This window comes from Pseudomonas sp. A (assembly GCF_056270345.1).
The window spans coordinates 1,066,989-1,524,902 of the sequence record NZ_CM149873.1 but is presented as its reverse complement, the minus strand read 5'-3'; the positions used below and the strand labels follow the sequence as shown (position 1 = coordinate 1,524,902).

Genomic DNA, 457,914 nt, shown 5'->3' with positions numbered 1-457,914 from the left:
GATCCGCGAATTCTGGGACGGCCCGATGATCATCAAGGGCATACTCGACGCAGACGATGCCCGCGACGCGGTCAAGTTCGGCGCCGATGGCATCGTCGTCTCCAACCACGGCGGCCGCCAGCTCGACGGCGTGCTGTCCAGTGCCCGCGCCCTGCCGGCGATCGCCGACGCGGTGAAGGGCGACATCAAGATCCTCGCCGACTCCGGTATCCGCAGTGGCCTCGACGTAGTGCGCATGGTCGCCCTGGGCGCCGACACCGTGCTGATCGGCCGCGCCTTCCTTTATGCCCTGGCCACCCATGGCGAAGCGGGCGTGAAGAACCTGCTGGAGTTGTTCGAGAAAGAAATGCGCGTGGCCATGGTGCTGACCGGCGCCAAGTCCATCAGCGAGATCACCCGCGACTCGCTGGTCCGCGAACTGGGCGCCTGAGCGCGCCCGCCAACGCCTGATTGCCCGGGGCACGCCGCGCACAAGACGCCGCGGCCCCGCGAGGAGACTGCATGAGCCTGCCCGCCGCGTTCCTGCGTGATGCCGAGCGCCTGATCCCCGCCGAACGCCGCTTCGACGACCCGACCTCGACCCTGGCCTTCGGTACCGATGCCAGTTTCTACCGGCTGATTCCCAAGCTGGTGGTGCGGGTGGAGTCCGAGGACGAAGTGGTCGCGTTGCTGAAACTGGCCCAGCGCGAACGCGTGCCGGTGACCTTCCGCGCCGCCGGCACCAGCCTGTCGGGCCAGGCCATCAGCGACTCGGTACTGATCGTGCTCGGCGACAACTGGAATGGCCGGGAGATTCGCCGCCAGGGCGAGCAGATCCGCCTGCAACCCGGCGTGATCGGCGCCCAGGCCAATGCCTGGCTGGCCCCTTACGGGCGCAAGATCGGCCCCGACCCGGCCTCGATCAACGCCTGCAAGATCGGCGGCATCGTCGCCAACAACGCCAGCGGCATGTGCTGCGGCACCGCGCAGAACACCTACCACACCCTCGCCGGCCTGCGCCTGGTGCTGGCCGACGGCACCCGCCTGGATAGCGAGGACCCGGCCAGCGTCGCCGCGTTCGAGCAAAGCCACACCGGCCTGCTGGACGAACTGGCCCGCCTTGGCCGCGAGACCCGCGCCAACCTTGAGCTGGCCGACCGCATCCGGCACAAGTACCGACTGAAGAACACGACCGGGCTGTCGCTCAACGCACTGGTGGATTACGACCAGCCGCTCGACATCCTGCAGCATCTATTGGTCGGCTCCGAAGGCACCCTCGGTTTTATCAGCGCCGTCACCTACGACACCGTGCCCGACCATCCGCACAAGGCCAGCGCGCTGCTGGTGTTCCCGAGCGTCGAAAGCTGCTGCCGGGCGGTGACCCTGCTCAAGCCGCAACCGGTGTCCGCCGTGGAGCTGCTCGACCGCCGCAGCCTGCGCTCGGTGCAAGATATGCCCGGCATGCCGGCCTGGGTGAAGGGCCTGTCGGCCAATGCCTGCGCCCTGTTGATCGAGTCCCGTGCCGCCAGCCGGAGCCTGCTGCACGAACAGCTCGACCAGGTGATGGCGGCCATCGCCGAGTTCCCGCTGGAGCAGCAGGTCGCCTTCAGCGAAGACCCGGCGGTGTACAACCAGCTGTGGAAGATCCGCAAGGACACCTTCCCCGCCGTCGGCGCCGTGCGCCAGACCGGCACCACGGTGATCATCGAAGACGTCACCTTCCCCATCGAGCAACTGGCCGAGGGCGTCAACCGCCTGATCCAGCTGTTCGACAAGCACCACTACGACGAAGCGATCATTTTCGGCCACGCCCTGGAAGGCAACCTGCACTTCGTCTTCACCCAAGGCTTCAACAGTGCCGAGGAAGTGGCGCGCTACCAGGCGTTCATGGATGACGTGGCACAACTGGTGGCGGTGGAGTTCGGCGGCTCGCTCAAGGCCGAGCACGGCACCGGGCGCAACATGGCGCCGTTCGTCGAGCTGGAATGGGGCAAGGACGCCTACCAGTTGATGTGGCAGCTCAAGCGCCTGCTCGACCCCAACGGCATCCTCAATCCTGATGTGGTGCTGAGTGAGGATCCGGACATCCACCTGAAGAACCTCAAGCCGCTGCCGGCCGCCGACGAGATCGTCGACAAGTGCATCGAGTGCGGCTTTTGCGAGCCGGTGTGCCCGTCGAAAGGGCTGACCTTGAGCCCCCGCCAGCGCATCGTCATGTGGCGCGACATCCAGGCGAAGAAACGCGCAGGCGTCGACACCCGCGAACTGCTGCGCACCTACCAGTACCAGGGCATCGACACCTGCGCCGCCACCGGCCTGTGCGCCCAGCGCTGCCCGGTGGGCATCAACACCGGCGAGCTGGTGAAGAAATTGCGCGGCCAGGCGGCCGAGCACGGCAAGGCTGCCGACTGGCTGGCCGAGCATTTCCACGCCACCCTGCGCGGAGCCCGCTTCACCCTGGCCGCCGCCAATGGCGCGCGCAGGCTGCTCGGCGCCCCACGCATGAGCCGCCTCAGCGCCAGCCTGAGCAAGGCCAGCAAAGGCCGCCTGCCACAGTGGACACCCGCCATGCCGCAGCCACTGCGCGCCATCGACTTCCCCGCGCCGAGCCACGATGCCCGACCACGGGTCGTCTACCTGGCCGCCTGCGTGTCGCGGGTGATGGGCCCGGCCTACGCCGACCGCGAACAGAGCTCGTTGCTGGACAAGACCCGCGCCCTGCTGGAGAAGGCCGGCTACCAGGTGGTGTTCCCGGACAACGCCGACAGCCTGTGCTGCGGCCAGCCGTTCGCCTCCAAGGGCTACCCCGAGCAGGCCGAGCACAAGCGCCAGGAGCTGATCACCGCCCTGCTGCACGCCAGCCGCGGCGGCCTCGACCCGATCTACTGCGACACCAGCCCCTGCACCCTGCGCCTGGTGCAGGACCTGGGCGAGTCGCGGCTGGACCTGTACGACCCGGTGCGCTTCATCCGCACCCACCTGGCCGACAGGTTGGAGTTCACCCCCCAGGACGAGCCAGTGGCGGTGCACGTGACCTGCAGCACCCAGCACCTGGGCGAAAGCCAGGCGCTGATCGACCTGGCGCGCCGCTGCAGCCGGCAGGTGGTGATCCCCGAGGGCATCCATTGCTGCGGCTTTGCCGGCGACAAGGGCTTCACCACGCCGGAGCTCAACGCCCACTCCCTGCGTACCCTGAAGGACGCCGTGCAGTATTGCAGCGAAGGAATCTCCACCAGCCGCACCTGCGAAATCGGCCTGTCGAGCCACAGCGGTATCGACTATCACGGCCTGGTGTACCTGGTCGACCGGGTCACCCGCGCGCGCAGCCTCTGAACCGCAGGGCGGCCCCGCTCTCTCCCGTGGGAGCGGGCTAGCCCCGCGCAAAGCCAGCGGCACAACTACGTCCTGCACAAACCCTGCGCACTCAAGTAAACTGGCGGCCTTTTCGCGCAGCCTCGGGCTGCCCCTGTCGATTTACCAAAGGTGCCCGCCATGCCCTGGCTGCAAGTACGCCTGGCCATCAGCCCGGAACAAGCCGAAACCTACGAAGACGCCCTGCTCGAAGTGGGTGCCGTCTCGGTGACCTTCATGGATGCCGAAGACCAGCCGATCTTCGAACCGGACCTCAACACCACCCCGCTGTGGTCGCACACGCACCTGCTGGCGCTGTTCGAGGCCGATGCCGAGCCAGAAGCGGTGTTCGCCCACCTGCGCCTGCTGACCGGCGCCGAGCTGCCCGAACACCAGGCCGAGGTGATCGAGGACCAGGACTGGGAACGCAGCTGGATGGACAACTTCCAACCCATGCGCTTCGGCCAGCGCCTGTGGATTGTGCCGAGCTGGCACGAAGCCCCGGAAAAGGACGCGGTGAACCTGCTGCTCGACCCGGGCCTGGCGTTCGGCACCGGCACCCACCCGACCACCGCGCTGTGCCTGGAGTGGCTCGACGGCCAACAGCTGCAAGGCACCCAGGTGCTGGACTTCGGCTGCGGCTCGGGCATCCTCGCCATCGCCGCGCTGCTGCTGGGCGCCCGCCACGCGGTCGGCACCGACATCGACGTGCAGGCTATCGAGGCCTCCCGTGACAACGCCCAGCGCAACGGCATCGCCGACGACAAGTTCGACCTGTACCTGCCCGAGCAGATGCCGGCCATGCAGGCCGACGTGCTGGTCGCCAATATCCTGGCCGGCCCGCTGGTCTCGCTGGCGCCGCAGCTGTCCGGCCTGGTGCGCCCCGGTGGCCTGCTGGCGCTGTCGGGCATCCTCGCCGAACAAGGCGAGGAAGTGGCCGCCGCCTATACGGCCGACTTCGACCTGGACCCGATCGTCGTGCGCGACGGCTGGGTACGTATCAGTGGTCGCCGCCGCTAAGCGCGCCTAGACTCATTTCCTGCACAGTTCCCCGGACAGCCGCATGACCGACAGTTTCGTCACCCAGTGCCCGCATTGCCAGACCAGCTTTCGCGTCACCCATCACCAGTTGAGCGTGGCTCGCGGCGTGGTGCGTTGCGGCCATTGCCTGCAGGTGTTCAACGCGGCAAAACAGTTGCTGGAGCAGAACCGCGCCGCCGGCGCCGAGGGCAGCGCCGAGGCACCGCCTGCCGTGGCGCAGGCGATCGCTCCGCTGCCCCCGGCAGTCGAGCCGGTGGCCGAAACCCCGGCACCGGGCGAAGACAACTGGAGCGTCACGGCCGAGGAACTGGACGCCCTGGACCTCGACCAGGAACTGGCGCGCCTCGAACGGCGCAGCCCGGGTGACCGGCGCGGCGCGACGAAGGGCGTGCTGCAGGCCCGTCGCGACGAGCAGGTTGGCGATGGACACGGCGACGAACTGTTCGGCACGGCCACCGATAATGACCTGGAGCCCGTACAGGTGCGCGAGGAAGCGCCGGTACTGGTCGAGCAGGAACCGCTGGACCTGGAACCCGCGGCCGACGAACGCACCGAACCGACCCTCGGCAGCGCCGACCTCGAGCTGGACGACGAACCGCCGGTGCGCCACCAGACAGCGACCGACGACCTCGACGAGCCGTTGGAACGGTTGTCCGCCCACGACGAGCCAGTTCCGGAGAAGGGCCTGTCGGCGCTGGATGACGAGGTCCGCAGCGAGCCGCTTTCAGCCCGCGACGAGGAACCCGACGAACAGTCCGGGCAACGCCTGGAGCCCAGCCTGGTGATCAAGCCCGAGCGCACGCGCAAGGAGCCGCTGGTCGACGTGGTCGACGATCCGTTGCAGCTGGATTGGGAAAAGCCCGCGCCGAACTGGGGCAAGCGCCTGCTGTGGGGCTTCCTGACCCTGCTGGCCGCCACCCTGCTGGCATTCCAGTACGTCTGGTTCCACTTCGATGAAATGGCCCGCCAGGACCAGTACCGCCCCTGGTTCCAGCAACTGTGCCCGGTGTTCGGCTGCCAGGTGCCGACCCGCGTGGACATCTCGCGGATCAAGAGCAGCAACCTGGTGGTGCGCAGCCACCCGGACTTCAAGGGCGCGCTGATCGTCGACGCGATCATCTACAACCGCGCCCCCTTCGCCCAACCCTTCCCCTTGCTGGAGCTGCGCTTCGCCGACCTCAACGGCCAGCTGATCGCCAGCCGCCGCTTCAAGCCCAGCGAGTACCTGTCGGGCGAGCTGGCCGGCCGCGGCGAGATGCCCAGCCAGACACCGATCCACATCGCCCTGGACATCCTCGACCCGGGGCCGAAGGCGGTGAACTACAGCCTGAGCTTCCGCTCGCCGGAGTAAACGACAAGCGGCAAGCCCGCCCTACGGGCTTGCTGGTGTCGCGAACGGGCCGCAAAGCAGCCCCAGGTTCAACTGAACGGTTGAATTTCCGAGACTCGCGGCATCTTTCATAACGCCGCAACTGTTCAGATTTTATCCAGATTCATCTTTATCCGGTCATCGAGAGCGGGTATCATGCCATCCCTTTTTCGAACTCCAATGATTCGGCCCCACAACAGGGAACACCTATGTCGGCGGTACGCATCGGCCCTTACACACTGCAGAACAACCTGATCCTGGCCCCCATGGCCGGCGTCACGGACCAACCTTTCCGCACCCTGTGCAAACGCCTGGGGGCGGGCATGGTGGTCTCGGAAATGGTCTCCAGCGACATGCGCCTGTGGAACAGCCGCAAGTCGAGCCTGCGTCGCATCCACGAAGGCGATCCCGAGCCACGCTCGGTGCAGATCGCCGGCGGCGACGCGCAGATGATGGCCGAGGCGGCCCGGGCCAACGTCGAAGCCGGCGCCCAGATTATCGACATCAACATGGGCTGTCCGGCGAAAAAAGTCTGCAACAAGGCCGCAGGCTCTGCTTTATTGAGAGATGAAGCCTTGGTCACCGAGATCCTCCACGCCGTCGTCGGCGCCGTGGACGTCCCGGTGACGCTGAAGATTCGCACCGGCTGGGACCGGGCGAACAAGAACGGCCTGAATGTGGCGAAGATCGCCGAACAGGCCGGCATCCAGGCGCTGGCGGTGCATGGCCGCACACGCGCCGACCTGTACACCGGTGACGCCGAGTACGACACCATCGCCGCGATCAAGCAGGCGGTGTCGATCCCGGTATTTGCCAACGGCGACATCACCTCGCCGGAAAAGGCCCGGGCGGTGCTGCACGCCACCGGTGCCGACGGCCTGCTGATCGGCCGTGCCGCCCAGGGGCGGCCGTGGATTTTCCGCGAGATCGAGCATTTCCTGCGCACGGGCGAGCATTTGCCCGCACCGGCGCTGGACGAAGTGGAACGCATTCTGCTGGAGCACCTGGCTGCGCTGCACGCCTTCTACGGCGATGTGATGGGCGTGCGTATCGCCCGCAAGCACGTGGGCTGGTACCTGGCGACCCGACCCGGCGGCAAGGAGTTCCGCAGCCGGTTCAACGCTTTGGAAGACACACAAGCGCAGTGCGCCAACGTTCAGGCCTTTTTCGCCGAACGTCGACAGAGCCTTGGGACAGAGGACGAACAAGGGGTGGCCGCATGACGATGATGACCGAGACATTAGTGAGTGGAACAACGCCCGTGAGCGACAACGCCAACCTCAAGCAGCACCTGAACACGCCGAGCGAGGAGGGCCAGACCCTGCGCGACAGCGTCGAGAAGGCGCTGCACAACTACTTCGCCCACCTGGAAGGCGCTACCGTCACGGACGTGTACAACCTGGTGCTCTCGGAAGTCGAGGCGCCCTTGCTCGAATGCGTGATGAACTACGTCAAGGGCAACCAGACCAAGGCCAGCGAGATGCTCGGACTCAACCGAGGCACGCTGCGCAAGAAGCTCAAGCAGTACGATCTGTTGTAAGGCCAGAACCCCAACCAGAAAAGGCGCTCATGCAAAAAGGCGCCTTTTTTGCTGACTCCACCGCGTTATGGAATCTGAAATGACCGACCAGACTACCCGCCTGCCGATCCGCCGCGCCCTGATCAGCGTCTCCGACAAGACCGGTATCCTCGAATTCGCCCGTGAGCTGCAGCAGCTCGGTGTCGAGATCCTGTCCACCGGCGGCACCTACAAGCTGCTCAAGGACAATGGCGTGAACGCGGTGGAAGTGGCCGACTACACCGGCTTCGCCGAAATGATGGACGGCCGGGTCAAGACCCTGCATCCGAAGATCCACGGCGGCATCCTCGGCCGTCGCGGCACCGACGACGCCATCATGAACGAGCACGGCATCAAGCCGATCGACCTGGTCGCGGTCAACCTGTACCCGTTCGAAGCCACCATCAGCAAGCCGGGCTGCGACCTGCCGACCGCCATCGAGAACATCGACATCGGCGGCCCGACCATGGTCCGCTCTGCGGCGAAGAACCACAAGGACGTCGCCATCGTGGTCAACGCCAGCGACTACGCCGGCATCGTCGAGGGCCTCAAGGCCGGCGGCCTGACCTACGCCCAGCGTTTCGACCTGATGCTCAAGGCCTTCGAGCACACCGCCGCCTACGACGGCATGATCGCCAACTACATGGGCACCATCGACCAGGCCAAACAGACCCTGTCGACCGAAGACCGCAGCGAGTTCCCGCGCACTTTCAACAGCCAGTTCGTCAAGGCCCAGGAAATGCGCTACGGCGAGAACCCGCACCAGAGCGCGGCGTTCTACGTCGAGGCCAAGAAAGGCGAGGCCAGCATCTCCACCGCCATCCAGCTGCAGGGCAAGGAGCTGTCGTTCAACAACGTGGCCGACACCGACGCCGCGCTGGAGTGCGTGAAGAGCTTCGTCAAGCCGGCCTGCGTCATCGTCAAGCACGCCAACCCGTGCGGCGTGGCCGTGGTGCCTGAGGACGAAGGCGGTATTCGCAAGGCCTACGACCTGGCCTACGCCACCGACACCGAATCGGCCTTCGGCGGCATCATCGCCTTCAACCGCGAGCTGGACGGCGAAACCGCCAAAGCCATCGTCGAGCGTCAGTTCGTCGAAGTGATCATCGCCCCGAAAATCTCCCAGGCCGCCCGCGAAGTCGTGGCTGCCAAGCAGAACGTGCGTCTGCTGGAGTGCGGCGAATGGCCAGCCGAGCGCGCCGCCGGTTGGGACTTCAAGCGCGTCAACGGTGGCCTGCTGGTGCAGAGCCGCGATATCGGCATGATCACTGCCGATGACCTGAAGATCGTCACCCAGCGCGCGCCGACCGAGCAGGAAGTGCACGACCTGGTGTTCGCCTGGAAAGTGGCCAAGTTCGTCAAGTCCAACGCCATCGTCTACGCCAAGAACCGCCAGACCATCGGCGTCGGCGCCGGCCAGATGAGCCGCGTCAACTCCGCGCGCATCGCCGCGATCAAGGCCGAACACGCCGGCCTGCAGGTGCAGGGCGCGGTGATGGCCTCGGATGCGTTCTTCCCGTTCCGCGACGGCATCGACAATGCGGCTAAAGTGGGTATCAGCGCCGTGATCCAGCCGGGTGGCTCGATGCGTGATGCCGAGGTGATAGCTGCCGCTGATGAAGCCGGTATCGCCATGGTGTTTACCGGTATGCGCCACTTCCGCCACTAAACAGATGCCGGGTCGATCCCGGTCCTTGTAGGAGCGGCCTTGTGCCGCGAAAGGGCTGCAAAGCAGCCCACAGGGTTTAGGGATATCCCGGAAATCCAGGGGCCGCCCTGCGGCCCTTTCGCGGCACAAGGCCGCTCCTACAGGAAGCGGGATCGCCGCTCTACAGATTTCGAGGTTTTGACATGAAAGTTTTGATCATCGGCAGCGGCGGTCGTGAACACGCCCTGGCCTGGAAAGTCGCCCAGGACCCACGCGTCGAAAAAGTCTTCGTTGCCCCGGGCAACGCCGGCACCGCCACCGAAGCCAAGTGCGAAAACGTCGCCATTGACGTCACCGCCCTGGAGCAACTGGCCGATTTCGCCGAGAAGAACGTCGACCTGACCATCGTCGGCCCGGAAGCGCCGCTGGTCATCGGCGTGGTCGACCTGTTCCGCAGCCGCGGCCTGGACTGCTTCGGTCCGACCAAGGGCGCGGCCCAGCTGGAAGGCTCCAAGGCCTTCACCAAGGACTTCCTGGCCCGTCACAAGATCCCGACCGCCGACTACCAGAACTTCACCGAGATCGAGCCGGCCCTGGCCTACCTGCGTGAGAAAGGCGCGCCGATCGTGATCAAGGCCGACGGCCTGGCCGCCGGCAAGGGCGTGATCGTCGCCATGACCCTGCAGGAAGCCGAAGACGCCGTGCGCGACATGCTCGCCGGCAACGCCTTCGGTGAAGCCGGTTCGCGGGTGGTGATCGAAGAGTTCCTCGACGGCGAGGAAGCCAGCTTCATCGTCATGGTCGACGGCCACAACGTGCTGCCCATGGCCACCAGCCAGGACCACAAGCGCGTCGGCGACCAGGACACCGGCCCGAACACCGGCGGCATGGGCGCCTACTCGCCTGCCCCGGTGGTCACAGCCGACGTGCACCAGCGCGTGATGGACCAGGTGATCTGGCCGACCGTGCGCGGCATGGCCGAGGAAGGCAACGTCTACACCGGCTTCCTCTATGCCGGCCTGATGATCGACAAGGCGGGCAACCCCAAGGTCATCGAGTTCAACTGCCGCTTCGGCGACCCGGAGACCCAGCCGGTCATGCTGCGCCTGGAGTCGAGCCTGGTGCTGCTGATCGAGGCTGCCTTCGCCAAGGCCCTGGACAAGGTCGAGGCCCAGTGGGACCCGCGTCCGAGCCTGGGCGTGGTGCTGGCCGCCGGTGGCTACCCGGGCGACTACGCCAAGGGCGCCGTGATCAGCGGCCTGGATGCCGCCGCCAAGCTTGAAGGCAAGGTGTTCCACGCCGGTACCGCGCTGAAGGACGGCCAGGTGGTCAGCGCCGGTGGCCGCGTGCTCTGCGCCACCGCCATGGGCGACACCGTCGAGGCCGCCCAGCAGCAGGCCTACCGCCTGGCCGAGCAGGTCAAGTGGGACGCCAGCTTCTACCGCACCGACATCGGCTACCGGGCCATCGCCCGCGAGCGCGGTGAGCACCAGCAGTAAAAATGCACCGAACGGTCGTGGCGCTCCGCGCGCGCGGCCTTCGGCTCGTCGTCAAGGCCCCGCCGGGGCCTTGCCTTCGCCTTGGCGCGCCGCGCATAGTTGTTATCCGGCACATTAGCTAAGAAGGGATTTCGTCGTGCGTCGGCTTCGGATTGCCATAGCCCTGATCGTCAGCCTGCTGACCCTGCTCTGCCTGCTCCCGGCACATGCCGAACAGGCCGCAGGCTGGTCGGCGCTGCTCGACGAACAGGCCAACCTGCAATTGTCCGATGTACGCTCCGAACGTTACCGCAACCAGTTCAGCCCCCTGGCCCTCGACGAACTGGATGCCGCCCTCCCCGACCAGGCGCTCTGGCTGCACTACCGCCTGGAACCGCACGACCAGGAGCAACTGGTCCGTATCTTCGCCCCCGACCTGTCGCGCCTGGACCTCTACGCCCTCGAAGGCGGCAAACTGCTGCGCCAGCTGCACCATGGCCGCCAGGGCGATGGCCTGAGCCCGACCCAGCGCGGCCGGGACCATGTGCTGCCGCTGCCACACAGCAGCCAGCCACTGGACATCTACCTGCGGCTGGTCTCCGAACACCAGTTGCGCCCGGCCATCAGCGTCGAGTCCACCGCCCACGCCGCCGCCGACCAGCGCCAGTCGCTGCTGTTCGGCCTGCTGTTCGGCGGGCTGGTGATGCTGATCCTGCACAACCTGATCCGCTTCGCCTATTCTCGCTCCAGCACCACGCTGGTCCTGGCGCTGTACCACGGCCTGATGCTGCTCAGCGCGCTGATCCTGCTCAATCTCACTGGCCCGTGGGGGCAGCTGTGGCACAGCGCACAGACCCCGGCGGCCTACCTGACCTTGGTGCTGGCGGGCCTGGCCGGGCTGTACTTCACCCTGCATTTCTTCTCTCCCTGCAGTTCGGCGCGGCTCAACCGCCTGATGCAGATGGAAATGGTAGTGGCCGCGGTCAGCGGCCTGGTGCTGCTGTTCGTCGACACGCTGCCGCTGAACCTGATGACCTACGCCCTGCTCGCCCTGGGCAGCGTGAGCATGCTGCTGGTCAGCAGCTATCACTGGTACAAGGGCTACGGCCCGGCGCGGCTGTTCAGCGTGGCGATGCTGGTGTTCAACCTCGGCGGCCTGGTGCTGCTGCCGGCCCTGCTGGGCCTGACCCGCACCCCAATGCCCTGGCTGCTGTGCATCCTCATGGCGTTGACCGTGGTCAGCGGCCTGTTGCTCAACCTCGCGGTCAGCGAGCGCCTGCGCCGGATCAGCGAAGAGCGCTTCCGCGCCAGCCGCGCCCTGGCCGCCAGCGACGCCGAGATCAACGCCAAGGCCGAGTTCCTGGCCAAGATCAGCCACGAGATCCGCACCCCCATGAACGGCGTGCTGGGCATGACCGAGCTGCTGCTGGGCACGCCGCTGTCGGTCAAGCAGCGCGACTACGTGCAGACCATCCACAGCGCCGGCAACGAACTGCTCACCCTGATCAACGAGATCCTCGACATCTCCAAGCTCGAATCGCGACAGATTGAACTGGACGACGTGCAGTTCGACCTCAACGCCCTGATCGAGGACTGCCTGAACATCTTCCGGGCCAAGGCCGAGCAGCAGAACATCGAGCTGATCAGCTTCACCCAGCCCCAGGTGCCCAGGGTCGTCAGCGGCGACCCGACGCGCCTGCGCCAGGCCCTGTCGAGCCTGCTGGACAATGCCCTGAAGAACACTACCCAGGGCGAGATCCTGCTGGTGGTGGCCCTCGACCAGCGCGGCGACAGCCCGCGCCTGCGCATCGCCGTGCAGGACAGCGGCGAGCCGATGCCGCCCGCCGAGCGCGACGCCCTGCTGCAGGCCGAACTGCACAGCCGCCACTTCCTCTCCAGCAACAAGCTCGGCGGCCACCTGGGCCTGGTGATCGCCAAGCAGCTGATCGGACTGATGCAGGGCGAGTTCGGCATCAAGACCAGCACCAGCATGGGCAACACCCTGTGGCTGACCCTGCCGCTGGATCCGCAGCGCCTGGAGCAGCCGGCCACCGACCTCGACGGCCCGTTGCGCGATGCGCGGGTGCTGGTGGTCGACGACAACGACACCTGCCGCAAGGTGCTGGTGCAGCAATGCAGCGCCTGGGGCATGAACGTCAGCGCGGTGCCGTCGGGCAAGGAAGCGCTGGCGCTGCTGCGTACCAAGGCGCACCTGCGCGACTACTTTGACGCGGTGCTGCTGGACCAGAACATGCCCGGCATGACCGGCATGCAACTGGCGGCCAAGATCAAGGAAGATCCGAGCCTGAACCACGACATCCTGGTGGTGATGCTCACCGGTATCAGCAATGCGCCGAGCAAGATCATCGCCCGCAACGCCGGGGTCAAGCGCATCCTCGCCAAGCCGGTGGCCGGCTACACGCTCAAGACTACCCTCGCCGAGGAGCTCGCCCTGCGCGGCCGCGACCAGGCCGCGCCGCCGCTGCCGGTCGGCACTCCGGTGCCGCTGGACCTGCCCGGCGACTTCCGCATCCTGGTGGCCGAGGACAACAGTATTTCGACCAAGGTCATCCGCGGCATGCTCGGCAAGCTCAATCTCGAGCCGGATACTGCCAGCAACGGCGAAGAAGCCCTGCAAGCGATGAAGACCAAGCACTACGACCTGGTGCTGATGGACTGCGAGATGCCGGTGCTCGACGGCTTCTCCGCCACCCAGCAGCTGCGCGCCTGGGAGTCCGCCAACCAGCGGCCGCGCACCCCGGTGGTGGCGCTGACCGCGCACATTCTCAACGAGCACAAGGAGCGCGCACGGCTGGCCGGCATGGATGGCCATATGGCCAAGCCCGTGGAGCTGTCGCAATTGCGCGAACTGATCCAGTTCTGGGCGGGGCAGCGTCAGGTAGTTACTGCCCCCCTCGACTGAAATGCTATTGGTGTAGGAGCGGCCTTGCCGAGGCGTCGGACCGGCCGGAATGGGCTGCACAGCAGCCCCCGGCCATTTCTGCTTTAGCTGAGATCCCGGGGCCGCGCTGCAGCCCTTTCGCGGCGCAAGGCCGCTCCTACAGGATCCGTGCTATACAGTGACATTTCACCGCCGCGGACCCGCCCCCATGCTCCATGAGTTGTTCAGCGTCTACCTGAAAATGCTCGTGCTCTACAGCCCGTTCTTCGTGCTGTCGTGTTTCATCGGCCTGACCCGCGGCCACTCCAGCAAGGAACGCAAGCAACTGGCCTGGCGCGTGGCGATCGCCACGCTGGTGGCCAGCGTGCTGCTCTATCTGTTCGGGCGGGTGATCTTCGGCGTGTTCGGCATCACCGCCGACGCCTTCCGCATCGGCGCGGGCTCGGTGCTGTTCATCTCGGCGCTGGGCATGGCCCAGGGCAAGTCGGCGGTGCAGACCGACAACGTGCAGCAGGACGTAACCATCGTGCCGCTGACCATTCCGCTGACAGTCGGCCCGGGCACCATCGGTGCGCTGCTGGTGATGGGGGTGGGCCAGCCGCACTGGGACGACAAGCTGCTGGCCATCGTCAGCATCGCCCTGGCCAGCTTCACCGTCGGCCTGGTGCTGTACCTCTCGCACCGTATCGAGCGGCTGCTCGGCGACCAGGGCCTGCAGATCGTCAGCCGCCTGATGGGGCTGTTCGTCTGTGCCCTGGCGGCGCAGATCATCTTCACCGGGATCAAGGGCTACCTGCTGCCCTGACCCCGGCTGCACTCAGGGCTTGGCGGGATACCAGCGCGGCGTGTACACCCACTGGCCGCCATCGGCACGGGGGAAGGTGCAGGTGGTCGAGGAGCCGACCAGCACCATGGTACGCATGTCGACCATCTCCGGCAGCAGCTCGCCCAGGGTCACTACCCGCAGGGTCTGGCCCGGCCGGCCGATATCACGGCCCAGCACCACCGGCGTGCCTGCGTCACGATGACGGCGTACCACCTCCAGCGCCGCACCCAGCTGATGAGGCCGGGCCTTGGAGATCGGGTTGTAGAACGCCAGCACCAGATCCGCCTGGGCCGCCAGGTCGAGGCGTTTCTCGATGATCGACCAGGGCTTGAGGTTGTCCGACAGCGACATCACGCAGAAATCATGCCCCAGCGGCGCCCCCGCTTGCGCGGCGGTGGCCAGCGAGGCCGAGACGCCGGGCAGGATCTGCAACTCGACGCGCTGCCAGGCCGGGTCGCTGGACTCGTGCAACGCCTCGAGCACTGCGGCGGCCATGGCGAACACGCCCGGATCACCCGACGACACCACCACCACCGAACGCCCCTGGGCCGCCAGCTCGAAAGCATGACGAGCGCGCTGCATCTCTTCGCGGTTGTCGGTGCAGTGCAGTACCTGATCGTCGCGGAACGGGCCGGCCATGCGCACGTAGGTTTCGTAGCCGAGCACATCCTGCGCCCGCGCCAGCTCCGCCTTGACCGCCGGTACCATCAGTTCGGCGGCACCAGGGCCCAGGCCGATCACCGCCAGGCGACCACGGCGACGGCCAACGCGGGCGATGTCGACCGGTGCCGCGGCAACGGCGTGGGCGAGCCCCACGGACGAACCTACGCGCGCGTGCGGCAATGCATCAGCCAGCATCCGCTCCAGGCTCTCGGCGGCCGGGGCGAAGCGCAGGGCGACATTCAAGGCCTGTGCAGCTTCGTGCAGGGCCGACTCCGCCATCTCGGTTTCGCTCGCCAGCAGGCAGGCCAGCGCAGGCTCGGCAATGTTCGCTCGCAGCAGCTCCTCGCGCACCTGTTGCACCAGGTCAGCGCTACCGGCTGTGACCGCCACCACCACGCAACGCGCGTGGATCAGCAGTTCGTCACGACTGGCCGGACGCAGTGCGCTGCCCACGTGGATAGTGCGTTGGGCATCTTCGCTGGCGGGCAACTGCGCGTGCTCAAGCCACGGCGCGTCGCCTTCGACACGCACCGCCTCGCCCGCCAGCAGGTCGCAGACGAAGCGCTTGCCCTGTTCCAGGTCCGCCAGTGCGTAACCCTCGGGCGGATTCAGCAGGCAGGTGCCGAAGCGCAGCTCGCCACTGGTGGTGATCGCCGCGCTGACACCCAACGCTTCACCGATCTCTCGGGCCATGACGTTGACTCCGCCCAGGCCACCGAGCAGCGGAACCACGGCGCTGCCGTCCTCGGCCACCGCCAGTACCGGTGGTTCGACGCCTTTTTCGCTCAACAGCGGCGCCAGGGTGCGAATGACGATACCCGCCGCGCACAAGGCGATGATCGGCGTGTCTTGCTGATACAGCTCACGCAGGGTGTCGCCGAAGACTGCGTAGTAACGGTCGACACCCTCCACGCGCCCTTGCAGGCCATGGATCACGGCCTGTGGATAACATTGCTGGATACGCTGCGCGGTAGCCAGGCTGCCGGGGCCGAGAATGACGATTGCCGGTGCCTTGATCATCCCTGCCATTTCTCACCCGGCACGATGATCAGCGAGAAGTACGGCGAGGACTGCGGGTCGACCTCGTCCAGCGCGACGATCTTCTGGTTGGCCATGGTGGCCCGCTCCACGTACAGCGCACGGCTATCCAGGCCCAGCTCGCCGAGCACCTGGCGCACCTTGGGGAAGTTGCGCCCCAGCTTCATGATCACTGCCGCGTCGGCAGCAGCCAGTCGCTGTTTGAGCTCTTCATGGGGCAGCACACCGGAGAGCACGGTAAGGGTCTGGTTGCGGTACACCAACGGTGCACCGAGCACCGAGGCGCCACCGAGCATCGAGCAGACGCCCGGAATCACCTGCGCCTCGTAGCGCGAGGCCAGGCGATCGTGCAGGTACATGTAGGAGCCGTAGAAGAACGGGTCCCCTTCGCAGATCACCGCCACGTCGCGGCCGGCGTCCAGGTGCGCGGCAACCTGCAGGCTGGCTTCGTCGTAGAAGTCGCTGATCACCTGCTCGTAGGAGAGCGGCGCGGGCAGCGCCTCGGTGGTCACCGGGTACACCAGCGGCAGCAGGGTCTGTTCGGCTTGCAGGTGCGCTTCGATGATACCGAAGGCATTGCCGCGCTTGCCCTTGGCCACGAAGTACGCCACCACCGGTGCCTCGCGCAGCAGGCGCAGGGCCTTGACCGTGATCAGCTCGGGATCGCCCGGGCCCACGCCCAGGCCCAGCAGTCGTCCGCGTGCGTGCATCATTCCACCTCCGTGGCCAGGGCGTTGACCGCGGCGGCGGCCATCGCGCTGCCGCCCAGGCGGCCCTGCATGATCACGAACGGCACGCCACGGCTGTCGGCGGCGAGCATCGCCTTGGACTCGGCGGCACCGACGAAGCCGACCGGGAAGCCGAGGATCAGCGCCGGTTTCGGTGCGCCGGCATCGAGCATTTCCAGCAGATAGAACAACGCGGTCGGCGCGTTGCCGATCACCACCACGCTGCCCTCCAGGTGCGGGCGCCACAGCTCCAGGGCCACCGCCGAGCGGGTATTGCCCTCGGCCTTGGCCAGGTCCGGCACGCTCGGGTCGCGCAGGGTGCAGATCACCGGGTTGTTGGCGGGCAGGCGGGCGCGGGTGATGCCTTCGGCAACCATGTGCGCGTCGCAGAGGATCGGCGCGCCCTTGGCCAGGGCTTCGCGACCGGCGCTACCGGCGCCATCGGAGAACTGCAGGCCATCGATGGCCTCGACCATGCCGCAGGCATGGATCACGCGCACGGCGAGTTTTTCGAGATCGGCGGGGATCCGTTCGAGCCGGGCCTCCTCGCGGATGATCCGGAAGGAATTGCGATAGATCTCCTGACCATCGCGGATGTAGTCAATCATCAAGGTGCTCCGTCGGCAGGTCGAGCATGGCGCCTGCTTCTTCTGGGGTAAGGTTGGCGGCGCGCAACCTGCCGAAGCCCGGCAGGCGCGCATCGCGCAAGTAAAGGTCATAGCGGCCCGGGGCGCGGGCCAGCAGGGTCGCCGGGGCGACGTGGGCCATGGCGCAGGAACGTGGGCAGGCGGACAGGTGCACGCAGCCCGGGGCGCCATGGTGCAGCAGGGCGGCCAGGGCGATGGCGTCGGCCTTGGTGTCGGCCTGGGCCTTGGCGCAACCGCTGGAGCCGGTGCAGGCGACGACCCGCGCCAGTGGATGTTCGTTGTGGCAGAGCATGCCGGATGCCGCCAGTTGCACACGGGCGTTTTCCAGCGCGGTCGGTTCGAGGGAGGTCAGCACCAGGCTCTGCCAAGGCGTCAGGCGCAAGCTGCCATCGCCCCATTGCCGGGCGATGCGCGCGGCACTACGGAGCATTACGGGCGTCAGCCGCCCGAGGGGTGGCGCGACGCCCAGGGCCACACCCTGGCGCTGGGGCAGCACGCCCAGCCACGGGCTTGTCGTCGCCGGGCGCTGCCAGGCCATCGACGGGGTGTCGATCTGGATCGCCAGCCCTTCGAGGAAGTGCTCAACCGGGCACACCTGCAGCAATTGACGCATGCGCGACTGCTCGGGCGTCGCCAGGTCGAGGAAGCGCTCCAGCACCGCGCGCACCAGCGCCGGCCCCTGCTCCATCGGTACCGCACCCAGCGCCTGGCCATTCGACAGGCTGCTCGCGAGGCCGAACCGCAACCAGATGCGTCCTTCGTGCGGCATGGCGGACAACCACAGGTCGTGGGCGTGATCGAACATCGTCAACGCTTCGCCGCCATCGAGCTGCACGGCGAACTTGGCCGAGAGCTTGTGGAACCTGGGTGTGCTTTCCAGCAGGTCGAGGATCTGCCCGGCCAATGGTCGGGTGTCGAACAGCATGGTCGGATCGAGTCCGGCCAGTGGGCTGAGCATGAGGTTGCGCACATCATCGCCCGCCGCGTCACGCGGGCCGAGCCCTGCGGCCAGCAGATGCTCGACCAGGCCCCGATGGTCATCACCGATGCCGCGAATCTGCAGATTGGCCCGGTTGGTGGCCTCGATCACCCCGCCGGCGAAGCGCTCGGCGGCGTCGGCCACGGCATCGGCCTGGTCGGCCAGCAGCAGGCCGCCCGGCAGCTTGATCCGGCAGATGCCACCGTCGCGCGCGGCAACGATGCGCCACAACCCCGGGCAGGCCGAGGGACGGGTCGAAACTTCGGAGGGTGGGGGCTGCGTCAAGGGGGCATCCGGCAATCGTGAAAGTGCGCTTCAGTGTAGAAGGCGCGGTATTATGCCTGCTTTGTCCGGCGGCATGAAAAACCGGTGGTCGAACGTTCAATTTCGGGGCTGCTGTGCAGCCCTTTCGCGGCACAAGGCCGCTCCTACAGGGTTTGCGCTGCACCTGTAGGAGCGGCCTTGCGCCGCGAAAGGGGCACGTAGTGCCCCCATGCGGTATCGAAGAGGACCCAATGGCCCCCTGGCTGACAGTAATAGGCATCGGCGAAGACGGTTTCAGCGGCCTGGGCAAGCAGGCCCGGCGTGCCCTGCTATCGGCCACGCGAATCATCGGGGCCCCACGCCAGCTGGCACTACTGCCCCGCTGCGTGACCGCCGAGCAATTGCACTGGCCCAGCCCCTTCTCCGTGGCCCCGGTCATGGCCTTGCGCGGCGAGCCCGTATGCGTACTGGCCAGCGGCGACCCGATGTTCTACGGCGTCGGCGCCAGCCTGGCGCGCCAGCTGCCCGCCGAGGAATTGCAGGTGCTGTCGATGCCCTCCTCCTGCGCCCTGGCCGCCGCCCGCCTGGGCTGGCCGTTGCAGGATGTACAGGTGGTCTCGGTGGTTGCCCGCCCACTGGCCGCGCTCAATGCCCATCTGCACAGCGGCGTGCGCCTGCTGGTGCTGAGCAACGACGAGTGCAGCCCGGCGGCCATTGCCTCGCAGCTGTGCGAACGAGGCTTCGGCCCCAGCCGTCTCCAGGTGTTCGAACACCTCGGCGGCCCCCAGGAGCGAATGCTGAGCGGCACCGCCGACGACTGGCCGCACACCGACATCGCCACGCTCAACCTGGTCGCCATCGAATGCCAGGCCTCGCCCGACACCCCACGCCTGCCGCGTGTGGCCGGCCTGCCCGACAGCGCCTTCCGTCACGACGGCCAGCTGACCAAGCGCGACGTGCGAGCGATCACCCTGGCTCGCCTGGCACCACAACCCGGTGAGCTGCTGTGGGACGTAGGTGCTGGCTGCGGCTCCATCGGCATCGAATGGATGCGCGCCCACCCCAGCTGCCGTACCCTTGCGATCGAGGCCGACGAGGGCCGCCAGGGTTTCATCGAACACAACCGCGACACCCTTGGCGTACCCGGTCTGCAACTGGTCCGTGGTAAAGCACCCGACGCGCTGGCTGGGCTGGAGCGCCCGGATGCAATTTTCATCGGCGGCGGCGTCACTCGCGAAGGCGTGCTGGACCTGTGCTGGGAGCGCCTGCTGCCGGGCGGGCGCCTGGTTGCCAACGCCGTCACCCTGCAAAGCGAGGTCGCCCTGGCGCAGTTCCGCGACCAGCATGGCGGCGAGCTGACTCGCATCCACATCGCCCACACCCAGCCTCTGGGCAGATTCGACACCTGGCGCCAGGCCCTGCCGATCACCCTGCTCGACGTGGTGAAGCCCCTCGATGCGTGAAGAAACCCGCGAACAGCCCGCGCCGCTGCGCAGCGGCCTGACCACCGGCAGCTGCGCCACCGCCACCAGCCTGGCGGCGGCGCGCCTGCTGCTGACCGGGCAACGGCACGACGCGGTGGAGATCACCCTGCCCAAGGGCAAGGTGGTGCAGATGCGCCTGGAGTTCTGCCACCTCAAGGGTGACATGGCCGAGGCCGGTACCTTGAAGGATGCCGGCGACGATCCCGATGTCACCCACGGCGCCCTGCTCTACAGCCAGGTGCGCCTGCTTGCCGAGCCCGGCGTTCGCTTCGTCGCAGGCGCGGGCGTTGGCACCGTGACCCGCCCGGGGCTGGTGCTGGCAGTCGGTGAACCGGCCATCAACCCGGTGCCGCGCAAGATGATCAGCGACCATCTGCTGCAACTGGCCGGCGATTGCGGCTACCACGGCGGTTTCGAAGTGACGGTCAATGTCCAGGGCGGCGAGCAGTTGGCCCTGAAGACCATGAACCCGCGCCTGGGCATCCTCGGTGGGCTGTCGATCCTGGGCACCAGCGGCATCGTCCGGCCGTTCTCCTGCTCGGCCTACATCGCCTCGATCCACCAGGGCATCGATGTCGCCCACACCAACGGCTACACACATATTGCCGCCTGCACCGGCAACGCCAGCGAAGACACCATGCGCCGGGTCTACAACTTGCCGGAGATCGCCCTGATCGAGATGGGCGACTTCGTCGGCGCCGTGCTCAAGCACCTGCGCAAGGTGCCGGTGCCGCGCCTCACGCTGTGCGGTGGCTTCGGCAAGATCAGCAAGCTGGCGGCCGGGCACATGGACCTGCACAGCCGCCACTCCAGCATCGACCTGCCACAGCTCGCGGGCTGGGCGGCGGCCATTGGCGCGGACGCGGCGCTGCAACAGGCGATCATCGCCGCCAACACCAGCCAGCAGGCCCTCGCCCTCGCGCATGCCGCCGGCATCGCTCTGGGTGATGAGGTGTGCCGCCACGCCCTGGATTTCGCCCGCAGCGTGGTGCCGGCCCAGGTGCAGGTGGAGGTGTTCGCCATCGACCGCCAGGGCGGTATCGTCGGCAAGGCAGGTGTGGCATGAAGGGGCGCATCCTGCTGCTCGGCGGCGTTACCGAAGCCATGGCCATCGCTCGCCAACTGGGTCCGCAGCATATCTACAGCCTCGCCGGAATTGGCCGAGTGCCCCAGGACCTGGCCTGCCAGGTGCGGGTCGGTGGCTATGGCGGTGCCGAAGGCCTGGCCGAATACCTTCGCGATGCCGGTATCGGCTTGCTGATCGACGCCACCCACCCCTATGCCGCGCAGATCAGCCGTAACGCCGCCCTCGCCGCGCGCAGCGCAGGCATTCCTTGCTGGGCCCTGCGCCGCCCGGCGTGGCAGGCACAACCCGGCGATGACTGGCGCGAAGTCGAGGACTGGGCCAGGCTGATCGAGGCGCTGACCTCATTCGAACGCCCCTTGTTCACGCTTGGTCGTGAACCCTTGCAACATCTGGACGAAATTCCGTCACACCAGTTCTGGACCCTGCGCGCCCTCGAGGCGTGCCCTGGCAATGAACGCTGCGAGGTGATCGGTGCGCGGGGGCCCTTCCTCATCGACGATGAACGTGCCTTGTTCGAACGTCGACAGATCGACGTGCTGGTGAGCAAGAACAGCGGCAGCACGGCCACCGAGCCGAAGCTGGAAGTGGCGCGGGAGCGCGGGATTCCAGTACTGGTGCTCAAGCGGCCGGTGCTGCCGGAGGCGGATCGGGCGTTTCAAGATGCAGGGTTACTGCTGGAGGCGCTCGGCCTGTCCAAGGCCTGACCTCGCTACGTATATCCCATTGACATATCCATTCCCGGAATTAAACTCCGGACATACATTTGCGCTTTCAAGGAGGCCCATCATGGAGCAAGGTGCAGTCTTCAAAAGCAACCGCAGCCAGGCTATCCGTATGCCCAAAGCCCTCGCCCTTCCAGAAGACGTCACCCGCGTGGACATCGTCGCGGTGGGCCGTTCCCGTATCATTTCGCCTGCCGGCGAAAGCTGGGACAGCTGGTTCGAGGGTGACGATGTGAGTGCGGACTTCATGGCAAGCAGGGAACAGCCAGCCGACCAGGAGCGCGAAGGATTCTGATGCTCAGGTACATGCTCGATACCAACATCTGCATTTTCACCATCAAGAACAAGCCACAGGTAGTGCGTGAGGCATTCAATCGCTACCACGGCCAGTTGGCTATCAGCACGGTCACCCTGATGGAGTTGATCTACGGTGCGGAAAAATCCGCCGCGCCGGAACGTAACCTGGCCATTGTCGAGGGGTTCGCCGCACGGCTCGATGTGCTTGACTACGACATTCAGGGCGCAGCTCACACTGCGCAGCTACACGCGGAGCTGGCCAAGGCCGGCACGCCCATCGGCCCCTATGACAGAATGATTGCCGGCCACGCCCGCGCTCGTGGCCTCACGCTGGTGACCAACAACCTGCGCGAGTTCCAGCGTGTTCCGGGGTTGCGTGTGGAAGACTGGGTATCACACCCACGCTGACGGTCACGAGATGGCCCTGTGCCTTGATCCTGCCGTAGAATCACCTCTCCCCTTCTGGAAGGCTCCACCCATATGGAAATGCAATGGTGGATCTGGCTCGTCTTCGGCGTGGCCCTGATCCTGCTTGAACTGGTGCTCCCCACCTTCTTCATCCTCTGGTTTGGCGTCGGTGCCGTGCTGGTGTCGCTCGTCTCGCTGCTCGCCCCCAGCCTGCAACTCGATATGCAGGGCCTGCTGTGGGTGGTGTTCTCATCGATCACCACCGTGCTCTGGTTCAAGGTGTTCCGCCGCAAGAAGCCGGACGTGCGCTGGACCGCCGACAGCGTGATCGGCGAGGTCGGCCTGCTGACCGCCAACGTCTCGCAGTTCCAGAAAGGCCGGGTACGCTTTCAGAAACCGATCCTCGGCAACGAGGAATGGACTTGCGTCTCGGACAATGAAATTCCCGCCGGCGAGCGCGTGCGCCTGGCCGCCATCGAAGGCAACACCGCCCGGGTCACCCGGGCCTGAATCCGCACTAAAAGGAAGTTCGCAAGCATGACCAGCCTCATCGTCGTCGGCACCCTCGCCGCATTCGTTCTTATCACCGTGTTCAAGGGGGTGCGCATCGTGCCCCAGGGCGAGGAATGGATCGTCGAGCGCCTGGGCCGCTACCACAGCACCCTCAAGCCGGGCCTGAACATCGTCATTCCGTACATGGACGTGGTCGCCTACCGCTTGCCGACCAAGGACATCATCCTCGACGTGCAGCAGCAGGAGATCATCACCAAGGACAACGCGGTGATCGTCGCCAACGCCCTGTGCTTCGCCAAGGTGGTCGACCCGCAGAAGGCCTCGTACGGCGTGCAGAACTTCTCGTTCGCCGTCACCAGCCTGACCATGACCTCGCTGCGCGCCATCGTCGGCGCCATGGACCTGGACGAGGCGCTGTCCAGCCGCGAGCAGATCAAGGCGCGCCTGCGCGAAGCGATGTCCGAGCAGACCGAAGACTGGGGCGTGACCGTGCGTTCGGTGGAGATCCAGGACATCAAGCCCTCGCCGAGCATGCAGACCGCCATGGAACGCCAGGCGGCCGCCGAGCGTGAGCGTAAAGCTGATGTGACCCGCGCCGAAGGCAACAAGCAGGCGGCGATTCTCGAAGCCGAGGCGCGCCTGCAGGCGGCCAAGCTGGATGCCGAGGCCCAGGTCAACCTGGCCGAGGCGTCGGCGCGGGCGATCACCCTGGTCAAGGAAGCGGTGGGCAGCGAGACCGTGCCGGCCATGTACCTGCTGGGTGAGCGGTATATCGGGGCGATGGAGAATCTGGCGGGTAGCGACAATGCCAAGGTGGTGGTGCTGCCGGCAGATCTGCAGGAGACCGTGCGCGGTTTGATGGGCCGCGGTAAAGCCTGATATCGCCGGGGGCGCTTTGCGCCCCTTTCGCGGCACAAGGCCGCTCCTACAAGGGGGGCGCGAATTCCTGTAGGAGCGGCCTTGTGCCGCGAAAGGGCTGCGCAGCAGCCCCAGGTGCGGCACTTCACCGCACCCCGGCTTTTTTACCTATACTCCGCCGTACAATAGCCATCACGATTCCTGACCGGATCTCTCCATGCCCCCACGTCGGCACATCGCCTGGATAGCCTGCTTCGCAGTGCTGTTCAACCTGCTGGCCATGCCGCTGTCCTCTGCCGCGCCCAAGGGCCCGGCCGAACAGCTGCTGTGGGGGGCTTTCTGTTCCAGCATGGCCAACAAGGCCAAGGTCGATGTCCAGGCCCTGGCCAAGATCGACCTGGGGACGCAAAGCGACGACAGCGCCAGCATGATGAACTGCTGGTGCTGCCTGGGCGCGGCGCCTTTGCTGGCCCTACCCGGCTACCCGCCGCAGTTGCACAACCCGCCCGTGCAGCCGGCAAGCCACCCACAACACCTCGCCGACTACCAACCCACGCCGCGCCAACTCTGGCCCGCGCTCAATCCCCGTGCCTCTCCGCTGGTCTGAGTTCACTACGCTGTCCTTCAGAACCTGAACAGACCGGAGACTCACCCATGCTCAAGCAAGCCCTCGTCCTGGCCGCCCTGCTGCTGCCCGGCGCCTACGCCACCGCCCACGAGTACAGCGTCGGCGACCTGCACATCGCCCACCCCTGGTCGCTGGAGCTGCCGCCGAACGCGCCCAACGTGGCGGCCTACTTTGTCGTGCACAACAACGGCAAGGCCGATGACCGCCTGCTTTCGGTGAAAAGCACCATCACCGACGACGCCCAGTTGCATGAGCATGTGATGAGCGCCGCCGGCGCCATGAAGATGCAACATGTGCCAAGCGTGTTGGTCCCGGCCGGCAAGGATGTGGTGTTCGCCCCCAGCGCCTACCACGTGATGATCATGCAACCCAAGGATCGCAGCCTGCTCAGCGACGGCAAGCGCTTCCCGCTGACCCTGCACTTCGAGAAGGCCGGTGACATCACCGTCGAGGTCGCCGTGCAGAAGCAGCCGCCCGCCGACCAGGCGCAGCACGAGCACACGCACTGATCCGATAGCTGACTGGCGCTCGCCATGAGCCTGCCGCGCTACAGCTCCGCCCGCACTACCCGCCCTGATCGCAGGCGCGTCGGTGGCGGCTGGCTGAGCCTGTTCGCCATGTGGATGATCTTCATCGGCCCGCTGGTTTCCCAGTCGATGCCGATGGAGCACCACGCCGGCATGTCCATGCCCATGGACATGTCGATGAGCATGCCCATGGCGCACGGTCACGACGAGCACCACGGCCACGGCAACGATGGCCAGCTGCATGTCATGTGGGAGAAGTGCGGCTATTGCAGCCTGCTGTTCAACTGCCCCGCCCTGCCCCAGACCCTCAGCCCGCTCAGCGCAGGCTGCGTCCCCCCACCCACCCACCTCACCATCGCCACGCGCCAGGGCCATGCCCGACAGGCTGTATTCCCCGGCGCCCGCAGCCGCGCGCCGCCCCATTCGATCGTCGTTTGAACACAACACGCTAAACGCCCGAAGCCAGGAGGCTTTGCGCTGACTCACGACTGATCGACTGGAATCATTATGTCCGGCTGCACCCCTGTTTTTGACCTTTCCCTGCGCGGCACCATCGCCGTGCTCTGCGGCTCGCTGCTCGCGCCACTGGCCTTTGCCGCCGAAACCGGCCACGAAGGCCATGTGCACGACCCGGCCGAGCTGAGCCCGACGGTGATCACCGCCATCGCCCCGAGCTCACCGCTGACCGTGGTCACCAACCCTAAAGATCCGCGCCAGCCCGTGCCGGCCAGCGACGGCGGTGACTACCTCAAGACCATCCCTGGCTTCTCGGTGATCCGCGCCGGCGGCACCAACGGTGACCCCGTGCTGCGCGGCATGTTCGGCTCACGCCTGAACATCCTCACCAACGGCGGCATGATGCTCGGCGCCTGCCCCGGTCGCATGGACGCTCCGACCTCGTACATCTCGCCGGAAACCTACGACCGCCTCACCGTGATCAAAGGCCCACAAAGTGTGATCTGGGGCCCCGGCGGCTCCGCCGGCACCATTCTCTTCGAACGTGACCCAGAGAAATTCGGCGAGCTCGGCAGCCGGGTCAACGGCAGCGTGCTGGCCGGCTCCAACGGCCGTTTCGACAAGGTGCTCGACGCCGCGGCCGGCAACCAGCTCGGCTACGTACGCTTCATCGGCAACCAGTCGCACTCTGACGACTTCGAGGACGGCAACGGCGACACCGTGCCGTCGCGCTGGGACAAGTGGAACGGCGATGTCAGCCTCGGCTGGACCCCGGACGCCGACACCCTGCTCGAGCTTACCGCCGGCAAGGGCGACGGCGAGGCTCGCTCCGCCGGGCGGGGCATGGACGGCTCGCAGTTCAAGCGCGAAAGCCTGGGGCTGCGCTTCGAGAAGTCCAACCTCGGCGAGGTGCTCGACAAGGTCGAGGCGCAGGTCTACTACAACTACGCCGACCACGTGATGGACAACTACACCCTGCGCTCGACTGTCGGGATGCCGATGGCAAGCAACGTCGATCGCCGCACCCTGGGTGGTCGGATCAAGGCCACCTGGCGCTGGGCCGATGTACAGCTGATCAGCGGTATCGACGCGCAAACCAACGAGCACCGCAAGCGTAGCGGCATGGGCATCGATACGTACAAAGCCAAGCCCTGGGACAAGGACGCCGACTTCCATAACTACGGGGTCTTCGGTGAACTGACCTGGTACGCCACCGGTGAAGACCGGTTGATCACCGGCGCCCGCCTGGACCGCGCTTCGGCCCGCGATTTCCGCAAGGGCATCGCCACCAGCGGCAACACCCGGGCCGATACCTTGCCCAGCGGCTTTGTGCGTTATGAGCACGACCTGGCTGCGGTACCCGCCACCACCTATATCGGCCTGGGCCACACCCAGCGCTTCCCGGACTACTGGGAGCTGTTCTCGCCGACCCTGGCCCCCACCGGCTCGGTGAATGCCTTCGACGGCATCAAGCCGGAAAAGACCACCCAACTCGACTTCGGCATCCAGTACCGCGACGAACGTCTGGAAGCCTGGGCTTCGGGCTACGTCGGGCAGATTCGCGACTACATCCTGTTCGACTACGTGCCAGGCATGGGTGGCATGGGCAGCCGGCTCGTGTCCCAGGCACAGAACATCGACGCTCGCATCATGGGCGGCGAACTGGGCGCGGCCTACAAGCTGACCGAAAACTGGAAGGCCGACGCCACCCTGGCCTACGCATGGGGCAAGAACAGCAGCGACGGCAAGGCCCTGCCACAGATGCCACCGCTGGAAAGCCGCCTGGGGCTGACCTACAGCCGCGACACCTGGAGCGTCGGTGCCCTGTGGCGCCTGGTTGCCGAGCAGAACCGCATTGCCAAGAACCAGGGCAACGTGGTCGGCAAGGACTACGACACAAGTTCAGGCTTCGGCGTGTTCTCGCTCAACGGCGCCTACAAGATCAACAACAACCTCAAGCTCAGCGCGGGTGTCGACAACCTGTTCGACAAGGCCTACGCCGAGCACCTGAACCTGGCCGGGAACGCCGGGTTCGGCTACCCGGCCAGCGCCACGGACCCGGTGAACGAGCCAGGCAGGACCTTCTGGACCAAGGTCGACTTCAGCTTCTGACAACAACAAACGGGCGCGGGACCTGACCGCGCCCACTTGAGGTCTACGGGAGGCTCCCATGAGCAAACCAAACGTTTCCTTCTACAACCTTGCGTGGCGCTGGCATTTCTATGCCGGGCTGTTCGTGGCGCCGTTCATGATCCTGCTGGCGATCACCGGGATCATCTACCTGTTCAAGCCGCAGCTCGACCCGCTGATGTACCGCGAGCTGATGGTGGTCGAGGCCGGCCATCACCGACAGGGCGCCGATACGTTGCTGGCCAACGTACGCCAGGCTTATCCACAGGGTCAGGTGGGGCAGTACCTGCCCTCGGTGAGCGCCGAGCGCAGCGCACAGTTCGTCGTACATGACGGCGGGCGCGAGCTGAACGTGTTCGTCGATCCGTACAGCGGCAAGGTGCTGGGCGAACAGGACGGCAAGCAAAACCTGCAGGCCATTGCCCGTGCCCTGCATGGCGAGCTGATGGTCGGCACGGTCGGTGACCGGCTGGTGGAGCTGGCGGCCGGCTGGGGCATCGTCCTGGTCGTGTCCGGCCTCTATTTGTGGTGGCCACGCGGGCGCAACAGCGCGGGCGTGCTGTGGCCACGCCTGAGCGCACGCGGCCGGGTGCTGTGGCGCGACCTGCATGCTGTTACAGGATTCTGGGGCTCAGCCCTGCTGCTGTTGATGCTGATCAGCGGCATGACCTGGACCGGGCTATGGGGCAAGCAGTATGCCGACCTATGGAACCGGTTCCCGGCGGCCATGTGGAATGATGTGCCCAAGTCCGACAAGCAGGCACGCGAACTGAATGAAGCCCACCGCCAGACCGTGCCGTGGGCCATGGAGAACACCCCGATGCCGGTGTCCGGCGCCCATGCCGAGCATGCCGGGCACCACATGATGGATCACGCCCCCGCCGCGCCCCAGGTGAGCCTGCAGCAGGTCGAGAACATCGCCAATCTGCGCGAGGTCGAGCCGGGCTACAGCATCACCCTGCCGACCAGTGCCGAAGGAGTGTTCACCATTGCGGTGTTCGCCGACGATCCGCGTAACGATGCCACCCTGCATGTGGACCAGTACACCGGACAGGTGCTGGCCGATGTGCGCTGGCAGGACTACAGCCCGGTGGCGCGTGCCACGGAGCTGGGGGTGATGCTGCACGAAGGGAAGATGTTCGGGCCGTTGAACCAGATCGTCATCCTGCTGGTGTGCCTGATGATCCTGCTGGGGTCGGTGAGTGGGCTGGTGATGTGGTGGAAGCGCAAGCCGGCTGGTGGGCTGGGGGTGCCGCCGCTGCGCCATGACCTGCCGCGCTGGAAGATGGCCGTGGGGGTGATGGTGGTGCTAGGCGTTGCCTTCCCGCTGGTGGGGATTTCGATGGTGGTGATGTGGGTGGTGGATAGCCTGGTGGTGCGGCGCCGCAGGGTCATGGCCCAAGCCTGATTCCGCGCCGGCTTCTTCGCGGGTAAACCCGCTCCCACAGGTTCTGCGGCGCTCTCGGAACCTGTGTGGCGGGTTTACCCGCGAAGAGGCCGGCACGAACAACCATTGATTCCCGTCATGTCCCCGCCCCCGCCGCCCCGCCAAGATCGTGCCGATCTGCCGCATCTGCGATCGGAACGCGACGTGATAGCCTACTCGGCTTTCGCTCACAAAAAGACTGACCCTCAATGGAATGCAGCCTATGACCCGGACCTCCCAGACACCCTCCGAAGAGCAGCACCTGCAACGCAACCTGACCAACCGCCATATCCAGCTCATCGCCATTGGCGGCGCCATCGGCACCGGCCTGTTCATGGGCTCGGGCAAGACCATCAGCCTGGCCGGCCCGTCGATCATCTTCGTCTACATGATCATCGGCTTCATGCTGTTCTTCGTCATGCGCGCCATGGGCGAGCTGCTGCTGTCGAATCTCAACTACAAGTCGTTCATCGATTTCTCCGCCGACCTGCTCGGCCCCTGGGCCGGCTACTTCACCGGCTGGACCTACTGGTTCTGCTGGGTGGTCACCGGCATCGCCGACGTGGTGGCGATCGCCGCCTATACACAGTTCTGGTTCCCGGACCTGCCGCAGTGGATACCGGCGCTGAGCTGCGTGGCCCTGCTGCTGTCGCTGAACCTGGTGACCGTGAAGATGTTCGGCGAGATGGAATTCTGGTTCGCCCTGATCAAGATCATCGCCATCATGGGCCTGGTCGCCACTGGCCTGTACATGGTCATCACCGGTTTCCAGTCGCCAGCAGGTCATACCGCCAACCTGGCCAACCTGTGGAATGACGGCGGTATGTTCCCCAACGGCCTGCTCGGTTTCTTCGCCGGCTTCCAGATCGCCGTGTTCGCCTTCGTCGGCATCGAGCTGGTAGGCACCACCGCCGCCGAGGCGAAGAACCCCGAGCGCACCCTGCCGCGGGCGATCAACTCGATCCCGATCCGCATCATCGTGTTCTACGTGCTGGCGCTGATCGCCATCATGGCGGTGACCCCATGGCGCGACGTGGTGCCGGGCAAGAGCCCGTTCGTCGAGCTGTTCGTGCTGGCCGGCCTGCCGGCGGCGGCGAGCATCATCAACTTCGTGGTGCTGACCTCGGCGGCCTCGTCGGCCAACAGCGGCGTGTTCTCCACCAGCCGCATGCTGTTCGGCCTGGCCCAGGAGGGCGATGCGCCCAAGGCGTTCGAGAAACTCTCGCGCCGCGCGGTGCCGGCCAACGGCCTGTACTTCTCCTGCACCTGCCTGCTGCTGGGCGCGGTGCTGATCTACCTGGTACCCAATGTGATCGAAGCCTTCACCCTGGTGACGACGGTGTCGGCGGTGCTGTTCATGTTCGTGTGGACGCTGATCCTGCTGTCGTACCTGAGCTACCGCAAACAGCGCGCGGCGCTGCATGAGCAGTCCACCTACAAGATGCCGGGCGGGCGTTTCATGTGCTATGTGTGCCTGGTGTTCTTCGCCGGCATTCTGGTGCTGTTGAGCCTGGAAGCGGATACGCGCTCGGCGCTGGTGGTGACGCCGATCTGGTTCGTGATTCTGGCGGTGACCTATCAGTTCGTGCGCAGCAGGCGTCAGCCGCGTGCGGCGGTGCGTGAAGCCTCTAATAACTGATCCGGCCAATGGGGCCGCTGCGCGGCCCTTTCGCGGCACAAGGCCGCTCCTACAGATGATCGCGCTCCCCCTGTGTAGGAGCGGCCTTGTGCCGCGAAAGGGCTGCAAAGCAGCCCCAGGGCTAACCCTGCTCCAACCCCTCAAGCACCGCCTCGGCCAGCGCCAAACCTTTCTCCAGCGAGTTCTCCGTCGCCGTCAGCAAACTGCGCAACGGCTCTCCCGCCTTCTCCAATGCGGCAGCATTGGTCTCATACGCCGCCTTCAACGCCGCCACGGCGCACACCAGCGCATCCTCGCTATCAACGCCAGCACGTACCGAGAGAATCGGATCATGGGCGTGATTGCAGGTGCCGAAGTGGGAACAAGCGGTGACGGGACGTGATTTGCGGGGACTGTGGTTGACCAGCGATTCCTGGTTCATGGCTGCACCTCTCGATGAAAGGTGGCGATCTCGACAAATGCGAACGGTGGATCTGGAACGATCTTCTTGAGCATGGTGCATCTCCTTGCAGCTCTCTCTTTTAGAAGCTCCGCGCCCATACGCCAGGATGGGTGAGCGAAGCCGTGCGAGGTTGGCGTGCCGGCAGAGAGAACCGGTGAGCCCGAAGGCTCCCCCACACGACTCCGCCCATAACGGGTGCAGCCATGCAGAACACCGCCGCAAGGTGCGCCAGTGCTCGATCTCTCTGAATACGGGACGCCAATCCCGAACCGCAGAAACTACTGCGGTGCGGCACGGTACTCAAGTACCGCTTATGTGTCAAAAGTGTTCATCGCCCCCGGCCCCAATCCTGTGCAGGCCCAACCTGCAAGCACCATCCTGGCCCCTCCCTACGCCCCGATTCGTCGCACAACCGCTCTATCACGCACTTTCCATCGCTCGGCACAGCCTTTGCACTCTCCGACCTGGCCAACACCCACCATCACATCGGAGTGAGCACATGAAGCGACGCAGTCTGATCAAGGCCTTCACCCTCAGCGCATCGATCGCCGCGATGGGCCTGAGCTGGAGCATCCAGGCCGCCGAGACCATCAAGGTCGGCATCCTGCATTCGCTGTCGGGGACCATGGCGATTTCCGAGACCTCGCTCAAGGACATGGCGCTGATGACCATCGACGAGATCAACGCCAAGGGCGGGGTCAACGGCAAGCAGCTCGAGGCAGTGGTGGTGGACCCGGCGTCCAACTGGCCGCTGTTCGCCGAGAAGAGCCGCCAGCTGCTGACCCAGGACAAGGTGGCGGTGGTGTTCGGCTGCTGGACCTCGGTGTCGCGCAAGTCGGTGCTGCCGGTGTTCGAGGAGCTCAACGGCCTGCTGTTCTACCCGGTGCAGTACGAGGGTGAGGAGATGTCGCCGAACGTGTTCTACACCGGTGCCGCGCCCAACCAACAGGCGATCCCGGCCGTGGAATACCTGATGAGCGAGGACGGCGGCGGCGCCAAGCGCTTCTTCCTGCTGGGCACCGACTACGTCTACCCGCGCACCACCAACAAGATCCTGCGCGCCTTCCTGCACAGCAAGGGCGTGGCCGACAAGGACATCGAAGAGGTCTACACGCCGTTCGGTCACGCCGATTACCAGACCATCGTCGCCAACATCAAGAAGTTCTCGGCTGGCGGCAAGACGGCGGTCATTTCCACGGTCAACGGCGACTCCAACGTGCCGTTCTACAAGGAGCTGGCCAACCAGGGGCTGAAGGCCACCGATGTGCCGGTGGTGGCGTTCTCGGTGGGTGAGGAGGAGCTGCGCGGCATCGACACCAAGCCGCTGGTGGGCCACCTGGCGGCGTGGAACTACTTCGAGTCTGTGGATAACCCGGTGAACCAGAAGTTCGTCGCCGACTGGAAGGCCTACGCCAAGGCCAAGGGCCTGCCGGGGGCCGACAAGGCGGTGACCAACGACCCGATGGAGGCCACCTACGTCGGTATCCACATGTGGGCGCAGGCGGCGCAGAAGGCCGGCAGCACCGATGTGGACAAGGTGCGCGAGGCGCTGGCCGGGCAGAGCTTCAAGGCGCCGTCGGGCTTCACCCTGACCATGGACAAGAGCAACCACCACCTGCACAAGCCGGTGATGATCGGCGAGATCCAGGATGACGGGCAGTTCAGTGTGGTGTGGCAGACCGAGGAGCCGCTGCGGGCGCAGCCTTGGAGCCCGTTCATTCCGGGGAATGACAAGCGGCCGGATTATGCGGTGAAAGGTAACTGAGTGCATGGGGCCGCGCTGCGGCCCATTCGCGGGTAAACCCGCTCCCACAGGGACCGCACAGGTTTCAGACCTTGCACCCTACCTGTGGGAGCGGGTTTACCCGCGAAGAATCCACCGCCGATTTCCAGGATTACTCGCATGCTCAGACTCCTGCTCACCCTCCTCCTACTTCTGCCCCTGGCATCCCAAGCCGGCGAGGGCGAATTCTTCCTCAGCGCCAAGCCCGCCGAACAGGCCAACCTGCTCGAAACCTGGGCCGCGCAACCTGATGCCGCCCGCCTACCGCTGCTGGACAACCTGCGCCAGGGCCGCATCGCCGAAAACGACACCCGCAAACTGCGCCTGAACAACCGCCTGCGCGGCCTGATCGACAACGCACTGGCCAGCCATCGACTGCTCAGCGACCAAGCCAGCGTGCGCCTGGCCGCCGCCCAGCAACTGCAGAAAACCGCGCAACCCGCGCAGATGGCCTTCCTCGACCGCCGCTACGCCAGCGAGCCAGACGCCGCCGTGCACGCGGCCCTCGGCCTGGCCCTGGCCAACCTGCAACTGGGCGCCAGCGAGCCCGCGGTACGCCTGGCAGCCGTGCGTCTGCTCGGTGAAACCGGCGACCCGCTGGCCCGCACCCGCCTCGAAGCCCTTCTGCAACCCGACGCGGAAACCGACGCCGCCGTACGCACCGCCGCCGAAACCAGCCTGGCACAGGTGCAGCGCAAGCTGCTGGTCGGTGAATTGCTCGGCCAGGCCTTCAGCGGCCTGTCGCTGGGCTCGATCCTGCTGCTGGCGGCGCTGGGCCTGGCGATCACCTTCGGCCTGTTGGGGGTGATCAACATGGCCCACGGCGAAATGCTGATGCTCGGCGCCTACAGCACCTACATGGTCCAGGTACTGCTGCAACGCTATGCCCCGGGCGCCATCGAGTTCTATCCGCTGATCGCCCTGCCGGTGGCCTTCTCCGTCAGCGCGGGCGTCGGCATGGCCCTGGAGCGCACCGTGATCCGCCACCTATATGGCCGGCCGCTGGAAACCCTGCTGGCGACATGGGGCATCAGCCTGATCCTGATCCAGGCCGTGCGGCTGATCTTCGGCGCGCAGAACGTCGAGGTGAGCAACCCAGCCTGGCTGTCGGGCGGCATCCAGGTGCTGCCCAACCTGGTGCTGCCGTACAACCGCCTGGTGATCATCGGCTTCGCCCTGGCGGTGGTGCTGCTCACCTGGTTGCTGCTCAACCGCACGCGGCTGGGCCTGAACGTGCGCGCCGTCACCCAGAACCGCAACATGGCGGCCTGCTGCGGAGTGTCCACCGGGCGCGTCGACATGCTCGCCTTCGGCCTCGGCTCCGGCATCGCCGGGCTTGGCGGCGTGGCCCTGAGCCAGGTCGGCAACGTGGGGCCGGACCTGGGCCAGAGCTACATCATCGACTCGTTCCTGGTGGTGGTGCTCGGCGGCGTCGGCCAACTGGCCGGCAGCCTGTGGGCGGCCTTCGGGCTGGGTATCGCCAACAAACTGCTGGAGCCGCAGATCGGTGCGGTGCTGGGCAAGATCCTCATCCTTGCGCTGATCATTCTGTTCATCCAGAAGCGCCCGCAAGGCCTGTTCGCCCTCAAGGGACGGGTAATCGACTGATGAACCAGCCATTGATTGTCACTGCCACGCGCAAGGCCGGCACCCGGGTGTCGCTGGCCGTCGGCGCCGTTGTCGTCCTGGTGCTGCTGGCCCTGCCGCTGCTGTCGCTGCTGCCCGACGGGCACTCCTTGCAGGTCTCGGCCTATACCCTGACCTTGGTCGGCAAGATCCTCTGCTACGCCATCGTCGCCCTGGCCCTGGACCTTGTGTGGGGCTATGCCGGGCTGCTGTCGCTGGGCCACGGCCTGTTCTTCGCCCTGGGCGGCTATGCCATGGGCATGTACCTGATGCGCCAGGCGGCCGGCGATGGGCTGCCGGGGTTCATGACCTTCCTGTCGTGGAGCGAGCTGCCCTGGTACTGGGCCGGCACCCAGTATTTCGCCTGGGCGCTGTGCCTGGTGGTGCTGGCGCCGGGGTTGCTGGCGCTGGTGTTCGGCTTCTTCGCCTTCCGCTCGCGGATCAAGGGCGTGTACTTCTCGATCATGACCCAAGCCCTGACCTTCGCCGGCATGCTGTTGTTCTTCCGCAACGAGACCGGTTTTGGCGGCAACAACGGCTTCACCAATTTCCGCACCATCCTTGGTTTCGACATCACCGCCCAGGGCACCCGGGCCGCGCTGTTCCTGCTCACGGTCGGCCTGCTGCTGGGCAGCCTGTTCCTGTGCTGGCGCCTGACCCAGAGCAAGTTCGGTCGCCTGCTCACCGCCGTACGCGATGCGGAAAACCGCCTGATGTTCTGCGGTTACGACCCACGCGGCTTCAAGCTGCTGGTGTGGGTGCTCAGCGCCGTGCTGTGCGGCCTGGCCGGGGCGCTGTATGTGCCGCAAGTGGGCATCATCAACCCCAGCGAAATGTCGCCGACCAACTCCATCGAGGCCGCCGTGTGGGTAGCCCTGGGAGGGCGCGGCACGCTGATCGGGCCGCTGCTTGGCGCCGGCCTGGTCAATGGCATGAAGAGCTGGTTCACCGTGGCGTTCCCCGAGTACTGGCTGTTCTTCCTCGGTGCGCTGTTCATCCTCGTCACCCTGTACCTGCCCAAGGGCGTGGTCGGCCTTGTGAAGAAAAGGAGCCAGCCATGAGAAGCGTGCCCCCGGTGCATCCGGAATTCATGCTGGAACCGATATTCGACCAGATCGGCAGCGGTCGCGAGGCCATTGGCCTCGGTCGGCGCCGCGAGGCCGGGCTCGACACCCGCCACGGCACGGTGCTGAGCCTGGAGGGCATCAGCGTCAGCTTCGATGGCTTCAAGGCGCTCAACGAGCTGAACCTGTACATCGGCGTCGGCGAGCTGCGCTGCATCATCGGCCCCAATGGCGCCGGCAAGACCACCATGATGGATGTGATCACCGGCAAGACTCGGCCCGACAGCGGCACCGCGTTTTTCGGCGACACCCTCGACCTGACCCGCATGAGCGAATGCCAGATCGCCCAGGCCGGTATTGGCCGCAAGTTCCAGAAGCCCACGGTGTTCGAGGCGCTGACGGTGTTCGAGAACCTGGAGCTGGCGCTCAAGGCCGACAAGTCGGTGTGGGCTAGCCTGGTGGCACGGTTGTCCGGCGAACAGCGCCAGCGCATCGAGGAAGTGCTGGCCACCCTGCGCCTGCTGCCCCTGGCCCAGCGCCAGGCGGGGTTGTTGTCCCATGGGCAGAAACAGTTCCTGGAGATCGGCATGCTGCTGGTGCAGGAGCCGAGGTTGCTGCTGCTCGACGAGCCGGTGGCGGGGATGACCGATGCCGAGACCGAATTCACCGCCGAGCTGTTTCGTTCGTTGGCGGGTCGGCATTCGCTGATGGTGGTGGAGCATGACATGGGCTTCGTCGGCAGCATCGCCGACCATGTGACGGTGCTGCACCAGGGCAGCGTGCTGGCGGAAGGGTCGCTGGCGCAGGTGCAGGAGGATGAGCGGGTGGTCGAGGTGTATCTCGGCCGGTGATCGGCTTTGGATTTTGGGTGCCAGTGCCGGCCCTTTCGCGGGTAAACCCGCTCCCACAGGGATCGATGCGCTCGCAGTTCCTGTGGGAGCGGGTTTACCCGCGAAGAGGCCGGCACAGGCAAAGCAGACATTTCAGGGACAACACATGCTCAAGATCGACACCCTGCACCAATACTACGGCGGCAGCCACATCCTGCGCGGCCTGTCCTTCGAGGCCAAGGTCGGCGAGGTCACCTGCCTGCTGGGCCGCAACGGCGTGGGCAAGACCACCCTGCTGCGCTGCCTGATGGGCCTGCTGCCGGCCCGCGAGGGCCGCATGGAATGGGAAGGCAAACCGATCACCACGCTCAAGCCCCAGCAAAGGGTCCACGCCGGCATCGCCTACGTGCCCCAGGGCCGCGAGATCTTCCCGCGCCTGAGCGTCGAGGAAAACCTGCTGATGGGCCTGTCGCGCTTCCCCGCCCGCGAGGCACGTGAAGTGCCGGCCTTCATCTACGAACTGTTCCCGGTGCTTGCGCAGATGAAACAACGCCGTGGCGGCGACCTCTCCGGTGGCCAGCAGCAACAGCTGGCCATCGGTCGCGCCCTGGCCAGCCGCCCGCGCCTGCTGATCCTCGACGAGCCCACCGAAGGCATCCAGCCGTCGGTGATCAAGGAGATCGGCGCGGTGATCCGCAAGCTCGCCGACCGGGGCGACATGGCCATCCTGCTGGTGGAACAATTCTACGACTTCGCCGAGGAGCTGGCCGACCAGTATTTGGTCATGGCCCGCGGCGAAATCGTCCAGCGCGGCCGGGGTGAAAACATGCAGGCCGAAGGTGTGCGCGGCCTGGTTACCATTTAATCTGCAACCACTTCCCTTGCGAGACGCTGTCATGAGTTACCAGATCCGCGACGCCCTGATCAACGACGTGCCGGGCATCCTCGACATCTACAACGACGCCGTGGCCAACACCACGGCGATCTGGAACGAGACCCCCGTGGACCTGGGCAATCGCCTGACCTGGTTCGAGGCCCGCGCGCAGCAGGGCTACCCGATCCTGGTGGCGGTGGACGACAGCGGTGTGCTGGGCTATGCCTCATTTGGCGACTGGCGGCCGTTCGAGGGTTTCCGCCATACCGTCGAGCACTCGGTGTACGTGCGTGGCGACCAACGCGGCAAGGGCCTGGGCCCCGTCCTGATGGAAGCGCTGATCGAACGGGCGCGCCTTTGCGACAAACATGTGATGGTCGCTGCCATCGAGAGCGGCAATGCCGCATCGATCCGCCTGCACGAACGCCTGGGCTTCAGCATCACCGGGCAGATGCCGCAGGTGGGGGTGAAGTTTGGGCGCTGGCTGGACCTGACCTTCATGCAGCTTTACCTGGATGGCAACACCCTTCCCCCTTCAAGGAACTGAAGCCCATGAATACAGCCCAGCTGCACCGCGTCACCCACGAAGGCCTGGCGTACTACCGCGACGGGCTGGTGGCCCTTTTACTCGATGCGGTGCGACAGGGCGCGTCGGTGGGGTTTCTGGCCGATATCAACGAGCAGCAGGCCAAGGCCTACTTCGATGAGGTGAAGGCAAAGCTGGCCGGTGGCGAGCAACTGCTCTGGGTCATTGCCCAGGGGCAGGAAGTGCTGGGTAGTGTGCAGCTGGGGTTGTGCCTGAAGCCCAATGGGCTGAACCGGGGCGAAGTGCAGAAGTTGCTGGTGCACAGCGATGCAAGGCGGCGTGGGTTGGGGCAGCAGTTGATGGGGGTGCTGGAGGCTGATGCGCGGCGGATCGGGCGGGGGATGTTGTTTCTCGATACCGAGGCGGGGTCTGGGGCGGAAGCGTTCTATCGAGCGCTGGGGTACAGCAAGGCGGGGGAGATTCCGGATTATGCCTGCGGGCCGGAGGGGGTTTACCGGGCGACAGCGCTGTACTTCAAAGTGATTGCGAAAGCTTCGTGAAGTTGGGGGCGCTCTGCGCCCCTTTCGCGGCACAAGGCCGCTCCTACAGGCGAGCGCGATCCCTTGTAGGAGCGGCCTTGTGCCGCGAAAGGGCTGCGCAGCAGCCCCAGCTACATTTGGGTAAACCTGCCCAACCGCTGCTTCAACATGCTGTTCTCGCTACGCAACTGCTGCACCTCTTCCAGCAATTCCAACGCCAGCGCCACCCCTTCCCACTCCAACTCAAGCTCCTGATGCAGCTTCACCGCGCGCTTCAACGTCACCGGCGCGCGGTCATCGAACACCCACTCTTCGGGCGTTCGCCCCGACGGTTCGACAATGCCGTGCTCGACGATCTCGATCACCCAGTCGGCCGACACATCGGCTTCCTGGCACAGGGTACGCATGTCCAGTTGAACGATCAGGGTGCTGCTCATGATCACTTACTCCATTGAGTCCTCGGATTGAACGCGGCTTTCTCGGAGAGCTGGGTCCACAATGCGCGAGCTGCGTCATCGGACTGGGCGGGCATGACCACCTTGAGCTGGGCGTACAGGTCGCCGCGCTCGCCCTGCTTGTTCAAAAGGCCCATGCCCTTGACCCGCAAGCGTTGGCCGCTCTGGCTGTCGGGGCGGATGGTCAGGTTGATCTTGCCGGTCAGGGTCGGCACGGCCACCTTGGCGCCGAGCGCCGCTTCCCACGGTGCCAGCGGCACGGTGATGATCAGGTCATAGCCTTCGACATCGAACAGCGGGTGCGGTGCCATGCGGATGGTCAGGAACAGGTCGCCATTGGCGCCACCGCCCACGCCCGGCGCGCCCTGGCCCTTGAGCCGGATGCGCTCGCCGTCGGTCACCCCGGCAGGGATCTTCACGTTCAGCGTTTTCGTGGTGAAGCCGGTGCGCTGCCCGGCGCCGTTGGTCTGTGGCACCTGGAAGCTGATCTGCTTGGATTCCTTGTTCAGGGTCTCTTCGAGGAACACTGCAAGTTCAAGCTCCACGTCCTGCCCTCGCCTGCCGGCACTGCGTTGTTGCCGGCCACCGCCGCCACCGAAGGGGTTGCCGCCCCGGGCGCCGAAGATCGAGCTGAAGAAATCGGAGAAATCACCACCCTCGAAGCCACCGCCGCCGCCATTGCCGCCACGGGACTGCCAGCCGGGCGGTGCCTGGAACGGCCGACCATGCTGGCCGCCATACTTGCGGATTTCGTCGTACTCGGCGCGCTTGTCCTTGTCGCCAAGCACTTCGTAGGCCTCGTTGGCCTCCTTGAACTTGTCCTCGGCGTCACGCTCCTTGCTGACGTCGGGGTGATACTTGCGCGCGAGCTTGCGGTACGCGGCCTTGATCGCCTTCTCGTCCGCGCTCGCCTCGACGCCGAGTATCTTGTAATAGTCTTTGAAGTCCATCTATGGATCACCGATGTGAATGTACGTATTGCTACTGAAGATTGGGGTCAAGCATAGCCTTTCAAGGTTCATCCGGGGTTGCGCTATCGCAGACGACCGGTCTTGATTTAGCCGCAGACTGGCATAAACTGCGCGGCCGTTTTGCCTCCGGAAGCTCTCCCCCATGTCTGACGTATCCCCGGCCCGCGCCCTTGGCATCGACTTCGGCACCTCCAACTCCACGGTTGGCTGGCACCGCCCGGGCGTCGAATCGCTGATCGCCCTGGAAGACGGCAAGATCACCCTGCCGTCGGTGGTCTTCTTCAACATCGAGGAGCGTCGCCCGGTGTACGGTCGCCTGGCCCTGCACGAGTACCTGGAAGGCTACGAAGGCCGCCTGATGCGCTCGCTCAAGAGCCTGCTGGGCTCCAAGCTGATCAAGCACGACACCAGCGTGCTGGGCAGCGCCCTGCCGTTCAAGGACCTGCTGGGCATGTACATCGGCGAGCTGAAAAAGCGCGCCGAAGCCGATGCCGGCCGTGAATTCGACCAGGTGGTGCTGGGCCGCCCGGTGTTCTTCGTCGACGAAGACCCGGCCGCCGACCAGGAGGCCGAGGACACCCTGGCGGAGGTTGCGCGCAAGATCGGCTTCAAGGATGTGTCGTTCCAGTACGAGCCCATCGCCGCGGCGTTCGACTACGAGTCGGGCATCAGCCGTGAAGAGCTGGTACTGATTGTCGATATCGGCGGTGGTACCTCGGACTTTACCCTGATCCGCCTGTCACCGGAGCGCCACCAGGTGGCCGAGCGCCAGGACGACATCCTCGCCACCGGCGGCGTGCACATCGGCGGTACCGACTTCGACAAGCAGCTGAGCCTGCAGGGCGTGATGCCGCTGTTCGGCTACGGCAGCCGGATGAAGAGCGGTGCGCTGATGCCCACCAGCTACCACCTCAACCTGGCCACCTGGCACACCATCAACGCCCTGTATGCGCAGAAATCGCAGCTGGCCCTGGGCAACATGCGCTATGACATCGAGGACACGCTCGGAATCGACCGCCTGTTCAACCTGATCGAACAGCGCGCCGGGCACTGGCTGGCGATGGAAGTGGAGGCCAGCAAGATCGAGCTGACCGACCGTGACAGCCGCTGCATCGACTTTGGCCGCATCGAGCCGGAGCTGTCGGCCGAGTTGACCCGGGCGCTGTTCGAAGACGCCATCGGCGGGCTGCTGGAGCGGGTGCGCGGCAGCGTGAGCGAATTGCTGGCCAAGGCCGGCGTCAGCGAGGGGCAGGTGGACACGGTGTTCTTCACCGGTGGTTCCAGCGGCATTCCGGCGCTGCGCAACAGCGTGGCGGCGATGCTGCCCAATGCGCGGCATGTGGAAGGCAATATCTTCGGCAGCATCGGTAGCGGCTTGGCGATCGAGGCACGCAAGCGTTACGGCGCGGCCTGAGCCATCCTGGGGCCGCGTTGCGCGCCCTTTCGCGGCACAAGGCCGCTCCTACAGGGGGACGCGCTCTTCTGTAGGAGCGGCCTTGTGCCGCGAAAGGGCTGCAACGCAGCCCCAGCAATCTGTCAAACCAACTCCGCCCGCTTCAACTCACTCTTCAGGTACGCGTAATAGATCGGCCCCGCCACCACCCCCGGCAGCCCGAACGCCGCCTCGAACACCAGCATCGCCAGCAGCAGCTCCCAGGCCTTGGCACTGATCTGCCCGCCGACGATCCGCGCGTTGAGGAAGTATTCGACCTTGTGGATCACGATCAGGTACCCCAGCGCCGCCATCGCCACCCAGATCGACAGCGACAACCCGACGATGGTGATCAGGGTGTTGGACATCAGGTTGCCGATCACCGGCAGCAGCCCGAGCAGGAAGGTGAGCACGATCAGCGTCTTGGTCAACGGCAGGTGCACGCCGAACAGCGGCAACACCACGGCCAGGAAGATACCGGTGAAGACGGTGTTGAGCAGCGAGATCTTGATCTGCGCGAAGACGATGTTGCGAAACGCCTGCACCAGCAGGCTCAGGCGTTCGAACAGCGCCGCCGCCAGGGGCTTGCGCCGGGAAATGTCGGGAATGCGCTGCAGGGCGACGATGGCGCCGAGGATCATGCCGATCAGCAGGGTCACGAACATGTGCGCCATGCCCTTGCCCACCAGTTGCAGGTCGCTCAGGTGGCTCTTGATCCAGTCGCCGATGGCCACCTTGAACTCGGCGGCGCTGGCCGGCAGGTAGGCTTCGATGAACGGCGGCAACTGGCCACGGGCGCGCTCGACCAGGCCCATGAACTTGTCCAGCGAGGCGCCGGGATTCTCGGCCTCGTGCAGCAGGAAACTGAAGGCGCCGGCGATCAGCAACGTCAGCGTGCTCACCACCAGGGTGCCGAGCAGCGCCACCGCCAGCCAGCGTGCGCGCTGCCCGGCGATCAGCGGTTGCAGCCGCGGGGTGAGCATGTTGACCAGCTCGTAGACCAGCAGGCCGGCCAGCAGGCTCGGCAGCAGCTTCAGCGGCAGCGCCAGCAACAGGCCCGCCATGACGATGATCCAGCTGGCCAGGGTGACCTGGCGGGGAGTGAAAGTCATACAGCCTCAACGGCAGACAGCGGAAAGTCCCGCAGTCTGCCAGCCTTCACGGCAGAGGCATAGGCGCAGGTCATTTCTTCTTCAGGCAGTCACTCATGAAGGTCTTGCGTTCATCGCCCTTGAGCGCCTTGGTGGTGGCGTCGGCGTTGCAGGTCTTCATCTTCTCCTGCTGGGTCTGCGGCACATCCTTTTTCAGGCAGGTGCTCATGAACGCCTTGCGCTCATCGCCCTTGAGCGCCTTGGTGGTGGCGTCGGCGTTGCAGGTCTTCATCTTTTCCTGTTGCGTGGTGGCGGCGAACCCTTGGCCCGCGATCAACAGGCCCAATACCAGCAGGGGTACGTGCAGCAGCTTCATGGAGTGGTCTCCTTGCCTGCGCGCCGGATGCGCGCTCGTCGCAGCTGAGTGTAGACAAGAATTCTTACATCTCTGTCCGCGCCCGCCGCCGGTACTGCTCCGGGGTGCAATTGGCCTGGCGCTGGAACATGGCGATGAAGGCCGAAGCGCTGCTGTAGCCGAGGTCGAAGGCGATGGCCTGGATCGGCGTGCCCGCCTCGAGCGCCTCGATGGCCCGCAGAAAGCGCAGGCGCAAGCGCCATTCGCCGAAGCTCATGCCCAGCTCGCGCAGGAACTGCCGGGCCAGGGTGCGCTCGCTGACATGCACCTGCCCGGCCCAATGGCCGAGCGGACGGTTGTCGCCAGGCTCCGCGTGCAACGCCTCGAGCACCTGGCGCAGGCTGTCGCCGCGGGCGAACGGCAGGTAGCAGGTCTGCGTCGGTGCCAGGTGCAACTGGTCGATCAATACCTGGATCAGGCGTTGGTCGCGCTCGTCCTGGGCGATGTGCAAGTCGCGGCGGGCGAAGTCGCCGAGGATCGCCTTGAGGATATCGCTGATCACCAGGCTGCAGGGCTGGTCCGGCAACTCGGCACACAGGCTGCGCTCCAGGTAGACCGAGCGGTAGATGATGGCCTGGGGGTTGTAGCAGCCGTGCTCGGTGTCCGGCGGCACCCAGACGGCGTAGTGCGGGGGCGAGATGAAGCGCTGGCCCTCGACGTCCAGGTGCATCAGGCCATGGGAGGCGTAGTTGAGCTGGCCCCAGGGGTGACGGTGCGGCGGGCTGTGGGTATCGGCGCCGAATTCGTCGTAGCGAAAGTAGACCGGGGCGGGGAGCCGGTCGAATTGCGGAATGTCGAGGTACTTGCGGGTCATGCTGTCTGCTTCGCGGGGCGAGTTGTCTGGATGGAAGTATAGGCATTTGAACAGACAAGCGATAATGGCCGCCACGTGGGAGCGGGCTTGCCTCGCTCCCACGGGTCAACCGCAACTCGAGAATCATCATGAACTACCTCTTCCCCCTCATCGCCATCCTCATCTGGGCCGGCAACACCGTGGTCACCAAGATGTCCGCCGGGGCCATCTTCCCCGCCGAGATCGGCTTCTACCGCTGGCTGCTGGCCGGCCTGCTGTTCACCCCGTTCCTGCTGCCCCAGGTCTGGCGCAACCGCGCGGCGATCCGCCCGCACCTGGGCAAGATCTTCGTGCTGGGCGTGCTGGGCATGGCCATCTACCAGAGCCTGGCCTACTTCGCCGCCGCCATCACCAGCGCCACCAACATGGGCATCATTCTCTCGTTGATGCCGTTGATGTCGCTGGCCCTGTCCATCGCCTGGCTCGGCCAGCGTCTGACCTATGGCGCGCTACTGGGCGCGCTGGTGTCGTTCTTCGGCGTGCTGGAGGTGGTCTCGGCCGGGCAACCCGGCGTGCTGCTGCACCAGGGGCTGAACGCTGGCGACCTGATGATGCTGGTGGCCACCCTCGCCTATGCGCTGTACAGCTTCCTGCTGAAGAAATGGCAACTGCGCCTGCCGCCGCTGCAACTGCTGTACCTGCAGGTGCTGGTGGCGATCCTGGTGTTGCTGCCGCTGTTCCTGCTGTCGCCCAAGACCGGGTTGAACGGCCACAACATTGGCCTGGTGCTGTATGCCGGCCTGTTGGCCTCGATGGTCGCGCCGCGGGTGTGGATGCAGGCGGTGCATCGCCTGGGGCCGAGCCGGACCACGCTGTTCTTCAACCTGCTGCCGGTGGTGACGGCGGTGATCGCGGCAGTGGTGCTGAATGAGCAGTTGGCCAGTTATCACCTGGTTGGCGGTGTGCTGACATTAGTCGGCGTGCTGTTGGCCGAGCGTTGGACCACGCCTGTGCGGCGTTGACAGATGGGAGCGCTTTGCGCTCCTTTCGCGGCACAAGGCCGCTCCTACAGGGGGATTGCGTTCGTCTGTAGGAGCGGCCTTGTGCCGCGAAAGGGCTGCGAGGCAGCCCCCGGGTTCGTCACAACCCAGCAGCCTTGAGCCGGGCGGCATGCTCGGTAAACAGTCGCACCGGCTCGGCACCCTTGCCCACCGCGCCCAGCGACTGGTTGACGATATCCAGATGATCGAGCGGATAGTCATCGCCAATCACCTGCCCCAGGTGCGAGCTGAAACGCCCAACCATGCCGTCACATTGCCCCTTCTCCCTGACGAAGCTGCGGGCGAACAGCCGGCAAAATCGGTTGCTGCCGTCAAAACGGTTCAGGCCCTGGTCGGTACGCCCAGGCTGCAGGGTTCCGGACCATGAGTAATAGCGCACGCCGTTCACTTGCGGCGCCCCCTCGCCGCCCCAGACCTCGGGCAGCCCCTGTGGATAAGCCTGGTTGAACAGCGCCACCCCGGCACTGGTCAGCGACTGGTGCGAAGCATGCACGTCGATCGGCAGCGGATCGCGGCGCCAGCCGGTCTCCAGCCAACCCAGCATCACAGCGAAGCCATGCAGCACGGCCTTGAGGATGCGCCCCCGGACAGAGTCACCAGGTGCCGTGCGTTCGAGATGGTCGGCCAGCTCCGAGCCATGGTTGGGGCCGGCCACCGATGTCACCGAAGCCACCCGGTCAGGCCGCTTCGCCGCCGCATAACGGGCACTGAGCGCGCCCTGGCTATGGCCGATCAGGTTGACCTTGTCGGCCCCCGTGCGCTGGCAGACCTCCTCGATGATGCCGAGCAACTGCTCGCCCCGCACCTCGCTGGAATGCAGCGGCGACACCTGCACCGGGAACACCTGCGCGCCGCCCCGACGCAATGCCGGAACGATGCCGAACCAGTAGGGATAGACCAGCGCCCGCACGAAGCCGAGCATGCCCGGCACCAGCACCAGTGGATAACGCGTGGCCAGCTCCTGACTCATCACCCTTGCCCTCATCCGTGAACAGACCGGCCCACCCTACAGCGCCATCGGAGACAAGCGCAATCGAACTCCCGGCGCGCCGCGCGGTTCCAAGCAGAACAGACCCTGAGCAAGGAGCGGGACCATGTACAAGCGAACCCTGGCCATCCTTCTGGCAAGCGCCACTCTCGCCGCCTGCGGCAGCCGCCCGGAAAACCCGGTGGACTACGTCACCTACCGCGACGAGCCGCTGGTCAAGCAGGTCGAGCACGGCATGACCATGCAGAAGGTCATCGCCATCGGCGGCAGCCCGTCGAATGTCATCGACCTGCCCCACGGCGGCACCTGCAACGACTACATCCTCAACCGCGATGGCCACCAGCAACCCTACTACGTGCGCTTCGACGCCACCGGCCATGTCGACGCCAAGGGCTTCAAGACCTGCAAGCAACGCCAACAAGACAGCGACGCCGTGCACGGCGCATGACACCCCATGACCACCCTGATGCTTTCGGAGATGAACATGAGCGTTGAACTGACCGATGTGAAAACCCTGCGCGAACGTGCCCGCCAGCATGTCGAGCAAGGCGCGGTGACCGAGGGTTACCACGCCGATCGCGAGAAGATCCTGCGCCTGCTCAACGAGTCGCTGGCCACCGAGCTGGTCTGCGTCCTGCGCTACAAGCGTCACTACTTCATGGCCAGCGGCATCAAGGCCAGCGTCGCCGCCGCGGAGTTCCTCGAGCACGCCAACCAGGAAGCCGAGCACGCCGACAAGCTGGCCGAGCGCATCGTGCAGCTGGGCGGCGAGCCGGACTTCAATCCGGACAACCTGACGAAGAATTCCCACGCCCAGTACGTGGCGGGCAGTTCGTTGAAGGAGATGGTGCTGGAGGATCTGGTGGCCGAGCGCATCGCCATCGATAGCTACCGCGAGATCATCCAGTACATCGGCGACAAGGATCCGACCACCCGGCGCATCTTCGAGGACATCCTGGCGCAGGAGGAAGAGCACGCGGACGATATGTCCGATCTGTTGAAAGGCCTCTGATCCCAAGGTTTACGTGGGAGCGGGCTTGCCCCGCGATGGCGTTGATGCCATCGCGGGGCAAGCCCGCTCCCACGAACTTCAATGACCTTTGCCGGCCGCCGCTGGCGCCTTGCCGGCGCGCATCTGCTGCAATAACGGCGTGCATTGGTTCGGCTCATCCCCGCTGCTCGGCGCGATCAGCGCCAGCAGCCCCGCCGCCGGCCCGGCCACCACGCCAAGCGCCACCATCCCCGCGCCACGCAGCGCCAGCGGCACAGCCTGTACGCCGGCACTCGGCTTGGCGAACGGCCCACGCACATACAACGGCGAACGCAACGAGAACAGACGCAGGCCCTTGGACTCGGGGGTGATCTTCAGGTCCAGTTGCTCACTGGCGAAGTTGGCCGTGCCGTTGATGTAGATGATCGCGTTCTCGGTGTCGAAGACGAACAAGCGGGTGGTGGCCAGGCCATCCTTGATCCCGACGTCCGCCGCGGCGCAGTTGATCTTCACATCTTCATCGCCGAACAGCTTGCCGACCACGTAGTTGCCGACGTTGAGCCCGGCGATCTCCATCAGGCTGCGGCTGATCGCGCCATCATTGATCAGCAGGCGCAGATCCCCGCTGGAAGTGCCCAGCAGTGCCGCCACCGAGTTGCCCCGGCCACTGATGTCGGCATCGCCGTTGAGTTCACCGAAGCTGGTCTGCATCGGCGCGAAGCTGGGGAACAGCTGCTTGAGCTTGAAGCCACGCGCGGTCAGCCGGGCGCGGCCCTGCAACGGCGCGCTGCGTCCGTCCAGGCGGATGTTGGAATCGAGGTTGCCGCCGGCTACGCCAAAGCGCAGCGGCTCCAGGCGCAGCAGGCCGTCCTCGAGGATCACATGGGCGGACAGGTCGTTGAACGGCAGCTTCTCGCTGTGCACGATGCGCTTGCCGGCGAAGGTCACATCGGCATCCATGGCCCGCCAGCGCTCGGTGCGGAACTCTTCGACCGGCAGCACCTTGCCGGCCGGCTGCTTGCTGGCGCCGCCGCGGGCCTTCTGTTCGCTGTTGGAGTCGGCGCCGATCAGCGGCGCCAGGTCCTTGAACAGCAGCTGGTTGGACACCAGGTTGCCGGAGAGCTTCGGCCGGGGCTGGCTGGCGACGAAGGCCAGGTCGCCGTGGATGTCGCTGTCGCCGATCTTGCCGTTGAAGCCTTCGTAGCGGAACTGCGCACCCTCGGCGGCATGCAGGTTGGCGGTCAGATGACCATCGGTGGCGTATGGGGGCGTATCGGGCAAGGTCACGCCGGTCAGCGGGTAGAGGTTGCCCAGGCTGCTGCCGGAAAGCTTCAGGCGCAGGTCGAGGGCGCCGAGGTTGCGTGGATCGGTCAGGGTCCCGGCCAGCGCGACCCGGGTGTCGCCGATACGCACGTCGGCCTGCAGCGGAAACGGCTGGCTGGTGTCCTGCAGCGCCAGCAGGCCGCCGATCTTGCCGGTGCCGGCCACCGCCAGGCCTTTGTAGCGGCCCTGGGCCTTGAAACCGAAGGCGTAGTCCTGGGCATTGCCGGCCTTCTCGGCGCGGGCCTTGCCAACGATGTCGCTGAACGGGATCGGCTTGCCCAGCGGATCGACCTGCACCTTCATGCTGGTCTTCAGCGTCTGGTCGTCGAAGCTGACGTTGCCTTGGTCGAAACCAATGGCGCCGATGTCCAGCACCCACTTCGACGGCTCTTCGTTCTCGTCCTTGGGCCCGAAATCGAACACCCAGTTGGCCCGGCCATCGGCCTGCCGGGCAAGGCTGGCGCTGGGCTTGACCAGGTCGATGCGCGGAATGCTGATGCGTTGGACGATCAGCGGCAACGGCGCCAGGCGAAAGTCCACGCGCTCCAGGGCGACCATATGCGGCGCCTTGAGCCAATCGGGGTTGCCCAGGGTGAGGTCTTCGGCGGTAAAGTGCGGCCACGGCACGAAGGCGCGCCAGCCGCCTTCCTCGGGCTCGGTGCGCCAGTGCACGGCGAGGTTGCCGTTGATCGCGAAGGGCCGGTGCAGGGCTTCGGAGACTTTCTCGTTAAGCAGCGGCTTGACGCGGTTCCAGTCGAAAGTGGCGATCACCACCACCAGGATCGCCAGCAGGGTGGCGAGGGTGGCGAAGGTCCAGATGAGGATTCTGGCAGGGCGCGTCATTGCATGGTTCTCCTGACTGCATGGCACTCATTATGTCGGACTGATGAAAAACCGCCGGGTTTAATCCGTGCGCCATGATAACCAGGATTTTCCTGACGCCTTTCTCAGCTTTTCGTCCACGGACAGCGGCAGTGTTACCGGGGCTCAAGCGTGCCTCAGCGCTTGAGAAACACCTGAAAACATTGATCCAGAGCCTTCCGCACACAGTATCAATCCCGTCGATTGTTACCATTATCCTGATGAACTTTTCTCTGGAGTTACCAGGAGTAGCATTGGCTTCGTACCCACTTTCCAGCCCCCCGAGGAGCACCGAATCATGAAACGCCATCTGCTGCTGAGCCTGACCCTGTCCGTACTTGCCGCCAACGCCTTCGCCCTGCCAGCCGAAGACCAGCACCTGAGCGCTGAATCGCGCTCCAGCGCCGCCGCCGTCAGCCAACCGCTGAACACTCTGGCAGAAGGTGGCGCCGAGCGCCTGCAGGAACGCGCAGGCCGCCTGGCCGAAGGCGGTTCCGAGCGCCTGCTCGAACGTAACAACCGTGTCGCCGAAGGTGGCTCGGATCGCCTGATCGAACGCAACGACCGCGTTGCCGAGGGCGGCTCCGATCGCCTGATCCAACGCAATGACCGCGTCGCCGAAGGGGGCTCCGATCGCCTGATCCAACGCAATGACCGTGTCGCAGAAGGTGGCGCCGATCGCCTCAACGAACGCAACAACCGTGTAGCCGAAGGTGGCTCGGATCGTCTGGTCGAACTCAGCCGTGTGAGCTGATCGCCATGGCCGAAAACAACAACCCGCCCCACTGCGCCTGCTCCCCTCCAAGCCCGGTCCATTGACCGGGCTTTGTTTTTTTATCCAGAATGCCCAGTCGTACAGTCATAGAATCCTGTCCCATGCTGCCGCGCGCCGAACAGAAGTTACAAACCCGCCAGGCCCTGCTGGATGCCGCCTGCCTGCTCATGGAGAGCGGCCGTGGCTTCGGCAGCATCAGCCTGCGCGAGGTGGCCAAGGCCGCGGGCATCGTGCCCACCGGCTTCTACCGCCACTTCCCCGACATGGATGCCCTGGGCCTGGCCCTGGTCGCCGAGGTGGACACCACCTTCCGCCAGACCATTCGCCTGGTGCGCCAGAATGAATTCGAACTGGGCGGCATCACCGACGCCTCGGTGCGCATCTTCCTCGACGTGGTCATCGCCCACCGGGCGCAGTTCCTGTTCCTTGCCCGCGAGCAATATGGCGGCTCGCAACCGGTACGCCAGGCCATCGCCCGCCTGCGCCAGGACATCAGCAGCGACCTGGCCACGGACCTGGCGCGCATGCCGCGCTGGCAGCACCTGGACGGCGCCGCCCTGGCGGTAATGGCCGACCTGGTGGTCAAGACCGTGTTCGCCACCTTGCCCGAACTGATCGACAGTCCCGAGCCGGGTCATCCACAGGCGCTGACACCGCAGGAAAAGATCACCCAGCAGTTGCGCTTCATCTTCGTCGGCGCGCGGCACTGGCAGGGGCTGGGTAATCCCGGCTGACGCTTTCGCCCAGATCGGATCATGTGCGCGGGCAGCGTGGGAGCGGGCTTGCCCCGCGATGGCGCTATCGCGGGGCAAGCCCGCTCCCACGCTGCCCGCGCACACGAAGCACTGGCCACTTCTGCTACCATGGCGCCCTGCCCGACCGTCACGAGCGCGACCATGTCCGACCCCCGCCCCGCATTGACCCGTTTCCAACAGCACTTCGCCGAGCGCATCGTGCCGCTGTGGCAGGGCCCTGGCTGGAACGCCGACATGGCCCTGCCGTACGAAGCCCTGGACACCCAGCATCGGCCACTGCCGGTGCAGCGCTACCGGGCCATGGCCTGCGCCCGTCAGCTGTACCTGTTCAGCAGCCGCATCGAGCAACCGGGCGCCGCCGAACGCGCCGCCGCGCTGCTGCGTTCACTGCAGAAGCATTTCCACGACGCCGAGCACGGCGGCTGGTTCTACAGCATCGACGCCCAGGGCAAGCCACTGGACCGGCGCAAGGACCTCTACACCCATGCCTTCATCGTGTTCGCTTGCGCCCATTACTGGGGCAAGGTCGGCGAAGGCCTGGTGGAGGCCACGCTCAACGGCGCCCTCGAAGTCGTTGCCGAGCAGTTCGCCCGCGACGATGGCCTGTACGAGGCCAGCCTCGGTGAGGACTGGTCGGATTTGGGCAGCGGCCCGCTGCAGAACCCGCAGATGCACCTGGCCGAGGCCTTTCTCCAGGTGCTGGCCGTGCGCGAAGACGACGAGGTTCGCCAGTCGCTGCTGCAGCTGTGCGACGCGCTGCAGGCGCAGTTCATCGAGCCGAGCCACGGCCTGATGCTGGAAAAACCGCGTGGGGCTGTGGATAACTGGTTCGAGCCAGGCCACCAGTTCGAATGGTTCTACCTGCTGGATACCTCGCCATTGCTGCGCGGCACGGCGCTGCACGCCTCCATCGAGCGGGCCTTCGACTTTGCCGAACAGTACGGAGTGAAGGATACGGCGGTGCTGGCGATGCTGGACGTGGACGGCCAGGTCATCGACCCGACCCAGCGGATCTGGGCGCAAGCGGAGTACCTGCGGGCACTGGCCTTGCGGCCGGGAAGCGAGGCACGGTTGTTGGCACAGCTAGCGGCGCTGGAGTCACGCTTCCTGCATGAAGGCGGCTGGCATGAGTGCCGCGATGGCGCAGGAGCGGTGAGCCGCCATGACATGCCTTCGACCACGCCCTACCACCTGGCGACTTGCCTGGAAGGCCTGCAGCGCCTGACCTGAGGTTGTCGCGGATGTGTCCGTGAGGGGCGCGAGGCGCCCCTGCGATGCATCAGGTCTGTCAGGCCCTCAGACGTAGTCATCGTCCGAGAAGAAGCCGCCATCGTCATTGCTGTAACCGGCATCGGCATAACCACCCTGGTCATTGCCCCAGCCCCCGCTGTCCGCCACCTGGCGCTGGCTGTCCTGGTCATTCCAGCCACCCGCGTCGCTGGCCGGCGCCGGCGCGTCCTTGATCACCTCGACGATCTCCTCAGGCTGCGAATTGTGGTTGAACAGGCTGCTGATGCCCTGGGCCAGCAACACGCCACCGGCCACACCCGCCGCGGTCTGCATGGCACCGCCGAGGAAGCTGCTGGCGCCACTGCGCGCCGGGGCGGGCGCCGCGCCGAAGCCCGGCTGCTGCGGTGGCGGGGCATAGGCCTGGGACGCCGGTTCACGCCAGCCACCCGCAGAAGTCGGCGGCGGCGCGACCGGGCGCTGCGGCTCTGGATTGCGGGCTCCCGCGCCAAAGATACTAGAGAGGAAACCACCGCCACTGCTGGGGCGGCTTGCATCCAGTTGCGCGCGAGCCTGGCGCAGTTCGGCCTCGAGCTGCTTGTTCTGCTCGTCCAGGCGCTTGATCGCCGTCTCCTGGACCAGGATCGCCTGGGCCATGTAGTAAGGCGCCGCCGGCTGCTGGCGCAGGTGCTCCTCGATGCGCGCCTGGGCCTGGGCATCGCGCGGCTGGGCCGGGTCCTCGGCTTGCTTGAGACGGCCGAACAGGCCATCGATCAGGGTTTGTTCTTCAGTGTTCATCGGGGCAACCTCGTGCGCTGAACAGGACATCGGACAGCGTCAAAGATGGAGGCCCGGGCTTGGCGATTCAATTGTCCGGGCCATGAAACTTTTTTCAGCAAGCGGGCCGACTGGGCTAAAGTTACGCCCTGCTTTTTCTGCCATGCGATGTTGACCGATGAATCCGCTGAGCGTTCTGCGCGACTCCCTGTACTTCTTCCGCCGTCACCTGACGAGCATCCTCCAGCTGTGCCTGCCCTTGGTGGTACTCGAGGCCCTCGGCACCCAGCTGCTCTACAGCCAGCTGGGCGAGCAGGCCTCGCCGGCCTACGGCATGCTCGTCAGCCTGCTGTTCTACCCGCTGTACAGCGCCGCGCTGATCCTCTACCTCGACACCCGCAGCAACGGCCAGGACATCGCCAAGCGCGCCCTGTTCGCCCGCGCCCTGCAGTTGTGGCCGATGCTGGCCCTGCTGATCGTGATCAGTTCGCTGCTGATCATGGCGGGCCTGGCGCTGCTCATCTTCCCCGGCGTATGGATCATGGTGAACCTGGTGTTCGCCGAGTACCTGCTGGTGCTGCGCGGCCTGCCGGTGATCGAGTCGATGCGCACCAGTGCGCGCATGACCACCGGGCACTTCCTGCGCATCATGGTCTGCATGCTGTCGGTGCTGGCGCCGCTGTGGCTGATTGACGGCCTGCTGCTGCAGCTGTTCCCCGAGCCGCAGCCTGGTGTGCAACTGGCCCTGGACAGCCTCAGCGGCTTCCTGCAGCTGTTCAGCACCGTGGTGCTGTACCGCCTGTTCATGCTGCTCGAGGGTGAAGCCGGCGCCTGAGGCCGGCATTCCCCAGGCGTCAGGCTTTCCTTGGCTTGGCCCTGGCCGTGGCCTCCGCCACCAGTGGATCGTCCGGCCAGTAGTGCTTGGGATAGCGCCCTTTCAGGTCCTTCTTCACCTCGGCATAGGTGGTGCGCCAGAAGTTGGCCAGGTCCTGGGTCACCTGCACCGGCCGGCGCGCCGGCGACAGCAGGTGCAGCTTGACCTGCTGGCGGCCATTGGCGATGCGCGGGGTGTCGGCCAGGCCGAACAGCTCCTGCAGGCGCACGGCGAGGATCGGTGGCTGCTCGCTGTAGTCCAGGCGAATGCTGGAGCCCGAGGGCACGGCCAGGTGTGATGGCGCCAGCTCGTCCAGACGCTGTGGCAGCGGCCAGGGCAGCAGGTTGCGCAGCATCGAGGGCAGGTCCAGGCTGGCGAAATGGCTCAGCCGCGACACCTTGCCCAGATAAGGTTGCAACCAGTCTTCCAGGTTGGCGAGCAAGGCGTCGTCACCCAGGTCGGGCCACTCGCTGTGGCCGTCCTTTTCCAGGTCCAGCTGACGCAACATAGCGACACGGGCCTGCCACTGGCGCAGTTCCGGGGTCCAGGTCAGCAAGTTCAGGCCCTTGCGCCGCACCAGCGCCAGCAAAGCCCGGGCCCGTGCGTCGTCATCCAGCCCCGGCAACGGCTCGCGGCTGAGCACCAGTTCGCCGACCTTGTGCTGGCGCTCGGCGCGCAGCACCTGTTCACGTTCGTCCCAGTCGAGCAGGTCGAGCTGCTCCACCTGCTCGGCCAGCACACCGTCGAACAGCGCCGGATCGAACTCGGCGGCCAGGTAGATGCGCTCCTCGCGCTGCCCCTGGCGGCTGCCCAGGTCGGCGATCACCAGCCACGGGCTTTTCATCAGAGCATCAGCTTCGGCGAACAGCGCCGCCCGGCCATTGGCCAGGCGGTACTCGGCGCCGCCTTCGCGACGCTGCTGCGCCACCCGGTCGGGGTAGGCCAGCGCCAGCACGGCGCCCAGCCAGCGGGGATGATCGGGGTCGGCGACCGGGCTGCGCGGTTTGCCACGCAACTGGCCGCGATACTGTCGGGCCAGTTGTCGGGCACGCTGCACGCCGCCCTGTCCGCCACGGGAGGCACGGCTTTCACCGCTGAGCAGCGCCAGCCGGCTGTGCAGGTCGGCACCGCCGCCGCGCAGGATGTCGCGCTCGCCCAGCAACGCGGCGACATCGCAGGCCATGTCGGCCAACCCGAGGTCCTGGCCGCGCAGCAGCAGGTGGGCGATGCGCGGATGCGCAGGCAGCTCGGCCATGGCCTGGCCATGGGTGCTCAGGTTGTCGCGGCACCCGGGCTTGAAGGCACCGAGCCGGGCCAGCAGGTCCTGGGCCTGGCCGTAGGCAGCGGCCGGTGGCTGGTCGAGCCAGCTGAGCTGCTCCGGCGGCACGCCCCAGCGCGCCAGCTGCAGGGCCAGCCCGGCCAGGTCGGCCTGGAGGATCTCGGCGCTGCCGTGGGCCGCCAATTGGTCGTGTTGCGCCTCGGACCACAGTCGATAGCACACGCCGGGTTCAAGGCGCCCGGCTCGCCCGGCACGCTGGGTGGCGCTGGCGCGGGAAATACGCTGGGTGTCCAGGCGGGTCATGCCACTGCCGGGGTCGAAGCGCGGCACCCGCGCCAGACCTGCGTCGATCACCACGCGCACACCGTCGATGGTCAGGCTGGTTTCGGCGATATTGGTGGCCAGCACCACCTTGCGCTGGCCCTTGGGCGCCGGCTCGATGGCGGCGCGCTGGGCGCTCAGGTCAAGCTCGCCGTGCAACGGGCAGAGCAGGATGTCCGGACGCTCGCCCACGGCCTCCTGCAGCGCCTGGTGCACACGGCGGATCTCCGCCTGCCCGGGCAGGAACACCAGCAAGCTGCTGGATTCGTCGGCAAGGGCCTGGAGCACGCAGTCGACCACCCGCGGCTCGACAAACTCGCCAGGCTGCCAGGGCCGGCTCCAGCGGATATCCACCGGATGCATGCGCCCCTGGCTGCTGACGATCGGCGCGTCGTCGAGCAGGCGCGACAGCCGCTCGCCCTCCAGCGTCGCCGACATCAGCAGGATCTTCAGTGGCGGCTCGTCGCGCAACAGCGCCCGGCCGTTGAGGCTCAGGGCCAGGGCCAGGTCGGCATCCAGGCTGCGTTCGTGGAACTCGTCGAAGATCAGCAGCCCCACGCCATCCAGCGCAGGATCCGCCTGCAGGCGGCGGGTGAGGATGCCCTCGGTGACCACTTCGATGCGCGTGTTCGGGCCGACCTTGCTGTCCAGGCGGATGCGGTAGCCCACGGTTTCGCCAACCTTCTCGCCCAGTTCGCTGGCCAGGCGTTCGGCGGCGGCACGGGCGGCCAGGCGCCGGGGTTCGAGCATGAGGATGGTCTGCCCCCGCAGCCAGGGCTCAGCGAGCAGGGCCAGTGGCACGCGGGTGGTCTTGCCGGCGCCGGGCGGCGCCTCGAGCACCGCTTCGTCACGTTCGGCCAGGGCCTGGCGGAGGTAGGACAGTACGGCATCGATCGGTAATGAAATCATGGTGGTCCTCGAACAATCGACCGAGTATAACGGCGAACCGAGGCTGCCCTATCATGGTCTTAAGCTCAGGCGCAGGCGATTGCCGCGCCGTTGTTTGTCGTTATCTTCCGGAGATTCACATGCGCATCCCTTCCCGCGTCATCGGTGGCGCCCTCATCGCCACCCTGCTGACCCAGCTGACGGCCTGCGGCACCCTGTTCTACCCCGACCGTCGCGGCCAGATCGAAGGCAAGATCGATCCGGTGGTCGCGGCGCTGGATGCCATCGGTATCCTGTTCTATGTCATTCCCGGCCTGATCGCCTTCGGCATCGACTTCGCCACAGGTGCCATCTACTACCCCGGGGGCACCACGGCCCAGGTCGACCCGGCCAAGCTCAAGCCTGCGATCAATGCCGATGGCCAGGTCGACCGGACCAAGCTGCAGGCTATCCTTGAAAGCGAACTGGGCCAGCGCCTGCCGCTGAACGACCCGCGGCTGATCCAGCACCGCGGCAGTGTCGAGCAACTGGCCAGCTACGGCCTGGTACCTGCGGCCTGACCTGATCCGGACGATCCCTGCGCATGACCGCCACCGCCGAACATCAACGCCTGCTGCGCCTGGCCACCCGCGCCTCGCTGAGCGTCGCCTGCATCCTGGTGCTGAGCAAGGCCGTGGCCTGGTGGCTGAGCGGCTCAGTCAGCCTGCTGGCCGGGCTGACCGACTCGGCACTGGATGCCGCCGCCTCCTTCCTCAACCTGCTGGCGGTGCATTACGCGCTGCGCCCGGCCGATGACGATCACCGCTTCGGCCACGGCAAGGCCGAAGCCCTGGCCGGCATGGCCCAGGCGCTGTTCATCGGGGTCAGCGCGGTGCTGATCGGGGTGCAGGCGTTTGAGCGGCTGAAGTCGCCGGAACCCCTGGGCGACACCGCCGCCGGCATCGCGGTAATGCTGCTGTCACTGGCGCTGACCGTGGCGCTGCTGGCCTTCCAGCGCAAGGTGATCCGCCTGACCGGCTCCACCGCCGTGCGCGCTGACTCGCTGCACTACCGCTCCGACCTGCTGCTCAACGCCAGCATCCTGCTGGCGCTGCTGCTGGCCCGCTTCGGCTGGCCGCAGCTCGACGCCCTGTTCGGCCTGGGGATCGCCCTGTACATCCTGTGGAGCGCGCTGCAGATCGCCCGCGAGAGCACGGCGATCCTGATGGACAAGGAACTGCCGGCCGATATCGGCGAGCGCATGCTGGAGGTGGTGCTGGCGATCCCCGGGGTGAAGGGGGTGCACGACCTGCGCACGCGGGTGTCCGGCAGCCAGTGGTTCGTGCAACTGCACCTGGAGCTGCCCGGCGACATGCCGCTGCATGCCGCCCATGAGCTGTGCGTGCAGGCCTCGCACGTCATTCGCCAGCGCTACCCGCGGGCCGATGTGATGGTCCACGCCGACCCGGTGTAGCCCGTTATCGCGAATACCCCGTCAATTGATGCTGTAGCCGCGCCCGCTCAGGCACGCCCCCAACGCCCGTCGATAGTTGTCCGTCACATTGGCCGGCGGCGCATAGCTGGCGGTCGCCGGATCGAAGCCCGACTGGCTCACCGCCCAGCGATGGCATTGATAGCGGTCCTGCTCCTGCTGCTCCGGCCCCTGGCCGTACATCGGATAGGCGATCACATCGTAGCCGCTGCCCTGCTGCGGCATTGGCGCAGGCGCCACGGCGGGCGGGTTGACCACCACGTACTCGCGGCTGTTGGCCTGGTATTGGTAATACGTGTCGGCCACCAGGAAGAACAGCGCACCGCCCAGCCACACTTCACGGGCATAGGACGGCAGGTAGTCGACCCGTACACCGTAGGGCGGCGTGACCACCACGTAGCCGCCGCCATGGGGCCGGTACCAGTAGCCGCCGGAGTAGAAGTAGTCCTGCCCGCGGTACGGCACTTTCCAGTAACGGTCCGGGAAGCGCTCGACGGTATGCCCGGGATGGTACTGCGGCCCTGGCCCCCAGCCATTGCCATGCCCATCGGGCCGGTCGGACCAGTCACCGCCGGGGCGCTGACCCGGACCACCCGCTTCCCAGTAACGGTTGTCGCCGTAGCGACGGGGAATGTCCTGGTAGTAGCCTTGGCGTGGCGGTTGCGTCTGGCGCACTTCATCACGCGAATTGAGCGGTGATCCACGCCGTTCGCCACCGCCCTGCTCCTGCTGGCCGCCACGACCGTCATGCCCTTCTCCAGGCCCTTCGGCCAGGGCGCCCAGGCTGATGCCCAGGCCCAGCAAACCAACACCTGCCAACCGCCAGATGCGCGAACCCATGTTGTTCCTCTCGATTGAAACGCCCGCCATTATCGTCGGCAGTCTACTCCGCAGAACACGACCGGCAGATTAAATTAGCCAACAACCTGGTGCGCCAACTGCTCGAAGACCTGCATTGGCTGCTCGCTGGCCTGGCAAGCGCAGCCCGCGGCGCAATAAAAAAGGGAGGCCTTGCGGCCTCCCTTTGGGAATTGTCGTCCGTGCTCGGCGCTTGTGGCACCGGCTCACCTCGCGCCGTCTTCTGGACAGTGCGTAGCCCGGGGGCCTGGCGGATCCTGTTGGATGGCTGGCCGCGACCGCCCGCCTAGGGCGCGTCGCCGTGGACTGATGTCCGGGCAGTGATTCTGGTGATAAAGATAGGCCAGACGCCGGGGCAGAGGATTGCGAAGATTGCTCTGATAAATAGCGCTTGCGCAATTTTTCACTCAGGATCGATAATTCGCAGCAATCCGAACAGAAAAGGCCCTTTCCATGAGCAAGCTCGACCGCTACGACCTGAGCATCCTCGCCGAATTGCAGCGCGATGCGCGCATCTCCAACCAGGAACTGGCCGAACGCATCGGCCTGTCGCCTTCCCCATGCTCACGTCGGGTCAAGCAGCTTGAGGACGACGGCTACATCTCGCGCCAGGTGGCCCTGCTGGACCGCAAGAAGCTCGGCCTGAGCCTGACCGCCTATGTGCTGATCGGCATGGACCGGCACACGCCCGAGCGCTTCGAGACCTTCGAGGCGGCGATCCGCAGCCTGCCCCAGGTGCTCGAGTGCAGCCTGGTCACCGGGATGGACGCCGACTACCAGCTCAAGGTGGTGGTGCCGGACATGGACCACTACCAGAAACTGCTGCTGGGCAGCCTGACCCGTATCGAAGGCGTGACCAGCGTGCGCTCGAGCTTCGTGCTCAACCAAGTGCTGGCCAGCACCGAGCTGCCATTGACCCACCTGCGTTGAATCCTCCCGAGTCCGGCGTATGATCGGGGGCTCAATCTGCCTGGAGTGAACCGATGGATCCCGCAGTATTCGAAGAATGGATGATGATCGTCCTGGTCACCGTGTTGATCGGTTTCATGGGCTTCATCGTCTGGGACCTGGCGAAGAAGTCCAAGGCCGGGCGCTTTGGCACGCTGATCCTGTTCTTTGTGCTGGGCCTTGGCGTGCTGGCATTCATCATCAAGAGCGTGGTGGTGGGGTTTCTTGAGGGGGTGTAGCGGCCTGCCAACTCTCCCCTTCCTTGTAGGAGCGGCCTTGTGCCGCGAAAGGGCCGCGTAGCGGCCCCAGCAATTTTGCCTTGATGCTGAGATCGGGGGCCGCTACGCGCCCCTTTCGCGGCACAAGGCCGCTCCTACAGGGGGACGCGTGCGGCTCAAAGCTTCGCCGGCACTTCGCGCCAGCAACCCTGGTCCAGCCCTTCGATCGTCCAGTCACCGATCCGCACCCGCACCAGGCGCAAGGTCGGCAAGCCCACCGCCGCCGTCATCCGCCGCACCTGGCGATTACGCCCTTCACGGATCACCAGCTCCAGCCAGGCGGTCGGCACGCTCTTGCGAAAACGCACCGGCGGATTGCGTGGCCACAGCTCGGGCTCCTCGAGCAAGCGTGCCTCGGCCGGCAGCGTCGGTCCGTCATTGAGTTCAACCCCTTCGCGCAGGCGCTTGAGTTGTTCTTCGCTCGGCTCGCCTTCCACCTGCACCCAGTAGGTCTTGGCCAGCTTGTGCTTCGGATCGGCGATGCGCGCCTGCAGGCGTCCGTCGTTGGTCAGCAACAGCAGGCCTTCGCTGTCACGGTCCAGGCGCCCGGCCGGGTAGATACCAGGGATGTCGATGAAGTCCTTGAGCGTGGCCCGCCCCTCGCCGTCGCTGAACTGGGTGAGCACATCGAACGGCTTGTTGAACAGGATCAGGCGCGGCTCGGCCGGCGGCGCCTTGGGCTGGCGACGCGGGCCGGTGGGCCGCGCCGCAGGGCGGCGCGGTGTGCTACGGGGTGGCAGGGGCATGGATCCTCAGCGGAACGGCGGCTCATCGAAGCTGCGCAGTTTACGCGAGTGCAGCGAGTTGAGCTCGGTACGCAGCAGATCGAGGGCGGCGATGCCGATCTTCAGGTGCTGGCTGACCGCGCGGTTGTAGAAGGCGTTGGCCGAGCCCGGCAGCTTGATCTCGCTGTGCAGCGGCTTGTCGGAGACACACAGCAAGGTGCCGTACGGCACGCGCAGACGGTAGCCCTGGGCGGCAATGGTGCCGCTCTCCATGTCCACCGCCACGGCGCGGGACAGGTTGATCAACGGACGTTCCTGGGCCCAGCGCAGCTCCCAGTTGCGGTCGTCGTAGGTGAGCACGGTGCCGGTGCGCAGGCGCTTCTTGAGCTGCTCGCCACGCTCGCCAGTGACCTGCGCGGCCGCCTCCTGCAACGCCAGCTGCACCTCGGCCAGGGCCGGGATCGGGATATTCGGCGGCACCACGCGGTCGAGGATGCCGTCGCGGCGCATATAGGCGTGGGCCAACACGTAGTCACCGATAGTCTGCGACTGACGCAGGCCGCCGCAGTGGCCGATCATCAGCCAGCAGTGCGGGCGCAGCACCGCCAGGTGGTCGGTGATGTTCTTGGCGTTGGACGGGCCGACACCGATGTTGACCAGGGTCACGCCATCGCCATCGGCGGCGATCAGGTGATAGGCCGGCATCTGGTAGCGGTGCCAGACCACGCTGGCGACCAGGGCCTGGGCCTCGCCGTTGTCCATGCCCTTCTCGATGATCACGTTGCCCGGCAGGACCATGCGCACGAAGCGTGGGTCCTCGCGCAACTGCTCGAGGCCATGGGCGATGAACTGGTCGACGTAGCGGTGGTAGTTGGTGAGAAGGATCCACGGCTGCATGTGCCGCCAGTCGCTGCCGGTGTAGTGCACCAGGCGGCGCAGGGAGAAGTCCACGCGGGCGGCGTCGAACAGCGCCAGCGGCAGGGTCTCGGCGCTTTCCCAGTCGTACAGGCCATCGGCGGTGTTATCGGTGGCCGCCGACAGGTCGGTGCTGGGGAACACCCGCGCCAGTTGCGCGGCGGTGATGCCGCTGCCGGCCAGCTCGTCGCCCTGGTCAACCACGTAGGGGTACGGGATGTTCTGCTCGCTGACACCGACTTCCACGGTCACGGTGTAGTCGTGCATCAACGGGCGCAGTTGCTCGAGCAGGTAGCCACGGAACGCCGCGGGCTGGGTGACGGTGACGCTGTAGGTGCCGTCCACCTGGACCTTGGCGTAGGCGCGGGTGGTGGCGGCGACTTCGCCTTGGCTGGAGTAGGTCAGGCGCAGGGCCGGGTAGCGGAACAACACACGTTCCTCGTGGCCCGGCTCGGTACGGTCCTTGAGGTAGCGCTTGAGGGCCTGGCTCAGGGCCCCGGTGGCCTGTTCGTGCAAGGCCGCCAGACGGTCGACGGCCTGTTCGGGGGTATCAACGACTACAAACGCTTGGCTCACGCTGGGCTTCCTGTCTTATGGAATGCATGACAGCCATCTTGCCTGCGTTGCTGGGCAAATACATCCCCAGTGTCGGTGCTAAGCAATTCCCTGTAGGAGCGGCCTTGTGCCGCGAAAGGGCTGCGCAGCAGCCCCAGCAATTTCCGCCTTGACCGCTGAGATCTGGGGCTGCCTTGCAGCCCTTTCGCGGCACAAGGCCGCTCCTACAGGGGGATGAAGCCATCCTTCAACCGGCCCAGACAGGCGTCGCCCGGGCCACCAGCGCCTCGACATCCACGCCGCGCGGCAACGCGCCATACACCCGCCCGCCGCCGCCCAGGCGACTGCCGATGAACGCATCGCTCACTGTGGCGTTGCCTGCCTCGAGCAACAGCTTGGCCTGCAGCGCCACGGCGATGTCCTCGGTCAGTTGCCGGGCGCGGTACTGGATATCGCCGGTATCGGCGAAAGCGCCCTTGAGGTTACCGATGAACGCCGCCAGCCGTGGGTCGCCATGGCCGTCTCCCAGCTCGCTGAACAGCGCCTCAAGCACGCCCGGCTCTTTCGACAAGGCCCGCAGCACATCCAGGCACTGCACGTTGCCCGAGCCCTCCCAGGTCGAGTTGACCGGCGCCTCGCGGTACAGCCGTGGCAGGATGCTGTCCTCGACGTAGCCGGCGCCGCCCAGGCACTCGGCGGCCTCGTTGATCATCCCGGGGGCGCGCTTGCAGATCCAGTACTTGCCCACCGCCGTGACCAGGCGGGAAAAGTGCGCCTGCTGCGGGTCGTCGAGGCGGTCCAGGGCCTGGCCCATGCGCAGGCTCAGGGCCAGGGCGGCCTCGCTCTCCAAGGCCAGGTCGGCAAGCACGTTCTGCATCAGCGGCTGCTCGGCCAGCACCCGTCCGCCGACCTTGCGGTACGCGCAATGGTGCGCGGCCTGGGTCAGGGCCTGGCGCATCAGGGCGCTGGAACCGACCATGCAGTCGAAGCGGGTCATGGCCACCATCTCGATGATGGTCGGCACGCCGCGCCCCTCCTCGCCGACCATCCAGGCCAGGGCTCCGCGGAACTCCACCTCGCTGGAGGCGTTGGAACAGTTGCCCAGCTTGTTCTTCAGGCGTTGGATGTAGAACTGGTTGCGGTTGTCGTCGGGCCGGTGGCGCGGCAGCAGGAAGCAGCTCAGGCCCTTGTCGGTCTGGGCCAGGGTGAGAAAGGCGTCGCACATGGGCGCCGAACAGAACCACTTGTGGCCTACCAGCTCATAGGGCTGGCCCGGGCCGGGCGTGCCCACCGGGTAGGCGCGGGTGGTGTTGGCGCGCACGTCGGTGCCGCCCTGTTTCTCGGTCATGGCCATGCCGATGGTGACACCGGCCTTGTGCCGGTCGCCGACGTTGCGCGGGTCATATTCGCGGGCGAGGACCTTCGGCAGCCAGTAGCCGGCAAGCTCGGGCTGCAGGCGCAGGGCCGGCACGGCGGCGAAGGTCATGGTCAGCGGGCAGCCGGTGCCGGCTTCAGCCTGGCTGTGCAGGTAGGTCATCGAGGCCCGCGCCACGTGGGCGCCGTCCCGTGGCTCGGCCCAGGGCAGCGAAGGCAGGCCGTGCTCGACGGCGGTGCGCATCAACTGGTGATAAGCGGGATGAAACTCCACCAGGTCGATACGATGGCCATAGCGGTCATGGCTGCTGAACTCGGGCTTGTGCGCGTTGGCCAGGAAACCCGCGGCCATCAGCGAGCCACCGGCCAGGGCACCATAGGCGTCGATCCGCGACTCGGCCCAGCCGGCGCCGAAGCGGCGCGACCACTCCTGCAGGGGCTGGTCGAGGCGATACAGGTTGGCGCCGTCCAGGGACGGCGGCTGGTTGGTGACTTCGTGGGTTTCAGCGAACTGGTGCAGGTTCATCGGCGGCCTCCTGGATCCGTTCATGCCTGGATAACCCAGTGAAGCACCGCAGGCCCTCGAGTCAAAGTGACAAAACGGACTACATGGGGGCGCTTCGCGCCCTCAAACCGTGCGCAATCCCTAATGTAGGAGCGGCCTTGTGCCGCGAAAGGGTCGCGCAGCGGCCCCAGAATTCAGCATGAGGCGAAGATCGCCGGGGCTGCTTTGCGGCCCTTTCGCTGCACAAGGCCGCACCTACAGGAAACGTAGATCACGATTTGTCAGAAGCGCTCCAGCCCCGAGGCGGCACGCGCCGGTGGTACCTGCACCTGCGCCACCGCAAGGGCCAGGGTCAGCTCGAAGCGGCTGCCCAGACCCGGCGTCGACTCGTGGGACAACTGCGCGCCGATCAACTCGCCCAGTTGCCGGCAGATCGACAGGCCGATGCCCAGCCCGCCGTAGCGCCGGGTCATCGAACCGTCCATCTGGAAGAAACGCTGGTACAGCACCGCCTGGTCCAGATCGTCGAAGCCGATGCCGCTGTCACTGACCGTGAGACTCAGGACCAGGCTGTCCGGCCCGGTACGCCGGCCACGGGCCTGCACGGTGACGCCCCCCTGGTGGGTGAACTTCAGCCCGTTGTCCACCAGGCAGGCGAGGCAGCGGGCGAGCTTCTGCGCATCGCCGACCAGGCTGTCGGGCAGGTCGGCGGGGATGTCCAGGCTCAGGTACAGACCCTTGGCCAGCGCCTGGCTGGCATAGCCGGCGCGCAGCTCCTGGAGCAGGCGCCGCAGGCTGAACGCCATGCCCTGGTTGCGCAGGCGCCCGGCCTGCAGTTCGGTGAGGATGAGGATGTCATCGACCATCGCCATCATGTCCTGGGCAGAACCGGTGGCGGTGCGGTGATACTGGGCCTGCTCGGCGCTCATGGGCAGGGTATGCAGCAGCTCCAGCGAACCGATCACGCCGTTCATCGGCGTGCGCAGTTCATGGGTCACGGTGGCCAGGAACTCGTCCTTGAGCCGGTTGCTGCGCGCCAGCTGCAGGTTCAGTTGCTCCAGGGTGCGCCCGGTCTCGCGCAGGGTCTGGGCCTGCTGCTCGCGCAGGCTGTTGATGCGGTCGGCCAGGGCCAGCGACAGCAGCGCCACCTCCAGCGCCGAGCCGAGCTGGCTGGCGTACATGGTGATGAACACGTTGGGCAGGTAGCCCAGCACCATCAGGGTGTTGACCAGCCCGCCAGCGAGGAAGGCGGTCCAGGCGATGATGAACCAGCGCGCCACACGCAGTCCGCGCCACCAGGCATAGAGCCCGGCGCTGAAGATACTGACGGTGAACAGCAGCGCCAGCACCGTGGCCATGCGCAGCGCCACGCCGTAGCGCAGGGTCAGCGCCAGCACCATGACCAGCGCGCCACCGGCCATCAACCCTTTCAGCAGGCGGTCGAAGCCCCGGCTGAAGCTGTCCAGCTGCAGGAAGTGGCGGGCGAACTGGCAGCCGAACAGCCCGGCGGCACCGATGAACAACGGGGTGGCGGCGTTGGCCCACCATGGGCTGTCCGGCCAGAAATAGGCGATGCCGGCGCCGTTGACCGACACCTGGTAGAGACCGAACGAAGCGATATAAAGGATGTAGTACAGGTAACTGACATCACGCACGCTGAGGAAGATGAACAGGTTGTACACCAGCATCACCAGCAGTACGCCGTAGATCATGCCCAGCACATAAAGCCGGGTGGGCTGGTCCTCCAGGTAGGCCTCGGCCGACCACAATGTCAGCGGCGCCTGGATCGAGCCCTGGCTGTGCAGACGCAGGTAGGCGGTGGTCGCCTGGCCGGGTTGCAGCGGCAATTCGAACAGGTAGTTGTTCTGGCGGATTTCCCGGGTGGCATAGGGCAACGCGTCACCGGTGCGTCGTGCCAGGCGATAGGTGCCTTGCGCGTCCGGCAGGAAGAGTTCCAGGTGATCCAACGGCGGGTAGGCGAGTTCCAGCAACCACTGGCGTGGCGCGGCCGAAGGGGCGGCGGCATAGGCGAGATCGACCCGCAGCCAGAACACCGAGGTGGAGTAGCCCGCATTGAGCACTTCGTCCTGATGTGCCTGGAAACGCCCGGAAAACGCCGCGGAACTCACCTGGGCGATGCTGGCGCTGCCCTCTTGGTCTTCATAGACCTGCATGTACCGGCCCAGCGGCAAGCGCCCGGTGGCGTTGTCGAATTCGACCGCTCCGGCCAGCATGGGCAAGCAGCCCAGAAGCACAATCAGCAAATAGCGCATACAGCCCCAGCATGGCCTGTGCGGTCGCGTCGCGGTTGCCTCCCATCCCTTTGAGACGACGTGATCCGGCAGAACCCATTTATCGAGTTATCCGAGCACTCTAGCATAGCCTCCCGCACTGACCAGCAGCTACTGGCAATTTGCATGCAGAGGCTCTAGAACGCATGTTTCAGAATATACAACCAGCCCAACCTGACCACTTGATCAGCAATTCTCTCGCCGCGAGCGAACCGCAGAAAAAGGTTTGGTGATAAGCTCGCCGACCATGAATACCTACAGCTCCCGCCCCGTTGTCCTCTGTCTCTCCGGCCACGACCCCAGTGGTGGCGCCGGGCTGCAGGCAGATATCGAAGCCCTGATCGCCCAAGGCTGTCACGCCGCGCCCGCCGTGACCGCCCTGACCGTGCAGGATACCGTCAACGTTTCCGACTTCCGCGTGCTCGACCGCGAGTGGGTGCTGGCCCAGGCCAATGCCGTGCTGACCGACTCCACGGTGGCCGCGGTGAAGCTGGGCATGCTCGGCTCGATCGAGATGGTCGACACCGTCGCCGAACTGCTCGCCGACCATCCGCACCTGCCACTGGTCTGCGACCCGGTGCTGCGCGCCGGCGGCGGCGGTCGCCTGGGCAAGGACGAGGTCGGCTACGCGCTGCGTGAGCGCCTGCTGCCGTTGGCCACCATCGCCACCCCGAACCTGCCAGAGGCGCGTATCCTGGCGGAACTGCCTGAAGGCACGGCGGACGAGTGCGCCGAGAAGCTGCTGCCGTTCTGTAGACACCTGCTGATCACCGGCGGTCACGGCGACGAAGTGGAAATCCACAACCGCCTGTACAGCCGCGACGGCCAGCAGCACACCTGGACCTGCCAGCGCCTGCCGGGCAGCTATCACGGCTCGGGCTGCACCCTGGCCAGCGCCCTGGCCGGTCGCCTGGCCTTGGGCGAACACCTGGAGAGCGCCGTGCGCAGTGCCCTGGACTACACCTGGCGGACCCTGCGCGACGCCGAGCAACTGGGCAAGGGCCAGTACGTGCCGCGCCGCCTGCCCCTGGATTTCTGTTCCTGACTCGAGGCCATCCGATGACGCTCCGCGGTCTGTATGCCATCACCGACAGCCAGCTGCTCGCCGGCCGTTTCCTGAGCCATGTCGAGGCGGCACTCGAAGGCGGTGTCTGCCTGCTGCAGTACCGCGACAAGAGCGACGACGCCGGGCGTCGCCTGCGCGAAGCTGAAGCGCTGACGAAGCTCTGCGAACGCTACGGCACTCAGCTGATCATCAACGACGACGCCGAACTGGCCGCGCGCCTGGGCGTCGGCGTGCACCTGGGCCAGACCGACGGCCCGCTCACCCCGGCCCGTGCCCTGCTCGGCCGCCAGGCGATCATCGGCTCGACCTGCCACGCCAGCCTCGACCTCGCGCAGCAGGCCGCCAGCGAGGGCGCAAGCTATGTCGCCTTCGGTCGCTTCTTCAATTCCGTCACCAAACCAGGCGCGCCCGCCGCCGGTGTCGAACTGCTGGAACAGGCCCGCGCCCAGGTCAAGTTGCCGATCGCGGTGATCGGCGGCATCACCCTCGACAACGCCGCCCCGCTTATCGCCCATGGCGCCGACCTGCTGGCGGTGATCCACGGCCTGTTCGGTGCCGACAGCGCGCAGGAAGTCACCCGCCGCGCCCGCGCCTTCAATGCCCTGTTCGCTTCCTGATTTCGAGAGAAGATCCCATGTCCCGTTCCGAAGAACTGTTTGCCCAAGCCCAGAAACACATCCCCGGTGGCGTCAACTCGCCCGTGCGCGCCTTCAAGAGCGTCGGCGGCACGCCGCTGTTCTTCAAGCACGCCGAAGGCGCCTACGTCATCGATGAAGACGACAAGCGCTATGTCGACTATGTCGGTTCCTGGGGCCCGATGATCCTCGGCCACGGCCATCCCGATGTGCTGAATGCCGTGCGCCGACAACTCGAGCACGGCCTGTCCTATGGCGCGCCGACGGCCATGGAAACCGAGATGGCCGATCTGGTCTGCTCGATCGTGCCGTCGATGGAAATGGTGCGCATGGTCAGCTCCGGCACCGAGGCCACCATGAGCGCCATCCGTCTGGCCCGTGGCTACACCGGCCGCGACGCCATCATCAAGTTCGAAGGCTGCTACCACGGCCACTCCGACAGCCTGCTGGTCAAGGCCGGCTCCGGCCTGCTGACCCAGGGCGTACCGAGCTCGGCCGGGGTGCCGGCGGACTTCGCCAAGCACACCCTGACCCTGCCGTTCAACGATATCGCCGCCGTCGAGAAGACCCTGGCCGAGGTCGGCCAGACCGTGGCCTGCATCATCGTCGAGCCAGTGGCCGGCAACATGAACTGCGTACCGCCGGCGCCAGGCTTCCTCGAAGGCCTGCGCGCGCTGTGCGACAAACACGGCGTGGTACTGATCTTCGATGAAGTGATGACCGGCTTCCGTGTGTCGCTGGGCGGCGCCCAAGGCCACTACGGCATCACCCCGGACCTGTCGACCTTCGGCAAGATCGTCGGCGGCGGCATGCCGGTCGGCTGCTTCGGCGGCAAGCGCGAGATCATGGGCTGCATCGCCCCGCTCGGCCCGGTCTACCAGGCCGGTACGCTGTCGGGCAACCCGCTGGCCATGGCCGCAGGCCTGACCACCCTGAAGCTGATCAGCCGCCCGGGCTTCCATGACGAGCTGAGCGCCTTCACCAGCCGCATGCTCGATGGCCTGCAACAGCGCGCCGATGCCGCTGGTATCCCGTTCGTCACCACCCAGGCGGGCGCCATGTTCGGCCTGTACTTCAGCGGCGCCGACGACATCGTCACCTTCGACGACGTGATGGCCAGCGACGCCGAGCGCTTCAAGCGCTTCTTCCACCTGATGCTCGACGGCGGCGTGTACCTGGCGCCAAGCGCCTTCGAGGCGGGCTTCACCTCCATCGCCCATGGCGACAAGGAGCTGCAGATCACCCTGGATGCGGCCGAGCGGGCGTTCGCCAAGCTGAAGTAAGCCTTCACACCGCCCAGGTAGGAGCGGCCTTGTGCCGCGAAAGGGCTGCGAAGCAGCCCCTGGAATTTCAGCCTTGATGCGAATAATGCCGGGGCTGCTTCGCAGCCCTTTCGCGGCACAAGGCCGCTCCTACACAGTCAGCCGATTCGCCAGCAGGACAGAAATTCGAGTAAAACTTTGTAAGGTAGGCGCTGCTTATCCCATAATGTGCCACCAGAGACATTGGCCGTAGCTTTGCAGAGGTAAGTCGATCCCCATGAACCGCACCGGCCGCGCCCTGACCCTGGGCTGCCTGTTGCTTCTTCAGCCCCTGCTGGCCCTGGCAGAGGGCGGTAACTCGTTGCTGATTCCGGCGGCGGGCCGCTGCACTCTCGATGCTGCGCCCGAGGACCAGGAGAACGCCCTGAAGGCCTGCGAGCAGACGGCGGAGTCCGGGGATGCCGAAGCGCAGTACGAGCTGGGCGAGTTCTACTACAGCGGCACGCCGCGCCATCTCGACAAGGCGCTCAAGTGGTTTGAAAAGGCCTCGCTGCAGGGCCAGGGGCAGGCCCAGTACCGCCTCGGCTCGATGTTCTTCCATGGCGAAGGGGTCAAGGCCAACAACGTGCAGGCCTACATCCTGCTCAAGATCGCCGCGGTCAACGGCGCCGAAGACGCCCTGGACATGGCCGACGAAGTCAGCGGGCAGATGCCCCGCGACGAGCTCGAGCACGCCACCCAGGTGCTCGGCCAGATCTTCCGCAAATACCTGCTGGAACTGCAGAACGCCGAAGGCCGCACGCCCTTCTCTCCCCTGCCCTGAACCGCCTCGAGCCCTGTGCGGTCCGCCGGCATCATCGTTTCGTCAACTTGCCCTGCCATGATCGACACGCGGATCGGAAGCGTCGTACCGACCCTTGATCGTTTCAGTGCTTTCGCCACTGCCACTCAAGGGTTATTCTTGAGTTCACATTCATTGCCGTCGAGCGGCTAAAAACGACCTTGAACGCACCCATACAACCCCATCGTTTCATCCTCGAGCCCTTCGAGGCCCATCGTTTCGCCAACCTGTGCGGCCAGTTCGACGAGCACCTGCGCCTGATCGAACAACGCCTGGCTATCGAAATCCGCAACCGCGGCAATCAGTTCGAACTGATCGGCGAACCCAAGACCACCTCCGCTGCCGAACAGTTGCTGCGCCGCCTCTATCGCGAGGCCAAGGCCACCGACCTGTCGCCGGAAACGGTCCATCTCTATCTGCAGGAATCGACGGTTGAGAACCTCGAGAACCCGGCCGTCAACGAAGTCAGCGTCTCGCTGCGCACGCGCAAGGGCAACATCCGCCCACGCGGCGTCAACCAGCAGCGCTACGTCAAGGAAATCCTGGCCAACGACATCAACTTCGGCGTCGGCCCGGCCGGTACCGGCAAGACTTACCTGGCCGTGGCCTGCGCGGTCGACGCACTGGAGCGTGAACAGGTGCGCCGCATCCTGCTGGTGCGCCCGGCGGTCGAGGCCGGCGAAAAGCTTGGTTTCCTGCCCGGCGACCTCGCCCAGAAGATCGACCCGTACCTGCGCCCGCTCTACGACGCGCTTTACGAGATGCTCGGCTTCGAGCACGTGGCCAAGCTCATCGAGCGCCAGGTGATCGAGATCGCACCGCTGGCCTACATGCGCGGCCGCACCCTGAACAACAGCTTCATCATCCTCGACGAGAGCCAGAACACCACCCTCGAGCAGATGAAGATGTTCCTCACCCGCATCGGATTCGGCTCGACCGCGGTGATCACCGGCGACATCACCCAGGTCGACCTGCCGCGCGGCACCAAGTCAGGGCTGGCCCATGTGATCGAGGTGCTCAGGGACGTCCCGGGTATCAGCTTCACCCATTTCCAACCCAAGGATGTGGTGCGCCACCCGCTGGTGCAGCGCATCGTCGAAGCCTACGACCGCTTCGACGCCCGTCAGGCCAAGCCCGAGGCACCCGGCAAAGATGCTTGAACTCGACCTGCAACGGGCCACGGACGCCGCCGCCCCCGACGACAACGCCTTTCGCCGCTGGTGCGAGCTTGCCTTGCGCCAGCGCAGCGCCGACTCCGAGATGACCATCCGCCTGGTCGACGAAGCCGAAGGCCGCGAGCTGAACCACACCTACCGGCACAAGGACTACGCGACCAACGTGCTGTCCTTCCCCGCCGATGTGCCCGACGAGCTGCTCGACATCCCGTTGCTGGGCGACCTGGTGATCTGCGTGCCGGTGGTCGAGCGCGAGGCCGCCGAACAGGGCAAGGCCCTCGAGGCGCACTGGGCGCACCTGGTCATCCACGGCTGCCTGCACCTGCTCGGCTACGACCACATCGAGGACGATGAGGCCGAGGAGATGGAAGCGCTGGAACGAACATTGCTGGCGGAACTGGGTCATCCGGACCCGTACGCCGACGACGAAGCCGAATCAATCACACACTGACACTGCAAGGATCACGAGTAACCGCCATGAGCGAAGACCGATCGAGCAACGGGCAAAAGTCCTGGCTGGGTAAGCTGACCCAGGCTTTTGCCCATGAGCCGAAAAACCGCCAGGAGCTCCTCGAGCTGCTGCGCGAAGCCCATCAGAACAAGCTGCTCGACAGCGAAGCGCTGACCATCGTCGAAGGCGCCATCCAGGTCGCCGACCTGCAGGTGCGCGACATCATGGTGCCGCGCTCGCAGATGATCAGCATCAAGGCCAGCCAGTCGCCACGCGAGTTCCTGCCGGCGGTGATCGACGCCGCGCACTCGCGCTACCCGGTGATCGGCGAAAGCCACGACGATGTGCTCGGCATCCTGCTCGCCAAGGACCTGCTGCCGCTGATCCTCAAGGAGAACGGCGACAGCTTCAACATCAAGGACCTGCTGCGCCCGGCCACCTTCGTGCCCGAGTCCAAGCGCCTGAACGTGCTGCTGCGCGAATTCCGCGCCAACCACAACCACATGGCCATCGTCATCGACGAGTACGGCGGCGTGGCGGGCCTGGTGACCATCGAGGACGTGCTCGAGCAGATCGTGGGCGATATCGAGGACGAGCACGATGTCGAAGAAGACAGCTACATCAAGCCGCTGCCCAGCGGTGACTTCCTGGTCAAGGCGCTGACGCCGATCGATAACTTCAACGAGTTCTTCGACAGCGAATTCTCCGATGACGAGTTCGACACAGTCGGCGGCCTGGTAATGAGCGCCTTCGGCCACCTGCCCAAGCGCAACGAGACCACCGAGATCGGTCACTATCGTTTCCGTATTCTCAATGCCGACAGCCGCCGGATACACTTGCTGCGCCTGACACCGATCAATCGTTAAGGAACGACATGCGCTGGATCACCCGCCCCGGCTGGCCCGGTAACCTGCTGGCCATGGCGGCCGGCGCCTCCACCCTCCTGGCCCTGGCGCCGTTCGACGTCTGGCCGTTGGCCATCCTGTCCATCGCCCTGTTCTACGCCGGCCTGCGCGAACTGACGCCGCGCCAGGCCCTGGGCCGTGGCTGGAGCTTCGGCTTCGGCCTCTACGGCGCCGGCACCTGGTGGATCTACGTCAGCATGAACACCTACGGCGGTGCCTCGCCGCTGCTGGCGATCGCCCTGCTGCTGGCGTTCTTCGCCTGCCTGGCATTCTTCTTCGCCTTGCCCGCCTGGCTCTGGGCGCGCTGGTTGCGTCGTGACGAAGCGCCACTGGCCGATGCCCTGTGTTTCGCCGCCCTGTGGTTGCTGCAGGAGGCCTTCCGAGGCTGGTTCCTCACCGGTTTCCCCTGGCTCTACGCCGGCTACAGCCAACTCGACGGCCCGCTCGCCGGCCTCGCCCCGCTGGGCGGCGTCTGGCTGGTGTCCTTCGTCCTGGCCTTGAGCGCCGCCTTGCTATGCAACCTGTACCGCCTGCGTGAGCGCCGTGCGTTCCTGGCCGCTGGTGCGGTGTTGCTGGTGGCGCCGTGGATCCTCGGCCTGACCCTCAAGGACCACGCCTGGACCAAGCCGGCGGGCGATCCATTGAAGGTCGCCGCCCTGCAGGGCAACGTCGAGCAGGACCTGAAATGGGACCCGGCGCACGTCAATGCGCAACTGGCGCTGTACCGCGACATGAGCTTCAGTTCGAAGCCCGTCGACCTGCTGGTCTGGCCGGAAACCGCCGTGCCGGTGCTCAAGGACCAGGCCCAGGGCTACATCGACATGATGGGCACCTTTGCCGCCGAACGGCATTCGGCGCTGATCACCGGGGTGCCGATACGGCAGATGGTTCACCACCAGCGCCGCTACTACAACGGCATCACCGTGGCCGGCGAAGGCGACGGCACCTACCTCAAGCAGAAGCTGGTGCCGTTTGGCGAGTACGTGCCGCTGCAGGACATGCTGCGCGGCCTGATCGAGTTCTTCAATTTGCCGATGTCGGACTTCGCCCGCGGCCCCGAAGACCAGCCGCTGCTGCAGGCCAAGGGTTACCAGGTGGCCCCGTACATCTGCTACGAAGTGGTCTATCCCGAGTTCGCCGCAGGCCTTGCCGCGCGCAGCGACCTGCTGCTGACCATCAGCAACGACACCTGGTTCGGCACCTCGATCGGACCGCTGCAGCACCTGCAGATGGCCCAGATGCGCGCGCTCGAGGCCGGTCGCTGGATGATCCGCGCCACCAACAACGGCGTGACCGCGCTGATCGACCCGTTCGGCAGGATCACCGCGCAGATCCCGCAGTTCCAGAGGGCCGTGCTGTACGGCGAGGTGGTGCCGATGCAGCAGCTGACGCCTTACCTGCAATGGCGCTCGTGGCCGCTGGCAATTGTCTGCGTGCTGTTGCTGGGCTGGGCGCTGCTGGCCGGGCGGATCGCCAAGACCGTCTGAGCGACGGCGCCTCCCGTGTAGGAGCGGCCTCGTGCCGCGAAAGGGCTGCGAAGCAGCCCCGGGGTCTTGGCGTACATGCACAGATCGCGGGGCCGCCTTGCGGCCCTTTCGCGGCACGAGGCCGCTCCTACAGAGGGCCGTGTGCGCTGGGCATCAGTAGAACAACCGATACCCCAGCAAACCCACCGCTTCATTCAGCAACTGCCCGCTCTGCCACATGGCCCGGCTTTCCGGCAGCAATCCCGCGAACGGTCTTGCATGATCGCGCCCGAGGAAACCCACCGGCGCCGGCACCACCTCGAACCCGGCCCGTTCAAAGCTCCAGCGTGCACGCTGCATGTGCCAGGCCTGGGTCACCACCACCACCCGCCGGATGCCCAATGGCTGCAACACCTTCGCGCTGAACTCGGCGTTTTCCCAGGTGGTGTGGCTGGCTTCCTCCTTCCAAGTGACCTTCACAGCGAAATCGGCCTGTAGCCGATCAGCCATCAGCTGAGCCTCGCTGGGTGGCGTGCCATAGTGCAGGCCACCACTGGTCAGCACCGGCAATCCCGAGGCCTTGGCCAGGTGGGCGGCATAGCGCATGCGCTCCAGTGCCACGTAGGTCGGCTGGTCAGTACCGGCCCACGCCGGATCACCGCGCTCGCGCCCGGCGCCCAGAACCACAATGGCATCGGCCCTGGCCGCCAGACCTGTCCATTCATCCGCCATCAACGCAGGTTCTGTTTCAAGGGCCCGGGCCACCTGCTCGACGGTCAACGGCAGACTCATCAGCCACAAACCACCCACGCCCAGGGCAAAGCAGGCCGCCGCCAGGCGTGGACGGCGACGGCGCCACCACCAGGCGACCAGCAACAGCAGGAACAGGATGCCGGGCGGCATCAGCCATTGTTTGATGAAAAAGCGGATCGGCATCACACACCTCCATGGAAGGCGTGCAGCCTAAGAGGATCGGCACCGGGCCTCAAGGGCAACCGGCGCCGATCGATGCGTGCATTGTGAAAAACCGGCGCGTAGTACCGCGCCTGCAACCCTGAACGGCTATCGGGACGGCAACGTCCTGGAGCTGGCTGGGGCGCCGGAGCGCTTGCGGTCCTTGAGCCAGACGATCCTGGCCGAGGACGGCTCCGGTTGCGGGTAGGCACCGGCACTGGCAAAACGGCCCTCCGGGAGGGATTCCAGGTAGGCCTTGATGACCTCGAACTCGGCATGGCTCAGGCCACGCAACTCCAGTTCGGCAGGCATCTCGTCGCGCAATCGCACCGAGGTCCGGGCCACTTCGAGTGCCAGGCCCAGGCGGTCGATCAGGCGTTCGTAAAGCTCCGGCTTGTTTGCGGTTAGTTGCGACTCTCCCATCCGTTCACCTCATTGAAGGTAAGAATATCTCCCCCCACAGATGAGCTTAGCGTCACTCGCAAAAGCGGCCGGGCGCTGCGACCAACGGCCCGCGCGACGGGCGATGCAATCAGGGTTTCCCACGACGCGCGGCGCTCATGTATGCTACGGCGTTCACTCTCATAAGATCCCGGAGTGCCGGACGCAGCGAGGTCGAGCTGCCTGGAACATGTCTCTTATTCCTCTCAATACAAAGTAGCCATGCACGAACAATACACGCCCCGTGATGTAGAAGCCGCCGCCCAGAATGCCTGGGACGAGCAACAATCGTTCGCTGTCACCGAACAGCCAGGCAAAGACACGTACTACTGCCTATCGATGTTCCCGTACCCGAGCGGCAAGCTACACATGGGCCATGTGCGCAACTACACCATCGGTGACGTGATCGCCCGCTACCAGCGCATGCTGGGCAAGAACGTCCTGCAACCGATGGGCTGGGACGCTTTCGGCATGCCGGCGGAAAACGCCGCGATGAAGAACAACGTCGCTCCGGCCAAGTGGACCTACGAGAACATCGACTACATGAAGACCCAGCTCAAGAGCCTGGGTCTGGCCATCGACTGGTCGCGTGAAGTCACCACCTGCAAGCCGGACTACTACCGCTGGGAGCAGTGGCTGTTCACCCGCCTGTTCGAGAAAGGCATCATCTACCGCAAGAACGGCACCGTGAACTGGGACCCGGCGGACCAGACCGTACTGGCCAACGAGCAGGTCATCGACGGCCGTGGCTGGCGTTCGGGCGCGCTGATCGAAAAGCGCGAAATCCCGATGTACTACTTCCGCATCACCGACTACGCCGACGAGCTGCTGGAAAGCCTCGACGAGCTGCCGGGCTGGCCTGAGCAGGTCAAGACCATGCAGCGCAACTGGATCGGCAAGTCCCGCGGCATGGAAGTACAGTTCCCGTACGATCAGGCCAGCATCGGCCACGAAGGCACCCTGAAGGTCTTCACCACCCGTCCCGACACGCTGATGGGCGCCACCTACGTCGCCGTCGCCGCCGAGCACCCGCTGGCCACCCAGGCGGCCCAGGGCAACCCGGCGCTGCAAGCGTTCATCGACGAGTGCAAGAGCGGCAGCGTTGCCGAGGCCGACATGGCCACCCAGGAGAAGAAGGGCATGGCCACTTCCCTGTGCGTCGAGCACCCGCTGACCGGCGAGAAGCTGCCGGTATGGGTCGCCAACTACGTGCTGATGCACTACGGCGATGGCGCCGTGATGGCCGTGCCGGCCCACGACGAGCGCGACTTCGAGTTCGCCCACAAGTACAACCTGCCGGTCAAGGCAGTGGTGCGCACCAGCGTCGGCGACGAAGTCGGCAGCGAGTGGCTGGCCGCCTACGGCGAGCACGGCCAGCTGATCAACTCCGGTGAATTCGACGGCCTGGACTTCCAGGGCGCCTTCGACGCCATAGAAGCCGCGCTGATCCGCAAGGACCTGGGCAAATCCCGCACCCAGTTCCGCCTGCGCGACTGGGGCATCAGCCGCCAGCGCTACTGGGGCTGCCCGATCCCGATCATCCACTGCCCGTCCTGCGGCGATGTGCCGGTGCCGGAAGACCAGCTGCCGGTCACCCTGCCAGAAAACGTGGTGCCGGACGGCGCCGGTTCGCCACTGGCGCGGATGCCCGAGTTCTACGAGTGCACCTGCCCGAAATGCGGCAGCGCGGCCAAGCGCGAAACCGACACCATGGACACCTTCGTCGAGTCGTCCTGGTACTTCGCCCGCTATGCCTCGCCGAATTACGACAAGGGCCTGGTCGATCCGAAAGCCGCCAACCACTGGCTGCCGGTGGACCAGTACATCGGCGGCATCGAACACGCGATCCTGCACCTGCTGTACGCGCGCTTCTTCCACAAGCTGATGCGTGACGAAGGCCTGGTCACCTCCAACGAGCCGTTCAAGAACCTGCTGACCCAGGGCATGGTCGTCGCCGAAACGTACTACCGTGTCGCCAGCAACGGCGGCAAGGACTGGTTCAACCCGGCCGATGTCGAGATCGAGCGTGACGCCAAGGCCAAGATCATCGGCGCGCGCCTGAAGACCGACGGCCTGCCGGTGGAGATCGGTGGCACCGAGAAGATGTCGAAATCGAAGAACAACGGTGTCGACCCGCAGTCGATGATCGAAGCCTACGGCGCCGACACCTGCCGCCTGTTCATGATGTTCGCCTCGCCACCCGACATGAGCCTGGAGTGGTCCGACTCCGGCGTCGAGGGTGCCAGCCGCTTCCTGCGCCGTGTCTGGCGCCTGGCCCAGGCCCATGTGGCCCAGGGCCTGCCGGGCCAGCTGGACATCGCCGCCCTGAGCGACGAGCAGAAGGTCATCCGCCGCGCCATCCATGCCGCCATCAAGCAGGCCAGCACCGACGTGGGCCAGTACCACAAGTTCAACACCGCCATCGCCCAGGTGATGACCGTGATGAACGTGCTGGAAAAGGCGCCACAGGCCAGCGCCCAGGACCGCGCCCTGCTGCAGGAAGGCCTCGAGGCCGTCACCCTGCTGCTGGCGCCGATCACCCCGCACATCTCCCACGAGCTGTGGAAGGCGCTGGGCCACGACCAGGCGGCAATCGACGCGGCCTGGCCGACGGTCGACGAAAGCGCCCTGGTGCAGGACACCGTGACACTGGTGGTGCAGGTCAACGGCAAGCTGCGTGGCCAGGTCGAGATGCCGGCCGCCGCCAGCCGCGAGGAAATCGAAGCCGCCGCCCGCAACAACGAGAACGTCCTGCGCTTCACCGACGGCCTGACCATCCGCAAGGTCATCGTCGTACCGGGCAAACTGGTCAACATCGTCGCCAACTGATGGCAACGCCCGCCTGCACACCCTGCAGGCGGGCGTAATCGGTCCACGAGGGAGCAACACACATGATCAAACGCAATCTGCTGGTAATGGGCCTGGCTGTCCTGCTCAGCGCCTGCGGTTTCCAGCTGCGCGGCACCGGCACCACCGAGCTGACCATCAAGGAACTGGACCTCAGCGCACGCAACGCCTATGGCGAAACGGTCACCCAACTGCGCCGCACACTGCAGAACAGTGGCGTGAAGGTCTATACCGGCGCACCCTATAAGCTCGTGCTCACCAACGAGCAGGAATCCCAGCGTGCCGCCACCTACAGTGGTGGCAACCGCTCGGCGGAGTACGAGCTGACCGTCGTGCTGAACTACGCGGTCGAAGGCCAGAACGACACGATCCTGCTGGAAGACAAACTGCAGGTGCAGAAGTATTACGTGTACAACGGCAACAACATTACTGGTTCCGGCCAGGAAGCCGTCCAGGTACGCCAGGAAATCCGTCGTGACCTGGTACAAGGCATGATGGTCCGCCTCCAGCAATTGACCCCGGCACACCTCGACGACCTGCAGCGCAAGGCCAACGAGCGTGCCGAAGCCGAAGCCCGGGCCATGCAGGAAGCCCAGCGCATCCAGGACGAGACGCCCCAGCAGTCGCCGCTGGAAGTCCCGGCTCCCTGAGCCTGATCGGGGCACCTCAGGTGCCCCGCCTCTCCCCATGAAGCTCGCTCCCGCCCAACTCAACAAGCACCTGCAAGGCCAGCTGGCGCCCGTCTACATCGTCAGCGGCGACGATCCGCTGCTGTGCCAGGAGGCCGCCGACGCCATCCGTAGCGCTGCTCGGCAGCAGGGTTACGACGAACGCCAGGTATTCAGCGCCGACGCCAACTTCGACTGGGGCAACCTGCTGCTGGCCGGCGCCAGCCTGTCACTGTTCGCCCAGCGCCGCCTGCTGGAACTGCGCCTGCCCTCGGGCAAACCCGGCGACAAGGGTGCCGCCGCGCTGATGGAATACTGCGCCAACCCGGCCGAGGACACGCTGCTGCTGATCAGCCTGCCCAAGCTCGATGGCAGTGCGCAGAAGACCAAGTGGGGCAAGGCCCTGATCGAAGGCGCGCACTGCCAGTTCATCCAGATCTGGCCGGTGGACGCCCAGCAGTTGCCACAGTGGATCAACCAGCGCCTGTCCCAGGCCGGTCTTTCGGCCCAGCGAGACGCCGTCGACCTGATCGCCGCCCGGGTCGAGGGCAACCTGCTGGCCGCCGCCCAGGAGATCGAGAAGCTCAAGCTGCTGGCCGAGGGTAACCAGATCACCGTGGAGACCGTCCAGGCCGCCGTCGCTGACAGCGCCCGCTTCGATGTCTTCGGCCTGGTGGATGCCATTCTCAACGGCGAGGCGGCCCACGCCTTGCGCATGCTCGAAGGGTTGCGCGGCGAAGGTGTCGAGCCTCCGGTGATTCTCTGGGCCCTGGCCCGCGAGCTGCGCCTGCTGGCAGGGCTTGCACAGCAGTTCAGCCAGGGTGTGCCACTGGACAAGGCGTTCAGCCAGGCACGCCCCCCGGTGTGGGACAAACGCCGCCCGCTGGTGAGCAAGGCCTTGCAGCGCCTGTCAGCTCAGCGCTGGGCCATGTTGCTGCAGGATGCCCAGCGTATTGATGCGCAGATCAAGGGGCAGGCAGAGGGCTCGCCCTGGACCAGCCTGGCGCGGTTGTCGCTGCTGATGGCCGGACAGCGATTGGCACTGCCTGCCGAGTAAAACCCATCGCGGGTCAAGCCCGCTCCCACAAAGATGTCGTGGGAGCGGGCTTGACCCGCGATCAGGCCCGCCGCCATAAACACAATCAATTGGCTCAGGTAGCGCTACAGGCCTAAAGTGCGCGCGCCATCCACCCAGACCGGGAACCCACCATGAGCAAGAAACCGAAAAAGCACGGCCCCAACAAGGCCAAGTCCATCGTCGCCCAACCGCTGTTCCGCTGCCGCCAGGAACGACCGGAAAAAGGCAAAGGCAGCTACCGCCGCGAAGCCTTCCAATCGAGAGATTGGGAGGCTTCCTGCTTTATGGCGGCATGAAAGGCATGAAATGCGCAGGCATGGTATGGTCGGCACCTGACCTGCAATTCTGGATCTGTGCATGCCCTCTCGTCTCACTCTCCGCTGGCAACCCCGCCAGCTGATCGCGGCCACAAGCTTCATCCTGCTCGTCGCCTGCGCCGAGAAACCCACCGCCGCCGACGCCCTGCCGCTGGCGCCCGCCCAGCCCGCCCCCGTCGCCACCCTGCCCGGCACCGCGCCCGAGGCCAACGGTGAAATCCAGCCCCTGCAGACCTTCGCCCAATGGCAGGCCGGCTTCCGCCAACAAGCCCTGCAAGCCGGTATCAGTGCCAGCCTGTTCGACCGCGCCTTCCTCGGCGTCACCCCGGACATGGACGTGATCAAGGCCGACCGTAGCCAACCCGAGTTCACCCGCCCGGTGTGGGAGTACCTGGACGGCGCCCTGTCGCCGCTACGCGTGCGCAACGGCAAGAAACTGCTCGAGCAGAACGCCGATCTGCTGACCCGCATCGAACAACGCTACGGTGTCGATCGCCAGGTTCTGGTCTCGGTATGGGGCATGGAAAGCAACTTCGGCCAGTTCCAGGGCAGCAAGTCGGTGATCCGCTCACTGGCCACCCTGGCCTATGAGGGCCGGCGTCCGCAGTTCGCCCAGGACCAGCTGATCGCCGCCCTGCAGATCCTGCAGAACGGCGATATCCAGCCCGATGCGATGCGTGGCTCCTGGGCTGGCGCCATGGGCCAGACCCAGTTCATCCCGACCACCTACCTGACCCACGCCGTGGACTTCGACGGTGACGGCCGTCGCGACATCTGGAACAGCACCGCCGACGCCCTGGCCTCCACCGCGCACTACCTGCAGGCGTCCGGCTGGAAACGTGGCCAACCCTGGGGCTTCGAGGTGCAGGTGCCCGCCGACTTCGACTACTGGCTGGCCGATGGCAGCCAGCGCAAGAGCGTCAACGAGTGGCTGCAGCTGGGCGTGAAACTGCCGGCCGGCACCACCCTGCCAACCGGCAGCGACCAGCTGCCCGCCGCCCTGTTGCTGCCCGCAGGTGCCAAGGGGCCAGCATTCCTGGTACTGGACAACTTCCGCGCCATCCTCAAGTACAACAATTCGTCGTCCTACGCGCTGGCGGTGAGCCTGCTGGGGGATCGTTTCTCCGGATGGGGGTTCATTGCCGGCAGCTGGCCGAAAGAGGACCTGCCGCTGAGCCGCAGCGAGCGAATCGAGTTGCAGACCTTGCTCAATGCCAACGGGCATGAAGCAGGCAATCCGGATGGGATCATCGGCGCCAATACCCGCAAGGCAATCCGCAATGCGCAGCAGGCCCAGGGTTGGCCGGCGGATGGTTATCCGACCCACAAGCTGCTTGATAGCCTGCGCCGCTAGAGAGCGCAGAGGGGCGCTTTGCGCCCCTTTCGCGGCACAAGGCCGCTCCTACAGGCGATTGCAATCCCCTGTAGGAGCGGCCTCGTGCCGCGAAAGGGCTGCAAAGCAGCCCCGGCGATCTCAACCCCTGAACAGATCCTGCAACAGCACCAGACTCTGCTCTTCAGCATCCAGTCGCACACTTGCCCCCATCGGCAAGCACACATTCGGATCACAGTGCCCACTGCGCCACCCGGCCAGCACCGGCACCCCGAGCGGGCCGAAGATGTCCAGCAGCAGCGGCGTCATCGCCGCCACCGTAATCCCGGCAAAGTCCCCCACCAGCACCCCTCGCACCCCTTCCAGCTTGCCGGCCAGGCGCAGTTGGGTCAGCAGTCGGTCGACACGGTAGAGCGGCTCGTTGACGTCCTCGATGAACAGGATGCTGTCCCGGGTGTCGGCTTCCGCCAGCGTCCCCAGCGTGGAGCCGAGCAGCGACAGGTTGCCGCCAACCAGACGCCCGCTGGCAATCCCGGGCACCACGCTGGTGAGCGGGAACTCGACAGGGTGGTCAATCGCATCACCCGCCCCCAGCCGCCCCCGTAGCTGTCCGAACAGTGAGCTGACGGTGGGCTCGAGCTTGCCCCCCAACAGGTCGGCATTGAGCATTGCGCCATGGAAGGCCAGCATCCCGGCATGTCGGTTGAGCGCCGAATGCAGGGCGGTGATGTCGCTGTAACCCACCAGCGGCTTGGGATGGCGTCGGATCAGTTCGAAGTCGATGCGGTCCAGCAGGCGCATGCTGCCGTAACCGCCGCGCATGCACAGGATGGCGTCGATGTCCGGGGCGCTGAATGCATCGTGCAGGTCACGCAGGCGTTGCTCGTCGCTGCCGGCAAGGTAACCGTCCGCCTGCAGCACCCCAGGGTAGATGCGGCACTGCTGGCCACGGCTTTCGAACCACTGACGAGCCTTGTCGGTGTCCAGCCGCGCCGGCCCGGCCGGGGCGACGATGGCGAAACGGGCGTTGTCAGGCAAGGCCTTGGGCAACAGGTATTCAGCAGTTTCCAGGCAATTCATCGCGCCACTCCTTGCAGCTTGTCGCTTGAAACAGATCGCTCAAAAACAAAAATGCCGATGCCGCCTTCCGGCGCGCATCGGCATGTCCCGCTCAAGCCCGGTTCAGAGCTTGATCTTGGCTTCGTGGGCCTGCTGGTCGGCGTGGTACGACGAGCGCACCAGCGGGCCGGAGGCGACGTTCTTGAAGCCCATCTTGTAACCTTCCTCGGCGAACCAGGCGAAGGTGTCCGGGTGCACGAAGCGCTGTACCGGCAGGTGGTTGCGCGACGGCTGCAGGTACTGGCCGAGGGTCAGCATGTCGATGTCATGCTCGCGCATGCGGTGCATGACCTCGATCACCTCGTCGTCGGTCTCGCCCAGGCCCAGCATCAGGCCGGACTTGGTCGGCACATGCGGGACCATCTGCTTGAACTTCTGCAGCAGGTCCAGCGACCAGTCGTAGTCCGAGCCCGGACGCGCGGCCTTGTACAGGCGCGGCACGGTCTCGAGGTTGTGGTTGAACACGTCCGGCGGCGTCTGTGCGGTGATTTCCAGCGCCACGTCCATGCGCCCGCGGTAGTCCGGCACCAGGGTCTCCAGCTGGACGCCCGGCGACAGCGCGCGGATTTCGCGGATGCAATCGGCGAAGTGCTGGGCACCGCCGTCACGCAGGTCATCGCGGTCCACCGAGGTGATCACCACGTACTTAAGACGCAGGTCGGCGATGGCGATGGCCAGGTTCTTCGGCTCGTCCAGGTCCAATGGCTTCGGACGGCCGTGGCCGACATCGCAGAACGGGCAGCGACGGGTGCAGATGTCGCCCATGATCATGAAGGTCGCGGTGCCGCCGGAGAAGCACTCGCCCAGGTTCGGGCAGGAGGCCTCTTCGCACACGCTGTGCAGCTTGTGCTTGCGCAGCAGTTGCTTGATGCGGTCGACCTCCGGCGAAACCGGGATGCGCACGCGAATCCAGTCAGGCTTTTTCGGCAGTTCTTCGGTGGGGATGATCTTCACCGGGATGCGCGCCACCTTCTCGGCGCCGCGCAGCTTCACGCCGGCCTCGACTTTCTTCGGCGCAGGGCGCGGGGTCACGTCTTGCGTGGGGATCAGGTTCGGCACGGCTTCTTGCACAGTTGTCATAATCAGTCGATTCCGCCCGTCAGGGTCGTCTGCTCAGCATAGTCGAGGTGCCTGACCAGCTGTCCGCGCAGCCTTGTCCTGACCTCGTCAAGTTCGATCGGGCCTGCCAGGTCGCGCAGCTGGGTCATGGCCAGCCCCGCATACCCACAGGGGTTGATTCGGCGGAATGGCGCAAGGTCCATGTCCACGTTCAGGGCAAGGCCGTGGAAGGAACGACCGTTGCGGATTCGAAGGCCAAGGGACGCGATCTTCGCGCCATCGACGTAGACGCCCGGGGCATCGGGCTTGGCCACCGCCTGCACGCCGTAGCTGGCGAGCAGGTCGATGAGCGTCTGCTCGATGCGACTGACCAGCTCGCGCACGCCGATGCTCAGGCGCCGCACATCCAGCAGCAGGTAGGCCACCAGTTGGCCGGGGCCGTGATAAGTGACCTGGCCACCGCGATCGGTCTGTACCACCGGGATCTCCCCCGGGATCAGCAGGTGCTCGGCCTTGCCGGCCTGGCCCTGGGTGAAGACCGGCGGGTGCTCGACCAGCCAGACTTCGTCCTGGCTGTCCGGGCCGCGGTGCTCGGTAAAGCGGCGCATGGCCTGCAGCACCGGTTCATAGGGCTGCAGGCCAAGATCGCGAATACCGAGCACGCCGGACATCACAGCACCATTTTCACGATGCCGGTGGCACGCAGGGCACTGTTGATGTCGTGCAACTGGTTTTCGCTCTCGGCAACGATATGCAGTTGCACCGTGGTGTACTTGCCTTCCTTGCTCTGGCGCTCGGCCAGGGTCGACAGGTCGACCTTGGCGTGCTTGCTGAGGATCTCGATCACGGTGTCGCGGAAACCGACAACGGTGTCACCGATCACCTTGATCGGGTAGTCCTCGCAGGGGAATTCGATCTTGTGCGACTTGACGTCTTCTTCGCTCATGGCGGAAACGGCCTCGTAAGCCGTGGCAGCAACATCGCCCCCGCCTGGTTCACGGGGGCGCGCTGGTCACGTATCAGTTGAACAAACCGTAGAAGAACAGGCGGATGCTATCCCACATACGGCCGAAGAAACCAGCTTCCTCCACGCCGTCAAGGGCGATGAGGTCGGCGCTGTGAACCACTTTCTCGTCCAGTTTGACTTCCACTTTGCCGATCACGTCACCTTTGGCGATCGGAGCGGTCAGTTGCGGGTTCATGGTCATCGAAGCCTGGAGGCGCTTCAATTGGCCTTTAGGCATGGTCATGGTCAGGTCGTTGGCCAGGCCGGCTTTCACCTGGTTGGTCGCGCCTTTCCATACCTGGGCCTGGGTCAGCTCGGTGCCTTTCTGGTAGAAGGTCTGGGTTTCGAAGAAGCGGAAACCGTAGGTCAGCAGCTTCTGGGTCTCGGCGGCGCGGGACTGCTCGCTGTTGGTGCCGAACACCACGGCGATCAGGCGCTGGCCGTCACGCACGGCCGAGGCGACCATGCAGTAGCCGGCTTCGTCGGTGTGGCCGGTCTTCAGGCCATCGACGGTCTTGTCGCGCCACAGCAGCAGGTTACGGTTCGGCTGCTTGATGTTGTTCCAGAAGAACTCTTTCTGCGAGTAGATGGCGTAGTGCGCCGGATCTTCGTTGATGATCGCGCGTGCCAGCAGGGCCATGTCGTGGGCCGAGGAGTAGTGCTCGGGGTTCGGCAGGCCGGTCGGGTTCATGAAGTGGCTGTTGGCCATGCCCAGGTCGGTGGCGGTCTTGTTCATCATGTCGGCGAAAGCGTCTTCGCTGCCGGCGATGTGCTCGGACAGGGCGACCGAGGCGTCGTTGCCGGACTGGATGATGATGCCGTGCAGCAGGTCGCTGACGGTGACCTGGCTGCCGACCTTGATGAACATGCGCGAACCACCGGTGCGCCAGGCGTTCTCGCTGACGGTGACCGGGTCGTTCTCGCCGATCTGGCCGCGACGGATGTCCAAGGTGGCGATGTAGGCGGTCATCAGCTTGGTCAGGCTGGCCGGCGGCAGGCGCTCGTCACCGTTGTTCTCGACCAGCACGTTGCCGCTGGACGCGTCCATGAGTACGTAGGACTTGGCGGCCAGTTGCGGTGGTGCCGGCATCATCTGCTCCGCTGCGAAGGCAGCAGGCATGATCATCAGCAGAACGGGCAGGCAAAGTCGTTTGGCAAGGTTGGTGATGTTCATCCGTCTCTCGTAAATCGCTAATGGTCTGATGTTCCGTGGGCAAGTTCGTTTGCCCAGCGCCCCGTCAGTCTAGTTTTATGGCCGGTGGCCTGGCCCGACAGTGCGACGTAATGCCGCTGCGGGCAAAAGCGGGCATTGTACATGTCATTGCCCGGCAATTCATGAACAAACCGACAGATCGGCGTGTCGATTCATCGCGGGGCAAGCCCGCTCCCACGCCGTCTGCAATGCGGGACGTGGGAGCGGGCTTGCCCCGCGATTGGTCTCAATCAGTGACGACCTTGGCCTGACCGAGGTTCGCCAGGCGAATGCTGTCCTGCGCCTGCTGGATCTCGCCCTGGCTGTTGATCGGCCCCAGGCGCACCCGGTGCAGGGTCTGCTGGTTACGCACCACGGAGCTGATGAACACCGGCGCGCTGACCATGGTGCTCAGCTTCGAGCGCAGCAGCTCGGCGGCATCCGGGTTGGCGAATGCGCCCACCTGCAGGATGCTGCCGCCACTTGCGTTCGGCACATTGTTGCCGCCCACCTGCACCGGCACCACCGGCGCCGCGTGCTGCTGCGGTGGCGGGGTCCACTGCTCGACCCGGCCGGTGCTCGCGGCAATCGGCTGGGCCTGGGCCACCTGCGGTTCCTTGAGCACCATCGGCGGCTGCTGGCCACGCTGGGCCCACCATTGCTGCGGGTCGATCCCTTCGACGCGCACGTGCGCGGTGCCGGTCTCGGCATAGCCGAGCTTCTTCGCCGCGGCGTAGGACAGGTCGATGATACGGTCGGAATAGAACGGGCCACGGTCATTGACCCGCAGGATCACACTGCGGCCGTTGGCCAGGTTGGTCACTCGCACATAGGCCGGCAGGGGCAGGGTCTTGTGCGCCGCGCTCATGCCGTACAGGTCGTACAGCTCGCCGTTGGCGGTGTTCTGGCCGTGGAACTTGGTGCCATACCACGACGCGGTGCCTTCGGCGCGGTAGTTGCGCGAGTCCTGCATCGGGTAGTAGGTCTTGCCCAGCACCGTGTAGGGGTTGGCCTTGTAGTTGCCAGTGTGCACGGTCGGCGTGGCGTCGGGGATCTTGTTGACGTCCACGTCCCACCAGGGCGCGCCGTCCTTGTGCGCACGATTGATGTCCAGGCCCGGCTGCGCGCGCACGGTGTTGCCGCTCTGCGGGGTGGAGGGCCGGCTCGACGAGCAGCTGGCCAGCACCAGGCCGACAGCGACGCAGGTGAGCAGTTTTGCGGTATTGACGGTGAAAAATTCGCGCATTTACTTGACGCCCCGTGCCAGAACCAGCTGTTCGGAAAGCTGATGCACCGCCATGGCATACATCACGCTGCGGTTGTAGCGAGTGATCGCGTAGAAGTTTTTCAGGCCCATCCAGTACTCGGGGCCATCGGCGCCTTCCAGGCGGAAGGCGGTGACCGGCAGATCATCGCGCAGCGCATCATGACCCGACCAGCCCAGCGCCCGCAACTGCGCGACCGTCCTGGTCGGCTCGATGCCGGTGGTCAGGCCTTCGTCGACCCGTGCGCCGGCCACGCTGGCGCGGCTGACCACAGGTTCCCCGGGTACCCAGCCATGACGCTTGAAGTAGCTGGCGACGCTGCCGATGGCATCGTCCGGGTTGTTCCAGATATTGATGTGGCCGTCGCCGTCGAAGTCCACGGCATAAGCGCGGAAGCTGCTCGGCATGAACTGCGGCAGGCCCATGGCGCCGGCATAGGAGCCCTTGAGCGTGAGCGGATCAAGCTGCTCCTCGCGGGCCAGCAGAAGGAACTCGCGCAGCTCCTTGCGGAAGAATTCGGCCCGTGGCGGGTAGTCGAAACCGAGCGTGGACAGGGCATCGATGACCCGGTAGTTGCCGGTGTTGCGACCGAAGAAGGTTTCCACGCCGATGATCGCGACGATGTACTGCGCCGGCACGCCGTATTCCTGTTCGGCGCGGGCCAGCACGGCCTCGTGCTGGCGCCAGAAGTCCACACCGCGGGCGATGCGCGCGTCGGTGATGAACATCGGGCGGTATTCCTTCCACGGCTTGACCCGCTCGGCCGGCCGCGATATCGCATCGAGGATCGCCTGCTTGCGCTGCACCTCGCGGAACACGCCCATCAGTTGCTCGCCGGCGAAGCCGTAGTCGCGAGTCATCTCGCCAACGAACTCGGCCACCTGGGGCGAGCCGTCGTAGTCACCGGCATTGGCCTGCTGGATTGCGCCGAGCAGCCCCACTGCGCCGAAGAACGGCGCCAGGCGGGCAGCCCAGCCACGCACTGCTTGCATGAAATTCTTCACCTTTTTCAAACCTGTGCAATCCATTTACGGTGCGTATGGATCGACATCAGAACGCCAAACGCTGACAGCAGCGTCACCAACGAAGTTCCGCCATAGCTGATGAAGGGCAGCGGCACGCCCACCACGGGCAGTAGGCCGCTGACCATACCGATATTGACGAACACATAAACAAAGAAGGTCATGGTCAGGCTGCCCGCGAGCAGCTTGCCGAACAGGGTCTGGGCCTGGGCGGTGATCATCAGCCCGCGGCCGATCAGCAGGATGTAGATCAGCAGCAGCAGGCAGATGCCGACCAGGCCGAACTCCTCGCCGAGCACGGCGATGATGAAGTCGGTGTGGCTTTCCGGCAGGAAGTCCAGGTGCGACTGGGTGCCCAGCAGCCAGCCCTTGCCGAACACCCCGCCCGAACCGATCGCCGCCTTGGACTGGATGATGTTCCAGCCGGTGCCCAGCGGGTCGCTTTCCGGGTCGAGGAAGGTCAGTACGCGCTGCTTCTGGTAGTCGTGCATGACGAAGAACCACATCGCCACCGCCACCGGCACCGCCGCGGCAATCACGCTGACGATCCAGCGCCAGCGCAGCCCGCCCATGAACAGCACGAAGGCACCCGAGGCGAGGATCAGCAAGGCCGTGCCCAGGTCAGGCTGGCGCACGATGAGGATGAACGGCACGCCGATCAGGACCAGGCTGATCGCCACATGCTTGAGCTGCGGCGGCAACGTGCGCTTGGCCAGGTACCAGGCGATGGTCGCCGGCATGATGATCTTCATGAATTCCGAGGGCTGGAAACGGATCACCCCGGGAATGTTGATCCAGCGCGTCGCGCCCATGGCGTTGTGGCCCATGACGTCCACCACGATCAGCAGGAACACCCCGGCCAGGTAGGCCAGCGGCACCCAGCGCGCCATGAAGCGCGGCTCGAGCTGGGCGATGATGAACATCGACACCAGGCCGATGCCGAAGGAACTGGCCTGCTTCATCAGCAGGTCCCAGTTCTTGCCGCTGGCCGAATAGAGCACGAACAGGCTGCCGGCGGCGAGCGTCAGCAGGATGAGCAGCAAGGGGCCGTCGATGTGGATGCGCTGCAGGAAGCTGGCGCGCCTGCGCATCACGTCCTCGCTGGAGAGCATGCGGTCGAAGTTGTTCTTCACGGGGCCGATTCCTGGGCGACTGTGGCGGGGGCGAACTCGGGCTTGAGCCGGCCGTTCTCGTCAAGCAGCCAGGCATCCATGACCTGGCGCACCACGGGGGCGGCGACGCCGGAACCGGACTCGCCGTTCTCGACCATCACCGAAACCACGATCCTGGGATCGTCGGCCGGGGCGAAGGCGACGAACAAGGCGTGGTCGCGGTGGCGTTCCTGGAGTTTGTTGCGGTCGTACTTCTCACCCTGCTTGATCGCCACCACCTGGGCCGTGCCGCTCTTGCCTGCGATGCGGTACTGCGAGCCGATGGCGGCCTTGCGGGCGGTGCCGCGGGCGCCGTGCATCACCTGCTCCATGCCGTGAGTGACCCTGGCCCAGTCAGACTTGTCGCGCAGGACGATGTTTTCCATGGGGTTCTCGTCCACCGGGGGCTGGCCTTCGATGGTCTTGGCCAGGTGTGGACGATTCCACACGCCTTTGTTGGCGATCAGCGCGGTGGCCTGGGCCAACTGCAGCGGTGTGGTCTGCATGTAGCCCTGACCGATGCCAAGGATCAGGGTTTCGCCGGGGAACCAGGCCTGGCGGCGGGTGGCGCGCTTCCACTCACGGGACGGCATCAATCCGGGCGACTCTTCGAACATGTCCAGGGCGACCTTCTGCCCGATACCGAACTTGTTCATGTAGCTGGACAGCCGATCGATCCCCATCTTGTGCGCAAGATCGTAGAAGTACGTGTCGTTTGACCGCATGATCGCCACATCCAGATCAACCCAGCCATCGCCGGTGCGGTTCCAGTTGCGGTATTTGTGATCGTAGTTGGGCAGTTGGTAGTAACCCGGGTCGAACACCCGGCTGCCCGCCGTCACCACGCCACTGTCGAGGCCGGCAATCGCCACTGCCGGCTTGATGGTCGAGCCGGGCGGATAAAGACCGCGCAGCACACGGTTGAACAGCGGCCGGTCGATCGAGTCGCGCAGTTCGGCGTAGGCCTTGAAGCCGATGCCGGTGACGAACAGGTTGGGGTCGAAGCTCGGCTGGCTGACCATCGCCAGCACCTCGCCGGTGCGCGGGTCGAGGGCGACGATGGCGCCACGGCGCCCGCCCAGCGCCTGCTCGGCGGCTTCCTGCAGCTTGATATCCAAGCTCAGCACGATATCCTTGCCCGGCTTCGGGTCTGTGCGCTTGAGCACTCGCAGCACGCGGCCACGGGCGTTGGTCTCGACCTCCTCATACCCCACCTGGCCGTGCAGCTCGTCTTCGTAGAAGCGCTCGATGCCGGTCTTGCCGATGTGGTGGGTGCCGCTGTAATTCACCGGGTCGAGGCTCTTGAGTTCCTTCTCGTTGATCCGCCCGACGTAGCCCACCGAATGGGCGAAATGCGCGCCCTGGGGGTAGTGGCGAACCAGCTGCGCCGCTACTTCCACGCCGGGCAGGCGGAACTGGTTGACCGCGATGCGGGCAATCTGCTCTTCGTTGAGCTCGAACAGGATCGGCACCGGCTCGAACGGCCGGCGCCCCTGCTTCATGCGCTTCTCGAACAGGGCACGGTCGTCGGGAGTGAGCTCGAGCACCTCGACGATCACGTCCAGCACTTCCTGCCACTTGCCGGCATTGCCGGCGCGTTCGCGGGTCATCACCAGGCTGAAGCTGGGGCGGTTGTCCGCCACCACCACGCCGTTGCGGTCGAAGATCAGCCCACGGGTCGGCGGGATCGGCTGCACATGCACCCGGTTGTTCTCCGACAGCGTCGAGTGATAGTCGTACTGGATGACCTGCAGGTAATACAGCCGGGCGATCAGCACGCAGACGAGCAGCACCACCGCCACGGCGCCCACGACGACGCGGTTGCGCACCAGGCGGGCGTCTTTTTCGTGGTCCTTGAGGCGGATCTGCTGCGGCATCGGAGAGGCTTACAGGTTCATTTGTGGTAGGGATGCCCGGACAGCACGGTCCAGGCGCGGTAGATCTGCTCGCCGATGAGTATCCTTACCAACGGGTGCGGCAACGTCAGCGGCGACAGCGACCAGCGCTGTTCGCTGCGCGCGCAGACTTCCGGCGCCAGCCCTTCCGGGCCGCCCACCATCAGGTTGACCGTACGCGCGTCCAGGCGCCAACGGTCCAGCTCGCCCGCCAGTTGCTCGGTGCTCCAGGGCTTGCCATGGACCTCGAGGGTGACGATGCGTTCCCCAGGCTGCACCTTGCTCAGCATCGCCTCGCCCTCCTGACGGATCAGGCGGGCGACATCGGCGTTCTTGCCGCGGGTGTTCAGCGGGATTTCCACCAGCTCCAGCGCAAGCTCCGGGGGCAGGCGCTTGGCATACTCATGCCAGCCTTCCTCGACCCACTTGGGCATGCGCGAGCCGACCGCGATCAGACGCAGACGCACGGCGCTTCCTTATTCCCGGTCTTTGAGCTTGTCGGTGAAGTAGTCGCTGGCGTTTTCCGGACTGTGGTGCTTGGCATCGGCGGCACGGCTCTGCTCGGCACCCAGCCACAGGCGCTCCAGGTCGTAGAACTGGCGGGCAGCGGCGGTCATCATGTGCACGATGACGTCGTTCAGGTCCAGCAGGACCCAGTCGCTGTCGCCCTTGCCTTCTTCACCCAGGGGTTGCGCACCCTCTTTCTTCACCGCTTCACGGACCTTTTCCAGCATCGCGTTGATCTGGCGATTGGAGGTACCGGTGGCAATGATCATGTAGTCGGTCAGGCTGTGCTTTTCGCGCACGTCGATGACCTGGATGTCCTGGGCCTTGACGTCTTCCAGGGCGCTGATGGTCAGTTTGACCAGCTCTTCGCCACTGATGCCATTGATTTTCTGCTTGGTCATATAAAACTCGTTCAACTCATTGATTGAGGCGCCAGCGGGCGCCGTCAGTTGGACACACGATACAGGTCGTGTGCCTCGATATAGGCCAGTACTGCGTCCGGCACCAGGAACCGCACCGACTTGCCGCTGGCCAGCAGCTGCCGGATTTGCGTGGCGGACACCGCGAGCGGGGTCTGCCAGACGAACGAAATGTGCCCCGCCGGGCCGGACATGGCGGTGGGATCGCTCTCCGAGCGCGCCGCCAACAGGTTGCGCAACTCGTCAGGGGGTTCGACATCGGCATCCGGGCGCTGCAGCACCAGGATGTGACAGTGTTGCAGCAGCTCTTCCCAGCGATGCCAGCTGGGCAGGCCGCAGAACGCGTCCCAGCCCAGCACCAGGAACAGCTGGTCGTGCACGTTCAATTCAGAGCGGATCGATTCGAGCGTGTCGATGGTGTACGACGGTTTGTCGCGGGCCAGTTCACGGGCATCGACACTCAGGCAATCAACCCCGGCCACCGCGCCGCGCACCATGGCCAACCGATCCTGGGCCGACACCAGCGGCGTGTCGCGGTGCGGCGGGCGGGCGTTAGGCAGCAGGCGCAGCTCGTCCAGGCGCATGAACTCGGCCACTTCCAGCGCGCTGCGCAGGTGACCGATATGCACCGGATCGAAGGTACCGCCGAGAATGCCGATACGCCGGACTGCCACAGCGTTGCTCAACTCAGCACGACTCCTGGCCGCGCAGCTGGCCGTCGCCGATCACCACGTACTTCTCGCAGGTCAGGCCTTCCAGGCCGACCGGGCCGCGGGCGTGCAGCTTGTCGGTGGAGATGCCGATTTCCGCGCCCAGGCCGTACTCGAAGCCATCGGCGAAGCAGGTCGGGGTGTTGAGCATGACCGACGCCGAGTCTACCTCGGCGATGAAACGCCGGGACTGGCCCTGGTGCTCGGTAATGATCGAGTCGGTGTGGTGCGAGCCGTAGTGGTTGATGTGTTCGATGGCCTGCTCCAGGCCGTCGACGACGCGGATCGACAGGATCGCGTCAAGGTATTCGGTGTGCCAGTCGTCTTCACTGGCCGGCTTGGCGTCGATGATCGCCCGGGTGCGCTCGCAGCCGCGCAGCTCGACGCCCTTGTCGTGGAATCGGCGGGCCATTTCCGGCAGGAAGCGCTCGGCCACGGCCTGGTCCACCAACAGGGTTTCCATGGCGCCACAGATGCCGTAGCGGTAGGTCTTGGCGTTGAAGGCCACGCGCCATGCCTTGTCCAGGTCGGCATGGGCATCGACGAAGACATGGCAGATGCCGTCCAGATGCTTGATTACCGGTACCCGGGCGTCGCGACTGATGCGCTCGATCAGGCCACGGCCGCCACGCGGGACAATCACATCGACGAATTCCGGCATGCTGATCAGCGCGCCCACGGCCTCGCGGTCGGTGGTCTCGACCACTTGCACCACCGCCGGCGGCAGGCCGGCCTCGGCCAGGCCGCGCTGGATGCAGGCGGCGATGGCGCGGTTGGAGTGGATGGCCTCGGAGCCGCCGCGCAGGATGGTGGCGTTGCCCGACTTCAGACACAGGCTGGCGGCGTCGATGGTCACGTTGGGGCGCGACTCGTAGATGATGCCGATGACACCCAGCGGCACGCGCATCTTGCCGACCTGGATGCCCGACGGGCGGTAGCTCATGTCGCGGATGGCACCGACCGGATCCGCCAGGCTGGCCACCTGGCGCAGGCCGGTGATCATGCCGTCGATGCGCGCCGGGGTGAGTGCCAGGCGGTCGAGCAGCGCCGGCTCCAGGCCGTTCTTGCGACCGTTGGCCAGGTCCTGTTCGTTGGCTGCGGTGAGCGCGTCGCGAGCCGCGTCGAGGGCGTCGGCGGCGGCCTGCAGGGCGCGGTTCTTCTGCGCGGTGCTGGCACGGCCGATCACCCGCGAGGCCTCGCGGGCGGCGCGACCCAGGCGGGTCATGTAGTCAAGAACGGACTCGGTCATGGGTTCGGTGTCTTGGCAAAGGGGAAATCGGCTGATTATAACTGGAGCGCTCGGGTACGCCCAGCGGCGGGTGGCGGATGGTCGAAAATGGTGGGGGGAATGTGTTGGAAAGATGTAACGACCCGTATCAGCATTTCCTGCGCCTGATCCGGCCCTTTCGCGGGTAAACCCGCTCCCACAGGCTCTGCGCATAACCTGTGGGAGCGGGTTTACCCGCGAAAGGGCCAATCACCGACTTGGCGATTCAGCCTCGATTAAGCCATTCATTGCTATCATCGCCGCCTCCATAGCCACGAACCGCGCGTATGTCCGTCCCAGCCCCCTGCCCGGCCCGGGCCTTGCCCGACAGCTTCTTCGACCGCGACGCCCAGACCCTCGCCCGCGAGCTGCTGGGCAAGGTCATCCGTCATCGCCACGGCGATCTCTGGCTGGCGGCGCGAATCATCGAGACCGAGGCCTACTACCTCACCGACAAGGGCAGCCACGCCTCCCTGGGCTTCACCGAGAAGCGCAAGGCGCTGTTCCTCGATGGCGGGCACATCTACATGTATTACGCCCGTGGCGGCGATTCACTGAACTTCAGCGCCCAGGGCCCGGGCAACGCGGTGCTGATCAAGTCCGCCTACCCCTGGACCGACGCCATCTCAGACGCCAACAGCCTGGCCCGGATGCAGCTGAACAACCCCGACGCCAGCGGCAACCTGCGCCCACCCGAGCGCCTGTGCAACGGCCAGACCCTGCTGTGCCGGGCCCTGGGCCTGAAGGTGCCGAACTGGGACGCCCGGCGCTTCGACCCCGAGCGCCTGTATGTCGAGGACTGCGCCATACAGGTACCGAGGGTGATCCAGACCACCCGGCTGGGCATCCCCCACGGCCGCGACGAACACCTGCCCTACCGCTTCGTCGATGCCGACTACGCGCGCTTCTGCAGCCGAAACCCGCTGCGCCGCGGCCAGGTCGAAGGCAAAGACTTCTTCATGCTCGAACAAGGAAACTGAACCATGGGCCAATGGCTCGACAGCCTGACCACCTGGCTTGGCGCCAATCCGCAGTGGCTCGGCCTGGCGATCTTCATCGTCGCCTGCGTCGAATGCCTGGCGATCGCCGGCATCATCGTGCCCGGCACCGTGCTGCTGTTCGCCGTCGCCGTGCTGGCCGGCAGCGGCGCCTTCAGCCTCGGCGAGACGCTGTTGCTGGGCTTCCTCGGCGGGATGCTGGGCGATGCGATCTCCTACGGCATCGGCAAGTACTTCCACCAGAACATCCGCCGCCTGCCGCTGCTGCGCAGCCACCCGCAGTGGATCGGCAGCGCCGAGGCGTACTTCCAGCGCTACGGCATTGCCAGCCTGCTGGTCGGCCGCTTCATCGGCCCGCTGCGACCGATGCTGCCGATGGTCGCCGGCATGTTCGACATGCCGCTGCCACGCTTCATCGCCGTGAGCCTGGTGGCCGGCGCCGGCTGGTCGGTAGCCTACCTGCTGCCCGGCTGGGCCACCGGCGCGGCCATGCGCCTGCCACTGCCGGAAGGGTTCTGGCTGGACGCCGGGATCGTCGTCGGCACCCTGGCAGTGCTCATCGGCCTGAGCTTGAGCACCAGCATTCGCGACCAGCGCCACGGCACCCGGCTGATCGCCGCCCTCAGCGGCCTGGCCGTGGCCGCGCTGTTCATCGGCTGGCCATACCTGAGCGAGTTCGACCAGGGCGTGATGACCCTGGTTCAGGAACACCGCAGCCAGGCCATCGACGGCGCCGTGGTGCTGGTCACCCGCCTGGGCGACTTCCGCACCCAGTTCTTCCTGGGCGGCCTGCTCACCGGCTTGCTGCTGCTGGCCCGGCAATGGCGTCACGCCTTGTTCGCCGGCACCGCGCTGATCGGCACGGCCTTGGCCAACGGTACGCTGAAATGGCTGTTCGCCCGCGCCCGCCCCGAGGTGCTGGTCGATCCGCTGACCAGCTACAGCATGCCCAGCGGCCACAGCTCGGCGTCGTTCGCCTTCTTCCTGGTGCTGGCGGTGCTGGCCGGACGCGGGCAGCCGCCGCGCATGCGCCTGACCTGGGTCATGCTGGGCTGCCTGCCGGCGCTGGCGATCGCCTTGTCGCGGGTTTACCTGGGCGCGCACTGGCCAACCGATATCCTCGCCGGAGCGTTGCTGGCGTGCTGCGTGTGCGCGGCGAGCCTGACCCTGGTGCAGCATCGCCAGCCGCTGGTGGCGCTGGCGCAACGGGTGTGGTGGCTGGTGCTGCCGGCATGCGTCGCGTTGCTGGCGTTCTTTGCCCTGCACGCGCTGCCAAAGGCGTTGTTGCGCTACCAGTATTGATACAGTCGCAAGTCCCTGTAGGAGCGGCCTTGTGCCGCGAAAGGGCTGCGAAGCGGCCCCGGGATTTCAGCGCTAAAGCAAAAATCGCCGGGGCCGCGTTGCGCCCCTTTCGCGGCACAAGGCCGCTCCTACAGGGATCGCATGGGCCGCTGGGCGGGCAAGCCTGATCAGGCGAACAACTCGCCCTGGATCCGCTCGAGCAACGCCTGGATCGCCTCCAGCCTGAGCTGCGGCGAATCGATGGCCAGCAGGCCGAGCTTGTCCTCTTCCATGAACGGCAGCAGGTACGCCAGCTGGTTGCCCAGCGACTGGCGCCCGTCCACGTCGCGCGGCATGTCCAGCGCCTCGACCATCGGGTGCTCGCCCAACGCCAGCAGCAGGGCCAGGAGGTCGTCGTCCTGCTCCAACAACGGGCTGTCCGCCAGGTCCGGCAGCCATTGCACCTCGGCGAGCATCAGCTGGTCCTTCTGCACCTCGGTCCGCTCGACGCGAAACCGCCGCACGCCCTCAACGCGGATGCCCAGCAGGCCGTTGTCCTGCTGCACGAAATCGCGGATCAACGCCTCGCAGCCGAGCGAGGCCACCACTGGCGGCGCCTTGCCCACCTGTTCGCCTTCAAGGATGCACACCACGCCGAAACCGGCGCCCTGCTTCATGCAGCGGCCGATCATGTCCAGGTAGCGCGCCTCGAAGATCTGCAGGTCGAGCAGGCAACCGGGGAACAGCACGGTATTGAGGGGAAACAGCGGTAACGTCATCTCGATTCCTCAAGCCACCAGGCTGACCGCCAACGGCAGGAACACCGCCGTGGCCACCCCCATCAGGCTCATCGCCAGCGCGGCGAAGGCGCCGCATTCGTCACTTTCCTGCAAGGCCACCGAGGTACCCACCGCGTGGGCGGTCACCCCCAGCGCCATGCCTCGCGCCTCCGGGCTGAGCACGCCGCAGCGGGTCAACAGCACCGGGCCGAAGATCGCGCCGATCACCCCGGTGATCAGCACGAACACCGCGGCCAGGGCCGCCACCCCGCCGATCTGCTCGGCCACCAGCATGGCGATCGGCGAAGTGACCGACTTCGGCGCCATGGTCATCAGGATCATGTGTTCGGCACCGAACCACCACCCCAGCGCCAGGCACGCCACGGTGGCGAACAGGCCTCCGACTACCAGCGTAGTAAATGTCGGCCAGAACAGCTGCCGAATACGCCGCAGGTTGAGGTAGAGCGGCACCGCCAGGGCCACGGTAGCCGGCCCCAGGAGGATGTTCATGATCTCGGTGCTCTTGCGGTACTCGGCGTAGTCGATGCCGCAGGCCAGGAGGATGCCGATCACCACCAGCATCGACACCAGCACCGGCTGCAGGAAGATCCAGCGGGTCCTCTCATAGCCCGCCAGCACCAGCTGGTAGGCGGCCAGGGTGATGCCGATGCCGAACAACGGATGGTGGATGACCGCCTCGAGCGCGCCGTGCCAGTCGAGGATCATGGCTGCTCCTCGCGCCTGCCCTGACGCTGGATCAACTTCTGCATCAGCACGCCGACGAACACCAGGGTCAGCAGGCAGGAAATCAGCAGGGCCCCGACGATGGCCCAGAAGTCGGCGGCGATGTCCCTGGCATAGACCATCACCCCCACCGCCGGCGGCACCAGCAGCAGCGGCAGGTAGCGCAACAGGCTGCCGGCGGCCTCGTTGAGTGGCTGGCCGACCTCGCCACGGATCATCAGGAAGGCCATCAGCAGCAACAGGCCGATGATGGGCCCGGGCAGGATGGGCAGCAACAGGTGGTTGATCGCCGTTCCCAGCAACTGGAACAGCACCAGCCAGGTCAAACCACGCAACAGCATATGGACCTCCCTCAGAGCATGGCGACCATTATAAGCACGCTAAGCAACTGCCTATAAGGCGATATTCGGCGAAAAGCGGGCAACTTGACTGAAACGGTTCGCCGTGCTGATCTTGCACACTCGTACCAAATGACAATCTGGAGATGTCGCGATGCCCTATGTACCCGTTACAGAGCTTTCGCAGTACGTTGGCAAGGAACTGGGACGTTCCGCCTGGCTGAAGATCGATCAGCAACGCATCAACCTGTTCGCCGAGGCCACTGGCGATTTCCAGTTCATCCATGTCGACCCGGTCAAAGCGGCCAAGACCCCGTTCGGCACCACCATCGCCCATGGTTTTCTCACCCTGTCGTTGATTCCCAAACTGATGGAAGACATCCTCGTGCTGCCCGAAGGGCTGAAGATGGTGGTCAACTACGGCCTGGACAGCGTGCGCTTCATCCAGCCGGTGAAGGTCGACAGCCAGGTACGACTGAAGGTCGACCTGACCGACGCCACCGAGAAGAAACCGGGGCAATGGCTGCTCAAGGCCACCGTCACCCTCGAGATCGAAGGCGAAGAAAAACCCGCCTACATCGCCGAACCGCTGTCGCTCTGCTTCGTCTGAGCCGCCCCAGGGGTCGCCACGCGGCCCCGATTCACGCACCTGCGCATTCTGCGGCATACTCGGCGCATCGATTGTCCCGGAACCCGCCATGCGCCGCCTGCTCCCCCTGACCCTGATCCTGCTGCTCGCCGCCTGCGGCGAAGGCGAACCACTGTCGCCCCCGGACGCCCGGCTGCCCGACGGCGGCCGCTACCGCGGCCAGGTGGTTGACGGCCTGCTGCAAGGCGAGGGGCGCATCGACTATCCCAACGGCAGCTGGTACGCCGGCACCTTCAAGGACGGCCAGTGGCATGGCCAGGGCGAATGGCACGGCAGCAACGGCGAGGTCTATCGCGGCCAATTCAGCGAAGGCCTGTTCCAGGGCCTGGGCGACCTGACCACCCCCGACAGCCATTATGCCGGCACCTTCAAGCATGGCCGCCGCGATGGCGAGGGCACGCTCAAACAAAACGACCAGACCTACCGCGGCCAGTTCAAGGACGACCAGTACGAAGGTGCCGGCCAGCTCGAACTGGCCGACGGCAGCCGCTACCAGGGCCTGTTCGCCAAGGGCAAGCCCAACGGCGCCGGGGTGCGCAGCGACGCCAGCGGCAACCAGTTCGGCGGCCACTTCATCGACGGCCAGCTGCAAGGCGCCGGCACCTACGACAGCGCCGACGGCGAGCAGTACATCGGCGAGTTCAAGGACAACCGCCTCGAAGGCCGGGGTCGCTACGAGAGCGCCGACGGCGACGTCTGGATCGGCGACTTCAAGGATGGGTCGCTGGTCGGCCAGGGCGAACTGCTGGGCAGCGACGGCAGCCGCTACAAGGGTGGTTTTCGCGACTGGCGCTTCGCCGGCAGCGGCACCTTGCAACTGGCCGACGGCAGCCAGTATGTCGGCGGTTTTGCCGACGACGCCTACCATGGTCGCGGCAAGCTGACCCACCCGGACGGACGGGTCGAGAGCGGCACCTGGGTCAACGGCGTGCGGGTGCGCGATGCCCAGGGCAAGCTGCTGCCCGACCCGCTGGACCTGGCCCTGCTCAACCAGGGCAAACTACTGGCCGATGCACTGGCCAAGGTGCCTGCGTCGGTACCGCCTGTGCAGCTGTACAGCCTGGTGGTGGCCGGTGACGGCCAGCAAAGCGTGTTCCTGCGTGAGGCCGACTATGTCAGCAACATGCTCAAGGTGCGCTTCGGCGCCCACGGCCAGGTGACCCTGGTCAATCATCGCGACCATCTGGCCGACCGCCCCATGGCCACACGCGAGAACATCACCCGTGCCGCCCGTACCCTGGCCGAGCGCAGCGGCCCGGAGGACCTGGTGTTCATCTACTTGACCAGCCACGGCAGCCATGACCACCAACTGGTGCTCGACCAGCCGCGCCTGCAACTGGCCGACCTGTCCGCCGACGAACTGGCCAGCGCCCTGGCACCACTGAAGGACCGCGACAAGGTGATCGTCATCTCCGCCTGTTATTCCGGTGGCTATATCGCCCCGCTCAAGGACGACCGCACCCTGGTCATGACCGCCGCGCGCCCCGACCGGGTGTCGTTCGGCTGCTCGGAAGAGGCCGACTTCACCTACTTCGGCGACGCCCTGTTCGCCCAGGCGCTGAACCAGACCGACGACCTGAAACAGGCGTTTGAACTGGCGCGGCAAAGCGTTGCCGAAAGAGAACGAAGGGAGGGCTTCGAAGCCTCGGAGCCACAGCTCTGGGCGCCGCCGCCAGTGATCAGCCACTGGCAGCGCCTGCGCCACCAACAGGCCGAGCAAGCCCTGCGCAATGAAGCCCAGCCAGCTTCGGGGGAACAGGCAAAAAAACCTGGCGCCCACTAAGCTGTGTAGTAACGAGGGAGAGACACCATGTACCTGACGCCTCAACATGTCCTGCTTGCCGGTGCCACGGGTCTGACGGGTGAACACCTGCTGGATCGCCTGCTCAACGAGCCCACCATCAGCCGCGTGCTGGCACCGACCCGTCGCCCCCTGGCCGAGCATCCGCACCTGGAAAACCCGGTGGGCGACCCGGCCGTGTTTCTCCCGCAACTGGCCGGTCGTGTCGATATCGCCTTCTGCTGCCTGGGCACCACGCTCAAGCAGGCAGGCTCGGAAAACGCCTTCCGCGCCGTCGACCTGGACATGGTCGTGGCCTTCAGCAAGCGTGCCCGCGAGATGGGTGCCCGTCACCTGCTGGTGATCAGCGCCCTGGGCGCCGATCCGAAGTCGTCGGTCTTCTACAACCGGGTCAAGGGCGAGATGGAAGAGGCGCTCAAGCAGCAGGACTGGCCGCAGTTGACCATCGTGCGGCCTTCGTTACTTCTGGGCGAGCGGATCGAGCCGCGCCTGGGTGAACGGATGGCGGCGCCCTTCGCCCGCCTGATACCGGGCAAGTACCGGGGCATCGAGGCCTGCACCCTGGCCCGGGCGCTGTGGCGCCTGGCGCTGGAAGAGGAAGACGGGATCCGGGTGGTCGAGTCGGACGAGCTGCGAAAACTCGGCAAGAAATAGCGTTGACCTGTTATGCCCTTTCGCGGGTAAACCCGCTCCCACAGGTTGTGCACAGGCCCTGTGGGAGCGGGTTTACCCGCGAAAGGGCCGCTACAGACCGCCGGTGGCGTTAAAACCCACCCCCGCCGCCGTCAACAACGACAACGGCAGCAACAAGGTATCCAGCAATGCGCTCCCCGGCAGGTCCAACCCCGGATAAGCCGGCGCTTCGGCGCCAAAGCGGTCCTCGGGGCAACAACCGCCATTGATCACGTACAAGTCCAGGCGCGTTCCGGCATACACCACCGGCGCCCCCGGCTTGTTGGCATCGAGGGTGCGCACCGTGGCGCAACCGCCGAGCTGGCCCAGTATCACCAGCCCCGCCAACACCCGCTTCAATCATCGACCCCGTAATGATGCTCGCCCCAGCGCGGCAGCATGTCCTGCGGGATGTTCAGCAGGTTGAGGATGCGCGCCACGACGAAATCGACCAGGTCGTCGATGCTCTGCGGCTGGTGATAGAACCCCGGTGCCGCCGGCAGGATCACCGCGCCCATCTGCGACAGCTTGAGCATGTTCTCCAGGTGGATGGTGGAGAACGGCGCCTCGCGCGGCACCAGGATCAGTTGCCGACGTTCCTTGAGGGTCACGTCGGCGGCGCGCTCGATCAGGTTGTTGCAGGCACCCGTGGCGATCGCCGACAGGGTGCCGGTGGAACAGGGCACCACCACCATCGCCGCCGGCGCGCCGGAGCCCGAGGCCACCGGCGACATCCAGTCCTCCTTGCCGTACACGCGGATCTGCCCGTCGGCCGCGCCGGTGTACTCGGTGAGGAACGCCTGCATGGCCTGGGGCTTGGCCGGCAGCAGCACGTCGGTCTCGGTGGCCATCACCAACTGCGCGGCCTTGGAGATGAGGAAGTGCACCTCGCGGTCCTCGCGCACCAGGCAGTCGAGCAGACGCAGGCCATACTGCGCCCCGGAGGCGCCGGTCATGGCCAGGGTGATGCGTTCCGGCCCGCTCACTTCAGCGCCTCGGCCAGCTTGCCGTGCAGGCCGCCGAAACCGCCGTTGCTCATGATCACCACATGGGTGCCCGGGCGGGCCTGGCCCTTGATGCGCTCGATGATGGCTTCGAGGCTGTCGGCCACCACGCTCGGCACCTTGCACTGCGCGGCGGTGCCCGCCAGGTCCCAGCCCAGGTTGGGCGGCGCGTACCAGATCACCTGGTCGGCGTCGTTGACGCTTTCCGGCAGGCCATCGCGGTGGGCGCCAAGCTTCATGGAGTTGGAGCGCGGCTCGATCACCGCAATCACCGGCGCCTCGCCAACGCGCTTGCGCAGGCCATCGAGGGTGGTGGCAATGGCAGTCGGGTGGTGGGCGAAGTCATCGTAGATGGTCACGCCTTGAACTTCGGCGACCTTCTCCATACGCCGTTTGACGCTCTTGAACGCGCTCAGGCCCTCGATGCCCATGGCCGGGGCCACACCCACATGGCGGGCGGCCGCCAGGGTGGCCAGGGCGTTGGCAACGTTGTGCTGGCCAGTCAGGGCCCAGTCCACCACGCCTTGCGCCTCGTCCTCGAACAGCACCTCGAAGCGCGAACCGTCGGCGCTGAGCAGGCGCGCCTGCCACTGGCCACCAGCTCCGGTGGTCTGCAACGGGGTCCAGCAGCCCATGCCGATCACTCGCTCCAGCGCCTGCTCGGTGGTCGGGTGGATGACCAGGCCTTCGCTCGGGATGGTGCGCACCAGGTGGTGGAACTGCCGCTCGATGGACGCCAGGTCCGGGAAGATGTCCGCGTGATCGAACTCGAGGTTGTTGAGGATCGCGGTGCGCGGGTGGTAGTGCACGAACTTCGAGCGCTTGTCGAAGAAGGCGCTGTCGTATTCGTCGGCCTCGACCACGAAGAACGGTGTGCCGCCCAGGCGCGCCGACACCGAGAAGTTCTGCGGCACGCCGCCGATCAGGAAGCCCGGGCTCATGCCGGCATGTTCCAGGACCCAGGCCAGCATGCTGCTGGTGGTGGTCTTGCCATGGGTACCGGCCACGGCCAGCACCCAGCGGCCCTGCAGCACATGGTCGGCCAGCCACTGCGGGCCGGACACATAGGGCAGGCCCTTGTTCAGCACGTACTCCACCGCCGGGTTGCCCCGCGACATGGCGTTGCCGATCACCACCAGGTCAGGTGCCGGCTCCAGCTGGGCCGGGTCGTAGCCCTGGGTCAGCTCGATGCCCTGGGCCTCGAGCTGGGTGCTCATCGGGGGATAGACGTTGGCGTCGGAGCCGGTGACGCGGTGGCCCAGTTCCTTGGCCAGCACGGCCAGCGAACCCATGAAAGTGCCGCAAATACCGAGAATATGAATGTGCATGATCGACCTCGCAAAACGTCGAGGCAGGGTAGCCCAGGGCGAGGGAAATCGCACTCGCTGTTTCGCTCAACTGGCCCTGGCGATGCCGTGTTTGCGCAGTTTTCGATACAAGGTATTGCGGCTGATGCCCAGGTGTTCGGCGACGCGGGTCAAGTGCCAGCGGTTTGCCTCCAGTACGGCGAGCAATGCATCGCGCTCGGCGTGTAGGAGCGGCCTTGTGCCGCGAAAGGGCTGCGCAGCAGCCCCGGCGATTTCAGCGATATGGTCAGGATCCTGGGGCCGCTCTGCGGCCCTTTCGCGGCACAAGGCCGCTCCTACAGAGGGCGCGCCATGGCGGACAATTGCAGGGAGATCGGAAAACTCGATGTGCGCACCTTCGCACAACGCCACCACGGTACGCAGCACATTCCTCATCTGCCGCACGTTACCCGGCCAGGTGAAGTCCAGCAGCGCCTGGCGGGCGGCCGGGTCGAGGCCGATGGCCTGGCCCTCGGCCTCCTGCGCCAGCAGGAAATCGAGCAACTGCGCCTTGTCGCTACGCTCGCGCAGCGCCGGCAGTGCAACCTCGAGGCCATTGAGGCGGTAATAGAGGTCTTCGCGAAATCCCCCCTGTTCAACCCGTTCCAACAGGTCACGGTGGGTGGCGCTGACGATCCGCACATCTACCGCCTGCGGCTCGCCACCGATGGGCACCACCTGGCGTTCTTCGAGCACCCGCAGCAGGCGGGTCTGCAACGCCAGCGGCATGTCGCCGATCTCGTCCAGCAGCAAGGTGCCACCATCGGCCTGCAGCAACTTGCCGCGCATGCCCTCCTTGCGCGCGCCGGTGAAGCTACCGCCGCGATAGCCGAACAGCTCGCTTTCGATCAGGCTTTCGGGAATCGATGCACAGTTGATTGCCACGAACGGCTTGTGCCGGCGCGAGCTGGCCTGGTGCACGGCCTGGGCGAAGGCCTCCTTGCCGCAGCCGGTCTCGCCGCGCAGCAGCAGCGGCACGTCACGCTCGAACACCCGCACGGCGCGGCGAAAGTCCTCGCGCAGGGCCGGGTCGAGCAGGCAGATGCCGGGGTCGCTGGCCCGGGGCAAGGCCACCGGCACTGACCACACCGGCGTTCGGGCCTGGCCGCGCAAGCTGGCGAACACCTGGCGGCCATCGCGGGTGTGCAACGGCCAGGCGCTGCTGCCCTGGGGCGTGGCGCGACTGAACAGCTCGTCGTGGCTGCAGGCGAAGAACCTGTCCAGGGGCTTGCCCAGCACACCGCCTCGGATGGTCCCCAGCAGGTTCAAGGCGCTCTGGTTGGCGGCGCAAATTCGCCCGTCGCCATCGACGGCCAGCAAGCCCTCGCTGAACAGACCGACCGACTCGGCCTGCAGGTGGAAGCGCAGCAGCCACTGCTGCTCGAAATGACGCAGGAAATAACAGCTTTCGATCATCTTCGCCGAGAGGTTGACCAGGGCCATGGTGTGGAACTGGCTCTGGCGCGAAACATCCGGCCGTGCCGATGACACGTCGAGTACCCCCAGCAGTTCACCGTGGGGATCGAATACCGGGCTGGCCGAGCAGGTCAGCCCGGTATGGCGGCCACGAAAGTGCTCGTCCTGGTGAATGGTCAGGGCCTGGCGCTCGACCAGGCAGGTGCCGATGCCGTTGGTGCCCTCGCGGGCTTCGCTCCAGTCGGCGCCCAGCCACAGCCCGGCGCGCTCGAAGATGCGCCGCTCGCCGGGGGCGGTGACGCAGTTGAGGATCACCCCGCGGGCGTCGGTCAGCAACACCGCGTGCCCGCTGCCGGAGAGCTGCTGGTGCAGGCTGTTCATCTCGTTGTCGGCGATCTGCAGCACCTGGCGCAGGCGCTCGCGGCTCTCCAGCAGGCGGCCGTGCTCGAGCACCACCGGGGCCTGGGCCCGTGCCGGGTCGAGGTGGTAGTCCTCCAGGCAGCGCAGCCAGGAGCGGGCGATCGACGGGTCGCTGCCCGGCCCGCTGGCCTGGCCGTGGGCGACCGTGAGCACTTGCTGGGCATGGCGGCTGAACGGGTTGCTCTGCATTTGTAGTTGTTCTCCGCAGATAGAGCGTGTCGCCAGCATCCTCCAGGCAGGAACGCTTTGCAATGGTGCACTGACCCTGCGGTCACGACCCGTGTCGCAAACGGTACAAAGTGTCACCCAGGCCGTACCGGCCTTGGCACAGAGCATGGCCAACCGCTTACCGCCCTTGACCCAAGTCATTGATACACAAGGACCTCCAGGCGCTGGCCCGACCTTTGCTCTACGCTAGGAAACTCCGCAACAATCACAACGACCAGGAGACACACCATGCGTTACGCACATCCCGGTACCGAGGGCGCGAAGGTTTCCTTCAAGAGCCGCTACGGCAACTACATCGGTGGTGAGTTCGTTCCTCCGGTAAAGGGTGAGTACTTCACCAACACCTCGCCGGTGAACGGCCAGGCGATCGCCGAGTTCCCCCGCTCCAGCGCCGAAGACATCGAAAAGGCCCTCGACGCCGCCCATGCCGCCGCCGACGCCTGGGGCCGCACCTCGGTGCAGGACCGCTCCAACGTCCTGCTGCGCATCGCCGATCGCATCGAGCAGAACCTCGAACTGCTGGCCATCACCGAGACCTGGGACAACGGCAAGCCGATCCGCGAAACCCTCAACGCCGACATCCCGCTGGCGGTCGATCACTTCCGCTACTTCGCCGGCTGCATCCGCGCCCAGGAAGGCGGCGCCGCCGAGATCAACGAATCCACCGTGGCTTATCACATCCACGAGCCACTGGGCGTGGTCGGGCAGATCATCCCGTGGAACTTCCCGCTGCTGATGGCCGCCTGGAAGCTGGCCCCGGCCCTGGCCGCCGGCAACTGCGTGGTGCTCAAGCCTGCCGAGCAGACGCCGCTGGGCATCACCGTGCTGCTGGAGCTGATCGGCGACCTGCTGCCCAAAGGCGTGCTCAACGTGGTGCAAGGCTATGGCCGCGAGGCCGGTGAAGCCCTGGCCACCAGCAAGCGCATCGCCAAGATCGCCTTCACCGGCTCCACCCCGGTCGGCGCGCATATCATGAAATGCGCCGCCGAGAACATCATCCCGTCCACCGTCGAGCTGGGTGGCAAGTCGCCCAACGTCTACTTCGAGGACATCATGCAGGCCGAGCCGGCCTTCATCGACAAGGCCGCCGAAGGCATGGTGCTGGCGTTCTTCAACCAGGGTGAAGTATGCACCTGCCCGTCGCGCGCCCTGGTGCAGGAGTCGATCTACCCGCAGTTCATGGAAGTGGTGATGAAGAAGGTCCTGCAGATCAAGCGCGGCGACCCGCTGGACACCGACACCATGGTCGGCGCCCAGGCATCCCAGCAGCAGTTCGAAAAGATCCAGTCGTACCTGAAGATTGCCCAGGAAGAAGGCGCCGAGCTGCTCACCGGCGGCAAGGTGGAGCAGCTCGAAGGCGCGCTGGCCAGCGGCTACTACATCCAGCCGACCCTGCTCAAGGGCAACAACAAGATGCGCGTGTTCCAGGAAGAAATCTTCGGCCCGGTGGTCAGCGTCACCACCTTCAAGGACGAAGCCGAGGCCCTGGCCATCGCCAACGACACCGAGTTCGGCCTCGGTGCCGGCGTGTGGACCCGTGACATCAACCGCGCCTACCGCATGGGCCGCGGTATCAAGGCCGGCCGCGTGTGGACCAACTGCTACCACCTGTACCCGGCGCACGCCGCGTTCGGTGGCTACAAGAAGTCCGGCGTCGGCCGTGAAACCCACAAGATGATGCTCGACCACTACCAGCAGACCAAGAACCTGCTGGTGAGCTACGACATCAACCCGCTGGGCTTCTTCTAAACCGCGTCGCCCTTTTCGCGGGTAAACCCGCTCCCACAGATACAGCATAAAATTCAAAATCAGTGCCGAATCTGTGGGAGCGGGCTTGCCCGCGAAGAGGCCAGACCTGCACAAACCAGAAACCAGGGCGGTTCCCGTGCATCAACCGCTCTGGCCCGCTTCCTGCAAAACGAATCACCAGTGGCCGGCAGTCCCTCCGGCAACCTAAGAAAAACAACAGGTGAACCCTATGCCAAGCGATCATTCCGGCAGCGCGCCGGCGAGTTCCTCCGTCGACTTCGAAAAAGTCGGATCGGACTATTTCCAGCAACGTGAACTGAAGAAAGGCGCCGCCGGCTGGGTCCTGCTGGTGGGCCTGGGCGTGGCCTACGTGATCTCCGGCGACTATGCCGGCTGGAACTTCGGCCTGGCCCAGGGTGGCTGGGGCGGCATGTTCCTCGCCACCCTGCTGATGGCCACCATGTACCTGTGCATGTGCTTCTCCCTGGCGGAACTGTCGTCGATGATCCCCACCGCCGGCGGCGGCTACGGCTTCGCCCGCAGCGCCTTCGGCCCCTGGGGCGGGTTCCTCACCGGCACCGCGATCCTCATCGAATACGCCATCGCCCCCGCGGCCATCGCCGTGTTCATCGGCGCCTACTGCCAGTCGCTGTTCGGCATCGGCGGCTGGATGATCTACCTGGCCTTCTACATCGTGTTCATCGGCATCCACATCTTCGGGGTGGGCGAGGCACTCAAGCTGATGTTCATCATCACCGCCGTCGCCGCCATCGCCCTGGCGGTGTTCCTGATCGGCATGGTGCCCCATTTCGATGCAGCCAACCTGTTCGACATCGCCAAGACCGACGCGGTCGGTGCCAGCAGCTTCCTGCCGTTCGGCTATGTCGGCGTGTGGGCGGCGATTCCCTACGCAATCTGGTTCTTCCTCGCGGTCGAGGGCGTACCGCTGGCCGCCGAAGAGACCAAGAACCCGAAACGCGACCTGCCCCGCGGCCTGATCGGCGCGATGCTGGTGCTGCTGGCCTTCGCCCTGCTGATCCTGGTGGTCGGCCCCGGCGGCGCCGGCTCAGAGGCCCTGAAAGCCTCGGGCAACCCGCTGGTCGAGGCGCTGTCCAAGGCCTACGGCGGCTCCACCTGGATGGGCGGCTTCGTCAACCTGGTGGGCCTGGCCGGCCTGATCGCCAGCTTCTTCTCGATCATCTATGCCTATTCGCGGCAGATCTTCGCGCTTTCCCGTGCCGGCTACCTGCCGCGCAAGCTGTCGGAAACCAACAAGAGCAAGGCCCCGGTACTGGCCCTGGTGATCCCCGGCATCATCGGCTTCGCCCTGTCGCTGACTGGCCAGGGCGACCTGCTGATCCTGGTGGCGGTGTTCGGCGCCACGCTGTCCTACGTGCTGATGATGGCCGCGCACATCACCCTGCGTATCCGTCGCCCGAAAATGGAGCGCCCGTACCGCACCCCCGGCGGCATCTTCACCTCGGGCGTGGCCCTGGTGCTGGCCTGCATCGCCGTGGTCGCCGGGTTCCTGGTCGATCCGCGGGTGGTGATTGGCGCTGCGGTGATCTATGCAGTATTAATTGCCTACTTTGCTTTCTACAGCCGTCACCACCTGGTGGCTGGTACCCCGGAAGAGGAATTCGCCGCGATCCAGAAGGCCGAAGAGGCCCTGCACTGATCGCCGACTTGCGCCGCAGGCCAGGCCTGCGGCGCCCTGGAGATTCTGTATGGCAAGTTTCACGCATACGGTGGGCCACCAGGTCTACCGCTTCGACAGCCTCAAAGAGGTGATGGCCAAGGCCAGCCCGGCGCGTTCGGGCGACTACCTGGCGGGGGTCGCCGCCAGCAACGACGGCGAGCGGGTGGCGGCGCAGATGGCCCTGGCCAACATCCCGCTCAAGCACTTCCTCAGCGAGGCGCTGATTCCTTATGAACAGGACGAAGTCACCCGCCTGATCATCGACACCCACGATGCGCAGGCCTTCGCCGCCGTCAGCCACCTGACCGTCGGCGGCCTGCGCGACTGGCTGCTGGGCGAGCAGGCCGACGAGCACAGCCTGCGCGCCCTGGCGCCAGGCCTGACGCCGGAAATGGCGGCGGCGGTATCGAAGATCATGCGCGTGCAGGACCTGGTGCTGGTGGCGCAGAAAATCCGCGTGGTCACCGCCTTTCGCGGCACCATGGGGCTGCGCGGGCGGCTGTCGACGCGCCTGCAGCCCAACCACCCGACCGACGAACCGGCCGGCATCGCCGCGAGCATCCTCGACGGCCTGCTGTACGGCAACGGCGACGCCATGATCGGCATCAACCCGGCCACCGACAGCATCGCCTCGATCTGCGCGCTGCTGGAGATGCTCGACGCGATCATCCAGCGCTACGACATCCCCACCCAGTCCTGTGTGCTGACCCACGTCACCACCTCGATCGAGGCGATCAACCGTGGCGTGCCGCTGGACCTGGTGTTCCAGTCCATCGCCGGCACCGAGGCGGCCAACGCCGGCTTCGGCATCAACCTCAACGTGCTCCAGGAAGGCTACGAGGCGGGCCTGTCGCTCAAGCGCGGCACGCTCGGGCAGAACCTGATGTACTTCGAGACCGGCCAGGGCAGCGCGCTGTCGGCCAACGCCCACCACGGCGTCGACCAGCAGACCTGCGAGACCCGCGCCTACGCCGTGGCCCGCCACTTCAAGCCGTTCCTGGTCAACACCGTGGTCGGCTTCATCGGCCCGGAATACCTGTACAACGGCAAGCAGATCATCCGCGCCGGCCTCGAGGACCACTTCTGCGGCAAGCTGCTGGGCGTGCCGATGGGCTGCGACATCTGCTACACCAACCACGCCGAGGCCGACCAGGACGACATGGACACCCTGCTGACCCTGCTGGGCGTGGCCGGGATCAACTTCATCATGGGCATCCCCGGCTCCGACGACATCATGCTCAACTACCAGACCACCTCGTTCCACGACGCGCTCTACGCGCGCCAGACCCTGGGCCTGAAGCCCGGGCCGGAATTCGAGGCGTGGCTGGAGCGCACCGGCATCTTCACCCAGGCCGACGGCCGCATCCGCTTCGGCGACAACCTGCCGCCGGCCTTCCGCCAGGCCCTGGCACAGCTGGCCTAGAGGTGACCATGGAACGACACGCCCCCACCCCGGACAATCCCTGGCTGGCCCTGCGCAACCTCACCCCGGCGCGCATCGCCCTCGGCCGCACCGGCATCAGCCTGCCGACCGGCGCCCAGCTGGACTTCCAGTTCGCCCACGCCCAGGCCCGCGATGCCGTGCACCTGCCGTTCGACCACATTGGCCTGCGCCAGCAGCTTGGCGAGCGCGGCCGCGACAGCCTGCTACTGCACAGCGCCGCCAGCGACCGCCACCAGTACCTGCAACGCCCGGACCTTGGCCGGCGCCTGCACGAGGACTCGGCGCAGCGCCTGCGCGAGCATGCCCAGGCCAACCCCGGCGGCGTAGACCTGGCGATCGTCGTCGCCGATGGTCTGTCGGCGTTGGCCGTGCACCGCCATACCCTGCCCTTCCTGAGCCGTTTCGAGGAGCAGGCCGCCGCCGATGGCTGGACCAGCGCCCCGGTTATATTGGTGGAGCAAGGCCGGGTCGCGGTGGCCGACGAAGTCGGTGAGCTGCTTGGCGCACGCATGACAGTCATGTTGATCGGCGAGCGCCCGGGCTTGAGTTCGCCCGACAGCCTGGGGCTGTACTTCACCTACGCGCCCAAGGTCGGCCTGACCGACGCCTACCGCAACTGCATCTCCAATGTGCGCCTGGAGGGCCTGAGCTACGGCATGGCCGCCCACCGCCTGCTGTACCTGATGCGCGAAGCGTGCCGACGCCAGCTGTCGGGGGTGAATCTGAAGGACGAAGCAGAGGTCCATAGTATCGACAGTGAAGACTCTGCCGGAAAAAGCTCAAACTTCCTGCTCGGTGAAGGGTAAACAACATGTCACGGAAGGCGGATTGCGCTTCTGGCCTGCTTTAGGCAGCATGCCAGAGGACGCTGCAGGCAATCCGCCGTATCCCCAATGGACTCAGAGGCCCGCCCATGCGCATCATCCAGGCAACCTTGGAACACCTCGACCTGCTCACCCCGCTGTTCGTGAAATATCGCGAGTTCTATGGGCAATTGCCTTACCCGGACAGTTCACGATCCTTCCTCGAGAAGCGCCTCAAGCGCAAGGAATCGATCATCTACCTGGCCCTGCCGGATGACGGCGATGATCGCCTGCTGGGCTTCTGCCAGCTGTACCCGAGCTTCTCCTCGCTGTCACTCAAGCGCGTGTGGATCCTCAATGACATCTACGTGGCCGAGGACTCACGACGCATGCTGGTAGCGGACAACCTGATGCGCGAGGCCAAGAAGATGGCCAAGCAATCCAACGCCGTGCGCATGCGCGTGTCCACCAGCAGCGACAACGAAGTGGCGCGCAAGACTTATGAGTCCATGGGTTTTCGCAAGGACACCGAGTTCGAGAACTATATCTTGCCGATCAGTCAGGATTGAGCGATGCACGGGGCCACCGGCATACAAGATGACCGTACACGTACGCCTGTAGGAGCGGCCTTGTGCCGCGAAAGGGCTGCGAAGCGGCCCCGGGATTTTGGATGCACCAACAATCGTCGGGGCTGCTCCGCAGCCCTTTCGCGGCACAAGGCCGCTCCTACAGAGAATGCGCCTGGTCTGAAAGAGTCGTAACCCCTCGCTACAAACTCTCCGGGCACAATCCGGACTTCGCCGTATAATCCCCTTCCTGTCATGTGCGAAAAGTTACCCGCCTAGCCGGTAAACCTTCCCCAACCATGGCGCTGTCCGTCATCGCGCGCCCGTAGTAGCGGGTCAAGAACACAGGTGCTGTACATGGATTTCAACCCGCTGGACCTCATCCTGCATCTCGATGCCTACCTCGATCTGCTGGTCAACAACTACGGGCCCTGGATCTACGCCATCCTCTTCGCCGTGATCTTCTGCGAGACCGGCCTGGTGGTGATGCCGTTCCTGCCGGGCGACTCGCTGCTGTTCATCGCCGGCGCCGTGGCGGCGGGCGGCGGCATGGACCCGGTGCTGCTGGCCGGCCTGCTGATGACCGCGGCGATCCTCGGCGATAGCACCAACTACGTGATCGGACGCACGGCGGGCGAACGCCTGTTCCGCAACCCCAACTCGAAGATCTTCCGCCAGGACTACCTGCAGCGCACCCACGAGTTCTATGAACGCCATGGCGGCAAGACCGTCACCCTGGCGCGCTTCCTGCCGATCCTGCGCACCTTCGCGCCGTTCGTCGCCGGCATCGCCCACATGCACTACCCGCGCTTCCTGGCCTTCAGCGTGGCCGGTTCGCTGCTGTGGGTGGGCGGCCTGGTGACCCTGGGCTACTTCTTCGGCAACGTGCCGTTCATCAAGCAGCACCTGTCGCTGATGGTGGTCGCCATCATCATCCTGTCGCTGGTGCCGATGATCCTCGGCCTGCTGCGCGGTCGCTTCAGCCGCACGGCCAAGGCCCACTGACCAGCGCATGTGGTCGTTCAGCGCCTGGCGCCGCCGGCGCACCCTGGCCCGTTATCCAGTCGACCCGCGCATGTGGCAGGTGGTCCGCGAGCGCCTGCCGCTGCTGGATGGTATCAGCGACGAGGAAGACCGCTGGCTGCGTGAAGCCAGCGTGCTGTTCCTGCATGACAAGCACCTGACTACCCTGCCGGGCGTCGAGCTGGACGACGAGCAGCGCCTGTTCCTCGCCGCCCAGGCCCAATTGCCGCTGCTGCACCTGGGCGAGCTGAACTGGTACCAGGGCTTCCACGAGATCATCCTCTACCCCGACGACTTCAAGAGCCCTCAGCGCCACCGCGACGCCAGCGGCGTCGAGCATGTGTGGGATGCCGAGCACAGTGGCGAAGCCTGGCAGCAGGGCCCGGTGATCCTGGCCTGGCCCGGGGTCCTGGCCAGCGGCGGCTGGGAAGCCTACAACCTGGTGATCCACGAGCTGGCGCACAAGCTGGACATGCTCAACGGCGACGCCAACGGCCTGCCGCCCCTGCACCACGGCATGCGCGTCGAGGACTGGGCCCAGGCCATGCAGCAGGCCTATGACGCGATGAATCGCCAGCTCGATGCCGACCCGGACGCCGAAACGGCCATCGATCCCTACGCCGCGGAAAACCCTGCCGAGTTCTTTGCCGTCACCAGTGAATACTTCTTCAGCGCCCCCGATCTGCTGCACCAGGCTTACCCGCAGGTCTACCAGCAGCTGTCGCTGTTCTATCGCCAGGATCCGCTCGAGCGTCTGATGCACCTTCAGGCCGAACACCCGGACTACCGCGAAAGCCACGCCTGAACGCCCGCACATCAGGCCGGACGTGGCACCCACCGTGGGAATGTGCCTATAATCGCCGCCACTTTTTTGTTCAAACACGGGGGCATTGCCCAATGAGCTACAGCAAGATTCCAGCCGGCAAAGACCTGCCGAACGACATCTACGTCGCCATCGAAATCCCGGCCAACCACGCGCCGATCAAGTACGAGATCGACAAGGACAGCGATGCCCTGTTCGTCGACCGTTTCATGGCCACCCCGATGTTCTACCCGGCCAACTACGGCTACATCCCCAACACCCTGGCCGACGACGGTGATCCGCTGGACGTGCTGGTCGTTACCCCGTACCCGGTTGCCCCAGGCTCGGTGATCCGCGCCCGTCCGGTCGGCATCCTGAACATGACCGACGACGGCGGCGGCGACGCCAAGGTCATCGCTGTTCCGCACGACAAGCTGAGCCAGCTGTACGTTGACGTGAAGGAATACACCGACCTGCCAGCCCTGCTGATCCAGCAGATCGAGCACTTCTTCGCGAACTACAAGGATCTCGAGAAGGGCAAATGGGTCAAGATCGAAGGCTGGGAAGGCGCCGACGCCGCCCGCGCCGCGATCACCAAGTCGGTCGCTGCCTACAAGGGCTGAGCCTGACACAAGAAAAGCCCTGCTTCGGCAGGGCTTTTTCATGGGCGTTCGGCAACGGACATTGCCCAACGCAGGCGCTATAAAGGCGCAATATCAGGCCCTGAACTGCCCCAGGCTGGCCCGCAACTGCGCCGCCAGGTCGTCCAGCACCTTGCTGCTGGCCGTGGTCTGCATCACTACCTCGGCCGAACGCTCAGCCTGGGCATGGATGTTCTCCACCCGCCCACGTACCGCCTGCGCGCCATTGGCCTGCTGCTCCGCCGCACGGGTGGCCAGGCCGATCGCCGCATGCACCTGTTCCACTGCCGCCTGCACCGACTGCTGGCGCCGCTCGTTGTCGCGCAGCACCAGCAGGCCCTCGCTGGCCTGGCGCCCAGCCTGGCTGATGGTCGCCACCGCCTCCTTGGCCCCCTGCTGCAAGGCGGCGATATGCGACTGGATATCCCCGGTCGAACTCTGCGTCTTGCTCGCCAGCGCCCGCACCTCGTCGGCCACCACGGCGAAGCCGCGCCCGGTTTCCCCGGCCCGCGCCGCCTCGATGGCGGCGTTCAGCGCCAACAGATTGGTCTGCTCGGCGATACCATGGATCACCGTCAACACCACCTCGATCTGTTCGCTCTGCTTGGCCAGCCGCTCGATCACCTGGGAGCCGGTCTGTACCTCACCGGCCAGGTTCTCGATCAACCGCGCCAGCTGGGTAGAGGCGCGGCTGTTCTCATCGGTGGCCTGGCGAATGTCCACCACCTGCTGCAACGCCGCCTGCATGGCATGGCTCTCGGCCTGGGCCTCGTCGGCCATGCTCGACAGGTCGCGCAGGCTGGCCGCCACTTCGTCGCGCTGCAGCGCAGCGGCAGCATCGGCCCCCGCGTTGCGCTGGGCCATGCTGCCGATCTCCACGCCAGTGCGCTGTGCCACCTCACCGGCCTCGCGAACGATGGGCTGGAGCTTGTCGACGAAGCGGTTGACCGCCGAGGCCATGTCACCGATCTCGTCACGGCTGTCGAGCTTGACCCGCTTGGTCAGGTCGCCCTCGCCCGCGGCCAGGTCGTTCAGCGCGGCGATCAGCAGGCCGAGCTTGCTCAGTACCCGGCGCCCGAGCACCACCGCCACCACCAGCAGCACGCCCAACCCGACCAGCACCAGGCCCAGGCCGATGCGCCAGCGCAGCTCGGCGGCGGCATCGCGCACGGTCTGCGCGGTATTGGCCTGCATCGCCGTGGCGCTGTTCTGGGCCGTCTCCAACCGCGCGCGCAGGGCCTTGCCGCTGTCGGCGGCGGCAGCCACCAGGCTGTCGCCGACCAGTTGCTCGCCGCTGGCGATCAGTGCGGCGAAGCGCTGGTCGAGGGCCTTGAGCTCCTGGTCGACGCCCGCGGTGGAGACGCCCATCAGCACCTTGCCGATCTCGGCACCGTTGGGGTTGATCGAGGCCTCGACGTAGTACACCGACGGGTCCTTGCGTGCGGCATCCAGCACCTTGTCCAGCGCCCGCTCGCCCTGCCCCTTGTCCATCAACGCCTGGTTGATCGGGTTCTGCCGGTTGAGGTAGCGGGTCAGGTGCTGGCCCTGGGCGTCGTCATAGATGACGAACAGCACGTTGGGATTGCGCTGGGCACGGCGGGCGAAGTCCGACAGCGTCGGCACGTCGTTGTCCCAGATCGCCCGCGGCGCTACCGAGGCCAGCAGCTCGGCCATGTCGTTGGCCGAATCCTTGAGGTTCTTTTCCAAGGTGGCGCGCAATTGCTGCTGCTCGGCCTGCAGCCGCTCGGAAAGGCCGGCGCTTAGGCGCTGGCGGGTACTGGCCGACAGGCTGTCGAGCCCGGCGCGGACATCCTGCCCGGCCTGCTCGAGTTCGGCGGCCAGTTTCTGGCTGTCGTTGCCCAGGCGCGCCCCCAAATCGGCCTCCAGGGCGGTGACCGTGCTCCGTGTCAGTGCAACGGCGACCAGCACCTGCACCAGAAGAGCGATACCAAGCGCAACAAACACAGGCCGCAAGAGGCGGCTTCGTAACAGTGAAAGGATGGCAGACACGTTGTAACCCTCGTGTTTCTGGCGCCATTACTTTGATGGCATCGTCAGAAGCTTCTTACAGCAAGGGTTGTGCCGAAGGCAGCAGGTAAAAATGCCAGGTCGGGCGGCATCTGTACCTGTGACAGAGTTGAAAGCAAAGCAACATCTCTGTGGGAGCGGGTTTACCCGCGAATGCAATGCTGGATTCACCGCCGCATTCGCGGGTAAACCCGCTCCCACAGAGACTCGACAGTACTGCCATACAGAAACAAAAACGCCGCGTTCCCTTGCGGGAACGCGGCGTTCAATCAGCTATCGAAGCGGCCGATCAGGCAAACGGATGACGCAGCACGATGGTCTCGTTGCGGTCCGGGCCGGTCGAGATGATGTCGATCGGCGCGCCGACCAGCTCCTCGATACGCTTGATGTAGTTGCGCGCGGCTTGCGGCAGCTCTTCCAGGGTTTTCACGCCCAGGGTCGACTCGCTCCAGCCCGGCATCTCTTCGTACACCGGCTCCAGGCCGATGTAGCTGTCGGCATCGGACGGCGCGTCGATGACGGCACCGTTCTCGTTCTTGTAGCCAACGCAGATGTTGATGGTTTCCAGGCCGTCCAGTACGTCCAGCTTGGTCAGGCAGATGCCCGAGATGCTGTTGACGTCGATGGCGCGACGCAGGATGACGGCGTCGAACCAGCCGCAACGACGGGCGCGGCCGGTAGTCGAGCCGAACTCGTGACCACGCTTGGCCAGGGTGGCGCCGGTCTCGTCGAACAGTTCGGTCGGGAACGGACCGGAACCGACGCGAGTGGTGTAGGCCTTGGTGATGCCCAGGATGTAGTCCAGGTACATCGGGCCAACGCCGGAACCGGTGGAGATGCCGCCGGCGGTGGTGTTGGAGCTGGTGACGTACGGGTAGGTACCGTGGTCGATGTCCAGCAGCGAGCCCTGGGCGCCTTCGAACATGATGTCCTTGCCGGCGCGGCGCAGGTTGTGCAGTTCGGCGGTGACGTCGAGCATCATCGGCTTGAGCTGCTCGGCGTAGGCCATGCACTCGTCCAGGGTCTGCTGGAAGTCGATGGCCGGCTCTTTGTAGTAGTTCACCAGCTGGAAGTTGTGGTAGTCCAGCAGCTCACCGAGCTTGGCGGCGAAACGCTCGCGGTGGAACAGGTCGCCGACGCGCAGGCCGCGACGGGCCACCTTGTCTTCGTAGGCCGGGCCGATGCCACGACCGGTGGTGCCGATCTTGGCTTCGCCACGGGCCTTCTCACGGGCCTGGTCGAGGGCCACATGGTACGACAGGATCAGCGGGGCGGCCGGGCTGATGCGCAGGCGCTCGCGCACTGGCACGCCCTTCTCTTCCAGCTTGGTGATTTCACGCATCAGGGCGTCAGGAGCAACGACCACGCCGTTGCCGATCAGGCACTGCACGCCTTCACGCAGGATGCCAGAGGGAATCAGGTGCAGAACGGTCTTCTCACCGTTGATCACCAGGGTGTGGCCCGCGTTGTGGCCACCTTGGTAGCGCACTACGGCGGCAGCATGTTCGGTCAGCAGATCGACGATCTTGCCTTTGCCCTCATCACCCCACTGGGTGCCCAGGACGACGACATTCTTACCCATAACACTTGTCCTCATTCACGCAACTTGGTTGCCGGCCCACTGCCGGCGAAGAATCTCAATGGGTCAGCGGCAGAACCTGCCAGCGCCCGTCTTGCTGAATCAATTGCCGATCACAATCCGCTTCGAAGGCAGCACTCAACGGCTGGCCAGGCAGGGCCTGGACCACACGCTGGCCTTCGTTGCGCAACTGGCAGACTTGCTGCCAGAGGGCCGCATCGCTGCTGTCGGGCATCCAGATGCCGCCAGCAGGCAATACGACCTCCGCTCGCCCCAGTGTGACCAGGGTCTTCAAATCCGTGGAGAATCCGGTGGCCGGGCGTGCCCGGCCGAAATCGGCGCCGATGTCGTCGTAGCGACCGCCCTGGGCGATCGACTGACCTTCGCCCGGCACGAACACCGCGAACACCACGCCGGTGTGATAGTTGTAGCCGCGCAGCTCGCCGAGGTCGAAGTACAACGGCAGGTCCGGGTAGCGCGACGCCAGGCGATCGGCGATCGCCAGCAGGTCGTCCAGCGCCGCCAGCACGCTGGCCGGGGCACGGCCCAGGCGCACACGGGCCTCGGCCAGCACTTCACGGCCGCCGCACAACTCGACCAGGGCGCGCAGCATGTTGCCCAGGTCCTTCGGCAGGTCGGCGGTGAGCGCCTGCACTTCGTCGACCGCCTTGCGCTGCAGGGCGTCGAACAGCTGCTGCTCGACCGCGCCAGACAGGTTGGCGGCGCGGGCCAGGCCGCGGTAGATACCGACGTGGCCAAGGTCCATGTGCACATCCGGCACATCGGTCAGCTGCAGCGTGGCGAGCATCAGGCTGATGACCTCGACATCACTGGTGGGGCTGGCGTCGCCGTACAGCTCGGCGCCCAGTTGGATCGGGCTGCGCGAGGTGGACAGGGCACGCGGTTGCGCGTGCAGCACGCTGCCGGCGTAGCACAGGCGGCTCGGGCCTTCACGGCGCAAGGTGTGGGCGTCGATACGCGCCACCTGCGGGGTGAAGTCGGCACGGAAGCCCATCAGGCGGCCGGACTGTGGGTCGACGACCTTGAAGGTGCGCTGGTCCAGGTCCTGGCCGGCGCCGGTGAGCAGCGACTCCAGGTACTCGATATGCGGCGTGACGACCAGTTCGTAACCCCAACTCTGGAACAGGTCCAACACCTGACGCCGCGCGATCTCGATGCGCGCGGCCTCAGGTGGCAGTACTTCCTCGATGCCATCTGGCAGCAGCCAGCGGTCTACCGTTGCCATTACGCCATTTCCCCTCTGGTCCGGGCGGCCTGCCCGCAGGCGAGCCGTGAGTAAAGCAGGCGTTGGCGCACAATAGCGGGCAGCACCGATCCCAGCGCAACCACCGTACCCAACACCCTCGAATTGCCTTGCGTCCTGACCAAACCGTCAACAAGCCATGGGCCGATCAACCTTGCAGACGCAAAAAAGCCGGGAATTTCCCGGCTGCCGCATCATACACCCCTTTTCATTCAGGATGCACCCCGCCTGGCATTTTAGCTGCCAGACGGGGCGCCCCGTCATGAGAGCAGCATCAGGGCTTGCTCTTGTCCAGGTAACGGAAGAACTCGTTCTTCGGGTCCAGGACCAGTACGTCGCTCTTGCTCGAGAAGCTCTCGCGGTAGGCCTGCAGGCTACGGTGGAACGCATAGAAATCAGCGTCCTGGCTGTAGGCCTTGGCGTAGATGGAGGCCGCCTGGGCGTCGCCATCACCGCGGGTCTCTTCCGCTTCACGATACGCCTCGGCCAGCAGCACGCGGCGCTGACGGTCGGCGTCGGCACGAATACCTTCGGCCAGCTCGTTACCCTTGGCGCGGTGCTCGCGAGCCTCACGCTCACGCTCGGTGCTCATGCGGTCGAACACGCTACGGTTGACTTCCTTCGGCAGGTCGATGGCCTTGACGCGAACGTCGACCACTTCGATACCCAGCTCCTTGCTGGCCATGCGGTTCAGCGAAGCGGTGATGTCAGCCATCAACGCGTCACGCTCACCGGACACCACTTCGTGCAGGGTGCGTTTACCGAACTGGTCACGCAGGCCGCTTTCCAGACGACGCGACAGACGCTCGTCGGCGATCTGCTTCATGCCCGAGGTCGCGGTGTAGAAGCGCTCGGCGTCCTTGACCCGCCACTTGGCGTAGGCATCGACCATCACCGCCTTCTTCTCCAGGGTCAGGAAACGCTGGGTCGGGGCGTCGAGGGTCATCAGGCGGGCATCGAACTTGCGCACCTGGTTCACGTACGGCACCTTCACGTGCAGGCCGGGCTGGACATCAGCCTTGACCACGCGGCCGAACTGCAGCAATACCGCGCGCTCGGTCTGCGAGACGATGTAGAAGCAGTTCCAGGCGACGATCGCCAGCACCACGGCGCCAATCAGGGCGAACAGCGATTTATTGCTCATCAGCGGCTCTCCCTGGAACGCAGCGGCGGTTGTTGTTGCAGGTCCTGCGCGGCACGTGCGGCGGCGTCGTTGACCGACGGCGAAACTCCGCTGACCGGCGCTGGCGTGCTGTTGCGGCTGCCTTCGACCATCTTGTCCAGTGGCAGGTAGAGCAGGTTGTTCTGCCCGTCCTTGGTCGCCACCATGACCTTGCTGGAGTTGCTGTACACCTCCTGCATGGTTTCCAGGTACAGACGCTGACGGGTCACGTCCGGCGCCTTGCGGTACTCGGCAACCAGCTTGGTGAAGCGATCGGCCTCACCCTTGGCACGGGCGATTACCTCATCGCGGTAGCCATTGGCGTCCTCGATGATGCGCTGCGCCTGACCGCGGGCCTCGGGCACCACGCCGTTGGCGTAGGACTCGGCCTGGTTGCGCGCACGCTGTTCGTCTTCACGGGCACGGATCACGTCGTCGAAGGCTTCCTGTACTTCACGCGGAGCTGCCGCGCTCTGCACGTTGACCTGGGTGACGGTGATACCGGTGCGGTAGGTGTCGAGGAAACGCTGCAGACGCTCGCGGATGTCCACGGCCATCTGCTCGCGGCCTTCGGTCAGCACCTGGTCCATCGAGGTGGAACCCACCACGTGGCGCAGGGCGCTGTCGGTCGCATGCTGCAGGCTGACTTCCGGCTGGTCGACGTTGAGCACGAAGTCCTGCAGGTTGCTGATGCGGTACTGCACGGTCAGCGGCACCTCGACGATGTTCTCGTCTTCGGTGAGCATCTGGCCCTGCTTGGTGTAAGCCCGCTCGCGAGTCACGTTTTCCATGTACTTGCGGTCGATCGGCGGGAAGTAGATGTTCAGGCCGGGACCGACGGTCTCGTAGTACTTGCCGAAGCGCAGCACCACGGCCTGCTCCTGCTCGTCCACCACGTACACGGCGTTGTACAGCCAGATGGCCGCCAGCACCGCCAGGCCGATACCCAGCAAGCCATAGCTGCCGCCCTTGCCGATATTGCGGTCGCCACCGCCACCGCGTTTCTTGCCACTGCCGAACATGCCGTTCAGGCTGTCCTGCAGCTTGCGGAAGGCCTCGTCGAGATCCGGTGGACCTTTCTTGTCGCCACCACCGCCGCCGCCGTTACGGCGACCGCCCCAGGGATCCTGATTGTTCGAGTTGCCACCCGGCTCGTTCCAAGCCATAGCGCTCTCCATCTGATAAAGCAAAGACGCGCCCACGGCGCGCCGTCCAATGCTACAGAATGCCTGTCACCGCTGCCCGACGACCTCGACGGGCATTTATTGCAAAGTGTGTTGCTCGACAAACACTTGCGGCTCCATGCCTTCGCGGCTGACCAGGCGATTCAACTCGACCCTGGGCAGTCGCACGCTCAGCAGGCTGCGCCCTTCTTCATCATGCTCTTCACTCTGCACGGCACCCAGGGCAAAGAATTGCGCGCGCAGGCGGGCAAACCGTTGCTCCAGGCACAGGGTTCCGACATACAGGTCATCCCCCAGCAACTCGGCAATCGCCTGGCCAACCAGCTCCAGGCCTCGACCATCGCGTGCCGATACCCAGACCCGCTGCGGCTTGCCATCGGCATCGCGCTGGATCTGCGGCTCGACATCTTCGAGCAGGTCGAGTTTGTTATAGACCTCGAGGATCGGCAAGCTCTCGGCCCCGATCTCACCCAATACCGCCAGCACCTGCTCGATCTGCTCCATGCGCTCGGGCTCATGGGCGTCGATCACGTGCAGCAGCAGGTCGGAGTTGCTCGACTCTTCGAGCGTAGCCCGAAATGCCTCGACCAGCTTGTGCGGCAGGTGGCGAATGAAGCCCACGGTGTCGGCCAGCACGATCGGCCCCAGGTCGGCCAGTTCGAGCCGGCGCAAGGTCGGGTCGAGGGTGGCGAACAACTGGTCCGCGGCATACACGTCGGATTGCGTCAGGGCGTTGAACAAGGTCGACTTGCCGGCGTTGGTGTAGCCCACCAGCGAAACCGACGGAATGTCCGCGCGTTTGCGCCCGCGACGGGCCTGCTCACGCTGGCTGCGCACCTTCTCAAGGCGTGCCTTGATCTGGCGCAGACGCACCCGCAGCAGGCGGCGGTCGGTTTCCAGCTGGGTCTCGCCCGGGCCGCGCAGGCCAATACCACCTTTCTGTCGCTCAAGGTGGGTCCAGCCGCGCACCAGCCGCGTGCTCATGTGCTCGAGCTGGGCCAGTTCGACCTGCAGCTTGCCTTCGTGAGTACGCGCCCGTTGGGCGAAGATATCGAGAATCAGCCCGGTACGGTCCAGCACGCGACACTCGAAGACACGTTCGAGGTTGCGTTCCTGGCTGGGCGTGAGGGTGTGATTGAAAATCACCAGATCGGCTTCGGCCGAATGGACCAGGTCGCGTAGCTCCTCGACCTTGCCGCTGCCGATCAGAAACTTGGCGGTGGGCTGATGCCGCGCCACTGTTACCAGCGAAACGATATCGGCTCCGGCCGACAGCGCCAGCTCCTGAAACTCCTGCGGGTCTTCGCGCGCCTCAGGGTTCTGACCTTCCAAGTGAACGAGCAGCGCTCGCTCACCACCACCGTGGCGCTCAAAGAACAATGCAGGCTCCTACTATTTTCAAGCGTTGCCTGGCTCGCTGTCACCGTGCTCGGCATCGGTCGGGCTTGGCAGGCGAACCGGACGTGCCGGGACGACGGTCGAAATGGCGTGCTTGTAGACCATCTGGCTGACGGTATTCTTCAGCAGCACGACGAACTGGTCGAAGGATTCGATCTGGCCCTGCAGCTTGATCCCGTTGACCAGATAGATCGAAACCGGGACTTTTTCTTTTCTCAAGGTGTTCAAGTAAGGGTCTTGTAGCGAATGCCCTTTTGACATATGCCGCACTCCTGTAAGGATCAATAGTAGAAAAACTGGAAATTCGATGATTCATGCCGTTTTTCGTAAGAATAGACGGCTATAAGCAGGGACTCAGCTCAATATGGAGACGGCCCCAAGGTATTTCAAGGTGCGGGACAGATTGTCGCAGGCCAGGCTATCCAGCCAGTGCACGCCTTCCCAGCCGCGCAACCAGGTGAACTGCCGCTTGGCCAGCTGGCGCGTGGCAATGATACCGCGTTCACGCATCTCATTCTCAGTCAGCTGACCGTCGAGATAATCCCAGACCTGTCGATAGCCCACTGCCCGTATAGACGGCAGCCCCGCGTGCAAGTCACTTCTGGCACGCAGCGATCGGACCTCATCGACGAAGCCCTGTTCCAGCATCTGCGAAAATCGTAGCGCAATTCGCTGATGCAAAATGTGACGATCTGTAGGAGCAATCGCCAAACTCGCGACAGTATAGGGCAAATGCCCGTTCGCGCCTGCGTCTGCGTCGCGACTTTCCGCGAATTGACGCTGGCGGTGGGCGGTCATGCTCTCGCCGCTCACCCGGTATACCTCGAGCGCGCGGATAAGACGCTGCGGGTCATTCGGATGGATGCGCGCGGCTGATTCCGGGTCGACTTCGGCCAGTTGCCGATGCAATTCAGCCAGCCCCAGCGCACTTACCTGCGCCTCGAGCTCGGCGCGCACGGCGGCGTCGGCCGGTGGCATGTCAGCCAGACCATCGACCAGGGCCTTGTAATAGAGCATGGTGCCGCCCACCAGCAGCGGGATCTTGCCGCGCGCGGTGATCTCGGCCATGGCTTCAAGGGCGTCGGTGCAGAACTGCTTGGCCGAATAGCTTTCGACCGGGTCAAGAATGTCGATCAGCCGATGCGGATGAGCGGCCAGGATCTCTTTCGAAGGTTTGGCAGTGCCAATATCCATGCCGCGATAGACCAACGCCGAATCGACGCTGATCAGCTCGCAGGGCAGCACCTGGGTCAGCTCGATGGCAAGGTCGGTCTTGCCGGCCGCAGTCGGTCCCATGAGGAATATCGCCGGGGGTTTTGCGCTCATCTTATCGGCCCCGCAGGAACAGCTTGTCCAGGTCGTCCAGGCCCATCTGGGTCCAGGTCGGCCGGCCATGGTTGCACTGGCCGCTGCGCTCGGTGTTCTCCATGTCGCGCAGCAGCGCGTTCATCTCCGGGATGGCCAGGCGCCGATTGGCGCGCACCGCGCCGTGGCAGGCCATGGTCCCGAGCAGTTCGTTCAGGTGCGCCTGGATACGGTCGCTGGTGCCGTATTCCATCAGGTCGGCAAGCACGTCCTGGACCAGACGGTTAGCCTCGGCCTGCTTGAGCAGCGCCGGGATCTGGCGGATCGCCAGGGTTTCCGGGCCCAGGCGCTGCAGCTCGAAGCCCAGGCGCTGGAACCACTGGGCGTGCTCCTCGGCGCAATCGGCCTCGCGCTGGCTCAGCGCCAGCGACTCGGGCACCAGCAGCGGCTGGCCGCTCAGGCCCTCGCTGGCCATGGCCACCTTCAGACGCTCGTACATGATCCGCTCATGGGCGGCGTGCATGTCCACCAGCACCAGGCCGACGGCGTTCTCGGCGAGGATATAGATACCCTTGAGCTGCGCCAGGGCGTAGCCCAGCGGCGGGATGTCGCCCTGGCTTTCCGGCAGCGCGTTTGGCATGGCGGTAGCGTTGTCCAGCGGCGCGTAGAACTCGCGGTAGACCGCCTGGGCCTCGCCGACGTTGACCGGCTGCGCGGGGCGCGGGGTGTACTGGTACTGATAGCCGGCGCCAGAACCGCCGGAGGAAAAGGCTGGCCGCGCCTCGCCCTGGGGCTGCTCGAGCACTGGCGAGGCCAGGCGCATCTCGCCCTGCGGGCCGAACTCGCCGGCCTGCAGACCGCTAGGGCGAAGCATCTCGCTGGTCGCGGCGGGCGCGGCGAGCTGGTCCTCCGGACGCACGTCGGCCAGGGCGCGGTGCAGGGTGCCATAAAGGAAGTCGTGGACCGTGCGCCCTTCGCGGAAGCGCACCTCGTGCTTGGTCGGGTGTACGTTGACGTCCACCCCGGTCGGGTCGCACTCGAGGAACAGTACGAAAGTCGGGTGCCGGCCATTGAACAGCACGTCGCGATAGGCCTGGCGCACCGCGTGGGCGACCAGCTTGTCGCGCACGGCGCGGCCATTGACGAAGAAGTACTGCAGGTCGGCCTGGCTGCGCGAGAAGGTCGGCAGGCCGACCCAGCCCCACAGCCGCAGGCCGTTGCGCTCGACGTCGATCGGCAGCGCTTGTTCGAGGAAGCCCGGACCACAGATGGTGCCCACGCGCCGCGCGCGGGCCATCTCGTCGGCTGCTTCGTGCAGGCTGAAGATGGTCTTGCCGTTGTGGCGCAGGTGGAAGCCGACATCAAAGCGCGCCAGCGCCAGGCGCCGGATCACTTCCTGCAGGTGATCGAACTCGGTCTTCTCGGCCTTGAGAAACTTGCGTCGGGCCGGGGTGTTGAAAAACAGGTCGCGCACTTCGACCGAGGTGCCGACCGGATGCGCGGCAGGCTGCACCCGCGGCGTCATCTCGCGCCCTTCGGTTTCCACCTGCCAGGCTTCGCTGGCGTCGGCGGTACGCGAGGTCAGGGTCAGGCGCGCCACCGAGCTGATCGAGGCCAGGGCCTCGCCGCGAAAACCGAGGCTGAGCACGCCTTCGAGGTCCTCCAGTTCGCGGATCTTGCTGGTGGCGTGGCGCGCCAGGGCCAGCGGCAGGTCGTCCGGGGCGATGCCGCTGCCGTTGTCGCGCACCCGCAGCAACTTCACGCCACCCTGCTCGACCTCGACCTCGATGCGCCGGGCACCGGAGTCGAGGCTGTTTTCCAGCAGCTCCTTGGCCACCGACGCGGGGCGCTCGACCACCTCGCCGGCGGCGATCTGGTTGGCCAGCCGCGGGCTGAGCAGCTGGATACGCGAACCGCCACTCATTGCTGGGACGCCAGGGCGGTGGTGGGGATATCCAGGTGCTGGCCGACCTTCAGCTCGTCGGTTTTCAGGCTGTTGCTGCTGCGCAGGCTGGCAACGCTGACCTGGTAGCGCACTGCGATCATCGCCAGGGTCTCGCCGGGACGCACAGTGTGCTCACGCGGCCCCTGGGCGATCTTGCCGCTGTCGCGCAGCCAGGCGATGTAGGTGCCCGGTGGCGGGTTCTGCTGGAAGAACTGGCGCACGCCGGTGTGGATCGAGCGTGCCAGTGCCTGCTGATGGCTGCGGGTCGCCAGCTTGGCGGCCTCGTTGGCGTTGGAGATGAAGCCGGTCTCGACCAGGATCGACGGAATGTCCGGCGATTTCAGCACCATGAACCCGGCCTGTTCCACACGTTGCTTGTGCAACGGCGTAACCCGCCCCATGTTGCCCAGCACCTTCTGGCCGACGTTGAGACTGGAGCTGAGGGTGGCGGTCATCGACAGGTCGAGCAACACACCGGCCAGCATGCGGTCCTTGTCGTCGAGGCTGACGTTGCCGGCACCGCCGATCAAGTCGGAGCGGTTTTCCGTGTCGGCCAGCCAACGGGCGGTCTCGGAGGTGGCGCCACGGTCGGACAGGGCGAACACCGAGGCGCCGAAGGCGGCCTTGGACGGCGCGGCGTCGGCGTGGATCGAGACGAACAGGTCGGCGCCCTTCTTGCGGGCGATCTCGGTGCGCTTGCGCAGCGGGATGAAGTAGTCGCCGGTACGGGTCAGCTCGGCGCGGTAGCCCTTCTCGGAGTTGATCTGGCGCTGCAGCTCCTTGGCGATATCCAGCACGATGTCTTTCTCGTGCTGGCCGCGCGAGCCGGACGCGCCCGGGTCTTCGCCACCGTGACCGGCGTCGATGGCGACCACGATGTCACGCTTGCCGGCCGGCGCCGGCGGCAGCTTGATCGCCGGCTGCGCCGGGGTGACCGGCACCGCCGGCGTGGTGGCCGGAGGCTGCGGCGTCGGTGGCGGGGTCGGGTTGCTGGCGGCGATAGCGTCAGCTTCCTGGTCGTACAGGTCGACCACCAGGCGGTTGCCGTACTGGGCGTTCGGCGCCAGGACGAAGCTTTTGGGCGAGACGGCCTTTTTCAGGTCGACCACCACCCGCAGGTCGGTGGGCGTGCGTTGGGCCGAGCGCACGCTGGTGATCGGCGTGTTCGAGGTGGAAACGTTCAGCGGCGCACCCAGCGTGGCGCCGTTGATGTCGATCACCAGGCGATCGGGTGCGGTCAGGGTGAAGACGCTGTGCTGCACAGGCCCGGACAGGTCGAAGACCAGCCGCGTGTTGTCCGGAGCGCGCCACAGGCGCATGCTCTTGACTTGAGTGACGGCCAGAGCGTCAACGGTCACCGCGGTCAGCAGCAGCCCAACGACGGCGACCAGTGCGCGTATGCGCATACCTTTCCCCACTTACTGTTTGAATTCTTTGGCCAGAACGGCACACCAGGCTTCGCCGCGTGCCCCCTGCGGCGACAGGTTCAGCGAACGTCCGCCCGCTTGCGGGCTTATGGTAATGGTCAGGTCGGGCTTTGGCAAAACGCCCGCGCCTTTATCCGGCCATTCGAACAGACACAGCGCATCGCCCTCGAAATAGTCGCGAATGCCCAGGTACTCGAGCTCCTCCGGATCGACCAGACGATAGAGGTCGAAATGGAAGGCGCGGATGTCGCCGATCTCGTAGGGTTCGACCACGGTGAAAGTCGGGCTTTTCACCGGGCCGTCGTGGCCCAGGCCGCGGATCAGGCCACGGGACAGCGTGGTCTTGCCGGCGCCCAGGTCGCCTTCGAGAAAGATCACGCCATGACCTTTGGTCACTTCGGCCAGCTTGGCGCCAAAGGCGACGGTGGCTGGCTCGTCGGCCAGAAACAGGGTTACACCTGACACGCTGAATGCTCCTCCAATAACGCTCTAATGACCGGGACCAGATCACTGGCCGCCAGCCCTCTACCTTTGACACCCAGGCGCTCGCCCGCGCAGGCATGCAACCATACCCCCAGGCACGCGGCCTGCCAGGCGTCCAACCCCTGGGCCAGCAACGCCGCCAGCACACCGGTAAGCACATCGCCCAACCCGGCACCAGCCATGGCCGGGTGCCCTCGCCCGCACTGCGCCAGTTGCCCGGCCGGGTCGGCCACCAGCGTGCCCGCGCCCTTGAGCACGCAGACGCTGGCGTAGCGCCGCGCCAGCTTGCGCGCGGCGCCCGGCCGGTCGGCCTGCACCGCCTCGGTGGAGATGCCCAGCAGCCGCGCCGCCTCGCCCGGGTGCGGGGTGAGGATGCTGCCGCTGGGCAACGCCAGTGGCGCAGCGGCCAGCAGATTGAGGGCATCGGCGTCCCACACCTGCGGCAGGTGCGCATGGGTCACCGCCGACAGCAGGCTGCGCCCCCAGGCCGCCTGGCCCAGGCCGGGACCGACCACCAGCACCGAGGCCCGTACGAGCGGGCCAAGCAGCTGGTTGGCTGAGCTCACGCCCTGCCACATCACCTCCGGCAGGCGGGCCAGCCCAGCGGCGACGTGCTCGGCACGGGTCGCCACGCTGACCAGGCCGGCGCCGCAACGCAGCGCTGCCTCACTGCTGAGCATCACTGCGCCGCCGGTGCCCAGGTCGCCGCCAATCACCAGCACATGGCCGAAATCGCCCTTGTGGGCATCGGCGGCGCGGGGCGGCAGCCCGGCCAAGGTCAGGCTACTCAGCAGTAATGGGGGGTGTTTGGTCTGAGGCATGGGGTCAAAGGCTCCGATGTCTGGCAGAATTATACGCACCTCCGCTCGTAATGCTTGTTCATCCATGTCCGCCAATCTCCCAGACATCGCCACACTGGCCCAATCGATCAAGGATTGGGGCCGCGAACTCGGTTTTGCCCATGTCGGCATCGCCGGCGTCGACCTTGGCGAGCACGAACAGCACCTGCAGCGCTGGCTGGCTGCCGGCTACAACGGCGAGATGGAGTACATGGGCGACCATGGCCACAAGCGCTCGCGCCCGGCCGAGCTGATCCCCGGCACGCTGCGGGTGCTTTCGCTGCGCATGGACTACCTGCCCGGCGACACGCAGATGGCCAAGCGCCTGGCGGAGCCGGAAAAGGCCTATATCTCGCGCTATGCCCTGGGCCGTGACTACCACAAGCTGGTGCGCAAGCGCGTGCAGCACTTCGCCGATCGCATCCAGGAGGCCATCGGCCCCTTTGGCTACCGTGCCTTCGTCGACAGCGCCCCGGTGCTGGAGAAGGCCCTGGCCCAGGAGGCCGGCCTGGGCTGGATCGGCAAGAACACCTTGCTGCTCAACCGCAAGGCCGGCAGCTATTTCTTCCTCGCCGAGCTGTTCGTCGACCTGCCGCTGCCGATTGATGGCGTACAAGGTAGCGATCATTGCGGGCGCTGCCAGGCGTGCCTGGATATCTGCCCGACCCAGGCCTTTGTCGGGCCTTATCAGCTTGATGCGCGGCGTTGCATTTCGTACCTGACCATCGAATTGCGCGGCGCCATTCCACTGGAACTGCGGCCATTGATTGGTAACCGGGTGTTTGGTTGCGACGATTGCCAGATCGTCTGTCCTTGGAACCGTTTCGCCAAGACCACAACCGAAGACGACTTCATGCCCCGCCGGGGGCTGGACAATATCGAGCTGGCCGAGTTGTTCCTGTGGGATGAAAAGCGTTTTCTCGGCTGCACCGAGGGTTCGCCCCTGCGGCGGGCGGGGTATGAGCGGTTTTTGCGTAACCTGGCGGTGGGGCTGGGGAATGCGCCTTCGACCATTCCCGTCTTGGAAGCGCTCAACGCGCGGCGGGATGATCCTTCGGAGCTGGTACGCGAGCACGTGGAGTGGGCGCTGGCTCGCCACGACGCCCTTTGACGCTTGCTGCCTTTTGCTTTTGCTTTTGCTTTTGCTTTTGCTTTTGCTTTTGCTTTTGCTTTTGCTTTTGCTTTTGCGATCAGAAGATTAACCCCGCAGCCCACTAGCGACAGCTGCGCCATCCCAGGCGCCGCCCGTAACTTCGCGACTTCAGGAGGCCGAACGCAGGCCTTGCGGAGGGAGGTGACGGGCATGGATGCCCGTCAAGCGCTGGGGCCCAGGATGGGCCCTGCAGCGCGGTCCTCCCGGGAGCAAGGCCGGAGTGAGGGGACCCGGAGCGAAGCGTAGGGCCGGATGAATGGAGCGAGGATTTTTTGGTTCCTTTTTGATCCTTCAAAAAGGGACTCGCCGTAAGGGCGAAAAGGTGACTATGCGTCAGTATAGCCAATGAATGCGCTTACACCTGTAAAAACCCACGCCGATCGCATTTGACTTTGACTTTGACTTTGACTTTGACTTTGACTTTTAGAGCATGTGTTTTGAAAGTTATATGCGCATTCATTCGCGATGGTGACGCGAAGTCACCTTTCCGCCCTTACGGCGGCTTACTTTTTGAAGGATCAAAAAGTAAGCAAAAAATCCTCGCTCCATTCATCCGGCCCCTACGCTTCGCTCCGGGGTCCCCTCGCTCCGTTCTTGCTCCCGGGAGGACCGCGCTGAACGCCCCATCCTGGGGCGCAGCGCTTGACGGGCATCCATGCCCGTCACCTCCCTCCGCAAGAACTCCGCTCGGCCTCCTGAAGTCGCAATTGGCGTCGCCTGAACTATCGCGCACTTAGAAGCAAGATCAAGATCAAGATCAACAGACATGAACCAACTATTGGACCACTGGCAGTGTAGTTAAGTTATAAGCTCCCGGCGACCAGCCGACTCCCACAGGGATAACCGAACCCCTCAAAGCCCAGCGCTAATTTACTGTTGATCATTGTAATGAAACTTCGGCATCTCCCAATGAAACCGAATAGCCAACAACCGCACCAGAAAACCACCAAACAGCGTCAGCAACATGGCCTGTTCCGCCGGCACCTTGAAGTAAACACACCCCAGGTAGAACCAGGCCGCCGCAAACGAAACACTGGCATACAGCTCACGCCGAAACACCAACGGAATATCGTTGCAGAAGATATCCCGCAGGATGCCACCAAACACCCCGGTGATTACCCCGCTGATCGAAGCGACCAGGAACCCCTGCCCCATTTCCAGAGCAGTCATGCAACCAATCAGGGTGAACGCCACAAGCCCCAGGGCGTCGAGCACCAGGAACAGCGACCGCAGGTGGCGCATCAAGGGCGCGATGAAGATGGTCAGCAGCGCCGCGAAACTGGTCAGCACCAGGTACTCCGGATGCTTCACCCAAGTCAGCGGGTAATGCCCGAGCAGCACGTCGCGCACCGAGCCGCCACCGAGCGCGGTAACGCAGGCGATCAGCACCACGCCGAACCAGTCCATGCCGCGACGGCCGGCGGACAGGGCGCCAGTCATGGCTTCGGCGGTAATGGCGATGAGGTAGAGCATCAGCAACATGGTGCAGGTCCGTGCGGGAAAGGCGCGCAGTCTACCCAGTCGCGCGGGGCACCAAAAGGGGGCGCGCCGACGATCGTCGGCGCACGGCAAGGTCAGACCTTGATGAAGTGCTCGCGATAGTGGCGCAGCTCACCGATCGACTCGCGGATGTCATCCAGCGCCAGGTGGGTGCTGCCCTTCTTGAAGCTGTCGCGCACATCCGGCGCCCAGCGTGCGGCCAGCTCCTTGAGCGTGGAGACATCGAGGTTGCGATAGTGGAAGTAGTTTTCCAGTTCACGCATGTGGCGATAGAGAAAACGGCGGTCCTGGCAGATGCTGTTGCCACAGATCGGCGACTTGCCCTTCGGCACCCACTGCTCGAGGAAAGCGATGGTCTGCGCCTCGGCCTGCGCCATGCTCACCTTGCTCTCGCGCACACGCTGGGTCAGGCCCGAGGCGCCGTGGGTGCGGGTGTTCCACTCGTCCATGCGCGCCAGCACCTCATCGCTGTGATGAATGGCAATCACCGGGCCTTCGGCCAGGGTGTTCAGCTCGCTGTCGGTGACGATGGTGGCCATCTCGATGATGACGTCGTTGTCCGGATCCAGGCCGGTCATCTCCAGATCGATCCAGATCAGGTTCTGTGGGTTCTGCATGAAAAGGCTCCTCGAATAGCCCGTCATATTAGCCTAGCAGGGCGGCTCGTGGGCACGCCGTGCTAAACTGCCCGCCGTTTTCTTTCTGCCCCGCCGACACGGAACCCTCATGGCCAAACGCCAGCTCAACCGCCGCCAGAACTGGCGCATCGAAAAGATCCAGGGCGAGCGCGCCGCCCGCGCCGCCAAACGCGAGCAGCACGTGCTGCAGGAGCTGGAAGGTGGCGACCTGGGGCCTGAGCAGCTTGGCCTGGTGATCGCCCACTTCGGCGTGCAGGTCGAGGTCGAGGCCCAGGACGGCGAGGCCGCCGGCCAGGTCTTCCGCTGCCACCTGCGGGCCAACCTGCCGGCGTTGGTCACCGGCGACCGCGTGGTCTGGCGCGCCGGCAACCAGGGGATCGGCGTGATCGTCGCGCAGATGCCGCGCAGCACCGAGCTGTGCCGACCGAACAACCACGGCCAGCTCAAGCCGGTAGCGGCCAACGTCGACCTGATCGTCATCGTCTTCGCCCCGGCGCCCGAGCCGCACCCCAACCTGATCGACCGCTACCTGGTAGCCGCCGAGCATGCCGGTATCCGCCCGCTGCTGCTGCTGAACAAGGCCGACCTGATCGACGACGAGAACGGTCCGACCCTCCATGCGATGCTCGAGGTCTACCGTGGCCTGGGCTACCCGCTGCTGGAGGTCTCGGCCCACCACGGCGATGGCATGCAGCGCCTGCAGGAGACCCTCGACGGCCATATCAGCGTGTTCGTCGGCCAATCCGGCGTGGGCAAATCCTCGCTGGTCAACAGCCTGCTGCCCGCCGCCGACACGCGCGTTGGCGACCTGTCGGAGTGGTCCGGCCAGGGTACCCATACCACCACCACGGCACGGCTGTACCACTTCCCCAACGGCGGTGACCTGATCGACTCGCCGGGCATCCGCGAGTTCGGCCTGATGCACGTCAGCCGCGATGATGTCGAGGATGGTTTTATCGAATTCCGCGAACTGATCGGCCACTGTCGCTTTCGCGACTGCAAACATGATCGCGAGCCCGGTTGCGCGCTGCTCAAGGCTCTGGAGGACGGCAGCGTCACCCAGCAGCGGATGAACAGTTACCGTTCGATCATCGCCAGCCTGCCTGAAGACACCTACTGATTGGCAGGTTTGCCTGCCTAGATCGTAGGAAATCTTACCGTAGCAGGTAGGACCGCTCCGGTTTTGCGGTCACCTATTGTCCCTATCCCTGCTTTCCCTGATGGTCATGCCTTGTCGTCGGCATTGATCAGGGAGGGCAACAAGGATGCCGGTTTTCATCAGTTACCGCCGGGATGAGCGGCTCGATGCCTTCATCCTTAATGAACGCCTGCTGCTCGAAGGCATTCCCACCCAACTGGTGCCCTTCGACAGTGAAGGGCAGACCCTGGACGACCTGCATGGCGGCTTCTGCCAGCACATGGCCGATGCCACCCACTGGATCGGCGTGCTGTCCGAGCACACCGTCGACGACTGGTGGACGGCCTGGTTGCTGGGCGCTGCAGCCATGGCCAATCGCCGGGTGAGTTTCTATCACGCAGGTACCGGCGAGCTGCCGGAGTGCCTTGGCAGATGGCCGGCAATGCGCGAGCGGGAGCATATCGAGCTGTTCGTGCGGGCCTACCACGACGAGCAGACCTTTGGCCGCGCCATGGCCTCGATGACCGGGCGCGGGAACCTGTCGGACAGGGACAACGCGGATTTCTTCCACGCAGACCTCAAGGCCAAGATCAGGCGGGGTTTCTGAGCGCGCCGGGGCAGGCTTTTGGGCGATCGCCCAGCCCTTCGGGCTACGTTATCGCGCAGGGAACTGTCCCCTGTGGGAGCGGGTTCACCCGCGAACACCGGCGCAGCCGGTGCCATACACCGCGCTGGATTCTTCGCGGCGGTGCGGCGGTCCGATAAACCCGCTCCCACAGGGTCGAGCTAAATCAATGAGTTACGGTTTGTTCCATGAGAGAGGGCTTGGCCCGACACCGGAAAAGCCGGTGCCCTACACCGCATCGCGGGGCAAGCCCACTCCCACGCTGAACGTGATGCTGGCAATGAAAAAGGGCCGCGATGCGGCCCCTGTCATTTACTGGTCCTTGGCCTCGTCCATCTTCAACACGCCATCCTCGAAGATGTTCAGCTTCTGGCGCAGCTCGCGCGGCTGCATCGGCGCGTCGCCCGGCGCCGCGGCGGCCCCGGGTGCGGCGTCCGCAGGCGGTGTTGCAGTGGCCGGTGGCGTGGCCTCCGGCGCACCCTGCTCACCCTCGATATCGCGCTGGGCCTTCTTGGTCAGGACGATGATATCGATGCGGCGGTTTACCGGGTTGAACGGATTGGCCCGGTCGAACAGCGACGACGAGGCATAGCCGACCACCCGCGCCACCTGCTCATCCGGATAGCCGCCAGCAACCAGGGCACGACGCGCGGCGTTGGCGCGGTTGGCCGACAGTTCCCAGTTGCCGAAGTCGCCGGTGCCGGAATACGGCTTGGCGTCGGTGTGGCCACTGATGCTGATCTTGTTCGGCACCGCCTTGATGGTGTCGGCCATGGCCAGCAGGATGTCCTCGAAATACGGCTGCAACCGCGCGCTGCCGAGGTCGAACATCGGCCGGTTCTCGGCGTCCATGATCTGGATGCGCAGGCCGTCCTGGGTGATCTCGAACAGGATCTGGTCCTTGAACTTCTGCAACTGCGGGTTTTCCTCGACCTTGTTCTGCAGCTCCTGCAGCAGTAGCTCAAGGCGCTCGCGCTCGACCTGCTCGGCCATGGTCTCGACCTGGTCCTTGTCCAGCTGGATGCTGGTGTCAGGCGTCGGCTCCGACTTGGTTTCCGGGTTGATGGTCTTTTCCGGCGCCAGTTGCGGCGAGCCGCCCAGGTCAATGATGTAGGGCGTGCCGCTCTCGGAGAAGCCAATCGGATCCTTGAAGTAACCGGCGATGGCGATCTTCTGCTCGGGCGTGGCCGTCGACAGCAGCCAGAGCACCAGGAAGAACGCCATCATCGCCGTGGCGAAGTCGGCGAAGGCGATTTTCCAGGCGCCGCCGTGATGGCCGTCGCCAAAGCGCTTGACGCGCTTGACGATGATGGGCTGATTGTTCTCCATGGCTTAGCGACCGCGTACTGCTTGTTCCAGCTCGGCAAAGCTCGGGCGGTGCGCCGGGTACAGCACCTTGCGACCGAACTCGACCGCCAGCGACGGCGGCATGCCGGAGGCCGAGGCCACCAGCGAGGCCTTGATCGCCTCGTAGACGTTCAGTTCCTCTTTCGCATCGTGGCGCAGGGCGTTGGCCAGCGGGCCGAAGAAGCCGTAGGCGGCGAGAATACCGAAGAAGGTACCGACCAGCGCCGCGCCCACGTGCAGGCCGATGGACTTCTGGTCGCCGTCACCCAGCGAGGCCATGGTCACCACGATACCCAGTACCGCCGCGACGATACCGAAACCAGGCATGCCGTCGGCAATCCCGTTGACTGCGTGGGACGGGTGCTCCAGCTCTTCCTTCAGGCTCAGCAGCTCCATGTCGAACAGGCCTTCGAGCTCATGGGGCGCCATGTTGCCGGTGGACATGATCCGCAGGTAATCGCAGATGAACGCCGTCATGCGCTCATCACCCAGCACTGCCGGGTACTTGGCAAAGATCGGGCTGGCTGCGGCGTCCTCGATGTCACCCTCGATCGCCATCATGCCTTCACGACGGCTCTTGTTGAGGATCTCGTACACCAGGCCCAGCACCTCGAGGTAGAAGGTGTGGGTGAAGCGGGTGCCGAACATCTTCAGCGACTTCTTGATTACATGCATGGTCATGTAACCAGGGTTGGCCTGGAGGAACGCACCAAAGGCCGCGCCGCCGATGATCAGCACTTCGAACGGCTGGATCAGTGCCGCGATCTTGCCGTGGGAAAGCACGTAGCCGCCGAGCACGCTCGCGAATACGACGATGATGCCGATAATTTTAGCCATAAGTTGGAAGCACTTGCTGTCGTGGTCAGGGTAGGGAACGGAAGCTTGAAAACTCTTCTTCTACTTATCGGCAGAACTGCGCCAGACTATAGCCACTCATTGCGAAAAGCCAGTTCGGACTGATGTCAATATGCCAATTGAAACCAAGGTGCCAACTCAGGTCCCGACGAGCCTGGAGGGCTGGATAAAGCTGCTCGACGGGGTCCGCGTGCCGGTCCCGAAAGAGAGCCATGACCGCGTTCTGCAGGCCATCAACGACAGTCGCCGCTCCCTGCGCGACATAGCCGAACTGATGCAGGACAGCCCCGCGCTGGTGCTGTGCGTGATGCGCGAGGCCAACCATTCGGCCAATGCCAGCCAGGCCGAGCCAGCTGAAAGTCTGGAAATTGCCCTCAACCGCCTGGGCCTGGCCCGTATCAGCCAACTGCTGGCACGCTTGCCAGCGGTGCCCGGCGACGACATTCCACCGGTACTGCGCCAGTTCCTGCTGATCAGCCAGCATGCCACCCAGCAGGCCAATGGCCTGTTCGCCAGCCGCCTGGCACGGCTGTGGCAGGAGATCCACTGGGGCAGCCTGCTGTTCCTCTCGCCGCTGTGGCCCCTGGCCCTGGCCTACCCCAAGCTGCTCGACACCTGGGAACTGCGGGTGATTCACAAGGGCGAGGACGCTGCCGTGGTCGAGCGGGAGCTGTTCGGGGTGCGCCTGATGCAGCTGTGCCGAAGCCTGGCCGAACACTGGCGCCTGCCCGAATGGGTCATCCAGGGCTACCGCCTGCTGCTCGAAGAACGCGAGCAGCTCGCCCAGGTGCTGAACATCGCCCGCGAGCAGGACCCGCTGGTCCAGCAGCAGCGCCTGGACGACGAACCGGCCCTGCGCCGCTGGTTCAACCAGCCGCCCAACACCGTGCTGCTGGCCAACGGCCTGGCCCTGGCGGCCCAGGTCGGCTGGGACAACCCGCACCTGCTGCGCTGGCAGCTGCTCACCGCGCTGTACCTGCAGACCACCCTGGACGATGTCCAGCAGCAGGTCCACCAACAGGCTGCGGCCAGTGCCCGCCATCACGCCCGGCATGCGCTTTTCCACCCGGCCGAGGCGCTGATCTGGCCCTGGCACCAGCGCCGGCCGCACCCGGACATGCTCACGCCGCCACCGCCCAGCACCGAGGACCTCGGCCGTTGGCGTGCGCTGTGCCAGGAACTGCTGGCCCAGCCCAGCCCGTTCAGCAACGCCGTGCACCTGGCCACCCAGGCCCGCGACGCCCTGCTGGCCTGTGGCATGCAGCGCATCATGCTGCTGAGCCTGGACAAGGCCACCGACTATCTGCGCGTGCAGCAGACCGCCGGCCTGCCGCAAGAGGCCGCCGCCATGGCGTTGCCCGTCGCGCAGAACAAATTGTTGCAAAAGTTGATGGCAAAAGCCGGCCAACTGCGCCTGACGCCCGACAACCATGGCCAGTTCAGCGCCCTGCTGCCGGCACCGCTACGCGCCTTCTTTCGCGGCGAGCACCTGTTGCTGCGCTCGCTGGCGGTGGGCGACCAGGTGCTGATGCTGGCGGTGGCCGACCAGGACGGCAAGCCACTGGCCGATGTCAGCGTGCAGGCGTTCGGCAAGACCGCGCAATGCGTTGAACGCGCCCTCGCCGTGTTTGCCACCCGCAATGCCTGACCCTTGCGCTACAATCGCCCCTCTTTCCACCCTGGAGAACGTGGATGACTGACTTTTCCGGCCTGCCCCTGGTGATCGAAGCCGAGGATCTGCTGCCGCGCCTGGATTCGCCCGAGCTGATCCTGATCGACCTGAGCAGCGCCAACCGCTATGTCAGCGGCCATATCCCCGGCGCCCGCTTCGTCGAGGGCAAGCGCACCCAGCTCGGCCAACCCCCGGCCCCCGGGCTGGTGCCGGCACTGGCGGACCTGGAAAGGCTGTTCAGCGAGCTCGGTCATCGCAACGACGCCGTCTATGTGGTCTACGACGATGAAGGTGGCGGCTGGGCCGGCCGCTTCATCTGGCTGCTCGACGTGATCGGCCATGAGCACTACCACTATCTCAACGGTGGCATTCAGGCCTGGCCCGCCGACAAGCTCACCACCGAGGTGCCGGCAGCGGCCGGTACATCTGTGCGCCTGCAATTGCACGGCGAACCGACCGCCACCCGTGAATACCTGCAAAGTCGCCTGGGCGCTGATGACCTGGTCATCTGGGATGCCCGTGGCCCACAGGAATTCAGCGGCGAGAAGGTACTGGCCGCCAAGGGCGGGCACATTCCCGGCGCGATCAACCTCGAGTGGACCGAGGGCATGGATCTCAACGATCACCTGCGCATCCGCAAGGACATTGCCAAAACCCTGAAGGAACGGGGCATCACTCCGGACAAGGAAGTGATCACTCACTGCCAGACCCACCGCCGCTCCGGATTCACCTACCTGGTGGCCAAGTCCCTCGGCTATCCACGCGTCAAGGCCTACGCCGGCTCGTGGAGCGAATGGGGCAACCACCCGGACACGCCTGTAGAAGTCTAAGGAACCTGCATGAAATCCCGTCTGTTCATCATCAGCCAGTACCTGCTGCCGCACCACCTGCTGTCGCGGCTGGCCGGCTGCGTCGCCGAGTGCCGCGCGCGCTGGTTCAAGAACGCCTTCACCGCCTGGTTCGCCAAGCGCTACCAGGTGAACATGTCCGAGGCACTGGTCGAAGACCTCAGCGCCTACGAGCACTTCAACGCCTTCTTCACCCGCGCCCTCAAGCCCGGTGCCCGCCCGCTGGACGAAACCCCCGGCGCGATCCTCTGCCCAGCCGATGGTGCCGTCAGCCAGCTCGGCCCGATCGAGCACGGCCGCATCTTCCAGGCCAAGGGCCACGGCTACAGCGCCCTGGAGCTGCTGGGCGGCGATCCGGCCCTGGCCGCACCGTTCATGGGCGGCGAATTCGCCACCATCTACCTGTCGCCCAAGGACTACCACCGCGTGCACATGCCGCTGGCCGGCACCCTGCGCGAGATGGTCTATGTGCCGGGCCGGCTGTTCTCGGTCAACCAGACCACCGCGGAAAACGTGCCAGAGCTGTTCGCCCGCAACGAGCGCGTGGTCTGCCTGTTCGATACCGAGCGCGGGCCGATGGCCGTGGTGCTGGTCGGCGCGATGATCGTCGCCTCGATCGAAACCGTCTGGGCCGGCCTGGTCACGCCGCCGAAGCGCGAGCTGAAGACCTTCCGCTACGACGAAGCCAGCCGTGCGCCGATCCATCTGGAAAAAGGTGCCGAACTGGGCCGCTTCAAGCTGGGCTCCACCGCCATCGTGCTGTTCGGGCCGGAGCAGGTGAAGTGGGCCGAGAGTCTGGGTGCGGGTTCTGCAGTGCGCATGGGTGAGCTGCTGGCGCAGCCGAACCAGGCCTGATCATCCGGTAAGCAAAAGGCCCTGCATGATGCAAATCATGCAGGGCCTTTTTATTGGGGCTGCGTTGCAGCCCTTCGCGGCACAAGGCCGCTCCTACAGGGTATTGCGGCTCTCTGTAGGAGCGGCCTTGTGCCGCGAAAGGGCCGCAACGCGGCCCCGGCTCAAGATCAACCGCGCGCTTCGCGATCGCGCACGCCCAGCAGGTACAGCACGCCATCCAGCCCCAGGGTCGAGATCGCCTGCTTGGCCGACTGACGCACCAGCGGCTTGGCGCGGAAGGCCACGCCCAGGCCGGCCAGGGACAGCATCGGCAGGTCGTTGGCGCCATCGCCAACAGCGATGGTCTGCTCGAGCTGCAGGCCTTCCTCGCTGGCCAGCTGCTGCAGCAGTTCGGCCTTGCGCTGGGCATCGACGATCGGCTCGACGGCAACGCCGGTCACCTTGCCGTCAACCACCTCCAGTTCATTGGCGAACACGTAGTCGATGCCCAGGCGCGCCTGCACCTGCTTGGCAAAGTAGGTAAAGCCGCCAGAGAGGATGGCGGTCTTGTAGCCCAGGCGCTTGAGCTCGGCGAACAGGTGCTCGGCACCCTCGGTCAGGCGCAGCGAGGCGCCGATCTGGTCGAGCACACCCACGTCCAGGCCCTTGAGCAGCGCCATGCGCTCCTTGAAGCTGGCGCGAAAATCCAGCTCGCCACGCATGGCGCGCTCGGTGATCGCCGCCACCTGCTCGCCGACGCCAGCGGCCTTTGCCAACTCGTCAATCACCTCGGCCTCGATCAGGGTCGAGTCCATGTCGAACACCGCCAGGCGGCGGTTGCGACGGAACAGGTCATCGCGCTGGAAGGCGATGTCGACGTTGAGTTCTTCGGACAACGCAAAGAAATCGGCGCGCAGGGCCTGGGCATCGCTGGCCTCGCCGCGCACGGAGATTTCCAGCGCGGACTTGCCCTTGTCGGTCGGGGCGTCCAGCGCCACGCGGGCGGACAGCCGCTCGATGCGCTCGATGGTCAGGCCATACTGGCTGATGATCGCGCTGACCCGCTGCAACTGCTGCGGGGTCACCCGGCGGCTGAGCAGGGTAACGATATGGCGCGCCTCGCCCTGGCTGTCGGCCCAGTGCTGGTAGTCGGCCTCGGAAATGGGGGTGTAGCGGGCCTGCAGGTCCAGTTCGTGAGCCTTAGACTGCACGCTCTGCAGCAGCGCGGTGGCCACTTCGTTGTCGGGGATGTCGACCAGGATGCCGAACGACAATGTGCCGTGCATGACCGCCAGGCCTATGTCGAGAATGTTCACACCGCCCTGGAGCAGGACGCCGGTGATGGCCGCAGTGAGACCTGGACGGTCTTCACCAGTGATGTTGATCAGGACGATTTCGCGCAAGACCGGGGCTCCAACTCGATGAAAAATGCGCATTCTACCGATTTTCCATGACCATCGGGCGCCAACGATACTTTGCCGACAAAACACGTATCGCTATACTGCGCAGCAACTTTCTCGCCATAAAGAGCCGAGCTCTGTGAACCGGCCCACGCCCGTAAAACCCGACAACTTCTTCCTGATGATCTACCGAGCCCTGAGCCAGCGCCGAATTCCACTGGCCCTGCGCATTGCCAGCCATAACATCTTCCTGGTGGCCCTGGCCCTGGTGATCTACGCCTGCGTGATGGGCCTGCAGTTCAAGCAGGCCATGCACGAGCAGGCCGATGCCGTCGGCCAGAGCCTGACCACCCAGACAGCCACCTCGGCCACCGAGCTGCTGGTGTCCAACGACATCCTCAGCCTCAACGTGCTGCTGGGCAACCTGGTGAAGAACCCGCTGGTGGCCCATGCGGCCATCTATAGCGTGGACAACCGCATCCTCGCCGAGGCCGGCCAGCGCCCGCGCAACAGCCTGCTGGGCGAAACCGAAGGGGTCTACCAGACCAAGATCACCTTCCAGGACGTCACGGCCGGCCAGTTGCGCATCAGCCTGGACATGAGCCAGTTCCAGCAGCCGATGCTGATCAGCCTGCAGAGCATGGGCATCCTCGCCGCGATCCTGCTGGCCCTGGCCCTGACCCTCAGCCTGCGCCTGGGCCGCTTCATCTCGACCCCGCTGCTGCAGCTGCGCGTCTGGTTGCGCGACCCGCACCCCTACACGCCGGGCACCGACCGCCAGGACGAGATTGGCGACCTGGCGCGCCAGTTGCACGCCCGCCTCGCCCCGCCACCGCCACCGGAGCCTGAGGAAGAAGACGAGGAAGACGATTTCGACGACGCGCCAGCTGCCAAGGTCGCTCCACGGGCGAAAGCGGCGGTACAGACTGTCGATCACGACGAGGACGACGACGCCTTCGCCGATCTGATGGATGAGCAAAGCGCCCCGGCCAAGCCTGTCATCGTCGAGTCCGACGAGCCGCAGTTCAGTGCCGTGCTGGCCGTGCAGCTGGGCTCCCAGGAGCAACTGCGCCGCCTGCCACGCACCCGCCTGACCGAATTGCTCGAACGCTACCGCGACTGCCTGGAGCAGGCCGCTTCGCTGTACGAAGGGGAAGTCCACACCCTGAATGACGGCAGCACCCTGCTGTTGTTCCACAGCCGCGATTGCGGCGAGGACTACCTGACCAACGCCATCTGCTGTGGCGAGCTGCTGCGCGCCCTGGGCCATGCCCTGCAGATCGAGGTGGCCGACAGCGGCATCACCCTGCAACTGCAACTGGGCCTGGTACTGGCCGACGACCTGCAGGGCATGGATCAGGTCGACCTGCTGATGACCGAGCAGGCCCAGGATGCCCTGGCCCTGTCGCAGCACAGCCGCAACCTGCTGCTGGTGGAACGCCGTATCAGCGATGACGCCCTGGTGCGCCAGCGTGCGCGTATTAGGCCGATCGCAAGCCCCGAGGGCGCCTGCTGTGTCGAACGCCTGATGGAGCCTTACCCGTCGATGCTGGAACGCCAGCTGGCACGGATGCACGAGCGGCGGGCCTGAGTTCTCGCGATCCCTGTAGGAGCGGCCTCGTGCCGCGAAAGGGCTGCGTAGCAGCCCCAGGATCTCAGTGTTGATGCGAAGATTGTCGGGGCCGCTCTGCGGCCCTTTCGCGGCACGAGGCCGCTCCTACAGGTCATCGTGCACAAAAAAGCCCGCATCGCTGCGGGCTTTTTTGTGTCTGCGGATATCAGAAGCGGAACACTTCCATATCGGTACGAATCGGCGAAGCCATCGGGATCTTCGGCTTCTCCGGCTCTTTCTTCACCTGCACCGGGGCCGCCTGCTTGCGGGGCGTCTCCTCGGCGATGGCCGGCTGGTTGGCCAGTGGCTTGACTGCGCTGCTCAGCTGTTCGGCCAGCTTCTGCAGCAATTGCCCCTGGGCCTGGACCTGCGCCGACTCGGTGCCCGCATGGGGCTGCTCGAGGTGGACGATGCGGTTGTCACGCACCTGGCCCCGGCGGTCCAGCACGCGCCACTGGGCATCCAGGATCGCCGGCTGGTTCTTGCCCGAATCCAGGCGGGTGATCGACAGCAGCACCTGCACGTCCGGCGTGAAGCCGGCGCTTGCCGGCGCCAGCACCACGCGCTGGCTGTCCAGGCGCCAGGCCAGCTGGCGCACCAGCAACTGGTCGATATCCGACGAAAGGCTACCGGCCCAGCGGCCATCGGTGGCCGCTGTCAGGCTGCCGTCGGCCTGACGCTGGAGAAAGGTCTCGCGTTGCAGGTAGTCGGCCACCGATACCGGGCCGAGCACCACCGCCATGCCCGCCGCCTGGGTCGGCTGGCCGGGTTCACCACTGTCGAGCTGATACAGGGCAACCGGCTGATGCATGCTGCATCCGCTCAGGCCCAGCAAACCAGTCATCAGCAGCGCAAATGGAAGGCGCGGAAATTTCATTCATCCCATCCAGGCGGCCGTCACCAGACTGACCGCAGTGATACTCATGTAGATTCATCCTGGCACTCGGCCACGCCGGCGCCACGCGGGCACTATCATCCGCGAAATAGCCACCAGACTCCAGCATTTCCGCCTGAAGCGGCGCCGAAAGCGCCGCAGCAGACGGCCCATCCACTCAGGCCGGGGTTTCCACCATCAGCCCGTCGACGCGCTGGAAGCCACGTGGCAATTTGCTACCACGGCGACCACGCTCACCCTTGTAATGCTCGAGGTCATCCGGCTTCAGGGAAAGGGTACGCTTGCCAGCCTGCAATACAAGGGTCGAGCCCTCGCTGATCACCGCCAGGTCGGTCACGTACTCCTCGCGGCTGGCTACCCGGTCGCCCGGCACGCCGATGATCTTGTTGCCCTTGCCCTTGCCCAGCTGCGGCAGGTCGGCGACCTTGAACACCAGCAAACGGCCTTCGGTGGTCACCGCGGCCAGCCAGTCCTGCTCGCGGTTGGCCACCGGGCGCGGGGTCATCACCTTGGCGCCGTTGGGCAGGCTGAGCAGGCCCTTGCCGGCCTTGTTCTTGGCCTGCAGATCCTCACCCTTGACCACGAAACCGTAGCCAGCGTCGGAGGCCACCACGTACAGAGCGTCATCTTCAGGCAACAACACACACTCGAAGGTGGCGCCTGGCGGTGGGGTCAGGCGACCGGTCAGCGGCTCGCCCTGGCCACGAGCCGACGGCAGGCTGTGGGCGGCCAGTGAGTAGCTGCGGCCGGTGGAGTCGATGAGCACGGCGAATTGGTTGGAGCGTCCGGCAGCGGCGGCCTTGAAGCCGTCCCCCGCCTTGTACGAAAGCCCCGTGGCGTCGATGTCATGGCCCTTGGCGCAACGCACCCAGCCCTTCTCCGACAGCACCACGGTGACCGGCTCGGTCGGCATCAGCTCGTTTTCCGACAGGGCCTTGGCCTCGGCGCGCTCGACGATCGGCGAGCGGCGGTCGTCGCCATAGGTCTCGGCGTCTTCGATCAGCTCGCTGCGCACCAGCTTGCGCAGCTTGGCATCGCTGCCCAGCAGAGTGGTCAGGCGCTTCTGTTCCTTGAGCAGCTCGTCCTGCTCGCCACGGATCTTCATCTCTTCCAGACGGGCCAGCTGGCGCAGGCGGGTCTCGAGGATGTAGTCGGCCTGGATCTCGGTCAGGCCGAAACGGGCGATCAGGGCCTGTTTGGGGTGCTCCTCGGTGCGGATGATGTGGATCACTTCATCCAGGTTGAGGAACGCGGTGAGCAAGCCTTCCAACAGGTGCAGGCGCTTCTCGACCTTGTCCAGACGGTGCTGCAGGCGGCGACGAACGGTACCGATCCGGTACTCCAGCCACTCCAGCAGCAGCGCGCGCAGGTTCTTCAGCTGCGGACGGCCGTCGAGGCCGATGATATTGACGTTGACCCGGTAGGTGCTCTCGAGATCAGTGGTGGCGAACAGGTGCTGCATCAGTTCGGCGGCATCGACGCGGTTCGAACGCGGGATGATGACGATGCGGCAGGGGTTCTCGTGGTCCGACTCGTCGCGCAGGTCGGCGACCATCGGCAGCTTCTTGGCCTGCATCTGCGCGGCGATCTGCTCCAGCACCTTGGCCCCGGAGACCTGGTGCGGCAGCGCGGTGACGATAATGTCGCCATCCTCGACGCGGTACACCGCGCGCATGCGGATCGAGCCCTTGCCGGTCTCGTAGAGCTTGAGGATATCGGCGCGCGGGGTGACGATCTCGGCCTCGGTCGGGTAGTCCGGGCCCTGGATGTGCTCGCACAGCTGCTCGAGGGTGGCCTTGGGCTCGTCGAGCAGGCGCACGCAGGCGCTGGCCACTTCGCGCAGGTTGTGCGGCGGCACGTCGGTGGCCATGCCCACGGCGATGCCGGTGGTGCCGTTGAGCAGGATGTTCGGCAGGCGCGCCGGCAGCACCGCCGGCTCCTGCAGGGTACCGTCGAAGTTCGGCACCCAGTCGACGGTGCCCTGGCCCAGTTCGCTGAGCAGCACTTCGGCATAGCGCGACAGGCGCGCCTCGGTGTAACGCATGGCGGCGAACGACTTCGGATCGTCCGGCGCACCCCAGTTGCCCTGGCCGTCGACCAGGGTGTAGCGGTAGCTGAACGGCTGGGCCATCAGCACCATGGCCTCGTAGCACGCCGAGTCGCCGTGGGGGTGGAACTTGCCGAGCACGTCGCCGACGGTACGCGCCGACTTCTTGTGCTTGGAGTCGGCGTCGAGCCCCAGCTCGCTCATGGCATAGACGATGCGGCGCTGCACCGGCTTGAGGCCGTCGCCGATGTGCGGCAGGGCACGGTCCATGATCACGTACATGGAGTAGTTGAGGTAGGCCTGTTCGGTGAAGTCAGCCAGGGAACGGCGTTCGACGCCTTCAAGGCTGAGTTCGAGTGAGTCGCTCATGCGGGCCTCGTCATTTCAGGTTCTGGCGCAGCAGCATGGTGCCGCCGCGCTGGGTAAATTCAAGTTGTTTCAGGGCGCTCATGCCCAGCAGCACGGCCTGGCCATCCAGGCCGGGCACCACCAGCGCGCGCACGTCGCGCAGGTGGATGTCACCCAGTTGCAGGCTGTCGAGCCGGGTGCGGTAGCCTTCGGTGCGGCCATTGGCGGTACTCAGTTGCACCGGTGAGCCGCGGGCCAGGTCCAGGTCGCGGGCTAGTGCTTCTGGAATTGCCACATCAGTGGCGCCGGTATCGAGCATGAAATGCACCACCCGGCCATTGATTGCGCCGTCGGCGACGAAATGGCCCTGGCCGTTGCTCAGCAGGCGCACTTCGACGAAGCCGTCGCCCTGCTCGCTCTGCACCACGGCGTTGGGGTTCTGCTGGCGCTCCTCCCATTGGCCGAAAAAGCGCGTGGCCAGGAACATCGCCGCCGCCCAGGCGACGATCATCAGCACCCTGCCCGCCCGCTTGCCCGCTGGCTGGCTCATGGCTTGGCGCTCCAGCCGCCGGCCGGCGCACCGAAGCGCCAGACGACCGGCCGCGTTTCACCGTCCGACCGCGGGCGGTCGTTGTTGTCCACGCCGATCCAGGCACCGTCCTTGTCGATTACCAGCGCCTCGGCCAGGCCATAGGGCTGTGAATAACGACGCGATTCCACCAGCGCATCGGCGGCGAACGACCAGCAGCGCTCCACGGCGCCGCTGTCGGCATCGCGCCGGCAAATGCGATAGGCGTTGCGCTCGAGGGTGAACAGCTTGCCCTCGAACCAGGCCAGGTCGGCGAAGTCGCGGGAAACCGGGCGTGCCTCGGGGAATTGCGGCGGTTGCATTTCCACGCCGGCCTCACTGAGCAGCACGCAGCCGCGCCCGCAGTTCCATACCGACTGCTGGCGCTGCACGGAGAGCAGGCCGCGCCGCTCACGCTCGGCGGCCAGCCACAGGCGATCGCCCGCCGGGTTGATCGCCAGCCCTTCGAACAGTGCGTTGAAATGCAGCAGCATGCCGCTGGCCCGCGCCTGACGCACCATGGCCTGGTCGATTCTCAGCCAGTCCGGCTCGCCTTCCAGGGGCAGTTGCAGCACCGCGGCCTGGGCCTCGCTGACGATGAACAGGTTGCCGGCCTGGTCGCAGGTGATGCCTTCGAAATCCAGCGCGCCGCCACGGATGTAGGACGCTGCCCAGTTGCGCGATTTCAGCCCCCAGGGCAACCCGGTATCGGGGGCCGGCGGCGGGGTGAAGGTCAGCGGCTGGGCCTGCCAGGCCGCACCGTCCTGGTCCAGGCGGTAGATGCGGTCGTCATCGCGGTCGGACACCGCCCACAACGCCCCCCGGCACCAGGCCAGGCCCGACAGGTTGCCGCCGCGCATGCCATCGACCACGTGCTCGCCGCTGAGCTTGAGCTGCGGCCAGTCGCCGGCCTGGGCCTGCAGGGCGAACAGCGCCAGGCAGGCCATGAGCAACGGACGAATCAAACCAGGACCTCGGCCAGGTTACCTTTGGTTTCCAGCCAGTTCTTGCGGTCACCCGCACGCTTCTTGGCCAGCAGCATGTCCATGATCTCGGTGGTGCCCTGCACGTCGTCCAGGGTGAGCTGGACCAGGCGCCGGGTGTTCGGGTCCATGGTGGTCTCACGCAGCTGCGGCGGGTTCATCTCGCCCAGGCCCTTGAATCGGGTGACCTGCGGCTTGCCGCGCTTCTTCTCGGCGACCAGCCGGTCGAGGATGCCGTCGCGCTCGGCTTCGTCCAGGGCGTAGTAGATCTCCTTGCCCAGGTCGATGCGGTACAGCGGCGGCATGGCCACGTAGACGTGCCCGGCCTCGACCAGCGGACGGAAGTGCTGGACGAACAGCGCGCACAGCAGGGTGGCGATGTGCAGGCCGTCGGAGTCGGCGTCGGCGAGGATGCAGACCTTGCCGTAGCGCAATTGCGAAAGGTCGGTGGCACCCGGGTCGACGCCGATGGCCACGGCGATGTTGTGCACCTCCTGGCTGGCCAGGACTTCGCCGCCATCGACTTCCCAGGTGTTGAGGATCTTGCCGCGCAGCGGCAGGATCGCCTGGAATTCCTTGTCCCGCGCCTGCTTGGCCGAACCGCCGGCGGAATCACCCTCGACCAGGAACAGCTCGGCGCGCATCGGATCCTGGCCTGCGCAGTCGGCCAGCTTGCCGGGCAGCGCCGGGCCCTGGGTGATGCGCTTGCGCTCGACCTTCTTGCTTGCTTTCAGGCGACGGCCGGCGTTGCTGATGGCCAATTCGGCCAGTTGCATGCCCAGCTCGGGATTGGCATTGAGCCACAGGCTGAAAGCGTCCTTGACCACGCCGGAGACGAACGCCGCCGCCTCACGGGACGACAGGCGCTCCTTGGTCTGCCCGGAGAACTGCGGCTCCTGCATCTTCATCGACAGCACGAAGCTGATGCGTTCCCAGACGTCCTCGGGGGCCAGCTTGACCCCGCGCGGCAACAGGTTGCGGAACTCGCAGAATTCACGCATGGCGTCCAGCAGGCCCTGGCGCAAGCCATTGACGTGGGTGCCACCTTGCGCGGTGGGGATCAGGTTGACGTAGCTCTCCTGGATGCTGTCGCCGCCCTCGGGCAGCCACAGCAGGGCCCAGTCCACGGCTTCCTTGTTGCCGGCCAGGCTGGCGCAGAACGGCTCGTCGGGCAGGCGCAGGTACTCGCTGACCGAGTCGACCAGGTAGGAACGCAGGCCGTCCTCGTAGTGCCATTCGACCTTCTCGCCGGTGCCCTTGTCCTCGAAGCTGATGGACAGCCCCGGGCACAGCACGGCCTTGGCCTTGAGCACGTGCTTGAGGCGGCTGATGGAGAATTTCGGCGAGTCGAAGTACTTCGGATCGGGGGTGAAGTACACGCTGGTGCCGGTGTTGCGCTTGCCGACGGTGCCAACCACTTCCAGCTCGCTGGCCTTGAAGCCGTCGGCGAAGGTCATCTGGTATTCGTTGCCGTCGCGCTTGACGCGTACCCGCACCTGGCTCGACAGGGCGTTGACCACCGAGATGCCGACGCCGTGCAGGCCGCCGGAGAACTGGTAGTTCTTGTTGGAGAACTTGCCGCCGGCGTGCAGCTTGGTGAGGATCAGCTCGACGCCGGAAACGCCCTCTTCGGGGTGGATGTCCACCGGCATGCCGCGGCCATCGTCGCTGACCTCCAGCGAGTGGTCGGCATGCAGGATCACCTGTACCGAGCGGGCGTGGCCTGCCAGGGCTTCGTCGACGCTGTTGTCGATGACTTCCTGGGCCAGGTGGTTGGGCCGGCTGGTGTCGGTGTACATGCCCGGCCGCTTGCGGACCGGATCAAGGCCCGAGAGGACTTCGATGGCGTCTGCGTTATAGGCGCTAGCGCTGGGATTGGCCATGGGTTCTCGTCGTCAGTCTGGTGAATGCAAAAGTCAAAATACAGAAAAATCCAGCGCCGCATACTGCCCGCGGGCAATGCCGGCGAAGGCCAGCAGGGCCGGGAGCTGCTCGGCGAAGCCCTGGTAGCTGTGGTCGCCGCCAGCCTGGATACGCAGGGCACAGGCGCGGTAATAGCGCTCGGCGTGGCGATAGTCCAGTGTTTCATCGGCGGTCTGCAACCACACTTGATAGCGGGCGGCGTCCTGCGGCGGCGGCACTTCCAGTTCGGCCAGGGCGTCCACGTGGTCGTGGGTCAGCTCCCAGGCCTCATCGGTATAGAGGTTGCGCTGGGTGCCCAGGTAGCCGTCGAACAGGCGGTGCGGGCCGACCGCCGGGTTGACCAGCAGGGCTTTGAGGCCGTAGCGCTCGGCAAGGTGAGTGGCATAGTAGCCGCCGAGGGAGCTGCCGACCAGCAAGGGGGCGCCGAGCTCGGCGATGGCGGCCTCCAGCTGGGCAATGGCCTGGCGCGGGTGGTGGTGCAGGGCCGGGACGCGCAGCTGGTCGGATAGCCCGAGCCGCTGCATCAGCGCCTCGAGCTGGCACGCCTTCTTCGACAGCGGCGAGCTGTTGAAGCCATGGATATAGAGGATGGAACCCGACATGCTGCCCCCGGACGCAAAGACGCGCAGTGTAGCGTGTTCGAAGGGCATTGGCGCAGCGTGGGGATTTTCGCAACAAATTCTTCAAACAGCTGGGGGCGCTTTGCGCCCCTTTCGCGGCACAAGGCCGCTCCTACAGGGAGACGCGTACCCTGTAGGAGCGGCCTTGTGCCGCGAAAGGACCGCAAAGCGGTCCCCTGATTCAGTAACCCGGGCTGTCGAAATCCAGCTTCACCTCGAAATCGCACGCCCGCTCCACGCCGGTCTCCAACCGCCCGTCGGCATGCAGCCGCAACCAGCGATAGCCCGGCTGCTCTTCGCTCACCTTGAAATCCTCGCTGCGCGGCGCGAACTGGATGCAGGTCGAAGGCGTGGCGAGGCAACGGATGTCGTCGCGCACCTCATCCCATTCCTGATGGATATGCCCCCACAGCAGCGCCTTCACTTGTGGATAACTGCGCAAGCGCTTCAACAACTCATCGGCATTGCGCAACCCGATCGGTGCAATCCACGCACAACCGATATCCACCGGCTGATGGTGGCAGCACACCAGGCAATGGCGTTCGCCTGCCCCGTCCAGCGCCTGGTCAAGCACCGCCAGCTGGTCGTCAGCCAACAAACCGAAGGTGGCACCCACCACTGCCGAATCGAGCATGACGATGCGCCATTGGCCAATGTCCGTCACCGCCTGCACCAGTTCCGGCGCCACGGACTGCATCACCTGGGCCTCGTCATGATTGCCCGGCAGCCAGCGTGCTGGCGCTCCCAACTTCGAGGTCAACTCGCTAAATACCTGGTAGGAGGCGACGCTGGCATCCTGCGACAGATCGCCCGTGCACAGCAGCAGGTCGATGCGCGGCTGCTCGCGGCGCACCTGGTCGATCACATGCTCAAGGCTGTCACGGGTATTCAGGCCCAGCAACGTGCCCGCCGGATCGGCGAACAGGTGGGCGTCGGTCAGTTGCACCACATGGATGGGTGACGGAAGTGAGTGTGGTTGCGGCAACGGCCGTCTCCTCGAGCGGATTCAGCACCGATTATGGCGGCGGATCGGTTTCGAGCAAGTACTCGAAACCGACGCGCATCACATTTCAGCGCACCGCTTCCAGTTCGTGGCCACAGGCCAGGCAATGGCTCAGCCATTCACCGAGGAACAGGTTGAGCTGAGCCTTCTCGTCCGGCTGGTGCATCGCCGTGTTGGGGTACGGGTAGATGCTGCGCAGGCGGCGGGCATGTTCGGCGCTGACCACCTCGGCCATGCGTGCGTCATGGTAGACCTGCACCTCCAGCTCGGGCACCGGCAACCAGGGCAGGCTGTGCTCCTGGCGCACCTTGAGGGTGGTGGTGTAGGGACAGGCGAGCAGCACTTCGAGCACCAGCACGCCGAGCATCTGGTCGCCCTGGGTCATGCCGATACGGCGCGAGCTCTGCGTGGTGCGCATGTCCGGCAGCAGGCGCATCAGACGGGCATAGTTGGCCTCGCAGGCCGACTGCAGCCCGACCAGGTCGACCCGATAGCGCTCACGCAGCAGGTTCACTTCCACATACCTCGGACTTCGTCACGGTTGAGCGCCAGCCATTGCAGGCCGATGATCGTGGCGGCGTTGCAGATACGCCCGTCACGCACCGCCTGCAGGGCATCCTCGAACGCCCACACGCGCACGCGGATATCCTCGCTCTCTTCCTCCAGGCCATGCAGGCCACCGGCGCCCTCGCTGGAACAACGGCCCAGGAACAGGTGGACGTACTCGTCGCTGCCGCCTGGCGAGGGGAAGTAGCAGGTCATCGGCCACAGCGCGCTGAAGGTCAGGCCAGCTTCCTCATCGGCTTCACGGTGAGCGACCTCTTCCGGCGCCTCGTCCTTGTCGATCAGGCCGGCGACCATCTCGATCAGCCAGGGATTATCGATCTTGCCCACGGCGCCAACCCGAAACTGCTCTATCAGCACCACTTCATCGCGCTGCGGATCGTAGGGCAGCACACAGACGGCGTCATGGCGCACGAACAGCTCGCGGGTGAACTCGCGGCTCATGCCGCCGGCGAACAATTCGTGGCGCAGGTGCAGCTTGTCGAGCTTGTAGAAGCCCTTGAACAGATGCTCACGCCGGGTGATTTCGACCTGGGTGGGCACAGTATTTGACGTGTCCGTCATGCAAACTCCTTGATACCTCGTTTACCGCATCGCGCAATCCTACTCTGCGCGCCGCCCGGTTTCATCCCTTTCCGGCGACCGTTCGGGCAGCCGGGACAGGCGCGCCGCTCTCTGTTAGCTTAGTGGCGAACTGAAGGCCGCGCAGGCGGTCAAAGGCCGATCATCACCGTTGTGAAAGAGGCAACATGACGCTTGTCAAACTGACTTCCGTGGCCGTCCTGGCATTGGCGCTCGGCGCCTGCCAGAGCCTGTTCACGCCCAATTACCGCGCCCCGCTCGAGGTCAAGCGCGAGGCCTGGGAACACGTCAAGCCCGGCTGCAGCGAGAGCGACTGCCCGCTGGTCAACATCGACGTGGTGCACTTCCCCGCCCTGCCCAAGCTCGACGCCATCGTCGAGAAGCGCCTGCTGATGCTGACCGAGGACAACCAGCGCGGCACCCCGCCGGCCTCGCTGCAAGCCTATGAACAGCAGTACCTGGCCCGCGCCGACAAGCGCAACAGCAGCTACCTGCAGGCCAAGGTACGCGAGCAGCATGACGGGCTGGTGATCGTCGAGCTGTCCAGCTACCTGGACAGCGGCGGCGCCCATGGCATGCCCGGACGCGGCTTCATCAACTACTCGCGCAAGCTGGACAAGGTGCTGACCCTGGACGACATGCTCGTGCCCGGCCAGGAAGCGACCTTCTGGAAGACCGCCGAGGAGTCCCACCGCGCCTGGCTGATCAGCACCGGCATGGACAAGGACGCCGAGTTCGTCAAGACCTGGCCGTTCAAGCAGTCGCCGCACATCGCCCTGACCTATGGCGCGGTGGTAATCAAGTACGAGGTCTACGCCATAGCGCCCTATTCCATGGGCCACGTCGAGCTGAAGATCCCCTACCCGCGCCTCAACGGCGTGATCAGGCCCGAGCTGTTTCCCGGCCGCGGCTGAGCGATAGCAGCAGATGCAGTCCCCCTGCCAGCAGCAGTGCCGGCAGGGTCGCTCCCACCTCCGGCGCCGCGTTAGCCATCAGGTGATAGGCCGCCACCCCCACCGCCCAGGCCAGCAGCGCCTGCCAGTGCAAGCCCTCGACCAGCGCCGGCAGGCGACGGCGACGGACCACGAAGTGGTCCACCAGCACCACGCCGAACAGCGGCGCGAATACCGAGCCGATCAGCAGCAGGAAGTTCTGGTACTGGGCCAGCGGCGCCAGCAGGGCGATCAGCGTGCACAGCACGCCGATAGCCAAGGCCAGGTGCTCGACCTTGAGCTTGACCAGCAGCCCGCTGGAGACCGCTGCCGAGTGGATATCGGCAAAGGCGTTCTCCGATTCGTCCAGCAGGATCAGCAGCAGCGGAATCCCCAACCCGGCGCCGGCCAGCGCCAGCAGCAGCGCATTCACCTCACCGCTTGGGGCGAACGCCAGGGTGTAGGCCACGCCCAGGCTCATCAGCCAGGCGTTGCCGATGAAAAAGCCCAGTGCCGTACCGCCGAATACCCGGCTGGCCCGCTGGCCGAAGCGTGAATAGTCGGCGATCAGCGGCAGCCACGACAGCGGCATGGCGATGACGATGTCGAAGCCCAGGGCCAGGGACAGCGAACCATCCCCCGGGCGCTGCCACAGAGCGGCCAGGTCGGCCTTGGCGAACAGGTTCCAGGTCAGCCAGATACAAGCACCGAGCAACAGCCAGATGCCCCACTTTCGCAACACCTTGCGCACGAACGCCAGCGGCCCGCTGACCGCCAGCAGGGTGGCCAGGGCGCCGAAGCACAGGGTCCACAGCAACGGGCTGCTCCAGCCACTGCCCTCGCCGAAGGCGCGGGTGCCCAGCAGGCTGGCGGCGTCGCGCATGACGATGATCTCGAACGAGCCCCAGCCCACCAGCTGCAGGAGGTTGAGCAAGGCCGGCAGGCGCGCGCCATGGCTACCCAGGGTCAGGCGCAGGGTGGCCATGGCCGAGAGGCCGGTGTCACTGCCGATCACCCCCGCCGCGGCCAGCAGCAGCACGCCTACCGCCGTGCCGAGGGCGATTGCCAGGATCGAGCCGGCCAGACCCAGGCCCGGCGCCAACAGGGCGCCGACCTGCAGCACCATCAGGCCGATGCCGAGGGAGAACCACAGCGAGAACAGGTCGCGGGCACCGAACTGGCGGTGGTGGGTGGGGACGGGGTGGTCGGGGGAGAAGTGGCTGGGGGTAGTCATGGGGGCTCGCCAGATTATTGGAGTTGTTGCTAGCGAGGACTGCGTCCTCGTTTCGCGGCACAAGGCCGCTCCTACAGAGGCCTGCGCGGTCCCTGTAGGAGCGGCCTTGCGCCGCGAAAGGGCCGCAAAGCGGCCCCCAAGGTCTACTTACACCTTCTGGTACAACTGGCTGCCTTCCTGGCGGAACCGCTCGGACTGCTCACGCATGCCCTGCTCGACCGTCACGTCCACGGTCTCGATCTTGGCGGCGTACTCACGCACTTCCTGGGTAATCTTCATCGAACAGAACTTCGGCCCGCACATCGAGCAGAAGTGTGCGACCTTGGCCGACTCCTTGGGTAGCGTCTCGTCGTGGAAGGAACGCGCGGTGTCCGGATCCAGGCCGAGGTTGAACTGGTCTTCCCAGCGGAACTCGAAGCGTGCCTTGGACAGTGCGTTGTCACGAATCTGCGCACCTGGATGGCCCTTGGCGAGGTCGGCAGCGTGCGCGGCGATCTTGTAGGTGATGATGCCGGTCTTCACGTCATCCTTGTTCGGCAGGCCCAGGTGCTCCTTGGGCGTGACATAGCAGAGCATGGCGCAACCGAACCAGCCGATCATCGCAGCGCCGATGCCTGAGGTGATGTGGTCGTAGCCCGGGGCGATATCGGTGGTCAGCGGGCCGAGGGTGTAGAACGGCGCCTCGTCGCAGCACTCGAGCTGCTTGTCCATATTCTCCTTGATCAACTGCATCGGCACGTGGCCGGGGCCTTCGATCATGCACTGCACATCGTGCTTCCAGGCGATCTTGGTCAGCTCGCCAAGGGTTTCCAGCTCACCGAACTGGGCGGCGTCGTTGGCGTCGGCGATCGAGCCCGGGCGCAGGCCGTCGCCCAGCGAGAAGCTGACGTCGTAGGCCTTCATGATCTCGCAGATCTCGTCGAAGTGCGTGTACAGGAAGTTCTCCTTATGGTGCGCCAGGCACCACTTGGCCATGATCGAGCCGCCGCGGCTGACGATGCCGGTGACGCGCTTGGCGGTCAGCGGCACATAGCGCAGCAGAACGCCGGCGTGGATGGTGAAGTAGTCCACGCCCTGCTCGGCCTGTTCGATCAGGGTGTCGCGGAACAGCTCCCAGGTCAGGTCTTCGGCCACGCCGTTGACCTTCTCCAGGGCCTGGTAGATCGGCACGGTACCGATCGGCACCGGCGAATTGCGGATGATCCACTCGCGGGTCTCGTGAATGTGCTTGCCGGTGGACAGGTCCATGACCGTGTCCGAGCCCCAGCGGATACCCCAGGTCAGCTTGGCCACTTCTTCCTCGATCGAGGAACCCAGGGCGCTGTTGCCGATGTTGCCGTTGATCTTCACCAGGAAGTTGCGGCCGATGATCATCGGCTCCAGCTCGGTGTGGTTGATGTTGGCCGGAATGATCGCGCGACCGCGGGCGATCTCTTCGCGGACGAACTCGGGGGTGATCTCTTTCGGGATGCTGGCGCCGAAGCTGTGGCCGGCGTGCTGCTGGTTCAGCAGGCCGGCGGCACGGGCTTCCTGCAGCTTCATGTTCTCGCGGATGGCGACGTATTCCATCTCGGCGGTGATGATGCCCTGGCGCGCGTAGTGCATCTGCGTGACGTTGGCGCCGGCCTTGGCGCGGCGCGGGTTGCGCACATGGGCGAAGCGCAGCTTGGCCAGCTCCGCGTCGTTCAGGCGCTGCTGGCCGAAGTTCGAGCTCAGGCCCTCCAGGCGCTCGGTGTCGCCACGGGCGTCGATCCAGGCCGAGCGCACATCGCCCAGGCCCTTGCGCACATCGATGATGACATTGGGGTCGGTGTACGGGCCGGAAGTGTCATACACCAGCACCGGGGCGTTCTTTTCGCCGCCGAAGTCGGTGGGGGTGTCGTGCAGGCTGATCTCGCGCATGGGCACGCGGATGTCGGGGCGCGAGCCTTCGACATAGACCTTGCGCGAATTGGGCAGGGGTTGCACGGACTGTTGGTCGACTTGGGCCGACTCGCTCAGACTGATTGTTTTTTCTTGTTTGCTCATCACAGGCTCTCCAGACAGCTTCCAGGCGGTGGAATGTCGGGGTGAACCTGAAAGGCGTGGACGCACCCGTGTTGACGAGTGCAGTGCCGGACATGGGGTGCCGTGGGCTGCAAGCAGCTGTGGCGATCCCGGACCTGGCACAAGAGGCTCCCGGGATGTGAGAGCAATCTTGTTCCCTACGCAGGCGCTAACCTGATCAGGTTCAACGGGATCCGCACCTCTGCGATCTCAGCCTTTGCTTCAAGGCACCCCGACAAGAACATGCGCAGTCTAGACTGGAGTGGCCGGCAAAGCCAAGCGGGTAAATCCGGGGGTGATAAATGGCACACACGGCGGATTGTTGATGGCGGCGCGCGGCACTACACTGGCGCATCGCTCGATACCCGACAGTACAGTAAATAAAATTTGATCAAGGATTGCCCTATGCTGCGCAAACTCTCACTGGCAATTGCCGTGTCTTGTGCGTCCCACGGAGTGGCCTGGGCAGTGGATACGCCCACGACGGTGAAGACCGACCTGGTCAGCGTCTACCAGGAAGCGGTCGACAACAACGCCGACCTGGCCGCCGCCCGCGCCGATTACGGCGCCCGCCGCGAAGTGGTGCCCCAGGCCCGCGCCGGCCTGCTGCCGAACCTTTCGGCCGGCGCCGAGATGATGAGCACCCGCACCAAGCTCGACGAACCGTCGGTCACCTCCAACCGCAGCGGCAATGCCTGGAGCGCCACCCTGGCGCAGCCGATCTTCCGCGCCGACCGCTGGTTCCAGCTACAAGCCGCCGAGTCGGTCAACGAACAGGCCGCCCTGGAACTGTCGGCCACCGAGCAGAACCTGATCCTGCAGAGCGCCGAGAACTACTTCGCGGTGCTGCGTGCGCAGGACAACCTGGCCTCGACCAAGGCCGAAGAAGCGGCCTTCAAGCGCCAGCTCGACCAATCCAACGAGCGCTTCGACGTCGGTCTCTCGGACAAGACCGACGTGCTGCAGTCCCAGGCCAGCTACGACACCGCCCGGGCCAACCGGATCATCGCCGAGCGCCAGGTGCAGGATGCCTTCGAAGCCTTGATCACCTTGACCAACCGCCAGTACTCGGCGATCCAGGGCGTGGTCCACACCCTGCCGGTGCAGGTGCCCACGCCCAACGACGCCAAGGCCTGGGTCGAAACCGCCGGGCGGCAGAACCTCAACCTGCTGGCGACCAATCACGCCGTGGCGGCGGCCGAGGAGACCGTGCGCCAGCGCAAGGCCGGCCATGCGCCGACCCTCGACGCGGTGGCCAAGTACCAGAAGGGCGACAACGACAACCTCGGTTTCACCAATTCTCAGCTGCAACCGAACGTGCGCTATGGCGGTGACGTGGAGCAGACCAGCATCGGCCTGCAACTGAACATCCCGATCTACAGTGGCGGCCTGACCAGCTCCCAGGTGCGCGAGGCCTACGCCCGCCTGACCCAGAGCGAGCAGCAGCGCGAAAGCCTGCGTCGCCAGGTGGTGGAGAACACCCGCAACCTGCACCGCGCGGTGAACACCGACGTGGAGCAGGTACAGGCGCGCAAGCAGTCGATCATCTCCAACCAGAGCGCGCTGGAAGCCACCGAGATCGGCTACCAGGTCGGTACCCGCAACATCGTCGATGTGCTCGACGCGCAGCGCCAGCTGTACACCTCGGTGCGTGACTACAACAACAGCCGCTATGACTACATTCTCGACAACCTGCGTCTGAAGCAAGCCGCCGGCACCCTGAGCCCGCAAGACCTGCAGGACCTGGGACGCTACCTGAAGGCCGACTACAACCCGGACAAGGATTTCCTGCCACCGGACCTGGCGGCGGCAGCGGCGAAGAACTTCGAACGCCGGCCTTGAGCGCTGGGGCCGCTTCGCGCCCCATTCGCGGCACAAGGCCGCTCCTACAGGAGAGCGCAACCCCCTGTAGGAGCGGCCTTGTGCCGCGAAAGGAGCGCAAAGCGCTCCCTGGGACGCTTATTTCAGCAAACCTGCCAACCCATCCAACAACCGCTGCAACGCGCCCTGGTTGGCCTGCATCACCGCCCTGCCCGCCTCGCCCATGCGCCGCGCATCCTGCGGCAGCTCGACCAACCGGCGCACCGCCCCGGCCAGCCCTTCGGCATCGTCCACCTGTTGCAATGCCCCCGCCTCGCGCAGCATCGCGCTGATCTCGAGGAAGTTGAACACATGCGGCCCCATGAGCACCGGCAGCGCCAGCGCCGCCGGCTCCAGCGGGTTGTGCCCGCCGGTGGCCACCAGGCTGCCACCGACGAAGGCGATGTCGGCCAGGGCATAGAGGAACAGCAGCTCACCCATGGTGTCGCCCAGCAGTACCTGGGTCTGCGCCGTGACCGCATCTGCGCTCGAGCGGCGCACCGTGGAGAACTGCCCGGCGCACAGGTCATGCACCGCCGCAAAACGCTCGGGATGGCGCGGCACCAGGATCAGCAACGCATCGCTGTGGACCTTCAGCAGCTCACGATGAGCCTGGAGAATCAACGCGTCTTCGCCATCGTGGGTACTGGCAGCGATCCATACCGGACGTTGCTGGGTAGCCCACTGCTCGCGCAATGCGCGGGCCCGTGGCAGCAGTTGATCGTCGATCTTCAGGTCGAACTTGATCGAACCGGTTACCTGCACGCATTCGTGGCGCGCACCGAGCGCTAGGAAACGCTCGGCCTCGGCTTCGGTCTGCACGGCGATCAGGCTCATCTCCTCGAGCATCGGCCGGGTCAGGCCGGCGAAGCGGGCATAGCCACGGGCCGAGCGCTCGGACAGCCGGGCATTGGCCAGCGCCACCGGAATGCCGCGCCTGGCGCACTGGTGGATATGGTTCGGCCACAGCTCGGTTTCCATGATGATGCCCAGGCGCGGGCGCACATGATCGAGGAACCGCCCGGCCGCCCACGGCAGGTCGTAAGGCAGGTAGCAGTGTTGCACCCGTGGCTCACCCTCGAACATCGCGCGGATGCGCTCGGAGCCGGTCGGGGTCATGCAGGTAAGCGTGATCGGCAGGTCCGGGTACTGCTTGAGCAGGGCCCGGACCATCGGCGCGGCGGCGATGCTCTCGCCCACCGAGACCGCATGCACCCAGATGCCGCCCTGGCGCATCGGCGGTAGCTGGCAGGCGAAGCGCTCGGCGATCCGCGCACGGTACGCAGGCGCCTTGCGCCCGCGCAGGAACAGGCGCAGCGCGACCAGCGGCAGGCCCAGGTGAAACAGCAGGGTATAGAGGGTTCTGTTCATGGCGGCGGAGTTTACTAGGAACTGGATGAAAAGGCCTGTCAGCCAATCGCCCGCAGGTGCACGGCGAAGCGCTCGGCCAGCCACTGCGCGGCCGGACCCAGCGGCTCGTCGCGCCGCCAGGCCAGCTCCGCCACCAGCGCCGGCGGACGCCACTCACTGTCCAGTTCGACCATCTGCGTCTGGTAGGTGGGGTACTGCACCACATGCCGGGGCAGCCAGGCCCAGCCCAGGCCACGCATCAGCAACTCGGCCATGGCGTAGAAACTGTCGGCGCGCCAGACCTGCGGACTGATCGCCTCACCGCCCGGGTAGCCGCTCTGCTGCGGAGTGATCAACAACTGGCGGTGGCGGGCCAGTTGCTGGCGGCTGACCTTGGCCAGGTGTGCCAACGGATGATCGATGGCACACACCGTGACCATCTCGACGCTGCCCAGGGCGCGCCGCTCCAACGAGGCGGGAATGCTTTCATGGTGGAAGAACAAGCCCAGGTCGGCGCGCCGCTCCACCAGCTTGCGCGCCACATCGCCCTGGGCGCCGCTGGCCAGTTGCACTTCCAGGTAGGGGTAGCGCGCCGCCAGCTCGTCGAGGCTGTCGATCACCGGCTGGTAGGGCATGGCCTCGTCCTGGGCCACCCGCAGCAACGCCTCCTGCCCACGCATCAAGGCCAGCGCCCGGCCATCCAGGCGCTCGCACTGGCGCAACAGCTCACGGGCGTCCTCCAGCAAGGCGGCGCCGCTTTCGGTCAGGCGCGGCTGCCGGCCGCTGCTGCGTTCAAACAGGGTCACCCCCAGATCCGCCTCGAGCAAGGCGATGGCGCTGCTGATCGCCGACTGGGCCTTGCGCTGCTCGCGGGCCACGGCGGAAAACGACCGCAGCTCGGCGGCCCGCACGAACAGACGTAGTTGCTCGAGACTCCAGTGTTCAGTCATTGCCACCCTATCTCAAAAGTAGATAGGTAATGACTTTACCGCATCCGGGGATTCCCTAGAATGCCCATCCAGCAACGGAGGACCCGCACCATGAACGCCTACACCTATCTCGCCATCGCCATCTGCGCCGAAGTCATCGCCACCGCCTCCATGAAAGCGGTCAAGGGGCTGAACACGCCGCTGCCGCTGCTACTGATGGTCTGCGGCTACGGCGTGGCGTTCTGGATGCTGACCCTGGTGGTGCGCAGCATTCCGGTGGGCATCGCCTATGCGATCTGGTCGGGGCTGGGGATCGTGCTGATCAGCATCGCGGCGCTGGTGATCTACGGGCAGAAGCTGGATGTGCCGGCGATGCTGGGCATGGCCATGATCGTCGGCGGGGTGGTGGTGATCCAGGTGTTTTCCAATACTGCCGGGCATTGATGCTTCCCTGAGGATTTTGGGGCTGCTTTGCGGCCCTTTCGCGGCACAAGGCCGCTCCTACAGGGGACCGCGTAAATCCTGGGTCTGCGCGGCCCCTGTAGGAGCGGCCTTGTGCCGCGAAAGGGCTGCACAGCAGCCCCAGGATCGCAAAGCCCACGCCGCCCCGACGCTGTATACTGCGCACCTGTCCCAGTTTTCGAGGTGCCCGCATGCCATCCGCCATTACCACTGACGTGCTGATCGTCGGCGCCGGGGTCGCAGGCCTCTGGCTCAATGCCCGGCTGCGCCGCCTGGGCTATTCGACGGTGCTGATGGAGCGCGCCAGCCTGGGCGGTGAGCAGACCATCAAGTCGCAAGGCATCATCCACGGTGGCACCAAATACGCCCTGCACGGCGCCCTCAGCGGCGCCTCCGAGGCCATCGCCGACATGCCGCGGCGCTGGCGCGAAGCGCTGGCCGGCAACGGCGAGCTGGACCTGACCGGCACCCGCCTGCTCTCCGACGCCCACTACCTGTGGTCCCCCGGCACCCTGGCCGGCAACCTCACCAGTTTCTTCGCCAGCAAGGCCGTGCGTGGCCGGGTCGACCAGGTCAAGGGCGAGCAACTGCCGCCGGCCCTGCAGGACCGCGCCTTCAAGGGCAAGGTCTACCGCCTGGCCGAACTGGTCATCGACGTGCCCAGCCTGCTGGCCAACCTGGCGCAACTGGCGGGCGACAGCCTGCTGGCCGGCGAGCGGATCGAGCCACTGCGCGACGGCGATGAACTGGCCGGGCTGGTGGTCGATGGCCGCGAAATCCGCGCCCAACGCATCGTCCTCAGCGCCGGCGGCGGCACCGAAGCGCTGCTGCACGCCCTGGGGCTGAGCCAACCGGCCATGCAGCGCCGTCCGCTGCACATGGTCCTGGCCAAGGGCCCCAATCTCAAGCCGCTGTACGCCCACTGCCTGGGCGGCGGGCCCAAGCCGCGCATTACCGTGACCACCCACCCGGCCGCCGATGGCCAATGGGTGTGGTACCTGGGTGGCGACATCGCCGAGGCCGATGGCGTGGCCCGCGAGCCCGCCGCGCAGATCGCCGCGGCGCAAAAGGAAGTCGCCAGCCTGTTGCCGTGGGTCGACCAGGCCCAGGTGCGCTGGGCCACCCTGCGGGTCGACCGCGCCGAACCGGCGCAATCAGGCCTGGTGCGTCCGGACAACGCCTTCCTCGCCGACCAGCAGCGCCTGCTGGTCGGCTGGCCGACCAAGCTCGCCCTGGCGCCGGACTTCGCCGATCGCGTACTGGCCAGCTTCGAACGTGACGGCATCCGCCCGGCAAGCCGGCCGGACCTTGCCGACCTGCCTCGTCCACCGCTGGCGTTGCCGGCCTGGGAGCAACTGCTGCCATGACGCTGCCGACCCTGCACGATCATCACCGCCCCCTGGGCAGCACGGGCCTGCGGGTATCGCCGCTGGGCCTGGGCACGGTCAAGCTTGGCCGCGACCAGGGCGTGAAATACCCCAACGGTTTCACTATCCCCGATGACGAGGCCGCCCGCCTGCTGCTCGCCCAAGCCCGCGAGCTGGGTATCAACCTGATTGATACCGCGCCAGCCTACGGCCGCAGCGAGGAGCGCCTCGGCCCGCTGCTGCGCGGTCAGCGCGACCAGTGGGTGATCGTCAGCAAGGTCGGCGAAGAGTTCGAGGCCGGCCAGTCGCACTTCGACTTCAGCGCCGCCCACACCCGCCGCTCGGTCGAGCGCAGCCTCCAGCGCCTGGAAACCGACCGCATCGAACTGGTGCTGGTGCATTCCGACGGCAACGACCTGGCGATCCTCGAGCAGCAGGGCGTGTACGAAACCCTCGCCGCGCTCAAGCAGGAAGGCAAGATTCTCGGCTATGGTTTGTCCGGCAAGACTGTCGCCGGCGGCCTGAAGGCGCTGGAGCAAGGTGATTGCGCCATGGTCACCTACAACCTCAACGAGCAGGCGGAGCGGCCCGTGCTGGACTACGCTGCCGAACACGGCAAGGCCATCCTGGTGAAGAAGGCCCTGGCCAGCGGGCATATCTGCCTGGCGCCCGGGGTCGATCCGGTGCAGGCCAGTTTCGAGTTGCTGTTCGCCCACCCGGGCGTGAGCAGTGCCATCGTTGGCACCATCAACCCGCTGCACCTGGCCCACAACGTGGCCACCGTCGCCCGCATCCTGGGCCGGCCCTGAGCCGCCCGGGCGGGGGCCCAACGCAAGGAGGAGCCTCGTGCCGCGTACGCTGATCCGCAAGAATCCGAGCAACTTCAAGACCCTGCCGCTGCATGTCGAGGCCACGCCCGAAGGCCTGGCCTACCAGAGCATCGGCATGCCGCTGAACTTCGCCCAGACCCTGCAGCGGCGCAAGGCCATCCAGGTCGCCGACCCCGAGCACTTCGTGGCGGAACTTGCCAACCTCGGCGTGTCGGTGCGACTGACCCTGCACTGGCAGGGCCGCGACTACTGGGTACTGGTCCGCCAGCGCCGCCAGGACCGTGGCGATGTGGTGCTCAAGCTGATTTCCGGCTATGTCCCGGCCCACGAGCTGAACCTGCCGCTGCACACGGCGATCCAGGAAGTGGCCGAGGAATGCCTGCTGGAAACCCCGGAGGGCTGGCTGGGCGGACGCTTCAACGACACCTGGTTGCCAGCGCCCTATGCCGACGCCCTGCACTATCGCGAGGCCCTGCCGTTCGTGCTCTCACCCGAGTCCGGTGCCGCCCGCCCGGTGCATTGCGCCAAGCTGATGCTGCTGGAGCGCCCGCGCGCCTATGTACACCTGCCCACCGCGTCGTTGCAGCTGATCTACGACCTGCGCCTGCAGGTGCCCAGGGAGGCCAAGTCGCTGAGCCTGTTCCATGTCGACGAGCGCCTGGAGGGCGATCAGTTGGTGGCCAGGCTCAATCGCAAGCGGCCGGACCTCTACCTGATGCCGCTCAAGGACGGCCAGCCGGTGGCCGAGCTGTACACCTTGAAGAAGGACCAGCTGACCCCCGCAAGCACGCGCGGACTGTGGCTGGCGGAGAGCTTCGCCCGCCAGGATGGCTGGGTGGTGCGGGATGAGCGGGTACGCTGGAAGGACTGGCTGAAGCAGCAGGGGCTGGTCGAAAGCAAGCCCGCGCCGGCGTCGCACCTGGAACGATTCGGGGACAAGGCACGGGAACTGCTGGCCCGGGCGCGAACCTCGCTGCATAAATGAACACGGGGCAAGCCCGCTCCCAATGCTTCGTGGGAGCGGGCTTGCCCCGCGACTTGCAACGTATCAGTGCTTGCGGATCTTCTCGACGATCGCCGTGGTCGAGCTATTCTCCACCAGGCCCAGCACCTTCACCGTGCCGCCGTAGGCCTTGACGATATCGGCGCCGACCACCTGCTCGATACCGTAGTCCCCCCCCTTGACCAGTACATCCGGCTTGACCTGGCGCAGCAGGTTCTCCGGCGTGTCCTCGGGGAAGCTGATGACCCAGTCCACCGCACCGAGGCCGGCCAGCACGGCCATGCGTCGGTCGACGCTGTTGATCGGCCGGCCCGGGCCCTTCAGGCGGCTGACCGAGGCATCGTCGTTGATGGCAACGATCAGCCGGTCGCCCTGGGCGCGAGCCTGTTCCAGGTAGGTCACGTGACCCGCGTGAAGGATATCGAAACAGCCGTTGGTGAAGACGATCTTCTCGTTGTGCGCACGGGCATCATCGATGGCCAGCAGCAGTTGCTCCAGCCCCAGCACACCCCGCTCCGAGCCCTCTTCACGCTGGATGGCGCGACGCAGCTCGGGGGCGCTGATGGCAGCGGTACCCAGCTTGCCGACCACGATACCGGCGGCCAGGTTGGCCAGGGCGACGGCATGCGGCAGGTCTTCGCCTGCGGCAATGGCGGCGGCGAGCGTGGAGATCACCGTATCACCGGCACCAGTGACATCGAACACCTCGCGAGCGCGGGCCGGCAGGTGCAAAGCCGGGTGGCCGGTGCGCAGCAGGGTCATGCCGTGCTCGCCACGGGTCACCAGCAGTGCGCCCAGGTCCAGCTCTTCGAGCAGCTTCAGGCCTTTGGCGACCAGCTCGGTTTCATCGGTGCAACGGCCAACGATGGTCTCGAATTCGCTGAGGTTCGGGGTGATCAGGCTGGCACCGCGGTAGATCGAGAAATCCTTGCCCTTGGGGTCGGCCAGCACCGGGATGCCCTTGCTGCGGGCAGCCTGGATCAGCGCCTGATGGTTCTGCAGTGCACCCTTGCCGTAGTCGGACAGCACCAGCACCTTGATACCTTCGAGCAAGGCATCGACCTCCGCGCCCAGCGACAGCGGGTCGGTGGCGAACGGCTCTTCGAAGTCGATACGCAGCAGTTGCTGGTGACGGCTCATCACCCGCAGCTTGACGATGGTCGGCTGGTGAGCGATGCGCTGGAAGATCGAGCGTACACCGGCAGCGTGCAGGCTGTTGGCGAGGCTATCGGCGGCCTCGTCCTGGCCGGTGACCCCGACCAGCGCGGCCGGCGCGCCAAGGGCGGCGATGTTCAAGGCCACGTTGGCCGCGCCGCCGGGGCGATCCTCGATCTGATCGACCTTGACCACCGGCACCGGCGCTTCAGGCGAAATACGCGAAGTACCGCCATGCCAGTAGCGGTCGAGCATGACATCGCCGACCACCAGTACCGGGGCTTGATCGAAACGCGGCATGGACAACTTCATGGGCAACCCATTTTTGGAAAAGTGAACAGGGGCAGGATATTAGCACAGGGATGCGCAGGGCTTTATGGCCAACCGCAGCGATGCTGTATCGATTGACCGGCGAGGCCTGCCAGGCCTCGCCGTGACGCTGACTCAGGTGATGTTGGCCTTTTCGGCCTCGTCCAGCCCCATGGCGTGCAGACGGGCGTAATGGCCATTGGCCTGGAGCAGTTCGGCGTGTGTGCCGCGCTCCACCAGACGCCCCTGGTCCATGACCAGGATCAGGTCGGCCTTCTCGATGGTCGACAGACGGTGCGCGATCACCAGGGTGGTGCGCCCCTCCATCACATGATCCAGCGCCGCCTGGATATGCCGTTCAGACTCGGTATCCAGGGCAGAGGTGGCCTCGTCGAGAATCAGCAGCGGCGCATTCTTGAGCAAGGCCCGGGCAATCGCCAGGCGCTGGCGCTGGCCGCCGGAAAGCAGCACACCGTTCTCGCCGACTTCGGTATCGAAGCCCTTGGGCAACTGGTCGACGAACTCCTTGGCATAGGCATCGGCGGCGGCGGCCTCGATATCCGCGCGCGGCGCGCCGGCCAGATCGCCGTAGGCGATGTTGTTGGCCACGGTGTCGTTGAACAAGGTGACATGCTGGGTCACCTGGGAAACGTGGCGGCGCAGGTTGCGCAGGCGGTATTCCTCGATCTCCACGCCGTCGAGCAGGATCTGCCCTTCCGTATGGTGGTAGAAGCGCGGGATCAACGCCGCCAGCGTCGACTTGCCACTGCCCGAGCGACCTACCAGGGCGATCATCTGCCCGGGCTCGGCGGTGAAGCTGATATTGCTGAGCACCTGACGTTCGGTACCCGGGTAGGTGAAGCTGAGGTTGCGCACGTCCAGGCGCCCCTCGACCCGCTCTTTCTCGATGGTGCCGTTGTCGACTTCGGGCTTCTCGTCCAGTTGCTCGAAAATGCTCTCGGCGCCGGCAAGGCCCTTCTGGATGGTCGAGCTGACTTCGGAGAGCTGGCGAATCGGCTTGGGCAGAAGGCCTGCCGCGGTGATGTAGGCCACCAGGTCACCCGCAGAAGCCTCGCCACGCAGGAACAGCACCAGGAACATCAGCGCGGCCATGGCGGTGTAGATCACCAGTTGCAGCATCGGCGTGTACAGCGCGCCGGTCTTGGTCATGCGCAGTTGCTTGTCGGTGTTGCTCTGGCTGGCCTTCTCGAAGCGGCGCTCCTCGTAGCTTTCGCCACCGAAGCTGCGCACCACGCGGTAACCCTGGATGGTCTCGGAGGCCACGTGGGTAACGTCGCCCATGGCCACCTGGATCTTCTTGCTCTGCTTGCGGAATTTCTTGCTGGCGGTGCTCACCATCACCGCGATCAGCGGCAGGATCGCCACCATCACCAGGGTCAGCTTCCAGTTCATCCACAGCAGGTAGGCAAACAGGAACACCACCGTCAGGCCCTCACGAATGACTACCTTGATGGCATCGGTGGCGGCGCCGGTGACCATGGTCACGTTGAAGGTGATGCGCGAGATCAGGTGCCCGGAATTGTGGTTGTCGAAGTAGCGGTTGGGCAGGACCAGCAACTTGTTGAACAGCTCGACCCGCAGGTCGTGCACCAGGCACAGCGAGACCTTGGACAGGTAGTAGTTGCCGAGGAACGAACCCAGGCCCTGCCAGGCGGCAATCAGGATGATCAGCAGCGGCACCGCCTGCAGCAACTGCAGGTCGCGCAGGTAGGGCACGTCGGGGAACAGCACCGCCTGCGGATTGCTCAGCCCATCGACGAAATACTTGAGGATCCCGGCCAGCATCGGCTGGGTCGAGGCGAAGATCACGAAGCCGACGATGCTCAGCAGGAAGATGCCGATGTAGGGTTTGACATAGCCCAGCAGGCGCAGATAGATCTTCAGGCTTGCGGGGGAAGACGATTCGGGAACTGTCATGAGAATCCGTCGGGTCAAAAAGAGTCGGGATTATACCACACACGGTGTCTTGCACCGCCCGCCACAGGTTAAGATAGACGGCTGTTCCGAACCCTGGCCCCGGAGGCTTGATGCACGCACTTGACCACGCCCGTTACCTTGCCCTGCGCGAGGGCGCCCACGTCCTCGAGGCCGACGGGACTGGCGACAAGGTCCTGCGCCTGAGCGACGGTTCGATGCTCAAGCTGTTCCGCCGCAAGCGCCTGATCAGCTCGGCGGCCTGGTATCCCTACGCCCGGCGTTTCGCCGACAACTGCCAGGCCCTGGCCGAACGCGGCATCCCTTGCCCGCAGGTCAAGGCGGTTTACCGTATCGCCGAGATTGCCCGCGATGCCGTGCACTATGACCCGCTACCCGGTCATACGCTGCGCCAACTGCTGGAGCAACCCGGCAACCACCCAGGCTTGCGCGACCAGCTCGGACGTTTCATCGCGGCGCTTCATGAAGCGGGGGTGTACTTCCGCTCCGCGCACCTGGGCAACGTGGTGCTGACGCCCGAAGGCAAGCTGGGGTTGATCGACGTCGCCGACCTGCGCATGTACCGCAAGCCACTTCGCCGCTCACAACGCCAGCGCAACTTCCGTCATATGCTGCGTTACCGGGAAGATCGGGCGTGGTTGCTGGGTGACGGCGACAACGCCTTCATCGAAGCCTATCTCGCCAGCCAGCAGGTCTGCCGCCGCCAGGACCTGGCCAACGCACTGGCCTGAACGATAATGGCCGCCCGGAGGCGGCCATCTTCATCATCAGCTCGAACGTCGCTGCTGCAACCCACGGCCCAGCACCATGGCTGCCGGCAACAGGACCAATGGCCACAGCTCGTCAGGGTTGCCGATCAGCTTGCTGCCATCGAAGTTGAGCATCACCAGGGCACAGGCCAGGTACATGCCCCAAGGGTCACGAAGGCGCAAGGCCTGGACCAGGGTCATCACCACGATGACCAGGAACAGGACCAGCGAGACGCCACCGGTGTAGAGGCCCAGGGCAACGAAGATATTGTGTGGATGCTGGATCGGCATGAAGCCGCTCAGCAGCTTGTCGGTATGGAACTCGACGCCGCAGCCGACCATCCAGCCACAGTTTTGCCACTCGCCGACCATCACGTGGAACAACTCGCCACGATAGGAATCACCGCGCTCGAACAGCGAATGGAACCAGGCCATGTCCTTGACCAACCAGAGGGCGATGCCGCCAAGTACCGCGAATACCAGCAGCCAACTGCCGGCCACGCGCGGGAAGCGCCACAGCGCCCAGCACGCCCAGGCGGCAAACAGGAACGCCGCGCCGACCATCGCGGTACGCGTCTGCAGGACGAAGGTAATCGCCACCACCGACAGCGCCACGGCGGCAAACGCTTCGACCCAGCGACGACGGTGCAACCACCCCGGCATGGCCAGCGCCAGCGCACAGAGCAGCCATATACTGGTGTAGATCACGTTCTGCATGCGCGCGGGCATCAGGCTGACCCGCTCACCCAAGGCGTAGATGCCGGTCAGGTAGGCAAACGCCGAATAGCCGAAAATGTAAAGGCAGATGATCCAGAACAGCGCACGCGCGAACACTTCAGAGCGGAAGAAGCCCTGATTCGTCAGCCCTGCCACGGCAAAGACAAAGAGCGCAACATAAGCAATGTGCTTGTAGAACTGCCCATCGCCAGCAATCGCTGCGGGTACCAGGAACCACAGCAGGAATACCAGCCACACCAGCCCAAGCTTGTCGCTGAACAGCCCCGCGCCACGCTCCTTGACCAGGAACACCAGGCCAGGCAACGCGATGAAGGCGTAGAAAATGTTGTTGGTCCATTTCGATGAGGCCATCAACACGAAGCTGGCCAGGAACATGATCAGCGCAGCGCTGAAGTAACGCCTGCTCGTGCGGTTGTCGTTACCAATCCCTTCAAACATCATTCAACACCCATCCCAGCAATAGTCCGATAACCAGCACGCCCAACAGACGAATGCGATCCATGCGCTTGCGCCGTGCCTTCTTGATTTTCTCTTCCGCCATTTCCACATGCTCGCCGAAACCGGTATGCAGCACGGCGTCGTTCTCCAGGATCAACGCATAGCGGTCGCGCTCGGCGTACAACCGCGACAAGCTCTTCTCGCCGGAATGCGAGGCGTACGGTGCATGTGCCTGGTAGTCGGCCAGCCTGCGCAGGCCCGGGTTGAACGAGAACCCCTGCCATTCCGCCTTGTGCGAGCCCAGCTTGTGGAAAGCGATGCCCTGCAGCACCTGGCGCTCCTCCAGGAACACATAGGGGCTGTGCACCTGCAGGTCATGATTGAAGCTGCGCAGCCAGACCTGCAACGCTTGCGGGTCGGCCTCCAGCAGTGCCTGGGATTCCTCGATGAAGCCCGGGCGATAGAAGGCCCAGTCATCCTCGCAATGGAACACCCAGAAGGTCTTGATCTGCGAATAGGCGGCGTCCACCGAGCGCAACTGCCCAAGCTTGGGATTGTTGACGATGAAGGTGGTGTGCTCGCGCCAGTGTTCCGGGATGCAGCCACGCACTGCCTCGTCACCGGAGTCTTCGGTGATGAAGACTTCACGGATGGGCGCCGTGTTGTAGCGGTCGAAACTTTCGAGCGTGCGCTTGAGCAGTTCGAATCGACCACAGCTGGTCACCACCAGTGTGATCTCGCTGTTTTCACTGAAGATCATGGCTTCCTCGATGTGTGTAGGGCTTAACGCGACAGGCCGATGGCCAGCAGCACACGCTCCAGCAGGCCAGGCTTCGCGGCCGGGCGCAGCGGCGCGCGCATGGCCTCGGTGATCGCCTGCCCGAGCGCGTGGAAGGTATAGCGCTGCTCGGCCAACTGCTGGCCATTGCGCGAGATACGCTCGGCCAGGGCGAGATCGCCACGCAGCCGGGCGAGCTTCTCGCGCAACTGCTCGAGGTCGCGGTAGAGCACGATATTGTGCATGTCGACGAAGCCCAGCGCCTGGTTCTCTTCCTCGCCCTGGTCATAGGCGAACAGGACGCAGCCACAGGCCATGGCTTCGAAGTTCTTGATCATGTACTCGCCCATGCCGACGTCGGCACTGACGAAAAAGCGGATGCGGCTGAGTGTCCGGCTGTACTCCTCGCCGGATTTGGTACGGGTGATCAGCAGGTTTTCCACCGCCGCAATCGACTCGAGCATCTGCTTGCGCCCGGAGTAGGCCACGCTGCGCAGGCTGCCGACGAACGCCAACTCGATATCACGCTCATGGTTTTCATTGCGCAGCAGCGCCTGGTCGTAACCCTTGGGCACGAAGATCGCGTCGAAGCCTTCGTCGCGCAGGCGTCGGGTGACCACTGCGCCGGAGGTGATGATGCGCGCCCATGGCAGCTGGCGGTAGTACTCGCTGAATTTGCCGGTGTACTTGCAGGGAATGTAATTCTGGTAGGCGTCGTGCTCGAGGATCACCAGGTTCGGGATCGTCCGAATGAAGCGTGCCTGGCGGATCTCTTTCTTGAACCGCAGGAAGAACAGGATGCGGTCGTACTGCTCGACCTGCACATGCTCGCGGAAATAGCTGCGCAGATCGGCCTGCTCGTCACCGGTCAACCAACGGATATCGCACTCGCAGTCGGCCGCGATGCCTTCGTACAGACGGTCCAGGATGGCGCGTTGCTCTTTCTGGACCAGGAACAGGACTTTCACCGTGGTTCTCTCTTGTCGATCATTGTGCCGACCCACAGCAGTTCGTGGCGCCGTACGGCCTTGCGGAAGAATTCATTTTCACCGAATGCGGGCCAGCGCCGGGCGGCGAGGCAGCGCTGCAGGAAGCGACGGATTCGGCGCTTGAGCGGGGCCGCAGGCTGCAGGTCGTGCATCATACCCAAAGCGATGGCCTTTTGCCTCTGCTCTTGCGCATCCACCCCAAGTACCCAAGGGCGCATGGGCATGCCGGCATCGAAGAAGGGTGGCAAAGGTACACCGGTACCGGCATCACCCATCGGCCAACGGTCATTGTCGTGCAGGTGGTTGGCGTAGAACAGCAGGGTTTCAGGCCGCCAGTCGGCGCTCTGCAACGCCTGCTGCAAGGCGTCATGGGCACACACATGGTCCGGGTGCGGATCGAGGGTCGGATGCGGCATCACGATGGTTGCCGGACGCGCGCGCTCGATGAGCTCGCGCAGGTCCTGGACCAGGTTGGTCCAACTCGGCCGGCCATCGGCATCGCTTTGCAACGCGACTTCGTTGAAACGACGGAATGGCCGGGTGTCGGCCAGGTCCGCCTCGCGCGACGGGATCGATGCCTCGGGCTCGGCCTGCATGGCAGGCAACTGCATGCAGAAATAGCCCAACTGCACGGTTTGACTGGAAGGCACGCCGGCCCAACGCGGCACGGCGACGCTGTCCCAGCTGCGCAATTGGCCCTTGAGCCGGGCCGCCTCGACCAGGTCGAGGCCGAAGGTGTCGCGGTAGTACTCGTTCTCGATCTCGCCAGCGGTGAGGGTCACGATCCAGCTGCTCTTCGCCTGGGAATAGGCAGCGAACGCCGCCAGCTCGGCATCGTCGGCATGGGGGGCGATAACCATCAGGGTGCCAGCCAGGTAATCGGGGTGACGCAGCACCAGCAACTCCATCTCAGGTGCTACGCGACAATGGCGACCACTCAGGCGCAACTGCCCGGCGTTCAGCGCCTCGGCCTGCCCGCTCAGGTTCAGGTAGCGCACACCTCTCACACCCCGCTCGAAGGCCTGGTAATCGGCGACACCACCGTCGATACGTACTGCCGGATCGAACAGCCGCCCCAACCAGCCGGCGCGCAGGCTCACCCGTAACAACAGGGTCTCGCTACCGTCCAGCGTGCAATCGCCCGGCAAGGCCAGCACCCCACCCTGGCTGCGCAGCGCATGACGCTCGCTGGCTTGCAGGTCGTACTGGTAGTCGCTGCCCGGCACATAGAAGAGGTGGTCGGAAAACCAGGCCTCATGAGCCACCCACAGCAGCACCGCGAGCACGGGCGGCAGCCACAGCGCCCACAGCGCCGAGAACAGCAGCACGACCAGCGCCAGCAGCAGGATTACCCGTTTGCGCTTGCGATGGCGTTTGAGCAGTTGCTGTTTGTTGGCGCTCATGTTCAGACCTGGAAGACGTTGACGGGGTTGCACCAACGATCCTTGTACTCCCGGTCGGACCGACCGAACGAGAACCGCAGCGCCTTGCCGCGGGTATTGGCATCCTCCCAGGCGGCCTGGGTATTGAGGAAGCTCAATACGCTACCAGGGCTGAAAGCCTTGGTCTCTGGATCGACACCGCCGTTTACATATTCGACGCTGATCCATTGCGGCGCCTCGACGCGATACACCAGTTGAATGGCGATGGGCGCCCCTTCAAGGAACAGCACCGAACCGATCAGCAGCTCGCGCAGGCGCTCGACCACCTCTGCCATGCGGGCCGCGCCGGTGGCCGGGAAGCCCCAGCGACGCTGGAACAAGTCACAGTACATCGCGGCGATCTCGGCTGCAGTGAAATCGCCGATCGGTCGCACCTGGCCACCCGCCTCTTCCAGCAGGCGCAGCTCACGACGCTGGTTGTAGCGGAATTTCTTCGACAGATCTTCATGGGGCCGCGCCATGGCCAACTGCTCAGGTTGTGCCTTCAGGCCGGCGAAACGGCCCTGGTTCAACTCCGACAGGTAGCGACCGGCGTGGCGCAGTGGCGCCCCGGCATCGGCGGCGGCTGGCAGGATGATCTCGGCATTGCCCAGGTCGAACAGGCCTTTCTTGCCTTCACGCTTGAGCACGTCCTTGGACAGCGCCAGGTGGCGCCCCCAGGTTGGCAGCGCGGCCTTGAGCTCGGCGCCCTGGAACCAGCCCAGGTAACGCACCGGGATCCCGGCCAGGTCAGCCAGTTGCTCGATCACCAACGGGTGCGTGGCGACACTGCCGCCAAAACGCTGCCAGGCTTCGTTGTAGGCGGCCGCATCGATCACTTGCCAGCCGCGTTCACGCCAGGCCTTGAGATGATTGAGCATCAGGCCTCCGCCATCAGCGCGCGGACGTGCGGCAGTTGCCAGAAGGCATCCCGCACTGCCGAGTCACTGAAGCGCTGCTGCAGGCGCTGCAGCATATGCCCGGCGCATGCCTCGCGCTGCTGCGCGTCCAGTCCGGCCATGTGCTTCAATCCCTGGGCCAGCTGCGCGGCATCGCCCAGCGGGAACAGCACACCCACGCCCTCGACCACTTCCCGGGCGCCGCCACAGGCGGTGGCCAGCACCGGCACGCCAGCGACCATGGCTTCGAGCAGGACCATGCCGAACGGCTCATGGTCGGAGCTCAGGGCGAACACGTCGAAAGCGCGGAAATAGCGGCGTGCATCCGGCACCTGGCCGAGGAAGTCAACCTGCCCGGCGATGCCCAACTCGGCAGCCAGGGCCTTGAGTTTCGCCTCGAGGCGCCCCTTGCCCAGGATCGCCAGGCGTGCACCGGCCGGCAACCCCGGCAAGGCTTCGGCGAAACCACGCAGCAGCGTGGCCTGGTCCTTGTCCGGATGCAGGCGACCGACGTTACCGACCACCCAGGCACGCTCATCCAGGCCCAAGGCCCGGCGCGCCTCGTCACGCGGCACCAGGCTGGCCTGCAGTGCCTCGACATCGATGCGGTTGTACAAGGTCTGGATACGCTCGGCCGGCCACTGGCCCAGGCAGCGTCGCATGTCGTCGCGCACCGCATCCGACACACCGAGCAGGCTCAGGCGCTTGCGGAACAGGTTGGCGAACAGCCGCCGCCCCTTGCGCTCATAATCGCCGAAGGCATGGTGCACGCCGATCACCGGCAAGCCGGTCCCCAGCAGCGCGACATAGATCGGCTTGAAGCGGTGGGCGATGCAAAAGCTGAAATTGCGCTGCGCGGCGATCTTGCGCAGCGCGCGGATTGCACCCAGCTTCAGGCCGCGCACGGCCTTGGAGCTGAACTCGAGAAACAGCACCTCGTCCGAGGCACAGCCGGCCGCGACCTGCCCGTCGGCTGCCCCGGTGAGGAACACGGTAGTGACCTTGTAGCCGCTGCCCTGGAACAGGCTGGCGTATTGACGGGCACAATCGAGGAACGGCCCGTCATAGCCATGGCAGAACTGCAGGATGCGCGGTTCAGAGCGGCTGGTCATACGGCGCGGCGCCTTCCTTGACCACCAGGATGTCTTCCATGATCAGGTACTGCAGGTCCGAGCCGAAGAACATGTTCAGGGCGTCGGTCGGCGAGCAGATCATCGGTTCGCCGCGGCGGTTCAGCGAGGTGTTCAGCGACACGCCGTTGCCGGTCAGGTCTTCCAGCGCCTTCATCATGTCGTAGTAGCGCGGGTTGTACTCGCGCTTGAGCACCTGGGCGCGCGAAGTGCCGTCCTCGTGGACGACTTCCGGCACGCGGGTCTTCCACTCTTCGGCGACTTCGAAGGTGAAGGTCATGAATGGCGCGGGGTGATCGATCTTGATCATCTGCGGCGCGACAGTGTCGAGCATCGACGGACAGAAAGGTCTCCAGCGTTCGCGGAACTTGATCTGGTGGTTGATGCGGTCGGCCACGCCTTCCACGCTTGGGCAGCCAATGATCGAACGACCGCCCAGGGCGCGCGGACCGAATTCCATGCGACCCTGGAACCAGGCCACCGGGTTGCCATCGACCATGATCTTGGCGATCTGCTCAGGCATGTTCTCGAGCTTGCGCCATTTCGGCTGGCTCGGGTGACGGGCACAGGCGGCGATCACGTCTTCATTGGAATACGCAGGGCCGAGGTAGACATGCTCCATCTTCTCGACCGGCACGCCACGGGCGTGGGAAACGTAGGCGGCCGCACCAACGGCGGTACCGGCGTCGCCGGAGGCCGGCTGGACGAACAGCTCCTTCACATCATCACGGGCGATGATCTTCTGGTTCAGCTTGACGTTCAATGCGCAACCGCCGGCGAAGGCCAGCTTGCCGGTCTCTTTCAGCGTGTCGCCCAGGTAATGGTCGATCATCTGCAGGGCCAGCTTCTCGAACAGCGCCTGCATGCTGGCGGCGTAGTGGATGTACGGCTCGTCGGCGATGTCGCCTTCACGTTTCGGGCCCAGCCACTCGATCAGCTTGGGCGAGAAGTAGAAGCCCTTGCCCTTCTCTTTATAGCGACGCAGGCCGATGACGTTGGCGTATTCGGTGTTGATCACCAGCTCGCCGTTTTCGAAGCTGGCCAGGCGCGAGAAGTCATACTTGCTGGCGTCGCCATACGGCGCCATGCCCATGACCTTGAACTCGCCATCAAGCATTTCGAAGCCGAGGAACTCGGTGATCGCGCCATACAGGCCACCCAGCGAGTCCGGATCGAAGAATTCCTTGATCTTGTGGATCTTGCCGTTTTCGCCGTAGCCGAAGAAAGTGGTGGCGTACTCGCCCTTGCCGTCGATACCGAGGATCGCGGTTTTCTCTTTGAAACCCGAGCAGTGGTAGGCGCTGGAGGCGTGGGCCAGGTGGTGCTCGACCGGCTCGATCTTGATCTTTTTCGGATCGAAGCCCAGTTGCTCCAGGCACCAGACGATCTTCTTGCGGTAGCGCTTGTAGCGGCGGTTGCCCATCAGCAGCGCGTCCAGGGCGCGGTCCGGGGCGTACCAGTAGCGCTTGGCGTAGTGCCAGCGGGCCTTGCCGAACAGGCTGATCGGGGCGAACGGAATGGCCACCACGTCGACGTCCGACGGCTTGATGCCGGCCTGCTCCAGGCAGAACTTCGCCGACTCGTAGGGCATGCGGTTCTTCGCATGCTTGTCACGCACGAAGCGCTCTTCTTCGGCGGCGGCAATCAGCTTGCCGTCGATGTACAGGGCCGCGGAAGGGTCATGGCTAAGGGCGCCGGACAGGCCAAGAATCGTCAGTGCCAAGGGTCTAGCCTCTCAAATCGGTATGAAGTGCGCCAACGGCCATTCGGGCGGATGGCGGCTAAAGGGCGGGATTATAACGCAAAGATGGCGGACACACCGCCCCCTTGTAGGAGCGGCCTTGTGCCGCGAAAGGGCTGCGAAGCAGCCCCGGCAATTTCAGCGGCGCATATGAAATCCGGGGCCGCTGCGCAGCCCTTTCGCGGCACAAGGCCGCTCCTACAGGGTTCGTGCGGGTTATTCGGCGATCAGCCAGTCCATGCGCAAGCTGCCGGCGGTCTGCGCCAGCTCCTTGGCCAGCCACGGCAGCAGCGTCTTGAGCTCATCTTCCAGGCCCCAAGGCGGGTTGGCGATGGCCAGGCCCGAGCCGTTCAGGCCCTGCGGGCTGTCCTGGTGATGCACGTACAACTCGACCCGCAGCAGCTTCGGCGCGCCGGTGCTGGTCAGGTCCTGGTAGAAACGGGTCAGCGAGCGCTGGTCCTTGATCGGATACCAGATCGCCGCGACAGTCTGGCGCATGCGACCGATCGCCTCTTTCATGGCCACGGTGCAGCGCTTGAGCTCGTCGGCCTGCTCGAACGGCGGGTCGATCAGCATGATGGCGCGCTTTTCCTGCACCGGTAGCAAGGCCCGGGCGATGTGCCACCCCTCGCCCAGATGCACGGTGACGCGCGGATCCTTTTTCATGTTTTCCTTGAGCAGCGCCCCATCTTCAGGGTGCTTCTCGTTGAGCAAGGCGCGGTCTTGCTGGCGCATCAGGCGGCGCGCGAGCTCGGGCGAGCCCGGGTAGTAGCGCAGCTCGCCATCCGGGTTCAGGCGTTTGATGATGCGCAGGTAGTCTGCGGCCGCTTCCGGCAGGTCGTCGCGGTTCCACAGGCGGGCCACGCCCTCGAGGTATTCGCCGGTACGGCTCGCCTGGTCACCCTGCAGGTCGTAGAGACCCAGGCCAGCGTGAGTATCGATGTAGGCGAACGGCTGCTCCTTGCGCGACATCAGGGCGATGAGGCGGGTGAGCACGATGTGCTTGAGGACGTCGGCGTGATTGCCGGCATGGAAGGCGTGACGATAGTTCATGAGGACTCCTGCGGGGGCGCCAAGTTTACCTTGTCGCGAGGGAGTCGTCAGGTGCGGCGGTCGGTGCTGAGGCATTCGCGGGTAAACCCGCTCCCACAAGGAAAGTGAAATCCCTGTGGGAGCGGGTTTACCCGCGAAGTAGCAGACGCCGATTCAGCAGGCGTTACTTGTCAGCGTGGTACGCCGCATCAGCAGTTTCAAAACGCGAAACCATGCTGTTCGACGGGCTGCCCAGCTTGCTCACCACAAAGATGGCGATGCTGGCGAACAGGAAGCCCGGAATGATCTCGTACAGACCCATGTCCACGTAGTTCTTCCACAGGATCACGGTCAGCGCACCGACCACGATACCAGCCAGCGCGCCGTTGCGAGTCATGCCCTTCCACAGCACCGAGATCAGCACCACCGGACCGAAGGCGGCACCGAAGCCGGCCCAGGCGTAGGCCACCAGGCCCAGCACGCGGTTCTCGGGGTTGGCGGCCATGGCGATGGCGATCAAGGCAACGGCCAGGACCATCAGGCGACCGACCCAGACCAGCTCGGTCTGCGAGGCATTCTTGCGCAGGAACGACTTGTAGAAGTCCTCGGTCAGGGCGCTGGAGCACACCAGCAGCTGGCAGCTCAGGGTACTCATCACCGCGGCCAGGATGGCCGACAGCAGCACACCGGCGATCCATGGGTTGAACAGGATCTTGGCCAGCTCGATGAACACGCGCTCATGGTTCTCGGTCACCGGACCCGCCAGGTCAGGATGCGCCGAGAAGTAGGCGATGCCGAAGAAACCGACGGCGCAGGTACCGGCCAGGCACAGGATCATCCAGGTCATGGAGATGCGGCGGGCGTTGGCGATCGACTTGACCGAGTCGGCGGCCATGAAGCGCGCCAGGATGTGCGGCTGGCCGAAGTAGCCCAGGCCCCAACCCATCAGCGAGATGATGCCGATGAAGGTCGCGCCCTTGAACATGTCGAAGTGCGCCGGGTTCACCGCCTCGATCGCCAGGAAGGTGGTATCGAAGCCACCGGTGGAGATCAGCACGATGATCGGGGTCAGGATCAGCGCGAAGATCATCAGCGAGGCCTGCACGGTATCGGTCCAGCTCACCGCCAGGAAGCCACCAACGAAGGTGTAGGCGATGGTGGCCGCGGCACCGGCCCACAGAGCGGTCTCGTAGGACATGCCGAAGGTGCTTTCGAACAGACGGGCGCCGGCGACGATGCCGGAAGCGCAGTAGATGGTGAAGAACACCAGGATGACGATCGCCGAGATGATCCGCAGCAGACCGGTCTGGTCTTCAAAACGGCTGGAGAAGTAGTCCGGCAGGGTCAGGGCGTCACCGTTGTGCTCGGTCTGCACGCGCAGACGGCCGGCGACGAACAGCCAGTTCAGGTAGGCGCCGACGGTCAGGCCGATGGCGATCCAGGCCTCGGAAAGGCCCGCGAAGTAGATGGCGCCCGGCAGGCCCATCAACAGCCAGCCGCTCATGTCCGATGCGCCGGCGGAAAGCGCGGTGACCACGCTGCCGAGACTACGGCCGCCGAGAATATAGTCGGAAAGGTTCTTGGTGGAGCGATAGGCGGCGAAGCCGATCAGCACCATTGCCGCAATGTAGACCACGAAGGTGATCGTTAGTGGATTGCCCATGAGTTGTGCCCTGGCGTTGTTTTTATCTCTTGCGACCGCCGCGCACGACGGTTGCACCCAGGCGGCGCATCCTATGCAACAACATGAACGAGGTGCAACCATTTTTCATTTGCAAGTTGCACCCAGCCATGGTTTTTCGGATAAAGCCCCTTTTTTGCTCCTTTTCGGAGCAAACACAGCGCTTTACATAAGCAAAAGCAGTAAAAAAGACCGTTTCGGCTGTAAGGAAACCGACTTCAGACGAGTTGCACCTTTACCGCGAAGATTTCGGGTTGCACCCGGTTGCACCCGAATTGTCCTACAGGCTAATCTTGCCTTCAGCTTAGGTCACATCCGTGGCCAATAACGAGGATAAGAAATGGCGACGACCACCCTTGGGGTCAAACTCGACGACCCGACCCGTGAGCGACTCAAAGCAGCTGCGCAGTCCATAGACCGCACGCCGCACTGGTTGATCAAGCAAGCGATCTTCAACTATCTCGAGAAGCTCGAGGGTGGCGCCACCCTGAACGACCTCAACGGCCATGCCGCCGCTGGCGATGACGCCGGCGAAGTCGCCGCCGACCACGCCCACCAGTGCTTCCTGGAATTCGCCGAAAGCATCCTGCCGCAGTCGGTACTGCGCTCGGCGATCACCGCCGCCTACCGCCGCCCCGAGCAGGAAGTGGTGCCAATGCTGCTGGAGCAGGCACGCCTGCCGGCCGCCCAGGCCGAAGCCACCAACAAGCTGGCCGCGAGCCTGGCCGACAAGCTGCGCAACCAGAAGAGCGCCGGCGGCCGTGCCGGCATCGTCCAGGGCCTGCTGCAGGAGTTCTCGCTGTCGTCCCAGGAAGGCGTGGCGCTGATGTGCCTGGCCGAAGCCCTGCTGCGCATCCCTGACAAGGGTACCCGTGACGCGCTGATTCGCGACAAGATCAGCACCGGCAACTGGCAGCCGCACCTGGGCAACAGCCCGTCGCTGTTCGTCAATGCCGCCACCTGGGGCCTGCTGCTGACCGGCAAGCTGGTCAGCACCCACAACGAATCCGGCCTGACCTCCTCGCTCACCCGCATCATCGGCAAGAGCGGCGAGCCGATGATCCGCAAGGGCGTCGACATGGCCATGCGCCTGATGGGCGAGCAGTTCGTCACCGGCGAGACCATCGCCGAAGCCCTGGCCAACGCCAGCAAGTTCGAGTCCAAGGGCTTCCGCTACAGCTACGACATGCTCGGCGAAGCTGCGCTGACCGAGCACGACGCACAGAAATACCTGGCCTCCTACGAGCAGGCGATCCATTCGATCGGCAAGGCCTCGCACGGCCGCGGCATCTATGAAGGCCCGGGCATCTCGATCAAGCTCTCGGCACTGCACCCGCGCTACAGCCGCGCCCAGTACGAGCGCGTGATGAGCGAGCTGTACCCGCGCCTGCTGTCGCTGACCCTGCTGGCCAAGCAGTACGACATCGGCCTGAACATCGACGCCGAGGAAGCCGACCGCCTGGAGCTGTCGCTGGACCTGCTCGAGCGCCTGTGCTTCGAGCCGTCGCTGGCTGGCTGGAACGGCATCGGTTTCGTCATCCAGGCCTACCAGAAGCGCTGCCCGTATGTGATCGACTACGTCATCGACCTGGCCAAGCGCAGCCGTCACCGCCTGATGATCCGCCTGGTGAAGGGCGCCTACTGGGACAGCGAGATCAAGCGCGCCCAGGTCGAAGGCCTGGAAGGCTATCCGGTCTACACCCGCAAGGTGTACACCGACGTGTCCTACGTCGCCTGCGCCCGCAAGCTGCTGGCCGTGCCAGAAGCCATCTACCCGCAGTTCGCCACCCACAACGCCCACACCCTGTCGGCCATCTACACCATCGCCGGGCAGAACTACTACCCGGGCCAGTACGAGTTCCAGTGCCTGCACGGCATGGGCGAACCGCTGTACGAGCAAGTCGTGGGCAAGATCTCCGAGGGCAAGCTGAACCGTCCGTGCCGCGTGTACGCGCCGGTCGGCACCCACGAGACCCTGCTGGCCTACCTGGTCCGCCGCCTGCTGGAAAACGGCGCCAACACCTCGTTCGTCAACCGCATCGCCGACCACTCGATCTCCATCCAGGAACTGGTCGCCGACCCGGTCGCCAGCATCGAGCGCATGGGCACCCAAGAGGGCAGCATCGGCCTGCCGCACCCGCGCATCCCGATGCCGCGTGAGCTGTACGGCAGCGAGCGGGCCAACTCGGCCGGTATCGACATGGCCAACGAACACCGCCTGGCGTCGCTGTCCTGCGCCCTGCTGGCCACCGCCCACAACGACTGGAAAGCCGCCCCGCTGCTGGGCTGCGCCGCCAGCGAACAGCCGGCCGCAGCGGTGCTCAACCCGGCCGATCACCGCGATATCGTCGGCCACGTGCAGGAAGCCACCGTCGCCGACGTCGACAACGCCATCCAGTGCGCGCTGAACGCCGCACCGATCTGGCAGGCCACTCCGCCGGCCGAGCGCGCCGCGATCCTCGAACGCGCCGCCGACCTGATGGAAGCCGACATCCAGCCGCTGATGGGCCTGCTGGTGCGCGAAGCCGGCAAGACCTACACCAACGCCATCGCCGAAGTGCGCGAGGCGGTGGACTTCCTGCGCTACTACGCGGTGCAGGCACGCAACGACCTGCGCAACGACAGCTGCCGCCCACTGGGCCCTGTGGTGTGCATCAGCCCGTGGAACTTCCCGCTGGCGATCTTCTCCGGCCAGGTGGCCGCGGCGCTGGCCGCCGGCAACCCGGTACTGGCCAAGCCGGCCGAACAGACCCCGCTGGTCGCCGCCCAGGCCGTGCGCCTGCTGCTGGAAGCCGGCATTCCCGAAGGCGTGCTGCAGCTGCTGCCAGGCCAGGGCGAAACCGTCGGTGCCGGCCTGGTCGGTGACGAGCGTGTCAAGGGCGTGATGTTCACCGGTTCCACCGAGGTTGCCCGCCTGCTGCAACGCAACATTGCCGGTCGCCTGGACAACCAGGGCCGCCCGATCCCGCTGATCGCCGAAACCGGCGGCCAGAACGCCATGATCGTCGATTCCTCGGCGCTGACCGAGCAGGTGGTGATCGATGTGGTCTCCTCGGCCTTTGACAGTGCCGGCCAGCGTTGCTCGGCCCTGCGCGTGCTGTGCCTGCAGGAAGACTCCGCCGACCGCGTGATCGAGATGCTCAAGGGCGCCATGGCCGAAAGCCGCCTGGGCAACCCGGAGCGCCTGTCCGTGGACATCGGCCCGGTGATCGACGCCGAAGCCAAGGCCGGTATCGAGAAGCACATCCAGGGCATGCGCGACAAAGGCCGCACCGTCTATCAGGTGGCCATCGCCGAAGGCGAGGAAATCAAGCGCGGCACCTTCGTGATGCCGACCCTGATCGAACTGGAAAGCTTCGACGAGCTCAAGCGTGAAATCTTCGGCCCGGTGCTGCACGTGGTTCGCTACAACCGCAAGGACCTGGACCAGCTGATCGAGCAGATCAACGCTTCCGGCTACGGCCTGACCCTGGGCGTGCACACCCGCATCGACGAGACCATCGCCAAGGTGGTGGACAACGTCAACGCCGGCAACATGTACGTCAACCGCAACATCGTCGGTGCCGTGGTCGGCGTGCAGCCGTTCGGCGGTGAAGGCCTGTCGGGCACCGGCCCGAAAGCCGGTGGCCCACTGTACCTGTACCGCCTGCTGTCGACCCGCCCGGCCGACGCCATCGCCCGCCACTTCCAGGCCGACGATGCGCGCAGCCAGGCCGACACCACCCTGCGCGACCAGCAGCTCAAGCCGCTGACCACCCTCAAGACCTGGGCGGCCAGCAGCCAGATGAGCGACCTGGCCGCGCTGTGCGAGCAGTTCGCCGAGCAGTCGCAGAGCGGCATCACCCGCGTGCTGCCAGGCCCGACCGGCGAGCGCAACACCTACAGCGTGCTGCCACGCGAGCACGTGCTGTGCCTGGCCGACAACGAGGCCGACCTGCTGGCCCAGCTGGCGGCGGTACTGGCCGTGGGTAGCTCGGCGGTGTTCCAGGACGGCGAGCCGGCCAAGACCGTGCGCGGCCGCCTGCCGAAGGAGCTGCAAGCGAAGATCAAGCTGGCGGCCGACTGGAGCAAGGATGACGTGGCCTTCGACGCGGTCATCCACCACGGTCACTCCGACCAGTTGCGCGGCGTCTGCGAGCAGGTGGCCAAGCGTGCCGGCGCGATCGTCGGCGTGCACGGGCTTTCGAGCGGCGATCACCAGATCGCCCTGGAGCGCCTGGTGATCGAGCGGGCGGTGAGTGTTAACACCGCGGCGGCGGGCGGTAACGCCAGCCTGATGACCATCGGCTGACGCTGACAGTCGTTGAACGGAAAAGGAGAGCTCAGGCTCTCCTTTTTTATTAGCCCCTCGCGGGCCTCTTCGCGGGTAAACCCGCTCCCACAGGTACAGCGCGGGCCTTAAGGCACAGGTGACCACTGTGGGAGCGGGTTTACCCGCGAAGAGGCCGGCACTGACTGCACAAATCTCAGTGTTTCATGCCGAGTTCGGCATCATCCATCAATGCCTTGGCCAGGGCGCTCAGGTAATACGACGCCCAGAGCAACTGGGGCTTTTCCTCCATGATCCCGGTGATGGTCAGGTCGCGTACGCAGCCCATCAGCTCCGAGGCCTGGTCGCCGGCGTGCTGGCAGGGGATGCCGGGCTCGATGCAGAACAGCGGGTCGGTCTGGCCTTCGCCTTGGTAGAACTTGGTCTTGCCGACGGTGGTGGGGATGTTGCCTGTGGTCATGGTTTTTCTCCCTGAAAGGGTCGGTGCCTGTGCGGGCCTCTTCGCGGGCAAGCCCGCTCCCACAGGTACGGCGCTGGCTCCAAGGCACAGCTGAACCTGTGGGAGCGGGTTTACCCGCGAAAGGGCCCGACCAGGCACGCGACCTAGTGCAAAGTGGGCGCCTGCGCCGGCATCTGCACCTGGATCAACGCCGCTTCGAGCAACACACGCAGCGATTCCATTTCATGCATCGACGCCATCATCAACACGGCAGCCGGCGACCTGGGTTTGAGCTGTACGGCGTGATGGGCCACGGTCAAGGCGCACAGGGCGTACTCGGTGGCCTGGATGAGGGTGTCTTCGAGGGAATGAGGGTTGTGGGGGGATCGGGGACAATCTTCAACATAGCTACCTCTTGCTGATCAAGTGGGACCACCACCCGTTGCTGTCAAACAAGAAGGTGGCAGCTGTATATGGGTTGACAGACCGGTCAGCAAGAGCAAAACCCCGGCGCACGCGAAGTGCCCCACATACAGCCGCCATAAAGGGCAAAGCCGTTGAGTAAGCTCTTGATAATCGGCCTGTCAAAGCCGGTCGCTGATTGTGCAGCGACCGTCCGAGACTAGAGGCCAACCCGGAGCACCGCAATGGCTTGAAAGGGCTTGGGAGTATGTTTGGGAATTGGACTACATGGAATAGGGAAAGTCTTGGAATCTGCGTAGGAAACGCACTGCGGCTCGGCCATTCGAGCCATAGGTGCGACTGGAAAGCTGCGATTAATTTGAGGCCAAAACAGCCATCAGGCCGATTTCTTTTTCACCGTGAAGTCAACTTCCAGGTCGGCGTTCGCCAGAATATTCACCAGTGCATCCAGCGAGAACTTGTCTATCTTGCCATTGAGCAAGTCACTCAAGCGTGGCTGAGTCAGATGCAGTCGCCGTGCTGCGTCTTTCTGCGGCAGATCCCAGGACCGGACAATCCTGGCCAACACCCTCATCAGCTTCGCCCGAAGCCGCAGGTTCTCGGCCTCTTCCGGTGAGTCGAACAGCGCATCCCATACCGAAGTGGAGCGTTCGTTTGTCATCGCAAATCCCTCTGTGCATCCATCTCGTTCAAACACTGTCGACTCCAGCTCAGCAGGCGCCCAACAATTTGTATCGCGCTTTCGCCAGATCGATATCGCGCTTTTCCGTCTTCTCGGTCGTCTTGCGAAACGCGTGCAGGACATAAACCGCTTCTGGTCGACTCACGACGTAGAACACCCGAAACGCCCCGTCCTGACACTTGATGCGGATTTCCCGCGTCCCAGGCCCAACGCTTTCCATTGGTTTCCAGTCGAAGGGGGCCTCACCGTCCTGGATCAGCTCCAGCTGATACCCGGCCCGCTGCCTTGCCACAATCGGAAAGTCCCGCAGGTCCTGCTTGCTGCTACCCAACCATTCGATTGGCTTTTGCCCATCATGCATCCTGCACGCTCCCGCCAATGCACTCGCCTGGCTTGTCCTTATCGGAGACGTAAGCTCTCCATGAGCGGCAAAGATAAAACTATATCGATATCGATATAAGTGCAATTGCGTGACAAGGCTTTGCGACGGGTAACACCTACGCCCATACTGCCCGGCGCAACCCAAAGACGGCCAGGGCGATGGCAACTTCTGCCCCCATATCACCCAAACCAATTAACCTGTCCCCTGCCCTATTACCTTGCCTAGACTCGCTGCATCCCGAACCAGGAATGCCGCCATGTCCGAGCAACTCCTCAGCAGCCGCAACCTCGCCTTCGAACTCTACGAAGTCCTCGACGCCGAAGCCCTGACCCAGCGCCCGCGCTTCGCCGAGCACAGCCGCGAGACCTTCGACGCGGCGCTGACCACCGCCCGTACCATTGCCGAAAAGTACTTCGCCCCGCACAACCGCAAGGGCGACGAAAATGAGCCGCGCTACGTGGACGGCCGCGCCGAGCTGATCCCGGACGTTAAGCCTGCGGTCGACGCCTTCCTCGAAGCGGGCTTTCTCAACGCCAACCGCGACTTCGAAGTCGGCGGCATGCAGCTGCCCAGCCTGGTATCGCAGGCCTGCTTCGCCCACTTCCAGGCCGCCAACGCCGGTACCACGGCCTACCCGTTCCTGACCATGGGCGCGGCCAACCTGATCGAGAGTTTCGGCAGTGACGAACAGCAACGCCTGTTCCTGCAACCGATGATCGAAGGACGCTACTACGGCACCATGGCCCTGACCGAGCCCCATGCAGGCTCGTCCCTGGCCGATATCCGTACCCGCGCCGAACCTGCAGGCGACGGCACCTACCGGCTCAAAGGCAACAAGATCTTCATCTCCGGCGGTGACCACGAGCTGTCGGAGAACATCGTGCACATGGTCCTGGCCAAGCTGCCGGACGCGCCGCCCGGGGTGAAGGGCATCTCGCTGTTCATCGTGCCCAAGTACCTGGTCAACGCCGACGGCAGCCTGGGGGCGCGCAACGATGTGCTGCTGGCCGGGCTGTTCCACAAGATGGGCTGGCGCGGCACCACCTCCACGGCGCTTAACTTCGGGGACAACGGCCAGTGCGTCGGCTACCTGGTGGGCCAGCCGCACCAGGGCCTGGCCTGCATGTTCCAGATGATGAACGAGGCGCGCATCGGCGTCGGCATGGGCGCGGTGATGCTGGGCTATGCCGGCTATCTTTATTCTCTGGACTACGCCCGCCAACGTCCACAGGGCCGCCTGCCGGACGACAAGGACCCGCACAGCCCCGCCGTGCCGATCATCGAGCACAGCGATGTGAAGCGCATGTTGCTGGCGCAGAAGGCCTATGTGGAGGGTGCTTTCGACCTGGGCCTGTACGCGGCCCGGCTGTTCGACGACACCCACACCGCCGCGAATGCGGAGGCTCGCCGGCAAGCCCTGGAACTGCTCGACCTGCTCACGCCCATCGTCAAGTCCTGGCCCTCGGCGTATTGCCTGAAGGCCAACGAACTGGCGATCCAGATCCTCGGCGGCCACGGTTACACCCGCGAGTACCCGGTCGAGCAGTACTACCGCGACAACCGCCTCAACCCGATCCACGAAGGCACCGAGGGCATCCAGTCCCTCGACCTGCTCGGGCGCAAGCTGGCGCAGAACAACGGCGCCGGGCTCAAGCAACTGATCCGCCTGATCGCTGGTACCTGCGAGCGCGCCAGCCATCACCCGAACCTCGATGCGTTGCGCCAGCCCCTGGAGCACCTGGTAAACCGATTGCAAAGCGTGACCATCGCCCTGCTCGGCGACCTGGCCACCGGCAAGGTCGCCGGCGCGCTGGCCAACTCGGCGCTGTACCTCAAGGTGTTCGGCCACTGCGTGATCGGCTGGCGCTGGCTGGAGCAGGCCATTCATGCCGAGGTCGGCCTGCTCAAGGGCAGCGACCGCGACTTCTATCAGGGCAAGCTCCAGGCCGCGCGTTATTTCCTCACCTGGGAAGTGCCGGGCTGCCATAATGACCTCGCTTTGCTCGAGGCCCGCGACGACACCTGCCTCGCGATGCAAGAGGGGTGGTTCTAGGGGGAGCCGCCGCACACACGGAGGTTTCCGATGTTCGACTCCAGCACCCTGCTGCGCCAGCGCTTTGCCGCGCTGCGCAGCACGGCCGAACTGTTCTCGCTTCGCCATGTGAAGCAATCGCACCAGTCACTGTCGGTACGGCGCAACGTCGCCGAGCCGCCCTTCTTTAGCCAGGACGAAGGCGCCATGCTCACCGTGCGGGTGGATGGCGTCGAGGCCTACGCGGCCACCGCTGACCTGTCCCAGGCCGGGCTGCAACGCGCCCTGGAGCAGGCCGAGGCGCTGGCCCGGCGGATCAAGGCCAGCAGCTTGCTCGACCTGAGCGGCCAACCGGCCCCAGAGGGGCGCCACGACCATGTCTCGCCCAACTTCGAGCAGCCCCTGCCCAACCTCGCCAACTGCCTGGACCTGCTGGCCGCCGAATCGGCCAGCGTGCCACGTGACGAACGCCTGGTGGACTGGCAGGCCAGCCTTGGCATCAGCGTGGTCGAGCAGACCTACCTGAACTCCGCCGGCGCCGAGCTGCGCCATGCCCAGCGCTTCGTCTACCCGGGCCTGGGCGTCACCGCCAGCGACGGCCAGGACAGCCAGAGCCGCAGCCTGGGCCGCGAGAACTTCGGCCAACAGGGCGGCGTCGAGGTGATCGAGCGCTGCGGCCTGGTCGGCGCGGCCCGCCGGGTGGCCGACGAGGCCCTGCAACTGCTGCTGGCGCCCAACACCCCGAGCAGCCGGCGCGACCTGCTGCTGATGCCCGACCAGATGATGCTGCAGATCCACGAGTCCATCGGCCATCCACTGGAGCTGGATCGCATCCTCGGCGATGAGCGCAACTACGCCGGTACCAGCTTCGTCAAAGCCGGCGACTTCGGCCATCTGCAATACGGCTCGAAGCTTCTCAACGTGACCTTCGACCCGACCCTTCGCGAGGAGCTGGCCAGCTACAGCTTCGATGACGACGGCACCCCGGCCAGCAAGCAGTTCCTGATCCGCGACGGCCTGCTGGTTCGCCCCCTCGGCGGCGCGCTGTCGCAGCTGCGCTCGGGCCTGGACGGCGTGGCCAACAGCCGTGCCTGCGGCTGGAATCGGGCGCCGATCGACCGCATGGCCAACCTCAACATCGAGCCGGGCGACCAGTCGCTCGCGCAACTGGTCAGTGGCATCGAGCACGGCATCCTGATGCGCACCAACCGCTCCTGGTCCATCGACGATGCGCGCAACAAGTTCCAGTTCGGTTGCGAGTGGGGGCAGTTGATCGAGCACGGCGAGCTCAAGGGCGTGGTCAAGAATCCTAACTACCGGGGCATCTCCGCCGATTTCTGGCGCAACCTCTCGGCCGTGGGCGACAGCAGCACCTTCCAGGTGCTCGGCACACCCAACTGCGGCAAGGGCGAGCCCAACCAGGTGGTGCGCGTCGGCCATGCCTCGCCGGCCTGCGTGTTCCGCCAGATCGACGTATTCGGAGGGGACGTCTGATGAGCACCTATCAACAACGCTTCGAGGACCTGCTTGGCGCCCTTCGCGACGCGGTGCTGCCCGAGGAGCAGTTCACCCTCGGCTACAACGCCGAGCATTCGCAGTTTGTACGCTTCAACCATGCCAAGGTGCGCCAGGCCGGATTGGTCGCCCAGGCCAGCGTGCAGTTGCGATTGATCCGCGACGGCCGCCAGGCCGAGCAGCACATCACCCTGGGCGATGACGCCGGGCTGGATCGCCAGCGCCTGCACGACGGCCTCGGGCAACTGCGTCAGACCCTGCCGTTGCTGCCGGTCGACCCGTACCTGAGCCTCGATCAGAGCGCTTGGCACAGCCACAGTCTGCTGGAGCAGCCACTGCCCGAGCTGGATGACGTGCTGACCCTGGTCGAACACGACGCCGGTGACCTGGACCTGGTCGGCATCTACGCCGCCGGCCCCATCTGCCGGGGCTTCGCCAGCTCCTTCGGGGCCTTCGGCTGGCACCAGGCCAACAGCTTCAACTTCGACTGGAGCCTGTTCCACGCCAACGGCCAGGCGGTCAAGGCCAACTATGCCGGGCAGGCCTGGAGCGGCGAGACCTTCGCCGCGCGCCTGCGCCAGGCCCGCGAACAGCTCGAGCACCTGGGCCGCCCGGCCGTCACCCTCAAGCCCGGCAGCTACCGTGCCTACCTGGCGCCGGCGGCGATGGACGAGATTGCTGGCATGCTCTGCTGGGGTGGTTTCTCCGCCCAGGCCCTGGCCACGGGCAATAGCCCGCTGCAGCGCCTGTACAACGGCGACGCGCAACTGAGCCCACAAGTGAGCTTCAGCGAGCAGGTCAGCGGCTCGCTGAGCCCGGCGTTCTCCGACGAGGGCTCGCCCCGTCGCGACCTGCTGCTGATCGGCGAAGGCCGTGCGCTGGAGCGGCTGGTAAGCGCCCGCAGCGCCGCCGAGTTCGCCCAGGAGGCCAATGGCGCCGACAGCCATGAGTCACCGTGCGCGCTGAGCCTGGCCCCGGGCAACCTGCCCGGCGAAGAGGTGCTGGAGCGTCTGGGCACCGGGCTGTACATCAGCAACCTGTGGTACCTGAACTACTCGGACCTGCCCGCCGCGCGCATGACCGGGCTGACCCGCTTCGCCACCTTCTGGGTGGAAAACGGCCAGATCCAGGGGCCGGTAAGCACCATGCGCTTCGACGACAGCCTGTACAACCTGCTGGGTAGCCAGCTGGAGGACCTGACCCAGGAGCGCGAGATGATCCTCTCGACCAGCACCTACGGGCAGCGCAGCACCGGGTCGAGTCATCTGCCGGGGGCGTTGCTGAAGGGGTTGACCCTGACACTGTGATCCGCAGGACCGACCTCTTCGCGGGTAAACCCGCTCCCACAGGTTTGTCGATAACCCTGTGGGAGCGGGTTTACCCGCGAAGAGGTCGGCACAGGCAACACAAAACGTAGAGGTAGCTGATGTCCGATCGCGCACCACTGGACCCCGTCACCGCCCGCTGGATCCCCTGGGTGGTGGCCATCGCCTTCTTCATGCAGTCTCTCGACGGCACCATCCTCAACACCGCGCTGCCGGCCATGGCCCGCTCCCTGGCCGAAGACCCGCTGCGCATGCAGGGGGTGATCATCGCCTACATGCTCACCGTGGCCCTGCTGATCCCGGCCTCGGGCTGGATCGCCGACCGTTTCGGCACCAAACGCATCTTCTTCAGCGCCATCCTGCTGTTCAGCTTCGGCTCGCTCTTGTGCGCCATGGCCAACAGCCTCGGTTTCCTGATCCTCGCCCGGGTCATCCAGGGCCTGGGCGGCGCGCTGATGCTGCCGGTCGGGCGCTTGGTGGTGCTGCGCGCCTACCCGCGCTCGGAACTGGTGCGGATCATGAGTTTCATCACCATCCCCGGCCTGCTCGGCCCGCTGCTGGGCCCGACCCTGGGTGGCTGGCTGGTGGAGATCCTCAGCTGGCACTGGATCTTCCTGATCAACCTGCCGGTGGGCGCACTGGGCTGCTACGCCGTGTGGAAGTTCATCCCCGACCTGCGCGGCGCCGAACGCACCAGCTTCGATGGCCCGGGCTTCCTGCTGTTCGGCGCGGCGATGGTGCTGATCACCATCGCCATGGAAGGCCTGGGCGAACTGCACCTGCCACACCTGCGGGTGATGCTGTTGCTGTTCGCCGGCATGGCCTGCCTCGCCGCCTACTGGCTGCGCGCCGGGCGTGACCCGGAGCCGCTGTTCTCGCCCTCGCTGTTTCGCGTACGGACCTTTGCCATCGGCATTCTCGGCAACCTGTTCGCCCGCCTGGGCAGCGGCGCCCTGCCCTTCCTCGTGCCCTTGCTGCTGCAGGTGGCGCTGGGCTACTCGCCGGCCCAGGCCGGCATGAGCATGATCCCGCTGGCGGCGGCGGCGATGCTCGCCAAGTCCATCGCCCGGCCGCTGATCGAGCGCCTGGGCTACCGCATCGTGCTGACCGGCAACACCCTGCTGCTGGGCCTGCTGCTGGCCAGCCTGGGGCTGGTCGACGAGCAGACGCCCTATGCCGTGCTGCTGGGGCAACTGGCGCTGCTGGGCGCGGTCAACTCGATGCAGTTCACGGCAATGAACACGGTGACGCTGATCGACCTCGACGACGCCAGCGCCAGCAGCGGCAACAGCCTGCTGTCGGTCGTAGCACAGTTGTCGCTGAGCCTGGGCGTGGCCTGCGCCGGCGCCTTGCTCGGCGGCTTCACTGCGGCCGGCAGCGGCGATGGCGTGGAGAGCACCCTGGGCGCCTTCCAGCTGACCTTCGTCACCATCGGCGTGATGGCCATGCTGGCGGCGGCGATCTTCCTGCAACTGGCGCCGACGGACGGAAGGCGCGCCCGTCGTCCGGAACATCACGTCGAGTCGTAGGGCGAATGGCTTTGAGGCTGGTAGACTATGCGGCATTTTTCGCTTCGCACCGCAGGCCCGCCTCGTGACCGTTGAAACCACCGCTTTTGCCACCCTACCGCTGTCCGCCGCCATGCTGGCCAACCTGGACGCCCTGGGCTACGCCTCGATGACCCCGATCCAGGCCCAGAGCCTGCCGGTCATCCTCAAGGGCCAGGACCTGATCGCCCAGGCCAAGACCGGTAGCGGCAAGACCGCCGCCTTCGGCATCGGCCTGCTCAACCCGATCAACCCGCGCTACTTCGGCTGCCAGGCCCTGGTGCTGTGCCCGACCCGCGAACTGGCCGACCAGGTGGCCAAGGAGCTACGCCGCCTGGCCCGCGCCGAGGACAACATCAAGATCCTCACCCTGTGCGGCGGCGTCTCGCTGGGCCCGCAGATCGCCTCGCTGGAACACGGCGCGCACATCATCGTCGGCACCCCGGGGCGCATCCAGCAGCACCTGGACAAAGGCACCCTGGTGCTCGACGGTCTCAACACCCTGGTCCTGGACGAAGCCGACCGCATGCTCGACATGGGCTTCTTCGACGCCATCGCCAGCATCATCGGCAAGACCCCGTCGCGCCGCCAGACCCTGCTGTTCTCCGCCACCTACCCGGCCGGCATCGAGCAACTGGCCAAGGACTTCATGCGCCAGCCGCAGCAGGTCAAGGTCGAGGCGCTGCACAGCGACAGCCAGATCGAACAGCGCTTCATCGAGATCGACCCGCAGCAGCGCCTGGAAGCGGTGACCCGCGTGCTCGGCCACTATCGCCCGCAGTCCTGCGTGGCGTTCTGCTTCACCAAGCAGCAGTGCGAGGACCTGGTCACCCACCTGACCGCCAAGGGCATCGTCGCCCAGGCCCTGCACGGCGACCTGGAGCAGCGCGACCGCGACCAGGTGCTGACGATGTTCGCCAACCGCAGCAGCTCGGTGCTGGTGGCCACCGATGTGGCCGCCCGCGGCCTGGACATCGACGGCCTGGACCTGGTGATCAACGTCGAGCTGGCCCGTGACGCCGAGATCCACGTGCACCGCGTCGGCCGTACCGGCCGTGCCGGTGAGAAAGGCGTGGCGATCAGCCTGGTGGCCCCGGCCGAAGGCCACCGCGCCCAGGCCATCGAGGACCTGCAGAACAAGCCGCTGCGCTGGGAACAGCTGGACAACCTCAAGAGCAAGGGCGGCGAGCCGCTGCTGCCGACGATGACCACCCTGTGCATCGGCGCCGGGCGCAAGGACAAGCTGCGCCCGGGCGACATCCTCGGCGCGCTGACCGGCGATGCCGGGTTGCCAGGCAAGCAGGTGGGCAAGATCGCCATCTTCGACTTCGTGGCGTTCGTGGCCGTGGAGCGGGCGGTGGCCAAGCAGGCCATGCAGCGCCTGAACAGCGGCAAGATCAAGGGTCGTGCCCTGAAAGTCCGTATCGTCTAAAGGCTTGGCAAAAGATCCCTGTGGGAGCGGGTTCACCCGCGAATACGATGGTGCAGCCACTACCGTATTCGCGGGTGAACCCGCTCCCACAGGGGCCGATGCTCCATTCATAAAAGGTTTACACTGTGCACTCCACCGACGTGATCATCCTCGGCGCCGGCGCCGCCGGCCTGATGTGTGCCCAGCTCAGCGCCCGCCGCGGGCGCCGGGTGCTGCTGCTCGACCACGCCAACAAGCCGGGCAAGAAGATCCTCATGTCCGGCGGCGGGCGTTGCAACTTCACCAACATGTATACCGAGCCGGCCAACTTCCTCTCGCACAACCCGCACTTCTGCAAGTCGGCGCTGGCCCGCTACACCCAGTGGGACTTCATCGAGCTGGTGTGCAAGCACGGCGTGCCGTACCACGAGAAGAAGCTCGGCCAGCTGTTCTGCGATAACAAGTCCAGCGACATCCTCGACATGCTCCTGACCGAATGCGACGAGGCCGGCGCCGAGCTGCGCATGAACACCAGCATCGAGCGAATCGAGAAGACCGAGGCCGGCTACACCTTGCAGACCAGCGCCGGCCCGTTCGCCTGCCAATCGCTGGTGATCGCCACGGGCGGCCTGTCTATTCCGACCCTGGGCGCCACCGGCTTTGGCTACCAGGTTGCCCGCCAGTTCGGCCATGAGCTGCTGCCGACCCGCGCTGGCCTGGTGCCGTTCACCATCACCGAGCCCCAGCTCAAGGCACTGTGCACCGAGTTGTCGGGCACCTCGCTGGACTGCGTCGCCAGCTGCAATGGCACAAGCTTTCGCGAAAACCTGTTGTTCACCCACCGCGGCCTGAGCGGCCCGGCGATCCTGCAGATCTCGTCGTTCTGGGAGGCCGGCGACACAGTGGAGATAAACCTGCTGCCTGATCGCGACGCGCTGGAGTGGCTGCAGGGCCAGCAGGTCGAACGCCCCAACAGCGAACTGAAGACCGTGCTGGGCGAGGTGTTCACCCGCAAGCTGGCCAACCTGCTGGCCGAGCAGTGGTTCGTTTCGAAACCGCTGAAGCAGTACACCCCGGCGGAATTGACCCAGATCGCCGAAAAACTGGCGGCCTGGCAGGTGATCCCGGCCGGTACCGAGGGTTATCGCACCGCCGAGGTGACCTTGGGCGGTGTCGATACCCGCGAGGTGTCGTCCAAGACCATGGAGTCGCTGAAAAGCCCTGGGCTGTACTTCATCGGCGAGGTGCTGGACGTGAGCGGGCACCTGGGCGGTTTCAACTTCCAGTGGGCCTGGGCTTCGGCCAACGCGGCGGCGCAGTTCGTGTAGAGTAGAATCCATTCAGCAGCACGGAACGCTTCTTGCTGGTCTGTGCTGGAGCGCCATTTATTGGGGCTGCTGCGCAGCCCTTTCGCGGCACAAGGCCGCTCCTACAGAGGGACGCGATCTCCTGTAGGAGCGGCCTTGTGCCGCGAAAGGGCCACACAGCGGCCCCAAACGGCCTCAAAGGTATTCAACCGATCTCAGCCCAGGGCCATCATGTCATCGAGCTCGTTCAGCCATTCATTGCGTCGCCTGTGGGGCCAAGACAAGTTCAGCTACGCCATCCGCGTGACCATCGCCCTCACCGGCAGCATGGCCTGGTGCTGGTACCAGAACGAGATGAGCCTGCTGATTCCGCTGTTCCTCGGCATCATCGCCAGCGCCCTGGCCGAGACCGACGATGGCTGGCAAGGCCGGCTCAGCGCCCTGCTGGTGACCCTGGGCTGCTTTGCTATCGCCGCGCTGTCGGTCGAGCTGCTGTTCCCCTACCCCTGGATCTTCGCCGTCGCCCTGGCCCTGGCGGCGTTTTCCCTGACCATGCTCGGGGCCCTGGGCGAACGCTACGGGGCGATCGCCTCGGCCACCCTGATCCTGTCGGTCTATACCATGATCGGCGTCGACCAGCGCGGTGGTGAAGTCAGCGATTTCTGGCACGAGCCGTTGCTGCTGGTGGCGGGGGCGGCCTGGTATGGCTTGCTGTCGGTGCTGTGGCAGGCGCTGTTCTCCAACCAGCCGGTGCAGCAGAGCCTGGCCAGGCTGTTCTTTGAACTGGGCAGCTACCTCAAGCTCAAGGCCAGCCTGTTCGAGCCGGTGCGTACCCTCGACGTCGAGGCCACGCGCCTGGAGCTGGCCAAGCAGAACGGCAGGGTGGTGGCGGCGCTCAACGCGGCCAAGGAAATCATCCTGCACCGGGTCGGCAACAGCCAGCCTAACTCCAAGGTCAGCCGCTACCTCAAGCTGTACTTCCTGGCCCAGGACATCCATGAGCGGGTCAGTGCCTCGCACTACCCCTACAACGCGCTGACCGACGCTTTTTTCCACAGCGACGTGATGTTCCGCTGCCAGCGCCTGCTGCGAAAGCAGGGCTCATCCTGCCAGGAACTGGCCCGCTCGATCCGCCTGCGCCAGCCCTTCGTCCTGGCCAGCGGTTACCCCGAGGCCCTGGAAGACCTCAACGCGTCGCTCGAGCACCTGCGCACCCAGAACAACCCGGCCTGGCGCGGCCTGCTGCGCTCGCTGCGGGCGCTGGCGGCAAACCTGGCCACCCTGGACCGGCTGCTCAGCGCCGCAAGCAACCCGGACAGCCTGGCCGATGCCAGCGACAGCAGCCTGCTCGACCGCTCGCCACGCAACCTCAAGGACGTGTGGAAACGCCTGCGCACCCAGCTGACGCCGACCTCGCTGCTGTTCCGCCACGCCCTGCGCCTGTCGCTGGCGCTGTCGGTGGGCTATGGCATGGTGCACCTGATCCACCCGACTCAAGGTTACTGGATCATCCTCACCACACTGTTCGTCTGCCAGCCCAACTATGGCGCAACCCGGCGCAAGCTGGTGCAGCGGATTTTCGGTACCGCCATCGGCCTGACCGTGGGCTGGGCGCTGTTCGACCTGTTCCCCAACCCGATCATCCAGTCGCTGTTCGCGGTGGTCGCCGGGGTGGTGTTCTTCGTCAATCGCACCACCCGCTACACCCTGGCCACGGCGGCGATCACCCTGATGGTGCTGTTCTGCTTCAACCAGATCGGCGATGGCTACGGTCTGTTCCTGCCGCGCCTGTTCGATACCCTGGTGGGCAGCCTGATCGCCATTCTCGCGGTGTTCCTGTTCCTGCCCGACTGGCAGGGGCGGCGGCTGAACAAGGTGCTGGCCAACACCCTGGCCTGCGCCAGCGAGTACCTGCGTCAGATCATGCAGCAATACGCCCACGGCAAGCGCGACGACCTGGCCTATCGCCTGGCCCGGCGCAACGCGCACAACGCCGACGCGGCGCTGTCCACCACCTTGGCCAACATGCTGATGGAGCCCGGACACTTCCGTAAGGAGGCCGATGTCGGCTTCCGCTTCCTGGTGCTGTCGCATACCTTGCTCAGCTACCTTTCGGGGCTGGGGGCGCATCGTGACACAGCGCTGCCGGCCGAGGTCCACGAGCAGCTGATCGATGGCGCCGGGCGAAGCCTGGCCAGCAGCCTCGACGAAATCGCCAATGGCCTGGCGGCGCGCTTGCCGGTGGCGATCCACAGCGACGCCGAGGAAGCCCTGGCCAATGCGCTGGAGCAGATGCCGGAGGAGCTGGACGAGCATCAGCGGCTGGTGCAGACGCAACTGGCGTTGATCTGCCGGCAACTGGGGCCGTTGCGGACCTTGGCGGGGCATTTGATCAAGGAAGGTGAGCCGGCCTGAAATTCAGCCCCCTGTGCCGGCCCTTTCGCGGGTAAACCCGCTCCCACAGGGAATGCATTGCACCTGAAGACGGCTCCCGACCTGTGGGAGCGGGTTTACCCGCGAAGGCATCAACACAGGTACAAGATCAGAACCCATGCTGGCGCAGCAACCGGTCGTAGCTGCCGTCGGCCTTCATCGTGGCGATGGCCTTCTCGAAGCGGGCGACGATCTTCTGGTGCTCGGGGTGCTTGAGGCTGACGAGGATGTGCAGACTGTTCTCGCTCAGCGGCGGGTCGACGAACGCTACCCCCTCCCGCACCGGCTGCGGCTCGCGCTGCAGGTTGTAGCGCGCCACGTACTCGTCCTCCACCGCCAGGTTGACCCTGCCGGCCGCCAGCATGCGCACGGCGGACGAGAAGTTGCGCACCAGTACCTTGTTCAGGCGCTCGTCGCTGTCGAATTCGGGGGAATAGGCGTAATCGCGCACCACGGCGATGGTGTAGGGATACAGATCGGACTGGCGCGCATAGGCGAACGCTTCACCCTCGCGCTTGAGCAGGCGGATGCGGTTGACCAGGTAGGCGTCGGAGAACTGGCCGATCAAGGTACGCTCATCGTTGTACCAGGCGTTGATCAGCACATCGTAGCGCCCCTCGCCCACGCCCATCAGCGCCCTGGCCCAGGGCACCTCTTCAAACTCGGTGGCATAGCCGGCGCGGGTCAGCGCCGTGGTGACGATACTGGTGGCCAGTCCGCCACCGGGCATGCTGGTGTCGGTAAAAGGCGGCCAGCTGTCGGCCACCAGCCGCAACTTGCCATGGGCCAGGGCAGGCCCCACGCACAACAGCCCGAGTAAACCAAGAACGCAAAGCAGTGGCCGCATGCTCAAGTCCTTTCGCAATTGGTAACCCACGCGGTAACGGCGATCTTAACGACTACTGTTCTGGGAGCCTACACAAGGCTGATCGTTGTAGCACGCGACAATACTGTCAAATTGCCTCTATTTTGGCCGGACTGTGGATAATTTCATCGTTCAACCGCGCAGGCGTTCGAAGACCCACTGGGCAATCTGCGTATCCTGCACCGCGACACCGGTCAGGTCGGCCAAGGTGACCTCGTGCTGATCCTGACGCCCCGTTCCCTGGCCGGCCAGCACCGCGCCCAGCTCCAGCAGGCGCGAAGGTTCGAACAACCCCGCCTTGAGCGCGTGGGAAACCTCGCCATAGGCACCGCACTGGGCCTGCGAGTCGACGATGATTCGCGACATCGAAGCGACCAGCGCCGCATCCAGCTCCTGCTTGCCGATGCAGTCCGCGCCGACCGCCGTGATATGGGTACCGGGACGAACCCACTCGCGCCTGAGCAACGGCTCACGTGACGGGGTAGTGGTGACGATCAGGTTGGCCGCCTGCGCGACAGCCTGCGGCTGCCCGACCGTCTGCACGCTGAAGCCCAGCGCCCGGGCATGCTCACGGTAGTCCGACAGGCCCTGCGCACTGCGCCCCCAGACAACCACCTGGCGGCAGTTCGTCAGCGGCATCAGGTACTCCAGTTGCAGGCGGGCCTGCAGACCGGTGCCAAGCATGCCGATGGCCTCGACCTCGCGAGGCGCCAGCAGGCGGGCAACAATGCGCCCGGCCAAGGCTGTGCGCACGGCGGTCAGCCAACCCTGGTCGGCCAGCCAGGCCAACGGTTCACCGGTGCGGGCCGACAGCACCAGCATCAAGCCGTCATTGCTGGGCAGGCCTTTACCCGGATTGTCGTAGAAACCACTGGAGACCTTGACCACGAAGGTTTCGCCGCCTTCGAGATACGCCGACTTGATACAGCAATCACCATTGGCCTGGGGGAACTGGAAAGTCTGCACCGGCGGGGCCTGCACCTGGCCCGCACTGTAGGCCTTGAAACCGTCCACCAGCCGCCGCTCGATCGCGTCAAGGTCGAGGCAGGCCTTGATCGCCTGAAGGTCGTGGATCTTCATGCGAGGGCCTCCAGGTATTTCTCCAGCTGGATGTTGCGCCCGCACAACACCACCGCCACCTTCTTGCCCTGGTAGTGCCCGGCCAGCTGCTTCATGCCTGCCAGCGCGACGGCGGCAGCGCCTTCGATGATCCAGCGCTCGCAAGCAGCGGCATCACGCATGGCCTGCCTGATCTCGTCCTCGCTGACCAGCACAGTGCGCGTCAGCAGGCGCTGGCAAATGGGCAAGGTGAGCGCGTCCGGCTCCACGCCACCGGCGGTGCCGTCGGACAGGGTCGGCAGTTCATCCATCTCGATGATCCGGCCTTGCTCGATGGAGCGTTGCAGGGTCGGCGCGTTGGCCGGCCAGCAGCCGATGATCTGCACCGACGGCGCCAGCTTGTGCAGTGCGGTGGCGATGCCGGAGACCATCCCGCCGCCGCCCACCGCGACGAACACCGCGTCCAGGTCCGGCGCCTGCTTGAACAGTTCCATGCCGATGGTCCCCTGCCCGGCGATGACCTCCAGATCGTTGTAAGGTGAGACGAACGGCTTGTTCTGACACCCAGCCTCCTCACGAGCCAGTTGCTCCGCCCCCAGCGAATCGACCTCCAGGACCTGCACCTGCGCCCCCAGCAGACGCATCGCCTCGATCTTGGCCGGCGAGGCTTCATCGCTGACATACACCGTCACCGGCACATCCAGCAGCTGACCGGCCAGGGCAAGCCCTTGCCCATGATTGCCCGAGGAAGCTGCAATAACCCCCCTGCTGCGTTGCGCCTTGCCCAGCAGGCGCAGCTTGTTGCTGGCGCCGCGGAACTTGAACGAACCGGTCTGCTGGAGGTGTTCGCACTTGAGGTGAACGTCGCAGCCAGTCATGGCCGAGAGCGCCAGGCTGCGCGCAAGCGGGGTGACCGGCACCTGCGGGCGCAGGGCCTGATGAGCCTGGAGAATGGACTGGTACAGCTGCTCGAGCGCCAGATCGTCGATAGGCATGGGGCGGAATCTCCTCGGAAAGCGACAGGCAGGCGCCGACGCACAATGGAATAAAAATCCACCGTAGAATATTTTTCCACCAAGCACAAGCCTGGAAACTAGGCCTCCCGAGCGAGCTTCACATACTTGTAGACCGTCGCCCTGCCCATGCCGAGGATATTGGCCACGTAGTCGAACGTACCGCCGCCGCGGAAGGCACCTTCCCCGTGCAGGGCCTCGACCAGCTCGCGTTTCTGCTCCCGGCTGAGCCCGTCGAGGCTCAAGCCATGCTGCCTGAGCCAGGCATGCAGGAAGGTGTTGATGCGCTCCTGCCAGTCATCACGGAACAGCACGTCTGGTTGGGGCAGCAAGCGGCTGGCCTGGAAGAACAGGTCCAGTGCCTGCTTGGCCTGCTCCAGCACCGAGATGTTGAAGTTGATGCACAGCAGCGCCTCGGCAGCCCCTGACTCATCGACCATGACGCTGCTGATCGAACGCACTTTCTGACCGTTCCAGTTGAGCTTCTCGTAGGGCCCCAGCGGCGTCGTGGCGCTGAGCTCGCCCGGCAGATCCTCCAGCGCCGAGTCGTCGCCCAACTGCCGTCTGGAAATATTGTTGGCGATATGCACGACCGTCTGGCTGCGCAGGTCGTGGACCACCACTTCGGCATGGGGGAACAACAGGGTCGCGACACCATCGGCCATGGCGGCGTAGTTGCTGAAGCGTGTATTGGTGGCCTTGGCAGACATCGGAACATCCTGAAAATTGGGTGTATTGCTCAAAACCTGAAAACTTGCGCAGTCCCTGTGGGAGCGGGCTTGCCCGCGAACACGGGCGCAGCCCGTGCCATACAGCGCGGTGTCTGTTTCGCGGCTAAAGCCGCTCCCACAGAGGACATGGCCTGTCAGGGATAACCCAGCACTTCGCGCAGCTGGCGCAGGTGCTGGATGATCCACTGCTTGTCGATCGCTCCCCAGTCGCGGATACGGTAGTGCCCGGCATGGTTGCGCGCCCCGGCCTGCTGCTCGAACTCGCAGACGATATCCAGGTCGGCCAGGGCGGCGATGGTATCCTGCGCCGTGCGCCGGGGCATGCCGGTCGCTTCCATCAGCGCCGGCACGCTGGTGGCGGTCTGGCTGTCGATCAGCCAGGCCACGTAGAGGCGGCGGTAGAAGCTGCTGCGGGTCTTGCTCACTTCCGTGGTCATGGGGTGCTTGTCCCTCAGGTATTGCCCGGCAGTTCCCGATAGGTCAGGTAGACGCGCAGGTCGAATTCAAGTTGATGGTAGTCCGGCTCCATGTGCTGGCAGAGCTGGTAGAACGCCTTGTTGTGATCGCGCTCCCTCAGGTGCGCCAGCTCATGCACCACGATCATGCGCAAAAACTGCGGCGCTGCCTCGCGGAACAACGAGGCGACGCGGATTTCCTTCTTGGCCTTGAGCTTGCCGCCCTGCACCCGCGACACCGCCGTGTTCAGGCCCAATGCACGGTGGGTGAGGTCCAGGCGGTTGTCGAACAGCACCTTGTCCAGCGGCGGCGCGGTGCGCAGGTACTGCTGCTTGATTTCCTGGGCATAGCCGTACAGCGCCTTGTCGCTCTGCACGTCATGACGCTCGGGGTAGCGCTGGCGCAGGTAGTCGCCCAGGCGATCGCTGGCGATCATCTGGCGCACCTGTTCCTGCAGGTGCGGCGGATAGGCTTGCAGGTAGCGTAAGGCGGTCATGGCAGGCGTTCGGAACGGGAAGACGCGAGTTTAGCCAATCACGACGCCCATGGGAAAACCACCGGGAAGTTGCCGGCATCGCTGGCGGTCAGCGGACGGGCGACCAGGAACCCCTGCACGTAGGCGCAGCCGGCATCCTTGAGCCATTCGGCCTGGGCCTGGGTCTCCACGCCCTCGGCAATCACCGTGATGTCATAGGCCGCGCACAGGCCGATGACGCTGCGCACCAGGGCGATGTCCGCCGCCGAGTCCGGCAGTCGCGCAACCAGGTGGCGGTCAAGTTTGAGGGTGTCGATGGGCAGGTCGCGCAGCATGCGCAACGAGCAGTCACCGGCGCCGAAGTCGTCCAGCGCCACGCGTATGCCCAGCTCACGCAGGCGGTGCACCTGCTTCACCGCCGCGTCGATGTTGTACATCAGCGACGTCTCGGCCACCTCCACCTCCAACTGGGCGGGCTGCAGCTGGTGCTTGTCGATCACCTGGGCCAGTTCATCGACCAACCCGGGCATGGTGAACTGGGCGCGGCTCAGGCTGATGCCCAGCACCAGCTGCGAACCGAATCGATCACTCCAGGCATTGCGTTGCGCGGCGCCCTTGCGATAGATCCAGCTGGCCAGGCGGTTGATCAGGCGCGCCTCTTCCAACAAGGGAATGAACAGCCCGGGCGGCACATCGCCGACACTCGGGTGCTTCCACCGTAACAGCGCCTCGAAGCCGCGCAGCCGGCCATCGGCGAACGCCACCTGGGGCTGGTAGACCAGGCTGAAGTCGTTCTGCTCGATGGCCGTGCGCACGCTGTCCTCGAGCATCAGCCGCGAGCGGGCGCGGCCATTGAGCTCCTGGTCGTAGAAGCGGTACTGCTGGCGGCCGGCCTGCTTGGCCGCATACATCGCGGCATCGGCTGCCCGCAGCAGGCCTTCCACGTTGGCGCCGCAGTCAGGGTAGGTGGCGATGCCGATACTCACCCCCAGGTTGACCTCAAGGCCGTCCACCTGCTGGAAGCTCGACATCCGCTCCAGCAGCTTCTCGGCATAGCGCCCGGCTTGCTCGGGGTACGGCAGGCCATCGAACAGCGCGGTGAACTCGTCGCCACCCATCCTGGCCAGTAGCGCCTCGCTGCCCAGGCACTCCTTGAGCTGATCGGCCACCCAGCGCAGGACCTTGTCACCGGCCTCGTGGCCAAGCAGGTCGTTGATCCGCTTGAAGCCGTCCAGGTCCATGTACATCAAGGCCTTGGCCTTGTCCGAGCGCTCGTTGCGCAGCAGCGCGCTCTCGGCGGCCTGGTAGAAGCCACGACGGTTGAGCAATCCGGTCAACGGGTCGGTGACCGCCTGGTACTCGAGCTGCTGATGCAGGCTGCGCACCACCGACATGTCCAGCACCGTCACCACCATGGCCTTCTGCTCGGCGGGCAGCGGCGCGCAGGACAGCGCCACCGGCACCAGCTGGCCACCGAGGGTGCGCAACTGGGCATCGTGCACGCGGAAGATCTGCCGGCCCAGGTAGGCCTGGTAGAAGTCCGACTCATGCCACAGGTTGGCGCAGGGTAGCTGGATCAGGTCGAGCATGTGCGCGCCCTGCAGCTTGTTCACCGGGGCATCGAGCAGGCGCGAGATGGCCGGGTTGGCGAAGCCGATGCAGCCCGCCTCGTCCACCACCAGGATACCCTCGGCGGCGTTCTCCAGGATCGAGGCGTTGAAGGCCCGCGCCGACTCCAGTTCGCGGGTCAGACGCTGCAGCATGCGCCGGTTGCGCTGCTGCTCCAGCAGGGCCTGGACCTTGGGCTTGAGAATCTGTGGGTCGAAGGGTTTGAACAGGTAGTCCACCGCGCCGCTGGCATAGCCTTTGAGCACCGCGGCATCGGACTGTTCGTTGGCGGTGAGGAAGATGATCGGGGTCAGCCGCGTGCGTTGGCTGCCGCGCATCAGGCGGGCCACCTCGAAGCCGTCCATCTCGGGCATCTGCACGTCGAGCAGGACCAGGTCGACTTCGTGTGCGAGCAGGGTGCTCAGGGCTTCCATCCCTGAACTGGCAGTCAATACCTGCCAATCCTGGCGGGACAACAGGGCCCGCATGCTGATGAGGTTTTCCGGGTAGTCGTCTACGACCAGCAGCACCGAGCTGCTTTCCGGTGATTGTGAATAAGCGCCATCCATGCTGCTTCTCTTGGTAAGTCCAACTTCGACTTGTGATTGGATCCGATTGTTACTCTAGACTCGGCACCCGAAGACGCAATGCAGGCAGATGGCCATAAGCCATCTGAACCGATGTTAGCCGACTAACGGTATAAGCGGCGGGCAGGCGACGTACGGGCACAAAAAAGCCCGCATCGCTGCGGGCTCCTTCGTTGAACGGCGCTGGATCAGTTGATCTTGGCCGCCAGTTCGCCTTTGGCGTAACGCTGGAACATGCCTTCCAGGGAGATCGGCTTGATCTTGGAGGCATTGCCGGCGGTGCCGAAGGCTTCGTAGCGAGCGATGCACACGTCGCGCATGGCCTTGACGGTTTCACCGAAGAACTTGCGTGGGTCGAACTCGCTTGGGTTGGTCGCCATCAGACGACGCATGGCACCGGTCGAGGCCAAGCGCAGGTCGGTGTCGATGTTGACCTTGCGCACGCCGTACTTGATGCCTTCGACGATTTCTTCGACCGGCACGCCGTAGGTTTCTTTGATGTCGCCACCGTACTGATTGATGATCGCCAGCCACTCTTGCGGCACCGAGGAGGAACCGTGCATCACCAGGTGGGTGTTGGGGATGCGCTTGTGGATTTCCTTGATGCGATCGATCGCCAGGATGTCACCGGTTGGCGGCTTGGTGAACTTGTAGGCGCCGTGGCTGGTGCCGATGGCGATGGCCAGGGCATCGACCTGGGTCTTCTTGACGAAGTCGGCGGCTTCTTCCGGGTCGGTCAGCATCTGGCTGTGGTCCAGGATGCCTTCGGCGCCAACGCCATCTTCCTCGCCGGCCTGGCCGGTTTCCAGGCTGCCCAGGCAGCCCAGCTCACCTTCCACCGACACGCCGCAGGCGTGGGCGAACGCCACGGTCTGCTGGGTGACGCGGACGTTGTAGTCATAGTCGGACGGGGTCTTGCCGTCTTCCTTCAGCGAGCCGTCCATCATCACCGAGCTGAAGCCCAGCTGGATCGAGCGCTGGCACACGTCAGGGCTGGTGCCATGGTCCTGGTGCATGCACACCGGGATGTGCGGGAACTCTTCGATGGCGGCCAGGATCAGGTGGCGCAGGAACGGGGCACCAGCGTACTTGCGGGCGCCGGCCGAGGCCTGGACGATGACCGGAGAGTCGGTGGCGTCGGCGGCTTCCATGATCGCGCGCATCTGCTCGAGGTTGTTGACGTTGAAAGCCGGAACGCCGTAGCCGAACTCGGCGGCGTGGTCCAGCATCTGGCGCATGCTAATGAGTGCCATTGTGTATCTCTCTCCCGACAAGCGTCGTTTGTTTCATGCAAGCCTGCCGCAGGGGCGGTTGCTGTTCAAGTAGTGTGGGCCATCTACGTGGCCCGGCCAGTCACGGTGCCTTGCAGCCCCGCCCAATCAGATCGTTGGTCGCCACCCAGTACACCAGGCCTTCTTCACCTTTGGTGTGGAAGGCCAGCATGCCATCGCTGTACAGCGCGCCGGAGGCACCCGGCTCGGCCTTGAGCCGATGGACCTGGTCGCCACCGCCGAGACGGACATCGACCGCGTCCTGCTGCGCGTCGGCGAATCGCCACAGCACTTCGGCCTGGCTGTCGCAGACCCAGCGGGTCCAGTTATCCGCCGGGGCGGGTTTGGCAGGCTGCAACAGCGAGCAGCCTGCCAGGGTCGCCAGGGCCAATGCGGCCAGAAGCGCTTTCATCCTAAAACCTCGTCATGGGTCCGCTGCGCGGCCCTTCGCGGGTAAACCCGCTCCCACAAGGTCAGTGCATTCCCTGTGGGAGCGGGTTTACCCGCGAAGGGCTGCGCAGCAGCCCCTCTTCCAAGACCACAAAACCCAGGCGTGGTTGCCAGCCACCCGATCAAGGGCAGCCCACGGCCTTGCGCTGGTGTTCGTCGTCGTACTTTTCCAGGCCGTCCGGCCCCAGGCGCTTGTTGATCACCGGTGCCGTCTCCGCCTGCCACTGGGACTGGTAGCAACCGCCCTTGGGCGGCTGCGCCGGATCGGCTTCGCTGCCCTTGTTGCCGGCGCAGGCGCCCAGCAACAAGGCCACGATCATCACAGGCAATTGCTTGACCATCAGGTCGCTCCCTTTGCCAGGCGCCTTCACGCTCAGGCCTTGGCCCGCTCTTCCAGGATTGCCACGGCAGGCAGGACCTTGCCTTCGACGAACTCGAGGAACGCGCCGCCACCGGTAGAAATGTAGGAGATATCGGCACCCACGCCATACTTGTCGATGGCCGCCAGGGTGTCACCGCCACCGGCGATGGAGAACGCGGCGCTGTCGGCGATGGCCTTGGCCAGGACCTTGGTGCCGTTGCCAAACTGGTCGAACTCGAACACACCGACCGGACCGTTCCACAGGATAGTCTTCGAGGTCTTCAGCAACTCGGCGAACTGCTCGGCGGTCTTTGGACCGATGTCCAGGATCATGTCGTCGGCGGCCACGTCGGCGATCGCCTTGACGGTGGCTTCGGCGCTTTCGGCGAACTCCTTGGCGACCACCACGTCCACCGGCAGCGGTACGCTGACCTTGGCGGCGATGGCCTTGGCGGTCTCGACCAGGTCAGGCTCGTACAGCGACTTGCCGACCGGGTGACCGGCGGCGGCGAGGAATGTGTTGGCGATGCCGCCACCGACGATCAGCTGGTCGCAGACCGTGCTCAGGCTGTTCAGCACGTCCAGCTTGGTGGAGACCTTGGAGCCTGCAACGATGGCCGCCATCGGCTTGGCCGGTGCCTTCAGGGCCTTGCCCAGGGCATCCAGCTCGGCTGCCAGCAGGGGGCCTGCGGCAGCGACCTTGGCGAATTTGGCGACGCCATGGGTGGAGCCTTCGGCGCGGTGGGCGGTGCCGAAGGCGTCCATCACGAACACATCGCACAGGGCGGCGTATTTCTGCGCCAGTTCGTCGGCGTTCTTCTTCTCGCCCTTGTTGAAGCGCACGTTTTCGAACAGCACCAGGTCACCGGCCTGCACCTGAACGCCGTCGAGGTAGTCGGCGACCAGCGGCACGTCGCGGCCCAGGGCCTTGCCCAGGTAGTCGGCAACCGGCTTGAGGCTGTTCTCGGCAGAGAACTCGCCTTCGGTCGGGCGGCCCAGGTGCGAGCAGACCATCACCGCCGCGCCCTTCTCCAGGGCCAGCTTGATGGTCGGCAGCGCTGCCAGGATACGCGCGTCGCTGGCCACCACACCGTCCTTCACAGGGACGTTGAGGTCTTCGCGGATCAGTACGCGCTTACCTTGCAGGTCGAGGTCGGTCATCTTCAACACGGTCATGAATGCAGTCCTTCAGGGCTGTTTGCTGCGGGTTGGGTGTACGACGTGCAGATAGTGTTCGGCAACGTCGAGCATACGGTTGGCAAACCCCCATTCGTTGTCGAACCAGGCCAGCAGGTTCACCAGGCGGGGGCCTGAGACACGGGTCTGGCTGGCATCGACGATGGCCGAATGCGGGTCATGGTTGAAATCACAACTGGCGTGGGGCAGCTCGGTGTAGGCCAGCAAGCCTTTCAGCGGGCCGTCCAGGGCGGCCTCGCGCAGCACCCGGTTGACTTCCTCGGTGGTGGTATCGCGGGAAGTCTGCAGGGTGATGTCCAGGCACGAGACGTTTACGGTCGGCACGCGTACCGCTTTGGCCTGGATTCGCCCGGCAAGTTCCGGCAGCAGGCGTTCGATACCCCGGGCCAGGCCCGTGGACACCGGAATCACCGACTGGAACGCCGAACGGGTGCGGCGCAGGTCTTCGTGGTGGTAGGCGTCGATCACCGGCTGGTCGTTCATCGCCGAGTGGATGGTGGTGATCTGCACGTACTCGATGCCAAAAGCCTGGTCCAGCACGCGCAACAGCGGCACGCCGCAGTTGGTGGTGCAGGAGGCGTTGGACACCAGCAGCTCGCTGCCGGTCAGGCAATCCTGGTTGACGCCGTAGACCACCGTGGCGTCGATATCCGCCTCGCTGGCCATGGGCTGGGAAAACAGCACCCGCGGCGCGCCGGCATCGAGGAAGCGCTGGCCGTCGGCACGGGTGTGGTAGGCACCGGAGCATTCCAGCACCAGGTCGATGTCCAGGGCGGCCCAGTCGATGCCTTCCGGGGTGGCGCTGCGCAGTACTTTCACGCAGTCGCCATTGATATGCAGACAGTCGCCGTCGACCTTCACCTCGCCGGGGAAACGCCCGTGGGTGGAGTCGAAGCGCGTCAGGTATTCCAGGCTGGCCTGGTCGGCCAGGTCGTTCAGCGCGACGATCTCGAAACCGGCCTTCGCCCCCCGCTCGAACAGTGCGCGCAGGACACAGCGGCCGATGCGGCCGTAACCGTTGAGTGCAACTTTGTAGGGACGCGGGTGGGGCATAGGTAGCTCTTGAACTCCGGCGGTTGAACGGGGCCGCTGCGCGGCCCATTCGCGGCACAAGGCCGCTCCTACAGGAAACGGCGTGCGCAATGCCCTGTAGGAGCGGCCTTGTGCCGCGAACGAGGGCCAAAGGCCCTCGCCTTACCTGTATCAGTCTTCCAGCAGCTCTTCGGCGGTGCCCAGGATGTTGTCCAGGGTGAAGCCGAACTCCTCGAACAGCGCGCTGGCCGGGGCCGACTCGCCGTAGGTGGTCATGCCGATCACGCGGCCTTCGAGGCCGACGTACTTGTACCAGAAGTCGGCGTGAGCGGCTTCGATGGCGATACGCGCACCGACTTGCAGCGGCAGTACCGACTGCTTGTAGGCTGCGTCCTGGGCGTCGAACACGCTGGTGCTCGGCATCGACACGACGCGGACCTTGCGGCCGTCCGCGGTCAGCTTGTCGAAGGCTTGAACGGCCAGGCCCACTTCGGAGCCGGTGGCGATCAGGATCAGCTCAGGCTCGCCGGCGCAGTCCTTGAGCACGTAACCGCCACGGGCGATATCGGCGATCTGCTGGGCGTCGCGGGTCTGGTGCTGCAGGTTCTGGCGCGAGAAGATCAGCGCCGACGGGCCGTCCTTGCGCTCCAGGGCGGCTTTCCAGGACACGGCGGATTCCACCGCATCGGCCGGACGCCAGGTGTCCAGGTTCGGCGTGCTGCGCAGGCTGGTCAGCTGCTCGATTGGCTGGTGGGTCGGACCGTCTTCGCCCAGGCCGATGGAGTCGTGGGTGTAGACGTGGATCACGCGCTGCTTCATCAGCGCCGACATGCGTACGGCGTTGCGGGCGTATTCCATGAACATCAGGAAGGTGGCGCCGTAAGGCACCAGGCCGCCGTGCAGGGCGACGCCGTTCATGATGGCGGTCATGCCGAACTCGCGCACGCCGTAGAACACGTAGTTGCCGCTGGCATCGTTAGCTTCGACGCCCTTGCAGCCTTTCCACAGGGTCAGGTTGGAGCCGGCGAGGTCGGCGGAGCCGCCAAGGAACTCGGGCAGCAGCGGACCGAAAGCGTTCAGGGTGTTCTGGCTGGCCTTACGGCTGGCGATGGTCTCGCCCTTTGCAGCAACTTCGTTGATGTAGGCCTGGGCCTTCTCGGAGAAGTCGGCCGGCAGGTCGCCGGCGGCGCGGCGCTTGAACTCGGCAGCCAGCTCAGGATAGGCCTTGGCGTAGGCGTCGAAGCGCTGGTTCCACTCGGCTTCGACCTTGGCGCCAGCTTCCTTGGCATCCCACTCGGCCTTGATGTCGGCCGGGATTTCGAACGGGCCGTGGTTCCAGTTCAGTTCCTTGCGGGCCAGGGCGATTTCGTCGTTGCCCAGCGGTGCGCCGTGGCAGTCTTCCTTGCCCTGCTTGTTCGGCGAGCCGAAGCCGATGATGGTCTTGCAGCAGATCAGGGTCGGACGGTCGCTCTTGCGCGCGGTCTCGATGGCGGTCTTGATCTCGTCGGCGTCGTGGCCGTTGACGTTGCGGATCACCAGCCAGTTGTAGGCTTCGAAGCGCGCCGGGGTGTTGTCGGTAAACCAGCCGTGGACTTCGCCGTCGATGGAGATGCCGTTGTCGTCGTAGAAGGCGACCAGCTTGTTCAGGCCCAGGGTGCCGGCCAGCGAGGCGACTTCATGGGAGATGCCTTCCATCATGCAGCCGTCGCCGAGGAACACGTAGGTGTTGTGGTCGACGATGTTGTGGCCTTCACGGTTGAACTGGGCACCCAGCACTTTTTCCGCCAGGGCGAAGCCCACGGCGTTGGCCAGGCCCTGGCCCAGTGGGCCGGTGGTGGTCTCGACGCCCGGGGTGTAACCGAACTCCGGGTGGCCCGGGGTGCGGCTGTGCAGCTGGCGGAAGGCCTTGAGGTCGTCGATGGTGACGTCGTAGCCGGTCAGGTGCAGCAGCGAGTAGATCAGCATCGAGCCGTGGCCGTTGGACAGCACGAAGCGGTCGCGGTCGGCGAAGCTTGGGTTGCTCGGGTTGTGCTTCAGGTAGTCGCGCCAAAGCACTTCGGCGATATCCGCCATACCCATGGGGGCACCTGGGTGGCCGCTGTTGGCCTTTTGCACGGCATCCATGCTGAGGGCACGAATGGCGTTGGCACGTTCACGACGGCTGGGCATCGCTGAGTCTCCTGGGGCTTGAAATAGGTGGTGAAGCGAAAAAAGGCGGCCATTTTCGCCCACAGGGGGGGCCGGGGGCAATGACGTATGGTCGCAGTCGGGTTTTTTTCCTGTGTTTGTTCGGCAATTTGGGTGAAAACAGCGGGATTGCCGTCGACTTCTTCGCGGGTAAACCCGCTCCCACAGGTCTGCGCGATCTCTGTGGGAGCGGGTTTACCCGCGAAGAGGCCCGCACAGGCGAACCGATCCTCCGCCCATCGACCAATATCAAAACTTTTTGATATTGGTCTTGCTAGGGTAACGATGCCTGTCTAGACTCCCGCCCCATGAACCTCAATGCGCCCATCACCCCACAACGCAGCGACGAGCTGGCCGCCCTGTGCAAGGCCGGCGGCGACCCCCTGCGCCTGAACGTGCTGCGCGCATTGGCCAATGATTCGTTCGGCGTGCTGGAGCTGGCGCAGATCTTCGACATCGGTCAGTCGGGCATGAGCCATCACCTGAAGGTGCTGGCCCAGGCCGAGCTGGTGGCGACCCGCCGCGAAGGCAACGCGATCTTCTACCGCCGCGCCCTGCCCGACAGCCAGCGCCTGGGCGGCCGCCTGCATTCGGCGCTGCTCGAGGAGGTCGACGACCTCGCCCTGCCTCAAGCAGTGCAGGCTCGCATCGCCCAGGTCCAGCAGCGTCGCGCCGCCACCAGCCAGGATTTTTTCCTGCGCGTGGAAGAGAAGTTCCGCGCCCAGCAGGACCTGATCGCCGGCCTGCCGCAGTACCGCGAAAGCCTGCTGGCACTGCTCGACAAGCTGAGCTTCGACGCGGGCGCCAGCGCCCTGGAGGTCGGCCCCGGCGACGGCGGTTTCCTGCCCGACCTGGCCAGGCGCTTCGAGCAGGTCACGGCCATGGACAACAGCCCGACCATGCTCGAGCTGGCCCGCCAGGTCTGCGAGCGCAACGAATTGAGTAACGTAAACCTGCAGTTGGCCGATGCACTGGGTGCAACGGATGTGGAAGCCGACTGCGTTGTGCTGAACATGGTCCTGCACCATTTCAGCGACCCGGCCCAGGCCCTGCGCCTGCTGGCCAGACGGGTGAAGGCGGGCGGCAGCCTGCTGGTCACCGAGCTGTGCAGCCATGACCAGGGGTGGGCCCGCGAAGCCTGCGGCGACCTGTGGCTTGGCTTCGAGCAGGACGACCTGGCCCGTTGGGCCAACGCGGCAGGGCTGGCCCCCGGGGACAGCCTCTACGTGGGCTTGCGTAACGGTTTCCAGATCCAGGTCCGGCACTTCCAGCGGACCACTGGCGACATACAACATCGGTAAATTTCAGGAACCCATCGAGATGAGCGAATACTCCCTTTTCACTTCCGAGTCCGTGTCCGAAGGGCATCCGGACAAGATCGCCGACCAGATCTCCGACGCGGTGCTGGACGCCATCATCGCCCAGGACAAGTACGCCCGCGTGGCCTGCGAGACCCTGGTCAAGACTGGTGTCGCCATCATCGCCGGTGAAGTCACCACCTCGGCCTGGGTCGACCTGGAAGAGCTGGTGCGTAAAGTGATCATCGACATCGGCTACAACAGCTCCGACGTCGGCTTCGACGGTGCCACCTGCGCCGTGATGAACATCATCGGCAAGCAGTCGGTGGATATCGCCCAGGGTGTCGATCGCTCGCGCCCTGAAGACCAGGGTGCCGGCGATCAGGGCCTGATGTTCGGCTACGCCAGCAACGAGACCGACGTGCTGATGCCGGCGCCGATCTGCTTCTCGCACCGCCTGGTCGAGCGCCAGGCCGAAGCGCGCAAGTCCAAGCTGCTGCCATGGCTGCGCCCGGACGCCAAGTCGCAGGTCACCTGCCGCTACGAAAACGGCAAGGTAGTCGGTATCGATGCCGTGGTGCTGTCGACCCAGCACAACCCTGAGGTTTCGCAGAAAGACCTGCAGGAAGCGGTGATGGAGCTGATCGTCAAGCACACCCTGCCGGCCGAGCTGCTGCACAAGGACACTCAGTACCACATCAACCCGACCGGCAACTTCATCATCGGTGGCCCGGTGGGCGACTGCGGCCTGACCGGCCGCAAGATCATCGTCGACAGCTACGGCGGCATGGCCCGCCACGGCGGTGGCGCGTTCTCCGGCAAGGACCCGTCCAAGGTCGACCGTTCCGCCGCCTACGCCGGCCGCTACGTGGCCAAGAACATCGTTGCCGCGGGCCTCGCCGAGCGCTGTGAGATCCAGGTGTCCTATGCCATCGGCGTAGCCCAGCCGACCTCCATCTCGATCAACACCTTCGGTACCGGCAAGGTCTCCGACGACAAGATCGTGCAGCTGGTGCGCGAGTGCTTCGATCTGCGTCCGTACGCCATCACCACCATGCTCGACCTGCTGCATCCGATGTACCAGGAAACCGCCGCCTACGGTCACTTCGGCCGTACGCCGCAGCAGAAGACCGTCGGCGACGACACCTTCACCACCTTCACCTGGGAGCGCACCGACCGCGCCGCCGCCCTGCGCGACGCCGCTGGCCTGTAAGCCTCCTACAGCAGTACCGGAAAGCCCCTGCCGAGTGATCGGCAGGGGCTTTTTTGTGACATATGGGCTGACAAATGCCCACCGTCGCCCACGCCGTCACCCGCCTAGGCTGAGAACTCCTTCCCGCCTTGCAAGGATGCCGGCCATGCCATTACTGCTGATAGTCATAGCGCTGCTGTTGCACCACCCCGTTGTCCTGGCGAGTGTGTGCCCGGCCTGGGACTCGGCGCAGGCCGAGGCCGAGGTCGCCCGGCTGCGCGCTACCCTCGCCCACTGGGACGACCAGTACCATCGCCAGGGTATCGCCCTGGTGGCCGACGAACTCTACGATCAAAGCCGCCAGCACCTGCTGGAGCTTCAAGCCTGCTTTGGTCTTTCCCACGACGACGCTCCGCTGGCGAGCGCCCGCGGCACTATCCCCCATCCGATCCCCCACACCGGTGTCGACAAGCTTGCCGACGAGCAGGCCGTAGCCCGCTGGCTGCTGGGCAAACGCGACATCTGGATGCAGCCGAAGGTCGACGGCGTCGCGGTGTCACTGATCTACCGCCAGGGCCAACTGACAGGCCTGCTCAGCCGTGGCGACGGCACACTAGGGCACGACTGGAGCCGGCACATCCCGGCGCTGAGCGGTATCGTGCGGCAACTTTCCCAACCTTTGGACAGTGTGTTCCAGGGTGAGCTGTACTGGCGCCTGGACCACCACGTGCAAGCAGAAGCAGGCAGCGCCAACGCCCGCAGCTCCGTCGCCGGGCTGCTGGCACGCAAGCGGATGACCGAGGAACAAGGCGCGGGCATCGGGCTGTTCGTCTGGGACTGGCCGCACGGCCCGGACAACCAGGCCGAACGCCTGGCGCAGCTGACAGCGCTTGGTTTTCCGAACAGTCAACGCTTGAGCGTGGCCATCGAGGATGTCGCCGAGGTTGCGCGCTGGCGTCAGCACTGGTACCGCTCGCCCCTGCCCTTCGCCAGCGACGGCGTGATCCTGCGCCCCGCAGCACAGCGCTGGCGCGCCCAGGCGCCCTACTGGATCGCTGCCTGGAAATACCCGTTCGCCCAGGCGCTGGCGCAGGTCAGGGAGGTGCAGTTCCGAATCGGCCGTACCGGGCGCATCACACCCTTGCTGCTGTTGCAGCCGCTGACCCTGGACGATCGCCGGATCAGCCAGCTCAGCCTTGGCTCGCTGGCGCGCTGGAGGCAGCTGGACGTCCGGCCCGGTGACCAGATCGCGGTCAGCCTGGCCGGCATGACCATCCCACGCCTGGAAAGCGTGGTGCATCGCGCCGCCCGGCGTCCCGAGGTTCAGGCTCCGGATCCGTCTGTTTATAACGCCTTCAGTTGCTGGCAGGTCGACGATGGCTGCCAGCAGCAGTTCCTTGCCCGCCTGGCCTGGCTGGGCGGCAAGCAGGGACTGGACCTGCCGGGCCTGGGGACCGAAACCTGGAAACGTCTTGTCGAAAGTGGCCATATCGTGCAGTTGACCGATTGGCTGAACCTCGATCAGAAACAGCTGCTCGAGGTACCCGGGATCGCCCAGGCACGGGCCAGGCAATTGCAGACTGCTTTCTCTCAGGCCCGCCAGCAGCCGTTCAAACGCTGGCTGCGAGGCCTCGGCGTACCCGCACCGTCCAGCCTGCAAATGGGCCCCGACTGGCACACACTGGCATCCAGAAACATCGAGCAATGGCTTGCCGAACCTGGCGTCGGACCTGGTCGAGCAGAGCAATTGCAGGCTTTTTTCGCCCACGAGCGGGTTCAGGAGCTGGCCCGAAACCTGCGCACCCATGCAATCGAGGGTTTCTAATTTGCGCGGATCAGGGCAGCATTTCGTTTTCTGCTGCCCAGCCTCGAATGGAGCCCTCGATGAAACTGCTTTCGTCCCTCGCCCTGTCTACCCTGCTCGGTTTCGCCGCCAGCCCGCTGCTGGCCGCCGCAGAGCAGCCGGGCCTGACCGGTTGCGCGGCCAAGCGCCAGGCCATCAGCGAACAGATCGAACAAGCCCGCGCCCATGGCAACAGCGACCAGCAGGCGGGGCTGGAAAAAGCCTTGAGCGAAGTCACCGAACACTGCACCGATGCCGGCCTGCGCAAGGAGCGCGAGCAGAAGGTGCTCGACGCTCGCCATGAAGTGAACCAGCGCACCAAGGACCTGGACAAGGCCATGAAGAAGGGCGACGCGGAGAAGATCAACAAGCGCAAGGACAAGCTGGCCGAGGCGAAGAAGGAGCTGCAGGAGGCCGTGGACGAGCTCGAACGCTAGTCGACCGGTCTTATGTGTACGAACCGTGGGAGCGGGCTTGCCCCGCGATGACGTCAGCCCAGGCAACGTCACTGGCCGATCCGGCGCCATCGTGGGGCAAGCCCGCTCCCACGAGCCCGCACCCACAACGGCCCACTCGCTCAGTGATTGCGAAACTCGCTATGACAGGCCTTGCACGCCGCCTCGACCTTGTCCATCGGCGCCTTCACCTGCGCCACGTCCAGCGGCTGGGCACGGGTCACCGCGACCAGTTCGCCAGTGACGCCCTCCAGTTGCCGGGCCAGGTCCTGGAACCGCGCCTGGCGCTGCCAGACCTCGGCCCGCGCGCTGCTGTCACCCTCATCGCGCACCTGCGGGAAGTGCTGCCACGGCGCGTGGGCCAGGCTGTCCAGCTTCGCCGCGCCATCGGCGAACTTCACGCCGTCGAAGGGCAAGCGCCCGCGCAGCATGCCCCCCATGTCTTCGCTGGTCTTGAGCATCTGCTTGAAGATCGCCTTGCGCTGGCCCAGCGGCGAGTTGGGATCAACGCCGTCACAGGCACTCAGGGCAAGGGCGGCAAGCAGTACTACGGTCAATCGCTTGAACATCACGGTCTCTTCGGCCAGGAAAACGGGCGGCCAGTATCACCGCCTCGCGGGCAAAGACCAATAGCCACACAGAAAACAGGGGCGAATCTTCACGCTTTGCCCCACACAGGACCGACAACATGAAATCTGCATTGCGCCATCTCGCCTGGGCACTGCCTGCCCTGGCGCTCCTGGCCGGCTGCAACGGCGGCGAAAGCGCCAAGCCCGAACCCCACGCCATCGCCACCTACGTGCCCGCCAACTTCAAGGACCTGCCCCAGGTCAGCGACGACGACCTGCTGGCCGGCTTCTACGCCTGGCGCAGCGGTTGCGAGAAGCTCAGGCGCGACCCGGTGTGGGCCGCCACCTGCGAAGCAGCGGGCTCGGCCACGGCCAATGCCGCCCAGGTGCGCACCTTCCTCGAACAGAATCTACAGGTCTATGGCCTGCGTTCGGCGCAGAACAGCGCCAACGGCCTGATCACCGGCTATTACGAGCCGGTCTACCCCGGCAGCCTGGCCCGCACCGACAGAGCGCAGGTCCCGGTGTATGGCGTGCCCGAGGACATGATCGTGGTCGACCTGGCCGGCGTGTACCCCGAGCTAAAGGGCAAACGCCTGCGCGGGCGCCTCGACGGGCGGGTGCTCAAGCCCTACGACACCGCCGAGGTGATCAACCGCGACGGCGCCAAGGCGCCGGTACTGGCCTGGCTGACCGACCCGATGGACCTGCAGTTCCTGCAGATACAGGGCTCGGGCCGTATCCAGCTGGAGAACGGCCGCCAGTTGCGCCTGGGCTACGCCGACCAGAACGGCCACCCGTACCGGCCGATCGGCCGCTGGCTGGTTGAGCAGGGGCAGTTGCCGAAGGAAGAGGTGACCATGGGCAGCATCCACGCCTGGGCCCAGGCCAACCCGCAGCGCGTGCCCGAGCTGCTGGCCAGCAACCCAAGCTACGTGTTCTTCAGCACCCGCCCGGACAGCAACGAGGGGCCGCGCGGCTCGCTCAACGTGCCGCTCACCGCGGGCTACAGCGTGGCGATCGACCGCAAGGTAATCCCCCTGGGCAGCCTGCTCTGGCTGTCCACCACCCGCCCGGACGGCAGCCCGGTGGTACGCCCGGTCGGCGCCCAGGACACCGGCGGCGCCATCACCGGCGAAGTGCGCGCGGACCTGTTCTGGGGCACCGGCCCCGAAGCCGGCGAGCTGGCGGGGAACATGAAGCAGCAAGGGCAGATCTGGATGCTGTGGCCCAAGGGGCAGCCTTTGCCAGAAGTACCAAAGGTTCCTTGATGGCTGCATGCGCCCTGTAGGAGCGGCCTTGTGCCGCGAAAGGGGCGCGCTACAGACATCGCAGGGCCCGCTTCGCGGGCCTTTCGCGGCACAAGGCCGCTCCTACAACAATCAGCGCAGACCGGCAGATTTTCTCAAGTCAGATGGACACCACGAAGAACGCCACGATCAGCGCCATCCCGACGAACCACACCAGCGAGCGCAACACTGCCCAGTCGGCCAGATAGCAGATGATGTAAAGCAAGCGGCTGGTGATGTACACCACCCCAAGCACATCCTGGGTCACCTGCTCGGCATTGCCGACGATGTCGGCCACCAGAACCGCCGCGGCAAACGCGGGAAACGCCTCGTAGCCATTCAATTGGGCAGCATGGGCACGCCGTGGCAGCCCTTCGAGCTTGTCCAGAAACGCACGCGGGTCGTGATTGGCACGCAGGCCAAAATACCCGCTGCTGAGTTTGGCGATCAATGCACACAGCGGTGGCAGGACCAGCGCGACGAGAATGCACCACAGGGCAACGGTCATCTACAGGACTCCTTGTTCACAGAGGATCGGTCAGAGCTTCATCACCAGCATGCCAGCCAGGACCAGCCCACAAGCTAGGAGTCTCGGCCCGCCAAAAGGTTCTTTGAGGTAGCGCATGCCCAGCAGCACCACGAGGATCACGCTCAGCTCACGCAGCGCCGCCGCCTCGGCGACCGACCCCAGGTGCATGGCCCACAGCACCAGAGCGTAGCTCAGCAGCACGCACAGCCCCACCGCCAACCCCAACCGCCACTGGGTGCGCCAGAACAGCGCGAATTGCGGCCCGCGGGCAACGCCGGCCAGCAGCGGGAACGGCCAGGCACTGAGCAGGGTCAGCCATACCAGGTAGTCCATGGGCTTGCCCCACAGGCGAACAGCTTGGCCATCGAACCAGGTGTAGCAACCGATGCACAGGCCAATCAGCGCCACCACCGGCAGCATCGACCAGGGCAGGCGATCACCGCCACCACCCTGCCACAGCAGGCAGGCCATACCGCAGGGGATCAGGAGGATGCCGATGATCTGCTGCTGGCTGAGCGACTCGCCGGCGAAAGCCAGGGTCAAGCCCAGGACCACCAACGGCGACAGGCCACGCATCAGCGGATAGACCAGGCCCAGGTCGCCCACTTTGTAGGCTTTTATCAACAGGTAGCGATACAGCTGTTCGGCAAGCGCCGAAGCCAGCAGCCAGGGCCAGATGCTGGCAGGGGGAAACTCGACGAACGCCACCGCCAGAACGGCGAAGACCAGTGCCACAAGGTCCATGCTGGCGATCACCAGCAGGCGTTCGGCGCTGAATTTGATCAGGGTGTTCCAGGTCGCGTGGAGCAGGGCTGCGACCAGTACCAGGGAGGTTGCCAACACGCGGGATTCCTTGCGCAAAGACCAGGCGACACCTCGCACTATAACGGTTTGCTGTTGCTTGTAGGCATCGTGGGAGCGCCTGCCGCCCGACTTGAGGAACGATTCCGACAAAACCGGTCATAAGGTGTGTCCCGAACCCCGCGCCAGGTCATCAAAGAACTGCCCGAGCCACTCGGGAAACGACTTGGAAGCCACTGTTACAGGATTCGGGATGCTTGAATTAGTTGCCGCGTTTATCTGCCTCACCACCCTCCTCACCTATGTGAACTACCGCTTCATCGGCCTGCCGCCGGCCATCGGCGTGATGGTCACCGCACTGCTGTTCTCCCTGATGCTGCAGGGCCTGAGCCTGATCGGCTTTCCTGGCCTGGAAGAGCGCGTCGAAGGCCTGATGAACCAGATCGACTTCAATGACCTGCTGATGCACTGGATGCTGTCGTTCCTGCTGTTCGCCGGCGCCCTGCACGTCAACCTCGCCGACCTGCGCAGCTACCGCTGGCCGATCGGACTCTTGGCCACGATCGGCGTGCTGATCGCCACCGTGGTGATCGGCTACCTGGCGCACTGGGTGTTCGCCCTGTTCGGCTGGAACGTGCCGCTGATCTACTGCCTGCTGTTCGGCGCGCTGATCTCGCCGACCGACCCGATCGCCGTGCTCGGCGCGTTGCGTACCGCCAACGCCTCCAAGCCGCTGAAGACCACCATCGTCGGCGAGTCGCTGTTCAACGACGGCACCGCGGTGGTGGTGTTCACCGTGCTGCTAGGCATCATCCAGCTGGGCGAGACGCCGAGCGTGTCCGACACCGCCCTGCTGTTCGCCCGCGAAGCCATCGGCGGGGTGGTGTTCGGCGGGGTGATCGGCTACGCGACCTACCGCATGATCAAGAGCGTCGAGCAGTACCAGGTCGAGGTCATGCTGACCCTGGCGCTGGTGATCGGCGGCTCGGCCATGTGCTACGAGCTGCACGTCTCGGCGCCGATCGCCATGGTGGTGGCCGGCCTGATCATCGGCAACCTGGGGCGCAACCTGGCGATGAACGACATGACCCGCCGCTACATGGACGGTTTCTGGGAACTGATCGACGACATGCTCAACGCCCTGCTGTTCGCCCTGATCGGCCTGGAGCTGTTGCTGCTGCCGTTCAACTGGCTGCACCTGGCGGCCGGTGGCGTGCTGGCGGTGGCGGTGCTGGCCTCGCGCCTGCTGACCGTGGCGCCGGCCATCGTGTTGCTGCGCCGCTGGCGGACCGTGCCGCAAGGCACCATCCGCGTGCTGACCTGGGGTGGCCTGCGTGGTGGCGTGTCGGTGGCCCTGGCGCTGTCGCTGCCACAGGGTGATGAGCGTGACCTGCTGCTGTCGATCACCTACATCGTGGTGCTGTCGTCGATCCTGGTGCAGGGTCTGACGGTCGGCAAGGTGGTACGCAAGGTCAGCACACAGCCTTGAAAAGGCCGGGACCGCTTTGCGGCCCTTCGCGGCACAAGGCCGCTCCTACAGGGGATTGCGTTCTTCTGTAGGAGCGGCCTTGTGCCGCGAAGGGCTGCAGAGCAGCCCCCGAGAATCACTCCACGGCGCTGTCCGGGAACTGATCCTGGATGTACTTGATCTCGGTACGCCCGTGCGGCGCCGGCTTGCCATCCTCGCCCAGGTTGACGAAGACCATCTTGTCTACGGTCAGGATCGCCCTGCGAGTGATCTTGTTGCGCACTTCGCACTTGAGGGTGATCGAGGTGCGGCCGAACTCGGTGGCGGTGATGCCCAGCTCGATGATGTCGCCCTGGCGCGAGGCGCTGACGAAGTTGATCTCGGAAATGTACTTGGTCACCACACGCTGGTTGCCCAGCTGGACGATGGCGTAGATCGCCGCCTCCTCGTCGATCCAGCGCAGCAGGCTGCCGCCGAACAGGGTGCCGTTGGGGTTGAGGTCTTCGGGTTTTACCCATTTGCGGGTGTGAAAGTTCATCTGTACTCCTGGCCTGCGGCCTCATGAACATCGAGCGGCGAACGGCGGATCAGCCGTCCGACCACGTCCTACATGGTAGCCCCATTGATTTGCGTCAACCATGTCCACGCCCTACGACCATTGGTCAGTATCCGCGCAACGCGGTTTGACACCCACCCCCACGGATCTAGCCTGACCCCTGTGATCCGCAGATCACTCCAGGTGGTCGGACAACCGGAACTTGGCATACCGTGCGGCAGTACCGGCATTCGCAGGAAGCGAGGCTCCGGGCAGTGCCAGTGGAGAGCGACTGAGGCTCACCATTGACCTACTCGAAATCAGTGAAAGGGAATCCACTATGTCCAGAATCATTGATGTCAGCATCAACGTCGACACTGAAACCATCCTCAAAAAGTACCCTACCGCGAGCAGGGATCCGAACAAGCCCACATTCATACCACCGGAACACATTTACATGGTCACCTATCAGGACAACGTCATCTCCGGCCAGGCCGGTGGTGAGTTGCATCTCCGGGGCCGTGTGGGCGATGTGGTCCGCTGGCGCGAGCAAAGCATCTCGTTCGGCTTCGAGCAATCGGTAATCCTCTACGGATTCGTCTCCGACGATCCCAAGCACAAACTCCTGGAAGACCCTCGCCCCCTCCACGCAGAGGTTCAATCAGCCGTACCCAACGAGAACAACAAGACCATCCCGACATGCCAGATCCTCGACAACTACTACTGGCGTGGCGATCTGCTCAAGCAAGGGAAAGTCACCTACCACTTCAAGTTCATGATCGTCGATCGCGACTGCAAGTGCTGTGGCTACTTCGAATGGGATCCGTTCATCACCATCACCAACTGATCCACGCCGCGCACCGCCGCCCCTCGGGCCGGCGGTGCGCGCCAGTCCCCGGATCACTCATTGCTGCTCAAGGAAGGAGCGCATCATGACCACGGAGAATCCCGCCCATCACGCGCTGATCATTGTCGATACTCAGGGGCTGCTCACGGCCGTCGAGCGACTCCCCAGCGATCCAGCTTCTCCCGCCGAACTCGACCCCCGCCATTTCTGCATCCTGCACTCACGCCCGGCAACGGGTGAAACGCTGCTTCTCGACACACCGGAGTTAGTCGTCGCGGCTGGGGACACCCTGCTCCTGCACACGGTCCCGGTGGCGCTGCTCGGCGAGGAGATGCTGTTCAGCCACAGCCCCGTCAGCGAGCCGCTGCTGGACATCGAGTTGGCCGAGCAACGCAACCTGCGCCTGGCCCTTCCCGATGCAGCGGCGCCGCTGCAGCCGACAAGCCGCCAAGTCGACACCTATCACTGGCGTATCCACTGCGACCAGCCGGGTGAATTCAAGTTGGCCTGGCAGGTGATGGTGCTGGCCCAGGGCTGCGAGCCGCTCGCCCACTTCACACTGCGCCTTGCCTTGCGGACCAACGGCCACTCCCAGTGAACCCGTCTTTGGCGTTTAGCCCTTGGGATGCATCGAAAGCCCCGCTATAATCGCCCGGCACTTTCGACGGTGGCTCCAGCGGCCACCGTTCCCGCCACCCATCCGAGGGGCGCTGCAGCAGGCTCGGCCTGTCAGGCTCGGTTGGGGCGTTGTCCGCGCAAGCGGACGCTCAACGCACAACGGCGCCCATTCGCACACTACGAATGGAGGCTCTCAATGAGCGCTGTAAACACGCCTGCTGGTTTTTCCGACTTCAAGGTCGCCGACATCTCCCTGGCCGACTGGGGCCGCAAGGAAGTCATCATCGCCGAATCGGAAATGCCGGCACTGATGGGCCTGCGCCGCAAGTACCAAGCCGAGCAACCGCTCAAGGGCGCGAAGATCATCGGCTGCATCCACATGACCATCCAGACCGCCGTGCTGATCGAGACCCTGGTCGCCCTGGGCGCCGAAGTGCGCTGGTCGTCGTGCAACATCTTCTCCACCCAGGACCAGGCCGCCGCGGCCATCGCCGCCGCCGGCATCCCGGTGTTCGCCTGGAAAGGTGAAACCGAGCAAGAGTACGAGTGGTGCATCGAGCAGACCATCCTGAAAGACGGTCAGCCATGGGACGCCAACATGGTCCTGGACGACGGCGGTGACCTGACCGAAATCCTGCACAAGAAATACCCGGCCATGCTGGACAAGATCCACGGCGTGACCGAAGAGACCACCACCGGCGTGCACCGCCTGCTCGACATGCTGGCCAAAGGCGAGCTGAAAGTCCCGGCGATCAACGTCAACGACTCGGTCACCAAGAGCAAGAACGACAACAAGTACGGCTGCCGTCACAGCCTGAACGACGCCATCAAGCGCGGTACCGACCACCTGCTGTCGGGCAAGCAGGCCCTGGTGATCGGCTACGGCGACGTGGGCAAGGGCTCGGCCCAGTCCCTGCGTCAGGAAGGCATGATCGTCAAGGTCACCGAAGTCGACCCGATCTGCGCCATGCAAGCGTGCATGGACGGCTTCGAAGTCGTCTCGCCGTTCAAGGACGGTATCAACACCGGTACCGAAGCCGGCATCAACAAGGACCTGCTGGGCCGCATCGACCTGATCGTCACCACCACCGGTAACGTCAACGTCTGCGACGCCAACATGCTCAAGGCCCTGAAGAAGCGCGCCGTGGTCTGCAACATCGGCCACTTCGACAACGAGATCGACACCGCCTTCATGCGCAAGAACTGGGCATGGGAAGAGGTCAAGCCGCAGGTGCACAAGATCCACCGCACCGGCGCCGGCGTGTTCGATCCGCAGAACGACGACTACCTGATCCTGCTGGCCGAAGGCCGCCTGGTGAACCTGGGCAACGCCACCGGCCACCCAAGCCGCATCATGGACGGCTCGTTCGCCAATCAGGTCCTGGCGCAGATCTTCCTGTTCGAGCAGAAGTTCGCCGAACTGCCAGCCGCCAAGAAGGCCGAGCGCCTGACCGTTGAAGTGCTGCCGAAGAAGCTGGACGAAGAAGTGGCCCTGGAGATGGTCCGCGGCTTCGGCGGCGTGGTCACCCAGCTGACCCCGCAGCAGGCCGAGTACATCGGTGTGACCGTCGAAGGTCCGTTCAAGCCGGACGCCTACCGCTACTAAGCAGCGGCGCCAGCGCCGGGTAATCGCCCTGGCGCTGGCTGGCAACGCGTCGAACCGATGTCCGAGCCAGGCCGGCCCCAACCGTCCTGGCTTTTATTTGCAGGTAGCCGCCCTGGGCGCGCCGCCGAAGGAACGAGAGATGTCACAAGAACGCCGCTACAGTTTCGAGTTCTTCCCCACCAAGACCGATGCCGGCCACGAGAAGCTGATGGGCGTCGCCCGCCAGCTGGCCAGCTACAACCCGGACTTCTTCTCCTGCACCTACGGTGCCGGGGGCTCGACCCGCGACCGCACGCTGAACACCGTGCTGCAGCTGGAAAGCGAAGTGAAGGTCCCGGCCGCTCCGCACCTGTCCTGCGTGGGTGACAGCAAGGACGACCTGCGCGCCCTGCTCGCCGAGTACCAGGCCGCCGGCATCAAGCGCATCGTCGCCCTGCGTGGCGACCTGCCATCCGGCATGGGTGCGGCCAGCGGCGAGCTGCGCTACGCCAGCGACCTGGTCGAGTTCATCCGCCAGGAAACCGGCAACCACTTCCACCTGGAAGTGGCCGCCTATCCTGAGATGCACCCACAGGCGCGTAACTTCGAGGCGGATCTGGCCAACTTCGTGCACAAGGTCAAGGCCGGTGCCGACAGCGCCATCACCCAGTACTTCTTCAACGCCGACAGCTATTTCTACTTCGTCGAGCGCACGCAGCAGCTGGGCGTGGACATCCCGGTGGTGCCCGGCATCATGCCGATCACCAACTACAGCAAGCTGGCACGTTTCTCCGATGCCTGCGGCGCCGAGATCCCGCGCTGGATCCGCAAGCAGCTGGAAGCCTATGCCGACGACACCGCCAGCATCCAGGCCTTCGGCGAGGAAGTGATCACCCGCATGTGCGAACAACTGCTGCAAGGCGGCGCACCGGGCCTGCACTTCTACACGCTCAACCAGGCCGAACCGAGCCTGGCGATCTGGAACAACCTGAAGCTGCCACGCTGATGGTCGTGGACAAGGCTTTGGCGCAGGTCAAAGCCTTGTTCATTCGCGCTTGTACCGCAGGCCCCCGCGACCAGTGCTCACTGGCCTTGCACGAGCTCGCAGCGTACTCTCCCGCCATGCGCACGCTCATTCTCCCTCTCCTGCTGTTGCTGCTCGCCGGCCTGAGCCCGCTGGCCCATGCCGAACGCCTGCGCATCGTCAGCGACGACTGGGCGCCGTACCTCTACCAGGAAAACGGCCAGCCCAAAGGCATCGACTACGAGGTCACCAACGAGGTGTTCAAGCGCCTGGGCATCGAGGTGCAATGGCAGTTCCTGCCCTGGCGGCGCTGCCTGGCCATGGTCGAGCAGGGCCTGGCGGACGCGGTGATGGATATTTTCCGGGTCGACTCGCGCCAGGGTTACCTGGTCTACCCGGACGAGCCCATGTCAGAGGTCGAGTTCGTCCTCTACCAGGCCCGCTCGCGCCCCCATCCGGTCGAGCGCCTCGAAGACCTGGCCGGGCTGACCGTGGGTACCTCGCCAGGCTACGTCTACGACGGCGTTTTCGCCGAATCGCCGCTGTTCCGTCGGGAGCCGGCGCCCAGCCACGAGGCCAACTTCGGCAAGCTGGCGCTCGGGCGCATCGACCTGCTGGTGACCGACCGCCGGGTGGGTGGCTATGTCAGCCGCCAGCTGGGCCTGGAGCAGACCGTCGAGGCGCTGCCCCTGGTGATCAGCCGCCGTCCGCAGTACCTGGGGCTGGCCCGCAAGCCCGGGCGCGAGCAGCTGGCACAGGCGTTCAGTGATGAACTGCGACGCTTCAAGCAGGAGCCGGCCTACGCGGCAATCAACGCCCGCTACCTGGGCAATCGCGATTTTCCTTTCGCCGTTGAGCAGCAGGAACGCAGCACACCCTGATTGCTCTGTTATACTCGGGCCTTCCCGCCAGGCTCACGCCCGGACGCTCGGCCTCGCAACAGGCATCTCGACCCGCAGCAGCGCACCTAGCGCGCCGCCCGCAGGCTCCAGGATGCGCCGTGCACGCCCAGCTGGACCGGACGCGATCGCATCCTTCCGATGCCCGTCGCGCCAGGCAGAACACCCCATCGGGCCCAGCCCCCACGAGAACAGGATTGCCCATGTCCTTTGCTTCCCTCGGTCTCTCCGAGGCTCTTGTCCGCGCTATCGAGGCAGCGGGCTATACCCAGCCCACTCCGGTGCAACAGCGGGCCATTCCCGCCGTGTTGCAAGGTCGCGATCTTATGGTCGCCGCCCAGACAGGTACTGGTAAAACCGGCGGCTTCGCGCTCCCCATCCTCGAGCGCCTGTTCCCGGGTGGCCACCCCGACAAATCGCAACGCCACGGCCCGCGCCAGCCGCGCGTCCTGGTGCTGACCCCGACCCGCGAGCTGGCCGCCCAGGTGCATGACAGCTTCAAGGTCTATGCCCGCGACCTGAACTTCATCAGCGCCTGCATCTTCGGCGGTGTCGGCATGAACCCGCAGGTCCAGGCCATGGCCAAGGGCGTCGACGTCCTGGTCGCCTGCCCGGGTCGTTTGCTCGACCTGGCCGGCCAGGGCAGCGTCGACCTCTCGCGGGTCGAGATCCTGGTGCTGGACGAAGCCGACCGCATGCTCGACATGGGCTTCATCCACGACGTCAAGAAAGTGCTGGCACGCCTGCCGGCCAAGCGCCAGAACCTGCTGTTCTCGGCGACCTTCTCCAAGGACATCACCGACCTCGCCGACAAGCTGCTGCACAACCCCGAGCGCATCGAGGTCACGCCGCCGAACACCACCGTCGAGCGCATCGAGCAGCGCGTCTACCGCCTGCCGGCCAGCCACAAGCGTGCCCTGCTGGCGCACCTGATCACCCTGGGTGCCTGGGAGCAGGTACTGGTGTTCACCCGCACCAAGCACGGCGCCAACCGCCTGGCCGAGTACCTCGAAAAGCACGGCCTGACCGCTGCGGCGATCCACGGCAACAAGAGCCAGAACGCTCGCACCAAGGCCCTGGCCGACTTCAAGGCCAACACCGTGCGCGTGCTGGTCGCCACCGACATCGCCGCCCGCGGCCTGGACATCGACCAGTTGCCCCACGTGGTCAACTTCGAGCTGCCCAACGTCGAGGAAGACTACGTTCACCGCATCGGCCGCACCGGCCGCGCCGGTCGCTCGGGCGAGGCCATCTCGATGGTCGCCCCGGACGAAGAGAAGCTGCTCAAGAGCATCGAGCGCGTCACCAAGCAGAAGATCCCGGATGGCGACCTGATGGGCTTCGACGCCTCCCAGGTCGAGGCCGAGAAGCCAGAAGTCCGCGAGCGCCAGCAGAACACTGGCCGCGGTGGCCGCAACCAGCAACCTCGCGGCGAAGGCGGCAAGGAAGGCAGTGGCGGGCGCAAGGACAAGGGCAAGGACAAAGGCCGCAACAAGCCTGCGGGCGAGAAGCAGGCCGACAAGGAAAAAGCCGGCGAGAAACAGCAGCAAGGCCAGCAGCAGCGCAAGCCGCGTGACAAGAAACCACGCCAGCAGCAGGATGCCCAAGGCCAGAACACCGCCCCGTCGAAACCCGCTAATCGTGACCCGGAAGAGTTCCTGGACGACGATGTGGATAACTTCGGCAACCGCGCCGACTACGTCAGCCCTTACCAGAATGCCAAGAACCAGGGCCGCAACCGTCGCCCGGGTGGCAATGGCGGACAAGGTCAAGGGCAAGGCCAACGCAGCGGCAGTGGTCAGGCGCAAGGTCAAGGCCGTGGCAATGGCCAACAGCGCCAAGGCCAGGGCTCGGGTGAAAAACGCCCGCGCAACGGTGGTGGCAGCAATGGCGGCGCTCGTCGTGACAACAACGGTGGCCGTAACCGCCGTGACGAATCGGCTCGCCAGGAACCAGCCGTGCGCAACCCGCGCGAGTCGCAGAGTGCGCCGGTGATCATTCGCAAGGAATCCAAGCTCGACCGTTACCCGACGCCCGAGCAACTGGACGACCTGCCGAGCCGCCCACGCGGTGAGCGTCCGGCGCTGCTGACCCGCAAGGGCTGATTGAAACACCGAGGGGCTGCTATGCAGCCCTTTCGCGGCACAAGGCCGCTCCTACAGGTTCAGTGCAGCCCTTTGGCATAGCGCAGTACCTGTAGGAGCGGCCTTGTGCCGCGAAAGGGCCGCGTAGCGGCCCCTCGGTCATTCAGCTAACGCTAATTACTTCTGCTTCACACCTTCGACGCTGATATCCAGGTCCAGGGTCTGGGAGGTCGGGCCTGGGCCTTTGATCCCGAAGTCGTTCAGGTTCAGCGTGGTCTTGGCGTTGAAGCCGGCACGCTCGCCACCCCACGGGTCCTTGCCTTCACCGTTGAACACGGCCTTGAAGGTGACCGGCTTGGTCACGCCGTGCAGGGTCAGGTCGCCAGTGACGTCGGCGGTCTTCTCACCGGTCGACTTGACGCTGGTGGAGACGAACTTGGCATCCGGGTACTTCTTCACATCGAGGAAGTCTTTGCTGGCGATGTGCTTGTCACGCTCGGCGTGGTTCGACCACAGGCTGGCGGTCTTCAGGTCGACGCTGATCTTGCTGGCCTCGGGCTTGGCGCTGTCCCAGGTGAAGTTGCCGTCGAAGTCCTTGAAGGTGCCGTGGATGAAGCTGTAGCCCAGGTGGCTGATCTTCCAGTCAACGAACGCGTGCTGGCCTTCCTTGTCGATCTTGTATTCGGCGGCCATGGCCTGGCCGGCGGAGATCAGGGCGGTACCGAGCGCCAGAGCGGCAAAAGTCTTTTTCAACATCCTTACTTCCTTCCTTTGCAATTGAGGTTGAGAGTCAAGCTTTGCGGCCCAGCATGCGGGTCAGGGTCGCGTCACGGTCGATGAAATGGTGCTTGAGTGCCGCCAGGGCATGCAGCACCGCGAAAATCACCAGGCCCCAGGCCAGCCACAGGTGGATCACCCCCGCGGTATCGGCCTGGTCAGGCAGGTCACTGATCAGCGCCGGCACTTCGAACAGGCCGAACACCGGAATGCCGACACCGTCGGCGGTGGAAATCAGGTAGCCGGCGACCATCACCGCGAACAGGCCCAGGTACAGCGCCAGGTGGCCCAGCTTGGCGGCCAGGCGGGTGACCTTGCCATGGTTGGCCGGCGCCGGCGGTGGCGGGCTGATGAAACGCCAGAGTACGCGCAGCAGCATGGCGGCCAGCAGCACCAGGCCGATGCTCTTGTGCAGATCGGGCCCGGTCTTGCGCCAAGGGCTGTAGTAGTCGAGACCGACCATCCACAGGCCCAGGCCGAACAGGCCGAAGACCGCCAGCGCCACGCCCCAGTGCAGGACGATGCTGACCAGGCCATAGCGGGAAGATGAGTTGCGCAGTTGCATGTTGGCGTGTTTCCCCGTGAAAGCTGTGCACAAGACTAGCGCGTAACGCATCGAATAAAAGCGTAAAAAATTGCTTCGGATTATCTAAAAACCCGATATTTAGTGTGCAAGCTTCCTATTAAGGAAACATTAACGATAGTCGTTTGGTAGGAGCTTGCCACCGTCGGCAAATTTGTGGGAGCGGGCTTGCTCGCTCCCACAGGAGACAGGGCAATTGCCTGTCGAAAGATCAGCCGGCCTTGGCCTGGCTGTTGACCACTGGCTTCTTGGCCGGTTCCGACTTGGCGGTGGCCTTCTTCACCGGCGCCGGCTTGGCGGCGGGCTTGTGCGCCTGCTTGGCCGCAGGCTTGGCTGGGGCTGGCTTGGTGGCGGCCGGCTTCACCGGTTCCTCCTTGGCCACAGGCGCCGGAGCGACAGGCGCGGGGGCCGCGGCAGGCACCGGCGCAATCTCCTCGGCCTTGGCGATCGGCGCGGCCTTGACCTCTGGCTTGTCAGCACCACCGAACAGACGCGAGAAGAAGCCTGGCTTGTCCTGCCTGGCCTCCTCGACCTTCACAGGCTCCGCCTTGGCCGGGGCCTTGTCGGAGCCACCACCGAACAGGTTGGAGAAGAACCCGCCCTTGTCCTTCGCCACGACCGCGCCCGCAGCGGCTGCGGCGGCAACCGGTGCGGCCTTGGCCGGGTCGAAGGATTTGCCCGCAGCCAGGTCCTGAACCTGGCTCGCGGCGCGCTGGCCGCTGCGCAGGGCGCCTTCGAGGGTACCGGGGTAGAGCGCGTCGGTATGCTCGCCGGCAAAGGCAATGCGCTGAACCGGACGCTCCCACAGGCGCCAGTACTTGCTGATCTGCCCAGGGCCGTAGGCCAGGTAGGCGCCCCCCATACCGGCATCAGTGCTGTAACGGCGCACTTCGTAACCGGTAAAGGCGCCACGGGCCTGCGGGTAGAAGGCGTGCAAGCGGATCAGCACCTGGTCGACCATCTGCTTGTCACCGAAGGCCTGCAACAGGCGAGCATTGTCGCCGGACAGGTTGATCACCACGTTGGCGCCGCCCTTGAGCGCCGGTTCGATCCACAGCATGCCCAGGCCGGTGTTAGAGAAGATCTCGCCGGACATGCGCGCACGGCTTTCCCATACCGGGTTCTTGAACTTGAGCATCAGCTGATCGCGCCAGCCGTAGTTGGTGCCCTTCAAGGCGCCCAGGTGCTGGTTGTCCAGGCCCGGGGTCATCTGGATCTTGGCCAGGGCCCGCAGCGGCACGGCCATGACCAGGTAATCGGCCTTGTAACCCACGGCACCGACCTTGACCGTCACCCCGTCCTTGTCCTGGACGATGGCGGTGACCGGCGAGCTGGTCTTGATGGTCTTGAGCTGCTTGACGAACGCCTGGGCCAGCACCGGGCTGCCGCCCGGCAAGCGCGCGGCGCGCAGGTCGCGGTCGCTGACGTTGCGGTAGACACGGCTCTGTTGGGCGAAATACAACAGCGACAGGCGCGATGGCTCGTCGTAACGGGTGCGGATCTGCTGGTTGACCAGCTGACGGGCGGTCGCCGGCAGTTGCAGCTTGTCCAGCCAGGTGGACACGTTCATCTGGTCAAGGGCGAACAGGGTGCTGTTGGCCGCCGGGTTCAACGGGTCCTCGATGGAGCGGGCCAGGTCGTCGAGGGTCTTCTCATAACGCTTGAGGGCCTCGGCGGTGGCCGGTTGCCTGGTTGCGAGGTCGGCGGCGCTGAAATACTCCCCGTCGATCAGGTAGCCGGGGTTACGCACGAACTCCGGTGCCGGCAAGGTGCCGACCTTGAACTGCTCCAGATACTGGTTGAGCACCGGCTGGGTCTTGCTGTTGCCAATCCACTCGCTGGTGGCCAGCCCCGAACGCCCGCCCATCCCTGACTTGGCCTCGAGCAAGGTGACCTGCCAGCCCTTGCCCTGCAGCTCGTAGGCCGCGGTCAGGCCCGCCAGGCCACCACCGACGACGATCGCCGTCTTGTCCTTGGCCAGCGCGGCACCGCTGGACACCCCGATCAATACCAACGCGCACAGGCGCACCCAAGCAGCAGCCATGATGGCGAACTCCGGTTAGAGAAGCGATAGAAGAGACGGGGAAGAATGCCCCGGGAGAGATGCGTTAAGAATACGTCACCTCTGCCCACCCTGCCACCGCAGTGACATCAAGTGCTTTTGGCAACTGGTAATTTTGTCAGTAGCCGTTTGTCGCAAGGGCAGGCAGGCTTGGCTCGCACTCCAGAATCAGGCCGGAGAAACAGCGGTGATCTACACGGAAGATTTTGCCAGGTGGCAGCCCTTGGCACCGATGCCGGAAATCACCTGGCGCACCCCCACGGGCCTGAGCATCATCTCCAATGGCACCGCCTACAGTTCGCGCTACCAGACCGACGAAGGGCGTAGCGGTACAGAACTGGTCGTCCGAGGCCAGTGCGATATCGAGATCATCTTCGGCCAGACGGTCGATTGCCTGCTGCTCGAAGTGGAGATCAATACGCTAGGCAGCGCCGTTTCGACCGCCTACTGGCTGACCTTGCGCGACCATGACTACACCGAGTTCATGCCCGGTCCCGCCACGCTCGGCTCCTTCTGGCACGACGTGCCCGGCCCCCTGGATCGCCTGGTCCTCTCCACCCTGCCGCTGTGCACCGTGCACATACGCCAGCTGGAATGGCGCCCGGCCTGGCGTCACTGAGCGGTTGTCCTGCCTTCCGGCATTGCTTAGGCTTACGCGGTCAAACCGAGCCGTAACGCCAGGAGAAGTGCCCATGGGCCTCAACGAACAGTGGATGCAACGCGACCTCAAGGTCCTGTGGCACCCCTGCACCCAGATGAAAGACCACGAGCAGCTGCCGCTGATCCCGATCCGCCGCGGCGAGGGCGTGTGGCTCGAGGACTTCGAGGGCAAGCGCTACCTGGACGCGGTCAGCTCCTGGTGGGTCAACGTGTTCGGCCATGCCAACCCGCGCATCAACCAGCGCATCAAGGACCAGGTCGACCAGCTCGAGCACGTGATCCTCGCCGGTTTCAGCCACCAGCCGGCGATCGAGCTGTCCGAACGCCTGGTGGCGATGACACCGGCCGGCCTGGAGCGGGTGTTCTACGCCGACAATGGCTCCTCCTGCATCGAAGTGGCGCTGAAGATGAGCTACCACTATTGGCAGAACATCGGCAAACCGCAGAAAAAACGCTTCGTCACCCTGACCAACAGCTACCACGGCGAGACCATCGCGGCGATGTCGGTGGGTGACGTGCCGCTGTTCACCGAGACCTACAAGGCGCTGCTGCTGGACACCATCAAGGTGCCGAGCCCGGACTGCTACCTGCGCCCCGAAGGCATGGGCTGGGAGGCGCATTCGCGAAACATGTTCGCGGCCATGGAACAGACCTTGGCCGAACATCACGCCAGCATCGCCGCAGTCATCGTCGAGCCGCTGATCCAGGGTGCCGGCGGCATGCGCATGTACCACCCGGTGTACCTCAAACTGCTGCGCGAGGCCTGCGACCGCTACGAGGTGCACCTGATCCACGACGAAATCGCCGTGGGCTTCGGCCGCACCGGCACGATGTTCGCCTGCGAACAGGCCGGCATCCGCCCCGACTTCCTGTGCCTGTCCAAGGCCCTGACCGGCGGCTACCTGCCCCTGGCCGCCTGCCTGACCACAGACAAGGTGTACCAGGCCTTCTACGACGACTACTCGACCCTGCGCGCCTTCCTCCACTCGCACAGCTACACGGGCAACCCGCTGGCCTGCGCCGCAGCCCTGGCGACCCTGGACATCTTCGCGCAGGACAACGTCATCGAGGCCAACAAGGCCCTGTCGGCGCGCATGGCCAGCGCCACCGCGCACCTGGCCGATCACGCCCATGTCGCCGAGATCCGCCAGACCGGCATGGCCCTGGCCATCGAGATGGTCCAGGACAAGGCCGGCAAAGTCGCCTACCCCTGGCAGGAGCGCCGTGGCCTGAAGGTCTTCGAGCATGCCCTGAGCCGGGGCGCGCTGCTGCGTCCGCTGGGCAGCGTGGTGTACTTCCTGCCGCCCTACGTGATCACCCCGGAGCAGATCGACTTCCTGGCCGAGGTGGCCAGCGAAGGGATCGACATTGCCACCCGCGATAGCGTCAGCGTGGCGGTGCCGGCCGACTTCCACCCCGATTTCCGCGATCCGGGCTAGGCCCAATGCCTTCTCACAGCCCCCTGTAGGAGCGGCCTTGTGCCGCGAAAGGGCTGCGGAGCAGCCCCGGCAATCTCTGCTGCGAAGCTGAAGGCCTGGGGCCGCTTCGCGGCCCTTTCGCGGCACAAGGCCGCTCCTACAGGGGACGATGTCCCCATCAGATTCCGAGTAGAACCATGAGACTCTCCCGCTTCTTCATCGACGCCCCGCTTGGCCTCGGCGAGCACGAGCTCCCCGAAGCCCAGGCCCACTATATCGGCCGCGTGCTGCGCATGGCCGCCGGCGACGCCGTGCAGCTGTTCGACGGCAGCGGCCAGGAATACCTCGGCCAACTGCTAGAGGTGGGCAAGAAAAGCGTGCGCGTCAGCCTCGACCAGGCCCTACCCGGCCAGGCCGACTCGCCGCTGCACATTCACCTCGGCCAGGGCCTGTCCCGCGGCGAGCGCATGGACTGGGCGATCCAGAAGGCCACCGAACTGGGCGTCAACGAAATCACCCCGATCGTCAGCGAACGCTGCGAAGTACGCCTGAAGGACGAGCGCGCCGACAAGCGCCTGGCCCACTGGCGCCAGGTGGCGATCAGTGCCTGCGAACAGTGCGGCCGCTCGACCCTGCCGGTGATCCACCCGCCGGTCACCCTGGCCGAATGGCTCAAGGGCACCGAGGCCGACCTCAAGCTGGTGCTGCACCCGGTGGCAGAGCCGCTGACCAGCCATGAAAAACCCGCGAAGCTGGCCTTCCTGATCGGCCCGGAGGGGGGCCTCAGCGACGCGGAAGTCGAACAGGCCAAGGCCAGCAACTACCACGCCGCCCGCCTTGGCCCTCGCGTACTGCGCACCGAGACCGCGCCGGTAGTGGCGCTGTCGGTGGCGCAGCAGTTGTGGGGCGACTTCTAGGACACGTAGAAGAACACCGCGACGAAGTGCATCAGGCTGCCGGCGATGACGAACAGGTGCCAGATGCCATGCCAGTGGCGGAACCGGCTGTCGAAGGCAAAGAAAATGATGCCGACGGTGTAGAACACGCCGCCGGCCGCCAGCCAGGCAAAGCCGGCGCCGCCCAGGCTGTGCAGCAGCGGCTTGACCGCCACCAGCACGATCCAGCCCATCAGCGCGTAGATGACGATCGACAGGATCCGCGCCTCCGAGCGCGGCTTGATCTCCTGCAACATGCCGACCAACGCCAGCCCCCAGACCACCCCGAACAGGCTCCAGCCCCAGGGCCCGCGCAGGCTGACCAGGCAGAAGGGCGTGTAGCTGCCGGCGATCAGCAGGTAGATCGACAGGTGGTCGAGCTTGCGCATGATGCGCTTCGCCCGCCCTCGCGTACTGTGATAGAGGGTAGAGATGCTGTAGAGCAACAGCAGGGTGAAGCCGTAGATGGAGAAACTGACGATCTTCCAGGGATCACCCTGCAGACCGGCCACGACAATCAGCCAGACCGCGCCAATGCAGGCCAGGACCGCACCGACCAGGTGGGTCCAGGCGTTGAAACGTTCACCATGGTACATGCAAGCAAAGACCTCCCGCAGCAGATGAGGTTCCAGAAAGCACACGTTCTGTAGGAGCGGCCTTGCCGAGGCGTCGGACCGGCCGGAAAGGGTCGCAACGCGACTCCAGGATCTCTATGACTCGCAAGTTCCGCAGGGGCTGCTGCGCAGCCCTTTCGCGGCACAAGGCCGCTCCTACAGGGACTGTGGCACTTCGATACTACTCCGGCGAGGATTGCAGTTGCGCGTCACGCACCATTCTTTCCAACCCCGCCAGGTCAGGCACCCGCGCCACCTGTTCGCCCACCTGCACCGCCGCAAGCTCCAGCCCTGCCAACGGCACATCGACATAATTCAGCTGGCTGTCGAGCTTGCACGAGCGCGGAATCCCCTGCAGCAGCAGCGCCAGGTAGCGCAGCCCGGTATCCCCCAGGGCGTTGAGCACCACCACCCGCGCCCGCTCCCCGCAGGAAGTCTGCCCGCCACACGCGGCCTCGAAGCCGATCAGTGGCAACCGCTGTTGGCGCCAGTTCACCCAGCCCAGGTGCCAGGCCGGCTCCCCCGGTTCGCAGGCGATGACACGGTGACCGATCAGCTCGGCCACCGCCACGTTGGGCAACACCAGGGTGCGGTCGCCCAGGGGCAGCAGCAACCCGGTCAGGCTGCTGCGCTGGCCGGCAATATGCTCAAGCATGGGGCTTGCTCCAGTGGGCGATGCTCTGCAGCAGCACCGATTCCTGATACGGCTTGCCGAGGTATTCATTGACGCCGATGGCCATGGCCCGGTCGCGGTGCTTCTGGCCGGTACGCGAGGTGATCATGATGATCGGCAGCTGGCTCAGGCGTTCATCGCGGCGGATCCGCGTGGCCACTTCGAAGCCATCCATGCGCGGCATCTCGATATCCAGCAACAGCACATCCGGACGGTGCTCCTCGAGCAGCGCCATGGCATCGACGCCGTCCTTGGCCGTCAGCACGCTCATGCCGTGACGCTCGAGCAGGCGGCTGGTGACCTTGCGCACGGTCACCGAGTCGTCCACCACCATCACCAGCAATGGCCGCCGGGGCACCGGGCCAGTCAGCCCATGCGCCCCCTCGGCCACGCCCGGCAGGCGCGCCAGGCGCCGTTGCTGGCCGCGCAACTGGCCGAGCAGGTCGAGAATCAGCACCACCCGCCCGTCCCCCAGCAGGGTGGCGCCAGACAGCCCCGGCACCGCGGCGAACTGCGGGCCGAGGCTCTTGACCACGATCTCGCGGCTGGGCGACAGGCTGTCCACATGGATGGCGAACGACTGCTCGTGTGAATGGGTGAGCAGCACCGGCAGCGGCACGCTCTGCCCCAGCAGCCCAGGCTGGCCGCCGCCCTGCAACAGGTCGCCGAGGTAGCGCAGCGCGTAATCGTGGCCGGCATAGCTGTAGCGTGGTGGGTCGAGCCGGTAACAGGCCTCCAGCTCCGCCGGCGGCACGCGCACGATGCCCTCGATGGTGTTCAGCGGGATGGCGTACTGCTCGTCCTCCACGTGCACCATCAGCGCCCGGTTCACCGACACGGTGAACGGCAGGCGGATCAGGAAACGCGCGCCCTTGCCGGGGCTGGACTCGATGCTCATCGAGCCGCCCAGTTGCTTGACCTCTTCATGGACCACGTCCATGCCCAGGCCGCGCCCGGAGATCTGGGTGATCTTCTCGGCCGTGGAGAAACCGGGGCGCAGGATGAACTGCAGGATCTCGTGGTCGCTCAGGCGCGCCTGCGGATCGAGCAGACCACGCTTGATCGCCTTGTTGCGCACCGCCTCCAGCGGTACCCCGGCGCCGTCGTCGCTCATCTCGATGACGATGTCGGCACCTTCGTGCAGCAGGTTCAGGTGGATGGTGCCCTGCTCCGGCTTGCCGGCCGCAAGGCGCGCCTCGCGAGCTTCCAGGCCATGGTCGACGGCATTGCGCAGCATGTGCTCCAGGGGCGCAACCATACGTTCGAGCACGCTGCGGTCGAGCTCGCCCTCGGCGTTGCCGACCACCAGTTCGACCTGCTTGCCCAGCTCGCTGGCCACCTGCCGTACCACCCGCTGCAAACGGGGCACCAGACGCTCGAAGGGCACCATCAGGGTGGCGGTCAGGCCCTCCTGCAACTGGCTGTTGACCCGCGCCTGCTGCTGCAGGAGGCTGTAGGCTTCCTGGGCCCTCTGCAGCAGGGTTTCCTTGAGGTCGAGCAAGTCCGAGGTGGACTCGAACAGCGCCCGCGACAATTGCTGCAGCTGGGAATGGCGGTCCATCTCCAGGGGGTCGAAATCGTCATAGGCGTCACCCTCCAACTGGTGACGGCTGGAAATCCGCCCCTGGGTCTCGATGTCCAGGCGCAGCAGCTGATCGCGCATGCGCTCCAGCGTGGTCTCCATCTCGTTGAGGGCGAACTGCGCATCGTTGACCTGCTGCTCGATGCGCCCGCGGATCACCGAATGCTCACCGGCCAGGTTGCCCAGGTCGTCGAGCAGCTCGGCATCAACCTTGACCATGTCGCCCGCCCGCTCGGGAGCGACAGCCGTGGCCTCGGCGGGAGCTGGTTCGGCCTGGGGCTGGCCGGCCACGCTGTCGGTCAGCGCGGCGCTGGAGAAGTTGCGGATGTAGTCGATCAGCGCCGTGGCCGTATGCAGCGGCTCGCCCAGGCGCGCCGCGTCGAGCATGTGCGCCAGGCGGTCATGGCAGTTCTGCAGCAGGCTGAACAAGGCCGGCGTCGACGGCAGGCGCCCGGCGGCCAGCAGCTCGTAGAGGAATTCCAGTTCGTGGGCGAGGTCGCCGATGGCGGTGATCTCGACCATGCGCGCGCCGCCCTTGAGCGTGTGCAGGTCGCGCAGCAGGTTCTCCACCTCGACCGTGTTGCGCGGATCGGCCTGCCAGCGCGCCAGGGACTCGGCCGCGCTCTCGAGAATATCGGAGCTCTCTTCGAGGAAGACCTCCAGCAGTTCCTTGTCGCTCTCGGTTTCTTCGTTGTCGTCCTGCGGCTCGGAGGTGACGGGAGGCGGGGCGCTGTGGCGGAACTCACGCAATTCGCCCAGCAACGCCACCGCCGACAGCGGTGCCTGGCCCTCGCGCAGGCTGCGCAGCATTTCGGCCAGGGCGTCATGGCTGCGCCGGAGCAGCTCGAACAGTGCCGGGCTGGCACCCAGCCGGCGGTCCACCAAGCCTTCGTAGAGCAGCGCCAGCTCCTGGGCCAGCACCTCGACGGCGCCGATCGCCGCCATCTGTGCCCCGCCCTTGAGGGTGAGCACATCGTGCTGCAGCGCCGACAGCGGCGACAGGCTGTCCGGATCGGCCTTCCATTGCCGCAAGGCCTGGTCGGCACCGTCAAGGATATCCCCGGCCTCTTCGAGGAACAGCTCGACCAGCGCCGGGTCCGGCAACTCGCCTGGAGCCGTAAGCACCGTGACGCCGTTCGCCCCGACCAAACCCAATGCTGCAGGGTCGAGGGCATCATCGAGCAGGCCATGCAGGGCCGCCAGGCATTCGGGCCGGGGATTCGGGTCCTGGCCGGCGGCTATCTCGTCGAACAGGTCGAGCAGCGCCTCATGGGCTTGCCGGGCAACGGCGAAGAAGCGCGGCGTGACGGCCAGGCTGCCCTCCTCCACCGCACCGTACAGGTCGAGCAGCCCTTCGCAGACCTCATCCACCTGCCACAGCTCGGCCTGGTGCGCGCCGTGACCGAGGGTGGTCATCTCCTCGAGCAGCAGGTGCAACTCATGGTGTTGCGTGGGATCGCCCTGCCAGTTGGCGAGCCGCGCCTCGGCATCGAGCAGGATATCCATGCCCATGGTCAGGAAGGTGGCCGTCAGCTGCGGATCGCGCCGGAGCCGGCGCGGCGGATGCGGCTCGGCCTGGAGTTGGGCCAACCGGGCGTCAACCGTCTGCCCGACCTGTTCGATCAGCCCGGCGGCCCCGGGGATCGGCGCCAGCGGCGTGCTGCCCAGCTGGGCCAGGCCCAGGTGCAACAGCGAGCGAGCCGCCTCCAGCAGTTCGATCTCGGCCACTTGCAGGGGCAACTGGTGCCCCTTGTATTCACGCACCAGGCGGTCGAGGGCGGTGGCCAGCTCCGCCACCGGCATCACGCCGGCCATGGCAGCGCTGCCCTTGAGGGTGTGCAGGGCGCGTTGCAGGCTGTCGTTGACCGCGATGCCCTGGCCGTCGGCCGTCTGCAGGAACCCATCGAGCCCGGCCAAATGGCCCTGGGCCTCGTTGCGGAAGATCTCAAGCAAGTGCGGATCGAGGCCATCGATACTGGCGCTGACCGGCGTGTCGTTGAGCGCCAGCGCATGCAGGTGCCCGGCCAGCTGCTCGATCTCGGCCGTGGGCGGCAGCTGGCTGGCGGCGAAATCAGCAAGCAGGTCGGGCAGGCGCACGAACACCTGCTGCAGGGCCACCAGGCCTTCGGCGCTGAGCACGATGCGCCCTTCCAGCACCCGATTGAGCAGGTGCTCGGCGCCCCAGGCCAGCTCGGCCACGGCTTCGGCATGGACCATCCGCCCGCTGCCCTTGAGTGTATGCAGTGCCCGGCGCACCTCGATCAACGCCTCGCGCAGGCCGTTGTCGGCGCGCCAGCGCAGCCATTGGCGCTCGATTTCCGGCAGCAGCTCGCCAGCCTCTTCGAGGAATACTTCGCGCAACTCATCGTCGATACCGTCCAACGCCTGCTCGCCGCCCGCAGTTGCCGTGTCACGCGCGCACTGCACGCCCAGCGCGGACAAGCTGGCGTGGGCCATGTCGATGAAGCACTGGGCGTCGGCCAGCGGATCGGCCACCCGCCATTGCAGCCAGGCCTCGCCGGCACTCAGGGCATCGGCCAGGTGCGCCAGTTCGTCCGCTTGCGGCTCATCCTCCAGGTGCACCAGCCAGCCTTGCACATAGCCCGCGCAACCGGCGAACACCTCGGCGGCGGCTGGCAGCATCAGCATCGCCAGCGCCCCGCGCACCTGTTGCAGCAACCCGGGCAGGGCTTGCAGACGCTGGCGTGACCAGGCGGACTCCAGGCAATCGCCGATCAGGTCCTTGGACTGTTGCAGCACGTTGAGCGATTCGTTGAGCACCAGCTGGCGGATTTCGGCCAGGTCCGAGCCGGGCAGGCTGCCGGGGCTGATTTCCTCCAGCGGACCAACCATGCCGTTGAGGGTGGCCTCGACATACAGCAGTGCCCCGGCGACATCCATAAGCACAGCCTCGTCCACGCCGCCGTCTTTTTCGACCAGTGCCTGCAACGCCAGCACCTGGTCGATTATCACCCGCCGCGGCTGCTGGAAGCCAAGCACCGCCAGGGTATCGGCCACGTGCCGCAAGGGCGGCAGCAGCGACTCCAGTGACTCGCTGGGCGAACGCTCGCCGCCGACGAAGGGGTCGAGGCGATCCTTGATGCGCATCAGGTCGTCGCACAGGGCCATCACTACCGAGCGCAATGCATCGCGCCCGGCGCCGGCCTGCATGTGCTCACGCCAACTGCCCAGCGACAGGTCGAGGTTGGCCAGGTCCGCCGCGCCGGCCAGCCGCTGCCCCAGGTCACCCAGCAGGCTGCCCTGGGCCAGGGGTTCGGCGCCTCGGCAGACCCGCAGCTGGTTGAGCAGCGGCATCACCACCAACGGCAGGTCGTGGCGCGCGCCGCGCAGGCGGTCCAGGTACGGCGGCAATTGCTCGAGCCCGCGGAACAGCGCGCCCAGGCAATCGCCACGCGGGCTCACCTGGCCGTCGGCCATGGCCCGCCCGAGCAGTTCCAGCTCCTCGGCCAGGCGCATCGCGCCCGGCAGCGCGAGCATATGCAGACAGCCGTGGACCTGGTGCAGGTTGTCGACGAAGAACGCCAGCATCGACAGGTCGCCCGGCTCCGCCGAGAAGCGCTCCAGGGCCTGACGCGCCTGACCCAGGCAATCGAGGATCGGCGCCTTGGTCCAGGCCAGGGCCACCGTGTCGTGACGCTCGCCGGGCGCGTTCAGGTTCGCCTCGTTCACGAGCGCTCCACCGGTTTGGGCAAGGTGAAGCCGGACACCGAGCGGCGCATCTCGCTGGCCATGCGCGCCAAATGGCGGATGCTGTCGGCGGTGGCGCCGGAGCCGGCGGAGGTCTGCGCAGTGATTTGCTGGATCACCGCCATGGTGTGGGAAATTTGCCCCGCCGAGGAGGTCTGTAACTGGGCGGCGTCGGAGATACTGTGGATAAGTTCAGCCATGGTCTGCGAAACGCCCTCGATTTCCGCCAGGGCCACCCCGGCATCCTGCGCCAGGCGCGCGCCACGCACCACTTCGGCGGTGGTCTGTTCCATGGAAATCACCGCCTCGTTGGTGTCGACCTGGATGGTCCGCACCAGCGCCTCGATCTGCCGGGTCGCCGAGGAGGATCGCTCGGCCAGGCGCTGCACCTCGTCGGCGACCACGGCGAAGCCGCGACCGGCCTCGCCGGCCAGCGAAGCCTGGATCGCCGCGTTGAGGGCGAGGATGTTGGTCTGCTCGGCAATATCGTCGATCAGGCTGACGATGTCGCCGATCTCCTGGGACGACTCGCCCAGGCGCTTGATCCGCTTGGCGGTGTCCTGGATCTGCTCACGGATGTTGTCCATGCCGTGGATAGTGTTGTGCACCACCTCGTTGCCCTTGTTGGCGATGGCCACCGAGCGCTCGGCCACCTTGGCTGACTCATAGGCGTGGGCCGAGACCCGGTCGATCGACTCGACCATGTCGCCCACCGCCTCGGAGGCCTCGCTGATCTGCTCGGCCTGGTGCTCGGAGGCCTTGGCCAACTGGCGGGCGGTGTTCTGGGTGTCCTGCACGGCGGCGGCGACCTGCTCGGCGCTGTGATTGATGGTGGCGACCAGGTCGCGCAGTTGGTCGACCGAGTAGTTGATCGAGTCGGCGATGGCGCCGGTGAAGTCCTCGGTGACCGACACGGTGACGGTCAGGTCGCCGTCGGCCAGTTCCTCGATCTCGTCGAGCAGGCGCATGATCGCCTGCTGGTTGCGTTCGTTCTTCTCGGCGGTCTCGCGCAGCTGGCGGTGAGTGGCGCGCACCATCACCAGGCCGATGAGGATGATCGAGGCCAGCGCCAGCAGGCCGAGCACGTAGCCGCCGACGGTGTCCAGGGTGCGCCCACCGGCCAGGTTCTCGAAGCCGTTGGCCAGGTGCGAGGCCTCGTCGAGCAGGGTCTGCGACAGGCTGAAGATATTGCCGGCGGCCTCGCGCACCCGGAACAGTTCGGGTGAGGTTTCAAGGATCTCGTCCACCGAACCCGAGACAAACTGGAACAATTCGGCAATCTCGGCCAGCCGTGCCCGGGCATCGGCGTCCTCGACCCGGGTGACCTGGATCGCCGGATTGCCGGCGAGCATGCCTTCGAGCACCTGGCCGAAGCGGCTGGCGTCGCGACCGAAGGCGTCGGCGGCCTGCACCGAGGTCTCGTCGCCGGCAAGCACGGTATTGACCGAACCAAGTATGCGTTCGGCCAGCAGCAGCTGACGCTGGGCCACTGCCACCTGATTGGCCGGCGCGCCGCTCTGCAGCAGGATCTCCACCACCTTCTCGTACTCGACCTGCAATTGCGGCACGGTCTCGGCCAGGGTGGCCGCGACCTGGTGCAGCGACAGCACGGTCTGTTCGCTGGCGAGGATGGTGTCGGTGTTCTTGCGCAGGTTCTCCCAGTCCTGGCGCACCGCGTCCATCTCGTCGCGCACCGTCACCGGCGCGGCGGGCAGGCCTGTGGTCTTGTCGCCCTCGCGCAGGTAGCTCCAGCGCCGCTCGAAGTCGTTGCGCGCATCGCTGAGCAGCTTGAACGCCAGTGCCTTGCCCGCCGCCGCCTCGGTGGCGTTCTTGGCGATGCGCTGGGACAGCACGCGCAGCTCGCCGGCATGGCCGATGTACTGTTTGTCGTGGTTGGCCTGGGTGTTGAGGTAGGCGAAGTTGGCGAACAGCAGGACGATCGACAGGATCAGCACCACGAACAGCACGGTGATCTGCGCGGTGCTGCGCGGGCGCTGGGCCACGGCGGCTGGCAAAACGCCGGCGGTGGCTACGGAAGGTCCTGGCTTGTTCACGTCGAAAATCCTCTACAACGCCACATCGAGAAAACCCGGGGCCTGGGCCAGGGCGAACGGGCTGAAGATCGCCCAGTTGCGTTCACGGGGAAAATGGCCCTGCACGAAGGGCGCGGCCGCGCGGATCAATGGCTGCGGCGGCGACAGCTCGAGGCTGCTCAGGGCGAAGTGCTGCAGACCCACCACCTCGTCCACCAGCAGCCCGGCGAACAACTCCTCGTGATCGAGCACCAGCACCCGCCGTTGCTTGCCCGCCGCCGCCGGGCCAAGGCCGAAAAACGCGCACAGGTCCATCACCGGCAACAGTCGCCCGCGCAGGTTGGCCACCCCGCGGACCCAGGGCTGCACGCCTGGTACCCGGCTGCTGCGGGGCTCGCGCAGCACCTCGGCGACCTCGCCCATGGGCGCGACGAACCACTGCCCGGCGATGCGAAAACCGATGCCGCTCCACTGCTGCAGGCGGGTGTCCTGCGGTGGCTGGTCGGCCACCAGCAGACGGCAGCGCCGGTCGATGTCCAGCAACAGCTCGAAGGCGGTCAGCGACGCGCCCTGCGGGCGGGTGGTCAAGCGCCGAGCACTTCTTTCAACTTGGCGATCAGTGCCTCTTCCTCCACCGGTTTGGTCAAAAAATCGCGGGCGCCCTGGCGCAGGGCCCAGATGCGATCGGTATCCTGATCCTTGGTGGTCACCACGATCACCGGGATGTGACGGGTCTCGTCATCCTTGCTCAACTGGCGGGTGGCCTGGAAACCATTCATGCCTTGCATGACGATGTCCATCAGCACGGCGTCGGGTTTTTCCTGACGGGCCAAGGCCACGCCGTCGGCACCATTGTCGGCCTTGAGCACCTGGTGGCCGTGATTTTCGAGCCATTCGGTCAATCGATACATCTCTGTCGGCGAATCATCGACAATCAGAATTCGGGCCATGCTGTTTCCCCATCAGGAAATAGAGACGCCGTCCGGTGAAGGCGGCGTCAGGGTGCGTTTGAGTCCTGCGCGGCGAAACCGGGCACGCAGGCACGGATCGCGTCGAGCAGTTCTTCCTTGCTGAACGGTTTGGTCAGGAACTGGTCGGAGCCGACCACCCGGCCGCGGGCCTTGTCGAACAGGCCATCGCGGGAAGAGAGCAGGATCACCGGGGTGTCCTTGAACGCGTTGTTGTGCTTGATGATGGCGCAGGTCTGGTAACCGTCAAGGCGCGGCATCAGCACATCGACGAAGATGATCCGGGGCTTGTGGTCGACGATCTTGGCCAGGGCGTCGAAGCCGTCACTGGCGGTGATCACCTCGCAGCCGGCCTCGCCGAGCAACATCTGCGCGGTGCGGCGGATCGTGCGGGAGTCGTCGATCACCATCACCTTCAGGGGTTGTTCCATAGTCGCACTACCATCGCTGCCGGGGCCGAAATCCTGGGGCCGCTTCGCGCCCCATCGCGACACAAGGCCGCTCCCACCTGTCCATGCGTTGCGCTGAGCAGCCATCCGACGCCGAACCCTGTGGGAGCGGCCTTGTGTCGCGATAGGCTGCGCAGCAGCCCCAGCTCTTGGAGGTACGGCCAGGCTGGAGGCCAACACAGACCACTTGTCCGGCCTTTTTAGCACACTCCCGGAGGCCATTCCATCCGCCCGCCCCTTGACCGTGGGCGCGCCCGGCGCCACCCTGAGCCACTTTTCTTTCGTGCCATCGCGGCCACCGGCCGCCAAGAGGAACTACCCCATGAGCGTTCGCCTCGGGATTGTCATGGACCCCATCGCGTCCATCTCCTACAAAAAGGACAGCTCGCTGGCCATGCTGCTGGCTGCCCAGGCCCGCGGCTGGAGCCTGTTCTACATGGAACAGCGCGACCTGTACCAGGCCCAGGGCAAGGCCCGCGCGCGGATGCGTCCGCTCAAGGTGTTCGCCGACCCGGCCCGCTGGTTCGAGCTGGACGAGGAGCAGGACAGCCCCCTGGCCGAGCTGGACGTGATCCTGATGCGCAAGGACCCGCCCTTCGACATGGAGTTCGTCTACAGCACCTACCTGCTGGAACAGGCCGAGGCCGAAGGCGTCCTGGTGGTCAACCGCCCGCAGAGCCTGCGTGACTGCAACGAGAAACTGTTCGCCACGCTGTTCCCGCAGTGCACGCCGCCGACCCTGGTCAGCCGCCGCCCGGACATCATCCGCGCCTTCGCCGCCGAGCATGGCGATGTGATCCTCAAGCCGCTCGACGGCATGGGCGGCACCTCGATCTTCCGCCACCGGGCCGGCGACCCCAACCTGTCGGTGATCCTCGAGACCCTGACCGCGCTCGGCGCCCAGCAGATCATGGCCCAGGCCTACCTGCCGGCGATCAAGGACGGCGACAAGCGCATCCTGATGATCGACGGCGAGCCGGTGGACTACTGCCTGGCGCGCATCCCGGCCAGCGGCGAGACCCGCGGCAACCTGGCCGCCGGCGGACGCGGCGAAGCCCGGCCGTTGAGCGAGCGCGACCGCTGGATCGCCGCCCAGGTCGGCCCGACCCTGCGCGAGAAGGGCCTGCTGTTCGTCGGCCTGGACGTGATCGGCGACTACCTCACCGAGATCAACGTCACCAGCCCGACCTGCATTCGCGAGATCGACGCGGCCTACAACACCGATATCGGCGGCCGCTTGATGGACGCCATTGATCGCCAGTTGCAGGCGCGCTGACCGCCGACACGTGGCAAACCCGCGGAGTGGGGTATGATGCCGGTCCTTTTCGCTGACCTGCGCCCTGTTTCGCGGTTGCTGGATACCTGATGACGCTGCCCGCCGACATCCCCGCCGACCTGCTGCCACCCCGCGTTCGCCCGGTGGACCGGCTCGGCTTCACCCTGTTCCTGGCTGCCCTGGTGCACCTGGCGCTGATCCTGGGCGTGGGTTTCACCGTGGTCAAACCGGCTGATATCCGTCACACCATGGACATCACCCTGGCCACCTTCAAGAGCGAAAAAGCGCCCGAGAAGGCCGACTTCCAGGCCCAGGACAACCAGCAGGGCAGCGGCACCCTGGATAAAAAGGCGGTGCCCAAGACCACCGAGGTCGCGCCGTTCCAGGACAGCAAGATCAACAAGATCACCCCGCCACCGGCCGCGAAACCGGAAACCCCGCCCGCACCGGCGAAGTCCGTGGTCGCCACCCAGGCGCCGAAAACCCAGAAGGTCGAGCCCAAGCCGAAGGAAAGCAAGCCGCAGCCCAAACCCGAAGCCAAGGTGCCGGACTTCGACAGCTCGCAGCTGTCGAGCCAGATCGCCAGCCTCGAGGCCGAGCTGTCCCATGAACAGCAACTGTATGCCAAGCGCCCGCGCATCCATCGCCTGAACGCCGCCTCAACCCTGCGCGACAAGGGCGCCTGGTACAAGGAAGAGTGGCGCAAGAAGGTCGAGCGCATCGGCAACCTCAACTACCCCGAAGAGGCCCGGCGCCAGCAGATGTACGGCAGTCTGCGAATGATGGTGTCGATCAACCGCGACGGCTCGCTGTACGAGGTGCTGGTGCTGGAGTCGTCAGGCCAACCGGTGCTGGACCAGGCAGCCCAGCGCATCGTGCGCCTGGCGGCGCCGTTCGCGCCGTTCACCGGCGACCTGGCGGAGTTCGACCGCCTGGAGATCATCCGCACCTGGCGCTTCGCCCGCGGGGACAAGCTGTCGAGCAACTGATCCAAAGCCTGCAAAGTCCCTGTGGGAGCGGGTTTACCCGCGAATGCGGCCGAGCAGACAACGTCATTGCCTGATCTGGCGCATTCGCGGGTAAACCCGCTCCCACAGGAACGCCACAAGCCTTGTCGCGCACCTTGCCAGCCCCGCCACCTGGCGCCACACTAGCGGACATGAAGACCCTCGCCCCCAGCTACCTCAAGCACCAGTTCCTGATCGCCATGCCGCACATGGCCGATCCGAACTTTGCCCAGACCCTCACCTACATCGTCGAGCACAATGCCCACGGCGCCATGGGCCTGGTGGTCAACCGCCCGCAGGAGCTGAACCTGGCCGACATCCTCGAGCAGTTGCGCCCGAACGACGAGCCGCCCGCCAGCACCCTGCACATTCCGATCTACCAGGGCGGCCCGGTGCAGACCGACCGCGGTTTCGTGCTGCACAGCAACGACCGCAACTACCAGGCCACGGTCGAGCTGGAGGGTCTGTCGCTGTCCACCTCCCAGGACGTGCTGTTCGCCATCGCCGCCGGCGACGGCCCGCGCAAGAGCCTGATCACCCTGGGCTACGCGGGCTGGGAAGCCGGCCAGCTGGAGGCGGAGCTGGCCGATAACGCCTGGCTCAACTGCCCCTTCGACCCCGAGATCATCTTCGGCCTGGCCAGCGACCAGCGCCTGGGCGCCGCCGCCGCGAGCCTGGGGATCAACCTCAGCTTGCTGACCAGCCAGGCGGGCCACGCCTGATGGCCGAACTGCGTCTGCTGCTGGGCTTCGACTACGGCACCCGGCAGATCGGCGTCGCCGTCGGCCAGGTGATCACCGGCCGGGCCCGCGAACTGTGCACGCTCAAGGCGCAGAACGGCGTGCCGGACTGGAACCAGGTCGAGAAGCTGATCAAGGAATGGAAACCCGACGCCATCGTCGTCGGCCTGCCGCTGAACATGGACGGCACGCCCAGCGAGATGAGCGAGCGCGCCGAGAAGTTTGCCCGGCGCCTGCACGGTCGCTACAACCTGCCGGTGCACACCCACGACGAACGCCTGACCACCTTCGAGGCCAAGGGCGAGCAGATGGCCCGAAGCGGGCGCCATGGCAGCTACCGCGACAACCCGGTCGACGCCATCGCCGCCGCCCTGCTGCTGCAAGGCTGGCTGGAGGCCAACACTTAAATCCGCTTTGCCGCCGGCTGGAGCCGGCGCCCGCCTTCCGAGGAGCACGCAATGAGCCTACCCAATCCCGCCGACCTGATCCGGCAGATGGCCGTCGACCTTCGCGCCCACCTGGCCCGCCGCGGCATCAGCGAGCCGCGCTTCATCGGCATCCGCACCGGCGGCGTGTGGGTGGCCCAGGCCCTGCAGGCCGAGCTGGGCGACCAAGGCCCGCTGGGCACCCTGGATGTGTCCTTCTACCGCGACGACTTTAGCCAAAACGGCCTGCACCCGCAGGTGCGCCCGTCCGAGCTGCCGTTCGAGATCGAAGGCCAGCATCTGGTGCTGGTGGACGACGTGCTGATGAGCGGGCGCACCATTCGCGCCGCCCTTAACGAACTGTTCGACTATGGCCGCCCGGCCAGCGTGACCTTGGTCTGTCTGCTCGACCTGGATGCCGGCGAATTGCCGATCCGCCCGAATGTACTCGGCGCCACCCTGTCCCTGGCGGCCCATGAACGGGTAAAATTGACCGGACCCACGCCGCTCGCCCTCGAGCGCCAGGACCTCGCTCCCGCTTCCGCCCTTTAAGAGTCCCCCGCGATGACGCCATTCGACGCCAAGCGCCCGCTGCAGCTCAATGACCAGGGCCAGCTGCGCCACTTCCTCTCGCTCGACGGTTTGCCCCGCGAACTGCTCACCGAGATCCTCGACACCGCCGACTCCTTCCTCGAAGTCGGCGCCCGGGCCGTGAAGAAAGTCCCGTTGCTGCGCGGCAAGACCGTGTGCAACGTGTTCTTCGAGAACTCCACCCGTACCCGCACCACCTTCGAACTGGCCGCCCAGCGCCTGTCGGCCGACGTGATCAGCCTGAACGTGTCGACCTCCTCGACCAGCAAGGGCGAGACCCTGTTCGACACCCTGCGCAACCTGGAGGCCATGGCCGCCGACATGTTCGTCGTGCGCCACTCCGACTCCGGCGCCGCCCACTTCATCGCCGAGCATGTGTGCCCGGACGTGGCGGTGATCAACGGCGGCGACGGCCGCCACGCCCACCCGACCCAGGGCATGCTCGACATGCTCACCATTCGTCGGCACAAGGGCGGTTTCGAAAACCTCTCCGTGGCCATCGTCGGCGACATCCTGCACTCGCGGGTGGCCCGCTCGGACATGCTCGCGCTCAAGGCACTGGGCTGCCCGGACATCCGCGTGATCGGTCCGAAGACGCTGATCCCGATCGGTATCGAGCAGTACGGGGTGAAGGTCTACACCGACCTCGCCGAAGGCCTCAAGGACGTCGACGTGGTGATCATGCTGCGCCTGCAGCGCGAGCGCATGGCCGGTGGCCTGCTGCCCAGCGAGGGCGAGTTCTACCGCCTGTTCGGCCTGACCACCGCGCGCCTGGCCGGTGCCAAGCCGGATGCCATCGTCATGCACCCGGGCCCGATCAACCGCGGCGTGGAGATCGAATCGGCAGTGGCCGACGGCCAGCACTCGGTGATCCTCAACCAGGTCACCTACGGCATCGCCGTGCGCATGGCCGTGCTGTCCATGGCCATGAGCGGGCAGAACGCGCAACGTCAATTCGACCAGGAGAACGCCCAGTGACCATCAGCATTATCGGCGCCCGGGTCATTGATCCTGCCAGCGGCCTGGACCGCATCACCGACCTGCACCTGGACGGCGGCCGTATTGCCGCCATCGGCGCGGCGCCGGCCGGCTTCAGCGCCAGCCGCACGATCCAGGCCGACGGCCTGGTGGCCGCCCCGGGCCTGGTCGACCTCGGTGTCTCCCTGCGCGAGCCGGGCTACAGCCGCAAGGGCAACATCGCCAGCGAAACCCGTGCCGCCGTGGCCGGTGGCGTCACCAGCCTGTGCTGCCCGCCGCAGACCAAGCCGGTGCTGGACACTTCGGCGGTCGCCGAACTGATCCTCGACCGCGCCCGCGAAGCCGCCAACAGCAAGGTCTACCCGATCGGCGCCCTGACCAAGGGCCTGGAAGGCGAGCAACTGGCCGAACTGGTGGCCCTGCGCGACACCGGTTGCGTGGCCTTCGGCAACGGCCTCAAGGAAATCCCCAACAACCGCACCCTGGCCCGTGCCCTGGAGTACGCGGCGACCTTCGACCTGACCGTGGTGTTCCACTCCCAGGATCGCGACCTGTCGCAAGGCGGCCTGGCCCACGAAGGCCCGATGGCCAGCTTCCTCGGCCTGCCGGGCATCCCGGAAACCGCCGAAACCGTGGCCCTGGCCCGCAACCTGCTGCTGGTCGAGCAGACCGGCGTACGCGCCCACTTCACCCAGATCACCAGCGCCCGCGGCGCCCGGCTGATCGCCCAGGCCCAGGCGCTGGGGCTGCCGGTCACCGCCGACGTGGCGCTGTACCAGCTGATCCTCACCGACGAGGCGCTGCGCGACTTCTCCAGCCTGTACCACGTGCAGCCGCCGCTGCGCACCGCCGCCGACCGCGACGGCCTGCGCGAAGCGGTGAAGTCCGGGGTGATCCAGGCGATCTCCAGCCATCACCAGCCCCACGAGCGCGACGCCAAGCTGGCGCCGTTCGGTGCCACCGAGCCGGGGATCAGCAGCGTCGAGCTGTTGCTGCCGCTGGCCATGACCCTGGTCGAGGACGGCCTGCTCGACCTGCCTACCCTGCTGGCACGCCTGAGCAGCGGCCCGGCGGCGGCCATGCGCCTGCCGGCCGGCGAACTGAAGGTGGGCGGCGCGGCGGACCTGGTGCTGTTCGATCCAAAAGCGTCCACGGTTGCTGGCGAGCAGTGGTTCTCTCGCGGCGCGAACTGCCCGTTCATCGGCCACTGCCTGCCGGGCGCGGTGCGTTATACCTTGGTCGACGGGCACGTCTGCCACGAAGCCTGATAGACCGCACCGCCCCCTTCGCGGGTAAACCCGCTCCCACAGGGCTATCGAAGCGCCTGTGGGAGCGGGTTTACCCGCGAATGCCCCAACATGAATGCGCCTGCCCTGCGCCAACCACTCATCCCCCAAGGTTGAAATCCTTCCCCCCTCCCCCCATATGAGTCTGCATCAGGCATTTTCGCCCCGCTGCGTGGAGACTCTCCCTTGACTACCATCGTTTCTGTCCGCCGTAACGGCAAAGTCGTCATGGGCGGCGACGGCCAGGTTTCCCTCGGCAACACCGTGATGAAAGGCAACGCCAAGAAGGTCCGTCGCCTGTACAACGGCCAGGTCATCGCCGGCTTCGCCGGTGCCACCGCCGATGCCTTCACCCTGTTCGAGCGCTTCGAAGCCCAGCTGCAGAAACACTCCGGCCACCTGGTGCGTGCCGCCGTCGAGCTGGCCAAGGAATGGCGCACCGACCGCTCGCTCAGCCGTCTGGAAGCCATGCTGGCCGTGGCCAACAAGGACGCCTCCCTGATCATCACCGGCAACGGTGACGTGGTCGAGCCCGAGGACGGCCTGATCGCCATGGGCTCCGGTGGCGGCTACGCCCAGGCCGCGGCCCGCGCGCTGCTGAACAAGACCGACCTGTCGGCCCGTGAAATCACCGAGGCCGCCCTGAACATCGCCGGCGACATCTGCGTGTTCACCAACCACAACCTGACCATCGAGGAGCAGGACCTGGCCGAGTGAATCAGTTGTTTTGGCGTCCCGCTCGCAGCGGGACTTTTCCACACTGATCACTCTGCTCGAGGACCACATTCATCATGTCCATGACCCCCCGCGAAATCGTTCACGAACTCAACCGCCACATCATCGGCCAGGACGACGCCAAGCGCGCCGTCGCCATTGCCCTGCGCAACCGCTGGCGGCGCATGCAGCTCCCCGCCGAGCTGCGTGCCGAAGTGACCCCCAAGAACATCCTGATGATCGGCCCCACCGGCGTCGGCAAGACCGAGATCGCCCGCCGCCTGGCCAAGCTGGCCAACGCGCCGTTCATCAAGGTCGAAGCGACCAAGTTCACCGAAGTGGGCTACGTTGGCCGTGATGTCGAGTCGATCATCCGCGATCTGGCCGACGCCGCCCTGAAGATGCTCCGCGAGCAGGAAATCGTCCGCGTGCGCCACCGCGCCGAGGACGCCGCCGAAGATCGCATCCTCGACGCCCTGTTGCCGCAGGCGCGGGTCAGCAGCTTCAGCGAGGAAGCCCAGCAGTCCAGCAGCGACTCCAACACTCGCCAGCTGTTCCGCAAGCGTCTGCGCGAAGGCCAGCTGGACGACAAGGAAATCGAGATCGAAGTCGCCGAGAACATGGGCGTCGAGATCGCCGCGCCGCCCGGCATGGAAGAGATGACCAACCAGCTGCAGAGCCTGTTCGCCAACATGGGCAAGGGCAAGCGCAAGAGCCGCAAGTTGAAGGTCAAGGATGCCCTGAAGATGGTCCGCGACGAGGAAGCCGGCCGCCTGGTCAACGAGGAAGAGCTCAAGGGCAAGGCCCTGGAAGCGGTCGAGCAGCACGGCATCGTGTTCATCGACGAGATCGACAAGGTGGCCAAGCGTGGCAACGTCGGCGGCGCCGATGTCTCCCGTGAAGGCGTGCAGCGCGACCTGCTGCCGCTGATCGAGGGCTGCACCGTCAACACCAAGCTGGGCATGGTCAAGACCGACCACATCCTGTTCATCGCCTCCGGCGCCTTCCACCTGAGCAAGCCGAGCGACCTGGTGCCCGAGCTGCAGGGCCGCCTGCCGATCCGTGTCGAGCTCAAGGCGCTGACCCCGGAAGACTTCGAGCGCATCCTCAAGGAGCCGCACGCCTCGCTGACCGAACAGTACAGCGCCCTGCTCAAGACCGAGGGCCTGAACATCGAGTTCGCCGCCGACGGCATCAAGCGCCTGGCCGAGATCGCCTACCAGGTCAACGAAAAGACCGAGAACATCGGTGCCCGCCGCCTGCACACCCTGCTCGAGCGCCTGCTTGAAGAGGTGTCGTTCAGCGCCGGCGACCTGGCCAGCACGCATGACGAGACGCCGATCCACATCGACGCCGCCTACGTGAACAGCCACCTGGGCGAGCTGGCGCAGAACGAAGACCTGTCGCGTTACATCCTGTAAGACCGCATGGGGCCGCTGCGCGGCCCATTCGCGGCACGAGGCCGCTCCTACAGGGGGGGACTGCATTCTCCTTGTAGGAGCGGCCTTGTGCCGCGAAAGGGCTGCAAAGCAGCCCCCTTGCACAATCTCCTGAATCTCCCGAAGCTTGCACCATCAGCTCACCAGAGATTCCACCCATGGCCCGCCTCCCCACCGCCATCAACCTGCACAAAGCCTCCAAGACCCTCACCCTCACCTACGCCCCCGGCGAGGTCTACCAGCTGCCCGCCGAATTCCTGCGCGTGCACTCCCCCTCCGCCGAGGTCCAGGGTCACGGCAATCCCATCCTGCAGTTCGGCAAGATCAACGTCGGCCTCAGCGGCCTGGAACCAGCCGGTCAATATGCACTGAAACTGAGCTTCGACGACGGCCATGACTCCGGATTGTTCACCTGGGAGTACCTCGAGCAGCTGTGCCTGCGCCAGGAGCAGCTGTGGGCCGACTACCTCGACGAATTGCACAAGGCCGGCAAGTCCCGCGACCCGTCCGAATCGGTGGTGAAATTGATGCTCTAGCTCAAGGCTCGCAAGCTTTAGAGCGCATTTTCTAATCTCATCTGCTTGAATGCCTTGATGACTGCCAAAGATTGGCTGTCTTGCGCATTACACGAAAGTCGGGTAACCAATGGAGCTGGCAAGTTCCCTGCATTGCCTTGATGGCAGGCAGGGCCAGGCCGGTATGTAGAGGTCGCGAGCGAAAGCAGGTTGTCTTCACACGCAGAAACCCACGCAGCTCATCATCGGCACGCATCCGGTCGCAGCACCGCTGTTCCTTATCACTGGTCACCCGAGTAGCAGTACCGGGCTGTCACAGCACGCCGGTACTCGTCTCAGGACAACGGAGCGTCGTAGATGAGTAACAAGAACAACGATGAGTTGCAGCGGCAGGCCTCGGAAAACACCCTGGGGCTGAACCCGGTCATCGGCATTCGCCGCAAGGATCTGCTGACATCGGCGCGCACGGTACTGCGCCAGGCGGTACGCCAGCCCCTGCACAGCGCCAAGCATGTGGCGCATTTCGGCCTGGAGCTGAAGAACGTGCTGCTGGGCAAGTCGTCCCTGCAGCCCGAAGGCGACGACCGTCGCTTCGCCGACCCGGCGTGGAGCAAGAACCCCCTGTACCGCCGCTACCTGCAGACCTACCTGGCCTGGCGCAAGGAGCTCAACGACTGGATCGGCGAAAGCGACCTGTCGCCCCAGGACATCAGCCGCGGGCAGTTCGTCATCAACCTGGTGACCGAGGCCATGGCCCCCACCAACACCCTCTCCAATCCCGCCGCGGTCAAGCGCTTCTTCGAGACCGGCGGCAAGAGCCTGCTCGACGGGTTGTCCAACCTGGCCAAGGACATCGTCAACAACGGCGGCATGCCCAGCCAGGTGAACATGGAGGCCTTCGAGGTCGGCAAGAACCTCGGCACCAGCGAAGGTTCGGTGGTGTACCGCAACGACGTGCTGGAACTCATCCAGTACAGCCCCATCACCGAGCAGGTGCACAGCCGCCCGCTGCTGGTGGTGCCACCACAGATCAACAAGTTCTACGTGTTCGACCTGAGTCCGGAAAAAAGCCTGGCGCGCTTTTGCCTGCGTTCCCAGCAGCAGACCTTCATCGTCAGCTGGCGCAATCCGACCAAGGCCCAGCGCGAGTGGGGCCTGTCGACCTACATCGACGCGCTCAAGGAGGCGGTCGACGCGGTGCTGTCGATCACCGGCAGCAAGGATCTGAACATGCTCGGCGCCTGCTCCGGCGGCATCACCTGCACCGCGCTGGTGGGCCACTACGCCGCGCTTGGCGAGAAGAAGGTCAACGCCCTCACCCTGCTGGTGAGCGTACTCGACACCACCGTCGACACCCAGGTCGCGCTGTTCGTCGACGAGCAGACCCTGGAAGCAGCCAAGCGCCACTCCTACCAGGCCGGGGTGCTCGAAGGCAGCGACATGGCCAAGGTGTTCGCCTGGATGCGCCCCAACGACCTGATCTGGAACTACTGGGTCAACAACTACCTGCTCGGCAACGAGCCGCCGGTGTTCGACATCCTGTTCTGGAACAACGACACCACCCGCCTACCGGCCGCCTTCCACGGCGACCTGATCGAAATGTTCAAGAACAACCCGCTGACCCGCTCCGACGCCCTCGAGGTATGCGGCACCGCCATCGACCTGAAGAAGGTCGACTGCGACATCTACAGCGTCGCCGGCACCGCCGACCACATCACCCCATGGCAGTCGTGCTACCGCTCGGCGCACCTGTTCGGCGGCAAGATCGAGTTCGTGTTGTCCAACAGCGGCCATATCCAGAGCATCCTCAACCCGCCGGGCAACCCCAAGGCGCGCTTCATGACCGGCGAGGACCGCCCGGACGACCCGGTGGCCTGGCAGGACAACGCCATCAAGCATGCCGACTCCTGGTGGCTGCACTGGCAGGCCTGGCTGGGCGAGCGCGCCGGCGAACTCAAGAAGGCGCCTACAAAGCTGGGTAACCGCACCTATACCGCAGGCGAGGCCGCACCGGGAACATACGTGCACGAGCGTTGAACCGAACCGCCGCGATGGGCTTGTCGGCGCATCGCGGCGCTACCTTCACCACAGAGTCACGCGCATGCCGCAACCGTACATTTTCAGGACCGTCGAGCTGGACGATCAGTCCATCCGCACCGCGGTCCGGCCGGGCAAGCCACACCTGACACCGTTGTTGATCTTCAACGGCATCGGCGCCAACCTCGAGCTGGTGTTCCCGTTCATCGAGGCGCTGGACCCGGACCTGGAGGTCATCGCCTTCGACGTGCCCGGGGTCGGCGGCTCGTCGACGCCCCGCCACCCCTACCGCTTTCCCGGTCTGGCCAAGCTGACCGCGCGCATGCTCGACTACCTGGACTACGGCCAGGTCAATGTCATCGGCGTGTCCTGGGGCGGCGCCCTGGCCCAGCAGTTCGCCCACGACTACCCCGAGCGCTGCAAGAAGCTGGTGCTGGCCGCCACCGCCGCCGGCGCGGTGATGGTGCCGGGCAAGCCCAAGGTGCTGTGGATGATGGCCAGCCCACGGCGCTACGTGCAGCCCTCCCATGTGATCCGCATCGCCCCGCTGATCTATGGCGGCGGCTTCCGGCGCGACCCGGACCTGGCCATGCAGCATGCGTCGAAGGTCCGCTCGGGCGGCAAGCTGGGCTACTACTGGCAGCTGTTCGCCGGGCTCGGCTGGACCAGCATCCACTGGCTGCACAAGATCCACCAGCCCACCCTGGTGCTGGCCGGCGACGACGATCCGTTGATCCCCCTGATCAACATGCGCCTGCTGGCCTGGCGAATTCCCAATGCCCAGCTACACATAATCGACGACGGCCACCTGTTCCTGATCACCCGGGCCGAGGCCGTCGCGCCGATCATCATGAAATTCCTCGAGCAGGAACGCCAACGCGCGGTCATGCACCCCCGGCCCGCTGCGCGCACCTGATGCCGATCGCGGGACAAGCCCGCTCCCACCGCCCCAGAAAAGCTGGCGTGGAAGCGGGCTTGCCCCGCGATCTGCCCGATTGCTAAACGATGGAGTGTTGGCATGAAAGACAAACCGGTGCCCGTCACCAGCATGAACGTGCAGAACGCCATCACCGGCCTGCGCGGTCGCGACCTGATCTCGACACTGCGCCAGGTCGGCAGGATCAGCCTGCGCAACCCGCTGCACACCGCCCATCACCTGCTGAGCCTCGGCGGCCAGCTGGGCCGCGTGCTGATCGGCGACAGTGCCTATCAGCCCCACCCCCGCGACACGCGCTTCAGCGACCCGACCTGGAGCCAGAACCCGTTCTACCGCCGCGGCCTGCAGGCCTACCTGGCCTGGCAGAAGCAGACCCGCCAGTGGATCGAGGAAAGCAGCCTGGCCGACGACGACCGCGCCCGGGCGCAGTTCCTGTTCAACCTGGTCAGCGACGCCTTCGCCCCGAGCAACTCGCTGCTCAACCCGCTGGCGGTCAAGGAGCTGTTCAACACCGGCGGCCTGAGCCTGCTGCGCGGGGCCAGCCACCTGCTCGACGATCTGCGCCACAACGACGGCCTGCCGCGCCAGGTGGACGAACGCGCCTTCGAAGTCGGCGGCAACCTGGCCGCCAGCCCTGGTGCTGTGGTGTTTCGCAACGAGCTGCTGGAGCTGATCCAGTACAAGCCCATGAGCGAGAAACAGTACACCCGGCCGCTGCTGGTCATACCGCCGCAGATCAACAAGTTCTACATCTTCGACCTGAGCCCGACCAACAGCTTCGTCCAGTACATGCTCAAGCAGGGCCTGCAGGTGTTCATGGTCAGCTGGCGCAACCCCGATCCGCGTCACCGCGAGTGGGGCCTGTCCAGTTACGTACAGGCCGTGGAGGAAGCGCTCAACGCCTGCCGCAGCATCAGCGGCAACCGCGATCCCAACCTGATGGGTGCCTGTGCCGGCGGCCTGACCATGGCCGCGTTGCAGGGCCACCTGCAGGCCAAGAAGCAACTGCGCAAGGTGCGCAGCGCCACCTACCTGGTGAGCCTGCTCGACAGCCAGTTCGACAGCCCCGCCAGCCTGTTCGCCGACGAGCAGACCATCGAGGCGGCCAAGCGCCGCTCGTACCAGCGCGGCGTGCTAGATGGCGGCGAAGTGGCGCGGATCTTCGCCTGGATGCGCCCCAACGACCTGATCTGGAACTACTGGGTCAACAACTACCTGATGGGCAAGACCCCGCCGGCGTTCGACATCCTCTACTGGAACGCCGACAACACCCGCCTGCCTGCCGCCCTGCACGGCGACCTGCTGGACTTCTTCAAGCTCAACCCGCTGACCTTCCCCGAAGGGCTGGAGGTGTGCGGCACGCCGATCGACCTCAAGCAGGTCGGGCTGGACAGCTTCACCGTGGCCGGCAGCAACGACCACATAACCCCGTGGGACGCGGTCTACCGCTCGGCCCTGCTGCTCGGCGGCGACCGGCGTTTCATCCTGGCCAACAGCGGCCATATCCAGAGCATCATCAACCCGCCCGGCAACCCCAAGGCCTACTACCTGGAAAACCCCAAGCTCTCCAGCGACCCGCGGGCCTGGTTCCACGATGCCCAACGCCGCGACGGCAGCTGGTGGCCGCTGTGGCTGGAATGGATCAGCGAGCGCTCCGGCACGCTGAAGGCGCCCCGCGAGGAACTGGGCAACGCCACCTACCCAGCGCTGGGCCCCGCGCCGGGCAGCTACGTATTGGCGCGCTGACCGGATGAAGACCCGCGACCGTATCCTCGAATGTGCCTTGCAGCTGTTCAACCGCCAGGGCGAGCCGAACGTCTCGACCCTGGAGATCGCCAACGAACTGGGGATCAGCCCCGGCAACCTGTACTACCACTTCCACGGCAAGGAGCCGCTGGTGATCGGCCTGTTCGAGCGCTTCGAAGAGGCGTTGATGCCACTGCTCGATCCGCCCCTGGACGTGCGCCTGGACGCCGAGGACTACTGGCTGTTCCTGCACCTGATCGTCGAGCGCATGGCCCAGTACCGCTTCCTGTTCCAGGACCTGTCCAACCTCACCGGGCGCCTGCCCAAACTGGCGCGGGGCATGCGCAGCCTGATCAACGCCCTGAAGCGCACCTTGGCGGCATTGCTGGCCAGCCTGAAGGGGCAGGGCCAGGTGACCAGTGAAACCCAGGCGCTGGGGCAACTGGTGGAGCAGATCACCCTGACCCTGATGTGCTCGCTGGACTACCAGCGGGTGCTGGGGCGCGAGGGCGACGTGGGGGTGGTGGTGTACCAGGTGATGATGCTGGTGGCGCCGCATCTGCAGGCACCGGCACGCAGGGCGGCGGAGCAGTTGGCGATGCGGTATCTGGAGGGGTAGCCGCGTCAGATCAGCGTTGAGGCTTTCGCGGGTGAACCCGCTCCCACAGGATTGTGAAAAGCCTGTGGGAGCGGGTTCACCCGCGAAATGGGCGACGCGGTGTCAGGCCTGGGTGGCCGCGTTCACCGGTGCCGACGGCGTGCTGCTGGCCGGGGCCGCGCTCGGGGCCGGGGCCGCGGTGGCGGCAGGCGCCGGAGCAGCCGGCTTGGCTGCCACAGGCTTGGCCGGGGCGGCTTTTTTCACAGCCGGTTTCTTGGCAGCAGCGGGTTTGGCCGCTGGCTTGGCCGCCGCTGGCTTGGCTGCCGGTTTGGCCGCCGCGGTTTTCGCCGCAGGCTTGGCCGCCGGTTTTGCCGCAGCGGTCTTGGCCGCAGGCTTGGCTGCCGCCTTGGCCAGGGGCTTGGCCGCGGTCTTGCCGGCATTGGCCTTGGAGATCGGGGTCACCGACGCGCCGGTCAGCTTCTCGATCTGCTTGGTCAGCGAGTCGACCTGCTGGTGCAGAGCCTTGATCTCATTACGGCTGGGCACGCCCAGGCGCGAGATGGCGCTGTTCAGGCGCTTGTCGAAGGCCTCTTCCAGCTCGCTCCACTTGCCCAGCGCACGGTCCTTGACGCCCGACACCCGCGAGTTGGTCGACGACTTGGCGCTTTCGGCCACGTCTTCAGCGGTTTTCTTCGCCTGCTTCTCGGCCTTTTCGCCATCCTTCACCAGCGAATCGAACAGCTTCGGACCATCCTGGTCGACCTTGGAGTAGATACCCAGGCCAGCCAACCAGATCTTGCGGGAGTACTTCTCGATTCCGCCGATCCAGGAGCTGCCTTCTTTCTCGGTGTTCTTCTTGCCAGCCATCCTGCTCTCCTTATGGTTTGTGCGCGACGCGCTCGAGCAGCTCGTGCAGCTGTTCAAGCTTGATGGACAACGCCTCAACGTCATGTTTAGACGGAATGCCGAGGCGATTCAAGGCGCGACCGACACGGGCGTCGAAGGCTTTCTCGATTTTGTCCAGTTGGACCTCGACCTTGCCGCGTACCCGGCTGACTTCCTGGGTGGCTTCGTCAAGATGGCCGTTGGCCGCCTCGAGCTCCTTGCCCAGGCGCTTCTTGCCGCGTTTCTCGACGCCTTCGCCGGCCTTCACCAGCTCCTTGAAGTAGTCGGAACCTTCCTGGCCGACGCGGGCGTAGGCACCGATGCCCGCCAGCCAGATCTTGCGGGCGTAGCCGCGCACCTCGCCCAGGGTACTGCCTTGGGCGTCGTCTTTCTGCTTGAGATTCACTTTGGCCATGCTCTGCACCTCATGCTCGTTCAAGGGGAGGGAGGAACTGCCCTGGGAGGCAGGGCTTGAGCGTGAAGGTAGGCGGAAAAATTAGAATCCTCACCCTAAGGTGGGGTCATGCAGCGTTTGCGTTTGCGTGGGAGCGGGCTTGCCCCGCGATAGCTATTGCCCGGGCTGGCGCTATCGCGGGGCAAGCCCGCTCCCACAATAACTGCTCCCACAAGGCCCGCGCCCGCAAACAGCAAGGAGCGCGCAGTGTCAGGCCAGCGCCTTGTCCAGCGCCCGCTCGATCTCGCCCTTGATGCTGCCACTCATCATCGACAGCATCATGCCCAACTTCAGCTCGACGCGGATGGTGTCCTCGCCGATGTGCACGCTGCCGTTGGCGCCGCTGCGCGTCACATCGACGCGGTCGCCGTTCCAGGTGGCCTTGAGGTCGTATTCGCGGGTCAGCTTGTCGACCAGCGCCTCGGCCTTGGCACGGGCGGCATCACGGCCGAGGGAGTGTTTGCGTTCGACGCTGATCTGGGTCATGCGGGTGTTCCTGGATATGAAGACATAATCACCATTATGCCCGCCCCCTCTGCATGACACACCCCGCCAAGACAAATCCGCCCGCAGCCCCTAGAATGGCCGTAATTTTTTTCTGGTGAAGCGATATGACCGACCAGCGCAAAGGCGACCACGCCGAACCCACTACTCACTTCGGCTACCAGGACGTGCCCGAGAGCCAGAAGGCGAAGAAAGTCGCCGAGGTGTTCCACTCGGTGGCCGCCAAGTACGACCTGATGAACGACGTGCTGTCCGGCGGCATGCACCGCCTGTGGAAGCGCTTCACCATCGAGCTGTCGGGTGTGCGCAGCGGCAATCGGGTGCTGGACATCGCCGGTGGCACCGGCGATCTGGCCGCCAAGTTCTCGCGCCTGGTCGGCCCGACCGGCCAGGTGGTGCTTGCCGACATCAACGACTCGATGCTCAAGGTCGGCCGTGACCGCCTGCTTGATCGCGGCGTGGCCGGCAACATCGAGTTCGTCCAGGCCGACGCCGAGAAGCTGCCGTTCCCGGACAACCATTTCGACTGCGTGACCATCGCCTTCGGCCTGCGCAACGTGACCCACAAGGACCAAGCCATCCGCTCCATGCTGCGGGTGCTCAAGCCCGGTGGCCGCCTGTTGATCCTGGAGTTCTCCAAGCCGACCAACAAGCTGATGTCCAAGGCCTACGACGCCTACTCGTTCGCCTTCATGCCGCTGGCCGGCAAGCTGATCACCAACGACTCGGAAAGCTACCGCTACCTGGCCGAATCGATCCGCATGCACCCCGACCAGGAAACCCTCAAGAGCATGATGGTCGAGGCCGGCTTCGACCGCGTCACCTACCACAACATGACCAGCGGCATCGTCGCCGTGCACCGGGGGATCAAGCCCTGATGCTCCTGGCCGGCCTGCTCGCCAGCGCCGAGCACGGGCTCAACCGTGTCCTGCGCCTGGACAGCACCGCCCTCCCGCGCCTGGCGGCGTTGGAAGGCCGGGTGATCGAGATCGACTGCGTGCAGCCGGCCCTGAAGCTGTTCGTGCTGCCCGACGAGGAAGGCCTGATGCTCGCCGCCCACTGGGAGAGCGAGGTCGACTGCACCCTGCGCGCCCCCGCCGGGCGCCTGGCGCAGCTGGCCCTGGCCAAGGACAAGACCGCCGTGCTGCACAGCCCCCAGGTCGAACTGCATGGCGACAGCGCCGTGCTGCTCAACCTGTTCGGCATCCTGCAGGACCTGCAACTGGACTGGGAATACGAGCTGCAGCGCTGGCTGGGCCCGGTGCCCACCGCGCTGATCGCCGGCCACCTGCGCCTGCGCGCGCGCTGGACCCGCCAGGGCCTGGCGCGCTTCGGCGAAAACCTCTCCGAGTACCTGGCCGAGGAATCCCGTACCCTGGTCGGCAAACGCGAAGCCGAAGCGGCGTTCAGCGAACTCGATGCGCTGAAGGTCGACATCGAACGTCTCGAGGCGCGCCTGCGCCGCCTCGCCCACACTCTTGATACCAGCGATAACGCATGAAGCTGCTCGCCGTCCGCCGTCTGTTGCGCATCCAGCGCGTCGTGATCCGCTACCGCCTCGATGACCTGCTGTTCGAACAGCCCCTGCTGCCCTGGTGGCTGGCCAGCCTGCGCCTGCTGATGCCCTGGCGCTGGCTGCCGCGCAAGCCCCTGGAGCTGAGCCGCGGCGCGCGCCTGCGCCTGGCGCTGCAGGACCTGGGACCGATCTTCATCAAGTTCGGCCAGTTGCTCTCCACCCGCCGCGACCTGCTGCCCACCGACATCGCCGACGAGCTGATGCTGCTGCAGGACCGGGTGCCGCCGTTCGACCCGCAGCACGCCGTGGCGCTGATCGAGGAACAGCTCGGAGCGAAGGTGGGTGAGGTGTTCAGCCGCTTCGACGTCGAGCCGCTGGCCTCGGCCTCGGTGGCCCAGGTTCACGCCGCGCGCCTGAAGAGCGGCGAGGAAGTGGTGGTCAAGGTGGTGCGCCCGGGCCTCAAGCCGATCATCGCCCAGGACCTGGCCTGGCTGTTCCTGATCGCCAAGGCCGCCGAGCGTGCCTCGGCCGATGCCCGCCGCCTGCACCCGGTGGAGATCGTCGGTGACTACGAGAAGACCATCTACGACGAGCTCGACCTGCTGCGCGAGGCGGCCAACGCCAGCCAGCTGCGACGTAACTTCGAAGGCTCCGAGCTGATGTACGTGCCGCAAGTGTACTGGGACTTCTGCCGGCCCAAGGTGCTGGTGATGGAGCGCATCTATGGCGTGCCGGTCACCGACATGGCCACCCTGGCCGACCAGCGCACCGACATGAAGATGCTCGCCGAGCGCGGCGTCGAGGTGTTCTTCACCCAGGTGTTCCGCGATAGCTTCTTCCACGCCGACATGCACCCGGGCAACATTTTCGTCAGCACGGTCAAGCCTTGGAGCCCGCAGTACATCGCCATCGACTGCGGCATCGTCGGCAGCCTCACCTCCGAGGACCAGGACTACCTGGCCCGCAACCTGATCGCCTTCTTCAAGCGCGATTACCGCCGCGTGGCCCAGCTGCACATCGATTCGGGCTGGGTGCCGGCGCAGACCAAGGTCAACGAGTTCGAGGCGGCGATCCGCACCGTGTGCGAGCCGATCTTCGAGAAACCCTTGAAGGACATCTCCTTCGGCCAGGTGCTGATGCGCCTGTTCCAGACCGCCCGGCGCTTCAACATGGAAGTCCAGCCGCAGCTGGTGCTGCTGCAGAAGACCCTGCTCAACATCGAAGGCCTGGGCCGCCAGCTGTACCCCGACCTCGACCTGTGGAGCACCGCCAAGCCGTTCCTCGAGCGCTGGATGCGCGAACGCATGAGCCCGAAGGCGGTGATCGGCAACCTGTACAGCCAGGCCGAGCAACTGCCGCACCTGGCCGACATGACCCGCGACCTGCTCGAGCGCCTGTCGCAACCGCATCTGCACGACGCGCAACTGCCCGAGCGGCGCCGCGCCGGCGACAACTGGGCGCTGCGCCTGCTCGGCGCCGGCCTGCTCGGTGGCGGCGCCACCCTGGCGGCCGGTGCCGTCAGCCTCAGCGCCCCGGCCGCCTGGCCGGCGTGGCTGATGCTGGCCGCCGGCCTGTACCTGATCGTGCGCCGATAGCCAGCCGCGCCGCCGGCTGGCACACTAGCGCAAAGGGGCCCGGTACGGGAGCGGGCCCGGTTTGGAGTCGACGATGAAAGACTGGCTGGACGAGATCAAGTGGAACAGCGATGGCCTGGTGCCGGCGATCGCCCAGGACCACAAGACCGGGCGCGTGCTGATGATGGCCTGGATGAACCGTGAATCCCTCGCCCTGACCGCCGCCGAGCATCGCGCCATCTACTGGTCGCGCTCACGGGGCAAGCTGTGGCGCAAGGGTGAAGAGTCGGGCCATGTGCAGAAGCTTCACGAAATGCGCCTGGACTGCGACGCCGACGTGATCATCCTGATGGTCGAGCAACTGGGCCATATCGCCTGCCATACCGGCCGCGAAAGCTGCTTCTACCGCGTCTTCGAGGACGGCCAGTGGAAAACCGTCGACCCGGTCCTGAAGGATCCGGACGCCATCTACAGCGCAGGACACTGACATGAGCGACACCCTGAACCGCCTCGCCGAGGTGCTGGAGGAACGCAAGCACGCGGCGCCGGACAGCAGCTACGTGGCCAGCCTGTATCACAAGGGCCTGAACAAGATCCTCGAGAAGCTCGGCGAAGAGTCCATCGAGACCATCATCGCCGCCAAGGATGCCGCCGCCAGCAAGGATTACAGCGATGTCATCTATGAGACCGCAGACCTGTGGTTTCATAGCCTGGTCATGCTCAGCGCGCTGGGCCAGCATCCGCAGGCGGTGCTTGATGAGCTGGAGCGTCGGTTCGGGTTGTCCGGGCATGACGAGAAGGCTGCGCGTCAGCCTTCTGCCTGAGATTTCAATTCCCCTGTGGGAGCGGGTTCACCCGCGAACCAGGCGCCGCGGTGCATGGCAAGGGCTTCGCCCTTGTTCGCGGGTAAACCCGCTCCCACAGGGTCCTGCAAACCCTCTGGAAGCCAGTTCGGCTCCCGCCGACAGACACATCTTTTCAGGAGCTTGAAATGGGCATTTTTGACTGGAAACACTGGATCGTCCTGCTGGTCGTCGTGGTGCTGGTGTTCGGCACCAAGAAACTGAAGAACTTCGGCAGCGACCTGGGCGAATCGATCAAGGGCTTCCGCAAAGCCATGAACGAAGAAGAAACCAAGCCCGCCGAGCAGACCCCGCCGCCGGCGCAACCGGTTCCGCCGGTACAGAACACCGCGCAGCAGGCCCAGGGCCACACCATCGAGGGCCAGGCCCAGCCGGTCCAAGAGCCACAGCGGAAAGACTGACCCATGTTCGGCATCAGTTTCAGCGAGCTGCTGCTCGTCGGCCTGGTCGCCCTGCTGGTGCTCGGCCCCGAGCGCCTGCCGGGGGCCGCGCGCACCGCGGGCCTGTGGATCGGCCGCCTCAAGCGCAGCTTCAACGCGATCAAGATGGAGGTCGAGCGCGAGATCGGCGCCGACGACATCCGCCGCCAGCTGCACAACGAGCATATCCTGCAGATGGAGCAGGAGGCCAAGCGCATCCTCAATCCGCTGACACCACCGGCGCAGCCGCCGGCCAGCGCTGAAACGCCCGCCACACCCGCCGTCGAAGCCGCCCCCGCGCAGCCGACCGCGACGCCACCCTCCGAGCCGCCCCAACCGCCACGAGCCCCATGAGCGAGAATCCGGAACATGACCAGCCGATGCCGCTGGTTTCGCACCTGACCGAACTGCGCACCCGCCTGCTGCGCTGCGTCGCCGCCATCTTCCTGATCTTCGCCGGGCTGTTCTCCTTCGCCCAGCAGATCTACACCCTGGTCTCGGCGCCGCTGCGCGCGCACCTGCCGGCCAACGCGACGATGATCGCCACCGACGTGGCCTCGCCGTTCCTCACGCCGTTCAAGCTGACCATGATCGTCTCGCTGTTCCTGGCGATCCCGTTCATCCTGCAGCAGATCTGGGGCTTCATCGCTCCCGGTCTGTACCGCCATGAAAAGCGCATCGCCATCCCGCTACTGGTATCGAGCATCTTCCTGTTCTATGCCGGCATGGCCTTCGCCTACTTCCTGGTGTTCCCGCTGATCTTCGGCTTCTTCGCCAGCGCCACCCCCGAGGGCGTGTCGATGATGACCGACATTTCCAGCTACCTCGACTTCGTCATGACCCTGTTCTTCGCCTTCGGCGTCGCCTTCGAGATCCCGGTGGCGGTGGTGCTGCTGGTGTGGATCGGCGTGGTCGACGTGCAGTACCTGAAGAAGATCCGCCCGTACGTGATCATCGGCTGCTTCGTGGTCGGCATGATCCTCACCCCGCCGGATATCTTCTCCCAGACCCTGCTGGCCGTGCCCATGTGGCTGCTGTTCGAGGTCGGCGTGCTGTGCGGCAGCCTGATCCGCAAGCGCAGCCACGAGCCGGACGCAGCGAACAACGACCACAACGACCAGCCGCCTGCGACCCAACCGTGAACCTGTTGCTTCTTGAAGAGGCCGACTTCGTGTCGGCCGACCGTGTCGTCCTGGCTGATCGCCGCTTCACCCACATGCAGGAGATCCACCGCGTGGCGGTGGGCGACAGCCTGCGCGTCGGGCGCATCGGCGGCCTGATGGGCAAGGCCGAGGTCATCCGCCTTGAAGGGCATGAAGCCGAACTGCGGGTGGCTTTCGACCAGCCACCGCCGGCCAAGCTGCCACTGACCCTGGTGCTGGCCGTGCCGCGGCCGAAGATGCTGCGCCGGCTGTTCCAGACGGTCGCCACCCTGGGCGTGCCGCGGCTGATCCTGGTCAACAGCTACAAGGTTGAAAAGAGTTTCTGGCAGACCCCGTTCCTCCAGCCTGAAACCATCCGCGAAAACCTCATTCTCGGCCTGGAGCAGGCCCGCGACACGGTGCTGCCGGAAGTGATCATCGAGAAGCGCTTCAAGCCCTTCGTCGAAGACCGCCTGCCCGCCATCGCCGAAGGCTCCCTGGGCCTGGTCGGCCATCCCGGCCCCTACCCTGCCTGCCCACGCGCCGTGGAAGGCCCGGTAACCCTGGCGATCGGCCCCGAAGGCGGCTGGATCCCCTACGAGGTCGAGTTGCTCGGCAAGGCCGGCCTGGCCCCGGTGCAACTGGGCGACCGCATCCTGCGGGTGGAAACGGCGGTCACCGCCCTGCTTTCGCGGATTTTCTGACAACAGGGTCAGGTTTTCACCATCAAGTTTCCCCGCCCCCCGCCGATGGCCTGTGCAACAGAACAATAATCCGCACTGCCACGCGCCGGGGAGTCGTCTATGTACCGTTGGTTTGCCCAGTCACTGGGAAATGTAAGCGTCAATCGCAAGTTGGGGATCGGCTTCGGCCTGGTGCTGCTGCTCACCCTCGGCATCACCTTCACCGGCTGGCTGGGCATCGACAGCGTCACCAGCCGTGGCGACAAGCTCGGCAACATCTCGGTGATCCACCAGTACACCCAGGACCTGCGCCTGGCCCGCCTGGGCTATGAGCGCAACCGTGACGACGCCGCCGTGGCGGAACTGGAAAAGGCCCTGGCCAATCTCGAGCGCCAGGTGCAGTTCATGCTCGGCCAGATCGAGCTTCCCGGCGACCGTGAGCGCCTGAACAAGCAGCAGGATGCCGTGCGCCAGTACCAACAGGCCTTCACCGAACTCAAGCAGGCCGGCCAGCGCCGCGAGGCCAGCCGCGCCACCCTGGGCGACAGCGCCGACAAGGCCGCCGAGCTGATCGGCAAGGTGCAGCAGCGTCTGCTGCAGGGCGGTGATATCCAGCAGTACCAGGAAGTGGTGCAGGTCGCCGCCCTGTTGCAGCAGGCGCGTTTCCAGGTGCGCGGCTACACCTACAGCGGCAAGGCCGAGTTCCAGCAGACCGCGCTCGGCGCCATCGACCAGGCCATGACCGTGCTCAAGGCGCTGCCGGGCAAGCTTGCGGCCGAGTTCGCCGCCAGCCTCGACGACGCCGCCAGCGCACTGGCCGCCTACCGCGACGCGGTGAACCAGTTCGGCAACGCCCAGGCCGCCAGCGAGCAGGCGTTGACGCGCATGTCAGCCCAAGGCCAACTGCTGCTGGTCACCAGCCAGGAAATGAGCGTTTCACAAACCACCGTGCGCGACCAGGGCACCCAGCAGGCCAAGACCCTGCTGGCCGGCGCCACCGCCCTGGCCCTGCTGCTGGGGGTGCTGGCCGCCTTCGCCATCACCCGGCAGATCATCGTGCCGCTGCGCCAGACTCTCGCCGCCGCCGAACGCGTAGCCGGCGGCGACCTGCGCCAGGACCTCAAGGCCGATCGACGCGACGAACTGGGGCAATTGCAGGCCAGCATGCAACGCATGACCCAGGCCCTGCGCGAGCTGATCGGCGGCATCGGCGACGGCGTGACGCAGATCGCCAGCGCCGCCGAGGAACTGTCGGCGGTCACCGAGCAGACCAGCGCCGGGGTCAACAACCAGAAGGTCGAGACCGACCAGGTCGCTACAGCGATGAACGAGATGGCCGCCACCGTCCAGGAAGTGGCGCGCAACGCCGAGCAGGCCTCGGAGGCGGCGCTGATGGCCGACCAGCAGGCCCGTGAGGGCGACAAGGTGGTGGGCGAGGCGATCAGCCAGATCGAGCGCCTGGCCGGCGAGGTGGTCAACTCCAGCGAGGCGATGAGCCAGCTCAAGGCCGAGAGTGACAAGATCGGCAGCGTGCTCGATGTGATCAAGTCGGTGGCCCAGCAGACCAACCTGCTGGCGCTCAACGCCGCCATCGAGGCCGCCCGCGCCGGCGAGGCAGGCCGTGGTTTCGCCGTGGTCGCCGACGAGGTTCGCAGCCTGGCCCAGCGCACCCAGCAGTCCACCGAGGAAATCGAGGAACTGATCGCCAGCCTGCAGACCGGCACCGAGCGCGTGGCCAGCGTCATGGACAGCAGCCGCGCCCTGACCGACAGCAGCGTCGAGCTGACCCGTCGCGCCGGCGACTCGCTGGGCACCATCACCCGCACCGTGTCGTCGATCCAGTCGATGAACCAGCAGATCGCCACCGCCGCCGAGCAGCAGAGCGCTGTGGCCGAAGAGATCAACCGCAGCGTGATGAACGTGCGCGACATCTCCGACCAGACCTCGGCGGCGAGCGAGGAGACCGCCAGCTCCAGCGTCGAGCTGGCCCGTCTGGGGACGCATCTGCAAGCTCTGGTCGGACGTTTCAGGCTCTAATTCGCGGCTTGCGGGCTGTAGGCCTTGCCCTTCAGCCTGTAGCGAATTTTCCTACTTGATTTGCAGGTCCAGTCCGACGGACTCCTGGCCGATGAGCAAGAGCCATGGCGGCATTCTGCCCGCCATGGCCTTCTCTCAATTGGACGGAGACCTGCCATGTTCGGATACCTTGACCGCCACCTCGGCAACCTCGGCGTCGGGCTCAAGCTCGCCCTGGGTTTCGCCGTGGTGCTGCTGCTCACCCTGGCCACCACCCTCAGCGGCTGGAGCGCCCTGGACGGCGCCATCGAGCGCTCGGAGCAGCTCGGCGACATCGGCCAACTCAACGACCTGACCCGCGACCTTCGCGCCGAGCGCATCACCTACCGGGTGCTCGCCGACGACGTCAGCAGGACCCGCATCGCGACCATCCTGGAACAGTTGCACGACCGCCTGACCCTGCTGCAGCAACGCAGTGGCGTCGATTCGTCGCGACAGATGCTGAACCAGAAACTGCAGTTGCTGCAGCGCCTGAAGGCCGACTTCGCCACCCTGCAAGGCGCCGTGGACAGCCGCGAAGGCTTGCGTGTGGCGATGCAGGCGCAGGCAGGCGTGCTCGAAGCCGTGATCGACGAGCTGCAGACCCAGGCCTTGCTGAAGCTGCCGGGCGACGGCCGGCAGGGTAGCGTGGTCGGCCTCATGGATACCCTGGGCCGCCATATCGAGTCCGCCAGCCAGCAAAGCCTGGTACCGGCCTATGCCTTCTCGCCCCGGGACAACTTCGCCAGCATGGGCGATGCCGCGCTGCAGGCAGCGAACAGCAGCCTCGGCCAATTGCTGCGGGCCATCGCCCCACTGGAACTGCCCGGCACATTGACCCAACGCCCGCTGGTCGAGCTGGACCGCTACCGCGACGTCTTGCGCCAATACCGCGAGGCCGCGCTCAAGGTCGAGCAGTTGCAGGACGGCATGGAGAAGATGGGCGACGAGCTGCAAACCGTGAGCCGCGAACTGAGCGAACGCAAGGTCGAGCAGCGCGACAACGAGGCCCTGGCCGACCGCTCGCTGCTGACCAGCGTGGCCGTACTGGCGCTGGTGTTCGGCATCCTCGCCGCCTGGCTGATCACCCGACAGGTTACCCAACCCCTGCGCCAGGTGCTGGCCCAGGCGGAGCGCATTGCCCGTGGCGACCTCAGCCAAGTACAGACGGTGCAGCGCCGCGACGAGATGGGCCAGTTGCAGACGAGCATGCGCGAGATGACCTTGAGCCTGCGCGAGCTGCTCGGCGGCATCGACCAGGGCGTCGGTCACCTGTCCCGGGCCGCGACGGTGCTGGCCGGCGCCAGCGTGGACACCCGCGAGCGCATTGGCCAGCAACAAGAGGAGACCGACCAGGTGGCCACCGCCATGAACCAGATGAGCGCCACGGTGCAGGAGGTCGCGCAGAACGCCGAGCAGGCCTCGCAGGCGGCCACCGCCGCCGACCGTCAGGCACAGCTGGGTGACGAGGTGGTGGCCGAGGCGATTGCCCGCATCGAGCAGTTGGCCGGGCAGATGGACCACTGCCTGACGGCCATGGGTCACCTGGCCGGTGAAAGCCAGCGCATCGGTTCGATTCTCGATGTGATCAAGTCGGTATCCGAGCAGACCAACCTGCTGGCGCTTAACGCCGCCATCGAGGCCGCCCGGGCCGGCGAGGCCGGGCGCGGTTTCGCCGTGGTGGCCGACGAGGTGCGCGGCCTGGCCCAGCGCACGCAGCAGTCGACCGAGGAAATCGAACTGCTGATCGACAACCTGCACCGTGGCACCGACGAGGTGACCGGCCTGTTGGACGACAGCAAGCGCCTGACCGGGCAAAGCGTCGAACTCAGCCGCAAGGCCGGCGCCGCGTTGGGGCAGATTACCGAGACGGTGTCGACGATCCAGGGCATGAACCAGCAGATTGCCACGGCCAGCGAGCAGCAAAGCGTGGTGGCCGAGCAGATCAACCGTAGCGTGATCAATGTGCGGGATGTTTCGGAGCAGACGCGGGCGGCCAGTGAACAGACGGCGGTTTCGAGTGGGGAGTTGGAGCAGTTGGGGCAGCAGTTACGGGGCATGGTGGGACGGTTCAATCTCTAAGCCTTGCAGGCGTGCCCAGATCGCCAGGACCTGAAACCAGACCGACGGCTTTGGCTTTGGCTTTGGCTTTGGCTTTGGCTTTGGCGATCAGAAGATTAACACCGCAGCTCACTAGCGACAGCTGCGCCATCCCAGGCGCCGCCCGTAACTTCGCGACTTCAGGAGGCCGAACGCAGGTCTTGCGGAGGGAGGTGACGGGCATGGATGCCCGTCAAGCGCTGCGCCCCAGGATGGGGCGTTCAGCGCGGTCCTCCCGGGAGCAAGGCCGGAGTGAGGGAACCCGGAGCGAAGCGGAGGGCCGGATGAATGGAGCGAGGATTTTTTGGTTCCTTTTTGATCCTTCAAAAAGGAACTCGCCGTAAGGGCGAAAAGGTGACTATGCGTCGACATCGAAAATGAATGCACTTACAACCATTAAAACCAGCGCCGACCGACTTTGACTTTGACTTTGACTTTGACTTTGACTTTTAAAGCATGTGTTTTGAAAGCTATATGCGCATTCATTCGCGATGGTGACGCGAAGTCACCTTTCCGCCCTTACGGCGGGTAACTTTTTGAAGGATCAAAAAGTCACCAAAAAATCCTCGCTCCATTCATCCGGCCCCTACGCTTCGCTCCGGGGTTCCCTCGCTCCGTTCTTGCTCCCGGGAGGACCGCGCTGAACGCCCCATCCTGGGGCGCAGCGCTTGACGGGCATCCATGCCCGTCACCTCCCTTCGCAAGAACTCCGCTCGGCCTCCTGAAGTCGCAATTGGCGTCGCCTGAACTATCGCGCACTTAGAAGCAAGATCAAGATCAAGAGATGAGCGTTTCTTGATTGGAGGGTGGTGTTATTTCAGTGATCAGACCCCTCGCCAACATATAGCAAGAGGCCTGAACAGTTTGACCACATACATTGCACCCACGGTTTACGCAGGTCTAAACACAATCACAGAACTTGCCGCAAGAACGCCTGCGCCCGCACATCCTTCGGCGCAGCAAAGAATTCCTGCGGTGGCGAATCTTCCAGCAACTTCCCATGATCAAAGAACAACACCCGATCCGCCACTTCCCGGGCAAAGCCCATCTCGTGCGTCACGCAGACCATGGTCATGCCCTCCTGGGCCAGGGTCTTCATCACATCCAGCACCTCCCCGACCATTTCCGGATCAAGCGCCGAGGTCGGTTCGTCGAACAGCATCACCTTCGGGTCCATCGCCAGGGCCCGGGCGATGGCCACCCGCTGCTGCTGACCACCGGAGAGCCGCGACGGATACTCGTTGGCCTTCTGCGCGATACCGACCTTTTCCAGCAACGCCCGGGCCTTGGCCTCGCGCTCGGCCTTGTTGCGCTTGCGCACCACCTTCTGCGCCAGGCACAGGTTCTCCAGCACGGTCATGTGCGGGAACAGGTTGAAGTGCTGGAACACCATCCCGACTTCACGGCGATAGGCGTTGATATCGGTCTTCGGGTCGTCCAGCTGCAAACCGCCGATGGACACATGGCCCTCGTCGAAATGCTCCAGACCATTCAGGCAGCGCAGGAAGGTCGACTTGCCCGAGCCCGAAGGCCCCAGCACCACCACCACCTCGCCCTTGGCGACCTGGGTGGTGACGTTGTCCACCGCGCGCACCACCTGGCCGCGGGTGTCGAAGACTTTCAGCAGGTCACGGACTTCAATCACTTTGCGCAAGCCTCCGCTCGAGCCGGCTGGCGATATGCGACAGCGGCAGGTTGATCAGCAGGTACAGGCCCGCCACGCAGAACCAGATCTCGAAGGTCGAGAACGAGGTGGTGATGGCCTCGCGGCCGCTCTTGGTCAGCTCGGTAATGGCGATCACCGACACCAGCGAGGTGTCCTTGACCAGGCTGATGAACTGCCCAGCCAGCGGTGGCAGCACGCGCTTGAAGGCCTGGGGCAGGATCACATGGCGCATGGACTGGGCGCCATTGAGGCCCAACGAACGTGCTGCTTCGTTCTGGCCCTTGGCGATCGACTGCACGCCGGCACGGACGATCTCGGCCACGTAGGCGCCGGTGAACAGCGCCAGCGCCGCCACCCCGGCGAACTCGCGGGACAGGTTGAGCACGGTGCCGATGAAGAAGTAGAAGATGAAGATCTGCACCAGCAGCGGCGTGCCGCGTACCAGCTCGACATACACCGTGGACAGGTCACGCAGGGTGGGATTGCTCGACAGCCGGCACAGCCCGGCGAACAGGCCGATCACCAGGCCCAGGGCGCCGGAGATCACCGAGATCCACAGCGTGGTCCACAGGCCCCAGGCCAAGGGGCCAGCGGCCCAGTGGCGGGTGACGCCAATGGCATCGCCCTCGGCGACGTCGTCACCACGGGCCAGCAGCATGCTGTCCTTGGCCACTTCGACGACCTGGGTGTCGCCGCTCTCATCCTTCAGGGTGACCCGGGCGTTGTTGCCGGTCACCACGATTTCCTCGACCGTGCCCGGGTTGGTGGCACGCTGGGTTTCCTCTGCCTTGTAGGCGAAGTATTGCGGAACACGGTTCCAGCGCCACTCGTAGGAAATCATCGAGGTGGCCAGGTACAGGCTGATCGCCAGGCCCACCAGGACCAGCGCGGTCAGCCCATGCCAGGGCCACTGTGCTTTCTTGTGTTTGATCACTTGGGGTACTTCCACAAAAAAAGAAACGCGCCGGGTGGAGCTTTAGCGGTAGCCCGTGGAGCGTGCGTTGTACTTGCTGGCCTCTTCGCGGGTAAACCCGCTCCCACAGATGTAGCCAAACCCTGTGGGAGCGGGTTTACCCGCGAAGAGGCCAGCGAAAACATCCGCTGCCCTCGACCTACCGCCCTTAGCCCCACCTGCGCGTCGGGGTAAAAGCCTGGGCTTTTGGCCCGACCCTTATTCCATTTCCTTCAGCCATTCCTTGCTCTTGAACCACTTGTCGTGAATACGATCGTAGGTCCCGTCATGCTTGATCTGGTGCAGGAAGTTGTTGATGTAGTTGATGCTGTCGTAGTCGCCTTTCTTCAGGCCGAAGGCCAGCGGCTCGTAGGTGAAGGGCTCTTCCAGGAACACCAGCTTGCCGGCGCCGGCCTTCTCCACCGCCACCACGTTGTAGGGCGAGTCATAGACGAAGGCGTCAGCCTTGCCGTTGACCACGTCCATCACCCCTTCCTGCTCGTTGTCGTAGCCATGGTACTTGGCCTTGCCGATCAGCTTCTTCGCGACCATCTCGCCGGTGGTGCCGAGCTTGGAGGTGAGGCGGTACTTCTCGTTGTTCAGGTCCTTGTACGACTTGATCTCGCCCGCAAGTTCCTTGCGGATCAGCAGGGTCTGGCCGACCACGATAAAGGGTTCGCTGAAGTTCAGGCGCAGGTTGCGCTCCTGGGTCAGGGTCATGCCACTGCCGATGAAGTCGAACTTGTCGGTCATCAGGGCCGGGATGATGCCGTCGTAGGCGGTGGAAACCATCTCCAGCTTGACGCCCATGGACTTGGCCATGGCCTTGAGGATGTCGACTTCGAAGCCGATGATCTCACCGCGCTTGTTGGTCATTTCGAACGGCATGTAGGTCGGGTCCATGCCCACGCGCAGGGTGCCACGCTTGACCGCGTCATCGATGGCGCCGGCCTGGGCGGCGGTCACCGCGATCAGGGCGGTCGCACCTACCAGCAGTCGCGACAGGTATTTCTTAATCATCACCAAGTCCCCTAGCAAGAAGTACGCAGATTTTTCTTGTAAGCACGGTCCGACAGACCGATGCGCAATATCGGGACGGATGCTAACGCATGCGCGGCGCCGGACCTAGAGCCGGGGGGGACTTTGTTGGCCAAAATCGACCAGAAAGCATCGCGGGGCCAGCCCGCTCCCACGCACCGTTGAGATGGCGTGGGAGCGGGCTGGCCCCGCGATTATCCGAGCAACGGACTCAAGCCAGGGCTGGCTGGGCCACGTTCTCCGGGTGCAGCGGCAGCAACGGCGAGTGCGGATCGTTGGCGATGGACGCCCGCCACACATCGATCCACGCCGTGTTGTGCCCGGCCCACACCTGCTCGTGCAGGCGCGAAAGCGCCACCGGATCGCTGAGCAGCGCCAGGCGGGTGTTCAGGTCCAGGCCTTTCGGGCCGACTTCCAGCGCCTTGGCCACGCGCTCGGCGCGCAGCGCCTCGATCGGTGCCGCCTGACCGTGGCGCGCCGTCGCCATGGCGCAGGCCAGGGCGTTCTGACGCGGGTCGACCACGGCACGGACGAAACCGTCGTGCAGGGCGTGCCAGCGGTTCTCGTGGGTGTACTGGTCGGTCGCCAGCAGCTCTTGCGGCGTAGCGTATTCCTCGGGGATGAGGAACAGCTTCTCGTCCTTGGCCGCCAGGCCCAGGCGCGTGCGGCTGGAGATCACCGACACCGGGATCGACAGCACCAGCGAGCCGACGATCGGCGCCAGCCACCACAGGAAGCTCGGGTTCAGCCAGGCCACCAGCCCAGCCCAGGCGATACCCAGCAGGGTCTGCGGACCATGGCGACGCACCGCTTCGCTCCACGGCGTGGAGTCGTCGTCACGCTGCGGCGAGTTCCAGGTCGCGGCCCAGCCGAGGAACGCGGCCAGCACGAAGCGGGTGTGGAAGATCATCCGCACCGGTGCCAGGAGCATGGAGAACAGCATCTCCATCAGCATCGACAGGGTGACCTTGATGCGCCCGCCGAACTCGGTGGCGCCCTTGGCCCAGATCAGGATGATGCTGAGCAGCTTGGGCAGGAACAGCAGCACGATGGTGGTGGAGAACAGCGCAATGGCCTTCTCCGGATGCCACTGCGGCCACAGCGGGTAGAGCTGGAACGGCTCGATGAAATACTGCGGCTCCATCAGGGTGTTGGTTGCCAGCAGCGCCGTCGACAGCACCAGGAACAGGAACCACAGCGGCGCCGACAGGTACGACATCACCCCGGTGAGGAACACCGCGCGGTGCACCGGGTGCATGCCCTTGACCAGGAACAGGCGGAAGTTCATCAGGTTGCCGTGGCACCAGCGACGGTCGCGCTTGAGCTCGTCGAGCAGGTTTGGCGGCAGCTCTTCGTAGCTGCCCGGCAGATCATAGGCGATCCACACGCCCCAACCGGCACGGCGCATCAGCGCGGCTTCGACGAAGTCGTGGGAGAGGATAGCACCGGCGAACGCGCCCTTGCCCGGCAACGGCGCCAGGGCGCAGTGCTCGATGAACGGCTTCATGCGGATGATCGCGTTGTGACCCCAGTAGTGCGACTCGCCCAACTGCCAGAAGTGCAGGCCGGCGGTGAACAGCGGGCCGTACACGCGGGTGGCGAACTGCTGCATGCGCGCATACAGGGTGTCCATGCCCGAGGCTTTCGGTCCGGTCTGGATGATACCGGCGTCCGGGTTGGCCTCCATCAGGCGCACCAGGCTGCTCAGGCACTCGCCGCTCATGACGCTGTCGGCGTCGAGCACGACCATGTACTTGTACTCGCCGCCCCAGCGACGGCAGAAGTCGTCGAGGTTGCCGCTCTTGCGCTTCACCCGGCGCCGACGGCGGCGGTAGAAGATGCGGCCGAAACCCTTGGTTTCGCGGCACACATCGAGCCAGGCCTGTTGTTCGGCGACGGCGATGTCGGTGTCGTTGGTGTCGCTGAGCACGAAGAAGTCGAACCGGTCGAGGTTGCCGCTGGCAGCCACCGACTCGAAGGTGGCGCGCAGGCCGGCGAACACCCGTGGCACGTCTTCGTTGCAGATCGGCATCACCAGCGCGGTGCGCGCCTCGGGCGCGATCGGCTCGTTGCCGGCGCTGCTGCCGGAAATCTTGTACTTGTCACGCCCGGTGAGCAGCTCGAGGAAGCCCATCAGGGCGGTCCAAAAGCCCGCCGACACCCAGCAGAACAGGATGCCGAACAGGACCAGGATCGAGGTCTGCAGCGCATACGGCCACACCTGCACCACCGTGTCCCACAGCGGCTGGCTGAGGATCTCGTCGAAATCGACGAACGACCAGCCCTGGTACGGCAGGATGCCCTTCATGTACCAGCCGGCAACGAGGGTCTGGCCGATCATCAGGGTCAGCAGGATGTAGCGGCGGATCGAGCCGACCGTGCGCCAGCGCGCCGGCGGCAGCTCGCGCTTGGGCGGCTGCGGGGCGTTGGTGCGGCCGGTCATGCGCCGCCACATGCGGATCAGGATGTTGGTGCGCCACGGCTCGGGCACGACCTTGGTGCGCTTGATCGGCGGGGCGATCTTCAGGCACAGACGCCCACCGGCATCGACGCCGAGCATCTCGGCGTCTTCCAGCTCGGCGGCGCTGCCGACAGTAAGACGGGCGCCCACCGAGGCCTGGGCGGCCTCGGCGGTGCCGGCGGCCGGTTGGGCCGCCAGGTGTTGGTGCAGCTCGCTGAAGGAGGTGCAGCGGGCGAGTTCCGCACGCTGCTCGTCGCTCAGGGGAAGGTGGGCCAGGTACTCGCTCAGCGATTCCGGCCTTGCGCTTGAGTTACTCATCGGCAGGCAACTGATAGCTCCAGGTCTCGGTCAGCACTTTCTCGGTGGTGGCCGGGGTCCCGTTGGTGGATGCCGCATCGGCGGCGGGTTGCTCGGCAGCCTTCTCGGCCTTGGCTTTCTCGGCCTTGGCGTGAGCATGCTTGGCCGCGGCCTTGTCCTGCTTGGCCGGCTTGGGCTGTTCGACCGGAACGTCGCGCAGCAGCGCGGCGCGCATCTCGGTGGATTTCTTCGGATCCTGCACCTTCAGGCGCAGGGTCAGGCGCCAGCCTTTGGTTTCCGGGTTGTAGCGCAGGTTGTTCTCGACCACTTCGGCGTTGTCGCCGACGCTGACCTGGCTGCGCACGGCGGTGTCGGCCGGCAGCGTGGCCAGGTTCGGGCCGATGAAGTCGACCAGGAAGGCCACGGTGCCATCGGTCTGGCGGATCAGGTTGGACTGTTTGACGTCGCCGGTGGAGCGCAGGGTCTGCTTGACCCAGCCCAGTTCCTGCGAATGCAGTTGGTCTTCCTTGATGGTCCAGCGCAGGCGGTAGTCGTACTCGAACGGCTTGCCCACCTCAGGCAGTTTTTCCGGGCTCCAGAAGGCCACGATGTTGTCGTTGGTCTCGTCGGCGGTCGGGATCTCGACCAGGTCGACGGTACCCTTGCCCCAGTCACCCTTCGGCTCGATCCAGGCGCTCGGGCGCTTCTCGTACTCGTCGTCGAGGTCTTCGTAGTCGCTGAAGTCGCGCTGGCGCTGCAGCAGGCCGAAACCACGCGGGTTCTCGACGCTGAAGTTGCTCACGGCCAGGTGTTTCGGGTTGTTCAGCGGACGCCACAGCCACTCGCCGTTGCCGGCGTGGATCGCCAGGCCTTCGGAGTCATGCAGGGCCGGACGGTAGTTCATGACCTTGGATGGCTGGTTGGGGCCGAACAGGTACATGCTGGTCAGCGGGGCGATGCCCAGGCGGCTGACGTTGTCACGCAGGTAGACCCGCGACTTGACGTCGACCAGGGTGTCTTCGCCAGGGCGCAGGGTCAGCTTGTAGGCGCCGGTGGAGCGCGGCGAGTCGAGCAGCGCGTAGATCACCAGGTGCTTGTCGTTCGGCTTGGGCTTCTCGATCCAGAATTCGCGGAAGCGCGGGAATTCCTCGCCGGACGGCAGCGCGGTGTCGATGGCCAGGCCACGGGCCGACAGGCCGTAGCGGTGGCCCTTGCCGACCACGCGGAAGTAGCTGGCGCCAAGCAGGGTCATGATCTCGTCCTGCTTGTCGGCCTTGTTGATCGGGTAGAGCACGCGGAAACCAGCGTAGCCGAGGTTCTTGGTGGCTTCGGCGTCATGCGGCACGTCGCCGAACTCGAAGCGGCTCGGGTCGTACTTGATTTCCTTGACCTTGTTGGCGGTGATCTCGTTGATGGTCACCGGCGTGTCGAAGTGCATGCCCTGGTGGTAGAACGAGAGCTTGAACGGCGTCTTGTCCTTGGCCCACTCGGCCTTTTCCTGCAGGAAGCGGATCTTCTGGTAGTCGGCGTACTTCATGTCGCGGAACACCGGCGGCAGGTTGCTCTTCGGTGCCTCGAACTTCTGACCGGCCAGATCCTTTGCCTTGGCTGCAACGTCGTCCAGATTGAATGCCCACAGCTGGCCCGCGCTCAACAGGCCGACCAGTGCCACGCCGGCCAGCATGGCCTTGCGCAGCCGGGTACCGGGGATTCTAGGTGCAATACAGGGGCTTACAATCACGAGCAATCCTCGCCGAAAACAGATCATGAAACCAACGGCCAGCGACCAATGCCGGGTTGGCGAGCACTGTTCGGACCCCGTGAGGGCGTAATGATTCCCCAAACGGATCCTGACAATGCTCGAGTCAAAGTGAAACGAACCTGCGAACGCAGGTTCATGCAGCGCGCGATTATCCAGCAGGTCGCGTTACAACGCATCAGGCTGAACAAACTATTTATCGTACAAAACCCCTTGTTTTTCGACAAACAAGGGGTTTTTTGACCTCATATTTGTAACATAAATGTTACCGGGCCATCATTGACCAGATGCACCTGCATGTCTGCACCGAAGCGACCACTGGCCACCAGCGGGTGCCGGGCCTGTGCCTGGCGCAGCAGATAGTCGAACAGCTCGGCGCCGAGGGCCGGTGGCGCCGCCGTGGAAAAGCTCGGGCGCATGCCGTTGCGGGTGTCGGCGGCCAGGGTGAACTGCGACACCAGCAGCAGGCCGCCACCGACATCCTTGAGCGAGCGGTTCATCTTGCCCTGCTCGTCGCTGAACACCCGGTAGTTCAGCAGTTTGTGCAACAGCTTGTCGGCATGCTCGGGCGAATCTTCAGGCTCGACCGCCACCAGCGCCAGCAACCCCTGGTCGATGGCGCCGACAATCTCCCCTGCCACTTCCACCCGCGCGCCACGCACACGCTGGATCAGCCCCTTCATGCTTCTTCCAGGGGCAGGTCGAGCAGGCGCCGGGCCATCTGGTCGGCGGCGCGCACCAGGGCGTCGGTGATGCCGGGCTCGGAGGCGGCGTGGCCGGCGTCGCGGATCACCTTCAGCTCGCTGTTCGGCCAGGCCTGGTGCAGCTCCCAGGCGTTGTCCAACGGGCAGATCACGTCGTAGCGGCCATGCACGATCATCGCCGGCAGGTGAGCGATCTTCGGCATGTCGCGGATCAGCTGGTCTGGCTCGAGGAAAGCGTTGTTGGTGAAGTAATGGCACTCGATGCGAGCGATCGACAGGGCGCGCTGCGGCTCGGAGAAGCGGTCGACCACCAGCGGGTTTGGGCGCAGGGTCGCGGTGCGGCCCTCCCAGGTGGACCAGGCCTTGGCGGCATGCATCTGGGCGATCTGGTCGTTGCCGGTCAGGCGCTTGTGGAAGGCGTTGACCAGGTCGCCGCGTTCCTCCGGCGGGATCGGTGCGATGTAGTCCTGCCAGTAGTCGGGGAACAGGCGGCTGGCGCCTTCCTGGTAGAACCAGTGGATCTCCTGCGGGCGGCACAGGAAGATGCCGCGCAGGATCAGGCCATGCACCCGCTCGGGGTGCTTCTGGGCGTAGGCCAGGGCCAGGGTGGAACCCCAGGAACCGCCGAACAGCACCCACTTGTCGATGCCGAGGTGCTCGCGAATGCGCTCCAGGTCCTCGACCAGGTGCCAGGTAGTGTTGTTCTCCAGGCTCGCGTGCGGCGTGGAGCGGCCGCAGCCGCGCTGGTCGAAGGTGACGATGCGGTACAGGTTGGGGTCGAAGTAGCAGCGGCTCTGGGCATCGCAGCCCGCGCCCGGGCCACCGTGGATGAACACCACGGGCAGACCTTCCGGCGAGCCGCTCTCATCGACATACAGCACATGCGGCGCTTCCACGGCCAGATCGTGCCGGGCGTAGGGTTTGATCTGCGGGTAGAGGGTCTGCATCGCGCACTCCGTGTGAGGATATTGTCTGCCGCCTGGCATCATAAACCTGAATTGCGCTTTGAGCATGCTCTCGTGCTGGGTGCGATGCATGCGGACGGGTTCTACGGCCAGATCATGTTATGTCCTTGGTCGGCGGCACAGTCCATACCATCCGGGCCTCCCTTCCATCGAGGCCCCACCATGAGCGTCAACAACAACGGCGTCGCTGGCGCGCCAGTAACGGACGAACCCATAGGTTCACTGTCGAAGCGGCTGATCGCCGACCAGATGCCTGACTGGCTGAAGCACGTCGCAAAGCCGGCCCATGCCCACATGCGCAATGCCCTGAGCCAACCAAACGCCTGGTTCGACAAGGCTTGCCTGGCGCACCCGGACATCGCCCGACAGCTGGTACAGGAATATGGCACCCATCGACAGACCCAGGATGAGGTGGCCAGGCGGCTCAAGCAGCTACCCGATCTACGGCAGTTCGCCACGCAGCAGCTGACCCAGGCGATCAAGCAGCGCTTCCATCTGCAACTGGACGTGAACAAGACCTATCTGTTTAACGCCCGCCGGGCCGAGGCTTATCAGGACGCCTCCCGCGGCGACCCGATCGTTCAGGCAGCACGGTCGTTCAGACGAGCCACGCAGTCCTTGCTGCACAGCGCCTTGCAGAACTTCGAGGCCGAACAGGCGCTGCCTGGTGGGCTGGATACCGCCAGGCTCAGCTCAAGGGTGCTCGACAGCAATGCGTTCGTGGGCGTGGTGCCCAGCGGCAACCAGGTCGAGATCTCGCCGAGCGAATTCGCGGCATTATCCCGCGAGCTGGATATCGGTGGTCAGTACCAGGCGCTGATCGAAACGGCCTGCCAGGCGGATCCGCAGACGGCCAAGGTATTCGGCGACGCGGAACTGAGCACCCTGCGCCTGGAGCTGCACAGGGCTTATCTGGGCGAAAGGCTCGAACAGCCGCTGTATAAGGCCTTGCTCAAGCTGGTCGAACACGGCGAGGCCGAGTACGAAGGCCGTCCGCTGGGCGCGACCTTCCTGCAGCTGTTCGGCAGCTCGGTAACAGGCGCCTTGATCTTCGGTGTAGAAACGGGCCCCAGCCTGCCGTCGCGCTACCCTGCGTTCCAACTGCCCTTCCAGGGTTGGCTGGTCACCTATCTGCCCGGCGCGCGAATCCCCTTGAAGCATCACGCCACCGCCGAGGCGCTGCAGGCCTACCTGCGCGAACAGCTGGGGTCCATGACCCGCCGGCAACTGCTCGACAGCGTACCGGCACGCGACAGCAATGCCTTTCTCACACAGTTGCTGGACTGCCTGCAACCGGTGGACTGGAGTACCTCAAAGGTCTTTCCGGGCCAGTACGGCGGTACGGTAAACCGTGTGCGCGATCCAGACGCCCGAGTGACGGTGGCACAGCAGCCCTTCGGGCAAGGCCTGCGCGAGGCGCTGGTCGCGCAGAAACGTCAAAGGTTCAGGGACGATGCCCTGTTCCACGCGGTCCCCACCGCGACGGAGGATCAGATAACCGCGCAGAAACAACTGGCGTACTACACCGGCCTGGCCTTCAACGCCCTGGCCTTGGGCAGCTTCTTCGTACCGGCCCTTGGTCCGGTGATGCTGGGACTGACGGCACTGCAACTGGGGCATGAAGTATACGAAGGGTTCGCCAGCTGGGCGCAGGGCGACAGGCAGCAGGCCCTGGCCTACCTGGTGGACGTGGTTGAAAACGTTGCCCAGTTGGCGGCTCTCGGGGTCTGGGAGGCGAGCAGCGGAAAACCTGCCATCGAGAAAATCACCGCCGAGACGCCTTCATTTGTCGAAGAACTGGAGCCGGTGCGCAGGCCTGACGGCGAGGTCCGCCTCTGGTCCCCGGACCTGAAGCCATTTGCCCATGACATCGTGCTGCCTGCAGGCTTGAAAGCGGATGAGTTCGGCTTGTACCGACACGCGGGCAAGACCTGGCTGCCCCTGGAGGACCGCACGTTTTCAGTCAAGCCCATCACTGCGCCCCACGATTACATCCTCGAACACCCGCAAAGCCCCCAAGGCTACCAACCTCGAATGCGCCACAATGGCGCAGGCGCCTGGTTGCATGGCCTGGACCGACCGCAGGCATGGTCACTGAACAAGCTGGCCAGTCGGGCAGGTCAGCTGATCGCTGGATTCGACGAAGGCACCCTGGCCCGAGTACTCGAAGTCAGCGGCACCGATGAGTCCATGCTGAGGCGAGCCGTCAGCCAGAACCTGCGCCTGCCAGCGCTGCTGGAGGACACGCTGTCTCGTTTCAAGCTGGATCAGGATCTGCGCACGTCGGTGACGGAGCCAAACATGCTGCGCAAGACGTTCCAGAAGCGCTACGACCTTTTGTACGCCAGGCCCACCGCCCGCGGCGCCACCCTGCGGCAACGTTATCCACAGCTGCCGCTTCCGGTCATCGAAGAGCTGTTGCGCAATGCCAGCCTGGAGGAGCTGCAGGGTCTGGATAAAGGCAGGGTCCACGCCCGCCTTGGTGCAGAGGCTCGCACCTACCAGCAGCAGGTGCGCCTGGCCCGCGCCTATGAAGGGCTATATCTAAACACGGTGCGCAACTGGGACACTGACCGCTTGATCTTGCATACGCTGGAACAGCTTCCCGGCTGGCCCGCCGATACGGTCATCGATCTTGAGCAACACCTGCACTGGCCCGCCGAGTGCACACGAATCGGAGCACAGACCGCCGAGCCCAACGCCACCATTTTCAGCACGACCAATGGATACATCGTTGACGGCAGCAGTGCCCCAGAAGCCTCGGAGAGGCTTCACGACACGCTCTACAGTGCGCTGATGAAAGCCCTGCCGACACCCGCAATCAGCGTACTGGGTAACCTGGGAGTGAGCTACACGCAAGCACTCAAGCGCCTGCTTCGCCAGATGCCTCGACTTTCGCGCGAGGCGTTGCGCAAGGTGTTGCGCATGCAGCCCGTGCGCCAGGGCTTCCACTCGCCGATGCGCCTGGCCGACGGCCGCCTGGGATACCCGATGGGCGGCCATGGCGGCACTGGAGGCGGCTTCACCCGCCACACCCTGCTGCGCATGATCAGGGAAACCGGCCTGCCCGTGCATACGACGCGTACGGCCGACCAGATACTGGCCGACCTGGAAGGCAGCGGACTGAGCCGAAGCGAGATAAACATACGCCTGCAGGCATTGCTGGAGCGGCACACGACCTTGCGCGACACGCTGGCCGCATGGCGACGAGCGACAACCGCCACAGCCGGGCAGGACAGCGAAGCGATCGACACGCTGCATGAGCGGATCATCCAGCACTGGTATGACAATGCCCTGCCTGTGACACCCCACGAGGCGACACCATTGCGTCTGGAGCAGATCGCACTGGACACCTTCCCGTCCGACCTGCCCACGTTCTTTGGCGAAAGTGTCAGGCATCTTCAGCTCATCGACCCGTCCCACGGCAGCGCTTCGAGCCTGGGACGGCGCGAGCGCCAGCTGACCAGTCTGTTCCAACAGTTCCCAGGCTTACGCTCGCTGGAGGTGACCCGACCTTATGTCGACAACGCACCCGCCTCCAACTTCCTGTACGACCTCAGCTCGATCACCCGCCGCCTTCCGGCGCTCGAATCCCTCAGCATCACCAACCTGAACCTGGCATTGTCGAGCAGGGAGATCGAAAGCCTGAGAGCGTTGCCCCACCTTCGGCGCCTCACGCTGGACGGCAATCGGCTGTTATCGCACAGCTACCAGGCCTTCGAAGGCCTGACGCTGGACTACCTGGGCCTCGAACGCATGGACCTCGACCACTGGCCCCAGGGACTGAGGCCACGCCCTCTGACCCGCATCAGGGAGGTCTCGCTACGCGACAACCGTATCCGCTCACTGCCGAGCTTTCTCATGAGCAACGAACCGGACCTTGCCACCCACTCGGTCATTGCCCTGGAAGGCAATCCCATCATCGAGGATCAGCTGCTGCGCATCCTGCTCAATCAACAGGGCCTGGCCGGACGGATCCATGCCGACATTTCATCGTCCCTGAACGCCCGCCTGCGCCGCTACACTCAGCAGCGTGAAGCACTGCGCGACGCCCTCGACAGCTGGGCCAACGCATCAAGTTCGACGGCGCCGCTGAGCCAGGCCGCCATGGCCATGCGCAACCGGATCGGGGTCAGCATCAACACCTTCTGGCGCAACCAGGAACTGGGCATGCGCCAGACCACGCTGCGCCTGGAAAACATCGCCCTGGAGCATTTCCCGTCGCAACTTCCGTCCTTCTTCCACGATCGCGTGCGCAGCCTGTCGCTAGCCCGGATCAGCAGCACGAGCGCCCAGCTGGATGATTTCCTGCGACGCTTCCCCCTGGTGGAAAACCTCAGCCTCGTCGAACACACCCAGCCGAACCAGGCGCTGCCGACAGCACTCCTGCGCCTGCCCCGGCTCGTCTACCTGTCCTTGCGCGACATGGGGCTGATGATCGATGACAACGTGCTCGCCATCTTCGGCGCACTGGGCAACCTCAGCACACTGGAACTGGCCGGCAACCGCCTGGGCACAATCACCCAGGTGCCCGAGACCTTGCGCAACCTGACTCGGCTCGAGCTGAACAACATGGGCATCGAACAGTGGCCCGCCTGGCTGGACAGCCTGCTGCCGCTGGAGCTGCTCGACCTGAGCGAGAACCGCTTGACCGAGTTGCCCGATCACATCTTCAGCAACCTCGATCATGACTTCCCCGTGTCGTCGATCGCCCTGTTCGACAACCCACTGACCCGCAGCACCATGTTCCGTGCGCGCACCTCCTCGGACACCCAGCGCAACTTCACCTTCGCCATGAGCCTGCCCGATGACTTGCTGACCGCGACGTCTTCGGATGAAGAACTGGCGGGGGGGCACCTGCATAATCCAATCCTTCCCCTTGCCGAGGACCAGCCACGCCTCGAGGCCTGGCTGCAAGGCGCACAGCTGGAAAACGAAGCACTGCGCGATACCTGGCAGCAACTGGAACTGGCAGGCGATGCGGGCAACCTGCTGTCGCTGGTCGGGCGCCTGCAGCAGTCAGCGCCCTTTCGCAATGGCGCCAGCCGGCCGTCCTTCTGCCAGCGCGTGCGCATGGTCCTGATCAAGGCGCTGGTCAGGCCGGAAGAACGCGCGCTGTTCAACGCCATCGCGCAGGAGGCACTGGTGCAACCGGACACCGGCAGCCAGACCTGCCACGACGGGGCACTGCTGGTGTTCCAGAACATCGAGCTGCTGATCGACAGTCGTAGTCTTTTGAGAACCGCAGGCGATACGGAACACACGCTTTACCAGGAGCTCACACGCCTCTATCGCCTGTACCGACTGGATGAGATCGCCCGCGACAAAGCCAAAGGCCGGGACGAGGCGGAGGTACGCCTGGCCTATCGCCGCGGACTGAATCAGGAGCTGAAACTGGGTGTGCCCGACGACAACATGCTCTACGAGGCCTTTGCCGATGTCAGCCGCAGCGAGCTGACAGCGGCGATGGACCAGGTACACCGGGATGAGCAGGGTGAGTCGTTCCTGGGGTATGCCGCGAGCAATGACCAATGGTGCCGATACCTGCGACTGACCTACGCAGCACGCTTCGACGCCATCGAGCAGCAGTACAGGGCGCAGGTCAACGCCCTGGACGAGTCCCCGCAAAGCCTCGATGAACTGGCGCCCGAGTACGAAGCGCTGGAGAACGACAAGCAGGCACGGGAACGGCACCTGATCCGTGAACTGACCACACTGGCCAATCCGGATCGCAGTTGAGCGCTAGCGCCCGTATCGCTCCCGGCCCCACGTAAGGACCGTCTCCAGCAACCGTCTCAGGACCGCTTGGGTCGGTTGTGCCAGGTCCTGGCGATAGGCGAACGGCTCGACTTCATTCATGTACGTGCTCTGCGCCAGCTCCAGTTGCACGGCATGGATCTGTCGGGACGGGTCACCGTAATGGCGGGTGATGTGTCCACCCTTGAAGCGGCCGTTGAGCACATGGCTGTAGTGCGGGAACTCGGCGCACACGCCCTGCAGCCGCTCGGCCAGCTCGGAATCGCAACTGGCGCCGTTGAAGGTACCGAGGTTGAAGTCCGGCAGCTTGCCGTCAAACAGGTGCGGGATCAGCGAACGGATCGAGTGGGCGTCCCACAGCAGCGCATAGCCGAACTCTGCGCGCAGGCGCTCCAGCTCGCGACGAATCGTGTCGTGGTACGGGCGCCAGATCCCTTCCAGGTACGTCGCCCGCTCGTCGGCGCTCGGCACCTGGCCATCCTTGAACAACGGCTCGCCGTCGAACAATGTCGCCGGGTACAGGCCGGTGGTGGCGCCGGCGTACAGCGGCTTGTCGTCGTCCGGGCGGTTCAGGTCGATGACGAAGCGCGAATACTCCGCCGCCACTACACTTGCGCCCAGGTCACGGGCGAAGTCGTACAGGCGTGGAATGTGCCAGTCGGTGTCCGGCAGGCTGCGTGCCTGGTCGACCAAACCGTCACGCACCTTGTCGGTCAGACCCAGCCCGGCGTGGGGCATGCTGATCAGCAATGGCAACCGGCCCTGGTGGAAACTCAATACCTTGTCCATATGACTCCTACAGCGTATCTGATTGACCTTCGTGGGAGCGGGCTTGCCCCGCGATGAAGGGCACCGGCCTCGCCGGTATCGCGGGACAAGCCCGCTCCCACGAAGCTACCCTTCAGTTGGATATTTCATGGCCCAGGCGCACCACGCGCTTGGGCAGGTCGCCGCCGAGCCAGTAGCTGAGGTCGGCCGGGCGTTCGATCTGCCAGGCGATGAAATCCGCCACCTTGCCCACTTCCAGCGAGCCGTGGCTGTCGCCCAGCCCCAGCGCCGTGGCGGCGTGCACGGTGACGCCGGCCAGGGCTTCTTCCGGGGTCATACGGAAACAGGTGCAGCCCATGTTCAGCATCAGGCGCAGCGACAGCCCCGGCGAGGTACCGGGGTTGAGGTCGCTGGCCAGGGCGATCTTCACGCCATGCCGGCGCAGGGCGTCCATCGGTGGCAGCTGGGTTTCGCGCAGGAAGTAGAATGCCCCCGGCAGCAGCACCGCGACCGTGCCGGCCTCGGCCATGGCAATGGCGTCTTCCTCGGTCATGAACTCCAGGTGATCGGCCGACAGCGCCTGGTAGCGGGCCGCCAGGCTCGAGCCGTGCAGCGACGACAACTGCTCGGCGTGCAGCTTTACCGGCAGCCCCAGCTCACGCGCCTTGATGAACAAGCGCTCGACCTGGACCGGGGAGAACGCCAGGTGTTCGCAGAAGGCGTCCACCGCGTCCACCAGCCCCTCGGCGGCCAACGCCGGGAGCATCTGCTCGCAGATATGGTCGATGTAGTCGTCCGCCCTGCCCGCGTATTCCGGCGGCAGCGCGTGGGCGGCCAGGCAGGTACTGCGCACGGTGACCGGCAGCTCCTCGCCCAGGCGCCGGGCGACGCGCAGCATCTTGCGTTCGTTCTCAAGGTCCAGGCCGTAGCCGGACTTGATCTCGATCGTGGTCACGCCGTCGCGCATCAGCGCCTGAACCCGCTGGCGGGCACTGGCCAGTAGCTCGTCCTCGCTGGCCGCGCGGGTGGCCCGCACGGTGCTGGCGATACCGCCGCCCTGGGCGGCGATCTCGGCATAGCTGACGCCCTGCAGGCGCTGCTCGAACTCGCCGCTGCGGTTGCCGCCGAACACCGCGTGGGTGTGGCAGTCGATCAGCCCGGGGGTGACCCAGGCACCGCCCAGGTCGACGACGCGGTCGGCCGCGACCGGCGGCACGTCATCGCGCGGGCCGATCCACTCGATCAGTCCGGCGCTGGTGACGATCGCCGCGTCCTCGATGACCGCGTAGCGGCCCTCGGTCATGGTCGCGGCGTGGCAGTGCTGCCAGAGGGTTCTCATCAGGATCTCCTTGTAAGCTTAACGGTGCAGCTCGGCAGGCTCCCTGAGCGGCTCGCCACCACCAGCGCGGGGCTTGCACCACAGCAGGTAGGACGCCACCAGGAACACCACCCAGATCACCCCGACGAGCAACGCCGCCTGGGTATCGGGGAAGTAGCCGAGCACACCGAAGATGAACACCATGAAGGCAATGGCCAGGGCCGGGCCATAGGGCCAGAAGGGTACCGGGAACTTGAGCTGGGCGACCTCCTCACGGCTCATGCTGCGGCGCATGGCGACCTGGGTGACCAGGATCATCAGCCACACCCACACGGTGGCGAAGGTGGCGATCGAGGCAATCAGCAGGAACACGTTTTCCGGGATCAGGTAGTTGAGCAGCACACCGACCAGCAGCGCCGCGCCCATCACCACCACGGTCATCCATGGCACGCCGTGTTTCGACAGTTTGCCGAAGCCACGCGGTGCCTGGCCATGCTGGGCCAGGCCGTACATCATGCGCCCGGCACCGAAGATGTCGCTGTTGATCGCCGAAATCGCCGCCGAGATCACCACGATATTGAGCACGGCTGCGGCCGAGCCGATCCCCAGGTTGCTGAAGATCTGCACGAACGGGCTGCCCTGGCTGCCGATCTGCGGCCACGGATACAGGCACATCAGCACGAACAGGGTGAGCACGTAGAACAGCAGGATGCGCAGCGGCACGGCGTTAATTGCCTTGGGGATGACGCGCTGAGGGTCTTTCGCTTCACCGGCGGTGACACCGATGATCTCGATGCCGCCGAAGGCGAACATCACCACCGCGAACGAGGCGATCAGGCCACTGACGCCATTGGGCATGAAACCGCCATGGTCGAACAGGTTGCTCACCCCGACCGCGTGCCCGGTGCCCACCTGGCTGAAGCCGAAAGCCATGATGCCAAGGCCCGCGAGAATCATCGCGACGATGGCGCCGACCTTGAGCAGCGACAGCCAGAACTCCATCTCGCCGAAGACCCGCACATTGCACAGGTTCAGGCCGCCGATCAGGAACACGATGCCCAGCACCCAGATCCAGCGGGCGACCTCGGGGAACCAGAAGCCCATGTAGATACCGAAGGCGGTGACGTCGGCGATGGCGACGATGACCATCTCGAAGGCGTAGGTCCAGCCGAGGATGAAGCCGGCCATCGGACCGAGGTAGGTGCTGGCGTAGTGGCCGAAGGAGCCGGCCACCGGGTTGTGCACGGCCATCTCGCCGAGGGCGCGCATGACCATGAACACGGCGGCGCCGCCGATCAGGTAGGCCAGCAGCACGGCCGGGCCGGCCATCTGGATAGCCGAGGCCGAGCCGTAGAAAAGCCCGGTACCGATTGCCGAACCGAGCGCCATGAAACGGATATGCCGGGCCGATAGCCCGCGCTTGAGACCTTGAGCTTGTTGCATGTCACGTCCTTATTGTTGTTCTGGTCGTGAGAATGAGGGGGGCTGCTGCGAAGCCCATCGCGGCACAAGGCCGCTCCTACAGGGGAACGCATTGCCTGTGTAGGAGCGGCCTTGCGCCGCGAAAGGGCCGCAAAGCGGCCCCCGACGGTGTTACAGGCTAGGCAGGACCCCAGCCGGCAGCAGGCCGGTCAAGGTACCTTTGGCCAGCAGCTCGGACGCCACCTCGATATCCGGCGCGAAGAAACGGTCGCGGTCATAGTGCGGCACGTCCTTGCGCAGCGCCTGGCGCGCCTGCTCCAGCTTGACCGAAGTCTTCAGCCCCTTGCGCAGGTCCAGGCCCTGACAGGCGCCCAGCCATTCGATGGCCAGCACGCCACGGGTGTTCTCGGCCATTTCCCACAGGCGCTTGCCGGCGGCCGGGGCCATCGACACATGGTCTTCCTGGTTGGCCGAGGTTGGCAGGCTGTCAACGCTGTGCGGGTGCGACAAGGCCTTGTTCTCGCTGGCCAACGCGGCAGCGGTGACCTGGGCGATCATGAAGCCGGAGTTGACCCCGCCGTTTTCCACCAGGAACGGCGGCAGCTGGGACATGTGCTTGTCCATCATCAGCGAGATGCGGCGCTCGCTCAGCGAGCCGATCTCGGCGATCGCCAGGGCCAGGTTGTCGGCGGCCATGGCCACGGGCTCGGCGTGGAAGTTGCCGCCAGAGATCACGTCGCCTTCGGCGGCGAACACCAGCGGGTTGTCCGACACGGCGTTGGCTTCGATACCGAGCACTTCGGCGGCCTGGCGGATCTGGGTCAGGCAGGCACCCATGACCTGTGGCTGGCAGCGCAGGGAGTACGGGTCCTGGACCTTGTCGCAGTTCTTGTGCGACAGCGACACTTCGCTGGTGTCGCCCAGCAGGTCGCGGAAGCAGGCGGCGGTGTCGATCTGGCCGCGCTGGCCACGCACTTCATGGATACGTGCATCGAACGGCGAGCGCGAACCCAGTGCCGCTTCCACGGTCAGGCCGCCACAGGCGATGGCAGCGGCATACAGGTCTTCGGCCTGGAACAGGCCGCGCAGGGCGTAGGCGGTGGACGCCTGGGTACCGTTAAGCAGGGCCAGGCCCTCTTTGGCGGCCAGGGTCAGTGGCTCCAGGCCAGCGACGGCCAGGGCCTCGGTGGCAGGCAGCCACTGGCCCTGGTAGCGGGCCTTGCCCTCGCCCAGCAGTACCAGCGACATGTGCGCCAGCGGTGCCAGGTCGCCGGAAGCGCCGACCGAGCCCTTGAGTGGGATGTGTGGATAAACTTCGGCGTTGACCAGGGCGATCAGCGCGTCGATCACCTTGCGACGGATGCCGGAGAAACCGCGGCTGAGGCTGTTGATCTTCAGCACCATGATCAGGCGCACCAGGCTGTCGTCCAGCGGCGCGCCGATACCGGCGGCGTGGGACAGCACCAGCGAACGCTGCAGGTTCTCAAGGTCATGGCTGGCAATGCGGGTCGAGGCCAGCAGGCCGAAACCGGTGTTGATGCCGTAGGCGGTGCGGTCTTCGGCGATGATCTGTTCGACGCAGGCAACGCTGGCGTCGATGGCCGGCGCGGCGCTGGCATCCAGCTGCAGGCGCACGGGGGCGGCATGGATGGCGCGCAGTTGGGCCAGGGTCAGGGTGCCGGGCTTGAGGGTCAATTCGGTCACTTCGCTACTCCAATCGCATGGGGCCGCGCAGGGCCCCTTCTTGTTGTTCAGTATCACCCGTACAGGGTGCGATCCAAAGCGCGCCGATCAGCCGGTGATCATCGGCAGGTCCAGGCCCTGCTCCTTGGCGCAGTCGATGGCGATCTGGTAACCGGCATCGGCGTGGCGCATCACGCCGGTCCCCGGGTCGTTGGTCAGCACGCGGGCGATACGCTCGGCGGCTTCATCGGTACCGTCGCAGACGATGACCATGCCCGAGTGCTGGGAGAAGCCCATGCCCACGCCACCGCCGTGGTGCAGCGAAACCCAGGTGGCGCCGCCCGCAGTGTTGAGCAGGGCGTTGAGCAGCGGCCAGTCGGAGACCGCGTCGGAGCCGTCGCGCATGGCTTCGGTTTCGCGGTTGGGGCTGGATACCGAGCCCGAGTCCAGGTGGTCGCGACCGATCACCACCGGCGCCGACAGCTCGCCGCTGCGCACCATTTCGTTGAACGCCAGCCCCAGCTTGGCGCGCAGGCCCAGGCCGACCCAGCAGATACGCGCCGGCAGGCCCTGGAAGCTGATGCGCTCGCGGGCCATGTCCAGCCAGCGGTGCAGGTGGGCGTCGTCCGGGATCAGTTCCTTGACCTTGGCGTCGGTCTTGTAGATGTCCTCGGCGTCGCCGGACAGCGCGGCCCAACGGAACGGGCCGACACCGCGGCAGAACAACGGGCGGATGTAGGCCGGTACGAAGCCCGGGAAATCGAAAGCGTTTGCCACGCCTTCTTCCTTGGCCATCTGGCGGATGTTGTTGCCGTAGTCGAAAGTCGGGATGCCTTGCGCCTGGAAGTCGAGCATGGCCTTGACGTGCACGGCCATCGATTGCTTGGCGGCCTTGACCACCGCAGCCGGGTCGGTCTGGGCGCGGTCGCGGTATTGCTCCCAGGTCCAGCCGGCCGGCAGGTAGCCGTTGAGCGGGTCGTGGGCGCTGGTCTGGTCGGTGACCATGTCCGGGCGCACGCCACGCTTGACCAGCTCCGGCAGGATTTCGGCGGCGTTGCCATGCAGGGCGATGGAGATGGCCTTGCCTTCGGCGGTGTACTTGGCGATGCGCGCCAGGGCGTCGTCCAGGTCCTTGGCCTGCTCATCGACGTAGCGGGTTTCCAGGCGGAAATCGATGCGGCTCTGCTGGCACTCGATGTTCAACGAGCAGGCGCCGGCCAGGGTCGCGGCCAGTGGCTGGGCGCCGCCCATGCCACCGAGGCCCGCGGTCAGTACCCACTTGCCTTTCAGGCTGCCGTTGTAGTGCTGGCGACCGGCCTCGACGAAGGTTTCGTAGGTGCCCTGGACGATGCCCTGGCTGCCGATGTAGATCCAGCTGCCGGCGGTCATCTGGCCGTACATGGCCAGGCCCTTGGCGTCCAGCTCGTTGAAGTGTTCCCAGTTGGCCCAGTGCGGTACCAGGTTGGAGTTGGCGATCAGCACGCGCGGGGCGTTGCTGTGGGTCTTGAACACGCCGACCGGCTTGCCCGACTGCACCAGAAGGGTTTCGTCGTCTTCCAGGCGGGTCAGGGTCTCGACGATCTTGTCGTAGCACTCCCAGTTGCGCGCGGCGCGGCCGATGCCGCCGTACACCACCAGCTCTTTCGGATTTTCGGCAACCTGCGGGTCGAGGTTGTTCATCAGCATGCGCAGCGGGGCTTCGGTCAGCCAGCTCTTGGCGGTCAGCTTGTTGCCACGCGGGGCACGGATTTCTACGTCACGGTACTTGTTGTTGTCAGTCACGGGGATGTCCTCTGCGGTCGTCCGACGGCATGTGTGTGTCGTGGTGACTATACAAACACACCTTTACTTGTATGTACAAGCATAGGCAACCAAAAAAGACCGACCATTCCTCGGGATTCATCAAATGCAAATGGGGCCGCTACGCGACCCTTTCGCGGCACAAGGCCGCTCCTACAGGTCCCGCGCAATCCTGTAGGAGCGGCCTTGTGCCGCGAAAGGGTCGCGTAGCGGCCCCGGCTATCTCAACGCGTAATGAGCTCTATCAGGCAGAACCGCCCCTGCACATCCATTTCCAGCAACCCCTCATTACCATCGATCCGCAGGCAGTCATACCGCCCAAGCTGCTGCGTGCCCTGCCCAGCCAGCCCCACCTCGACATGAGTGCCGGCGGCAAACAGCAACAGCGTCGACGCCGAACTGAATATCTGGTTGCCGCCATCGAACCACTGCAACCGCGCCCGATACCGCTGCGGCGCGTAGATCAGGTTGAAATCGCGAATCGCCCCACCCAGCAGCTTGCAACTGACCTGGCTCTCGCCACTGAAAGCAAACGCCTCGAACGGCAGCAGCGGCCGGCTGGCCTTGCCATCGACCAGCAGGCGCATGCCGTCACCCTGCAATACGGTGATAATCCGCTGGTACCCGGCGAAGGTGGAAAAGCCACCGGACTCCTCGATATCGGCAATCGACAGGCGCCAGCCGAAACCGTCCAGGCTGTCGCCGGCATCGCGGGTGATCTCTTCGGTGAAGCCACCACCGTTCTTCCAGGGCATGCGCGGATAATCCCGCGCACGCAACAGCTGCAACTGAGTCATTTGCTGAATCGTCCTTCCAGACGGTGACGGGAACCGGGGTGGATCAGGCGCGCGGCGGTCACCGGCTGGCGTCCCGACCAGGTGCGGCGGCGGATCAGCAGGCACGGTTCGCCCCGCTCGATCTGCAACAGCGTGCATTCTTCAGGTTCGGCGAGGATGGCCTCGACCACGTGCTCGCCTTCGGTAAGCGGCGCGACCTGCGACAGGTAGGCGTAGGGCGTCTGCCGGGTGAAATCCTGCTTGAGGTAGTCCGGGGCGATGGCGGCGTTGACGTAGCGGTCCTCGATCTGCACCGGCACGCCGTTCTCGTAATGCACGATCAACGAGTGGAACACCCGCTGGCCTTCGCGCATGTCCAGGGCCAGGGCGCGCTCGGAGCCAGCGGCCTCCTCGGCCAGGGTGATCACCTGGCAGCTATGCTGGTGGCCACGGCCGGCGATTTCGTCGGCGATGTTGTTGACCTCGAACAGCGCCGAGCGGGTCTTGGGCTCGGCGACGAAGGTGCCGACACCCTGCATGCGCACCAGCAGGCCCTCGGCGGTCAGCTCGCGCAGGGCGCGGTTAATGGTCATGCGGCTGAAGCCCAGCTCGCTGACCAGTTCGCTCTCCGAGGGCACCCGATGATGAGGCGGCCAGCTGCCGCTCTCGATCTGCTGGATGATCATCTGTTTCACCCGGGCGTAGAGCGGCGCCGGCCCTTCGCCCATCTGGGCAACCAGCGCGGAGACAGGAAGTGTCGGCACGGCGTTGAATCCTTGTGCGGTTGGAGTGAACGGTAGCTTGCCGGAGTTTACCCGGCAGGCAAACGGCTGTATATGTATATACAAGTTAACAATAACAGGATTTCACCGATGTCCGCCTACTTCGCCGAACGCGCCCTGCTGCCCTCGGGCTGGGCCCGCAATGTCCGCCTGGAGGTCGCCGCCGACGGCCGACTGGCCTCAATCGAGGCCGATGCCAGCGCCGATGGCGCCGAGCGCCTGGCCGGGCCGTTGCTGCCGGGCATGCCCAACCTGCACTCGCACGCGTTCCAGCGGGCCATGGCGGGGCTGGCGGAAGTGGCCGGCAACCCCAACGACAGCTTCTGGACCTGGCGCGAGCTGATGTACCGCCTGGTCGGCCGGATCACCCCGGAGCAGTTGCAGGTGATCGCCCGCCAGCTGTACATCGAGATGCTCAAGGCCGGATACACCTCGGTGGCCGAGTTCCATTATGTCCACCATGACCAGAACGGCCAGGCCTATGCCGACCCTGCCGAGCTGTCACGCCGCATCAGCGCCGCCGCCAGTGCCAGCGGCATCGGCCTGACCTTGCTGCCGGTGCTGTACAGCCATTCCGGCTTCGGCGGCCAGGCCCCCAACGACGGTCAGCGACGCTTCATCAATTCCACCGAGCAGTACCTGCGCCTGCAACAGCAGCTTGCACCCTTGCTGGCGCAACAACCGGCGCAGGCGCTGGGACTGTGCTTCCACTCCCTGCGCGCCGTGACGCCGGGCCAGATCGCCGATGTGCTGGGCGCCAGTGATGCGGCCTGCCCGGTGCATATCCACATTGCCGAGCAGCAGAAGGAAGTCGATGACTGCCTGGCCTGGAGCGGCCGCCGTCCGCTGCAGTGGTTGTACGAGCATGTCGAAGTCGACCAGCGCTGGTGCCTGGTCCACGCCACCCACGCCGAAGCCGACGAAGTCGCCGCCATGGCCCGCAGCGGCGCGGTGGCCGGGCTGTGCCTGACCACCGAGGCGAACCTGGGCGACGGTATCTTCCCGGCGGTGGACTACCTGGCCCAGGGCGGGCGCATGGGCATCGGCTCGGACAGCCATGTGTCGCTCAGCGTGGTCGAGGAGCTGCGCTGGCTGGAGTATGGCCAGCGCCTGCGCGACCAACGGCGCAACCGCCTGTATCGCGCAGACCAGCCGATGGTGGGCCGTACCCTCTACGATGCCGCGCTGACTGGCGGCGCCCAGGCGCTGGGGCAACCGATCGGCGAGCTCGCCGTGGGCAAGCGCGCGGACTGGCTGGTGCTCGATGGACAGGATCCGTATCTGGCCGTGGCGGACGGCGATGCCATCCTCAACCGCTGGTTGTTTGCGGGCGGCGACCGCCAGGTGCGTGATGTGATGGTCAACGGGCAGTGGGTGGTGCGCCAGGGGCGGCATGGGCAGGAAGAGGAAAGCGCGGTGGCGTTTGTCGAGGTGCTACGCCAGCTTCTAGCCTGAACACGGTCCCTGTAGGAGCGGCCTTGTGCCGCGAAAGGGCCGCGAAGCGGCCCCAGGTTCAGTGTTGACGCAAAGATCGCCGGGGCCGCTTTGCGGCCCTTTCGCGGCGCAAGGCCGCTCCTACAGGGATCGCAACCACCTGGATCTCAATGCCTGGCAACAATCTGCTTGTCGGACACTCGCCAGATCAGCCGATTGGTGTCATACCCCTGCTGCCGCGCCTTGGCCAGCAGGTTCTCGCGCTCCCAGGCCGGCAGCGAAGGCGTACGCGAAAGAATCCACAGGTACTTGCGATCCGGGCTGCCGACAATCGCGGTACGGTAGCGCTCATCGACGAACAGGATCCAGTAGTCGCCCTTGGCCACGCCCGGCACCAGGCGGGTGAACCAGTTATCGAACTCCACCCACAGCTTGTCGGTGTGCCCGGCCTCCTGCGGCGTGGCATGGCCTTCGGCGCGCAGCCACTCGTCGCCCATGGTGCGGCAGCGATTGAGCACGCCGACCGTGCCGTCGGGCTTGAGATTGTAGTGGGCTTCGGATTGGGCGCAGCCATCCTGGTACTTCATAGGCAGGCGCGCCAGCTCGAACCATTTGCCCTGGTAACGCTTGAGGTCGACCGCACCTGCGGTCTTCGGCGCCAGCGGGTCGGTGGCCGAGGTGGCGCAGCCACCCAGCAGCATCACCAGGCACACGCCCAGCAGCAGGTGCAGACGCCTCATTTGAGGCCCTGCCCGGAATACATCAGGACCTTGTCCGCCGCGTACTGCACGCTGATGAAGCTCTTCTCGTCACCCCAGGTGCAGCTGCTCATGCCCAGCGCCCCGGAGCACTCCTTGGGCGAGCCGAGCAATTGCTCGACCTCGGCCTTGTTCATGCCGGCCTTGAGCTTGGAATAGTTTTCCTGGTTGATCTTGCTGCAGGCGGTCAGGACGACGCACAAGGACAACAGGGCGAGGGAACGCAACGACATGAAGGGACACTCCTGGAGGTGGATACGCAGGTACGAGGGCCTGCAGGGAGCTTAGAAGGGAAAAAGGCTCCGCGGTTCCCTGGCGGTCCAGGTTTCGTTGTGCGCCGTTGGTCGCCTGGCGCGCAAACGATTAATGTTTTATTCCTGCGCGTCGACATAGAGCGGTGGTGTGGCCTTTTGCCGCACCCCTCCCCTTCGTGCCCGTGCGCAGATTCCAAGAAAAATGACCAAGAACCTCAAGTTCAGCCACAAGATCCTGCTGGCCGCCGCCCTCGTGGTGGCCGTCGCCTTCACCTGCTTCGTCCTGTTCAACGACTACCGGCAGCGCCAGTCGCTGCGCAGCGACACTGAATCGACGTTGCAGTCACTGGGCAACCTGACCGCGGGCAACATCCGCACCTGGCTCGACAGCCGCATCCAGCTGGTGAGCTCGGTGGCCCAGCAGATCGCCGTCGACGGCCCGACCAAGAACAGCCTCGACCGTATCCTGGCGTTGCCGGTGTACAGCGGCAACTTCATCCTCACCTACTTCGGCGGCCAGGACGGCAGCATGCAGTCGGTGCCGGTGGGCAACCGCGCCGCCGACTACGACCCGCGCGTGCGCGGCTGGTACAAGGCGGCCAGCGCGGCGGGCCAGACCATCGTCACCGAGCCGTACATCTCGGTCTCGGCCGGCAAGCTGGTGATCACCCTGGCCACCCCGGTGCAGCAGGGCGGGCGCATGATCGGCGTGAGCGGTGTCGACACCGACCTGCAGACCATCAGCAACCTGATCAACACCCTCGACTTCGGCGGCCACGGCCATGCCTTCATCGTCAACGGCGAAGGCAAGGTGCTCATCCATCCCAAGGGCGAGCTGGCGCTCAAGACCCTGGCCGATGTCTACCCCGGCAGCGACCTGCGCATCGGCAGCGGCCTGAAAGAGGTCGAGGTCGAGGGCCGCCGGCAGTTCATCAGCTTCACCCACGTCGACGGCGTGCCGTCGGCGGACTGGTACGTGGCGCTGGTGCTGGACCAGGACGCGGCCTTCGCCATGCTCGGCGAGCTGCGCACCTCGGCGGTGGTGGCGACGCTGATCGCGGTGGTGGTGATCATCGCCCTGCTCGGCCTGCTGATCCGCGTGCTGATGGAGCCGCTGCACGTCATGGGCCGCGCCATGCGCGACATCGCCGAGGGCGAGGGCGACCTGACCCGGCGCCTGAACATCCACGCCCAGGACGAGTTCGGCAGCCTGGCGCAGTCGTTCAACCGCTTCGTCGAGCGGATCCACGAGTCGATCCGCGAAGTGGCCTCGGCCACCGGCCAGGTGAATGCCGTGGCCAGCCAGGTGGTCAACGCCTCCAACGCCTCGATCCATAACGCCGACCAGCAATCCAGCCGCACCAGCAGCGTGGCCGCGGCGATCAACCAGCTCGGCGCCGCCGCCCAGGAAATCGCCCAGAACGCCGCCCTCGCCTCGCAGCACTCCAGCGCCGCACGCGGCCTGGCCGAGGAAGGCCAGCAGGTGGTCGGCGAGACCATCGACGTGATGAACCAGCTGTCGGCGCGCATCAGCGACGCCAGCGGCAATATCGAGACGCTGAACAACCACACGGCGAACATCGGCCAGATCCTCGATGTGATCAGCGGCATCTCGCAGCAGACCAACCTGCTGGCGCTCAACGCCGCCATCGAGGCCGCCCGTGCCGGCGAGGCCGGGCGCGGCTTCGCGGTGGTCGCGGACGAGGTGCGCAACCTGGCCCACCGTACCCAGGACTCAGCGCAGCAGGTGCAGCGCCTGATCGAGGAGCTGCAGGCCGGCGCCCAGGTGGCGGTCAGCACCATGAACCAGAGCCAGCAGCACAGCGATCGCAGCGTGGGCATCGCCAACCAGGCCGGCGAGCGCCTGGGCAGCGTTACCCAGCGCATCGGCGAGATCGACGGCATGAACCAGTCGGTGGCCACCGCCACCGAGGAGCAGACGGCCGTGGTCGAGTCGATCAATGTCGACATCAACGAGATCAATACGCTGAATCAGGAAGGGGTGCACAACCTGCAGAGCACGTTGCGTGCCTGCACCGACCTTGAGCATCAGGTCGAGCGGTTGAAGCATCTGGTGGGGAGTTTCAGGATCTGATTCGAAGGCCCTGGGGGCCGCTTTGCGGCCCATCGCGGCACAAGGCCGCTCCTACAGGGGGATGCGATTCCCTGTAGGAGCGGCCTTGTGCCGCGAAAGGCCTGCGCAGCAGGCCCGGCTATTCAGAAGCGGGACCCAGGCTCCAGCAAGAAGTCCATCTCCTCGCTGGTACTCGGCCGCTCAAGCACCAGGTTGCGGTGCGGGAAGCGCCCGAACCTGGCAATCACCCGCTGGTGCTGCTCGGCATAGTCGAGGAAGCCTTCGAACAACCGGCGATTGGCCTCGGGCTGTTCAGCCAGCAGCATCTGGTAACGCTCGACACACAGGTTCTGCCAGTCCAGCACCTCGGCGTGCTCCAGCACCAGCAGCACGAACACCCGCTGGATCGGCAGCAACTGGTAGTCCCAGCCCTTCTGCAGGCCCTGCATGGCCACCACCTGCGCCCGCCGATCGCCTTCGAAGGCGCGCGGCGTGTCGCGGTGGATCATGCGTGGCAACTGATCCAGCAGGATCAGCAGGCCAAGCCAGCCCTGCGGGCTCTGCTGCCACTCGTCGAGCCCGCCCGAGAGGGCCTGCTCGACCAGGTGGCCGAACTGGGCCTGGGCTTCGGCGTCATGGTGCTTGCCGAACCACAGCGTGTTCTTCTCGTCAGCCACGGCCTGGGCACTGCTGCCCCAACCGAACCACCACTCCAGCAACGGCTGCCAAGGTGCGAGCATGACTTACTCCTTGTGGTAGGCGGTGACGCGCTCGACCTCTTCCTTCGAGCCGAGGATCACCGACACGCGCTGGTGCAGGCTCTCCGGCTTGATGTCGAGGATGCGCTCGTAACCGTTGGTGGACGCGCCGCCGGCCTGTTCGATGATGAAGGACATCGGGTTGGCTTCGTACATCAGGCGCAGCTTGCCCGGCTTGCTCGGCTCACGGGCGTCGCGCGGGTACATGAACAGGCCGCCACGGGTCAGGATGCGGTGCACGTCGGCCACCATCGAGGCGATCCAGCGCATGTTGTAGTTCTTCTTCAGCGGACCGGTCTCGCCGGCCAGCAGCTCGCCCACGTAGCGCTGCACCGGGGCTTCCCAGTGACGCTGGTTGGACATGTTGATGGCGAACTCGGCGGTGGTTTCCGGAACGCGGATGTTCTCGTGGGTCAGGACGAAGCTGCCCAGCTCGCGGTCCAGGGTGAAGCCCTTGACGCCGTTGCCCAGGGTCAGGATCAGCATGGTCTGCGGGCCGTAGATGGCGTAACCGGCGGCGACCTGCTCGGTGCCTGGCTGCAGGAACGCTTCTTCGTTCAGGCTTTCGTTCTGGCTCAGGTACTGGTTAGGGCAACGCAGTACCGAGAAGATGGTGCCGACCGAAACGTTGACGTCGATGTTCGACGAACCGTCCAGCGGGTCAAAGACCAGCAGGTAGGCGCCTTTCGGGTATTTGCCCGGGATCTGGTAGGCGTTGTCCATTTCCTCGGACGCCATGCCGGCCAGGTGGCCGCCCCACTCGTTGGCCTCGAGCAGGATGTCGTTGGAGATCACGTCGAGCTTCTTCTGCACTTCGCCCTGCACGTTTTCGGTGCCCATGCTGCCCAGCACGCCGCCCAGGGCGCCCTTGGACACGTGGTGGCTGATCTCCTTGCACGCACGCGCCACCACCTCGATCAGGAAGCGCAGATCGGCAGGGGTATTGTTGCTGCGGGTCTGCTCAATCAGATAGCGACTCAGGGTAACGCGGGACATGTAAGGCTCCGAAAGGAATAGGGGGAGAAAAACCCCCGCAGTTTACAGGGAGAGTTGCGGGCTAGCGAGCAAAGAGACTTGCCTGGGCTGTCAGACGGCACATTAGGTCGGTAGTTCAGCCCGCGCCAGGCCGATAGTCGGCATCTGCCTAATTCGCGGGTGAACCCGCTCCCACAGGTACTGCGCAGGCTTTGAAACCTGTGAGGTCCCTGTGGGAGCGGGTTTACCCGCGAATGGCCTCACCTCAATCCAACGCCTTCCAGATCTCGGTCGCATACTCACGAATGGTCCGATCCGACGAGAACCAGCCCATCCGCGCGGTATTGAGCACTGCCATGCGCCACCAGTCCTGCGGCGCGTGCCACAGCTCCTCGACCCGCCGCTGGGCGTCCCAGTAGGCATCGAAGTCGGCGCATACCAGGAAGCGGTCATAGGCGATCAGCCCGTCCACCAGCCCGGCGTAGCGCGCCGGGTCGTCCGGCGAAAACACGCCGCTGCGGATCGCCTGCAGCACATCGCCCAACCGATGGGAGGCGGCAACCGCCGCAGCGGCGCCGAAATCGCCGCTGCGCTTGCGCGCCTCCACCTGCTGGGCGGTCAGGCCGAAGATGAACATGTTTTCGGCGCCCACCTGCTCGCACATCTCGACATTGGCGCCATCCAGGGTGCCGATGGTCAGCGCGCCATTGAGGCCGAACTTCATGTTGCTGGTACCGGACGCCTCATAGCCAGCAGTGGAGATCTGCTCGGACAGGTCCGCCGCCGGGATGATGCTCTCGGCCAGGCTGACGTTGTAGTTGGGCAGGAACACCACCTTGAGCTGGTCACGCACCGTGGGGTCGTTGTTGACCACCCGGGCGATGTCGTTGGCCAGCTTGATGATCAGCTTGGCCTGGTGGTAGCTGGCCGCCGCCTTGCCGGCGAAGATCTTCACCCGCGGTACCCAGTCGGTCCCGGGGTCATTGCGCATCGCCTGGTACAGCGCCACCGTATGCAACAGGTTGAGCAGCTGGCGCTTGTACTCGTGGATGCGCTTGACCTGGACGTCGAACAGCGCCTGCGGATTGACTGTCACCCCCAGCCGGTCCTGAATGATGCTGGCCAATGCGCGCTTGCTGTGCAGGCGCTGGGCGGCGAATTGCTTGCGGAAGGTGGCCTTGTCGGCAAAAGGCGCCAGCCCCTTGAGCTTGCCTTCCGGGTCGTCCAGCACCTGCGGGCCCAACGCCTCGATCAGCATCGCCGTGAGCTGCGGGTTGGACTGGTACAGCCAGCGACGGAAGGTGATGCCGTTGGTCTTGTTGTTGATCCGTTGCGGGTAAAGCTTGTGCAGTTCGGCGAACACCGTGCTCTTCATCAGTTTGCTGTGCAGCGCCGACACGCCGTTGACGCTGTGCGAGCCGAGAAACGCCAGGTTGCCCATGCGTACCCGGCGACCGTTGTCCTCCTCGATCAGCGACACCGCGCGCAGCACATCGAAGTCGTGCAGGCCTTTGGCCCGCAAGGCATCGATATGGTAGGCGTTGATCAGGTAGATGATCTGCATATGCCGCGGCAGCATGCGCTCCATCAGCGCCACCGGCCAGGTTTCCAGGGCCTCGGGCAGTAGGGTGTGGTTGGTGTAGGCCAGGGTTCCGACGGTCAGCTCCCAGGCTTTGTCCCAGGGGATTTCGTGCTGGTCCACCAACAGGCGCATCAACTCGGCCACGGCGATCGACGGGTGGGTGTCGTTGAGCTGGATCGCTGCGGCATCCGGCAGGTTGAGCAGGTCTTTATGCATGTTCAGGTGGCGGCGCAACAGGTCCTGCAGCGAGGCCGAGACGAAGAAGTATTCCTGGCGCAGGCGTAGCTCCTGGCCGGCCTCGGTGCTGTCGGCCGGGTACAGCACCCGCGAGATGCTCTCGGCGCGGGCCACCTCGGCCACTGCGCCCAGGTGGTCGCCGGCGTTGAAGCGCTCCAGGTGCAGTTCTTCCAACGCCCGGGCCCTCCATAGGCGCAGGGTGTTGACGCTGGCGCCGCGCCAACCGACCACCGGTGTGTCGTAGGCCACCGCCCGCACCGTCTCGCCCGGCCACCAGACCTGGCGCTGCTGCCCATTGCCCTCGTGCACGGTTTCGACACTGCCGCCGAAGCTGATCGGATAGATCACCTCGGCGCGCTCGAACTCCCAGGGGTTGCCGAAATCCAGCCAGTTCTCGGTCTGCTCCTGCTGCCAGCCATCGACTACCGCCTGGCGGAACAGGCCATGCTCGTAGCGGATGCCGTAACCATGGGCGGCGATGCCCAAAGTCGACATGCTCTCCATGAAGCACGCCGCCAGGCGCCCGAGGCCGCCATTGCCCAGCGCCGCATCGGGCTCGAGCAGGCGGATGCGCTCAAGGTCCACGTCCAACCCCTGCAACGCCTCACGGGCGATCTCCAGGTAGCCGAGGTTGCTCAGGCTGTCGTACAGCAAGCGGCCGATGAGGAATTCGAGGGAGAGGTAATAGACACGCTTCTGGCTGCGTCGGTAGGCCCGCCGGGTATGGTCCATCCAGTGATCGACCATGTGGTCGCGGGCGGCCAGGGCGATGGCCTCGAACCAGTCGTGGTCGAAAGCGTGTTCCGGGTCCTTGCCGACCGCGTAGGTCAGCTTGGCCAGCACGGCGGCGCGAAAGGCCGCCACCTCTGCACTATGGTCCTTTTCGTCACGGGCTTCGGTTTCCTGGGACATGAGGCATCCTCGGGCAAATGGGCGAAAGCGCAGGGAGATTGTTCAGCCTAGACGCTCTGACACGGAGCGACAGCGACGGTTCGCGGTTTTCATCCACCGCTGGCGAAACCGGCAAAAGGTTGTTCACAAATTGAACAACTCCGGTATCATCGCGCGCCCCAAAACCGTGATTTCCCTTGCAAGAATAAAACCGCAACCATGAAACCGACCCTGATCGCCGCCGCCGAAGTCGACCGCCTGGAGACCTGGCAGCGCTATGCCAGCCACATGTGCGGTGGCTGCCACTCGACCTGCTGCACCCTGCCGGTGGAGGTGAAGATCAAGGATCTGATCCGCATCGGCGTGGTGGACGAGTTCGAAAAAGACGAACCCCCGAAAAACGTGGCCAAACGCCTGCAGAAGGAAGGCATCATCGAGCGTTTCAACCAGAAGTCGGGGATCTTCACCCTGACCCGGATGAGCAACGACGACTGCATGTATCTGGACCGCAAGAGCCGGCTGTGCACCATTTATGACAAGCGCCCGGACACCTGCCGCAATCACCCGAAGATCGGGCCGCGGCCGGGGTATTGTGCGTACAAGCCCAAGGTGGCTACCCGCTGATCCTGCTTTACCTTTGAAATTCTGGGGCTGCTTTGCAGCCCATCGCGGCACAAGGCCGCTCCTACAGGGGACCGCGATCTCCTGTAGGAGCGGCCTTGTGCCGCGAAAGGGCCGCAAAGCGGCCCCTGAATTCTGAAGGCAAACAAAAACGCCCCCGGCCTTTCGACCGGGGGCGTTTTCATTCAGCCTGAACTAATGACTCAGTTCTTGGCTTTCTTGGCAGCGCGGGTACGCTCGCCTTCGTCGAGGATCTTCTTGCGCAGACGGATCGACTTCGGCGTGACTTCGCACAGCTCGTCGTCCTGGATGAATTCCAGGGCCTGCTCGAGGGTGTGGCGAACCGGCGGAACCAGGGCGATGACTTCGTCCTTGCCCGAAGCACGCATGTTGTCGAGCTTCTTGCCTTTGGTCGGGTTCACGCCCAGGTCGTTGTCACGGCTGTTCAGGCCGATGATCTGACCGTTGTAGATCTCCTGGCCGTGCTCAACGAACAGCTTGCCGCGAGCCTGCAGGGTTTCCAGCGAGTAGGTCAGGGCCTTGCCGGTCTCGACCGAAACCAGGACACCGTTCAGGCGGCCGGACATCTGGCCCGACTTCATGGTGTCGTAGCGATCGAAGATCGAGGTCAGGATGCCTGCACCGTTGGTCAGGGTCAGGAACTGGTTACGGAAACCGATCAGACCACGGGCTGGAATGTTGTATTCCAGGCGCACACGGCCCTTGCCATCCGGAACCATGTTGGTCAGGTCGCCTTTACGCAGGCCCATCTCTTCCATGACCTTGCCCTGGGATTCCTCAGGGATGTCGATGGTGACGTTCTCGAACGGCTCCTGCTTGACGCCGTCGACTTCGCGGATGATCACTTCAGGACGGCCTACGGCCATCTCGAAGCCTTCACGGCGCATGGTTTCGATCAGTACCGACAGGTGCAGCTCACCACGGCCCGATACCTTGAACTTGTCAGGGGAATCGGTTTCCTGAACGCGCAGGGCAACGTTGTACAGCAGCTCCTTGTCCAGACGGTCCTTGATGTTACGGCTGGTGACGAACTTGCCTTCTTTACCGCAGAACGGCGAGTCGTTGACCTGGAAGGTCATCGAAACAGTTGGCTCGTCAACGGTCAGCGGCTTCATCGCTTCTACCGCATCCGGGGCGCACAGGGTGTCGGAGATGAACAGCTCGTCGAAACCGCTGATGCAGACGATGTCGCCAGCCTGGGCTTCTTCGACGTCCACACGGTGCAGACCGTGGTGACCCATCAGTTTCAGGATACGGCCGTTACGCTTCTTGCCGTTGGTGTCGATGGCGACAACCGGGGTGTTCGGCTTGACGCGACCGCGGGCGATACGGCCAACACCGATAACGCCGAGGAAGCTGTTGTAGTCCAGTGCGGAGATCTGCATCTGGAACGAGCCTTCACGGTCAACATCCGGCGCCGGTACGTTGTCGACGATCGACTGGTACAGGGCGGTCATGTCTTCGCCCATGGCGGTGTGGTCCAGGCCGGCGATGCCGTTCAGGGCCGAGGCGTAGACGACTTTGAAGTCCAGCTGTTCGTCGGTGGCGCCGAGGTTGTCGAACAGGTCGAAGATCTGGTCCAGAACCCAGTCAGGACGCGCGCCCGGACGGTCGACCTTGTTGATCACGACGATCGGCTTCAGGCCGGCTTCGAAGGCCTTCTTGGTCACGAAGCGGGTTTGCGGCATCGGGCCGTCTTGCGCGTCGACCAGCAGCAGCACGGAGTCGACCATCGACATTACACGCTCAACCTCGCCACCGAAGTCGGCGTGGCCGGGGGTGTCGACGATGTTGATGTGGTAGCCGTTCCAGTTGATGGCGGTGTTTTTCGCCAGAATGGTAATGCCGCGCTCTTTTTCCTGGTCGTTGGAGTCCATGACGCGCTCGTCGTTGAGCTCGTTACGCTCCAGGGTGCCGGACTGGCGCAGGAGTTTGTCGACCAGGGTGGTTTTACCATGGTCAACGTGGGCGATGATGGCGATGTTACGCAGATTTTCGATCACAACTGTATCTCGATCAGAGGATTCGGTTGCCGCCAGTGTAGGCGGCCAATATGTACTGTTTAAGGCTCAGCGGGCCCGGCGGTCGGGAGGGCGATGGCGGATGCTGCCGCCATACAGCCCTGGCGTCTTATGTCGGACGATAAACACGCACATTGGCATGTCCCTCACTGAGCAGGTGGTGTGCGTGCAGACGGCTCATCACACCCTTGTCGCAATACAGCAAGTACTGGCGCGTGGGATCCAGATGCTTGAACTTGCTGTTGATCGCATAGAACGGCATGGCTTGGACTTCGATACCATCCAGCGCCAGGGGTTCGTCTTCCTGGGCATCAGGGTGACGAATGTCGATGACGATCTGGCCTGGCAGCGCCTCGGCCACTTCCTCGACTTCGATGTCCTTGCCCAGTTCATCGATCACGTGGTCGATGGAAATGAACCTGGCGCGCTCCAGGGCACGCTCCAGCACTTCCATCTCGAATTGCTTCTCTTCGTGCTCCATGCGGTGACGCTTGGCATGGGTGGTCGGGTTCACCGAGATCACGCCGCAGTACTCGGGCATGTGCTTGGCGAAATCGGCGGTGCCGATCTCGGTAGCCTGGTCGATGATGTCCTGCTTGTGGCTGGCCAGCAGCGGGCGCAGCACCAGCTTGTCGGTGGCCGAGTCGATGATCGACAGGTTCGGCAATGTCTGGCTGGACACTTGGGAAATCGCCTCGCCGGTCACCAGGGCGTCGATCTGCAGGCGGTCGGCCATGCGCGCAGCCGCGCGCAGCATCATGCGCTTGAGCGTGACGCCCATGTAGCTGTTGTCGACCTTGTTGAGGATCTCGCCGACCACTTCCTCGAACGGCACGCTGATGAACAGCACGCGCTGGCTGCTGCCGTACTTCTTCCACAGGAAGTGGGCCACTTCCATCACACCCAGTTCGTGAGCGCGACCGCCGAGGTTGAAGAAGCAGAAGTGGGTCATCAGGCCGCGGCGCATCATCTGATAGGCCGCCACGGTGGAGTCGAAGCCACCGGACATCAGCACCAGGGTCTGCTCCAGGGCACCCAGCGGATAACCACCGATGCCGTTGTGCTGGTTGTGGATCACGTACAGGCGCTGGTCGCGGATCTCGATGCGCACCAGCACCTCTGGCTTCTTCAGCTCGATGCCGGCGGCGCCGCACTGCTGGCGCAGCTGGCTGCCGACGTAGCGGTCGACGTCCATCGAGGTGAAGTCGTGGTGACCACCGCGTTTGCAGCGCACGGCGAAGTACTTACCGGCCAGCAGGTGGCCGAAGTGGTGCTTGCACTTGGCGACGATGTCGTCGAAGTCGCCCAGCGGGTATTCCTCGACCTGCAGGAAGTGGGTGATACCCGGGGTGCAGGACAGGCGCTCGATCATCTCGCGCTGGATCTTCTCGTCCTCGACGCGGGTCACCACCTCGAGGTTGTCCCAGACACCATCAACCGCGAGCTCGGGATCCAGATCCTTGAGCACGTTGCGGATGTTCTTGGCGAGCTGGCGGATGAAGCGCTTGCGCACCGGCCGGCTCTTGATGGTGATCTCTGGGAAGACTTTGACGATAAGTTTCATTGGTTTAACAGCGCGCGCAGGGCCTGCCGAAAATAGGGGGCGCGAATTATAGCGGAAATCGCTCAAGGTTTGAGCAACTTTTGATCAGAAGCTTTGCGATGAATGCAGCAGGGGGCTTGTGCAGCACCTGTACCGGCCCTTTCGCGGGTAAACCCGCTCCCACAGGGATCGCACAATCATTGAAGCCAGTGAAGATCCTGTGGGAGCGGGCTTGCCCGCGAAAGGGCCCCCGAAAGCAGCACAAGGCCTCAGGCGTGCACCAAAATAGTGCTTAACATTCAAAAAGTGCCTTTTAAGGGTGCATTCTTTCCATCCCACAACCTCGCAAATGCCCGCCAACGCCCCCTTTCATCCCGCCCTCGCCATTTTTGGGCACTGGCATGCAATTTGCTCCCTTGTGAGGCAGGTACGCTTGGCCGACTATCCGCGCCCAGCGACACCCTTTTTCCAGGGCAGCGGCCAACTGCGCCCTAGACCATCCGGAGGACAACATGTCGAAGTCGGTTCAACTCATCAAAGATCATGACGTCAAGTGGATTGATCTGCGTTTCACGGACACCAAGGGCGTTCAGCATCACGTGACCATGCCGGCGCGCGATGGCCTGGACGAAGACTTCTTCGAAGTCGGCAAGATGTTCGACGGTTCCTCCATCGCTGGCTGGAAAGGCATCGAAGCCTCCGACATGATCCTGATGCCGGTCGACGACACCGCCGTGCTGGACCCGTTCACCGAAGAGCCGACCCTGATCATCACCTGCGATATCGTCGATCCGTCGAGCATGCAGGGCTACGATCGCGACCCGCGCGGCATCGCCAAGCGCGCCGAAGAGTACCTGAAGAGCACCGGCATCGGTGACACCGTGTTCGCCGGCCCCGAGCCTGAGTTCTTCATCTTCGACGAAGTGAAGTTCCAGTCGGACATTTCCGGCTCGATGTTCAAGATCTTCTCCGAGCAAGGCTCGTGGATGACCGGCGCTGACGTCGAAGGCGGCAACAAAGGCCACCGTCCGGGCGTGAAAGGCGGTTACTTCCCGGTTCCGCCGTTCGACCACGACCACGAAATCCGCACCGCCATGTGCAACGCCCTGGAAGAAATGGGCCAGACCGTCGAAGTCCACCACCACGAAGTGGCGACCGCCGGCCAGAACGAGATCGGCGTCAAGTTCAACACCCTGGTGAAGAAAGCTGACGAAGTACAGGCCCTGAAGTACGTCGTGCACAACGTTGCCGACGCTTACGGCCGTACCGCCACCTTCATGCCCAAGCCTCTGTACGGCGACAACGGCTCGGGCATGCACGTGCACATGTCGATCTGGAAAGACGGCAAGAACACCTTCTCCGGCGAAGGCTATGCCGGCCTGTCCGATACCGCCCTGTACTTCATCGGCGGCATCATCAAGCACGGCAAGGCCCTGAACGGCTTCACCAACCCGTCGACCAACTCCTACAAGCGTCTGGTCCCAGGTTTCGAAGCCCCGGTGATGCTGGCCTACTCGGCGCGCAACCGTTCCGCCTCGATCCGTATTCCTTACGTCGGCAGCCCGAAAGCCCGCCGTATCGAAGCACGCTTCCCGGACCCATCGGCCAACCCGTACCTGGCCTTCGCGGCCTTGCTGATGGCCGGCCTGGACGGCATCCAGAACAAGATCCACCCAGGCGATGCCGCCGACAAGAACCTGTACGACCTGCCGCCTGAAGAGGCGAAGGACATCCCGCAGGTGTGCGGCAGCCTGAAGGAAGCCCTGGAAGAGCTGGACAAGGGCCGTGCGTTCCTGACCAAGGGCGGCGTGTTCTCCGACGACTTCATCGATGCCTTCATCGAACTGAAGAGCGAAGAAGAGATCAAGGTCCGCACCTTCGTACACCCGCTGGAATACGAGCTGTACTACAGCTGCTGATCTGATCGGCGCCCCGCGTCGATGACATCAGGACGGCCTCCCTCGGGAGGCCGTTTTCATTTCCGTATCGAATCCCTCGCGGGCAAACCGCACGCCCTCTGTGGGAGCGGGCTCACCCGCGCGGAGGCCATTGGCTCCCAGCCAAAATCAAAACCTCACCCTCCGGGCTATGCTCTATATTGGTGCACTATTTTCGGGCATGCCCCGTGATGCCCCCCAATATGGTTCAAGTGAAACGTTTAACCTGGACTTTCTGTTCCGAATTTGCGCAATAACAGGTGTTTATCCGGGTTTCTCGCTTCTTTTCGGAGCCTTGGTTTGTTTCTTGCATTTTCACGGTACCAAGCGCACCACCCGCGCCAGCCCATGTGCCAAAAGAGGTCAACGACGCCCCATGACCATCAGCGATGCACAGCACCGTCTGCTTCTGGACAACCTGACCACGGCCACGCTGCTGCTCAATGCCGAACTGCGCCTGGAGTACATGAACCCGGCGGCGGAGATGCTGCTGGCCGTCAGCGGCCAGCGCAGCCACGGGCAGTTCATCAGCGAGCTGTTCACCGAATCGACCGAGGCGCTCAATTCACTGCGCCAGGCGGTCGAGCAGGCGCACCCGTTCACCAAGCGTGAAGCGCAGCTGACCTCGCTGACCGGCCAGACCATCACCGTCGACTATGCCGTGACCCCCATCCTGCATCTGGGCCAGACCCTGCTGTTGCTGGAGGTGCATCCTCGCGACCGGCTGCTGCGCATCACCAAGGAAGAGGCCCAGCTGAGCAAGCAGGAGACCACCAAGATGCTGGTGCGCGGCCTGGCCCACGAGATCAAGAACCCTCTCGGCGGCATTCGTGGCGCGGCCCAGTTGCTGGCCCGTGAACTGCCGGAAGAAAGCCTGCGCGACTACACCAACGTGATCATCGAGGAAGCCGACCGTCTGCGTAACCTGGTCGACCGCATGCTCGGCTCGAACAAGCTGCCGTCGTTGGCCATGACCAACATCCACGAAGTGCTCGAGCGCGTGTGCAGCCTGGTCGAGGCCGAGAGCCAGGGCTGCATCACCTTGGTGCGCGACTATGACCCGAGCCTGCCGGACGTGCTGATCGACCGTGAGCAGATGATCCAGGCCGTGCTCAACATCGTGCGCAACGCCATGCAGGCCATCGGCGGGCAGAACGAGCTGCGCCTGGGCCGCATCACCCTGCGCAGCCGCGCCGTGCGCCAGTTCACCATCGGCCATGTGCGCCACCGCCTGGTCGCCAGGATCGAGATCGTCGACAACGGCCCCGGCATCCCAGCGGAACTGCAGGACACCCTCTTCTATCCCATGGTCAGCGGCCGTCCGGACGGTACCGGGCTGGGCCTGGCCATCACCCAGAACATCATCAGCCAGCACCAGGGCCTGATCGAGTGCGAAAGCCACCCCGGCCACACCACCTTCTCGATCTACCTGCCCCTGGAACAAGGAGCCACCGCCCCATGAGCCGAAGTGAAACCGTCTGGATCGTCGATGATGATCGTTCCATCCGCTGGGTCCTGGAAAAGGCCCTGCAGCAGGAAGGCATGACCACCCAGAGCTTCGACAGCGCCGACGGCGTCATGGGCCGCCTGGCCCGCCAGCAGCCGGACGTGATCATCTCGGACATCCGCATGCCGGGCGCCAGCGGCCTCGACCTGCTGGCCCAGATCCGCGAGCAGCACCCGGGGTTGCCGGTGATCATCATGACCGCTCACTCCGACCTGGACAGCGCCGTGGCCTCGTACCAGGGCGGCGCCTTCGAGTACCTGCCCAAGCCGTTCGATGTCGACGAGGCGGTGTCGCTGGTCAAGCGCGCCAACCAGCATGCCCAGGAGCAGCAAGCCCTGGAAGTGCCCCAGGCGCTGGCCCGCACGCCCGAGATCATCGGCGAGGCGCCGGCGATGCAGGAGGTATTCCGCGCCATCGGTCGCCTCAGCCACTCCAATATCACCGTGCTGATCAACGGTGAGTCCGGCACGGGTAAAGAGCTGGTGGCCCACGCCTTGCACCGCCACAGCCCGCGTGCGGCGTCGCCGTTCATCGCCCTGAACATGGCGGCGATCCCCAAGGACCTGATGGAATCCGAGCTGTTCGGCCATGAGAAAGGCGCCTTCACCGGCGCCGCCAACCTGCGTCGCGGCCGTTTCGAGCAGGCCGACGGCGGCACGCTGTTCCTCGACGAGATCGGCGACATGCCCGCCGACACCCAGACCCGCCTGCTGCGGGTGCTGGCCGATGGCGAGTTCTACCGGGTCGGCGGCCATGTGCCGGTGAAGGTGGATGTGCGCATCATCGCCGCCACCCACCAGAACCTCGAGTCGCTGGTGCAGGCCGGCAAGTTCCGTGAAGACCTGTTCCACCGCCTCAACGTGATCCGCATCCATATCCCGCGCCTGGCGGATCGGCGCGAGGACATCCCGGCCCTGGCCCGCCACTTCCTCGGCCGCGCTGCCCAGGAGCTGGCGGTGGAGCCCAAGCTGCTCAAGCCCGAGACCGAGGAGTTCATCCGCAACCTGCCGTGGCCGGGCAACGTGCGCCAGCTGGAGAACACCTGCCGCTGGATCACGGTGATGGCCTCCAGCCGCGAAGTGCTGGTCGGCGACCTGCCGCCGGAACTGCTCAACCTGCCCCAGGACGCCGCGCCGGTGACCAACTGGGAGCAGGCCTTGCGTCAGTGGGCTGACCAGGCCCTGGCCCGCGGCCAGTCAAGTTTGCTCGACAGCGCTGTGCCGAGCTTCGAGCGGATCATGATCGAGACCGCGCTCAAGCATACGGCCGGGCGGCGTCGTGATGCGGCCTTGTTGCTGGGGTGGGGGCGTAATACCTTGACGCGCAAGATCAAGGAATTGGGGATGAAGGTGGATGGAGGGGAAGAGGACGACAATGAAGATCACTGACGGGCATGTGTACGCCAGGCCCGTATGAAGGGCCTGGCATGATCTTCACTCTTGGCTTCTGTAGCCCAGCACCACCTGGCACACCGCCTCACCACCACAGCAAATCAAACATACGAGTGAGACTGGGCTGTCAATTCTTTTCCCTCGTCTCGTTAACGACGTCCAGAAGTACATCGTAGTCAGAACCCATTACGACCTTACTCCGCATTTCCTGGTGGATTGGTCCCCAAAGAGTTCGCCTTTGAGCCTGCATGCGTTCAAGATCATCGTTAATAGAACGCTGCACAACCTTGAACGCGCCAATGATCTGGTTCTCGCGGGTCCCTGCCGAGCGCCCCAGGAAATTCAATGGGTTTTCACGTCGCTTATTTTCACGCCGAGCTGCCACCTTATCCAGAGCCCAGGCGCCAAAAGATCCACCTGCAAGGACAATTCCTACCGGTGCCGCCAAAGGCACACCACTCAAAGTAGCCACGGCACTCGCAGTGGCCCCACCGGCCAAGCCTATTGCTATCTTCTCCTGCAAAATACGTGTTCTGGTGGGCTCCACAGTATTCAGGACGGCAGGGTCGTTGGAAGTAGCTTTCTGCGCTTTTATACTCTTTCTGAGCTTGATATTTGCGGCCAGGCTAGTTGCTGTTTCCGCCGTGCCGATAATACCCATGATGCCTCCAAATATCGGCTCCCATACACCACCACTGAGATCCCATTTGTTGACCGGATCACCCGCACAGTAACCATAGGCATTGAGCCCTCCATCACCAAACGGGCTCAATTGGTCCGGGGACAGGAAGCGCAATGCGGTTGGAGAATAGCAACGGTAGCCGTTGCCCAGCTGATAGATACCCATCGGCCGCTCCCAGAGTTGCCCGCAGAACCCGAGAATTGGGCCTTCTACAAAAGCAGCGGCACCATATGGCGTATACGCCCTGGAGTAGGTACGCCCCCCGAAAGATGATCGCTGGTGATCGAGCATCGGCAAGTACAGGCTCATGAACAATCCCTCCCACAGGACCATGGTTCATAAGCAGAACGTTAACCAAGGCTGACACTGGCCGAAACTGGCAAAACTATCAGGTCCCAGTTGCACCGTTGCTGTGCCGCATGCACCAGCACAAGGCAGATTAGCCTTCAAAAGCCCTGGAAAAATGGCTATAACGCCACATTCATGGCCCTTTAAGACCTGGCACGCTCCCTGCTAAGTACTCAGTACCTCCAGTTTTGGGGACCTCGGTACAGGCAGGCCGGGAAATCCCCTCTTTTATTCGTGCAGCCTCACCTGCACCCGCCAGCGCCCCGCCTCCTCCGTCGCGTTCCACTCGCCACGCAGGGGGCGTGCGGCCACCACGGTCAGCACCAGCCCTTCCTCGCTCTTCTGCAGGCGCCAGCCCACCGGCTTGCCCTGCAGGCTCAGCTGGCCACGCTGTACCTTGCCCTGGGCCTCGAACACGATGGCCACGGTGCCCTGGACGTTCTCGCCATGCAGCCTGGGCTCTTCGTTGAACCACAGGTCCAGGCCATCCTGCACCACCTGCACCTGCTCGAGCACCCGCTCTTCCGGGGTGGTCAGGCGCCCGATCATCATGCCGACCATCAGCCCGACAAGGGCCAGCGACAGGATCACCCGCGGGAAGGCCTTCGAACGCAGGTCGGGTTCGGGGGTAGAATGCCCGTCATCTTCATGCTTGGAGCCGTGCATGTTTCACGTCATCCTTTTTCAACCAGAAATTCCGCCGAATACCGGCAACATCATCCGCCTGTGCGCCAACAGCGGCTGCGACCTGCACCTGATCGAGCCGATCGGCTTCGAACTGGACGACAAGCGCCTGCGCCGGGCAGGGCTGGACTACCACGAGTATGCCACGCTCAAGCGTCACCAAAGCCTGGCCGACTGCCTGGAAAGCCTGAATCAGCCAAGGCTGTTCGCCTTTACCACCAAGGGCTCGCACCCGTTTCACGAGGTCGAGTACCAGCCTGGCGACGCCTTCCTGTTCGGGCCTGAAAGCCGTGGCCTGCCGGCCGAGGTGCTGGACAGCCTGGCCCCCGAGCAGCGCCTGCGCCTGCCGATGCGGCCGGGGTGCCGGAGCCTGAACCTGTCCAATACCGTGGCGGTGACAGTGTACGAGGCGTGGCGGCAGCAGGGGTTTGCCGGTAGCTGATGCGCTGCCTGTACCGGCCCTTTCGCGGGCAAGCCCGCTCCCACAGGTATTGCGGGGTTGCCAAGAGCAGCACATTACCTGTGGGTGCACAGATATTGTGTGGTTGCTGAGAACAGCACAAATCCTTTGGGAGCACAGGTACTGTGTGATTGCTGAGAGCAGCATAAATCCTGTGGGAGCACAGGTACTGTGTGATTGCTGAGAGCAGCATAAATCCTGTGGGAGCGGGTTTACCCGCGAAAGGGCCGGGGCAGGCGACACACCATGAAAAAGGCGACCACGAAGGTCGCCTTTTCTTTACCCGCAGCAATCACTGCACGGTCGGCACTTCACCGGCTTCCTGCATGCGCTGCATCTCTTGCGCGTACAGGGCGTCGAAGTTGACCGGCGACAGCATCAGCGCCGGGAACGAGCCACGGGTCACCAGGCTGTCCAGGGTCTCGCGGGCGTACGGGAACAGGATGTTCGGGCAGAACGCGCCGAGGGTGTGGCTCATCGAGGACGCGTCCAGATTGGCGATCAGGAAGATGCCAGCCTGCTGCACTTCGGCGATGAAGGCCACTTCGTCACCATTCTTGACGGTCACCGACAGGGTCAGCACGACTTCGTGGAAGTCGCCTTCCAGGGCTTTCTGACGGGTGTTCAGGTCCAGCGAGACGCTCGGCTCCCACTGCTGGCGGAAGATCTGCGGGCTTTTCGGGGCCTCGAACGACAGATCGCGCACGTAGATGCGCTGCAGGGAGAATTGTGGAGCGGTGGCGTCAGTGGCGCCGTTGGTCTGTTGCTCGGTCATGGCAGATCCTTTTCCTAATGTTCTTGAATGCAGTGCGAATCAGGCCGCCAGCAGCGCGTCGAGCTTGCCCGCGCGCTCCAGGGCATAGAGGTCATCGCATCCACCGACGTGCGTGCTGCCGATCCAGATCTGCGGCACCGAGGTACGGCCGGCCTTCTGGCTCATTTCGGCGCGAACCTGGGGCTTGCCGTCGACCTTGATCTCCTCGAACGCCACGCCCTTGCTCTCGAGCAGGTACTTGGCGCGCATGCAGTAGGGGCAGTAGTCGCTGGAATAGACGATGACGGGCTTCATATCACTTCACCAGGGGCAGGTTATCGGCTTTCCAGCTGGAAACGCCACCGCTGAGCTTGGCGGCGGTGTAACCAGCCTTGAGCAGCTCGCGGCACAGGGTGCCGGACTGCTGGCCCATCGCGTCGACGACGATCAGGGTCTTCTCTTTGTGTTTTTCCAGCTCGCTCATGCGGCCGGCGACTTTGTCCTGGGGAATGTTCAGCGCACCGACGATATGCCCGGCCGAGTATTCCTTGGCGGTACGAATATCGATCACCACGGCCTTGTCGGCGTTGACCAGGGCGGTCAGCTGGCCGTTGCTCAGGCTCTGGCCGCCACGGCGGACTTCGTTGATCAGCAGCAGGACCAGCAGGACGACGAAAATGGCCACCAGGATGTAGTGATCTGTCGCGAATTGAATCAGGTGAGCAACCATCAGGGGTGTTCCAGGCGATTGAAAATGGCGGCCAGTATACACAGCGCCCCATGACCGCCAAAGCCCACCGGGCTGGCGGCAAACGCGTCTTCATGTTGCATGCCTGACCGCGCCTGTCGGGCAAGGGGAGGAATATTCGCCGTCGCTGGCGGATTTGCCCTAAAATGCGTGTCTTTATCATCTTTGAACAACCGTGAGTTTGATTGATGACGAGTACGCCTAAACCCCTGGTCCTGATCATCCTGGATGGCTTCGGTCACAGCGAAAGCCCCGAATACAACGCCATCTTCGCTGCCAACACGCCGGTCTACGACCGCCTGCGCGCCACCCAGCCGCATGGCCTGATCTCCGGCTCCGGCATGGACGTGGGGCTGCCCGACGGGCAGATGGGCAACTCCGAAGTCGGTCACATGAACCTCGGCGCCGGCCGCGTGGTGTACCAGGACTTCACCCGGGTGACCAAGGCCATCCGTGACGGCGAATTCTTCGAGAACCCCGTGCTCGGCGGCGCGGTGGACAAGGCCGTCGGCGCCGGCAAGGCCGTGCACATCCTCGGCCTGCTCTCCGACGGCGGCGTGCACAGCCACCAGGACCACCTGATCGCCATGGCCGAGCTGGCCGCGCAGCGTGGCGCCGAGAAGATCTACCTGCACGCCTTCCTCGACGGCCGCGACACCCCGCCGCGCAGCGCCCAGTCGTCCATCGAACTGCTCGACGCCACCTTCGCCCGCCTGGGCAAGGGCCGCATCGCCAGCCTGATCGGCCGCTACTACGCCATGGACCGCGACAACCGCTGGGATCGCGTACAAGCCGCCTACAACCTGATCGTCGACAGCACCGCCGAATATACCGCCGACAGCGCTCTCGCCGGCCTGCAAGCCGCCTACGCCCGCGAGGAGAACGACGAGTTCGTCAAGGCCACGCGCATCGGCGAGGCGGTCAAGGTCGAGGATGGCGACGCGGTCATCTTCATGAATTTCCGCGCCGACCGCGCCCGCGAGCTGTCCCGTGCGTTCGTCGAAGCGGACTTCAGCGAATTCCCACGCGCACGCCTGCCCAAGCTGGCGGCGTACATCGGCCTGACCCAGTATTCGGCGAAGATTCCGGCGCCTGCCGCGTTTGCCCCGTCCAGCCTGGACAATGTCCTGGGCGAATACCTGGCGAAGAACGGCAAGACCCAGCTGCGCATCGCCGAGACCGAGAAGTACGCCCATGTCACCTTCTTCTTCTCCGGTGGTCGCGAAGAGCCGTTCGAAGGCGAAGAACGCATCCTGATCCCGTCGCCGAAGGTCGCCACCTACGACCTGCAGCCGGAAATGAACGCTCCCGAGGTCACCGACCGCATCGTCGAGGCCATCGAGCAGCAGCGTTATGACGTGATCGTGGTCAACTATGCCAACGGCGACATGGTCGGCCATACTGGCGTGTTCGAAGCGGCGGTCAAGGCCGTCGAAGCCCTGGATATCTGCGTCGGCCGTATCGTCGAAGCCCTGGACAAGGTCGGCGGCGAAGCGCTGATCACCGCTGACCACGGCAACGTCGAGCAGATGGAAGACGAGTGCACCGGCCAGGCGCACACCGCCCATACCAGCGAGCCGGTGCCGTTCATCTATGTCGGCAAGCGCCAGGTCAAGGTCCGCGAAGGCGGCGTGCTGGCCGATGTGGCGCCGACCATGCTCAAGCTGCTGGGGCTGGAAAAGCCGGTAGAGATGACCGGCACCTCGATCCTGGTCGATGCTTGATGCTTGTACGGGGCCGCTTTGCGGCCCTTTCGCGGCACAAGGCCGCTCCTACAGGTGATCGCACATAACCTGTAGGAGCGGCCTTGTGCCGCGAAAGGGCTGCGCAGCAGCCCCGAAATACCTGAATTCCAGACCAACGCCCCGCCGCGCATGCCGCAGGGCGTTTTTTTTGCAGGCCCGCAAGGGCATACTAGGCCAGTCTCCATCCCCGGTACGCCAAACCCCATGCTCCGCGCCCTCTTCTTACTAGCCCTGTCATGCCTGCTCACCCCGGCTTTCGCCGACGAGCGCGCACAGACCCAGCAACAGCTGGACGCCACCCGCCAGGACATCGCCGAGCTGAAGAAGATGCTGGGCAAGCTTCAGGAGGAGAAAGCCGGCGTGCAGAAAGACCTCAAGTCCACCGAGACCGACATCGGCAGCCTCGAGAAACAGGTGGAGGCATTGCAGCAAGAACTAAAAAAGACCGAGGGCGAGCTGGAGCGCCTTGATCACGAGAAAAAAAAACTCCAGAGCGCCCGCGTTGAACAGCAACGCCTGATTGCCATCCAGGCCCGTTCGGCCTACCAGAACAATGGCCGCGAGGAATACCTCAAGCTGCTGCTGAACCAGCAGAACCCCGAGAAGTTCGCCCGCACCCTCACCTATTACGACTACCTCAGCAAGGCGCGCATGGACCAGTTGCGCGCCTTCAACGAGACCCTGCGCCAGCTGGCCAACGTCGAGCAGGACATCGCCCGCCAGCAGGAACAGCTGCTGACCCAACGCGCCGACCTCGACGGTCGCCGCCAGGCGCTCGTGGCCGAGCGCGACAAGCGCCAGCAGGTGCTGGCCAAGCTCAACAGCGACATGAAAGAGCGCGACCAGAAGCTGCAGAGCCGCGAGCAGGACCAGGCCGACCTGGGCAAGGTGCTCAAGACCATCGAGGAAACCCTGGCCCGCCAGGCCCGCGAGGCCGAAGAGGCGCGCCAGCGCGCCCTGCTGGCCAGGCAGGAAGAAGAGAAACGCCGCAAGGAGCAGGCCCTGGCTGCGGCAGCCCGTGCCCAGGAGCCCGAGGAGGCGCCGAAAAAGGCCCGCACCACCCTCGGCCCGGTGGTTTCCAGCGATGGCGCCAGCTACGGCGGCGCTTTTTCTGCGGCCCGGGGCAAACTTCCATGGCCGGTCAATGGTCGATTGCTGGCACGCTTCGGCGATACCCGCGGCGGCGACGCCCGGGCCAAATGGGACGGAGTGATGATCGGCGCCAGCGCCGGCACCCAGGTGCGCGCCGTGCACGGCGGGCGCGTGGTGTTCGCCGACTGGTTGCGCGGCGCTGGACTTCTGGTCATCCTCGACCATGGTAATGGCTACCTGAGCCTCTACGGCCACAACCAGAGCCTGCTCAAGAGCGCCGGCGATATCGTCAAGGCAGGCGATGCCATCTCCACCGTCGGCGACAGCGGTGGCCAGGACAACGCCGGCCTGTACTTCGCGATTCGCCAGCAGGGCCGGCCCACCGACCCTGCGCAATGGTGCCGAGGCTAGTGTCCTGTCTCGGAAATACGTTCTCTTTTGGCGAGTGGCTTGGGTGTTCGGCCAAGGCGCCGCGACGAGTCATAGCAGGGCTATGGCGAGGAGTGGCAACGCCGGCCGGGCGCCCAAGACGCCGCCAAAAGTGAACAGCTTATTTCCGAGACAGGACACTGGATAATGCTACTTTTACGGCGCCGCCCACGAAACGGCGGCGCCGATGCTCCCGACGGGAGCACCAACAGGATCAGGAGTTCGTTCGACATGCTGCACTCGCCTCGCCTCACCCAGCTGGCCCTGACCATCGCCCTGGTCATCGGCGCGCCCCTGGCCGTTGCTGCCGAGCCGGCCAAGCCGGCTGCGGTGCCGGCCACCGAGGTGACCGCCAAGGCGCCGCTGCCGCTTGAAGAGCTGCGCACCTTCGCCGAGGTCATGGACCGCATCAAGGCCGCCTATGTGGAGCCTGTGGACGACAAGACCCTGCTGGAGAACGCCATCAAGGGCATGCTCAGCAACCTCGACCCACACTCTGCCTACCTCGGCCCCGAGGATTTCCAGGAGCTGCAGGAAAGCACCAGCGGCGAGTTCGGCGGCCTGGGCATCGAAGTGGGCATGGAAGACGGCTTCGTCAAGGTGGTCTCGCCCATCGACGACACCCCGGCCTCCCGCGCCGGCATCGAGGCCGGCGACCTGATCGTCAAGATCAACGGCGCGCCGACCCGCGGCCAGACCATGACCGAGGCCGTGGACAAGATGCGCGGCAAGATCGGCGAGAAGATCACCCTGACCCTGGTGCGCGACGGCGGCACGCCGTTCGACGTGACGCTGGCCCGCGCGGTGATCCAGGTCAAGAGCGTCAAGAGCCAGTTGCTGGAGAACGACTACGGTTACATCCGCATCACCCAGTTCCAGGTCAAGACCGGCGACGAGGTAGGCAAGGCCCTGGCCAAGCTGCGCAAGGACAACGGCAAGAAGCTGCGTGGCGTGGTCCTCGACCTGCGCAACAACCCCGGCGGCGTGCTGCAGTCGGCGGTGGAAGTGGCCGACCACTTCCTCACCAAGGGCCTGATCGTCTACACCAAGGGCCGCATCGCCAACTCCGAGCTGCGCTACTCCGCCGACCCGGCCGACGCCAGCGAAGGCGTGCCGCTGGTGGTGCTGATCAACGGCGGCAGCGCCTCGGCCTCGGAAATCGTCGCCGGCGCCCTGCAGGACCAGAAACGCGCCGTGCTGATGGGCACCGACAGCTTCGGCAAGGGCTCGGTGCAGACCGTGCTGCCGCTGGCCAACGACCGTGCGCTGAAGCTCACCACCGCACTGTATTTCACCCCCAACGGCCGCTCGATCCAGGCCCAGGGCATCGTCCCGGACATCGAGGTACGTCCGGCCAAGCTTACCGCCGAGGCCGACAACGACAACTTCAAGGAAGCCGACCTGCAGGGCCACCTGGGCAACGGCAACGGCGGTGCCGACCGCCCAAGCGGCAGCAGCAAGCGCAAGGATCGCCCACAGGACAACGACTTCCAGCTCAGCCAGGCCCTCAGCCTGCTCAAGGGCCTGAACATCACCAAGGGCGACTGACCGCTTCCCATGCGTTACCTGCTGTTCACGCTGTTCTGCCTCATGCTCGGTACCGCCCAGGCGGCGCCGGGCAAGGCCTACATGAGCATCATCATCGACGACCTGGGACAGAGCAGCGAGCGTGACAGCCGCACCCTCGCCCTGCCCGGGCCGGTCACCATGGCGATCATGCCCGACACCCCGCACGCCACCGAGTTCGCCCGCCAGGCCCACAAGGCCGGACGCACGGTGATCCTGCACATGCCCATGGACCCGGCCACCGGTCCCTACGCCTGGCACCCCGGCACGCCGATCGAGGAGCTGGCCCGACGCCTGGACGCTGCCTTGGCCAAGGTGCCTTACGTCGCGGGTATCAACAACCACATGGGCAGCCGCATGACCGCCCAGCGCGAACCGATGCGCTGGCTGATGGAAGAGCTGCAACGCCGCCACCTGTTCTTCGTCGACAGCCGCACCAGCGCCGCCACTGTGGCGGCGGCAGAGGCCCAGGCATTGGGCTTGGCCCATGTCTCACGGGATGTGTTCCTCGATGACGTGCGCACCACGGAGGCGATCAGCGGACAATTGCAGCTGGGTATCGCCCAGGCCCGCAAACAAGGCTCTGCGGTACTGATCGGCCACCCCTACCCGCAGACGCTTGAGGTACTGGCCCGTGAAATCCCCCGACTCAAGGCCCAGGGCATCGAGTTGATCGGTCTACCGCAGATGATCGCCGAACGCGGCAATCAGGCCATGCCCGCCCATGGTCACCAGGGTCGCTACAGCAATCGCTGAGGCGTCGCCCGATCCAGACCAACGTGGGAGCGGGCTAGCCCCGCGATCACCGGCTAGGCCGGTGCTGGCAGGGCATCGCGGGCCAAGCCCGCTCCCACGCTGGTGATACCTATGCCGCCACAGCCAACGTACCGCGCATATCCATAAGCACCACCTGGCGCCCCTTCCCCGCAGGCACGCTCGCATCGGTAATCCATACAGGAGCTCAACCGATGTCGACCAAAGCCACCTCTCTCCTTGCCCTGACGATGCTCTGGGCCGCGACCGAAACCCTCGCCGCCACCAGCGACACACCCACACTGCTGAAAAACGCCCAGGGCGAGCACGCCCATTGGAGCGGCATCGGCCGCCTTAACATGGAGCGCGGCCGCCAATGCATCGCCACGCTGATCGACAGCCGCGGCCCCGCATCCACCACGACAGGCCCCGCTTACCTGCTGACCAGCGGCCACTGCCTGGAGACTCGCAATGGCCGGATCATCCACGATCAGCCGGCGCAGGGCAGCATCACCTTCAACTACTTCGCCGACACCCCGGATGCTCGCCCGACATTCGCCCTCAAGCGCACGCTGTGGAGCAGCATGCAAGGCAGCGACCTGGCGCTGCTGGAACTGGACGCCAGCCTCGCTCAGGTGATGGCCGCAGGCATCCAGCCGCTGGCGCTTGGCGTCAGTCCAGCATCAGGCAGCGCGGTGGTGATGGTGGGCGAGGCCGGCAGGCCAGACCTCGGACTGCGCGCGGCCCAATGCACAGAACGGGACCAGGCCAGCGTGACCGAGTTTCCCTGGGTATGGCGCAGGCTCAAGGTCAATGACTGCCCCTCCGGCGGCAAAGGCGCATCAGGCAGCGCGGTGATCGACCAGGTCAGCGGACACTTGGTCAGCGTCGTCAACAGCGTGCCTGTCGGAGCGACGCAAAACAATTACGCCATCCCGGTCCAGCGTGTACTCGGTTGCTTTCACCAAGGCCACGCCGATCTGAGCCTCGAACGCTGCATCCTGCTGCCCGCCTTCCAAATCACTCAGAAAGGGCGGGCCCGCTTGCTCAGGCGGCTCGGCAACGGCTCATCCGCCGCCACCTGGGACCTGGCCCTCGACATCGACACCCCGCGCTACCGCTACAAGCAGGTACGCGATGCACTCGAGTGCGAGGACGCGGCCGGCTACAGCGGCACGATCCCCGCCAGCGAACGGCGCATCGACAACCCGATCGCCAGCGAGCCGGGCCGCTACTACCTGTGTCTGGTCGGCGTGCAATCGCCGGATCAGCGTCCCTACCCGGCCCTGCTGGCCAACGCCCTTAGCCTGCCTGTCGAGGTGATTCCGGCAGGTCTTCCGCAAATCCGCTACACCCTTGATCGCCACGAGCAAGGCCACGTCATGCTCAACTGGCAGACCAGGCAGCCCTACCTGAGCCACTACCTGGTCAAGTACGGCGCCGCGGACCGGATGGACTGCGACAACGCCTTCGGTTACCGCCGCGCCCTGACACCCGCCCAGGTCATCCCGGCCTCACGCCTGCCGGCCACGCTCTGTAGCCGCGCCATCGACATCGACGGACAAGTGGCGTCGACCCACAGCGAACTGCTGCCGGTGCACGGCCATTGATTTCAGGCCCTGCCTGCGCCGCTCAGGCAGGGCCGCCCCCTCAAGCCAAGGGAATGATCCCTGCCACATCGCTGGCAGTCAGGCGCCCCCTGTGCACCCGCTCACCGCTGACGGCCTCGTACTGTCTGCCCAGAAAACGCTGGCTCCAGACCTTCAGGTGCCCATGGGTGAACGCCTCGAGCGGCGCTGCCTGGGAGGGCAGGTGGAAATGCGCCGCCCAGAGGCTGCGCCCCCTGGTTTCCCCTGGGGCTTCCAGGCGGGTTACCCTGAACTCGTCGAACGGGCTGGTAGTGGCCGAGGTATCACGCCTGATGTAGTCCACCTTGATCAATCCCTGGGCATGGAGAAAGCGCAGCCCGTGCGCAGAGGGATAGCGGGTCTTGTCGTACAGCTCGGTCAGCAGCCGCTTCATCTGCGCCTGCAGGTCGCTCACCGCGGCATTCAAGGCGCCCACCAGCGCTTCAGCCGCTCCCTGCCCGGCCAGGAGCTCGGCCGTACCTTGCAAGCGGTCGGCCTGGCGTTTGAGCATGCGCTCCAGCATGCGTCCATTGACGTCATCCTTCACATAGGCCCGGGCGATGGCCAGCACGTCTTCGCTATCCTTCAGCAGCCCCTGCACCAGAGCCTTGGCTTGCTCCGTGCCCTCTTCCTCGGCACCGGCCTCTGCCCCATCACCTTCGCGCTCCACCCAGTCACCGTCCTTGAAGTCGAAGACCTGCAGGACCGCCTTGCTGATCGGGTCACGCACCTCGAGCAGTGTCCCCGCCTGCCCCTGCACTTCAGTCCCGATGACCAGCAGGCCTTCACGGGTGCGCACGGCCCGCTGCAACTCCTCGGTGCGCGGATAAGGCACTCGCTTGATCAACCCTGGCGCGCCGTCCTGCTCCGCAAGGGCATCCACCAGACGGCGGCCGGCATCATCCTTGAGCAGTTGCATATGGGTCCGGTAGCGCTGAAGCCGGTCGACTTCCACCAGGTCGCCGCCCGTGCGCTCCAGGTGCAGCGCATTGATGATCGCCGCCGCATAGGCGTCCCACGCTTCCTGGAGAATGCTGATGCGATCGGCCACGCCCAGGTTGGACATCAGCGACTCGCCATGGGCCGTGGCGGCGCTCCTGAGTGTGGTGCCCGCCAGATCGTCGCGGTACCTCAGCAGTTGATGCCGGCCATTTTGCGAGTCCAGGTGCAATGCCAGGTCTGCCAGGTTCAGGGCGTGATGGAAGCGAAGATCGACAACGGTGAAGGTACGCTCGGCTATCAACCGGGCGACCGTTCGCCGGGTTCCGGCAATGCCGAAGTCAAGGTCGTCGGGGACCTCGGCCAGCAACTCATCCAGGCCACCTTGCGCGACCAGCATGCGCTCCTGGAGGTCGACGACCTTCGCCAGCTCCACGCGAAAATGCCGGTACTCGTCGCGCACATGGGCGCCTACACCGTCATCGAACTGCGCCGCCAACTCGGTCATGCGCGGAAAGTTCGCAAGGTGCTGCAGCTCACCCAGGATGAAATCGCTGTTGCGCAGCAGCGCAGCCGTCAGCGTGGCCCGATGCAGGCCGAGGGTCTGTGCGAAGCCCGGCTTGCGGAGGCTGCCGTACTTGGGCTCGAGCATGCTCTGCAGGACACCGCAGTGCTCGCGATCCAGGCGGACCACCGCTTCGGCCTGGGCGACGGCTTGCAGGCGCTTGGCGTCCAGTTCGCCAGCGAGCGCGGCGATGCGCTGATCATAAGACGCCATGATCCGGTCGGAGGCGGCCCTGTCGAACGTGTCATCTTCGTGCTCCTCAGCTGCGAGTCGCCTGCCCCTTTCCTGAATCCTCAACCTTTCCAGATGCTGAAGACGCTCCTGGACCGTGACGACTTCCTGGCTAAAGCGGCCGAACGTTTGCAGCTCCCGGTTTGCCTGATCGGTCAATTTGTGGGTGGCGACTCGCAGCCTGGCGAACTGCCGCTCGAGACGCCCGCCGGGCATGCCACCACCGAGGCGCAGCCGGGTATCGATGCGCCAGGCACCTTGCTCGAAGACCAGCCACGGCCCCGGCTGCCGCGCGCCGTCGACAATCCGGATGTCATCGCCTTCCACACTGACGGCGAAGACCTCCCCCAGCATCGAGACATAGTGCCGCCCGTCGACCGTGTACAGCCCGGCTAGCGAGGGCTGCAAGCCCGCCAGCGGAACACTCGCACGCATGGCCATCAAGGCCTTGCGTTGCTCCGGGGCAAGCCAGTTGAACCCCTGGTTGCCGCGCCAGCTCAGGTCGAGCTGCAAACCCGTGGCGGCACGCGGCAGTGGCCCCGGCATACCCACCTTGCCTTGGGCCGGCTCGACCCTTGCCGCCGCGTAGCCACCGTCCTGGGTGGGAGGCCCTTCGAAACCGGCGGCCTGGAGCAAGCGCCGCGGCACTGCCTGGCGGCCTTTCGGCAGTCGCGCATGCAACAGCGCCATGCCCAGGTTGATGACCAGGTCGACGGCGGCCGTGGAGCGCTCGAACGCGCCACCTTGCGCCAGCGCCTGGCCATCGCCACGCAGGCTATCAAGGGTCTGGATCAACCAGGCAACCGTGGCGATCGGCCCACTCATCAGCACCGTGGCGGTATCGAACAGCAGCCAGGCGCCTTTGCCGAGCACCGCCCAACGGCTTTCGGCAGTGGACGTGCTCTGCTTCTCGGCCAGGTCCAAAAGTAGCGCCCGATTTGCCGCGTACAATTTTTCATCCACATCGTCTAGCCACGGCACCCCGTCCAACCGGGCCGGCTCGGGCCTTTCGGGTAGTTGGAAAGGATCAATACCAAGATGCACGACGTGGGGCTCTGCAAACCCACCCTTGTCGTAGATCGGCCGAGCATGCTCATCCATCCAGGCCAGGATGCTCGCCTGCAGCGGGCCCGATTCGCGGATGGCCGCCATCAGCGCATCGAGGCTGGAGAACTGCCGTAGCGGTTCATCCGCGTACAGCGGGCGGTAGAGCAGCACCACACGGGGCTCGGTCGAAAACAGTACGAACATGCCCTGGACCCGATCATGCCGGCTGGAAGTCGGCTGCCGCTTGAAGGTGAGCGGCATCAGGCCGCTTGCCTTCAAGCTCTTGTCGCCAAGGTCTTTGCACAGATCGATGACACACTGCAGGCCCGCTTCGCTGAGCTTGTGATCGAGTTTCGCCTGCAAGGCGCTGAAACGCAGCGCCTGGCGCCACTCCCGGGCAAAGCGGCGAGTGCGCTCGGGGCGGGCCGCCGGGTCATCCAGGGCGTCGGCCACGTACTTGGGATAACGGCCACCGATATCGACCTTGCGCACCAGTGCCTTCACGTAGTCGGTAGTCATCCAGGGCATGATCAGCTGACCGTTGGCATGCCTGATGTTTTGGAGGAAGGCATCACCCAGTGAGCTGAGATTGGCGATGGCGAACTCGGTCAGGGTCAGCTCGCCCGCCGACTCCAGCGGTTCGCCACCAGCCGTTCCTGCGCCTGCGCCACCCGCAACTCCGTTTGCGACCTCAAGCGCCAGGATCAGTTCATCGGAGAAATAGTTGGCTTCCACCGGATAGTCCTCGAGCATCTGTTTGCGCAGTTGCTGGCGGGCATAAGCCTGCAGGTCGAGTATCCCATCCAGCGCCGCCACGCCCTTTGCGTCAATCTGGTCCAGCGCCATATCCAGCAACGCCGACTGATAGGCGAAGCTGGTGCTGGCCGACGTGGCGGCTATGCCTGGCGGTATCGCGGGCGCACCCGTTTCTTCGACGAAGTAGCCCGCCACCAACCACTGCGCGGGGTCGCTCAGCTCGGCGAACAGCGCCTCCATTTGCGCCAGTGTCAGCCCCTGCAGACGCAGTTGCCCGATGCGCTCGAGCATGTGCCCGAGCAGCAAGGCGCTCCATTGCGCGAATACATCGCCCTCGAGTTCGTGGCGATCCCAGGTCAGGACAGTGAACCGGTAGCGCAGCGCAAGTTCGTCACGCAGCGCCAGGGCGAAATCGTCCAGCGAATCCAAGGCCCTGACCTGGCCCGACGGCTCAAGCCAGAGCACAACCGCTCGCTCGTCCCACTCGGCCGTCACCAGCAAGCCGGGCTGGAGCCGTCTGAATTGCTGCTGGTCCGCACGCAGGCTGGCCTGGACGACGAACACCGCAGGCTGATCATCACTTCCCCGAATCAGGCCACGGACACAAGCCTGCTGCTGGTCGTCCAGACCCTGCAGGGGCAGGTTGCGCAGCAACGCCATTTTCAACAGCAGCTGCAACCAGCTATCGCGGCGCTTGCCGGATGTACCCAGCCCGTTCCAATAGCTCACCTGAGCCTGGCTGAAGTGCTCGATCAGTCGCGCCAGCAGCCTGTTGAGCACAGGCGTGATGCCCGTCAGACGACGTGTATCCCAGGCACCGTGCGAGCCGGCGAAGCGGTGAGGCCCCGCCAGGCCCAGATTGTGATGGCGTTCGCCGATGGCCTCCAGGTCCAACGGCGTACCATCGAGCATCGCCTGCAGCACAACCTCCACCAGCGGGGCGGTCGTCCAGTAGTGGGTGTCTGGATCCGGGCTGTCCAGGATCAACGGATCGGCGGACTCCAGCGCCGGCTCGACGAAGGCCAGCCATGGCAGCTCCCTGAACAGCACGTGCAGCAGCTGCTCGCTGACCACCTGGCGCAAGGTCGGCCGACTGGCGAATTGCCGGGCGACGGCGTTCTTGAAGTCGAAGATCGGTGTTGATGTGTTGGTCATGGAAAAGGCCCCGTTCATTGATGAGCCACCACCATGCCCCCGCACCCGCACACCACTGGCACTACATATTGCCCCCCGGATACGACAAGGGGCCCGACACTTGCGCGCCGGGCCCCTTGTTCACATCAGCCGTGATCAGCTGTACACACGCCCCAGCAACTGGCGGTGGCTTTCGAACTGATCGAGCACGTCACGCACGATCTGCTCGCGGGTGAAGCCCATCAGGTCGTATTCCTGGCTGCCATCGTGCAGGTATACCTCGGCACGGTAGAAGCGCTGGCGCACTTCCGGCTCGCCTTCGACCGGCGCCTCGCTCGGCGCGGCCATGTAACCGTCCAGGCTGGCTTCGTAGACGAACGGGTTGCCCTCTTCCATCATCACCCGCAGGCCCATCATGTTGCGCGACTGGCCAACACGGGTCTCGACTTCGAAGCCCAGGGTGCGCAGCTGCTCGGCGGCTTCCTTCAGCGCCGGGCTGACCTGCTTGTCCATGAAGCGCTGGACCACGGCCTGGGTCGGCTGCAGGTCCAGCTGGCTGAGGCGCTCGCTGAAGCCGCGACGGCCACGGGCGGCCAGTTCGGCGCGCTCGCTCTCGACCGCGACGTCCTGCTTCATGGCTTTCATCAGGCCGAACATGAACAGCACCAGGACCACCGAGAACGGCAGGCCGGCCAGTACCACCATGGTCTGCATGGCTTCGAAGTTACCGGCGAACAGCAGGCCGATGGTGACCAGGGTGATGACCACCGACCAGAACACCACCATCCAGTGCGGGGCGTCTTCGTCGACCTTGCCGCCTTTGCACGACAGGTTGGCCATCATCACCGCGCCGGAGTCGGCCGGGGTCAGGAACAGCACGAAGCCGACGAACACCGCCACACCGATGACGATCTTGGCGGCCGGGAAGAATTCCAGCAGCTGGTAGATCGACATCGACGGCTGTTCGAGCGCGGTCTTGCCCAGCTCGACGGCGCCCTGGTTGATCACCAGGTCCAGCGCGGTGTTGCCGAAGATCGACAGCCAGGCCAGGGTGAAGCCCAGCGGGATCAGCAGCACGCCGCTGACCAGCTGACGCACGGTACGGCCCTTGGAGATACGGGCAATGAACATGCCGACGAACGGGCCCCAGGAGATCCACCAGGCCCAGTAGAACACGGTCCACAGGCCCAGCCAGCGCTCGGACTTGTCGTTGTCGCCTTCATAGACATACAGATCGAAGGTCTTCAGCACGACACCGTTGAGGTAGTCACCGACGTTCTGCACGAAACCGTTGAGCAGGTGCAGGGTGTTGCCGGCCAGCAGCACGAAGATCAGCAGGCCGCTGAACAGCAGGATGTTCAGGTTGGACAGGCGGCGGATGCCGTTCTCCACGCCCGACACCGCGGCCACGGTGGCAACGCCCGCCATGACCAGGATCACCACCAGCAGGTTGGTCTTGCTGTGGTCCATGCCGAACAGGTATTCCAGGCCCGAGGCCACCTGCATCGAACCGATGCCGAGGTTGGTCACCAGGCCCAGCAGGGTAACGAACATGCCGAAGATGTCCACGGCATGGCCCGCGCCGCCCTTGACCCAACGCTCACCGACCAGCGGGTACAACGCCGAACGCAGTGCCAGCGGCTGGTTGTGACGGTAGGCGAAGTAACCCACGGCAAGACCGACCAGGGCGTAGATCGCCCAGCCGTGCAGGCCCCAGTGCAGGAAGGTCAGCTGCAGGCCCTGGCGTGCGGCCTCGAGGCTGGCAGGGGTGCCTTCTGGTGGGTTGAAGTAATGGTCCAGCGGCTCGGAGGCGCCGAAGTACAGCAGCGAGATACCGATGCCCGAGGAAAACAGCATGCCGGCCCAGGCGCCGTAGCTGAAGTCGGGGGTGTCGTCCTTGCCGCCAAGCTTGAGCTTGCCGTAGTCGGAGAAGGCCAGGTAGACGACGAACAGCAGGTAACCGCAGATCACCAGCATGTAGTACCAGCCGAAGGTACGGGTCAGCCATTTCTGGGCGACGCCCAGCGCCTGGCCGGCGGCTTCGGGGACAGCGATCAGCAGGGCAGTCAGAACAAGGATCATCAGCGCCGAGGTGTAGAACACCACGCGGTTGACCCGTACCCGCTCGGCGGGGGGGGTTGTCAGGGAGGCAGAACTCATTGCACGAATGCTCCGGGCAGTGCGGCAGTGGAGGCTATACAGTTATTTCCCGCGCAATTGGTGCAATAGCCCTACTGCGCAAGGTGTTATAAAAGGCACCTGGAAACCGTGATCCCGAATCGAAACGCTGCAAAAAAAACAGACCGGCCGCCTGTCGCCTTGCCACGCACTCAGCAGAAGGTGCGCGCATTCGCCACAGACCACCTGGCCCGCTCCAAGGGCCGACCGGGCAGTCCATGACCGCTCGGCAGAATCTGTCCTTTGCATCGCTCATGCCCGTCAACGCCTTGTATTCCGGGGGTTACACGATTTCCTGGGGTGTCGATTCGTGTCCTCTTGACCGTCCTGAAAACTGTCAATGGCACAAATTGTCGCAGAGCTTATTCTTTATTGATTGAACGTTCAATCAAAACAAAATAGACTGGCCTCGCCGAGGTAGCCGCTTGTCGTCTGCCCGCAGGCCTGAGGAGATAGCAAGATGCCCAAGGTCGGTATGCAACCCATCCGCCGCCAGCAGTTGATCGAAGCCACATTGCAGGCAGTCGATCAGGTCGGACTGGGCGATGCCAGCATTGCGCTGATTGCCCGTTTGGCCGGTGTGTCGAACGGCATCATCAGTCACTACTTTCAGGACAAGAACGGCCTGATCGCAGCGACGATGCGCTACATCATGAACATGCTCAACGAGGGTGTGATCGCGCGTCGTCAGGCACTCACGGACGACAGCCCGCGTGCCCACCTGAAGGTGATCATCGAAGGCAACTTCGATGCGAGCCAGGTGAATGGCCCGGCAATGAAAACCTGGCTGGCCTTCTGGGCCTCCAGCATGCACCAGCCGTCTTTGCACAGGTTGCAGCGGATCAACGATCACCGCCTGTATTCCAACCTGTGCTGCCAGTTCCGCCGCGTCCTGCCGCTCTACCATGCGCGCAAGGCTGCCCGCGGGCTGGCAGCCCTGATCGACGGCCTGTGGCTGCGTGGCGCCCTGTCGGGAGATGCATTCGACACCGACCAGGCAATACGAATTGCTTACGAATACATGGATCTACAACTGGCTAAACAGCAGTCCCTGGGCACAACCGACCAGGCCTCTGAACAGCCGCGCGCAGCGACCAGCCAACCGGCAGGAGCGTGACGCGGCAGCCAACCACACACTGCACTTGCGAGGACACTATGGCCCGTTTCGGAACGCAAAAACTCTACATTGATGGCGCTTACGTCGACGCTGGCAGCGACGCCACCTTCGAAGCCATCAACCCGGCCACCGGCGAAGTCCTCGCTCACGTGCAGCGCGCGACCCAAGCCGACGTCGAGAAGGCCGTCGAAAGCGCCGAGCGCGGCCAGAAAGTCTGGGCCGCGATGACCGCCATGCAGCGTTCGCGCATCCTGCGCCGCGCCGTCGACATCCTGCGCGAGCGCAACGACGAACTGGCCATGCTGGAAACCCTGGACACCGGCAAGTCGTACTCCGAGACCCGCTACGTCGACATCGTCACCGGCGCCGACGTGCTGGAGTACTACGCAGGCCTGGTACCGGCCATCGAAGGCGAGCAGATCCCGCTGCGCGAATCGTCCTTCGTCTACACCCGCCGCGAGCCGCTGGGCGTGACCGTCGGTATCGGCGCCTGGAACTACCCGATCCAGATCGCCCTGTGGAAATCCGCCCCGGCCCTGGCCGCCGGCAACGCGATGATCTTCAAGCCGTCGGAAGTCACCTCGCTGACCACCCTGAAACTGGCCGAGATCTTCACCGAGGCCGGCCTGCCGAACGGCGTGTTCAACGTCCTGACCGGCAGCGGCCGCGAAGTCGGCACCTGGCTGACCGAGCACCCGCGCATCGAAAAAGTCTCCTTCACCGGCGGCACCACCACCGGCAAGAAAGTCATGGCCAGCGCCTCCAGCTCCTCGCTGAAGGAAGTGACCATGGAACTGGGCGGCAAGTCGCCACTGATCATCTGCGACGACGCCGACCTGGACAAGGCCGCCGACATCGCCATGATGGCCAACTTCTACAGCTCGGGTCAGGTCTGCACCAACGGCACCCGCGTGTTCATCCCAGCCGCGATGAAAGCCGCCTTCGAAGCCAAGATCGCCGAGCGCGTGGCCCGCATCCGTGCCGGCAACCCGGAAGACGAGAACACCAACTTCGGCCCGCTGGTCAGCTTCCAGCACATGGAAAGCGTGCTGTCGTACATCGCCAAGGGTAAAGAAGAAGGCGCCCGCGTGCTGTGCGGCGGTGAGCGTCTGCTGGACGGCGACTTCGCCAAGGGCGCGTTCGTGGCCCCGACCGTGTTCACCGACTGCACCGACGACATGACCATCGTCAAGGAAGAGATCTTCGGCCCGGTAATGAGCATCCTCAGCTACGAGACCGAGGAAGAAGTCATCCGTCGCGCCAACGACACCGAATACGGCCTGGCCGCCGGCGTCTGCACCAACGACATCAGCCGCGCCCACCGCATCATCCACAAGCTCGAGGCCGGCATCTGCTGGATCAACGCCTGGGGCGAGTCGCCGGCGGAAATGCCGGTTGGCGGTTACAAGCAGTCGGGCGTCGGCCGTGAGAACGGTGTCAGCTCGCTGGCTCAATACACTCGCATCAAGTCGGTCCAGGTCGAGCTGGGCGGCTACAACTCGGTTTTCTAAACCCCGTTTAGCCACGCCCGTGCCTTCGCGCACGGGCGTTTCCGCTCCCTGACCACCGCCAACGAGGGTACTTTTCATGTCCCAAGAATTCGATTACATCATCGTCGGTGCCGGCTCCGCCGGTAACACCCTGGCCACCCGCCTGACCGAAGACGCCAGCGTCACCGTGCTGCTGCTGGAAGCCGGCGGCCCCGACTACCGCTTCGACTTCCGCACCCAGATGCCGGCCGCCCTGGCCTTCCCGCTGCAGGGTCGCCGCTACAACTGGGCCTACGAGACCGATCCGGAGCCGCACATGGACGGCCGCCGCATGGAATGCGGTCGCGGCAAGGGCCTGGGCGGCTCGTCGCTGATCAACGGCATGTGCTACATCCGTGGTAACGCCATGGACTTCGACGGCTGGGCTGAACTGCCGGGCCTGGAAGACTGGACCTACCTGGACTGCCTGCCGTACTTCCGTAAAGCCGAAACCCGCGACATCGGCCCGAACGACTACCACGGCGGCGAAGGCCCGGTCAGCGTGGCCACGCCGAAAGCCGGCAACAACCCGCTGTTCCACGCCATGGTCGAGGCCGGCGTGCAGGCCGGTTACCCGCGCACCGAAGACCTCAACGGCTACCAGCAGGAAGGTTTCGGCCCGATGGACCGTTCGGTGACCAAGAACGGCCGTCGCTCCAGCACTGCCCGTGGCTACCTGGACCAGGCCAAGAAGCGCCCGAACCTGACCATCGTCACCCACGCCCTGAGCGATCGCGTGCTGTTCGACAACAAGCGCGCCGTTGGCGTGACCTACCTGGTGGGTGACAGCGAAGAGCGCGTCGAAGCCCGCGCCCGCAAGGAAGTGATCGTTTCCTCCGGCGCCATCGCCTCGCCGCAGCTGCTGCAGCGTTCCGGCGTCGGCCCGCGCGCCCTGCTGGAAAGCCTCGACATTCCGGTGGTCCACGACCTGCCGGGCGTCGGCGAGAACCTGCAGGACCACCTGGAACTGTACCTGCAGTACGCCTGCACCCAACCGGTGTCGCTGTACCCGTCGCTGCTGTGGTGGAACCAGCCGAAAATCGGTGCCGAGTGGCTGTTCAACGGCACTGGTATCGGCGCCAGCAACCAGTTCGAGGCCGGCGGTTTCATCCGCACCCGTCCTGAGTTCAAGTGGCCGAACATCCAGTACCACTTCCTGCCGGTCGCGATTAACTACAACGGCTCCAACGGCGTGAAAGAGCACGGCTTCCAGGCGCACATGGGCTCCATGCGCTCGCCGGCCCGTGGTCGCATCCAGGCCAAGTCGAAGAACCCGCGCCAGCACCCGAGCATCCTGTTCAACTACATGTCCACCGACCAAGACTGGCAGGAATTCCGCGACGGCATCCGCCTGACCCGCGAAATCATGGCCCAGCCGGCGCTGGACGCGTTCCGTGGTCGCGAGATCAGCCCGGGCGCCCACGTGCAGACCGATGAAGAGCTGGACAAGTTCATCCGCGAGCACGCCGAAACCGCCTTCCACCCGTCCTGCTCGTGCAAGATGGGCACTGACGACATGGCAGTGGTCGACGGCGAAGGTCGCGTGCATGGCATGCAGGGCCTGCGCGTGGTCGACGCGTCGATCATGCCGCTGATCATCACCGGCAACCTGAACGCCACCACGATCATGATCGCCGAGAAGATCTCGGACAAGATCCGTGGCCGCAAGCCGCTGCCGCGCAGCAACGCCAAGTACTACGTGGCGGGCGATGCACCGGTGAAGGGCAAGCCGATGCGTGAAGTGAAGCAGGCGTAAGCCTGCTCCGGCCTCTTCGCGGGTAAACCCGCTCCCACAGAGACCACACCGCCTTCAAGGCCTGTGACATCCCTGTGGGAGCGGGCTTGCCCGCGAAAGGGCCCGCTCCGGCAACACAAGAAAAGGCACCTCTCGAGGTGCCTTTCCTACATCTGCAGAAACGCTTTACAGCCTGCCAATTCATCAGGTTAGAATCGATTGGCACGCGACCTGCTAGTTCATGCTTCCAGGTCCCTTCCCCCGCGATGTCCCGGAGTACCGCCTTTGGATGCGAGCACCATCAACAGCCTGTTCCTGATCGGCGCTTTACTGGTGGGCGCAAGTATCCTGGTCAGCTCGCTGTCATCGCGCCTGGGCATCCCCATTCTCGTCATCATCCTCGCGGTCGGCATGATCGCCGGGGTCGATGGTGGCGGCATCATCTTCAACAACTACCCGACCGCCTACCTGGTGGGCAACCTGGCGCTCGCCGTGATCCTGCTCGACGGCGGCCTGCGCACCCGGGTGGCGAGCTTCCGCGTGGCGCTGTGGCCGGCCCTGTCGCTGGCCACGGTCGGCGTGCTGATCACCACCGGCCTGACCGGCATGGTCGCCGCCTGGCTGTTCGACCTGAGCCTGATCCAGGGCCTGCTGATCGGCGCCATCGTCGGCTCCACCGATGCCGCGGCAGTGTTCTCGCTGCTCGGCGGCAAGGGCCTGAACGAGCGGGTCACCGCCACCCTGGAGATCGAGTCGGGCAGCAACGACCCGATGGCGGTGTTCCTCACCGTCACCCTGATCGACATGATCGCCAGCGGCCAGACCGGCCTGCACTGGAGCCTGCTCACCCACCTGCTGCGCGAGTTCGGCATCGGTGGGCTGATGGGCCTGGGTGGAGGCTGGTTGATGCTGCAACTGGTCAACCGCATCAACCTGGCCGGCGGCTTGTACCCGATCCTGGTGGTGGCCGGCGGCCTGGTGGTGTTCTCCCTGACCAACGCCCTGCACGGCAGCGGCTTCCTCGCCGTGTACCTGTGCGGCCTGGTGCTGGGCAACCGGCCGATCCGCAGCCGCCACGGCATCCTGCACATGCTCGACGGCATGGCCTGGCTGGCGCAGATCGGCATGTTCCTGGTGCTGGGCCTGCTGGTCACCCCCCACGACCTGCTGCCCATCGCCCTGCCCGCCCTGGGCCTGGCGCTGTGGATGATCATGGTGGCCCGCCCGCTGTCGGTGGTGGCTGCCCTGCTGCCGTTCAAGGCCTTCCATGGCCGCGAGAAGGGCTTCATCAGTTGGGTCGGCCTGCGTGGCGCGGTACCGATCATCCTCGCGGTGTTCCCGCTGATGGCGGGCCTGCCCCAGGCCCAGCTGTTCTTCAACCTGGCCTTCTTCATCGTGCTGGTGTCGCTGCTGGTGCAGGGCACCAGCCTGCCGTGGATGGCCAAGCTGCTGAAGGTCACGGTACCGCCGGACCCGGCGCCGATTTCCCGCTCCGCGCTCGAGGTGCACGTCACCAGCGAGTGGGAGCTGTTCGTCTACCGCCTGGGTGCCGAGAAATGGTGCATCGGCGCCGCCCTGCGCGAGCTGAAGATGCCCGAGGGCACGCGCATCGCCGCGTTGTTCCGCGGCGAGCAACTGCTGCACCCGTCGGGCAGTACCGTGCTGGAAGTCGGCGACATGCTCTGCGTGATCGGCCACGAACATAACCTGCCGGCGCTGGGCAAGCTGTTCAGCCAGGCGCCGCAACGTGGCCTGGACCTGCGTTTCTTCGGCGACTTCGTCCTCGAAGGCGATGCCGAGCTGGGTGCGGTGGCCGCACTTTATGGCCTGAAACTCGACGGTATGGACGCGAATATGCCGCTGGCGCAGTTCATCCGACAGAAGGTCGGAGGCGCGCCAGTAGTAGGCGACCAGATCGAATGGCACGGCACGATCTGGACCGTCGCGGTCATGGACGGGAACAAGATCCAGAAAGTGGGCGTCAGATTCCCCGAAGGTACCCGCCCCGGCCCCGGGCTGTTCCTCTAAACTCCGATTTGCCGCGTAACACAAGAACTCTGCCTATGTCCCTGCGTGACCATTGCCGCGCAGCCCTGCTGGGGCTGTGCCTGACCCTCTCGTTCGCCGCCGGCGCGGTGGAAATCCCGACCACCCCGGGCATCCAGAGCAGCCTGAGCAAGATCGCCGAGCGCAAGCTGCCGGAAACCGAGCAGAAAGCCGTGCAACAGGTGCTGGAACAGACCCTGGCGCTGCTCAACGCCCGCGACGACAGCGAGAGGAAGCTCGAAGCCCTCAAGCAGCAGTTGGCCAATGCTCCCCAGGAGATCCGTGACAGCCAGCGCGAGCTGATCAAGCTCAAGGCCAGCAACGCCGTGCCAGTGGCGCAGCGCTACGCCAGCCTGACGGTGCCGCAGCTCGAACAGATGCTCAGCGAACGCAGCACCCAGCAGGGCGACCTGCAGAAGGCGCTGTCCGAAGCCAACAGCCTGATCATCAACTCGCAGACCCGCCCTGAACGCGCCCAGGCCGAGATCAGCAGCAACCAGATGCGCGTGCAGCAGATCAACAACAGCCTCAAGAGCGGCAAGGACAACGGCAAGTCGATCAACGCCGACCAGCGCAACCAGCTCAACGCCGAACTGGCCTCGCTCAACGCCCTGACCCTGCTGCGCCGCCAGGAACTGGCCGGCAACAGCGTGCTGCAGGACCTGGGCAACGCCCGCCACGACCTGCTGATCGAGCGCGCCACCCGCCTGGAGCAGGAAATCCAGGACCTGCAGACGCTGATCAACGAAAAGCGCCTGGCCCAGTCGCAACAGGCCGTCACCCGCCAGTCGATCGAGGCGCAGAAGGCCGGCGGCAGCAACCTGCTGGCCACCGAGAGCACCGCCAACCTGCAGCTGTCCGACTACCTGCTGCGCAGCACCGACCGCCTCAACGAGGTGACCCAGCAGAACCTGCGCACCAAGCAGCAGCTCGACAGCCTCACCCAGGCCGACCAGGCCCTGGACGAACAGATCAACGTGCTCAAGGGCAGCCTGCTGCTGTCGAAGATCCTCTACAAGCAGAAGCAGGCTCTGCCGCACCTGAAGCTTGACCGCAACCTGGCCGACCAGATCGCCGATATCCGCCTCTACCAGTTCGAGATCAACCAGGAACGCGAACAGATGAGCAGCCCGTCCACCTATGTGGACAAGCTGCTGGCCAGCCAGCCCGAGGAAGATGTCACCCCGCAACTGCGCAAGGCCCTGCTGGAAGTGGCGATCACCCGCAGCGACCTGCTCGAGCGGTTGAACCGCGAGCTGTCGGCGCTGCTCAACGAATGCATCACCCTGCAACTGAACCAGAAGCAACTGTTGAGCACCGCCCAGAACCTGCGCACCACCCTGGAAGAGCAGATGTTCTGGATCCCCAGCAACAAGCCGCTGGACTGGCAATGGCTGCGCGAAGTGCCCGAGCGCCTGACCACTCAGGTGGCCAGCCTGCCCTGGGGCGCGGGCATCAAGGAACTGGCTGACGGCCTGGTGCAACAGCCGCTGCTGTTCCTGCCGCTGATCCTGGTGATCGGCGCCCTGCTGTGGCGGCGCAAGGCGCTGTACCGGCGCCTGGGCAAGGTCCACCAGGACATCGGCCACTTCAAGCGCGACAGCCAGTGGCATACGCCCCAGGCGATCCTGATCAACATCCTGCTCGCCCTGCCGGTGGCCCTGGCCCTGACCCTGGGCAGCTACGCCCTGCAGCTCGACGCCCGCGGGCAGAACGCCAACCTCGGCGCCGCCCTGTGGCAGATCGCCCAGGCCTGGCTGGTTTTCTATACCGCCTACCGCATCCTCGCCCCGGGCGGCGTGGCCGAGATCCACTTCCGCTGGCACAAGCCGCAGGTCGAGTTCCTGCGCGGCTGGGTGCGCCGACTCGGCACCGTGGTGCTGGCCCTGGTCGGCGTGGTGGCGGTGGCTGAACACCAGCCGTCGGCACTGGCCGAGGACGTGCTGGGCATCGGCGTGGTGCTGACCTGCTACGCCCTGATGGCCTGGCTGCTCAGCCGCCTGCTGCTGAGCAGCCCGGCGCACCAGAACACCTCGCTGTTCCGCAAGGCCGTCGGGGTGGCCTTCACCGCTCTGCCCATCGCGCTGTTCGTGGCGGTGTGCTTCGGCTACTACTACACCGCCCTCAAGCTCACCGACCGGCTGATCTACACCCTCTACCTGCTGCTGTTCTGGCTGGTGATCGAGGCCGCGTTCGTGCGCGGCCTGTCGGTGGCGGCACGGCGCCTGGCCTACCAGCGCGCCCTGAGCAAACGCCAGGCGGCCAAGGAAGGGCTGGACGGCGAAGTGGTGGTCGAGGAGCCGACCCTGGACATCGAGCAGGTCAACCAGCAGTCCCTGCGCCTGATCCGCCTGGCCCTGCTCGGCGGCTTCATCGGCGGGCTGTACTGGGTATGGGCGGACCTGATCACGGTGTTCGCCTACCTCAACAACATCACCCTCTACGAGTACAGCAGCGGCACCGGCGCGGCGGCCAGCATGGTGCCGATCAGCCTCGGCGACCTGCTCGGCGCCATGGTCATCGCCGGTATCGCCGTGGCCCTGGCCAGCAACCTGCCGGGCCTGCTCGAAGTGCTGGTGCTGTCGCGCCTGAACCTGGCCCAGGGCAGCGCCTACGCGATAACTACGTTGCTGTCCTATGTGATTGCCGGCGTCGGCATCGTCAGCACCCTGGCCACCCTCGGGGTCAGCTGGGACAAGCTGCAATGGCTGGTGGCGGCACTGTCGCTGGGCCTGGGCTTCGGCATGCAGGAGATCTTCGCCAACTTCATCTCCGGCATCATGATCCTGTTCGAGCGCCCGGTGCGCATCGGCGACACCATCACCATCGGCAACCTGTCCGGCACGGTGAGCAAGATCCGCATCCGCGCCACCACCATCACCGACTTTGACCGCAAGGACATCATCGTTCCCAACAAGACCTTCATCACCGGCCAGTTGATCAACTGGTCGCTGACCGACACGGTCACCCGGGTGACGCTGAAGCTGGGCATCGACTACGGCTCGGATCTGGACCTGGTGCGCGACCTGCTGCTCAAGGGCGCCCACGAAAACCCACGGGTGCTCAAGGATCCGGAGCCGCTGGTGTACTTCCTCAACTTCGGCGAAAGCTCGCTGGACCACGAACTGCGCATGCACGTGCGCGACCTGGGTGACCGCAACCCGACGCTGGACGAACTGAACCGCTATATCAACCGCGAGTTCAAGGCGCACAACATCAAGATTTCGGTGCGCCAGGTGGAGGTGTTCCTGATGGATACCAAAGGTGGCAAGCAGCAGTTGATCCCGATGGAGCGCAAGCCGGACAGCACGCCTCCCGTCTGAGTGGACGTCAAAGGGGTAACCGCCCAGAATGCCGGCGAGGGCTTCGCCCTCGTTCGCGGGTAAACCCGCTCCCACGGAGCAAGCGCGACCCCTGTGGGAGCGGGTTTACCCGCGAAGGGCCGCACAGCGGCCCCAATGGCATCGAATCCAGGAGCAGGCCCCGTGAAGTCCCTCGACCAACTCACCTTCGACAACCGCTTCGCCCAACTCGGCGACGCGTTTTCCACCCAGGTCCTGCCCGACCCGATCGCCGATCCACGCCTGGTCGTCGCCAGCGAATCGGCCATGGCCCTGCTCGACCTCGACCCGGCCCAGGCCGAACTGCCGGTGTTCGCCGAGCTGTTCAGCGGCCACAAGCTCTGGGAAGAGGCCGACCCTCGGGCGATGGTGTATTCCGGCCACCAGTTCGGCTCCTACAACCCGCGCCTGGGTGACGGCCGCGGCCTGCTGCTGGGCGAGATCCTCAACGAGGCCGGCGAGCACTGGGACCTGCACCTCAAGGGCGCCGGCCAGACGCCTTATTCGCGCATGGGCGACGGCCGCGCCGTGCTGCGCTCGTCGATCCGCGAATTTCTCGCCTCCGAGGCCCTGCACGCCCTGGGCATTCCCAGCAGCCGCGCATTGTGCGTGATCGGCTCAAGCACCCCGGTATGGCGCGAAGCCCGCGAGAGCGCCGCCATGCTCCTGCGCCTGGCCCAGAGCCACGTGCGCTTCGGCCACTTCGAATACTTCTACTACACCAAGCAACCGGAACAACAGCGGGTGCTGATCGACCATGTGCTGGAGCAGCACTACCCCGAGTGCCGCGACGCCGAGCAGCCCTACCTGGCCATGTTCCGCACCATCGTCGAACGCAACGCCGAACTGATCGCCCGCTGGCAGGCCTATGGCTTCTGCCACGGGGTGATGAACACCGACAACATGTCGATCCTGGGCATCACCTTCGACTTCGGCCCCTACGCCTTCCTCGACGACTTCGACGCCAACTTCATCTGCAACCATTCCGATGACCGGGGCCGCTACAGCTACGCCAACCAGGTGCCGATCGCCCACTGGAACCTCAGCGCCCTCGCCCAGGCCCTGACCACGGTGATCGAGGTCGAGCCGCTGAAGGAGGCGCTGGGACTGTTCCTGCCGCTGTACCAGGCGCACTACCTGGACCTGATGCGCCGCCGCCTGGGCCTGACCACCGCCGAGGACGACGACATGGCACTGGTCGAACGACTGCTGCAGTGCATGCAGCGGGGTGGCGTGGATTACACCCTGTTCTTCCGCCGTCTGGGCGAGCAGCCCGTGGCCGAGGCCCTGCAGGTGCTGCGGGATGACTTCATCGACCTGGCCGGCTTCGACGCCTGGGGCATCGAGTACCAGGCGCGCTGCGAACGCGAGCCGGGCAACGCTGAAGGGCGGTGTGAGCGCATGCATGCGGTCAACCCGCTGTACGTGCTGCGCAACTACCTGGCGCAGAAGGCCATCGAAGCCGCCGAGGCGGGCGACTACAGTAAAGTGCGGCGGCTGCACCAGGTACTGGGCAAGCCGTTTGAGGAGCAACCCGGGATGCAGGCCTATGCCGAGCGTCCGCCGGAGTGGGGCAAGCACCTGGAGATCAGTTGCTCGTCATGAACCCCGGGGCCGCTGCGCGGCCCTTTCCGGCCGGTCCGACGCCTCGGCAAGGCCGCTCCTACAGGAAAACGCATACCCCTGTAGGAGCGGCCTTGTGCCGCGAAAGGGCTGCACAGCAGCCCCAGCAATATCAAGGAGATAAAATGTCCGAACCCCTGGTAATCCCCTGCCCCCACTGCAACGGCCTCAACCGCCTACCCGCCGAGCGCCTGGGCGACAGCCCCAAATGCGGCCGCTGCAAGCAGGACGTGCTGCTCGCTCAGCCCTTCGACCTGAACGAGAGCACCTACGCCGCCCAGATCAAGGGCGACCTGCCGTTGCTGCTGGATGTGTGGGCCGACTGGTGCGGCCCCTGCAAGAGTTTCGCCCCGGTGTTCGAACAGGCCGCGCGCCAGCTCGCCGGCCGCTGCCGCCTGGCCAAGCTCGACAGCGAGGCCAACCGTAACCTCGCCGGCCAGCTCGGTATCCGCTCGATCCCCAGCTTGATCCTGTTCAGGAATGGCCGTGAAGTGGCGCGCCAGGCTGGGGCGTTTCCGCTGCAGTCGTTGCTGGAGTGGCTACGCAGCCAAGGAGTCTAGATACGCTCACACACTGGCCAGAAGGGACTCATAGGGAATCCTCAGACCATCATGCAAGCGCTTGATCATCGAGAGGCTCAAGCCTCGCTTGCCGTTCAATACTTCGGAAACGCGACCGCTCGGACCGATATAGCGCTCAAGATCACGCGGCGTCAGCCCTTGCTGGTCCATGCAGAACTTGATCGCCTCGATCGGGCCCGCTGAATGAATCGGATAGTGCTTGTTCTCATAAACTTCGATCAATGTCACAAGCACTTCCATTTCATCCGCCTCCGGCGTCCCGGCTTCGGCCTGGAAAATGGCTTCCAGCCGCTTGAAGGCGGCCTGCAGGTCATCATCACTGCGAATGGGCTTAATATTCATTGATCGTCTCCACGTCGATCTCGTCATAGCGCTTGTGCGTTCCGACGAATTTCACCCAGGCAATACCTGCCCGATACTGCATTTCCACCACGAGCCGATACTTGTTGCCGCCGATGTTGAACACCACACGATTGTTCGCGCAGATGCTGGCATTGCCGATCTGCGCCTTCACGTCCTGTGGAGAACACCAATCGGCCTTGAGCACCAGGTCATGCCAGCTTTCCAGGGGCGCCTTGGCATCCTCATGCCCGGGCAGCTCCCAGAACCGGACCAACGATCGCTTTGCAATAATACGCATCCCGGCGCAATCTCCCATTTTGGGAGATTTTAGTCAGGATCGGTACTGCTCGCAAGTACCGTCTAGGCGCTGCGCTCCAGCAGATCATGCAACTCGACGAACTGCTGGGTCAGTTTGTGCCGTGGCTCCAGGTGGATCAGCGGCAGGCTGGCATGGTGGGACTCGCGCATCTTCACCGAGCTGCCCAGGTAAACCGGCAGCACCGGCAGGCCTTCGGCCAGCAGCTCGTCGAGCATCTGCTGGGGCAGGCTGGCCCGTGACTGGAACTGGTTGACCACGATGCCCTCGACCATCAGCTCGTCGTTGTGGTCTTCCTTGAGTTCGTCGATCTCGGCCAGCAGGCCGTACAGCGCCTGGCGCGAGAAACTGTCGCAATCGAAGGGGATCAGCACGCGATCGGCAGCGATCAGCGCGGAAACCGCGTAGAAGTTCAACGCTGGCGGCGTATCGATGTAGATCCGCTCGTAGTCTTCATCCAGCTCGTCGAGCAGTTTGCGCAGCTTGTTGATCTTGTGCTTGGCCTCGAGCTTGGGCTGCAGGTCGGCCAGCTCCGGGGTGGCGGTCACCACGTGGAGGTTGTCGAAGGGGGTTTCGTAGATGTCGACCTTGTTCTTCTTGGCGAACGGCCCGCTGGACAGCGACTGCTTGAAGAAGTCGGCGATGCCCATGGGAATGTCGTCGCCGGTCAGGCCGGTGAGGTACTGGGTCGAGTTGGCCTGGGCATCCAGGTCGATCAGCAGGGTCCGATAGCCTTCGCTGGCACTGACCGCCGCAAGATTGCAGGCAATGCTCGACTTGCCCACGCCACCTTTCTGATTGAACACCACGCGCCGCATGACAGACCTCCGTGTATCAACGAATGCCCGAGTATGTGGCGCCGCACCGCTTATGGCCAGCACTTCACTCAAGTTGGGCGGCCAGCGACCGACAACCTGTCACTGACCAGCCGTCGGAAAACCCTTACGCAGCAGATTCGATTCGATACTTCTGCGCAAATGCAATGTCTGACTGACAGGAATGTAACGACTAATTGCTACACACCTCCGTCACCGGGATAATGCGCGCCACTCGGCAAAGCGCCACCCTGCAAGGTCTGTGTTCCGAGTCATCCCCAAGGCAAGGAAGTCCCACAGGGCGGGAAGTAACAAGCACCGTGATCACCTTTGATATCAGCCAATGGCGCGCCTGGGCGCCCGGCCTGCAGACGCCCGACGACTGGCAGTCCTGGGCCGACCATGACCTGCACCCATGCGCCGTGGAGCAGGTGCCGGACGTCTCGTTCCTGCCCGCCATGCAACGCCGCCGCCTGAGCCCGCTCGCACGCATGGCGTTCGCCGTGGGCTGGCCACTGGCCGAGGATTGCGAACCGATGCCACTGGTGTTCGTCTCGCGCCACGGCGAAACGCCGCGCACCTTCTCGATCCTCAGCGACCTGGCCGCACAGCAGCCGCTCTCGCCCACCCAGTTCAGCCTCTCGGTGCACAATGCCGTGATCGGCCTGTGGTCGATCCTGCGCGGCGAGACGTGCGAGATGACCGCCCTGGCCGCGGCCGGCGACGGTTTCGAGCAAGGCCTGCTGGAAGCCGCGGCCTTGCTGCGCGAAGGGGCGCCGGCGGTGCTGCTGATCATCGCCGAGGAACAACCGCCGTCGGTCTACGGCCCCTGGATCGACGACGTGCCATTTGGCTACGCGCTGGCATTGCGCCTCACGCCTGGGCGACAATGGCAACTGGCACTAGGCCACCCCTCATCGCCCGATGCTCCCCGCCCCCCGCTGCCCCACGCCTTGAGCTGGCTGCAAGCCACGCTGGGCGGTGCCCGATCCCTTTCCCACACCTGGAACCGCCGCACATGGAACTGGCAACGACAGCCATAGAGCGCCCCCGGGACGCCTACCTGTGGCGCCTGCTGGCAACCGCCCTGAGCTTTGGCCTGTTCGGCCTGGGTGGTCTGTGCCTGCGTCTGCTGGTGTTCCCCCTGCTCGCCTGCCTGCCGGGTGACGCCACGCGCCACCGCCAGCGCGCCCGGCGCACCATCGGCTGGCTGTTCTGGCGCTTCATCCGCTTCATGCAGGTGACCGGCGTGCTCACTTATGAGATCAAGGGTGCCGAGCGCCTGGGCAGCCCCGGGCAGATGATCATTGCCAACCACCCCTCGCTGATCGACGTGGTGTTCCTCATCGGCCTGGTGCGCCAGGCCAACTGCGTGGTCAAGCACAGTCTGTTCGCCAACCCGTTCACCCGCGGCCCGGTGCGCGAGGCCCAGTACATCGGCAACGACGGCAGCATGGACATGCTCGACAGCGCCGTCGCCGCCTTGCAGCAAGGCCAGCCGCTGATCATCTTCCCCGAAGGCACGCGCACCGCGCCCGGCCATGTCCCCGCCTTTCATCGCGGCGCCGCGGCCATCGCCCTGCGGGGTGCGAAGATCATCACACCCGTGACCATCCGGGTCAGCCCCACCACCCTGACCAAGAACGAGCCCTGGTACCGCATTCCCTGGCGCCGTGTGCACTTCTGCCTCAGCGTCGGCGCCGACATCGACCTCCAGGCCTTCGCCGCCATGGGCCCGGCGCCGATCGCGTCGCGCCGACTCAACGATTTCCTGCACCAGCACTATACAAAGGAGCTCGCCGCCGATGAGCGATCCACAGCAAGACCTGAACCGTGACCTCAAGCAACTGATCATCGACGCCCTGGGCCTGGAAGACATCAGCGTGCAGGACATCGACGACCAGCAGACCCTGTTCGGCGAAGGTCTGGGCCTGGACTCGGTGGACGCCCTCGAGCTCGGCCTGGCGATCCAGAAGCGCTACGGCATCAAGATCGACGCCGACGCCAAGGACACCCGCAACCATTTCAGCAACGTCGCCACCCTCGCGGCGTTCGTCACCGCTCGTCAGGCAGCCTGAGACCGCACCATGCAAACCCGTGAAGACATCTTCAACATCCTGCGCGACGCCCTGGTCGAGCTGTTCGAACTGCAACCGACCAGCATTTCCCTGGAGTCCAACCTGTACCAGGACCTGGAAATCGACAGCATCGACGCCGTCGACCTGATCGACCACATCAAGCGCCAGACCGGCAAGAAGATCGCCGCCGACGACTTCAAGTCGGTACGCACCGTGGGTGACGTGGTCGAGGCGGTGCACCGCCTGGTCAACCCGGCGGCATGAAACGCCTGATCGGCCTCGGCCTGCTGCTGGCCGGGCTGCTGTACCCCTTCGCGGTGCACTTCGGCATGGCCCATTTCGCCCCCTGGCAATTCGGCCTGCTGCTCGGCGGCCTGTGGCTGGCCCGTGCCCTGAGCACGCCGCGCCGCCCGGGCAGCCTGTGGATGGCGCTGGCGGCGCTGGCGTTCTGCGCCCTGCTGGGGCTGTCCGACAGTCCGCATCTGCTGCGCTGGTACCCGGTGCTGATCAGCGCCTTCATGCTGGCCCTGTTCGGCGCCAGCCTGCTGCGCGGCATGCCGGTGGCCGAACGCCTGGCGCGCCTGCGCGAGCCCGATCTGCCGCCCCATGCGGTGCGCTACACGCGGCGGGTGACGCAGGTGTGGTGCCTGTTCTTCCTGGCCAATGGACTGGTCGCCGCGGGCCTGACCCTGTGGGCGCCGCTGGCCTGGTGGACCCTGTACAACGGGCTGATCGCCTATGCCGCGATGGGCCTGCTGTTCGCCGTCGAATGGCTGATAAGACAACGTGTGCGAGGACGCTCATGAACTGGATCAACCTCGAACACCTGCTGCGCCCGCTGGACGCCCCGCGCCAGGTGACCCACGCACCATCCCTGGACCACGCCCAGCTCAGCCTGCAGGCCCTGCGCCTGGCCGGCGGCCTGCGTGAGCGCGGGATCCGCCGCCTGGCCGTGCACCTGGAAGACGCCGCGTCGCTGGCCATCGCCCTGCTCGGCGCCTGGCGCGCTGGCGCCGAGGTGCTGCTGCCCGCCGACCTGCAACCCGCCACCCGTGAGCGCTGGCAGGCCCAGGTCGACCTGTGGCTGACCACCGACGAGCAGCTAGACGACCTGCTGGATGAGGCCCTCGCGCCTGCCGACCTCGACCTCGACACCTGCCGCGTCAGCCTGTGCACCTCCGGCTCCAGCGGTGAGCCCAAGCGCATCGACAAGCAGCTGCGCCAGCTGGCCAACGAGGTCAATGCCCTGGAGCAGCTCTGGGGCAAGGACCTCGGCACGGCCTGGATCATCGGCAGTGTCGCCACCCAGCACATCTACGGCCTGCTGCTGCGCGTACTCTGGCCACTGTGTGCCGGGCGCGGCTTCGAGCGCCGCCAACTGCCATTTCCCGAAGACCTGCAACGCGCCAGCCGCGAGCACCCGGCGTTCGCCTGGGTGGCCAGCCCGGCACTGCTCAAGCGCATGGGCGACAACCTCGACTGGCCGGCCCTGAGCCCGGTGCGCAGGGTATTCTCCTCCGGCGGTGAACTGCCGCCAGCCGCCGCCGAAAGCCTGCAACAACGCCTGGGACAATGGCCCACCGAGATCCTCGGCAGCTCCGAGACCGGCGGTATCGCCTGGCGTCAGGGCGAACCGCTGTGGCAACCCTTTGCCGACGTGCAGTTGAGCCAGGATGAACGGGGCGCCCTGCGCATCGCCTCGCCCTACCTGCCCGCCGGTCATGTCGAACAGAGCGCCGACGCCGCCGAGTTCAGCGACGACGGGCGCTTCCGCCTGCTCGGCCGGCTGGACCGCATCGTCAAGCTCGAAGAGAAACGCATCTCGCTGCCCATGCTCGAACAGGCCCTGTGCGCCAATGCCTGGGTCGCCGAAGCACGCCTGGGGATGATCGAGGAAGGCCGCGCCTACCTCGGCGCCCTGGTAGCCCTGACCCCGGCCGGGCTGCACGCCCTGCGCAACCAGGGCCGCCGCGCCGTGATCGACGGCCTGCGCCAGCACCTGGCCGGCCATTGCGAGGCGCTGGCCCTGCCACGCCGCTGGCGCCTGGTGCGCCAGTTGCCTCTCAATACCCAGGGCAAGCTGCCCCAGGCCGATCTGCAGGCGCTGCTGCTGGCCTCGCGCAGCATGGCGCCGGAGGTGCTGGAGCACAGTCGACAAGGCGAAGAGCTGCACCTGCGCCTGGCGGTGCCCCTGGATCTTGCCTGCTTCCCCGGTCACTTCCCGCAGACGCCCGTGCTGCCGGGCGTGGTCCAGGTCGACTGGGCGCTCGCCCTGGCCACGTCGCACTTGCACCTGGCCCAGCGCTTTGCCGGCATGGAAGTACTCAAGTTCCAGCAACTGGTGCGCCCCGGTGACGAGCTGCTGTTGACCCTGCGTTTTGATGCCGAGCGCGGCAAGCTGTACTTCGCCTACACCTGCGCCGGGCAGCCCTGCTCCAGCGGTCGCATCGTGCTGGAGGCCGCCTGTGCATAAGCCTTGCGCGGTGATCCCGGTGTACAACCACGAGCAGGCGCTGCCCAAGGTGGTCGACGACCTGCTGCGCGCCGGCCTGCCTTGCGTGCTGGTCGACGACGCCAGCCACGCGGCCTGTGCCCGCGTACTGGGCCAGCTGGCCGAGCGCGACGACGTTCACCTGGTCACCCTGGCGGTCAACCAGGGCAAGGGCGGCGCGGTGATGGCCGGCCTGCGCGAAGCCGCGCGGCTGGGCTTCAGCCACGCCCTGCAGGTGGATGCCGACGGCCAGCACGACCTGACCGATGTCAGCCACTTCCTGACCCAGTCGCAGGCTTATCCACAGGCGCTGGTGTGCGGTTATCCACAGTACGATGCCAGCGTGCCCAAGGGCCGCCTGTATGCCCGCTACCTGACCCACGTGTGGGTGTGGATCAACAGCCTGTCGCTGCGAATCCCCGATTCGATGTGCGGTTTTCGCGTCTACCCGCTGCCCGCGACCCTGGCGCTGATCGACAGCGTCAGCCTTGGTCGGCGCATGGATTTCGACCCGGAGATCCTGGTGCGCCTGGCGTGGCGCAACCAGCCGATGCGCTGGTTGCCGACCAAGGTCCATTATCCTCAGGACGGCCTGTCACACTTCCGTCTGTTCCACGACAACGCACTGATCTCGAAGATGCACGCCAAGCTGTTCTTCGGCATGCTCCTGCGCGCCCCGCTGATCCTCTGGCGCAGGTGGCACGCATGAGCGAGCGTCCGCAACACTGGGCCGAGCACCAGGAACGCGGCAGCTTCTGGCTGATGAAGCTCACCGCCACCCTGGCCCGCCTGCTCGGGCGGCGCGTGCTCAGCCCGCTGATCCATGTGATCGTCGCCTACTTCTTCGTCTTCGGCGGCCGCGCCCGGCGCAGCGCCTGGCAGTACCAGCAGCGCCTGCACCGCTGGAGCGCCGGCCAGGTCCAGGCCCCCGGCCAGTGGCGCGTGTTCCGCCAGTTCATGTCATTTGCCGAAGCCCTGCTGGACAAGCTCGACGTGTGGAATGGCCGACTGGCCCTGTCGCAGATCGACATCATCGACCCGGCCAATCTGCGCCAGCAGTTGCACGGCGAACGCGGGCAAATGCTGGTGGGCGCACACCTGGGCAACCTGGAAGTATGCCGGGCCCTGGCCGAGATCGGCGAAAAAGTGACCATGAACGTGCTGGTGCATACCCGCCATGCCGAACACTTCAACCGCCTGCTGGGTGAAGCCGGCGCCAGCCACCTGCGGCTGATCCAGGTCAGCGAGCTGGACCCGGCGGTGATGCTACAGCTGTCGGAGCGTCTGGAGCGCGGCGAGTGGCTGGCGATCGCCGGCGACCGCGTGCCGCTGCATGGCGGTCGCACCGTAGAAGTGGACTTCCTCGGCCACCCAGCGGCCTTCCCCCAGGGGCCATGGCTGCTGGCCGGGCTGCTCGGCTGCCCGCTCAACCTGCTGTTCTGCCTCAAGCTTCAGGGCCGCTACCAGGTCACCCTCGAGCCGTTCGTCGAGCGCCTGCAATGGCGCCGTGGCCAACGCGACGCGGTGATCGCCGAATGGGCCGCCCGCTACGCCGAACGCCTGGGCCACTACTGCGCCCAGGCACCGCTGCAATGGTTCAATTTCTACCCCTTCTGGAAGACCGATGACGATGCATCCGCATGAGCCTGTAACCTTCGGCGCAGCGCCGCTGGCGATCGAAGACGTCCTGGCCCTGGCCGAGCGCCGCGCGCCGTCGCGCCTGCAGGCTGACGCCGCCTACCGCGAGCGTATTGCCCGTGGCGCGCGCTTCCTCGACACCTTGCTGGACAAGGAAGGGGTGATCTACGGCGTAACCACCGGCTACGGCGACTCCTGCGTGGTGGCCGTGCCGCTGGAGCACGTCGAGGCCCTGCCCCGGCACCTCTACACCTTCCACGGCTGCGGCCTGGGCCGGCTGCTCGACGCGCCGGCCACCCGCGCCGTGCTGGCGGCGCGCCTGCGCTCGCTGAGCCATGGCGTGTCCGGCGTGCGCCTGGAGCTGCTGGAACGCCTGCAAGCGTTCATCGAGCACGACATCCTGCCGCTGATCCCCGAGGAAGGCTCGGTTGGCGCCAGCGGCGACCTGACACCGCTGTCCTACGTGGCCGCGGCCCTGTCGGGCGAGCGCGAAGTCATGTACCAGGGCGAGCGCCGCAGCAGCGCCGACGTGCACCGCGAACTCGGCTGGCAGCCCCTGGTGCTGCGCCCCAAGGAAGCGCTGGCGCTGATGAACGGTACTGCGGTGATGACTGGCCTGGCCTGCCTGGCCTTCGCCCGCGCCGACTACCTGCTCAAGCTGGCCACGCGCATCACCGCGCTCAATGTCGTCGCCCTGCAGGGCAACCCCGAGCACTTCGACGAGCGCCTGTTCGCCGCCAAGCCGCACCCCGGCCAGACCCAGGTCGCCGCCTGGCTGCGCCAGGACCTGGCCATCGAGGCCCCGCTGCCACCGCTGCATCGCCTGCAGGACCGCTACTCGCTGCGCTGCGCGCCCCATGTGCTGGGCGTACTGGCCGACAGCCTGGGCTGGCTGCGCAGTTTCATCGAAACCGAACTCAACAGCGCCAACGACAACCCGATCATCGACGGTGATGCCGAGCGCGTGCTGCACGGCGGGCACTTCTATGGCGGGCACATCGCCTTCGCCATGGACAGCCTGAAGAACCTGGTGGCCAACGTCGCCGACCTGCTCGACCGCCAGCTCGCCCTGCTGGTGGACGTGCGCTACAACCACGGCCTGCCGAGCAATCTTTCGGGCGCCGAGGCCGAGCGCGCCATGCTCAACCACGGTTTCAAGGCCGTGCAGATCGGCGCCAGTGCCTGGACCGCCGAGGCACTCAAGCAGACCATGCCGGCCAGCGTGTTCTCTCGCTCCACCGAGTGCCACAACCAGGACAAGGTAAGCATGGGCACCATTGCCGCCCGCGACGCCCTGCGCGTGCTGGAACTGACCGAACAGGTTGCCGCCGCCACCCTGCTGGCCGCCAACCAGGGGGTCTGGCTGCGCCAGCGCCTGGCCGCCGCGCACGCCCTGCCGCCGGCCCTGGCGCAGATGCACGCGGCCTTGCTGGAGGACTTCGCCCCGGTCATCGAGGACCGCGCCCTGGAGCAAGACCTGCGCCTGTGCCTGGCCCGTATCGGCCAGCGCCACTGGAGGCTGCATGCGTAATCCCGGGGTGTTCCACGTCGACAGCGAGATCGTCGTGCCATTCTTCGACGTCGACAGCATGCACATCGTCTGGCACGGCCACTACGTCAAGTACCTGGAAGTCGCCCGCTGCGCGCTGCTCGACCGCCTGGAGCACGACTACCTGCGCATGCAGGCCAGCGGCTATGCGTGGCCGGTGATCGACCTGCAACTGCGCTACATCCGCGGCGCCACCTTTGGCCAGCGCCTGACCGTGCGCGCCAGCCTGGTGGAATGGGAAAACCGTCTGAAGATCCACTACCTGATCAGCGACGCCGCCAGCGGCGAGCGCATGACCCGCGCCAGCACCGTGCAGGTGGCGGTGCACATCGAAAGCGGCGAAATGCAACTGGCCTCGCCCCAGGCGATGCTCGATGCCGTTGCCAAGGTGCTGCCATGAGCGCCGCGCTGTGCACTGGCATTGCCAGCCTCTTCGCGGGTAAACCCGCTCCCACAGGCACCGCGAAACCTGTGGGAGCGGGTTTACCCGCGAAGGTCCCGACACTGCTCGCCCTGTTGCTGCTGTTCATCAGCCCCCTGGCAATGGCCTTCACCCTCGACGACCTGCAAAAGCAGCTCAGCGAACCCGCCGTGGTCAGCGGCCCGTTCATCCAGGAAAAACACCTGCGCGCCCTGCCCCAGCCACTGACCAGCAAGGGCCGCTTCGTCCTGGCCCGCGACCACGGTCTGCTCTGGCTGCTGCAGACCCCGTTGCGCCAGGATTACCGCATCGACGCGAAAGGCATCGTCCGCCGTGACCCGAGCGGCTGGCAAACCCTGCCCGCGCGCAGTGCCGGCGCTGAACAGAACCGCCTGTTCTTCGCCGTGCTGCAAGGCGACAGCAGCGGCCTGCAACGCGATTTCGAACTGGCGCTTTCAGGCGACGCCGCGCACTGGCAATTGCGCCTGACCCCACGCTCGCTGCTGCTCAAGCAAGTCTTCACCCGCATCGACATCACCGGCGGGCGCTACGTCGAACGCATCGAGCTGAGCGAAACCCAGGGCGACAGCACCGTGCTGCGCATGCCCGAAAGCCGTGGCGCCAGCGCCCTCAGCGACGCGGAGCGCAGCGATTTTGCCGACTGAACGCCTGCTGCCGCGCCTGTTCGCGGGCCTGCTGCTGATCATGCTTGCCGTGGCCGGCTGGCAATGGCATCGCGGCGCGCCGCTGTCGGCCGACCTGATGACCCTGGTCCCTGGCGCCACCCAGGACCCGCTGGTCAAGCAAGCCGAGCAACGCATGCAGGAGCCGCTCAACCGCGAGCTGCTGGTGCTGGTCGGCCATTCCCAGCGCGAGCAGGCCGTCGCCATGGCCCAACGCCTGGCCGGACAATGGCAGGCCAGCGGCCTGTTCGAGAAGGTGCAATGGAGCCTGCAGACCGACCTGCAAGCGCTACGCAGCCAGTTGCTGCAGGGCCGCGTGGCCATGCTCTCGACCCACGACCGGCAACTGCTGGCCGAGCAACCCGACACCTTTGTCGAGCAACGCCTGCAAAGCCTGTTCGACCCCTTCGCCGGCTTCAGCCTGGTGGCCAGCCAGGATGACTGGCTCGGCTTGAGCGGCCGCATCCAGCAGAGCCAGCCCAAGCCGGTCAACGTGCAACTGGACACCGCCAGCGGCGCGCTGGTGGCCGAAGCCGACGGCCAGCAGTGGGTGCTGCTGCGCGCCCGCACCCTGGGCAATGCCTTCGACATGCACCTGCCCTTGCAGGTGGCCGACCTGCTGGCCCGCGCCCGCGTCGAGGCCAGCCAGCAAGGCGCCCGACTGCTGACGGCCAGCGGCCTTCTGTACGCCGCGGCCGGCCAGCAACAGGCCAGCCGCGAGATCACCTGGGTCGGCGGCGGCGCCACCGTGGGCATCCTGCTGCTGTTGCTGCTGGCCTTCCGCCGCTGGCGCGTGCTGCTGGCCTTCGTGCCGGTGCTGGTGGGCATGCTGTTCGGCTCGGTGGTGTGCGTGGCGCTGTTCGGGCAGATGCACGTAATGACGTTGGTGCTCGGCTCCAGCCTGATCGGCGTGGCCGTCGACTACCCGCTGCACTACCTGTCCAAGAGCTGGAGCCTGCAACCCTGGCGCAGCTGGCCGGCCGTGCGCCTGACCCTGCCGGGGCTGAGCCTGAGCCTGGCGACCAGTTGCATCGGCTACCTGGCCCTGGCCTTCACGCCGTTCCCCGCGCTGACCCAGATCGCCGCGTTCTCGGCCGCCGGCCTGGTCGGCGCCTATCTCAGCGCCGTGTGCCTGCTGCCGGCGTTGCTCGGCGGTGTCGAGCTGCGCCCGGCCCAGTGGCCACTGCGCGTCGCGCAATGGCTGACCGAACTGCGCGCCGGCCTGCTGCGCCGAGTCCCCAGCGCTGCGCTGCTGGCCCTGCTGGTGCTGTTCTGCGCCGCCGGGCTGTGGCGCCTGGACAGCCGCAACGACGTGCGCCAGTGGGTCGGCAGCCCGCCGCAACTGCTGGAGGAAGCCCAAGCGGTGGCACGCATCACCGGCTACCAGCCCACCAGCCAGTTCTACCTGGTACGTGGCGCCGACCCACAGCAATTGCTGGAACGCCTGGCGGCGCTGTCGGAAAAACTCGACGAGCTGGTCGACCTGGGCAAGCTCAAGGGTTACATGTCCCTCGATCGGCTGGTCGCCAGCCCCGCCGAGCAGACGCGCACGCTGCAGGCGCTGGATCGCCTGCCCGGACACTGGCAACCGCTGCTGGCCCAGGGCGTGCCGGAAACCGCGCTGCTGGCCGAACTCAAGCAATTGCACCAGTTGCCTATCCAGTCCATCGACGATGTCCTCGCCGGCCCCCTGGGCGAAGCCTGGCGCCCCTTGTGGCTGGGCCAGGTGGACCAGGGCGTGGCCGCCATCGTCAGCCTTCAGGGGCTGAACGACACCGCCTTGCTGCGCCTGCAGTCCGAGGGTCTGCCTGGCGTGCAGCTGGTGGACCGGCTGGGTGAGCTGAACCAACTGTTTGCCGCCACCCAGGTCAGCGCCGCCGAGCTCAAGCTGCTGTCGTGCGTGTTGATCCTGGTGTTGCTGGTGCTGCCGTTCGGCCTGCGCGGTGCCTTGCGCATCGTCGCCCTGCCGCTGCTCGCCGCGCTGTGCAGCCTGGCCCTGCTGGGCTGGCTCGGGCAGCCGCTGACGCTGTTCAGCCTGTTCGGCCTGCTGCTGGTGACTGCCATCGGCGTCGATTACGCGATCCTCATGCACGAGCGCGTCGGCGGTGAGGCGGTGAGCCTGCTGGGCACCCTGCTGGCGGCGCTGACCACCTGGCTGTCGTTCGGCCTGCTGGCGCTGTCGAGCACCCCGGCGGTGAGCAATTTCGGCCTGGCGGTGAGCCTGGGCCTGGCAATGAGCTTCATCCTGGCCCCCTGGGCCGCGCCGCGCGAAGGAGCGCACAGCTGATCATGAGCGTGTTGTTGTTCTGGGCCATGGCCCTGCTGCTGTTCGCCCTGGCCTGTGCGCTGGGCAAGCGCGTGGGGCTGATCCCGATCGTCAGCCAGCTGCTGCTGGCGACCCTGGCACTGCCGCTGCTGATGCTGCTGTGGGTCGAGCCGCACTGGCAGCTCGACGGCGCCGCGCTGGTCGCGCCGAGCTGGTTGAAGACCCTCTACGGCTGTAGCTTCGCCTTGCTGCTGGGGCATATCCTCAGCGACGTGGCCGAGCTGCGCATCGACCGCCAGGCACTGAAGCTGGCCGTGCCCAGCTTCCTGGTGCCCTTCGCCTGCGGCCTTGCCTGCGCGCTGTGGCTGCTGGACCAGGGCGGCCTCACCGCGCTGGCCCTGGGACTGGTGTTCGCCATCACCGCGATCCCGGTGCTGTACCTGTACCTGCGCGCCATCAACTATCCACCCGCGGCCAGCCGCCGGCTGCTGCAGGCGGCGATCCTCATCGACCTGGCCTGCTGGCTGCTGCTGGGCCTCGGCCAGGGCAGCCTGCAACCGGGCAGCCTGGCCTGGCCGCTACTGGCGGCGGCCCTGCCGCTGCCGCTGCACTTCGCCGGCCTGCGGGCCCCAAGGGTATATGGTGCGCTGTTCCTGGCGCTGCTGTTTGTCGCCGAGCACTACCGGCTCAATGCCCTGGTCTTTGGCATCGGCTACCTGGCTTGCCTGGCCTGGCTCAAGGTCCCGGTGCGCATGCCGCTGTCCGAGGCCTGGAGCCGCCGCCTGCAGCAAGGCTTGGCAGTGCCGCTGATCCTCACGTACGGCGTGGTGCAGATCGACGTGCACCATGCCCTGCAAGGCTTCGATGCGCTGCAGCTGGCCGCCCTGCTGGCCCTGCCGATCGCCAGCAAGCTGCTGGGCAACTGGCTGGGCCTGTGCTGGGCCGCGCCATCGTTCCCCGGCGCGAGCAAATGGCGCGAGAGCCTGCTGCTGAACATCCGCGGCCTGAGCGAAATCGTCTTTCTCAACCTGTTGCTGCAACAGGGGCTGATCGGCCCGGCGCTGTACTTCGCCCTGATGCTGATGAGCCTGGTCGCCACCCTGATGCCGGCAATGGCCGGCCTGCACCGGATTCCCCTGAATACTGTCCCGACGCCAAGGAGGCCTCATGCCGAACTGTGAACTGCAACAACGCCAGGTGCTGGTGATCGGCGCAGGGCCTTCCGGCGCCATCGCCGCCGCCCTGCTCAAGCGCAAGGGCCACGATGTACTGGTAATCGAGCGCCAGCGTTTCCCGCGCTTCTCCATCGGCGAGAGCCTGCTGTCCCACTGCCTGGACTTCGTCGAGGAGGCCGGGATGCTCGAAGCCGTCGAGGCCGCGGGCTTCCAGCACAAGAACGGCGCCGCCTTTGCCTGGGGCGAGGAATACAGCGCGTTCGACTTCGGCCTGACCTTCTCCCAGGGCAAGCCAAGTACCTTCCAGGTGCAACGTGCGCAGTTCGACCAGTTGCTTGCCGACCAGGCCCAGGCCCAGGGCGTGGAGATCCGCTACGAGCACGAGATCGTCAGCGTCGACATGGGCGGTGACTGCCCGCGCGTGCGGGTGCGCCGCCCCGAGGGTGACGAATACGAGGTTGAAAGCGCCTTCGTGCTCGACGCCAGCGGCTACGGCCGCGTGCTGCCGCGCCTGCTGGAGCTGGAAGCACCGTCGAACTTCCCGGTGCGCCAGGCGGTGTTCACCCATATCGAAGACCGCATCGACCACCCCGGCTTCGACCGTGACAAGATCCTCATCACCACCCACCCCGAACACCGTGACATCTGGTTCTGGACCATCCCGTTCAGCAACGGCCGCACTTCCCTGGGCGTGGTCGCCGCCGCCGAGCGCTTCGCAGAGGCGCCGGCCGACCTGGACGCCTGCCTCAAGCACTTCGTGGCGCAGACCCCGAGCCTGTCCAAGGTGCTGGCCAATGCCGTTTGGGACACGCCGGCCCGCACCATCGGTGGCTACTCGGCCAACGTCAGCACCCTGCACGGCCCGGGCTTTGCCCTGCTGGGCAACGCCGCCGAATTCCTCGATCCGGTGTTCTCCTCGGGGGTGACCATCGCCATGCGCTCGGCGAGCATGGCCGCCAACCTGCTGCACCGTCAGCTGGAGGGCGAGGCGGTGGACTGGCAGGCCGAGTTCGCCACGCCGCTCAAACGCGGCGTCGATACCTTCCGCGCCTATGTCGAAGGCTGGTACGACGGCAGCTTCCAGGATGTGATCTACCACCCCGGCAGCTCGCCGGAGATCCGCGCCATGATCAGCTCGATCCTGGCCGGCTATGCCTGGGACCTGCGCAATCCGTTCGTCGCCGAACCCCAGCGCCGCCTGCGCACCCTGGCCGAGCTGTGCGCGAGGACGCCAGCATGAGCCAGCAGCCGTACCTGAGCGACACCTACGTCGAAGAAACCCGCATCGGCTTCTGGTTCCTGCGCAGCCACACCTGGCAGCACCATGTGCTGCGCGTGGCCATCAATGACCTGCGCCGCCTGTTCGACGGCGAGCCGCCCCAGGCGCCGGTGCTGCTCGATGCCGGCTGCGGCCAGGGCAAGTCGTTCAAGCACCTGCTGCAGGTGTTCGCCCCGTCGCGCCTGCTGGGCACCGACGCCGACCCGCACAGCCTGGCGCTGAGCGCCGCCGAGGCGCAGCGGCTGGGCGTCGAGGTGGAGCTGCGCGGCAGCGACTGCGCGGCGCTGCAGTTCCCCGACGCCAGCGTCGACATCCTGTTCTGCCACCAGACCTTCCACCACCTGGTGGAACAGGAGAAAGCCCTGGCCGAGTTCTACCGTGTACTCAAGCCGGGCGGCTACCTGCTGTTCGCCGAGTCCACCGAGGCCTACATCGACACCTGGGTAATCCGCTGGCTGTTCCGCCACCCCATGCACGTGCAGAAGAGCGCCGAAGGCTACCTGCAGATGCTGCGTGACCAGGGCTTCGAGTTTGCCGCACGCAACGTGTCCTACCCTTATCTGTGGTGGAGCCGCTCAAAGGACTTCGGCCTGCTCGAACGCCTGGGACTGCGCAAGCCGCCACCAGTTGGCCAGCGCGAGGAAACCCTGGTCAACGTAGTGGCGCGCAAGCCCCTGGAGCAACCATGAAACACCTGCTGGCGCTGTGCCTGTGCCTGCTGCTCGGCGCCTGCGCCGCGCGCCCGCCCCTGCCCGAGACGCTGCCCACGCTGACACTGCCGCGCCAGTTGCACGTGCAGCGCGAGCAGGACGGCCAACGCCAGGACTGGCTGCTGGTGATCCAGGACGAAGACCACCGTCTGCGCTGGTCGCTGCTCGACCTGCTGGGCATCCCCCAGGCGCGCCAGTTGCTCGATGGCAGGCAATGGCAGGCCGACGGCCTGCTGCCGCCCAACCCGGCGGCGCGCGAACTGTTCGCCGCCGTGCTGTTCGCCCTGACGCCGTCCGGGCAACTGCAGCGTCTCTATCCACAGGCGCGCCAGCAGGATCAACGACGCTGGCTGGGCGACCGCTGGCAGGTCAGCTATCGGGCCAGCGAGCATTTCACCTTGAACCTGGGCCAGGGCCTGCGTTATGAAGTCAGCCCATTGCCCAGCGAGAACACACCATGACCGCCTATCTCAACGCCCTGGGCCTGGTCTGCGCCCTTGGCCGCGGCCAGGCCGAGGTGGCCGCTCGCCTGTTCGCCGGTGACTGCTCCGGCATGCTGCCCCAGGAGGGCTGGGTGCCGGACCGACGTCCTGCGGTGGGTGCGGTCAGTGGCGAACTACCCGCCGTGCCGCTGCCTGAACAGCACAGCCGCAACAACCAGCTGCTCTACTGCGCGGCCTTGCAGATCGAACCGGCGATCCGCCAGGCGATTGCCGATTTCGGCCCGCAACGGGTGGGCGTGGTGCTGGGCACCAGCACCTCGGGAATTGCCGAGGCCAGCGCCGACATTGCCCACTACCTGCACGAAGGTGTGCTGCCAGGCAGCTACCGCTACGACCAGCAGGCACTGAGCGCTCCCGCCGAGTTCCTCGCCGACTGGCTGCAACTGAGCGGCCCGGCCTACGTGATCTCCACCGCCTGCACCTCCAGCGGCCGGGCGCTGCTGAGCGCGCGTCGCCTGCTCGACCTGGGCCTGTGCGACGCCGTGCTGTGCGGGGGCGTCGACAGTCTGTGCGGGCTGACCCTCAACGGTTTCAGCGCCCTGGAGGCGGTCAGCGAACAACGCTGCAACCCGTTCTCGGTGAACCGCAACGGCATCAACATCGGCGAAGCCGCCGCGCTGTTCGTCATGAGCCGAACTCGCCCGGCACAGGGGCCTGCCATCGCCCTGCTTGGCGCCGGCGCCAGTTCCGACGCCCATCACATCTCGGCACCCGACCCCACCGGCAACGGCGCCTTGCAAGCCATGGCCAAGGCCCTGGACAATGCCGGCCTGGCCGCGGCGCAGATCGACTACCTGAACCTGCACGGCACCGCCACCCAGCACAACGACGCCATGGAAAGCCTGGCCGTGCATGCCCTGTTCGGCGCCGGCACAGCGTGCTCATCCAGCAAGCCGATGACCGGCCACACCCTGGGCGCGGCCGGGGCGCTGGAGGCGGCCTTCTGCTGGCTGGCCCTGAGCGAACACAACCCGCACGGGCGGCTGCCACCCCATGTCTGGGACGGCCAGCGCGACCCGCAACTGGCGGAGCTGGCCCTGGCAGACGCTGGCCAGCAGCTGCCCCAGGGCCGCCCGCGTCGACTGATGAGCAATTCGTTCGCCTTCGGCGGCAACAACGTGAGCCTGATTCTCGGAGACACCCCATGATTGCCTGGCCATTGGCCGAACTGCTGCCGCATGCCGGCGACATGATCCTGATCGATCAGGTCGACAGCTGCGACGATGAGCAGATCCACACCCGCGTGACCGTCCGCCCCGGCGGGCTGTTCAACCGCGAGGACGGCAGCCTGCCGGCCTGGCTGGGCCTGGAGCTGATGGCCCAGAGCGTGGCCGCCTACGCTGGCTGCCGCGCACGCCGCCTGGACCAGCCGGTGGAGCTGGGCTTCCTGCTCGGCACCCGCAAGTTCGAATGCGATGTCGAACACTTCCCCGCCGGCGCAGAGCTGCGCATCCACGCGCTGCGCTCGCTGGAGGACGACAACGGCATGGGTGTGTTCGAATGTCACCTGCGCGGCCCCGGCATCAACGCCAGCGCCCGCCTGAATGTCTACCGCCCGCCGCAAGTGGCCAGCTACCTGGCCGAGGCGGGCCCTGAGGAGTCACCCCATGACTGACACCATCCTGGTCACCGGCTCCAGCCGGGGCATCGGCCGGGCCATCGCCCTGCGCCTGGCGCGTGCCGGTTACGACCTGGTCCTGCACTGCCGCAGCGGCCGCGCCGAGGCCGACACCGTCGCCGCCGAGGTCCAGGCCCTGGGCCGGCAGGCGCGGGTGCTGCAGTTCGATGTCGCCGACCGCGAAGCCTGCAAGGCCGTCCTGGAAGCCGACGTTGAGACCCATGGCGCCTACTACGGTGTGGTATGCAATGCCGGCCTGACCCGTGACGGCGCCTTCCCGGCCTTGACCGAGGACGATTGGGACCAGGTCATGCGCACCAACCTTGATGGTTTCTACAACGTCCTGCACCCGCTGACGATGCCGATGATCCGCCGCCGCGCACCGGGCCGCATCGTCTGTGTCACCTCGGTGTCCGGCCTGATCGGTAACCGTGGCCAGGTCAACTACAGCGCCTCCAAGGCCGGCCTGATCGGTGCCGCCAAGGCCCTGGCGATCGAGCTGGGCAAGCGCCGCATCACGGTCAACTGCGTGGCCCCCGGGCTGATCGACACCGCCATGCTCGACGAACACGTGCCGGTGGACGAGCTGCTGAAGATGATCCCCGCCGGGCGCATGGGCACACCGGAGGAAGTAGCCGGCGCGGTGAACTTCCTGATGTCGCCCGAGGCGGCCTACATCACCCGCCAGGTGCTGGCGGTCAACGGAGGGCTGTGCTGATGCGCCGCGTCGTCGTCACCGGCATGGCCGGCATCACCGCCCTGGGCAACGACTGGGCCAGCATCGCCGGGCATTTCGCCCAGCAACGCAGCGGCATCCGGCGCATGGACGAGTGGGACCGCTTTGAAGAGCTCAACACCCGCCTGGCCGGTCCCATCGATGACTTCAAGGTGCCCGGCCACTGGACCCGCAAGCAGCTGCGCAGCATGGGCCGGGTGTCGCGCCTGGCGGTTGCCGCCGCCGAGCGCGCCCTGGCCGACGCCGGCCTGCTCGACGACCCGAGCATCCGCGACGGGCGCATGGGCGTGGCCTGCGGCTCGTCCACCGGCAGCACCGACGAGATCAAGGCCTTCGGCAACATGCTGCTCAACTCGGTGGCCGACGGCCTCAATGCCAACTCCTACGTGCGCATGATGCCCCACACCACGGCGGCCAACATCAGCATCTTCTTCGGCCTCACCGGGCGCTTGATCCCCACCTCCAGCGCCTGCACCAGCGGCAGCCAGGGCATCGGCTACGCCTACGAGGCGATCAAGTACGGGCGCCTGCCGATGATGCTCGCCGGCGGCGCCGAAGAGCTGTGCCCCACCGAGGCCATGGTGTTCGACGCGCTCTACGCCACCAGCCTGAAGAACGACACCCCGCACCTGAGCCCGCGCCCCTACGACCTCGACCGTGATGGCCTGGTGATCGGCGAAGGCGGCGGCATGCTGGTGCTCGAGGAGCTGGAACACGCCCTGGCCCGTGGCGCACGGATCCACGCCGAGATCGTCGGCTTCGGCAGCAACGCCGATGGCCAGCACACCACCCGTCCGGAGCAGGCCACCATGCGCCGTGCCATGGAACTGGCGCTGGAGGACGCAGGCCTCGCTCCCGAAGCGATCGGCTATGTCAACGGCCACGGTACCGCCACCGAGCAGGGCGACATCGCCGAGACCCAGGCCACCAGCAGCCTGTTCGGCCCACGCATGCCGATCAGCTCGCAGAAGAGCTTCCTCGGCCATACCCTGGGTGCCTGTGGCGCGCTGGAGTCGTGGTTCAGCATCGAGATGATGAACAGCGACCGCTACGTGCCCACCCTCAACCTCGACCACGTCGACCCGCGCTGCGGCGAGCTGGACTACCTGCGCGGCGAGTTCCGCGCGATGAACCATGAGCATGTGATGAACAACAACTTCGCCTTCGGCGGGGTCAACACGTCGTTGATCTTCCGTCGCTGGCGCTGACCCTTTGGAGTGAAAGGAATGACTCGGATCCACCGCCTGTTTGCCGTACTGGCATTGGCCCTGCTGGTCATCGGCTGCACCAGCAAACCCGTGTACAACGCCAAGGAAGCGTTTTCCAGCGACCTCGGCTTCAGTGACGACCAGATGAAGCGCGCCATCGTCACCGCCCTCAACGACCGCCAGTGGATCATCCAGTCGGTGCGCCCCGGCATGGTCAAGGCAGAGATCACCGTGCGCGGCCGCCACCACGCCGAGGTCGACATCCCCTACAGCCCCACCGAATTCCAGGTGATCTACCGCAGCAGCTGGGGCCTGGACTACGACGACGGCAAGATTCACGGCAACTACAACCGCTGGGTCAACCGCCTGCGCGACAACATCCTCAAGGAGCTGTCCTTCGACCCGCATATCGAGCACCTGAATGCACAGGGCTTCGTCAACCAGGGCGTGGACGCGCCGACCTACCTGAGCTTCCGTGAAGGGGTCAAGCGCGCCACCCAGGCCGGTTTGCTCGATGGCAGCGTGAAGTTCTACCTGGCCGGCGAAAGCCTTCCCGCCTCGACCCGCACCCTCAGCCCGGTGAGCAGCAGCCGCAAGACCAACGGCAGCAACAAGGCCGACGAAGATGCTTGCTACTGGGCCCTGCAATCGGCCCTGGCGACCTTGCAGAACGCCGCGCGCAAGGCCAACGCCAACGCCGTGGTGAACATCGCCAGCGTCGACCAGCGCAACCTGTACAAGGACACCGAGAAGTTCCAGTGCCGTGCCGGCCTGCTTGTCACTTCGGTGGCCCTGCGCGGCGACCTGGCCCAGGTGGACTGACCCCGCCCAGCAGCTCGGCGAAGGCCCTGGCCATCGCCGAGCCCACGCCGGCCCGCTGCACCAGCCACACGGCGGTGTCGGCGCCTTCGTCCAGCAAGGTACGGTAGACCACGCCGTCGATCCGCATCCGCTGGAACGATGCCGGTAATACCGACACCCCCAGCCCCGCCGAGACCAGGCCGATGATGGTCATCGCCTCGCCCGCTTCCTGAGCGAAGTGCGGGCTGAAGCCGGCCTTGCCCGCCAGGCTCATCAACTGCGCATGCAGGCCGCTGCCGTAGCTGCGCGGGAAGAACACGAACGGCTCCTGCGCCAACGCCGCCATGTGCACGCCCTGTCCACTGCCCATTGCCAGCGGGTGCGAGGCGTTGAGCACGGCCACCAGCGGCTCGCGGAACAGCTCGCTGACCACCAACCCATCCGGCACCGGCAGCGGACGCATCAGGCCGACCTCGATGGACTCATCGAATACCCCGTCTACCACCTCGCGGCTGCTCATTTCCTTGAGGTGCAGATGCACCGAAGGGAAGCGCTGGCGGAACGCATGGATGGCCTGGGGGATGCGCGAGGTGAAAGGCGCCGATGAAGTGAAGCCAATCTTCATCTCGCCCAATTCCCCCAGCTGCGCCCGCCGAGCCACGTCGGCGGCTTTCTCCACCTGGGCCAGCACCTGGCGCGCTTCCTCGAGGAACAGGCGCCCGGCCTCGCTCAGCTCGACCCGGCGGTTGGTGCGCTCGAACAGGCGCGCCCCCAGTTCCTGCTCCAGGGCCTGGATCTGCTGGCTCAGCGGGGGCTGGGAGATACCCAGTTGCTGGGCGGCGCGACCAAAATGCAGCTCCTCGGCCACGGCAATGAAATAGCGCAGGTGACGCAGCTCCATGATCGACTCCAAACAGGTCGTAAAACATCTCAAACAGGTCGAACAATATATTGGATCTAATCATTAGCCAGCTATATGCTTTTTTCATCGCAGCACCGGCCCCAGCGCCCGAGGTACCCTCCGTGAGATCCGTCGTAGCCCCCCTATCTGCCGAACCCGAGCCTGTCGTCAACGATATCTGGATCGAGAAAGGCTCCCCCGCCTTCATGAAAACCGTGCTGGCGTTGTTCAGCGGTGGCTTTGCCACCTTCGCCCTGCTGTACTGCGTGCAGCCGATGATGCCGCTGCTGTCCCAGGAATTTTCCATCAACGCCGCGCAGAGCAGCCTGGTGCTGTCGGTATCCACCGCCATGCTGGCGTTCGGGCTGCTGGTCACCGGGCCGATCTCCGACCGTATCGGGCGCAAGCCGGTGATGGTCTTCGCCCTGCTCTGCGCCGCCCTGTCGACCCTGGCCAGCGCAGTGATGCCGAGCTGGGAGCTGGTGCTGGCGACGCGCGCCCTGGTGGGCCTGTCGTTGAGCGGCCTGGCGGCGGTGGCAATGACCTACCTGAGCGAAGAGATCCACCCGCAGCACATTGGCCTGGCCATGGGCCTGTACATCGGTGGCAACGCCATCGGTGGCATGAGCGGGCGCCTGATCACCGGCGTGCTGATCGACTTCGTCAGCTGGCACACGGCGATGCTGAGCATCGGCGGGCTGGCGCTGGTAGCGGCGCTGGTGTTCTGGAAGGTACTGCCCGAGTCGCGCAACTTCCGTCCCCAGGCACTGAATCCGCGTAGCCTGCTCGACGGCTTCGTCATGCACTTCAGGGATGCCGGGCTGCCCTGGCTGTTCCTCGAGGCCTTCCTGCTGATGGGCGCCTTCGTCACCCTGTTCAACTACATCGGCTACCGCCTGCTGGCCGGGCCCTATCACATGAACCAGGCACTGGTCGGGTTGCTGTCGGTGGTGTATCTGTCGGGGATCTACAGTTCGGCGCAAGTCGGCGCCCTGGCCGACAAGCTGGGCCGGCGCAAGGTGTTCTGGGCCAGCATCGTGGTAATGGCCGGCGGCCTGCTGATGACCCTGGCCAACCCGCTGGCGATGATCATCGTCGGCATGCTGGTGTTCACCTTCGGCTTCTTCGGCGCGCACTCGGTGGCCAGCAGCTGGATCGGCCGCCGGGCGTTGAAGGCCAAGGGGCAGGCTTCGTCGTTGTACCTGTTCTGTTACTACGCGGGATCGAGCGTGGCGGGGACGGCGGGCGGGGTGTTCTGGCATCAGTGGGGCTGGAACGGCATCGGGCTGTTCATCGGCAGCCTGCTGGCGGTGGCGTTGCTGGTGGCGGTGCACCTGAGCAAACTGCCTCCCAAATCAGTGTGAAGCATTCGCGGGTAAACCCGCTCCCACAGGTACGGCGCCGTACCTGTGGGAGCGGGTTTACCCGCGAAAGGGCCGCAGGATCAGTTGATGATCTCGACGATATCCACATCCACCTCACGGCTCATCAGGTGCTTCTCCACCTCGCCGGTCAGCTTGACCTTGGTCTTGTCGTTGAACGGCGTCGGCGGCAGGTCTTCGTCGTCGATCTCGACGGTGATGGTGCCGGTGTTGTCCTTGAACTCGTACTTGTCGTCGTTGTTGATCTTCTTGGTCACGAAGCCCTGCAGCACTACCGGGGTGTCGTCGGCGGCATCGTTGGCGGCGGCGACCGTGGTCACGGCCTGGGCGCCAGGACCGGTGTAGCCGGCGGCCAGGGCGGCGGTGCTGAACAGTGGGGCGAGGATCAGGGGCAGGTAACGGGCTTTCATGGTGATCGGGTCCTGTTTGCGTTTTGATGGGACCAGATTACCGACGATCGCTGAATTGAAACTTAATACAACAAAAAGCCCGGCACTTGGCCGGGCTTCTCGCGTTGCACACCGATTACTGGTGGTACTGCGCCGACAGCTCATGCACGGCGTTGATGAACACGCCGGCGTGCTCAGGGTCAACCTCGGGGGTAATGCCATGCCCCAGGTTGAACACATGGCCACTGCCCTTACCATAGCTGGCGAGGATGCGCGCCACTTCCTTGCGGATCGCCTCGGGCTTGGCATACAGCACGGTCGGGTCCATGTTGCCCTGCAGCGCCACCTTGTCGCCGACGCGGCGACGGGCGTCGCCGATCTCGCAGGTCCAGTCCAGGCCCAGGGCGTCGGCACCGGCATCAGCAATGCTTTCCAGCCACATACCGCCGTTCTTGGTGAACAGGATCACCGGTATCTTGCGCCCTTCGTGCTCGCGGATCAGGCCGCTGACGATCTTGCGCATGTAGGCCAGGGAGAACTCCTGGTAGGCCGCCGCCGACAGGTTACCGCCCCAGGTGTCGAAGATCTGCACCGCCTGGGCGCCGGCGAGGATCTGGCCATTGAGGTAGCTGGTGACCGACTGGGCCAGCTTGTCCAGCAGCAGGTGCAGGGCTTCGGGGTTGTCGTAGGCCATGGCCTTGGTCTTGCGGAAGTCCTTCGACGAGCCGCCTTCGACCATGTAGGTGGCCAGGGTCCATGGGCTGCCGGAGAAGCCGATCAGCGGCACGCGGCCGTTGAGCTCGCGGCGGATGGTGCTGACCGCGTCCATCACATAGCCCAGGTCCTTCTGCGGATCGGGGATCGGCAGCGCCTCGATGTCCGCCAGGGTGCTGATGACTTTCTTGAAACGCGGGCCTTCGCCGGTCTCGAAGTACAGGCCCTGGCCCATGGCGTCGGGGATGGTGAGGATGTCCGAGAAGAGGATCGCCGCGTCCAGCGGGTAGCGGTCCAGCGGCTGCAGGGTGACCTCGCAGGCGAACTGCGGGTTCATGCACAGGCTCATGAAGTCACCGGCCTTGGCGCGGCTGGCACGGTACTCCGGCAGGTAGCGGCCGGCCTGGCGCATCATCCACACCGGGGTGACGTCTACGGGTTGCTTGAGCAGTGCACGCAGGAAACGATCGTTCTTCAGGGCAGTCATGTCGGCATCCGGAAAAAAAGTGCGGGCATTTTCTCAGACGCGGGCACAAAAGGCACGGCCATGGCCATGCGTTTTGTCTATTGGGTGCCTTGGATCAAGCGTTTTTGTATACAAAAAATGAACCTGGGGCTGCTTCGCAGCTCTTTCGCGGCACAAGGCCGCTCCTACAGGTGAATGCGATCCTCTGCAGGAGCGGCCTTGTGCCGCGAAAGGGCCGCAAAGCGGCCCCGACAATCGATCAGACTTCGAGGTAGTCCAGGATCCCCTCAGCGGCCGTGCGGCCCTCGAAAATGGCCGTTACCACCAGATCCGACCCCCGCACCATATCACCACCGGCAAACACTTTCGGGTTGCTGGTCTGGTGCTTGAACTTGCCCTTCTCCGGCGCCACCACGCGGCCCTGGCTGTCCAGCTGGATGCCATGCTGCTCGAACCACGGCGCCGGGCTCGGACGGAAACCAAAGGCGATCACCACGGCATCGGCCGGCAGGATCTCCTCGGAGCCCGGGATCGGCTCAGGGCTGCGGCGGCCACGGGCATCCGGCTCGCCGAGACGGGTCTCGACCACCTTCACGCCCTCGACCTTGTCCTCGCCGACGATGGCGATGGGCTGGCGGTTGTAGAGGAACTTCACGCCCTCTTCCTTGGCGTTCTTCACCTCTTTGCGCGAACCCGGCATGTTGGCTTCGTCGCGGCGATAGGCGCAGGTCACGGCCTTGGCGCCCTGGCGGATCGAGGTGCGGTTGCAGTCCATCGCGGTATCGCCACCGCCCAGGACCACGACCTTCTTGCCCTGCATGTCGACGAAGTCTTCCGGCGACTTCTCGAAACCGAGGTTGCGGTTGACGTTGGCGATCAGGAAGTCCAGCGCGTCATGCACGCCCGGCAGGTCCTCGCCCGGGAAGCCGCCCTTCATGTAGGTGTAGGTGCCCATGCCCATGAACACCGCATCGTACTCGGCGAGCAGCTGCTCCATGCTGATGTCCTTGCCCACCTCGGTGTTCAGGCGGAACTCGATGCCCATGCCGGTGAAGACTTCGCGGCGATTGCTCAACACGGTCTTTTCCAGCTTGAACTCGGGGATGCCGAAGGTCAGCAGGCCGCCGATCTCGGGGTTCTTGTCGAACACCACCGGGGTCACGCCCGCGCGCACCAGCACGTCGGCGCAGCCCAGGCCAGCAGGGCCGGCACCGATGATGGCGACGCGCTTGCCGGTGGGCTTGACCTTGGACATGTCCGGGCGCCAGCCCATGGCGAAGGCGGTGTCGGTGATGTACTTCTCCACCGAGCCGATGGTCACCGCGCCGAAGCCGTCGTTCAGGGTGCAGGCCCCTTCGCACAGACGGTCCTGCGGGCACACGCGGCCGCACACTTCCGGCAGGGTGTTGGTCTGGTGCGAGAGTTCAGCCGCGGCCAGGATGTTGCCTTCGGAGACCAGCTTCAACCAGTTGGGGATGAAGTTGTGCACCGGGCACTTCCATTCGCAATACGGGTTGCCGCAGCCCAGGCAGCGGTGCGCCTGCTCCACGGACTGCTGCGGCTTGAAGGGTTCGTAGATCTCGACGAACTCCTTCTTGCGCTGGCGCAGCAGCTTTTTCTTCGGGTCCTTGCGGCCCACTTCGATGAACTGGAAGTCGTTGCTCAGACGTTCAGCCATTTTTCAAACCTCTTTACCGCAGTTGCCGGCCTTGGGCCGCAAGCTGCAAGACAATCACTTGAGCAGGACGGGCCCCGCGCACGGGGCCGTCACTTGCAGCTGTTCTTACTGCGGGTTGGCACGGGTACTGGACAGCAGTTGCTTGAGGTTGGCCGCCTTCGGCTTGACCAGCCAGAAGCGCCGCACGTAGTCGTCCAGGTTCTCGGAGAGCTCACGCCCCCACTCGCTGCCGGTTTCCTCCACGTACTCGCCCAGGACCCGCGCCAGATGGCTGCGGTAGGCCTCCATCGCCTCACCACTGATACGCTGGATTTCCACCAGTTCGTGGTTGAGCTTGTCGACGAAGCTATTGTCCATGTCGAGCACGTAGGCGAAGCCGCCCGTCATGCCAGAACCGAAGTTGTAACCGGTCTTGCCCAGGACGCAGACAAAGCCGCCGGTCATGTATTCACAGCAGTGATCGCCGGTGCCCTCTACAACAGCGTGGGCGCCGGAGTTACGCACAGCGAAGCGCTCGCCCGCGGTGCCGGCGGCGAACAGCTTGCCGCCGGTGGCACCGTACAGGCAGGTGTTGCCGACAATGGCGCTGTGCTGGGTTTCGAATGGGCTGCCGGCAGGCGGCACGATGGTCAGCTTGCCACCGGTCATGCCCTTGCCGACGTAGTCGTTGGCATCGCCTTCCAGGTGCAGGTTCAGGCCACCGGCGTTCCACACGCCGAAGCTCTGGCCCGCGGTGCCCTTGAAGCGGAAGGTGATCGGCGCTGCAGCCATGCCCTGGTTGCCGTGCAGCCTGGCGATTTCGCCGGAGATGCGCGCACCGATGGAGCGGTCGCAGTTGCAGATGTCGAGGCTGAACTCGCCACCGGCCTGATCGCGGATCGCCGGCAAGGCCATGGCGACCATCTTCTCGGCCAGTTCGCCCTGGTCGAACGGCGGGTTCTTGTCGACTTCGCAGAACTGCGGCTTGTCGGCCGGGATGTGCGAGCTGCCCAGCAGCGGCGACAGGTCAAGGTGATGCTGGCGCTCGGTGTCGCCCGGCAGCACGTCGAGAAGGTCGGTGCGACCGATCAGCTCGCCCAGGCTGCGCACGCCGAGCTTGGCCAGCCACTCGCGAGTCTCTTCGGCGACGAAGGTGAAGAAGTTGATCACCATGTCGACGGTGCCGATGTAGTGATCCTTGCGCAGCTTGTCATTCTGCGTGGCGACGCCCGTGGCGCAGTTGTTCAGGTGGCAGATGCGCAGGTACTTGCAGCCCAGGGCGATCATCGGCGCGGTGCCGAAGCCGAAGCTCTCGGCGCCGAGGATGGCGGCCTTGATCACGTCCAGGCCGGTTTTCAGGCCACCGTCGGTCTGTACCCGCACCTTGCCGCGCAGGTCATTGCCACGCAGGGTCTGATGGGTTTCGGCCAGGCCCAGTTCCCACGGGGCGCCGGCGTATTTGATCGAGGTCAGCGGCGAAGCGCCGGTACCACCGTCATAACCCGAGATGGTGATCAGGTCGGCATAGGCCTTGGCCACGCCGGCGGCGATGGTGCCGACGCCAGCTTCGGCGACCAGCTTGACCGAGACCAGCGCCTGCGGGTTGACCTGCTTGAGGTCGAAGATCAGCTGGGACAGGTCTTCGATCGAGTAGATGTCGTGGTGCGGCGGTGGCGAGATCAGGGTCACGCCTGGTACCGCGTAGCGCAGCTTGGCGATCAGGCCGTTGACCTTGCCGCCTGGCAGCTGGCCACCCTCGCCGGGCTTGGCGCCCTGGGCGACCTTGATCTGCAGCACTTCGGCGTTGACCAGGTACTCCGGCGTCACACCGAATCGGCCGGTGGCCACTTGCTTGATCTTCGAGCTCTTGATGGTGCCGTAGCGGGCCGGGTCTTCGCCACCCTCGCCAGAGTTGGAGCGCGCGCCCAGACGGTTCATCGCCTCGGCCAGGGCCTCGTGTGCCTCCGGCGACAGGGCACCGAGCGAGATACCGGCAGAGTCGAAGCGTTTGAGGATCGCCTCCAGCGGCTCGATCTGGTCCAGTGCCAACGGCTGGTCGGCCACCTTGACCTTGAGCAGGTCGCGGATCATCGACACCGGGCGCTGGTCGACCAGCGTGGTGTATTCCTTGAACTTGGCATAGTCGCCCTGCTGCACGGCGGCCTGCAGGGTATTCACCACGTCGGGGTTGTAGGCGTGGTATTCGCCACCATGGACGAACTTCAGCAGGCCGCCCTGCTGGATCGGCTTGCGTGCGCTCCAGGCTTCGGCGGCCAGCAGTTTCTGGTCGCTTTCCAGGTCGGCGAAACGGGCCCCCTTGATACGGCTCGGCACGCCGCGGAAGCTCAGGCCGACCACTTCCTCGGACAGTCCGATCGCTTCGAACAACTGCGCGCCACGGTACGAGGCGATGGTGGAGATACCCATCTTCGACAGGATCTTCAGCAGGCCCTTGGAGATACCCTTGCGGTAGTACTTGAAGACTTCGTCCAGGTCGCCCAGTACTTCGCCGGTGCGGATCAGGTCGGCCAGTACTTCATAGGCAAGGTACGGGTAGACGGCCGAGGCGCCGAAGCCCAGCAGCACGGCGAAGTGGTGCGGGTCACGGGCGGTGGCGGTCTCGACCAGGATGTTGCTGTCGCAGCGCAGGCCCTGCTCGGTCAGGCGGTGGTGCACCGCACCGACCGCCAGCGAGGCATGCACCGGCAGCTTGCCTGGGGCGATGTAGCGGTCGCTCAGCACCAGCTGGGTCTTGCCGCCGCGCACGGCTTCCTCGGCCTGGTCGGCGATGTTGCGAATCGCCGCTTCCAGGCCGACGCTCTCTTCATAGTTGAGGTCGATCAGCTGGCGGTCGAAACCTTCGCGCTCCAGGTTCATCAGCGAACGCCACTTGGCGGGCGAGATGACCGGCGAGCTGAGGATCACCCGCGAGGCGTGCTCAGGGGACTCCTGGAAGATGTTGCGCTCGGCGCCCAGGCAGATTTCCAGGGACATGACGATCGCTTCGCGCAGCGGGTCGATCGGCGGGTTGGTCACCTGGGCGAACTGCTGGCGGAAGAAGTCGTACGGCGAGCGCACGCGCTGCGACAGCACGGCCATCGGCGTGTCGTCGCCCATCGAGCCGACCGCTTCCTGGCCTTGTTCGCCGAGCGGGCGCAGCACCTGGTCACGCTCCTCGAAGGTGACCTGGAACATCTTCATGTACTGCTTGAGCTGGTCGGCGTCGTAGCTGGCCACACCCTGGTCGTCGCTCAGGGTCGCCTGGATGCGTGTGGCGTGCTGGCGCAGCCAGCGCTTGTACGGGTGGCGCGACTTCAGGCGGTTATCGATGGCGTCGGTGTCGAGGATCTGCCCGGTCTCGGTGTCCACGGCGAGAATCTGGCCTGGGCCGACACGGCCCTTGGCCAGGACTTCCTCGGGCTGGTAGCCCCATACGCCGATTTCCGAGGCGATGGTGATGTAGCCGTTGGTGGTGGTCACCCAGCGCGCCGGGCGCAGGCCGTTGCGGTCGAGCAGGCACACCGCATGGCGGCCCTCGGTCATGACGATGCCGGCCGGGCCGTCCCACGGCTCCATGTGCATGGAGTTGTATTCGTAGAAGGCGCGCAGGTCGGCGTCCATGGTCTCGACGTTCTGCCAGGCTGGCGGTACCAGCATGCGCACGCCGCGGAACAGGTCGATGCCGCCGGTGACCATCAGCTCCAGCATGTTGTCCATGCTCGAGGAGTCGGAACCGACACGGTTGACCAGCGGGCCGAGCTCTTCGAGGTCGGGGATCAGGTCGTTGGCGAACTTGGTGCGTCGGGCCATGGCCCAGTTGCGGTTGCCGGTGATGGTGTTGATCTCGCCGTTGTGGGCGAGGAAGCGGAAGGGCTGGGCCAGCGGCCACTTCGGCAGGGTGTTGGTGGAGAAGCGCTGGTGGAACACGCAGATCGCGGTCTGCAGGCGCTCATCGCCCAGGTCCGGATAGAACGCCGCAAGATCGCGCGGCATCATCAGGCCTTTGTAGATGATGGTCTTGTGCGAGAAGCTGCAGATGTAGTGGTCGGTGTCGTGGGCGTTGGCCACGGACGAGCGGCGACGGGCACTGAACAGCTTGATGGCGAATTCCTGGTCACTCAGGCCTTCGCCGCCGATGAACACCTGCTCGATCTGCGGCAGGCGCTCCAGGGCCAGGCGGCCGAGGACGCGGGTGTCGATCGGCACCTTGCGCCAGCCGACCAGCTTGAGGCCGGCGTTGACGATCTCGCGGTCCATGTTGGCGCGGGCGGCCTGGGCTTTGACCGGGTCCTGGTTGAAGAACACCATGCCGACGGCGTACTGCCTGGGCAGCTCGACGGCGAAGTGCTCCTGGGCCACGGCTCGCAGGAATTGATCGGGCTTCTGCATGAGCAGACCGCAACCGTCACCGGTCTTGCCGTCGGCGTTGATGCCGCCGCGGTGGGTCATGCAGGTCAGCGCCTGCATGGCGGTTTGCAGAAGGTGGTGACTCGGCTGCCCCGTCATATGGGCGATCAGGCCGAAACCACAGTTGTCCTTGAATTCTTCGGGATGGTACAGACCTGTTTTCATAGACACTTTCTCACCAGGTTCACCTCTCAACCGGAGGCAAATCTCTTTTTTAACAACCACTTACCATCCACGCCGATCAAACGCCAGCTTTTTTGCGGTGGTCATGGAAAACCATTGTTGCACAGCGACAGCGATGCCCACAAATTTTCATGTCTCACCATTGAAAATTTATGTCGCAATTTTGAATGTTTTTGCGCCATGCGCCGTGATAGCGGCTAGGCTGGAGTCTGAAGCGTTTCAGCCATGACTGCAACACAGGGCTTGTGGCCGGCAGTCTGGGACAGAAAAGCCTGCCGCGCTCGGGCGCAGCAGGCTGATCGAAAGCTAGAAGTCGCTCAGCAACTGGGCGGCGGGGTGGTGCCGCCCGGAAGGTATCAGCGGGCCGTGGCCAGCTCTTGTTGGACGCTGCCGACGGTACGTGGCCAAGGTTTACCAGCCTGGACCTTGGCTGGCAAGTTCTTGATTGCCGCAGCGGCGGCGTCGCGGCTGGCGAAGTTGCCGTAGGTGACGACAAACAGCGGCTTGCCCTGCAGGTTTTTCTTGAAGTAGCGATAGTCGCCACCCTGCGCCTTGACGAACGACTGGGCCGACGCCTCGGAGCTGGTGCCGAAGATCTGCACCACGTAATTGCCCGGTTTCTGGCCGGCATACCAGCTGCTGTTACCGGCGCCGCCCGCGGCTGGTTTCTCGACAGGTTTAGCGGCGGGCTTGGCGCTGGCGACCTGGGTCGGAGCCGGAGTCGGCTTTGCAGGTGCAACCGGTTTTGCCGGCTGGGTTGCGACAGGCTTCGACGCAGGCGCAACCGGCTGAACCGGAGCGGTGGTCACCGGCTGGGCAGGGGCCGGTGCCGGGCTGGCGGTGGCACCTTGTGGCGGCGCGATGGTGGTCACGGTCGGCGGCACGGCGGCCGACGGCGCGGCAGGCTGCAGGGCGGTATCGCCCGCTGGCCCACCCTCTTCGCCTTCGCCCATGCCGGCGGCCTGGGCCAGCGGCTCACGCATCACCGGCTGCGACTGGCCGACCAGCGGCAGCGGCATTGGCTGCGAGGAACCGGAGAACTCGATGGCGGGCGCGCCGCCGTTCGCACCCTGTCCGAGCGGCAGCTGGGCCTGGGCGGCCGGTGCCTCGGTCGGGGCCTTGTCACCCTTCTTGGGCATCAGGACCGCCGCGCCAACGGCGACCACGACCACAGCGGACAACGCGAGCACGTGTTTCTTAGGCATTTTGAACCCCATGGATGGTCGCTTGACCGTGGTACGGCTGGCGATCATGGCTTCGATCAAGGTATCGCGGGCAACCTGGTTGATGTTCCCAGGCCAACCGTCGGAGTTTTCGTGGATGTCGACGATCTGCTCGGCGCTGAACACCTCGATGCCCCGGCCGGCGCCCTCCAGGCGCTGCTCCAGGTACTCGCGGGTCTCTTCCTCGCTGTACGGGGCCAACTCGATGACATGGAAGCGCTCGCCATCGGTATTGAGTTCTTCCAGTCCGGCAATCAGCGAAGGCTCGCCGAACAGGAACACATGCGGGCGCCCTTCGGCCACGCCTGCCGCCAACTCCAGCAACGCTTGGAGTGCCGACTCGTCGAGTTGTTCCGCATCGTCCACCAGCAGATAGACTTCCTGGCCGGTCAGCGCCAGTTGCACTACCTGCGACAGGATCGCCTGCACCTCCGGTTGCGCCACGTTCAGCGACTGCGCCACCTGGCCCAGCACGCTGGCTGCGTCACTGGCGCCACGGGCGGACACCACCACGCTCTGCACCGACTGCTTGTTGGTGCTGGCCACCAGGGCCTGGCGCAGCAGGGTCTTGCCGCTGCCCACCGGGCCGCTGACCACCAGCATCAGCTGGCTGTAGCGCGCCAGGTGGTGCAGCTGGCCGAGCACGGGTTTGCGCTGGGCGGGGAAGAACTTGAAGCCGGGCACTCGCGGTGCGAACGGATCGTGGCTCAACTGGTAATGGTCGAGGAACGCCTCATCGGCATGCAGACTGGTCATTGCGTTGTCACAACCTCAAAGCTGGGCCACGATCGCGCGGTAATCCGCCGCCAGGGTGGCCTGTAGAATCTCTGTCGAATAGTCGTCGGTGACGACGGCCTCGCCCAGCTGGCGCAACAGCACCAGGCGCAGGCGCCCGTCGAGCACTTTCTTGTCGACCGCCATGTGCTCCATGAAATGCGCCGGGGTCATTTCCTGTGGTGGCACCACCGGCAATCCTGCGTCCTGCAGCAGGCGAATTCCGCGATCACGCGCCGGCTGGTCGATCCAGCCCAGGCGCATGGACATTTCCAGGGCCATGACCGTACCCGCCGCCACGGCTTCGCCGTGCAGCCAGACGCCATAGCCCATGTGTGTTTCGATGGCATGGCCGAAGGTATGGCCAAGGTTGAGCGTGGCACGCACGCCCGATTCGCGCTCGTCGGCGCCGACCACGGCGGCCTTGGCCGCGCAGGAGCGGCGGATGGCCTCGGTCAGGGCGACGCAATCCAGGGCGCGCAGCGCCTGCATATTGTCTTCGAGCCAGGCGAGGAACGGCTTGTCGCAGATCAGGCCGTACTTGATGACTTCGGCCAGGCCCGCGGACAGCTCGCGTCCGGGCAGGGTCTTCAGGCTGGTGGTGTCGATCAGCACCGCGTTGGGCTGATAGAAGGCGCCCACCATGTTCTTGCCCAGCGGGTGGTTGATGCCGGTCTTGCCGCCCACCGACGAGTCCACCTGGGACAGCAGCGTGGTCGGCACCTGGATGAAGTCGACGCCGCGCTGGTAGCAGGCCGCGGCAAAGCCGGCCATGTCGCCGATCACGCCGCCCCCCAGGGCGACCACGGTGGTGCGACGGTCATGGCGGGCGGTGAGCAGCGCATCGAAGATCAGCTGCAGGGTTTCCCAGTTCTTGTGGGCCTCGCCGTCCGGCAACACCACGGGCAGCACCGAGTAGGCACCCAGGGTCTTGCTCAGGCGTTCGAGGTACAGCGGCGCGACGGTCTCGTTGGAGACGATGGCGACCTGCCGTCCGGCAATGTGCGGCGCCAGCAGCTCGGGCTGGTCCAGCAGGCCTTCGCCAATGTAGATCGGGTAGCTACGTTCGCCCAGGTCGACCTTTAGTGTCTGCATGTATCCCCACAATGTGCTTGGACGCGCGGCGGTGCGGCGCCGCGCGGTGACGTTCAACCCCGTCTCGGCGTTGGTCGCCGAGGATAGACCCCGCTCAGCGGGGCGGCAACTTCTGCAGGCGCTCGAGAATGTCGAGCACCACCATGCGTGGTGGCCGTTCGTCGGTTTCCACCACCAGGTCAGCGATTTCGCGATAAAGCGGGTCGCGTGTCTCCAGCAGGGCGCGCAACGTGGCTTCCGGGTTGGCGGTGCGCAACAGCGGCCGGTTGCGATCACGTGAGGTACGCCCCACCTGCTGCTCCACCGAGGCGTGCAGGTAGACCACCCGCCCGCCGGCACGCAGCGCCGCACGGTTGGCGTCGCGCATCACCGCGCCGCCGCCGGTGGCCAGGACCACGCCATCGAGCGCGCTGAGCTCGGCGATCATCGCCTGCTCGCGGTCACGAAAGCCCGGTTCGCCTTCCTTGTCGAAGATCCACGGGATGTTGGCGCCGGTTCGCAGTTCGATTTCCTTGTCGGAATCCTTGAACAGCAGGCGCAGCTCTTTGGCCAACAGGCGCCCGATGGTGCTTTTACCAGCGCCCATGGGCCCCACAAGTATCAAATTTCGCACAGAATCAACGACTCACAGCAATCGCCTGGTCACTCATGATACGCGGAGTCAGGAAGACCAGCAGCTCGGATTTTTTCTCTTGTAATGCATCGCGTCGAAACAGCCGTCCAACATACGGCAGATCGCCGAAAAATGGCACCTTGTCGACCACTTTGTTCTGCGACGTCGAGTACACGCCACCAATCACAATGGTCTGCCCATCGGTTACCCGCACCTTGGCATTGACCTCGTTCTTGCGAATCGGCGGCACATCGTTGAGGGCATTGATGAAGTCCGGCTCGTCCTTGGTCACCCGCACCGCCATGATCACCTTGCCGTCCGGCGTGATCTGCGGGGTCACCTCCAGCGACAGGGACGCCTCGCGGAAGGAGACCGACGTGGCGCCGCTGCGGGTGGTTTCCTGGTAGGGCACTTCGGTGCCCTTGAGGATGCGCGCGGTTTCCTTGTCGGCCGTGACCACCTTGGGCTGGGAGATGATCTCGCCATTGCCGCTTTTTTCCATGGCGCTGAGCTCCAGGTCGAGCAGGATATCGCTGCGCAGCAGCCCCACCCCGAGGCCGGCACCGGCCCGCTCGACCCCGAGGTCGACGAACAGATCGCTGCCCAGCCGGCGCTCCGCGCCATACAGCGGTCCACCCCAGCGCACGCCCAAGGCCTTATCGTAATCGACATTGGCCTCGACGATCCGTGCCTCGATCATGACCTGGCGCACCGGCACATCCAGCTGTGTGACCAGCCTGCGCAGTTCGGCGAGCCGGGCGGCAGGCTGGGTGGCTACCAGTGTATTGGTGCGTGCATCCACACTGAGGCTGCCACGCCCGGCCAGGGCACCGTCGTCAGCCAGGCTCGCCAGCAACAGCTCCGCCAACTCGCCGGCCTTGGCATGGAACACAGGGATCAACTCACGCTGCAGGGGCTCCAGCAATACCTCCTGACGCATGTCCTGGGCTTGCCCGGCGAGCTCGGCCAGGGGAGCGACCAGCAGCACATTCCCCTCCTGGCGCCTGCCCAGCCCCTTGCTGCGCAACACCAGGTCAAGCGCCTGGCCCCAGGGCACATCCTCCAGACGCAGGGTTATCCGCCCCTGCACCGAATCGCCGGCCACCAGGTTGATGCCCGCGTGGTCGGCCATGACCTGGAGCACCGAACGCAGTTCGACATCCTGGAAGTTGAGCGACATCGGCTCACCCTGAAACGTCTCGGCCTGCGCCATCTGCAGCCCCAGCATCAATAGCGCGCCGCTCCACCCTCTCGTCGGTCTCATCCCTGACCTCTCCTTGCTCACGCGTTCCAAGAACCAGATACCTGGGGCGCGCCTGCCAGCGCCCATCGATGTAGAACCGCTCGTGGACCTCCACCCGGTCGAATTCGATGGCTACCACGACACCCCCTTCGAGCCCCAACCGCTCGCCCTGCGCAATCCGATACAGGCGACCTCCCGAGCGCAGCAAGGCCTGTCGCCACCCTGCCCGCGATAGGCTGCCGACCATCTCAAGTCGTGCCAAAGGAACATGCGCCAGGTCACCGCCCTCTCTGGGAGGCGACCAGGCCCGGAACGGATCGAATGCCGTCTTCTTCGACAAGATTGCCTGGGCCGGCTCATCCGCCAATGACGCCGGGACCGGCAGCTCTTCTCCGGGGTGGTAGGCATGTAGTCGTAGCTGAGCATCAACTCGCCCAATCCCCTCATCCTTCAGGGCCAGCCTGAGCCGCTCCACGCTCAACAGACGCAATTGCCGCAGCCATTGCTCCAGCCACAGGCGCAGCGCCGGATACTGTCCCGACACCGCGATTTCCAGCGGTTGCACCCGATACACTGAAGCCTGCTGTGCCTCCTGCACTTCGACTCGCTCGAATACCAGGCCATGCTCATGCCCCGATAACGCCAGCTGGTCGAGCAGCTCGCTCATGCCCTCTCCCGCGGCCAGCCGCCATCGTGCCGCCTGCAAAAGCACCCGTGCGTGCTCGAGCGCCTGCTGCTCGACACCCAGTTCGACGAGGCGCGCCCCGCGCTCCTCCAGTTCGTCCTGTAGCTGGAGCTGCAGTCGGACAGACTCGACATGCCCCTGAACCGGATCACGCAGACGAACCAGGTAGCCCACGCAAGCAACCATGAGCACGAGCGCCAGGCACACCATGGCCCTCACCACTCTCGACCGGCCAGCCAACGCCTGCCAGTCAAGGGGCCAGAGGCGGTTCACGACTCGCCCGCCAGCAATCGCGCCGCCAGCAGGAACTCGTCCCCCTGGACATGGCGCCTGATGTGAACGAGCTCGAGGTTCCGCACCATGCCCACTTGCTCCAGATCGCGCATGAACCGGGCGACCACCGACGCGGAGGCCGCCAGGCCGCCCAGGCGCAGGCGCCCCGCCTCAACATCCACCTCCGTCAAGCGAGCGCCTTCTGGCAGGGCCTGCTCAAGGGCGAGGAACAGGCCGGGCATCTGCGATCGCCCGGCGTCCAGTGCGGACACTGCGGCATGCTCGGCCTGCAACGCCGCCCGCCTGCCGCGCAGCTGATCGACCTGCCTCAAGGTGGCATCGAGCCGCTCAAGCTCCGCCTGATGCGAGGCGACGACCAGTGATTGCCTGGCCAGACGCGACCGCGCCATCTGATCGAGCCATATGACCCCGCACAGTGCCACTACCAGGGCGACAACCAGCATGATCTGAAATCGTCGCACAACCCTGGCCCTACGCTGCTCGCGCCAAGGCATCAGGTTCAGTCTCGCCATCATGCCCGGCCTCCCATGGCCAGCCCGCAGGCCAGGACCATCGAAGCTGCGCGCAGGCCATCCCTCTCCAGCAGGCCGGCCAGAGGGAGTGGGCAACCCACCTGGCATTTCACACCCAAGTGCTCTCGCAAATACGCCGCCCGGTCCTCATCAGCAGCGCAGCCGAACAGGACAACTTCCTCTACGGGCGCCCGTTCACCCAACCGCCAGAGATCATCGACAGCCTCACTCCATTGCGCCGGCGAGCCCAGGGCGAGCCGCTGTCGTTGCGGCGCGGGGCTGCCGTGCCAGCGGTGCATGACCACTTCGCCCGGCTCCAATTGCAGCAGTACCGCTCCACGAGCCGGCACCTCAGGCAGCAATGCTCGCCGTAGCGCGAAGCTGTCCACCTCCACGGCCTCAAGCTGCAATCCGGCCCTGGCGAACACCCGCTCCAGCGGATCGAGCTGGCTTTGCCGGCAAGCCACCACCAGTACCTCGAACTTTCCGGGATCGTCAGCGCATGCACCCTGCACCCAGAAGTCCAGGGCGAGATCCTCCAGCGGAAAAGGGAACAGCTGTTCAGCCTGAACCAGCACGGCGGCCTCGACATCAAGGTCGGCCAGCCCGGCAGCTACCCGGCACACCTTGCAGATCACCTGGGAGGCGGGCAATGCCAGGGCGACCCGGAACTGCCTCGTCCGACATTGAACATGGGCCCGCCGCAATCCCATGACCAAGCCCTCTGCCTCGTCGGATGCGGCACAGCCAGGCAGCCCGGGCTCGAAGCGCTCCAGCGCCCACCCCTGAACCCGCCAACAGCCGCGCTGGCGGTGCAGATGCAGCATTCGTATGGAGTCGGAGGCAATTTCCACCCCCAGCAGTGAACCGGCGTCCCTGCCAAAGCGTCCAAGCATGGCTGTTCCTTCCTGGTCATCGGCAGCCCGCGCCGTTGCGGCGCGAGCGGTCGTCCCGCGCCCCGGGCGGTCACCCGGCGGGACGAAAAATGCTTATAATGGCCAGCGTTTTTCTGTCCGCCGGCCCCGCGCGCAATCCACTCCTCAACCTGGACACCCAAAAGCCTTGATACGTCTGCTGAAGTTCTTCTGGTGGTCTCTCGTCGCCGTCATCTGCGCGCTCGTACTCGGTGTGAGCGGTGCGTTTCTGTATCTTAGCCCCAGCCTGCCCTCGGTCGACTCGCTCAGAAGCGTCCAGTTGCAAATCCCCCTGAGGGTGTACAGCAGCGACGGCAAGCTGATTGCCGAGTTCGGCGAAATGCGGCGCTCGCCGATCAAGTTCCAGGAAATTCCCCCACAGTTCATCCAGGCGCTTCTGTCCGCCGAAGACGACAATTTCCTCAACCATTACGGGGTCGATCCGAGCAGCCTGATGCGCGCGGCATCGCAGCTGCTCAAGTCCGGGCATATCCAGACCGGCGGCAGCACCATCACCATGCAGGTGGCGAAGAACTTCTTCCTCAGCAGCGAGCGCAGCTTCTCGCGCAAGACCAACGAGATCCTGCTGGCCCTGCAGATCGAACGCGAGCTGACCAAGGACGAGATCCTCGAGCTCTACGTCAACAAGATCTACCTGGGCAACCGCGCCTACGGCATCGATGCCGCGGCGCAGGTGTACTACGGCAAGTCGATCCGCGACGTGAGCCTGGCGCAAATGGCGATGATCGCCGGCCTGCCCAAGGCGCCATCGCGCTTCAACCCGCTGGCCAACCCGGTACGCGCCAAGGAGCGCCGCGACTGGATCCTCGGGCGCATGTACAAGCTCGGCAAGATCGACGAAGCCAGCTACCAGGCGGCCCTGACCGAACCGCTGAACGCCAGCTACCACGTGCCGACTCCGGAGGTGAACGCCCCCTACGTCGCCGAGATGGCCCGTGCCGAGATGGTCGGCCGCTACGGCAGCGATGCCTATACCGAAGGCTTCCGCGTCACCACCACGGTCCCGAGCGACATGCAGCAGATGGCCAACAGCGCGGTGCTCAACGGCCTCAGCGGGTACGACGAGCGCCACGGCTACCGCGGCCCCGAGGCACGCTTCCCGGGCAAGACCCGTGCAGCCTGGCTGCAGGAGCTGGGCAAGCAGCGCACCCTCGGCGGCCTGGAGCCGGCCATAGTCACCCAGGTCGAGAAGACCGGCCTGAAGGTGATGAGTCGCGGCGGCCTGGAAGAGAATGTGGCCTGGGACACTATGAAATGGGCGCGCCCGTACCTCAACAGCAACTCGCAGGGGCGCTCGCCGCAGTCGCCGGCCGACGTGGCTCAGGTCGGCGACCTGGTACGCCTGCAGCGCCTGGAGGATGGCAAGCTCAAGTTCAGCCAGGTGCCCGGCGCCCAGAGTGCCCTGGTCACCCTCGACCCGTACAACGGCGCCATCCGCGCCCTGGTCGGTGGTTTCTCCTTCGAACAGAGCAACTACAACCGCGCCATGCAGGCCAAGCGCCAGCCGGGTTCGAGCTTCAAGCCCTTCGTCTACAGCGCCGCGCTGGACAACGGCTACACCGCCGCCAGCCTGGTCAACGACGCGCCGATCGTGTTCGTCGACGAGTACCTGGACAAGGTCTGGCGCCCAAAGAACGACACCAATACCTTCCTTGGCCCGATCCGCATGCGCGAGGCGCTGTACAAGTCGCGCAACCTGGTCTCGATCCGCCTGCTGCAGGCCATGGGCGTGGACCGCACCATCGACTACATCGCCAAGTTCGGCTTCAACAAGCAGGACCTGCCGCGCAACCTGTCGCTGGCACTGGGCACCGCGACCCTGACGCCGATGGAGATCGCCACCGGCTGGAGCACCTTCGCCAACGGCGGCTACAAGATCAGCCCCTACCTGATCGAGCGCGTCGAAAGCCGCAACGGCGAAACCCTGTTCACCGCCAACCCGGCACGGGTGCCCCAGGGCAGCCAGGACCAGGCCGGCCTCGCCGCCCCCGAGCAAGCGATCAGCGTCGCGCCAATGCCGGGTGAAGCACCGTCGGCCCTCGGCCAGGCAGCCCCGGCAGCGCAAGTGCCTGCCGTGGCCGAGCAGATCATCGACGGCCGCACCTCGTACATTCTCACCAGCATGCTGCAGGACGTGATCAAGCGCGGCACCGGCCGTCGCGCCCTGGCCCTCGGCCGTGCGGACCTGGCGGGCAAGACCGGTACCACCAACGAGTCCAAGGACGCCTGGTTCTCCGGCTACAACGCCGACTACGTCACCACCGTCTGGGTCGGCTTCGACCAGCCGGAAACCCTGGGCCGACGCGAGTACGGTGGCACCGTGGCGCTGCCGATCTGGATGAGCTTCATGGGTGCGGCGCTGAAGGACAAGCCTGAGCACGCCCCGGCCGAACCTGAAGGCATTCTCAGCCTGCGCGTCGACCCGGTCAGCGGCCGCGCAGCCACGCCGGGCACGCCGAATGCCTACTTCGAACTGTTCAAGGCCGAGGACTCGCCACCGTCCGTGGACGAGCTGGGCAATGGCGCGGCACCTGGCAGCCCGCTGCCGGCGGACGAAGCGGCGCCGATGGATCTGTTCTGACCAGGTAAACGACAAACCTCAAAGGCAACTTCGATCCTGTGGGAGCGGGTTTACCCGCGAAAGCATCGTTGGCTTCGCTGAAGCCTTCGCGGGTAAACCCGCTCCCACAATGGCTTCGGTGAATCCAAAAGCAAACAAAAAGCCCCGACTCTCACGAGCCGGGGCTTTTTCATGACGCTACGACCGGATCAGCCGTTGAACACGTCATCCACGCTTTTCAGCGGGTAGTGCTTCGGATACGGCAGGGTGGCCACGCCGGATTCGATGGCGGCCTTGGCCACGGCATCGGAAACCACGGTGATCAGGCGAGCATCCAGCGGCTTCGGAATGATGTACTCGCGACCGAACTCCAGACCTTGCACACCGTAGGCTTCGCAGACTTCCTTGGGCACCGGCAGCTTGGCCAGGTCCTTCAGGGCGATGGCGGCGGCAATCTTCATTTCTTCGTTGATGCGCTTGGCGCGAACGTCCAGGGCACCGCGGAAGATGAACGGGAAGCCCAGTACGTTGTTGACCTGGTTCGGGTAGTCGGAACGACCGGTGGCCATGATCACGTCGCTGCGGGTGGCGTGAGCCAGTTCCGGAGCAATTTCCGGGTCCGGGTTCGAGCAGGCGAACACGATCGGGTTGGCGGCCATCGACTTCAGGCCTTCGGCGCTCAGCAGGTTCGGACCGGACAGACCGACGAACACATCAGCGCCATCCAGGGCATCGGCCAGGGTGCGCTTGTCGGTGGCGTGGGCGAACTGGGCCTTGTACTGGTTCAGGTCGTCGCGGCCAGCGTGGATCACGCCGCTGCGGTCGATCATGAAGATGTTCTCGACCTTGGCACCCATGCTCACCAGCAGCTTCATGCAGGAGATGGCGGCGGCGCCGGCGCCCAGGCAGACGATCTTCGCCTCCTCGAGCTTCTTGCCGGCGATTTCCAGGGCGTTGATCATGCCCGCGGCGGTAACGATGGCGGTACCGTGCTGGTCATCGTGGAACACGGGAATGTCGCACTGCTCGATCAGGGTGCGCTCGATCTCGAAGCACTCAGGTGCCTTGATGTCTTCCAGGTTGATGCCGCCGAAGGTGATGGAGATGCGGCGAACGGTGTCGATGAAGGCCTGTGGGCTCTCAGACTCGACTTCGATATCGAACACGTCGATACCTGCGAAACGTTTGAACAGAACACCTTTGCCTTCCATCACCGGCTTGGAAGCCAGCGGGCCGAGGTCGCCCAGACCGAGGATGGCGGTGCCATCGGAGATCACCGCAACCAGGTTGCCCTTGCCGGTGTACTTGTAGGCCAGCTCCGGATCACGGCCGATCTCGCGCACGGGTTCGGCGACGCCTGGGCTGTAGGCCAGGGCGAGGTCACGGGCGGTGGCGGTGGGCTTGGAGAGCTCGACGCTCAGTTTCCCCGGACGGGGCTGGGCGTGGTATTCGAGAGCGGCGGTTTTCAGGTCTGACATGATGGGCATTCCGCTGTTTACTGTTCTGACGGACCGCCGAGGATACGCAAAGAGCCGGGGGGCGACAAGACTGCCCGGTCACTATGTGTCAAGGCCTTTGGCCTACGACTTTACGCTATAACCCACGGGGCTTACGGAAGCCAGTGTGTACAATCCAGCACAAGAATGTCTACAACTATTTAGCCTGGAACAGTCGCCAGCATGCTCGGATCGGTCAATGGCAACAGCCAGCGTCGCTGCCCGGGTTTGAGCCCGCCCTTGCGGGATCGATCCAGCACCCAGCCACGCGCCTCGACCTGGCGTCCCTTGAGGTTAGCGAAGAAGCTGGCGGGAAAGCGCTGCTGCAGACGAGCGGGGATCTGCAGCACTACCGCATCGTCGAGCTCCAGCCAGATACCGCCGCGGTTGCGCTCGATACCCTTGATCTGGCCGCCGATCACGGCAAAACCGGACTGCCTGACATCCCCCGCACGTACAACCGGCGACTGTCGCCACAACCCGGTTCCGGCGTTGCGCGCCTGCTGCTCGGCCTGTTGCTGACAGCCCGACAAGGCCACGTTGGGGACAATGGCAACCCGGTAGCCGAGGCCTTCGCTGAGCAGTTGTGCTTCGAGATTGTCGCCAGTACGGCTATAGATGTGCGCCAGGGTACGACCGTACTTGTCCCTGGGCTCTTCGCCCGGGACCAGGCCGACGCGGCCATCGCTGGCCTCGACCAGCGCCTGCAGACGCCGCTTCGCGGCCTCGGCGTAGGGCTCGCTGGTGCGGCCCTTGCGACCGATCTCGGGCGCATTGATGCCGATCAACCGCACATTGCGCCCGTCACTCAGGCGCAGGGTATCGCCATCGACCACCTGGCGCACCGTCACCTGCTGCGGCTGCTCGGGCAACGGACAGAACGCCAGGGCCGGAAAATGCCAGATCGCGCCCACAAAAAAGGCGCCCACAAGGGGCGCCTTCTTTTGCAGCAACGCGAACCTCGAAAGATTCGCCATGCGCATGATTACTTCTTGGCACCGAACATGCCGAAGCGATCGGCGAACTTCTGTACGCGACCACCGGTGTCCAGGACTTTCTGCTTACCGGTGTAGAACGGGTGGCACAGGTTGCAAACGTCGATCGCCAGGACGCTGCCCAGGGTCGAACGGGTTTCAAACTTGTTGCCGCAGCTGCAGGTGACTGCAACTACTTCGTAGTTCGGATGAATATCTGCTTTCATGGTCACTTCCTCGAGCTGCGTGCCGCCACCCAACACCTATTGTTGAATACCGCACGTAATTAGGCGGCGAATAATACCAGAGCGCGGCCGCAGCGCAAGTTGTCGCTTGCACCGACCGTCGTCTGCTAGGCTCGTCTGCTTTGTGAAACGCCCTCCAGAGACTTTCCGCGTGTCCGACGTCATCCTGCGCCTTGCCCTGCCCTCGCCCCTGCGTCGCCTGTTCGACTACCGGGCGCCCGCGAGCATGGCCCGCCAGGCGTTGACTCCAGGCATGCGCATCCGCGTGCCGTTCGGTCGCCGCGAGATGATCGGCGTGCTGGTGGAGGTCGCCACGCACAGCGAAGTCCCCGCCGACAAGCTCAAGCCGGCCAGCGCCCTGCTTGACCCGGTTTCGCCCGTGCCGCCTGCGCTGTTCAAGCTGTGCCTGTGGACAGCCCAGTACTACCAGCACAGCCTGGGCGACACCTTGAGCTGGGCCCTGCCGACCCTGCTGCGCCAGGGTGAGCTGGCCGAGGCGCGCCAGGAGCGCTTCTGGCACGTCGCCCCCGGCGCACGCCTGGAGGACCCGCGCATCGCCCGCGCCCCGCGCCAGCGCGATGCCCTCAAGACCCTGTCGCAGCACCCTCACGGCGTGGCCCACAGCCTGTTGAGCAAGCTCGGCCTGAACAAGGACAGCCTCGACCTGCTGCTGGCCAAGGAACTGGTGACCGTCGAGATCCGCCGTCACCTGCCCGCCGCACGCCACGAGCACTGGCTGGCCCAGCCGGAGCTGCCGCTCAACGAGGAGCAGCGCGCGGCGTTCGAGGCGGTGCGCGCAGGCTTCGGCGCCTTCCACGCCTACCTGCTGGCCGGCGTTACCGGCAGCGGCAAGACCGAGGTCTACCTGCAGCTGATCCGCGAAACCCTCGAAGCCGGCAAGCAGGCGCTGATCCTGATCCCCGAGATCAATCTCGGCCCGCAGACCCTGCAACGCTTCGAGCAGCGCTTCAACGCCCGCATCGCCCTGCTGCACTCGGCGGTGGGCGACCGCGAGCGCCTGGACGCCTGGCTGGCGGCCCGCGACGGCGACGCCGACATCATCATCGGCACCCGCTCGGCGCTGTTCACGCCAATGAAGAACCCGGGCCTGATCATCATCGACGAGGAGCACGACGGCTCCTATAAACAGCAGGAAGGCCTGCGCTACCACGCCCGCGACCTGGCCGTGGTCCGCGCCCACCAGGAGAACATCCCGATCCTGCTGGGCTCGGCCACACCGTCACTGGAAAGCCTGCACAACGCCCATAGTGGCCGCTACGGCCTGCTGCGCATGAACCAACGCGCCGGCGGTGCCAAGGCACCACGCTTCCTGCGCCTGGATGTGCGCAGCCTGCCGCTGGACAGCGGCATCAGCGGCCCGCTGCAACAGGCTATCCGCCAGACCCTGGAGGCTGGGCAGCAGGTGCTGGTGTTCCTCAACCGCCGCGGCTTCGCCCCGACGCTGCTCTGCCATGACTGCGGCTGGCTGTCCGAATGCCCGCGCTGCGATGCCCGCATGACCGTGCACCAGCGCTCCGCCGTGCTGCGCTGCCACCATTGCGGCTACGACGAACGCCTGCCGTTGCAGTGCCCACAGTGCGCCCACGTCGACCTGCGCCCGGTGGGGGCCGGTACCGAGCGCGCCGAAGAGCGGCTCAAGGTGCTGTTCCCCGACTACCCGATCCTGCGCGTGGACCGCGACAGCACCTCGCGCAAGGACGCCATGCACAACCTGTTCGCCACCATCCAGCGCGGCCAGCCGAGCATCCTGGTGGGCACCCAGATGCTAGCCAAGGGGCACCACTTCCCCCGCGTCACCCTGGTGGCGATTCTCGATGCCGACGGCGGACTGTTCTCCGGCGACTTCCGCGCCAGCGAGCGCATGGCCCAGCTGATCGTCCAGGTCGCCGGTCGCGCCGGACGCGCCGAGGAACCGGGCAAGGTCATCGTGCAGACCCACCTGGCCGACCATCCGCTGCTGGTGCAACTGACCGAGCAGGGCTACTTCGCCTTCGCCGAACAGGCCCTGAGCGAACGTCGCGCCGCCGGCCTGCCGCCGTTTGCCCACCTGGCCCTGCTGCGTGCGGATGCGCACAAGCCGGGCCAGGCCGAGAGCTTCCTCGACGAAGCCTGCGCCGCCGCCGAGCGGGTCATGGCCGAACAGGGCCTGCACGGCATCGAGCTGCTGGGGCCGGTCCCGGCGCCCATGGAACGACGGGCGGGCCGCTTCCGCGCGCAACTATTGCTCCAGGCCAATGCCCGGGCTCAGTTGCATCGACTGATCAGTGCCTGGTTGCTAGTGTTGGAGCAGATGCCATCGGGGCGGCAGGTGCGCTGGTCGCTGGATGTCGATCCGGTGGACCTGTACTGAGAGATTGAACGGTCCGTGGGAGCGGGCTTGCCCCGCGATTGCGCCCATCGCGGGGCAAGCCCGCTCCCACGCCTGACCAGCGATACCGGCCAAAAGGTTGGCAACCCGCCCCCGGCAACGGATAATGCCCAGTTTTTCCACCTGCGCATCGAAGCGCTCCACCGCGCTTGCGGTCGAAAAGAGAATCCCATGAAAGACACCATTCGCCAGCTGATCCAGCAAGCCCTCACCCAACTCGCCACCGACGGTGTGCTGCCTGAAGGGCTGACGCCGGCGATCCAGGTGGAAAACGCCCGGGACAAGACCCACGGCGACTTCGCCAGCAACATCGCCATGATGCTGGCCAAGCCGGCCGGCATGAAGCCGCGCGATCTGGCCGAGAAGCTGATCAACGCCCTGCCGAAAAGCGACGACATCAGCAAGGTCGAGATCGCCGGCCCCGGTTTCCTGAACTTCTTCCAGAACACCGAGGCCCTGGCCAACCGCCTCGACGCCGCTCTGGCCGACGAGCACCTGGGCGTGCGCAAGGCCGGCCCGGCCGAGAAGGTGGTGATCGACATGTCGGCGCCGAACCTGGCCAAGGAGATGCACGTCGGCCACCTGCGCTCGACCATCATCGGCGACAGCGTGGCCCGCGTGCTGGAATTCCTGGGTGATAACGTCATCCGCCAGAACCACGTTGGCGACTGGGGTACCCAGTTCGGCATGTTGATGGCCTACCTGCAGGAAAACCCGATCACCAGCGATGAGCTGTCTGACCTGGAAAACTTCTACCGCGCAGCGAAAAAGCGCTTCGACGAGTCTGAAGAATTCGCCACCCGCGCCCGCGGCCTGGTGGTCAAGCTGCAGGCCGGCGACCCGGACTGCCTGGCGCTGTGGACGCGCTTCAAGGACATCTCGCTGTCGCACTGCCAGAAGACCTACGAACTGCTCAACGTCAAGCTGACCATGGCCGACGTGATGGGCGAGAGCGCCTACAACGCCGACCTGGCCAACGTGGTCGCCGACCTCAAGGCCAAGGGCCTGCTGGTCGAGGACCAGGGTGCCCAGTGCGTGTTCCTCGATGAATTCAAGAACGCCGAGGGCGAGCCGCTGCCGGTGATCGTGCAGAAGGCCGACGGCGGCTACCTGTACGCCACCACCGACCTGGCCGCCGTGCGCTATCGCAGCAACAAGCTGCAGGCCGACCGCGCCCTGTACTTCGTCGACCAGCGTCAGGCCCTGCACTTCAACCAGGTGTTCGAAGTGGCCCGTCGCGCCGGCTTCGTCGGCCATCCGATGAAGATGGAGCACATGGGCTTCGGCACCATGAACGGCGCCGATGGCCGCCCGTTCAAGACCCGTGATGGCGGTACCGTCAAGCTGATCGACCTGCTCACCGAAGCCAAGGACCGCGCCTACGCGCTGGTCAAGGAGAAAAACCCGTCGCTGGCCGAGGACGAACTGCGCCACATCGGCGAGGTGGTCGGCATCGGCGCGGTCAAGTACGCCGACCTGTCCAAGCACCGCACCAGCGACTACAGCTTCAACTTCGAACTGATGCTCAATTTCGAAGGCAACACCGCGCCGTATCTGCTGTACGCCTACACCCGCGTGGCCGGCGTGTTCCGCAAGCTCGGCAAGGGCTTCGCCGAAGTCGACGGCAGCATCGTCCTGCAGGCAGCGCACGAGCAGGACCTGGCCGCGCGCCTGGCGCAGTTTGGCGAGATCCTCAACAACGTCGCCGAAAAAGGCACGCCGCACGTGCTGTGCAGCTACCTGTACGACCTCGCCGGCCTGTTCTCCAGCTTCTACGAGAACTGCCCGATCCTCTCTGCCGAAACCACCGAACAGCAGCAGAGCCGCCTGCGCCTGGCCGCCCTGACCGGCCGCACCCTCAAGCAGGGCCTGGAACTGCTCGGCCTGGAAACCCTGGAGCGCATGTAAGTTGGCTGCAAAGAAGAAACCCGCACCCAAGCGCGGCGCCAGCCGTTCCCAGCCGCCTGCCAGCAAGCAGCCGATCCCGGGCTGGGTGTGGCTGGCGGTTGGCCTGACGGTCGGCGCCTTCATCGTTTTCCTGATGAAGCTCGAGCCGGGCGGTGACGACATCAAACGCACCAAGCCCGAGCAGCACAAGCCGGAGAAAGTCGCCGAGGCGAGCAAGACCACCACGCCGACGCCACAGCAACCGGTGAAGCCGAAGTACGACTTCTATACCCTGCTGCCGGAGTCGGAAGTGATCGTGCCGCCCGAGGCCGTGCCGGAGAAAACCCCGCCGGTACCGGCGCAGCCGCCTGTGCCTAGCACGCCGGTCACGCCAGCGGAAGCGGCGAAGATCGACACCGCCCGCGCCCAGGCCGCGCTGCTGGGGCAGACGCCGCCACCGGCACCTCCGGTGATCAAGCCGGCAGCCACCACCCAGTTCTTCCTGCAGGCCGGCTCGTTCCGCAAGCAGGCAGATGCCGACAAGGTTCGCGCGCAGATCATCCTGCTCGGCCAGGCGGTCAAGGTGGAGTCGGGCACGGTCAAGGAAGAAACCTGGTACCGCGTGATGGTCGGCCCATTCAGCAACCGCGAACAGCTGACCGTGGCGCAGAAGCAACTGGCCGGGGCAGGCTTCAGCAACCTGCTGCTGCAACAGCGGCGCCAGTAACGAAAAAGGCCTTGCCGCACTCCGCGACAAGGCCTTTTTTCATACCCGGCGACGCTCGGCGTTGACCTGGGAGATCTGGCTGTTGAGCGTCCAGAAGTCATACAGCACCCCGAGCAGGAACAGACCACCGGTGAACAGGTAGATCAAGGCACTGATCCACTTGCCCTGGTACAGCCGGTGCACCCCGAAAATTCCCAGGAAAGTCAGCAGGATCCACGCCAGGTTGTAATCCACACCGCCCGACTCGAAGCGCATGTCCGCCTCGCGGTCCATCGACGGGATCAGGAACAGGTCGATCAGCCAGCCGATGCCCAGCAGCCCGAGGGTGAAGAACCAGATCGTCCCGGTGATCGGCTTGCCGTAGTAGAAACGGTGCGAGCCGGTGAAACCGAAGATCCACAGCAGATAGCCGAGGACCTTGCTGTGGGTGTCGTGCGAAGGGGCACCCTGTTGATAACCATTCATTCGAAGCCCTCGTGGGATAGCCGAAAATTTTCTAACGAAAAATGTGACTTTTTCGTTTTGACCCGACATATGGTACGTGGCTGAGCGACCAACGGATCAGAATTTGATCAAAAAGCTGTTATAAAGTTGCGCGCCAACACTTATAAAGAGCTTCATCTATGCCACCTTTCTTCAAGACATGGCTGACCCTCTGCCTTTTATTACCCCTGGCCGCCCACGCCACCAACCGTGAGCAACGTCTTCCAAGCGGATTCACCGGTTACACGACCAACGCCGACGCCACGGTGAAACGCGCCCCGATCCAGTACCGCAGCACCAACAGCCTGCGCGCGCGCCCGGCCAATGCGGCCAAGCAGCACGCCGTGGGCATGCAGGCGGTGGCGATGTCGCCGAAGCAGAGCAGCGAAGTGCTCAGCCGTGCGGTGAACGTGCTCGGCACGCCCTATCGCTGGGGCGGCAGTAGCCCGAAGAAGGGCTTCGACTGCAGCGGCCTGGTCAAGTATGCGTTCAACGATGTGGCGGATGTCGACCTGCCGCGCACCTCCAATGCCATGGCCCAGGGTCAGGGCGTCAAGGTGGCCAAGGGCGACCTCAAGCCAGGCGACCTGATCTTTTTCAACATCAAGAGCCGTCGGGTCAACCACGTCGCCATCTACCTGGGCAACGACCGCTTCATCCACGCACCGCGCACCGGCAAGCGGGTGAGCATCGACAGCCTGGAGAAGCCTTACTGGCAGAAGCACTACGTGGTAGCCAAGCGCGTGCTGCCCAAGCAGCAGCAACAGGCGCTGAGCCTGGCCAAACGCTGAAACGCCCAGCAGTCCCTGTGGGAGATCGAAGGGAACCATGATTCCGCGCCCAGCGCGAACTCTGTGGGAGAGTATTAGCCGCGAAACAAGCGACGCGGAGGATGGCACCGGCTCTGCCGGTGTTCGCGGCTAAAGCCGCTCCCACAGGGACTGCGGTGCACTTTCAGTCTCTGTGGACGTTCCTAACCCACTATCAAACCCCGCGCCTCCAGCGCCTGCAGCGCCCCCTCCATCGTGCACATCCCCGCCGCCGCACCAGCCTGCATCAGCGAATGGATCTGCGCCAGGCGCCCCTCACGTATCAGGTTGCGCACCGCAGGCGTCGCCACCAGCACCTCCCGCGCCGCGACACGCCCACCGCCTGATCGCCGCACCAGCACCTGCGCGACCACCAGCCGCAGGGAGTCAGCCAGCATGCTGCGCACCAGCGGCTTTTCCTCCGGCGCGAACACCTCCACCAGCCGGTCGATGCTGTTCACCGCCGATCGCGTATGCACGGTGGCCAGCACCAGGTGCCCGGTCTCCGCGGCGCGCAACGCCAGGCGAATGCTGTGCAGATCGCGCAGCTCGCCGATCATGATCACGTCCGGGTCCTGACGCAGGGCACTGCGCAGGGCCTGGGCAAAGTCACGGCTATGCAGGCCGATCTCACGCTGGTTGACCAGGCTGCGCTGACTGCCGTGGATGAACTCGATCGGGTCCTCGAGCGTGACGATATGCAATGCGTATTCGCGGTTGAGCCGATCGATCAGCGCCGCGAGGGTGCTCGACTTGCCGCTGCCGGTGGCACCACCGACCAGGACCAGGCCATCCCGGTACCGGGAGATGATTTGAAACACATGCACCAGATCAAGTGCCTCCAGACAGGGCACGCTCGCGGGGACCAAACGTACGCTGGCACTCGGACCATTGCGCTGGCGGAACAGGTTCAGCCGAAAACGCCCCAGTCCATCCAGGCTCACCGCCAGGTCCAGCTCATCCCCGGCCGCCCACTGCCGCCGCTGCTCGCTATCAAGCAGACCCGCCATCCCGTCTTCCAGCGCCCCTGTCGTCAGCAGCGCAAGGTCCAGGCGCTGCAACACCCCATCCACACGCAGCAGCGGCTGCTCGCCAGCAGCCAGATGCAGGTCGCTGGCACCGGCAGCCAGGGCCCGGCCCAACAGGTCGGTCACATCCATGAGACTCCCCAACGGCGATCAAGCAGGTAGAATGCCGCTGACCCCAAAGCCGTCGGCGACGAACCATGTCCACCCTAGCAGACAACATTGGCGCCATTGCCACCCGCATCGACAGCGCGGCCAGGGCCGCCGGACGCGACCCGGCCAGCATCCAGCTGCTGGCGGTGAGCAAGACCAAGCCCGCCAGCGCCATCCGCGAGGCCTTTGCGGCCGGGCTGCGCGATGTGGGCGAAAACTACCTTCAGGAAGCCCTGACAAAACAACAGGCGCTTTCCGACCTGCCCTTGATCTGGCACTTCATCGGCCCCATCCAGTCGAACAAGACCAAGGCCATCGCCGAGCATTTCGACTGGGTACATTCCGTGGACCGCCTGAAGATCGCCCAACGCCTCTCCGAGCAACGCCCTGCCGGCCTGGCGCCGCTGAACGTCTGCCTGCAGGTCAACGTCAGCGGCGAGGACAGCAAGTCCGGCTGCATGCCCGCCGAGCTGCCGGCCCTGGCCCAGGCGGTGAACGCCCTGCCCGGCCTGCGCCTGCGCGGCCTGATGGCGATTCCGGAGCCGACCGAGGACCGCGCCGAGCAGGAGGCCGCCTTTGCCATCCTGCGCCAGCTCCAGGAGCAGCTGGGCCTCGGCCTGGACACCCTGTCGATGGGCATGAGCCACGACCTGGAAGCCGCCATCGCCCAAGGTGCGACCTGGGTCCGCATCGGCACCGCCCTGTTCGGCGCCCGCGACTACGGACAGCCCTGAATCCATGCTTAACTCACTCTTTCCCTCAAGGACCTGACATGAGCAAGACTCGTATTGCCTTTATCGGTGCCGGCAACATGGCCGCCAGCCTGATCGGCGGCCTGCGTGCCCAGGGCCTGGACGCCGCGCAGATCCGCGCCAGCGACCCGGGTGCCGAAACCCGTGCGCGGATCCAGGCCGAGCACGGCATTGATGCCTTCGAAAGCAACGCCCAGGCCATCGAGGGCGTGGACGTGATCGTGCTGGCGGTCAAACCGCAGGTCATGAAGGCGGTCTGCGAAACACTGAAGCCGAACCTCAAGCCCGGCCAACTGGTGGTGTCCATTGCCGCCGGCATCACCTGCGCCAGCCTGCAGGCCTGGCTGGGCGCGATCCCGGTGGTGCGCTGCATGCCCAACACCCCGGCGCTGCTGCGCCAGGGCGTCAGCGGCCTGTATGCCACCGGGGAAGTGTCCGCCGAGCAGCGCCAGCAGGCCGAACAGCTGCTGTCGGCTGTCGGCACCGCCTTGTGGCTGGACGAAGAACAACAACTGGATGCCGTCACCGCCGTCTCCGGCAGCGGCCCGGCCTATTTCTTCCTGCTGATCGAAGCCATGACCGCCGCCGGCGAGAAACTCGGCCTGCCGCGTGAAACTGCCTCGCAACTCACCTTGCAGACCGCCCTGGGCGCCGCCCGCATGGCGGTTGCCAGCGACGTCGACGCCGCCGAGCTGCGCCGCCGCGTGACCTCGCCGGCCGGCACCACGGAAGCGGCGATCAAGTCGTTCCAGGCCAGCGGGTTCGAGGTGATCGTCGAGCAGGCACTTCAGGCCGCGGCGAAACGTTCCGCCGAACTGGCCGAACAACTGGGCAAATAAGGAGCCATTGATGAATGCATTGTCCGGCGCCGCGATCTTCGTGGTGCAAACCCTGGTCAGCCTGTACCTGGTGATCGTCCTGCTGCGCTTCGTGCTGCAGCTGGTCAAGGCCGACTTCTACAACCCGCTGAGCCAGTTCGCCGTGCGCGCCACCCAGCCGCTGCTCAAGCCGCTGCGCCGGGTGGTTCCCAGCATCGCCGGCCTGGACACCTCCTCGCTGCTGCTGTCGATCCTGATCCAGGCACTGCTGATGGCCTTCGTGCTGATGGTCACCTACGGCACCTTCGGCGACATCCTGCACCTGGTGATGTGGTCGATCCTGGGCATCACCTCGCTGTTCCTGAAGATCTTCTGGGTGGCGATGATCGTCATGGTCATCGTCTCGTGGGTCGCGCCGAACAGCCACAACCCCGCCGCCGAACTGGCCTACCAGATCAGCGAGCCGGTGCTGGCGCCGTTCCGCCGCCTGGTGCCGAACCTCGGCGGCATGGACATTTCGCCGATCTTCGCCTTCATCGCCATCCAGGTGATCCAGTCGTTCCTGATGCCCCAGCTGGCGGCCTACGCCGGCATGCCGCAAGAGCTGTGGCGGATGATCTGACCCGCACCGCATCCAGCGGCAAGCCTTTGCTTGCCGCTGGGGGTAGCGCTCTTTAGACTTACGCCTCCGTCAAGCGTGAGCAGGGTCGATGTCCACTGTCCTTCCCGAAGATTCCGTCGGTCTGGTAACACCGCAGATTGCCCGGTTCGATGAACCGCTGGCCCTGGCTTGTGGCCGCTCCCTGGCCTCGTACGAGCTCATCTACGAAACCTATGGCACCCTCAACAGCACTGCCAGCAATGCCGTGCTGATCTGCCATGCGTTGTCCGGCCATCACCATGCCGCCGGCTACCATGCCGCCACCGACCGCAAGCCGGGCTGGTGGGACAGCTGCATCGGCCCCGGCAAGCCGATCGACACCAACCGCTTCTTCGTTGTCAGCCTGAACAACCTGGGTGGCTGCAACGGCAGCACCGGCCCCAGCAGCATCAACCCGGCCACCGGTAAGCCCTACGGCGCCGACTTCCCGGTGCTGACCGTGGAGGACTGGGTGCACAGCCAGGCGCGCCTGGCCGACCGCTTAGGTGTACAGACCTGGGCCGCCATCGTCGGCGGCAGCCTCGGCGGCATGCAGGCGCTGCAGTGGACCATTACCTATCCGGACCGCGTGCGTCACTGCGTGGACATCGCCTCGGCACCCAAGCTGTCGGCGCAGAACATCGCCTTCAACGAAGTGGCGCGCCAGGCCATCCTCACCGACCCCGAGTTCCACGGCGGCTCGTTCCAGGACCAGGGCGTAATCCCCAAGCGCGGCCTGATGCTGGCGCGCATGGTCGGCCACATCACCTACCTGTCCGACGACTCGATGGGCGAGAAATTCGGCCGCGAGCTCAAGAGCGACAAGCTCAACTACGACTTCCACAGCGTCGAGTTCCAGGTCGAAAGCTACCTGCGCTACCAGGGCGAGGAGTTCTCCGGCCGCTTCGACGCCAACACCTACCTGCTGATGACCAAGGCGCTGGACTACTTCGACCCGGCTGCGGCCCATGGCGGTGACCTGGCGGCTACCCTGGCCCACGTCACGGCGGACTATTGCATCATGTCGTTCACCACCGACTGGCGCTTCTCGCCGGCCCGTTCGCGGGAGATCGTCGACGCCCTGATGGCCGCGCGCAAGAACGTCTGCTACCTGGACATCGACTCGCCCTATGGCCACGACGCCTTCCTCATCCCGACGCCCCGCTACATGCAGGGCTTCGCGAACTACATGAACCGCATCGCCCTCTGAGGACCGCATGAGAGCCGACCTGGAAATCATCCAAGACTGGATCCCCGCCGGCAGCCGGGTCCTCGACCTGGGCTGCGGCAACGGCGAACTGCTGGCCTCCTTGCGCGAGCGCAAGAATGTCACCGGCTATGGCCTGGAGATCGACGCCGACAACATCGCCGCCTGCGTGGCCAAGGGAGTCAACGTCATCGAGCAGGACCTGGACAAGGGCCTGGGCAACTTCGCCAGCAACAGTTTCGACGTGGTGGTCATGACCCAGGCCCTGCAGGCCGTGGAATACCCCGACCGGATCCTCGACGAGATGCTGCGGGTGGGGCGCCAGTGCATCATCACCTTCCCCAATTTCGGCCACTGGCGCTGCCGTTGGTACCTGGCGACCAAGGGTCGCATGCCGGTTTCGGACTTCATGCCGTATACCTGGTACAACACCCCGAACATCCACTTCTGCACCTTCGAGGACTTCGAGAACCTGTGCCATGAGCGCCACGCCAAGGTCCTCGACCGCCTGGCCGTCGACCGTCTGCACCGTAACGGGTTGGGTGGGCGGCTTTGGCCTAATCTTCTAGGTGAGATCGGTATCTATCGGGTCAGCAGCCCGGGCCTGCAGGAGCATCAGCTCGCGGTCTGACCCTCGCGAACGGAGGAATGGGATCATGCGTCGACTAGCACTGTTTCTGATCAGCCTGTGCCTGGCCTTGCCGGTACTGGCTGCCGATGCCGCCAGGCCTGACCGCAAGGAAGTGTTCGGCGATGTGACGGTCCACTACAGCGCCTTCACCTCGAGCATGCTGCAACCGGAAATCGCCGCCGCCACGGGCCTGACCCGCAGCAAGAACCAGGGCGTGCTCAACATCGCCGTGCTCAAGGCCGAGAAGCCTGCAACGGCGGTGGTCAGCGGTACGGTGAAGGACCTGACCGGGCGCAGCAACCCGCTGTCGTTCAAGCAGATCACCGACCAGGGCGCGGTCTACTACATCGCCCAGTTCAAGATCGACCAGGCCGAGACCGTCACTTTCGATATCAACGTCGAAACCGGCGGCGTCAGTCATAAACTCAGCTTCAACCAGGAAGTGTTCCCAGGCGAATGATGAATCTTACGCAACTCGTATTGGCCAGCCACAACGCCGGCAAGCTCAAGGAACTGCAGGCCATGCTCGGCGAATCCGTGCACCTGCGCTCGATCGGCGAATTCAGCCAGGTGGAGCCGGAAGAGACCGGCCTGTCGTTCGTCGAGAACGCCATCCTCAAGGCGCGCAACGCCGCACGCATCTCCGGCCTGCCGGCCCTGGCCGACGATTCGGGCCTGGCAGTGGACTTCCTCGGCGGCGCGCCGGGCATCTACTCGGCGCGCTACGCCGACGGCAAGGGCGACGCGGCGAACAACGCCAAGCTGCTCGAAGCGCTCCAGGACGTGCCTGAAGACCAGCGCGGCGCACAGTTCGTCTGCGTCCTGGCCTTGGTGCGGCATGCCGACGATCCGCTGCCGATCCTCTGCGAAGGCCTGTGGCACGGCAGCATCCTGTTCGAGGCCAGCGGTGAGCACGGCTTCGGCTACGACCCGCTGTTCTGGGTCCCGGAGCGCCAGTGCTCCAGCGCCGACCTCGCCCCGGTCGACAAGAACCAGCTCAGCCACCGCGCTCGCGCCATGGCCCTGCTGCGTCAACGTCTGGGCCTGGCATGACCGAAAAGCTGTTCGTGCAACCGGCGGGCCTGATCCTTCCCGAACTCCCGCCGCTGTCGCTGTACATCCATATTCCCTGGTGCGTGCGCAAATGCCCGTACTGCGACTTCAACTCGCACCAGGCCGGCCCGGCGCTGCCGGAAGCCGAATACATCGACGCTCTACTGGCCGACCTCGACCAGGAACTGCCTGCCGTCCAGGGCCGCCCGATCAGCACGATCTTCTTCGGCGGTGGTACACCCAGCCTGTTCAGCGCCGATGCGCTGGGCCGCCTGCTGCGCGGTGTCGAGCAACGCATCCCGTTCGCCCCGGACATCGAAATCACCCTCGAGGCCAACCCGGGCACCTTCGAGCAGGAGAAGTTCAAGGCCTACCGGCAGACCGGCATCAACCGCCTGTCCATCGGCGTGCAGAGTTTCCAGCCCGCCAAGCTCGAGAAGCTCGGGCGCATCCACAATGGCGACGAAGCGGTGCGCGCCGCCGACATGGCCCGGGCGGCAGGCTTCGACAACTTCAACATGGACCTGATGCACGGCCTGCCGGACCAGTCGCTCGACGACGCCCTGGGCGACCTGCGTCAGGCCGTCGAACTGGCGCCGACGCACCTGTCCTGGTACCAGCTGACGGTAGAGCCGAACACGGTGTTCTGGAACCAGCCGCCTGAGCTGCCCGAGGACGACATCCTCTGGGATATCCAGGAAGCCGGCCAGGCGCTGATGGCCGATCACGGTTACCGCCAGTACGAAGTCTCGGCCTACGCCCAGGCCGGTCGTGCCGCGAGGCACAACCTGAACTACTGGCGCTTCGGCGACTTCATCGGCATCGGTGCCGGTGCCCACGGCAAACTGTCGTTCCCCGACGGACGCATCCTGCGCACCTGGAAGACCCGCCTGCCCAAGGACTACCTGAACCCGGCCAAGCCGTTCAAGGCCGGCGAGAAGCTGCTGCCGGCCGATGAGCTACCCTTCGAGTTCCTGATGAACGCCCTGCGCCTCACCGACGGGGTAGAGGCCGAACTGTTCAGCCTGCGCACCGGCCTACCCCTGGCACAACTGGCCGAAGCCCGCCGTGAAGCCGAACAAAAAGGCCTTTTGCAGGTCGAACCGGATCGGCTGGCCGCCACGCCACGTGGTCAGCTGTTCCTCAACGACCTGCTGCAGTACTTCTTGAATTAAGGATGACCCATGGACCTGGTACTTGACCTGCTCTCGACCGTTTCCCGCTGGAGCCGCAGCAACCTGTCAGAAATCTCGCTGGCCCTGGTGGGCTGCCTGCTGGTGCTGTTCGGCACCGATATCAAAGGCTGGGTAGAAGGCCGCCTGGGCGGCCTGGCCGGCGCCTTGCGGGTGCCGTTCATGGCGCTGCTGGTGATGATCGGCAGCGGCGCAGCGCTGATCTATGCGACACCGTGGATCGTCAAGGGCCTGGGGCAGTTCAACAACTATGCGCTGGCACCGGTGCTGCTGGTGGTGCTGGTGTTGATTGGCGTGGTGGCCGATCGGCGGGGTTGAGCGCTGACGCGACTTCGCAAGATTGAACCGCTCCTGTGGGAGCGGGTTCACCCGCGAAGCAGACAACACTATGGTTGGCACCGGCTTCGCCGGTGTTCGCGGGTAAACCCGCTCCCACAGAGTCCCTGACGGTCCTGAAGACAATCAGGATCCGAATCAGCTTCCAGACGCGGCTCAGCGTATTCAGCAAACGCTTCATATGCCTTGGCCTCCATGTTGGCTGGGCCAATCTTCCAGCGCCTGACCGGCCCTTCGGCGCCTTCGGAGATCATGTGGGGTGGTCTCCAATGAAGTGGCCGGGTAGATGGCCCTTCGAAACTCTGCCGGCGCGGTTCGTAGGCCGCGTCGAAGGGGCCGAGACAACAGAACGAATTCGCTTCCCGGCCCGCCACTGGAGATACCCCCCATGAGAGCGGGGCAATCTTACGACAGCGAAAGGTTCTAGGCTGTTACCTGCTCAGTCACACTTGATGCCTGATATTTCCGTGATTGACGCACTCCACGAGTACTCCTAGTATCGCGTTTGTGGGTGGTCTCCAGTGACGCTTGAAATGCGCAGGCTGAGGATTCGTAACCCGAAGCCCGCATAAAAAAACCGCCTTTAGCTAGGCGGTTTTTTTTGGCTGCAGGCAGACCTGGCTGGCGCCCTGCCGATGTCTTCCAAGGTGCTGGTGTTGATTGGCGGGGCGGCTGATCGGCGGGGCTGAGCGCTGTTAAAAGCCGCCCTGGCGAGCCAGGACGGCTTCTCACCCGACTAACCCTTAGCGGGCATCGTCAAAGTGATCGCGCAGGAAGTCCCTGACAGACCTGAAAACAATCAGGATCCGAATCAACTTCCAGACGCGGCTCAGCGTATTCAGCAAACGCTTCATATGCCTTGGCCTCCGTGTTGGCTGGGCCAATCTTCCAGCGTCTGACCGGCACTTCGACGCCTTCGGAAATCGTGTGAACCATCTCCAGTGAAGCGGCCAGGTGGATGGCCCTTCGAAAACTCCACCGGCGCGGTTCGTGGGCCGCGTCGAAGGGGCCGAGACAACGGATTGAATTCGTTCCCGGCCCGACACTGGAAAGAATCACATGAGAGCGGCGTGATCTTACGCTTTCTGAAAAGGTGAAGCTGTTACTCGCCCAGTCACACGTAATGCTGGATATTTCCACGATTGACGCAACCTCCAGGCAACCCTAGTATTTGAACCGTGAACTGTCTCCAGTGAAATTGAAACACGCAGGTCGAGGATTCGTAACCCGAAGCCCGCATAAAAAAACCGCCCTTCTCAAGGCGGTTTTTTTGTACCTACAATCTCGCAAGCTTGAAGGACAGCGCCGAACGAACCCGGCTCAGTTCACCTTCTCGAACTTCAAGTCCCACACCCCATGCCCAAGGCGCTCACCGCGGCGCTCGAACTTGGTGATCGGCCGTTCTTCCGGGCGTGGCACGTAGGCGCCATCAGCCGCCTGGTTGCGATAGCCGGGCGCTGCGCTCATCACTTCCAGCATGTACTCGGCATAGGGCTCCCAGTCGGTCGCCATGTGGAATACGCCACCGGGCTTGAGCTTGCGGCGCACCAGCTCGGCGAACTCCAGTTGAACGATCCGGCGCTTGTGATGACGCGCCTTGTGCCACGGATCCGGGAAGAACAACATCAGCCGGTCGAGGCTGTTGTCGGCCACACAGCGGTTGAGCACCTCGATGGCATCACAGTCGTACACTCGCAGGTTCTTCAGGCCCTGGGTCAGCACGCCATTTAGCAACGCGCCGACACCCGGACGGTGCACTTCGACACCGATGAAATCCAGCTCGGGCGAGGCGGCGGCCATTTCCAGCAGCGAATGGCCCATGCCGAAGCCGATCTCCAGGGTGCGCGGCGCCGAACGGCCAAACACCTGATCGTAGTCTACCGGGCTGTCGGTCAGCGGCAGGATGAACAGCGGACCGCCCTGCTCCAGGCCGCGTTGCTGGCCTTCGGTCATGCGTCCGGCACGCATCACGAAGCTCTTGATGCGGCGGTGCGGGCGGGCTTCGCCGTCTTCAGTGATCGGCGTTTCTTGCGATTCAGTCATCTGGGGCTCTTACTTGATCAGACCTTCCAGCGGCGAGGACGCGCTGGCATAGAGTTTCTTCGGCATGCGCCCGGCGAGATACGCCATGCGGCCGGCAATGATGGCGTGCTTCATGGCCTCGGCCATCATTACCGGCTGCTGGGCGTGGGCGATGGCCGAGTTCATCAGCACCGCCTCGCAACCCATCTCCATGGCGATGGTGGCGTCGGAGGCGGTCCCCACGCCGGCATCGACCAGCACCGGCACCTTGGATTCCTCGAGGATGATCTGCAGGTTGTAGGGGTTGCAGATACCCAGGCCGGTGCCGATCAGGCCGGCCAGCGGCATGACGGCGATGCAGCCGGCTTCGGCCAGCTGGCGGGCGATGATCGGGTCATCGCTGGTGTAGACCATCACATCGAAGCCGTCCTTGACCAGCACTTCGGCGGCCTTGAGGGTTTCGATCACGTTGGGGAACAGGGTCTTCTGGTCGGCCAGCACTTCCAGCTTCACCAGCGTCCGCTCCTCGTGGGACTTGTGGCCGTCGAGCAGCTCACGGGCCAGGCGGCAGGTACGCACCGCCTCGACCGCATCGAAGCAGCCCGCGGTGTTCGGCAGGATGGTGTACTTGTCGGGCGACAGCACATCGAGCAGGTTCGGCTCGCCCGCGTTCTGGCCGAGGTTGGTGCGACGCACGGCCACGGTGACGATTTCGGCACCCGAGGCCTCGGTGGCCAGGCGGGTTTCCTCCATGTCACGGTACTTGCCGGTGCCGACCAGCAGGCGCGACTGGAAAGTGCGCCCGGCCAGGACGAAAGGCTTGTCGCTGCGAACGTTGCTCATCGATGTTCCTCTGGAAAGGTTACGGGGCTTTGGATGAATCGGCCGGATGAATCGGCGGAACGCGCTCAACCACCGCCAATGGCATGAACCACTTCGACCTGGTCGCCTTCGCTCAATCGCGTACTGTCGTGCTGGCTGCGCGGCACGATATCCAGGTTCAGTTCCACCGCCACCCGGCGACCGGCCAGCTCCAGCCGGCCCAGCAGCGCCGCGACGCTCTCGCCCTCGGGCAGTTCGTAAGGTTCACCGTTCAATTGAATGCGCATGCGCACGGCCACCATTGTTCTTTGGGGCCCGCATTCTAGCGCCGATCCACCCCTCAACCCAAGGGCGACGCACGCCATTAGTCGCGATTGTGGACCGTTCGGTCAGCCCAGGCGCCAGGCGGCCAGGCCCAGGCACAACCAACCGGCGAGCAAGCACAGGCCACCCAGCGGGGTGATCATGCCGAGCTTGCCCAGGCCGCTCAGGGTCAGTAAGTAGAGGCTACCGGAGAACAGCAGGATACCCACGGCGAACAGACCGCCGGCCCAGCCGACCAGGCGCCCCGGCAGGTGCGCCGACAGCACCGCCACACCGAGGATCGCCAGGGCGTGCACCAGCTGGTAGGTCACGCCGGTATGGAAGATCGCCAGGTAGTCGGCGCTGAGACGACTCTTCAGGCCATGGGCGGCGAAGGCGCCGAGGGCAACGCCGGTAAAACCGAAGAACGCGGCGAGCATCAGGAAGCTGCGAAGCATGGGACGACTCCTCGGGAGGGGTCTGTATAATGGCCCGTTCCAACGGTCCGGCCAAGCCATCACCATGCTGTCATCTCTCCTGCGCCACCTTTCCCGCGCCCTGCTGTGGTTCGCCGCCGGCAGTGCCGCCGTGGTCCTGGTGCTGCGCTGGGTTCCACCGCCCGGCACCGCGCTGATGGTCGAGCGCAAGGTAGAGTCGTGGTTCAGCGGCGAGCCCATCGACCTGCAACGCGACTGGACGCCCTGGGCGGACATCTCCGACGAGCTCAAGGTCGCGGTCATCGCCGGCGAGGACCAGAAGTTCGCCAGCCACTGGGGCTTCGACATCCCAGCCATCCAGGCGGCGCTGGCCTACAACGAGCGTGGCGGCAAGGTGCGTGGCGCCAGCACCCTGACCCAGCAGGTGGCCAAGAACCTGTTCCTGTGGTCCGGGCGCAGCTGGTTGCGCAAGGGTTTGGAAGCCTGGTTCACCGCGCTGATCGAGCTGTTCTGGTCGAAGGAGCGGATTCTCGAGGTCTACCTGAACAGCGCCGAATGGGGCAAGGGCGTGTTCGGTGCCCAGGCCGCGGCACGCTACCACTTCGGCGTGGACGCCAGCCGCCTGACGCGACAACAGGCCGCACAGCTCGCAGCGGTGCTGCCGAGTCCGATCAAGTGGAGTGCCAGCCGGCCAAGCGCCTATGTGGCGAGCCGGTCGGGCTGGATTCGCCGGCAAATGAGCCAGCTGGGCGGACCGAGCTACCTGATGCAGCTGGATAGTTCGCGCAGGCTTTGAGGCCTGGCTTTCGTGGGAGCGGGCTTGCCCCGCAATAGACGATTCATCGCCACATCTGCATCGCGGGGCAAGCCCGCGCCCACGCGCCACAACACACGAAAAAGCCGCTGTCTCTTGCGAGAACAGCGGCTTTTTCACTCCAGCCAGGCGCCGATCAGATCGCGATCAGTGCCTTGACCTTGTTCATCGCGTTCTTCTCCAGCTGGCGAATACGCTCGGCCGAAACGCTGTACTTCTCCGCCAGCTCATGCAGCGTGGCCTTTTCCTCGGCCAACCAGCGCTGGTAGAGGATATCGCGACTGCGATCGTCTAGACCTTGCAGCGCTTCATGCAGGTTGCTGGTGGAGTTGTCGCTCCAATCGGCGTCCTCCAGCTGCACGGCCGGGTCGTAGCGGTGGTCTTCCAGGTAATGCGCGGGCGACTGGAAGGCGCTGTCGTCGTCGGCTTCGGCCGCCGGGTCGAAGGCCATGTCCTGGCCGCTCAGGCGGCTTTCCATCTCGCGCACTTCACGGGGCTCGACGCCGAGGCTTTCGGCCACGCGATGCACTTCGTCATTGTTCAACCAGGCCAGACGCTTCTTCTGGCTGCGCAGGTTGAAGAACAGCTTGCGCTGGGCCTTGGTGGTGGCCACCTTGACGATGCGCCAGTTGCGCAGGATGAACTCGTGGATCTCGGCCTTGATCCAGTGCACCGCGAAGGACACCAGACGCACGCCCATTTCCGGGTTGAAACGCTTTACCGCCTTCATCAGGCCGACGTTGCCTTCCTGGATCAGGTCGGCCTGGGCCAGTCCGTAGCCTGCGTAGCTACGGGCGATGTGTACGACGAAACGCAGGTGGGCCATCACCATTTGACGAGCGGCCTCGAGATCCTGCTCATAGTAGAGACGCTCGCCCAGATCACGCTCCTGCTCCGGCGACAGCAAGGGGATGCTGTTGACCGTGTGCACGTAGGCTTCCAGGTTTGCACCGGGAACCAGGGCATAGGCAGGTTGCAACGATGTGGTCATTCAAGTACCTCCGGCTTACAGACTCGTGCCTTGTGGGCACTGCCAGCATAGACAAGGAACCGTTGTACAAGTTCCAGGATGAAAAATTTGTCAATACTGGCCATGAAACATTTATCGCGGCGCGAGCTCGTTCAGGTGACGAGCAACGGCGATCCATGCACCGATATACCCCAACAGCACCGCCCCGATCAAGAGTGAAAGACCATCGGAGGCCGGTACGCCACCCAGGGCGAAATCACTGCCGTACAGGCCGGACAGCCCGACCACCGCGTCGTTCAGCCAGTTCAGGCCGAACGCCAGGATGCCCCAGGCCAGTACGCCCGCGCCCAGGCCATACAGCGCGCCCATGTACAGGAAAGGTCGGCGCACGTAGCTGTCGGTGCCACCGACGAGCTTGATCACTTCGATCTCGACCCGGCGGTTTTCGATATGTAGACGAATTGTGTTACCGATTACTAACAACAGAGCAGAAATCAGCATCACCGCCAGGCCGAAGACGAACCGGTCACCCAGCTTGAGGATTGCCGCCAGGCGCTCGACCCACACCAGGTCCAGCTGCGCCGCTTCCACCCGCGGCAACTCGGACAGGCGCTGACGCAAGGCCTCCAGGGCGGGCTTGTCGACCTCGGTCGGGGTCACCACCACCACGCCCGGCAGCGGGTTGTCCGGCAACTCGCGCAGCGCCTCACCCAGGCCCGACTGCTGCTGGAACTCTTCCAGTGCCTGCTCGCGGCTGACGTACTGGGCCTCGGCGACGCCGGGCATGCCCTTGATCTCGTCACGCAGCGCCTCGCCGTCGCGGCTGCTGGCGTCGAGCTTGAGGTACAGCGAGATCTGCGCCGCGCGCTGCCAGGAACCGCCGAGTTTCTCAACGTTCTTCAGCAACAGCGACAGGCCCATGGGCATGCTCAGCGCCACGGCCATCACCAGGCAGGTGAAGAAACTGCCGATCGGCTGCTTGCCCAGTCGGCGCAGGCTGTCGGCCAGGCTGGCGCGGTGGCTTTCCAGCCAGGCGTGCAGCAGGGTGCTGAAGTCCGGGCCATCGTCGTCGTGATCGCCACGCTTTTTCTTCGTCGGTTGTGGGTCGGCGGCTTTCGGCGCCACGCGCTCGGAAACCTTTGGTGTACGTGTGGTGCTCATTGCCCGGCCTCCCCATCGCCGATCAAGCGGCCGCGTTGCAGCGTCAGCATGCGGTGGCGCATGCGCGCGATCAGCGCCAGGTCGTGGCTGGCGATCAATACCGTGGTACCCAGGCGATTGATGTCCTCGAACACGCCCATGATCTCGGCGGCCAGGCGCGGGTCGAGGTTACCGGTGGGCTCGTCCGCCAGCAGAAGGGCCGGCTGGTGGACGATGGCGCGGGCAATGCCCACGCGCTGCTGCTGGCCGGTGGACAGGTCGGCCGGGAACAGCTCGCCCTTGTCGCTCAGCGACACGCGCTCCAGCGCCGAATCCACGCGCTTGGCGATCTCGGCCTTGGACAGCCCGAGGATCTGCAGCGGCAGGGCGATGTTGTTGAACACCGTGCGGTCGAACAGCAGTTGGTGGTTCTGGAACACCACGCCGATCTGCCGGCGCAGGAACGGGATCTGCGCGTTGCTGATCTGGCCCAGGTCCTGCCCGGCCAAAAGCAGCTTGCCGCTGGTCGGACGTTCCATGGCCAGCAGCAGGCGCAGCAGGGTGCTCTTGCCGGCGCCGGAGTGGCCGGTGACGAACAGGAACTCGCCACGACGCGCCCGGAAGCTCAGCTCGTGCAGGCCGACGTGGCCGTTGGGATAGCGCTTGGCTACCTGTTCGAATCGGATCATGAAGGTTCCCGCTCGGCGAACAGCGCCTTGACGAAGGGTTCGGCCTCGAAGGTGCGCAGGTCGTCGATACCCTCGCCCACACCAATGAAGCGGATCGGGATATTGAACTGCTTGGCCAGGGCGAAGATGACGCCGCCCTTGGCGGTGCCGTCCAGCTTGGTCAGGGCCAGGCCGGTCAACTCGACGCTCTGGTTGAAGTACTTGGCCTGGCTGATGGCGTTCTGCCCGGTACCGGCATCGAGCACCAGCAGCACCTCGTGGGGCGCCTCGGCGTCGAGCTTGCCGATCACCCGACGGACCTTCTTCAGCTCCTCCATCAGGTTGTCCTTGGTGTGCAGGCGGCCGGCGGTGTCGGCGATCAGCACATCGACGCCACGGGCCTTGGCGGCCTGCACGGCGTCGAAGATCACCGAGGCCGAGTCGGCTCCGGTGTGCTGGGCGATCACCGGGATCTGGTTGCGCTCGCCCCAGACCTGCAGTTGCTCCACCGCCGCGGCGCGGAAGGTGTCGCCAGCAGCGAGCATGACCTTCTTGCCTTCGAGCTGCAGCTTCTTGGCCAGCTTGCCGATGGTGGTGGTCTTGCCGGCGCCGTTCACGCCGACCACCAGGATTACATAGGGCTTGCTCTGCGCCTCGATCTTCAGCGGCTGCTCGACCGGACGCAGCAAGGCGGCCAGCTCATCCTGCAACGACTTGTACAGGGCATCGGCGTCGGCCAACTGTTTGCGGGCGACCTTCTGCGTCAGGTTCTGGACGATGGTCGAGGTGGCCTCGACGCCGACGTCGGCGGTCAGCAGGCGGGTCTCGATCTCGTCGAGCAGGTCGTCGTCAATGACCTTCTTGCCCAGGAACAGGCTGGCCATGCCCTCGCCGATGCTGGCGCTGGTCTTCGACAGGCCCTGCTTGAGGCGGGCGAAGAAGCCTGTTTTGGCGGGTTCGGCTGCGACTGGAGCGGGTTCCACGGCAGCCGGAGCGGGAGTGACAGGCGCTTCTGGTTCCGGCTCGACCACAGGGGCAATCACCACCGGTGCTGGCTCGGGCACCACCACCTCAGGGGGCTGGCGCTCAGGGATAGCCGGCGGGACCTTGGGTTCCAGGTCAGGCACCAGCGCCACCGGCTCTTCCGCGACCGGCAGCACCAGGTTGCTTACAGGCGCAGGCGGTGTTGGCTCGGGCACAACCGTTGACAGGTCCGACGCATTCGCGGGCAAGCCCGCTCCCACAGGAGGCTGCGGCGTCTGAGGCACCGCGGCAGGCTCGGCCGGGACTTCTGCCGGCACAGACTGGGGTGCTTCGAGCACTACAGCGGGCTGCGGCGCCTGAGGCACCGCGGCAGGCTCAGGTTCGGCCGTCTGGACAGGCTCGACCGGGACTTCCACCGGCACAGGCTGAGGTGTTTCGACCACCGGTGCGGTCAGCGGCGCAGCGGCGGGCTCCGGCTCGGCCGGCGCGCTTACCGGCGCAGGCTGGGGTGCCTCGGCCAGCGGAGCGGGCTGCTCGGCGGGAGGCGGCTGTACCACCGGCGCCTCAGCGGGCGGTTGGGGGGCTTGCGGCTGTTCGGCGACAGGTTGCTCCGGCTTCTTGCGGAACCAGCTGAACAGGCCTTTCTTCTCGCCAGCCGCGGCCGGCGCTTTTTTGTCGTCGTTGGAACCAAACATGGAAGACGGCTATCTCAGGGTAGCGATGCGCCAGCAGTGGTGCATCGGGAATTCTTGGGTCACGCAGAACAGACTACTGTGAAGCCAGCGGGTTCATGCGCAACGTTTTGTCGTAAGGGCCTGCGGGCCAGAACGGCGACAGGCATGGTCGCCAGGCAACCGGATCAGTATCCTAGCACCTCCTGGCCCGCCGACGCTAAACCCAAGCGGGCCGCCGAACAGGTTGAACACCGTATGAATGCTCTAGCCCGCCGCGCCGCTGGCCTGTTGCTCGGCACGTTGTGCCTGCCGCTGGCGGCCTTCGCCGCCGATGTGCAACCCACCCACGAATTCATCCTCGACAACGGCCTGAAGGTGGTCGTGCGCGAGGACCACCGTGCGCCGGTGGTGGTTTCGCAGATCTGGTACAAGGTCGGCTCCAGCTACGAGACGCCGGGCCAGACCGGCCTGTCCCACGCCCTGGAGCACATGATGTTCAAGGGCAGCGCCAAGCTCGGCCCCGGCGAGGCCTCGCGCATCCTGCGCGATCTCGGTGCCGAGGAGAACGCCTTCACCAGCGACGACTACACCGCCTACTATCAGGTGCTGGCCCGTGACCGCCTGCCGGTGGCCTTCGAGCTGGAGGCCGACCGCCTGGCCAGCCTGCGCCTGCCGGCCGACGAGTTCAGCCGCGAAATCGAGGTGATCAAGGAAGAACGCCGCCTGCGCACCGACGACCAGCCCAACGCCAAGGCCTTCGAGCTGTTCCGCGCCATGGCCTACCCGGCCAGCGGCTACCACACCCCGACCATCGGCTGGATGGCCGACCTCGAGCGCATGAAGGTCGATGAACTGCGCCACTGGTACGAGTCCTGGTACGCACCGAACAATGCCACCCTGGTGGTGGTCGGCGACGTCAAGCCCGACGAGGTGAAAGCCCTCGCGCAGAAGTACTTCGGCCCCATCCCCAAGCGCGCCGTGCCGCCAAGCAAGTTGCCGCTGGAGCTGGCCGAGCCGGGCCTACGCCAGCTCACCCTGCACCTGCGCACGCAACTGCCCAGCCTGGTCTACGGCTTCAACGTACCGGCCCTGGCCACGGCCAAGGACCCGCGCAGCGTCAACGCCCTGCGCCTGATCTCGGCCCTGCTCGACGGCGGCTACAGCGCCCGCATGCCGGCGCGCCTGGAGCGCGGCCAGGAACTGGTGGCCGGCGCCTCGTCCAGCTACAACGCCTTCACCCGCGGTGACAGCCTGTTCATGATCTCGGCCACGCCCAACGTGCAGAAGCACAAGACCCTGGCCGAAGTGGAGAAAGGCATCTGGCAGCTGCTCGACGAACTCAAGACCACGCCACCGACCGCGGAAGAACTCGAACGCGTGCGCGCCCAGGTGATCGCCGGCCTGGTCTATGACCGCGACTCCATCAGCAGCCAGGCCACCACCATCGGCCAGCTGGAAACCGTCGGCCTGTCGTGGAAGCTGATAGACAGCGAGCTCGACGACCTCAAGCGCGTGACCCCGGAGGACATCCAGGCCGCCGCCCGCACCTATTTCACCCGCGAACGCCTGAGCGTTGCCCATGTACTGCCCGAGGAGTCCGCTCATGAGTGATCGCAGCGCACCGCGCTACACCCTGTTCGGCCTGGCGATCATCGTGCTGGTGGTGGCCGTCGCCGTGCTGTTGGCGCGCCCGGCCCAGTCCGACAGCCAAGGCAAGGCGGACACCGCGGCCCGCCCATCCAACACCCTGCAATCGCTGGCCGAACTGGACGGCAAGGCCCCCAGCCGGCGCCAGCTGAACATCCAGCACTGGTCCACCGCCGAAGGCGCCCGCGTGCTGTTCGTCGAGGCCCGCGAGCTGCCGATGTTCGACCTGCGCGTGACCTTCGCCGCCGGCAGCAGCCAGGACGGCGGCACCCCGGGCCTGGCCACCCTGACCAACGCCATGCTCAACGAGGGCGTGGCCGGCAAGGACGTTACCGCCATCGCCGAGGGCTTCGAAGGCCTGGGCGCCGACTTCGGCAACGGTTCGTACCGCGACATGGCCGTGGCGTCGCTGCGCAGCCTCAGCGCCAGCGACAAGCGCGAGCCGGCGCTGAAGCTGTTCACCGAGGTGGTGGGCCAGCCGACCTTCCCCGAGGATGCCCTCAAGCGCATCAAGAACCAGCTGCTGGCCGGTTTCGAGTACGAGAAGCAGAACCCGGGCAAGATCGCCGGCAAGGCCCTGTTCGCCAACCTCTACGGCAAACACCCTTACGCCAGCCCCAGCGACGGCACCGCCGAAACCATCCCGGGCATTACCCTGGAACAGCTGCGCGGCTTCCACGCCAAGGCCTACGCGGCCGGCAACGCGGTGATCGCCCTGGTCGGCGACCTCAGCCGCGGCGAAGCCGAAGCCATTGCCGCCCAGGTCTCCGCCGGCCTGCCCAAAGGCCCGGCCCTGGCCAAGCCCGAGCAACCGGTCGAGCCCAAGCCGGGTGCGACCCACATCGATTTCCCGTCCAAGCAGACCCACCTGATGCTGGCCGAGCTGGGCATCGACCGTAACGATCCGGACTGGCCGGCCCTGTCGCTGGGCAACCAGATCCTCGGTGGCGGCGCCTTCGGTACCCGCCTGATGAGCGAAGTCCGCGAAAAACGCGGCCTGACCTACGGCGTGTACTCGGTGTTCAGCCCGATGCAGGTACGCGGCCCGTTCATGATCAACCTGCAGACCCGCGCCGAACTCAGCGAGGGCACGCTCAAGCTTGTGCAGGATATCCTTGCCGACTACCTCAAGAGCGGCCCGACCCAGCAGGAGCTGGACGATGCCAAGCGCGAGCTGGCCGGCAGCTTCCCGCTGTCCAACGCCAGCAATGCCAGCATCGTCGGCCAACTGGGCGCGATCGGCTTCTACAACCTGCCGCTGAGCTGGCTGGAAGACTTCATGCAGCAATCCCAGGCGCTGACCGTCGAGCAGGTCAAGGCCGCCATGAACAAGCATCTGGCGGCGGACAAGCTGGTGATCGTCACCGTCGGCCCGAAGGTGGCCCAGCAGCCCCTGCCGGCCCCCACTGACAAACCCGCCGAGCAGCCGCTCGGCGTACCGGAGCACTAATGGCAAGACCCAACACCCCAGCGCGCCCGGCACCGGGCGCCAGCAAGGGCCCCGGCCAACTGCGCATCATCGCCGGCGAGTGGCGCAGCCGCCGCCTGGCCGTGCCGGAAGGCGAAGGCCTGCGACCGACGCCTGACCGTGTGCGCGAGACCCTGTTCAACTGGCTGGCGCCGCACATCGAAGGCGCACTGGTGCTCGATGCCTTCACCGGCAGCGGCGCGCTGGTGCTCGAGGCGCTGTCCCGCGGCGCCGAAAACGCCGTGGCGCTGGACAGCAACCCGGCGGCCATCGCCAATCTCAAGAACAACCTCGAACTGCTGCGCTGCCCGCGTGGGCAGATCCTGCAGACCGACGCCCTGCGCTACCTGCAAGGCCCGGCCAAACAGCAGTTCGATGTAGTGTTCCTCGACCCGCCGTTCCACCAGGACCTGCTGGCCAACACCTGCAACCTGCTGGAGCAGGGCCAGTGGCTGCGCGAGCAGGCGTGGATCTACACCGAAAGCGAAGCCGTGCCCTCTTCGCTGCCGATGCCAGGCAACTGGCGCCTGCACCGCGAGAAGAAGACAGGCCAGGTGCACTACGCGTTGTGGCAGCGCAGTTGAGAAAGCCCTAACTATGTAGTGCTGGCAGACGCGCATTTTTGCTGAAGCTGCTCCGGTTCACCACCAACCAGGAGCACTTCGGCCATGTCATCGCCTCCCCTTCTCGACGACGCAGTGGTCTCTGCCGGCCTAACGGCCATCGCAGCCGCACCATCGGCAGCGTTACAACACTTCACGCTGGACAACGGTTTGACCGTCTACCTGCGAGAGGACCACCGCACCCCACTGGCAGCGGTTCAACTCTGGTACCACGTGGGTGCCAGCGATGAACCGGCGGGCCAAACCAACCTTTCGCACCTTCTGGAACACCTGATCTTCGATGGCAGCAGCAAACTCGCCAAAGGTCAGTACCTACAGGTGATCGCGCGCCTGGGCGGCAAAGCCAATGGCACCACCACAGACGACGCGACGGCTTTCGATATTCAACTACCCGCGATACGCCTGCCGATCGCCCTGGAAATCATGGCTGATGCCATGACCACTGCAACCTTCGGCCAGCCTGAAATGGACCTGGCGATAAAAGCGGTCGAAGACGAGCGCCGGCTGAAAATCGACAACGCCCCGTTGCAGCAAGCAAGTCATCAGCACTTGAAGCTCGCACATGCGGGCAGCCCTTACGGCAATCCCACCTTCGGCTTCGCCAGTGACCTGAACAACCTGACGCTCGACACGCTGCGCAGTTGGTACGACCAATGGTACGCACCAGGTAACGCCACGCTCGTGGTAGTAGGCGCCGTCGACCTCACAACGCTCAAGCAGCACGTGGCCCGGTATTTTGCAGACCTGCCTGTAGCAGCCACAACGCCGCGCCGCGCCCCACGCCACGAATTACCGTTAAAGGCGCGAAGCCAGGCTGTAGGCCTGCCTATGGGACGTGAGGGGTTGTTCATGTCATTCAACGTGCCAAGCCTGGCAACTGCGCCCCAGGCAACCACAGGCCCAGCGCTGAAGCTGCTCGGCGAGCTGCTCGGCAAAGGTTTCAGCGCAAGACTGTACAGCCGTTTGGTGCGCGACAGGAACGTACTGAAGGGGGTTGTGCTTTCCTACGACCCGCTGCTTCGCGGCGACACCCTGCTGACGATTTCTGCGTACGTGAATACCGACAACTGCACCCCTCACGACGCTGCCGAAGAAATCTACAAATTGGTAGATGAACTGCGCCACACATCGCTCACTCAGGAAGAACTGGATCGCACGAAACTGCGCCTGCTTGCCCGCTACCTGTTCAACCAGGAAAGCATCACCTGGCAAGCCAGACTTATTGGACAAGCAGCTGCCTCAGGCCTGGGGCCTTCGTTGATCGACCAGCAGGCCAACATCGTCCGACACCTCGACAGCGCAACCGTACGCCAAGTCGCACTCGACTACCTGAGCCGCGATAGGCTGACTGTTACCTACCTGCAGCTCGGAGATCCAGCATGAATCAAGCAGCCAGTACCTCCACGCCGTTGACCTGCAGCGGCCCTTCCACCGATGCAGCGGTCGCCGCCATGGCCGGTTTGAACGCTGCCCAAGGCATTGATCTGACGCAACCGCAATCGTTGGCGGTCAAGGTCCAGCAGTGGGTCACTCCCGAAGGTGCCCGGGTCAGCTTCATGCCGGCCCATGAACGGCCGATGTTCGACCTGGCGCTTCGCTTCCGTGCCGGTAGCGTGCTCGATGGCGACAACCCAGGCCTAGCCGCTCTTGTCTTGTACAGCCTCGACCAAGGTACCGAACAGCTCGATAGCACTCGGTTCGCCCAGCTTCTCGAAGGCCATGGCGCAATCATGAACAGAAGCATCAAGCACGATGAAGCCGTGGTTACCCTTCGCTGCCTGAGCCTGCCCGCACTGCGGGCCAGTGTTCTGTCGCTGTTCACGCAAATGCTCGCCCAACCGGCATTGCGCCCGTCCGACGTTGCGCGCATTCGTGAGCGACTAGCCATCGCCCAGCGAGCACGAGCATGGTACCCCTCGACAAGAAAGTCGGACGCCACCATGGCCCACGTGTTCGCCGATCACCCCTATGCCATCCCTGTGACAGGCACGGCCGAAGGGCTTGATGGCATTACGGACCAACAGCTACGGGCCTTTCACCAGCGCGCCTATTCGGCCAACAACGTCGATATCGGCCTGGTGGGCGACCTGTCACCAGCAGAGGCGCACCAACTGGTTGCCGACCTCGTTCAGGCGCTACCGCAAAACTGGGCGGCACAGCTGCCAGCCCTCTCCCCAGCGCCGAGCGCGCACACACAACGCCTTGAAAGGGCAGGAACCTCGACCTCGGTCATGCTCACAGTGCCGGTCAACGTATCGCCAGGGAGCCCATGGCATCCCGCACTGGTCATGCTGGATGAAATTCTCGGGGGCGGCTTCGAATCGAGGCTTGTTCAGGAGCTTCGGGTCAAGCGCGCCCTGACCTACAGCGCCAGCTCAACGCTGCAACCGTTCGATGCTGCCAACCTGCTGCAAGTCGAGTGGGATATTGCTCCTGAGTTTCGCGACGCCTCATGCATGCTGGTCGCAAACATGCTGGCATGCCTGGGTACGCATGGACCGACCCAGGTTGAATGCGACTTGGCCTTGAGCCAACTGGTCGGCAAGTTCCAGCATACCCTGGCAAGCAATGAGGACCTGGCCAAGTACCTGGCGACGTTCAGCCATCAGGAGCTGCCTGCGGACCACCTGGCGACCTACTCCGACAAACTGGCAGCGCTGACCCCGGCAGACATCCGCGAGGCCGCAAGGACACTGCTGGCCAAAGCCCCACAAGTAGTCATAAGCCTGGGCCCGGACGTAGAACAGTTACCCTTGCCACCTCCGCCAGATGCCGACCAATAGCGCAGGTACAGCGGCGGTGTTTCATGGCACTCTAGGCAGGCACACCACGAGTCGCCCAGCATGCCCAGCCTCACCGCCACCTTCCGCCCGGCCACCGGCCTGTCCAACCCCCACCTGCAGACACTGTGGGGGCCTCTCTGGCGCAAGCTCCCGGACCTGCCGCGCAACCGCGAGCGCCTGTGGCTGGCCGACGGCGACTTCCTCGACCTCGACTGGCACGGGCCACACCAACCCGACGCGCCGTTGGTGCTGGTGCTCCACGGCCTCACCGGCTCGTCCAACTCGCCCTACGTCAAAGGCCTGCAACTGGCCTTGCAGGGGCGTGGCTGGGCCAGCGTCGCGGTGAACTGGCGCGGCTGCTCGGGCGAGCCCAACCTGCTGGCGCGTAGCTACCACTCCGGGGCCAGCGAAGACCTGGCGGAGATCATCGGTCACCTGCGGGCGCAGCGGCCACTGGCACCGTTGTATGCCGTGGGCTACTCGCTGGGCGGCAATGTGCTGCTCAAGTACCTGGGAGAAAGCGGCTCGGCCAGCCTGCTGGAAGCTGCGGTGGCGGTTTCGGTGCCGTTTCGCCTGGACCAGTGCGCCGACCGCATCGGCCTGGGCTTCTCGAAGATCTACCAGGCGCATTTCATGCGCGCGATGCTGGCGTATGTGCAGGACAAGCAACGGCACTTTCGCGACAAGGGCCACCATGAAGGACTGGCGACCCTCGACCGCCTGGGGCCATTGCATGACCTGCGCACCTTCTGGGACTTCGATGGCAAGGTGACCGCGCCACTCAATGGCTTCAGCGATGCCCACGACTACTACCGCCGGGCATCCAGCCGCTATTACCTGGGAGAGAACCGTACGCCGACACTGATCATCCATGCCAGCGATGATCCGTTCGTATTCGGTCATAGCCTGCCGGCTGCGAATGAACTGGCGCCCCTGACGCAGTTCGAACTGCACAAGCGCGGTGGCCATGTGGGATTCGTCGAGGGCAGCCTGCGCAATCCGGGGTACTACCTGGAACGGCGTATTCCGCAATGGCTGATGGACGGGCGCTAGCCCTCATCCAGGAGCAGGGCTGAGAGAGGACTTCGTGGGAGCGGGCTTGCCCCGCGATGGCATCACCGGCCCATCGCGGGGCAAGCCCGCTCCCACGTTACGAATTACTCGCCAGTCGCCACGCCACGCTGCGGATCGTTGATCCATTCACTCCACGACCCGGCATACAGCCGCCCCAGCGGATACCCCGCCAGCGCCAGGGCAAACAGGTTGTGGCAGGCCGTCACGCCAGAGCCGCAATAGGCCACCAGATCCTCCGGCGAACGACCGGCCAGCTTTTCGGCAAAACGCTGCTTCAGCTTGTCGGTCGGCAGGAAGCGCCCGTCGGCTCCAAGATTGTCGGTGAACGCCGCACATTTGGCGCCCGGGATGTGCCCGGCCACCGGGTCGATCGGTTCCACCTCGCCACGGAAACGCGGCAGCCCGCGGGCATCGATAAGGGTCAGCGCCGGATCGTCCAGGCGCTTGACCAGGTGTGTGGCGTCGATCTGCAGCTTCATGTCCGGCTCGCCGCTGAACGTCCCCTCGCGACGCACGGGCGGGTCCAGGCTCAACGGCAGGTGGGCGGCATGCCAGGCCTTCAGGCCGCCGTCGAGAATGAACACCGCATCGCGCTTGCCCAGCCAGGCCAGCAGCCACCAGGCCCGGGCGGCGAAGGCACCGGGACCATCGTCGTAGAGCACTACCTGGCTGTCGTTGTCTACGCCCCACTCGCGCAGGCGCTCCACCAGCCGCTGCGGATCGGGCAGCGGGTGACGCCCCGTGCGGCCCTTGACCACCGGCCCGCTCAGGTCACGCTCAAGGTCGGCGAAATGCGCCCCGGCGATATGCCCCTCGGCATAGCTGCGTTGGCCGTAGTCGACGTCCTCCAGGGCAAAGCGGCAATCGAGGATCACCAGGCCGGGCGCGTCCAGGCATTCGGCCAGCTGTTGCGGGGTGATCAGTTGCGCAAGGGGCATGACAATCTCCTGATGAATGGCTCGAAGACCCCGGTTCACTGCTCCAGGGCCTGGTTGAAAGGAACGTGGAACTCATCGCACAACGCCTGCACCGCGGCACGCGAGCCTGGGGTGACATACCCCAGTTCCAGCACCACCACCTGATAGACGCCGCGCATGAACGCTTCTTCACCCAGGTGCGCGCAATGCTCGCGGGTGGTGCTGAGAAAACGCACCCAGGAGGTCAGCACGATCCACGCGTTGATGGTCAGCGACTCGATCTGCGGGCCGTCCATGCTCAGGATGCCAGCCTCGACAAAGCCCCGGTAGATCGCCTGCCCCTGCAGCAGGCAGCGCCGCGAGAAACGCCGGTAACGGGCGGCCAGCTCCGGGTCGCTGTCGAGCAGGTGCTCCAGGTCACGGTGCAGGAAACGGTAGTTCCACATCGCCGCCAGCAGCGCCTTGAGGTAGAAGCGCTTGTCCTCGACGGTGGCGATGCGGCCCTGGGGCGGGCGCAGGAAGCTGTCGACCAGTTCTTCGTACTGGTTGAACAGCACGGCGATGATCGCCTGCTTGTTGGGGAAGTGGTAGTACAGGTTGCCGGGCGAGATTTCCATGTGCGCGGCAATGTGGTTGGTGCTGACGCAACGCTCGCCCTGCTGGTTGAACAGCTCCAGGCTGCTCTGCACGATGCGCTCTCGGGTCTTCATGCGCGGGGCCATGCTCAGCTCCAGTCTCCAGCTTGATTGATCGGACCCATCTTACGGCTTCCCGTAGGTCGGGTGCACCGCCGGCCAGGTGAAAAAGAGTGCACCATCGTACCAATTAGAGTATATGCTCTATTCACTTGTCACCCCCCGGAGCCGCCATGACCTCGCCTGCCGTCCTCCCCCCTGTGCAATCCGACCTCGACCTGCAAGCGACGTTCGACGCCCTGCGTCGGGCCTTCGCCGACAACCCGATGCCCCCGGCCGCGCAACGCCGGCAGTGGCTGAAAAGCCTGCGTGAGGCGCTGCTGGCCGAGCAGGAGACGCTGATCGCGACCATCGACGCCGACTTCAGCGGCCGCAGCCGCGACGAGACCCTGATCGCCGAGCTGATGCCGTCGGTCCTCGGCCTGCGCGACGCGGAAAAACAGCTGGGGCGCTGGATGCGCGCCTCGCGGCGCAAGGTCGGCCTGGCCTTCCAGCCCGCCAGCGCGCGGATCGAGTACCAGCCACTGGGGGTGGTGGGGATCATCGTGCCGTGGAACTACCCGCTGTTCCTCGCCATCGGCCCGCTGACCGGCGCCCTGGCGGCCGGCAACCGGGTGATGCTCAAGCTCAGCGAGTCCACGCCCGCCAGTGGGCAGGCCATCAAGGACCTGCTCGGGCGTGTGTTCCCCAGCGATCTGGTCAGTGTAGTACTGGGCGAGGTGGAGGTCGGCCAGGCCTTCGCCCGCCTGCCTTTCGACCACCTGCTGTTCACCGGTGCCACCAGCGTCGGCCGCCATGTGATGCTGGCCGCCGCGCAGAACCTCACCCCGGTGACCCTGGAGCTGGGCGGCAAGTCGCCGGCCATCGTCTCGGCCGATGTGCCGCTGGACACCGCCGCCGAACGCATCGCCTTCGGCAAGACCCTCAATGCCGGGCAGACCTGCGTCGCCCCCGACTACGTGCTGGTGCCCCGCGAACGCCTGGACGCCTTCGCCGATGCCTACCGCCGCGCCGTGCATCGCTTCTATCCGCGCCTGACCGACAACCCCGACTACAGCGCGATCATCAACGAGCGGCAGCTCGGTCGCCTCAATCGCCTGCTCGACGATGCCCTTGAGCAAGGCGCCCAGGTGCTCGACCTCTACCCCGACGAGCCCCGCCAGGGCCGCCATCTGCCGCCACACCTGCTGCTGCAGGTGCACGACGGCATGCAGGTGATGCAGGACGAGATCTTCGGCCCTTTGCTGCCGCTGGTGCCCTACGACCGCCTGGACGACGCCCTGGCCTACATCAACCAGCGCCCCCGGCCCCTGGCGCTCTACTATTTCGGCTATGACAAAGGTGAGCAGGCACGGGTACTGCGCGACACCCACTCAGGCGGCGTCTGCCTCAACGACACCCTGCTGCATGTGGCCCAGGACGACCTGCCGTTCGGCGGCGTCGGCCCGTCCGGCATGGGCCACTACCATGGCCACGAGGGTTTCCTGACCTTCAGCAAGGCCAAGGCCGTGCTGGCCAAGCAGCGCATCAATGCCGCCAATACGATCTACCCGCCCTATGGCAAAGCCTTGCAGCGCTTGGTCTACAAGCTGTTCATCCGCTGAGCGCAGGCGCCTCATGCATCGTCGCGACCTGCTCAGGTTCAGCTTCGGCGCCAGCCTGTTCCTGGGTGCAACCAGCCTGGTCGGCTGTACGCCGCAGGCGGCCTCGCCCGGTTATCAGGTCCTGCGTGATGACGACCTGCCGCTGCTGCAGGCCCTGATACCCGTCGTGCTGGCGGGTACCCTGGCTTCCACCGAATTGGTGCTGCACAGCCTCGACCACAAGCTGGCGGCGCTGTCGCCCGCCATGCTCAAGCTGACCCGGCAACTGTTCGACGTGCTCACCCTGCCGCTGACCCGAGGGCCGCTGACCGGCATCTGGGGCGGCTGGGCCGGCGCCACGGATACAGAGCTGGACCGCTTTCTCGAACGCTGGCGGGACAGTTCGCTGAATCTGCTGCGCCAGGGCCATGCCTCGCTGCTGCAACTGCTGCTCATGGCCTGGTACGAACGCCCCGAGGCCTGGGCAGCCTGCGGCTATCCAGGGCCGCCGAAGGTCTGACCTGTCACATACTCCTGTAGAAGCGGGCTTGCCCCGCGAACACCGGCAAAGCCGGTGCCAGGCACAGCGCTGCCTGCTTCGCGGGGCAAGCCCGCTCCCACGAACCGCCGACTCGCAAAATAAAAAGGGAAGCCAATGCCCGTCCCCGACCCCTTTCGCCAAGGCCTCGCTCGAGGCTGGATCACCCACGATGGCTCGCGCCTGGCGCAGGACCTGGGCCTCGAAGCCGACGTCGCCGTGATCGGCAGCGGTGCGGGCGGCGCCACTACCGCCGAACGGCTGAGCGCGGCCGGCCTCAAGGTACTGCTGATCGAGGAGGGCCCACTGAAGACCAGCAGCGACTTCCACCTGCTGGAACACGAAGCCTATGCCGACCTCTACCAGGAAGGCCTGGGCCGCCTGAGCAAGGACGGCGCCATCACCATCCTGCAGGGCCGGGCAGTGGGCGGCACCACCCTGGTCAACTGGACCTCGAGTTTCCGCACACCGCCACAGACCCTGGAGCACTGGGCCCGCGAACATGGCGTCAAGGGCCTGGACAGCGACAGCCTGAAGCCCTGGTTCGAACGCATGGAGCAGCACCTGGGCATCAGCCCCTGGATGATGCCGCCCAATGCCAACAACGACGTGTTGCGACGCGGCTGCGAGGCGCTCGGCCTGCGCTGGGCGGTGATCCCGCGCAACGTGCGCGGCTGCTGGAACCTGGGCTACTGCGGCATGGGCTGCCCGGTCAACGCCAAGCAGTCGATGCTGGTCACCAGCATTCCGGCCACCCTCGAGCAAGGCGGCGAACTGCTCTACCTGGCCCGCGCCGAACGCTTCAGCCACGACGGCCAACGCATCGACCACCTGCAATGCCAGGCCCTGGACGCCCAGGGGATCCAGCCCACGGGCCGCCAGGTTCGGGTGCGCGCCCGTCACTACGTACTGGCCGGCGGCGGCATCAACAGCCCGGCCCTGCTGCTGCGCTCCGACGCACCCGACCCTCACCAGCGCCTGGGCAAGCGCACCTTCCTGCACCTGGTCAACTTCAGCGCCGCGCAGTTCGAAGCGAAGATCGACCCGTACTACGGCGCGCCGCAGTCGATCTACAGCGACCAGTTCCAGTGGCAGGACGGCGTCACCGGCCCGGTCGGCTACAAGCTCGAAGTCCCGCCGCTGCACCCGGCCCTGGCCAGCACCCTGCTCGGCGGCCATGGCCAGGACAATGCCCTGCGCATGGCCGAGCTGCCCCATACCCATGTGATGCTGGCGCTGCTGCGCGACGGTTTTCACCCGGACAGCCCCGGCGGCCAGGTGGAATTGCGTAGCGATGGCTCGCCGGTGCTCGACTACCCGGTCACCGACTACCTGCGCGACGGGCTGCGCCGGGCCTGGCACAGCATGGCGCAGATCCAGCTCGCCGCCGGTGCTCGCCGGGTGCTGCCGGTGCATGGCGATGCCCGGTATGTCGATAACCCGGAACAGGCCAAGGCGTTGATCGACAGCCTGCCCCTGGAACTCCACCGCATGCGCCTGGGCAGCGCCCACGTCATGGGCGGCTGCGCCCTGGGCGAGGATCCTCGGCAGGCGGTGTGCGACAGCCTGGGCCGGCATCACCAGCTGGAAAACCTGTCGATCCACGACGGTTCGCTATTCCCCACCAGCATCGGCGCCAACCCGCAGCTGTCGGTCTATGCCCTGACCGCCCTGCTCAGCGAGGCGCTGGTCGGCCGCCTGGCATCCGCGCATGACAGCCAATAGCCATGCTGTCTATAGTGCCATCGACCAGCCACGCGACTTGGCCGAGCTCAATCGCTGCGCTACCATCCGACTCCCCAACGCACTCCAGCCAGGATGACGCGATGAACCGAGTGTTGTACCCGGGTACTTTCGACCCCATTACCAAAGGCCATGGCGACCTGGTCGAGCGCGCTTCGCGCCTGTTCGACCACGTGATCATTGCCGTGGCGGCCAGCCCCAAGAAAAACCCCCTGTTCCCCCTGGAACAGCGGGTAGCGCTGGCCCGCGAGGTCACCAAGCACCTGCCCAATGTCGAGGTCATCGGCTTCTCCTCGCTACTGGCGCATTTTGCCAAGGAACAGAACGCCAATGTGTTCCTGCGCGGCCTGCGCGCGGTGTCCGACTTCGAATACGAGTTCCAGCTGGCCAACATGAACCGCCAGCTGGCGCCGGACGTCGAGAGCCTGTTCCTCACGCCGTCCGAGCGCTATTCGTTCATTTCCTCGACGTTGGTTCGGGAAATCGCCGCGTTGGGCGGTGATATCAGCAAGTTCGTCCACCCCGCCGTGGCCGATGCGCTGACTGAGCGCTTTCGCAAGTAAGCCGCGCGGTCACGATGTCGCGCCCGCGTGCACTGCGGGCGCGAATCCGGCACAATTGTGCCCATCGCTTTGAAACATGCCCGGGCCCAACGCCCCGGCCGGAGTCTCCATGTCCCTGATCATCACCGACGATTGCATCAACTGCGACGTCTGCGAACCCGAGTGCCCGAACGCCGCCATCTCGCAAGGCGAGGAGATCTACGTGATCGACCCGAACCTGTGCACCCAGTGCGTCGGCCACTACGACGAGCCCCAGTGCCAGCAGGTCTGCCCGGTGGACTGCATCCCCCTGGATGAAGCCCACCCGGAAACCGAAGACGAGCTGATGGCCAAGTACCGCCGGATCACCGGCAAGGCCTGATGCCGTTCGTCGCCGCGCTCCGCCACGCAGCCCTCGGCGCCCTCCTGGCGCTACTGGCCCATGGCGCCCTGGCCGCCGGGCCAGGCCAGGCGGCGATCGCCAGCCCGCACGGTGAAGCCACCGCGGCGGCAAGGCAGATCCTGCAGCAGGGCGGCAACGCCTTCGATGCCGCCGTGGCCATCGGCGCCACGCTGGCCGTTGTCGAGCCCTACGGCTCCGGCCTTGGCGGTGGCGGGTTCTTCCTGCTGCGCGAGAGCGCCGACAGCCCACGCTATGCCTTCCTCGACGCCCGCGAGCGCGCCCCGGCCGCCGCCCGGGCCGACATGTATCTAAAGGACGGCAAGGTACAGCCGGGCCTGTCGGTCAATGGCCCACTGGCCGCGGCGATCCCGGGCCTGCCCCAGGCGCTGGCCGACCTGGCCGCGACCCACGGCAGGCTGCCGCTCAAGGACAGCCTGGCCCCGGCCATTCGCCTGGCCAACCAGGGCTTTGCCGTCGACCGCATCTACCGTGACCGCGCCACCATGCGCCTGAGTGCCCTGCGCGACAATGCCGAAAGCGCCCGGTTGTTCCTTGCCAACAATGACGTACCGGCGCTAGGCACGGTGATTCGCCAGCCGGAACTGGCCGCCACCCTGCAGGCCATGGCCGAACACGGCCGCGACGGTTTCTATCAAGGCCCGACGGCCCACCGCCTGGTCGAAGGCGTGCGCCAGGCCGGCGGTGTCTGGACCCTCGATGACCTCGCCGGCTACCGCACCGCCTGGCGCGAGCCACTGCGTTATCCACTGGCCGACCAGCGCGAGCTGATCAGCAGCCCGCCGCCCTCGGCTGGTGGCGTGGCCCTGGCCCAGAGCCTGGCCATGCTCCAGCGCCTGCCCTGGCAGAGCGCCGAACCGGTGCAGCGCAGCCATTATGTGATCGAAGTACTGCGCCGGGCCTACCGCGACCGCGGGCTGCTGGGCGACCCGGACTACGTGGCGAACCCCATCAACCGCCTGCTGGGGCGCCAGTACCTGACCGGCCTGGCCGACAGCATCGACGTGCGCCAAGCCACCCCCAGCAGCGCCCTGCCCCCCTCACCGGCCTGGCGCGAGGGCGACCACACCACCCACTTCACGGTGATCGACGCCGACGGTAATGCGGTTTCCGCCACGCTCTCGGTCAACCTGCCGTTCGGCGCGGCGTTCAGCGTGCCCGGCACCGGCGTGGTGCTGAACAACGAGATGGACGACTTTGCCGCCGATCCCACCGGCAGCAACAGCTATGGACTGGCCGGCAGCCAGGCCAACGCAGTGGCGGCGGGCAAGCGGCCCTTGTCGAGCATGAGCCCGACCTTCATCGAAAGCCCGAGCCAGTTCGCCAGCTTCGGCACGCCCGGCGGCAGCCGGATTCCGAGCATGGTGCTGCTGTCGGTGATGGGGTTCCTCGAAGGGCGGCCGGTGGCCGAGTGGCCGGCGACGCCGCGCTATCACCATCAGTACCTGCCGGATGTGGTGGAGCATGAGCCGGGGACGTTCAGCGCCGCACAAAAAGCCGAGCTGCAGGCGCGCGGGTATAGGTTGAAGGATGTGGGGCGTAACTATGGCAACCAGCAGGTGCTGTATTGGGACAAGGCTGCCGGGACCGTGGAGGCGGCCAGTGACCCCAGGGGTGTAGGGCAGGCGGCGGTAGTCGACTGATCCGGCCCTATCGCGGGGCAAGCCCGCTCCTACAGATCCCCTGCTACCCCTTGAGGCAGCAAAAATCCTGTGGGAGCGGGTTCACCCGCGAACACCGGCGAAGCCGGTGCCATCCTCCGCGCCACCTTCTTCGCGGGTAAACCCGCTCCCACAGGGCTCGCATGTCACTTAACGCTGGCATTTCGGGCAGAACACGCTCGCCCGCTGTCCCAGCTTCACTTCGCGCAGCTCGGTGCCACACAGCTTGCACGGCTGGCCCCCGCGCCCATAGACGAACAGTTCCTGCTGGAAATACCCCGGCTGGCCATCGCCACCGATGAAATCGCGCAAGGTGGTCCCACCCTGCTCGATGGCCGCCGCCAGCACCCGCTTGATCTCGATCGCCAGCTTCAGGTAGCGCGCCCGGGAGATCCCGCCCGCCTCGCGGCGCGGGTCGATCCCGGCGGCGAACAGCGCTTCGGTGGCGTAGATGTTACCCACCCCCACCACCACCGCGTTGTCCATGATGAACGGCTTGACCGCCATCGACCGACCCCGCGACAGCTGGAACAGCCGCTCGCCGTCGAACAGGTCGGTCAGCGGCTCCGGCCCCAGCCGTATCAGCAATTCGTGGTTGAGCGGGTCGAGGCTCCAGAGCATGGCCCCGAAGCGGCGCGGGTCGGTGTAACGCAGCATCAACCCCGACTCGAGCTCGATATCCACATGTTCGTGCTTGGCCGCTGGCAAGCCCAGTTCGACCAGGCGCAGGTTGCCCGACATGCCCAGGTGGCTGATCAAGGTGCCGACCTCGGCGTTGATCAGCAGGTACTTGGCGCGGCGCTCGACGCTGACGATGCGCTGCCCCGACAGACGCACGTCGAGGTCTTCCGGGATCGGCCAGCGCAGGCGCCGGTCGCGCACCACCACGCGGCTGACCCGTTGGCCTTCCAGATGGGGCGCGATGCCGCGCCGCGTCGTCTCGACCTCTGGCAGTTCCGGCATGGCTCAGTGCCCGCCCAATTCGCGGATGTTCTGCTTGAGCTGCTCGAAGTCGTAGTCGGTCAGGCCGATGTAGTCCAGCACCAGCGGGCCAACCATGTTCCACTCGTGGTCCACGGTCTGGTTGCCCAGCACGCGGTAGGAGGCGCAGATGTGCTCAGACATCTTCAGCACCGCCAGCAGGTTCTTCAGCTGGGTCTGGGTATTGCGCGAGGACTCGTCGCGGAACACCGCCAGGGCGTTGTGGTGGTTGGCGATGGCGGCGCTGATGTGCTCCGGCAGGCGCCAGGACTTGGCGGTGAAATAGCCGACCACCGAGTGGTTGGTGTTGAACACGCGGTTCTCGGTGTCCACCACGCGAATCTCGTCATTGGCCTTGGCGTAGGACTCTTCCAGCACTTCCATGTAGTTGGGGAAGCGCTTGTGCATCAGCGGCACGCCGCAGTCGTGGAACAGGCCCAGGGTGTAGGCCTCGTCCACCGCCTGGATACCGGTGCGCTTGGCCAGGGTCAGGCAGGTCATGGCCACGTCCTGGGCGGTGTCCCAGAACGGGTTGAGGGTGACGATGGTCTCGTCGCTCATCTCGCCCCTGATCGACTGGGCGTTGATCAGGTTGATGATCGAGCGGCTGCCCAGCAGGTTCACCGCGCGCTGGATCGAGCCGATCTTGTTCGCCAGGCCGAACTGCGCCGAATTGACCAGTTTCAGCAGGGCGCCAGACAAGCCCGGATCCTGGCTGATCAGCTTGGCGATGGTCTCGAGGTCCGGGTCGGGCATGTACTGCTCGAACTGCAGGTCGACCATGATCTGCGGCTGCGGCGGGATGGTGATGCCCTGCAGGGCTTGCTGGATCTGTTCGGCGGTAAGTTCCTGGGACATTCGTGCATTCTCGCTGGGGACGGGGGATTCTAACCCTGTACGCCGGCAGGGTAACTATCAGTGGATCGTTGGATCCAAGAATTTCTTTAGCCCCGCGATGATGCCAACGTTTGGTCGCGCCCCACAGCGAAGCCTTGGCCAACACGGTATACTCCCGCTCTTTTTTCCCGGAGCGACGTCATGTCCCTGCCCAGCCTTCGCCTCAAAGCCAATGCCGACCGCCGCCTGCGCGCCGGCCATCTGTGGGTCTACAGCAATGAAGTCGACGTCGCCGCGACCCCGCTGCAAGGCCTGAAGGCGGGCCAGCAGGCCATCCTCGAAGCCGCCAACGGCAAGCCCCTGGGTGTGGTGGCGATGAGCCCGAACAACCTGATCTGCGCCCGCCTGCTGTCGCGCGACATCAAGCTGCCGCTGGACAAGTCGCTGCTGGTGCACCGCCTGAACGTCGCCCTGTCGCTGCGCGAGCGTCTGTTCGACAAGCCGTGCTACCGCCTGGTCTACGGCGACTCCGACCTGCTCCCGGGCCTGGTGGTCGACCGCTTCTTCGACATCCTCGTGGTGCAACTGGCCTCGGCCACCATGGACGCGCACAAGGACGACGTCATCGCCGCCCTGGTCCAGGTCCTGAAACCAAGCGGCATCCTGTTCAAGAACGATTCCGCCGCCCGCGACGCCGAAGGCCTCGGCCGCTATGTCGAGACCGTCTACGGCGAAGTACCAGACTGGGTCGCGCTGGAAGAAAACGGCGTGAAGTTCGAGGCCCCGGTGCGCGAAGGCCAGAAGACCGGCTGGTTCTACGACCACCGCATGAACCGCGCCCGCCTGGCCCCCTACGTCAAGGGCAAGCGCGTGCTGGACCTGTTCAGCTACATCGGTGGCTGGGGCGTGCAGGCCGGCGCATTCGGCGCCAGCGAAGTGTTCTGCGTGGATGCCTCCGGCTTCGCCCTCGACGGTGTCGAGCGCAACGCCGCGCTGAACGGCATCAGCGAGAAGCTGACCTGCATCGAAGGTGACGTGTTCGAAGCGCTGCGCGAGCTGAAGGCCGCCGAAGAGCGTTTCGACGTGATCATTGCCGACCCGCCCGCCTTCATCAAGCGCAAGAAAGACCTGAAGAACGGCGAGGCCGCCTACCGCCGCCTCAATGAACAGGCCATGCGCATGCTGAACAAGGACGGCATCCTGGTCAGCGCCTCGTGCTCGATGCACCTGCCCGAGGACGACCTGAACAACATCCTGCTGACCAGCGCCCGCCACCTGGACCGCAACCTGCAACTGCTCGAGCGCGGTGGCCAGGGACCGGACCACCCGGTGCACCCGGCGATCGCCGAGACCCGCTACATCAAGAGCATCACCTGCCGGTTGCTGCCCAACAGCTAAGCAACGTTTGTTTGAGGCTGCTGCGCAGCCTTTCGCGGCACAAGGCCGCTCCTACAGTGGTTGATTACGCGGTCACTGTAGGAGCGGCCTTGCCGAGGCGTCGGACCGGCCGGAAAGGGCCGCAGAGCGGCCCCGGCTCCCTCAAACGCTCACGCTCATGCCCGTCAACCACTATCGCCTGAAGTCCGGCACCAGTTCCTGCCCATCAATACTGAGCGTCTTGTAACGCGGAGCCACCAGTTTCACCGCACCCTCGCGAATCCCCTTGGCCAGGCCCTCGAGGTTTTCCATCCGACCGCTCAGGCTGCCCACCTCACGCCACTCGCGCTCCTCCCAGGTGAACACGAACACACTCGATGCATAGGTGTGCCGGGGGATCATCAGCACTTCATTGTGCCCATCACCATCCAGATCGACCGCCCACAAATAGCATCCCTTACCACCGCACTGGCTTTGTCCAAGGGTCGAGTCGGCCAGTGACTCGCTGGTGGATTGCACAGGCCCCAGCCACTCGAACTTCGGACCATGGGTTTCGACCACCTCCGGCCGACGCACCTGCGCCATCAACCCCAGCAATTGCTCGCGGCGCCCCGCATCGAACAGTTCATCAGTTTCCAGCCGCTTCTCCAGTTGCTCGAAGGCTGCACGCCCAGGCTGACCGAGGTCGCGGTACAAGGTCCCGGCATCGAACTCGGTGATTGGCGTGCGTCCACCGAGCAGGCGCTCGACCTGACTCTTCGCACTCAACACCTGCGGGTCGAGCAACGGTGTGTAGAACAGCACTATCAGCACCGCGCTGAGCAAGGCGATCAACGGGTTGCTCAGCCGCAGGCTATTCAGCCAGGCCTGCCGTGAGCTCACCACCGCCCACACCGCCGCCAGGCTGTGCGCCAGCATCACACCCACCAACAGCATGGCCATGATGCGCGACGGGGTCAGGCCGTACTGGTCGATGCGCATCCAGCTGGCATAAGCCGCCAGGCCCACCAGTACCGGCAGGCAGAGCAGGCTGGCTTCGACCAAGCGTTTGAGCGGCGCAGGATAGGCATTGCCCTGATGGCCGTCCTGAAACACGCCATTGGCCAGGAACAGGTTGATACCTGCCAGCACCAACAGCAGAGCGGTCGAATAGCCCGTGTCCCACACCGGCTGCAGGCCGCTGAAGGGCAGTGTCAGGGTGAACACCACGGCGATCAGCGCACTCAACGGCAACAGGAAGCGACAGAGTGTCAACAGGATGCCGCGCAACAACCCGATGACCTTCTCGTTGTCCCGCCCCATGCGCATCCCCAGGGAGAACACCACCGGCAGCACCAGCCAGAGAAACACCGGGGACTCCACTACATCCGTGACCTGCGGTATGCCGAGCATGCCGAACAGCAACGCACACAACCACAGCAACTGCCAGAACAGGCCGGTCAACAGTTGCGCCAGGAAAAGAATGAACACGTTGTTCCAGGCATGCCGGAACAGGTCCTCATAGCGCGGCCGCCCATTTTCGCGGGTCGGCCAGGCAAGAATGAACGCGGTGCCGATATAGCCCAGCACGATGGCGGCCAGGAACCAGGTCTGCTGCAGCCAGCCCATGCGCCCGCTATCCAGGACCCAGGCACTGATCCCGCTGATCAGCAGGGTCAGGCCCAGCACCAGCCAGCCGGTGCCACGCTGGCGCACCGCGCTGCCGAGCAGTTGCAGGTTCACGCCGGCCACCACCACCGCGGCGCACAGGGCGACCGACAGGTTGAAACCGAGCAGCTCGCCCTGCCCCTTCACGGTGGCGAGCAACACCAGGCCCTGGATCAGGCCGATGACGACATAGAACAATAAGGAGCGGCTAGGCGCTGGCATTGCAAATCCTTTTGGCCAGTGGGACAGGAAGCGCGCAAGTCTACCCAAACCCGCCCGGACCACGCCAAGGCCTTTACCTTGCGGGCTGCCGACAGCCAATTATCACAACGCCATTCCCTCGCGGGCGCGGCGGTGTAGAATCGATCCATTCATCGCCAGACATCCCCGGCGGGTTTATGAGCTCTGGTCGAGCCTGCGGCGATCCCGCGCGGTCTTCGGCCCCCATCCTTGCCAGCGGCAACCGGCCTTCGGCGTTTCAGGACAAGAGAAGCTCACTCCCTATTTACGTGACGTGATTTAGCCGCCAGGAGCGCTCCATGCCTGATTATCGTTCCAAGACTTCCACCCAAGGCCGCAACATGGCCGGTGCCCGTGCCCTGTGGCGCGCCACAGGGATGAAGGACGAAGACTTCAAGAAACCGATCATCGCCATCGCCAACTCGTTCACCCAGTTCGTCCCGGGGCACGTGCACCTGAAGGACCTGGGCCAGCTGGTCGCCCGCGAGATCGAACGCGCCGGTGGCGTGGCGAAAGAATTCAACACCATCGCCGTGGATGACGGCATCGCCATGGGCCACGACGGCATGCTCTACTCGCTGCCCAGCCGCGAGATCATCGCCGACGCAGTCGAGTACATGGTCAACGCCCACTGCGCCGACGCCATCGTCTGCATCTCCAACTGCGACAAGATCACCCCCGGCATGCTGATGGCCGCCCTGCGCCTGAACATCCCGGTGATCTTCGTCTCCGGCGGCCCGATGGAAGCTGGCAAGACCAAGCTGGCCAGCCACGGCCTGGACCTGGTCGACGCCATGGTCATCGCCGCCGACTCCTCGGCCTCGGACGAAAAAGTCGCTGAGTACGAGCGCAGCGCCTGCCCGACCTGCGGTTCGTGCTCCGGCATGTTCACCGCCAACTCGATGAACTGCCTGACCGAGGCCCTGGGTCTGGCCCTGCCGGGCAACGGTTCGACCCTGGCCACTCACTCGGACCGCGAGCAGCTGTTCCTCACCGCCGGTCGCACCATCGTCGAGCTGTGCAAGCGCTACTACGGCGAGAACGATGAGTCGGTACTGCCGCGCAGCATCGCCAACTTCAAGGCGTTCGAAAACGCCATGATGCTCGACATCGCCATGGGCGGTTCGACCAACACCATCCTGCACCTGCTGGCCGCGGCCCAGGAGGGCGAGGTGGACTTCGACCTGCGCGACATCGATCGCCTGTCGCGCAAGGTGCCGCAGCTGTGCAAGGTGGCGCCGAACATCCAGAAGTACCACATGGAAGACGTGCACCGCGCCGGCGGCATCTTCAGCATCCTCGGCTCGCTGGCCCGTGGCGGCCTGCTGCACACCGACCTGCCGACCGTGCACAGCCCAAGCATGGAAGAAGCCATCGCCAAGTGGGACATCACCCAGACCGATGACGAAGCCGTGCACACCTTCTTCAAGGCAGGCCCGGCCGGCATCCCGACGCAGACCGCGTTCAGCCAGTCGACCCGCTGGGAAACCCTCGACGATGACCGCGAGAACGGCTGCATCCGCAGCTTCGAGCACGCCTACTCGCAGGAAGGCGGCCTGGCCGTGCTGTACGGCAACATTGCCCTGGACGGCTGCGTGGTGAAGACCGCAGGTGTCGATGAGTCGATCCACGTGTTCGAAGGCACCGCGAAGATCTTCGAGAGCCAGGACAGCGCCGTGCGCGGCATCCTCGCCGACGAAGTGCAGGCCGGTGACATCGTCATCATCCGCTACGAAGGCCCGAAAGGCGGCCCGGGCATGCAGGAGATGCTGTACCCGACCTCGTACCTGAAGTCCAAAGGCCTGGGCAAGGCCTGCGCCCTGCTCACCGACGGCCGCTTCTCCGGCGGTACCTCGGGCCTGTCGATCGGCCACGCCTCGCCGGAAGCGGCAGCGGGCGGCGCCATCGGCCTGGTGCGCGATGGCGACAAGGTGCTGATCGACATCCCCAACCGTTCGATCAACCTGCTGGTCAGCGACGAAGAGCTGGCTGAGCGTCGCGTCGAGCAGGACAAGAAGGGCTGGAAGCCGGCCGAGGTGCGTCCACGCAAGGTGACCACCGCGCTCAAGGCTTACGCCCTGCTGGCCACCAGCGCCGACAAGGGCGCGGTGCGCAACAAGGCAATGCTCGAAGGGCTGTGAGGCTCTGACGGCATAAAAAAACCGGCGCCTGGTGCGCCGGTTTTTTTATGCCTGTGGCCCCTGCATTGCCCATGCTGGCCCTTTGGGCTGCGTTGCCGCGCTGGGAACTGTCCCCTGTGGGAGCGGGTTCACCCGCGAACACCGGCGCAGCCGGTGCCATACACCGCGCTGGATTCTTCGCGGGTAAACCCGCTCCCACAGGGTCAAGCTAAATCAATAGGTTACGTGTTGTTCCATAGGAGCGGGTTTACCCGCCAATGAGGTCGACGCGTTATTGCTGCGCGACCTTTTCCGACTTGCCGTCGTAGCGCTTGCGCCACTCGCTGAGGATCTGGTCGCGGTTCTTCGAGGCCCAGGCGAAGTCGTTCTTGATCAGGCGCTGCTCGTAGTCCGCCGGCAACTCGGTCTGCGGCTTGGCGATGCCGGGCGCGGCGAGCACGGCGAAGTTCTCCTTGTACAGCTCCATGGCCGCGGGGCTGGCGGAGAAGTCGGCCAGGCGCCTGGCGGCATCGGCCTTCGGCGAGCCCTTGATCACTGCGGTGGCTTCGATCTCCCAGCCCAGGCCTTCCTTGGGCAGCACGATATCCAGCGGCGCGCCCTGGCGCTTGAGCTGCACGGCCGGGTATTCGAACGAGATGCCGATCGGGAATTCACCGGCGGCGGCCAGCTTGCACGGCTTGGAGCCGGAATGAACGTACTGGCCGATGTTCTGGTGCAGCGCATCCATGTAGGCCCAGCCCTGCGGCTCGCCGAAGGTCTGCAGCCAGGCGCTCACATCCAGGAAGCCGGTGCCGGACGAGGCCGGGTTGGGCATGACGATCTTGCCCTTGTATTCAGGCTTGGTCAGGTCCTGCCAGCTCACCGGCTTGCTCAGGCCCTGCTTCTCGGCCTCGACGGTGTTGAAGCAGAGGGTCGCGGCCCACACGTCCATGCCCACCCAGGCCGGCGGGTTGGCGGCGTCGCGGTAGTTGGGCGAGATCTTGCCCAGGTCCTTGGGCGCATAGGCTTCGAGCATGCCGTTCTGGTCGAGGATGGCCAGGCTGGAAGCGGCCAGGCCCCACACCGCGTCGGCCTGCGGACGTTCCTTCTCGGCCAGCAGTTTGGCAGTGATGATGCCAGTGGAATCGCGCACCCACTTGATCTCGATGTCGGGGTTGGCCTTTTCGAAGGCCTGCTTGTAGCTCTTGAGCTGCTCGGCCTCGAGGGCGGTGTAGACGGTCAGCTGGGTCGCGGCCGAGGCCTGCAGGCTGAAGACGGCGGATACGGCAGCGGCAAGTGCGAGGGGCTTGAACATGATGCGGTTCCTATCAGTGTGGGCAGTCGGTCAATGGCCTGGCGCGCGCTGGCGCCAGGCCTGGGAGCGGCGCAGCAGGCCGCGTGAGGCAGCGGCCAGCAGCAAGGATGCGGCAGCGCTGGTAAGCAGGATCAGGGTCGACATGGCGGCGGCACCGCCAACGTTGCCGGCGTCGTCCATGTTCAGCACGGCGACGGCGGCGAGGATGGTGTCGGGGCTGTACAGGAAGATCGCCGCCGACACGGTGGTCATCGCCGAGACGAACAGGTAGCGGATGATGTCCAGCAGCGCCGGCAGGCAGATCGGCACGGTGACCCGCATGAAGTGCCTGTACAGCGGCGCCTTGAGCGACAGCGCGGCGGCCTCGAACTCGCCGTCGAGCTGGCGCAGGGCGGTGGTGGCGGTCATCTGCGCGGTGGTCAGGTAGTGGGCGATGGTGCACACCACCAGCAGCGCCATGCTGCCGTAGAACACATGCAGTGGGTTGCCATTGAGGTTGAAGAAGAACACGTAGCCCAGGCCCAGCACCAGGCCAGGCACCGCCATCGGGATGAAGCTCAGCAAGCGCAGCAGCTGGTTGAGCAGGCGCTGCCCCTGGGTCTTCTCCATCAGGTAGGCGCCGGTGAAAATCACCACGCTGCCGATCAGCGCGGTGCCGATGGCCATGGTCACGCTGTTGCGGTAGGCCAGCCAGCCGCCACCGGCGGTGTCCTCGAACATGTAGTGCTTGAGCGACAGCGACAGGTTGTATGGCCAGAACTTGACCAGCGACGAGTACACCGCCATGCCGATCACCGCCAACAGTGCCGCGCACACCAGCAGCACGATGGCCAGGAAGCAGCCATCGCGCAGCCTGGAAGGCTTGGGCTCGAACACTTGGGCGCGACCGCTCATGGCCTCGCCCTGACGGCGACGCAACCAGGCATCGACGGCGAAGCTGAGCAGCGCTGGTACCAGCAGCACCATGCCGATCAGCGCGCCGCGACCGAACTGCTGCTGGCCGACCACGGCCTTGTAGGCTTCCAGCGCCAGCACCTGGTAATCCCCACCCACCACGACCGGCACGCCGAAGTCGGTGATGGTCAGGGTGAACACCAGGCAGAACGCGGCGAACACCGCCTGGCGCGTGGCCGGCCAGGTGATGCTGAAGAACGCCCGCGTCGGCCCCGCCCCCATGCTCGAGGCCGCATCGAACAGCCTTGCGTCGGCCAGCGACAGCGCCGAGAGCAGGATCATCAGGGCGTGGGGGAAGGTGTAGATGACCTCGCCGAGGACGATGCCCCAGAAGCCGTAGATATTGTCGCTGAGCAGCCCGCGCAGCAGGCCCTGGTTGCCGAACAGGTAGACCAGCGCGATGGCCGGCAGCATCGACGGCGCCAGCAGCGGCAGCAGCGAGATGCCGCGCCACAGGCCCTTGGCCGGGATCAGCGTGCGTTGCAGGGCATAGGCGAACAGGTAGGCCAGCGGCACGACGATGGCGGCGACGGTGAAGGCCACCGACAGGCTGTTGCCGAGCAGCCAATGGAAGTTCTCGCTGGCGAACAGTTCACGGGCAGCTGGCAGGCCGCCGCCCTGCCCGGCTTCAGCGCTGAAGCCGCGCCAGAAGATCGCCAGCAACGGCATCAGCACCGCCAGCACCAGCAGGATCAGCAGCAGGCTCTTGCCACCGATCACGAACAGACGGTCCCCCAGGGCAACACCACTGCGAGGTGCGGCATTGGTTGAGGTGAGCGGCAGGGTCATCGGCGCGGCCATCTCAGGCAAACACCTGCAGGCTCTGCGGCGGCAGGGCCACCCAGATGTCCTGCGAACCCAGGCGCGGCATCGCCTCCGGCGCCAGCTCCGCGAGCAACGCATGGCCCGGCAGGGCCTTGAACTCGAAGCTCATGCGGCAGCGGTTACCGAGGAAAGTGATCTCGCGAACCTTGGCCGGGAACAGGTTTTCCTCGTGTACCACCGGGTTGACGGTGATCGCCTCGGGTCGGCAGAACAGCCGGCCGCTGCTGGCTCCTGCGGCGTTGGCTGCCAGGCGCATGTGCAGGCCGCCGACCTGGGCATGGCTGTCGCCGCTGCGCTGGAACGGCAGCCAGTTGCCCTGGCCGACGAATTCGGCGACGAACGGCGTGGCCGGCTGGTCGTAGATTTCCTGGGGCGTGGCGTACTGCTCGACCTGGCCGTTGTTCATCACGGCAATGCGGTCGGCCATCAACATGGCCTCGTCCTGGTTGTGGGTGACCATCAGCGTGGTGATGCCCAGCTGGCGCTGCAGTTGGCGCAGCTCGGTGCACAGGTGTTCGCGCACGCGCGCGTCCAGTGCCGACATCGGCTCGTCGAGCAGCAGCAGCGACGGCGAAGGCGCCAGGGCGCGGGCCAGGGCAACGCGCTGTTGCTGGCCGCCGGATAGCTGGCCGGGGTATTTCTTTTCGCTGCCCGTCAGGCCGACCAGTTCGAGCATTTCACCGACCCGCTGGCGCGAGGCCTCACGATTGCTGCCGGTCAGGCCGTAGGCGATGTTGGCTTCGACGGTGAGGTTGGGGAACAACGCGTAGGACTGGAACAGGATGCCGTAGTCGCGGGCCTGGGGTGGCAGCTCGGAGATATCGCGGTCGCCAATGTACAGCGTGCCACGATCCTGGCGCTCGAGCCCGGCGATGCAGCGCAGCAGGGTGGTCTTGCCACAGCCCGACGGGCCGAGCAGGCACACCAGCTCGCCGGCGGCGATGTCGAGGGAGACGTCGTTGAGTGCGGTGAAGGCGCCGAAGCGCTTGTGGATACCGCGCACTTTCATCTGTGCGCCTGGAGTGGCGTTGTTCATGGCAAGGCCTCATCGAAGAGATGGGGCCATGCTAGGAGGGCTGTGAGACGGTTGTGTGGCGAGGGGGCAAAAACGAGTGATAGTGGTATTGGTGGATTTTTGTAGCGACCATCCGGTTTTCAGGCGTTAGCTGATAAAAAAAGGGAGGCCACCAGGGCCTCCCTTTTTCTTGACGCAGTGAAACTCAGAACAGTACGCGCGAGCGGATGGTGCCCTTCACGTGCTGCAGTTTCTCCTGGGCCAGGTCCGAGTACTCGGCGTCGACGTCGATGACCACGTAACCCACTTTCTCGTTGGTCTGCAGGAACTGACCGGAGATGTTGATGGCGTTCTCGGCGAACACTTTGTTGATCTCGCTGAGCACGCCCGGGATGTTTTCGTGGATGTGCAGCAGGCGGTGCTTGCCTGGGTGGGCCGGCAGGGCCACTTCCGGGAAGTTGACCGACGACACGGAGGTGCCGTTGTCGCTGTACTTGACCAGCTTCTCGGCCACTTCCAGGCCGATGTTGGCCTGGGCCTCGGCGGTGGAACCACCGATGTGCGGGGTCAGGATCACGTTGTCCAGGCCACGCAGCGGGCTTTCGAACTCTTCGTCGTTGGAGCGCGGCTCGACCGGGAACACGTCAATGGCGGCGCCGATCAGGTGCTTGTCCTTGATCGCGGCGGCCAGGTGGTCCAGCTCGACCACGGTGCCACGGGCGGCGTTGATCAGAATCGAGCCCTTCTTCATCGCGCGGATTTCCTTCTCGCCGATCATCCACTGGGTGGATGGCAGCTCAGGCACGTGCAGCGAGACGATGTCGGCCAGGCCCAGCAGCTCGTGCAGGCTGGTGACCTGTACCGCGTTGCCCAGCGGCAGCTTGGTCAGCGGGTCGAAGAAGTACACCTGCATGCCCAGGCTCTCGGCCAGGACCGACAGCTGGGTGCCGATCGAGCCGTAGCCGACGATGCCCAGTTTCTTGCCACGGATCTCGAAGGAGTTGGCCGCGCTCTTGATCCAGCCGCCACGGTGGCAGGAAGCGTTCTTCTCGGGGATGCCGCGCAGCAGCAGGATGGCTTCGGCCAGCACCAGCTCGGCCACCGAACGGGTGTTCGAGTAGGGGGCGTTGAACACGGCGATACCGCGCTCGCGGGCCGCTGCCAGGTCAACCTGGTTGGTGCCGATGCAGAAGCAGCCGACCGCGACCAGTTTCTTCGCGCAGTCGAAGATCTCTTCGGTCAGTTGGGTGCGCGAACGGATGCCGATGAAGTGGGCATCAGCGATCTTTTCCTTCAGCTCGGCTTCCGGCAGCGAACCAGTGAGGTATTCGATGTTGGTGTAGCCGGCGGCCTTGAGGGTATCGACCGCGTTCTGGTGCACACCTTCAAGAAGAAGGAACCTGATCTTGCTCTTGTCGAGAGAAGTCTTGCTCATCTGCGTAAACCTGTATCCCGGAGAAAAATGGCGAGGAGAGTGGAGCGGCGCGGCATCGGCCTTAGCACGAACGGCGGGAGGGCTATGCTAGCATACGCGACACAACCTGAGCTTATCCCGACAGGTGAAGCGTGCTCAGGGTGACTATGAATAAGTCGAGAGTTCCGGCGATGACCCAGTCCGTGGTAATTGATGAGCTGATGACCCTGGTCGACCCTGGCAAGGTCCTCACCGACCCGGCCTCGCTCGAGGCCTACGGCAAGGACTGGACCAAGCACTACCCGCCGGCGCCGAGCGCCATCGTCTTCCCCAAGTCCGTCGAGCAGGTGCAGGCCATCGTGCGCTGGGCCAACCGGCACAAGGTCGCCCTGGTGCCGTCGGGCGGGCGTACCGGGCTGTCGGGCGCCGCCGTGGCCGCCCATGGCGAGGTGGTGGTGGCCTTCGACTACATGAACCAAATCCTCGCCTTCAACGAATTCGACCGTACCGTGGTCTGCCAGCCGGGGGTCGTCACCCGCCAGTTGCAACAGTTCGCCGAGGACCAGGGCCTCTACTACCCGGTGGACTTCGCCTCGAGCGGCTCCAGCCAGATCGGCGGCAATATCGGTACCAACGCCGGCGGGATCAAGGTGATTCGCTACGGCATGACCCGCAACTGGGTGGCCGGGCTGAAGGTGGTCACCGGCAAGGGTGAGCTGCTCGAGCTGAACAAGGACCTGATCAAGAACGCCACCGGCTACGACCTACGCCAGCTGTTCATCGGCGCCGAAGGCACCCTGGGCTTCGTAGTCGAGGCGACCATGCGCCTGGACCGCGCGCCGCGCAACCTCACCGCCATGGTGCTGGGCACGCCCGATTTCGACGCGATCATGCCGGTGCTGCACGCCTTCCAGGGCAAGCTTGACCTGACGGCCTTCGAGTTCTTCTCCGACAAGGGCCTGGCCAGGATCCTCGCCCGGGGCGATGTGCCCGCACCGTTCGAGACCGACTGCCCGTTCTATGCGCTGCTGGAGTTCGAAGCCAGCACCGAGGAGGTGGCCAACGAAGCCCTGGCCACCTTCGAGCACTGCGTCGAGCAGGGCTGGGTACTGGACGGGGTGATGAGCCAGAGCGAGACCCAGCTGAAGAACCTGTGGAAGCTGCGCGAGTACCTGTCCGAGACCATCTCCCACTGGACGCCTTACAAGAACGACATCTCGGTCACCGTATCGAAGGTGCCGGCGTTCCTGCGCGATATCGACGCCACCGTCGGCGAGCACTACCCGGACTACGAAGTGGTCTGGTATGGCCACATCGGCGACGGCAACCTGCACCTGAACATCCTCAAGCCCGACCACATGACCAAGGACGACTTCTTCGCCTCCTGCGCCAAGGTCAACAAGTGGGTGTTCGAGATCGTCGAACGCTACAACGGCTCGATCTCCGCCGAGCATGGCGTGGGCATGACCAAGCGCGACTACCTGGGCTACAGCCGCTCGCCGGAGGAAATCGCCTGCATGAGGGCGATCAAGGCGGTGTTCGACCCGAACGGCATCATGAATCCGGGTAAGATCTTCGCTCCCGAATAAAAAGCAGTATTCACAGGAGTCGGCCATGAGTTACCAGCACCAGTACGTAGACGGCACGCGCATCCACTTCCCGCTGGGCAAGGTGGTATGCATCGGCCGCAACTACGCCGAGCATGCCAAGGAACTGGACAACCCCATCCCCAGCGAGCCGCTGCTGTTCATCAAGCCCGGCAGCTGCGTGGTGCCCCTGGAAGGCGGCTTCAAGATTCCGAGCGAGCGTGGCTCGGTACATTACGAGGCGGAGATTGCCGTGCTGCTGGGCAAGCCCCTGTCCACCCACCCTTCCGAGGAAGAGGTGCTCGACGCCATCTCCGGCTTTGCCCCGGCGCTGGACCTCACTCTGCGCGATGTGCAGGCGAAGCTGAAGGAAAAGGGCCTGCCCTGGGAACTGGCCAAGTGCTTCGATGGTGCCTGCGTGCTGCCGCCGTTCGTGTCAGCCGATACCTTCGAGGACCTGACCGATATCGGCATCCGCCTGAGCATCAACGGCGAGGTGCGCCAGGACGGCAACAGCGCGCTGATGCTCAACCCGATCGTGCCGATGATCCAGCACATCGCGGCGCACTTCTCCCTGCAGGCAGGCGATGTCATCCTCACTGGCACCCCGGCGGGCGTGGGGCCGTTCAATGTCGGCGATGAGCTGGTGCTGGAACTTCCCGGTGCAAGCCGGTTCGAAGGCCGGGTGCTTTGACTCCGGGCGACGACGGTGCAATGCCGTCGTCGCTGCTTGTGCCGGTGGGATTTGTCGTTTTTTTCACAATTGATCCGGATAATTCGTCTATTAACCTTCATTTGCCGACAGTGGCGACCACGCTGCCGCCTACTTTCAGGATCTCCATTCGATGACCAATCCTTCCAGCGCATCCCTTCCGCCAAAGCGACGCCTGATCACCCGCTGGTCGCTGTGGCTGCTTGCGCTGGCAATCATCGCCTATGGCCTGGTGGTAGCCATGCACTGGGATGACCGTGGCCTGCTGTGGATAAAGGAAGGCTTCGAAAGCCAGACCGAGCGCCAGGAAAGCATCTGGCTGCCGGATTACGTGGCCGACATCGATGCCAAACCGTTGCCGGGGATGGAGCGTGACGAGGCGTCGGACCTGGCGTTCAATCCGCACACCCGTACCTTGTTCGCGGTCATGGGCAAGCACCCGTTCCTGGTCGAACTCAACCTCGACGGTGACGTGCTGCGCAAGATCCCGCTGGTGGGCTGGTCCAATCCGGAAGGCGTGGCGGTACTCGAGAACGGCCAGATCGCCATTGTCGACGAGCGCAACCATGATCTGACACTGGTCAAGGTGGATGCCGCCACGACATCGCTGAACCGCGCCGACTACCAGCCCTACGACCTGGGCGATACGGAGGATGGCAACAAGGGCTTCGAGGCCATTGCCTGGGACCTGATCCGGCAGCGACTGATCATTGGTGCCGAGCGGCCACCGAAGATGTTCATCTGGAGCACCGATGGCCACGGCCCGCTCAAGGGCGACAAGCAACCGCTGCCCAGTGACGAACTGGACCTGCGCAACCTGTCCGCGCTGGGCATCGACCCACGCACCGGGCACCTGCTGGCTTTGTCGGCGGACTCCAACATGCTGCTCGAGCTGGACGAGAAGGGTGAGCAGGTCAGTTTCATGACCTTGCTGGGCGGCTTCAATGGCCTGGCTGACACCATTCCCCGGGCAGAAGGGGTGGCAATGGATGACCAGGGCAACCTGTACATCGTCAGCGAGCCCAACCTGTTCTATCGCTTCAAAAAGCACTGATCGATCAGATATTTCTGATGGTGGCATTAAGCTTTGCTTCAGTTGATAGTGGTTAGATACGTGCTCCTTTCGCCGAGTCCGACCGCATGCGCCGCCACCTTCGCCTGATCTTAGCCTTCATCGTGCTTGTTGCCCTGCTCGTCCTGGGCGCCGCCGGGCATGAGTTCCGCCTGTTCGAGCGCGGCTGGTTCAACCTCAAGACCTGGTGGCAGCCGGCCGAGCAGAGCATCGGCCTGGATCGCTACCAGGTGGCGATCGAAGCGCAGCCCATCGTCGGGCTGGACGATGACATCTCGGCGCTGACCTACGATCCCGACCGCAAGAGCCTGTTCACCGTCACCAATGCCCGCTCGGAGCTGATCGAGCTGTCGCTGGACGGCCGCATCCTGCGCCGTGTTCCACTGACCGGCTTCGGCGACCCCGAGGCGGTGGAGTATGTAGGGCCCAACAGCTACGTGATCACCGACGAGCGCCAGCAGCGGCTGATTCGCGTGCGTCTTGACGATGACACCCTGTTCCTCGACGCCAGCGATGCCGAGCAGCTGTCCCTGGGCATCGGCCTCAATGGCAACAAGGGTTTCGAGGGGCTGGCCTACGACTCGGCGGGCAAGCGCCTGTTCGTGGCCAAGGAACGGGACCCGATGATGATCTACGAGGTGCATGGTTTTCCCCATGACAACCCCGACAAACCCTATGCCGTGCATGTGGTGCAGGATCGCAAGCGTGACCGGCGGCTGTTCGTGAGGGACTTGTCGAGCCTGCAGTTCGATGAGCGCAGCGGGCACCTGCTGGCGCTTTCGGACGAGTCACGGCTGGTGCTGGAGCTGGATGTGAAGGGCCGGCCACTGAGCACGCTGTCACTGCGCAAGGGATTCCAGGGCTTGAAACAGACCGTGCCGCAGGCGGAGGGGATTGCGATGGACGATGCCGGGACCATCTACCTGGTCAGCGAGCCGAACCTGTTCTATGTGTTCAAGCAGCCGGCTGATTGATTGCCTGGGCTGGCGCTATCGCGTTTACGTCTACCCCTGTAGGAGCGGCCTTGTGCCGCGAAAGGGCCGCAAGGCGGCCCCGGCAATCTTTGTTCAACGCTGAAATCTGGGGCTGCTACGCAGCCCTTTCGCGGCACAAGGCCGCTCCTACAAGGATCGCGCAAGGCTTGTTTACTCGGCCTTGAGGGTTTTCACGCCTTCAGCGGTCCCCAGCAGCAGCACATCCGCCGGACGCGCCGCGAACAGGCCATTGGTGACCACGCCGACGATGGCGTTGATCTGGCTCTCCAGCTCCACCGGGTTGGTGATCTGCAGGTTGTGCACATCCAGGATGACGTTGCCGTTGTCGGTCACCACGCCTTCACGGTAGACCGGGTCGCCGCCCAGCTTGACCAGCTGGCGCGCGACATGGCTGCGGGCCATCGGAATCACCTCGACCGGCAGCGGGAAGGCGCCCAGTACCGGCACCAGCTTGCTGGCGTCGGCGATGCAGATGAAGGTCTTGGCCACCGCCGCGACGATCTTCTCGCGGGTCAGGGCCGCGCCGCCGCCCTTGATCAGGTTGAGGTGGGCGTCGCTCTCGTCGGCGCCGTCGACGTAGAACTCCAGCTCGCTGACGCTGTTCAGCTCGTAGACCGGGATGCCATGGCCCTTCAGGCGCTGGGCGGTGGCCTCGGAGCTGGCGACGGCGCCGTCGAAGGCGGTCTTGTGCTGGGCCAGGGCGTCGATGAAGAAGTTGGCGGTCGAACCGGTACCGACGCCGACGACGCTTTTCTCATCCAGTTTCGGCAGGATGAGATCGACGGCGGCCTGGGCGACGGCCTGTTTGAGTTGGTCCTGGGTCATGCGGGCTCCGGGAGGGGCTGGGCGGATTTCAAAGTTGCCTAGTATAACGGCTCCCACGGCTTTGCTGTGGTCGCCCGACGTGACGCTGCGGTAGACTCCCAGCCCTTGTCCCGCGGCCCAGTGATGCTTTCCGATGCTCGAACAGTACGTCAAGAAGATCCTCACCTCGCGCGTCTACGACGTTGCCGTCGAAACCCCGCTGCACAGCGCCGGGCAGCTGAGCAAGCGCCTGGGCAACACGGTGCTGCTCAAGCGCGAGGACCTGCAGCCGGTGTTCTCGTTCAAGATTCGCGGGGCCTACAACAAGCTGGCGCAACTGAGCGCCGAAGAACTGGCCCGCGGCGTGGTCACCGCCTCCGCCGGCAACCACGCCCAGGGCCTGGCCCTGGCAGCGCGGGAGCTGGGGATCAAGGCGACCATCGTCATGCCCAAGACCACCCCGGAGATCAAGATCGAAGGCGTGCGCTCCCGGGGCGGCAAGGTGGTGCTGCACGGTGACACCTTCCCCGAGGCGCTGGCCTACTCGCTGAAGCTGGTGGAGGAAAAGGGCTTCGTCTACATCCATCCCTACGACGATCCGCACACCATTGCCGGGCAAGGCACGGTGGCCATGGAAATCCTGCGCCAGCACCCGGGCCAGCTGGACGCGATCTTCGTGCCGGTCGGCGGCGGCGGGCTGATCGCTGGCATCGCCGCGTACGTGAAATACCTGCGCCCCGAGATCAAGGTGATCGGCGTCGAGCCGGACGACTCCAACTGCCTGCAGGCGGCCATGGCCGCGGGTGAGCGCGTGGTGCTGCCACAGGTCGGGCTGTTCGCCGATGGCGTGGCGGTGGCGCAGATCGGCCAGCATACCTTCGACATCTGCCGTCACCATGTGGACGAGGTGATCACCGTCAGCACCGACGAAATCTGCGCAGCGATCAAGGATATCTACGACGATACCCGCTCGATCACCGAACCTGCCGGCGCGCTGGGCGTAGCCGGCATCAAGAAGTACGTCGAGCTCAAGGGCGTCGCCGGGCAGACCCTGGTGGCCATCGACTCGGGCGCCAACGTCAATTTCGACCGCCTGCGCCATGTGGCCGAGCGCGCTGAACTGGGCGAGAAGCGCGAGGCGATCATCGCCGTGACCATCCCGGAGCGTCCGGGCAGCTTCAAGGCCTTCTGCGAAGCCATCGGCAAGCGCCAGATCACCGAATTCAACTACCGCAAGCACACCTCGGACGAGGCGCATATCTTCGTCGGCGTGCAGACCCACCCGGAAACCGACCCGCGCGCGGTGTTGGTCCAGCAGTTGATCGAGCAAGGCTTCCCGGTTACCGACCTGACCGACAACGAGCTGGCCAAGCTGCACATCCGCCACATGGTCGGCGGCCACTCGGCCGGGGCCAGCGACGAGATGGTGCTGCGCTTCGAGTTCCCCGAGCGGCCGGGTGCGCTGTTCAACTTCCTCAACAAGCTGGGTGGGCGCTGGAACATCTCGATGTTCCACTACCGCAACCACGGCGCCGCCGATGGCCGGGTGGTCGCGGGCCTGCAGGTACCGGAGGACGAGCGCCACCTGGTGCCGGCGGCGCTGGCCAAGATCGGCTATCCGTACTGGGACGAGACCGAGAACCCGGCTTACCGGCTGTTCTTGGGTTAACTGACTAAGCTGGGCGTATGGTCCTTCGCGGGTAAACCCGCTCCCACAAGGTTGGCGCGTCACCTGTGGGAGCGGGTTTACCCGCGAAGAGACGGGCGCGAATTACCCTGCTGAAGGACGATGAAGACATGGAACACCTGACCACCCTCAAGACCCTGCACATCCTCGCCACTGCCCTGTTGCTGCTGGGCGCACTGGGCCTCGCGACCTGGACTGTCCGCGCCCGCCGCCAGGGCGATGCCGAGGCCTACGGCAAACTGTTGCGCCGACCGCTGGTGTTCGTCTGGCTGCTGATGGGGCTGTGCCTGGTGAGCATGCCGTTCACCGGCTGGTGGCTGGTGCACCTGGTCGGCTGGCCGCTGGGGCAGACCTGGGTACTGGCGTCCAGCGTCATCTATACGCTTGGCGCGCTTGCCGTGTGGTGGCTGGTGGTACGCCTGAACCGGCTGCGCAAGGCTGAAACCGTGGGTTTGAAGTTCACCTTGGCATTGGCGGTGTTCAGTGGCGTCTGCTTCCTGTCCATTGCCGGCTTGATGGGCGCCAAGCCGATCTGAGACAGCAGGAGGGCTCCGCCCTCCCTCGCGGCACAAGGCCGCTCCTACAAGCAATCACAGCCCCCTGTAGGAGCGGCCTCGTGCCGCGAAAGGGCCGCAAAGCGGCCCCGCGCCCTCAATCGCGCAACGAAATAACCTGCCACCCCCGCCGCTCGGCCTCGACCCGCAGCCTCGGATCCGGATCCACCGCCACCGGGTTCGCCACCACCTCCAGCAACGGCACATCGTTCAGCGAGTCGCTGTAGAAGTAGCTGCCTTCCAGATCGAACCCGTTCTCCAGCATCCAGCGCGCAAGCCGCGTCACCTTGCCTTCACGGAAACAGGGTATATCGGTGCTACGCCCGGTATAGCGACCATCGCGCACCTCGCACTCGGTCGCCAGCAAGGTACGCACACCCAGGCGGCGGGCAATGGGCGCTGTGACGAAGCGGTTGGTGGCGGTGATGATCACCAGCTGGTCGCCGGCCTCGCGGTGCTGGCGCAACAGGGCTTCGGCCCTGGGCAGGATGATCGGCTCGATGCAGTCACGCATGAACTCGCGGTGCCACTGCTCCAGCTGCGCAGGTTCGCTGGACGCGAGGATCTCCATGGAGAAGGCCAGGTAGGCCTGCATGTCCAGGGTGCCGTTGAGGTAGTCCTGGTAGAAGGCGTCGTTGCGTTGCTTGTAGGCGACCGGGTCGAGAATGCCCCGCTCGCACAGGTAGTCACCCCAGGCGTGGTCGCTGTCGCCACCGAGGAGGGTATTGTCCAGGTCGAATAAAGCCAGGCGCATCGCGGTCACTCGCATCAGCCACGGAAGAGCCCCGCAGAATACGGAGTTTTCACCTCGCTGCACATAAGCTTGGCGGGCGCGTTGCTGCGCGCTCAGGCTTTGTGGAACAATGCGGTGACATGCGTTTGCGAGGTTGCTGCCGTGATCGACCCGGATGGTTTTCGCCCCAATGTCGGGATCATTCTCACGAATGATGCCGGGCAGGTGCTATGGGCTCGGCGGATCAACCAGGATGCCTGGCAGTTCCCCCAGGGTGGCATCAACCCTGACGAGACGCCGGAAGATGCCCTGTACCGCGAGCTGAACGAAGAAGTGGGCCTGGAACGCCAGGACGTGGAAATTCTTGCCTGCACCCGTGGCTGGTTGCGTTATCGTTTACCCCAGCGCCTGGTGCGCACCCACAGCCAGCCGCTGTGCATCGGCCAGAAACAGAAGTGGTTCCTGCTGCGCCTGGTGAGCAATGAGCAACGGGTGCGCATGGACCTCACCGGCAAACCGGAATTCGATGGCTGGCGCTGGGTCAGCTACTGGTATCCGCTGGGCCAGGTGGTGACATTCAAGCGCGAGGTATACCGTCGCGCCCTGAAAGAGCTAGCCCCGCGCCTGCTGACGCGCGACTGACGACGGAGTCCGACCCCGAGCCATGCTCAATACGCTGCGCAAGATCGTCCAGGAAGTGAACTCCGCCAAAGATCTCAAGACGGCGTTGGGTATCATTGTCTTGCGCGTCAAGGAGGCGATGGGCAGCCAGGTCTGCTCGGTCTACCTGCTCGACCCGGACAGCAACCGCTTCGTGCTGATGGCCTCCGAGGGCCTGAACAAGCGCTCCATCGGCAAGGTCAGCATGGCCCCCAACGAGGGCCTGGTCGGCCTGGTCGGCACCCGCGAGGAGCCGTTGAACCTCGAGAACGCCGCCGACCACCCCCGCTACCGCTACTTCGCCGAGACCGGCGAAGAAAAATTCGCCTCCTTCCTCGGTGCGCCGATCATCCACCACCGCCGCGTGGTGGGGGTACTGGTCATCCAGCAGAAGGAGCGCCGCCAGTTCGACGAGGGCGAAGAGGCTTTCCTGGTCACCATGAGCGCCCAGCTTGCCGGGGTTATCGCCCACGCCGAGGCGACCGGCTCGATTCGTGGCCTGGGGCGCCAGGGCAAGGGTATCCAGGAGGCCCGCTTCGTCGGTGTGCCGGGCTCCCCGGGTGCCGCCGTCGGCCGTTCCGTGGTGATGCTGCCGCCCGCCGACCTCGAGGTGGTGCCGGACCGCACCGTCGAGGACATCGACACCGAACTCAAGCTGTTCAACAACGCCCTCGAAGGCGTGCGCGAGGACATGCGCAAGCTGTCGGCCAAGCTCGCCACCCAGCTGCGCCCCGAAGAGCGCGCGTTGTTCGACGTCTACCTGATGATGCTCGAGGACGCCGCCCTCGGTGGCGAGGTGGTCGAGGTCATCAAGACCGGCCAGTGGGCCCAGGGTGCCCTGCGCCAGGTGGTCGGCGAGCACGTCAACCGCTTCGAGCTGATGGACGACGACTACCTGCGCGAGCGTGCCTCGGACGTCAAGGACCTGGGCCGGCGCCTGCTGGCGTATCTCCAGGAGGCCCGCTCGCAGTCGCTGGTCTATGAGGACAACACCATCCTGGTCAGCGAGGAGCTGACCCCCGCCATGCTCGGCGAGGTGCCGGAAGGCAAGCTGGTGGGCCTGGTCTCGGTACTCGGCTCGGGCAACTCCCACGTGGCGATCCTCGCCCGGGCGATGGGTATCCCCACCGTCATGGGTGTGGTCGACCTGCCGTATTCGAAGGCCGACGGCATCGAGATGATCGTCGACGGCTACAAGGGCGAGGTGTTCACCAACCCGGGTGAAGTGCTGCGCAAGCAATACAGCGATGTGGTCGAGGAGGAGCGCGAACTGGCCAAGGGCCTCGATGCCCTGCGCGAACTGCCGTGCGTCACCCCGGACGGCCACCGCATGCCGCTGTGGGTCAACACCGGCCTGCTCGCCGACGTGGCCCGCGCCCAGCAGCGTGGCGCCGAGGGCGTCGGCCTGTACCGCACCGAAGTGCCGTTCATGATCAACCAGCGCTTCCCCAGCGAGAAGGAACAGCTGGCGATCTACCGCGAGCAGCTGCAGGCGTTCCACCCGCTGCCGGTAACCATGCGCAGCCTCGACATCGGCGGCGACAAGTCGCTGTCGTACTTCCCGATCAAGGAAGAGAACCCGTTCCTCGGTTGGCGCGGCATCCGCGTCACCCTCGATCACCCGGAAATCTTCCTGGTGCAGACCCGCGCCATGCTCAAGGCCAGCGAGGGCCTGAACAACCTGCGCATCCTGCTGCCGATGATTTCCGGCATCCACGAACTGGAAGAAGCCCAGCACCTGATCCACCGCGCCTGGGGCGAGGTGCGCGACGAAGGCACCGACGTGCCGATGCCGCCGGTGGGGGTGATGGTGGAAATTCCCGCCGCCGTGTACCAGACCCGCGAGCTGGCGCGCCAGGTCGACTTCCTCTCGGTCGGCTCCAACGACCTGACCCAGTACCTGCTGGCGGTCGACCGCAACAACCCGCGGGTCGCCGACCTGTACGACTACCTGCACCCGGCGGTGCTGCAGGCGTTGCAGACCGTGGTCAGCGTCGCCCACGAGGAAGGCAAGCCGGTGAGCATCTGCGGTGAGATGGCCGGCGACCCGGCTGCGGCGATCCTGCTGATGGCCATGGGCTTCGACAGCCTGTCGATGAACGCCACCAACCTGCCAAAGGTGAAGTGGATGCTGCGCCAGATCAACCTGAGCAAGGCCAGGGAACTGCTGGCCGACGCCATGAGCCATGACAACCCGCAAGTTATCCACAGCTCGCTGCAACTGGCGCTGAAGAACCTTGGCCTGGCGCGGATGATCGGGCCGAACAAGACCCTCTGAGATCCTGGGCCCGCTTTGCGGGCCTTATGTCGCGAAACGGGCGCAGAGCGTCCGGCGATCTCGAATACCTGCTTGGGTTTCCCTGGCAACTACGCTTCAATACGCGCCTTTACCAGTCGTCCAAGGATCCGCCCCCATGGCCACCAACACCAAACAACAGAAACGCGCCAAGCGCGCCGCCACCAAGGCCAAGCAGAACCGCATGGTGCGCAGCGGCCAGGCAGTCAAGGCCAGTGCCGGCGACAGCGCCAGCGTCGAGCAGGTGTTCAACAAGGCCATGGAGTCGGGCAGCTACGACAGCCTGTTCGTGAAAATGAAGGAAGCCCAGGAAGGCGGCCTGGTGCCGATGATCTCGGTATTCCTGGTCGACCCACTGCTGGCACTGGTGCTCAAGGGCCACAAGGAAGAACACGCCACCGACTACATCGTCCTGGTGTTCACCGCCTACCGCGCGTGGCTCGACGGCATCGACGAGGATGCGACCATGGCCTGGCTGGAGAGCGACGAGTTCCAGGACGCCTATGTCACCGCCTCGGAGGTCGTGGCCAGGCAGCAACAACAGCAGAAGCAGTTCGGCTGATAGTGACGCTCAACTTGCACCGGCCTCTTCGCGGGTAAACCCGCTCCCACAGGTTCCCTATCGCCTTTCAGGCTTGTGAGATCCCTGTGGGAGCGGGCCTCACAGGCAAACAAAAAGGCCGCGCCCCTCACAGGACGCGGCCTTTGCATTTCACACCAGCGGATCAGCTATCCAGCGCCACCCGCGCAGCAGCACCACGCTTGCGGTGCAGCAGCAGGCCAGCCGCCACCACACCAATGCTCAGGATGGCCGTGGCGATGATCTCGGCACGGTGATCCTCACGCAGCGCCATCACCACCAGGATGGCAATGATGAAGGCGATGGTCGCCCAGGTCAGGCCCGGGAACATCCACATCTTGAACGAGATCTTCTCGCCCTTGGCTTCACGCTGGGCACGCATGCGCAGTTGCGACACGGCGATCACCAGGTACACCAGCAGGGCGATGGCGCCGGAGCTGGCCAGCAGGAACTCGAACACCGCGGCCGGGGCCAGGAAGTTGGCGAACACGCACAGGAAGGCCGCGGCGGTGGAGAGCAGCACGGCCCAGTGCGGGGTGCCCGCCTTGGTGGTGCGCTGGGCGATGGCCGGGGCGTCGCCACGCTTGCTCAGGGAGAACAGCATGCGCGAGGAGGTGTACAGCGCCGAGTTCAGGCAACTGGTCACCGCGACCAGCACGACGATATCGACGATCAGCTTGGCATTCGGCACGCCGATCAGGCTGAGGACAGTCTGGTAGGAGCCTTTCTCGGCGAGGGTCGGATCGTTCCACGGCACCATGGCCACGACCAGGAAGATCGACACCAGGTAGAACAGGCAGATACGCCAGATCACCGAGTTGGTGGCCTTGCTGATCTGGCGGCCCGGGTCTTTCGACTCGGCGGCGGCGATGGTGACGATCTCGGTGCCCATGAACGAGAACATGGTGGTCAGCATCGCGGCCAGCACCGCGCCCAGGCCGTTGGGCATGAAGCCCTGGGTATCGAACAGGTGGCTGATGCCGCTGACCTGGCTGCTCGGCACCATGCCGAACATGGCCGCGCAACCGACGACGATGAAGCCGATGATCGCCAGCACCTTGAGCAGGGCGAACCAGAACTCGAACTCACCGTAGTTCTTCACGCTGAACAGGTTGGTGACGGTCAGCGCCAGGGTAATGATCAGGGAGAACGCCCACAGGTCCACCGACGGGAACCAGGCATGCAGGATGGCCGCGGCGGCGTTGGCTTCCAGCGGGATCACCAGGACCCAGAACCACCAGTACAGCCAACCGATGGTGAAACCGGCCCAGCGCCCGATGGCGCGATCGGCGTAGGTGGAGAAGGAACCGGTGTCAGGCGAGGCAACCGCCATTTCGCCGAGCATGCGCATTACCAGCACCACCAGGGTACCGGCGGCGGCGTAGGCCAACAGCACGGCAGGGCCGGCGGCAGCGATGGCATGGCCGGAGCCGACGAACAGGCCGGCGCCGATCACGCCGGCAATCGACAGCATGGTCACATGCCGTTGCTTGAGCCCCTGAGCGAGGTCATTGGAATTGTTACCGCTCATAAAACTACCTTTGTAAGGAGGTGGACTACACGAATGACTGGCCAGCGCGCCGGGGTGTGAGTGGGCGTCGCTGCATTCAGTGGTTTCGGGATGGCAATAAGCGGGCCAGCTGAGAATGGCTTTCGTCTGAAATGTTTCTGTAACCAAGAACGACGCGGCTTGCAGGGCATTGTGCCAAGCTTTGACCGAAAGGTCGTCAAATCCCCATGCCAAGTTGGGATTACTGAAATACCCACTTACAAACGCACCAAAGGTGCCCCTCGGTAACACCTGGGCACAAATTCAGGACACGGCAAAGCGCAACCTCAAGGCGCAACCTCGAACCCGCATAACCCGCGACACAGTGCCACCCGGCCAAAAACGGCTTCCCAGATAGGAACAAAGCTGGCACCATCGCGCCTTTTTTCATCAAAGCTCCGGTGCTGGGCAGAACGCCAATGCGGATATCCTGGCGACAGTCCACTGCAGCGATGCGACAAACTGTCCCACCAGCGACCCGAGCCCCCCGCGACCCGGTTGGCCGCCGTTGCGCCGCTATGCTAGCGTGGCGCTCGCCAGGAAGGCCGCCAACAGCTGGGAACGCACCCGAACACATGAGGACCGCACATGGCCCAGGCCACGCCCGCGCTGGAAATCCGCAACCTGCACAAACGCTATGGCGAGCAGGAAATTCTCAAGGGCATTTCGCTGACCGCGCGCGACGGTGACGTGATCTCCATCCTCGGCTCATCCGGCTCTGGCAAGTCCACCCTGCTGCGCTGCATCAACCTGCTGGAGAACCCGCACCAGGGCGAAATCATCGTCGCCGGCGAGTCCCTCAAGCTCAAGGCGCAGAAAAACGGCGACCTGATCGCCGCCGACAACCGCCAGATCAACCGCCTGCGCAGCGAGATCGGCTTCGTCTTCCAGAATTTCAACCTGTGGCCGCACATGTCGATCCTCGACAACATCATCGAGGCGCCGCGCCGCGTGCTCGGCCAGAGCAAGGCCGAGGCCACCGAGCACGCCGAGGCGCTGCTGAACAAGGTCGGCATCTTCGACAAGCGCCACAGCTACCCCGCCCAGCTTTCCGGTGGCCAGCAACAGCGTGCCGCCATCGCCCGTACCTTGGCCATGAAGCCCAAGGTCATCCTGTTCGACGAGCCGACCTCGGCGCTCGATCCGGAAATGGTCCAGGAAGTGCTTAACGTCATCCGCGCATTGGCCGAAGAAGGCCGTACCATGCTGCTGGTGACGCACGAGATGAACTTTGCCCGCCAGGTGTCCAGTGAAGTGGTCTTCCTGCACCAGGGCCTGGTCGAAGAGCAGGGATCGCCGCAGCAGGTCTTCGAGAACCCGACCTCGGCGCGTTGCAAGCAATTCATGTCCAGCCACCGCTAACGGAGCAACACGAATGCAGACCTACAAGAAATTCCTCCTGGCCGCTGCCGCCACCCTGGTGTTCTCGGCCAATGCCATGGCAGCCGAGAAACTGAAAATGGGCATCGAGGCGGCCTACCCGCCCTTCAACAACAAGGATGCCAGCGGCCAGGTGGTCGGCTTCGACAAGGATATCGGTGACGCCCTGTGCGCCAAGATGAAGGTCGAATGCGAAGTGGCCGTCTCCGACTGGGACGGCATCATCCCGGCGCTGAACGCCAAGAAGTCCGACTTCATCATCTCCTCGCTGTCGATCACCGACGAACGCAAGCAGGCCGTCGACTTCACCGACCCCTACTACTCGAACAAGCAGCAGTTCATCGCACCGAAAAACGTCGACTTCAAGACCGACCGCGCTTCGCTCAAGGGCAAGACCATCGGCACCCAGCGCGCCACCCAGGCGGCTACCTGGCTGGACGATAACGGCGGCATGGACGGCGAGTTCAAGGTCAACCTGTATGACGGCCAGGAAAATGCCTACCTCGACCTCACCTCCGGCCGCGTCGATGCCATCCTCGCCGACAAGTACGCCAACTACGACTGGCTGAAATCCGAAGCCGGCAAGAACTACGAGTTCAAAGGCGACCCGGTGAACGAAAGCGATAAGGTCGGCATTGCCGTGCGCAAAGGCGACAATGAGCTGCGCAACAAGCTCAACGCCGCACTGAAGGAAATTGTCGCCGACGGCACCTACAAGAAGATCAACGACAAGTACTTCCCGTTCAGCATCTATTGATTCGCCCCGACAGGCATCGCCGCCCTGGCGATGCCTGTCCCTTGAACAAACTTACCCATGAATATCGACCTGCACGGATTCGGCCCGGCCATGATGGCCGGTACCCTGATGACCGTAAAACTGGCGCTCTGCGCCTTGCTGCTGGGGCTGGTCCTGGGCCTGCTCGGCGCCCTGGCCAAGACCTCGCCGGTCAAGCCCTTGCAATGGCTTGGCGGCACTTATTCCACACTGGTGCGCGGCGTACCCGAACTGCTCTGGGTGCTGCTCATCTACTTCGGCACCGTCGGACTGATGAACAGCCTGGGCGAGCTGCTGAACATGCCGGGCCTGGAGCTCAGCGCCTTCACCGCCGGGGTGATCGCCCTCGGCCTGTGCTTCGGCGCCTACGCCACGGAAGTGTTCCGCGGCGCGATCCTGGCCATCCCCAAGGGACACCGTGAAGCGGGCCTGGCACTGGGCCTGTCCAAGGGTCGCATCCTCTCGCGGATCATCCTCCCGCAGATGTGGCGCATCGCCCTGCCGGGCCTGGGCAACCTGTTCATGATCCTGATGAAGGACACCGCGCTGGTGTCGGTGATCGGCCTTGAAGAAATCATGCGCCACGCGCAGATCGGCGTGACCGTGAGCAAGGAGCCGTTCACCTTCTACGCGGTCGCCGCCTGCATCTACCTGGGCCTGACCATCATCGCGATGATCGGCATGCACTTCCTGGAAAAGCGCGCCGCTCGCGGCTTCATGAGGGCCGAGTAAATGAACTGGGAAGTCATCATCAAGTGGCTGCCACGCCTGGCCCAGGGCGCGACCCTGACCCTGGAGCTGGTGGCCATCGCCGTCATCGCCGGCCTGATCCTGGCCATTCCGCTGGGTGTGGCGCGCTCTTCGCGGCACTGGTACGTGCGCGCCCTGCCCTACGGCTACATCTTCTTCTTCCGCGGCACACCGCTGCTGGTGCAGCTGTTCCTGGTCTACTACGGCCTGGCCCAGTTCGACGCAGTGCGCAACAGTTCGCTGTGGCCGTACCTGCGCGATCCGTTCTGGTGCACGGTGCTGACCATGACCCTGCATACTGCCGCCTATATCGCCGAGATCCTGCGCGGCGCCCTGCAGGCGATCCCCAAGGGCGAGATCGAGGCGGCCCGGGCGCTGGGCATGTCGCGGGGCAAGACGCTGCTGTACATCATGCTGCCGCGCGCCACGCGCATCGGCCTGCCGGCCTACAGCAACGAAGTGATCCTGATGCTCAAGGCCAGCGCCCTGGCCAGTACCGTGACGCTGCTGGAACTGACCGGCATGGCGCGGACCATCATTGCCCGGACCTACCTGCCGGTGGAGATCTTCTTTGCCGCCGGGGTGTTCTACCTGCTGATCTCGTTCGTGCTGGTGCAGGGCTTCAAGGTGCTGGAGCGCTGGCTGCGCGTGGATGCCTGCCAAGGGCGTTGAACCCGGGGCCGCACGCGGCCCCCTCTCTGTAGGAGCGGCCTTGTGCCGCGATGGGCTGCACAGCAGCCCCTCTCGCTAGCACCCCGGTGCCCGAATGACCTCAACACCCTACCTGCAAACCAACCAGCTCCTCGAGCGCTTCCAGGCCCTCGACCGCTTCCTCACCCGCCACCAGCCCCTGTGGCACCCACGCCCGTTCACCCACCTGCGCCTGGCGTGGGAAGACCAGCACCCGCAACTGTCCCATTGGCTGCGCCAACGCACCCTCGAGCAAGCCGAATCCTCCGAAACCTCCGAGGCCCCGCCCCCCTTCCCACAACTGGCCGCCGAAGCCGCGCAGCTGTCCGCCGTCGGCGAGCTGCCCGATGCCGGCCTGCATCCCGCCGGCCACCGCCTCGATGTCGGTGTCCCCGGCCGCAAGTGGCAGCAGATCGAAGCCTTCAGCCGTCGCCTGGCGTTCAGCCAACCCGCCCGGCACTGGCTCGACTGGTGTTCCGGCAAAGGCCACCTGGGCCGTCGCCTGTTGCAGACCGACCAGCAACTGACCTGCCTGGAGTACGACGCTGAACTGGTCAGCGCCGGCAAGGCCCTGAGCGAGCATCACCACCTGCCCGCCACCCACGTACACCAGGACGTCATGGCCGCCGACAGCGCCCGCCACCTGAACGGCGACAAGAGCGCGGTCGCCCTGCACGCCTGCGGCGACCTGCATGTCCGGCTCATAGAGCTGGCAAGCCAGCAGGGTTGCCGGCAGATCGCCGTTGCGCCCTGCTGCTACAACCGCATCCAGGGCAAGGCCTATCAGCCACTCTCCGGCGCCGCCCGGGCCTCGGCGCTAGCCTTGACCCAGGAAGACCTGGGCCTGCCGCTGAGCGAGGCGGTCACCTCCAGCCTGCGCACCCGCCGCCAGCGCGACACCTCAATGGCCCGCCGCCTGGGCTTCGACCTCTTGCAGCGCCAGCAACGTGGCATCGACGGCTACCTGCCCACGCCATCGCTGCCGGTCAGCTGGCTGGCAAAACCCTTCGAGCAGTACTGCCGCGACCTGGCCGAACTCAAGCAGGTCACGATCAACGGCAACCCCGACTGGGCCACCCTGGAAGCCGCAGGCCAGCGACGCCTGGCCGAGGTGCGCAACCTCGAGCTGGTTCGCAATCTGTTCCGCCGCCCCCTGGAAATGTGGCTGGTGCTCGACCGCGCCCTGTTCCTTCAGGAGCAAGGCTACGTGGTGCGTGTCGGGGTGTTCTGCGATTACCCGCTGACGCCCCGCAACCTGCTGCTGCTAGGCGAGCGTGACACAGCGCCGCAGCACGGTTGACAGCCTGTGGATAACTCTGTGAACAAGCTTGTGATGAAAATCACCAAATCTTGGATCCAGCGGCTATTTGCGCTGCTTTGCTTATTCCACCATGGGCGTCAAAGCCAGTAAAAACAGGACTTTGCGCAAAGACCGATGGTAGCGCTGGCCGGCATGCCTTTCGCGCAAGCGGCCAATGCCCATTGTGCATAAACCATTCGGCCAAGCGCTTTGGCGGGGGTGTTGTCAAGCCAGTTTGAGCAAGCTCATGCCTACCAGCAGCAGCACCAGGCCGAGCCAGCCGCGCCCGGCCAGGCGCTGACCGAACAGGGCCCAACCCATGGCCACGGTGGCGAGAATGCCGAAGCCACCCCAGATCGCGTAGGCCAGCGACAGGTCGATGTCCTTGACCGCCTGGGCCAGCGCGGTGAACGCCGCCAGCACGCAGAGGATCGAGGCCACGCCCAGGCCCTTGCGGCGGAAACCGTCGGAATACTTGAGCAACAGGTTGGCCAGGACTTCCAGCACGATGGCCAGGCCCAGCCAGGCAAATGGCATCAGCATGGCACGGCCTCCCCTTCACGTTCGACAGCCTTGGCCCGGGTGCCGGCCTTGACCAGCAAGATGCCGGCGATCATCACCGCCAGGCCCAGGGCCTTGGTCCAGCCCAGGCTTTCGCCGAGCCAGAGCACGCTGATCAAGGTGATCAGCACGATACCGAACCCCTCCCACAGCGCGTAGGCGACACCCACCGGCACACGCTTGACCGCCAGGGCCAGGAAGAAATACGACAGACAGATCATGACGTACATGACGGCATGCCCCAGCACGGGGAAATGGGTGGCGGCGAGTTTCATCGACGCCGTGCCGATCACCTCGAAGGTGATGGCGACGATCAGGTAGATCCAGGAACGCATGATGCCCTCCCATGGGCGACAGCAACCGAGCGCACAGGCATCGGCACCAGACAGAGACGTTTACGGCTGTAGAGGGAGGGTGGCGCTAGAGGTCGCCGGTCCAGTGACGCTCACGGGAAACCAGGCGGGAGGAAGAGAGGAGCTTGAAAGCTTTACTGTTCAACATAATGAACAAAAGATTAGCTGAGCTGATCGATTAAGTCAAAACGATAGGCTAAGACTAAATATTTCTCGCGAAAAATTGCGTGCCTCCAGATTTATCCTCTTAAAGCCTGCTGAAAGCTTCGTAAATTATATTCCCCACAGTCGTTCCTATAGGGATGACCCTGCGACTGCTCTATAGCGTAGGCAAGCTTCCTCAGCGTGGGAGCGGGCTAGCCCCGCGATCACCGGCAAGGCCGGTGCCATGCCTACTCCCTCCTCCTGCGACAAACCGTCGCCACAGGCCAAATAACAAAATTAATTATTGTTTTACGATAATTATTCAAGAATAATCCGCCCCGTTCATCACTGTACGGAGGCACCCCATGAACAGTAGATCCGTGGCCTATGCGCGTTCGCGCCTACGCACCATCGGCGCATTCGCCGCCTACCTGGCGTGGACAACCGCGATCGTCGAGCTGACGATCACCCCGTTGCTTTTTATTTTCGATTTCCCCGACATGCTCAACGGCTACCTGCAAGCCTACGGCGACCAGATGCCCCTGCTGCTGGAACCCGGCTACCAGGCATCCCCCCTGGCCATCGGCCTGGTATTGGTGGTGGACATGATCCCGACGATGATTTCCGTCATCGCCCTCTGCCTGACCGGCCTGTTCTTCCATCGGCTGTCCCGTGGCCAGACCTGGACCTCGGACAATATCAAGCTGCTCTGGTGGGTCGGCCTGCTGTGCATCTTCACCCCGTTGCTGTGGCCGGTGACCTATACCTTGCAGGGCCTGGCCCTGGCCATCGACCTGCCGGCCGGCGAAAGGAGCTTCAGCTTCTCGATCGGTGTATCATCGCAGGCTGTCTACGAGATCATGAAAGGCATCCTGCTGTGTGCCTTCTCGCTGCTCATGCGTGACGCCAAGACCATCAGCGATGAACACAACTGTTATGTCTGACTGCTTCCTATGCCGATAATCATCCGCCTCGACGTCGTCATGGCCCGGAACAAGATGCGTTCCAAGGACCTGGCGGAAATCATCGGTATCACGGAAGCGAACCTGTCGCTGCTGAAAAACGGCAAGATCAAGGGTTTCAAGATCGAGACCCTGGAGAAGCTGTGTCGCGCCCTGAACTGCCAGCCCGGCGATCTGCTGGAGTTCAGCGACGAATGATCAAGGACTGCAACACCCATGGCACTTTTCCACAACAGTTTGGCCGCCCTCGTGCTGGCCTGCCTGGCCTTGGCCCTGGCCGGCTGCGGCCCGAGCTACACCTATAGATACTCGCCACCGCCCAGCGCGCATGGCATGAATTGCATCAACAGCTGTTCGACGGAGCGCAACCACTGCCAGCAGATGGCGCGCCTGCAGGAGAACAGCGAACGTGCGCTGTACCAGGCCGAGATGAGGGCCTACCAGTACTGCCAGAACGGCAAGAGCAAGAAGGAAGCGCGTCACAGTTGCCACTACCCGAGCTACCCCTTCCACACGGGGAGCAGCTACAGTTGCGGCAATGACTACGACTCCTGCTACATGGCCTGCGGCGGCACCATCCAGCGCATCCTGAACAAAGACTGATCCCGGAACGGACTCGAACATCGTGAAACACACCAAGCCTTTCGCCCTGCTGACCCTCGCCCTGGCCATGACCGGCTGCGCCAGCGGCACGCCTTCGAGCAAGCCCGCCCCGCTGAACTGGAACATGCCCGGCATGCAACTGGGCGGCGACCGCGGCCTGCCCCTGCACAACGCCGACGGCAGCTGCCGCAAGCGCGGCTGCGACAACGGCAAGCTGTTCTTCAACCCGGGCCAGCCCGAACCGAGCGTCAACTCCATCCACCGCGGATGGTAGGAAAATTCTCCTTTGTGCGCGGTGACTTAGGGGAATGTGCGATGGATGCAACGAAGTGGTTTACAGCGGCAAATCCATCGCTATAATGACGCCCCTGTGCCGGTATAGCTCAGATGGTAGAGCAACTGACTTGTAATCAGTAGGTCCCGGGTTCGATTCCTGGTGCCGGCACCATTCGTAGTACTCAAAAGGCTCACCGAAAGGTGGGCCTTTTTTGTTTTGCCTACGAGAGGTGACTCAGATGGTGAATTTACCCAGCCTTAAGCAAGGCGTTGTGCATTCGGCCATGGCGTTCTCAAAAGCGTTCCGGAAACCCCCTCCCCAATGGTTTGCCTTCCGCCTGTTCTCAATGTTCCCCACAGGCTGCTGTGAATACGCAAGCTTGCTGGTGGCGTGGTTTCTATCTGAGGAATACGAGGGCATTACCGTCGACGTGGTGATGGGCGAGCTGAAGGAAGATCCGGAGCAACGGCATATC

The 457,914-nt window shown here is 65.2% G+C and carries 404 protein-coding genes, 1 tRNA gene, 6 pseudogenes and 2 riboswitches (2 of these 413 running past the window's edge); of the genes and pseudogenes, 223 read left to right on the top strand and 188 right to left on the bottom strand.

What is annotated here, in order from left to right:
• From lldD to AC0MAZ_RS06835, 10 genes are all read left to right on the top strand, one after another.
• Window positions 1-430 carry the final stretch of an FMN-dependent L-lactate dehydrogenase LldD gene (gene lldD / locus AC0MAZ_RS06880; RefSeq protein WP_203648103.1) on the top strand. Its footprint begins 716 nt before the window's first position, so the window shows 430 of its 1,146 coding nt (coding positions 717-1,146); the start codon falls outside the window, past its left edge; the stop codon is at window positions 428-430.
• Window positions 431-501: 71 nt separating this feature from the next.
• Complete coding sequence (locus AC0MAZ_RS06875; RefSeq protein ID WP_475860756.1) at window positions 502-3,312, top strand: FAD-binding and (Fe-S)-binding domain-containing protein; 2,811 nt, start codon at window positions 502-504, stop codon at window positions 3,310-3,312.
• Window positions 3,313-3,471: 159 nt separating this feature from the next.
• Window positions 3,472-4,350: a 50S ribosomal protein L11 methyltransferase gene (gene prmA, locus AC0MAZ_RS06870; protein ID WP_203648105.1), complete on the top strand. Its 879-nt coding sequence runs from the start codon at window positions 3,472-3,474 to the stop codon at window positions 4,348-4,350.
• A 43-nt stretch (window positions 4,351-4,393) separates the two neighbouring features.
• The gene (locus AC0MAZ_RS06865; protein WP_475860755.1) at window positions 4,394-5,722 is read left to right on the top strand and encodes a DUF3426 domain-containing protein; all 1,329 of its coding nucleotides are present in this window, start codon (window positions 4,394-4,396) and stop codon (window positions 5,720-5,722) included.
• A gap of 227 nt (window positions 5,723-5,949) precedes the next feature.
• The gene (dusB, locus tag AC0MAZ_RS06860) at window positions 5,950-6,963 is read left to right on the top strand and encodes a tRNA dihydrouridine synthase DusB (RefSeq protein WP_050707006.1); all 1,014 of its coding nucleotides are present in this window, start codon (window positions 5,950-5,952) and stop codon (window positions 6,961-6,963) included.
• Window positions 6,960-7,280 (top strand): DNA-binding transcriptional regulator Fis, encoded by a 321-nt coding sequence (gene fis, locus AC0MAZ_RS06855; RefSeq protein WP_011535876.1) that lies wholly within the window; start codon window positions 6,960-6,962, stop codon window positions 7,278-7,280. The genes dusB and fis overlap by 4 nt, the downstream gene beginning before the upstream one ends.
• A gap of 79 nt (window positions 7,281-7,359) precedes the next feature.
• Window positions 7,360-8,967 (top strand): bifunctional phosphoribosylaminoimidazolecarboxamide formyltransferase/IMP cyclohydrolase, encoded by a 1,608-nt coding sequence (gene purH, locus AC0MAZ_RS06850; RefSeq protein ID WP_203648107.1) that lies wholly within the window; start codon window positions 7,360-7,362, stop codon window positions 8,965-8,967.
• A 182-nt stretch (window positions 8,968-9,149) separates the two neighbouring features.
• Entirely contained in the window at window positions 9,150-10,445 is a 1,296-nt protein-coding gene (gene purD, locus AC0MAZ_RS06845; RefSeq protein ID WP_203648108.1) for a phosphoribosylamine--glycine ligase, read from the top strand.
• Between the two features lie 136 nt (window positions 10,446-10,581).
• On the top strand, window positions 10,582-13,347 hold the full coding sequence (locus tag AC0MAZ_RS06840) for a hybrid sensor histidine kinase/response regulator (RefSeq protein WP_232856597.1): 2,766 nt from the start codon (window positions 10,582-10,584) through the stop codon (window positions 13,345-13,347).
• A gap of 187 nt (window positions 13,348-13,534) precedes the next feature.
• Complete coding sequence (locus AC0MAZ_RS06835) at window positions 13,535-14,131, top strand: MarC family protein (protein ID WP_028691281.1); 597 nt, start codon at window positions 13,535-13,537, stop codon at window positions 14,129-14,131.
• Between the two features lie 12 nt (window positions 14,132-14,143).
• On the opposite strand, the gene cobJ is transcribed toward AC0MAZ_RS06835, so the two are convergent.
• From cobJ to cobG, 4 genes are read right to left on the bottom strand one after another with little or no spacing between them, the layout of a single operon-like run.
• Window positions 14,144-15,844, bottom strand: a complete 1,701-nt coding sequence (gene cobJ, locus AC0MAZ_RS06830) for a precorrin-3B C(17)-methyltransferase (RefSeq protein WP_232856596.1) — start codon at window positions 15,842-15,844, stop codon at window positions 14,144-14,146.
• Window positions 15,832-16,566 carry a precorrin-2 C(20)-methyltransferase gene (locus tag AC0MAZ_RS06825; RefSeq protein WP_177330861.1) on the bottom strand — a complete coding sequence of 245 codons (735 nt, stop codon included), beginning with the start codon at window positions 16,564-16,566 and terminating at the stop codon, window positions 15,832-15,834. Before AC0MAZ_RS06825 ends, cobJ begins: the two co-directional genes overlap by 13 nt.
• On the bottom strand, window positions 16,563-17,189 hold the full coding sequence (locus tag AC0MAZ_RS06820) for a precorrin-8X methylmutase (RefSeq protein WP_203648111.1): 627 nt from the start codon (window positions 17,187-17,189) through the stop codon (window positions 16,563-16,565). The genes AC0MAZ_RS06825 and AC0MAZ_RS06820 overlap by 4 nt, the downstream gene beginning before the upstream one ends.
• Window positions 17,182-18,507: a precorrin-3B synthase gene (cobG, locus tag AC0MAZ_RS06815; RefSeq protein ID WP_475860754.1), complete on the bottom strand. Its 1,326-nt coding sequence runs from the start codon at window positions 18,505-18,507 to the stop codon at window positions 17,182-17,184. The genes AC0MAZ_RS06820 and cobG overlap by 8 nt, the downstream gene beginning before the upstream one ends.
• Window positions 18,508-18,722: 215 nt before the next feature.
• Here cobG and cbiE point away from each other — a divergent pair, with 215 nt between their 5' ends.
• The 13 genes from cbiE (at window position 18,723) to cycA (ending at window position 30,646) form a co-directional block, all read left to right on the top strand.
• Window positions 18,723-19,934 carry a precorrin-6y C5,15-methyltransferase (decarboxylating) subunit CbiE gene (cbiE, locus tag AC0MAZ_RS06810; RefSeq protein ID WP_475860753.1) on the top strand — a complete coding sequence of 404 codons (1,212 nt, stop codon included), beginning with the start codon at window positions 18,723-18,725 and terminating at the stop codon, window positions 19,932-19,934.
• Window positions 19,927-21,021 carry a cobalt-precorrin-5B (C(1))-methyltransferase gene (locus tag AC0MAZ_RS06805; protein ID WP_475860752.1) on the top strand — a complete coding sequence of 365 codons (1,095 nt, stop codon included), beginning with the start codon at window positions 19,927-19,929 and terminating at the stop codon, window positions 21,019-21,021. Before cbiE ends, AC0MAZ_RS06805 begins: the two co-directional genes overlap by 8 nt.
• On the top strand, window positions 21,018-21,746 hold the full coding sequence (locus AC0MAZ_RS06800) for a cobalt-precorrin-6A reductase (RefSeq protein ID WP_475860751.1): 729 nt from the start codon (window positions 21,018-21,020) through the stop codon (window positions 21,744-21,746). The genes AC0MAZ_RS06805 and AC0MAZ_RS06800 overlap by 4 nt, the downstream gene beginning before the upstream one ends.
• 82 nt (window positions 21,747-21,828) lie before the next feature.
• Window positions 21,829-22,059, top strand: a complete 231-nt coding sequence (gene vapB, locus AC0MAZ_RS06795) for a type II toxin-antitoxin system VapB family antitoxin (RefSeq protein WP_011535889.1) — start codon at window positions 21,829-21,831, stop codon at window positions 22,057-22,059.
• Entirely contained in the window at window positions 22,059-22,469 is a 411-nt protein-coding gene (vapC, locus tag AC0MAZ_RS06790) for a type II toxin-antitoxin system tRNA(fMet)-specific endonuclease VapC (protein ID WP_475860750.1), read from the top strand. The genes vapB and vapC overlap by 1 nt, the downstream gene beginning before the upstream one ends.
• A 72-nt stretch (window positions 22,470-22,541) precedes the next feature.
• Window positions 22,542-22,979 (top strand): NfeD family protein, encoded by a 438-nt coding sequence (locus tag AC0MAZ_RS06785; RefSeq protein WP_232856591.1) that lies wholly within the window; start codon window positions 22,542-22,544, stop codon window positions 22,977-22,979.
• 27 nt (window positions 22,980-23,006) lie between these two features.
• Window positions 23,007-23,861, top strand: a complete 855-nt coding sequence (locus tag AC0MAZ_RS06780) for an SPFH domain-containing protein (protein ID WP_110735010.1) — start codon at window positions 23,007-23,009, stop codon at window positions 23,859-23,861.
• A gap of 196 nt (window positions 23,862-24,057) precedes the next feature.
• The gene (locus AC0MAZ_RS06775) at window positions 24,058-24,447 is read left to right on the top strand and encodes a DUF2946 domain-containing protein (protein ID WP_234560879.1); all 390 of its coding nucleotides are present in this window, start codon (window positions 24,058-24,060) and stop codon (window positions 24,445-24,447) included.
• A 47-nt stretch (window positions 24,448-24,494) separates the two neighbouring features.
• A complete protein-coding gene (locus AC0MAZ_RS06770; protein ID WP_254464345.1) occupies window positions 24,495-24,977 on the top strand; it encodes a copper chaperone PCu(A)C in 483 nt (160 codons plus the stop codon).
• Between the two features lie 24 nt (window positions 24,978-25,001).
• Entirely contained in the window at window positions 25,002-25,433 is a 432-nt protein-coding gene (locus AC0MAZ_RS06765; protein WP_475860749.1) for a DUF2946 domain-containing protein, read from the top strand.
• A gap of 69 nt (window positions 25,434-25,502) precedes the next feature.
• Entirely contained in the window at window positions 25,503-27,563 is a 2,061-nt protein-coding gene (locus AC0MAZ_RS06760) for a TonB-dependent copper receptor (protein WP_475860748.1), read from the top strand.
• Between the two features lie 58 nt (window positions 27,564-27,621).
• The gene (locus AC0MAZ_RS06755; RefSeq protein WP_475860747.1) at window positions 27,622-28,989 is read left to right on the top strand and encodes a PepSY-associated TM helix domain-containing protein; all 1,368 of its coding nucleotides are present in this window, start codon (window positions 27,622-27,624) and stop codon (window positions 28,987-28,989) included.
• A gap of 241 nt (window positions 28,990-29,230) precedes the next feature.
• Window positions 29,231-30,646 (top strand): D-serine/D-alanine/glycine transporter, encoded by a 1,416-nt coding sequence (cycA, locus tag AC0MAZ_RS06750; protein ID WP_475860746.1) that lies wholly within the window; start codon window positions 29,231-29,233, stop codon window positions 30,644-30,646.
• A gap of 121 nt (window positions 30,647-30,767) precedes the next feature.
• Here the strand turns inward: cycA and AC0MAZ_RS06745 are convergent, their stop codons facing one another.
• A complete protein-coding gene (locus tag AC0MAZ_RS06745; protein WP_186713780.1) occupies window positions 30,768-31,067 on the bottom strand; it encodes a hypothetical protein in 300 nt (99 codons plus the stop codon).
• Window positions 31,068-31,587: 520 nt separating this feature from the next.
• On the opposite strand from AC0MAZ_RS06745, the gene urtA reads away from it, so the two are divergent.
• From urtA to AC0MAZ_RS06710, 7 genes are all read left to right on the top strand, one after another.
• Entirely contained in the window at window positions 31,588-32,853 is a 1,266-nt protein-coding gene (gene urtA / locus AC0MAZ_RS06740; RefSeq protein ID WP_475860745.1) for an urea ABC transporter substrate-binding protein, read from the top strand.
• A gap of 138 nt (window positions 32,854-32,991) precedes the next feature.
• Window positions 32,992-34,479 (top strand): urea ABC transporter permease subunit UrtB, encoded by a 1,488-nt coding sequence (gene urtB, locus AC0MAZ_RS06735; RefSeq protein WP_475860744.1) that lies wholly within the window; start codon window positions 32,992-32,994, stop codon window positions 34,477-34,479.
• Window positions 34,479-35,558, top strand: a complete 1,080-nt coding sequence (urtC, locus tag AC0MAZ_RS06730) for an urea ABC transporter permease subunit UrtC (protein WP_203648126.1) — start codon at window positions 34,479-34,481, stop codon at window positions 35,556-35,558. The genes urtB and urtC overlap by 1 nt, the downstream gene beginning before the upstream one ends.
• The gene (gene urtD / locus AC0MAZ_RS06725; protein ID WP_475860743.1) at window positions 35,555-36,412 is read left to right on the top strand and encodes an urea ABC transporter ATP-binding protein UrtD; all 858 of its coding nucleotides are present in this window, start codon (window positions 35,555-35,557) and stop codon (window positions 36,410-36,412) included. The genes urtC and urtD overlap by 4 nt, the downstream gene beginning before the upstream one ends.
• 145 nt (window positions 36,413-36,557) lie before the next feature.
• Window positions 36,558-37,256 carry an urea ABC transporter ATP-binding subunit UrtE gene (urtE, locus tag AC0MAZ_RS06720; RefSeq protein WP_475860742.1) on the top strand — a complete coding sequence of 233 codons (699 nt, stop codon included), beginning with the start codon at window positions 36,558-36,560 and terminating at the stop codon, window positions 37,254-37,256.
• Between the two features lie 31 nt (window positions 37,257-37,287).
• Entirely contained in the window at window positions 37,288-37,812 is a 525-nt protein-coding gene (locus AC0MAZ_RS06715; RefSeq protein WP_232856579.1) for a GNAT family N-acetyltransferase, read from the top strand.
• Between the two features lie 5 nt (window positions 37,813-37,817).
• Window positions 37,818-38,351: a GNAT family N-acetyltransferase gene (locus AC0MAZ_RS06710; protein WP_475860741.1), complete on the top strand. Its 534-nt coding sequence runs from the start codon at window positions 37,818-37,820 to the stop codon at window positions 38,349-38,351.
• A 110-nt stretch (window positions 38,352-38,461) separates the two neighbouring features.
• Here AC0MAZ_RS06710 and AC0MAZ_RS06705 read toward each other — a convergent pair whose 3' ends face one another.
• Both AC0MAZ_RS06705 and cbpA read right to left on the bottom strand, forming a co-directional pair.
• Window positions 38,462-38,767, bottom strand: coding sequence for a chaperone modulator CbpM (locus tag AC0MAZ_RS06705; RefSeq protein ID WP_011535907.1), 306 nt, complete (start codon window positions 38,765-38,767; stop codon window positions 38,462-38,464).
• 2 nt (window positions 38,768-38,769) lie between these two features.
• Entirely contained in the window at window positions 38,770-39,735 is a 966-nt protein-coding gene (gene cbpA, locus AC0MAZ_RS06700; protein WP_475860739.1) for a curved DNA-binding protein, read from the bottom strand.
• A 163-nt stretch (window positions 39,736-39,898) separates the two neighbouring features.
• Here cbpA and AC0MAZ_RS06695 point away from each other — a divergent pair, with 163 nt between their 5' ends.
• Complete coding sequence (locus AC0MAZ_RS06695; protein ID WP_475860737.1) at window positions 39,899-41,170, top strand: Hsp70 family protein; 1,272 nt, start codon at window positions 39,899-39,901, stop codon at window positions 41,168-41,170.
• A 122-nt stretch (window positions 41,171-41,292) separates the two neighbouring features.
• Here the strand turns inward: AC0MAZ_RS06695 and AC0MAZ_RS06690 are convergent, their stop codons facing one another.
• The 3 genes from AC0MAZ_RS06690 to AC0MAZ_RS06680 all read right to left on the bottom strand — a co-directional run bounded on the left by AC0MAZ_RS06690 (window position 41,293) and on the right by AC0MAZ_RS06680 (window position 43,508).
• Window positions 41,293-42,300 carry an AI-2E family transporter gene (locus tag AC0MAZ_RS06690; protein WP_110734957.1) on the bottom strand — a complete coding sequence of 336 codons (1,008 nt, stop codon included), beginning with the start codon at window positions 42,298-42,300 and terminating at the stop codon, window positions 41,293-41,295.
• Between the two features lie 70 nt (window positions 42,301-42,370).
• A complete protein-coding gene (locus tag AC0MAZ_RS06685) occupies window positions 42,371-42,655 on the bottom strand; it encodes a PsiF family protein (RefSeq protein ID WP_475860734.1) in 285 nt (94 codons plus the stop codon).
• Window positions 42,656-42,719: 64 nt separating this feature from the next.
• On the bottom strand, window positions 42,720-43,508 hold the full coding sequence (locus AC0MAZ_RS06680) for an AraC family transcriptional regulator (protein ID WP_232856574.1): 789 nt from the start codon (window positions 43,506-43,508) through the stop codon (window positions 42,720-42,722).
• A gap of 128 nt (window positions 43,509-43,636) precedes the next feature.
• On the opposite strand from AC0MAZ_RS06680, the gene AC0MAZ_RS06675 reads away from it, so the two are divergent.
• Window positions 43,637-44,509: a DMT family transporter gene (locus tag AC0MAZ_RS06675; protein ID WP_203648136.1), complete on the top strand. Its 873-nt coding sequence runs from the start codon at window positions 43,637-43,639 to the stop codon at window positions 44,507-44,509.
• 118 nt (window positions 44,510-44,627) lie between these two features.
• Here AC0MAZ_RS06675 and AC0MAZ_RS06670 read toward each other — a convergent pair whose 3' ends face one another.
• A complete protein-coding gene (locus AC0MAZ_RS06670) occupies window positions 44,628-45,518 on the bottom strand; it encodes a lipase family alpha/beta hydrolase (RefSeq protein WP_267813720.1) in 891 nt (296 codons plus the stop codon).
• Window positions 45,519-45,642: 124 nt separating this feature from the next.
• Here AC0MAZ_RS06670 and osmE point away from each other — a divergent pair, with 124 nt between their 5' ends.
• Window positions 45,643-45,984, top strand: a complete 342-nt coding sequence (osmE, locus tag AC0MAZ_RS06665; RefSeq protein ID WP_028688233.1) for an osmotically-inducible lipoprotein OsmE — start codon at window positions 45,643-45,645, stop codon at window positions 45,982-45,984.
• A 6-nt stretch (window positions 45,985-45,990) separates the two neighbouring features.
• The gene (locus tag AC0MAZ_RS06660; RefSeq protein WP_186713793.1) at window positions 45,991-46,548 is read left to right on the top strand and encodes a ferritin-like domain-containing protein; all 558 of its coding nucleotides are present in this window, start codon (window positions 45,991-45,993) and stop codon (window positions 46,546-46,548) included.
• A 78-nt stretch (window positions 46,549-46,626) separates the two neighbouring features.
• Here the strand turns inward: AC0MAZ_RS06660 and AC0MAZ_RS06655 are convergent, their stop codons facing one another.
• Window positions 46,627-48,693 (bottom strand): AsmA family protein, encoded by a 2,067-nt coding sequence (locus AC0MAZ_RS06655; RefSeq protein ID WP_232857678.1) that lies wholly within the window; start codon window positions 48,691-48,693, stop codon window positions 46,627-46,629.
• Window positions 48,694-49,009: 316 nt separating this feature from the next.
• Here AC0MAZ_RS06655 and AC0MAZ_RS06650 point away from each other — a divergent pair, with 316 nt between their 5' ends.
• From AC0MAZ_RS06650 to AC0MAZ_RS06640, 3 genes are all read left to right on the top strand, one after another.
• Entirely contained in the window at window positions 49,010-49,465 is a 456-nt protein-coding gene (locus AC0MAZ_RS06650; protein ID WP_203648138.1) for a phage infection protein, read from the top strand.
• 122 nt (window positions 49,466-49,587) lie between these two features.
• Complete coding sequence (locus AC0MAZ_RS06645) at window positions 49,588-50,220, top strand: TetR family transcriptional regulator (protein ID WP_110734940.1); 633 nt, start codon at window positions 49,588-49,590, stop codon at window positions 50,218-50,220.
• 162 nt (window positions 50,221-50,382) lie between these two features.
• On the top strand, window positions 50,383-51,471 hold the full coding sequence (locus AC0MAZ_RS06640) for an AGE family epimerase/isomerase (RefSeq protein ID WP_475860726.1): 1,089 nt from the start codon (window positions 50,383-50,385) through the stop codon (window positions 51,469-51,471).
• Between the two features lie 66 nt (window positions 51,472-51,537).
• Here AC0MAZ_RS06640 and AC0MAZ_RS06635 read toward each other — a convergent pair whose 3' ends face one another.
• Complete coding sequence (locus AC0MAZ_RS06635; RefSeq protein ID WP_475860724.1) at window positions 51,538-52,266, bottom strand: DUF2076 domain-containing protein; 729 nt, start codon at window positions 52,264-52,266, stop codon at window positions 51,538-51,540.
• 157 nt (window positions 52,267-52,423) lie between these two features.
• Here AC0MAZ_RS06635 and AC0MAZ_RS06630 point away from each other — a divergent pair, with 157 nt between their 5' ends.
• The gene (locus AC0MAZ_RS06630) at window positions 52,424-53,080 is read left to right on the top strand and encodes a YciC family protein (RefSeq protein WP_050707032.1); all 657 of its coding nucleotides are present in this window, start codon (window positions 52,424-52,426) and stop codon (window positions 53,078-53,080) included.
• A 19-nt stretch (window positions 53,081-53,099) separates the two neighbouring features.
• Here the strand turns inward: AC0MAZ_RS06630 and hrpB are convergent, their stop codons facing one another.
• Complete coding sequence (hrpB, locus tag AC0MAZ_RS06625; protein ID WP_475860721.1) at window positions 53,100-55,628, bottom strand: ATP-dependent helicase HrpB; 2,529 nt, start codon at window positions 55,626-55,628, stop codon at window positions 53,100-53,102.
• Between the two features lie 119 nt (window positions 55,629-55,747).
• On the opposite strand from hrpB, the gene AC0MAZ_RS06620 reads away from it, so the two are divergent.
• Together AC0MAZ_RS06620 and AC0MAZ_RS06615 are read left to right on the top strand one after the other, a co-directional pair.
• On the top strand, window positions 55,748-56,167 hold the full coding sequence (locus AC0MAZ_RS06620) for a polyribonucleotide nucleotidyltransferase (protein WP_203648142.1): 420 nt from the start codon (window positions 55,748-55,750) through the stop codon (window positions 56,165-56,167).
• A gap of 23 nt (window positions 56,168-56,190) precedes the next feature.
• Window positions 56,191-57,060, top strand: a complete 870-nt coding sequence (locus tag AC0MAZ_RS06615; RefSeq protein WP_203648143.1) for a cation diffusion facilitator family transporter — start codon at window positions 56,191-56,193, stop codon at window positions 57,058-57,060.
• Between the two features lie 21 nt (window positions 57,061-57,081).
• Here the strand turns inward: AC0MAZ_RS06615 and AC0MAZ_RS06610 are convergent, their stop codons facing one another.
• Complete coding sequence (locus tag AC0MAZ_RS06610) at window positions 57,082-57,918, bottom strand: DUF6515 family protein (protein ID WP_475860719.1); 837 nt, start codon at window positions 57,916-57,918, stop codon at window positions 57,082-57,084.
• Between the two features lie 471 nt (window positions 57,919-58,389).
• Between AC0MAZ_RS06610 and AC0MAZ_RS06605 the strand changes: the two genes are divergently transcribed.
• Both AC0MAZ_RS06605 and AC0MAZ_RS06600 read left to right on the top strand, forming a co-directional pair.
• Window positions 58,390-58,866, top strand: coding sequence for an Lrp/AsnC family transcriptional regulator (locus AC0MAZ_RS06605; RefSeq protein ID WP_011535815.1), 477 nt, complete (start codon window positions 58,390-58,392; stop codon window positions 58,864-58,866).
• A 53-nt stretch (window positions 58,867-58,919) separates the two neighbouring features.
• Window positions 58,920-59,123 carry a DUF2788 domain-containing protein gene (locus AC0MAZ_RS06600; protein ID WP_023378567.1) on the top strand — a complete coding sequence of 68 codons (204 nt, stop codon included), beginning with the start codon at window positions 58,920-58,922 and terminating at the stop codon, window positions 59,121-59,123.
• Window positions 59,124-59,278: 155 nt separating this feature from the next.
• Here the strand turns inward: AC0MAZ_RS06600 and AC0MAZ_RS06595 are convergent, their stop codons facing one another.
• The 4 genes from AC0MAZ_RS06595 to AC0MAZ_RS06580 all read right to left on the bottom strand — a co-directional run bounded on the left by AC0MAZ_RS06595 (window position 59,279) and on the right by AC0MAZ_RS06580 (window position 65,509).
• A complete protein-coding gene (locus tag AC0MAZ_RS06595) occupies window positions 59,279-59,908 on the bottom strand; it encodes a pseudouridine synthase (RefSeq protein ID WP_475860716.1) in 630 nt (209 codons plus the stop codon).
• A 6-nt stretch (window positions 59,909-59,914) separates the two neighbouring features.
• A complete protein-coding gene (gene amn, locus AC0MAZ_RS06590) occupies window positions 59,915-61,378 on the bottom strand; it encodes an AMP nucleosidase (protein WP_232857692.1) in 1,464 nt (487 codons plus the stop codon).
• Between the two features lie 226 nt (window positions 61,379-61,604).
• Window positions 61,605-63,257, bottom strand: coding sequence for an acyl-CoA dehydrogenase family protein (locus AC0MAZ_RS06585; protein WP_232857693.1), 1,653 nt, complete (start codon window positions 63,255-63,257; stop codon window positions 61,605-61,607).
• 260 nt (window positions 63,258-63,517) lie between these two features.
• On the bottom strand, window positions 63,518-65,509 hold the full coding sequence (locus AC0MAZ_RS06580) for a sensor histidine kinase (RefSeq protein WP_203648147.1): 1,992 nt from the start codon (window positions 65,507-65,509) through the stop codon (window positions 63,518-63,520).
• Window positions 65,510-65,774: 265 nt separating this feature from the next.
• On the opposite strand from AC0MAZ_RS06580, the gene AC0MAZ_RS06575 reads away from it, so the two are divergent.
• From AC0MAZ_RS06575 to lnt, 8 genes are all read left to right on the top strand, one after another.
• Window positions 65,775-66,572 carry a hydroxymethylpyrimidine/phosphomethylpyrimidine kinase gene (locus AC0MAZ_RS06575; protein WP_203648148.1) on the top strand — a complete coding sequence of 266 codons (798 nt, stop codon included), beginning with the start codon at window positions 65,775-65,777 and terminating at the stop codon, window positions 66,570-66,572.
• Between the two features lie 14 nt (window positions 66,573-66,586).
• The gene (gene thiE / locus AC0MAZ_RS06570; RefSeq protein WP_234562960.1) at window positions 66,587-67,210 is read left to right on the top strand and encodes a thiamine phosphate synthase; all 624 of its coding nucleotides are present in this window, start codon (window positions 66,587-66,589) and stop codon (window positions 67,208-67,210) included.
• Window positions 67,211-67,227: 17 nt separating this feature from the next.
• Window positions 67,228-68,511, top strand: a complete 1,284-nt coding sequence (gene hemL / locus AC0MAZ_RS06565; protein WP_232857702.1) for a glutamate-1-semialdehyde 2,1-aminomutase — start codon at window positions 67,228-67,230, stop codon at window positions 68,509-68,511.
• A gap of 256 nt (window positions 68,512-68,767) precedes the next feature.
• The gene (locus tag AC0MAZ_RS06560) at window positions 68,768-69,313 is read left to right on the top strand and encodes a tetratricopeptide repeat protein (RefSeq protein ID WP_203648151.1); all 546 of its coding nucleotides are present in this window, start codon (window positions 68,768-68,770) and stop codon (window positions 69,311-69,313) included.
• Between the two features lie 179 nt (window positions 69,314-69,492).
• Window positions 69,493-70,491 (top strand): PhoH family protein, encoded by a 999-nt coding sequence (locus tag AC0MAZ_RS06555; protein ID WP_203648152.1) that lies wholly within the window; start codon window positions 69,493-69,495, stop codon window positions 70,489-70,491.
• The gene (ybeY, locus tag AC0MAZ_RS06550; RefSeq protein ID WP_203648153.1) at window positions 70,484-70,957 is read left to right on the top strand and encodes an rRNA maturation RNase YbeY; all 474 of its coding nucleotides are present in this window, start codon (window positions 70,484-70,486) and stop codon (window positions 70,955-70,957) included. Before AC0MAZ_RS06555 ends, ybeY begins: the two co-directional genes overlap by 8 nt.
• 26 nt (window positions 70,958-70,983) lie before the next feature.
• The gene (locus tag AC0MAZ_RS06545; RefSeq protein ID WP_203648154.1) at window positions 70,984-71,823 is read left to right on the top strand and encodes an HlyC/CorC family transporter; all 840 of its coding nucleotides are present in this window, start codon (window positions 70,984-70,986) and stop codon (window positions 71,821-71,823) included.
• Window positions 71,824-71,831: 8 nt separating this feature from the next.
• Window positions 71,832-73,349: an apolipoprotein N-acyltransferase gene (lnt, locus tag AC0MAZ_RS06540; RefSeq protein WP_475860709.1), complete on the top strand. Its 1,518-nt coding sequence runs from the start codon at window positions 71,832-71,834 to the stop codon at window positions 73,347-73,349.
• 153 nt (window positions 73,350-73,502) lie between these two features.
• Here lnt and AC0MAZ_RS06535 read toward each other — a convergent pair whose 3' ends face one another.
• Window positions 73,503-74,264 (bottom strand): YdcF family protein, encoded by a 762-nt coding sequence (locus tag AC0MAZ_RS06535; RefSeq protein ID WP_475860707.1) that lies wholly within the window; start codon window positions 74,262-74,264, stop codon window positions 73,503-73,505.
• Window positions 74,265-74,390: 126 nt separating this feature from the next.
• Entirely contained in the window at window positions 74,391-74,705 is a 315-nt protein-coding gene (locus AC0MAZ_RS06530; protein ID WP_110737917.1) for a hypothetical protein, read from the bottom strand.
• Window positions 74,706-74,945: 240 nt separating this feature from the next.
• Between AC0MAZ_RS06530 and leuS the strand changes: the two genes are divergently transcribed.
• The 5 genes from leuS (at window position 74,946) to AC0MAZ_RS06505 (ending at window position 80,987) form a co-directional block, all read left to right on the top strand.
• Window positions 74,946-77,552 carry a leucine--tRNA ligase gene (gene leuS, locus AC0MAZ_RS06525; RefSeq protein ID WP_203648157.1) on the top strand — a complete coding sequence of 869 codons (2,607 nt, stop codon included), beginning with the start codon at window positions 74,946-74,948 and terminating at the stop codon, window positions 77,550-77,552.
• 62 nt (window positions 77,553-77,614) lie between these two features.
• On the top strand, window positions 77,615-78,220 hold the full coding sequence (locus AC0MAZ_RS06520; RefSeq protein WP_203648158.1) for an LPS-assembly lipoprotein LptE: 606 nt from the start codon (window positions 77,615-77,617) through the stop codon (window positions 78,218-78,220).
• A 37-nt stretch (window positions 78,221-78,257) separates the two neighbouring features.
• A complete protein-coding gene (holA, locus tag AC0MAZ_RS06515) occupies window positions 78,258-79,295 on the top strand; it encodes a DNA polymerase III subunit delta (protein ID WP_069016289.1) in 1,038 nt (345 codons plus the stop codon).
• A gap of 152 nt (window positions 79,296-79,447) precedes the next feature.
• Window positions 79,448-79,612 carry an alternative ribosome rescue factor ArfA gene (arfA, locus tag AC0MAZ_RS06510; protein WP_028690395.1) on the top strand — a complete coding sequence of 55 codons (165 nt, stop codon included), beginning with the start codon at window positions 79,448-79,450 and terminating at the stop codon, window positions 79,610-79,612.
• Window positions 79,613-79,673: 61 nt separating this feature from the next.
• Complete coding sequence (locus tag AC0MAZ_RS06505) at window positions 79,674-80,987, top strand: lytic murein transglycosylase (protein WP_475860702.1); 1,314 nt, start codon at window positions 79,674-79,676, stop codon at window positions 80,985-80,987.
• 120 nt (window positions 80,988-81,107) lie between these two features.
• Here the strand turns inward: AC0MAZ_RS06505 and AC0MAZ_RS06500 are convergent, their stop codons facing one another.
• The 13 genes from AC0MAZ_RS06500 to AC0MAZ_RS06440 all read right to left on the bottom strand — a co-directional run bounded on the left by AC0MAZ_RS06500 (window position 81,108) and on the right by AC0MAZ_RS06440 (window position 93,560).
• Entirely contained in the window at window positions 81,108-82,046 is a 939-nt protein-coding gene (locus AC0MAZ_RS06500) for a S66 peptidase family protein (protein WP_475860700.1), read from the bottom strand.
• 102 nt (window positions 82,047-82,148) lie between these two features.
• Window positions 82,149-83,165, bottom strand: coding sequence for a lipoyl synthase (gene lipA, locus AC0MAZ_RS06495; RefSeq protein ID WP_028690392.1), 1,017 nt, complete (start codon window positions 83,163-83,165; stop codon window positions 82,149-82,151).
• Window positions 83,166-83,167: 2 nt separating this feature from the next.
• Window positions 83,168-83,815, bottom strand: coding sequence for a lipoyl(octanoyl) transferase LipB (lipB, locus tag AC0MAZ_RS06490; RefSeq protein ID WP_203648160.1), 648 nt, complete (start codon window positions 83,813-83,815; stop codon window positions 83,168-83,170).
• The gene (locus tag AC0MAZ_RS06485) at window positions 83,815-84,090 is read right to left on the bottom strand and encodes a DUF493 domain-containing protein (protein ID WP_011535839.1); all 276 of its coding nucleotides are present in this window, start codon (window positions 84,088-84,090) and stop codon (window positions 83,815-83,817) included. Before AC0MAZ_RS06485 ends, lipB begins: the two co-directional genes overlap by 1 nt.
• 73 nt (window positions 84,091-84,163) lie before the next feature.
• A complete protein-coding gene (locus AC0MAZ_RS06480) occupies window positions 84,164-85,324 on the bottom strand; it encodes a D-alanyl-D-alanine carboxypeptidase family protein (protein ID WP_203648161.1) in 1,161 nt (386 codons plus the stop codon).
• Window positions 85,325-85,589: 265 nt separating this feature from the next.
• Complete coding sequence (locus AC0MAZ_RS06475) at window positions 85,590-86,588, bottom strand: septal ring lytic transglycosylase RlpA family protein (protein WP_203648162.1); 999 nt, start codon at window positions 86,586-86,588, stop codon at window positions 85,590-85,592.
• Entirely contained in the window at window positions 86,589-87,599 is a 1,011-nt protein-coding gene (gene mltB / locus AC0MAZ_RS06470) for a lytic murein transglycosylase B (protein WP_203648163.1), read from the bottom strand. It lies immediately after the preceding gene.
• A 17-nt stretch (window positions 87,600-87,616) separates the two neighbouring features.
• Window positions 87,617-88,720, bottom strand: a complete 1,104-nt coding sequence (gene rodA, locus AC0MAZ_RS06465) for a rod shape-determining protein RodA (protein ID WP_203652712.1) — start codon at window positions 88,718-88,720, stop codon at window positions 87,617-87,619.
• Between the two features lie 38 nt (window positions 88,721-88,758).
• On the bottom strand, window positions 88,759-90,657 hold the full coding sequence (gene mrdA, locus AC0MAZ_RS06460; protein WP_475860696.1) for a penicillin-binding protein 2: 1,899 nt from the start codon (window positions 90,655-90,657) through the stop codon (window positions 88,759-88,761).
• A gap of 17 nt (window positions 90,658-90,674) precedes the next feature.
• Window positions 90,675-91,142, bottom strand: a complete 468-nt coding sequence (gene rlmH, locus AC0MAZ_RS06455; protein WP_023631106.1) for a 23S rRNA (pseudouridine(1915)-N(3))-methyltransferase RlmH — start codon at window positions 91,140-91,142, stop codon at window positions 90,675-90,677.
• A gap of 9 nt (window positions 91,143-91,151) precedes the next feature.
• Window positions 91,152-91,583: a ribosome silencing factor gene (rsfS, locus tag AC0MAZ_RS06450; protein ID WP_203648165.1), complete on the bottom strand. Its 432-nt coding sequence runs from the start codon at window positions 91,581-91,583 to the stop codon at window positions 91,152-91,154.
• Between the two features lie 44 nt (window positions 91,584-91,627).
• Window positions 91,628-92,287 (bottom strand): nicotinate-nucleotide adenylyltransferase, encoded by a 660-nt coding sequence (gene nadD, locus AC0MAZ_RS06445; RefSeq protein WP_203648166.1) that lies wholly within the window; start codon window positions 92,285-92,287, stop codon window positions 91,628-91,630.
• A 1-nt stretch (window position 92,288) separates the two neighbouring features.
• Entirely contained in the window at window positions 92,289-93,560 is a 1,272-nt protein-coding gene (locus tag AC0MAZ_RS06440; protein ID WP_203648167.1) for a glutamate-5-semialdehyde dehydrogenase, read from the bottom strand.
• A gap of 305 nt (window positions 93,561-93,865) precedes the next feature.
• On the opposite strand from AC0MAZ_RS06440, the gene AC0MAZ_RS06435 reads away from it, so the two are divergent.
• Both AC0MAZ_RS06435 and AC0MAZ_RS06430 read left to right on the top strand, forming a co-directional pair.
• The gene (locus AC0MAZ_RS06435) at window positions 93,866-94,558 is read left to right on the top strand and encodes a DNA-3-methyladenine glycosylase (RefSeq protein WP_254464909.1); all 693 of its coding nucleotides are present in this window, start codon (window positions 93,866-93,868) and stop codon (window positions 94,556-94,558) included.
• 3 nt (window positions 94,559-94,561) lie between these two features.
• Window positions 94,562-95,878 carry a bifunctional DedA family/phosphatase PAP2 family protein gene (locus AC0MAZ_RS06430; RefSeq protein ID WP_203648169.1) on the top strand — a complete coding sequence of 439 codons (1,317 nt, stop codon included), beginning with the start codon at window positions 94,562-94,564 and terminating at the stop codon, window positions 95,876-95,878.
• Window positions 95,879-96,045: 167 nt separating this feature from the next.
• Here AC0MAZ_RS06430 and AC0MAZ_RS06425 read toward each other — a convergent pair whose 3' ends face one another.
• The 3 genes from AC0MAZ_RS06425 to AC0MAZ_RS06415 are packed head-to-tail and all read right to left on the bottom strand — an operon-like array spanning window position 96,046 to window position 97,721.
• Window positions 96,046-96,636, bottom strand: a complete 591-nt coding sequence (locus AC0MAZ_RS06425; RefSeq protein ID WP_203648170.1) for an LON peptidase substrate-binding domain-containing protein — start codon at window positions 96,634-96,636, stop codon at window positions 96,046-96,048.
• Window positions 96,637-96,645: 9 nt separating this feature from the next.
• Window positions 96,646-97,362 carry an LrgB family protein gene (locus AC0MAZ_RS06420; protein ID WP_475860691.1) on the bottom strand — a complete coding sequence of 239 codons (717 nt, stop codon included), beginning with the start codon at window positions 97,360-97,362 and terminating at the stop codon, window positions 96,646-96,648.
• Window positions 97,359-97,721, bottom strand: a complete 363-nt coding sequence (locus AC0MAZ_RS06415; protein ID WP_203648172.1) for a CidA/LrgA family protein — start codon at window positions 97,719-97,721, stop codon at window positions 97,359-97,361. Before AC0MAZ_RS06415 ends, AC0MAZ_RS06420 begins: the two co-directional genes overlap by 4 nt.
• Window positions 97,722-97,872: 151 nt before the next feature.
• Between AC0MAZ_RS06415 and AC0MAZ_RS06410 the strand changes: the two genes are divergently transcribed.
• From AC0MAZ_RS06410 to AC0MAZ_RS06400, 3 genes are all read left to right on the top strand, one after another.
• Complete coding sequence (locus AC0MAZ_RS06410) at window positions 97,873-98,328, top strand: MaoC family dehydratase (protein WP_110737952.1); 456 nt, start codon at window positions 97,873-97,875, stop codon at window positions 98,326-98,328.
• Between the two features lie 88 nt (window positions 98,329-98,416).
• Window positions 98,417-100,150 (top strand): C13 family peptidase, encoded by a 1,734-nt coding sequence (locus AC0MAZ_RS06405; protein WP_254464906.1) that lies wholly within the window; start codon window positions 98,417-98,419, stop codon window positions 100,148-100,150.
• A 27-nt stretch (window positions 100,151-100,177) separates the two neighbouring features.
• A complete protein-coding gene (locus tag AC0MAZ_RS06400; RefSeq protein ID WP_028690375.1) occupies window positions 100,178-100,822 on the top strand; it encodes an oxidoreductase in 645 nt (214 codons plus the stop codon).
• 90 nt (window positions 100,823-100,912) lie between these two features.
• Here the strand turns inward: AC0MAZ_RS06400 and AC0MAZ_RS06395 are convergent, their stop codons facing one another.
• From AC0MAZ_RS06395 to AC0MAZ_RS06380, 4 genes are all read right to left on the bottom strand, one after another.
• Entirely contained in the window at window positions 100,913-101,200 is a 288-nt protein-coding gene (locus tag AC0MAZ_RS06395) for a YceK/YidQ family lipoprotein (RefSeq protein ID WP_475860687.1), read from the bottom strand.
• Window positions 101,197-101,826, bottom strand: coding sequence for a flavin prenyltransferase UbiX (ubiX, locus tag AC0MAZ_RS06390; protein ID WP_198744903.1), 630 nt, complete (start codon window positions 101,824-101,826; stop codon window positions 101,197-101,199). Before ubiX ends, AC0MAZ_RS06395 begins: the two co-directional genes overlap by 4 nt.
• Entirely contained in the window at window positions 101,823-103,172 is a 1,350-nt protein-coding gene (gene mpl / locus AC0MAZ_RS06385; RefSeq protein WP_475860684.1) for a UDP-N-acetylmuramate:L-alanyl-gamma-D-glutamyl-meso-diaminopimelate ligase, read from the bottom strand. The genes ubiX and mpl overlap by 4 nt, the downstream gene beginning before the upstream one ends.
• Before the next feature lie 66 nt (window positions 103,173-103,238).
• On the bottom strand, window positions 103,239-105,215 hold the full coding sequence (locus tag AC0MAZ_RS06380) for a sigma-54-dependent Fis family transcriptional regulator (protein WP_475860682.1): 1,977 nt from the start codon (window positions 105,213-105,215) through the stop codon (window positions 103,239-103,241).
• 267 nt (window positions 105,216-105,482) lie between these two features.
• On the opposite strand from AC0MAZ_RS06380, the gene exaC reads away from it, so the two are divergent.
• The 8 genes from exaC (at window position 105,483) to ppa (ending at window position 113,963) form a co-directional block, all read left to right on the top strand.
• On the top strand, window positions 105,483-107,003 hold the full coding sequence (gene exaC / locus AC0MAZ_RS06375) for an acetaldehyde dehydrogenase ExaC (protein WP_203648175.1): 1,521 nt from the start codon (window positions 105,483-105,485) through the stop codon (window positions 107,001-107,003).
• Between the two features lie 229 nt (window positions 107,004-107,232).
• Complete coding sequence (gene eat / locus AC0MAZ_RS06370; RefSeq protein ID WP_028690369.1) at window positions 107,233-108,681, top strand: ethanolamine permease; 1,449 nt, start codon at window positions 107,233-107,235, stop codon at window positions 108,679-108,681.
• A gap of 49 nt (window positions 108,682-108,730) precedes the next feature.
• Window positions 108,731-110,125, top strand: a complete 1,395-nt coding sequence (locus AC0MAZ_RS06365; RefSeq protein WP_203648176.1) for an ethanolamine ammonia-lyase subunit EutB — start codon at window positions 108,731-108,733, stop codon at window positions 110,123-110,125.
• Between the two features lie 8 nt (window positions 110,126-110,133).
• Complete coding sequence (gene eutC, locus AC0MAZ_RS06360; protein ID WP_475860679.1) at window positions 110,134-110,952, top strand: ethanolamine ammonia-lyase subunit EutC; 819 nt, start codon at window positions 110,134-110,136, stop codon at window positions 110,950-110,952.
• A 107-nt stretch (window positions 110,953-111,059) separates the two neighbouring features.
• The gene (locus AC0MAZ_RS06355) at window positions 111,060-111,518 is read left to right on the top strand and encodes a GNAT family N-acetyltransferase (protein ID WP_110737966.1); all 459 of its coding nucleotides are present in this window, start codon (window positions 111,060-111,062) and stop codon (window positions 111,516-111,518) included.
• A gap of 354 nt (window positions 111,519-111,872) precedes the next feature.
• Window positions 111,873-112,520 carry a DedA family protein gene (locus AC0MAZ_RS06350; protein WP_232857393.1) on the top strand — a complete coding sequence of 216 codons (648 nt, stop codon included), beginning with the start codon at window positions 111,873-111,875 and terminating at the stop codon, window positions 112,518-112,520.
• 7 nt (window positions 112,521-112,527) lie between these two features.
• The gene (locus AC0MAZ_RS06345) at window positions 112,528-113,343 is read left to right on the top strand and encodes a M90 family metallopeptidase (protein WP_203648180.1); all 816 of its coding nucleotides are present in this window, start codon (window positions 112,528-112,530) and stop codon (window positions 113,341-113,343) included.
• Window positions 113,344-113,435: 92 nt separating this feature from the next.
• The gene (gene ppa, locus AC0MAZ_RS06340) at window positions 113,436-113,963 is read left to right on the top strand and encodes an inorganic diphosphatase (protein WP_203648181.1); all 528 of its coding nucleotides are present in this window, start codon (window positions 113,436-113,438) and stop codon (window positions 113,961-113,963) included.
• Between the two features lie 93 nt (window positions 113,964-114,056).
• On the opposite strand, the gene AC0MAZ_RS06335 is transcribed toward ppa, so the two are convergent.
• The 13 genes and pseudogenes from AC0MAZ_RS06335 to AC0MAZ_RS06275 all read right to left on the bottom strand — a co-directional run bounded on the left by AC0MAZ_RS06335 (window position 114,057) and on the right by AC0MAZ_RS06275 (window position 128,577).
• The gene (locus tag AC0MAZ_RS06335; protein ID WP_371349751.1) at window positions 114,057-114,761 is read right to left on the bottom strand and encodes a methyl-accepting chemotaxis protein; all 705 of its coding nucleotides are present in this window, start codon (window positions 114,759-114,761) and stop codon (window positions 114,057-114,059) included.
• A 201-nt stretch (window positions 114,762-114,962) separates the two neighbouring features.
• A pseudogene (locus tag AC0MAZ_RS06330) lies at window positions 114,963-115,175 on the bottom strand (methyl-accepting chemotaxis protein); the annotation flags it as partial.
• Between the two features lie 1,123 nt (window positions 115,176-116,298).
• Window positions 116,299-117,591, bottom strand: coding sequence for an adenylosuccinate synthase (locus AC0MAZ_RS06325; protein WP_028688256.1), 1,293 nt, complete (start codon window positions 117,589-117,591; stop codon window positions 116,299-116,301).
• Window positions 117,592-117,646: 55 nt separating this feature from the next.
• Entirely contained in the window at window positions 117,647-118,834 is a 1,188-nt protein-coding gene (locus AC0MAZ_RS06320; protein ID WP_110734905.1) for an ATP phosphoribosyltransferase regulatory subunit, read from the bottom strand.
• A gap of 292 nt (window positions 118,835-119,126) precedes the next feature.
• Window positions 119,127-119,996 carry a protease modulator HflC gene (gene hflC, locus AC0MAZ_RS06315; protein ID WP_203648182.1) on the bottom strand — a complete coding sequence of 290 codons (870 nt, stop codon included), beginning with the start codon at window positions 119,994-119,996 and terminating at the stop codon, window positions 119,127-119,129.
• A complete protein-coding gene (gene hflK, locus AC0MAZ_RS06310; RefSeq protein ID WP_110734900.1) occupies window positions 119,996-121,180 on the bottom strand; it encodes an FtsH protease activity modulator HflK in 1,185 nt (394 codons plus the stop codon). Before hflK ends, hflC begins: the two co-directional genes overlap by 1 nt.
• Before the next feature lie 96 nt (window positions 121,181-121,276).
• Window positions 121,277-122,578 carry a ribosome rescue GTPase HflX gene (hflX, locus tag AC0MAZ_RS06305; RefSeq protein WP_023629895.1) on the bottom strand — a complete coding sequence of 434 codons (1,302 nt, stop codon included), beginning with the start codon at window positions 122,576-122,578 and terminating at the stop codon, window positions 121,277-121,279.
• 18 nt (window positions 122,579-122,596) lie between these two features.
• Window positions 122,597-122,857: an RNA chaperone Hfq gene (gene hfq, locus AC0MAZ_RS06300; RefSeq protein WP_203648183.1), complete on the bottom strand. Its 261-nt coding sequence runs from the start codon at window positions 122,855-122,857 to the stop codon at window positions 122,597-122,599.
• A gap of 93 nt (window positions 122,858-122,950) precedes the next feature.
• Window positions 122,951-123,922, bottom strand: a complete 972-nt coding sequence (gene miaA, locus AC0MAZ_RS06295) for a tRNA (adenosine(37)-N6)-dimethylallyltransferase MiaA (protein ID WP_475860673.1) — start codon at window positions 123,920-123,922, stop codon at window positions 122,951-122,953.
• A 1-nt stretch (window position 123,923) separates the two neighbouring features.
• Complete coding sequence (gene mutL / locus AC0MAZ_RS06290) at window positions 123,924-125,825, bottom strand: DNA mismatch repair endonuclease MutL (protein WP_475860671.1); 1,902 nt, start codon at window positions 125,823-125,825, stop codon at window positions 123,924-123,926.
• On the bottom strand, window positions 125,822-127,264 hold the full coding sequence (locus AC0MAZ_RS06285; RefSeq protein ID WP_420713625.1) for an N-acetylmuramoyl-L-alanine amidase: 1,443 nt from the start codon (window positions 127,262-127,264) through the stop codon (window positions 125,822-125,824). The genes mutL and AC0MAZ_RS06285 overlap by 4 nt, the downstream gene beginning before the upstream one ends.
• A complete protein-coding gene (tsaE, locus tag AC0MAZ_RS06280; protein WP_420713658.1) occupies window positions 127,265-127,717 on the bottom strand; it encodes a tRNA (adenosine(37)-N6)-threonylcarbamoyltransferase complex ATPase subunit type 1 TsaE in 453 nt (150 codons plus the stop codon).
• Window positions 127,718-127,725: 8 nt separating this feature from the next.
• Window positions 127,726-128,577, bottom strand: a complete 852-nt coding sequence (locus AC0MAZ_RS06275; RefSeq protein ID WP_475860668.1) for an NAD(P)H-hydrate dehydratase — start codon at window positions 128,575-128,577, stop codon at window positions 127,726-127,728.
• Between the two features lie 64 nt (window positions 128,578-128,641).
• On the opposite strand from AC0MAZ_RS06275, the gene queG reads away from it, so the two are divergent.
• Window positions 128,642-129,706: a tRNA epoxyqueuosine(34) reductase QueG gene (queG, locus tag AC0MAZ_RS06270; RefSeq protein ID WP_232857398.1), complete on the top strand. Its 1,065-nt coding sequence runs from the start codon at window positions 128,642-128,644 to the stop codon at window positions 129,704-129,706.
• Window positions 129,707-130,618: 912 nt separating this feature from the next.
• Here the strand turns inward: queG and AC0MAZ_RS06265 are convergent.
• Both AC0MAZ_RS06265 and orn read right to left on the bottom strand, forming a co-directional pair.
• A complete protein-coding gene (locus tag AC0MAZ_RS06265) occupies window positions 130,619-131,230 on the bottom strand; it encodes a trimeric intracellular cation channel family protein (RefSeq protein ID WP_023630647.1) in 612 nt (203 codons plus the stop codon).
• A gap of 92 nt (window positions 131,231-131,322) precedes the next feature.
• On the bottom strand, window positions 131,323-131,865 hold the full coding sequence (gene orn, locus AC0MAZ_RS06260) for an oligoribonuclease (protein ID WP_203648190.1): 543 nt from the start codon (window positions 131,863-131,865) through the stop codon (window positions 131,323-131,325).
• 109 nt (window positions 131,866-131,974) lie between these two features.
• On the opposite strand from orn, the gene rsgA reads away from it, so the two are divergent.
• Together rsgA and AC0MAZ_RS06250 are read left to right on the top strand one after the other, a co-directional pair.
• Entirely contained in the window at window positions 131,975-133,006 is a 1,032-nt protein-coding gene (gene rsgA, locus AC0MAZ_RS06255) for a small ribosomal subunit biogenesis GTPase RsgA (RefSeq protein WP_203648191.1), read from the top strand.
• A gap of 145 nt (window positions 133,007-133,151) precedes the next feature.
• A complete protein-coding gene (locus AC0MAZ_RS06250) occupies window positions 133,152-133,631 on the top strand; it encodes a molecular chaperone Tir (RefSeq protein ID WP_254464101.1) in 480 nt (159 codons plus the stop codon).
• A gap of 330 nt (window positions 133,632-133,961) precedes the next feature.
• On the opposite strand, the gene motB is transcribed toward AC0MAZ_RS06250, so the two are convergent.
• Both motB and motA read right to left on the bottom strand, forming a co-directional pair.
• Window positions 133,962-134,978, bottom strand: coding sequence for a flagellar motor protein MotB (motB, locus tag AC0MAZ_RS06245; RefSeq protein WP_203648193.1), 1,017 nt, complete (start codon window positions 134,976-134,978; stop codon window positions 133,962-133,964).
• A gap of 3 nt (window positions 134,979-134,981) precedes the next feature.
• Window positions 134,982-135,833, bottom strand: coding sequence for a flagellar motor stator protein MotA (gene motA, locus AC0MAZ_RS06240; RefSeq protein WP_475860664.1), 852 nt, complete (start codon window positions 135,831-135,833; stop codon window positions 134,982-134,984).
• A gap of 130 nt (window positions 135,834-135,963) precedes the next feature.
• Here motA and AC0MAZ_RS06235 point away from each other — a divergent pair, with 130 nt between their 5' ends.
• The 3 genes from AC0MAZ_RS06235 to asd are packed head-to-tail and all read left to right on the top strand — an operon-like array spanning window position 135,964 to window position 139,226.
• A complete protein-coding gene (locus tag AC0MAZ_RS06235) occupies window positions 135,964-137,499 on the top strand; it encodes an HDOD domain-containing protein (protein WP_475860662.1) in 1,536 nt (511 codons plus the stop codon).
• A gap of 44 nt (window positions 137,500-137,543) precedes the next feature.
• Window positions 137,544-138,353: a rhodanese-like domain-containing protein gene (locus tag AC0MAZ_RS06230; RefSeq protein ID WP_203648195.1), complete on the top strand. Its 810-nt coding sequence runs from the start codon at window positions 137,544-137,546 to the stop codon at window positions 138,351-138,353.
• A gap of 9 nt (window positions 138,354-138,362) precedes the next feature.
• Window positions 138,363-139,226 (top strand): archaetidylserine decarboxylase, encoded by an 864-nt coding sequence (gene asd / locus AC0MAZ_RS06225; protein ID WP_232856319.1) that lies wholly within the window; start codon window positions 138,363-138,365, stop codon window positions 139,224-139,226.
• A gap of 167 nt (window positions 139,227-139,393) precedes the next feature.
• On the opposite strand, the gene serB is transcribed toward asd, so the two are convergent.
• Window positions 139,394-140,608, bottom strand: coding sequence for a phosphoserine phosphatase SerB (gene serB / locus AC0MAZ_RS06220; protein ID WP_203648197.1), 1,215 nt, complete (start codon window positions 140,606-140,608; stop codon window positions 139,394-139,396).
• A gap of 136 nt (window positions 140,609-140,744) precedes the next feature.
• Between serB and AC0MAZ_RS06215 the strand changes: the two genes are divergently transcribed.
• Window positions 140,745-142,196, top strand: coding sequence for a histidine kinase (locus AC0MAZ_RS06215; RefSeq protein WP_203648198.1), 1,452 nt, complete (start codon window positions 140,745-140,747; stop codon window positions 142,194-142,196).
• A gap of 187 nt (window positions 142,197-142,383) precedes the next feature.
• On the opposite strand, the gene AC0MAZ_RS06210 is transcribed toward AC0MAZ_RS06215, so the two are convergent.
• The 9 genes from AC0MAZ_RS06210 to AC0MAZ_RS06170 form a co-directional block, all read right to left on the bottom strand.
• The gene (locus AC0MAZ_RS06210; protein WP_203648199.1) at window positions 142,384-143,094 is read right to left on the bottom strand and encodes a PqiC family protein; all 711 of its coding nucleotides are present in this window, start codon (window positions 143,092-143,094) and stop codon (window positions 142,384-142,386) included.
• Window positions 143,095-143,269: 175 nt separating this feature from the next.
• On the bottom strand, window positions 143,270-145,528 hold the full coding sequence (parC, locus tag AC0MAZ_RS06205) for a DNA topoisomerase IV subunit A (RefSeq protein ID WP_475860660.1): 2,259 nt from the start codon (window positions 145,526-145,528) through the stop codon (window positions 143,270-143,272).
• Between the two features lie 10 nt (window positions 145,529-145,538).
• On the bottom strand, window positions 145,539-146,057 hold the full coding sequence (locus AC0MAZ_RS06200) for a retropepsin-like aspartic protease family protein (protein WP_475860658.1): 519 nt from the start codon (window positions 146,055-146,057) through the stop codon (window positions 145,539-145,541).
• The gene (locus AC0MAZ_RS06195; RefSeq protein WP_232856316.1) at window positions 146,054-147,040 is read right to left on the bottom strand and encodes an esterase-like activity of phytase family protein; all 987 of its coding nucleotides are present in this window, start codon (window positions 147,038-147,040) and stop codon (window positions 146,054-146,056) included. The genes AC0MAZ_RS06200 and AC0MAZ_RS06195 overlap by 4 nt, the downstream gene beginning before the upstream one ends.
• Window positions 147,037-148,941: a DNA topoisomerase IV subunit B gene (parE, locus tag AC0MAZ_RS06190; protein WP_203648202.1), complete on the bottom strand. Its 1,905-nt coding sequence runs from the start codon at window positions 148,939-148,941 to the stop codon at window positions 147,037-147,039. Before parE ends, AC0MAZ_RS06195 begins: the two co-directional genes overlap by 4 nt.
• Before the next feature lie 33 nt (window positions 148,942-148,974).
• On the bottom strand, window positions 148,975-149,583 hold the full coding sequence (locus AC0MAZ_RS06185; RefSeq protein ID WP_232856314.1) for a YqiA/YcfP family alpha/beta fold hydrolase: 609 nt from the start codon (window positions 149,581-149,583) through the stop codon (window positions 148,975-148,977).
• A 199-nt stretch (window positions 149,584-149,782) separates the two neighbouring features.
• Entirely contained in the window at window positions 149,783-150,586 is an 804-nt protein-coding gene (gene cpdA / locus AC0MAZ_RS06180) for a 3',5'-cyclic-AMP phosphodiesterase (protein ID WP_234562144.1), read from the bottom strand.
• An 85-nt stretch (window positions 150,587-150,671) separates the two neighbouring features.
• Window positions 150,672-151,124: a DUF1249 domain-containing protein gene (locus AC0MAZ_RS06175; RefSeq protein ID WP_023630808.1), complete on the bottom strand. Its 453-nt coding sequence runs from the start codon at window positions 151,122-151,124 to the stop codon at window positions 150,672-150,674.
• A complete protein-coding gene (locus tag AC0MAZ_RS06170; protein ID WP_475860654.1) occupies window positions 151,115-151,732 on the bottom strand; it encodes an NUDIX domain-containing protein in 618 nt (205 codons plus the stop codon). The genes AC0MAZ_RS06175 and AC0MAZ_RS06170 overlap by 10 nt, the downstream gene beginning before the upstream one ends.
• A gap of 185 nt (window positions 151,733-151,917) precedes the next feature.
• On the opposite strand from AC0MAZ_RS06170, the gene AC0MAZ_RS06165 reads away from it, so the two are divergent.
• Window positions 151,918-152,664 carry an RsiV family protein gene (locus AC0MAZ_RS06165; RefSeq protein ID WP_475860652.1) on the top strand — a complete coding sequence of 249 codons (747 nt, stop codon included), beginning with the start codon at window positions 151,918-151,920 and terminating at the stop codon, window positions 152,662-152,664.
• Here the strand turns inward: AC0MAZ_RS06165 and cytX are convergent.
• Both cytX and thiC read right to left on the bottom strand, forming a co-directional pair.
• A complete protein-coding gene (gene cytX / locus AC0MAZ_RS06160) occupies window positions 152,633-153,916 on the bottom strand; it encodes a putative hydroxymethylpyrimidine transporter CytX (RefSeq protein WP_234562138.1) in 1,284 nt (427 codons plus the stop codon). The two genes, AC0MAZ_RS06165 and cytX, sit on opposite strands and share 32 nt — an antisense overlap.
• A gap of 147 nt (window positions 153,917-154,063) precedes the next feature.
• A complete protein-coding gene (thiC, locus tag AC0MAZ_RS06155; protein WP_203648207.1) occupies window positions 154,064-155,944 on the bottom strand; it encodes a phosphomethylpyrimidine synthase ThiC in 1,881 nt (626 codons plus the stop codon).
• 156 nt (window positions 155,945-156,100) lie between these two features.
• A riboswitch (TPP riboswitch) is annotated at window positions 156,101-156,207 on the bottom strand.
• Between the two features lie 160 nt (window positions 156,208-156,367).
• Here thiC and AC0MAZ_RS06150 point away from each other — a divergent pair.
• A complete protein-coding gene (locus tag AC0MAZ_RS06150) occupies window positions 156,368-157,804 on the top strand; it encodes a TolC family outer membrane protein (protein WP_203648208.1) in 1,437 nt (478 codons plus the stop codon).
• A gap of 117 nt (window positions 157,805-157,921) precedes the next feature.
• Here the strand turns inward: AC0MAZ_RS06150 and waaA are convergent, their stop codons facing one another.
• Both waaA and AC0MAZ_RS06140 read right to left on the bottom strand, forming a co-directional pair.
• Entirely contained in the window at window positions 157,922-159,193 is a 1,272-nt protein-coding gene (gene waaA, locus AC0MAZ_RS06145) for a lipid IV(A) 3-deoxy-D-manno-octulosonic acid transferase (RefSeq protein WP_475860649.1), read from the bottom strand.
• Between the two features lie 38 nt (window positions 159,194-159,231).
• Window positions 159,232-160,122, bottom strand: a complete 891-nt coding sequence (locus AC0MAZ_RS06140) for a LysR family transcriptional regulator (RefSeq protein WP_203648210.1) — start codon at window positions 160,120-160,122, stop codon at window positions 159,232-159,234.
• A gap of 90 nt (window positions 160,123-160,212) precedes the next feature.
• Here AC0MAZ_RS06140 and AC0MAZ_RS06135 point away from each other — a divergent pair, with 90 nt between their 5' ends.
• The 4 genes from AC0MAZ_RS06135 (at window position 160,213) to AC0MAZ_RS06120 (ending at window position 163,745) form a co-directional block, all read left to right on the top strand.
• The gene (locus AC0MAZ_RS06135; RefSeq protein WP_050707183.1) at window positions 160,213-160,545 is read left to right on the top strand and encodes a DMT family transporter; all 333 of its coding nucleotides are present in this window, start codon (window positions 160,213-160,215) and stop codon (window positions 160,543-160,545) included.
• Window positions 160,546-160,754: 209 nt separating this feature from the next.
• Window positions 160,755-161,930, top strand: a complete 1,176-nt coding sequence (locus tag AC0MAZ_RS06130; protein WP_475860646.1) for an NAD(P)/FAD-dependent oxidoreductase — start codon at window positions 160,755-160,757, stop codon at window positions 161,928-161,930.
• The gene (locus tag AC0MAZ_RS06125; protein WP_475860644.1) at window positions 161,927-162,739 is read left to right on the top strand and encodes an aldo/keto reductase; all 813 of its coding nucleotides are present in this window, start codon (window positions 161,927-161,929) and stop codon (window positions 162,737-162,739) included. The genes AC0MAZ_RS06130 and AC0MAZ_RS06125 overlap by 4 nt, the downstream gene beginning before the upstream one ends.
• A gap of 37 nt (window positions 162,740-162,776) precedes the next feature.
• Window positions 162,777-163,745 carry a metal ABC transporter ATPase gene (locus AC0MAZ_RS06120; protein ID WP_475860642.1) on the top strand — a complete coding sequence of 323 codons (969 nt, stop codon included), beginning with the start codon at window positions 162,777-162,779 and terminating at the stop codon, window positions 163,743-163,745.
• Between the two features lie 63 nt (window positions 163,746-163,808).
• Here AC0MAZ_RS06120 and hldE read toward each other — a convergent pair whose 3' ends face one another.
• Window positions 163,809-165,230 carry a bifunctional D-glycero-beta-D-manno-heptose-7-phosphate kinase/D-glycero-beta-D-manno-heptose 1-phosphate adenylyltransferase HldE gene (gene hldE / locus AC0MAZ_RS06115; protein WP_234562686.1) on the bottom strand — a complete coding sequence of 474 codons (1,422 nt, stop codon included), beginning with the start codon at window positions 165,228-165,230 and terminating at the stop codon, window positions 163,809-163,811.
• Window positions 165,231-165,362: 132 nt separating this feature from the next.
• A complete protein-coding gene (gene msbA / locus AC0MAZ_RS06110; protein WP_203648215.1) occupies window positions 165,363-167,165 on the bottom strand; it encodes a lipid A export permease/ATP-binding protein MsbA in 1,803 nt (600 codons plus the stop codon).
• Window positions 167,166-167,275: 110 nt separating this feature from the next.
• Between msbA and AC0MAZ_RS06105 the strand changes: the two genes are divergently transcribed.
• Window positions 167,276-167,914 carry a phosphotransferase gene (locus AC0MAZ_RS06105; protein ID WP_234562687.1) on the top strand — a complete coding sequence of 213 codons (639 nt, stop codon included), beginning with the start codon at window positions 167,276-167,278 and terminating at the stop codon, window positions 167,912-167,914.
• A gap of 36 nt (window positions 167,915-167,950) precedes the next feature.
• Here the strand turns inward: AC0MAZ_RS06105 and AC0MAZ_RS06100 are convergent, their stop codons facing one another.
• From AC0MAZ_RS06100 to putP, 9 genes are all read right to left on the bottom strand, one after another.
• The gene (locus tag AC0MAZ_RS06100; RefSeq protein ID WP_475860636.1) at window positions 167,951-169,111 is read right to left on the bottom strand and encodes an O-antigen ligase domain-containing protein; all 1,161 of its coding nucleotides are present in this window, start codon (window positions 169,109-169,111) and stop codon (window positions 167,951-167,953) included.
• Window positions 169,101-169,868, bottom strand: a complete 768-nt coding sequence (locus AC0MAZ_RS06095; protein ID WP_475860634.1) for a glycosyltransferase family 2 protein — start codon at window positions 169,866-169,868, stop codon at window positions 169,101-169,103. Before AC0MAZ_RS06095 ends, AC0MAZ_RS06100 begins: the two co-directional genes overlap by 11 nt.
• Before the next feature lie 23 nt (window positions 169,869-169,891).
• Complete coding sequence (locus tag AC0MAZ_RS06090) at window positions 169,892-170,854, bottom strand: glycosyltransferase family protein (protein WP_203648219.1); 963 nt, start codon at window positions 170,852-170,854, stop codon at window positions 169,892-169,894.
• Window positions 170,851-172,278 (bottom strand): PIG-L deacetylase family protein, encoded by a 1,428-nt coding sequence (locus AC0MAZ_RS06085; protein WP_475860631.1) that lies wholly within the window; start codon window positions 172,276-172,278, stop codon window positions 170,851-170,853. The genes AC0MAZ_RS06090 and AC0MAZ_RS06085 overlap by 4 nt, the downstream gene beginning before the upstream one ends.
• A gap of 2 nt (window positions 172,279-172,280) precedes the next feature.
• Window positions 172,281-173,177 (bottom strand): antimicrobial resistance protein Mig-14, encoded by an 897-nt coding sequence (locus AC0MAZ_RS06080; RefSeq protein ID WP_234562690.1) that lies wholly within the window; start codon window positions 173,175-173,177, stop codon window positions 172,281-172,283.
• A complete protein-coding gene (locus AC0MAZ_RS06075) occupies window positions 173,177-174,307 on the bottom strand; it encodes a glycosyltransferase (RefSeq protein WP_475860628.1) in 1,131 nt (376 codons plus the stop codon). Before AC0MAZ_RS06075 ends, AC0MAZ_RS06080 begins: the two co-directional genes overlap by 1 nt.
• Window positions 174,291-176,048 (bottom strand): carbamoyltransferase family protein, encoded by a 1,758-nt coding sequence (locus tag AC0MAZ_RS06070; RefSeq protein WP_028688304.1) that lies wholly within the window; start codon window positions 176,046-176,048, stop codon window positions 174,291-174,293. The genes AC0MAZ_RS06075 and AC0MAZ_RS06070 overlap by 17 nt, the downstream gene beginning before the upstream one ends.
• 234 nt (window positions 176,049-176,282) lie before the next feature.
• A complete protein-coding gene (locus AC0MAZ_RS06065) occupies window positions 176,283-177,119 on the bottom strand; it encodes a 23S rRNA (adenine(2030)-N(6))-methyltransferase RlmJ (protein WP_475860625.1) in 837 nt (278 codons plus the stop codon).
• A gap of 163 nt (window positions 177,120-177,282) precedes the next feature.
• Window positions 177,283-178,761, bottom strand: coding sequence for a sodium/proline symporter PutP (gene putP, locus AC0MAZ_RS06060; RefSeq protein WP_232856301.1), 1,479 nt, complete (start codon window positions 178,759-178,761; stop codon window positions 177,283-177,285).
• Between the two features lie 358 nt (window positions 178,762-179,119).
• Here putP and putA point away from each other — a divergent pair, with 358 nt between their 5' ends.
• Window positions 179,120-183,070: a trifunctional transcriptional regulator/proline dehydrogenase/L-glutamate gamma-semialdehyde dehydrogenase gene (gene putA, locus AC0MAZ_RS06055; RefSeq protein WP_475860623.1), complete on the top strand. Its 3,951-nt coding sequence runs from the start codon at window positions 179,120-179,122 to the stop codon at window positions 183,068-183,070.
• A 175-nt stretch (window positions 183,071-183,245) separates the two neighbouring features.
• Here putA and AC0MAZ_RS06050 read toward each other — a convergent pair whose 3' ends face one another.
• From AC0MAZ_RS06050 to AC0MAZ_RS06035, 4 genes and pseudogenes are all read right to left on the bottom strand, one after another.
• The gene (locus tag AC0MAZ_RS06050) at window positions 183,246-183,509 is read right to left on the bottom strand and encodes a DUF3077 domain-containing protein (protein ID WP_475860621.1); all 264 of its coding nucleotides are present in this window, start codon (window positions 183,507-183,509) and stop codon (window positions 183,246-183,248) included.
• Between the two features lie 143 nt (window positions 183,510-183,652).
• Window positions 183,653-183,894, bottom strand: a pseudogene (locus AC0MAZ_RS06045) (hypothetical protein).
• A 393-nt stretch (window positions 183,895-184,287) separates the two neighbouring features.
• Window positions 184,288-184,572 (bottom strand): helix-turn-helix domain-containing protein, encoded by a 285-nt coding sequence (locus AC0MAZ_RS06040; protein WP_110734806.1) that lies wholly within the window; start codon window positions 184,570-184,572, stop codon window positions 184,288-184,290.
• Window positions 184,573-184,621: 49 nt separating this feature from the next.
• Window positions 184,622-184,954, bottom strand: a complete 333-nt coding sequence (locus AC0MAZ_RS06035) for a type II toxin-antitoxin system RelE/ParE family toxin (RefSeq protein ID WP_203648230.1) — start codon at window positions 184,952-184,954, stop codon at window positions 184,622-184,624.
• A 277-nt stretch (window positions 184,955-185,231) separates the two neighbouring features.
• Here AC0MAZ_RS06035 and AC0MAZ_RS06030 point away from each other — a divergent pair, with 277 nt between their 5' ends.
• The 7 genes from AC0MAZ_RS06030 to yccS all read left to right on the top strand — a co-directional run bounded on the left by AC0MAZ_RS06030 (window position 185,232) and on the right by yccS (window position 196,527).
• Entirely contained in the window at window positions 185,232-187,028 is a 1,797-nt protein-coding gene (locus AC0MAZ_RS06030) for an acyl-CoA dehydrogenase (protein ID WP_475860619.1), read from the top strand.
• 30 nt (window positions 187,029-187,058) lie between these two features.
• A complete protein-coding gene (locus AC0MAZ_RS06025; RefSeq protein WP_475860617.1) occupies window positions 187,059-188,501 on the top strand; it encodes a TldD/PmbA family protein in 1,443 nt (480 codons plus the stop codon).
• Window positions 188,501-189,829, top strand: a complete 1,329-nt coding sequence (locus AC0MAZ_RS06020) for a TldD/PmbA family protein (RefSeq protein WP_254464088.1) — start codon at window positions 188,501-188,503, stop codon at window positions 189,827-189,829. Before AC0MAZ_RS06025 ends, AC0MAZ_RS06020 begins: the two co-directional genes overlap by 1 nt.
• Before the next feature lie 119 nt (window positions 189,830-189,948).
• Complete coding sequence (gene mdtD, locus AC0MAZ_RS06015) at window positions 189,949-191,376, top strand: multidrug transporter subunit MdtD (protein WP_203648234.1); 1,428 nt, start codon at window positions 189,949-189,951, stop codon at window positions 191,374-191,376.
• Window positions 191,377-191,488: 112 nt separating this feature from the next.
• Complete coding sequence (dbpA, locus tag AC0MAZ_RS06010) at window positions 191,489-192,826, top strand: ATP-dependent RNA helicase DbpA (RefSeq protein WP_231845326.1); 1,338 nt, start codon at window positions 191,489-191,491, stop codon at window positions 192,824-192,826.
• 125 nt (window positions 192,827-192,951) lie between these two features.
• Window positions 192,952-194,133, top strand: a complete 1,182-nt coding sequence (locus AC0MAZ_RS06005; RefSeq protein ID WP_475860613.1) for a BaiN/RdsA family NAD(P)/FAD-dependent oxidoreductase — start codon at window positions 192,952-192,954, stop codon at window positions 194,131-194,133.
• A 210-nt stretch (window positions 194,134-194,343) separates the two neighbouring features.
• Window positions 194,344-196,527 (top strand): YccS family putative transporter, encoded by a 2,184-nt coding sequence (gene yccS, locus AC0MAZ_RS06000; RefSeq protein ID WP_232856293.1) that lies wholly within the window; start codon window positions 194,344-194,346, stop codon window positions 196,525-196,527.
• 127 nt (window positions 196,528-196,654) lie between these two features.
• Here yccS and AC0MAZ_RS05995 read toward each other — a convergent pair whose 3' ends face one another.
• From AC0MAZ_RS05995 to tkt, 13 genes are all read right to left on the bottom strand, one after another.
• A complete protein-coding gene (locus tag AC0MAZ_RS05995) occupies window positions 196,655-197,392 on the bottom strand; it encodes a substrate-binding periplasmic protein (RefSeq protein ID WP_232856292.1) in 738 nt (245 codons plus the stop codon).
• A 150-nt stretch (window positions 197,393-197,542) separates the two neighbouring features.
• Window positions 197,543-198,490 (bottom strand): ornithine cyclodeaminase family protein, encoded by a 948-nt coding sequence (locus tag AC0MAZ_RS05990; protein WP_234562761.1) that lies wholly within the window; start codon window positions 198,488-198,490, stop codon window positions 197,543-197,545.
• The gene (locus AC0MAZ_RS05985; RefSeq protein ID WP_475860612.1) at window positions 198,487-199,464 is read right to left on the bottom strand and encodes a threonine/serine dehydratase; all 978 of its coding nucleotides are present in this window, start codon (window positions 199,462-199,464) and stop codon (window positions 198,487-198,489) included. Before AC0MAZ_RS05985 ends, AC0MAZ_RS05990 begins: the two co-directional genes overlap by 4 nt.
• 98 nt (window positions 199,465-199,562) lie before the next feature.
• Window positions 199,563-200,192: a helix-turn-helix transcriptional regulator gene (locus AC0MAZ_RS05980; RefSeq protein ID WP_203648242.1), complete on the bottom strand. Its 630-nt coding sequence runs from the start codon at window positions 200,190-200,192 to the stop codon at window positions 199,563-199,565.
• A gap of 155 nt (window positions 200,193-200,347) precedes the next feature.
• Complete coding sequence (locus AC0MAZ_RS05975; RefSeq protein ID WP_028688318.1) at window positions 200,348-200,650, bottom strand: winged helix-turn-helix domain-containing protein; 303 nt, start codon at window positions 200,648-200,650, stop codon at window positions 200,348-200,350.
• 14 nt (window positions 200,651-200,664) lie between these two features.
• Window positions 200,665-201,165, bottom strand: coding sequence for a M48 metallopeptidase family protein (locus AC0MAZ_RS05970; protein WP_475860609.1), 501 nt, complete (start codon window positions 201,163-201,165; stop codon window positions 200,665-200,667).
• A gap of 38 nt (window positions 201,166-201,203) precedes the next feature.
• The gene (locus tag AC0MAZ_RS05965; protein ID WP_475860607.1) at window positions 201,204-203,321 is read right to left on the bottom strand and encodes a putative bifunctional diguanylate cyclase/phosphodiesterase; all 2,118 of its coding nucleotides are present in this window, start codon (window positions 203,319-203,321) and stop codon (window positions 201,204-201,206) included.
• Between the two features lie 206 nt (window positions 203,322-203,527).
• Window positions 203,528-204,592: a class II fructose-bisphosphate aldolase gene (gene fba / locus AC0MAZ_RS05960; RefSeq protein ID WP_232856288.1), complete on the bottom strand. Its 1,065-nt coding sequence runs from the start codon at window positions 204,590-204,592 to the stop codon at window positions 203,528-203,530.
• A gap of 100 nt (window positions 204,593-204,692) precedes the next feature.
• Window positions 204,693-205,022, bottom strand: coding sequence for an MliC family protein (locus AC0MAZ_RS05955; RefSeq protein WP_110734782.1), 330 nt, complete (start codon window positions 205,020-205,022; stop codon window positions 204,693-204,695).
• A gap of 160 nt (window positions 205,023-205,182) precedes the next feature.
• Window positions 205,183-205,401, bottom strand: coding sequence for a hypothetical protein (locus AC0MAZ_RS05950; RefSeq protein WP_203648248.1), 219 nt, complete (start codon window positions 205,399-205,401; stop codon window positions 205,183-205,185).
• A gap of 32 nt (window positions 205,402-205,433) precedes the next feature.
• Entirely contained in the window at window positions 205,434-206,597 is a 1,164-nt protein-coding gene (locus tag AC0MAZ_RS05945; RefSeq protein WP_203648251.1) for a phosphoglycerate kinase, read from the bottom strand.
• 12 nt (window positions 206,598-206,609) lie between these two features.
• Complete coding sequence (gene epd / locus AC0MAZ_RS05940; protein WP_110734779.1) at window positions 206,610-207,671, bottom strand: erythrose-4-phosphate dehydrogenase; 1,062 nt, start codon at window positions 207,669-207,671, stop codon at window positions 206,610-206,612.
• 150 nt (window positions 207,672-207,821) lie between these two features.
• Window positions 207,822-209,819: a transketolase gene (gene tkt / locus AC0MAZ_RS05935; RefSeq protein WP_234562766.1), complete on the bottom strand. Its 1,998-nt coding sequence runs from the start codon at window positions 209,817-209,819 to the stop codon at window positions 207,822-207,824.
• 326 nt (window positions 209,820-210,145) lie between these two features.
• Between tkt and AC0MAZ_RS05930 the strand changes: the two genes are divergently transcribed.
• From AC0MAZ_RS05930 to AC0MAZ_RS05915, 4 genes are all read left to right on the top strand, one after another.
• Entirely contained in the window at window positions 210,146-211,138 is a 993-nt protein-coding gene (locus AC0MAZ_RS05930; protein ID WP_203648263.1) for an ArsR/SmtB family transcription factor, read from the top strand.
• A 19-nt stretch (window positions 211,139-211,157) separates the two neighbouring features.
• Window positions 211,158-212,348 carry a methionine adenosyltransferase gene (metK, locus tag AC0MAZ_RS05925; RefSeq protein WP_186715851.1) on the top strand — a complete coding sequence of 397 codons (1,191 nt, stop codon included), beginning with the start codon at window positions 211,158-211,160 and terminating at the stop codon, window positions 212,346-212,348.
• 145 nt (window positions 212,349-212,493) lie between these two features.
• Window positions 212,494-214,152, top strand: a complete 1,659-nt coding sequence (gene ligB / locus AC0MAZ_RS05920) for an NAD-dependent DNA ligase LigB (protein WP_475860602.1) — start codon at window positions 212,494-212,496, stop codon at window positions 214,150-214,152.
• Window positions 214,153-214,211: 59 nt separating this feature from the next.
• Window positions 214,212-214,607, top strand: coding sequence for a DUF1090 domain-containing protein (locus AC0MAZ_RS05915; protein ID WP_203648267.1), 396 nt, complete (start codon window positions 214,212-214,214; stop codon window positions 214,605-214,607).
• A 140-nt stretch (window positions 214,608-214,747) separates the two neighbouring features.
• On the opposite strand, the gene AC0MAZ_RS05910 is transcribed toward AC0MAZ_RS05915, so the two are convergent.
• Window positions 214,748-215,194: a c-type cytochrome gene (locus AC0MAZ_RS05910; protein ID WP_232856285.1), complete on the bottom strand. Its 447-nt coding sequence runs from the start codon at window positions 215,192-215,194 to the stop codon at window positions 214,748-214,750.
• Between the two features lie 119 nt (window positions 215,195-215,313).
• On the opposite strand from AC0MAZ_RS05910, the gene mltA reads away from it, so the two are divergent.
• On the top strand, window positions 215,314-216,465 hold the full coding sequence (gene mltA / locus AC0MAZ_RS05905) for a murein transglycosylase A (RefSeq protein ID WP_254464077.1): 1,152 nt from the start codon (window positions 215,314-215,316) through the stop codon (window positions 216,463-216,465).
• A 139-nt stretch (window positions 216,466-216,604) separates the two neighbouring features.
• On the opposite strand, the gene AC0MAZ_RS05900 is transcribed toward mltA, so the two are convergent.
• Window positions 216,605-216,991 (bottom strand): MAPEG family protein, encoded by a 387-nt coding sequence (locus AC0MAZ_RS05900; protein ID WP_110734763.1) that lies wholly within the window; start codon window positions 216,989-216,991, stop codon window positions 216,605-216,607.
• 30 nt (window positions 216,992-217,021) lie between these two features.
• Window positions 217,022-217,855, bottom strand: coding sequence for a DMT family transporter (locus tag AC0MAZ_RS05895; RefSeq protein WP_232856283.1), 834 nt, complete (start codon window positions 217,853-217,855; stop codon window positions 217,022-217,024).
• A 211-nt stretch (window positions 217,856-218,066) separates the two neighbouring features.
• On the opposite strand from AC0MAZ_RS05895, the gene AC0MAZ_RS05890 reads away from it, so the two are divergent.
• Window positions 218,067-219,302 (top strand): cation:proton antiporter, encoded by a 1,236-nt coding sequence (locus tag AC0MAZ_RS05890; protein WP_232856282.1) that lies wholly within the window; start codon window positions 218,067-218,069, stop codon window positions 219,300-219,302.
• Window positions 219,303-219,417: 115 nt separating this feature from the next.
• Here AC0MAZ_RS05890 and AC0MAZ_RS05885 read toward each other — a convergent pair whose 3' ends face one another.
• Window positions 219,418-219,819 carry an acyl-CoA thioesterase gene (locus tag AC0MAZ_RS05885; RefSeq protein ID WP_475860597.1) on the bottom strand — a complete coding sequence of 134 codons (402 nt, stop codon included), beginning with the start codon at window positions 219,817-219,819 and terminating at the stop codon, window positions 219,418-219,420.
• Window positions 219,820-220,156: 337 nt separating this feature from the next.
• On the opposite strand from AC0MAZ_RS05885, the gene AC0MAZ_RS05880 reads away from it, so the two are divergent.
• From AC0MAZ_RS05880 to AC0MAZ_RS05855, 6 genes are all read left to right on the top strand, one after another.
• The gene (locus AC0MAZ_RS05880; protein WP_232856281.1) at window positions 220,157-220,663 is read left to right on the top strand and encodes an inclusion body family protein; all 507 of its coding nucleotides are present in this window, start codon (window positions 220,157-220,159) and stop codon (window positions 220,661-220,663) included.
• Between the two features lie 85 nt (window positions 220,664-220,748).
• Window positions 220,749-221,261 carry a hypothetical protein gene (locus AC0MAZ_RS05875; RefSeq protein ID WP_254464076.1) on the top strand — a complete coding sequence of 171 codons (513 nt, stop codon included), beginning with the start codon at window positions 220,749-220,751 and terminating at the stop codon, window positions 221,259-221,261.
• 98 nt (window positions 221,262-221,359) lie between these two features.
• Window positions 221,360-221,456: riboswitch (S-adenosyl-L-homocysteine riboswitch) on the top strand.
• A gap of 21 nt (window positions 221,457-221,477) precedes the next feature.
• Window positions 221,478-222,887, top strand: a complete 1,410-nt coding sequence (gene ahcY / locus AC0MAZ_RS05870; protein WP_028688336.1) for an adenosylhomocysteinase — start codon at window positions 221,478-221,480, stop codon at window positions 222,885-222,887.
• Between the two features lie 139 nt (window positions 222,888-223,026).
• Window positions 223,027-223,872, top strand: coding sequence for a methylenetetrahydrofolate reductase [NAD(P)H] (gene metF, locus AC0MAZ_RS05865; protein ID WP_475860594.1), 846 nt, complete (start codon window positions 223,027-223,029; stop codon window positions 223,870-223,872).
• 116 nt (window positions 223,873-223,988) lie between these two features.
• Window positions 223,989-224,771, top strand: a complete 783-nt coding sequence (locus AC0MAZ_RS05860; RefSeq protein ID WP_232856279.1) for a substrate-binding periplasmic protein — start codon at window positions 223,989-223,991, stop codon at window positions 224,769-224,771.
• Window positions 224,772-224,992: 221 nt separating this feature from the next.
• Window positions 224,993-226,894, top strand: a complete 1,902-nt coding sequence (locus AC0MAZ_RS05855; RefSeq protein ID WP_475860590.1) for a DEAD/DEAH box helicase — start codon at window positions 224,993-224,995, stop codon at window positions 226,892-226,894.
• 156 nt (window positions 226,895-227,050) lie between these two features.
• On the opposite strand, the gene AC0MAZ_RS05850 is transcribed toward AC0MAZ_RS05855, so the two are convergent.
• The 3 genes from AC0MAZ_RS05850 to AC0MAZ_RS05840 form a co-directional block, all read right to left on the bottom strand.
• Window positions 227,051-227,629, bottom strand: coding sequence for a YceI family protein (locus tag AC0MAZ_RS05850; RefSeq protein WP_203648287.1), 579 nt, complete (start codon window positions 227,627-227,629; stop codon window positions 227,051-227,053).
• 34 nt (window positions 227,630-227,663) lie between these two features.
• On the bottom strand, window positions 227,664-228,215 hold the full coding sequence (locus tag AC0MAZ_RS05845; RefSeq protein WP_069016035.1) for a cytochrome b: 552 nt from the start codon (window positions 228,213-228,215) through the stop codon (window positions 227,664-227,666).
• A gap of 229 nt (window positions 228,216-228,444) precedes the next feature.
• Complete coding sequence (locus AC0MAZ_RS05840; RefSeq protein WP_232856278.1) at window positions 228,445-230,277, bottom strand: flavin monoamine oxidase family protein; 1,833 nt, start codon at window positions 230,275-230,277, stop codon at window positions 228,445-228,447.
• A gap of 241 nt (window positions 230,278-230,518) precedes the next feature.
• On the opposite strand from AC0MAZ_RS05840, the gene AC0MAZ_RS05835 reads away from it, so the two are divergent.
• The 3 genes from AC0MAZ_RS05835 (at window position 230,519) to AC0MAZ_RS05825 (ending at window position 233,290) form a co-directional block, all read left to right on the top strand.
• Window positions 230,519-230,914 carry a hypothetical protein gene (locus AC0MAZ_RS05835; RefSeq protein ID WP_203648292.1) on the top strand — a complete coding sequence of 132 codons (396 nt, stop codon included), beginning with the start codon at window positions 230,519-230,521 and terminating at the stop codon, window positions 230,912-230,914.
• 73 nt (window positions 230,915-230,987) lie between these two features.
• Window positions 230,988-232,394 carry an adenosylmethionine--8-amino-7-oxononanoate transaminase gene (locus AC0MAZ_RS05830; protein ID WP_203648294.1) on the top strand — a complete coding sequence of 469 codons (1,407 nt, stop codon included), beginning with the start codon at window positions 230,988-230,990 and terminating at the stop codon, window positions 232,392-232,394.
• A 176-nt stretch (window positions 232,395-232,570) separates the two neighbouring features.
• A complete protein-coding gene (locus tag AC0MAZ_RS05825) occupies window positions 232,571-233,290 on the top strand; it encodes a 16S rRNA (uracil(1498)-N(3))-methyltransferase (RefSeq protein WP_203648296.1) in 720 nt (239 codons plus the stop codon).
• Here AC0MAZ_RS05825 and trhA read toward each other — a convergent pair.
• The 7 genes from trhA to pilG all read right to left on the bottom strand — a co-directional run bounded on the left by trhA (window position 233,287) and on the right by pilG (window position 243,317).
• Window positions 233,287-233,904: a PAQR family membrane homeostasis protein TrhA gene (gene trhA, locus AC0MAZ_RS05820; protein WP_203648298.1), complete on the bottom strand. Its 618-nt coding sequence runs from the start codon at window positions 233,902-233,904 to the stop codon at window positions 233,287-233,289. The genes AC0MAZ_RS05825 and trhA overlap by 4 nt on opposite strands.
• Window positions 233,905-234,103: 199 nt before the next feature.
• A complete protein-coding gene (locus AC0MAZ_RS05815) occupies window positions 234,104-234,577 on the bottom strand; it encodes a chemotaxis protein CheW (RefSeq protein ID WP_203648300.1) in 474 nt (157 codons plus the stop codon).
• Window positions 234,570-239,867: a hybrid sensor histidine kinase/response regulator gene (locus tag AC0MAZ_RS05810; RefSeq protein ID WP_475860585.1), complete on the bottom strand. Its 5,298-nt coding sequence runs from the start codon at window positions 239,865-239,867 to the stop codon at window positions 234,570-234,572. The genes AC0MAZ_RS05815 and AC0MAZ_RS05810 overlap by 8 nt, the downstream gene beginning before the upstream one ends.
• Window positions 239,864-241,900 (bottom strand): methyl-accepting chemotaxis protein, encoded by a 2,037-nt coding sequence (locus AC0MAZ_RS05805; RefSeq protein WP_203652715.1) that lies wholly within the window; start codon window positions 241,898-241,900, stop codon window positions 239,864-239,866. The genes AC0MAZ_RS05810 and AC0MAZ_RS05805 overlap by 4 nt, the downstream gene beginning before the upstream one ends.
• Before the next feature lie 51 nt (window positions 241,901-241,951).
• Window positions 241,952-242,506, bottom strand: a complete 555-nt coding sequence (locus tag AC0MAZ_RS05800) for a chemotaxis protein CheW (RefSeq protein WP_166885909.1) — start codon at window positions 242,504-242,506, stop codon at window positions 241,952-241,954.
• A complete protein-coding gene (pilH, locus tag AC0MAZ_RS05795) occupies window positions 242,503-242,868 on the bottom strand; it encodes a twitching motility response regulator PilH (RefSeq protein ID WP_280082108.1) in 366 nt (121 codons plus the stop codon). The genes AC0MAZ_RS05800 and pilH overlap by 4 nt, the downstream gene beginning before the upstream one ends.
• 47 nt (window positions 242,869-242,915) lie before the next feature.
• A complete protein-coding gene (gene pilG / locus AC0MAZ_RS05790; RefSeq protein ID WP_475860582.1) occupies window positions 242,916-243,317 on the bottom strand; it encodes a twitching motility response regulator PilG in 402 nt (133 codons plus the stop codon).
• Between the two features lie 340 nt (window positions 243,318-243,657).
• Here pilG and gshB point away from each other — a divergent pair, with 340 nt between their 5' ends.
• The 14 genes from gshB (at window position 243,658) to AC0MAZ_RS05720 (ending at window position 257,645) form a co-directional block, all read left to right on the top strand.
• Window positions 243,658-244,611 carry a glutathione synthase gene (gene gshB, locus AC0MAZ_RS05785; RefSeq protein WP_050707244.1) on the top strand — a complete coding sequence of 318 codons (954 nt, stop codon included), beginning with the start codon at window positions 243,658-243,660 and terminating at the stop codon, window positions 244,609-244,611.
• A gap of 89 nt (window positions 244,612-244,700) precedes the next feature.
• A complete protein-coding gene (locus AC0MAZ_RS05780) occupies window positions 244,701-245,600 on the top strand; it encodes an energy transducer TonB (RefSeq protein ID WP_203648312.1) in 900 nt (299 codons plus the stop codon).
• Window positions 245,601-245,770: 170 nt separating this feature from the next.
• Window positions 245,771-246,340 carry a YqgE/AlgH family protein gene (locus AC0MAZ_RS05775; protein WP_203648314.1) on the top strand — a complete coding sequence of 190 codons (570 nt, stop codon included), beginning with the start codon at window positions 245,771-245,773 and terminating at the stop codon, window positions 246,338-246,340.
• The gene (ruvX, locus tag AC0MAZ_RS05770; protein WP_475860579.1) at window positions 246,340-246,765 is read left to right on the top strand and encodes a Holliday junction resolvase RuvX; all 426 of its coding nucleotides are present in this window, start codon (window positions 246,340-246,342) and stop codon (window positions 246,763-246,765) included. The genes AC0MAZ_RS05775 and ruvX overlap by 1 nt, the downstream gene beginning before the upstream one ends.
• A 51-nt stretch (window positions 246,766-246,816) precedes the next feature.
• Window positions 246,817-247,335: a bifunctional pyr operon transcriptional regulator/uracil phosphoribosyltransferase PyrR gene (gene pyrR, locus AC0MAZ_RS05765; protein ID WP_475860578.1), complete on the top strand. Its 519-nt coding sequence runs from the start codon at window positions 246,817-246,819 to the stop codon at window positions 247,333-247,335.
• 12 nt (window positions 247,336-247,347) lie between these two features.
• Window positions 247,348-248,352: an aspartate carbamoyltransferase catalytic subunit gene (locus AC0MAZ_RS05760; RefSeq protein ID WP_050707248.1), complete on the top strand. Its 1,005-nt coding sequence runs from the start codon at window positions 247,348-247,350 to the stop codon at window positions 248,350-248,352.
• Entirely contained in the window at window positions 248,349-249,620 is a 1,272-nt protein-coding gene (locus tag AC0MAZ_RS05755; protein ID WP_203648316.1) for a dihydroorotase, read from the top strand. The genes AC0MAZ_RS05760 and AC0MAZ_RS05755 overlap by 4 nt, the downstream gene beginning before the upstream one ends.
• A gap of 204 nt (window positions 249,621-249,824) precedes the next feature.
• Window positions 249,825-250,355 carry an ATP-dependent protease subunit HslV gene (hslV, locus tag AC0MAZ_RS05750; protein WP_011536056.1) on the top strand — a complete coding sequence of 177 codons (531 nt, stop codon included), beginning with the start codon at window positions 249,825-249,827 and terminating at the stop codon, window positions 250,353-250,355.
• Window positions 250,356-250,429: 74 nt separating this feature from the next.
• On the top strand, window positions 250,430-251,773 hold the full coding sequence (hslU, locus tag AC0MAZ_RS05745; protein ID WP_110734717.1) for an ATP-dependent protease ATPase subunit HslU: 1,344 nt from the start codon (window positions 250,430-250,432) through the stop codon (window positions 251,771-251,773).
• Between the two features lie 176 nt (window positions 251,774-251,949).
• On the top strand, window positions 251,950-252,327 hold the full coding sequence (locus AC0MAZ_RS05740; protein ID WP_232856271.1) for a gamma-butyrobetaine hydroxylase family protein: 378 nt from the start codon (window positions 251,950-251,952) through the stop codon (window positions 252,325-252,327).
• Window positions 252,328-252,663: 336 nt separating this feature from the next.
• Window positions 252,664-254,343 (top strand): class II poly(R)-hydroxyalkanoic acid synthase, encoded by a 1,680-nt coding sequence (gene phaC / locus AC0MAZ_RS05735; RefSeq protein WP_203648322.1) that lies wholly within the window; start codon window positions 252,664-252,666, stop codon window positions 254,341-254,343.
• A 64-nt stretch (window positions 254,344-254,407) separates the two neighbouring features.
• Complete coding sequence (phaZ, locus tag AC0MAZ_RS05730) at window positions 254,408-255,259, top strand: poly(3-hydroxyalkanoate) depolymerase (RefSeq protein WP_203648324.1); 852 nt, start codon at window positions 254,408-254,410, stop codon at window positions 255,257-255,259.
• A 102-nt stretch (window positions 255,260-255,361) separates the two neighbouring features.
• Complete coding sequence (phaC, locus tag AC0MAZ_RS05725; RefSeq protein ID WP_254464069.1) at window positions 255,362-257,026, top strand: class II poly(R)-hydroxyalkanoic acid synthase; 1,665 nt, start codon at window positions 255,362-255,364, stop codon at window positions 257,024-257,026.
• Between the two features lie 4 nt (window positions 257,027-257,030).
• Entirely contained in the window at window positions 257,031-257,645 is a 615-nt protein-coding gene (locus tag AC0MAZ_RS05720) for a TetR/AcrR family transcriptional regulator (RefSeq protein ID WP_203648328.1), read from the top strand.
• Window positions 257,646-257,747: 102 nt separating this feature from the next.
• Here AC0MAZ_RS05720 and AC0MAZ_RS05715 read toward each other — a convergent pair.
• The 4 genes and pseudogenes from AC0MAZ_RS05715 to AC0MAZ_RS05700 form a co-directional block, all read right to left on the bottom strand.
• Window positions 257,748-258,062, bottom strand: a pseudogene (locus AC0MAZ_RS05715) (hypothetical protein); the annotation flags it as partial.
• A gap of 90 nt (window positions 258,063-258,152) precedes the next feature.
• Window positions 258,153-258,491, bottom strand: a pseudogene (locus AC0MAZ_RS05710) (phasin family protein); the annotation flags it as partial.
• A gap of 10 nt (window positions 258,492-258,501) precedes the next feature.
• Entirely contained in the window at window positions 258,502-258,924 is a 423-nt protein-coding gene (locus AC0MAZ_RS05705; protein ID WP_110734707.1) for a phasin family protein, read from the bottom strand.
• A 249-nt stretch (window positions 258,925-259,173) separates the two neighbouring features.
• On the bottom strand, window positions 259,174-259,449 hold the full coding sequence (locus AC0MAZ_RS05700; RefSeq protein ID WP_110734705.1) for a polyhydroxyalkanoic acid system family protein: 276 nt from the start codon (window positions 259,447-259,449) through the stop codon (window positions 259,174-259,176).
• 125 nt (window positions 259,450-259,574) lie between these two features.
• Between AC0MAZ_RS05700 and ubiE the strand changes: the two genes are divergently transcribed.
• From ubiE to AC0MAZ_RS05640, 12 genes and pseudogenes are all read left to right on the top strand, one after another.
• Complete coding sequence (ubiE, locus tag AC0MAZ_RS05695; protein ID WP_203648331.1) at window positions 259,575-260,345, top strand: bifunctional demethylmenaquinone methyltransferase/2-methoxy-6-polyprenyl-1,4-benzoquinol methylase UbiE; 771 nt, start codon at window positions 259,575-259,577, stop codon at window positions 260,343-260,345.
• Complete coding sequence (locus tag AC0MAZ_RS05690; RefSeq protein WP_475860566.1) at window positions 260,345-260,968, top strand: ubiquinone biosynthesis accessory factor UbiJ; 624 nt, start codon at window positions 260,345-260,347, stop codon at window positions 260,966-260,968. Before ubiE ends, AC0MAZ_RS05690 begins: the two co-directional genes overlap by 1 nt.
• Window positions 260,965-262,578, top strand: coding sequence for a ubiquinone biosynthesis regulatory protein kinase UbiB (gene ubiB, locus AC0MAZ_RS05685; RefSeq protein WP_232856266.1), 1,614 nt, complete (start codon window positions 260,965-260,967; stop codon window positions 262,576-262,578). The genes AC0MAZ_RS05690 and ubiB overlap by 4 nt, the downstream gene beginning before the upstream one ends.
• Before the next feature lie 73 nt (window positions 262,579-262,651).
• On the top strand, window positions 262,652-263,044 hold the full coding sequence (gene hisI, locus AC0MAZ_RS05680; protein ID WP_050707261.1) for a phosphoribosyl-AMP cyclohydrolase: 393 nt from the start codon (window positions 262,652-262,654) through the stop codon (window positions 263,042-263,044).
• A gap of 1 nt (window position 263,045) precedes the next feature.
• Complete coding sequence (locus AC0MAZ_RS05675) at window positions 263,046-263,381, top strand: phosphoribosyl-ATP diphosphatase (RefSeq protein WP_050707262.1); 336 nt, start codon at window positions 263,046-263,048, stop codon at window positions 263,379-263,381.
• A gap of 167 nt (window positions 263,382-263,548) precedes the next feature.
• Window positions 263,549-263,821, top strand: a complete 273-nt coding sequence (locus AC0MAZ_RS05670; RefSeq protein WP_028688374.1) for a twin-arginine translocase TatA/TatE family subunit — start codon at window positions 263,549-263,551, stop codon at window positions 263,819-263,821.
• A 3-nt stretch (window positions 263,822-263,824) separates the two neighbouring features.
• Complete coding sequence (gene tatB, locus AC0MAZ_RS05665; protein WP_203648339.1) at window positions 263,825-264,193, top strand: Sec-independent protein translocase protein TatB; 369 nt, start codon at window positions 263,825-263,827, stop codon at window positions 264,191-264,193.
• Window positions 264,190-264,981 (top strand): twin-arginine translocase subunit TatC, encoded by a 792-nt coding sequence (tatC, locus tag AC0MAZ_RS05660; RefSeq protein ID WP_203648341.1) that lies wholly within the window; start codon window positions 264,190-264,192, stop codon window positions 264,979-264,981. Before tatB ends, tatC begins: the two co-directional genes overlap by 4 nt.
• On the top strand, window positions 264,978-265,685 hold the full coding sequence (locus AC0MAZ_RS05655; protein WP_475860562.1) for a 16S rRNA (uracil(1498)-N(3))-methyltransferase: 708 nt from the start codon (window positions 264,978-264,980) through the stop codon (window positions 265,683-265,685). The genes tatC and AC0MAZ_RS05655 overlap by 4 nt, the downstream gene beginning before the upstream one ends.
• Before the next feature lie 99 nt (window positions 265,686-265,784).
• Complete coding sequence (locus AC0MAZ_RS05650; RefSeq protein WP_475860560.1) at window positions 265,785-267,701, top strand: HAMP domain-containing methyl-accepting chemotaxis protein; 1,917 nt, start codon at window positions 265,785-265,787, stop codon at window positions 267,699-267,701.
• Window positions 267,702-267,857: 156 nt separating this feature from the next.
• A pseudogene (locus AC0MAZ_RS05645) lies at window positions 267,858-268,898 on the top strand (methyl-accepting chemotaxis protein); the annotation flags it as partial.
• Window positions 268,899-268,907: 9 nt separating this feature from the next.
• Window positions 268,908-269,801: a methyl-accepting chemotaxis protein gene (locus tag AC0MAZ_RS05640; RefSeq protein WP_420713656.1), complete on the top strand. Its 894-nt coding sequence runs from the start codon at window positions 268,908-268,910 to the stop codon at window positions 269,799-269,801.
• A 928-nt stretch (window positions 269,802-270,729) separates the two neighbouring features.
• On the opposite strand, the gene AC0MAZ_RS05635 is transcribed toward AC0MAZ_RS05640, so the two are convergent.
• The 7 genes from AC0MAZ_RS05635 to pip all read right to left on the bottom strand — a co-directional run bounded on the left by AC0MAZ_RS05635 (window position 270,730) and on the right by pip (window position 279,643).
• A complete protein-coding gene (locus AC0MAZ_RS05635; protein WP_186716283.1) occupies window positions 270,730-271,464 on the bottom strand; it encodes an amino acid ABC transporter ATP-binding protein in 735 nt (244 codons plus the stop codon).
• Window positions 271,457-272,419: an amino acid ABC transporter permease gene (locus AC0MAZ_RS05630; RefSeq protein WP_475860558.1), complete on the bottom strand. Its 963-nt coding sequence runs from the start codon at window positions 272,417-272,419 to the stop codon at window positions 271,457-271,459. The genes AC0MAZ_RS05635 and AC0MAZ_RS05630 overlap by 8 nt, the downstream gene beginning before the upstream one ends.
• Before the next feature lie 237 nt (window positions 272,420-272,656).
• On the bottom strand, window positions 272,657-273,454 hold the full coding sequence (locus AC0MAZ_RS05625; RefSeq protein ID WP_110735164.1) for a transporter substrate-binding domain-containing protein: 798 nt from the start codon (window positions 273,452-273,454) through the stop codon (window positions 272,657-272,659).
• A gap of 232 nt (window positions 273,455-273,686) precedes the next feature.
• A complete protein-coding gene (gene mdoH / locus AC0MAZ_RS05620) occupies window positions 273,687-276,254 on the bottom strand; it encodes a glucans biosynthesis glucosyltransferase MdoH (protein WP_475860557.1) in 2,568 nt (855 codons plus the stop codon).
• The gene (locus AC0MAZ_RS05615) at window positions 276,247-277,917 is read right to left on the bottom strand and encodes a glucan biosynthesis protein G (protein ID WP_156329678.1); all 1,671 of its coding nucleotides are present in this window, start codon (window positions 277,915-277,917) and stop codon (window positions 276,247-276,249) included. The genes mdoH and AC0MAZ_RS05615 overlap by 8 nt, the downstream gene beginning before the upstream one ends.
• A gap of 320 nt (window positions 277,918-278,237) precedes the next feature.
• A complete protein-coding gene (gene dtd, locus AC0MAZ_RS05610) occupies window positions 278,238-278,675 on the bottom strand; it encodes a D-aminoacyl-tRNA deacylase (protein ID WP_050707270.1) in 438 nt (145 codons plus the stop codon).
• Window positions 278,672-279,643 (bottom strand): prolyl aminopeptidase, encoded by a 972-nt coding sequence (pip, locus tag AC0MAZ_RS05605; RefSeq protein ID WP_232854949.1) that lies wholly within the window; start codon window positions 279,641-279,643, stop codon window positions 278,672-278,674. Before pip ends, dtd begins: the two co-directional genes overlap by 4 nt.
• On the opposite strand from pip, the gene AC0MAZ_RS05600 reads away from it, so the two are divergent.
• Window positions 279,578-285,400 carry a dermonecrotic toxin domain-containing protein gene (locus AC0MAZ_RS05600; protein ID WP_475860553.1) on the top strand — a complete coding sequence of 1,941 codons (5,823 nt, stop codon included), beginning with the start codon at window positions 279,578-279,580 and terminating at the stop codon, window positions 285,398-285,400. The genes pip and AC0MAZ_RS05600 overlap by 66 nt on opposite strands.
• 3 nt (window positions 285,401-285,403) lie before the next feature.
• On the opposite strand, the gene hutG is transcribed toward AC0MAZ_RS05600, so the two are convergent.
• The 7 genes from hutG to hutC form a co-directional block, all read right to left on the bottom strand.
• On the bottom strand, window positions 285,404-286,207 hold the full coding sequence (hutG, locus tag AC0MAZ_RS05595) for an N-formylglutamate deformylase (RefSeq protein WP_475860551.1): 804 nt from the start codon (window positions 286,205-286,207) through the stop codon (window positions 285,404-285,406).
• A 112-nt stretch (window positions 286,208-286,319) separates the two neighbouring features.
• On the bottom strand, window positions 286,320-287,525 hold the full coding sequence (hutI, locus tag AC0MAZ_RS05590) for an imidazolonepropionase (RefSeq protein ID WP_475860548.1): 1,206 nt from the start codon (window positions 287,523-287,525) through the stop codon (window positions 286,320-286,322).
• Between the two features lie 18 nt (window positions 287,526-287,543).
• Complete coding sequence (locus AC0MAZ_RS05585; protein WP_475860546.1) at window positions 287,544-288,947, bottom strand: amino acid permease; 1,404 nt, start codon at window positions 288,945-288,947, stop codon at window positions 287,544-287,546.
• A 150-nt stretch (window positions 288,948-289,097) separates the two neighbouring features.
• Window positions 289,098-290,630, bottom strand: a complete 1,533-nt coding sequence (hutH, locus tag AC0MAZ_RS05580) for a histidine ammonia-lyase (RefSeq protein ID WP_254465356.1) — start codon at window positions 290,628-290,630, stop codon at window positions 289,098-289,100.
• Between the two features lie 87 nt (window positions 290,631-290,717).
• Window positions 290,718-292,391 (bottom strand): urocanate hydratase, encoded by a 1,674-nt coding sequence (hutU, locus tag AC0MAZ_RS05575; RefSeq protein ID WP_203648367.1) that lies wholly within the window; start codon window positions 292,389-292,391, stop codon window positions 290,718-290,720.
• A 242-nt stretch (window positions 292,392-292,633) separates the two neighbouring features.
• Window positions 292,634-293,206 carry a HutD/Ves family protein gene (locus AC0MAZ_RS05570; RefSeq protein ID WP_475860542.1) on the bottom strand — a complete coding sequence of 191 codons (573 nt, stop codon included), beginning with the start codon at window positions 293,204-293,206 and terminating at the stop codon, window positions 292,634-292,636.
• Window positions 293,203-293,913 carry a histidine utilization repressor gene (hutC, locus tag AC0MAZ_RS05565; RefSeq protein ID WP_203652717.1) on the bottom strand — a complete coding sequence of 237 codons (711 nt, stop codon included), beginning with the start codon at window positions 293,911-293,913 and terminating at the stop codon, window positions 293,203-293,205. The genes AC0MAZ_RS05570 and hutC overlap by 4 nt, the downstream gene beginning before the upstream one ends.
• Before the next feature lie 144 nt (window positions 293,914-294,057).
• Here hutC and AC0MAZ_RS05560 point away from each other — a divergent pair, with 144 nt between their 5' ends.
• Entirely contained in the window at window positions 294,058-295,422 is a 1,365-nt protein-coding gene (locus tag AC0MAZ_RS05560) for a formimidoylglutamate deiminase (protein WP_475860540.1), read from the top strand.
• A 146-nt stretch (window positions 295,423-295,568) separates the two neighbouring features.
• On the opposite strand, the gene AC0MAZ_RS05555 is transcribed toward AC0MAZ_RS05560, so the two are convergent.
• Together AC0MAZ_RS05555 and bamE are read right to left on the bottom strand one after the other, a co-directional pair.
• Window positions 295,569-296,141, bottom strand: coding sequence for a lipocalin family protein (locus AC0MAZ_RS05555; RefSeq protein WP_203648371.1), 573 nt, complete (start codon window positions 296,139-296,141; stop codon window positions 295,569-295,571).
• The gene (gene bamE, locus AC0MAZ_RS05550) at window positions 296,138-296,392 is read right to left on the bottom strand and encodes an outer membrane protein assembly factor BamE domain-containing protein (protein WP_028688397.1); all 255 of its coding nucleotides are present in this window, start codon (window positions 296,390-296,392) and stop codon (window positions 296,138-296,140) included. The genes AC0MAZ_RS05555 and bamE overlap by 4 nt, the downstream gene beginning before the upstream one ends.
• Window positions 296,393-296,615: 223 nt before the next feature.
• On the opposite strand from bamE, the pseudogene AC0MAZ_RS05545 reads away from it, so the two are divergent.
• Both AC0MAZ_RS05545 and AC0MAZ_RS05540 read left to right on the top strand, forming a co-directional pair.
• A pseudogene (locus AC0MAZ_RS05545) lies at window positions 296,616-297,605 on the top strand (cache domain-containing protein); the annotation flags it as partial.
• A gap of 72 nt (window positions 297,606-297,677) precedes the next feature.
• A complete protein-coding gene (locus AC0MAZ_RS05540; RefSeq protein WP_374119860.1) occupies window positions 297,678-298,508 on the top strand; it encodes a methyl-accepting chemotaxis protein in 831 nt (276 codons plus the stop codon).
• A gap of 122 nt (window positions 298,509-298,630) precedes the next feature.
• On the opposite strand, the gene AC0MAZ_RS05535 is transcribed toward AC0MAZ_RS05540, so the two are convergent.
• The 3 genes from AC0MAZ_RS05535 to AC0MAZ_RS05525 all read right to left on the bottom strand — a co-directional run bounded on the left by AC0MAZ_RS05535 (window position 298,631) and on the right by AC0MAZ_RS05525 (window position 302,951).
• On the bottom strand, window positions 298,631-299,227 hold the full coding sequence (locus tag AC0MAZ_RS05535) for a DUF924 family protein (protein WP_110735218.1): 597 nt from the start codon (window positions 299,225-299,227) through the stop codon (window positions 298,631-298,633).
• A gap of 3 nt (window positions 299,228-299,230) precedes the next feature.
• A complete protein-coding gene (locus tag AC0MAZ_RS05530) occupies window positions 299,231-300,241 on the bottom strand; it encodes a class 1 fructose-bisphosphatase (protein WP_203648374.1) in 1,011 nt (336 codons plus the stop codon).
• Between the two features lie 244 nt (window positions 300,242-300,485).
• The gene (locus AC0MAZ_RS05525) at window positions 300,486-302,951 is read right to left on the bottom strand and encodes a glycogen/starch/alpha-glucan phosphorylase (protein ID WP_475860535.1); all 2,466 of its coding nucleotides are present in this window, start codon (window positions 302,949-302,951) and stop codon (window positions 300,486-300,488) included.
• Window positions 302,952-303,149: 198 nt separating this feature from the next.
• Here AC0MAZ_RS05525 and AC0MAZ_RS05520 point away from each other — a divergent pair, with 198 nt between their 5' ends.
• Entirely contained in the window at window positions 303,150-303,554 is a 405-nt protein-coding gene (locus tag AC0MAZ_RS05520; RefSeq protein ID WP_203648377.1) for a YkgJ family cysteine cluster protein, read from the top strand.
• 200 nt (window positions 303,555-303,754) lie between these two features.
• Here the strand turns inward: AC0MAZ_RS05520 and typA are convergent, their stop codons facing one another.
• Window positions 303,755-305,575: a translational GTPase TypA gene (typA, locus tag AC0MAZ_RS05515; RefSeq protein ID WP_203648379.1), complete on the bottom strand. Its 1,821-nt coding sequence runs from the start codon at window positions 305,573-305,575 to the stop codon at window positions 303,755-303,757.
• 127 nt (window positions 305,576-305,702) lie between these two features.
• Window positions 305,703-307,157 (bottom strand): tRNA uracil 4-sulfurtransferase ThiI, encoded by a 1,455-nt coding sequence (gene thiI, locus AC0MAZ_RS05510; RefSeq protein ID WP_475860532.1) that lies wholly within the window; start codon window positions 307,155-307,157, stop codon window positions 305,703-305,705.
• 491 nt (window positions 307,158-307,648) lie between these two features.
• On the opposite strand from thiI, the gene glnA reads away from it, so the two are divergent.
• The 3 genes from glnA to ntrC all read left to right on the top strand — a co-directional run bounded on the left by glnA (window position 307,649) and on the right by ntrC (window position 311,968).
• The gene (gene glnA, locus AC0MAZ_RS05505; RefSeq protein WP_203648383.1) at window positions 307,649-309,055 is read left to right on the top strand and encodes a type I glutamate--ammonia ligase; all 1,407 of its coding nucleotides are present in this window, start codon (window positions 307,649-307,651) and stop codon (window positions 309,053-309,055) included.
• A gap of 394 nt (window positions 309,056-309,449) precedes the next feature.
• A complete protein-coding gene (gene glnL, locus AC0MAZ_RS05500; RefSeq protein WP_110735235.1) occupies window positions 309,450-310,535 on the top strand; it encodes a nitrogen regulation protein NR(II) in 1,086 nt (361 codons plus the stop codon).
• Window positions 310,532-311,968: a nitrogen regulation protein NR(I) gene (gene ntrC / locus AC0MAZ_RS05495; protein ID WP_203648385.1), complete on the top strand. Its 1,437-nt coding sequence runs from the start codon at window positions 310,532-310,534 to the stop codon at window positions 311,966-311,968. The genes glnL and ntrC overlap by 4 nt, the downstream gene beginning before the upstream one ends.
• Window positions 311,969-312,098: 130 nt before the next feature.
• Here the strand turns inward: ntrC and AC0MAZ_RS05490 are convergent, their stop codons facing one another.
• Together AC0MAZ_RS05490 and AC0MAZ_RS05485 are read right to left on the bottom strand one after the other, a co-directional pair.
• A complete protein-coding gene (locus AC0MAZ_RS05490; protein WP_475860528.1) occupies window positions 312,099-312,962 on the bottom strand; it encodes an RHS repeat-associated core domain-containing protein in 864 nt (287 codons plus the stop codon).
• Window positions 312,963-313,229: 267 nt separating this feature from the next.
• Complete coding sequence (locus AC0MAZ_RS05485; protein ID WP_475860526.1) at window positions 313,230-313,667, bottom strand: hypothetical protein; 438 nt, start codon at window positions 313,665-313,667, stop codon at window positions 313,230-313,232.
• Here AC0MAZ_RS05485 and trmL point away from each other — a divergent pair.
• Entirely contained in the window at window positions 313,666-314,127 is a 462-nt protein-coding gene (gene trmL / locus AC0MAZ_RS05480; RefSeq protein WP_203648400.1) for a tRNA (uridine(34)/cytosine(34)/5-carboxymethylaminomethyluridine(34)-2'-O)-methyltransferase TrmL, read from the top strand. The two genes, AC0MAZ_RS05485 and trmL, sit on opposite strands and share 2 nt — an antisense overlap.
• Before the next feature lie 310 nt (window positions 314,128-314,437).
• On the opposite strand, the gene secB is transcribed toward trmL, so the two are convergent.
• The 3 genes from secB to AC0MAZ_RS05465 are packed head-to-tail and all read right to left on the bottom strand — an operon-like array spanning window position 314,438 to window position 315,629.
• A complete protein-coding gene (gene secB, locus AC0MAZ_RS05475; protein ID WP_203648402.1) occupies window positions 314,438-314,920 on the bottom strand; it encodes a protein-export chaperone SecB in 483 nt (160 codons plus the stop codon).
• A gap of 39 nt (window positions 314,921-314,959) precedes the next feature.
• Window positions 314,960-315,214: a glutaredoxin 3 gene (gene grxC / locus AC0MAZ_RS05470; protein WP_003249204.1), complete on the bottom strand. Its 255-nt coding sequence runs from the start codon at window positions 315,212-315,214 to the stop codon at window positions 314,960-314,962.
• 1 nt (window position 315,215) lies between these two features.
• Window positions 315,216-315,629, bottom strand: a complete 414-nt coding sequence (locus AC0MAZ_RS05465; RefSeq protein ID WP_028688411.1) for a rhodanese-like domain-containing protein — start codon at window positions 315,627-315,629, stop codon at window positions 315,216-315,218.
• Between the two features lie 206 nt (window positions 315,630-315,835).
• On the opposite strand from AC0MAZ_RS05465, the gene gpmI reads away from it, so the two are divergent.
• The 5 genes from gpmI to AC0MAZ_RS05440 all read left to right on the top strand — a co-directional run bounded on the left by gpmI (window position 315,836) and on the right by AC0MAZ_RS05440 (window position 322,842).
• Entirely contained in the window at window positions 315,836-317,371 is a 1,536-nt protein-coding gene (gene gpmI / locus AC0MAZ_RS05460) for a 2,3-bisphosphoglycerate-independent phosphoglycerate mutase (RefSeq protein WP_475860521.1), read from the top strand.
• Window positions 317,372-317,596: 225 nt separating this feature from the next.
• The gene (locus AC0MAZ_RS05455; protein ID WP_203648406.1) at window positions 317,597-318,895 is read left to right on the top strand and encodes a murein hydrolase activator EnvC family protein; all 1,299 of its coding nucleotides are present in this window, start codon (window positions 317,597-317,599) and stop codon (window positions 318,893-318,895) included.
• 249 nt (window positions 318,896-319,144) lie between these two features.
• On the top strand, window positions 319,145-320,461 hold the full coding sequence (locus tag AC0MAZ_RS05450; protein WP_475860518.1) for a S41 family peptidase: 1,317 nt from the start codon (window positions 319,145-319,147) through the stop codon (window positions 320,459-320,461).
• Between the two features lie 9 nt (window positions 320,462-320,470).
• Window positions 320,471-321,235: a divergent polysaccharide deacetylase family protein gene (locus tag AC0MAZ_RS05445; RefSeq protein WP_203648408.1), complete on the top strand. Its 765-nt coding sequence runs from the start codon at window positions 320,471-320,473 to the stop codon at window positions 321,233-321,235.
• Window positions 321,236-321,447: 212 nt separating this feature from the next.
• Window positions 321,448-322,842 carry a trypsin-like serine peptidase gene (locus AC0MAZ_RS05440; protein ID WP_475860513.1) on the top strand — a complete coding sequence of 465 codons (1,395 nt, stop codon included), beginning with the start codon at window positions 321,448-321,450 and terminating at the stop codon, window positions 322,840-322,842.
• 40 nt (window positions 322,843-322,882) lie between these two features.
• Here the strand turns inward: AC0MAZ_RS05440 and AC0MAZ_RS05435 are convergent, their stop codons facing one another.
• Together AC0MAZ_RS05435 and AC0MAZ_RS05430 are read right to left on the bottom strand one after the other, a co-directional pair.
• The gene (locus AC0MAZ_RS05435; RefSeq protein ID WP_475860511.1) at window positions 322,883-327,553 is read right to left on the bottom strand and encodes a dermonecrotic toxin domain-containing protein; all 4,671 of its coding nucleotides are present in this window, start codon (window positions 327,551-327,553) and stop codon (window positions 322,883-322,885) included.
• 135 nt (window positions 327,554-327,688) lie between these two features.
• The gene (locus AC0MAZ_RS05430) at window positions 327,689-329,692 is read right to left on the bottom strand and encodes a BCCT family transporter (protein ID WP_203648412.1); all 2,004 of its coding nucleotides are present in this window, start codon (window positions 329,690-329,692) and stop codon (window positions 327,689-327,691) included.
• 478 nt (window positions 329,693-330,170) lie between these two features.
• Here AC0MAZ_RS05430 and betI point away from each other — a divergent pair, with 478 nt between their 5' ends.
• The 7 genes from betI to trxC all read left to right on the top strand — a co-directional run bounded on the left by betI (window position 330,171) and on the right by trxC (window position 341,661).
• Complete coding sequence (gene betI, locus AC0MAZ_RS05425) at window positions 330,171-330,827, top strand: transcriptional regulator BetI (RefSeq protein WP_110735256.1); 657 nt, start codon at window positions 330,171-330,173, stop codon at window positions 330,825-330,827.
• A 38-nt stretch (window positions 330,828-330,865) separates the two neighbouring features.
• Window positions 330,866-332,338, top strand: a complete 1,473-nt coding sequence (gene betB / locus AC0MAZ_RS05420; RefSeq protein ID WP_046853877.1) for a betaine-aldehyde dehydrogenase — start codon at window positions 330,866-330,868, stop codon at window positions 332,336-332,338.
• 76 nt (window positions 332,339-332,414) lie between these two features.
• Window positions 332,415-334,112 (top strand): choline dehydrogenase, encoded by a 1,698-nt coding sequence (betA, locus tag AC0MAZ_RS05415; RefSeq protein WP_475860506.1) that lies wholly within the window; start codon window positions 332,415-332,417, stop codon window positions 334,110-334,112.
• Between the two features lie 264 nt (window positions 334,113-334,376).
• On the top strand, window positions 334,377-336,119 hold the full coding sequence (locus tag AC0MAZ_RS05410; RefSeq protein WP_475860504.1) for a potassium/proton antiporter: 1,743 nt from the start codon (window positions 334,377-334,379) through the stop codon (window positions 336,117-336,119).
• A gap of 35 nt (window positions 336,120-336,154) precedes the next feature.
• On the top strand, window positions 336,155-339,460 hold the full coding sequence (gene mscK, locus AC0MAZ_RS05405) for a mechanosensitive channel MscK (RefSeq protein ID WP_203648424.1): 3,306 nt from the start codon (window positions 336,155-336,157) through the stop codon (window positions 339,458-339,460).
• A gap of 162 nt (window positions 339,461-339,622) precedes the next feature.
• Window positions 339,623-341,083: a protein adenylyltransferase SelO gene (gene selO, locus AC0MAZ_RS05400; protein ID WP_475860501.1), complete on the top strand. Its 1,461-nt coding sequence runs from the start codon at window positions 339,623-339,625 to the stop codon at window positions 341,081-341,083.
• A gap of 143 nt (window positions 341,084-341,226) precedes the next feature.
• Window positions 341,227-341,661: a thioredoxin TrxC gene (gene trxC, locus AC0MAZ_RS05395; RefSeq protein ID WP_203648428.1), complete on the top strand. Its 435-nt coding sequence runs from the start codon at window positions 341,227-341,229 to the stop codon at window positions 341,659-341,661.
• Window positions 341,662-341,667: 6 nt separating this feature from the next.
• Here the strand turns inward: trxC and AC0MAZ_RS05390 are convergent, their stop codons facing one another.
• From AC0MAZ_RS05390 to AC0MAZ_RS05380, 3 genes are all read right to left on the bottom strand, one after another.
• A complete protein-coding gene (locus AC0MAZ_RS05390) occupies window positions 341,668-342,024 on the bottom strand; it encodes a helix-turn-helix domain-containing protein (RefSeq protein ID WP_110735277.1) in 357 nt (118 codons plus the stop codon).
• On the bottom strand, window positions 342,014-342,322 hold the full coding sequence (locus AC0MAZ_RS05385) for a type II toxin-antitoxin system HigB family toxin (RefSeq protein WP_050707314.1): 309 nt from the start codon (window positions 342,320-342,322) through the stop codon (window positions 342,014-342,016). The genes AC0MAZ_RS05390 and AC0MAZ_RS05385 overlap by 11 nt, the downstream gene beginning before the upstream one ends.
• Window positions 342,323-342,384: 62 nt before the next feature.
• Entirely contained in the window at window positions 342,385-343,158 is a 774-nt protein-coding gene (locus AC0MAZ_RS05380; protein WP_198745742.1) for a ParA family protein, read from the bottom strand.
• Between the two features lie 317 nt (window positions 343,159-343,475).
• Here AC0MAZ_RS05380 and AC0MAZ_RS05375 point away from each other — a divergent pair, with 317 nt between their 5' ends.
• From AC0MAZ_RS05375 to AC0MAZ_RS05275, 21 genes are read left to right on the top strand one after another with little or no spacing between them, the layout of a single operon-like run.
• A complete protein-coding gene (locus AC0MAZ_RS05375) occupies window positions 343,476-344,198 on the top strand; it encodes a beta-ketoacyl synthase chain length factor (protein WP_234561600.1) in 723 nt (240 codons plus the stop codon).
• Window positions 344,174-344,992, top strand: coding sequence for a lysophospholipid acyltransferase family protein (locus tag AC0MAZ_RS05370; RefSeq protein ID WP_203648432.1), 819 nt, complete (start codon window positions 344,174-344,176; stop codon window positions 344,990-344,992). The genes AC0MAZ_RS05375 and AC0MAZ_RS05370 overlap by 25 nt, the downstream gene beginning before the upstream one ends.
• Window positions 344,961-345,233, top strand: a complete 273-nt coding sequence (locus tag AC0MAZ_RS05365; protein WP_186711983.1) for a phosphopantetheine-binding protein — start codon at window positions 344,961-344,963, stop codon at window positions 345,231-345,233. The genes AC0MAZ_RS05370 and AC0MAZ_RS05365 overlap by 32 nt, the downstream gene beginning before the upstream one ends.
• A gap of 9 nt (window positions 345,234-345,242) precedes the next feature.
• A complete protein-coding gene (locus AC0MAZ_RS05360; RefSeq protein ID WP_234561599.1) occupies window positions 345,243-345,497 on the top strand; it encodes an acyl carrier protein in 255 nt (84 codons plus the stop codon).
• On the top strand, window positions 345,494-346,039 hold the full coding sequence (locus tag AC0MAZ_RS05355; protein ID WP_203648436.1) for a COG4648 family protein: 546 nt from the start codon (window positions 345,494-345,496) through the stop codon (window positions 346,037-346,039). The genes AC0MAZ_RS05360 and AC0MAZ_RS05355 overlap by 4 nt, the downstream gene beginning before the upstream one ends.
• Window positions 346,036-347,706, top strand: a complete 1,671-nt coding sequence (locus tag AC0MAZ_RS05350) for an ApeI family dehydratase (RefSeq protein ID WP_234561598.1) — start codon at window positions 346,036-346,038, stop codon at window positions 347,704-347,706. The genes AC0MAZ_RS05355 and AC0MAZ_RS05350 overlap by 4 nt, the downstream gene beginning before the upstream one ends.
• Window positions 347,699-348,433 (top strand): glycosyltransferase family 2 protein, encoded by a 735-nt coding sequence (locus AC0MAZ_RS05345; RefSeq protein ID WP_232854928.1) that lies wholly within the window; start codon window positions 347,699-347,701, stop codon window positions 348,431-348,433. The genes AC0MAZ_RS05350 and AC0MAZ_RS05345 overlap by 8 nt, the downstream gene beginning before the upstream one ends.
• On the top strand, window positions 348,430-349,368 hold the full coding sequence (locus AC0MAZ_RS05340; protein ID WP_475860491.1) for an LpxL/LpxP family acyltransferase: 939 nt from the start codon (window positions 348,430-348,432) through the stop codon (window positions 349,366-349,368). Before AC0MAZ_RS05345 ends, AC0MAZ_RS05340 begins: the two co-directional genes overlap by 4 nt.
• Complete coding sequence (locus AC0MAZ_RS05335) at window positions 349,349-350,893, top strand: HAL/PAL/TAL family ammonia-lyase (protein WP_475860488.1); 1,545 nt, start codon at window positions 349,349-349,351, stop codon at window positions 350,891-350,893. Before AC0MAZ_RS05340 ends, AC0MAZ_RS05335 begins: the two co-directional genes overlap by 20 nt.
• On the top strand, window positions 350,886-351,311 hold the full coding sequence (locus tag AC0MAZ_RS05330) for an acyl-CoA thioesterase (protein WP_186711988.1): 426 nt from the start codon (window positions 350,886-350,888) through the stop codon (window positions 351,309-351,311). Before AC0MAZ_RS05335 ends, AC0MAZ_RS05330 begins: the two co-directional genes overlap by 8 nt.
• Window positions 351,308-351,997, top strand: a complete 690-nt coding sequence (locus AC0MAZ_RS05325; protein WP_475860485.1) for an outer membrane lipoprotein carrier protein LolA — start codon at window positions 351,308-351,310, stop codon at window positions 351,995-351,997. The genes AC0MAZ_RS05330 and AC0MAZ_RS05325 overlap by 4 nt, the downstream gene beginning before the upstream one ends.
• Complete coding sequence (locus AC0MAZ_RS05320; protein ID WP_475860483.1) at window positions 351,987-354,302, top strand: MMPL family transporter; 2,316 nt, start codon at window positions 351,987-351,989, stop codon at window positions 354,300-354,302. The genes AC0MAZ_RS05325 and AC0MAZ_RS05320 overlap by 11 nt, the downstream gene beginning before the upstream one ends.
• 2 nt (window positions 354,303-354,304) lie before the next feature.
• Complete coding sequence (locus AC0MAZ_RS05315; RefSeq protein ID WP_254464999.1) at window positions 354,305-355,462, top strand: cation:proton antiporter; 1,158 nt, start codon at window positions 354,305-354,307, stop codon at window positions 355,460-355,462.
• Window positions 355,449-356,696, top strand: a complete 1,248-nt coding sequence (locus AC0MAZ_RS05310) for an NAD(P)/FAD-dependent oxidoreductase (protein ID WP_203648462.1) — start codon at window positions 355,449-355,451, stop codon at window positions 356,694-356,696. The genes AC0MAZ_RS05315 and AC0MAZ_RS05310 overlap by 14 nt, the downstream gene beginning before the upstream one ends.
• Window positions 356,693-357,424: a class I SAM-dependent methyltransferase gene (locus AC0MAZ_RS05305; RefSeq protein ID WP_232854920.1), complete on the top strand. Its 732-nt coding sequence runs from the start codon at window positions 356,693-356,695 to the stop codon at window positions 357,422-357,424. Before AC0MAZ_RS05310 ends, AC0MAZ_RS05305 begins: the two co-directional genes overlap by 4 nt.
• The gene (locus tag AC0MAZ_RS05300) at window positions 357,421-357,906 is read left to right on the top strand and encodes a hypothetical protein (RefSeq protein WP_475860479.1); all 486 of its coding nucleotides are present in this window, start codon (window positions 357,421-357,423) and stop codon (window positions 357,904-357,906) included. The genes AC0MAZ_RS05305 and AC0MAZ_RS05300 overlap by 4 nt, the downstream gene beginning before the upstream one ends.
• On the top strand, window positions 357,903-359,096 hold the full coding sequence (locus AC0MAZ_RS05295) for a beta-ketoacyl-[acyl-carrier-protein] synthase family protein (protein ID WP_203648467.1): 1,194 nt from the start codon (window positions 357,903-357,905) through the stop codon (window positions 359,094-359,096). Before AC0MAZ_RS05300 ends, AC0MAZ_RS05295 begins: the two co-directional genes overlap by 4 nt.
• On the top strand, window positions 359,093-359,563 hold the full coding sequence (locus AC0MAZ_RS05290) for a hotdog family protein (RefSeq protein WP_203648469.1): 471 nt from the start codon (window positions 359,093-359,095) through the stop codon (window positions 359,561-359,563). The genes AC0MAZ_RS05295 and AC0MAZ_RS05290 overlap by 4 nt, the downstream gene beginning before the upstream one ends.
• Window positions 359,556-360,284, top strand: a complete 729-nt coding sequence (fabG, locus tag AC0MAZ_RS05285; protein WP_203648471.1) for a 3-oxoacyl-ACP reductase FabG — start codon at window positions 359,556-359,558, stop codon at window positions 360,282-360,284. Before AC0MAZ_RS05290 ends, fabG begins: the two co-directional genes overlap by 8 nt.
• Window positions 360,284-361,510: a beta-ketoacyl-ACP synthase gene (locus AC0MAZ_RS05280; RefSeq protein ID WP_203648474.1), complete on the top strand. Its 1,227-nt coding sequence runs from the start codon at window positions 360,284-360,286 to the stop codon at window positions 361,508-361,510. Before fabG ends, AC0MAZ_RS05280 begins: the two co-directional genes overlap by 1 nt.
• A gap of 18 nt (window positions 361,511-361,528) precedes the next feature.
• Entirely contained in the window at window positions 361,529-362,332 is an 804-nt protein-coding gene (locus AC0MAZ_RS05275) for a hypothetical protein (RefSeq protein ID WP_475860477.1), read from the top strand.
• On the opposite strand, the gene AC0MAZ_RS05270 is transcribed toward AC0MAZ_RS05275, so the two are convergent.
• On the bottom strand, window positions 362,289-363,212 hold the full coding sequence (locus AC0MAZ_RS05270; protein ID WP_475860475.1) for a LysR family transcriptional regulator: 924 nt from the start codon (window positions 363,210-363,212) through the stop codon (window positions 362,289-362,291). The genes AC0MAZ_RS05275 and AC0MAZ_RS05270 overlap by 44 nt on opposite strands.
• Before the next feature lie 122 nt (window positions 363,213-363,334).
• Here AC0MAZ_RS05270 and AC0MAZ_RS05265 point away from each other — a divergent pair, with 122 nt between their 5' ends.
• On the top strand, window positions 363,335-364,576 hold the full coding sequence (locus tag AC0MAZ_RS05265; RefSeq protein WP_475860472.1) for an MFS transporter: 1,242 nt from the start codon (window positions 363,335-363,337) through the stop codon (window positions 364,574-364,576).
• 80 nt (window positions 364,577-364,656) lie between these two features.
• On the opposite strand, the gene AC0MAZ_RS05260 is transcribed toward AC0MAZ_RS05265, so the two are convergent.
• The 11 genes from AC0MAZ_RS05260 to pilM form a co-directional block, all read right to left on the bottom strand.
• On the bottom strand, window positions 364,657-365,004 hold the full coding sequence (locus AC0MAZ_RS05260) for a YgiW/YdeI family stress tolerance OB fold protein (RefSeq protein ID WP_028689103.1): 348 nt from the start codon (window positions 365,002-365,004) through the stop codon (window positions 364,657-364,659).
• Between the two features lie 115 nt (window positions 365,005-365,119).
• Entirely contained in the window at window positions 365,120-366,184 is a 1,065-nt protein-coding gene (gene hemE, locus AC0MAZ_RS05255) for a uroporphyrinogen decarboxylase (RefSeq protein WP_110735319.1), read from the bottom strand.
• A 238-nt stretch (window positions 366,185-366,422) separates the two neighbouring features.
• Window positions 366,423-367,841: an FAD-dependent oxidoreductase gene (locus AC0MAZ_RS05250; RefSeq protein ID WP_050707339.1), complete on the bottom strand. Its 1,419-nt coding sequence runs from the start codon at window positions 367,839-367,841 to the stop codon at window positions 366,423-366,425.
• Window positions 367,842-367,946: 105 nt separating this feature from the next.
• A complete protein-coding gene (gene gltB / locus AC0MAZ_RS05245; protein WP_475860469.1) occupies window positions 367,947-372,392 on the bottom strand; it encodes a glutamate synthase large subunit in 4,446 nt (1,481 codons plus the stop codon).
• A 374-nt stretch (window positions 372,393-372,766) separates the two neighbouring features.
• The gene (locus AC0MAZ_RS05240; protein WP_232854912.1) at window positions 372,767-374,389 is read right to left on the bottom strand and encodes an AAA family ATPase; all 1,623 of its coding nucleotides are present in this window, start codon (window positions 374,387-374,389) and stop codon (window positions 372,767-372,769) included.
• A gap of 15 nt (window positions 374,390-374,404) precedes the next feature.
• A complete protein-coding gene (gene aroB, locus AC0MAZ_RS05235; RefSeq protein WP_203648491.1) occupies window positions 374,405-375,502 on the bottom strand; it encodes a 3-dehydroquinate synthase in 1,098 nt (365 codons plus the stop codon).
• A gap of 94 nt (window positions 375,503-375,596) precedes the next feature.
• On the bottom strand, window positions 375,597-376,115 hold the full coding sequence (aroK, locus tag AC0MAZ_RS05230; protein ID WP_186712005.1) for a shikimate kinase AroK: 519 nt from the start codon (window positions 376,113-376,115) through the stop codon (window positions 375,597-375,599).
• Between the two features lie 4 nt (window positions 376,116-376,119).
• Window positions 376,120-377,343 carry a type IV pilus secretin PilQ gene (locus AC0MAZ_RS05225; RefSeq protein WP_232854954.1) on the bottom strand — a complete coding sequence of 408 codons (1,224 nt, stop codon included), beginning with the start codon at window positions 377,341-377,343 and terminating at the stop codon, window positions 376,120-376,122.
• Window positions 377,300-378,253: a pilus assembly protein PilP gene (locus AC0MAZ_RS05220; protein WP_475860466.1), complete on the bottom strand. Its 954-nt coding sequence runs from the start codon at window positions 378,251-378,253 to the stop codon at window positions 377,300-377,302. The genes AC0MAZ_RS05225 and AC0MAZ_RS05220 overlap by 44 nt, the downstream gene beginning before the upstream one ends.
• A gap of 59 nt (window positions 378,254-378,312) precedes the next feature.
• A complete protein-coding gene (locus AC0MAZ_RS05215) occupies window positions 378,313-378,780 on the bottom strand; it encodes a PilN domain-containing protein (protein ID WP_234561582.1) in 468 nt (155 codons plus the stop codon).
• A gap of 68 nt (window positions 378,781-378,848) precedes the next feature.
• Window positions 378,849-379,745 carry a type IV pilus biogenesis protein PilM gene (pilM, locus tag AC0MAZ_RS05210; protein ID WP_475860463.1) on the bottom strand — a complete coding sequence of 299 codons (897 nt, stop codon included), beginning with the start codon at window positions 379,743-379,745 and terminating at the stop codon, window positions 378,849-378,851.
• 169 nt (window positions 379,746-379,914) lie between these two features.
• On the opposite strand from pilM, the gene AC0MAZ_RS05205 reads away from it, so the two are divergent.
• Window positions 379,915-382,365: a penicillin-binding protein 1A gene (locus AC0MAZ_RS05205; protein ID WP_475861393.1), complete on the top strand. Its 2,451-nt coding sequence runs from the start codon at window positions 379,915-379,917 to the stop codon at window positions 382,363-382,365.
• A 188-nt stretch (window positions 382,366-382,553) separates the two neighbouring features.
• Here AC0MAZ_RS05205 and AC0MAZ_RS05200 read toward each other — a convergent pair whose 3' ends face one another.
• From AC0MAZ_RS05200 to rpmE, 3 genes are all read right to left on the bottom strand, one after another.
• Window positions 382,554-383,822, bottom strand: coding sequence for a malic enzyme-like NAD(P)-binding protein (locus AC0MAZ_RS05200; RefSeq protein WP_110735339.1), 1,269 nt, complete (start codon window positions 383,820-383,822; stop codon window positions 382,554-382,556).
• A gap of 179 nt (window positions 383,823-384,001) precedes the next feature.
• Complete coding sequence (locus tag AC0MAZ_RS05195; protein ID WP_475860460.1) at window positions 384,002-384,823, bottom strand: thermonuclease family protein; 822 nt, start codon at window positions 384,821-384,823, stop codon at window positions 384,002-384,004.
• A gap of 2 nt (window positions 384,824-384,825) precedes the next feature.
• Window positions 384,826-385,041 carry a 50S ribosomal protein L31 gene (gene rpmE / locus AC0MAZ_RS05190; protein WP_110735343.1) on the bottom strand — a complete coding sequence of 72 codons (216 nt, stop codon included), beginning with the start codon at window positions 385,039-385,041 and terminating at the stop codon, window positions 384,826-384,828.
• A 169-nt stretch (window positions 385,042-385,210) separates the two neighbouring features.
• Here rpmE and AC0MAZ_RS05185 point away from each other — a divergent pair, with 169 nt between their 5' ends.
• From AC0MAZ_RS05185 to AC0MAZ_RS05175, 3 genes are all read left to right on the top strand, one after another.
• Complete coding sequence (locus tag AC0MAZ_RS05185; protein ID WP_232854905.1) at window positions 385,211-387,430, top strand: primosomal protein N'; 2,220 nt, start codon at window positions 385,211-385,213, stop codon at window positions 387,428-387,430.
• A 189-nt stretch (window positions 387,431-387,619) separates the two neighbouring features.
• Window positions 387,620-389,356: an arginine--tRNA ligase gene (gene argS / locus AC0MAZ_RS05180; RefSeq protein WP_475860457.1), complete on the top strand. Its 1,737-nt coding sequence runs from the start codon at window positions 387,620-387,622 to the stop codon at window positions 389,354-389,356.
• Window position 389,357: 1 nt separating this feature from the next.
• Window positions 389,358-390,062, top strand: coding sequence for an SPOR domain-containing protein (locus tag AC0MAZ_RS05175; protein ID WP_096049169.1), 705 nt, complete (start codon window positions 389,358-389,360; stop codon window positions 390,060-390,062).
• A gap of 39 nt (window positions 390,063-390,101) precedes the next feature.
• Here AC0MAZ_RS05175 and AC0MAZ_RS05170 read toward each other — a convergent pair whose 3' ends face one another.
• Window positions 390,102-390,527, bottom strand: a complete 426-nt coding sequence (locus tag AC0MAZ_RS05170) for an NINE protein (RefSeq protein ID WP_023630210.1) — start codon at window positions 390,525-390,527, stop codon at window positions 390,102-390,104.
• 158 nt (window positions 390,528-390,685) lie between these two features.
• Here AC0MAZ_RS05170 and AC0MAZ_RS05165 point away from each other — a divergent pair, with 158 nt between their 5' ends.
• Window positions 390,686-391,336: a C40 family peptidase gene (locus tag AC0MAZ_RS05165; protein ID WP_203648508.1), complete on the top strand. Its 651-nt coding sequence runs from the start codon at window positions 390,686-390,688 to the stop codon at window positions 391,334-391,336.
• 182 nt (window positions 391,337-391,518) lie between these two features.
• Here AC0MAZ_RS05165 and AC0MAZ_RS05160 read toward each other — a convergent pair whose 3' ends face one another.
• Window positions 391,519-392,514, bottom strand: coding sequence for a type IV pilus twitching motility protein PilT (locus AC0MAZ_RS05160; protein WP_234562122.1), 996 nt, complete (start codon window positions 392,512-392,514; stop codon window positions 391,519-391,521).
• 65 nt (window positions 392,515-392,579) lie between these two features.
• Between AC0MAZ_RS05160 and AC0MAZ_RS05155 the strand changes: the two genes are divergently transcribed.
• The 9 genes from AC0MAZ_RS05155 (at window position 392,580) to AC0MAZ_RS05115 (ending at window position 399,144) form a co-directional block, all read left to right on the top strand.
• Window positions 392,580-393,266: a YggS family pyridoxal phosphate-dependent enzyme gene (locus AC0MAZ_RS05155; RefSeq protein ID WP_203648512.1), complete on the top strand. Its 687-nt coding sequence runs from the start codon at window positions 392,580-392,582 to the stop codon at window positions 393,264-393,266.
• Between the two features lie 38 nt (window positions 393,267-393,304).
• Window positions 393,305-394,123 (top strand): pyrroline-5-carboxylate reductase, encoded by an 819-nt coding sequence (gene proC, locus AC0MAZ_RS05150; protein ID WP_232854900.1) that lies wholly within the window; start codon window positions 393,305-393,307, stop codon window positions 394,121-394,123.
• 10 nt (window positions 394,124-394,133) lie between these two features.
• Window positions 394,134-394,724: a YggT family protein gene (locus tag AC0MAZ_RS05145; RefSeq protein ID WP_203648514.1), complete on the top strand. Its 591-nt coding sequence runs from the start codon at window positions 394,134-394,136 to the stop codon at window positions 394,722-394,724.
• Between the two features lie 88 nt (window positions 394,725-394,812).
• Window positions 394,813-395,952: a homoserine O-succinyltransferase MetX gene (gene metX, locus AC0MAZ_RS05140; protein WP_234562116.1), complete on the top strand. Its 1,140-nt coding sequence runs from the start codon at window positions 394,813-394,815 to the stop codon at window positions 395,950-395,952.
• Window positions 395,953-395,959: 7 nt separating this feature from the next.
• Entirely contained in the window at window positions 395,960-396,580 is a 621-nt protein-coding gene (metW, locus tag AC0MAZ_RS05135) for a methionine biosynthesis protein MetW (protein ID WP_011531735.1), read from the top strand.
• Window positions 396,581-396,605: 25 nt separating this feature from the next.
• Window positions 396,606-397,040, top strand: a complete 435-nt coding sequence (locus tag AC0MAZ_RS05130) for a DUF4426 domain-containing protein (protein ID WP_203648518.1) — start codon at window positions 396,606-396,608, stop codon at window positions 397,038-397,040.
• Window positions 397,037-397,633, top strand: a complete 597-nt coding sequence (gene rdgB / locus AC0MAZ_RS05125) for an RdgB/HAM1 family non-canonical purine NTP pyrophosphatase (RefSeq protein ID WP_203648526.1) — start codon at window positions 397,037-397,039, stop codon at window positions 397,631-397,633. Before AC0MAZ_RS05130 ends, rdgB begins: the two co-directional genes overlap by 4 nt.
• Complete coding sequence (hemW, locus tag AC0MAZ_RS05120; protein WP_475860448.1) at window positions 397,630-398,808, top strand: radical SAM family heme chaperone HemW; 1,179 nt, start codon at window positions 397,630-397,632, stop codon at window positions 398,806-398,808. The genes rdgB and hemW overlap by 4 nt, the downstream gene beginning before the upstream one ends.
• 9 nt (window positions 398,809-398,817) lie before the next feature.
• The gene (locus AC0MAZ_RS05115) at window positions 398,818-399,144 is read left to right on the top strand and encodes a DUF3392 family protein (RefSeq protein WP_011531731.1); all 327 of its coding nucleotides are present in this window, start codon (window positions 398,818-398,820) and stop codon (window positions 399,142-399,144) included.
• A gap of 1,338 nt (window positions 399,145-400,482) precedes the next feature.
• Here the strand turns inward: AC0MAZ_RS05115 and trmB are convergent.
• From trmB to AC0MAZ_RS05095, 4 genes are all read right to left on the bottom strand, one after another.
• Window positions 400,483-401,205, bottom strand: a complete 723-nt coding sequence (trmB, locus tag AC0MAZ_RS05110; RefSeq protein ID WP_475860446.1) for a tRNA (guanosine(46)-N7)-methyltransferase TrmB — start codon at window positions 401,203-401,205, stop codon at window positions 400,483-400,485.
• Between the two features lie 9 nt (window positions 401,206-401,214).
• Complete coding sequence (locus tag AC0MAZ_RS05105) at window positions 401,215-402,027, bottom strand: thiazole synthase (protein WP_475860443.1); 813 nt, start codon at window positions 402,025-402,027, stop codon at window positions 401,215-401,217.
• Window positions 402,028-402,092: 65 nt separating this feature from the next.
• Window positions 402,093-402,293, bottom strand: a complete 201-nt coding sequence (gene thiS, locus AC0MAZ_RS05100; protein ID WP_203648535.1) for a sulfur carrier protein ThiS — start codon at window positions 402,291-402,293, stop codon at window positions 402,093-402,095.
• 102 nt (window positions 402,294-402,395) lie between these two features.
• Window positions 402,396-402,767 (bottom strand): DUF423 domain-containing protein, encoded by a 372-nt coding sequence (locus AC0MAZ_RS05095; protein WP_475860440.1) that lies wholly within the window; start codon window positions 402,765-402,767, stop codon window positions 402,396-402,398.
• A 64-nt stretch (window positions 402,768-402,831) separates the two neighbouring features.
• On the opposite strand from AC0MAZ_RS05095, the gene mtgA reads away from it, so the two are divergent.
• Window positions 402,832-403,542 (top strand): monofunctional biosynthetic peptidoglycan transglycosylase, encoded by a 711-nt coding sequence (gene mtgA, locus AC0MAZ_RS05090; RefSeq protein WP_203648539.1) that lies wholly within the window; start codon window positions 402,832-402,834, stop codon window positions 403,540-403,542.
• Between the two features lie 154 nt (window positions 403,543-403,696).
• Here mtgA and rpoH read toward each other — a convergent pair whose 3' ends face one another.
• The 4 genes from rpoH to ftsY form a co-directional block, all read right to left on the bottom strand.
• Complete coding sequence (rpoH, locus tag AC0MAZ_RS05085) at window positions 403,697-404,551, bottom strand: RNA polymerase sigma factor RpoH (RefSeq protein WP_050707365.1); 855 nt, start codon at window positions 404,549-404,551, stop codon at window positions 403,697-403,699.
• A gap of 111 nt (window positions 404,552-404,662) precedes the next feature.
• Window positions 404,663-405,691, bottom strand: a complete 1,029-nt coding sequence (gene ftsX / locus AC0MAZ_RS05080) for a permease-like cell division protein FtsX (protein WP_232854892.1) — start codon at window positions 405,689-405,691, stop codon at window positions 404,663-404,665.
• Window positions 405,688-406,359: a cell division ATP-binding protein FtsE gene (gene ftsE, locus AC0MAZ_RS05075; RefSeq protein WP_011531723.1), complete on the bottom strand. Its 672-nt coding sequence runs from the start codon at window positions 406,357-406,359 to the stop codon at window positions 405,688-405,690. Before ftsE ends, ftsX begins: the two co-directional genes overlap by 4 nt.
• A complete protein-coding gene (ftsY, locus tag AC0MAZ_RS05070; RefSeq protein WP_475860435.1) occupies window positions 406,356-408,017 on the bottom strand; it encodes a signal recognition particle-docking protein FtsY in 1,662 nt (553 codons plus the stop codon). The genes ftsE and ftsY overlap by 4 nt, the downstream gene beginning before the upstream one ends.
• Window positions 408,018-408,251: 234 nt before the next feature.
• Here ftsY and AC0MAZ_RS05065 point away from each other — a divergent pair, with 234 nt between their 5' ends.
• The 6 genes from AC0MAZ_RS05065 to AC0MAZ_RS05040 all read left to right on the top strand — a co-directional run bounded on the left by AC0MAZ_RS05065 (window position 408,252) and on the right by AC0MAZ_RS05040 (window position 415,570).
• Window positions 408,252-409,607: a M16 family metallopeptidase gene (locus AC0MAZ_RS05065; RefSeq protein WP_234562107.1), complete on the top strand. Its 1,356-nt coding sequence runs from the start codon at window positions 408,252-408,254 to the stop codon at window positions 409,605-409,607.
• Complete coding sequence (locus tag AC0MAZ_RS05060; protein ID WP_475860432.1) at window positions 409,600-411,093, top strand: M16 family metallopeptidase; 1,494 nt, start codon at window positions 409,600-409,602, stop codon at window positions 411,091-411,093. Before AC0MAZ_RS05065 ends, AC0MAZ_RS05060 begins: the two co-directional genes overlap by 8 nt.
• Window positions 411,093-411,695, top strand: coding sequence for a 16S rRNA (guanine(966)-N(2))-methyltransferase RsmD (gene rsmD, locus AC0MAZ_RS05055; protein WP_330103416.1), 603 nt, complete (start codon window positions 411,093-411,095; stop codon window positions 411,693-411,695). The genes AC0MAZ_RS05060 and rsmD overlap by 1 nt, the downstream gene beginning before the upstream one ends.
• A gap of 84 nt (window positions 411,696-411,779) precedes the next feature.
• Window positions 411,780-413,117, top strand: coding sequence for a M16 family metallopeptidase (locus AC0MAZ_RS05050; RefSeq protein WP_475860430.1), 1,338 nt, complete (start codon window positions 411,780-411,782; stop codon window positions 413,115-413,117).
• A complete protein-coding gene (locus AC0MAZ_RS05045) occupies window positions 413,114-414,517 on the top strand; it encodes a M16 family metallopeptidase (protein ID WP_475860428.1) in 1,404 nt (467 codons plus the stop codon). Before AC0MAZ_RS05050 ends, AC0MAZ_RS05045 begins: the two co-directional genes overlap by 4 nt.
• Window positions 414,518-414,577: 60 nt before the next feature.
• Entirely contained in the window at window positions 414,578-415,570 is a 993-nt protein-coding gene (locus AC0MAZ_RS05040) for a hydrolase (RefSeq protein ID WP_475860425.1), read from the top strand.
• Window positions 415,571-415,674: 104 nt separating this feature from the next.
• On the opposite strand, the gene AC0MAZ_RS05035 is transcribed toward AC0MAZ_RS05040, so the two are convergent.
• Both AC0MAZ_RS05035 and AC0MAZ_RS05030 read right to left on the bottom strand, forming a co-directional pair.
• Entirely contained in the window at window positions 415,675-416,529 is an 855-nt protein-coding gene (locus AC0MAZ_RS05035) for a sulfurtransferase (RefSeq protein WP_203648560.1), read from the bottom strand.
• Between the two features lie 35 nt (window positions 416,530-416,564).
• A complete protein-coding gene (locus AC0MAZ_RS05030; protein ID WP_050707373.1) occupies window positions 416,565-417,230 on the bottom strand; it encodes a TetR/AcrR family transcriptional regulator in 666 nt (221 codons plus the stop codon).
• A 146-nt stretch (window positions 417,231-417,376) separates the two neighbouring features.
• Between AC0MAZ_RS05030 and AC0MAZ_RS05025 the strand changes: the two genes are divergently transcribed.
• From AC0MAZ_RS05025 to ggt, 6 genes are all read left to right on the top strand, one after another.
• The gene (locus AC0MAZ_RS05025) at window positions 417,377-418,807 is read left to right on the top strand and encodes a coniferyl aldehyde dehydrogenase (RefSeq protein ID WP_475860422.1); all 1,431 of its coding nucleotides are present in this window, start codon (window positions 417,377-417,379) and stop codon (window positions 418,805-418,807) included.
• A 13-nt stretch (window positions 418,808-418,820) separates the two neighbouring features.
• Window positions 418,821-419,306: a twin-arginine translocation pathway signal protein gene (locus AC0MAZ_RS05020; protein ID WP_203648564.1), complete on the top strand. Its 486-nt coding sequence runs from the start codon at window positions 418,821-418,823 to the stop codon at window positions 419,304-419,306.
• Between the two features lie 135 nt (window positions 419,307-419,441).
• Window positions 419,442-421,049 (top strand): GMC family oxidoreductase, encoded by a 1,608-nt coding sequence (locus AC0MAZ_RS05015; RefSeq protein ID WP_475860419.1) that lies wholly within the window; start codon window positions 419,442-419,444, stop codon window positions 421,047-421,049.
• 101 nt (window positions 421,050-421,150) lie between these two features.
• A complete protein-coding gene (coaD, locus tag AC0MAZ_RS05010) occupies window positions 421,151-421,630 on the top strand; it encodes a pantetheine-phosphate adenylyltransferase (RefSeq protein WP_028689146.1) in 480 nt (159 codons plus the stop codon).
• Between the two features lie 109 nt (window positions 421,631-421,739).
• The gene (locus AC0MAZ_RS05005; protein ID WP_011531711.1) at window positions 421,740-421,991 is read left to right on the top strand and encodes a YfhL family 4Fe-4S dicluster ferredoxin; all 252 of its coding nucleotides are present in this window, start codon (window positions 421,740-421,742) and stop codon (window positions 421,989-421,991) included.
• Entirely contained in the window at window positions 421,991-423,673 is a 1,683-nt protein-coding gene (ggt, locus tag AC0MAZ_RS05000) for a gamma-glutamyltransferase (protein ID WP_475860416.1), read from the top strand. The genes AC0MAZ_RS05005 and ggt overlap by 1 nt, the downstream gene beginning before the upstream one ends.
• Window positions 423,674-423,841: 168 nt before the next feature.
• On the opposite strand, the gene mutM is transcribed toward ggt, so the two are convergent.
• Window positions 423,842-424,654, bottom strand: a complete 813-nt coding sequence (gene mutM, locus AC0MAZ_RS04995) for a bifunctional DNA-formamidopyrimidine glycosylase/DNA-(apurinic or apyrimidinic site) lyase (protein ID WP_232854886.1) — start codon at window positions 424,652-424,654, stop codon at window positions 423,842-423,844.
• Window positions 424,655-424,657: 3 nt separating this feature from the next.
• A complete protein-coding gene (locus AC0MAZ_RS04990; protein WP_232854953.1) occupies window positions 424,658-425,476 on the bottom strand; it encodes an HDOD domain-containing protein in 819 nt (272 codons plus the stop codon).
• A gap of 234 nt (window positions 425,477-425,710) precedes the next feature.
• Between AC0MAZ_RS04990 and AC0MAZ_RS04985 the strand changes: the two genes are divergently transcribed.
• A complete protein-coding gene (locus AC0MAZ_RS04985; protein WP_232854885.1) occupies window positions 425,711-426,907 on the top strand; it encodes a class I SAM-dependent rRNA methyltransferase in 1,197 nt (398 codons plus the stop codon).
• Window positions 426,908-427,078: 171 nt separating this feature from the next.
• Here the strand turns inward: AC0MAZ_RS04985 and AC0MAZ_RS04980 are convergent, their stop codons facing one another.
• Window positions 427,079-428,755 (bottom strand): DUF4153 domain-containing protein, encoded by a 1,677-nt coding sequence (locus tag AC0MAZ_RS04980; RefSeq protein WP_232854884.1) that lies wholly within the window; start codon window positions 428,753-428,755, stop codon window positions 427,079-427,081.
• Window positions 428,756-429,072: 317 nt separating this feature from the next.
• On the opposite strand from AC0MAZ_RS04980, the gene ilvD reads away from it, so the two are divergent.
• Window positions 429,073-430,914 carry a dihydroxy-acid dehydratase gene (ilvD, locus tag AC0MAZ_RS04975; RefSeq protein ID WP_232854883.1) on the top strand — a complete coding sequence of 614 codons (1,842 nt, stop codon included), beginning with the start codon at window positions 429,073-429,075 and terminating at the stop codon, window positions 430,912-430,914.
• Between the two features lie 271 nt (window positions 430,915-431,185).
• On the opposite strand, the gene AC0MAZ_RS04970 is transcribed toward ilvD, so the two are convergent.
• The 4 genes from AC0MAZ_RS04970 to serA form a co-directional block, all read right to left on the bottom strand.
• Entirely contained in the window at window positions 431,186-432,208 is a 1,023-nt protein-coding gene (locus AC0MAZ_RS04970) for a putative 2-aminoethylphosphonate ABC transporter substrate-binding protein (protein ID WP_254465152.1), read from the bottom strand.
• 30 nt (window positions 432,209-432,238) lie between these two features.
• Window positions 432,239-433,963 (bottom strand): putative 2-aminoethylphosphonate ABC transporter permease subunit, encoded by a 1,725-nt coding sequence (locus AC0MAZ_RS04965; protein ID WP_234562339.1) that lies wholly within the window; start codon window positions 433,961-433,963, stop codon window positions 432,239-432,241.
• 1 nt (window position 433,964) lies between these two features.
• Complete coding sequence (locus tag AC0MAZ_RS04960) at window positions 433,965-435,023, bottom strand: putative 2-aminoethylphosphonate ABC transporter ATP-binding protein (protein WP_475860411.1); 1,059 nt, start codon at window positions 435,021-435,023, stop codon at window positions 433,965-433,967.
• A 184-nt stretch (window positions 435,024-435,207) separates the two neighbouring features.
• A complete protein-coding gene (serA, locus tag AC0MAZ_RS04955; RefSeq protein ID WP_203648588.1) occupies window positions 435,208-436,437 on the bottom strand; it encodes a phosphoglycerate dehydrogenase in 1,230 nt (409 codons plus the stop codon).
• Window positions 436,438-436,607: 170 nt separating this feature from the next.
• Here serA and AC0MAZ_RS04950 point away from each other — a divergent pair, with 170 nt between their 5' ends.
• From AC0MAZ_RS04950 to AC0MAZ_RS04935, 4 genes are all read left to right on the top strand, one after another.
• Window positions 436,608-438,005, top strand: a complete 1,398-nt coding sequence (locus AC0MAZ_RS04950) for an FAD-binding oxidoreductase (RefSeq protein ID WP_232854880.1) — start codon at window positions 436,608-436,610, stop codon at window positions 438,003-438,005.
• Between the two features lie 25 nt (window positions 438,006-438,030).
• Window positions 438,031-438,696, top strand: a complete 666-nt coding sequence (locus AC0MAZ_RS04945; RefSeq protein ID WP_475860410.1) for a fumarylacetoacetate hydrolase family protein — start codon at window positions 438,031-438,033, stop codon at window positions 438,694-438,696.
• A gap of 151 nt (window positions 438,697-438,847) precedes the next feature.
• Window positions 438,848-439,768, top strand: coding sequence for an SdiA-regulated domain-containing protein (locus AC0MAZ_RS04940; protein WP_203648594.1), 921 nt, complete (start codon window positions 438,848-438,850; stop codon window positions 439,766-439,768).
• A gap of 86 nt (window positions 439,769-439,854) precedes the next feature.
• Entirely contained in the window at window positions 439,855-440,760 is a 906-nt protein-coding gene (locus AC0MAZ_RS04935) for an SdiA-regulated domain-containing protein (protein WP_203648596.1), read from the top strand.
• Window positions 440,761-440,931: 171 nt separating this feature from the next.
• On the opposite strand, the gene rpiA is transcribed toward AC0MAZ_RS04935, so the two are convergent.
• Window positions 440,932-441,606 carry a ribose-5-phosphate isomerase RpiA gene (gene rpiA, locus AC0MAZ_RS04930; protein ID WP_011536226.1) on the bottom strand — a complete coding sequence of 225 codons (675 nt, stop codon included), beginning with the start codon at window positions 441,604-441,606 and terminating at the stop codon, window positions 440,932-440,934.
• 133 nt (window positions 441,607-441,739) lie between these two features.
• On the opposite strand from rpiA, the gene ilvA reads away from it, so the two are divergent.
• On the top strand, window positions 441,740-443,254 hold the full coding sequence (ilvA, locus tag AC0MAZ_RS04925) for a threonine ammonia-lyase, biosynthetic (RefSeq protein ID WP_203648598.1): 1,515 nt from the start codon (window positions 441,740-441,742) through the stop codon (window positions 443,252-443,254).
• A 128-nt stretch (window positions 443,255-443,382) separates the two neighbouring features.
• Complete coding sequence (locus tag AC0MAZ_RS04920) at window positions 443,383-443,808, top strand: DUF2269 family protein (protein WP_254465155.1); 426 nt, start codon at window positions 443,383-443,385, stop codon at window positions 443,806-443,808.
• Between the two features lie 115 nt (window positions 443,809-443,923).
• On the opposite strand, the gene AC0MAZ_RS04915 is transcribed toward AC0MAZ_RS04920, so the two are convergent.
• On the bottom strand, window positions 443,924-444,580 hold the full coding sequence (locus AC0MAZ_RS04915; protein WP_232854876.1) for a histidinol-phosphatase: 657 nt from the start codon (window positions 444,578-444,580) through the stop codon (window positions 443,924-443,926).
• Between the two features lie 141 nt (window positions 444,581-444,721).
• On the opposite strand from AC0MAZ_RS04915, the gene AC0MAZ_RS04910 reads away from it, so the two are divergent.
• From AC0MAZ_RS04910 to AC0MAZ_RS04900, 3 genes are all read left to right on the top strand, one after another.
• Window positions 444,722-445,201: an RNA pyrophosphohydrolase gene (locus AC0MAZ_RS04910; RefSeq protein ID WP_028688498.1), complete on the top strand. Its 480-nt coding sequence runs from the start codon at window positions 444,722-444,724 to the stop codon at window positions 445,199-445,201.
• Window positions 445,202-445,223: 22 nt separating this feature from the next.
• On the top strand, window positions 445,224-447,497 hold the full coding sequence (ptsP, locus tag AC0MAZ_RS04905; RefSeq protein ID WP_232854875.1) for a phosphoenolpyruvate--protein phosphotransferase: 2,274 nt from the start codon (window positions 445,224-445,226) through the stop codon (window positions 447,495-447,497).
• Window positions 447,498-447,633: 136 nt separating this feature from the next.
• A complete protein-coding gene (locus AC0MAZ_RS04900) occupies window positions 447,634-448,077 on the top strand; it encodes a hypothetical protein (protein ID WP_203648604.1) in 444 nt (147 codons plus the stop codon).
• 163 nt (window positions 448,078-448,240) lie between these two features.
• Here the strand turns inward: AC0MAZ_RS04900 and gabP are convergent, their stop codons facing one another.
• Window positions 448,241-449,626: a GABA permease gene (gene gabP / locus AC0MAZ_RS04895; RefSeq protein WP_475860406.1), complete on the bottom strand. Its 1,386-nt coding sequence runs from the start codon at window positions 449,624-449,626 to the stop codon at window positions 448,241-448,243.
• Window positions 449,627-450,232: 606 nt separating this feature from the next.
• Here gabP and AC0MAZ_RS04890 point away from each other — a divergent pair.
• The 5 genes from AC0MAZ_RS04890 (at window position 450,233) to AC0MAZ_RS04870 (ending at window position 454,539) form a co-directional block, all read left to right on the top strand.
• Entirely contained in the window at window positions 450,233-451,006 is a 774-nt protein-coding gene (locus tag AC0MAZ_RS04890; RefSeq protein WP_203648616.1) for an ABC transporter ATP-binding protein, read from the top strand.
• Between the two features lie 13 nt (window positions 451,007-451,019).
• Window positions 451,020-451,781, top strand: a complete 762-nt coding sequence (locus AC0MAZ_RS04885; protein ID WP_110734354.1) for an ABC transporter substrate-binding protein — start codon at window positions 451,020-451,022, stop codon at window positions 451,779-451,781.
• 57 nt (window positions 451,782-451,838) lie between these two features.
• Window positions 451,839-452,531 carry an ABC transporter permease gene (locus AC0MAZ_RS04880; RefSeq protein WP_203648618.1) on the top strand — a complete coding sequence of 231 codons (693 nt, stop codon included), beginning with the start codon at window positions 451,839-451,841 and terminating at the stop codon, window positions 452,529-452,531.
• Complete coding sequence (locus tag AC0MAZ_RS04875; protein ID WP_232854873.1) at window positions 452,532-453,221, top strand: ABC transporter permease; 690 nt, start codon at window positions 452,532-452,534, stop codon at window positions 453,219-453,221.
• Between the two features lie 94 nt (window positions 453,222-453,315).
• A complete protein-coding gene (locus AC0MAZ_RS04870) occupies window positions 453,316-454,539 on the top strand; it encodes a methyltransferase (protein ID WP_232854872.1) in 1,224 nt (407 codons plus the stop codon).
• Window positions 454,540-454,764: 225 nt separating this feature from the next.
• Here AC0MAZ_RS04870 and mdtI read toward each other — a convergent pair whose 3' ends face one another.
• Both mdtI and AC0MAZ_RS04860 read right to left on the bottom strand, forming a co-directional pair.
• Window positions 454,765-455,082 carry a multidrug/spermidine efflux SMR transporter subunit MdtI gene (mdtI, locus tag AC0MAZ_RS04865; RefSeq protein WP_050703396.1) on the bottom strand — a complete coding sequence of 106 codons (318 nt, stop codon included), beginning with the start codon at window positions 455,080-455,082 and terminating at the stop codon, window positions 454,765-454,767.
• The gene (locus AC0MAZ_RS04860) at window positions 455,076-455,435 is read right to left on the bottom strand and encodes a multidrug/spermidine efflux SMR transporter subunit MdtJ (RefSeq protein ID WP_028688477.1); all 360 of its coding nucleotides are present in this window, start codon (window positions 455,433-455,435) and stop codon (window positions 455,076-455,078) included. Before AC0MAZ_RS04860 ends, mdtI begins: the two co-directional genes overlap by 7 nt.
• 527 nt (window positions 455,436-455,962) lie before the next feature.
• Here AC0MAZ_RS04860 and AC0MAZ_RS04855 point away from each other — a divergent pair.
• The 6 genes from AC0MAZ_RS04855 to AC0MAZ_RS04830 form a co-directional block, all read left to right on the top strand.
• Window positions 455,963-456,541, top strand: coding sequence for a hypothetical protein (locus tag AC0MAZ_RS04855; protein WP_203648623.1), 579 nt, complete (start codon window positions 455,963-455,965; stop codon window positions 456,539-456,541).
• A gap of 9 nt (window positions 456,542-456,550) precedes the next feature.
• Window positions 456,551-456,757, top strand: coding sequence for a helix-turn-helix domain-containing protein (locus AC0MAZ_RS04850; protein ID WP_023629980.1), 207 nt, complete (start codon window positions 456,551-456,553; stop codon window positions 456,755-456,757).
• 18 nt (window positions 456,758-456,775) lie between these two features.
• Entirely contained in the window at window positions 456,776-457,162 is a 387-nt protein-coding gene (locus tag AC0MAZ_RS04845; protein WP_203648624.1) for a hypothetical protein, read from the top strand.
• Window positions 457,163-457,184: 22 nt separating this feature from the next.
• Entirely contained in the window at window positions 457,185-457,436 is a 252-nt protein-coding gene (locus tag AC0MAZ_RS04840; protein WP_028688480.1) for a hypothetical protein, read from the top strand.
• 98 nt (window positions 457,437-457,534) lie between these two features.
• Window positions 457,535-457,610: transfer RNA gene (locus AC0MAZ_RS04835), tRNA-Thr, on the top strand.
• Between the two features lie 67 nt (window positions 457,611-457,677).
• Window positions 457,678-457,914, top strand: the 5' portion of a protein-coding gene (locus tag AC0MAZ_RS04830) for a hypothetical protein (RefSeq protein WP_475860403.1). The gene runs 231 nt beyond the window's last position; 237 of the gene's 468 nt are visible here — the first part of the coding sequence; the start codon lies at window positions 457,678-457,680; the stop codon falls past the right edge of the window.

Coding starts and splice junctions, on each gene's coding strand:
- trmB (WP_475860446.1), bottom strand. CDS start 401,205: ATGACTGAATCGCAAGAAACGCCGATCACTGAAGACGGCGAAGCCCGC.
- AC0MAZ_RS05325 (WP_475860485.1), top strand. CDS start 351,308: ATGAGCGCCGCGCTGTGCACTGGCATTGCCAGCCTCTTCGCGGGTAAA.
- exaC (WP_203648175.1), top strand. CDS start 105,483: ATGCGTTACGCACATCCCGGTACCGAGGGCGCGAAGGTTTCCTTCAAG.
- AC0MAZ_RS05060 (WP_475860432.1), top strand. CDS start 409,600: ATGAGTGATCGCAGCGCACCGCGCTACACCCTGTTCGGCCTGGCGATC.
- AC0MAZ_RS05450 (WP_475860518.1), top strand. CDS start 319,145: ATGCTGCACTCGCCTCGCCTCACCCAGCTGGCCCTGACCATCGCCCTG.
- thiS (WP_203648535.1), bottom strand. CDS start 402,293: ATGCGCATTCAATTGAACGGTGAACCTTACGAACTGCCCGAGGGCGAG.
- AC0MAZ_RS04860 (WP_028688477.1), bottom strand. CDS start 455,435: ATGCGTTCCTGGATCTACCTGATCGTCGCCATCACCTTCGAGGTGATC.
- AC0MAZ_RS06320 (WP_110734905.1), bottom strand. CDS start 118,834: ATGGCAACGGTAGACCGCTGGCTGCTGCCAGATGGCATCGAGGAAGTA.
- AC0MAZ_RS05670 (WP_028688374.1), top strand. CDS start 263,549: ATGGGCATTTTTGACTGGAAACACTGGATCGTCCTGCTGGTCGTCGTG.
- metK (WP_186715851.1), top strand. CDS start 211,158: ATGAGCGAATACTCCCTTTTCACTTCCGAGTCCGTGTCCGAAGGGCAT.
- trhA (WP_203648298.1), bottom strand. CDS start 233,904: ATGTACCATGGTGAACGTTTCAACGCCTGGACCCACCTGGTCGGTGCG.
- AC0MAZ_RS05780 (WP_203648312.1), top strand. CDS start 244,701: ATGACGCTGCCCGCCGACATCCCCGCCGACCTGCTGCCACCCCGCGTT.
- AC0MAZ_RS06405 (WP_254464906.1), top strand. CDS start 98,417: ATGCGCCGCCTGCTCCCCCTGACCCTGATCCTGCTGCTCGCCGCCTGC.
- eutC (WP_475860679.1), top strand. CDS start 110,134: ATGGAACGACACGCCCCCACCCCGGACAATCCCTGGCTGGCCCTGCGC.
- pip (WP_232854949.1), bottom strand. CDS start 279,643: ATGCAGACCCTCTACCCGCAGATCAAACCCTACGCCCGGCACGATCTG.
- AC0MAZ_RS05640 (WP_420713656.1), top strand. CDS start 268,908: ATGGGCCAGTTGCAGACGAGCATGCGCGAGATGACCTTGAGCCTGCGC.
- aroB (WP_203648491.1), bottom strand. CDS start 375,502: ATGCAGACACTAAAGGTCGACCTGGGCGAACGTAGCTACCCGATCTAC.
- AC0MAZ_RS05155 (WP_203648512.1), top strand. CDS start 392,580: ATGTCCACCCTAGCAGACAACATTGGCGCCATTGCCACCCGCATCGAC.
- AC0MAZ_RS05270 (WP_475860475.1), bottom strand. CDS start 363,212: ATGGAGCTGCGTCACCTGCGCTATTTCATTGCCGTGGCCGAGGAGCTG.
- motB (WP_203648193.1), bottom strand. CDS start 134,978: ATGGAGAACAATCAGCCCATCATCGTCAAGCGCGTCAAGCGCTTTGGC.
- AC0MAZ_RS06425 (WP_203648170.1), bottom strand. CDS start 96,636: ATGACGTTACCGCTGTTTCCCCTCAATACCGTGCTGTTCCCCGGTTGC.
- AC0MAZ_RS05840 (WP_232856278.1), bottom strand. CDS start 230,277: ATGGCTGCTGCTTGGGTGCGCCTGTGCGCGTTGGTATTGATCGGGGTG.
- AC0MAZ_RS06610 (WP_475860719.1), bottom strand. CDS start 57,918: ATGGGTTCGCGCATCTGGCGGTTGGCAGGTGTTGGTTTGCTGGGCCTG.
- AC0MAZ_RS05860 (WP_232856279.1), top strand. CDS start 223,989: ATGCGCACGCTCATTCTCCCTCTCCTGCTGTTGCTGCTCGCCGGCCTG.
- hemW (WP_475860448.1), top strand. CDS start 397,630: ATGACCGAAAAGCTGTTCGTGCAACCGGCGGGCCTGATCCTTCCCGAA.
- AC0MAZ_RS06485 (WP_011535839.1), bottom strand. CDS start 84,090: ATGAGCGAAGAAGACGTCAAGTCGCACAAGATCGAATTCCCCTGCGAG.
- AC0MAZ_RS05215 (WP_234561582.1), bottom strand. CDS start 378,780: ATGCTGGTTGTCGCCCTGGTAGTGGCACTGTGCGGGGTCATATGGCTC.
- AC0MAZ_RS05855 (WP_475860590.1), top strand. CDS start 224,993: ATGTCCTTTGCTTCCCTCGGTCTCTCCGAGGCTCTTGTCCGCGCTATC.
- AC0MAZ_RS06080 (WP_234562690.1), bottom strand. CDS start 173,177: ATGCTCAATCATCTCAAGGCCTGGCGTGAACGCGGCTGGCAAGTGATC.
- AC0MAZ_RS05290 (WP_203648469.1), top strand. CDS start 359,093: ATGATTGCCTGGCCATTGGCCGAACTGCTGCCGCATGCCGGCGACATG.
- motA (WP_475860664.1), bottom strand. CDS start 135,833: ATGGCTAAAATTATCGGCATCATCGTCGTATTCGCGAGCGTGCTCGGC.
- AC0MAZ_RS06440 (WP_203648167.1), bottom strand. CDS start 93,560: ATGACCGAGTCCGTTCTTGACTACATGACCCGCCTGGGTCGCGCCGCC.
- AC0MAZ_RS05485 (WP_475860526.1), bottom strand. CDS start 313,667: ATGCACGGCTCCAAGCATGAAGATGACGGGCATTCTACCCCCGAACCC.
- eat (WP_028690369.1), top strand. CDS start 107,233: ATGCCAAGCGATCATTCCGGCAGCGCGCCGGCGAGTTCCTCCGTCGAC.
- AC0MAZ_RS05880 (WP_232856281.1), top strand. CDS start 220,157: ATGTCCAGAATCATTGATGTCAGCATCAACGTCGACACTGAAACCATC.
- AC0MAZ_RS06420 (WP_475860691.1), bottom strand. CDS start 97,362: ATGATCCTCGACTGGCACGGCGCGCTCGAGGCGGTCATCCACCATCCG.
- AC0MAZ_RS06695 (WP_475860737.1), top strand. CDS start 39,899: ATGTCTGACGTATCCCCGGCCCGCGCCCTTGGCATCGACTTCGGCACC.
- AC0MAZ_RS06825 (WP_177330861.1), bottom strand. CDS start 16,566: ATGATGCACGCACGCGGACGACTGCTGGGCCTGGGCGTGGGCCCGGGC.
- ahcY (WP_028688336.1), top strand. CDS start 221,478: ATGAGCGCTGTAAACACGCCTGCTGGTTTTTCCGACTTCAAGGTCGCC.
- AC0MAZ_RS05465 (WP_028688411.1), bottom strand. CDS start 315,629: ATGGTTGCTCACCTGATTCAATTCGCGACAGATCACTACATCCTGGTG.
- mutM (WP_232854886.1), bottom strand. CDS start 424,654: ATGCCGGAACTGCCAGAGGTCGAGACGACGCGGCGCGGCATCGCGCCC.
- betB (WP_046853877.1), top strand. CDS start 330,866: ATGGCCCGTTTCGGAACGCAAAAACTCTACATTGATGGCGCTTACGTC.
- AC0MAZ_RS05025 (WP_475860422.1), top strand. CDS start 417,377: ATGACCTCGCCTGCCGTCCTCCCCCCTGTGCAATCCGACCTCGACCTG.
- hemL (WP_232857702.1), top strand. CDS start 67,228: ATGTCCCGTTCCGAAGAACTGTTTGCCCAAGCCCAGAAACACATCCCC.
- AC0MAZ_RS04890 (WP_203648616.1), top strand. CDS start 450,233: ATGGCCCAGGCCACGCCCGCGCTGGAAATCCGCAACCTGCACAAACGC.
- ybeY (WP_203648153.1), top strand. CDS start 70,484: ATGCTTGAACTCGACCTGCAACGGGCCACGGACGCCGCCGCCCCCGAC.
- AC0MAZ_RS05445 (WP_203648408.1), top strand. CDS start 320,471: ATGCGTTACCTGCTGTTCACGCTGTTCTGCCTCATGCTCGGTACCGCC.
- AC0MAZ_RS04920 (WP_254465155.1), top strand. CDS start 443,383: ATGGAACACCTGACCACCCTCAAGACCCTGCACATCCTCGCCACTGCC.
- AC0MAZ_RS05105 (WP_475860443.1), bottom strand. CDS start 402,027: ATGAGCAACGTTCGCAGCGACAAGCCTTTCGTCCTGGCCGGGCGCACT.
- proC (WP_232854900.1), top strand. CDS start 393,305: ATGAGCAAGACTCGTATTGCCTTTATCGGTGCCGGCAACATGGCCGCC.
- AC0MAZ_RS04870 (WP_232854872.1), top strand. CDS start 453,316: ATGACCTCAACACCCTACCTGCAAACCAACCAGCTCCTCGAGCGCTTC.
- rpiA (WP_011536226.1), bottom strand. CDS start 441,606: ATGACCCAGGACCAACTCAAACAGGCCGTCGCCCAGGCCGCCGTCGAT.
- AC0MAZ_RS06130 (WP_475860646.1), top strand. CDS start 160,755: ATGCCATCCGCCATTACCACTGACGTGCTGATCGTCGGCGCCGGGGTC.
- AC0MAZ_RS06400 (WP_028690375.1), top strand. CDS start 100,178: ATGTACCTGACGCCTCAACATGTCCTGCTTGCCGGTGCCACGGGTCTG.
- AC0MAZ_RS05015 (WP_475860419.1), top strand. CDS start 419,442: ATGCCCGTCCCCGACCCCTTTCGCCAAGGCCTCGCTCGAGGCTGGATC.
- AC0MAZ_RS06505 (WP_475860702.1), top strand. CDS start 79,674: ATGCCCTCTCGTCTCACTCTCCGCTGGCAACCCCGCCAGCTGATCGCG.
- AC0MAZ_RS06095 (WP_475860634.1), bottom strand. CDS start 169,868: ATGATCTTCAGTGAAAACAGCGAGATCACACTGGTGGTGACCAGCTGT.
- AC0MAZ_RS05490 (WP_475860528.1), bottom strand. CDS start 312,962: ATGAGCCTGTACTTGCCGATGCTCGATCACCAGCGATCATCTTTCGGG.
- AC0MAZ_RS06355 (WP_110737966.1), top strand. CDS start 111,060: ATGCGCATCATCCAGGCAACCTTGGAACACCTCGACCTGCTCACCCCG.
- AC0MAZ_RS05035 (WP_203648560.1), bottom strand. CDS start 416,529: ATGCCCCTTGCGCAACTGATCACCCCGCAACAGCTGGCCGAATGCCTG.
- AC0MAZ_RS06715 (WP_232856579.1), top strand. CDS start 37,288: ATGAGTTACCAGATCCGCGACGCCCTGATCAACGACGTGCCGGGCATC.
- AC0MAZ_RS04935 (WP_203648596.1), top strand. CDS start 439,855: ATGCGCCGCCACCTTCGCCTGATCTTAGCCTTCATCGTGCTTGTTGCC.
- AC0MAZ_RS05280 (WP_203648474.1), top strand. CDS start 360,284: ATGCGCCGCGTCGTCGTCACCGGCATGGCCGGCATCACCGCCCTGGGC.
- AC0MAZ_RS06760 (WP_475860748.1), top strand. CDS start 25,503: ATGTCCGGCTGCACCCCTGTTTTTGACCTTTCCCTGCGCGGCACCATC.
- AC0MAZ_RS06560 (WP_203648151.1), top strand. CDS start 68,768: ATGAACCGCACCGGCCGCGCCCTGACCCTGGGCTGCCTGTTGCTTCTT.
- AC0MAZ_RS06210 (WP_203648199.1), bottom strand. CDS start 143,094: ATGAAATTTCCGCGCCTTCCATTTGCGCTGCTGATGACTGGTTTGCTG.
- dtd (WP_050707270.1), bottom strand. CDS start 278,675: ATGAAGGGGCTGATCCAGCGTGTGCGTGGCGCGCGGGTGGAAGTGGCA.
- AC0MAZ_RS05250 (WP_050707339.1), bottom strand. CDS start 367,841: ATGGCTGAACGTCTGAGCAACGACTTCCAGTTCATCGAAGTGGGCCGC.
- AC0MAZ_RS06710 (WP_475860741.1), top strand. CDS start 37,818: ATGAATACAGCCCAGCTGCACCGCGTCACCCACGAAGGCCTGGCGTAC.
- AC0MAZ_RS06275 (WP_475860668.1), bottom strand. CDS start 128,577: ATGCCTCAGACCAAACACCCCCCATTACTGCTGAGTAGCCTGACCTTG.
- vapB (WP_011535889.1), top strand. CDS start 21,829: ATGGAGCAAGGTGCAGTCTTCAAAAGCAACCGCAGCCAGGCTATCCGT.
- AC0MAZ_RS05260 (WP_028689103.1), bottom strand. CDS start 365,004: ATGAAAGCCCGTTACCTGCCCCTGATCCTCGCCCCACTGTTCAGCACC.
- hslU (WP_110734717.1), top strand. CDS start 250,430: ATGTCCATGACCCCCCGCGAAATCGTTCACGAACTCAACCGCCACATC.
- mscK (WP_203648424.1), top strand. CDS start 336,155: ATGTCCCTGCGTGACCATTGCCGCGCAGCCCTGCTGGGGCTGTGCCTG.
- AC0MAZ_RS06140 (WP_203648210.1), bottom strand. CDS start 160,122: ATGACTGAACACTGGAGTCTCGAGCAACTACGTCTGTTCGTGCGGGCC.
- cbpA (WP_475860739.1), bottom strand. CDS start 39,735: ATGGACTTCAAAGACTATTACAAGATACTCGGCGTCGAGGCGAGCGCG.
- AC0MAZ_RS05525 (WP_475860535.1), bottom strand. CDS start 302,951: ATGTCCCAGGAAACCGAAGCCCGTGACGAAAAGGACCATAGTGCAGAG.
- AC0MAZ_RS06585 (WP_232857693.1), bottom strand. CDS start 63,257: ATGAACCTGCACCAGTTCGCTGAAACCCACGAAGTCACCAACCAGCCG.
- mtgA (WP_203648539.1), top strand. CDS start 402,832: ATGCTGTCATCTCTCCTGCGCCACCTTTCCCGCGCCCTGCTGTGGTTC.
- bamE (WP_028688397.1), bottom strand. CDS start 296,392: ATGTCGTTGCGTTCCCTCGCCCTGTTGTCCTTGTGCGTCGTCCTGACC.
- AC0MAZ_RS06690 (WP_110734957.1), bottom strand. CDS start 42,300: ATGACTTTCACTCCCCGCCAGGTCACCCTGGCCAGCTGGATCATCGTC.
- AC0MAZ_RS06800 (WP_475860751.1), top strand. CDS start 21,018: ATGAAGGGGCGCATCCTGCTGCTCGGCGGCGTTACCGAAGCCATGGCC.
- AC0MAZ_RS06435 (WP_254464909.1), top strand. CDS start 93,866: ATGTCCGTCCCAGCCCCCTGCCCGGCCCGGGCCTTGCCCGACAGCTTC.
- pyrR (WP_475860578.1), top strand. CDS start 246,817: ATGAGCCTACCCAATCCCGCCGACCTGATCCGGCAGATGGCCGTCGAC.
- secB (WP_203648402.1), bottom strand. CDS start 314,920: ATGACCGAGCAACAGACCAACGGCGCCACTGACGCCACCGCTCCACAA.
- AC0MAZ_RS05815 (WP_203648300.1), bottom strand. CDS start 234,577: ATGCTTGAGCATATTGCCGGCCAGCGCAGCAGCCTGACCGGGTTGCTG.
- lipA (WP_028690392.1), bottom strand. CDS start 83,165: ATGACAACTGTGCAAGAAGCCGTGCCGAACCTGATCCCCACGCAAGAC.
- AC0MAZ_RS05305 (WP_232854920.1), top strand. CDS start 356,693: ATGAGCCAGCAGCCGTACCTGAGCGACACCTACGTCGAAGAAACCCGC.
- AC0MAZ_RS05020 (WP_203648564.1), top strand. CDS start 418,821: ATGCATCGTCGCGACCTGCTCAGGTTCAGCTTCGGCGCCAGCCTGTTC.
- AC0MAZ_RS05145 (WP_203648514.1), top strand. CDS start 394,134: ATGAATGCATTGTCCGGCGCCGCGATCTTCGTGGTGCAAACCCTGGTC.
- ftsE (WP_011531723.1), bottom strand. CDS start 406,359: ATGATCCGATTCGAACAGGTAGCCAAGCGCTATCCCAACGGCCACGTC.
- hutI (WP_475860548.1), bottom strand. CDS start 287,525: ATGAGAACCCTCTGGCAGCACTGCCACGCCGCGACCATGACCGAGGGC.
- AC0MAZ_RS05040 (WP_475860425.1), top strand. CDS start 414,578: ATGCCCAGCCTCACCGCCACCTTCCGCCCGGCCACCGGCCTGTCCAAC.
- AC0MAZ_RS05520 (WP_203648377.1), top strand. CDS start 303,150: ATGAAACCGACCCTGATCGCCGCCGCCGAAGTCGACCGCCTGGAGACC.
- AC0MAZ_RS06645 (WP_110734940.1), top strand. CDS start 49,588: ATGCTGCCGCGCGCCGAACAGAAGTTACAAACCCGCCAGGCCCTGCTG.
- parE (WP_203648202.1), bottom strand. CDS start 148,941: ATGGCCAATCCCAGCGCTAGCGCCTATAACGCAGACGCCATCGAAGTC.
- urtC (WP_203648126.1), top strand. CDS start 34,479: ATGAACCAGCCATTGATTGTCACTGCCACGCGCAAGGCCGGCACCCGG.
- AC0MAZ_RS05115 (WP_011531731.1), top strand. CDS start 398,818: ATGGACCTGGTACTTGACCTGCTCTCGACCGTTTCCCGCTGGAGCCGC.
- rpmE (WP_110735343.1), bottom strand. CDS start 385,041: ATGAAAGCAGATATTCATCCGAACTACGAAGTAGTTGCAGTCACCTGC.
- AC0MAZ_RS05720 (WP_203648328.1), top strand. CDS start 257,031: ATGAAGACCCGCGACCGTATCCTCGAATGTGCCTTGCAGCTGTTCAAC.
- AC0MAZ_RS05310 (WP_203648462.1), top strand. CDS start 355,449: ATGCCGAACTGTGAACTGCAACAACGCCAGGTGCTGGTGATCGGCGCA.
- gshB (WP_050707244.1), top strand. CDS start 243,658: ATGAGCGTTCGCCTCGGGATTGTCATGGACCCCATCGCGTCCATCTCC.
- AC0MAZ_RS05910 (WP_232856285.1), bottom strand. CDS start 215,194: ATGTTCAAGCGATTGACCGTAGTACTGCTTGCCGCCCTTGCCCTGAGT.
- AC0MAZ_RS06035 (WP_203648230.1), bottom strand. CDS start 184,954: ATGCATGATGGGCAAAAGCCAATCGAATGGTTGGGTAGCAGCAAGCAG.
- AC0MAZ_RS04915 (WP_232854876.1), bottom strand. CDS start 444,580: ATGCGCCTGGCTTTATTCGACCTGGACAATACCCTCCTCGGTGGCGAC.
- AC0MAZ_RS04970 (WP_254465152.1), bottom strand. CDS start 432,208: ATGTTCAAGCCCCTCGCACTTGCCGCTGCCGTATCCGCCGTCTTCAGC.
- betA (WP_475860506.1), top strand. CDS start 332,415: ATGTCCCAAGAATTCGATTACATCATCGTCGGTGCCGGCTCCGCCGGT.
- thiC (WP_203648207.1), bottom strand. CDS start 155,944: ATGAGCAAACAAGAAAAAACAATCAGTCTGAGCGAGTCGGCCCAAGTC.
- urtB (WP_475860744.1), top strand. CDS start 32,992: ATGCTCAGACTCCTGCTCACCCTCCTCCTACTTCTGCCCCTGGCATCC.
- AC0MAZ_RS05350 (WP_234561598.1), top strand. CDS start 346,036: ATGAACTGGATCAACCTCGAACACCTGCTGCGCCCGCTGGACGCCCCG.
- hrpB (WP_475860721.1), bottom strand. CDS start 55,628: ATGATTTCATTACCGATCGATGCCGTACTGTCCTACCTCCGCCAGGCC.
- AC0MAZ_RS06755 (WP_475860747.1), top strand. CDS start 27,622: ATGAGCAAACCAAACGTTTCCTTCTACAACCTTGCGTGGCGCTGGCAT.
- AC0MAZ_RS06600 (WP_023378567.1), top strand. CDS start 58,920: ATGGATCCCGCAGTATTCGAAGAATGGATGATGATCGTCCTGGTCACC.
- AC0MAZ_RS05030 (WP_050707373.1), bottom strand. CDS start 417,230: ATGGCCCCGCGCATGAAGACCCGAGAGCGCATCGTGCAGAGCAGCCTG.
- AC0MAZ_RS06545 (WP_203648154.1), top strand. CDS start 70,984: ATGAGCGAAGACCGATCGAGCAACGGGCAAAAGTCCTGGCTGGGTAAG.
- hutG (WP_475860551.1), bottom strand. CDS start 286,207: ATGGACAAGGTATTGAGTTTCCACCAGGGCCGGTTGCCATTGCTGATC.
- AC0MAZ_RS04875 (WP_232854873.1), top strand. CDS start 452,532: ATGAACTGGGAAGTCATCATCAAGTGGCTGCCACGCCTGGCCCAGGGC.
- AC0MAZ_RS06250 (WP_254464101.1), top strand. CDS start 133,152: ATGCCGGTTTTCATCAGTTACCGCCGGGATGAGCGGCTCGATGCCTTC.
- AC0MAZ_RS04960 (WP_475860411.1), bottom strand. CDS start 435,023: ATGAACAACGCCACTCCAGGCGCACAGATGAAAGTGCGCGGTATCCAC.
- AC0MAZ_RS06335 (WP_371349751.1), bottom strand. CDS start 114,761: ATGGCCGACGAGGCCCAGGCCGAGAGCCATGCCATGCAGGCGGCGTTG.
- AC0MAZ_RS05300 (WP_475860479.1), top strand. CDS start 357,421: ATGAAACACCTGCTGGCGCTGTGCCTGTGCCTGCTGCTCGGCGCCTGC.
- AC0MAZ_RS05315 (WP_254464999.1), top strand. CDS start 354,305: ATGAGCGTGTTGTTGTTCTGGGCCATGGCCCTGCTGCTGTTCGCCCTG.
- ntrC (WP_203648385.1), top strand. CDS start 310,532: ATGAGCCGAAGTGAAACCGTCTGGATCGTCGATGATGATCGTTCCATC.
- AC0MAZ_RS05985 (WP_475860612.1), bottom strand. CDS start 199,464: ATGCCTATCGACGATCTGGCGCTCGAGCAGCTGTACCAGTCCATTCTC.
- AC0MAZ_RS06085 (WP_475860631.1), bottom strand. CDS start 172,278: ATGAGCGCCAACAAACAGCAACTGCTCAAACGCCATCGCAAGCGCAAA.
- AC0MAZ_RS05430 (WP_203648412.1), bottom strand. CDS start 329,692: ATGAGTTCTGCCTCCCTGACAACCCCCCCCGCCGAGCGGGTACGGGTC.
- AC0MAZ_RS05760 (WP_050707248.1), top strand. CDS start 247,348: ATGACGCCATTCGACGCCAAGCGCCCGCTGCAGCTCAATGACCAGGGC.
- arfA (WP_028690395.1), top strand. CDS start 79,448: ATGAGCAAGAAACCGAAAAAGCACGGCCCCAACAAGGCCAAGTCCATC.
- leuS (WP_203648157.1), top strand. CDS start 74,946: ATGCACGAACAATACACGCCCCGTGATGTAGAAGCCGCCGCCCAGAAT.
- AC0MAZ_RS06265 (WP_023630647.1), bottom strand. CDS start 131,230: ATGTTGCTGATGCTCTACCTCATCGCCATTACCGCCGAAGCCATGACT.
- ppa (WP_203648181.1), top strand. CDS start 113,436: ATGAGCTACAGCAAGATTCCAGCCGGCAAAGACCTGCCGAACGACATC.
- AC0MAZ_RS05455 (WP_203648406.1), top strand. CDS start 317,597: ATGCTCCGCGCCCTCTTCTTACTAGCCCTGTCATGCCTGCTCACCCCG.
- hfq (WP_203648183.1), bottom strand. CDS start 122,857: ATGTCAAAAGGGCATTCGCTACAAGACCCTTACTTGAACACCTTGAGA.
- AC0MAZ_RS05130 (WP_203648518.1), top strand. CDS start 396,606: ATGCGTCGACTAGCACTGTTTCTGATCAGCCTGTGCCTGGCCTTGCCG.
- ilvD (WP_232854883.1), top strand. CDS start 429,073: ATGCCTGATTATCGTTCCAAGACTTCCACCCAAGGCCGCAACATGGCC.
- ptsP (WP_232854875.1), top strand. CDS start 445,224: ATGCTCAATACGCTGCGCAAGATCGTCCAGGAAGTGAACTCCGCCAAA.
- AC0MAZ_RS06630 (WP_050707032.1), top strand. CDS start 52,424: ATGAATCCGCTGAGCGTTCTGCGCGACTCCCTGTACTTCTTCCGCCGT.
- AC0MAZ_RS06380 (WP_475860682.1), bottom strand. CDS start 105,215: ATGCAGAGCAACCCGTTCAGCCGCCATGCCCAGCAAGTGCTCACGGTC.
- AC0MAZ_RS05965 (WP_475860607.1), bottom strand. CDS start 203,321: ATGGATGGCGCTTATTCACAATCACCGGAAAGCAGCTCGGTGCTGCTG.
- AC0MAZ_RS06530 (WP_110737917.1), bottom strand. CDS start 74,705: ATGGGAGAGTCGCAACTAACCGCAAACAAGCCGGAGCTTTACGAACGC.
- glnL (WP_110735235.1), top strand. CDS start 309,450: ATGACCATCAGCGATGCACAGCACCGTCTGCTTCTGGACAACCTGACC.
- osmE (WP_028688233.1), top strand. CDS start 45,643: ATGTACAAGCGAACCCTGGCCATCCTTCTGGCAAGCGCCACTCTCGCC.
- AC0MAZ_RS05850 (WP_203648287.1), bottom strand. CDS start 227,629: ATGTTGAAAAAGACTTTTGCCGCTCTGGCGCTCGGTACCGCCCTGATC.
- AC0MAZ_RS05705 (WP_110734707.1), bottom strand. CDS start 258,924: ATGGCCAAAGTGAATCTCAAGCAGAAAGACGACGCCCAAGGCAGTACC.
- AC0MAZ_RS06575 (WP_203648148.1), top strand. CDS start 65,775: ATGAATACCTACAGCTCCCGCCCCGTTGTCCTCTGTCTCTCCGGCCAC.
- fba (WP_232856288.1), bottom strand. CDS start 204,592: ATGGCACTCATTAGCATGCGCCAGATGCTGGACCACGCCGCCGAGTTC.
- AC0MAZ_RS06775 (WP_234560879.1), top strand. CDS start 24,058: ATGCCCCCACGTCGGCACATCGCCTGGATAGCCTGCTTCGCAGTGCTG.
- AC0MAZ_RS06050 (WP_475860621.1), bottom strand. CDS start 183,509: ATGACCACAGGCAACATCCCCACCACCGTCGGCAAGACCAAGTTCTAC.
- AC0MAZ_RS05955 (WP_110734782.1), bottom strand. CDS start 205,022: ATGAAAGCGCTTCTGGCCGCATTGGCCCTGGCGACCCTGGCAGGCTGC.
- AC0MAZ_RS05440 (WP_475860513.1), top strand. CDS start 321,448: ATGTCGACCAAAGCCACCTCTCTCCTTGCCCTGACGATGCTCTGGGCC.
- AC0MAZ_RS05890 (WP_232856282.1), top strand. CDS start 218,067: ATGCTTGAATTAGTTGCCGCGTTTATCTGCCTCACCACCCTCCTCACC.
- AC0MAZ_RS05650 (WP_475860560.1), top strand. CDS start 265,785: ATGTACCGTTGGTTTGCCCAGTCACTGGGAAATGTAAGCGTCAATCGC.
- AC0MAZ_RS05990 (WP_234562761.1), bottom strand. CDS start 198,490: ATGAAGATCCACGACCTTCAGGCGATCAAGGCCTGCCTCGACCTTGAC.
- trmL (WP_203648400.1), top strand. CDS start 313,666: ATGTTTCACGTCATCCTTTTTCAACCAGAAATTCCGCCGAATACCGGC.
- AC0MAZ_RS06705 (WP_011535907.1), bottom strand. CDS start 38,767: ATGAGCAGCACCCTGATCGTTCAACTGGACATGCGTACCCTGTGCCAG.
- orn (WP_203648190.1), bottom strand. CDS start 131,865: ATGCAGAACCCACAGAACCTGATCTGGATCGATCTGGAGATGACCGGC.
- cycA (WP_475860746.1), top strand. CDS start 29,231: ATGACCCGGACCTCCCAGACACCCTCCGAAGAGCAGCACCTGCAACGC.
- AC0MAZ_RS06345 (WP_203648180.1), top strand. CDS start 112,528: ATGTGGTCGTTCAGCGCCTGGCGCCGCCGGCGCACCCTGGCCCGTTAT.
- gabP (WP_475860406.1), bottom strand. CDS start 449,626: ATGAGCGGTAACAATTCCAATGACCTCGCTCAGGGGCTCAAGCAACGG.
- AC0MAZ_RS05560 (WP_475860540.1), top strand. CDS start 294,058: ATGTCCGCCTACTTCGCCGAACGCGCCCTGCTGCCCTCGGGCTGGGCC.
- ruvX (WP_475860579.1), top strand. CDS start 246,340: ATGGCCGAACTGCGTCTGCTGCTGGGCTTCGACTACGGCACCCGGCAG.
- AC0MAZ_RS04950 (WP_232854880.1), top strand. CDS start 436,608: ATGACCCAGTCCGTGGTAATTGATGAGCTGATGACCCTGGTCGACCCT.
- AC0MAZ_RS06410 (WP_110737952.1), top strand. CDS start 97,873: ATGCCCTATGTACCCGTTACAGAGCTTTCGCAGTACGTTGGCAAGGAA.
- AC0MAZ_RS06640 (WP_475860726.1), top strand. CDS start 50,383: ATGTCCGACCCCCGCCCCGCATTGACCCGTTTCCAACAGCACTTCGCC.
- AC0MAZ_RS06230 (WP_203648195.1), top strand. CDS start 137,544: ATGACTGACTTTTCCGGCCTGCCCCTGGTGATCGAAGCCGAGGATCTG.
- rodA (WP_203652712.1), bottom strand. CDS start 88,720: ATGCGCAGGCGCGCCAGCTTCCTGCAGCGCATCCACATCGACGGCCCC.
- mltB (WP_203648163.1), bottom strand. CDS start 87,599: ATGCAAGCAGTGCGTGGCTGGGCTGCCCGCCTGGCGCCGTTCTTCGGC.
- AC0MAZ_RS06480 (WP_203648161.1), bottom strand. CDS start 85,324: ATGAACATCACCAACCTTGCCAAACGACTTTGCCTGCCCGTTCTGCTG.
- AC0MAZ_RS05980 (WP_203648242.1), bottom strand. CDS start 200,192: ATGTCTGCCAAGGCCACCAATACACGCTTCAGCAACTACGCCGCCATG.
- AC0MAZ_RS06620 (WP_203648142.1), top strand. CDS start 55,748: ATGCGCATCCCTTCCCGCGTCATCGGTGGCGCCCTCATCGCCACCCTG.
- AC0MAZ_RS04885 (WP_110734354.1), top strand. CDS start 451,020: ATGCAGACCTACAAGAAATTCCTCCTGGCCGCTGCCGCCACCCTGGTG.
- AC0MAZ_RS05170 (WP_023630210.1), bottom strand. CDS start 390,527: ATGAATGGTTATCAACAGGGTGCCCCTTCGCACGACACCCACAGCAAG.
- putA (WP_475860623.1), top strand. CDS start 179,120: ATGGCGACGACCACCCTTGGGGTCAAACTCGACGACCCGACCCGTGAG.
- waaA (WP_475860649.1), bottom strand. CDS start 159,193: ATGAACAGAACCCTCTATACCCTGCTGTTTCACCTGGGCCTGCCGCTG.
- AC0MAZ_RS05555 (WP_203648371.1), bottom strand. CDS start 296,141: ATGAGGCGTCTGCACCTGCTGCTGGGCGTGTGCCTGGTGATGCTGCTG.
- AC0MAZ_RS05370 (WP_203648432.1), top strand. CDS start 344,174: ATGGAACTGGCAACGACAGCCATAGAGCGCCCCCGGGACGCCTACCTG.
- AC0MAZ_RS06200 (WP_475860658.1), bottom strand. CDS start 146,057: ATGAGCCAGCCAGCGGGCAAGCGGGCGGGCAGGGTGCTGATGATCGTC.
- AC0MAZ_RS06235 (WP_475860662.1), top strand. CDS start 135,964: ATGCCAATTGAAACCAAGGTGCCAACTCAGGTCCCGACGAGCCTGGAG.
- metX (WP_234562116.1), top strand. CDS start 394,813: ATGTCCACTGTCCTTCCCGAAGATTCCGTCGGTCTGGTAACACCGCAG.
- ubiE (WP_203648331.1), top strand. CDS start 259,575: ATGACCGACCAGCGCAAAGGCGACCACGCCGAACCCACTACTCACTTC.
- hflK (WP_110734900.1), bottom strand. CDS start 121,180: ATGGCTTGGAACGAGCCGGGTGGCAACTCGAACAATCAGGATCCCTGG.
- mutL (WP_475860671.1), bottom strand. CDS start 125,825: ATGAGTGGCGGTTCGCGTATCCAGCTGCTCAGCCCGCGGCTGGCCAAC.
- mdoH (WP_475860557.1), bottom strand. CDS start 276,254: ATGAGTAACTCAAGCGCAAGGCCGGAATCGCTGAGCGAGTACCTGGCC.
- AC0MAZ_RS04985 (WP_232854885.1), top strand. CDS start 425,711: ATGTCCCTGCCCAGCCTTCGCCTCAAAGCCAATGCCGACCGCCGCCTG.
- AC0MAZ_RS04940 (WP_203648594.1), top strand. CDS start 438,848: ATGACCAATCCTTCCAGCGCATCCCTTCCGCCAAAGCGACGCCTGATC.
- AC0MAZ_RS05225 (WP_232854954.1), bottom strand. CDS start 377,343: ATGCTGGGGCTGCAGATGGCGCAGGCCGAGACGTTTCAGGGTGAGCCG.
- hutC (WP_203652717.1), bottom strand. CDS start 293,913: ATGGGCGAAGGGCCGGCGCCGCTCTACGCCCGGGTGAAACAGATGATC.
- miaA (WP_475860673.1), bottom strand. CDS start 123,922: ATGAGCGCAAAACCCCCGGCGATATTCCTCATGGGACCGACTGCGGCC.
- cytX (WP_234562138.1), bottom strand. CDS start 153,916: ATGACTACCCCCAGCCACTTCTCCCCCGACCACCCCGTCCCCACCCAC.
- urtA (WP_475860745.1), top strand. CDS start 31,588: ATGAAGCGACGCAGTCTGATCAAGGCCTTCACCCTCAGCGCATCGATC.
- AC0MAZ_RS06635 (WP_475860724.1), bottom strand. CDS start 52,266: ATGAACACTGAAGAACAAACCCTGATCGATGGCCTGTTCGGCCGTCTC.
- AC0MAZ_RS06580 (WP_203648147.1), bottom strand. CDS start 65,509: ATGCGCTATTTGCTGATTGTGCTTCTGGGCTGCTTGCCCATGCTGGCC.
- AC0MAZ_RS05930 (WP_203648263.1), top strand. CDS start 210,146: ATGAACCTCAATGCGCCCATCACCCCACAACGCAGCGACGAGCTGGCC.
- AC0MAZ_RS05065 (WP_234562107.1), top strand. CDS start 408,252: ATGAATGCTCTAGCCCGCCGCGCCGCTGGCCTGTTGCTCGGCACGTTG.
- yccS (WP_232856293.1), top strand. CDS start 194,344: ATGTCATCGAGCTCGTTCAGCCATTCATTGCGTCGCCTGTGGGGCCAA.
- AC0MAZ_RS06875 (WP_475860756.1), top strand. CDS start 502: ATGAGCCTGCCCGCCGCGTTCCTGCGTGATGCCGAGCGCCTGATCCCC.
- AC0MAZ_RS06105 (WP_234562687.1), top strand. CDS start 167,276: ATGCACGCACTTGACCACGCCCGTTACCTTGCCCTGCGCGAGGGCGCC.
- AC0MAZ_RS05970 (WP_475860609.1), bottom strand. CDS start 201,165: ATGACCGCCTTACGCTACCTGCAAGCCTATCCGCCGCACCTGCAGGAA.
- thiE (WP_234562960.1), top strand. CDS start 66,587: ATGACGCTCCGCGGTCTGTATGCCATCACCGACAGCCAGCTGCTCGCC.
- AC0MAZ_RS06040 (WP_110734806.1), bottom strand. CDS start 184,572: ATGACAAACGAACGCTCCACTTCGGTATGGGATGCGCTGTTCGACTCA.
- AC0MAZ_RS04880 (WP_203648618.1), top strand. CDS start 451,839: ATGAATATCGACCTGCACGGATTCGGCCCGGCCATGATGGCCGGTACC.
- AC0MAZ_RS06475 (WP_203648162.1), bottom strand. CDS start 86,588: ATGCGCGAATTTTTCACCGTCAATACCGCAAAACTGCTCACCTGCGTC.
- lipB (WP_203648160.1), bottom strand. CDS start 83,815: ATGTCCGGCGTGCTCGGTATTCGCGATCTTGGCCTGCAGCCCTATGAA.
- AC0MAZ_RS06135 (WP_050707183.1), top strand. CDS start 160,213: ATGAACGCCTACACCTATCTCGCCATCGCCATCTGCGCCGAAGTCATC.
- AC0MAZ_RS06170 (WP_475860654.1), bottom strand. CDS start 151,732: ATGACGGACACGTCAAATACTGTGCCCACCCAGGTCGAAATCACCCGG.
- AC0MAZ_RS06520 (WP_203648158.1), top strand. CDS start 77,615: ATGATCAAACGCAATCTGCTGGTAATGGGCCTGGCTGTCCTGCTCAGC.
- thiI (WP_475860532.1), bottom strand. CDS start 307,157: ATGAAACTTATCGTCAAAGTCTTCCCAGAGATCACCATCAAGAGCCGG.
- metW (WP_011531735.1), top strand. CDS start 395,960: ATGAGAGCCGACCTGGAAATCATCCAAGACTGGATCCCCGCCGGCAGC.
- ftsY (WP_475860435.1), bottom strand. CDS start 408,017: ATGTTTGGTTCCAACGACGACAAAAAAGCGCCGGCCGCGGCTGGCGAG.
- AC0MAZ_RS05570 (WP_475860542.1), bottom strand. CDS start 293,206: ATGACTCAGTTGCAGCTGTTGCGTGCGCGGGATTATCCGCGCATGCCC.
- AC0MAZ_RS06535 (WP_475860707.1), bottom strand. CDS start 74,264: ATGCCGATCCGCTTTTTCATCAAACAATGGCTGATGCCGCCCGGCATC.
- AC0MAZ_RS06030 (WP_475860619.1), top strand. CDS start 185,232: ATGTCCGAGCAACTCCTCAGCAGCCGCAACCTCGCCTTCGAACTCTAC.
- AC0MAZ_RS05825 (WP_203648296.1), top strand. CDS start 232,571: ATGAGACTCTCCCGCTTCTTCATCGACGCCCCGCTTGGCCTCGGCGAG.
- AC0MAZ_RS05335 (WP_475860488.1), top strand. CDS start 349,349: ATGACGATGCATCCGCATGAGCCTGTAACCTTCGGCGCAGCGCCGCTG.
- AC0MAZ_RS06365 (WP_203648176.1), top strand. CDS start 108,731: ATGGCAAGTTTCACGCATACGGTGGGCCACCAGGTCTACCGCTTCGAC.
- AC0MAZ_RS06500 (WP_475860700.1), bottom strand. CDS start 82,046: ATGAATTGCCTGGAAACTGCTGAATACCTGTTGCCCAAGGCCTTGCCT.
- AC0MAZ_RS06075 (WP_475860628.1), bottom strand. CDS start 174,307: ATGACCAGCCGCTCTGAACCGCGCATCCTGCAGTTCTGCCATGGCTAT.
- mdtI (WP_050703396.1), bottom strand. CDS start 455,082: ATGCTGATGCCATTTGCCTGGCTGGGCCTGGCCATCGTGCTGGAAGTC.
- prmA (WP_203648105.1), top strand. CDS start 3,472: ATGCCCTGGCTGCAAGTACGCCTGGCCATCAGCCCGGAACAAGCCGAA.
- queG (WP_232857398.1), top strand. CDS start 128,642: ATGTCCGCCAATCTCCCAGACATCGCCACACTGGCCCAATCGATCAAG.
- AC0MAZ_RS06185 (WP_232856314.1), bottom strand. CDS start 149,583: ATGTCGGGTTCCATCCTCTATATCCATGGCTTCAACAGCTCGCCGCTG.
- AC0MAZ_RS06150 (WP_203648208.1), top strand. CDS start 156,368: ATGCTGCGCAAACTCTCACTGGCAATTGCCGTGTCTTGTGCGTCCCAC.
- cobJ (WP_232856596.1), bottom strand. CDS start 15,844: ATGGCAGGGATGATCAAGGCACCGGCAATCGTCATTCTCGGCCCCGGC.
- AC0MAZ_RS05045 (WP_475860428.1), top strand. CDS start 413,114: ATGAATCAAGCAGCCAGTACCTCCACGCCGTTGACCTGCAGCGGCCCT.
- AC0MAZ_RS06660 (WP_186713793.1), top strand. CDS start 45,991: ATGACCACCCTGATGCTTTCGGAGATGAACATGAGCGTTGAACTGACC.
- AC0MAZ_RS05340 (WP_475860491.1), top strand. CDS start 348,430: ATGAGCGAGCGTCCGCAACACTGGGCCGAGCACCAGGAACGCGGCAGC.
- mltA (WP_254464077.1), top strand. CDS start 215,314: ATGAAATCTGCATTGCGCCATCTCGCCTGGGCACTGCCTGCCCTGGCG.
- rsgA (WP_203648191.1), top strand. CDS start 131,975: ATGGCCAAACGCCAGCTCAACCGCCGCCAGAACTGGCGCATCGAAAAG.
- phaZ (WP_203648324.1), top strand. CDS start 254,408: ATGCCGCAACCGTACATTTTCAGGACCGTCGAGCTGGACGATCAGTCC.
- AC0MAZ_RS05740 (WP_232856271.1), top strand. CDS start 251,950: ATGGCCCGCCTCCCCACCGCCATCAACCTGCACAAAGCCTCCAAGACC.
- AC0MAZ_RS06675 (WP_203648136.1), top strand. CDS start 43,637: ATGAACTACCTCTTCCCCCTCATCGCCATCCTCATCTGGGCCGGCAAC.
- AC0MAZ_RS06650 (WP_203648138.1), top strand. CDS start 49,010: ATGAAACGCCATCTGCTGCTGAGCCTGACCCTGTCCGTACTTGCCGCC.
- lnt (WP_475860709.1), top strand. CDS start 71,832: ATGCGCTGGATCACCCGCCCCGGCTGGCCCGGTAACCTGCTGGCCATG.
- AC0MAZ_RS05005 (WP_011531711.1), top strand. CDS start 421,740: ATGTCCCTGATCATCACCGACGATTGCATCAACTGCGACGTCTGCGAA.
- tkt (WP_234562766.1), bottom strand. CDS start 209,819: ATGCCCAGCCGTCGTGAACGTGCCAACGCCATTCGTGCCCTCAGCATG.
- AC0MAZ_RS06670 (WP_267813720.1), bottom strand. CDS start 45,518: ATGAGTCAGGAGCTGGCCACGCGTTATCCACTGGTGCTGGTGCCGGGC.
- AC0MAZ_RS06605 (WP_011535815.1), top strand. CDS start 58,390: ATGAGCAAGCTCGACCGCTACGACCTGAGCATCCTCGCCGAATTGCAG.
- AC0MAZ_RS05690 (WP_475860566.1), top strand. CDS start 260,345: ATGCTCCTGGCCGGCCTGCTCGCCAGCGCCGAGCACGGGCTCAACCGT.
- purD (WP_203648108.1), top strand. CDS start 9,150: ATGAAAGTTTTGATCATCGGCAGCGGCGGTCGTGAACACGCCCTGGCC.
- AC0MAZ_RS05160 (WP_234562122.1), bottom strand. CDS start 392,514: ATGGATGTGACCGACCTGTTGGGCCGGGCCCTGGCTGCCGGTGCCAGC.
- AC0MAZ_RS05875 (WP_254464076.1), top strand. CDS start 220,749: ATGACCACGGAGAATCCCGCCCATCACGCGCTGATCATTGTCGATACT.
- grxC (WP_003249204.1), bottom strand. CDS start 315,214: ATGAAGCCCGTCATCGTCTATTCCAGCGACTACTGCCCCTACTGCATG.
- AC0MAZ_RS06680 (WP_232856574.1), bottom strand. CDS start 43,508: ATGACCCGCAAGTACCTCGACATTCCGCAATTCGACCGGCTCCCCGCC.
- AC0MAZ_RS05095 (WP_475860440.1), bottom strand. CDS start 402,767: ATGCTTCGCAGCTTCCTGATGCTCGCCGCGTTCTTCGGTTTTACCGGC.
- AC0MAZ_RS04855 (WP_203648623.1), top strand. CDS start 455,963: ATGAACAGTAGATCCGTGGCCTATGCGCGTTCGCGCCTACGCACCATC.
- AC0MAZ_RS06125 (WP_475860644.1), top strand. CDS start 161,927: ATGACGCTGCCGACCCTGCACGATCATCACCGCCCCCTGGGCAGCACG.
- AC0MAZ_RS06595 (WP_475860716.1), bottom strand. CDS start 59,908: ATGCCCCTGCCACCCCGTAGCACACCGCGCCGCCCTGCGGCGCGGCCC.
- AC0MAZ_RS05195 (WP_475860460.1), bottom strand. CDS start 384,823: ATGCGCATGGCGAATCTTTCGAGGTTCGCGTTGCTGCAAAAGAAGGCG.
- AC0MAZ_RS06100 (WP_475860636.1), bottom strand. CDS start 169,111: ATGATGTTTGAAGGGATTGGTAACGACAACCGCACGAGCAGGCGTTAC.
- AC0MAZ_RS06165 (WP_475860652.1), top strand. CDS start 151,918: ATGACGCTTGTCAAACTGACTTCCGTGGCCGTCCTGGCATTGGCGCTC.
- AC0MAZ_RS04980 (WP_232854884.1), bottom strand. CDS start 428,755: ATGCCAGCGCCTAGCCGCTCCTTATTGTTCTATGTCGTCATCGGCCTG.
- AC0MAZ_RS05700 (WP_110734705.1), bottom strand. CDS start 259,449: ATGACCCAGATCAGCGTCGAACGCAAACACTCCCTCGGCCGTGATGCC.
- AC0MAZ_RS06430 (WP_203648169.1), top strand. CDS start 94,562: ATGGGCCAATGGCTCGACAGCCTGACCACCTGGCTTGGCGCCAATCCG.
- AC0MAZ_RS04850 (WP_023629980.1), top strand. CDS start 456,551: ATGCCGATAATCATCCGCCTCGACGTCGTCATGGCCCGGAACAAGATG.
- AC0MAZ_RS05950 (WP_203648248.1), bottom strand. CDS start 205,401: ATGGTCAAGCAATTGCCTGTGATGATCGTGGCCTTGTTGCTGGGCGCC.
- AC0MAZ_RS05600 (WP_475860553.1), top strand. CDS start 279,578: ATGCGGCGCTTCCACGGCCAGATCGTGCCGGGCGTAGGGTTTGATCTG.
- serA (WP_203648588.1), bottom strand. CDS start 436,437: ATGAGCAAGACTTCTCTCGACAAGAGCAAGATCAGGTTCCTTCTTCTT.
- AC0MAZ_RS06780 (WP_110735010.1), top strand. CDS start 23,007: ATGACCAGCCTCATCGTCGTCGGCACCCTCGCCGCATTCGTTCTTATC.
- AC0MAZ_RS06835 (WP_028691281.1), top strand. CDS start 13,535: ATGCTCCATGAGTTGTTCAGCGTCTACCTGAAAATGCTCGTGCTCTAC.
- AC0MAZ_RS06655 (WP_232857678.1), bottom strand. CDS start 48,693: ATGACGCGCCCTGCCAGAATCCTCATCTGGACCTTCGCCACCCTCGCC.
- mpl (WP_475860684.1), bottom strand. CDS start 103,172: ATGCACATTCATATTCTCGGTATTTGCGGCACTTTCATGGGTTCGCTG.
- AC0MAZ_RS06325 (WP_028688256.1), bottom strand. CDS start 117,591: ATGGGTAAGAATGTCGTCGTCCTGGGCACCCAGTGGGGTGATGAGGGC.
- urtE (WP_475860742.1), top strand. CDS start 36,558: ATGCTCAAGATCGACACCCTGCACCAATACTACGGCGGCAGCCACATC.
- hflC (WP_203648182.1), bottom strand. CDS start 119,996: ATGAGCAATAAATCGCTGTTCGCCCTGATTGGCGCCGTGGTGCTGGCG.
- AC0MAZ_RS06685 (WP_475860734.1), bottom strand. CDS start 42,655: ATGAAGCTGCTGCACGTACCCCTGCTGGTATTGGGCCTGTTGATCGCG.
- mrdA (WP_475860696.1), bottom strand. CDS start 90,657: ATGCCGCAGCAGATCCGCCTCAAGGACCACGAAAAAGACGCCCGCCTG.
- tatB (WP_203648339.1), top strand. CDS start 263,825: ATGTTCGGCATCAGTTTCAGCGAGCTGCTGCTCGTCGGCCTGGTCGCC.
- AC0MAZ_RS05390 (WP_110735277.1), bottom strand. CDS start 342,024: ATGAATATTAAGCCCATTCGCAGTGATGATGACCTGCAGGCCGCCTTC.
- AC0MAZ_RS05975 (WP_028688318.1), bottom strand. CDS start 200,650: ATGACCACGGAAGTGAGCAAGACCCGCAGCAGCTTCTACCGCCGCCTC.
- pilM (WP_475860463.1), bottom strand. CDS start 379,745: ATGCTTGGACGCTTTGGCAGGGACGCCGGTTCACTGCTGGGGGTGGAA.
- AC0MAZ_RS06415 (WP_203648172.1), bottom strand. CDS start 97,721: ATGCTGTTGCGTGGTTTGACCTGGCTGGTGCTGTTCCAGTTGCTGGGA.
- purH (WP_203648107.1), top strand. CDS start 7,360: ATGACCGACCAGACTACCCGCCTGCCGATCCGCCGCGCCCTGATCAGC.
- epd (WP_110734779.1), bottom strand. CDS start 207,671: ATGCCCCACCCGCGTCCCTACAAAGTTGCACTCAACGGTTACGGCCGC.
- AC0MAZ_RS06025 (WP_475860617.1), top strand. CDS start 187,059: ATGTTCGACTCCAGCACCCTGCTGCGCCAGCGCTTTGCCGCGCTGCGC.
- AC0MAZ_RS05355 (WP_203648436.1), top strand. CDS start 345,494: ATGAAACGCCTGATCGGCCTCGGCCTGCTGCTGGCCGGGCTGCTGTAC.
- fis (WP_011535876.1), top strand. CDS start 6,960: ATGACGATGATGACCGAGACATTAGTGAGTGGAACAACGCCCGTGAGC.
- coaD (WP_028689146.1), top strand. CDS start 421,151: ATGAACCGAGTGTTGTACCCGGGTACTTTCGACCCCATTACCAAAGGC.
- AC0MAZ_RS06865 (WP_475860755.1), top strand. CDS start 4,394: ATGACCGACAGTTTCGTCACCCAGTGCCCGCATTGCCAGACCAGCTTT.
- AC0MAZ_RS04945 (WP_475860410.1), top strand. CDS start 438,031: ATGAGTTACCAGCACCAGTACGTAGACGGCACGCGCATCCACTTCCCG.
- pilH (WP_280082108.1), bottom strand. CDS start 242,868: ATGGCCCGAATTCTGATTGTCGATGATTCGCCGACAGAGATGTATCGA.
- phaC (WP_203648322.1), top strand. CDS start 252,664: ATGAGTAACAAGAACAACGATGAGTTGCAGCGGCAGGCCTCGGAAAAC.
- hldE (WP_234562686.1), bottom strand. CDS start 165,230: ATGAAGTTGTCCATGCCGCGTTTCGATCAAGCCCCGGTACTGGTGGTC.
- AC0MAZ_RS06805 (WP_475860752.1), top strand. CDS start 19,927: ATGCGTGAAGAAACCCGCGAACAGCCCGCGCCGCTGCGCAGCGGCCTG.
- AC0MAZ_RS05535 (WP_110735218.1), bottom strand. CDS start 299,227: ATGCTCGCACCTTGGCAGCCGTTGCTGGAGTGGTGGTTCGGTTGGGGC.
- AC0MAZ_RS05775 (WP_203648314.1), top strand. CDS start 245,771: ATGAAGACCCTCGCCCCCAGCTACCTCAAGCACCAGTTCCTGATCGCC.
- AC0MAZ_RS06785 (WP_232856591.1), top strand. CDS start 22,542: ATGGAAATGCAATGGTGGATCTGGCTCGTCTTCGGCGTGGCCCTGATC.
- AC0MAZ_RS05435 (WP_475860511.1), bottom strand. CDS start 327,553: ATGACCAACACATCAACACCGATCTTCGACTTCAAGAACGCCGTCGCC.
- parC (WP_475860660.1), bottom strand. CDS start 145,528: ATGAGCGACTCACTCGAACTCAGCCTTGAAGGCGTCGAACGCCGTTCC.
- AC0MAZ_RS05585 (WP_475860546.1), bottom strand. CDS start 288,947: ATGCAACAAGCTCAAGGTCTCAAGCGCGGGCTATCGGCCCGGCATATC.
- AC0MAZ_RS05165 (WP_203648508.1), top strand. CDS start 390,686: ATGCCACCTTTCTTCAAGACATGGCTGACCCTCTGCCTTTTATTACCC.
- putP (WP_232856301.1), bottom strand. CDS start 178,761: ATGGGCAATCCACTAACGATCACCTTCGTGGTCTACATTGCGGCAATG.
- AC0MAZ_RS05915 (WP_203648267.1), top strand. CDS start 214,212: ATGAAACTGCTTTCGTCCCTCGCCCTGTCTACCCTGCTCGGTTTCGCC.
- AC0MAZ_RS06745 (WP_186713780.1), bottom strand. CDS start 31,067: ATGAACCAGGAATCGCTGGTCAACCACAGTCCCCGCAAATCACGTCCC.
- AC0MAZ_RS05830 (WP_203648294.1), top strand. CDS start 230,988: ATGGGCCTCAACGAACAGTGGATGCAACGCGACCTCAAGGTCCTGTGG.
- AC0MAZ_RS05885 (WP_475860597.1), bottom strand. CDS start 219,819: ATGAACTTTCACACCCGCAAATGGGTAAAACCCGAAGACCTCAACCCC.
- ggt (WP_475860416.1), top strand. CDS start 421,991: ATGCCGTTCGTCGCCGCGCTCCGCCACGCAGCCCTCGGCGCCCTCCTG.
- metF (WP_475860594.1), top strand. CDS start 223,027: ATGTCACAAGAACGCCGCTACAGTTTCGAGTTCTTCCCCACCAAGACC.
- AC0MAZ_RS06770 (WP_254464345.1), top strand. CDS start 24,495: ATGCTCAAGCAAGCCCTCGTCCTGGCCGCCCTGCTGCTGCCCGGCGCC.
- holA (WP_069016289.1), top strand. CDS start 78,258: ATGAAGCTCGCTCCCGCCCAACTCAACAAGCACCTGCAAGGCCAGCTG.
- AC0MAZ_RS05995 (WP_232856292.1), bottom strand. CDS start 197,392: ATGCGGCCACTGCTTTGCGTTCTTGGTTTACTCGGGCTGTTGTGCGTG.
- AC0MAZ_RS05945 (WP_203648251.1), bottom strand. CDS start 206,597: ATGACCGTGTTGAAGATGACCGACCTCGACCTGCAAGGTAAGCGCGTA.
- pilG (WP_475860582.1), bottom strand. CDS start 243,317: ATGGAACAACCCCTGAAGGTGATGGTGATCGACGACTCCCGCACGATC.
- cbiE (WP_475860753.1), top strand. CDS start 18,723: ATGGCCCCCTGGCTGACAGTAATAGGCATCGGCGAAGACGGTTTCAGC.
- AC0MAZ_RS05200 (WP_110735339.1), bottom strand. CDS start 383,822: ATGTCAGACCTGAAAACCGCCGCTCTCGAATACCACGCCCAGCCCCGT.
- AC0MAZ_RS06020 (WP_254464088.1), top strand. CDS start 188,501: ATGAGCACCTATCAACAACGCTTCGAGGACCTGCTTGGCGCCCTTCGC.
- ilvA (WP_203648598.1), top strand. CDS start 441,740: ATGCTCGAACAGTACGTCAAGAAGATCCTCACCTCGCGCGTCTACGAC.
- gltB (WP_475860469.1), bottom strand. CDS start 372,392: ATGAAAACAGGTCTGTACCATCCCGAAGAATTCAAGGACAACTGTGGT.
- AC0MAZ_RS06765 (WP_475860749.1), top strand. CDS start 25,002: ATGAGCCTGCCGCGCTACAGCTCCGCCCGCACTACCCGCCCTGATCGC.
- gpmI (WP_475860521.1), top strand. CDS start 315,836: ATGACGAGTACGCCTAAACCCCTGGTCCTGATCATCCTGGATGGCTTC.
- urtD (WP_475860743.1), top strand. CDS start 35,555: ATGAGAAGCGTGCCCCCGGTGCATCCGGAATTCATGCTGGAACCGATA.
- vapC (WP_475860750.1), top strand. CDS start 22,059: ATGCTCAGGTACATGCTCGATACCAACATCTGCATTTTCACCATCAAG.
- AC0MAZ_RS06820 (WP_203648111.1), bottom strand. CDS start 17,189: ATGATTGACTACATCCGCGATGGTCAGGAGATCTATCGCAATTCCTTC.
- rsmD (WP_330103416.1), top strand. CDS start 411,093: ATGGCAAGACCCAACACCCCAGCGCGCCCGGCACCGGGCGCCAGCAAG.
- dbpA (WP_231845326.1), top strand. CDS start 191,489: ATGCTGGCCAACCTGGACGCCCTGGGCTACGCCTCGATGACCCCGATC.
- AC0MAZ_RS05275 (WP_475860477.1), top strand. CDS start 361,529: ATGACTCGGATCCACCGCCTGTTTGCCGTACTGGCATTGGCCCTGCTG.
- AC0MAZ_RS04965 (WP_234562339.1), bottom strand. CDS start 433,963: ATGGCCGCGCCGATGACCCTGCCGCTCACCTCAACCAATGCCGCACCT.
- rpoH (WP_050707365.1), bottom strand. CDS start 404,551: ATGACCACATCGTTGCAACCTGCCTATGCCCTGGTTCCCGGTGCAAAC.
- trxC (WP_203648428.1), top strand. CDS start 341,227: ATGTCCGAACCCCTGGTAATCCCCTGCCCCCACTGCAACGGCCTCAAC.
- AC0MAZ_RS05845 (WP_069016035.1), bottom strand. CDS start 228,215: ATGCAACTGCGCAACTCATCTTCCCGCTATGGCCTGGTCAGCATCGTC.
- msbA (WP_203648215.1), bottom strand. CDS start 167,165: ATGACAGTTCCCGAATCGTCTTCCCCCGCAAGCCTGAAGATCTATCTG.
- AC0MAZ_RS04845 (WP_203648624.1), top strand. CDS start 456,776: ATGGCACTTTTCCACAACAGTTTGGCCGCCCTCGTGCTGGCCTGCCTG.
- ftsX (WP_232854892.1), bottom strand. CDS start 405,691: ATGAGCACCACACGTACACCAAAGGTTTCCGAGCGCGTGGCGCCGAAA.
- hisI (WP_050707261.1), top strand. CDS start 262,652: ATGAAAGACTGGCTGGACGAGATCAAGTGGAACAGCGATGGCCTGGTG.
- AC0MAZ_RS06350 (WP_232857393.1), top strand. CDS start 111,873: ATGGATTTCAACCCGCTGGACCTCATCCTGCATCTCGATGCCTACCTC.
- AC0MAZ_RS06065 (WP_475860625.1), bottom strand. CDS start 177,119: ATGAACTATCGTCACGCCTTCCATGCCGGCAATCACGCCGACGTCCTC.
- AC0MAZ_RS05380 (WP_198745742.1), bottom strand. CDS start 343,158: ATGCGGCGCGTGGTGTTCAATCAGAAAGGTGGCGTGGGCAAGTCGAGC.
- AC0MAZ_RS05240 (WP_232854912.1), bottom strand. CDS start 374,389: ATGACCAGTCTGCATGCCGATGAGGCGTTCCTCGACCATTACCAGTTG.
- ubiB (WP_232856266.1), top strand. CDS start 260,965: ATGAAGCTGCTCGCCGTCCGCCGTCTGTTGCGCATCCAGCGCGTCGTG.
- AC0MAZ_RS05050 (WP_475860430.1), top strand. CDS start 411,780: ATGTCATCGCCTCCCCTTCTCGACGACGCAGTGGTCTCTGCCGGCCTA.
- tatC (WP_203648341.1), top strand. CDS start 264,190: ATGAGCGAGAATCCGGAACATGACCAGCCGATGCCGCTGGTTTCGCAC.
- betI (WP_110735256.1), top strand. CDS start 330,171: ATGCCCAAGGTCGGTATGCAACCCATCCGCCGCCAGCAGTTGATCGAA.
- AC0MAZ_RS05295 (WP_203648467.1), top strand. CDS start 357,903: ATGACCGCCTATCTCAACGCCCTGGGCCTGGTCTGCGCCCTTGGCCGC.
- AC0MAZ_RS05615 (WP_156329678.1), bottom strand. CDS start 277,917: ATGCTGGCCGGCGTGGCACTGGTCGGCCTGTTGAGCGCGGGCCAGCTG.
- mdtD (WP_203648234.1), top strand. CDS start 189,949: ATGTCCGATCGCGCACCACTGGACCCCGTCACCGCCCGCTGGATCCCC.
- rsfS (WP_203648165.1), bottom strand. CDS start 91,583: ATGACCAAGCAGAAAATCAATGGCATCAGTGGCGAAGAGCTGGTCAAA.
- AC0MAZ_RS05385 (WP_050707314.1), bottom strand. CDS start 342,322: ATGCGTATTATTGCAAAGCGATCGTTGGTCCGGTTCTGGGAGCTGCCC.
- fabG (WP_203648471.1), top strand. CDS start 359,556: ATGACTGACACCATCCTGGTCACCGGCTCCAGCCGGGGCATCGGCCGG.
- hemE (WP_110735319.1), bottom strand. CDS start 366,184: ATGACTGCCCTGAAGAACGATCGTTTCCTGCGTGCACTGCTCAAGCAA.
- AC0MAZ_RS05900 (WP_110734763.1), bottom strand. CDS start 216,991: ATGACCGTTGCCCTGTGGTGCATTCTCGTCGCGCTGGTCCTGCCACCG.
- ligB (WP_475860602.1), top strand. CDS start 212,494: ATGCCATTACTGCTGATAGTCATAGCGCTGCTGTTGCACCACCCCGTT.
- AC0MAZ_RS05220 (WP_475860466.1), bottom strand. CDS start 378,253: ATGGTGTGCCTGGCGCTCGTGCTCATGGTTGCTTGCGTGGGCTACCTG.
- AC0MAZ_RS05330 (WP_186711988.1), top strand. CDS start 350,886: ATGCGTAATCCCGGGGTGTTCCACGTCGACAGCGAGATCGTCGTGCCA.
- AC0MAZ_RS04900 (WP_203648604.1), top strand. CDS start 447,634: ATGGCCACCAACACCAAACAACAGAAACGCGCCAAGCGCGCCGCCACC.
- asd (WP_232856319.1), top strand. CDS start 138,363: ATGAAATCCCGTCTGTTCATCATCAGCCAGTACCTGCTGCCGCACCAC.
- AC0MAZ_RS05530 (WP_203648374.1), bottom strand. CDS start 300,241: ATGTCCCGCGTTACCCTGAGTCGCTATCTGATTGAGCAGACCCGCAGC.
- AC0MAZ_RS05365 (WP_186711983.1), top strand. CDS start 344,961: ATGAGCGATCCACAGCAAGACCTGAACCGTGACCTCAAGCAACTGATC.
- AC0MAZ_RS06615 (WP_203648143.1), top strand. CDS start 56,191: ATGACCGCCACCGCCGAACATCAACGCCTGCTGCGCCTGGCCACCCGC.
- AC0MAZ_RS05360 (WP_234561599.1), top strand. CDS start 345,243: ATGCAAACCCGTGAAGACATCTTCAACATCCTGCGCGACGCCCTGGTC.
- dusB (WP_050707006.1), top strand. CDS start 5,950: ATGTCGGCGGTACGCATCGGCCCTTACACACTGCAGAACAACCTGATC.
- phaC (WP_254464069.1), top strand. CDS start 255,362: ATGAAAGACAAACCGGTGCCCGTCACCAGCATGAACGTGCAGAACGCC.
- glnA (WP_203648383.1), top strand. CDS start 307,649: ATGTCGAAGTCGGTTCAACTCATCAAAGATCATGACGTCAAGTGGATT.
- rdgB (WP_203648526.1), top strand. CDS start 397,037: ATGATGAATCTTACGCAACTCGTATTGGCCAGCCACAACGCCGGCAAG.
- argS (WP_475860457.1), top strand. CDS start 387,620: ATGAAAGACACCATTCGCCAGCTGATCCAGCAAGCCCTCACCCAACTC.
- AC0MAZ_RS05675 (WP_050707262.1), top strand. CDS start 263,046: ATGAGCGACACCCTGAACCGCCTCGCCGAGGTGCTGGAGGAACGCAAG.